Below are 461,373 nucleotides of genomic sequence, written 5' to 3'. Positions count from 1 at the left end.
AACAATAATTACAATATAATTATTAGTCCAGAAGGCACGTCTTACCGAACCGAAGAATCTCCCGGTCCTTTTAAAATGGGTGCTTTTAAATTGGCCGCCGAACAAGAAAAAGAACCGCTAATAGTACCCATAGTTCTTGTGAATTTTGATGACCGAATCGGTAGGTCCTTGTTTTACTGTAAGATCGGACAGCCGTTTTTATTAAGCGAAAAGGTGGCATCAAAAAGCAAGGACGATTTGCGTGCGTTTGTACAACAATACCAAGCGGAGTATACAATTGATGTTCAAAAGGCGAGAGAAAGAGCGGAAGAATTATTCCTATCTCCTGGTGGCAAGGTACTTAATGAAGAACCACCTGCCATGTGGGCCAATGAAATTAAAAGGCTTAAAAGAAGGGTTTCAAAACTGAAGACCCAAGAAAACCTGATTGCCATTTATGGAAGTTCTTCGGTACGTTTATGGGTACACATGCAGAAAGATTTACAGCCCTTTCATACTGTGAACCTTGGTTTTGGAGGCTCTACATTTGCCTGGTGCATTCATTATTTTGATGAAATTTTTGCCGAGGTAAATCCTTCTAAAATTGTGCTTTATGCAGGTGAGAACGACTTGAGCCAAGGTAGAACACCCCAAGAAGTACTGGCAGATTGCCACGAATTGGTGGGCATGGTCAAAGACAAATATCCAGATGTAGCACTGGCCTTTATAAGTTTAAAGCCCAGCGTGGAACGGGAACAGATGATTCCGTTGATTATAGAGACCAATTTGCTGTTGTCTAAATATGTGATTTCCGAGTTAAACGCGCAGTTTATAAATGTATTTAGCCATATGATCAGTAGTGACAACCGGCCCATACCGGAACTCTATCTCTCGGACGGCTTGCACTTAAATAAAGAAGGCTATACCATTTGGAGCAGCGTTATTAAAAATGCGCTGGAGTCAGTAGCGCTGTTGGAGGTTGAGAAGTGAGGTTGTGTATTGAAGGCAAGGCCGTCTTGTCCATTTTTGTAAAAACCGGACTTCACAAGCTGCAAAGTGGGTTTCTATGTCCTGCGAGAACAATGGTTTGTTCTGGTGCTTAAAAAAAATCCCGCCCTAAAAAGCGGTTATCTGAGTCGTTATTTTAATGATTATGGGGTTGTGCAACGGTTACCAATGTTCTAAAACGTGTTTTATTCATTATTTAAATCAGTCCATAATTTATATGCTCCGAGAAAAAGTCCAAAGGGAATACATATTCCAAACAGTCCAACATATTCTTTTTCAGAAATGGCTTTTGTAATGAAAAAGTAAACTATTGTGAATGAGCATATTATTCCAAAAACAGCAAAAATCTTTAACATTCCTGTTCCCATAATTTTATTAAAACTATTGTTCATTCGAGTTGAGTCCTTTGAAAGACTTGAAAAAAACCAATAGAGCATATGAAATCCAACATTAATTGATATAAGAGCAAAAATCCGTTCTTTAAAATCAATGTCAGTTATAAAAATGACAAGAAGAATACTGAAAATAAGGTTTGCATATCCGAATATTTGATAGTATTTTTTTATGTCTGTTTGATTGAAAATTTCCATTCAGATTTCGTTTGACAAATGTTTTACGTCAATGAGACTATGGCAAGAAGGCTGGCAAGGAAACCTTTCGTTCCTGTCTTAGCACGAAGCTAAAGCTTATTGTTTAGTTTTATTTCTTCTTGTCCAGAGCTAAATCCATAAGATTTAGCGACACAATAAATATACGCAGACCTTTCTGTTTAGCCCTAAAGTCCGAATTGGGTTTAGGTTTAGTTAACTCATAGTGCTATCCCAGCTCTCTTAGACCAAGCACTAACCCATTAATTATCATATGCAATAAAATAGAATATGTTAATCCCAATCGAATTCGAACATAGCCGAAACTAATACCAAATATAAAAAAGGGCAGCAAAATTAGAGGTAAAAAAATTACGTCATAAATATCTAAGTCTAAGTTGAAGATATGCATGAATGCAAATAAAGTTGCACTTGAATAAAATATAATATTTGGTCTCTGATTCCATCTTTTTTTTAAATTAACAAATGCGTCACGTTTGTAGTTCAATAAAATGAAAACAATACAACTTAAAACTAAAATGTAGAAGATTCCGATTAAAAAAAATGCAAAATTCGTAGAAGGCCACCATAGACTATCAACAAGTAAAAAAGAAATTAGCAGTCCGCTAAATACCGAAAACGAAATTTTAAAATTTCTTACATTAAAATTAGTTAATGGTAGTCTAAATGAAATCTCCTCTAAGATTGGATAAATGATAACAGATAGTAAGAGAAAATATGGTTTATAACTGCTTTGCTGAACTATGGAATCATAAATCTTAATTGATTTCATCTCAACTGGTTTAAACACTTCAAAGTGTACCAGAATTGTTTCCGGGATTGTAACAATAAATATTCCTACGTAAGACAATAGAAAGACCTTAAATAAAATAATTAATTTGCGAGATAGGGTTACTTCAATATTTTTCTCATATCTAGGGTTTCGTAAAAAATTGAAATAGTCTTTTCTTACAGATTTTTTTTCCATACAAGGTGTTTTCTTTCATCAAGGTTAAAGCGTATTGTTTAGTTTTATTTTTTATTGTCCAAAGCTAAATCCATAAGATTTAGCGACACAATAAATGTACTCAGAGCTTTCGGTTCTGCCCTGAAGTCGCCATTACGTTTAGCATCTGTGTTGGCATGCGTTATTTTTTTTCGTTCTTCTTGCGTAATTTTTCCGCCCAAAACAACATAATATCGGTATGAATATCTGGCGGATTTATCTCGTTGTACTTGGACGCAATATTGTATGCATTTGAACCAATTTGTAAACTAACAGCGGTACCATCAGTAAAATATATATTTATACCTTCTCCCGCATGTACATCTTTATGGAATTTAGTTTCTCCAAATTCAATGCTTTCAATTGTTTTTCCTTTCATTTTTAAAGCTTCCTCTAACTTAAATTCAGGCCTTGGTGGTTTGTCAAATTTTGGAAATATTGACAAAGACTCTAGTCTTTGTAAGCATGATTCTGAATCCAAATCAAAAACTATTTCAAATAGATTTTTTAATTCTTTTAAAGCACTAAATATATCTTCTAAATCAGAATTAAATGTTTCAAATGCAGCATAAGGAGTTATGCCTTTGGAAGGGATACCATGAATGGGCATTCTCTTTCTATTTATTTTGTGGAATGGCGTATATATTTTGGATTGTAGATTACTAGGAATTATTTCTTTAAAACTGTTTAAACGTTTTCCCTCATCTTTCAGAGTAATGTTTTGTTCTTTTGCAATTTTAATTAGGCAGTTCTTTTCCATTCCATCGATAACCAGTCTATAAAGTTCTAATATTGATTTCGTGTATTCTTCACTATTTTCAGCAGCTGGATAGTTTACTAACCTATATTCATCTTGCTTAAATAATTTGTGGTTCAGTTTAGTTTCGGTAATTGAATTAATAAGTTTTAATTCTCGTTGAATTCCAATTTTTGGACCATCCATTACATCCCAAGAACCATCCAAATATCGTTTTGTCCATCTCTCAAATCCTTTGTTTACTTTATGAAACGATGGGTTTTTAATATAAAAAGCAATCCATTTTGCGTGGTCTTTCTCAGAAATTTTATCTTTAAAAGAAGGCATGAATGCTGCAATACAAACGAAATTATTTTCTAATTTTCTAAATGCAAATTTGAATTCAATATATGGATGTTCTTCACTTAAATTTTCCTCCCAATTATCTGAAATGCGAATTTCTCCACCCATATCATCTTCAATTAAATGATAAGCATGGGAATTTGCTCGATAGTAATTTAATACGGCTCTGTCGAAATATTGAAAGTATTTTTCATGTTCCATATTTTGTCATAATGCATGCCAACAATCATATAACGCAACAAGTTGCTTTATATCTCTTTTATATGACCTGTAAGATACACCTATTAACAAAATCTACCTTACAGAAATCTGTAAGGTTTTTAACAAAACCTTCAACAATAACACTTTAAAAATAATATCGGAAAATTAACAAAGTCTTTGATCGTATTGTTGGTTAACTTTCTTTGAAATAGGTTATTTTTCACCTCACAAACCCTAACTAGCAATTCCATGAAAACACCCAATGCCCTATTTATAGTAGTCTTTACCATTGTTCTTACCTCCTGTTCATCCACTAAAAAAACGGTAGACAATAAACTCTACGGCACTCTTTGGGAGCTGGAATACCTTTCCGGGCCCCGTATTGCTTTTCAGGGGCTGTACCCAGACCGTAAGCCGCAGATTACATTTGTAGAAGAAACGGGTCGTGCTCAGGGTACCAACAGTTGTAATGGCTACTCCGCCCCATTTAGCATTAATGGGAACAAACTTTCTTTTGGTGAACCTGGACCTACTACACTGATGTTCTGTGGCCAAGGGGAATCGTTCTTTGTAAATACCATGAAGAAAATAACGGGCTATACGATAGATGAGAACGGGAAATTGAATCTTTTTATGGATGACGTTCCTATGATGCGTTTTAAGGTAAAGGACAATAGTACTGCAGTTAAAACACCGGAAGACACCTCCTTATTAAATACGGGTTGCTATGCATCTGATGATAGCAAAAGCAGTATTGAATTTGATATCACTTCTGTAAAAGCGAACAAAATAAAGGGAATGTTGAGTTATAATTTATATGAAAAGGATGCTAATAAAGGTAGTTTTCTGGGTACTTTGAATGGAGATAAATTAATTGGAAAATATACGTTTTCCTCCGAGGGAACCGAAAGTGTTCGTGAAGTAGCTTTCCAAGTAAAAGGCACTAGTTTGGTGGAAGGTTATGGCTCTGTTAACGAAACGGGAACCAAGTTTAAAGACCCAAATAAAATATCGTATACATCTGCCATGCCCTTAACATTGGGTAGCTGTAAGTAGTAAAGCCTTGGTATGAAAATATATTTTTAAAGCATTTTTCTAGTGGTAGCCTCTTCTTCTTTGTAAACCTTTTTTACTATTTCGTACAAATCGGGAATTACCGTTTTGGCTATAGGTGAATTGTTGTTCAGTAATACGCAAATACCTAAATCTGCTTCCGGATACACAGCAATCTCGTTTCTGTAATTGTTCACACTTCCGCCGTGATGCCAAATGGTTTTTTCATAAGTCGCATCTCCTTCGGTGAACTTGTGTATTCTCCAACCAAAACCATAATAAGATCTTGTATGACCTGGCCATCGCTGATAGTACTTACTATGACCGGAAATCTCAATAAAAGGATTAAACGCCTCGCCAATGGCGGAACTCTTCATTATTTCTGGGTTGTGCCCTAGTAGAAAACGCATCCAACGGCCCATATCATGGGCATTAGAACTGATGCCACCTGCTGCAATGGCATTGTAATAATTGTCTCTTATATGTGCTGCTCTCCAACCGTTTCTAATTCTAACGTGAGGCATGGCAATATTCAACTCGTGGGTTAAAGTCTCAAAATTTGTAGTGGTGGTACACATTTCCAACGGCTTAAAAAAACGATCGTCCAAAAGGGTATTAATCTTTTTTCCGGTAGCTTTTTTCATCATTTCGCCGCAAAGCGCGAACATCGCATTTTGATAGCTATACATAATTCCCGGCTTACTAATGGGCATCACCTCTTTAAAACGTTTGGCAATATCGTTTAAAGGAAGGCCTGCTTCTACCAAGTTAGTATAACTGTGGTACGGTGTCCCGGAAGTATGCGAAAGAATATTGGCCAGGGTTACGTTTTTGGTATTGGAACCATCGCCCAATTCAAACTCCGGAAGATAATCACTTACCCGGTCCGTCCAGTTTATTTTTCCTTCGTCCTTAATATTTGCTGCTAACATACCAGCAAAACCTTTAGATAATGAACCTAACCTAAAAACAGTTTCGCCATTTACAGTACTACTCTCAACACTATTTTTTCTTCCAAAACCTTCAGAAATCATAATAGAATCTCCTTTTACAATGCTTACCCCTGCCCCAACAACATCTCCATTGGCGATTGCTTTCTTAAAATAAGCGTTCAGCGCAATTTGTAAATCCTTTTGACGGGATTCATAAAGATGACTGTCTTTTGTGTTCCTTGGTGCTTTATCCGCAGTAGTAACTGCGGTTTCTGCTTTTTGGACTTTAGTTTCTGATTCTGAACGAAATACCCGGGACGTAAGCGCTGATAGCGTGAAAACAATGAGCGCAGAAGCAATTAAAATTTTATATTTCTGCATTGGTGAAAGGGACTTTGGTTGTTTGAGATAAACGAAAATAAGCTGAATTGCTTAAATAACGGTTGAAATACACTTTTTCTTATGTTTTTCAGTCACTTTTTAAGTAGTTTTTAACATTATCTAATAAACCCGACTATTTTTAACGGGTATTGCATAAATCCATCAAAAAATTCCATAAAGATGAGCGTACATTTATCTTCGCACTAAATTTTCCCTGAATTAGATACATGAGTTTAAAAGAACAAAGCCTTTCACTTAAAGAAGCCCAAAAACTGGTATTGCTATCGCAGCGCTTACCCTCTACAAAAAGGATAGGTTCTGCCCAAAATGCCACACTCTCCGCAATAGAACACTTGGGGTATATTCAGATAGATACTATTTCGGTAATTGAGCGGGCACACCATCACACCCTGTACAACCGCAATCCTAACTATAAGGCCGACCATCTGTCAGCCTTAGTTGCGGATAAAAAAGTGTTTGAATATTGGTCTCATGCCGCCGCCTTTTTACCTATGACTGAATATCGCTTTAGTCTTCCTCGTAAAACTGCCATTGCTTCCGGAAAACAAAAACATTGGTTTAAAAGGGATGAGAAGCTCATGAAAGCAGTTGTTGAACGTATAAAACACGAAGGCCCTTTAATGGCAAAGGACTTTGATAAAAAGGGGAAGAAACATGGAGAATGGAAAACGGCACCGACAAAACAAGCGTTAGAAAATCTGTTTATGCAGGGCGATTTAATGATTACCAAACGTATCAATTTTCATAAGGTATACGACCTTACCGAACGGGTTTTGCCTAGTGATATCAATACAGTCATGCCTACGGAAGATGAATATGGCCGGTTTATGGTTAAGAAATATTTACAAACAAACGGACTAGGAACACTCCCAGAAATAACCTATTTGCTAAAAAACGTAAAACCATTGGTTACGAACGCTTTGGATACCATGCTGAATACTGGCGAAATAGAACTGGTAAACGTTTCAAACACTGCATATTACGTACTTCCCGAAGCACTAGAACTCCTAAACCAACCTTTGGCCAGAAAGAAACTTAAAATTTTATCTCCTTTTGATAATCTCCTCATTCAAAGAAAAAGAATGACGGACCTCTTTAATTTTGATTATACCCTGGAGTGCTATGTACCCCAACACAAAAGAAAACATGGCTATTTTACCTTACCTATTTTATGGGACGGTAAATTAGTAGCCCGAATGGATAGCAAGGCCGATAGAAAAGAAAAGGTATTGCACATTCACCAACTAACCCTAGAACCGAGTTTAAGAAAAACCGAAGCCTTTGCAGATGCTCTAGGCAAGGAATTACAATCGTTTATGGAGTTCAATGTTTGTAACAGTATTCAATTACACCGTACAATCCCATCATCTTTCAAATTTGAATTTGAGCATCGATTTCTAAATTAATGGTTCGGTGAAATTAAAAACGTTTCTACCTATAACTTTCTTTGTATCTTAATAGGCAAAACCTGTAAAAATAGGTGGAAAAACATATTTTTGCGCCTATTTAATGCTGAAAACAAGCTGAAAGGTGATTGAAGTTCAAAACATAAAATTCAATAACGAAACAAGACCAGAATCCGGCTTTGAACTTATAGACTTAGAAGAGCTTTTTAGGCGTGATATTGAGCAAGACATTACCCTGTCTCACAAGGTAGAGTTTTACCAAATTTTATTTATTACGGAAGGTAGTTCAAAACACAGCATTGATTTTACCGATTACCCGTATACCAAAAGCACTCTTTTTACGATACGAAAAGACCAAATTCATAAGTTTTATAAGAATCCAGATACAAAAGGTTTTCTTTTACTTTTTACCGAAGATTTTCTCGCAAGTCTGTTAAGTCAAAAAGAAGTGGTTCGTTCGCATGAGCTTTTTAATCAATTTTTAACCTCTCCAAAACTAACAATCAATGACGAAGACTTTGATGGTATTTACTCGGTCGTAAAATATATAGAGTTAGAATATACCAAGAATTATGATGAGTTCTCAGGTGGTATTATTAGAAATGCACTTCATATTTTGGTGTATAAATTGTTTCGCATTAAGCTAAAGCAAGGCACACACTTTTCCCAACACAAATATGTAGGCGACTTTATACAGTTTCAGCAATTGATAGAAAAACGTTGTTTTGAGACCAAAAAAACACTGGATTATGCCCAACTCATGGGTTGTACACCCAAAACGCTAAACAATGTTTGCCAAACTATCATTGGAAAATCTGCCAAAACAATCATAGATGAGATTCTAGTTACACAGATTAAGCGTTTATTGATCAACACTTCCTTGTCCATCACAGAAATAGCATACACCTCTGGCTTTGATGAACCTACTAATATGTATAAATATTTTAAAAAACATACAGAAGTTACTCCTGAAGCTTTTAGACAAAGGCACATCTAGAAACTTTCCCTTTTTTACAGTATAACTTCATTTTTCTATAGTCTTTGACTTAGGTATCCGCAATACTTTTGTGTTATATAATTTAATTAATTTTTTTTAAAAAATATAGCATATGAAAATTGCAATAACCGGAGCCACCGGACAATTAGGAAGGCTCGTAATCAACAAACTAAAAGGGAGAACAGCAAAAGCTAACATTGTAGCTTTAGCAAGAACCCCTGAAAAAGCAAATGATTTAGGGGTAGAAGTACGTGCGTTCGATTATGGGAATAGCGAACAAATGGTACAGTCCCTGACAGGTATTGATAAATTACTTTTAATATCGGGAAGTGAATTAGGACAACGTATAAAACAGCATACCAACATTATTGGTGCCGCTAAAAAAGCGGGCGTAAAATCAATTGTCTATACCAGTCTTTTAAAAATTGAAAGTTCTACTTTGGTATTGGTGCCTGAACATTTAGGCACAGAGAAAGTTTTAGCCGAATCCGGCATTCCTTTTACGTTATTAAGAAACGGATGGTATACTGAAAACTATACGGGTTCCATACAAGATGCCATAAAAATGGGTGCTGTCTATGGTAGCTCTGGTGACGGTAAAATTTCATCCGCTTCACGTGAAGATTTTGCAGAAGCTGCTGCAATTGTATTGACTTCTATAAATCAAGAGGGCAAAATTTACGAGTTGGCAGGTGATGAATCTTTTACTATGAGCGACTACGCTAAAGAGATTTCAAAACAAACTGGAAAAGATATTTCTTATGTGAATCTTCCTGAAAAAGATTATGCCCATGCGTTAGAAGATGCTGGAGTTCCTTCTCCAATTGCTGGGTTTTTAGCAAGTTCTCACATATCTACAGAAAAAGGAGATTTGTTTGATGATAATCATCAACTATCAAAATTATTGGGTAGACCCACTACCCCATTATCAAAAACTATAGTTGAAGCTTTAGGTTAAATAAATCTATTTATAGGTACAGAAGGTTGTTTTTTGTTTCAAACAAAAGACAACCTTTTTTTGTTCAGATCGAAATCAACGATTCACGTTCGTAGAACGTTTGTATTAAATTATTTAATCATTTTGGTTATCCATTAAAACAGACCAAAATACAAATGTTTAACCTTCGTTTTTATATTTTCCCTTTTTTACAGTGTTTTGACCTTTTTTAATAGGTACTGACCTATGTGTTCCATTTACTTTTGCTTCATTAATTAACAAAGAAAAAACAATGAGAAATACATTTTTATTTACAGTAGTAATTTCGGCTTTGAGCCTAACATCATGTAACGGTCAAGATGATGATGCTTCAACCAAAGAAATTTCCAATCAGGAAAAAGTTGTGGCATTGCTTAAATCTATTGAAACCGGAAATCAAGAACCTGCGGCTTATATTAATGCTAATAAATACATTCAACACAATTTAGATGTTGCAGATGGATTAGCTGGTTTTGGAGCAACGTTACAGGCTTTGCCCGCAAATTCGGCAAAAGTAAATACAGTACGCGCCTTTACAGATGGTGATTTTATCTTTACTCATACGGATTACAATTTTTTTGGACTAAAAATAGGTTTTGATATTTTTAGATTTGAAGATGGATTAATTGTAGAACATTGGGATAACCTACAAGTAACACCCGAAGAAGCCAACCCAAGTGGACACACCATGATAGATGGTACCGTAGAAATTACAGATTTAGGTAAAACTGAAGAAAATAAGGAAATAGTTACCTCCTTTGTTACTGATATTTTGGTAAATGGAGACATGAGTAAATTGACTACTTATTTTGACGGTGATAACTATATTCAGCATAACCCAAATATACCAGATCAAGTTTCTGGTTTAGGTGCGGCTCTAGAAGCAATGGCAGCACAAGGCATTTATATGACTTATGATAAAGTTCATATGGTTATTGGCCAAGGTAATTTTGTGCTAACCGTTAGTGAAGGTCATTTAGGAGAAGATTACAATGCGTTTTATGATCTGTTTAGAATAGAAAACGGAAAAATAGCAGAACATTGGGATGTACTGCAAAACATACCACCTAAAGCAGATTGGAAAAATGAAAACGGAAAATTCTAAATAAACTAGTAATAAATGAAGGCAGCTAACGGGCTGCCTTTATATTTAAAATTTAAAAGCGATTTTACTCTTCAAACAAAAACTCTCCCTTAGTTTCTGCAGCCTGTAATCCCCAATCAACAATTAGGTTTAGAATTGGAACCAATGTTTGTCCAAACTCCGTAAGGGTATATTCTACTTTTAAAGGTGGTTTTTTAGTAAACACTTTTCTGTTTACCATACCATCTGCTTCTAATTGTTTTAACTGTAAACTTAAAGTACGCTCCGTTATACCAGGAATTTCCTTTCTCAATTCGTTGTAGCGTTTTTTATCGCCTATTAAATGGGTTAGTATAACACTCTTCCATTTTCCACCTATCAATTCCATTGCTGCGCTCGTTGGGCAGAATGATATTTTATTATTGATTTTAATCTTTGGCTTTTTTTCAAACAGTTCTTTTCTGTCCATTTCTTAAATATTAAATATATGACAAAGATAATAAGCTTCAATAAAGTATGCAACTATACTTTTTATAGTAAAATATTTTGTGGTTAAATAATTGATATTCAGTTTATTGCAAATAATTTTATATACTATACTTCTTGACCGTTATTGACACGTACCAACTCTACATATACATTTGCACTATAATTTTGATAGTATTATAAATCAACAAGTTAAGAAATAGTAAAAATGAATCTAACAGAAATATTAAACAACCGCTACTCAGCAAAAGAATTTGATGCAACTAAGAAAATATCCGATGCAGATTTTCAACAAATAAAAGATGTATTACGTTTAAGTCCTTCTAGTGTAAACCTACAACCTTGGCATTTTTTAATAGCGGATACTCAAGAAGGTAAAGAGCGAATTGCAAAAGGGACACAAGGATTTTTCAAATTCAATACACCAAAAGTCTTAGATGCTTCTCACGTAATTGTTATCGCAGCTCGCACAGATGCAGACGATGATTATATGAATAGCATTTTGGAGCAAGAAGACCAAGATGGACGCTTTGCAGCACAGGAGTTTAAAAATCAAATGCACGGTGGTCGTATGCTATTTGCAAATATTCACCGCTACGACCTTAAAGATTTACCGCACTGGATGGAAAAGCAAGTGTATTTAAATATGGGTGCACTTTTATTGGGTGCAGCTGCCTTAGGTATTGATGCTTGCCCAATGGAAGGGGTAGACGTAAAAGCATTAGATGAAGAATTTAGCTTACGCGAAAAAGGCTTCACCGCTCTTGCAGTTGTGTCTTTAGGTTATAGAAAAGACAGTGACTTTAATGCAAAATTACCGAAATCTAGATTTCCTGAAGAAACAGTTATCACACAGTTATAATCAAATTTAAAACTCTAGAAACTATGAAGAAGCTTTTAAAAATAATTGGAGGAATTATTGGAATATTAGTGATTGCTGTAGCGGTCATATACTTCTTCTTTCCAAAGGTTCTTGTAGACCAAACCAATGCAAGTTATGCTCGCGCTGCCGGTCTTGAGAAAAAAACGATTGAAATAAATGGCTACACTGTTCATTTCTATGAAAGTGAAGGGGAAGATGATAAGCCAGACTTTGTTCTTGTTCACGGTATGGGAGATGATAAAAGTAGTTTTTTACAAACGGCTAAATTTTTATCAGAAGATTATCATTTAATTCTACCCGATTTAGCTGGTCACGGTGAAAATGAAAGAAAAGAAGGACTTGATTATTCCATAGATGGTCAAGCAACATTTTTAAAATCTTTTTTAGAGGAATTGGACGTAAATCAATTTAACCTTGTTGGTAACTCAATGGGCGGACATACCGCTGCAGCATATGCCATTAAATATCCAAATGAACTTAATAACCTCATTTTACTAGATGCTGCGGGTATTAAAATAGATGACCACGTTGTGTATGGTGGTTTTGGTAAAGAAATTAAAAACAAAGAAGAATTGGATGCTGTGCTTTCACGCGTCTTTTATAAAGTGCCGGAACTACCAGGTCCAATAGCAGATTATATGATTGAAACGGTTAACAACAGTAAAGATTTTGTTGATGGCTCGTTAATTCCTGCAATTAAAAACGGAAAATATTTCAATCTTAAAGATGATGTGCAATCTATAAAAGCACCTACGTTAGTCTTGCAAGGTAGACACGATGAAGTGGTAAACTTTAATGTGGCAGAGTACTACAGAGACCATATCCCAAATGCGAAGTTAGTCGTTATTGAAAACGCTTCACATTCACCTCAATTAGAAGTGCCGGAAGAAGTCGCAAACAATATTAAAAACTTCATACAATAGACATGAAAAAAGGAACACTTTCAACAAGAGACCAGCATTTAGCAAAAGTTCAATTATACCGATGGTATCAATTATATGAACGTCCAATGAACGATCAGCGAATTAATAACCAGCTACAAATGTTGGACGAAAATGTTATGATGATCAATTCAACTGGAGAATTCAAAGGAACTAAAGGGTATCCAGAAAGATTGAATGTTTATGATGGTTGGCAAAATGCACATCATATTAATTCTATTGCAGTATCATTATTGGATGATAATACTATTGGTTTGGAAGCCGATTTACATTATCAAAATATTAAGCCTAATGGAGAAAAGCAAAGTTATGCACTGCATTACAATGATATTAGGTTAGAAAAAGTGATTGGTTCATTACCAAAATTTACGAGAGTAGAGATCGTACCTGTAGGAGTAACTGATGAGGATTTTGAAGATGCTTACCCAACTAACAGGACAAAGTCGTTAATGTATTTCTGGTTGGCTAATATGGAAAGTCTAGATGGAAATGTGACTCCGTTTAGAGAATTATTGGTTGATAATTTCAAGCTTCATTTTTCAACAGACAATGAACCGATTGTTGACATAGATCATCTTGAAAAATGGTTAAATGGCACACCAAAACAATTAAAAGAAAGCAGTCATTTTCCAGAGAACTTTACTGTAAAAGTAATTTCAGAAAACGAATATGAAGTTAACGTAGATTTTGTTTGGAAAGGTACAACAAAAGAGGACCAAAAATTAACCGCAACTACTTCACACCATTGGATTGTACAGGATAATCCAAATGACAGATTTGCAAAAATAAAAGAGGCTACAATCATTCAAAAAGTACCACTTACTCCATTAAAATAAAAGATACTTCAATTATAAAGAACATTATTATGAAAAGTACAATAGTAAAATTTACAGCAAAAGCAGAACACAAAGATACGTTTGTAACAACGCTTAAAGAAGCACAAGCGGCAACCCAAAAAGAGGCTGGTAATAAAGAGATTAGAGTATTTGTATCTAAAGCAGAAGACAATGTGTTTTTTGTTTACGAACGTTGGGCAGACAAAGCTGCTATTACATCTCACGATAACGAACCACATACCAAAAAGTTAATGGAAGTAGGACAGACCGCCTTACAGTCGGCTCCTGATTTCTACTTTTTAGGCGATACTAATCCGTTACCAGACCATTCTAAATCTGCAAATCCTGAAGATGAAGTATTTATAATTTTCTTCATTTTTAAACTAAGAACTGAATTTAGAGAAACACTTCTTGAACAGTTTGAAGATCACATTATCCACACAAGAAAAGAGGAAGAAGGCAACATCCTTTTTGATTTATATACAGTAGATAATCAAGAAGATACCCTAGCAGTTTACGAGCATTGGAGAAAAGAATCTGATGTTTGGGATATTCACTTTAATCAACCTTATGCAGTAAAAACAGGCAAACTAATGGAAGAAGCTGTCATTGGTGATTTAAAGCAGTATATGAATTTCGTTACAGAAATTTAAAAGATACCCAACTTTATTAAAAACAAAGATTATGAAAAAGCAATTTATTTTACTATTCACTTTAGTTTTAGCTTACTCCAGTATTGCGCAAAACACAAAAGAAGACAACTATCAAACAGGCGTAAAAATTGTTAACGAGGTTAATGGTGAAGGAGCTTCAAAGGGATTAGAAGCGGCTTTTAAAAGTGTCTCTCCAGATATGGCAGATTATATTATTCGCTATGGTTTTGGAGAAATTTATAATAGAAAAGGCATAGATTTTGAAACCAAAGAATTATTAATAATTGCTAGTCTTACTACACAAGCTAATGCAAAATCGCAATTAAAATCACATATAAAGGCTGCCTTAAATTTAGGTGCTACGCCAAATGAGATTTCAGAAACTATGATTTTATTAAGCTTGTATACGGGCTTTCCTGCTGCAAATAATGGCATTTTTACTTTAAAGGAAGTTTTAGAAGAAACAAACTATACAGCATCTAATCACATAAATACAACACAACAATTAGTTAAAAACTGGGAGTTAGATGGCTTTTCTATGCCTGAGTCTATTGTGGCATCACCAACAGAGAATTGGTTGTATGTTTCTAATGTAAATCAAAATAGCAAAGGGTATATAAGTAGAATTTCAAAGGACGGAAAAGTTGAAAATTACAAATGGGTAACTGGTTTAAATTCGCCTGCAGGCTTGGCATTATATCAAGACAAATTATACGTTGGCGATGGTAAGGAGCTTCATATTATCAATGTTAAAAATGGTAAAGTTGTAAATAGCATTACTTCTCCAGATGTTGTGTCATTAAATGATGTCGTGGTTTCTAAAAACGGAAAGGTTTTTATTTCTGATATAGCAAGTGGTAAGATTTTCACATTAGTAAATAACAAATTAGAGGTTTGGTTTCAATCACCAGAAATTAAGCATCCAAACGGACTTTATATTCAAAATGAAGACTTAGTTATTGCAAATTTTGGTGAAGAATTGACTTTAGAAATTTCACCAGATAAGTTTGGCAGTCTATATAAAGTTAACCTAAAAGATAAAACGATAACACGGTTTAAAAGCAGTTATCAACTAGGAGCTATAGACGGTTTAACTGCTGTTAATGATGGTTTTTTAGTAACAGGAGGTACGGTTAGTGACTTGTTTTTTATAAATGAGAATACGCGACAATTAATTGGAAACTTCCCGAAAGGTTTAGCAGATATTACTATAGAAAACAATGTGTTATTTACTCCGGTTCTTTTTAGTAATTCAATAGCATCTTACACACTTCCACCTACTATTAGTAAAGCTATACCTGTAGATGAAAATTGGAAAAGAATAAACACAAAAGAAGAATACTTAAAGATAGCTGCCGATAATTTTTATGGTGACAAAGACGGGCAATCTGTTGCTACTCACGACGGACAAATATTTGGAGTTTTTGGAGGTAAAGTATTGACAGGTACTTGGGATTGGAAAAATAATTTCTTCACCAGAACAAGCAAAATCGGAGATATGGATTTAGGGTATGATGAACTTGTAATTGAAGTTACAGGAGCCAAAATGCGCTTAACACTTAAGCAAGGCAAGGGAATGACCGTTGTCTACAATAAAAAATAATTTAAAAATAGAAACACTATGAAAGCAATAGTATTAGAAAAAGCAGGAGGACCAGAAAACCTTCATTTAGCAGAAGTAGCAAAACCAAGCATAAAAGATAACGAGGTATTAGTAGCGGTAAAGGCTATTTCATTAAACCCGGCAGACGTAAAACCAAAGTATCAAGATAAGATGCTGAATATGATGTACGGTGAAAAACGACCTGTAATTTTAGGCTGGGACATAGCAGGAACCGTAACAGAAGTCGGTACTGATGTTACCAATTTTAAAGTAGGAGACAAGGTTTTTGGTATGGTGAATTTTCCTGGTGTAGGTAACGCTTACGCGGAATTTGTTGCTGCGCCAGAAGCACATTTAGCTACAATGCCAGACAACGTCTCTTTTGAAGAGGCTGCTGCTACAACCTTAGCTGCTTTAACTGCATTACAAATCTTAGAAGGAAGGATTAATAAAGGTGATAAAGTACTAATACAAGCAGGTTCTGGTGGTGTTGGGCATTTTGCTATCCAAATTGCAAAAGCAATGGGAGCTTTTGTGAATACTACTGCCTCGGCAAAAAACGGTGCATTTGTTACCTCTATTGGAGCAGATAACGCAATTGATTATCATACTGAAAAGTTTGAAGAAATTCTATCTGATATCGACTTTGTGTTAGATACGCAAGGTGGTGAAGTATTAGAAAATTCAGTAAAAGTTTTAAAAAGCGGTGGAACAGCCTACACAACAGTAGGTATGGACTTAGATGACTTAAAAGCATCAGCCAAAAAGGAGAACAAAACCGTTTCAGACATTTTAGTACACTCTAGTGCTGAAGATATGAACACCTTAAAAGGAATGTTAGAAAACGGTAGCATTAAACCAAACATTTACAAAACGTTTGCTTTTGAAGATATGGCTGCTGCCCATACCGAAGTTGAAAAAGGAAGAACAGTGGGTAAAGTAATCGTGACACTTTAGTATTAACTATTAAAACACAATGAAAATGAAAACACAGGATAAATTACCGAATTATACGAGAAAAATATTTGTTGGTGGCGAATGGAAAGACGGAAAAGGACCAGCAATCAAGGATATTAACCCTTGGAATCAAGAGGAGTTATTTACCTTAAACGGAGCTACTACAGATAATGTTAATGAGGCTTTTGAACTAGCAGCAGTTGCGCAGAAAAAATGGGCAGCCGTATTACCTCCTGAAAAGAGTAGAATGATGCTAAAACTAGCCGAAGTAGTTAGAAACAGAAAGAAAGAGTTTGCAGAATGGGCAAGAAAAGAAGTAGGAGCAACCTTAGCAAAAGGGTATTTTGAAGCAGAATTGGTTGCTAGCGTTTTTGAAAGTGCTGTGCATTTACCATTACAAGTAGAAGGTAAAATATTACCACAAGATATTGATGGCAAAGAATCTATGGCTGTTAGAAAACCATTAGGTGTTATTGGTTTAATTTCTCCTTGGAATTTCCCAGGTCAATTGACCGCGCGTACTTTAGGTCCAGCATTGGCAGTAGGTAATGCGGTGGTGTTAAAACCGGCATCAACGTCTATAGTAACAGGCGGATTAATTTTCGCTTCTTTTTTAGAAGAGGCAGGTTTCCCGAAAGGGTTATTAAGCGTTTTACCTGGTGGAGGAAGTACTATTGGTACTGCGATTACAAAACATCCTATTTCAAAACTAATTTCGTTTACAGGCTCAACACCAGTTGGTCGTCAAGTTGGTAAAAATGCTCTGGAAGCAGATATCATTAAAAATATCGAGTTAGAATTAGGTGGTAACAGTCCGTTTGTAGTACTAGAAGATGCAGATATAGATCAAGCGGTTGAAGCTGCTGCTTGGGGTAAATTTATGAACCAAGGTCAAATCTGTATGGCTATCAACAGAATTATCGTTGAAGATAAAGTCTATGACGAATTTACAGAGAAGTTTATAGCAAAAGTAAAGACCTTAAAACGATTGGATATGAATGATCCGGATACGTTTGTAGGTCCTATTATTGATCAAAACCAGTTTGATACTGTTAAAGGGTTAATAGACGATGCAAAAGAACAAGGATATAAAATGGCATTAGGTGGTGAAGCCGAAGGTTTACATATGCCTCCACACATTTTTGTAGACGTTGACGAAAACTGCCCATTATTTCAAAATGAGATTTTTGGACCAGCAGTGTCTATTGCTAGAGCAAAAGATACGGAAGATGCTTTACGTTTAGCAAATGCTACAGATTATGGACTGTCTAGCTCTGTATTTACACAAGACGAAGCAAAAGGTATGGCGTTTGCACAAGGTATTGAAGCTGGAATGACGCATATTAATGACCAACCGGTAAACGACAGTGCCTATGCACCTTTTGGAGGAGTTAAGAATTCAGGTCTAGGTCGTTTTAATGGACAATGGGGTGTAAAATCATTTACCGTTGCTCATTGGATTACCATTCAAAAAACACCAAGGAAATATCCTTTTAAGGCAGCTGATTTTCAATAAAGTAATTATAGTTGGTTAATTAGTATTACTCGATAATCGAGATTTAATGCTCCGAGGCTTGCCTCGAAATCAAGGTGTATTGCTTTTAATGCTTCGCGGGCTTGTCCCGAGGTAGTTTACTGTATGTTTTGGTGGGTGTTTCTACCTCTACCTTGGCATACAGTTTTTTTGGTTAACTTGTCGTATAAAATCTCTTTCATAGAAATTTAAATCGTAAATGGACAACCTTCTTACCTTTTCAATTACCGTATTCACAGGTTTCTTTGCCATAATGAACCCACTTTCCAATATGCCTGTTTTTTTATCCTTAGTTGAAGGTGCCGATAGACAAACCCAACGCAATATTGGTAAAAGAGCCACCTTTACGGCCTTTATAATCGTTACCATTTTTCTTGTACTTGGGAAGTTTATATTTCTCCTGTTTGGAATAACCATACCCGCATTTAAGATTACGGGGGGTATTTTAGTTTTTGTTGTAGGTTTTGATATGCTCCAGTCTAAAAAATCTAACGTAAAACACTTAAAAGAAACGCATATTGATGAAAATATAGCAATTTCCCCACTGGCCATTCCCATATTAGCCGGACCGGGTACTATTGTAACCGGAATGAACTTTGTTTCCAACGCGGGTTATATTAAGATTGGAATCGTAATTTTAATTTTTGCGGCCATGTGTTTAATGACCTATTTTACTTTTATGTTAAGTGAGTTATTCATTAAGAAAATTGGAAATAACGTCATATCTGTAATAGGAAAAATAATGGGTCTTATCATTGCTATAATTGGTACGGATATGATTATTCAGGGTATTAAAATATCGTTCTCACTATAAGCTAAGAGGATATTGATTTTGCTCTCATTTAAATTTGAAAATTATGAATACAGCAGAAAACAAAAAAAATGCAATAGCCTTTTATAGAATGGCTTATGAAGGCAATCCTAAAGTTGCCATTGAGAAATATTGTGGAGGTCAATATATTCAGCACAATCCTGATGTAGCCAACGGGCCAAAAGGTTTTATCGATTATTTTGAACGTATGCAACGTGAATACCCTAAAAAGTCGATTAACTTTGTTCGCTCCATAGCAGAAGGAAATTTGGTTGCGCTACACACGCATCAAATCTGGCCAGATAATGACCAGTACATCACCATGGATTTTTTTCGGTTTGATGAAAAAGGGAAGATTTGTGAACACTGGGATTCCATTCAGCAAATTCCTAAAACATCGGCCAACCCCAATACTATGTATTAAAACCGTACAATCGGTTACTTCAAAGGTAAGGGTACCACTTTTTTGTATCTATTTTAAGATTTACCAATACTTTTGTTTCCATTATATTCTTAGTTTTACTTATTCCTAAAATTTCAAATTACTAGGCATGACCATCGAAATTCTACATAAATTTAATCTTAACGACCAGGTTCAACAGGAAATTCAGGATTTATATAAACAACTGAATGACAAAAATAAACAGAGACCTTTGCATCAAATACTTCAAGATGAAAATCATGTAATTTTTGCAGCATGCAAGCACGAAGGTCATATTATTGGAATAGCCCTTTTAGCTACGTACAAGGTTATTTCCGGATATAGAGGTTTAATTGAAGATGTAGTGGTCGATTCCGAACATCGAGGAAAAGGAATTGGAAGGAAATTGATGCAAAAGCTTCTTGCTGAGGCCGAGCACTTAAACCTAGATGAAATCATATTGTTTTCAGGTCATCACAGAACAGCGGCAATCAAACTTTATAAAAGCCTAGGTTTTACAACAAGGGAAAGCGGAGTTTACAATCTAAAAATAGCAGATTCTTAAGGTTCAATTACACCTTTTTAACATGCCGTAATTGGCTTTTTAGCTCATCCATTGATTCTTGTAATTGTCTTAATAGTCCTTTCTCCGTAGTAGCATCCTCACCAAAGGTAATTCTACTACTCACCTCCCAAATTTCCTGTATTTGAAAGGGTTTAATATCATAAGGAGGGTAGGTTTCATTGAGAGAAACTAAAGTGACATTATTTGAATTGGGTCGTTTTTCAACCTTTTTTACCAAAACGGCATCTTCCAAAACCACAACGTACATCTTATTAGGGCTAACATCATCTATATGCTCTACAGCCTTTGCCAAGACCCATTCCCCTGATCTTAAATTGGGCAACATACTATCGCCATCTACCTGAAAACCACGGTATGTAGCATTTCTAAACTCAGGTATTGGTAAATCAAAAGCAGGAAGTTGTTCATACCAGCTCGTATCTGCAATATTCTGCGGGTAACCGGCGGCGGCCTTGGCATTTACCAAAACCATATTGTCATTTCCAGAATTATCTACCGTAACCACTTTGGGAATTACACTAACTTTTGAGGTCTCCAAATATTGATTGTCACTATCACCAAACAACCAAAGGGGGTTTATCTTAAACTGTTTTAAGAGCTCCATCACTACTTTACCAGAAAGTTTGGTCCGCCCACGTTCAATATCTGCAGTTGTACTAGATACGCCCAAAAGTTTGGCAAACTCTGCTTGGGTATAGCCCAGTTCTCGGCGAACATCTGTAAAGCGTTTTAAAGTAATTTCATTTTCCATAGCACACTATTAAATTGAGACTGGTTTTCAAAAAAGAGGGAGAATCTAGTTAAAACTCTCTTCTCCCCTTTGCTCCTCAAATATACACAATTTGGACATACTCCAAAATATTATTTGGATTATATCCATAATGTGGAATTTTTCCATAAATTTGGATTAAATACCAAAACAATATGTCTTTATCTTTTGATCGAATAAAGGAAAAATTGAATATCCTAGCCGATGCCGCCAAATATGATGTTTCATGTTCTAGTAGCGGGAGTGTACGTAAAAATAACTCTGACGGATTAGGCGATAGCAGCGGAATGGGTATTTGCCACAGCTATACGGAAGATGGCAGGTGCGTTTCATTATTAAAAATCCTGTTGACCAACCATTGCATATTTGACTGTGCCTATTGTGTCACTCGAAAAAGTAATGATTTACAACGTGCCGCTTTCAAAATTCAAGAGGTAGTAGACTTGACCATTAATTTCTACAGACGGAATTACATAGAAGGCCTTTTTTTGAGTTCAGGAATTTTTAAAAGTCCAGATTACACTATGGAGCGTCTAGTTATGGTAGCCAAGAAACTTAGGTTAGTAGAAAACTTTAACGGGTACATTCATCTTAAATCAATTCCCGGAGCCAGTGACGAGCTTATGCGCGAAGCAGGATTATATGCCGATAGATTATCGGTAAATATTGAGGTACCTACCATTTCCGGGCTGAAGTTATTGGCTCCCGATAAGAAACATGAAGATTTTACCAAACCTATGTTAAAGGTGAAGAATGAAATTATTCAATACAAGTCAGAGAAAAAAATAATCAAAAGCACTCCCAAATATGCTCCTGCTGGGCAGAGCACCCAAATGATTGTTGGGGCCACTGGAGAATCAGACAAGGATATTATGTACTCTGCCACGCATTATTACAAAAACTATAATATGAAGCGGGTATACTACTCTGGCTATGTTCCTGTAGCAGAAGACAGTAGGTTGCCCGCTATTGGCACTCAAGTTCCTATGCTTAGAGAAAATAGATTGTACCAAACGGATTGGTTGTTGCGTTTTTATGGTTTTGGGGTTCAAGAAATTCTTAATAATGACCACCCAAATCTAGATATGGATGTTGATCCTAAATTAGGGTGGGCCCTGAGAAATATGCAATACTTTCCTGTAGACATCAATAAAGCAGACAAGAGTGTTTTAGCCCGCATACCAGGCCTCGGAATGAAATCTGTGCATAAAATAATTAGTGCTAGACGCTACCGAAAGTTGAATTGGGAACACCTAAAAAAAATTGGCGTTGCTCTTAACAGAGCTAAATACTTTATTATTTGTGATTCTAATTCATGGGAACACAAAGATATAGAAGGAACCAAAATTAAAGGCTTGATTCTCCAGAATTCGGTGGGGAAATTTAGAAAAGAATACAGCAATCAATTACAGTTATTTAGTTGATTTTGCCATTTAGAAGCCAGTGTTAACAGAACAAAATATGAAACTATGAACGCTACTAAAACCTTTATTTACGATGGAAGTTTCAATGGATTTCTAACAGCCATTTTTGTTGCTTTTGATGAAAAAACAAGAGTGGCCGATATTCAAAAAAACACAGCCTCTCAAAGCGGGCTTTTTTCTGAAACAGAGAGCATTTTTACGCAAATGGATAAAGCCCAAAGGGTATGGAACGGAATAGACAAAAAGAGTCATACAGCAATAAAAGATATTTACTTTGCCTTTTTAAGTGAAACCAAAGGTGTTGAAATGCTATTGTACAGTTACATTCGAAAAATGTTTACAACTACCACTTCTATTTCTTCGGATTACTCAGATGGCACGGTTCTAAAAATTAGCCAACTAGCAAGATCTGTAGGTAGGGAAAAACACAGAATGGAGGCTTTTGTTCGTTTTCAATTAACAAAAGATGACATCTGCTTTTCCAACATAGAACCAGATTTTGACGTGATACCATTGATAACAAAACATTTTAGATCTAGATATGCAGACCAACAATGGTTGATTTATGATGTTAAACGCAAGTATGGCATTTTCTATGATTTGAATCAAGTTGAAATTATAACATTAGACCTAGATACCGCCTATACCAATAGTCTAAACAAAAGTGTTCACTTTGGTGAGGAAGAATACAACTACCAAGACCTTTGGAACAATTACTTTAAGAGCACCAATATAAAATCCCGAATTAACTTAAAATTACACAAACAACACGTTCCTAAGCGATATTGGAAATATTTAAGTGAGAAGAAAGCCGTGTAAGCCAAATGTAAAATTCCGTGGTATCAAAAAACTCCCATAACCTATGTCTTTTATTGAATAAAATATGAACTCTTAAGACAGTCGCTTCCTTTTACTCAAGGTGTTCACCATGATTTCCTTAACATAGATATAAGTTAAGCTCACTTCTTTGTTAAAGGTCAAAAACGTACCTTTGCCACTTTGCTATAGAAAATGATAAATTACGAAGAAAATATTGAGGTTCAGGGCGCCCGCGTTCATAACCTTAAAAATATTGATGTTACCATACCAAGAGAAAAATTGGTTGTCATAACCGGACTTTCGGGTAGCGGAAAATCCTCTCTTGCCTTTGATACAATTTATGCTGAAGGGCAACGCCGATATATTGAAACTTTTTCGGCCTACGCAAGACAGTTTCTTGGAGGTTTGGAAAGACCGGATGTGGATAAAATAGATGGACTTTCTCCTGTAATCGCCATAGAACAGAAGACTACTTCAAAATCCCCTCGATCTACCGTGGGGACCATTACGGAAATTTACGATTTTCTGCGTTTGCTTTTTGCACGTGCCGGTGACGCCTATAGTTATAATACGGGCGAGAAAATGGTAAGTTATAGTGATGAACAGATAAAAGACCTTATTAAAAAGGATTATGATGGTAAGAAAATTAATATTCTTGCTCCGATCATTAAATCTAGAAAAGGACATTATAGGGAGCTTTTTGAACAGATTGCCAAACAGGGCTTTGTAAAGGTTAGAATTGACGGTGAGGTAAAAGACATTGTTAAGGGCATGAAAGTAGACCGTTACAAAACCCACGATATCGAAATTGTAATTGACCGGTTAAAAGTGGTCGATTCAGAGGATATGGACAAGCGCCTCTCTGAAACGCTGAATACTGCAATGTACAGCGGGGACAATGTACTTATGGTACTCGAGGAAGGCCAAAAAGTAGCTAGGTATTTTAGTAGGGATTTAATGTGCCCAACAACCGGCATCTCCTACCCTGTTCCCGAGCCCAATACCTTTTCATTTAACTCCCCAAAAGGAATGTGTCCTAACTGTAACGGTTTGGGCCATGTGTACGAAGTAAATGAAAAGAAGATATTTCCCAATAAACAATTATCCATAAAATCGGGTGGGATTGCACCTTTAGGTGATTATAAAAAATCATGGGCTTTCAAACAGATTGAAATTATTGCTCAGCGCTATAATTTTGAACTCACAGACCCCATTTCAAAAATTTCGGATGAAGCTATCAACGTATTGTTGAATGGCGGACAAGAAAGTTTTGAAGTAGACTCTAAAAGCTTAGGAGTAAAGCGCACTTATAAAATTGATTATGAAGGAATAGCCAATTTTATAAAAAGTCAATATGAGGATGCCGCCACGACTGCTTTAAAACGTTGGGCCAAAGAATATATGGACAAAATAACCTGTCCCGTATGTGAAGGCGCTCGTCTACGTAAAGAATCTCTTTACTTTAGGATCGACGAAAGAAACATAGCAGAGCTAGCCTATTTAGATATTGCGGAATTAGCAATTTTTTTTAAAGGACTAGAAAAGAAACTTGAAGGAAACCAACTTAAAATTGCGGAAGAAATTATTAAAGAAATCAGAACCCGTATCCAGTTTCTTTTAGATGTTGGTCTAGATTACCTTTCCCTCAACAGAAGTTCAAAATCACTTTCTGGTGGAGAGGCGCAGCGTATACGATTGGCCACCCAAATTGGTTCTCAATTGGTAGGTGTTCTTTATATTCTTGATGAACCAAGTATTGGTTTGCATCAACGAGATAATACCCGGTTGATTAAATCCTTGGAATCACTTCGTGATATTGGTAATTCGGTGATTGTTGTTGAACACGACCGCGATATGATCGAATGTGCAGACCATGTTATCGATATAGGCCCAAGAGCGGGTAAACATGGTGGTGAAATTATCTCACAAGGCGCTCCAAAAGATTTAAAAAAGGAACATACACTTACTGCAGACTACATTACGGGAAAGAAAAAAATAGCGGTTCCTGACGAGCGTAGAAAAGGGAATGGCAAAAAAATTACCCTTTCCGGCTGCACAGGGAATAACTTAAAAAATGTCTCAATTACTATTCCTTTGGGGCAAATGATCGGTGTAACCGGTGTTTCAGGTAGCGGAAAATCTACTTTAATAAATGAGACCCTCTACCCTATTATGAACGCACATTATTTTAATGGCGTCAAAAAACCTATGCCCTACAAAAAAATTACCGGCTTAGAACATATTGATAAAGTAATAGACATTAACCAATCGCCCATAGGTAGAACCCCAAGATCTAATCCTGCAACATATACCGGTGTTTTTGGTGAAATTCGTTCATTGTTCTCCAAAACTCCAGAAGCTGCAATTAGAGGTTATAAGCCTGGTAGATTTAGTTTTAATGTAAAGGGCGGGCGTTGTGAAACTTGTCAAGGTGGCGGTCTTCGGGTCATTGAAATGAATTTTTTGCCAGATGTTTATGTAGAGTGTGAAACGTGCAACGGTAAACGCTTTAATCGGGAAACCCTAGAAATTAGGTATAAAGGAAAGTCTATTGCAGACGTTTTAGAGATGACAATCAATGAAGCTGTAGATTTTTTTGAACTTATACCCAAAATTTATCGTAAGTTAAAAACCATACAAGATGTAGGTTTGGGGTATATCTCCTTGGGACAACAATCCACTACACTTTCGGGAGGTGAAGCTCAGCGTATTAAGCTGGCCACAGAACTTTCTAAGCGAGATACGGGCAACACTTTTTATATTTTGGATGAACCTACTACAGGACTTCATTTTGAAGATATTCGTGTATTAATGGAAGTTTTGACTCGTTTAGTAGACAAAGGAAATACCATTTTGGTTATAGAACATAATATGGACGTCATTAAAATGGTAGATTACATTATTGATATAGGGTATGAAGGCGGTCGTGGTGGCGGAAAACTTGTAGCAAAGGGCACACCGGAAGAAGTAGCTCAAGACAAAAAGAGTTATACGGCTAAATACTTAAGACCAGAATTGAATATTCAAGATTGAATATCAAAAAAATCAATATAATATTAATAGCAAGTTCAACTATAAATGTATCTAGTTGTGTGCTGCAATAAAATAAAAGCAATAAATTCATCCTCTGAATTAAGATATAGAAATTGTTTTGGCGTACACTTAATTCATGATCAAAACCGTTAGTATTTTTGCTAGTCGGATATTTTGCTTAAATAATAAAATTATACATGAGAAAAGAACAACATCATAAAGGTTGGAATGAAATAAAAACCAACGATTCTTGGGCCATATTTAAAATTATGGGAGAGTTTGTTATGGGATTTGAAAAAATGGGTACCATTGGCCCCTGTGTTTCTATATTCGGATCTGCCCGTACCAAAGAGGGCGATAAGTATTATGAATTGGCCGTAAGCATTGCAAAAAGTATTGCTGAAGCCGGTTATGGTGTAATAACAGGCGGTGGCCCTGGTATTATGGAAGCAGGTAACAAAGGTGCGCATGAAGCAGGTGGTACTTCGGTTGGGTTAAATATTGATTTGCCTTTTGAGCAACATGACAACCCTTACATAGACTCGGATAAAAGTTTAGATTTTGATTACTTTTTCGTGAGGAAAGTAATGTTCGTAAAATATTCGCAAGGTTTTGTTGTAATGCCAGGTGGGTTTGGCACACTTGATGAGCTTTTTGAAGCAATCACTTTAATTCAAACCAATAAGATTGAAAAATTCCCAATTATTTTAGTGGGAAGTGAATTCTGGACGGGTCTTATGGATTGGATTAAAAATACGATGCTAGAAGTAAAAAACATTAGCGCCCATGATTTAGACCTTATTAAAATTGTTGACACAGAAGATGAAGTTGTAGACATTATTGACGCATTCTACAAAGGTCGCAATTTGAGTCCTAATTTTTAATAGTACGCTTGAAAATCAAATCTCTCATATTTTGTTTTTATCTAGGAGCCACTATTTTTGGTGCTTCCGAAGAATTAGTTGCGCAGCATGAAAATGTACTGACCGCTACACTTGATGGCGTGGAAAAAGAAATCCATGTTCAGCAGGAATTCACATATAAAAACAATACGAACATTACGCTTAATACCCTGTACTTTAATGACTGGGCACACGCCTACGCAAGTAAAAGTACAGGTTTGGCCAAACGTTTTTCCGAAGAGTTCAAAAAAAGTCTTCATTTAGCAAAAAAACAAGAAAGAGGGTATACCAATATAATGAGTGCCGTGGACAGCGAATACAGGGGTCTTCATTGGCAGCGAACAACTGGTGAGGATATATTAAAAATCGATTTAAATAGTCCGTTGGGCCCAGGAGAATCAACTAAACTTTTTCTAACCTACACTATAAAACTTCCCGAAAACAAGTTTACGCCTTATGGTTATGACAAGAGAAAGAACAGTTATTACCTTAAGGACTGGTATTTGACCCCGGCATATTTTGACGGTGCTTGGCATTTATATTCTAACAAAAATTTGGAAGACCTGTATACCGGGGTTACAGAAACTACGGTAAACTTTGTTTACCCCAGTAATCTAAATCTGGTTACCAATTTTACCGTTTTGGGCGATGACCCCATCCCAAATGGACAAATGGCACAGTTAACTGCGGAACAACAGAAAAATTGCGAAATCCTTCTCAGTCCGGAAAAACGTTTCATGACCCATGTTACTCCGCAAATAACAGTAATTACAGATTTAGAAGCTTTTAAATATGAAGATATTTTTAAAGGAATATCCATCAACAGGGTTACTGAATTTATAGAAGATAACTTGGGCAAATACCCACATAAGCAATTGTTGGTAAGCCAATTAGACTATGAGAAAAATCCCCTGTACGGAATTAATCAACTGCCATCTTTTATAAGACCTTACGAAGAACAGTTTCAGTTTGAGATGAAATTCCTGAAAACCGCTCTCATCAATATTCTAGAAGAAACACTCTTTCTAGACCCAAGAAAAGAACAATGGTTGAGTGATGCTATTGCCAATTACTTAATGATAGAATTTGTAGAACAGTATTACCCTGACCAGAAACTACTGGGCAAATTATCCAAGATATGGGGTGTTCGTAGTTTCAATCTTGCAAAAATGGACTTTAATGAACAATATCCATTTTTGTATATGCTTACGGCACGTACCAATTTGGACCAACCGTTAAGCACCAGCAATGACTCTCTTATTAAATTCAATCAAAAAATAGCCAACAAATATAAAGCAGGTCTGGGGCTAGCTTACTTAGCTAGTTATATTGGCAAAGATAAAGTTGATAAAAGTATAAAGACCTTTTACAAGCATTATAGACTGAGTCAGGTCAAGACTTTAGATTTTGAATCCATATTAAAAAGGTCTACAGAGACGGATATTGATTGGTTCTTTAAAGATTATATAACTACGGATCGCAAAATAGACTTTAAAATTAAAAAGGTTGAAAAAACCGAAGACTCACTTAAGGTTACTATAAAAAACAAAAAGGGGACTAGCGTACCGGTTTCTCTATTTGGCCTTAAGAAAGATTCCGTGGTATCCAAGTATTGGTTTTCGGGTATTAACGATATAAAGACGGTGACTATCCCTAGAAATGAAGAAAAACGTCTGGTTCTCAATTATGATCAAAAGATTCCAGAATTCAACCAACGGGACAATTGGAAGTCTTTGGGCGGCTTTTTCTCTGGAAATAAAAAGCTAAAGTTTACTTTCTTTAAAGATTCTGAAAACCCCTATTACAATCAGGTTTTCTACGTTCCCATTCTCAACTTTAATATTTATGATGGATGGACCCCAGGCATGCGATTGTATAACAAAACCTTCTTGGAGCGTCCTTTTGTTTATGATTTCTCACCTTCTTATTCTTTTCGAGAAAAGAGTTTCGTAGGCTCAGGAAGTTTTTCATATCGTAAATACCTTAGCAAAAGTGGTTTGTATGTAGCCAATTTTAGGCTTGGTGGGTCTACGTATCATTTTCAAGAAAACTCTAGATATTCTACTATAACACCTTCCATTACTTTTGGATGGCGACCTGAAAATTTAATTTCAAACAAAAGAGAGTTCCTGAATTTTAGATATGTAAATGTTTTACGAGATAAAGATGAGAATTTAGGTGACTTTGAAACCCCGCCAGATTATAGTATTCTAAACGTTAGATACACCAACAGAAACCCAGGCATAATAAATTATGTTTCTTGGTTTGCAGATGCGCAGCATGCCAATGACTTTACCAAAGTTGCTTTTGAGTTAGAGTATCGTAAGTTATTTGAGAGCAACCGTCAATTCAACTTTCGTTTTTATGCAGGTAAATTTATAAGAAACAAAACAACAGATTATACAGACCCTAACTACTATAGTTTTGCTTTAGACCGCCCTACGGATTATTTGTTTGATTATGGGTATTTGGGACGATCGGAAGATTCTGGTATTTATAGCCAACAGATTATTATTGCAGAAGGTGGTTTTAAATCCTTTCTTCCAGAGGAATATAGATTTGCCAATGACTACCTTACCACCATTAACACAAGTGTAAATCTTTGGAAGTGGATTGAAGTATATAGTGATTTAGGTTACGTAAAGAACAAAGGTGTAAGTGGCAAGTTTGTTTATGATTCAGGAGTTCGTCTTAACCTTCTTACGGATTATTTTGAACTCTATCTACCCGTATATTCCAATAATGGATGGGAAGTCTCACAACCTCAGTATGGTGAGAAAATTAGATTTATCGTTACTGTAAGTCCAAAAACCTTGATAGGGCTATTTACTAGAAAATGGTTTTAAGATTTGGTTATTGAATTCTTAATAAAAAATAAATTTCACAACTGATAATTATCATAATACCATTCGTTCGTAGTCTTTTTTAAATATATTTTAATAAAGTATGTTGTGCAAGCATTGTAAAAATGCTTCTAGTTTGCTATTTTTGTGAAAATTCTCACAGCTTAATGGATACATCGCCTAAAACAAGTAACGATATTACGTTTGATGATTTCAAGACCCAAATTATAAGCGATTACAAAATTGCCGTTCTTAGCAGAACAGTAAGTTTATTGGGTAGAAAAGAGGTTTTGACCGGTAAGGCAAAATTTGGGATTTTCGGAGACGGTAAAGAGCTGCCGCAATTGGCCATGGCCCGCTCTTTTAAAGATGGTGATTTCCGAAGCGGATATTACCGCGATCAAACGTTCATGCTAGCTTTGGGGTTAACGAACCCTAAGGAAATGTTTCATGGACTTTATGCCACTACCGATATTGAGAAAGAGCCTATGAGCGCAGGTAGACAAATGGGCGGTCATTATGTGACCCACAGCCTTAACGAGGATGGTAGCTGGAAAAATCTTACCGAACAGAAAAACAGTAGTGCAGATATATCTTGTACGGCCGGGCAAATGCCGCGGTTGCTGGGACTTGCCCAAGCATCGCAAATGTATAGGAATTTAGAAGGTGTGGATGCAACCAATTTCTCTAACAAAGGTAATGAAGTAGCTTGGGGTACTATTGGTAACGCCAGTACCAGTGAAGGTATGTTTTTAGAAACAATTAATGCTGCAGGCGTACTTCAGGTTCCAATGGTAATTAGTATTTGGGATGATGATTATGGTATTTCCGTACCAGCTGAATATCATACTACTAAGGAAGATATTTCTGAAATGCTCAGCGGTTTTAAGCGCACCGAAGAAAAAGAAGGCTATGAAATCCTTAAAGTTAAGGGATGGGATTACACGGCTCTTATGCATGCCTATGAAAATGCTTCTGACATTGCTAGAGACGAACATGTGCCCGTTATTATTCACGTAACAGAACTTACGCAGCCCCAAGGCCATTCCTCTTCTGGTTCACATGAACGTTATAAAGATGCTGAAAGGCTAGAATGGGAAAAAGAAAATGACTGTAACAAGCGTTTTCGTGAGTGGATTCTTGAAACCGGAATTACTACGGACGAAGAACTTAAAGCAATAGAAAAGAATATCGTTAGAGAAGTACGTTCTGCAAAAAGAGAAGCATGGTCAGAATACCTAGAGGAGCACAAAGCACTCAAAAAAGAGCTAGTCCAATTATTGGATAAAACATCTGCTAAAAGCCAGAACAAAAACTTTATAGCAAAAGTAAAAAACGATCTCATAGCCATTGAAGAGCCCGTTAAAAAAGATTTAGCTGTAAGTTCAAGAAAAGCGTTAAGATATTTAATTGGAGAGTCATTTTCGGAAAAACAGGAACTTTTAAACTGGACGAACTCTTTCCTTAAAGAAACTCAACCAAAATATAGTGCCAATTTATATAATGATGGCCCTACAGGTGCTAAGAATGTTGCAGAAATCAAACCGGTTTATGCAGACACAATAGAAAACGTTGACGGACGCGTTATTCTACGCGATAATTTTGACAAGATATTTGAAAAATACCCCAACAGTCTGGTTTTTGGTGAAGACAGTGGTGCTATTGGTGATGTAAACCAAGGCCTTGAGGGACTGCAAAAGAAATATGGTAAATTCCGAGTAGCAGATACGGGCATACGGGAAACTACCATTATTGGGCAAGGAACAGGAATGGCCATGAGAGGGCTCCGACCTATAGCCGAAATTCAATATTTAGATTACATATTTTATGCTCTAGCAACACTAACAGATGATGTAGCCTGTTTAAGGTACCGGACTTTTGGAAAACAAAAAGCACCTTTAATTGTGCGTACAAGAGGGCATCGTCTAGAGGGTATATGGCATTCAGGTTCTCCTATGGGAACATTGATTCATTCACTCCGTGGCATGTATATTCTTTCTCCGCGAAACATGACGCAAGCGGCAGGTTTTTATAATACCCTTTTAAAAACAGATGAGCCTGCGCTTGTAATTGAAAGTTTAAATGGCTACAGGCTAAAAGAAAGAAAACCGGTAAACCTGGGGGAATTCTGTACACCTATCGGTAAAGTTGAAACTCTTAAACACGGGAGTGACATTACTTTGGTCTCCTATGGATCTACACTTAGAATTGTATTAAAAGCTGCTGAAGAATTAAAAGAAGTTGGTATTGACGCCGAAGTAATCGATGCACAAACTTTACTGCCATTTGATATACACCATGACACTTTAGAAAGTGTAAAGAAAACAAATAGATTATTGGTGATAGATGAAGATGTCCCTGGGGGATGTTCAGCTTATTTGCTTCGCGAAATTATAGAAAATCAAGGAGCATATGCCTATTTAGACTCCGCACCACAAACTTTAAGCGCCCAACCTCACAGACCCGCATATGGCACGGATGGCGACTATTTTTCAAAACCCAATACAGAAGATGTATTTGAAAAAGTATATGCGATTATGAATGAATTAGACCCTGAAAGCTTCCCTAAACTACGCTAAACACTTCGTTATCAAACCTATTGGTATTTAATTTACTAACAGCACCATAAACCAAGTTGTTCCAGTAGAATTATTTGTTTCATTTGTATTTTGGTCAATTCGTAAAAAACAATACTTTTATCATTAATACAAATTAAAAAATACATGTCTAACACACTTTTGAAAGATATTGGCCTAGCTCTATTACGAATCTCAGCATCTGCAATGATGGCTGTTCATGGATATGGAAAATTGCAAATGTTAATCAATGGTGTTGAATTTGCGGACCCTATAGGTATAGGCGCAACACCTTCTTTATTTTTAGCTGTGCTAGCAGAGTTGGTTTGTCCAATTTTAATCATATTTGGCTTTAAGACCAGATGGGTAGCCATACCTACAGCTGTTACTATGGCAGTTGCAGCCTTCCTTATACATGGAGCAGACCCTTTTCAGAAGAAAGAGTTAGCCTTAATTTATTTTGCGGTATTCGTTTCTATTATTCTTTTAGGACCCGGAAAATTCAGTATAGACAAAAGATAACTTATAAAATTTTCACCAATAGTTCTTTTAAAAGATCTGCTTGTGAATTAACGTTAGCTCCTACTCCTTTTCCTTTCAAATCCATTTCACGAAGAGCAGATATAATTCCGCTTACTTTTCTCATAGGATAATTTCGTGCCGCTGTCTGAAACTCACCCACAAAATACGGGTTAATTCGTAGTGCGCTCGCAACACTTTTGGGAGAATGATCCTTTAAACCATGGTATTGCAAAAGCTGACTAAAAAAGGTATGTAATAAAGTAACGGTGAGAACAAATGGATTATCTTTTGGGTTTTGCGCAAAATAATTGATTATCCGCGTGGCTTTCAGCACATTTCTCTCACCAATGGCCTTTTTCAGCTCAAAATTATTATAATCTTTACTAATACCAATGTGAGCTTCAATCTCTGCTGGGGTAATCTCACTCTGTTTTGGCAATACCAGTTGAAGCTTTTCTATTTCATTATTAATACGGCTCAAGTCAGTTCCTAAATACTCAGTAAGTAGAATTGCAGCTTTATGAGAAATGTTGTATCCCCTTCCCTGTAAATTTTTCCTAATCCAATCAGAAACTTGGTTTTCGTATAGCTTTTTGCTCTCAAAAAGAACCCCAGCCTTTTGCACCGACTTATATAGCTTCTTACGCTTGTCTAATTTTTTGTACTTATAACAAACAACCAATACCGTTGTTACTTGGGGGTTATCTACATAAGCGGTCAAGTTTTCAATGGTGCGCACTAAATGCTGAGCCTCTTTAACAATGACTACTTGACGTTCTGCCATCATAGGATATCTTTTTGCATTAGCAACAATATCATCTATGGTTACATCTTTTCCATAAAGAACCATTTGATTAAAACCCTTTTCCTCTTCCGCAAGTAAATTTTTCTCAATATATGAGGCAATGGCATCAATATAATAGGGCTCCTCCCCAAATAAAAAATATATGGGTTTAATTATGCCGTTTTTAATATCGTTAACTATTTGTTTTGCTTCATCCATCCAAAAAAAATCATCAAATTTGCTATATGGTACCCCTTAATTTCCCTGAGTATAAATTCCGTTTCAAAAGTAGCGAAAATAACGTGCGTATTTTTGACACCATACGCAAAAAATTTGTGGTTCTGCAACCGGAAGAATGGGTAAGACAACATGTGGTTAATTATCTTGTGATAGAAAAAAAATACCCAAAAAGCTTAGTAAATGTGGAGAAACAGCTGATTATCAATAACATTAAAAAAAGGTATGATGTAGTTGTTTTTAATTCAGATGGGAGCATTCACATACTCGTAGAATGCAAAGCTCCCGAAATAAGTATTAGCCAAATTACCTTTGATCAAATAGCGCGCTATAACCTAGAACTTAAAGCAGACTTCCTGATGGTGACCAATGGACTTGACCATTTTTATTGTAAAATGGATTTTACGTCAGAAAAGTATACTTTTCTAAGGAATATTCCTGATTTTAGCCGTTAATTTGCCATCGTCTTGCGTATAGCCATAGTCATACTTAATTGGAACGGAGAGGTACTTCTTGAAAGGTACCTGCCATCGGTCATTCAATATTCCGATGGTGCAGATATATACGTTGTAGATAACGCATCTACGGATGGCTCTGTGGCTTTTGTTGAGACCAACTACCCTAATGTCACCGTTGTTCAAAACGCTAAAAATGGCGGATTTACCACAGGCTATAATATAGGCTTAAAAAGTGTTGAAGCAGATGTATACTGTCTTCTAAATTCTGATGTAGAAGTTACAGAGGGATGGTTAGAACCTATCATTAAAGCATTTAACGAAAATAAGGATGCGGCCATTATTCAGCCAAAAATCCTCGATTTGATGCGTAAAGATCATTTTGAATATGCAGGTGCAGGTGGTGGCTTCATTGATCAGCTGGGCTATCCGTTTTGTAGAGGTCGAATTTTTCAGGAACTAGAGGAAGACAAAGGTCAATATGATGATATTATTGAAATATTCTGGGCTACTGGAGCATGTATGTTCATTAAAAGTGATGTCTTTTGGGATTTAAAAGGTTTTGACGAAGATTACTTTGCCCATCAAGAAGAGGTTGATTTATGTTGGAGAGCAAAAAATAAGGGATATAAAATCTTATATGTAGGTACTTCTCATGTCTATCATTTGGGAGGTTCAACCCTAAGTAACATGAATCCGAAAAAGACTTTTCTTAATTTTAGAAATTCTCTTTTTTCCTTGATGAAAAACTTACCACGAAGAAAAGCATTGATTTTAGTACTCATACGCCTCTTGTCAGATGGTGTTGCGGCTTTACGCTTCATTTTTCAGCTAAAATTCACGCACTGTTTTGCCATTTTAAAGGCGCATTTAAGTTTTTATAGACATTTTGGAAAGATGTATAAAAGGCGTGAAAAAGCTAATTTTATCCCAAAGTATTATAAGGTGAAGTCCATTGTATGGCAGCATTTCGTACATCATATAAAGAATTTTAACGATTTAGTAAAACATTAACTAATTTTACCAATACTGAGCTTGACGATTATATAATTTTGTAGCTTAGTGACGCTTATAAAAAAATCAAATAACAAACATTAAATACTAGTAACTCTCATTATGAAGAAATTAATTTTAGGCTGTTTAGGAGTGACCTTGTTGTTGTCCTCATGTGTTTCACAGAAGAAGTATTCAGATTTAGAAACCAAGCACAAGGAAGCTCAGGATCTTTTAAATTCCGCAACGGTTAAATTGAACGATTGTTTAGAAGAAAAGGCTACTGCTAGTTCTAGACTAAAAACATTACAAGATCAGAATTCATTTTTAAAAGCGAATAACCAAGAGTTGATCAATAACATGGGCAACTTGACTACCTTGACATCTAAAGGTGCCGAGAACCTTGAGAAGTCTTTGGAAAGCTTACAAGAGAAAGATCTTACTATTCGTAAGTTACAAGATGCAATCACTAGAAGAGATTCTGTAAACCTTTCTTTGGTTCAGAGCTTAAAAGGTGTTTTAGGTAACTTAGATGACGAAGACATTCAAATTAGTGTAGAAAAAGGTGTTGTTTTTGTATCTATCTCAGATAAATTATTGTTTAGTAGTGGTAGCTACAATGTTACTAGCAAAGCAAAAAATATTCTTGGAAAAGTTGCACAAGTTGTGAACAACAAGCCAGATTTTGAGTTTATGGTAGAAGGCCATACTGATGATGTTCCTTACGGAAGACATGGCGTTTTATTAGACAACTGGGATTTAAGTGTAAAGCGTGCTACTGCCGTAGTTAGAATTTTACAGAATGATTATAATGTTGACCCTAAGCGTATGACTGCTGCCGGTAGATCAGAGTATGTTCCTGTTTCTACAACTGAAAAATCAAAAAACAGAAGAACACGTATTGTTGTACTTCCTAAAATTGATCAGTTCTATAGCATGATTGAAGAAGGTATGGATGATCCTGCCATCAACAACTAAGAAGCTATAAAAGCATAAGTAAAAACCGCTACTTAAATTAAGTAGCGGTTTTTTTATGTCCAATATTCTCGTTTTATAAATAAACAACTAATACCCAACTTAAAAGATATCTAGACTACCCTTGCCTTCCCTAAGAACTTCAGGCTCGCCAGTAGACAGATCAATCACTGTAGACGCCATATTATCTCCATATCCGCCATCAATCACAACATCTACCAAATTCTCCCACTTCTCATAAATGAGTTCCGGATCGGTAGTATACTCCAATAAATCATCATCATCCCTAATAGAAGTTGACACTATAGGGTTGCCCAAACCCTCCACAAGAGCTTTAGCTATAGAATTATAAGGCACACGAATGCCTACGGTCTTTTTCTTTTTAAAGTCTTTAGGCAAATTTGTATTACCCGGAAGAATAAAAGTATACGGACCAGGTAATGCCCTTTTCAATATTTTAAATGTAGCCGTGTCTATTTGACGCACATAATCAGAAAGATTGCTGAGATCCTCACATATAAAAGACCAATTGGCCTTGGCTAATTTTATACCCTTTATTCGGGCTATTTTTTCAAGTGCACGCGAGTTGGTAATATCACACCCCAAACCATAAACGGTATCTGTAGGATAGATAACCAAACCTCCTTTTCTTAGTACCTCCACTACCCTATTAATTTCTTTAGGGTTAGGGTTCTCTTCGTAAATTCTTATAAACTCAGCCATAACATTATCATCATTAACTCCACTTCAAAAATAATCCATTTTTCTTTATCCAATTTGGCTAACCAATTTATTCCCATAACTAAACCAAAAGAACAAAATTTCACCAAAAACCGTTCATCGAATTATACAAATAAAATATAGCGTAAAACGTTATAAAAATCGATGAAATAAAACTAAAGACCCTATTTTATGAAACTCTCCCCCTTATTTAAATTATCAATGTGTTTTCTTTTAATTTTTGTCTCGTGCTCTAAAGATTCTAATGAAACCGAAGAAACACAATCAAAAAGTGACAAGAATGAATTACTGGAATTTAGCGTAACTATTCAAGACACAAAAAATCAACTAGTGATCAATTCCAATGAAATCTTACACACATTTCCTGCTGAAATTAATCTGACGGGTTTAACTCCTGTAATAACCATTTCAGAAAAAGCAACAATCTCGCCAAAATCCGGTGTTGCACAAGACTTTACCAAAGAAGTAATTTATACGGTTACCGCGGAAAACGGCACCACCAATATTTATAAAGTTAACCTTGCCAATGAAGACGAAGATGCCGAAAACAAAAATGTCGTTTTTAGTTTCATGAATCTGGCTGAAGGTAGAAGTAATTTTAACCATATTAAACAACCGGAAGCTGAGGCAGATTCAATTCAGTATCGTATTCCATATCTAAGCAATATTCCGGCTCTAAAGCTTCACCTTAATCTTCCTGAGGGAGCTACTAGTATACCTAAATCTGACGAAACATTAGACTTTACCAATCCAGTTACTTATACGGTTACTTTCCATTCAGGAGACTCTAAGAAATATATTGTTAGTGTGGACAATCGTCTTGATCAAGTTGAGCTACCACCTTTTAGCATAAATATGTTTGCCGATAAAGCACCTGGCGAAACCATTACTTTTAACGCCTATCCCACCAATCCAATTTTGGACAGTGTTAAAGTCAATTTGATAAACAGCCATACCCGTGAAAGTACACCGTTAATTGTTGAAAAGATTGAAAATACATCCTATAGAAGTGATGCTGTAACAGCTAGATTACCAGAATCATATTTAAATGGAAGGTATGAGATTGAGATTTTTATTGAACATGATAATAGTACAGAAACTAATGATAGTGACCTTCGTTTTAGCAAAGGAACACCCAACTTTAGCCATGCTAGTATTAATGGCGAATTGGACAGGGTTATAAGCCGCCCTGGAGCTCACATTTCTGCTAATTTGTACTTAGATCATTCTCGCTTAGAAGATTATACTTTTAGCCTCAAAAAGGATGGTGTAGCATATGAATTTACAAATGCAACCTATAGCTCTGGGTCCGGTAATGAGAGTTTTGTTCTCACCCTTCCTGACCTGGATACTGCAGATGCGCCCAACGGTATCGATTACAAATTTGCTATTCATCTTGATGGAGAAATATATGAATACAATCTTATAGACTACTGGGGAAAAGCTATCCCAGTGGTTTCTGGAGGAAGTCCTAAAAATGCATCCGTTAGCAAAAATGTATATACAAAAGGTGATATGCTGACCGTTACCGGAGAAAACCTATACTTTGCAAATAAGGGAGAGTATATATTTAGAGAGTTTTCTGAAATAGTTTTAGCATCAACGGATGCTAGCGGAAAAGACCTTTCATATCGTTTTCCAGTAGAGTCAAACAGTGAAAATACTCTGAGCCTTCCGATTCCGGATAAAGTTCAGAGTGGCAGTTATGAACTTAAATTGAAAAATAACCTTATAGGGTACAATAACAATAATGATGCTGAGACAGGTATAGAGATTGAAATATTACAACCCGCTTCAACACATCCTACACTAGTTGTAACCGAAGCCATTATAGGTGTTAAGTCAGATAAACCATTTTACAAACAAGCAAGAATAACATTCAATGAAAGCATTGAAGGCATTCAGGTTGATGAAATACTTTTTGTAGAAAATTCGTTGAGTGTGAAGAACTTCTTAAACTACCCTACTTCTGTAGTAACAGGCCAACTAGAGGATAATTATCTTAATGAAATGGATCAAAAAAGTGATGGTAAGGTCTTGGTTACTGATAATGGAGTAACCTATGAAATTCCTTTCTCAATTGTTTTTCAGCATTAACATACCCCGCCCACATATATGACAAATAGAAAAACCCCATGAAATCTATTCATGGGGCTTTTTGTTTCATGTAAAACTACCTCCGGGCAAGTCCACTAGGCATTTAATCTCGGTTATCGAGAAAAATAGTTATCAATTAGCTTATTACCTCTAACTTAGCAAAACGAAGTAGCAATTTCTTTATATCTCCTTTTTCAAATTGAATTTCGGCTTTTCTATCGTTACCTATGCCTTCAATTTTTATTACTTTACCACGACCAAAACGAGTGTGGTTAATAACACTGCCTTCAGCTAAATTTGGGTCTACAGAATTGGTATTCCCAACAGGAGTAGCCAGTTCAGGTTTCAATTTTCTTAACTTCCTAAGCTGTGTTTCATTCGGTTTTTTACGGCTAGGAGGTGTTCCGCCTACTGGTTTAGCCTGCCTTAATCTACTTTTATCTACTTCCCCAAAAATATCATTATCCAAAAGTGGCTTGTAGCGATACCCAGTATCAATTGGCGTAAGGTTCTCTACATATTTTTCATCGATTTCCTCTAAAAACCGACTCGGTTCAGCGTCTATCAATTTTCCCCATCGGTATCTATTTTGGGTATATGTAAGATAGGCCTGTTTCTCTGCACGCGTTAATGCTACGTAAAACAACCTTCGCTCCTCTTCCAATTCACTACGGGTATTCATACTCATGCCGGAAGGAAAAAGGTCTTCCTCCATCCCAACAATATACACATACGGAAATTCAAGCCCCTTAGCTAGATGAATAGTCATCAAAGCCACGCGATCATCATCTCCCTTGTCATTATCCAAATCGGTTGCCAGGGCAACATCCTCCAGAAACTCACTAATACTACCAGTAGCTTCGTCTATTTCTTTCTGCCCCTCAACAAAATCTTTAATACCGTTGAGCAGCTCTTCAATATTCTCCATCTTGCCAATTCCTTCTGGTGTACCATCCTTTTTAAACTCTAAAAGAACACCTGTTTTTTTGGCCACATGTTCGGCTAAAACAAAAGCATCGGTTGTTTTGTTCATGATTTGAAAACTTTGGATCATGGTGGTAAAATCCTGAAGTTTTCGTTGCGTACCAGCATTAATTTTTAAATTAATCTTATCAAGGTTTTGAATAACCTCAAAAATAGAACGATTATAATGATTGGCTGCCACCGTTAGCTTATCTAAAGTGGTTTGACCTATACCACGAGCAGGGAAATTGATAATCCGTTTTAGCGCTTCCTCATCTTTAGGGTTAATGATCAAGCGCAAATAACTTAAAACGTCCTTAATTTCTTTACGTTGATAAAAAGAAAGTCCACCGTAAATACGGTAGGGAATATCACGCTTTCTTAAGGCATCTTCAATAGCACGTGATTGCGAGTTGGTACGGTACAAAACTGCAAACTGACCATTATCTAATTGTTCGTTCATTTTGTGATCCCAAATGGAACCCGCAACGAACCTACCTTCTTCTGCATCAGTGGTACTCCTGTGTATTTTTATGCTTCCGCCATCATCATTTGAGGTCCAAACTACTTTCTCTAACTGCTCTTTATTATTCGCAATTATGGAATTGGCTGCGTTTACAATATTTCTAGTAGACCTGTAATTCTGTTCTAGACGATACATACCTACATTGTCGTAATCTTTCTGGAAATTTAAGATATTACTAATGTTAGCACCACGGAAAGAATAAATACTCTGTGCATCATCACCCACAACGCAAATGTTATGAAAACGATCTGCAAGAGCTTTTACAATAAGATATTGCGAGTGGTTGGTATCTTGGTACTCATCTACCAAAATATACCTAAACCGATCCTGATATTTTGCCAATACTTCAGGGAAACGATTTAATAGTTCGTTTGTACGAAGTAAAAGGTCATCAAAATCCATTGCACCCGCTTTAAAACAGCGGTCTACATAATTTTGGTATATCTCTCCTATTCTAGGTCTTTTAGCCATGGCATCTGCCTCTACCAAATCAGGATTGTTCAAATATGCTTTAACCGTAATAAGGCTATTCTTAAAAGACGAAATACGGTTCTGTACTTGTTTATACTTATAAATGTCCTTGTCAAGCCCCATTTCTTTAATTATGGAAGCTAATAAACGCTGAGAGTCTTGTGTATCATAAATGGTGAAATTACTCGGGAAGCCTAATTTATCTCCATCATACCGCAACAACTTTGCAAAAACAGAGTGAAACGTTCCCATCCAAAGGTTTTTGGTCTCGGATCTACCCGCGATCTTAGCAATACGCTCTTTCATTTCACGCGCCGCCTTATTGGTAAAGGTCAGTGCCAAAATATTGAAAGGGTCAACGCCTTGCTGCATTAAGTAGGCAATCCGAAAGGTAAGCACTCTTGTCTTGCCAGACCCTGCACCCGCAATAACCATTAGTGGACCGTCTTTGTGAAGAACGGGCGCTCTTTGGGCATCGTTCAATTCATCTATGAAATTCTTCAATTTGCTAGAGTATTTTTTAGAATTGTGAATTTAACCATAAATAGGCTTATCCTAAAATGATGTTGATTTCTTTTATAAACAGTATGGACAAATAACTGTTAAAATAAAGGAAGACCACAAAAGTTATACTTATGTGGTCTTTAAAATATGATTTTACGAAAAACTCAATATAGAGAGCTATATGATAGTTCTTTCCTTCTTAACGAATTATACATTGAACCTAAAGTGCATTACATCGCCATCCTTAACTATGTATTCTTTACCTTCTACTCGCATTTTACCGGCTTCCTTTACTTTAGCTTCGCTACCAAACTGTACATAGTCATTGTAAGCAATAACTTCTGCGCGAATAAAGCCTTTCTCAAAATCTGTATGTATAACACCTGCTGCCTGTGGAGCAGTTGCACCAACAGGAATAGTCCATGCACGTACTTCTTTTACACCCGCAGTAAAATAGGTTTCTAAATCTAATAATTTATAAGCCCCACGGATTAACTTGGCAGAACCAGGTTCTTCAAGGCCCAGATCTTCTAGGAACATTTGACGCTCTTCATATGTTTCTAACTCTGTAATATCTGCTTCTGTTCCAACGGCCAAAACAACTACTTCAGCATTTTCTTGAGCAACGGCAGCTTTTACTTTTTCAACATAGTCATTTCCTGTAGCAGCCGCTGCTTCATCAACATTACAAACATACATTACAGGTTTATCCGTAATGAATTGTAATGGTTTTACATATTCTTCTCTATCATCATCAGAAATATCAATGGCACGAACAGACGTTCCTGCTTCTAATCCTGCTTTCAATTTTAAAAGAACAGCTTCTTCTTTTTGAGCTTCTTTATTACCCGTTTTGGCAGCACGTTTTACCTTATCCAGTTTTTTGTCTACTGTTTCAAGGTCTTTTAGCTGCAACTCCATATCAATGGTCTCTTTGTCCCTTATAGGGTCTACAGAACCATCCACATGCACAATATTATCATCATTAAAACAACGTAATACATGCAGAATAGCGTCAGTTTCGCGGATGTTCCCCAAAAACTGATTACCTAATCCTTCTCCTTTACTTGCTCCTTTTACCAAACCTGCAATATCAACAATTTCAACAGTTGCCGGGAGAACACGCTCTGGATCAACTAAAGACTCTAATTTTTGCAATCTTGCATCGGGTACATTAACAACCCCAATATTAGGTTCTATGGTACAAAAAGGAAAATTGGCGCTTTGCGCTTTGGCATTGGAGAGACAATTAAAAAGGGTTGATTTTCCTACGTTTGGCAACCCGACGATACCTGCTTTCATGTAATTGAACGTTAAATTTTAGAAGCGATTGACGCTTTTGATCTTTCGTTTTTCTTTTTCAGGTTGCAAAGATAACGTATAAAGGCATATATAGACCTCAAAAATTAAGAAACAAAAAACCCGAGCATTGCTCGGGTTTTATTCTTGGTCTTTCGACCGGAAAAGTTCTTTAATTTACTAACCGTCGGGGTGCATGAATTTTTGCTTTGCCAATAGCGTTTCTTCAGACTCTACATGGTCTTCATCCGGTACACAACAGTCTACAGGGCATACCGCTGCGCACTGCGGCTCTTCATGAAAGCCCATACATTCCGTACACTTATCTGGTGAAATATAATAAATCTCATCACTAATAGGTTCTTGCACCTCTTCTGCATTTACAGCTTTCCCATCAGGAAGCACTACATCGCCTTCAAGAGAAGTACCATCATTATAGCGCCATTCATCAGCACCTTCGTAAATTGCAGTATTAGGGCATTCCGGCTCACAAGCTCCGCAATTAATACATTCATCCGTTATAACTATTGCCATATTATTCAATTTAAGCTGAACAGACTTAAAAGCTGTTCGTTATATTTTCATTTCGTAATCAAAAAGAAAAATCAATTCAGTATTCTTACTTTTGCACAAAGGTACTTCGGAATACAATTTTGAACAAATATATGAACGACCATCACAAAACTTTTATTGCATTTGTTAAACTCGGCCACTTTCTAAGGCAGTTTGTTACATCAGAAACACCAACGGACGAACGGTCTCAAAAATTAGACGATGCCATTACTTTGTCCAGACATAAAAACGGTTGGTTTACAAGAGAAAATGTTGTCCACTCACTAAAAAGCTGGGGAGAACTATTAACGGAAGAAAACCTTTCTGCTTGGTTGGTGTCTTATGATTTGAATAAGAATAGTCCAAAAACCGTAGCGTTGATTATGGCAGGAAATATTCCGTTAGTCGGTTTTCATGATTTTTTATCAGTACTCATCACAGGAAATAAAGTGTTGGTTAAATTATCTTCCAATGATAATGTACTTATTTTGTTTTTAAACAGTTACCTCTGCTCTATTGAACCTGTATTTAAAGAAACAATTGAGATAGTAGATGGAAAACTGAAAGGCTTTGACGCTGTAATCGCTACGGGAAGTAATAATACTTCCCGCTATTTTGAACACTATTTCAGCAAAGGTCCTCATATTATACGGAAGAATAGAAATTCTATTGCTGTACTGACCGGAAATGAATCAAAGCAACAACTGAATGCTTTGGGCGAGGATATTTTTAGATATTACGGATTAGGGTGCCGTAGTGTGAGCAAAGTTTTTGTTCCTGAAGAGTATGATTTTGCTACGCTTTTTGAAGCAATTTACCCATACCACCCCATTGTAGACCATGATAAATATGCTAATAATTACGATTATAATAAGGCTGTTTACCTTATGTCCGAATTCAAAATACTAGATAATGGGTTTCTTATCTTAAAAGAAGACAAGAGCTATTCCTCTCCTATTGCTTCTCTATTTTATGAGCGTTATAAAAATTTAGATTCATTAAAAGAACGTCTCGCTACAGACTCAAATGAATTGCAGTGTATTGTAGGAGAACATGTTACCAAAGAAGAAATAGCTTTTGGGCTAACCCAAAAACCTTCCTTAAGTGACTATGCGGACAATATAGATACTGTTGATTTCCTGTTAAGAACCTAGTAGATTTTTTGTTAATACATAACTCTATTTTCCTTTAAATTGAAGACCTTTACCTCTTAAATTTTTATAAGCCTTATGAAAAAACATAATTTTAGTGCCGGCCCATGTATTTTGCCTCAAGAAGTATTATTAAAAGCTTCAGAAGCTATAATGGATTTTAATGGCTCGGGGCTTTCCCTAATAGAGATTTCACATCGTAGTAAAGATTTTGTAGAAGTAATGGAAAATGCTAGAAGCTTGGCTATTGAGCTTTTAGGATTAGAAGGAAAGGGATATTCAGCAATCTTTCTTCAAGGTGGTGCTAGCATGCAGTTTTTAATGACGGCCTACAACCTTCTAGAAAAAAAAGCCGGATATCTTAACACGGGTACTTGGAGCGAAAAAGCCATTAAAGAAGCCAAAATGTTCGGTGAAATTGTTGAGGTTGGCTCTTCAAAAGATGAAAATTTCAATTATATACCAAAAGGGTATTCAATTCCCGAGGGACTTGACTATTTACACCTGACTTCAAACAATACTATTTTTGGAACGCAAATAAAGAAATTTCCAAACACCAATGTACCATTGGTATGCGACATGAGTTCAGATATTTTCTCTCGTCAATTGGATTTTTCTCAGTTCGATTTAATTTACGCAGGAGCCCAAAAGAATATGGGGCCGGCAGGAGCTACTCTAGTGGTTATAAAAGATGATGTTCTAGGTAAAGTTTCCAGACAAATTCCTAGCATGTTGAATTACCAAGTACACATTTCAAAAGACAGTATGTTTAATACACCTCCTGTTTTTGCGGTTTACACTTCTATGTTAACTTTAGAATGGTTGAAAAATGCAGGTGGTATTACTGCTATTGACGAAATTAACGAGAAGAAAGCACAGTTAATTTATTCTGAAATTGACCTAAATCCTGTTTTTAAAGGTTATGCAAATAAAGAAGACCGTTCTAACATGAACGCTACTTTTAATTTGACAGATGATAAACTAAAAGATACTTTTGATGCCCTATGTAAAGAAGCTGGCATAAATGGTATAAATGGTCACCGTTCTGTTGGTGGTTACCGTGCCTCTATGTATAATGCACTCTCACTAGAGAGCGTAGGTGTTCTTGTAGATGTTATGAGCGAAATGGAAAGAAAAGGGTAGACAAACCCTAGTCACTATAGTTTTAAAAATACGTCCGTTAGTACATACCAACGGACGATATTTTTTTATTGAGAGTAATACTAATAAATTTTCCGAATAGAATGAAGATACTTGCAAACGACGGAATAGCAAAACCTGGCATAAAAGCACTTGAAGACTCCGGTTTTGAAGTGCTTACTACCACAGTGGCTCAAAAGCAGTTACAAAATTTTATAAATGAAAACGACATTTCGGCTTTACTGGTACGAAGCGCCACACAGGTAAGAAAAGACCTTATTGATAACTGCCCTACCCTTAAATTGATAGGTAGAGGCGGTGTTGGTATGGATAATATTGATGTGGAATACGCCAAAGAAAAAGGACTACACGTCATTAACACACCGGCTGCTTCATCATCTTCTGTAGCAGAACTCGTTTTTGCACATCTCTTTGGAGGTGTTCGCTATTTACACGATGCCAATAGAAATATGCCCCTTGAAGGCGATAGCAACTTCAAAAGCTTAAAAAAATCTTATGCTTCCGGAATAGAGCTTCGCGGGAAAACTTTAGGAATAATTGGTTTTGGAAGAATAGGTCAAGCTACCGCCAAAATAGCCATAGGTGTTGGTATGAAAGTTATTTTTTACGACCCATATCTAGAACAAGCATCAATTGACGTTGCATTTTACGACGGACAATCGGCAACCTTTAATCTTGAGTCTCAAACAAAAGAAACACTAGTATCTACCTCGGACTTTATAACCCTTCATGTTCCCGCTCAAAAGAACTATGTTTTAGGAAAAGAAGAGTTTGAAATGATGAAACCAGGTGTTGGTATTATAAATGCTGCACGTGGCGGAGTTTTGGATGAAGTTGCCCTTGTTGATGCTTTGGAAAATGGTAATGTCATTTTTGCCGGTCTTGATGTTTACGAGTCAGAGCCCAATCCGGAAATTAGAATACTTATGCATCCTAATATCTCCCTAACTCCACATATTGGAGGAGCTACTGGAGAAGCTCAAAACCGAATTGGAACGGAATTAGCAGAACAGATTATCTCGCTCCTAAAATAAATAGAGAAATTTTTAAAATACAAAACGCCTCGTTGATCTATTGTTTTCAACGAGGTTTTTTTACGTTTTATCCATGCCTAAAAATCGATCATTAAGTTAATTTAACCATTAAAATAACAGCATTAAAAACTTGTAAAATAATACATTACCACTTTTTGAAACCTTTATTTTTTCTTTGCTACATATTGTTCTTTTTCTCTTTACACAATTTTGAAGAAATCTTTTTCGTAAATTGTTATCCAATTATAAAACACTAAGCATTATGTCAGGATTATTAGATTTATTAAGTAGCCCAATGGGCAAACAGTTAATAAGTGGTGTAGCCAGCCAGACCGGTAACTCTACGGACCAAACAGGCAGTGTATTAAGTATGGCCTTGCCAGTTTTAATGGGCGCAATGAAAAAAAACGCATCCTCTCCAGAAGGTGCTCAGGGTTTAATGAGTGCCCTTTCAGGGAAACATAACGGTGGTATTTTAGATAATCTTGGTGGCCTTTTTAGCGGTGGCGTAGACCAATCTGTTATGGATGATGGCGCAGGTATACTAGGTCATGTTTTAGGAGGCAAACAAGCTACCGTAGAAAATGCTTTAAGTCAAAAATCTGGAATGGACGCTGGCTCTGTTTCTACAATTTTAAAGGTAGCAGCCCCTATTCTTCTTGGATTTCTAGGCAAGCAAACACAAGAACAAAATATTAGTGACTCAAGTGGCATTGGCAACCTTCTTGGCGGACTAATGGGTGGCGGCGATTCTGGCAACCAACAACAATCATTAATAGAATCTTTCTTGGATTCTGATGGCGATGGTAGTATTCTTGACGATGTAGCTTCTATGGCTCTTGGTGGGAATAAAGGAGGTATTGGCGGTATGCTAGGTGGTTTATTCGGAAAATAATCGGAACACCTTACTAAAATACAAAAAGCCGCTTGTTCACACGAGCGGTTTTTTTTGTAAATTGATTTTTATCGCATTGCAGTTTTAAACAAGGACCAAGTCATGAAAAAGCTATATTTTCTTTTAGGAATAATTTCTTTCTTTACTTTATGCATCGTAAGTAGCTGCAAAACAACAAAAGAAACTGTTTCTATTTCTGAAGACGAAAAGGCTGCGTTTCAACAAAAAGAAGGCGACACTATTACCATTGCCGATGATTCCACCGAATATGAAATTATAATTATTGAGCCTGGATTTAATTTTTGGCTACAGAGTATAGCCAAGCCCCGTAATTTCTATTCACAATCATACATGGAAAATAGAAATCAGGTTTTCGTTACCAATTACAACCAAAGAGTTGCTCAACCCATGCGTTTTAACCCTAGTCTATATGAACAACAAATCAACTATGAACCTCATACGGATTATGGTTACGAAGTAAATTACAAGCTCTATAATTATTTTATTTATTTTCAACGAAAATACAATCAACGCCTAGGTCCTTTTGTACCAAGAATTTGATTGTTTATATTTGCGGGACATTCATGTTATGAAAAAATTAAAACAACGTTGGGGCATAGACTCTAATTTTCAGATTGCAGTTATTTTTTTGGTGTTTGCTATTACTGGCTCAACAGCGGCTAAATTGGCGGCTCCTGTAACAACATTCATAGGCCTTGATAGTGAAACTACAAACGTTTGGCTGTACTGGACGGCCCGTATATTACTTATATTCCCCATATACCAAGTACTCTTAGTGGCATTTGGATGGCTTTTTGGTCAGTTTCAATTCTTTTGGAATTTTGAAAAGAAAATGATCAGTAGAATTGGGCTCGGATTTCTTCTAAAGTAATTGGTGTATTTCTTAGTCTAATCTATGCGCACTTACTACTTTAATCAACTGAGTTAAATAAGATTATGAGCATCATTCAATATTCTCATTGCATTAAATAGATTTGAGTTCCGTTATCAATATACAAAATCACACTAGACTCTATTTTTAAACTCTTAATTCACTTAAATACATTAATTTACATGCATTTATTACATGTAATACTTTAATATTATTTCTCATTAAACTGCAGGACTATTTCAAGACAAGCATCCACTTAGAAAATCACTTTGAAATTAGTTTGCCTTCTTATTTTTCTGTCTGAAATTAAATCCATGAACAAGCTGACCGAAAAAGCTTTTGGGCAACTCATCATCACCTTCATAACCTAAAGGAACCAAACCGCTATCCTCTGGAATATAATCTGTTTTAAATATGTAATCCCACAAACTTAAACTTATACCATAATTAACCCCGTTCTTTCGATTTTCAGGAAGTTCGTACGCATGATGATATAAGTGCATAACCGGATTATTGAAAATATACTTCAATGGACCCCAAGTAAGTTTTATATTGGAATGGTTCAGATGACCGATAGAAATGGCAAAAAAATGAACTATATACGCTTGCTCAGGCTCAAATCCGCCTAAAATCATTACAGCAAAAGTTTTTAGCGGCTTGTAGAAGATGTTTTCCATCCAATGGTAACGCATGTGTGCAGCAAAACCCATCTCTTTCACACTATGGTGCACCTTGTGAAATTCCCATAAAAAGGCATACCTATGCAATAGCATATGGGTAAACCATTGCACAAAATCCAATAAGACAAAAAAGACTGCTAATTGTAATATGGACGGCCAATTTTCTATATTAAAAATAGCCAAAGTATTAAATGAAATTACCGTATCTAAAAACAACATTTCCAACAACTTATAAAACCCACTAATAGCAATAGTAAATAAAAAGAAATTGAAAAAAATATAGAACGCATCTAACCAAAAATCACTCCTGAAAATCGCCTGATTTTTCCGCCAAGGAAAAGCAATTTCAAGAATCCAAACTAGAATAGACAGCAATATAATTCCCCAAAAATAATTGGTATACCAAGGCACATCAAACAGAATAGATTTCCATGTCCAATTTAGAGTTCCTATAAAGGAATTCAGAAATGCATCTAAATATTTTTCCATGGTTTTGGATTGGTTAGCTCTAAACTAGTCGGTAAAAAAGGTTTAATCTTTCAATTCATACCAATCAACATCAGTAAGAACCTCTCTTCTACCCTTCTTTTTAGGTGGGTAATTAGTCACCAAATAATCGATGATTATATCCTCATTTTTACCCAAATCCCATAAGTTTTGGGTTTCCTGCATCCATTTGATGGTCGTTTTCCATCGTTCCTTATTCATTCGGTTTTGCATTACCAGTTTTGCAGAATGACAATTTGTACAGTTTTGAACAGTCTCCATCATCCCTGGTGCTTCAACAAAACCAGTACGCACATGAATACCGTCTTCTATTTTATCAAAATCATCTTCTTCTGCCGGTACCGAAACGATATCAGGATCTGGCACTGTACTTTTAAAAGTAGACATAGTAGGGTCTGCCATAAAGTAAATCATAGCCACTGAAAAAAGAGCTACTACTACGCAAGTCAAAATTAATATACGATAAAACCCCTGAAACTCCTGCTTCAGTTTGTCGTGATTATGTTTTTTCATCTACGCAATTTTTACGGCTATCCTATGACACGCGTTATTTAAATATCCCTTCGGATTCCAACCTGGCAACAGCATAGGTTGACTAACTCCTGTAGCATCCGTTGCTTTTGCCCACACCTCATAATACCCTTCTTGAGGAAATTCTACCTCTGCAGAGAAATGCTGCCATGCTAATCTGTTGGCAGGCTTATCCAAGCTACATGATTTCCAAGTAGCTCCAAAATCTATGGAAAATTCCATTTTAGCCACTTCCAATTCACCCGCCCAAGCATGACCTCTAACGGTTAATTTTTTCCCTTTGGAGATAGTGGCGCCAGATTTAGGGTAGGTTATCAATGATTTTACCGGCATAGATTCAATGATGCACATATCTTCATCTGCTACTTTTTCACCAGGGGCTACAGGTTTACAAGGCACCCTGTACGCCGTACCAGTCATTTTAGTGCCGTCATGTACTATATTTCTAATACTAATACGTTGCAGCCATTTCCCTGAAACCGAAGCAGGCCAACCACCAGCAATAACACGAAGTGGATAACCGTGCACCAACGGAATGTCCTCTCCGTTCATTTTAAAAGCCAATATAGTTTCATCCTGAAGCGCCTTTGCCATTGGAGCACCTCTAGAAATGGGCTCTTTACCAGGGTCCCGACTTAAATGTACATCTGCAGCGTGATACCCAAAATAAACGGCATCATCCTTTATTCCGACATCCTCAAGCACATCACGCAATCTAATTCCTGTCCAACTGGCGCAATAAACTGCTCCTATTGTCCATTGATTCCCTTTTGCAGGGGGATCAAACTCACTCCTTCCATTACCTCCACACTCTAGTGTTAATTGGTATGTATGTTGTTTAAATTTAGATTTTAGCTCTGCAAGAGTATACGTCTTCTTCTGTTTTACAGATTCTCCATCTATGGTGAGCGTCCAGTTATTTACATCAATCTCTTCTGGTATAAGTCCATTGTTACGAACAAAAATAGCCCTGTTAGGAGTAATCTTATCGTCTAAAAGATGAGCCTGAGCTTCCATGTTCCATGGTTTGTCATTCAGAACCACCATGTCCTCATCTTTTTTAAACAATTTAAAAGGGTCTGGATCTTGAAGAGCCAATGGAATATAATTTTCGGTCATTTTAGAACCGTAAACAATATCGGCTCCCACAATACTGGCCAAAGATGCAAGCGCAGCCTTACCAATAAACTTTCTTCTTTGCATAAAATCTAGGTCTGGGTTTTACTCAAAGTTATAGCTATTTAATATACCCCTCTATGCTATTTTAAGAATTTAATTTTTTTTTAAGGTTTTAGTTGTGTTACTCTCAAAAAAGATTGAACAAAACCAGCTTACCATTGTTGAGCCTATTAAACATAATAGATGAGCACAATTTACCTTGAATAGGACTTAAAGAATTAAAAATGAATAATGTAAACAAACACCTACTAAATCGATAGATTTTTTAGATAATTTGTCGCGAGGTGATAAATTGAGGTTTATATGATTTAACAAAAAATTAAGAACTAATTCCTAATGTTTCCGCTTTCTTGGACTTTCTAAATACATACGTATACAACCACATTATAGTAAACGTTGGTACTACATCCAAACCAGGTATAATTTCTTCTAAAAAAGTTACTATACCTGCACCTTGACCTATTTTACCTTTATACATACGAGTCATGAGCCAACCGGCCAGTGGTGCCCAAACAATATCCGAAAATTCGCCTACAAACGGAATAGCAAACGAGAGCATGCCAATCCCATCAAAAAGCAAACTTAGAAGTAGTTTTTTATATTTATCTTCTTTCTCTTTTGACATGATGAAAAGTTGTTTATTCTCTCAATTAAAAGCAATAAGAGTGCCAAAATAACACAAAGAAACTTTTCACTTTAAACTGTAGAAGAGAAAGGAGCTAAGATAAATCTGAACTGATAAGTTTCAAGAATTCATTTCGGGTTTCAATTTTTTCAAACTGCCCTCTAAAACCTGATGTTGTTGTAACGGAATTCTGTTTTTGAACCCCACGCATCATCATACACATATGAGAAGCTTCAATAACCACGGCCACGCCTTTAGGTTTTAATGTGTTGTTTATACATTCTAAAATGTCATGGGTAAGACGCTCTTGTACTTGTAAACGGCGTGCGAACACATCAACCACACGCGGTATTTTACTCAAACCAACTATATGCCCATTTGGTATGTAAGCTACATGAGCCTTACCAAAAAATGGTAACATGTGGTGCTCACAAAGCGAATATAATTCTATGTCCTTAATAATGACCATATCATCATAATCTTCCTTAAACATAGCACCTTTTAATATTTCTACCGCATCTTGTTGATACCCTTGCGTAAGAAAAAGCATTGCTTTTGCCGCTCTTTCGGGAGTTTTTACTAATCCTTCACGAGTAACATCCTCTCCTATTCCATCTATTATTTTTGAAAATCGGTCTTTGACTTCCGTTGTGATTTCCAAATTGTACTCTTCTAAATTTCTATAGGGTGCCATAAAGCTATTTGTTTATTTAAAGTGTAAAAATAGTGAACAAAAGTACAGTTTTCTATACCAAAAGGCCAATTTACTCTTTTTGTAGCAAAAATGGACTCCTGAATCATCAGTCCGTACACATCAAATTTCATTACTTTTACGATCTCCTAAAGTTTAGGATTCGTTTTTCTGATGGATTTCATGCGGATTAAGAATTAACATATATGATCAAAGCTAGTAATATTAAAAAGTTTTATGGAGATTTAGAAGTCCTGAAAGGTGTTGATCTTCACATTAAAAAAGGTGAAGTTATCTCCATAGTAGGGGCTTCTGGAGCAGGAAAAACAACTTTGTTACAGATTTTAGGAACATTAGACGTTCAGTCTAATCCCAACGAAAGTGAACTTCTAATTAATGGTACGGAAGTGACCAAACTATCGGACAAAAACCTGGCAAAGTTTAGAAATGAACACATTGGTTTTATCTTTCAGTTTCACCAATTGCTTCCTGAATTTACTGCCTTGGAAAACGTGTGTATTCCTGCATTTATAAAAAATACACCTAAAGCGAAAGCTGAAATTAAGGCAAAACAATTATTGGACTTCTTAGGACTTTCCAAGAGATATAACCATAAACCCAGTGAGTTATCCGGTGGTGAGCAGCAAAGGGTTGCTGTGGCACGAGCTTTGGTAAACGAACCTTCCATAATTTTTGCCGATGAGCCAAGTGGAAATCTGGATTCAGAAAGTGCAGACAACCTTCATAAACTCTTTTTTGAGTTACGTGATGAGTTTGGACAAACTTTTGTAATCGTAACCCACAACGAACAATTGGCAGATATGGCCGATAGAAAACTCACCATGGTAGACGGCCTTATCGTCAATAAAGAAGTGGCTCTTGACACTCCTGAACTGTAACATTTTTATTAAAATTTTACCCCGAATGAACCGTACCGAACTAAAGCAATTTTTAGATGCCAAGGTATTGGAGTACGAACACCCCAAATTCTTGGAAACGGACCCTATTCAGATTCCGCATAAATTCTCTCGTAAAGAAGATATTGAAATTAGCGCATTTCTCACGGCCACTATTGCTTGGGGAAATCGTAAGAGCATCATTAACAATGCCAATAAGTTAATGAACCTTATGGGCAACTCTCCTTATGATTACGTTTTAGAGTTTACAGATGAGAATAATAAGGAGCTCTCGTCCTTCGTTCATCGTACTTTTAATGGTCAAGATTTGGGTTATTTTATAAAGAGCTTGCAAAATATTTATCAAAACCATGGTGGGTTAGAAGTTGTGTTTGCCAAACACGCAGATAAACAATCTATGCAGACAGCTATTTCTGAATTTAAGAAAACGTTTTTTGAACTGCCACATCCTTCCCGGACTCAAAAACATGTTAGTGACCCATTGAAAGGTTCTGCGGCAAAACGCATTAATATGTTTTTAAGGTGGATGGTACGCAGCAATGCCACTTCTGTTGATTTTGGAATTTGGAAAAGTATTTCCCCTAGTCTGCTATCCTGCCCACTGGATGTTCATTCTGGAAACGTGGGTAGAAAATTAAAACTACTTACCCGGAAACAGAATGATGCAAAAGCACTTGCCGAACTAGATAAAAACTTACGCAAACTTGATTCTGTGGACCCCGTCAAATATGACTTTGCCCTTTTTGGTTTGGGAGTTTTTGAAAAATTCTAAAATGTATAAAGCTGAACATCATCTACACTCTAACGAAATCAATTATTGATATCGTTTTTTAAATTCCATTGGAGTTAACCGAGTTTTCGATTTAAAAACACGTGAAAAATAAGCGTAATCCTCATACCCAAGTTGTTCTGAGACGCGAGCCAGTGAACTTTTTGAATGCACAATCAGCCGTTTAGCTTCCAAAAGAATACGTTCAGAAATAAGTTCTGTTGTAGTTTTTCCTAAAGTACTCTTGGTTACTCGGTTTAAATGCTTCGTAGTAATATTAAGTTTATCTGCATAAAAATGAGCCTGCTTTTCAGTTCTATAAAACTGTTCTATAATTCTTTCCAAATCAGAAAGAATCTTTAAATATGTAGAAGACACTACATTTTCTGGAGTATCAAAAGCAGTATACATTCTACTTAAATCTATGTAAGTTAGATTGATAAGACTGGATAATTTTTGTTTTCTATAAGTGGCTTTACCATGATACTCTTCATTAATTTCTCTGAAACGATTAGTCACCTTCTCCAACTCTAAGGAGGACAAAGTTAAGTTAGGCGGATTCTTATACGAATAATAAAAAGGGAATTGTTGCAGTTTCACATCAGCAATACTGAACTCAAAAAAAGACTGGGTGTGAAAGAAAATATAACCCTCTGGTTGAGAGTCAAACTTCCAACTATGAGTTTGCCCAGGTTTAAGAAAAAATATACTCCCATCGCCAATAGTGTATGAACTAAAATCTATTTCATGCGTCCCACTTCCCTTTAAAAATACAACACACAAGAAAAAATCATGTTTGTGTGGTTTATACACAATGGCCACGTTCTTCTTTAAATGTGCTGCCAAATCATTGCTATAAAACTCAACCGAAGTTTTTTCTTCATCAAATTGTTCTATTTGTAGTACCGGTACAATCTTCATGAGAGCTAATTATGTCCTAAAAGTACAAAAAACTGCGATAAACATATAAGACATAATAGTTTCAAAGGACATATATTTGTTGAATAATCTAACAAATACTTGTTCCCTCTGAATTTCTATAGGTTTAAAAAGTACAATTAGATATTAATTCTTTTTAACTTGTATAACATCTTTTATAAATAAACTAAATAGTGAGGTATGGAATTTTTAAAAGGCACAAAAATTTATAGCATTTTCACTGGGGCCTGTCCCGTTTGCCAAAATGAAAGCATGTACTTGGAAAGTAACCCGTACAAACTGTCAAGTACTTTAAAAATGGAAGAACGCTGTGGACACTGCCATACAAAGTACAAAATAGAGCCTTCTTTCTTTTATGGGGCTATGTACGTGAGTTACCCAGTAGGTCTTGCTTTTGCAAGTGTTGCCTTATTTTTTTGTTTTTTTATTTTAGATATAAGTCTCCTAACCACTTTTTTTATAATAGTGGCAGAAATGATATTGGTCTTACCTATTGTCCTTCGTTTATCAAGAAATATTTGGATTAATTTCTTCTTGCATTATGGCCAGCATCTAAAACACAAGCAAAAGGTGTAAGACTTAAACTTAGAGACTAAGACGCAATTAAAGTTTCTAAAATTGCTCTGATTTTTTTAGCATTCCAATCTGTAGAACCGGTCTCTTTTACAACTATCTTACCTGTTTTGTCAATTACAAAGTTAGTAGGTATATTTCTGTCATAAAGCGCTTCTGGCGCCTGCATTCTGGGAATATAAACGGGTAATATAAATTTCTTTTTCTCCAAAAAACGTTTTACAACTTCAGGTTCTTCATTTGTTAGAAGGAGAAAGTTTACAGAATCTCCATAATCATCATATAATTTTTGAATACTGGGCATTTCGGCAATGCACGGAGGGCACCAAGTTGCCCAATACCCAATAAATGTGACTCTACCTCTTCCGATTTCCAGAGAAATGTTTTCACCATTCAAGGTTTCAACTCTATAGTTAAAAGACTCTATAACCGTTTGATTTTCTTCGCTTATTTTAGAAGGAGAAAAAAATTGCATTTTCACGCTATTAAGCGCCACCTGTATTGGTTTACGTGTCTGGGGAATGACTAGTAACAGTATAAAGACCAACAAAACACCATCACTAATACTAAGCTTTCTTTTTTTCATTCCCATAAATATAACTACAAATTAAAAAGCGATAGTTTAAAGTAGAAGAATCTATTAACTAACTTTTTTCGCTCATTTTTTTGAACTGTCTATAGATCCATTGTTTTTCTTGTAAGGTAAACTCTTTGTTTTCAAACCAGTCGTGAGCCGCAATTTTTTCATTTTCGATTTGAGCGTTCCGTATGGCCTCAAGGGAAACCAAGTGCCAATGTACACCTTTCTGACGATTGACCGAATAACCGATACTCTCAGTAATATAGGATATTTTAGGACGATTAATCAGCTTTACGCCATTTCTTAATACCGCTAAAGTTTTAGTGAGTTTAACAACTTCCGAAAAAGAATATCGTACAAAATCGTTAAAACCTTCTTGTTTAGTGTTGTATAATTTGTCGCCTACTTTGAGTTCTTCCATGGGTCTAAAAAGCATCCAAAATTAAAGGCTTCAAACGGTTTTCAAAGAATTAGGATGTAAGAAATTATTAACAAATGGTATTCTTGGTGGATAGAAGATTGATTGCTAAGCATCCACAGAAAAAATAAAGGATGTTGATACAATGGCATCAACATCCTTAAAAAATACTTACTTAAAACTCTTGAATCTAGAACTTATAGGTAACCATTCCGTAAAAACTTCTAGGATCTGTTTGGTTGATGTAACGAGTACGATAAGCATTGTAACCAATTTCATCGAAAATATTATTCAACAATACACGAACACCCCAATTTTGGTTAATTTGATAGGCTACCTGTGCATTTACAAGCGTATATGCTTCAACATCAAAAGGCTCTTGAAGAGGAACAATTCCCTCATGCGTAACAGGACCTGCACTCCAGTTGTTTATAGGGCGCTCTCCCGTATAGTACGCTCCAGCTCCAACCGAAAGCCCTTTTAAATTGTTTTTGAAGGAGTAGTTTCCATAAACGTTAAAGGTGTGTTTAGGCGTGTTCAAAGGCGCTGAACCGTAAACGTAAGACGTGTGTTCCTTATACTGCGCATCAATATAGGAATAACCCGTAATGACCTCAAAATTATCAAGAATACGACCCGTAAGTTCTACTTCAACCCCTTGGCGTTGGTCGTTACCTCCTTTTTCGTAAAAACCTGTAGCCACCCAGTTTTCATCGTATACAGGAAGGTTCATGTCTTTGTTGTTAATTTTAAAATACGTAAGATTGAAGCGTAATCTACTATCTAACCAGTTGGTCTTTATTCCTGCTTCAAGTTGATCATAACGCTCATTACCCAGTTCTGTGCCGTCTGCGCTTAACCTTGTCCCATTTAATGGATAGGAACTATTGGTATAGGAAGCAAAAACATTCACGTTTTCTAAAGGAGAAATAATAATACCCCCAAGTGGGTTAAAGGCATCGCTATCGGTGATTTCCGCATCTGTGCTGGTTTCGGTAGTACTGTACCGGAACCCTAAGAAAGATTTCAACCAGGAATTGAAGGTAATTACATCTTGTGCCACAAAACCAATGGACCTAGATTCCGAACCTCCCGTTACATCCCCTGTTAATTCAATATTATCAGGTGTACTATTTGAGATTGTACCAAAAACATCTAGAGTATCTACAACGGCAGCGCTGTTGCTAAACGTACTAAATGTTGTTTTTCTATAATCCATTCCTACCTGAAAGGTATGACTGATGCCTCCTGTTTGTACTTCGTCCCCAATAAGATCAATTTGTAAAACGCTGTTCTTATCGCCTCTGGTAGATGTAGCGTACCCTCTTTCTCTCAGGTTGTAAACAGGGTTTCCATCTGCGTCATTAACAACACCGCCAATACTGGCATTCTTTACATCAAGGTCTAATTTAGAAGCGAAATACGCTGCATTTATACTTAGCTTATCATTAATCTTTTTCTTGAAACGCGCAGAATAGGTAGCATTCTGAGTAAGGTATTTATCCTCTTTATAGCCCAAAAACTGCTCATGCGGTAAATCATAAATGGAATTGGTGTCATCTGCACTAAGGTTAACGGTACCCGGATCTGGAGTTCTACTATCATCAAAATAATCCATTTCTAGGGTTAAGGTCGTACCTTCATCAATTCGCCATTCAAAAGAAGGGTTGATATAAAAACGTTGTGAGGATACACTAGCACGGTAACTATCTGCCCTTTCTAAAGCTCCGTTAATACGGAACGCCGTGTTTTTTTTATCGTTCAAAGGTCCGTAAACATCAAAAGTAGGCCTTGCTTGTCCAAAACTGCCTCCACGTAATGAAGCAGAACCTCCGTACTGATACTTAGGCGTCTTGGTTACAATATTAATAACCCCACCTGGACTACCTAAATCTGTGGCTACACCTTGAGTAATGGAAGCCGCACCCTTTAAAACTTGAATATTATCTACACCTTGCATATCGGTTAAAATACCTTGCCCTCTAAAATCTGAGTGTACACGCACGCCATTTTTAAGAATGGGAATTCCCCTAAATCCACGAGAAGACATACTTTCACTCCGGTTTCCATAAGTAGCAAAAGAATATACACCGGGAACATTCTTGGTAGCATCGGCAATTGTTAAGTTACCTTGGTTTTCAATTACTTTTTCAGAGATTACGGATATACTCTGTATCTGATCATAGGTCGCCAAAGGTAATCGCGTTAAAGCCTCTATTTTATCCGGATGTTCGTATCGCGAGCCGAATACTTCTACTTCATCCAATTCGGAATCCATACGGACAATAAAATTCAAGGTTACGTTACTATTAGTAATAGTTACTAGTTTTTTAAGCGGCTTAAAGCCCACTGCACTTACATAAAGTTCATATGTACCTGAAGTTACCCCTGAAATCTTATAAACGCCATTCTCATCTGCAGCGGCACCATTCTTACTTTTTACCACCGAAACATGGGCATAAGCAACGGGTTCCCCGTCACCGGCAGTTACTTTTCCTTGAATTGTATGTTGTTGTTCTTGAGCATAGCCAAAAACTAAGCTGAACATAAATAGTAAGAGTGTTGGTTTCATTAAATTTTATTTAGACTTGTTATAAATAATTTTGATGACACAAATGTAAGTCACCACCAATACTTGACCAAGTTATTTATACTCAATCTAAATAGAAGAAAAATAAGTGTTTGATTTACAAGTTTTAAGAACCTAAATTTTAACATTTAAACCATAAAAAAACCACGATCATTTGACCGTGGTTAATAATGTATATTTAATTTGTTTTAGTTGAAATCAAACTTTTTTAGTCCTTCATGACTCACTTTAATAGCCTCCAAAGGTTTCATTTTAAAGGTTTTGTCCTGTTCTACCATATAATACTTCATACCCGATAATTTCTTTTGTGCTAGAATACGGCCAAAATCAATACTACCAGTGCCTACCGGAGCAAACCAACCTTCTTCATTCATGTCTTTAACATGCCAAATCTTAAAACGTTTTGGATATTTTTTGAAGTATTCAACTGGATCGGCGCCCGCTTTTGTTACCCAAAACAAATCCATTTGGAAGTTAACCAACTTAGGGTTACAGTTTTCCAATAGGTAATCTATGACCACTACTCCATCTTCATCTTTCATAAATTCAAAATCATGATTATGATAAAGCAGTTTAAGTCCTTGTTTCTTGCATTTAGCGCCCAATTCGTCAAGAATGTTCGCTAAGTTTTCTGCACCTCCGGTCATTCCCATTTTCATACCTTCTTCTTCAAAAGTAAAAAGTCCCATTGGTGGAATAGGAATTACGAAATACTTAAAACCTGCGGTTTTTACATCCGCTATCATGGCATCTGCATTTTCTAGAGTTACCGATGCTTGATGACTACTAATTGGTTTTAGTCCCAATTCTTTTAGAGTGTTCTTGAACTCCACCGGGGTCATTCCATAGAACTTTCCATCGTCATAACCTGCCGCTTCAATATATTTATAGCCCGCATCCGCAACGGCTCTAAGCGTAGTTTCCGCATTAGACGCCATATCATCTCTCAGAGTATATAGTGCCAATCCACCATAATTATCTTGGGCATTTACAAACAAAGTAGCCCCCATAAGAAGACAAACAAGAAGTACATTAATTTTTTTCATTTTCAATTATTTGAATTTAGTGAAGAATGCTAAGATACTATATCCTATTAAAAATAATCCAAATGTGTATTTTAGACTTAAAATTGATACAGATGCAATGCCCTTGTAACCCTAAAAACACTTACAGTAGCTGCTGTCAAAAAGCTCATGAAAGCATTACCAATGCCAATACTTCGGAAGTTTTGATGCGCTCCCGCTACAGTGCTTTTGTTTTAGGGGATGTTAATTATCTGCAAAAAAGCCAACATAGCTCTACCCGACCAAATAAACGCGAAAAACGAGAAATAGAAGCTTGGGCCAAATCTGTTACCTGGATAAAATTAGAAATCCTACATTCCACCAAAGGAACCGAGAATGACACGGAAGGCTCTGTAGAATTCAAAGCTTATTATACGGAAAACGGGCAAATGGGAGTCATTCATGAAAACTCAAATTTTAAAAGAGAAAACGGACATTGGGTGTATGTGGATGGTGAGCATACGTCAATCTAATTAATTCTACCCGTCATTATATCTAATCTCAACTCCGAATAAATAATTTTGACTTAAGGTTAACTGAATTTATTTAATTCTTTACTTTAGCAAAAGACACTCCAAACCCTATGAAAAATATATTCTCTGCCATATTTTTTCTGGCATTCAGCATTTCTAATTTTGCTCAAGAAACTTCAACAACCTTCAATGACCAAGAGTTCTTGGAATACCTAGAAAATCTATTAGATGAAGAAGTTAAATCGAAAAACAAAAAAGAATTCCGACAAAAATCTTGGGCGTATTGGTCTGAGCATCAAATTGATTATAACCAATCTCCTGAAAAATATAAAAAAGCACTATCTCTTTATCACCTTAATCAAGAAAAGTTCAAAAAGAACAACACTATTGCTCTTGACCGATTCAAAAAATCAATAGAAAACTTTCAGCGTTTTGACAGTAGAAATACTTTTCCTAAAAACTCGGTTCTTTTTGTAGGCAGTTCAAGTATAGTGCATTGGGAAACAGCCAAGGCTTTTCCTGAGTTTCCTATTATTAACAGAGGTTTTGGCGGAGCAAGCATTCCTGAAATAATTTATTATTACGACGATGTTATAAAGAAACATGCACCGTCTGTTTTAGTTATCTATTCGGATATAGGCGTAGAGGCCGGAAAATCCCCAAGCGTTGCCGTAGCCGCTTATGATGAGTTGCTCACCAAGATAAAGAAAGACTTTCCTGAAACCGAAGTACTACTCCTTGCCATGAAGCCTACTTTAATTGATGATTTCTTAGGAAAGGAAGTTGCCAAAAACAAAATACGCACCAATGAACTTCTTTTTGAATATTGTGAAAATGAAGAACATATGCAATTTGTTGATATTTCTACAGCAATGCTACAACAAGATGGTACGGTCCGTTCTGACATTTTTCTAAACGATGGGCTTCACATGAACGCGTTAGGCTATACCCTTTGGAACCCGATACTGAAAAAGAAAATTGGTGAACTTATGAAACTGTAGTAAAGTCTTCAAAGTAAATTAATTGGAAAACTAACTATAAAACAAAACCCTGTAAACATAATGTTTACAGGGTTTTTATGCGGAGAAAGAGGGATTCGAACCCCCGGAGGTGTGACCCTCAACAGTTTTCAAGACTGCCGCATTCGACCACTCTGCCATTTCTCCCGAGCGCCTCATCAGGTATTCCCTGAATGCGGGTGCAAATATAGTAACCTTTTTCTAGTTGGTAAAATCTTTTTTAAATTTTTATTCCTCGTCACTTCATTTGGATGTCAATTTTCCTAAATTGCAGCTTATGCAGCAGCCTCTTGTTAGTATACTTATTCCTTTTAAAGACACAGAATCCTTTATAAATCAATGCCTTACCTCCATTGTGTCGCAAAGTTACGAGAATTGGCAAGTGCTTGCCGTAAATGATGGTAGTACGGATGGTAGCCGGAATTTGGTTCATGCTTTCGCAAAAAACGACTCTCGCATACAGCTGATTGATAATGAGGGAAATGGCATCATAGAAGCTCTACGAACGGCATACAAACATAGTAATGGTCAATTCATTACCCGAATGGATTCTGATGACATTATGACTCCCGAAAAACTGGAAATCATGGTAAAATCACTTTTAGAACATGGAAAGGGACATCTAGCAATTGGACAGGTACATTACTTTTCTCATCGTGGTATCAGCAATGGTTATGAACGCTATGAAAAATGGCTGAACGCACTCACCCAAACAGGAGATAACTATACCGAAATATACAAAGAATGTGTGATACCTTCTCCTTGTTGGATGGTTCACAGAGAAGATTTAGACCTCTGTGGTGCCTTTACCCCTAACCTATATCCGGAAGATTATGACCTGGCGTTTCGTTTCTATGAAAACGGACTCAAATGCATTGCGTGTTTCAAATTACTGCATATGTGGCGTGATTATGACACAAGAACTTCAAGAACGAGTGAGCATTATGCCCAAAACTATTTTCTAGATATTAAACTACGCTATTTTCTAAAGTTAGATTATATACCAAACCGACCTTTAGCCGTTTGGGGTGCCGGCGCAAAAGGAAAAGAAATCATAAAAAGTCTTCAGGAACAAAACATAGATTTTTATTGGGTCTGTGACAACCCAAAGAAGATAGGAAAACATATTTATGGTGAAGAAATGTTTCATTTTAGCAAACTAAAGTCATTGTCTAATGCTCAAAGTATTATTACCGTAGCAAATGCAGGCGCACAAGTACAAATTAAAAAGTTCTTCTCAAAACTCAATAAAAAACCCATGGAAGACTATTTCTTTTTTTGTTAAAAACTGAACACCAAGCATTATCCAATATTTTTTTACATCCTTTAAAATTACTTTTCTAGTTGAGTAGCAATAAAGCACGAAATGCCTATCTTTGGTAACTCAATTCAGGAAATGCAATTTAAATATCCAGAACTCTTTTGGGCCCTTTTTCTTCTCCTGATTCCTATTTTTATTCATTTATTCCAACTACGCCGTTTTAAGAAAACACCATTTACCAATGTTAAGTTTTTAAAGAAGGTAGTTTCAGAATCACGTCAGAGCAATACCTTAAAAAAGTGGTTGTTACTCTTCACCAGAATGCTATTGTTAGCAGCATTTATATTCGCTTTCGCACAACCTTTTTTTGCTAAAAAGTCAGCCTTGAAGGATAAGGAAACTGTCATTTACTTAGATGATTCTTTTAGTATGCAACTGAAAGAAGAGAGTAATACGCTCTTAGAAAATGCTGTTCAGGAGTTAATCAAAAAATTACATCCAGAAGATCGATTTTCACTATTTACCAATTCAAAAATATTCAAAAACACAAACTTACAAGACATTCAAGATGAGATTATTGCGTTGCAAAATAGCAACAATCAGTTAAAGATAAATGAAATCTATCTAAAAGGAAGAACCCTTTTTTCCTCTGATCCAACTACAGAGAAAAATTTGATTATTCTTTCTGATTTTCAACAACTTATGGGAGCTCCTCAAACAGATAGCGTTACTAGCATAAATTCGCACTGGGTGGCATTACGTTTTGATGACATTAAAAACGTGGCTATCGATTCTGCGTACATAGAATCCGAGACTTCAGAAAACCTAAATTTACTGGTAAATCTTTCCGGTTCCGGTAGTTTAGAAAACATCCCCGTTTCGCTATTTAACGGAGAAAAATTGGTGGCAAAAACATCTGCTTCATTCAATGATTCAAAAACAGCAACCGTAAATTTTTCAATTCCCAATAATGAAGCTTTTGACGGAAAAATTGAAATATCAGATTCTGGACTTACTTATGACAACCTGCTTTATTTTACGATAGACAAAAAGGAAAAAATAAAAGTACTTGCTGTAATTGATTCGCAAAATAATTTCCTAGATAGAATCTTTACCGATGATGAGTTTATTTATACAGCAACAGACTTAAAGAGTCTGAATTATATTTCTTTGGCATCGCAAAACCTCATTATACTGAATAATTTATATCAGATTCCCTCATCTCTAACAACCAGCTTAAAAGCATTTACGGATAACGGAGGACATTTAGCCGTTATACCCGCTGCGGACATCAATTTAAATTCTTATGATGTACTAACAGCAAGCTATAGTTCCTCTACCATTTTGCAAAAAGTACGTGGTGCGCGTGAGATAACAACTATATCTTTTTCGCATCCGCTGTATCAAAATGTATTTGAGAAAAATGTAACGAACTTTCAATATCCCAAAGCATCCGAATTTTATCAAATAACCACCACTGCCCCAAGCGCATTGACCTTTCAAGGGAACGAACCGTTTTTGGTGGGTAGTAAATCGTTCTTTTTATTCACTGCATCATTATCCACAGAAAATTCCAATTTCATCAACTCACCGTTAGTGGTCCCAACCTTTTACAATATGGCAGCAGGCAGCTTAAAGTTGCCTCCTCTATATTCCGTTTTGGGAGAATCTATATCTATTGATATTCCAACCTCATTGGCCCAAGATGATATTCTAAAATTGAAAAAAGGAGATTATGAGTTTATTCCGCAACAACAATCACTAAACAATAAAGTATCGCTTTCTTTTGATGAAGGCCTTCAAGAAGACGGTAGTTATGCAATACGGCAAAGCGGTAAAACCATAAAATATATAAGCTTTAATTATAATAGAAATGAAAGCAATCTTTCCTATATAAATGTGAACGAACAAAAAATAGCAACTACATCAACCACAATTTCATCTTTGTTCGAAACCATTGAAAAAGACAATAGTGTTACAGAGCTTTGGAAATGGTTTGTTATTTTAGCGTTGGTATTGCTGTTTATTGAAGCACTTATTCAAAAATATCTTAAATGAACATTCTTTTAAAATCGGTAAAAATAATTGATAAGAATAATGAATCGCTTCATTTAAAGACGCGAGATATTCATATCAAAAATGGTATTATCGTCAAGATTGCTGCCAAAATAGAGCCAGAAGGTAAAACTCAGGTTGTGAAGCACAAAAATTTACATGGGTCAATCGGTTGGTTTGATAGTAGTGTTTCTTTTGGTGAACCTGGTTATGAGGAGCGTGAGACTATTGAAAACGGACTCCAGGTAGCTGCACAAAGTGGATTTACAGATGTAATCCTTAACCCCACCATGCACCCTTGCCCAGACAGCAGTTCAGATATTGTATATCTTAAAAATGCCGCTGCAAATCAACTCACCAACTTATATCCGTTAGGTACCCTCACCATGAAAGCGGATGGTAATGATTTGGCCGAGTTATACGACATGAAAAATTCTGGAGCTGTAGGTTTTTATGATTACAAACTACCTATGACCAATGCTAACCTATTAAAAATAGCACTGCAATATGTTCAGAATTTTGACGGCTTGGTATATTCTTTTCCCATGGATACAAAAATAGCCGGAAAAGGAATCGTAAACGAAGGAGAGGTATCCACTAAACTAGGTTTAAAAGGAATTCCAACTTTAGCAGAAGACCTACAGGTAGCCAGAGACCTTTTTATTCTTGAATATACAGGAGGTAAATTACACATACCCACTATTTCAACAGCGACATCTGTAAAATTAATTTCCGATGCCAAGAAAAAAGGATTGAATGTAAGCTGCAGCGTAGCAGTTCACAATTTAATATATACTGATGCTGTTCTGGAACAGTTTGATTCTGCATACAAAGTATTGCCTCCATTACGCACAAAAGCAGATACCAAGGCGCTAATAAAAGGATTAAAAGATGGAACTATAGATTTCATTACAAGTGACCACACCCCTATGAACATAGAGGAAAAGCGAGTGGAATTTGATAACGCTTCCTTTGGAACCACTGGTCTTGAAACTATATTTGGCAGTCTTAATCAGCTTCTAGGTATAGAAACCACAATAGATTTACTATCTAAAGGACGAGAGCGATACGGGATAAAATCACCTATATTAAAAGAAGGAGAGCCTGCCTGTCTTACCCTTTTCAACCCCGACGAGACATACGTTTTTGATGAAAAACATATAGAATCTACGTCAAAAAACAGTATGTTTATTGGCGCCGAATTAATAGGGAAAGTGTACAGCACTATCAACAATGGACAATACATTACAAACGAATAAAATAAATCCACCATTTTATAAACCAACCACATGAACCATAATACAATTGAAGAAGGAAAAACAATGGCTATTATTAGCTATATAACTCTTCTAGGTACACTTGTCGCATACTTTATGAACAGAGGCAAGAATAATGAATTCACTACTTTTCACATAGGCCAAGCACTTAGAGCGTGGATTACAGGAATAGTCGTTGGCTTTATCGCGAAACTTTTAATTATGTTTACCGGTATAGGCATGTTAGGTTATCTGCAATATGTGGGGTTGATCCTAGCTATAATAGGGGCTCTAAATGCTATGAACGGTAAAGTGGAAAAGATTCCTTTGGTAGGTGATATCGGATAAACTAAACTTTAAAATATAAGATAAAAGAGACCGGAACAAGGTCTCTTTTTTTTGTGCATGACTATCGCTTACACTAACTTTGGCTCCATGAATACAGTAAAAGAAGGAAAAACTGCGGCCCTAACGGCTTATTTTACTTTAATAGGCTCGCTTATAGCCCTGAGTATGAACTCCGAAACTAGAAATGAGTTTGCCAGATTTCATATTCGTCAAGCTCTTGGGCTACATTTATTCTTCTTAGGTTTCGCTTTATTTCTTAGCCAATGGTTTAATCAATATGCCTGGTACGGGCTATACATTTGCTATTTTGTACTTTGGTGGTATGGTTTTATTGGCGCTTTACAGGAAAAAAGACAATCCGTGCCCCTTGTTGGAGGCTTGATTCAAAAATGGCTTAAATTTATATAATGACAACAGCTCCCCTATCCTTAGAACATTTGATCAGACCATCTTCATTAACTGACGGGAAACCTCCCGTTCTATTTATGTTTCATGGTTATGGCAGCAATGAAGAAGACTTATTTTCTTTTGCACCTGAACTATCCGAAGAACTTTGTGTGATTTCAGTGCGGGCGCCCTACCCTATGGAACCTTATGGAAATGCATGGTATGCTATTAATTTTGATGCCCAGCAAGGTAAATGGAGCGATGATGAGCAAGCAAAAACTTCACGGGACAAGATTGTCGCTTTTATAGATGAAGCTTGTAACACCTACAACCTAGATTCTGAACGTGTTACTATCTTAGGATTTAGTCAAGGTACCATTTTAAGCTATGCCGTTGCTTTATCCTATCCTGAGAAAATAAAAAATGTAATTGCCTTAAGCGGATATATAAACGAGGCCATTCTAAAGAAAGGCTATACAGAAAAAGACCATTCCGATTTAAAAATCTATGTGTCGCATGGCCAGGTAGACCAAGTGATTCCACCGGAATGGGCACAACGTGCACCAGAATTTCTAAAGAATTTGAACATTGATCATGTTTATGAGGAATTCCCCGTAGGTCATGGCGTTGCTCCTCAAAACTTCTATTCCTTTAAGAAGTGGTTGGCAGATAAAATCTAACCTATTCGCTGCGGGTATACAGCAAATGGTCTAGCATAGTGAAGTCTACTCCCAAATCATCTTTAAGCTCGTACTTAATTAAAAGTTCTCCCCAATATTTTCCATCGGAAAAATCCGTTAGAATCCATTTATGATTTAAAACTTTAATTTTATTTATCTTAAAATCGCTTTCCATGCCCTCGTAAGGCACTAAAGGGTTATCACCCTTACTTTCATTGGTCTCAAGGAGCTTATCTGCTATATATCTTGATGGGTTTTCCAATTGCAAATGATCATAATACGCCAAAGCATCATCATTGTTTTCCAAGGAAAAGTATTGCATTTCCAACACCTTTAATTTTGCATCTTGCACCGAGTCTTTTAACTGATCTATTTCAGCTTCCAACTTAGCAATACGCTCATCTTTTACATCGGCCATCTTTCCATTACTCACAAAAAGATAAAGGCAAATAAGTGATACAAAAATCAATAGATAAAAAACGATTCTACTTTTCATAAATAAATATGGTTTGTACTTTAAACTGTAATGGTTAGATTATCGTATGCCAAATGTACATTTTTGGGCAATTTTTTTTCAACTTGTGCATGAAACCCTAACATATGGCTAATATGGGTGAGATAAGCAACATCTGGTTTCATTTCCTCAATAAACTCCAGAGCCTCTTTTAAGTTAAAATGCGAATGATGAGGCTCCTCCCGAAGTGCGTTAATAACAAGAACCTTACTGTTTTTTACTTTTTCCGCTTCTTCACTAGTAATGGTTTTAACATCCGTTAAATAGGTGAAATCTTTAATGCGAAAACCTAGAACCTTAATGCGATTATGGCTAGCCTCAATTGGAATCACCTTAACACTTCCAACCGTAAAAGGATTATCCTTATCAATAAGATTGACCGCTACTGCTGGTGCTCCAGGATATCTATTTTCATCGGCAAAGATATAATCAAAACGCTTTTTAAGAGAGTCGGCCACTCGTTTATGAGCATATACAGGTACATCTCCCTGTCTAAAAAAGTAGGGTCTTATATCATCTAAGCCAGCGGTATGATCAGAATGCTCGTGAGTAAAAAGAATGCCATCTAAAGTGATTACCTCGTTTGTAAGCATCTGCTGCCTAAAATCAGGACCACAATCAATGACATAATTATAATCTTTCCATGAAACCAATGCAGAAACTCGCAGTCTTTTATCTCTTGGGTCTTCACTACTACAAACCGGGTGATTACTGCCTATTACTGGGATTCCCTGAGAAGTACCCGTACCCAAAAAGGTTATTTTTAACGCATCGTTCATCTAGAGTCAAATTTATAACTAAAAAATTTAATAGATAACCCGATCTTGTTAACTTTGTTGAAAGCAAAATCGACCAAATGGCTTCAGTTTTAAAACGAGATACCGTATTTGAGAATATCCCTTCTATCAAAGCTAAGACTTTGAGAATCAACTTAAACCCTGACATTTACGGAACGTTTTCGGAAATTGGTGCGGGCCAGGAAACGGCGCGTCATTTTTTCCGTTCCGGAGGCGCTTCAGGTACCATTGCCAAGGCGATGAGCGCTTATGACAAGGATTTTAGCGATGCCATTTATGGTATTGAAAAAGATGGGCGTTATGTGACACAATCGCGACTTAAAAAGATGCTTTCTCATGAAATGACCCTTATGGAAGAGCGTATTAGTCGTGAAACACACCCTGATCGTTTATTCTTTTCTTACGCCAACACGGTTGCGACCATAGATTTTTCTAAAAGATATAAAGGCCATGGCTGGGTAGGGATTCGCTTTCAATTAGACCCTAACCAGAAGGAACTAGATGAAATCATACTACACATTCGTTTTAAGCAGAACGAGGCACGTTTGCAGCAAGAAACCTTAGGTATTCTAGGTGTTAATTTGATTTATGGTGCTTTTTACAAGTACCACAAGCCAAGGAAAATGTTGAAATATCTTTACGACCATATAGATAAGGATACCGTAGAGATTGATATGGTAAACTTTTCTGGTCCTAATTTTAAAGATGTAGACAATAGGTTAATGAGTCTTCAGCTTATACGTAATGATATGACCGATGCGGTTATGTTTGGCCCTGACGGGAATAACTTCCTTCCTGCCTCTGCATTGTACAAAAAAAATATTTTGGCATTACGCGGAAGTTTTAGACCGGTTACTAAGGTAAATATGGACATGTTTCATAAATCATATGACATCTTTGTTCGTGATCCTGCGGTAGACCAAGAAAATACTATGGTTATTTTTGAAATAACCCTTTCTAACTTAAAGGCTTCGGGTGAAATAGATGAACAAGATTTCATGGATCGTGCTGAGTTGCTCTGCTCTCTTGGTCACACCGTAATGATATCAAAATTTCAAGAGTATTTTAAGCTAGTAGAATACTTTAATAGATATACTAAGGCTAAAATTGGTCTTACCATGGGGGTTAACAACTTGGTGGATATCTTTGATGAGAAATACTACAGGCATTTATCCGGAGGTATTTTGGAAGCTTTCGGAAAACTATTTTTCAAAGAATTACAGGTTTACCTTTACCCTATGAAAAATGCTGAAACTGGTCAAATCATGACCAGCAACAATATAAAGGTTCACCCAAGAATGAAAGAATTGTACAAGTTCTTTAAGTACAATGGAAAGGTCATGGACATTATAGATTATGACCCCGAGATTATGCATATTTTTTCAAGAGATGCTCTTAAAAAACTCATCAATAATGAAGAAGGATGGGAAGAAATGCTTCCTAAAGGTATACCTCAGATAATTAAAGATGAAAACCTGTTTACCAGGAAGTTAGTAAAATCAAAAGAAGACAAAATAGAATAATAATTAAAAAGGGGGCTTAAGCCCCCTTTTTAATTAAATCAATTTGAATAAATTTTTACAAATACAATTATTCTTCAAGTAATTGAGCTGCATGGTCTTTGGTTTTTACCTTATCAATTACCTTAATTACAATTGCATTACCATCAACAACAAACGTTTTTCTATGAATACCATCGTACTCACGACCCATGAATTTTTTAGGTCCCCATACACCAAAAGTGTTAATTACAGTATGATCCTCATCCGCCAATAATGGAAATGGAAAATCATATTTTCTCTTAAAGTTAGTCTGTCTCTTTTCTGAATCTGCACTTACTCCCAACAACTCATATCCTTCGGCTTGCAGCTCCGCATAATTGTCTCGTAAATTACATGCTTCTGCAGTACAACCTGGAGTACTTGCTTTTGGATAAAAGAAGACAATTAATTTCTTGTCTTTAAAATCAGATAATTTAATTGTATTACCATCTTGGTCTTTCGATGAAAAATCGGGTACTTTGTCTCCTACTTGCAATGTGTTCATAGCACTTCTTTATTTTGTGTTTCAATTTTCATTGCCAAAATTAGACAAAAATGACAAAAGCGGAAAAGGTTGATTTTACTATTAAAACTCTCAAGGAAATTTATCCCTCCATTCCGGTTCCATTAGACCATAAAGACCCCTACACTTTATTGATTGCCGTACTCATGTCTGCTCAAAGTACAGATGTTAGAGTAAATCAAATCACCCCTCTTTTATTTGAAAGAGCAGATAATCCGTACGATATGGTAAAACTATCTGTGGAGGAAATTCGTGATATTATAAGACCGGTTGGATTATCCCCTATGAAATCAAAAGGAATTCATGGGCTTTCAGAAATTTTGATTGAAAAATACGATGGTGTAGTTCCACAAGAGATAGAACTTTTAGAAGAATTTCCCGCCGTGGGGCACAAAACGGCAAGTGTTGTAGTTTCACAAGCTTTTGGTATTCCAGCTTTTCCTGTGGACACCCATATTCACAGGTTAATGTACCGCTGGGGTTTTACGAATGGAAAAAATGTGGTTCAAACAGAAAAAGATGCCAAGCGTTTATTTCCAAAAGAAATATGGAACGACCTGCATCTTCAGATTATCTGGTACGGTAGAGAATATTCGCCTGCCCGAGGATGGAATTTAGATAATGACATCATTACCAAGACCATTGGCAGAAAAACCGTGATAGACGGCTATTACAAAGCAAAAAAGACCCGTTAAAAATCGGGTCTTAATATATATTTTAATTCAAGCTGTTTTCAAATTGAAAATTCTTGTATTCAACAATATGAAATTGCTTTGAAAAACTAAGCAAAAAGTTGATTGTTTCTTTTGTTGCTTGTATAGCTTTACCTCTTTCAAGGTTCTCAGAGTAAATTTTTTCCATAATAGTAGTATTGTTATACAAAGGATAACGCAACTAGAATGGAAATATTGTCAAAAATTATTAGCGATCTATTAATTCGTTAAAACTATGTTATGCTTGTCTATGATTTTTCTAAGATTAATCAGAGCGTAACGCATTCTACCTAAGGCAGTATTGATGCTTACTCCTGTATTTTCTGAGATTTCTTTAAAGCTCATATCTTTATAGATACGCATAACTAAAACTTCTTTTTGATCATCCGGTAACTCTTCGATCAGGTGCTTTAAGTCAGAAGTAATCTGGTCTTTTATAATTTGTTTTTCTGCATTCAACTTATCATCGCCAATTACCGAAAATATATTGAAGTCATCACTACCTTCAAACATTGGCATTCTTTTGTTCTTTCTGAAATGGTCAATAATCAAGTTGTGTGCTATACGCATTACCCATGGTAAAAATTTACCTTCTTCACTATACGAACCTCTTTTTAAAGTTTTAATCACTTTAATAAAAGTATCTTGAAAGATATCTTCAGTAACGTCTCTATCTAGAACTTTTGAATAAATGAAACTAGAAATTCTTTGGTTGTGACGGTTGATTAGGACTTCAAGTGCTTTTTCATCTCCGCTGATATAATCTCTTACTAATACTGAATCTTCGATTTGTGAGCTCATGGTGTAGGGTTTTTAGTTTTTGACTTGAGACTTTCTAAGAAAGGCTTTTCGTTATTTAGTTATTTTGAGTTCTATTTTTATCCTTTGGTGGATGACCTTGTTGTTAATTATGATATAAAACTAGATAATAGAGGCCTCTAGAAAAAAACATTGTTGTAAAACCGCCAGTTTTTGATGTGAAAAGCTACTTTTCTATTTTTCTGCAAAATAAAATGCAATGTAGTGCGTTAGCCACACGAAATCAGACTTCTGAAGAATACCACAAATGTGGGGTTATAATATGTCTCTTTACAAGAAATAAGATATAACATATAGTATGTACTATAAAGACAGTAAGTATAACTGGTTATTTCCTACAAAAAAGCCCCAGCAATTTTCATTGCCAGGGCTATATATACTTTAAAGAACTAGTACTAGTTCAAATTCGATTCAAACTGTAAGCCATTTACTTCTGTTATTTCTAATGCCTTTGAATAATCTAATAGAAACTTCACTGTTGAAGGTTTTGCTTTAGCCAATCTACATTTGTCCGATTCTGTAGCGTAAATTTTTTCCATATCTATTTTAGTATTGTTACAGCATTATAACGTCACTAAGGTAAATATAATGAATCGGTTCGACCTACCGCTTATTAATTCGTTAAAACAATATTGTGTTGATCAATGATCTTTCTAAGGTTTATTAAAGCGTAGCGCATTCTTCCCAAAGCCGTGTTGATACTTACTCCAGTATTTTCAGAAATCTCTTTAAAACTCATATCCTTATATATACGCATAATCAAAACCTCTCTCTGGTCCGCAGGTAACTCCGCAACAAGAGCTTCTAAATCACAATCTATCTGGTCTTTGATCAATTGTCTCTCTGCATTGAGCTTTTCATCTCCTATCAAAGAAAAAATATCAAAACTATCTGCCCCTCCAAACATAGGCATTCGACTACTTTTCCTAAAATGGTCTATGATAAGGTTATGGGCAATACGCATAACCCAAGGCAAAAATTTACCTTCTTCATTATAGGCACCACGTCTTAGTGTTTTAATTACCTTAATAAAGGTATCCTGAAAAATGTCTTCGGTAATATTACGGTTATTTACTTTGGAATAAATAAAACTACTCAACCGCTGGTTGTGCTTTTCAATCAATATTTCCAGTGCTTTTTCATCACCGGAAACGTAATTTTTAATAAGAAGGGAGTCTTCTGTCAATATATCCATAACAATTACTTTAATAGTTAAAACTAGACGCCTTCCCTATGGAAAGGTCTTGTAGTTAATGTTTTAATCTTTCTAAAAGTAATTTTATGCTATAGGCCTATTAACGTTTTATTAGGGTTCAAATATAGATAAAATTAAATGACTTTTGAAAATTTCTATTGTTATACATACATTTTTTAATGCGATCCATACAATTTTAGTTATTGAATTCTTCATATCGTATCTTTGCAAACTTAGATAAGAACATGGCTGAAATAGTAGATGTAAATCCCAAACACAACATTATAATTAAAGGTGCAAAATTGCATAATTTAAAGAATATTGATGTTGTTATTCCTCGTAACAAACTTGTTGTTATTACAGGGCTTTCTGGTTCAGGAAAGTCTAGCTTGGCATTTGACACGTTATATGCAGAAGGTCAAAGACGATATGTAGAAAGTCTTTCTTCTTACGCAAGACAGTTCTTGGGAAAATTAGACAAACCAAAGGTAGATTACATAAAAGGTATAGCACCTGCTATTGCTATAGAACAAAAAGTAAATTCTACAAACCCACGATCTACCGTAGGTACCACTACAGAAATTTATGATTATCTAAAGTTATTATATGCCCGTATTGGACGTACCATATCCCCTACTTCTGGTCGAGAGGTAAAAAAAGATACCGTTACAGATGTTGTTGAGCATGTAAGATCATATGAAGAAGGAACTAAACTACTTTTATTAGCACCTATTACCATAGATGAAACTAGAGAAACGTTAAAATCTCTTCAACTATTATCCAAACAAGGATATGCGAGAATAAAGTATAATAATGAGGTGTTTCGCATAGATAATGCGCCAGAAGACATTGAAAGAAATTTTGAATTGGTCGTTGACCGTATTATTGTTAAAGACGATGAAGATTTTTACAATCGTTTGGCCAATGCCATTGATACCGCTTTTTTTGAAGGCAAGGGCGAATGTACTATTGAGGAACTTTCTACCCAAAACCAAACTCCTTTTAGTAATAAGTTTGAGTTAGACGGAATGTCTTTCTTAGAACCGAATGTACATTTATTCAGTTTCAATAATCCATATGGGGCTTGCCCAAAGTGCGAAGGGTACGGAGATGTTATTGGTATTGACCAAGACCTTGTAGTACCTAACACTGCCCTGTCTGTTTATGAAAATGCAGTCTTTCCTTGGCGCGGTGAGAGTATGGGGTGGTATAGAGATCAACTTGTAAATTCTGCCTATAAATTCGATTTTCCTATTCATAAACCTTGGTTTGAACTATCTGAAGAACAAAAACAATTGGTTTGGAAAGGTAACGACCATTTTATAGGCCTCAACAAGTTTTTTGAGCAGTTAGAAGAAAAAAGCTATAAAATACAGAATAGGGTTATGCTTTCTCGATACCGCGGAAAAACGAGATGCAACGTTTGTAACGGAAAACGATTAAGAAAAGAAACTAACTATATAAAGGTTGGCGGCAAGAACATATCTGACTTGGTAGAATTACCTATCAAAAAATTAATTCCGTTTTTTGAAGAATTGGTTCTTGACAAATATGACCAGAAAATAGCCTCACGTCTTTTAAAGGAAATCAATACCAGATTAGGTTTTCTATATAAGGTGGGGTTGAGCTACCTAACAATGAACAGAAAATCAAATTCACTTTCAGGGGGAGAAAGTCAACGCATCAACCTGGCCACGTCCTTAGGTAGTAGCCTTGTAGGAAGCATGTATATTTTGGACGAACCTAGTATAGGGCTACACCCAAAAGATACTGAAAACCTCATAGAAGTGTTACAGTCTTTACGCGACCTAGGAAATACCGTTATTGTTGTGGAACATGATGAGGATATCATGAAAGCTGCAGACGAAGTTATAGACATTGGCCCAGAAGCCGGCACTCATGGTGGTGAGGTAGTTGCCCATGGCACATTAACGGAAGTTTTAAAGTCAACTTCATTAACCGCAAGTTACTTGAACGGTACGGAAGAAATTGTGGTACCTAGTAAAAGAAGAACTTCTACAGACTATATTACTATAAAAGGGGCTCGTGAAAATAATCTAAAAAATATAGATGTAACCTTTCCTCTTAATATGCTCACTGTTATCACCGGAGTTTCCGGTAGTGGAAAAAGCACTTTGGTTAAAAAACTGTTATACCCTATCATTCTTAAAGAAGTTGGTGGTTACGGTGAAAAAGCTGGTCAGTTTACTTCCGTTACAGGAAAATATAAGTCTATAAAACATGTTGAGTTTGTTGACCAAAACCCTATTGGGCGGTCTTCTCGCTCTAATCCAGTAACCTATATAAAGGCTTATGATGATATAAGAAATCTATTTGCTTCTCAAAAACTTAGTAAAATAAGAGCCTACCAAGCCAAACACTTTTCTTTTAATGTTGATGGAGGCCGATGTGAAAAATGTAAGGGCGAAGGTGAAATAACAGTGGAAATGCAGTTCATGGCAGACGTACACTTAAAGTGTGATACCTGCGATGGTAAACGTTTTAAAAAGGAAGTTTTAGAAGTAAAGTTCGAAGATGTTAATATTGATGGTGTCTTGAATATGACCATTGATGATGCTATTACCTTTTTTGATAAGAACAAGCAAACCAAAATTGTAAATAAGCTGAAACCCCTACAAGATGTTGGTTTGGGGTATGTTACTTTAGGACAATCATCCTCTACCCTATCTGGCGGAGAAGCGCAGCGAATTAAACTTGCCTCCTTCTTAGTAAAAGGCACAACAAAAGATAAAGCTTTATTTATTTTTGACGAACCTACAACTGGCTTGCATTTTCATGATATTAAGAAACTTCTTAAATCTTTTGATGCGTTAATTTCTAAAGGGCATTCCGTAATAGTCATAGAGCACAATATTGAATTGATTAAATGTGCTGATTATATTATTGACCTTGGACCTGAAGGTGGAGAGAATGGCGGGCAGCTTCTTGCCGAAGGCACTCCAGAAGAAATTATTAACAGTAAAACTTCCTTCACAGCAAAATACTTGAAAGAGAAATTGTAGCTATACAAAACTCAAAAAGCAAGACCATATTTTCATTATTGAAAGTATGGTCTTTTGTTTTAACTACAATTGAACCTTATACGTTCTGGTTTTTAAAATTTTAATGCAATATTTAAAATACTGAATATCAAGCGTATAATAGCAAGTTAAGGTTTTTGGCATGCTGTTTGTATACTACTACCCGAATGTCAATAATAACATTCAGAAATTAAAAACCTTATATCATGAGAAACTTACTACTCTTTTTTTCGGCCCTTATTTTAGGCACCTCTGGTGTTATGGCCACAAGTACAGTTGAAGATAAGGTTGCAGAACGCAATGCTTATAGATACAACGACTCATTTATTTTTGTAGAGAATGGCATTACGTTTTCAGTATATCCTGATGGTGAATTCGATTTTTATATAGACAACCGCGTAAGTGGCCGTCGTAACGGAGTAACCTTTAATTCAGGTTTTGATTATAGTCCTTATGCGCAATACGATGATTATGGAGCCGTAATCCAAGTTGAGAATGTTCCTATATATTATGATTATTACGGACGCGTAACTCAGGTTGGAGATGTAGATATTAGCTATAACAACAACCGTGTTCGTAGTGTAGGTGGAATGTACGTATACTACAACCGAAGAGGGCTTTATGATTACCATACAGGGTACATTAATGTATACAATAGAAGATATGTATACAGACCGTTTCATTCTTTTTTCGCGAGGCCAATAATTGGGTTTAGTTTGGTATTCAATAAGCCATACAGAAGGCATTATAGCCCCATTCGTTATACATACTACAATCCGTATAGGTATAACAAAAGACGTGCGTATGCCTCAATAGGTAGAACACACAGATATAACAAGGTAAGAAACGATAGAGCCAGAATCTATAGAAATGACAAGAGAGTTGCCATAAGAAGTAATACATCTAGAAATAATAGATCCGTTTCTAAGAGAAATTATGCGAATACACGCACAAATAGAGCAGTTTCAAACAGAGGTGATTTGAAAAGGAGAACTGTTTCTAGAAGTAGCACAACCCGTGCAAATAATTCAAACGGAAGAATTGTAAATAGAAGCACTACTGCAAGGTCAACCACTGCCACTCCATCTAGAAATAGATCGGTTACACAAAGGTCTACTACAGTAAGAAAGCCCTCTAGCAATACCGTTACCAAAAGAACAGTAACACGTTCGCCTAGAAGCAGTACAGTAAAAAGAAGCTCAACGACTTATAGAAGTCCGCAAAATAACAGAAGTACAAGTAGAACAGTAAGGAAGGCCCCTGCACAAAGTAGAAGCAGTGTTTCAACAAGAAGTTCTTCTTCTAGGAGCTCAGTAAGCAAAGCTCCATCTAGAAGTAGCAGAAACACTACTTCTTCAAGAAGTTCATCTTCAAGGAGTTCTTCTAGACGATATTAAAAATAGTTTTTAGGTTGGTTAGTTGTTACCCCCGCAGGATATTTATGTGCTGCGGGGGTTTTGTTTATAAAAGAGTATCAGATAACCTTTTCAACCGTTACTTTAATGGATTTACTGATTGGTGTTTTACTTTTATCTGCGTACTGATCGTGAGGTATTAAAACATTGGTCTCCGGATAATATGCTGCTAAATCTCCAGATGGAATATTATAAGGAATAACCAAAAACCGATTCGCCGTACGAACTTTTCCATCGTAAGTACTACTGATATTGATAACGTCTTTCTTCTTAAGGCCTTTCTTTTCCATATCCTTAGGATTCATAAACAATACACGTCGTTCATTATAAACACCCCTGTATCTATCATCCATACCATAAATAGTAGTATTGAACTGATCGTGCGATCTAATGGTCATCAACATAAATTCTTCCGAATTTAAATCATGTTCAGGCAATTGATTCACCGTTAGCTGGGCACGACCATTGGGTAACATACTAAAGTCTAAATCACGAACATTATTTGGCAAATAGTAGCCTATGCCTTTAGAACGTTCCTTAGTATTATCAAAACCCTTAATTACCTTATCAATACTCTCCCGAATGAGGTCATAGTTTTCACCCATTTCCTTCCAATTCACAGAATGCTTTCCGCCAAAAAAGGTATGCGCCAATTCTGCAATCAACTCAGGTTCACTTTTGATATTATCAGATGTAGGTTTTAACAATCCGCGAGATTGTCTTACACGCCCCATACTATCTTCCATAGTTTGATAGCGTATAGCACCATCTTTCATGTCCTTTTCGGAACGACCAAAAGTGGGTAGAATCAATGCAGTTTTTCCCGTAACCAAATGCGAACGATTCAATTTTGTACTCACCTGAACTGTCAATTCGCAGTTTTGCATAGCTTCGGCCGTATATAAGGTATCAGAAGCCGCCATTAAAAAATTACCGCCCAAACAAATAAAGACTTTACCCTTTTCATCATGCATAGCCTTAATAGCGCCAACCACATCTAAACCTTCTTTATCCGGTGCCGTAAATCCTAAATGTTCTTGAATACGCTTATTCAACTCTTCATTTACAAAGTGCATAATTCCAACGCTACGATCACCTTGCACGTTACTATGGCCGCGTACAGGGCACGTTCCCGCATTTGGTTTACCTAGAGATCCTTTTAACATTAATAGATTAAGGTATTCACAAATAGTAGCTACACCATTTTTATGCTGAGTAAGTCCCATAGCCCAGCAAACTACTATATTACTGCTGGTTGCCAACAGTGCTACAGTTTCATTTACTTTCTCCTCACTTACACCACTGAGACGCAAGAGTGTTTCTTCGTCATAATTCTTAAAATCTGTAATGAGCGCATCATACCCCTCTACATATTTAACCATAAAAGCATGGTCAAAAACTTTCTGCCCCTTTTCATCCAGTGCAGCAAGTCTTTTAAGAATTAGCTTCATTAAAGCTATATCTTGATTAATACGAACTTGCAAATGAATATCCGTTAGGTCTTCACCACTACCTATGAGTCCGTTTAAGTGTTGAGGGTTTTTAAAGTTGATTAGACCAGACTCCTCTAACGGGTTTATACTAATTACTTTACCCCCATTTTTCTTACACTTTTCTAAGGCCGAAAGCATTCTTGGGTGGTTTGTACCTGGATTTTGCCCCGCTACAATTACCACATCTGCACCGTACAAATCCTCAAGTTTTACAGAACCCTTGCCAATACCCAATGTTTCGGATAGCGCTACACCACTAGATTCATGACACATATTAGAGCAATCTGGCATATTATTAGTTCCTATGGCACGAGCAAACATACCGTACAAATAAGCCGCTTCGTTGCTAGAACGTCCAGAGGTGTAAAAAATAGCATCATCAGGAGCGTTCAACTTATGAAGTTCTATTGAAATAAGCTCATACGCTTCTTCCCAAGAAATAGGTTCATAGTTTACATTGCCTGGTCTTAATACTAGCGGCTCCGTTATTCTGCCAAATTTGTTAAGTTGATATTCTGTGAGCTTAGAAAGTTCTTCTACTGAATATTTCCTAAAAAATTCCCCTCCAATTTTATCCGTAGTAGCTTCATCCGCAACTGCTTTTGCTCCATTTTCACAATATTCCGCAACAGAAGACGGATGTTCCGGATTAGGCCATGCACAACTGGGGCAATCAAAACCATCTTCTTGATTAAGCTCTAGAAAAGCGCGCATAGATCGTACAACACCCATTTCCTTAAACCCGTGACGTAACGCTTCTTTTACTCCTATTTTTCCTGCGGCATACCTTACTGGTTCAGTAATTTTAATATTTGAAAAATTTTCAGAACCTATTACCGATACGTTTCTATGGAATTCTTTATTGGACATACTCAATTCTATTTCTAATGTTGCAATTTCGGATTAGGGTAATTATCAGACTCATCTTCCCCTCTATCATCTAAGCAGGTAAAATCTTTTTCAACCAAAAGAGATAACTTATTACCGTCTTTCAGAGAAGTAGAATTACTAAATCCAATTTTTTTACTGTTTTCCCAACCTTCAATAGTTTCTGAAGGTAAAACCAAGGTTATTCTATTATCCTCAAAATTGGCAATTAGCTCTGACGCATCTGCCTTACTACTCAAAGCATAAGTGAAAGTATTTTGGGGAAATTGAGTTTCTTCTTGAATATACCCAGTTTTGCAAAGTTGAGACACTTCTGTCTGTGTAATACGCATGCGTATGGAGTTGCCTTTTATCCGTATTTTCATTTGAGACAATATTGTTGTTGGCTAGTAAAAGTAACCTTAAGCCTTAATTGACCCTAAATATACAAGTCAATATTGAAACAACGCGGAATATTTCTCCTTTGTTGGGTCTTACCCATAGCCCTATTCTCTTCATATAACAAAATACCCTCAGAATTGTGAATTTTGAAATAAACACCTGGCCCTGGAATGGAAGAAATAGGAGTTTCAATACTAATGAGCGGAGAGAGATAGGTTTGCTTAAAGTCAATACTTTTATAATCTATTCTGAATTGCCCCATACTATCGGAAACTGCGCTTCCTAAAAAGTCATCTTTTACCCAATCTACGTCAATCGCCGAGACCACAACCCCTTTAATGGGAGTTGTTTTATCTACTGCAGATTTTACATTCCCAAGAATCGTCCAAATATCGAACTGCCGTCTTAATTGACTCCAAAATTGAAAACTGAAACTATAATTCCAGCTAAATTCTTTAATCTTGTTGTTATTATTCCGCCAGATGGGCATTAAACGACGAGCGGTAAAGTGAATAGGATTACTTCTTTTCTTAAGTGTTGCTAATTTATCGGAAACCACTAAATCTATTTCAATAGCGCCCTCAGTATATAAATCGCAAACATTGATTCTGTAATTTCCATCCTCATCCGTAAAACCGGTTCCTAGATGCCTTTTTTCCTTAGCCATAACCGCATTGGGTGATAGCATCTCAAGCTGGTTTTTGAAGGCACTAGATTCTTCAACCCCTTCCAACGCCTTATAAATATTTACCTGAACATTATCTAGGGCTTCATAAAAATCTAAATACAAACAAGCCCTTAGATTTCCTTTAATGATGTACCCCATATTTTTTAATCTTACTTCTAATAAAAATTCACTTAAACAGCACAAGGCCAATATCAATTGTTTTTGGGGGACAGCTTAACAATTTAGTTATGTTAAGGTAGAATTATTGTTGTTCCTTTCCAAATACTTTGGATAAGAGCTGAAAAACATCCTCTGAAATTCTAAACTTATATAGGACTCCTATATAAAGTATACTTATCCCAGCGCCCTTAATGATAATGTTTATAATAGGGTGAAAAGAAAGGTTTACAAAGTAAAATGCTAGTATAGTTATTACCAATAATACGGATGCCTGCACCGTTTCTTTGGTAAATGGAAGCATATTAAACTTCATTTTTACATATATTAATTTTACGGTATTGTAAATGAAAAATGCAGAAAAACTAGCAATAGCAGCACCGTCTAAACCATACGCCGGAATAAGCCAAATATTTAAAAGTACGGTTACTACAGCTAAAAACAATCCCATATACAAAACTGCCCTATAATAATCAGAATTATATAAAATGGAGTTGTTGTTTCCTAATATGGCGTCATAGAGTTTCGCTAACCCTAACCAAACAAAAATCATATATCCGTTTCGGTAAGCATCGGGCAACAGTTCGTATAAATCATCTAAATTCAAAAATATGAGAACAAACAGAAGTCCGGAAATAATATATAAGGTCAATGAGCTCTTTTGATAAAGTCTGCTCAACCCTGCTAAATCGTTCTTATTAAGAAGCTCCGCCGTAAGCGGATACGTTATTTGGTGCATGGAGCGTGATGGAACAGCTATGACCAAAGCAATAAAACTAGCCACACTATAATAAGCCACGTTCTCAATCTTTATAAACTGATTGATCATAACTTTGTCTATTTCTAGAAGTACGATTGCTACGGACCCTCCTAGAATAATTAGTGCGCTATACACTAAGATTTTTCGCGTGTTGTCCGGAAAGTCAAAAACCAATTTTGGCCTATGTAAAGTATAGGCGTAAATTTTCATAAAAATCATCCGCAGTATATAAACAACTACGAGTCCGTCTATAAATGACGTTACAGATATGACATCAAAATATAAAAGGATTAAAAGTGTAGACTGGCCTACCCTGCCAAAAATTTCTTTCATGAAATTACCAAAAACGGATTTCATGTGTACTCGTGCCCAAGCATAAAAAACTTCAAAGTAGGCCATGACCATCGCAATCAAAAAAATATGCCACACATAGCCTTTAACAATGGGGTTTTCCTTAGATAAGAAATCTCCAATAGTATCATTTACCAAATACGTAAGACCAGCTATAGGGAGCATTAAAACTAAAGGCAAAAATAACATGAGGGTTAAAAATCCATCTGTAGATTTCGCATCGCTAAAGCCGCTATAGAATTTTACTAGCGTATTTGGAACCCCAAAAGCAAGCAAAGGCATTAAAACTACAGATGCTGATAAGACTACCTGCAGCAAACCGTAATACTCGGGTTCCATAAATTGTAAATACAGCACCAAAGTATTTAAGGCGCCAAGACCAAAACCAAGGTAGGTAATAATTGAATTGTTCAATGACTGTTTAAATACCAACCCCATTACAGTAATTTTGAAAGTTCTTGGGTAAGTGCCTTTCGGCTATACTTTTCAATACCCGTAGATTCTGATATAATCCTATCCTTTTTAAAAGCAGTATACCACTCAAGAATCGTTTTCTTTAGTTCTGCTTGAGCTTCATAATTAAAAACCTCACCTGCATTCATGTCTTTAATTATACTTCCTGCTTCCCAACCTTCTGGACCAATAGCCAAAATAGGTCTTTTCGCAATCATATATTCAAAAAGTTTTCCTGGTATTATTCCTTTGGTTTCTTCACTATCTATTTCTACCATTAACAAAAGTTGAGACCGTTGTTGCTTATGTTGGGCTTCTGCATGAGAACCATAACCAAGCATTTTTATATATGGCCCTAATTCAAAACGGTACATTGAATCCATTACATCTTGGCTAACAACCCCCATAAATTCCAATTGAAGGTCCCCACGAAAAACAGCATCTTCAGCAGCAAGCCGCGATAACACTTGCCATAAGTTTTTTGGGTTTCTACCTGTCAACAAAGAACCAATATGAGAAATTGTAAACCTACGATCTAAATGGGCATCTCCTTGGTAATCGGAATCATAACCATTCGTAATTACGGAAATTGACTGATTTGTAATCTGCTCAAACTCTAATTTTGTAGTATGGCTCGTAACCAAAATTCTATCGGCTTCGTTTAAAACATCATGCTCTAATACTTTATGTTTCTTTTCTGAACTACTGGTAAGTTTTAACTCTTTATGATAGCCTATAGACGTCCAAGGGTCTCTAAAATCTGCCAACCATGTAACACCTGTGTCCTTCTTTAATTGCTTACCAATTAGATGTACACTGTGTGGTGGTCCTGTTGTTATTATGGTATTGATATTTTCTTTAGATAAGACTTCGGTCAAATATTTTACAGAGGGTTTAACCCAATACTTTCTGGCATCGGGAATAAAAAAATTGCCTCTGACCCATAACATCGTCTTTTCAAAAAATGATTGATTTTTAGTCTGTATGATACCTGAACTTATTCGTTTTGTTTTTTTTGACGAAAACAGTTTCGCGAGTCCGTATGGTTCAAAAAGAGGTTGGGAATACACATTTAAATCCTTAGGGATTTCTGACGTCAAAGTTGCATCTTCTATAGGATAATGTGGCTTTTCAGGAATGTAAACAATAGGCTCAATATCAAAATTCCGAAGATATTTTACAAACTTCAACCACCTCTGCACACCCGGACCACCAGCAGGAGGCCAATAATAGGTGATAATGAGGACTTTTTTCATAAGTGTAAATTACTAGGTGTAAGATTGGGGAATCTTTACAGACTATTTTTGAACTTCTTTCTTTTCTTGGCCCTCATTTTTCTTTGAACCGAAGACTGTAAAACCAATTCCACCTAAAACTATAAGTGCTATTACAATAGAACTGGCCAAAGTAATTTGACTACCTATCCTTACGACTTCAGGTTCAAATTTAAACTCTATGGTATGCTCTCCGCTAGGTATTTCAAGTGCTCTAAGTGTGTAATTAACTTTAATGTGTTCTGTTAGTTTTCCGTCTATATAGGCATTCCATCCATTTTGATAATACATTTCAGAAAAAACAGCCAATCCATAATTTGCGTTCTTTGACTGGTACGTTAAATCATTGGGTTCGTAATCTGTGAGAATTATTACCGCCGTTGAATCTACTTTAAACTCAAAATTGTTTAGATTCTTCACTTTGGCTAAATTAACAACTGCCTCAGTTTTTGTATTCAATTTATCTAAAGCTTGAATTTCTTCATCTGCTGAGTTTACTTTAACAAGTTCCTTGACAAACCATGCATTTCCGTTTGCATTTGGGTTGACTGCCGGGTAACTTTTTCCCTCTTCATCTTGTTGCACTACATACTTTACATTTAGCATATTCAACACACCCATATTGCCCTTATATACGTAAAAGCTGAACAAATCTTCCAGACCGGCAGGTTTTGCAGCATGATACCCCCCAATAGATTGATGATAATAAGATGTACGTGCTCCGTTTATTCCTTCTTGCGGGTCATAAACCCTATAAACACCTTTATCCTTATTTATCTCTTGATCAATAGCCGTTTCTGGAAAAGGCTGTGTCATTTTTCGCTTTGAAACAAAATTATCCGAATCTACATAACGTAAACCTACCCCTGCCAAATCAAAAAGAATTAAAGCTCCAACAGCAACAATAGCCAAGTTCTCTTTTAGCTTTCCTTTGATATAAAACCATAATGCTAATGCAGATAAGAACACAAATATCATAGATCGTAAAAGGTCCGAGTTGTAGACCGCTTTTCTATCAGCCTCAATTAAGGAAACCAATTCATCCCCATAGTTTCTTTTTAAGAACTCATCACTTGGTCCTTCAAAATCAAAACCAGCTTTAAAAATGAACAAGGCAACACTTATACCCAAAACTGTGAAAAATGAAATCTTTAGTGCATTTAGCTTTTCTGATACGTCAACCGTGGGTCTAAAAAGTTCTCGCAAAGCTAAAACAGCTAATACGGGAGCACATAATTCTAAAATAACCTGTATAGACGAAACCGCCCTGAACTTATCATACAACGGGAAATAATCTATCATTATATCCGTCAAGAAACTAAAATTCTTTCCCCAAGAAAGCAACAAGGACATGATTACGCCACCAAGTAGCCACCATTTGGCCTTTCCTTTTACCAAGATCAGACTCAGAATAAATAGAAAGAAAATAATTGCCCCAATGTAAGCTGGACCCGATGTACCAGGCTGGTCTGCCCAATATAAAGGCAATCCACTAGAAAAGTTCAAAGCCTGACTACGAGAAACACCTTGATCAATTAAAAAGTCATAACTTTTTGAATTTTCGCCTAAATTTTCATTGTTAGAGCCACCGAATAATCTTGGTACAAATAGGTTGAGTGATTCAGTTATACCGTAACTCCATTGGGTGATATATGCCTTTTCCAATCCACCAGTATTTTCTTTGGTGTTCCCTTCAGGGTCAATTGTTAGTTCAGATTTTCCACGGGTACTCCAATCCGCATATTCTTTTGTAGCCATTAGGCTTGTGGCATTTGCTGCAATACCCAAAAGAACAGCTACCAACAAAAGCCCTACAGAACTAAAATAATGTTTCAATTTTTCCGTGCGAATAGCATCAACTAAATATACTACTCCTAAAATCAATACTAGAAGCATAAAATAATAGGTCATCTGGTAGTGATTGGCCCTAATTTCCAATGCCATGGAAATAGCGGTAAGAATAAATCCCCAGAGATATTTTTTTCGGAACACCAATACAATTCCACCTAATAGCATGGGAAGATATCCCAATGCATGGGCCTTCGCATTATGCCCTACACCAAGAATAATGATGAGATACGTTGAAAACCCAAAAGCTAAAGCTCCAACAATAGACAACCGGTAATCAACTTTTAAACAACAAAGTAAAAAGTAAAATCCGATAAAATATAAAAATAGATAATCCGCTGGTCTTGGTAAAAACCGAATGAGATTGTCTAACTTTTTCACATAGTCATGAGGATAATAAGCCCCAAGCTGATATGTAGGCATGCCACCAAAAGCACTGTTGGTCCAATAGGGCTCCTCCCCTGTTTTCTTCCTAAAATCATTCTGCTCCTTGGCCATGCCTGTAAACTGAACAATATCTGACTGTTCAATAACCTTGCCTTGAAGCACAGGATTGAAATACGCCAAAGCGGCAATCACAAAAAAAACGGTAACAAAAAAATGTACGAAGAAGGCCTTCAATCCTTTTTGCATAATGGGATTTATCGGGTTGATTTGGCTAAAATAATGAAGTTATCTCGACTTTGGAATTTGTTTTGATCTTAACTTAAGACAGAGCTATAAGTTTAAGAAAATAAACATTGAATAATTTGGCTCAAGACCCACGAAAGTAGAGGCTATTATCAAAAGGAAAAAATGTTCTCGGATAAAAAATATTAATCAATTTCTTCAAAATCAATATAGTCCCCAACTTTATTATTAGAAGAGGTCTTTCTAGAAGGTTTCTTATCAATTATAACATCACCTACCTGGTCATTTTGTCTCTGAGCATTGTTCTGCTGAGCAAAATCACCAAACTTTTCATTGAAGTGCTCTTGTGTCTTACGAGCCGCATACCCAAAAATCTTAGGTGCAAACATCTTTACCAATATCTTAAAAAGGTAATAGATCAATACAATAATTAAGATTGTCTTTAAAAATGCCATACTTTTTTCAAAATGATTATATCAAAAATACGATTCTAACGTTGTAATAACAGTGTAGAAGTGCTAAAATATTATTAAAGTACCCTCTTTGAAGAACCTTACAGAAATGATAGTTGGTATAAACTGCCCAAAAAAGCAGTGGGTAGCAACCATTTTCTTTTGAAAAGAAGCTCTGATAGATATTTAGTGTATATCCATATTCTGCACAAATGAACAATTTGAAACGAATAAGAAAGTAACACCAAAATGAAAAAATATCTTTTATCCTTATTTTTCACCCTCCCATTAATTGGAACCGCTCAATATACAGATGTAATAAATTCTAACCGCCCCGGTTTATCCGTTAGTGCTTATGCGGTGGGTAGAAATGTGTTGCAAGTAGAAGCAGGTCTTCTCTATGAACAACGCGATCACACGCTTTTAGATACCAAAAGCAATATTTGGGGCTCGGATATCTCTTTACGTTATGGTTTACTTTTTGAGCAACTAGAAATAAATTACGAAGGAACCTACGTAAACCAAGATATCACTTATAATAGTTTAGGAACATCTGAGAGTTTTACTGATTTTTCAAGAAATCGTGTGGGACTTAAATTCTTAATTTATGACCGTTACAAGAATCCAGAACGCAATAAGCCTAACCTTTATAGCTGGAAAGCGAATTATGGTTTCAAATTTAAAAATTTAATTCCATCTGTTTCCCTTTATGGTGGTGCTACTTTTAACCTAGGAGAAAATCCATTTTATGTTGGAGACCCAACAGTTTCATACCGCGGAATGGTAGCCACACAAAGCAGATTAACACCTCGTTTTGTTCTTATTACAAATATTGCCTACGACCGCATTACAACAGACTACCCTGAATTAAGCTATCTAATTTCTTTATCCCATGCCTTCCGCAACCCTAAATGGAGTGCTTTTGTAGAAAACCAAGGTATACAAAGTGATCGCTACTCAGATGCTTTGATTCGTGGTGGGGTAGCTCATTTATTGACTGATGACCTACAAGTAGATTTTAATCTTGGGGCTAGTTTTAAAAACACGCCTTCTCGAATTTTTATAACTGTGGGCGGGTCCTACCGTTTTGATTTTCACAAAGATAAGTTGAAAGCTATAGATGAACAAAGCGCTGGCGAAAATGGTGGTCCAATTAAAAAGAACTCCATGAAAAAGAAAGAAAAAGAAGAACGGAAAAACAAGAAAAACGGTAGTGGCGCCGAAGATATTGATCTAGGACCGTCTAAAAAAGAATTGAAAAAACTAAAGAAAGAAGAGCGAAAGAAGAATAAAAATAAAGAACGCGGTAGTGGAGCTATTGATTTTTAACTGATGTTCACTTATTCATTATTAATAAAATTAAGTTTCATAATTTTATTCTAACCCTATTTATCCCTAATATTGACCTTACAAAATGAATTGTATGGTCACCCTAAAAGAAGCGATTTCAAAAGACGAACTCAAAGAGTTCGTTAAATTTCCATTTTCGCTTTATAAAGATTCTGCATACTGGGTACCCCCTTTAATAGCGGATGAGATGGCCACTTTTGATAAAGACCAAAATCCTGCTTTTAAAAATGCAAGCGGTTGGTTCTACCTTGCCTATAAGAACAATAAACTTGTTGGTAGAGTTGTTGCCATTATCAACCACCTAGAGGTCAACGATCAAAACGTAAAGAAGATGCGATTTGGTTGGTTTGATTTTATTGATGACCCTGAAGTATCCGAAACGCTTCTTAATAAAGTTGCTGAAATAGGAGCTACGCACCACTTAGAGTTTATGGAAGGGCCTGTTGGGTTTTCTAATCTTGACAAGGTTGGTGTTCTTACAGATGGTTTTGACCAACCAGGAAGCATGGTAACTTGGTACAACCACGCATATTACATTAATCATTACGAGCGTTTAGGGTTTGTTAAGGAAAAAGGGTACGTTGAAAATAAGTTTCCGGCCAGTAATGCAGACCCTGCTCTATTCACCAAATTAAACGGGTTAGTAAAACGACGCTATGGTCTGCGTGAAATCAATTTTAAAAAAACCAGTGATGTACTGCCGTTAGTGGATCAAATGTTTGATCTCTTTAACCAAACGTATTCTAAACTCTCATCGTTTGTACCGATTACGGATGTTCAAAAGGAATACTTTAAAAAGAAATACATAACATTTATAGATCCAGAATACATTAAGTTCATTGTTGATAAAAACGACAGTTTAATCGCGTTTGCTATAGTAATGCCATCTTTTTCCAGAGCTTTACAAAAAGCAAAAGGGAAGTTGTTCCCATTTGGGTTTCTGCACTTGCTAAAGGCCAAGAAATACAATAAGGATGCAGTATTCTATTTAATCGGTATCCATCCTGATTACCAAAATAAGGGTGTAACAGCTATCATCTTCAACGAGTATTACAAAACATTTAATAAAAGGGGAATTGAAATGTGCTACCGCACCCCTGAACTTGAAGACAATATTGCTATCCGCCAAATGTGGAAGCATTTTGATCCAAAAATATACAAACGGCGTTCTACGTATAAGAAAAGTCTCTAATTAAGGGGTCGCTTTCTCCCTTTCTTTAAAAAATATCAAATCAAAAAAAATGCCTTACGTAAAAGTAAGGCATTTTTAATGGTATAAACAAGTGTATATTACTCACCCATAGCTGCGGCAACAGCTGCCGATAATCTTTTATAAGTTCCATTTTCCAAACGGTCTCTAATAGCGGAAAATGCTTCTAACGTTTCTTCTATATCTTGCATTGTATGTGTGGCTGTAGGAATCATACGGAGTAATATTAATCCTTTTGGTATAACCGGATAAACTACTATAGAACAAAATATGCCGTAATTCTCACGTAAATCTTTTACAAGCGCCATAGCTTCTGGAATGCTTCCGTTAAGATAAACAGGAGTTACACAACTTGTAGTTGTTCCTATATCAAATCCTCTTTCTTTTAGTCCGTTTTGTAAAGCGTTTACGTTCTCCCATAATTTAGCCTTAAGCTCTGGTTGAGTACGTAACATATCCAATCGCTTTAATGCTCCTTTCACATAAACCATAGGTAATGATTTAGCGAACATTTGCGAACGTAAGTTATATTTTAAATAATCAATTATTTCTTGGTCAGCGGCTACAAAAGCACCAATACTCGCCATTGATTTAGCAAAAGTTGCTAAATAAACGTCAATGCCGTCCTGGACACCTTGTTCTTGTCCTGCTCCTCCTCCAGTTTTACCTAAAGTTCCAAAGCCATGCGCATCATCAACCAAGAACCGGAAACTAAACTTCTCCTTTAAAGCTACTATTTCTTTAAGTATACCTTGCTCTCCTCTCATGCCAAAAACACCTTCGGAGATAACCAAAATACCTCCGCCAGTTTGCTCGGCTAATTTCGTAGCTCGCTCTAGGTTCTTTTCTAAACTTTCAACGTTGTTATGAACAAAGGTAAATCGTTTACCCATATGCAGGCGCACACCGTCAATAATACAAGCATGACAATCCACATCATAAACAATAATATCATCTTTAGTTACGAGGGCATCTATAACAGACATAAAACCCTGGTAACCAAAATTCAATAAATAAGCGGCTTCTTTTTCCACAAACGTAGCACATTCTTGTTGCAATTGCTCGTGAAAGTCCGTATGCCCGCTCATCATTCTAGCTCCCATAGGGTATGCCGCACCATATTCTGCAGCAGCTTCGCCGTCTACCTTTTTAATTTCAGGAAGATTGGCTAAACCTAAGTAATCATTAATACTCCAGGTGATTACCTCTTTTCCCTGAAACTTCATTCTATTAGAAATTGGCCCTTCTAACTTAGGAAAAACGAAATATCCTTCTGCCTGTGAAGCCCATTTTCCTAATGGCCCCTTGTTCTCTAAAATTCTGTCAAATAAATCTCGCATTTAGGTGTACTTTGGATTTTAGTGCAAAAGTAAGATTTTAAGAGCAACATTCATAAAATATTATTCCCTAACAAAAAAGCAATGACCTAACGGCCATTGCTTTCCAACTTTTACAAACTTATGTGTTATTCTTTAATGTATTGTACCTTTTGAGTTTCGCTTACATCGTTGGTGTCAAAGAATCCTTGGTCCTCCATCCATTGATCACTGTAAACCTTACTCATATATCTTGAACCGTGATCAGGAAAGATAACAACTACGTTATCTTTTGGCCCGAACTCACCTTCTTCATTTAATTGTTTTAATGCTTGCATTGCCGCTCCACTTGTATAACCTGCAAAAATACCTTCGGTCTTTGCCATTTCACGTGCAGTATGGGCACTCTCAGAATCTGTAACCTTGATAAACTTGTCTATTACATCAAAGTCAGTAGCTCCTGGAATCAAATTTTTACCAAGACCTTCAATTCTATACGGGTAAATTTCATTGGCGTCAAACTCTCTTGTCTCATGGTATTTTTTTAATACCGACCCAAAAGCATCCACACCTATTACTTTAATGTCTGGGTTTTGCTCCTTAAGGTACTTAGCTGTGCCCGAAATAGTACCTCCTGTTCCGCTACATGCTACAAAATGTGTAATCTGTCCACCGGTCTGCTCCCATATTTCCGGACCAGTACTTTGGTAATGGGCATTCATGTTCAACTCATTAAAATACTGGTTGATGTAAATTGATCCATTTGTTTCTTTATGCAGTCTTTTTGCAACTTCATAATAAGAACGAGGATCATCTGCACTTACATGAGCCGGGCATACATATACCGTAGCGCCCATTGTACGCAACATATCAATCTTATCTTTTGATGATTTTGAACTAACGGCCAAAATGCACTTATAACCTTTAATAATACTCACCATAGCAATACTAAAACCTGTATTACCAGAAGTAGTTTCTATAATAGTACTGCCTTCGGTTAAAATACCCTTACGCTCCGCTTCTTCTATAATATGCATGGCAATGCGGTCTTTAGAAGAATGACCTGGATTAAAAGATTCTACCTTGGCAAAAAAGTTACCTGTAAATCCTTCCGTGATTCTGTTTAATTTTACTAGTGGAGTGTTTCCTACGAGTTCTAGGATATTGTTGTATGCCTTAATTTTGTTTTCCATAAAGGATGTCTGGTTTTGGGAACTACTGATAAGCTATAAAGTTTCCAAAATATTCTAGGAGCAAAATTACTATTTTTTTTGAATATGTCATTTTATCATGGGAAATACCTCAAAAAAATGAAGAATTTTGGCCTTAAACGTTACTTTATTAACATTTCGTTAGCATTACACAACATATCTAAGCAAATTCAAAGTCACAAAAGTGTATATTTTTAAGACCAAGTGTCAGATTAAAGATGCAAAATACTATACCTGAATATTAATCTAGTTCAATTTCCCTTCCAAATCTAATAAAAAGGCATGTTCCTTAGCCACTTCTTTGAGTGATTCAAAACGTCCAGAAGCTCCCCCATGACCCGTATCCATATTAATATCCATCATCAATAGATTAGTATTGGTTTTAACTTCTCTTAATTTTGCAACCCACTTGGCTGGCTCAAAATACTGCACTTGCGAATCATGAAGTCCTGTAGTTACCAATAAATTAGGGTAATCCTGCGCAACTACCTGATCGTATGGCGAATATGACAACATATATTCATAGTACGTTTTATCATTAGGGTCTCCCCATTCATCATACTCTCCCGTAGTTAATGGAATAGAATCATCTAACATAGTGGTAACTACATCCACAAAAGGAACAGCTGCAATAACGCCATTATATAATTCTGGGGCCATATTAATTATTGCTCCCATAAGTAGACCGCCTGCAGATCCTCCCATAGCATATAAATGCTCTGAAGAAGTATACCCTTCTTTAATTAAATATTTAGAACAATCTACAAAGTCTGTAAACGTGTTCCTTTTTTTCAATAATTTTCCAGTTTCATACCAAGGTCTGCCTAGGTATTCCCCTCCTCTAATATGTGTTATTACATACACGAATCCTCTATCTAACAAACCTAAGCGGACTGTAGAAAAATAAGGGTCTATTGTATGTCCATAAGATCCATAGGCATATTGTAATACCGGTGTGTTTTTATCTAACGGAGTATTCTTATGATAAACTATAGACATGGGTACTTTTACGCCATCACGAGCAGTAGCCCAAACACGTTTTTCTTTGTAATTTGCTTTATCAAAATTACCACCTAGTACTTCCTGTTCTTTTTTTACTTCTTTTTCTTTTGTTCTCATATTGAAATCAATAATTGAACTTGGTGTGGTCATGGAATTATATCCATACCGAAGAATTTCAGTGTCAAAATCAGGATTACGACTTACACCTGCGGTATACGTCTCACTTTCAAAAGGCAGGTAATAGGCATTAGTACCGTCCCACCTATTAATTTGCACTCGGTTTAAACCGTTTGTTCGTTCAGATATTACGTAGTAATCTTTAAAAATATCAATATCCTCCAAAAGAACCTCTTGTCTATGAGGTATAAATTCCTGCCAGTTTGCGGAAGAAGTCTTATTTTCTTCAGTTTTCATTAACTTAAAGTTGGTAGCACCATCTTTATTAGTTAGTATATAAAAATGGTCTCCATAATGAGAAATACCATACTCTACGCCACGCTCTCGATGAGAAAACATTTTTAATTCACCATCCGGATTATCTGACCGTAAAATTTGATATTCCGAAGTAAGCGTACTATAAGAACCTACAATAATGTATTTCTTAGATTTTGATTTATAAACATACGTTCCAAACGTATCATCCTTTTCTTGAAAAACCAAAGTATCATTATCTGCCGAAGTACCAAACTTATGTTTTAGAATCTGATCTGCACGTAAAGTAACTGCATCCTTTTTAGTATAAAACAGAGTTTTATTATCATCTGCCCAAACAGAACCTCCTGTAGTATTTTCTATTTTATCATCATACACCTCACCGGTTTCAAGGTTTTTAATACTGATGGTGTATTGACGTCTTGAAACAGTATCAACCCCAAATGCGGCATATTTATTATTTGGACTAATAGCTATTCCTCCAATACTAAAATATTCATGGTCTTTGGCCATTTCATTGCCATCAAACATAATTTCCTCAGGAGCCTCTAAACTCTCTTTCCTTCTAGCATAAATAGGATATTCTTTACCTATTTCATATCTAGTTATGTACCAATACCCATTCTGTTTATAAGGTACAGACGTATCGTCCTCTTTTATTCTGGACTTCATCTCGTCAAAAAGTAATTCTTGATATTCTTTGGTATGTGCCGTTAAAGTTTCATAATACTCTTTCTCTGCTTCCAGGTGTGATATCACTTCTGGATTCTCTTTATCATTCAACCAATAATAATTATCCACCCTAACATCACCATGCTTTTCTAAATTGTGCGGAATCTTTTTGGCTATTGGTGCTTTTACTTCACTCATATTCTTTTCTTGACTTTGAACTAGGGGCACAAATGTAAGGCATAACCCAAGAAGGATTTTCTTTTTTTTAGAGAGACTCATAGTTAGTGGTTTTTCCTACACAATTTAGTAATTTTGCAAACTAATTTATTTATTAAAAACAAAACTATGTTTGGAGACATGATGGGTATGATGGGAAAACTTAAAGAAACCCAGCAAAAAGTAGAGGCCACAAAGAAACGCTTGGATACGGTAACACTAGAAGAATCTTCTTCTGAAGACCTGGTTAAGGTAGTTATTACAGCAAATAGAGAAGTAAAACAGATTCATATTGATAATTCTTTGCTTGAGGATAAGGACCAATTAGAAGATTTTTTAATTCTAACCATGAATAAGGCTATTGCAAAAGCAACTCAGGTAAACGAAACAGAACTTGCTGCTGTTGCCAAGGAAGGAATGCCCAATATTCCTGGTATGGACTCGTTATTTAAATAATGGCAAGCTATTTGCTTCTAAATTATCTAAATATATCAAAAATGAAACTATTACTTTTTCTCTTATTGCCTTTTTGTTTAATTGGCCAAGCTAATGTATCTACTAGTGTAGAATGGCTACAAGATTATGAAGAGGCTGTTAAAATATCAAAAAAAGAGAGCAAGAATGTCTTGGTTTATTTTACAGGAAGCGATTGGTGCCCTCCTTGTAAAATGCTAAAACGTGACCTTTTTGATACTGATGAGTTTTTAGAATTATCTAAAAGCTATGTTTTACTTTATATAGATATACCTAGAAACAGAGATTTATTGAGTGAGACGCAATGGAACCATAATCAGGATCTTTTAAAAAAACTCAACAAGAAGGGCGTTTTCCCTATGTTGACCGTTTTAAACGAAAAAGGAAAAATGCTTGACGAATATTCGGGTTACGGCATGACCGGAGAAATTAGTTATCATTTGAAATTTCTAAAGAAAAATAAGTAATAAAAAAGGGCCTTTTAAAGGCCCTTTTTTTTGTGTGTTATTTAAGATAGATTAGTTATTAATTAATCTAAACTCTGTTCTTCTGTTTACCGCATGTTCTCTTGAAGTACAAGAAACACCGTCTTTACATCTGTTTTTAAGCTTAGTTTCACCGTAACCATTAGCTACTAAAAGACTAGAGTTAATACCCTTTGAAATTAGATATTGAGCTACAGATTTTGCTCTTCTCTCAGATAAATCTTGATTAGAAGTAGCACTACCTTGCGCATCTGTATGAGAAGCCAACTCTACCTTAGCACCTGGGTTTTGCGCTAAAACAGGTAACAAACGTGTATCTATAATACTTTTAGCCTGGGCAGTTAAAGTAGCACTACCAGAATTCCAGTTTATAGGAAGCGCTTGGTAGGTAACCAGTTCACACTCCACTTCTTTCCAAGTAGTTAAACCACCTTTTTCTTTTAGCACTTCCTTTGTATAAGATTTTGTAACTGGCGCTACCATTTCTTCTACGGTGTAAGCATCCTTATCTAATACTGTTCTGATAATTTCATCATAAACCGCTGGAACAACTTCTTCTACCACTTTAGCTGGAGAAACGAGTATCCTTTTGGTATATGTAGCGCTTTTTTCAGGAATTGCAGTTTTACTTGTGCTAGCATTATTAGCAAGTGTAGATGTTTCAATTGTTTGAAACTCTGCTGGGTATCCTTTATAACACCAATACCTACAATCATCAGGGTTTCCTGAATCACAATCCGGTGCAGAGGCACCCAACTCCCATTGAGCGTAGGCAGGTTTCACCTCTATGGTCTGCGACGCACTACCAAAACTAGCAGGACTAATACTTAGAGAATTTCCTCCTTCTTTAGACACATAAGTGACCTTTTCAGAACCCCATTCCTCAGGAATAATACGGAGCTTTTTACTCTCTTCTTTTACCAAAACACGCTCTGTAACGGTTTTGTAGGTTGCAGGTACAGTTTTTAAAACTTTGTAGCCAGGTTTTACCGTAATAGTTACGGTTTCGTTTACGTAAACGTCAGGAGTTGTACATCGTACATAACACTTTCCTGGTTCGGGGTTCTCAGGTAGGTCTTGTGCCATACCAAATGATGCCGTAAGCACGGCCAAAGAAAAAAGAATCTTTTTCATAATACAGTTAATGTTTAATGTTATTTATAGTTGCATTAAAGTTAGCCATTTAATATTTTTTTAACAAGTAGATTCCTGTTAAGTATAAAAAACATCGATGAAATGCACCTTTTCATAGCAAAAACGGCTAAAAAACAGCACTAGCATAGAATAGCTTACTAAGAATGTGAAATGGCCTCTAACTTCTGTAGAATAGTAATGCGCTCTAATTACCCAATAAGTTATCTGAATTAAAAACCCATGCCTATAAATTATACATCTAATTTTGTATCTTTTACCTAAAAAACTAAAGTGATAGAAATAGTTAACTTATCTAATTCCAATTTTCAGTTTCATATTAAATCCAAAAGTGGTTCCACACTACTTGAAAGTAAAGAGTATAGTGCCAAGGCCGATTTAGAGACTGCGGTTTTAAACCTTGATAACCTTCAAATACACAGAAGTAATTTTGAACGCAAAACCAATCACGAAGGAAAGTTTCTCTTCAATTTTAAAGACAATAATGGTTATTTAATAGGTACAAGTCAACTTTATGATTCTGAAGCCGGAATGGAAAACGGTATTAAAAATTTGCACAATCGTCTAACCGAAGGGAAAGAATCATAAACCTTTAAGTATTTTTATAAACCTATTGTGCATGTCAGAAGTATAATCCAAATGGGTGACTATCCGTAATTTTCCTTGTCCCATACCTATAATGTGTACATCTTTTTCTTTTAATTTTTCTACAAAGATAGCACCGCTCATAACGCGTTCATCTATTTCAAAAATGATGATATTGGTCTCTATACATTCTACATTTCTAATGTAGGTTAGACTTTGTAATACCTCCCCTATTTCACGAGCTTTTTGATGATCAACGGCCAACCTTTCTATATGATGGTCTAGTGCGTAAATACCTGCTGCTGCAAGAAAACCAGCTTGACGCATTCCTCCCCCAAATATCTTACGGATACGAAGCGCTTTATGTATCATTTCTTCGGACCCTACTAAAACAGAACCTACAGGGCCACCTAAACCTTTGCTCAAGCATACGCTAATTGTATCAAACAATTTTCCATAAATTAGCGGGTTTTCTTGTTTTGCCACCATTGCATTCCATAAACGGGCCCCATCTAGATGATACGCTAAATTATGTTTTTCACAGACTGCTTTAATTTGCTTTAGTTCCTCCATATCCCAACAGGCACCACCACCTTTATTGGTCGTGTTTTCTACACAAACCAATGAAGTTAACGGGCTATGATAAAAATCCGGCGGATTAATTGCCTCTTCGACCTGTGTTGCCGTCATCATTCCCCTGTCTCCATCTATCAATTTACAGGACACTCCACTGTTAAAACTGACGCCTCCACCTTCATAATTATAAACGTGTGCATATTTATCACATATAAGTTGATCTCCAGGCTGCGTATGCAGCTTTATTCCTGTTTGATTGGCCATCGTTCCCGAAGGAAAAAACAAAGCAGCCTCTTTACCGAACATTTTAGCAACTTTCTCTTCAAGAGCATTTACAGTTGGGTCAGCTTTAAAAATGTCATCGCCCACCTGAGCACTCATCATGGCGTCTAACATGGCTGGAGTAGGTTTTGTGACCGTATCACTAATAAGATTAATATGCATGCGTGTTTTTTTAATAATTGAAAGTAAAAAAAACCAAATCCAAATGAATTTTTGACCAGTTTACAAATAGTCACTCAAAAGTAGCCAAATATGCCAAAAAGAGAGTCTTTTAACCTTTTTTCGTACAAAATATGGTAAAAAAGTCCCGCTATTTTTATTTATACGGCAAATTTCTATTTTGATTATTATGTAATTCTTCCATCTAAAAACCTTGAAAACTAATACCTTAAGTACAAACAAATGTACTATGGTAAACCTCGAGAATCAGATCTTTTCATCTTACGAAAGGAACCCCGTTTTATTTGACGAAATCTTCAACAAACAAGGAGATGTCAAAGAAGTATATTCTAAACTGTTTAATCTCTATGGAGAGCATTCCATTAATGATTATGTAAACCTTAATGAAAAGGCTAAATCATCATTTTTTAATCAAGGAATCACTTTTCAAGTGTATGACAAAAAGAAAACGAAAGAGAAAATTTTTCCTTTTGACCTTTTTCCAAGAATTATTCCGCCAGAAGAATGGAAAATTATTGAAGCGGGTTCTATACAGCGTAGTAAAGCATTGAATTTGTTTTTATGGGACATATATCATGACAAGAAAATAATAAGGCAAGGAATAGTTCCTATGGACCTCATAAGTTCCTCTGCCAATTATTTAGACCAAATGGTTAACGTAAATCCTCCAGGAGGCATATACAATCACATTTCAGGTACTGATGTCATTAAACATAGTGACGGACAGTATTATGTACTGGAAGACAATATTAGATGCCCAAGTGGTGTAAGCTATGTTATATGTAATCGTACAGCATTAAAAAGAGCGCTTTTTGGTGTTTTTAATCATTATAAAACATTTTCTGTTACCAATTACGCGGAGAACCTATTAGATCTATTAGAAACCGTTAAACCTAAAGGAGTAGATACACCTAATGTTGTTGTGATTACTCCCGGCATGTTCAACTCCGCCTTCTACGAACATTCCTATTTAGCAAAGACCATGGGTGTAGAACTGGTTGAAGGAAGAGACCTTTTTGTTGAAAATGATTTTGTTTATATGAAAACCATTAAGGGTCCTCAAAGGGTAGATGTTATATATAGACGAATTGATGATGCCTTCATAGATCCTCTAGAATTTAAGCCAGACTCATCAATAGGTGTGCCCGGACTTTTTGCAGCGTACAAAAAAGGGAATGTAACCCTAGCCAATGCTCCTGGCACCGGTGTTGCAGATGACAAGGCTATCTATACGTATATGCCAGAAATCATTAAATACTATTTAAATGAAGAGCCTATTTTAAATAACGTACATACCTATCACTGTAGTAGACCTAAAGAATTAAAATATGTGCTGAGCCATATACAAGAATTAGTAATTAAACCTGTAGATGAAGCGGGAGGTTATGGTATATCTATAGGGAACAGGTTAAGCAAAAAGGAAATTGAAGTAATAAAGGCTCAGATACTTCTAGATCCAAGAAAATATGTAGCCCAGCCTATAATGTCTCTTTCAGTTCATCCTACCTATATTGATAAAAGTGAATCTTTTGAACAGCGCCATGTAGATTTACGAACCTTTACTGTTCTTGGCAAAGACAAAGAGTTTGTTCTAAAGGGAGGACTAACACGTGTAGCCCTAAAAAGAGGGAATTTAATTGTGAATTCATCACAAGGAGGTGGGTCTAAGGATACTTGGGTTTTAAAGACTTAATAAAAATCCCGTACGTAAGACACATTATTTAAAGAGAACACTAATACTTAAAAAATGCCTATGTTAGCACGAGTTGCCAATAATCTTTTTTGGATGGGACGTTACATTGAACGCTCAGAACATATTGCCAGATATCTACGCGTAAATTATTTTTCATCGCTGGATGCTCCTAATCAGATTTCTCAATCCAGACAATTTGTACTTCGCTCAATGTTAACCATGGTTGGTGACCCTGTAGATGATGATTCCATAGAGTTAAATGAGCAAGAGGTATTATATAAAATTGGACTAGACCCTAATTACCAATCATCAATTTTAAATAACGTTAGAAATTCTCGAGAGAATGCCAATAGTGCCCGAGATTTAATCTCTACGGAATTATACGAATCTCTAAATAAGTTCTATCACTTTATATCTAACTATGATGTGAATGTGTACACAAAAAATGGACTCAATGACTTTACGCTTAACGTTACCGAAATGTCCTCTATCCTCAGGGGCAAGGTAAGAAGTACCCTCATGCACGATGAAATATATGCTATAATCATGATGGGGGCTAACATTGAAAGAGCCACGCAAATTATACGCATCATCAATTCAAAACATAATGATGCGTTAAAAGCACAGGGTAGTTATGGTGACAAATTTAAAAATAGCTTTGAGTGGACCACGCTGTTAAAATGTACGGAGTCTTATGATATGATGCGTAGATTTTATAAAAAAACACCCAACAGCATATCTACTTTAGAGTTTTTGATTCTAAACCCTGATTGTCCAAGGTCTATTATGAACAGTCTCAACCAAGTGTGTAAACATATAAAGATATTGAGTCCAAATAAAAAAAACGACCGAGATTCTACGGCTTTTGTAGTAGGTAAAGTCCGGGCAGAATACGAGTTTAAATGTATTGTGCAAATAGAAAACGATATTCAATCTGTCATCAATGAAACATTGAATAGCCTTTACGAGATAAGCGAAAAAATGGAAAAAGAGTTTTTTAGCTATTAGAAATAATTTATAATAATGAGACCAATGCCTAACCAGTTTACACATCTATCATGTCTTTAGAATACGCTATTACCTATAAAGCAGAAAACACTTATGAAGAGTGGGTTCACGAAGCCTATTGGCAATTTATGGTCGTTCCCGAAGAAAACGAGTCACAACAATTCATAGGGGTTGATTTCAGCAACTCTATAAGTGCTAAAAATGAATTTTCAATTAATGGATACGGTTTTAAAACCATACGGGTACACCCAAAAGACAAGTTCAAAGAGATTGCTTTTGAAGCTAGTTTTAAACTCATAAAAAAAGAAATCAATCCTTTTGACTTTAAGCCAGATGCGGACATATCAAAATCATATAGAAAAATACAAGAACTAGATTTCAAAATAGATTTTGAAGCATTCCTAAAAAAAACACACTATACTTTTATTCCTGAAGAACAAACGGTACTGTTTGAATTTGATCAAGAAAAATCGGTTTTCGATAACCTTCTTGCCTTAAACAAGTACACCTATAATTTTATTCATTTTAATGCGGAAGCTACGGATGTTCACACCACATTGTCAGAGTTGTTGAAAATCAGGCAAGGTGTATGCCAAGATTTCACACACCTTTTTTGCGCATTAGCTAGAGCTAATGGTATACCAACCAGATATGTCTCTGGCTATTTGCATCAAGGAAACGGTTACTTTGGAGATTCGCAAATGCATGCATGGGCCGAAGTCTACGTGCCTTTTATAGGCTGGATGGGATTAGACCCAACAAATGATATTTTAGCGGGCACCAATCATATAAAAGTTGCTCATGGAAAAGATTATAGTGACTGCTCTCCATTAAAAGGTGTAGTTTATACGGCTGGTAAAAACGAAACCGTTCATTCTGTACAAGTTAGCAGCCAAAACCAACAATAGGTATATAATAATAACCTATACCACCATACAAACATTCAACTATTTACTACAGAATAGATAAAAAAGAGTAGTATTTTTGTTTGAAAATAGAATACAATGACAATTACTACGGACCTATTTAAAGGTCTTCAAGATCGCCTTGGTGCGTTAAGGAGGTATCTTTGACGTTGATGCGAAACGTATTGAAATAGAGAACGAACAGGAGAAAACTTTAGCTCCTGATTTCTGGGATAATCCACAGGAAGCCCAGGCTCATATGAAATTCATACAGTCTAAAAAACAGTGGGTAGATGACTATAATGCTGCCAAAACACTAGTTGATGATTTAGAAATCTTAATGGAGTTTCTACAGGAAGGAGAAGTAAACGAAACAGAAGTAACCGCTCAATATGAAAAAGCTATTGATCAGTTAGAGAAGTTAGAGTTTAAGAATATGCTTTCTGAAGAAGGAGATGAATTGCCAGCCGTATTACAAATTACAGCTGGTGCCGGTGGAACCGAAAGTTGTGATTGGGCATCCATGCTTATGCGAATGTATATGATGTGGGCCGAGAAGAACAAATACAAGGTAAAAGAACTAAACTATCAAGAAGGAGATGTTGCAGGTATTAAAACCGTAACGTTGGAGATAGATGGCGATTTTGCTTTTGGATGGTTAAAAGGTGAAAACGGTGTTCATAGGTTGGTACGCATATCACCGTTTGATAGCAATGCCAAGCGCCACACTTCATTTGCTTCAGTATACGTGTATCCACTTGTTGATGATAGTATTGAAGTTGATGTGAATCCGGCAGACATAACTATTACCACAGCGCGCTCTAGCGGTGCGGGTGGTCAAAATGTGAATAAAGTAGAGACCAAAGTGCAATTGGTTCATCACCCTACAGGCATTCAAATTTCTTGTTCGGATTCTAGAAGTCAGCATGACAATAGGGCTACGGCCATGAAAATGCTGAAATCCCAATTGTACGAAATTGAATTGCGCAAGAAGATGGAAGCTCGCCAAGAAATTGAATCCTCAAAGATGAAAATTGAATGGGGCTCTCAAATCCGTAATTATGTAATGCACCCATATAAATTGATAAAAGATGTACGTACTGCTCAAGAAACAGGTAACGTAGACGCTGTAATGGATGGGGATATTGATGCTTTCCTCAAAGCTTATCTTATGATGATGGGGCAAAAAGAAGAAGATTAGCAAATTATAACGACTATTATAGTATTCAAGAATGTTTATCAATAATTAGCATATAAAATGATTAAAATATATCACAACCCAAGATGTCAAAAATCTCGAGAGGGATTGAAGGTTTTAGAAAATTCAGGTAAGGAATTTGAAGTTGTAAAATACCTAGAAGAAGTACCTACCAAAGAAGAACTGCGTAAGGTTTTGGACTGTTTAGCAATAACTCCTGAAATGCTAGTGCGAAAAAACGAAGCCGTGTGGAAAGAAAACTACAGAGGTAAATTACTATCTCATGAAGAAATTCTTGACGCCATGATTCTTTACCCTAAATTGATAGAAAGACCTATTGTAATAAATGGAGGGAAAGCTGTAATTGGCAGACCTGCTAATTTAGTTGAGGATATTCTTTAGGAATACTAGTAAACGGTTACGAGGCAAGCCTAGAAGCATTTAATCTCGATTATCGAGTAAATCTTCAGAATCAAAAAACAAGAAGGTATCTCATTGGTTTTAAATGGGGTGCCTTCTTTATTTTTAGTCTATATTTCTCTTTAATAATTTGGTACATTTGTTGCTTATAAGCTTTTAACAAAGCTTTAACCAAGTTGGATTAAACCATTCTATAAAAACATAATCTTATTAATTGATATCGTCATGAAAAACAATATCCCATACGTTATTTTATTTTTTGTTCTATTGTTCTCAAGTCCTGAACTTATTGCCCAATACGGCTACGGAGGTGGTGGTTATGGCTACGGAGGACAAGGTTATGGTGGCGGCTACGGAAGACAACGGAGCGCTATACCACAGGTACAAGAAACGCCAAAAGAGCCAGAACCAAAGACAGCGGAGCAAATTGTTGATGGTGAAATGCCAGGTATTTCTGAAGCCTTGGAGCTAAATGAGTTTGAGACGGCCGTAATGAGCTCGGTATTAAAGAAGTATTTGCAGAAACGAATTGAAATGCAGATTCTTCAACTTACTCCTGAGCAAATGCGCGAAGGAATGGAAAAAATTACAAAAGCTCAAGACGAAGAGTTAAAAGCAGGATTACCTATTGAGAAGTATGATGCCTTTGTGGCCATGCAAAAGAAAGGGCTACAAAAGACGAAAAAAGAAAAAAAGCGAGAGAAAAAACGAAAGAAGAAAAAATCTAAAGATTGATATGAAAAAACCGTTCTTGATTACCCTGTTACTGTTATCGATAAATACTTTCGCACAACGGCCGCAGAGGCCCCAGAATCAAGAACAAGAACCCATTAAAATAACCGGAAAAGTTCTGGATAAAGATGATGGGCAACCCTTAGAATACGCTACTCTAGTACTTCACAGTGTAAAAAATCCCGAAAAGGTAACCGGTGGTATTACCAATATTGATGGGGTATTTGAAGTAGAAGCAGCTCCAGGAGAATACAACGTAAGTATAGAGTACATCTCGTACAAAACGTACAAATTACCCAAACAACAGCTCAACAAGTCAATAGATTTAGGAACAATAAAACTTGCACTAGATGTAGCACAATTAGAGGGTGTTGAAGTTGTTGGAGAAAAAACTACAGTTGAGGTTAGGCTCGATAAAAAAATATACAACATTGGTAAAGACCTTACTACAAGTGGTGCTACCATTAGCGATGCACTAAACAATGTTCCTTCCGTAAATGTAGATGTTGAAGGAGGCATTAGCCTTAGGGGCAATGAAAACGTTAGAATTTTAATTAACGGAAAACCTTCCGCCCTAGCCGGTTTTGGCTCTACAGATGCGCTACAAGAACTACCTGCGGACGCTATTGAAAAGGTTGAAGTAATTACCAGCCCATCTGCACGTTATGATGCCGAAGGTACAGCAGGTATTTTGAACATCGTTTTAAAACGAGAGAAGACTCTAGGTTTTAACGGTTCCGTAAACGTTAATATAGGATACCCTAGTAGAAGTGGAATATCAGTAAATGCCAATCTACGAACAGACAACTTTAATATATTCAATACCCTGGGTTACCGCTACAGCAATTCACCCGGACATGCTTTTTACAACAATACATATATTGATGTAGATGGAAATCAAGTATACGATCAAATTAATGAAGAGCGCGATTATACAAGGTCAGGCAAAGGCCTGAATAACAACTTTGGAGTGGAATATTTTATTAATAAAAAATCATCCATCACTGGTAGTTTTTTCTTGCGTTTTCAAGATGGTGACGATCTTACTGAAAACTATAGCAACTACTTTAAAGACGGACTACTTTCCAGGCAAAGTTTCAGAGAAGAAATTGAATTGGAAGATGAGGAGAACTATCAATTCTCTCTAAACTACATGAACAATATTGATGATGACGGACAAAAATTGACAGCAGACCTTCAATACTCCAATGGAGACGAGGTGGAAACTTCAACTATTGATGATAACAATACTTTCCCTAATTCAAGTTTAAATACACTAGAAAGTGTTTATCAAAACGAAATTGAAGATGAATATTTAATCCAGGCAGATTACGTATTACCATTAGGTGACGCCCAGTTTGAGGCAGGTTATAGAGGCACGTTCGAAAGGGAGATTACTGATTACAAACTTGATTCGTTAAATCGTAATACAGGATTATTCGTTACCAACGAAGACTTGACCAATAAATTTGAATATCACGAAAATGTGAATGCGCTATACACCCAGTATGGTAACAAATTTGGTAAATTCTCTTTTCTTGCGGGGTTACGTTTAGAAAATACTCAATTAAAAGGAGAGGTTACTTCTGAGTATGACACCAGTTCAATTGAAGAAGCACTAGGGCAAGATGTTGACCTTAATTTTGATAAAAATTATTTGGGCCTCTTCCCTACTCTGAACTTTATCTTTGAAATAGGCGAAATGGAGAACATATCCCTAGGCTATAACCGCCGTATAAACCGGCCTAGAGGACGTTTTATAAACCCATTCCCTTCTCGATCTAGTAGAGCAAACATATTTCAGGGAAATCCTGATCTGGATCCAGCTTATTCCAATTCGTTTGACTTGGGATACCTAAAACGATGGGATAAGCTTACGCTTACCTCTTCTGTGTATTATAAACGTGAGACCAACTCGTTTGAATACATTCAGCAAGCTACAGGGCAAATAACGACGGATAGCGTGCGAATTATACGATCCATACCTATTAACCTTTCCTCTAATGAGAGAATTGGAGCAGAAGCAGGTATTCTTTATAATCCAAAAAAATGGTTGCGAATTAATAGTAGTGTAAACTTCTTTCAATTTTCGAGTGATGGAGAATTTGATGGTGTTGATTATGGAACGGACAATACAAGCTGGTTTGCCCGTTTTGGATCAAAAGTAAGCTTGCCAAAGAAGATTGAATGGCAAACGAATGCCTTTTATATGGGCCCTCGCCAAAATGCTCAGACAAAAACTGATGGAATGCTTTCCATTAATTTAGCATTCAGTAAAGATATCATGAATGATAAGGGTACGGTTTCATTTAATGTGAGTGACCTTCTCAATTCAAGAAAACGACAGTCGTATACTGTTTCAGACGATTTCATCTCTGAAAGCGAATTTCAATATAGACCTAGGTCAATTACCTTATCATTTCGGTACAGAATAAACCAAGCTAAAGAACGAGAGCGCAAAGGCAGAGGTGACGATAATGGCGGTGGAGATGATGAAATGGAAGGATAAAGAAACTAATTAGTAAAAATCCCTGTCAGGTTTTTATCTCTACAGGTTTTTTCATTCATTAATAGGCATAAAAAAGCAGGAAAACGACAAATCGTTTTCCTGCTTTTTTAATATGTAGAAGCGTTATACGCTACGTTTTGCTTTCTTCTTATCTCTCCACTCTTTATAAAGTTCCAAGATGTTGCCACCTAACCAATAAGGTACTACAAAGGTTAATAAGAAAATCATTAACCAAAAACCAATAGTTAAAATGGTCAAAAATGCTAAAAATCCAAGATACTGATCAAATTCCATGTGCTCAATTTTGCTATACAAAGATACTTTAGAAAGAATGAAAATTGCAAATTGAAATCAAAAAAAATAGCATAACTTAAAAAATCCAAATTTTTGAGGCCTCAAAGAGGAAATAAAATGGTGAAATAGTACCTTTGTTAACTAATGTAATACTACCAATAATGAGCTTTAGAATCGAAAAAGATACAATGGGCCAAGTAGAGGTTCCTAGTGATAAATATTGGGGCGCCCAAACTGAGCGTTCTAGAAACAACTTTAAAATAGGTCCTTCAGGATCCATGCCTTTAGATGTAGTGTATGGCTTTGCTTATTTGAAGAAAGCTGCCGCGTATGCCAATCATGAATTAGGTGTTCTCGCGGAGGAAAAAAGAGACCTTATTGCCCAAGTGTGCGATGAAATTTTAGATAGCAAGCATGACGATCAATTTCCGTTGGTTATTTGGCAGACTGGATCCGGTACGCAAAGTAACATGAACGTTAACGAAGTTATAGCGAACCGTGCACACGAAATAGCGGGCAAAAAAATAGGCGAAGGTGAAAAAACAATTCAGCCCAACGATGATGTGAATAAATCACAATCTTCCAACGACACCTTCCCTACAGGAATGCATATAGCTGCCTATAAAAAAATAGTACAGAATACGATACCAGGCGTAACTCAATTGCGAGATACTCTAAATAAAAAATCGAAAGATTTTGCCCAAGTAGTTAAAATTGGCAGAACTCATCTTATGGATGCGACTCCCCTAACTTTGGGCCAAGAGTTTTCTGGCTATGTCTCTCAGTTAGACCATGGCTTAAAAGCCTTGAATAACACCTTAGACCACTTAAGTGAATTAGCTTTGGGAGGAACTGCAGTGGGAACAGGTTTGAATACGCCAAGCGGCTATGATGTTCTTGTGGCAAAATATATTGCTGAATTTACCGGTCTTCCTTTTCGTACAGCAGAAAACAAGTTTGAGGCATTAGCAGCGCATGATGCTATCGTGGAAAGCCATGGTGCCCTTAAGCAATTGGCTGTTTCTCTAAACAAAATAGCGAATGACGTTCGTATGATGGCTTCTGGACCTAGATCAGGTATCGGTGAAATTATTATCCCTGCAAACGAGCCGGGTAGTTCTATAATGCCTGGTAAGGTTAACCCAACTCAATGTGAAGCAATGACAATGGTTTGTGCCCAAGTAATGGGTAATGACGTTGCTGTTTCTGTTGGTGGCACGCAAGGACATTATGAATTGAACGTGTTTAAGCCTATGATGGCTGCTAACATCCTTCAATCTGCAGAATTGCTTGGTGATGCCTGTGTAAGCTTTGATGTGAACTGTGCCGCCGGAATTGAGCCTAATCACGAAGTTATTAAAGAGCTTTTGAACAACTCTTTAATGCTGGTTACAGCCTTGAATACTAAAATAGGATATTACAAAGCTGCTGAAATTGCTAATACAGCACATAAAAACGGAACCACGTTAAAAGTGGAAGCTGTCAATCTAGGCTATGTTACTGCAGAAGATTATGACGAATGGGTAAAACCAGAAGAAATGGTAGGAAGTCTAAAGTAGATAAATGATAAAAACCAGGAATAAAAAAGGGGCAATCTTACGATTGCCCCTTTCCATTTATATGTAATGGATAGTGTGTTTACTATTTTAAAGTGAACTTAGAAGTTCCCAATAATTTCAGCCTATCATCATAAACATTTACCATGTAATTTCCTTCTTTGAAATCTCCTGCAGGTTTGCTAATATAATCACAAACATCTAACGATTTATTTTCATAGTAGAAACCAGTTCCTTTACTGTAGGTTACGGAAGCACCAGAATCATTAGTCTTAGAATAGCTTTCTCCCAAAACATTACCTTGTGGATCAAGAACTTCAATAAAGAACTCTCTATCTCCTGCTTGAGCAATTACGTTATCTGCAACAGTAAAACAGATTTTAAATTTATCACTTCTCTTAGCTCTAGAAGTAGAAACTAATTTTCCACTGCTACGTTCTTTAACCGCGTCTACACTAAACTTAGACAAATTAAGAGCTGAACCTTTTTCAACTACATCTGCCAATTGTGTGTTCTGTACAACCAAAGAATCATTAAAAACAGTTTGTTTCTCTAACTCCGTATAGGTGCTATCTCTTTGCATTGCAATAAAGGTGTTAGATTTGGTAAGCGAATCAACTTGCTTCAATAATTGTGCTCTTTCTTCCTTTAAAACACCAACTTGTCTTCTGTATCTAGAAAGAGAAGAAATATCACCCTTCATACTTTTTACAGAATCAATATATTTTGCAATATTATCTCTTGCGGAAACCAACTCTTCATTAGTAGCGTTACTTTCTAAGATAGCTTTATCATATTCAGACTTCAAGCTATTTAAATCCTCAACTACTAATTGCTTCTCTTGCGTAAGTGCAGTTTCGTTTTTCTTTTTTTCTTGGTATAGACTAACAGTGTAAATTATGGTACCCAAAAGTACCACACCTAACAATCCTGCCAGCACTTTTAATCCATTGTTGTTTTTTGTTTCAGTCATAATGTTAATATTAATTACTAATAAAAATTATTGGTTTGTATCGCTTTATATACGGTAAGATTTTCTTTTTAGATTTTTTGATGTAAAAAAATCAAATAATAAGTCAAACAAAAGTTTACGATATGGTAACTTTAAACATCAGTATGAAATTAACTGAATCTTATGTCCATTAAAATTATACCTTTTAAACCTACTCATGCTCCCATTTTTAAAGAGCTAAACCATAAATGGATAGAACAATACTTTTCGGTTGAACCAATGGATATTTACCTCCTAGAAAATTGTAAAGAACATATCATTGATAAGGGAGGATATATCTTTTTTGCGAAAAAAGAAGATACCATAACAGGGTGTTTCGCTCTTTTACCTGTAAACAACACTACTTTTGAATTAGGGAAAATGGCTGTTTCATCAGAATTTCAAGGACTTAAAATTGGTCAGAAGATGTTATCCTTTGCTATAGAATTTGCCAAAGAAAAAGCTTTGGAAACACTTATTCTATACTCTAGTACAAAATTAGATAATGCTCTACACATTTATAAGAAATTCGGTTTTAAGGAGGTTCCCATTGAAAAACATGTAGAATACGCACGAAGTGACATAAAAATGCAATTAACCCTATAACAAGAATATTATGAAAAACCTTTTATTAGTACTGATGAGCTCTAGCATTCTTTTTATTGGATGTAAAGAGAATAAAAAAGAGAAAACACATGAAGCAAATGATAAAACAGTAGCTGCATCAATGGAAAAGACAAAAAATTCCGAAGCAAAAATAACTCCGATTGAACATGCAACTGCCATTTTAGAATGGAACAATATTACCATTTACATCGACCCCGTTGGAGGAGCCGAAGCTTTTAAAGGGTATAAATCTCCGGACTTAATATTAATCACCGATATTCATGGTGACCATTTAAACGTTGAGACCATAGAGGCCTTGGGAACTGATAAAGCTAAAATAATAGTTCCACAAGCAGTAGCAGATAAATTACCGAAAGTTTTCACGCCACAGATCGATGTTTTAAATAATAGAGAGAGTAAAGAGCGTTATGGAATTACTGTTGAGGCCGTACCTATGTATAACTTAAGGGAGGAAGCTTTAAAATTCCACGAAAAAGGACGTGGTAACGGTTATATATTAAATATTGATGGTCAACGTATCTATTTTTCAGGTGATACTGAAGATATACCAGAAATGAGAGCTTTAAAAAATATAGATAAAGCATTTATATGTATGAATCTCCCCTACACCATGACACCTGAAAGTGCTGCGGCCGGGGTATTAGCTTTTAAGCCAAAACAAGTGTATCCATACCATTACAGAGGCAAACCAGATGTTAGCGATGTTTCTAAATTCAAAGAATTAGTAAATGCAGGTGACCCTGAAATTGAAGTCGTTCAATTAGATTGGTACCCAAATGACGATTATTAAAAAATAGAGTCCATAAAAAAAGCTCCTAAGAATACATTTCCTAGGAGCTTTTTTGGTTTGAAAGGTGGTTCTGTTATTTATATTTATCGAATTAACTTCTTGTATTTAATACGTTGAGGAATTAAATCTCCCCCCAAACGTTTCTTCTTATTCTCTTCGTAATCAGAGAAAGAACCTTCAAAGAAATAGACTTGAGAATCACCTTCGAACGCCAATATATGAGTACAGATACGATCTAAGAACCAACGGTCGTGAGAGATAACCACCGCACATCCTGCAAAATTTTCAAGACCTTCCTCTAGTGCTCGTAACGTATTAACGTCTAAATCATTAGTAGGCTCATCCAAAAGTAATACATTACCCTCTTCTTTTAGCGTCATAGCTAAGTGAAGACGGTTACGCTCACCACCGGAAAGCATATTTACCTTCTTGTTTTGCTCACTTCCAGAGAAATTGAACCTGCTTAAATACGCTCTGGAATTTACTTGACGGCCACCCATCATAATAAGCTCTTGCTCATCACTAAAGTTTTGCCAGATTGATTTCTCCGGGTCTATGTTTGAGTGACTTTGATCAACATAAGAAATCTTAGCAGTCTCCCCTACTTCAAAATCACCTTTATCAGGCGTTTCTTCGCCCATAATCATCCTAAAAATAGTAGTCTTACCAGCACCGTTTGGACCAATTACACCAACTATACCTGCTTGAGGAAGTTTAAAGTTTAGGTCTTCATAAAGCAACTTATCATCATAAGCTTTACTCACGCCTTTAGCCTCAAGTACATTTGTTCCCAAACGTGGACCATTTGGAATATAGATTTCTAGTTTTTCATCAAGTTGTTTTTGGTCTTGACTCATTAACTTATCATAATTCTTTAAACGAGCCTTTTGCTTGGTCTGACGGCCTTTAGCTCCCTGACGAACCCAGTCCAACTCTCGTTCCAACGTCTTCTGTCTTTTAGAAGCAGTTTTGCTTTCTTCCGCCAAACGTTTGGATTTCTGATCTAACCAGCTAGAGTAGTTTCCTTTCCAAGGTATACCTTCCCCTCTATCCAATTCCAAAATCCATCCCGCTACATTGTCCAAGAAGTACCTATCATGAGTTACAGCGATTACTGTACCCTTATATTGTGCTAAATGATGTTCCAACCAGTGCACAGATTCTGCATCAAGATGGTTGGTAGGTTCATCTAATAATAATATTTCTGGCTCTTGTAACAATAGACGACAAAGGGCAACTCGTCTTCTTTCACCTCCAGAAAGCACCCCGATTTTCTTATCGGGTTCAGGAGTACGAAGTGCATCCATTGCTATTTCTAGTTTCGTATCTAGTTCCCAAGCGTTTGACGCATCAATTTGATCTTGAAGCTCAGCTTGTTTATCCATCAACTTCTGCATCTTATCAGCATCTTCATAGACTTCCGGAAGCCCGAACATATCGTTGATTTTGTTATACTCATCAAGTATAGCTACAGTCTCGCTTACTCCCTCTTTTACAATTTCGAGAACAGTTTTATTCTCATCCAACTCTGGCTCTTGCTCTAAGTACCCCACTTTATATCCAGGTGAAAAAACAACATCACCCTGAAAGTTCTTATCAACTCCAGCAATAATTTTAAGCAAGGTAGATTTACCTGATCCGTTAAGACCTAAAATACCGATCTTGGCTCCGTAAAAAAAACTTAAATATATATTTTTAAGAACGGGCGTATTCGCATTCTTATATGTTTTGGTGACTCCTGACATGGAGAAAATCACCTTCTTATCATCAGACATATTGTGTTGTTAAATAATTTATTATAAGGATAGTATAGACTTTAATTAAACTCTTCCTTTAAGAGCGTTAAACACCCAAGCAATAGCAAAAAATCCAATTCCAACGGAGGCAAATCCCCAACCGGCAACTTCATCGTATCTAAAAGCTCCTAAAGCAATTAGTGCTAGCCCCACAAAAATCATAATAAATGTGGCCCATGCCAAAACGGTATTTTTATTCATTCCCATGTTAATTCGGTTTCAATTTTGGTAACTTCAAATATCGTAATTTTTAAAATATTTTAAGGCTCTAAGCCTGCTTTTGTTCCTCAAAAGGAAAAATAACTCCAGATTTTTGCCGTACCTCATACAGAAGCCGGGCCAAATCCTTACTATTCTGATGGCTCCAAATGTTACTTTGGAGTTGTCCGGAAATTAAACAATCCTGGACTTCTTCAATTTCATAGGTATAACCCCTGCCATAAGTAGGCAATCCGTAATCAATCAATTCACCTTCTTTTTCTATTGTATACCCCTGTGCTTCGTGCCACCTTGGGTGAAGAAAAATACTGCCTTCATTCCCTGATATTTCAGCCTTCATTTCAGATTTTGAATTCAATCCGCTGTATAGAATAGCTTGTGCATTTTCATATTCAAATATCATAGAAGTCTGCATTTCTACTCCTGTCTTATAAAAATGAGACGAAGCTTGTATTTTCTTGGGCATTCCCAAGAACAAATAAGATAGAAAGATAGGATATATACCTATATCCAACAAAGACCCTCCGGCCAGATTGGGATTCAAAAGTCTATTTTCGGCATCCCTTCCCAGAGCATAAAAAGCAAAATCAGCATGAATAAACCCAATTGAACCAATTTCTCCATTTTGTACAAGTTGTCTTGCTTCTTGAATAGAAGGGTTGAAACGGCTCCATAAAGCTTCCATTAAAAAAACCTGATTCTTTTCTGCAACGGCAATCATTCGTGCAACTTGCTCAGGATTCACGCCCATAGGCTTCTCACAAAGTACATGCTTTCCCTTCTCCATAGCTCTTACGCTTAAAACTTCATGAGACGTGTGTGGAGTAGCAATATAAACTACATCAACCTCATTAGATTCAAAAAGAGCATCATAACTATCAAAAGTGTGGGCAGCACCATATTCATTAGCAAATTCCTTTGCTTTATCTATACTTCTAGAAGCAACAGCGGTAAGCGTACCCCCAGAAACTAGAGCCAAATCTTTTGCAAAAGTGTGGGCAATACTTCCCAATCCTACAATTCCCCAACGTACTGCTTGTGTCATATGATTTTCAATTTTTTCAAATGTAAACAATTTTACTCCTTATCTTTAAGCATTGAAATGTCAAGGCAAAAAAATGGATTTAAAATTTAACAAGAACGAAGACCACAACAAATTACTCTTAAGCGACCTTAAAAGGCGCTTGGCCCAAGTAAAATTGGGAGGTGGTAAAGCGCGTATTGAAAAACAACATGCTCAAGGGAAAATGACAGCTCGCGAGCGCATTGACTATCTTTTGGACACCAATAAAGATAGTGTTGAAATAGGTGCTTTTGTAGGTGACGGCATGTACGAAGAACATGGTGGATGCCCCTCTGGCGGCGTAGTTATTAAAATTGGTTACGTTTCCGGCAAACAATGTATTGTTGTCGCCAATGATGCAACGGTAAAAGCCGGAGCTTGGTTTCCTATAACAGGAAAGAAAAACCTACGTGCGCAGGAAATTGCCATGGAAAACCGCTTACCCATTATCTATTTAGTAGATAGTGCAGGTGTTTATCTTCCTTTACAGGATGAAATTTTTCCTGACAAAGAGCATTTTGGAAGAATATTCCGAAACAATGCTAAAATGAGCAGCATGGGCATCACCCAAATTGCTGCGGTTATGGGTAGTTGTGTTGCTGGTGGAGCCTATTTACCCATAATGAGTGATGAAGCTCTAATAGTTGATAAAACAGGTAGTATTTTCTTAGCTGGAAGCTATCTCGTAAAAGCTGCTATTGGAGAAACTATAGACAATGAAACCTTAGGTGGGGCTACCACACATTGTGAAGTAAGTGGTGTAACCGATTATAAAGCTAAAGATGATGCTGATGCGCTGACCACCATTAAGAACATCATGGATAAAATTGGTGATTTTGATAAAGCCGGATATAATAGAAAGCCTACCATAAAGCCAAAGGAAAACCCAGATGATATGTTTGGTATTCTTCCTAACACCAGAACGGACCAGTATGATATGGGCGAAATTATTAAGCGGCTAGTAGACAACTCAGAGTTTGATGAGTATAAAGAAGGGTATGGAAAAACTATTTTAACCGGCTATGCCAGAATTGATGGATGGGCCGTTGGTATTGTTGCTAACCAGCGCAAAGTGGTAAAAACCCAAAAAGGAGAAATGCAGTTTGGTGGTGTTATCTACTCCGATTCTGCCGATAAAGCTACTCGGTTTATTGCTAATTGCAATCAAAAGAAAATCCCTCTAGTATTCCTGCAAGATGTTACAGGTTTCATGGTGGGTAGTAAAAGTGAACATGGTGGTATCATTAAAGATGGGGCTAAAATGGTGAACGCTGTGAGTAATTCTGTAGTGCCTAAATTCACTATTGTAATTGGCAATAGTTATGGTGCAGGTAACTACGCTATGTGTGGCAAAGCTTATGACCCAAGATTGATTGTAGCCTGGCCAAGCGCTGAGTTAGCCGTTATGGGCGGTAACTCTGCAGCAAAAGTATTGCTGCAGATTGAAAAAGCATCACTCAAAAAGAAAGGCGAAACATTAACAGAAAAGAAGGAAGCGGAACTGTTCAATAAAATTAAAAGTAGATATGATAACCAAGTTTCTCCTTATTATGCAGCTTCACGGCTTTGGACGGATGCCATTATAAATCCTTTGGATACCCGTAAATGGATATCAATGGGAATAGAGGCTGCGAACCATGCTCCAATCGAAAAAGATTTTAATTTAGGTGTTATTCAGGTTTAATTGCAACTGAGATTTAAGAAGTTAAAAGGCAATCTTATCTAAGGTTGCCCTTCTTTGTATTTTACCGCTAGTCGTCTCTTCAAAACTTTCTACTGCCAGAATCTCTTTAGGTCTTTCGAGTTTTTTAAGCGAAGTGATTTTTTCTATTTGATCTTGAAGTATTGATATATTTTGAACTCCTTCTACAATTAAAATCAATTTATTACCCAGTTTATCATCTGGGAGTCCCGTTACAAAAAATCTACTTTCTATTGTTGATACTAACTTTGTTTCTATTTGTTCAGGAAATAATTTTACACCTCCCGAATTAATAACATTATCAAAACGGCCCAACCACTTAAACTGGGTTTCAGACACTAAATCCACCATGTCATTGGTATGAATAAGCTCATTGGACACCATAGGTGCATCAATTACTAAACACCCTCTGCTATCTGCTGTAATTTTTACGTCGGTTAAAGTCGTAAACACATCCAAATCCATATTAGATGTAATCAATTGCCCTAAAAGTGGTTTCACGGCTATATGGGTTATGGTTTCCGTCATACCATAGGTTTCATAAACATTGGTTCTCTGACCGGCATTCAAAAATGCTTTTTTCAATTTATAAGAGACTGGTGCTCCGCCAACAATAAGTTTCTTTACCCCGCCTAACACACTCAGTGAGTTTTCAAACTGTAAAGGAACCATTGCTGCAAAATCATACAGGTTATTATTTTCTTCTAATGGATTTGAAGAAGGGTTTACACAATCTATTGAAAGTCCTAGAACCATTGCCCTCACTAACATCATCTTACCTGCAATATAAGTTGCCGGAAGACATAACAAAGCAGTATTTTTAGCTTCAAGTTTAAAAAAGCTTCCTGTTGCTAAAGCTGAGTTAACCATATGCTCCTTTAACAGTATTATAGGTTTCGGTTGTCCTGTAGAACCAGAGGTGTGCACGGTCAAAGTAGGCTTTTCATTTAACCAATCTATCAGAAAATCTCCAATAGCTTTTTCGTACTCCTCCCCTTCTTTAACCAAACTATAGGCTACTTCCTTTAGTTCTTCTTTGGAATATGAGTTACTATTTAGCCTAAACTGTTTATGAAGTTCTTTGTACGTCTGCATTTTCATTTTCTAAAGCTAAAAATGTTTCTTCTGATGGAACTTCTCCAGTAAGTCTATCCTTCCAGTCCGTCCATTTATATTTTTTTGAGAAGATATAAAGTAGAATCGGATAAATTACAAATACCGGAACCAACACATCCCAACCCAAAACTGGCTCAGATACGTCACGATATATAGAATCTACCTGAAAGGCAGTCCAATCTGCTGTAACCAAAAGCGCTGCCGTGAGATTATTTGCCGCATGAAACCCTAATGCTAGTTCCAAACCTTCATCCATAAGAGTTAATATTCCCAGAAAAAAACCTGTGCCAATATAAAAAACTAATATACCATAACCCAATTCCGCTACTTCCGGATTAAAAATGTGCATGATTCCAAAAAGCAACGAAGTCACTAGTAAAGGTACCCAACGATTTTTTGCCAAAATACCTAGTCCCTGCATCATATAACCCCGCATATAATACTCTTCCATACTGGTCTGCAAAGGAATCATCAAAACTGCGATGATTGCCAAAACAACAAACCGCTCTAGATTAAAGTTAAACTCGTAATCCTCGGGAGCTAATGTTATATCCACAAAAATGAACGCTGTAGAAATCAGTGCCCAAATAGCAAACGCAAAGAAGACTCTTTTAAAATCGATTTTCTTTCGTGAAGTGGTCAATTGGGTAATTTTCTGTTTATGCACCAAAGTTACATAGGCAAGAAGGCCAATTAAACCGATTACAAAGGTCAACAACATAAAGAATAACAGGGTGTTCGAGCCTAAAACATCTGCCATTGCTCCCATATCTCCAGTGCCCAAAACAGCAAGTGAGTCAGCTTCTACCAAAAGGGCTATTATCAAAGGAATACCTCCAATGAATTGCCAAACGAAAAATATGGCCAATAGTCCAACAACATATCGCCATGAATCACTTAAACCTTTATAGGCTTGTGCTATATACATAAATCTTTTATTAAATTATTTTTCCAGCTTTTCTCTTTGCTATAATATAGCTGTCCGTTTTCAACCGTTAAAGGCGAGTCAAAATTATTAGTATACAAACTTCCTGTTCCTAAGCCTTGTGGCATTGGGTTTTGCAAAGTATATGTCCATTGCGCTATCGCATTTAAACCCACATTACTCTCTAAAGCACTTGTTACCCACCAATCAATATTCATTTCTTCAGCAACTTCAATCCATTCTTTACAACCTCTAAAACCACCTACCAAACTTGGTTTTAGTATGATATATTGAGGCCTTATAGTTTGTAGCAATTCTCGCTTTTTTGTTACATCAAAAACTCCAATCAATTCTTCATCCAAGGCAATAGGCAAGGGTGTTGCTTCACAAAGGTTACTCATTGCTGCAAACTGACCTTGTTTAATAGGCTGTTCTATAGAATGGAGTGAGAATTTAGATAATATTTCTAAATTTTGTAATGCGTTTTCCGGCTTAAAAGCTCCATTTGCATCTACCCGTAATTCAATTTCAGAAGCATCGTATTTTTCTCTAATGGAAGCGAGCAGTTTTATTTCCGTATCAAAATCAATTGCACCTATTTTCATTTTAATACAACTAAATCCTTCTTTTAATTTTTGGGCTATTTGGTCATGCATAAATTTCTCATCGCCCATCCAAATGAGTCCGTTTATGGCAATAGGTTGCTGATTGCCCGTGAACTCAGAAGAAAAAAGTTCAAATGGATTATCAGCAGAAAGTGACAAAAATGCTTGTTCCACTCCAAATTGAATACTAGGAAATTCTATCAACGCTTCCCAAAGCGCATCTTTGCCAAGGTGAATATTTTCGCAGGTCCACTTTAATTTATCTTCATAACTATCTACATCATCAATACTTAAGCCTCTCAAAATTCCACATTCTCCAATTCCGTAATTTTGGTTATCGTTTAGAATTAAGAACCAGGTTTCCTTTTGTACTAAGATTCCTCGCGACGTTCCGCTTGGACGTTTAAAATCTAAAATGAATTTTTTATAAGTTGCCTGCATAATTGACTTCAAATTTAGCTATATTTTACCTCTTAAATACCCAAAATGGCTAGCATAAACAATAAAACAATCTGGATTACCGGGGCCTCTTCTGGAATTGGAGAGGCATTAGCTTATAAGTTGAGTGAAAAAGGATGTAAACTCATATTAAGCGCCAGGAATCAGGAAGCTCTAGAAATAGTCAGAGATAATTGTAACAGTCCGGAACTTATTAAAATACTGCCTTTAGACATTTCTCAGTACGACTTGATGCCATCAAAAACCCAAGAAGCGATTAAAGCTTTTGATTCTTTGGACATTTTAATAAACAATGCGGGTATTAGTCAACGTTCTTACATTATCGACACTGATTTTAAGGTCTATAAAAAACTAGTGGACATTAACTATTTAGGTACGGTGGCGATTACAAAAGCTGTTCTGCCCTACTTCATTACGCAACAAAAGGGACATTTTGCCACAGTAACGAGTCTGATGGGAAAATTTGGTTCCCCTATTCGCTCGGGGTATTGCGGCTCAAAACATGCTCTTCATGGCTTTTTTGATGTTCTACGGATGGAACATGAGAAAGACCACCTTAAAGTTACTCTTGTTGCTCCAGGCTTTGTTCAAACCAATATTGCAAAAAATGCATTAGTTGGGGATGGTAAAGCTAGAGGTCATGAAGATGAGGACAACGCCAACGGATTAACCACAAGCGATTTTGCTGGGAAAATGATTAAGGCTATAGAAAAGGAAAAGTTTGAAGCCTATATGGGTGGAAAAGAAGTTTTAGGCGTCTACCTAAAACGGTTTTTTCCAAAATTACTACATAGAACAGTATTGAAAAATACAGCTAAAAATTAGAAATTTAGCAAAAATTAAACCAGTAGCGAACCCCGTCTTCAGCAGTTTTATCAATATTAAGTGTAGTTTGCAATTGATTGGCCAAACGATTCATTAACCTAATACCCATAGATGAATTAGCTCTTTCGTCTGTGTCATCTGGCAGACCTATACCATTATCAGAGTATTCAAAATACCCCTCTTTCTCTCCAATTTTTCGAATGTGAATGTAAATCTTACCGTTTTCATCATTCTCCGGAAAAGCATATTTAAACGAATTAGAAACAAGCTCATTAAGCATAAGACCAAATGGAATAGCTCTATCAATATCCAACTCAACCCCCTCAGCATCTACGGTAATATTAATATTGTGTCCGCCTTTTTTGTAAACGGATTGAACACTATTAATTAAACTTTCAATATAACTCTGCATTTCAATAACCGAAAGGTCTTCGTTTTGATACAATTTCTGATGAATCAAAGCCATTGCCTTAACCCTACTCTTTCCTTCTTCTAATGCTTCAATAGCCGCTTTACTTCTTGTGTTTTTAGTTTGTAAACTCAACAAACTAGAAACCATCTGTAGGTTGTTCTTTACCCTGTGGTGAATCTCTTTTAAGAGTGAATCTTTTTCTACTAAAGAGTTTTCTATAATATATTTTTGCTCAGCAATTAGACGTTGGTTCTTAATACTTTTTAGATACGCATATACCAATCCCGCAAAACCTACCAGGGTAAATAATAAGGAGATAAGCACTAAGTTGATATTTCTATCTTTAGCCATCATATCATTACGAGACTTCTCTAAAGCTAACTTTTGCTCCGCCAACATGGTTTGAGAAACAGCAAGGTCCTGCCCCATAACCGTGGCCAATTGCTGCTTTCTTAACTCTGATTGATTATCTAAAATCGAATCCCGTACGCGAATGTTCTTTTTTAGATAAAGAGCGGCGTTTTTGTAGTCCTCGGTTCTATCATAGTACAAGGCTAGCAATCTGTTTTTACGCAACAAGTTTTTAGTTGTACTTGTCTCTAAATTATCACTTAAAAAATCAGTTGCTTTTTCATAATCCTCCAACTGAAGATAGCACTCACTAATAGCCAAACTATTTTCCGTTATCTCCGAAGACAGTTCTTTGCTTTTGTACTTTTTTAGCGTATTTATTGCGCTTTCTAAATGTGGAATAGCCTCTTTATACTGTTTTAAATCAACATGGCATTTACCAATATTACCTTCGATTATACCTTTTAACAGATTTGCACTTTCAACCTCCTTTTCTGATTTTTTACGGGTAATAAGGTTCATGAAGACATCTATATACCCTTTTGCTTTTTTATAGTGACTTAAAGCTGTAGGTGCAGATTCATCAAGTCTAAGGTAATCACCCAAATTGTTATAATACTCAGCCTGGGCATAGAAATCATTCTCCTCAATGGTCTTTTTAACATTATCTATATAATGCTCCATTGCCTTTCTATACATTCCTAAGTTGGCGTAGATATCATAAAAAGCTACGTTGTCATTTATTTTAAGTTCTTTTTGTTCTTTGCGGATTTCAATTTGCTCAGTATACATGGTCAACTGCCCATAATTATCATCCATCGTGTCCAATAATTTGGATTTTAGATAAATATCTAATTCCTCTTTTTCGGCATAAAGTTCTTTTGAAATAGCTAAACTCTTATCATAGTCGCCTAAATCATAATAAATTCTGGACTGAATGAGTTTATAACGTACTATCTCTGAAGTTTCATCATCTTTTATTGCAGCGTTAAGGTAGAGGTTCACCAAATCTAGCCAATCATAAGTAGAAGTCTCCCTATAACGATCTTGGGAATTAAAAAAGAAGCTAAGTTTCTCTTCTGGAGTTTCAATATCTTGAAACTGCTGAAACAAGTTTTCCTCAGTAATTTCTTCTTCTTGAGCGAATATACTTAAGGATAGAAAAAAAACTGCCCAAACAAAAATGGTGTTTTTATAGTAAATGTTGTTCATATATCTAAATGGAACAAAATAAAAAGTATTTTGTTCTGATTATACTTAGTTCTTACATTAGCTTATGGCATCCCGTCATAATACACACAAAAACAACATTTTAATAAAGCTAATGGCTTATCTAAGCTAATCTATTTAATTGGTTATTTAGCCCATTTATCTATAAAATTAAAAAAAAGGACTGTAAGAAAATAATCTAATTAGAGAACTATACAAAATAAGTACCTCAGACCTATTTAAAATACTCATCTTAAGCTATTTTTATATTAGTAAAAATACTATTAACATCTAGAGAACCTAACACTATTGTTGTGAAATCCTATTTAGTTGTTGTGAAATGTAATTTCTTTTATTGGTCCACGTGTTCTTTTTTCAGTTGACAAAAACTATTATCAATAATAAAAATTCTTACAATTCCTACAAACTAAAAGGAACCTTATCTTGCAGACAAGGCTCCTTTACGAGAACACTATATGAAAATGAAAAATTGTATATCTATTTTGGATATATTACACTTGTAACACATGACCAAACTATTATATTATCTGTGAAAATGAAAAATAATGTTGTGAAACCCCTAAAAGTTGTGGTGAAATCCATTTTTTGGAAAATAAAAAAGGAGAGCATTTTCATGCTCTCCTTTTTTAAATCTTATAATTTTATTTTCTAAGAATTCATTGCAGAAATAATAAACTCCTTGAAATCTTTTGAAATAGGAATTAACGTGTCTTTTATCATAATATCCTTAGAGTTAATAGCATCTATATGATCAACATTTACGATATATGATTTATGGGCTCTGTAAAATTTGTTTTTCGGCAATTTCTCTAAATAATCCTTTAGTGGTGAGCGGACCAAGAATTTCTTATCTACCGTATTCACTTCTAAATACACATTATCCGCTTTAATAAAGCGAATATCACTAAACTGTATACGATAATATAGGTGTTGTTTCTTTACAAAAATAGAATCCTTTAAAACAGTATTGGACATTGGAACATCTTCTTCATTTTCCACTACAGCTGCAGTAGATTTGTCCGATCTTGTAAAATTAGAAAGAGCAATTTCTATAGAGGTATAAAGATCTTGCTGTTCAAAAGGTTTCACTAAATATCCATTTGGTTTTACCGTTTTAGCATTCTCTACTGTAGCCCTATCTGAGTTTGATGTTACAAAAATAAAAGGAATATCATAATTCTCTCGTATATGCTTACCTAGGTCAATCCCAGTTTTGTCAGAAGCTAAAATTATGTCAATTAAAACAAGATCAACATGTTGCGTTTTTAAAACTTCTTCGGCTTGCTCATAGACAATAACGTTATCTACAATCTCATACCCTATTTCTTCTAGCATGGATTGCATATCATCTGCAATGATAACATTGTCCTCTACGATTAGAATTCTAATTGGTTGTTCCAAAATGGTTATTATTTAGTAGGTTCATATTCTAAATTTACAAAAAAATATTACAACTGATGTAAATCAGTACTGACAAAAAGAAGGTACTTAATGCTAATTTCTTTAACTCAGGATCTATTTGATCATATCTATCTGTAGCATACACTCTTCTCAAATGAAAGAAAACAGGTATGAAAGCAATTAAAGGTAAAAAAAATAGCCCACCTTTTAAATTTACTATGGAAAATACCAGTGTACTAAAAAAGGCAACAATCACTAATATACTATGATAGATTTTTCCTTTTTTAAAACCCATAAAGACAATCAAAGTGTTTTTATTGGATTTCTTATCTGATTCATAATCTCTTAAATTATTAAGATTCAAAACCCCTACACTTAAAAGACCTATGGCAACAGCTGGTAATATTGCAATACTATTAAGTTCTTTTGTATAAAGCACCATAGATCCTATTACAGCCAATAGTCCAAAGAAAAGAAAAACAAATACGTCTCCTAAACCTCTATAGCCATATGCCGAAGACCCTATTGTGTATTTTATGGCTGCCCAAATACTTGTTGCTCCTAACACTAAAAATAGTAAAGGATACATCATATCCTCAAAGCCAAATGCAAAATATACTAATGCTATAACTAGTATAATATCTATTAGAATAGAAAAAATTATCCCTTCCTTTAATTCCTTTCTTGAAATGCTCCCGCTTTGGAGTGCTCTTTTGGGCCCAATTCTATCTTCATTATCCGTTCCTTTCACTCCGTCGCCATAATCATTGGCAAAATTGGAGGTTACCTGAAAACCAATTGTAGTTGCCAGTGCTAAAACAAATACTACTGTATCTTCAAAACCAAACAGGTTAGCTAAAGCTGTACCTACTACTATACCAGAAACAGACAATGGCAAAGTTCTTAACCTAGCCGCACGTATCCAAGCTTTAATATTTGTCAAAATTACTGAGGGGATTCTATCTGTATTCTTTTTCCTTCTTTATAGGATGCTACAAATGCATCTTGAAAACCAAGGTCTACCAACTGCTCACGGAATTTTCGAGCTTCTTCTAATGTTTCAAAATTACCTAAGGAATATGAATAAAATGGGTTTGTTTTTACAAATATGGTATTGGTAAGTGCTTCTGAAGCAAGCGTCATATTGTTATCTACAAATGATTTTATCTGTACAGAATAGATTTTCTCCTTTTCTAAAAACTCCTTGGCCAAGTAAAATTCACGAACCAAGCTTAGTTCTTCATTCTGCTGTTTTAAGTTGTCTATTCTAGACTTTATAGCATCTAAACTATCTATTGAAACCAATAAATTACTTGGGCTTTCAAAATTATTAGAAACATTTCTTCCGGCAGTAAAAGAAAAAACAATCAAAGCTCCAATAAGAAATAATCCTGTTACACCGGCAAGTAAGTTACGCTGCAACTTTTTCTTTCTTATCTCCTTATTCTTGAATTTAATTTGATCAAGAAGACGTTCATTTATAATCTGCGCCTTGTCTATATCTTTGTGCAACTCTAGTAAGTCGCTTTCTTCTATAAATGGCATATAATTATTTTTTCTAGGTTACACTGTTAAAGTTAACCAAAATACCGAAAGATCGATGAAATGCACTCTCTGAATGTTGCAAAATTACCATATTCTGTGGTATAGAATATAATATGCGATGTCAAAAACTTACCGTTCATCGAAAAGTGCCTCGTTTTTAATTAGATAGCATGTATACCATCTTCCTTTATCAAAATCTTTCGTTCCCTATATAAGGTGCCCACGCCTTTCTTGAAAGTCTTCTTACTCATTTGAAGTTCTTTCTTAATAAGTATTGGGTCTGATTTATCGTGAAGCGCTAAATATCCTCCATGCGCCATTAATTTCTTATATATTGCCTCTGCAGCAGGCTCAAGTACTTTTTCGCCTAACGGTTGTAGAGAAATATCTAATTTATTATCAGGTCTTATATTTTTGATATACCCCTTAGTTCTGTCTCCAACTGCAACATGTTTATATATCTCATTAGAATACACTAATCCCTTGTGCTGGTCATTGATTATTACCTCCCAGCCTAAATCCGTTAATCTTGTAAACAGTAATTCTACTTCCTGGCGTTCACGAACCGTAAGCTCATCATTGCTTAAGAACTTATCTATTTTATTGGAGCCTACTAATCGAAATGAAACTTCGTCCATATAACAGCGTACTACATACCACTGCCCTTCTTTCATTTTATCGCGTTGTTCACTAAAAGGAACTAATAAGTGCTTCTCAAGACCCCAGTCCATAAAAGCTCCTATCTTATTTACTTCTGCTACTTGTAGAAAACCAAATTTATTTCTAATAACACTCGGCGTCAAAGTTGTAGCTATAGGCCTTTCTTCATGATCTAGGTAACAAAATACGTTAATTGTATCTCCAATATCTATAACCTTTGGAACATACTTATTTGGCAAAAGAATTTCTGTGCCGGTTTTACTACCCAAAAAGAGTCCAACACTAGTGTCTCTAAGCACTTCTAACTCATTATAATTTCCTAATTCGATCATATTGCAAAAGTAACTTTAAAAATTGGGTATAAAAAAACCGTCCGCTAAAAAGCGGACGGTCAAAATTACATTTTATAAGTCTCTCTAGTATACAGAAGCTTTATTAAAGTGCTTACAAAGCATGTAATATATTACAGCTCTGTGCTTATTTCTATTAGAAGAACCGTACTTTTCTACTACAGATTTAACAGCTTCCATCAATTTTGGATCGTCAGCCATACCTAATTTTTTCATCAAGTAGTTTTTCTTAACAGTTTCCAATTCTTTTTCGTCAGAACCAGAAACCTTAGAAGCATCAATATTATAGATTGCTGGACCTAGGCCCACTGTTACTTTTGTTAGAAGATCCATATCTGGAGCTTCTCCAAATTTATCCTTAATGTCTTCAGCGTACTTTACGATCAAATCGTCTCTTTTACTCATAATAGTTAGTGTTGAAAATGTTAATGGTTTATATTAATTACCTCGAAGATATAAAATCAAAATAACCGAGCAAAATTTTGTTGTTCATAAATCTTGGTGTATGGACTTCTAAAATTTTTGGTTTTTCTGACAAGGCATAAAAATCTTTGAGCCTGTCGTTCAGACTAGTTAGCTCATTTACCACTACATATTCAAACCCGAACTGGGTACTTAAGTGTTCTACATTTCTATCATGGGCAGTTTCAAAAAATGTAGCAAAATTATCGGTCTCTTCTTGACCTGGTAAAATTCTAAAAATACCTCCGCCATCATTATTAATAACTATTATTCTAAAATCCGGTCTAATATAATTGTTCCACAAACCATTACTATCATAGAAAAAACTAATATCTCCTGTAATCAATAAAGTAGGAGTTGCCCGATAAAATGCTGCACCAACAGCCGTTGATGTACTTCCATCTATCCCACTTGTTCCTCGGTTACAAAAAATTCCTAAAGAAGGGTCAAGGTTGAATAGTTGGGCGTAACGTACCGTTGAACTATTGGCCAACTGAACTTGGTAGTTTTTTGGAATAGATTTAAGAATTCTGTCAAAAGCTAGCATATCTGAAAACTCAATTTCATTTATGTAATTCTCTCGCTTGGCTTCGTACTGCAACCGCTTATTATTCCAATATTTGAAATAATCACTTTTTTGGGGAACAGTAAACTTCATAAGATTTCCAAAGAAATTATTCACATCAGTTTTGAAGTGGTGCGTTAACGAAAAAAACGTATTGAACGCCTTAAGCTTATCTATATGCCAATGATGTTCAGGTTTGTAATCCCTTAAAAATGCTTTTATTTTTTTAGAAACCACAAGGCCTCCAAAGGTTAATAATACCTGTGGCTGAAGTTTACAGAATAACTCTTTTGGCTCAACACTCTTTTCAATAGGAGCCACAATACTATCAATACTTGCAAAAAAATTAGGATGATGGAGATTAGAAGTAGTTTCCGTCATGACTATAACCGAAGGATCAGTTGCCAATGCATCCAAGAACTTTTGCACTACTGCACTGGGAGGGTTCACCCCTACAAGAACCATCTTTTTATTGGAAGTATTCCAAATATCAGCGTATTTCTTATAGTCTATGGCATCAGTATCGTTGACATTTTGAACAGGAACAATCAATGCCTTTAATGTAGGTTCCGTAATGGTATCATACAACGGCTCTTCAAAAGGAATGTTTATGTGGATAGGTAATTTCACCTGAAGCGCCACATTTAAAGCCGTATTGAGCTCCTTATCGTTATAATCCTTGATGCTTTGTTGTGCGGTTTCATTATCCCCATTGGACAGCCATTCCGGTTTGTATTTTTCAACACGTTGTACCGCATGCGAAACATCTTGTTTTAAATTGGCCGAATAGCCTATATGCCGGTCAAAAACATTGTCCTGTCTAATAGTCTGACCATCACCAACATCAATTTTATAAATGGGACGATCTGCAGAAATAACCACTAACGGAATACCACTGTAAAAAGCTTCGGCCACAGCCGGATAGTAATTAAGCAATGCACTGCCGGATGTACATACCACGGCAACGGGTTCATGCAATTGTTGTGCTATACCCAATGCAAAAAAAGCGGCACTACGCTCATCTACTATACTAAAGCATTTAAAATAAGGGTCTTCACTAAAATCTATGGTTAACGGGGCATTTCGCGATCCTGGCGAAATTACTATGTTTTTTATTTTTTTCGCCTTGCAGTGTTGTACTACCAATTGGGCGGAAGGTATGCTAGAATATCTCATGAACTACAAAAATACAACGGTTGTATGTCTTAAACGAATCTTGTCAAAATTACTCGGTGGCTATTATTACCTTAAGCATGGTCTTGCTTTTAGCTACCGTTTCTTTCCATTCTTTTTCAGGATCCGAATCTTTAGTGATTCCGCCACCAACATAGATTTTAATCTTATCATTAATTACCTGCATACAACGTAAGTTGACAAAAAGTGTTGTGCTCTTAGAAATGGACCGATAGACACTATTCTCTGTATTTCTTGGGCGGTTATTACGACTCCTTTCTTCCTTGAAATTCAATTCACCTAAAAACCCAGTGTAAAATTGGCGGTTATACTTTTCTTCAGCCAAAATAAAAGCCTTGGTTTCTAGTTTAGGCATTCCACAAACAGCAGGTGTTGGGTGTAACGCCTCTATAATGGCTTTAAGATTTTCTTGCCTTACATTTCCTGATATTTTAGTACGCAGATGCAATAAGTTACCTGCTTGGACAGTTTCCGTTGGCGTTTGTTTCATATTTGAAATCTTACCATTGAGTGCATTAAGAATATATCTCGTTACCAATTGCTGCTCTTCTAGTTCTTTATTTCCCCATTGCGGATTTTCATCATTCGCATAGTTTTGAGTTCCTGCCAACGACATAGTGGTTAACTGTCTATTCTGCATGGTCAGTAGAATCTCTGGTGTTGCCCCAAGCCACAAGCCAACTTTGGGGTGGTACCACAAGTAGCAAAATGCTCTTTTATATTGATGTAACAAAGTTTTGAATAAGGACAGAGGTGGTGTTTCGGAATCAACTTCTATATTTCGTGATAGTACAACTTTATCAAAACTACCGGCTTTAATTTCGGCTATGCCTTTTTTTACTAAATTTAAATGAAGACTTTTTTGTTCTACATCAACTTCTTCAGCATGTTCTTGAAATATTTCTTTAGTTACAATAGATAAATCAGTCGAACTAAAAACTTCATCTAGCTTTAAAAGTACGGCAGGTGAATCTGAATCGAAAGGAGCAAAAACGAAACCCGTTTCTGTATAGTCATGTAAGTGATGTAACTGATTGTCCTTTTGAAAAATGGTATTAACCATTTCCTCGTTGGGCTTACGATACGCTACAAAGGGTAATTTATTCTCTAACTGAGATTCAATTTTTTGAAAAAAATCCAATGGCATTAAATTTTCTTTGGTAATGCAATGGTCGTTAATTTGCAAAACGAGACCAATTTGCCTTCTTCATTTGTAATCTTAATATCCCATAATTGAGTAGTTCTGCCTTTGTGCAAAATAGTGGCTTTAGCAAAAACCGCTCCATCACGTACACTCTTTACATGGTTTGCAGAGATTTCAATACCACGTATAGCAAATTGTTGGGCATCAAGAAAAATATAGGAAGCCATGCTACCAATACTTTCTGCCAAGGCAACCATTGCACCACCATGAAGTACGCCATCCGGTTGATGAACTCTGGAATTAACCGGCATTTTTCCTATCAAAAAATCCTCGCCCACATCTACATATTCAATCTGTAAGGTTTCCATGAGTGTATTTTTTGAAGATTCGTTGCAGACCTTCAGTATTTTTTCCTTGTAGCCATCCATATCTACTATTTTTTTCAAAATTAAGCATTACGGCGTCAATAAAAGCTATTACTTTTATAGAGATTTTTATTCTATGGATTATTCTGAAAACACGGTGTCCTACACCTCTACAAATAGCTATGTCACACTCAATAAGCTTACGGACCAGACTAAAAATGTTTGGATTGTATTGCATGGTATTGGTTATTTAAGTCGGTATTTTTTAAAATATTTTAATAATTTACCTCCAGAGGATAACTATATTATTGCTCCACAAGCACCTTCAAAATACTACTTAAACAACAAATTTAGACACGTAGGGGCCAGCTGGCTTACCAAAGAAGCTACACAGCAAGAAACGCAAAATGTCCTAGCCTATTTAGATGGTGTCCTTGCGGCAGAAAATTTTTCTGAAGATTGTAACTTTATTGTATTTGGATACTCACAGGGCGTTTCTATCGCTACCAGATGGATTGCTAAACGAAAAATAAAATGCAATCACTTGGTATTATATGCAGGGAGCATACCCAATGAGTTAACTGCTTTAGACTTTGACTTCCTAAAGGAAAATCAAACAAAAATCACGACTTTAGTGGGTGATACCGATGAATATTTAACTAAAGATAGAAGAACATCCGAGTCCAAAAAAATAATAGATTTATTTGATGAAAAAGCAGAGCAAATCTTCTTTGAAGGGGGCCATGAAATAAAAAAAGAACTTATACTGAATTTAATTTCATGAGAAAAAGTATTATTCTAGAAAAAAACATGGTCAAATTAATCCCCTTAGAGAAAAAGCATACCCAGGCGCTTTGGCCTGTTGCTCAACAAGTAGACCTTTACCAATATGGATCTAACGATGTTTCTACGCAAGAAAAACTAGAAGCCTACATAGTGACTGCTTTGGATGAAACCAAACAAGGAAAAGCCATACCGTTCGCTATTTACAATACATCAACCAATACATGTGTAGGAAGTACTCGCTTTGGTCATATTGATGAAAAGAATAAGGTGCTCCATATTGGATGGACGTGGATTGCACCTGCTGTTCGTGGCACTGGTTTTAATCATCAAATGAAGTTCTTGATGCTCAACAACGCTTTTGAAAACATGGAATTTGAAAAGGTTGAGTTTAGAATTGATGAACGAAATATACGCTCTAGAAAGGCTGTAGAGAAATTAGGGGCAACCCTAGAAGGCATATTAAGAAAGAACGTTGTCACCAAAAGCGACTTTAGAAGAAGCTCATGTTGTTATGGTATTTTAAAAGAAGAATGGGCCGAAATTAAACAAACAAATTTTAAAAACTACATATGAATCAGGCTATAGCACAGGTTACCTTAGTCGTCAAAAACTATGATGACGCAATAGACTTCTACACTAATAAATTAGGTTTTTCTCTAGTTGACAATATTGAGCTTGGTGATAATAAACGATGGGTGACGGTTTCACCGCTTAATCTTAACGGGCTTTCGCTTTTATTAGCTGAAGCCACAAACGACGAACAGCGCAAGGCAATTGGTAACCAGACCGGAGGACGCGTATTTCTGTTCCTGCATACAGATGATTTTTGGCGTGATTATAAAACAATGAAGGACAATGGTGTTGAGTTTAATGAAAATCCTCGCGAAGAACCGTATGGTACAGTAGTCGTTTTTAAAGATTTATACGGTAATCTTTGGGATTTGATTGAAAAGAAATAACCGATCCCAAAGTTATTTAAACCTTCTATCCGGGGAAAAAGGTTCAATATTCATAGATATATTTCTACCATCTACCACTTCAGATACCAACTTTCCTGTAGCAGGCCCCAAACTCCACCCCATCATGGCATGCCCTGTAGCAAAAGTTAAGTTTGCACATTTGGAAGACCTGCCAATGTAAGGCAAGCCATCTGGTGATACGGGACGCAACCCCGTTTTTACATTGGCCATCTCATTTTCATTTATATCTATATTGGGATAATACTTCTTTGCTCCATTGGCAATGGCAATCACTCTTTCTTTGCGGATAAAATCGTTGTTTCCCGAAAATTCCATTGTACCGGCAAAACGAGTAAAACCTTCCATTGGTGTTACGGCCATTTTAGACTCCATAAGTATGGCCGGGATGGTTACCCCTGTGGGTCGCGCCACATTAATACTGTATCCTTTTCCTCCTTGTAACGGTACATTAAGATGAAGTTTTTTTGCTATTTCCCCACTCCATGAACCTGCCGCTAGGACAACTTCATCTGTCTTATAATTAGATTTTGAAGTGAAAACCTCCTGAATGTGCCTCCCTTTTAACTTTAGATCCAAAACCTCTTCGTTGGTTCGTATATCCACGCCAACGTTTTTTAGATAGGATATCATTTTTGGCATAAATTGGGTGGGCGTGGAATGCGCATCACACTCATAATGAATAGCCCCTTTTGCATCAATAGCTACTTCTGGTTCAAGTCTGGCCAATTGCTTTTTATCCAATTCGTTTACTTCAAGACCAAGAAAAGCAGCTTTACTGGCTACATCTTTCTCATGGCGATAAGCCTCCACCGTCTTGTAAAGCATTAATAGTCCCTTTCGCTCCAATTGAAAATCTCCTAAATCACCGGAAGTCTTTATGCCTTCAAAAAGTTCAAGACTTAACGTATTTATATCTTTGATGACCGGTATTGCCTTAGTTACTTTTTCTTTTGTTGAAGACTTGTGAAAATACCAAGACCATTTAAAAAAATCAGTGTCCCATCTAGGTTTCATATAAAAAGGGCTAGCTGAATTGAACATCATTTTGATTCCTTTGGCAATCATTCCTGGCGAAGCCAACGGAATTATATGACTTGGCGTGATATATCCCGCATTTACGAATGAAGCACCCGTACTCATATCGGACTTATCAATAACCGTAACCTCATGTCCCTCTTTACTGAGGAAGTAAGCAGAACTCAGGCCAACGATTCCCCCTCCTATTATTATAATTTTCTTGCTCAATTCTCTTCTGTATTATATCACCTGAAACCCATGTGCGTAAGGGTCATCATCATCTATTGTAATTGTATTATGACCGTATATTTTGGCCCACCCTTGAATACTGGGGTAGATTGCCGTCATCCCATTCAAAACGGTCTCCTCCTCTACACGGCCGATAAATTTTGAACCTATAAAGCTCTCATGAACAAATGCTTCCCCTATTTTCAACTTTCCTTTGGCGTACCATTGAGCCATTCTTGCAGAAGTGCCTGTGCCACAGGGAGATCTATCAATTGCTTTATCCCCATAAAAAACGGCATTTCTAGCAGTTGCTTCTGGGGAAATAGTTTTTCCTGTCCACAAAATATGACTGACGCCATTAATGGTTTTATCATCCGGATGAATAAATGTATCCGGATATTCAGTATTTATTTTATCACGAATTTCTTTACTTAATTGCACCAGCTTGCCTGCAGAAAAATCTTGAATTCCCGAGAAGTTTTTTTGTGGATCCATTATGGCATAAAAATTCCCTCCATAAGAAACATCAAATATCAATTCACCTAAAACCGAGCTTTTTATAGTTAAATCTGTAGCTGCCAGATAAGATTTTACGTTTGTTAACTTTACCCAATCTACCTTTTTATCAGTTTGTTGATAAGTGATTTTTACTAAACCAGCTGGAGTTTCCATACGTATCTCCCCTGGAGTTTTAGGTCTTAACAAGCCCTCTTCGATACCTATGGTTATCGCTCCTATAGTTCCGTGACCGCACATGGGCAAGCACCCACTCGTTTCAATAAAAAGAATCCCAAAATCGTTTTCAGGATTTGCAGGCGGATAAAAAATGCTCCCACTCATCATATCATGACCTCGCGGTTCAAACATGAGCCCTTTTCTTATCCAGTCATATTCTTTTAGAAAATGCTGGCGTTTTTCACTCATAGATGAACCTCTGAGTTCTGGACCGCCTTCAGCAACTACCCTAACAGGGTTTCCACAAGTGTGTGCATCAATACATCTGAAAATGCTAGTTGCCATAACTCAACTATTTCTTAAATAACTATAGTTTTATTCTATTTTTTTACTTGTATGCTCGCTGTCTACAATTCGCATTATAGAAAGTGGATTCTCATTTTGTAACGCCTCCGGTAATGCTTCCTGAGGCCAGTTCTGGAAAGAAACCGGTCGCACCCAGCGCTTAACCGCAGAAACTCCAACCGAAGTAAACCGACTATCCGTGCTGGCCGGAAACGGCCCACCGTGTTGCATAGAAGGGCAGACCTCTACCCCTGTAGGCACTCCGTTAAAAATTATACGTCCTACTCTACCTTGCAAAGCGTTTACTGCCGTACGGTACAATTTTAATTCGTCTGCATTACCGAGCACAGTTCCCGTTAATTGCCCCTCTAAGCGATTTAGGATTTCCGTCAATTCCTTTGCATCGGCACATCTTACCACAACAGAAAAAGGACCGAACACTTCTTGATGTAATTTGGGGTTTTTCAAAAAATTGGTTCCATTTACTGTCAAAACCTTCTGCTGTGCATAATTTGGGGCAACAGACTTCTCATATTCCGCAACCACATCCGTACCGCCTTGGGAAGACATCTCTTTCTTCCCTTTTTCATAATTGCTATGAATATTAGGGTGTAGCATACATGTAGGCTCCAATTTATCTATTTCCTCGCCTAAGGCATTAATAAACACATCTAGCGAAGTGCTCTTTATCCCCAATATCAACCCTGGATTGGTACAAAACTGACCCGCACCCAACATAACTGAACCCGCATATTGTTTGGCCCAATCTAGTCCTTTTTCTCGCAAAGCGGAAGGCAGAGCAAGAACAGGGTTAATACTTCCCATTTCCGCAAAAACAGGAATAGGTTCCTTACGTTCATTTGCCAATTTATAAAGTGCCGTTCCTCCTTTAATACTACCCGTAAAACCAACACCTTTAATTTTTGGGTGCAGTACCAATTGCTGACCTACTTCAATACCACTGCTGTTTAAATTTGAAAAAACACCATCTGGCATATTTGTACGTTCTGCCGCTTTAATTACCGCTGAAGAAATGAGTTCCCCAGTAGCAGCGTGCATAGGGTGACTTTTTACAATTACCGGACAACCTGATGCCAATGCACTGGCCGTATCACCACCGGCGGTAGAGAATGCAAATGGAAAGTTACTAGAACCAAAAACCGCAATAGGGCCAATAGGAAGTAACATTTTACGTAAATCAATTTTGGGTAAAGGTTTCCTATCCGGTTGAGCGGTATCAATTGTAGCTTCAACCCAAGAACCTTCCTTTAACAATTGAGCAAACGCCCTTAGCTGCCCCATAGTACGGCCACGTTCACCAATTGCTCTGCCCTCCGGTAAGCCGGATTCCTTGCAATAGACCTGTATAACTTCATCGCCTAAAGCCTCTATTTCTTCGGCAATTGCTTCTAAAAATTCAGCTTTTTTTTCGCCTGAAAATGTTTTGTAGCTTTGGAAAGCTTCACTCGCCTTACTAACAGCACCATCTATTTCTTCTTTTGTGGCTTCATGAAAAGTCCATTCGGTCTCCAAGTTTAATTTTGGATCAAAGGTTTTATATGTTTCCATTCCACTTGACGAAAGTTCATTTCCTATATAATTTTTTCCTGTAATCATAGTTTGATATTTCAACTCTTAACAATGGGTATGAAGCTACTATATTTGGTACTAAGCACCAAGAATTTGATAGAAAGACTTTTACTTATTTAAACAACGATAACACCTCTTTTTACTAACCTATTTTATGACTGTACCTTCAGAAGGTGAATAAGATTATAGCACTAAACCAATTGTTTATTTACAATAGTTAAGTTTTTATAATCAGGCAATTGGGGTCTGCTTTTCAAACCCTTTTCAATTACTTTTAAAACTCTTTCTCGTTCATCTCCCTGTAATGGAAGTCTTGGTTTTCTTACAGTTTCCGTGCCTATACCTGTAGCTACCTCTGCTAATTTAATATTCTGTACCAACTGTGGACTTATATCCAGCTCCAATAAAGGCAGAAACCAACGGTAAATTTCAGTAGCTTCCTTGGTATAACCCGCTTTAGCCAATTCATAAATAGCAACAGTTTCTGCAGGAAAAGCGCAAACTAGACCCGCTACCCAACCATCAGCTCCAATAAGAAGACTTTCTAAAGCCAAAGGGTCTACACCCGTTAAAATACTAAGGTCCGAGCCAAATTTATTTCGTAAACGTCCAATATTAATTATATCTCTAGTTGACTCTTTTACGGCAGTTATATTTTTTAACTGCATTAATTCTTTGAACATACCAACGGTAACCTCTATTTTATAATCTATGGGGTTATTGTAAATCATAATAGGAAGTTCTGTACTCCCCGCTATTTCCTTAAAATATTCAACAGTCTCTATATCGGTAGATTTGTAGCGCATTGGTGGAAGAATCATTAATCCGTCCGCACCACTCTCTTCTGCATCTTTTACCGCTTGAAGCGCCACTTTTGTAGCCTGTTCAGCAATGGTCATAATTACAGGAATCTTGCCGTCAACGATTGTAATGGTTTCTTTAATCAAAATGATTTTTTCCTCTGCCGTTAACGTACTCGCCTCGCCTAGAGAACCTCCCAAAACAATACCGTGAACCCCTGCTTCTATTTGAGCTTCTATATTGGTTTTGAACATTTTCAAATCCAGTGTATCGTCCGGATTAAATTTTGTGGTTACCGCTGGCATAACGCCTTTCCATTCAAATTTCATGTGATTGCCTTTTAATTATATCATTCAAAATTAAATAGCTTTCATGATGTAGAATTAGATAATTTTATCAAAAAATTAGACTATATTATCCATTTAATATTCAACAATACCAAAAACTGTATTAAATACTCTTATTTAATTCTATGAAAGTACATCCGTTTCAGGTACCGAAACCTTTACACCAGAATCTAATTGTACAAGTAGACCGCGAATTTGTGTTCTACAATAAACTGCACCAACATGCAGAAATACAACTTACATTAATTGTAAAGGCAACGGGGAAACTGATTATTGGTGATAGTGTTCACCCTTTTAAAGATGGAGATTTTTTTGTAATTGGATCACATAGTCCTCACTTATTCAAAAATGACAGATTGGATGATATGGCTCATAAAATTTCTATATTTTTTACAGAAACCACTTTTGGAGAATCGTTTTTTGCCCTGCCCGACCTAGAAGAATTACAGGCATTTATAAATGCATCAAAAGAAGGGTTTAAAGTACTAGGGAATAGGGATGCCATTCACAAAGCCATGATAACGCTTCCTAGTTTAGAAAAACTAGACCGTTTTATTTGTTTTATTCAATTGCTGAAAAATTTGATTAATGCTGATAAAAAGACCTTGACGAACTTTGTCTACCCTAAAAAAATTGGAAGCTCACAAGGTGAACGTATGCGAACTATTTTTGATTATGTGGTAACCCACTTTCAAAACGAGATAGATTTAAATATGGCTTCTAGCCAAGTACACATGACACCCAATGCTTTTTGCAAATTTTTTAAACAGCACACAAACAAGACGTTTTTTCAATTTTTGATTGAGCTTCGTATTGAACATGCCTGCCAGCTCCTAAACCGAGAAGCAGACCAACTTTCAATTCTGGAAATTTCGGAACAATCTGGGTTTACTTCCATTTCCAACTTCAATCGACAATTCAAAAAACTAAAAAATGTGATTCCTTCTAGGTTTGTTGCTCAGCAAAAAGGAATAAAACCTACTTAAAGACACACTCTAGTTTTCTGTAACACCAAACTTATATGTACAATAAGAAATATATGTTTCTCCTGGTTCTAAGCGCGTACTCGGAAATTCAGGATGATTGGGAGAGTCAGGAAAATGTTGTGTTTCCAAACAAAAAGAGCCTCTACGAACATAAGGTTTTCCACTTTTACCTAAATCCGATCCGTTCAAAAAGTTGCCTCCATAAAACTGAACCCCAGGTTCAGAAGTGTATACCTCTAATGTGCGCCCACTATTGGGCTCCACTACCTTAGCTGCAAATGTTAAGCCCTCACGGTTTTTAGGCACTTCATTAAGAACAAAGTTATGGTCATATCCATTTCCTAACTTCAGCTGGTCAAAATCAACTTCAATATCTTTTCCTATAGCTTTTGGAGTTCTAAAATCAAACGGAGTCCCTGCTACATTCATCAATTCTCCAGTAGGAATCAATCCACTATCCACAGGCGTGAACTTATCTGCGTTCAATATTACTATATGGTCGTTTACAGTTCCCTCGCCTTCACCTTTCAGGTTAAAAAAAGAATGATTGGTCAGGTTTACATAGGTTGGCTTATCCGTTCTTGCCTCATAATTAATTTGTAGTGCATTATCATCCGTAAGTATATAACTCACCTTAACATCTAAATTACCGGGATATCCTTCTTCCATATCTGGTGAAACACGGCTAAAACTAATACTGTTATCCGTATGGTCATCAACCTTCCAAACTACGCTCTCAAAACCAACCAAACCTCCATGAAGGTGGTTTTCATTATTATTAATAGCTAAATCATAGGTTTTATTATCTAAAGTAAATTTTCCTTTTGCTATACGATTTCCGTATCTACCTATTACTGCGCCAAAAAAGTTCTTTTTTGCTCTATAATCCTCCAAATTATCAAAACCCAAAACCACATCATCAAACTTACCATCTCTATCCGGCACATATAAGGAGACTAAACGCTGACCGTAATTTGTAAAAGTAACCTCCATACCATTGGCATTAGTTAGAACGTAGAACTTTACAGAATCTCCTTCAATAGTTCTAGTAAAATCTGCTGCGTTAATATTTTGCTCATATTTAGCTCTTGGTGTTTCTAAAACGGATTCGGTCATTTTTTCTTTTTTCTTTTGATTACAAGAAATGCTTATAGTACTGGCAAGGCTACAAGCGATTAGTAGTTTTATAATTTTCATAATAATAAAGATATCTAGATTTGATAAAACCTTGAGCAATTTAATTAAAAAAGTAATGGACCTGCGTACTAAATATTATCTAGCAAGAGACCGGTTCTATTTGTTTTCATTATTTTTGGAAACTTTATGAAAGCATAACTCATACAACATGAAAAAACTCATAATCCTTAGCATAGGATTGGCTATGGCCTGTAATTCATCGCAAACCACTGTTTCCGATGGAAATAAAACTGTAGCTACTAAATCTGCTCAAACCCCAGAAACTTTCGCCGAGACTATAACCGAAAGTGAACTAAAAGAACACTTGTACACCTATGCCTCAGATGAATTTGAAGGTAGGGAAACAGGTAAACCCGGACAGAAAAAAGCGGTTGAATATTTAAAAGCAGCATATGAAAAACTGGGGATCCCAGCTGCTCAAAAGAACGGTAATTACTACCAAGAAGTACCACTTGAAGTCAGCGAGCTGCCTATCGGTTCTCTTACTATTGATGGCACAGAGTACGCTTTGGGAGAAAATTTCTTGACGTTTTCAAAAGCACAAGGGACTTTTAATACTATTATTTATGCTGGTTACGGTATTGAAGAAGGAGATTATTCAGATTACAAGAATATTGACGTCAATGGAAAAGTGGTTTTGGTAAAGTCCGGTGAACCTCTGGATTCCAATGGAAACTACTTGTTATCCGGAACTTCAAAAAAATCTATCTGGAGTAATATGTCCGAATCCTTGGGCAAGCGTTTAGAATTAGCTACTTCAAAAGGTGCTAAGGGCATTCTTTATTATGACGAAACTAACTTTTCTCGCTTTAAAAGTAGATTTCAGTGGATGAAAAATAATGATAGCGGTAGAATGGAATTGGCAAAGGATGAAGCCGACCAATTTTTTAATTTCTTGATCAATGCTAAACTTGCGAAGGCTATATTACCAGGAATTCAATCTGACGACAAACCGAAAAAAATAGCTAAAAAACTCGACATAAATGTGAGAAGCGAAAATGACGGTATTCAGTCCGAAAATGTAGTTGCCGTTCTAAAAGGTTCTGAAAAGCCCAATGAATATTTGGTTATCTCATCTCATTTAGATCATATTGGTATTACCGCAGATGGCGAAATCAATAATGGGGCCGATGATGATGGTTCCGGTACAGTTAGCCTTTTAGAAATTGCCCAAGCCTTTAAAAAAGCGGCGGATGCCGGGCAAGGTCCCAAACGTTCCATTGTTTTTTTACATGTTACCGGTGAAGAAAAAGGACTACTAGGTTCTCAATACTATGCGGATATCGATCCTATCTTTCCATTGGAAAATACAGTAGCCAACCTTAATATTGATATGATAGGTAGAATTGACCCCAAACGTACGGGTGATCGAAACTATATTTATTTGATAGGTTCCGATAAACTAAGTACCGATTTACACGAACTATCTGAGGAGGTCAATACCAAATACACCAATATTGAATTGGATTACACCTATAATGATGAAAACGACCCTAACCGTTTTTACTATAGAAGTGATCACTACAATTTTGCAAAGAACAATATTCCGATCATCTTCTACTTTAATGGTACGCATGATGATTACCACAGACCGGGAGATACACCGGATAAAATTAATTATGACCTTTTAGAAAACCGTACGCGTTTAGTTTTCTATACCGCTTGGGAAGTTGCGAATAGAAAAGACCGTATTGTGGTTGATAAAGCAGCTAAATAAAGTTAAAACACTTTGGAAAAAACCTGCCCGAAACGGCAGGTTTTTTTGTGCCATAAATTCAGTAATATTGAAAACCAAAAAAGCCCTATCAATTAAGACAAGGCTTTTTATTTCGGGGTGGAAGACCGGTTTCGAACCGGCGACCTCTTGAACCACAATCAAGCGCTCTAACCAGCTGAGCTACAACCACCATTTGTAAGCGGTTGCAAAGATACTTTTTTTCATGTAATCTTTCAAAATAAAACTTCTGTTATTTTTACACTTGGTTATATTACCTCTTAGAACAGGTTGATAATGAATACCTAAAGATCAAGAAAAAACTAAAAATCATCGACAAAGTGCAACATACACACGCTAAAACACACAATTTTTAGCGTTTCACAACAATTATTAGAGATATCTACATCATGTAGATACATTAGATGAATAATTAATTTTTATAATGCTTTTTGGCAAAAAAAATTCTTTGATTTCCAACCCATTACCTCAAATAGGCTTTTTCCTTTTTGGTATACTAGTTTTATGTACAACACAAATAAGGGCACAGCATGAGACAAAGGATAGTTTAGAAACTAGAATTAAAGAATTAAGAAACACTCCCAATTTTTCTGCTAAAGATACTACGCACATAGACTTGCTAAATGACTTAGCCTATGAATTAAGGTATTATAAGGCAGATAGCCTTCTACAACTCTCACAACTTGCCCTAGACTACAGCAAATCCACTAATTATAGAACAGGGGAAAGTTTTGCCTTGATTGGAATAGGTCTTTATTACTCAGATAAAGGAAGTCATAAAAAAAGTATACTCTATTTTAAAAATGCACTTTCCGTTGGTAAATTATCAAAATCTTCAACAACAGTATTGTCGGCACAAAATTACCTTGCTTCTGAATTTGCTTACATAGGCAACTATGCAAAAGCGTTAATCTATTATTTAGAAGGAATAGACATTGCAAATGAAATGGACAATAAGAAGATGTTATCCATACTCAATGAAAATGTAGCCAACCTATATGCTTCCCAAAAAGACTATGTTCAAGCACTAGAATTTTACAAAAAAGTAAAAAAGATCAATGAAGAAATTGGTAATGAGATATACTCCGCCGAAACAATGAGTAACATAGCCTCTCTTTATGCCGATATGGGCGAACTAGAATATGCTATGTACAATGCCAATGCCGCTATTGCTATTTTTGAAAAAAACAAAATAATGGAATGGCTAGCGTATGCTTATTCTATTAAGGGCAAAGCTTATTTAAAAGGAGGTAAAAATGAATGGGCCTTATATTGGTATAGGCAAAGCGAAATGCTTCATGAAAAAATACAAGATGAGCGTGGCAAAATAGAATTGCTAAACGGTATGTCTCAAGCCTATTTAGGAATAGGAAAAGATAGTATATCTGAAATGTATGCCTTAGATGCCTTTGCTATTTCTAAGGGTATTAAAGATATGGAGGGCTCTCAACAATGTGCTAAAACCCTATATAAAATCAACAAGAATAAAGAGGATTATACAGAAGCCTTAAAGTACCATGAGATATTTCAGTCATTATCAGATACTTTATCTCGTAATGAAAACAAAAAGAGCTTAACCATGCTAAAAACCAAAATGGAGCATGAAAAGCAAAAGGCAGACCTTATTGAGGAAAACAACAAGCAACTAGATATGCAAAGGGCTTACGTTAATGTAGCCTTAGGTATTCTTTTAATTTTTATTGTAGTCACTTTACTAGTAGGTAGAAGTGAAAAAATCCAAAAAAACTTAAACTTAGAACTTCAGAAGAAAACAGAGGATTTAGAGCAAAATGAACTTGCCTTACATGAAATAAACCGTACTAAAGACAAACTTTTTTCTATCATTGGTCATGACCTTCGTGGACCTATTGCCGCTTTCCAGGGGTTACTAAAATTATTTAAGGATGGTGAGATAGAGCAAAATGAATTTATGGGATTCATGCCCAAACTTTCACATGATATAGACCACATATCCTTTACTTTAAACAATCTATTAACTTGGGGGCAGACTCAAATGAATGGTGCAGTTACTAGACCAGAAGTCGTTGCGCTGGAAACAGTAGTTAAAGATAATATTGATTTACTCTCTGAGATAGCAAAAATCAAATCTATACGTCTTGTAAATCATTTAGAAGCCAAAACACTTACTTGGTCAGATAGCAACCAAATAGATATTGTGGTTCGTAACCTTATAAGTAATGCTCTTAAATTTACACCTGAGAATGGTATGGTTACCATTACAGCTATTGAAAGAAAACAACAATGGCAAGTTTCCATTAGAGATACTGGTGTTGGTATGACCGAAAAAACGATTGAAAAACTCTTTTTAGAAAACTCCACCTTAACAACCTATGGCACCAATAATGAAAAAGGCACAGGTTTAGGTCTCTCATTATGTAAAGAAATGATAGAGAAAAATGACGGTAAAATCTGGGTAGAGAGCCTTTATAGGAAAGGGAGTACTTTTCACTTTACCTTACCCAAGGCTAAAAATAAATACCAACGAACGGCTTAAATTAGGTCGTCAATATTTTTTACTGCTACAAAGCGTTCGGTTGTAAAGCCTTCTGCATACTCCACTCCTACCAATCTTCCTAAATCCTTAGCTCTGTAATTTACGCTTTCAATAAAGGTTTTACTACTTATTGGTGTTTCTGGCTCTTTACTCGCAGGGTCATGAAATTGTGACGAATATGCCAATATTGCTTCTGTCTTCTTTTTTATAAATTCTGAAACATCAACAACAAAATCAGGCTTTATATTTTTCCATTGAATATAATGATATACTACTTTTGGTCTCCATTGCCCTTGGTTTGTTCTTTCACCATCTAACTGTGTCTCAATTTTCACCAATCCGCTTAAAAAACAGGCATCACTAACCAATTTACTTCCTTTACCATGGTCAATATGACGGTCATCTATGGCATTACACAAAACCATATCTGGTTGGTATTTTCGTACCATTTTAATGATTTCTAATTGATGTTCTTTATCGTTTACAAAGAAACCATCTGCAAAGCCTAGGTTCTCCCTAGCCGATACTCCTAATATTTTAGCGGCAGCGGCAGCTTCCCTATCTCTAATTTCCGCCGATCCTCTTGTACCGAGTTCACCACGGGTCAAATCTATTATCCCTACTTTTTTGCCCTTGGCAATTGCTTTGGCAATGGTAGCCCCGGCGCCAAGTTCAACATCATCCGGGTGGGCGCCAAAAGCTAATATATCTAATTTCATTTTGTGTTTTTCAATATTATATGGAGTATGAATTAACTAGTCGTTACTTCTTTACCTAACCTTACTTTTTTCAGTGCTTGTTCTATATCCGCTATTAAATCTTCTGTATCTTCTATACCCACAGAAAAACGGATCAATCCATCTAAAATACCCTGTTTTTCCCTTTCTTCAGAGCTTAAAAGCGCATGAGATGTTTTGGTTGGGGAAAGTACAGTGCTTTCTACACCCGCTAAGCTCATAGAAGGTTTTATGAGTTGTAATTCTTTTTGGAACTGCGCCGCATCATACTCTTCATGCAATTCAAATGACATCATGCCACCAAAACCATGCATTTGAGATTTTGCCAGCTCATGATCAGGGTGGTTCTCTAAACCTGGGTAATACACTTTATTCACAGCTTTGTTCTCATGAAGATATTCCGCCATATGCTGGGCATTCTCATTTTGTGCCTTCACCCGTATTCCCATGGTCTTTAAACTTCTTTCCAAAAGCCAAACAGTATAATCACTTAAGCTTCCTCCAAAATTCTTTGCCAAACCAAAAATACGATTGATATTTTCTTCGGATGATGCAACAGCACCAGCTAAAATATCTGAGTGACCTCCCATATATTTTGTAGCACTATGAATAACCACATCTATACCAAAATCTATAGGGTTTTGATTTACCGGACTAGCAAAGGTATTGTCTATCATGGAAACTAGATTGTGTTTCTTAGCTAGTTTTGCAATAGCATCTAAATTGGTAATCGTTAGCAACGGATTAGAAGGCGTCTCAATATATATAACCTTAGTATTGGACCTAATTTTTTTCTCAAAATCTTCTGAACGCCAGCCCTCGGTAAAAGAATATTCAATACCAAATTTCTCAAACTCTTCAACTACCAAATTATACGTACCTCCGTATAAAACCTGCTGCAGAACAATATGATCTCCCGCCCTTAAAAAAGCCATTAGAGAAGTAGTAATAGCGGCCATACCGCTACCAAAAATTAAACCAGCCTCAGTATGTTCCAAAGCTGCAATCTTTCTACACAAGGCTTCTTGATTGGGTGTGTTAAAGTATCTTGGGTACCTTTTTACTTCTACATCTTCAAAAGCGTATGAACTGCTCATGTAAAGAGGAGAAATGGCTCCTTTAAATTGTTCATCTTTAACTTCGCCCACATGGGTACAAATTGTATTCAGCCCTATTTTCTTCTGATGCATATTTTCCGAAATTTAGAAAGATAAAGTTACAAAAAGAGTATTAGACACTCACCTTTTTCCAATTGCCTTTTTTAAACCAAACCATAGAAATTACCGCCAACAACACCTCAGCAGCGGTAATGGCTATAAAGACACCCATTGCTCCCATTTTAAAGGTGATAGCCGCTAGATAAGCAAATGGTAATTGAAACAGCCAAAAAGCAATAAGATTAATTTTTGTTGGGGTACCTGTATCTCCCGCACCATTAAAAGCTTGGGTTACGACCATACCATAAGCGTAAAATATATACCCTACGGCAATAATCTGAAGACATAACCCTCCATTTTCCACCACAACGGGATTGGTATTGAACCACCCTACGATATCATAGGCAAAAAAGAAATATATCAATGAAACAAGACCCATAAAATAGGCATTGTATTTGCCTGTTTTCCAAACCGAAGTTTCCGCTCGTTCCGGTTGTTGAGCTCCAAGGTTTTGTCCTACTAAAGTAGCCGCTGCGTTACTCATACCCCAAGATGGCATTAAGGTAAACAGCATAACCCGGATAGCTATCGTATAACCCGCCAACACTTCACTACCAAATTCTGACATCATACGCATTAAAAACACCCAGCTAGAAGTACCTATTAAAAATTGCGCGATTCCCCCTAGTGAAACCTTAATCAGATTAAACATTACGCTAAAACGAATAACCATATCCTTAAACCCAATTTGTATTCGGCTCCATCCAAAAAACAAAACGGCCAATTGAAACAAAACAGCTGTTCCTCTACCTATATTTGTAGCAATAGCAGCGCCCATTACTCCGTATTCAGGAATTGGCCCCCATCCGAAAATAAAAATAGGATCAAGAATAATATTGAGTCCGTTGGATAGAACCAATGCCCACATAGCCACGGAAGCATCACCAGCTCCTCTAAAAATGGCATTGATCAAAAACAGCAATAGGATAGTAATATTGCCTCCTAACAAAAGCTGAGTGTATCCGTAACCTTCAGCAATTAAATCGGGTTCTGCTCCCATTAGCGCAAGTATATCTTCAGCATATAAAAATCCAAAGACACCTACTACTATAGAGACCAAGACCCCTAAAGCAATTGCTTGAACTGCGGCTTCTTGAGCGCCCTTTACATCTTTTGCTCCTATTCTTCTGGCTACAATAGCAGTTGCGGCCATACTAAGCCCTATGGCGACTGCATAAACCAAAGTGACTACAGATTCGGTTAAACCAATGGTAGCTACAGCATTTACGCTTACTTGTGAGACATAAGCAATATCTACAATAGCAAAAATGGATTCCATCATCATCTCCAAAATCATGGGGATGGAAAGCATAAATATAGCCTTGCGGATGCTTCCGGTCGTAAACTCTGTTTCTTTACCCGTAACGGCAACTATAAAGTACTGAAACAGTCTTTTAAAAGTGATTCTATTTAAATGTGGCATTTGAAATGAAGTTATGTTGATAAAAAGAGAAGTATGTCAAAACCGAACGAAGAAGGCTCGATTGATTTCTAGGCAAAAACCTAACGACATCTGTATGGAAAAATATTTTTATAACTTCATGATACAGCAAAGATGCGAAAAAAAGTGGCTTAGTTTATCTAAAAAGAAGAAAAAACAAAACCGCCCTAAGTATAATAGGCTCAAAATGAACACTTATCATACTTAAAACGGTTCGTATAATTTAATGCTTATAAGGTGTTAGAAACAGCACACCTCAACATTTCCCTATTTCAATTCCAACTCCTTGATTTCAACATCAGATGTACCTCTTATGGCCTCATAATCTGCAATCAATTCCTGTAATTTTTCTGGGTTTTCTTTTGCCACGTTTTTGGTCTGGCTCAAATCTTCTTTTACATTATACAATTGGTACTCACTGTCATTACCCAATTCAATATTAACTTGAGTATTTACAGCTGAACCTTTGTACGGCGGAATCATTGCCCAGTCTCCTTTTCTTAAGGCAGTTCTAGAACCTGCTTCTAAAACCAATTCTGTTCTACCCTTATCTGTTTTACCCAAAAAGGTATCCAAAAAGTTCTCACTATCCTCACCTTTTTTATCACTACCCGCTAAAGCAGCCATTGAAGTCAATAAATCTACCTGACAAACCAAAGCATCTGATTTACCCGGTGCAATTTTCCCTTTCCAATAGGTAATAAAAGGTACACGAGTACCCGCTTCGAACAAACTGTATTTACCACCTCGTAGAACACCTGCTGGCGTATGCTTACCAAGTTTCTCTTCAGAATCATCATAATACCCATCATTTACAACGGGACCGTTATCACTAGAGAATACGATAAGTGTATTTTCTAATAAACCTTGTGTCTCTAACGTCTTCATGAATTCACCTACAACCCAATCCGCCTCAAGAATAACATCGCCACGAGGACCCATACCTGATTTACCTGCAAATCTTGGATGTGGCGTACGCGGTACATGTGGTTGCTGTAAAGCATAGTACAAGAAGAAAGGTTCATTTTTATGGTCCGTTACATAAGCTTGTGCTTTCTCTAAAAAGTGATCCGCCATATCAACATCCTTCCATTTAGCAGCTTCACCACCTTTCATGTAACCAATACGTGGAATTCCGTTTACAATACTATTATTATGACCGTGATGCCATTTCATAGTTGTCAACTCCGGATTATCCAAACCAGTTGGTTCTCCTTCAAAGTTTTTCTTGTAATTTACTTCTATAGGATCATTGGGGTCTAAGCCATCTACATTACCATTATCTATATACACGGTAGGAACCCTATCTTGAGTTGCGGCAAGGATATAAGAATAATCAAAACCAACTTCGTTAGGTCCAGGAGATACTCTCTCGTTCCAATTTACATTTCCACTTCCTAAGCCTAAGTGCCATTTACCAACTATACCTGTGGCATAGCCTTTTTCTTTTAGCACTTTAGGTACGGTAAGCTGATCTGTGCTGATAATTAACGGAGCTGTTCCCGGAAGTATTTTTGCATCTTTATTTCTCCAAGGATATCTACCTGTAAGGATAGCATACCGGCTAGGTGTACAAGTGGCCGAAGTAGCATAACCATTGGTAAATTGAACACCACCTTCCGCCAAGGCATCAATATTGGGCGTACTCAATTCGGTTGCTCCATACGAACTGAGATCTCCATAACCTAAATCATCCATGTAAATAAAAACGATATTCGGTTGCTTTGGACTTTCGTCTTTTACCTCCTTTTTTTCTTCCTTTGACTTACAGCCGGATAACACCAGCAATAAGGTGGCGCCACTCAAAAAATACTTCCTTAAACTTGTCATGAACTGTTTTGTATTTATAAATTAATCTACTCTCAAATTTATTCCTTTTCGCTTAAATAGAAATTACCTTTTTAGGATCAATGGTTATTTCTATACCACTTATGGTTTTTTCTGTTGCCCCTTCCCCTATAAGCACGGTATACTTGCCTAATTCGTAAACTGAAGGTGTATAAGTGTTTCCTTTAATCCGCATAGCATGTATTAGCTCTTTGGTATCTTCCTTTATGATTTTTAATACCTGATCAGCCGACTCTATCTCTAATTTTGGAAGGTAACCAATAGGTCTTCTTCCGTCATTATCCGATTGTTGAATAGTTAATGGCCATCCAGGATAGGTATTCTCCTTAGAATCAACATCCAAATTTGCCAGAAAGCGGATAGCTTCCATTTTTATTGTTCGCTCCGTAGTATCAAAAGTAACTATACCATAACCGGAAGCTTTCTTCTGTGCTTTCTGGTAACGATCAAATTCTTCTTCAAAGTCATCCGTAGGATTACCAACGGCATAGATGTAATTGTCATTTCCAAAACCATCTCGGTAACATCCCGTATTGGGTAAACCATGTTCAGGTCTATCCGTGAAAGGAACATTCACAGAATCTGGTTGTCCCCATCTAGGATAACCTGTAGAAATAGCTGGTGTACAGAACGTCCAACCTCCATCTCTAGGTTCATTAATACTGTATTGGACCATAAATGGCAAATGCTGATCACCATTAATATGAAAAGCACATGCTTTTCTAATTGTTTCAACCACTTTATCTCGTTTAGATTTTGGCCAGCCACCGGAATCAAGGTCGCCATACAAAAACTCTTTTGTTGGGCCGTGATGTGTTCCTACGTTGGAGAATAAAGTCTGACTAAGTAAAACTTTCATATTAGCTCCTTGCCAATCTCCAACCCAATTATTAAGAAAGAGGAGTTGTCTTTGCCCCATAAACGAGAGGGTATCATTATCTAACTCTTGTTGTGTTGCAGGAGCTGTCAAATGATCTATTCTCCCTTCTCCTGCCCTAACCATTTCTGGACCTGATTTAAAAAGACGGTCACTAACTATGGCAAAGCTCACTCTTCCATATACCAACTGGGTATACCACGTACTGATATCTGATTTCATCGGAGCCTGATCATAAGCTTCTGGCATATGCCCACATTGCGTTTTATTTACAACGTTTACAAAATTGGGAGTCTGTACCAAACCACCATGGGCATCACGCACTTTCTCCCATTCTTCAAATGAGATTCCTTCTCCCCCTTCTCCCCAAAGGTTTCCTTGATACACATCATGATCATCCGGTGTACATACACTTGGTCTATTTTTTAGAACATCGCCAAACGCCCATCCGAACATATACCATTTGCCCAAATAATTTAAAATAGCCTTGTTTTCCGGTTGTCTTTTAATAGGATAACCACCGTTACCTTCATACAATTGGTCTCCTGAAAAATAGAGCATATCCGGATTGGACTTATCTAAATTTTCAACCAAAGGACGGTACGGAAACCCCATAGCATGCTGACATGTGAGTCCGCCAAAGGTTAAAGCTCTATCCGTAGGTTCTTCACGTATAACGCCTTCGTAACTATGTTTTTCTTTATCCAAACTGTAACGCAAACGGTATTTTACATCTTTGGAAGCATCCCAGTTAGCAACAGAAAAAATTGAAGTAAAAGAAACAGGATCTATCTGAACCTTTGTCTCTTTTACCCATTTCCCTTTCCTCAAAAACTGCAGTTCCACCTTTTGTGAGTCTTTGGCTCCTACAGGCGGTAATTGAGCGGTAAGCTTTAAATTCCCTTGCGACAAGGTATACATTGCCCATAAAATAGGACCAAAACTGTTATCAGGTTCATGTTGAACTTTTGTTCCAGACAATTGTACATCACTCCACCAAAAAGTACTCTCCTTTTTTTCACTACCCTTATTCTCTAAAGCTACTAATCCATCAAAATTACCCTTGATAGTATTTTTTAAGGTGATGGTTTTACCCGTGGCATCAGTTGCCTCTAGAATCAATTCTGTAACATCTGATTTATTTTGCCCTTTAAGTTGAAGGGTGAAATTTTTAAAATCGAATTCCTTTGGAAGTGTTTCTTTCTTCTTATCAATATATATTTCCCTATCTAGATTTACCCCTACGGATATACCTTTACCAAAATAACAGGCAGCTTTTACACTTTTAGGATCTGTGAAATCTTTAATTCCTACGGAAAAACCAACACCTCCTTTTTTGCCCTTATCCTGTAGCAAACCTAAATTGCTCTTTAACACAAAATCACCTTGATTTTCTCCTAACACATGGGTTAAGATATGTAGCCTTGACTGCTTTTCTACACCGGAAAATTCCAATCTGTTGTTTTTTATTTCCCAATCTTCCATGGGCACCGCCCAGAAGGAGCTACCAATCCATACCCTATCATTCAACTTTTTAAAATCCGCTGCAAAACTAGAGCTAGCAGAATCTAATAATGCCCCTTTCTCAAACACCATTTCTTTGGCAAGAATAGGATTAAAAGGACTTGCCAGCATGGGCACGGCAAGTCCTAAATTTTGTATGAACTTTCTTCTTTTAATGGTCATGCTTAGTTTCCTAATTTAGGATTAACGTTAACCTCTGATTCAGGAATAGGCCAAACATCATCCGTTCCTGCCCTGAAATTTTTGGTCGTCACGTACCATCTTGATTGTGGGTCAATTTTCTTTGATGTGGTTGGGTATAAGGTTGAATTAGGAAAAGGAGCTCCCCAAAAGTCTCCAGTTAAAACCTCATCACCAATATCCCATCTAAAAATATCCCAAAGGCGCTGACCTTCCAATGCCAATTCAATTCTTCTTTCATTTCTTAAAATTGGACGAAGTGCTGCTGCGTCTGTTTCTGTTATTGGTGGAAGCCCTACTGATGCTCTACCTCTAACCATATTGATAGTTTCATCTAACAAAGCTTGTGTTATAGGATTACCCGCTTCTAACTCCGCCTCTAAATAGCTTAACAAAACCTCCGCATACCTAATAATTGGCATATTTCCGCCATAATCAGATCTTAAATTTCCGCTGAACGATTCATCAAAGAACTTTCTTAATCCATATCCTGTTCTTGTTGCCTGTTTAGAATAGGTCAACTGATCCAAAGACTCTGTATGATCCGGGTGACAATCATAAATATTATCTCCAAACGAAGAACCATCCCAAAGTAGGTTATATCTAAACCTTGGATCTCTATTAGCTCCCATATCATCATAATCAAACTTAGGGTCATCATATGACAATGGCGTACCGTCATCAAAACCATACGCATCTGCCAAACTACCCAAAGGGTTAACTATATGCCAACCTGAAGATACAGCAGGATACGCATGCTGTGGTAAAGAGTTACCAGCTTGACCTCCAAAATACTGAGTGCTGAAAATGTTTTCGCTGCTAGCTTCATTAACCGGTGTAAAAAGAGAAGCATAATCTGGATCTATGATATTTTCGCCCATATCTATGATTTCTTTGTACACCTTGGAGGCTTCTGTAAAATTCTTTTCTCCAAGGTACATTCTACCCAAGAAAGCCAAAGCAGCTTGTTTACTTGCCCTACCTGCTTCTGAACCAGACAATTGCCCAAATGATGGTAAATCAGCTACTGCTGCTTGCAGCTCCGCAATTACAAAAGAAACTAATTCTGCCTTAGACACCTTATCTACATTATTTGCTTCTTCTGGCGTTAACGTAGAAGTAACCAAAGGAGCACTTCCCCAGAACTGAGAAATATAAAAATACGTTGAAGCTCTTAAAAAACGAACCTCGGCACTCATTCTATCTATTTTAGCCTGCTCCATATTAACATTACCTACATTCTCTAAGAAATCATTGCATATAGCAATTCTCTTATAGGAACCGCTCCAATAGCCGTTTATTACATTGTTATTGGGCAACAATGTTCCATCCGTAAGCCGGTTTTGAGTAGAGTTGTCTCCTCTACGGTCATACGCATTGTCCGTTGCGAACTCCATGAAAACAATTCCACAATACGTCCACCAATCTGATGGCACCACTTGTGTCCCGTATTCAATAGCGCCGCGGTAAGCACCTGTTAAAGCAATATTTGCATTGGACTCAGAAGTCCAAAAATTATCTTTCGCAAAAGCGTTACTCGGAAACTGTTCCAGTTCTTCATCACATCCAGAAAAGAGTATTAGTGCCATGCCCAAAACAACAAACCGAGCAATGGATGGTATGCGACCTATATATGTGTATAAAAAGTTTGTCATCTTCTAAAATTTTAAGTTTAAACCAAAGGTGTAGGTAGTTAAAATAGGATAATAGCCCCCTGAAGAGTTAATCTCCGGATCCCATCCATCTCTATACGAGTTGAACGTATGTAAATTCTCTGCACCTATATAAACTCTAAGGTTATCAATGCTTATCAGATCCGTTAAAGAATCTGGGAAATTATATCCCAATTGTACATTTTTAACTCTCAGGTAGCCGGCATCAATAACCCAGAAATCAGAAGTTGCCGTATTTGGCGTTCCACTGTTAGTAAGTACTTCCAATCTTGGGTAACCAGGGTTACGAACTGGATTGTTAGCGTCAAAACGACCATCCATCTGCCATCTTTGAATATTACCTAGATTGAAAAAAGCATATCCTGCATAGTTATCTAACCTACCTTGTACTCCGCTAACTCCTTGTAGAAATAAGGAAAAATCAAAGTTTTTATAATTTAAGTTGATATTAGCTCCATACGTGTATTTTGGAATACGACTACCTAAATATGTACGATCATAAGTAGGATCCACTTTTCCATCTGGTACACCATCAGGACCGCTAATATCTTTAAACCTAAAATCACCTGCCTGAGAAGAAGGATTAACAGCGGTCTGATCGGCCCAACCTGTTACCTCTCCATCATTTAAGAACACACCATCTGTCTTATAACCGTAGTACATTTGCATTGGATGCCCAATAAAAAGGTCAGAACCATTACCTACAAAACCATTTGGTTGCTCTACGTTACCCAAACCTAGAGTTACCACTTCATTATTAATTAAGGAGAAGTTTCCATTAATGGAATAACTGAAATCGCCTTTACTACCTCTGTGTCCCAAATCAAACTCCCATCCTGTATTCTTAACAGCTCCAGTGTTGGTTTCACTAATACCTACTCCCAAAACAGAAGACACACTAGAGGATGGTTTAAAAAGTACATCTGTAGTATTTCTTCTAAAGTATGTAGCGTTAAAAGTCAATTTCCCATCAAAAAAACCAGTCTCAACACCCACATCTGTAGTTTCTGTTGACTCCCATTTTATGTTTGCATCACGATAGTTAGAGTACGCAGCCCCTGTTGAAAGACCACCGCCTAGAGCATAATCACGCCCTGAAGCCAATACTGTTTGGTACGGGTAATTACCAATATTTTGATTTCCTAAAATACCCCAAGAACCTTTAAATTTTAAGTTTGACAACCAACTTACATCTTGTAAAAAGCTTTCTTGAGAAGCTCTCCAACCTACTGCAGCAGCAGGAAAAACAGCATATTTATTGTTTTTTGGAAACCTAGATGAGCCGTCATACCTAAGTGTAGCTTCAAAAAGATAACGCTCATCAAAACTATATTTCAATCTAGAAAAGAAAGATTGTAACGCCCATTCTGAATCAAACCCTGCCGTTTGTTGATTCTCTGCGCTACCAAGATCTAACACTGTATAGTCATTACTAGCAAAATCTTGACGATACCCGTTAAAAAATGAAAACTCTTCATTCTCAAAAGAATATCCACCCAAGAAACTAAAGTCATGCACCCCTACTTCTTTAGACCATTCACCTGTAAACTGTAGTGTTTTGTATATCTCTTTATTGCTATATTGATTTAAATACGATTGACCTAAGTTAGTCGTTTCATTTAAACGTTGGGATGCGTAGTAAGAACGCTCTTCATGTAAAGTAAAGTTATACCCACCTATTGCAGAGAAAACCAAATTGTCATTCGGCTTGTAATCTAGTTTTACATTTACACCAGCTTTAGTACGTGGGTTCTCTAAATAAGAATCTGACGCTAACCATGCAACAGGAGTTCCACCACTTTCTGGTCCTATACCGTAATTACCTTGAGAATCTTGACCCAACTCTATAGCGGGGTATCGTACCGCATTTGACACTAATTGACTAACGAAACTTCCTCCATTATTACTGGCATCATTAGACCTATTGGATTCACTTTGGTACCCAGACCCTTTATTACCTGTCACCTGTGGTTCTTCTCTTTTTTCAACAGAACCAAAAAACCGTGTGTTCAGACTAAATTTATCCCCAAGCTTATTCTGAAGATTCATTCTAAAATTATACCTACTAAAACTATTTTTAGGTACAATTCCATCTTGCTCCAATATACCTACAGAAACATAATATTTGTTCTTTTCATCACCTCCGTTAAGCGTTAATGTATGCGATGTTTGCACTCCATTCTTAGAAAAAAGGTCTTCTAAAAATTTTGTGTTCGGATAATTATCAGGGTCATCTTGGGCTTTATATTTTGCAATATCTTCTGCAGAAAAACTATTACTCCCAGACGCTATATTATACATTTCTGCATACTCCCAAGAATCTACAAATTCAGGAAGTTCTGTAGCTGCATTGAAACCGACATAGCTATTATAATTGATTGAAAATTTATTGTCTGCACCATTTTTTGTTGTAATAAGAATTACTCCGTTTGCAGAACGTGCACCATAAATTGCAGCAGAAGACGCATCTTTCAAAACAGAAATAGATTTAATATCATCAGGATTAATATCATTCATACTACCTGCGATACCATCTATCAAGACCAAGGCATCTGGCGTAGCTCCAAAAGAACCAACCCCTCTAACGTTTATATTTCCACCACTCTGACCCGGTCTACCTGAACGTTGTACTACCGTAACACCTGGCATTTGACCTGTAATAGCTTGTGATACTTGTGTTACCGGCCTATTTTCTATGTCTTTAGACGATACTTGAGAAACAGAACCAATTACGTTCACTTTTTTCTGCGTACCAAAACCTACTACTATTACTTCATCTAGTCCTGCTGCACTTTCTACTAACTTAATATTAAAAGTTGTTTGCCCAGATGCGGGTATTTCTTTAGTAGCAAAACCTATATATGAAACGACTAAAATAGCATCTTCAGAACTTAATTCTATACTAAAATTACCATCAAAATCTGCCGTAACACCATTTGTGGTTCCTTTTTCTACCACATTTGCTCCGGCTAAGGGTACACCAGTTTCATCAGTTATAATTCCACTAATTGATTGTTGATCATCAAGCTCTTTGTTTATTGGAACTTCTTCTGAAACTTTGTACTGTGCATTGTTTTTTAATACAATCTGGTTTTTTACTATAGTGTAGACAACGTCTTCACCAAAAACCATGTGTAATACATCTTTTATAGGTGTCTTCTCTACGTTGAGCGTCACTCGTTTAGCAACATTCAATTGCCCCGTTTTGTAGAAAAACCGAAATTGACTCTGCCTCTCTATTTTTTTTAGGATACTTTCAATAGACTCGTTGCTGGCCTCAATAGTAACCTTCTTATTTTGCGAATAAGAATTCGCATGAAGATTGAACAAGGCAAAAGCAAACATTAGAATGGAGATTTTCACTGTGCGATTCTTGTTAAGAATGTTTTTCATAAGAATGAAAAACAATGGTTTTTTTTCCATAATTTTAAAGGATTTTGGTTTGTTATTACTCGGACTGAAATCACTTTTGGTCGGGGGACGTGGCAGCGTACCCTCGACTTTTTTTAAACTCTATATTACATCATTCTTTGGTTGGTTTTTTAATTAGTATTTGATTATTAGTTATCTCGTAATCGAACTCTGCACTCTCTTTAAAAGTGTCCAATAAATCTTCAATAGTTTCATTTTGAAAAGCCCCTCTAAAGCGAACCGATTCTAGTTCCGTATAGCTATTTTCAATTTCAACCCCATACCGGCGTTCAATCTTCTTAATAATGTCTCTGAACGGCTCGTTATTAAAAACCAAATCGCCTTGGCGCCAGTTTAAATAATCGTTCACATCAACATCACTTATTGAAATATCTCCTTTAGATAAGGATGCCTTTTGTCCAGGCTCAAGAATACTGACCTCTCCTGTAGTATCTTCTAAATTTCTTTCACTTATCGCAACACTACCTTCTACAAGAACAGCATAGGTCTCTTCTTTTGCGTAGCTACTCACATTAAAATGGGTTCCTAAAACCTTAACATCCATATCTTTTGCCACAACAGTAAATTTATGTTTGGGGTCTTTGGCTACTTCAAAATAGGCCTCACCTTTTAAAAACACTTTCCGGTCTTTTCCTTCTACAAAACTTACCGGGTATTTTAAAGACGTATCTGCGTTTAGATGCACCAGTGTACCATCAGAAAGTTTAAGTTCAAAAGTCTTCCCTTTAGGAATAATAATTTCATTGTATACCAGCTCAGTAGTAGACTTACCATGATAGACCATTTGGTCATTAGATTGCGATGCTAAAACATTTCCGTCCGCATCAGTAATAGATTCCCCGCCTCCAACTATAATTTTCTTTGTTTGGTTGTCACCTGTCTTAAGAACAATAGCTTTATCTTCAATAACCAAAGTTGGTTTCTCAGTTGTATTACTACTGAAATAATTGAACGCAACGGCTAAACCTATTAAGCCCAAAAAAAGTGCTGCATACTTTAATAAAAATCGATTAAAATTGGTTTTCTTAGATTTAGGTATCTCGGTCTTTTCTGAAATTTTTTGCCAGACTTCTTGCTTTACCTCATTATCAAATCTAAAATTCGACATTTGGACATCCTCTCCTTGATATGATTCCAGAAATCGTTCCAACAGCTCCTTTTCTTCCTTGGAACATGTTTGATTCAAGTATTTCTTGAAGAGTTTTTTTGCTTTTTTTTCGTCCATTTATACCACAATTAAAAAACGATATCACTACTAAGTACCCAAATTAATGTGATGGTACACGTTAGGAGTCCATTATTTTTTAATATCGATAAAATAAAAGCGAAAAAATTATAATATTCTTATTCCTTAATCTAATACACTACACTGAAAAAACGAACTAAACATTTGATTTTCACAACTGTTACTAGATGAAATAGAACTTATTGAAGAAGAATCAGTGAAATAAAAGCAACTTCTTCTAATTGAAGATTATTTCGTAGAAAAGCCAGTGCTTTTGAAATTTGATTTTTTACGGCCTGTACAGATATCTCCAGCTCATCAGCAATTTCCTTGTTAGATTTATGATGATAGCGACTCAAAACAAATATATGCCTGCACCGTTTAGGCAGTTTAGCTACATGGTCTCTAATAATCTGATCAAGCTCTGAATATTCCAATTTCTGCGAAACATTCATTGAAACATCTATAATGTTTAAACGAGTTAAATCTTCCCTAGAAAATTTATTGTTTCTAAAATGATTGAATATTTGAAATTTTACCGCTTGAAAGAGATACGGTTTTAAAGAAGTTATAGTAGTTGTTTTCCTTTTGGCCCAAAGAGATATAAAAACCTCTTGGATGATATCTTCACATACAGTCTTTTCCTTGATTATGTTGTAAGCGTAGACAAACAGATCTCTAGAATATTTCTCATAAATAGCCTTGAAAGAAGAATTGTCATCTTCTTTCACACCCTTTAAGAACTCTGAATCTTCTGTTATCATCTTCATCGTACAGCAATCAATATGCTAAATCTATAAAAAATAGACCGAATATTACAATAACAACAAAAAGAACACTTGTTTTTAAACAAACAAGTTGTATTCTAACAAAAAAGAGCCGTTTAATAACGGCTCCTTTTCTACTCAACTATCTAACTACTCAACATTTTTCTGCGTGGACAAAATCATATCAATTGGAAATAATCTCTACACCGTACTCAACTTCTACTTTCCAATTAAGAAGTTTTTCTTTCATATTTTTCACCACTTCTGGGTTTTGAACGGCTAGGTTATTTTTTTCATTAACATCATTTGCTATATCATATAACTCCATACTTTCTTTATCTCCATCTTTAATAGATACCATTTTCCAGTTAGCACTACGAACTGCATTTCTATTACTGTAGCTCCAAAATAAATAACGTTGTGGCAGTGCTTTATTATTCAACAGTAACTCTTTAATACTAATCCCATCCAAATTTTTATCTTCAGGCTTCTTACCTATAAAATCAAGAAAAGTAGGAAGAAAATCCATTGTTAATACAGTTTGATTGGTAGCCACTCCTGCTTTAAACCTTGAAGGGCTCTAAGCTATAGCAGGAACGCGATGCCCTCCTTCATATACTTCTCCTTTAGCCCCTTTTAATGCGCCATTATCAGAACAGAATATTACAACTGTGTTCTAATCCAAACCTGTTTCTTTAAGGGTTTGCATAATGCGGCCAATACCTTCATCCATAACTTCAACCATTTCCTTATAAACGCTAGGAATACTGTCCGCAGAAATTGATATTGTCTTCTTGCTTCCAATTGTACGGACAGCCTTATCTACCCTTCTTTGATACGGATAATGCGGAGCCTCATGAGGCAAATACGGAAAGAAAAACTCACCCCTTCGTCCTTCACTATTCCTTTTTATAAAATCTACTCTGCACTCCTTAATTAAATCAGTGGTGTATCCGTTATCGTTTTTAAGTTCTTTGGCATCCCACCAATCAAAATACCCTTTTTGGTCTATGTGAGCATGGTAATCTACGTTACCACTTACAAAACCCTGTAAAGTTGGGTTGAACTCTGAATCATAACCTAAATGCCTTTATTAGAATAAAGTTGGGTCTATTGCTTTCATCTCCTCGAGCTTTTTGTGCTGTACTACACTGAAAATTCAAAATCCTGATTATAAAAAAGAAGACGCCTTTCTTTAATCTTATTTTCTAGTACTTTCTTATCAAAGTTTTGCATACACTCCAACGTTTATCGTATACTTATGTCTTAATTTATAATTACCTCAGAATGGTCTACAGAATAGCCCTGCTCCTTATACTTTTCTAGTAATAGAGCCATGTTTTTAATTTTATCAGGATGTTCTGCATATAAATTTTTGCGTTGTTCAGGGTCATTCTCCATATCATATAATAAACCCTCTGTTTTAAAATCAGAATACCCCCGAAGTTTTTTAAATGAATCTGGCATTTTACTATGTTCTCCAGAGGGCGCATTTATGTAAAGCCATTTTCCTTGTCTAAGTCCCCATTTATCTTCAAAAGTATTGTGTACTGTTGCCTCTCTCAAAGGTGAAGTATATTCTTCCCCTAGAAATACAGGAAGTAAATTATAACTGTCCGGTGCCGCAGTTTTTGGTAAGTCGCTCTTAGTTAATGTGGCTAAAGTTGCCATAATATCTACTTGAGAAATTACCTCATTAGAAATCGAGCCCTTTTCTATTTTTCCTGGCCATTTAACAACAAAAGGAACATGGTGGCCTCCTTCCCAAACATCACGTTTTAGGCCTCGTAAATTACCCATGCTAAAGTGTCCATATTTCTCAGCTCTAGCGAAAGCATATTTCTCTGGACCATTATCTGCACTAAAAATAACAATAGTGTTTTCTTCAAGACCTTTTGCCTTTAAAGCCTTTAATACTTGGCCTGCTACCCAATCTGTTTGGACCATAAAATCTCCGTAACCACCCGCTTCTGATTTTCCTATAAACTCATCATTAGGAATAATAGGTGCATGTGGAGAAGGCAGCGCTAAGTATAGAAAAAAGGGTTTGTCTTCTGATTGCTTGTTTACATACTCCACAGCCTTTTCCGTAAGCGTTGGTAAAACTTTATAAGGGTCCCAACCATCTACCATAGGGCCTGGGCGAAATTCCCAATTCCCTTCTTTAGTAACGTGACTACCATTCTCTATATCCTGATTCACGGTTGGCGCCGTTATTACCTTCTCATTTTCTACCCAAGTATATGGAGGAAAATTAATTGTTCCGTCTCCATAATAATAATCAAACCCACGGTCTAAGGGACCTCCATTTATAGGTTTGTTCCAATCTATATCTTTTGACTGGTAGAATTTTATTGATTTTCCATTACGGATAGTTTCTCCGGAAGGTTCATTATTAAGTTCCCAATCCCATCCCAAATGCCATTTTCCTATACAGGCCGTGGTATAACCGGATGTTTGCAATACTTGGGGTAGTGTTATATCTGTGTCATTAAAAAAGGGCTCCCCAAATGATTGCACTATACCATGCTGCTTTCTCCAATGATACTTACCCGTTAACAGGGCATAACGGCTAGGAGAGCAAATGCCAGAAGAACTATGGGCATCCGTAAAGCGCATCCCTTCGGAAGCTAACTTATCTAGATTAGGCGTTGGTATTTTAGAATCTGGATTTTGAATGTTCAAATCACCATAACCCATATCATCGGCATAAATTATTACGATATTTGGTTTAGATACCTCACTGATGGTTACTTCCTTTTTTACTTCTTTGTTGTTTCCACATGAAGCAATTAAAACCATAAAAAAACAAACGACTGAACGTTTTAGTACTTTTTTCATTTCTTAAGTATATAATATTCTAATAAAGTGGCATTCTATACTCTACACTTCTCTCTCGTTTAATACTTACTTTTTTGCACCCTCAAGAAGTACTAAAAGCTCTTTGACTACTTCTGGATTTTCATCATAAACATTCTGAATCTCCTTTGGGTCCTCTTCTAAATTGAATAAAGTAGCATTAGGATTTCCTTTTTCTGGTTCAATCAAATCTGGCTTACTAAACCCTCCGGAACCAAGTAATGTTGTAAATTTCCATGGACCTTTGCGAATGGCAAAAAAGCCATTTAGAGAATGATGTACCGTATAATCACGAATTTGTTCTTTAGCATTTCCAGTAAGAGCTGGCAGCATATTATAACTGTCCTCGCCCGAGTTGTTAGGTAATTCTTTCCCTATAATACCGGATAAAGTAGCCAGTAAATCTGTCGTACACATTACTTGATTAGAAACACTCCCTGCTTCTATTGTTCCGGGCCACCTAGCTATAAAAGGAATCCGGTGACCTCCTTCATAAATATCAGCCTTCTGCCCGCGATAGATATAATTCGCACGATGCTCAAATTCTTTTTTATCATCTTCGGTCCAGTTGGAACCATTATCCGAAGTAACAATAATTAAAGTGTTTTCTGCCTGACCTGACTTCTCCAAAGCTTGAAGTACTTTACCAACGGTATTATCTACCAAGGTTACAAAATCACCATAACGGCCAGCATTGGATTTCCCGTTTACTGCTTCCGTAGGCAACCACGGCGTATGGGGTGCGGTTAATGGAAAATAAATAAAGAACGGCTTTTTTGAATTCTTCTGCTTTTTTATATAGTCTGTGGTCTTATCCGTTAGATGCTCAAGTACATTATGAAAATTAAAATTTGGAGCAACTTCTCCAGCACGCCAAAAGACACCTCTACCATCCTTATCCGCACTTTTCCCTGATGTGTAAGCTGTAGGCAATTCAGTTGCCTTTTCATTCTCGAGATACAAGTAAGGTGTCATATCCAATGAAGAGGGAATAATATAAGAATAATCAAAACCTAATGTATTCGGGCCATTTACTTGCTTGCTAAAATCAACATTACTATCCGCCCCTTCCTTAAAGACCTTGTCCCATTCATATTTTGCAATAGGTTTTGCAGTGTCTTTAGCATGCCAGCCTAAGCCCAAGTGCCATTTTCCAATACAAGCCGTTCGGTAACCATTATCACTCAAAAATGAAGCAACGGTTGTACGGTTATCCTCAATAAGAGGCGGATCATATCCCCATAGCACCCCTTCTTTTAAACGACTTCGCCAAGCATACCGCCCTGTTAGAATACCGTAACGGGTCGGGGTACAAACTGCTGAATTAGAATGGGCATCCGTAAAATACATTCCCTCTTCAACTATTTTATCCATATTAGGCGTTTGAATGCCCGACTTTGGATTTAGCGACGACAAATCTCCGTACCCCATGTCATCTGCCAAAATATAGACAATGTTAGGTTTTAGATATTCTGGATTAGATAAGTCTATAGATTTTGATACTTGCGAAACACAAGATGCCGTAATAAACGATATCCATATCGCTATGCGCACTCTCTTAACTCCCAAATAGGTTAGCTTAGAATTCATACTTTAAAAGTTTTATATTACGAGCCAAGTTTAGCATATACCCTACTAGTACCCTGGATTTTGTTCCTGAATATTGGCATTGTTTGAAAACTCAACTAGTGGAATAGGATATAAAAAATATGGTTTCCCCGTGATTGGGTGAGATATTAATCGTTGTGCTGGGAATGTTAACTCTCCCTTGATATCCATTTGAAACTGAATACGATCTTCCAATATCCCCCATCTATTCATATCAAAATAACGTTTGGTTTCAAATGCCAACTCTATTCTTCGCTCTTTCCTTAATGCTAATCTAAATTCTTCCTGAGAAGCAAGCGTAGTGGCATCATGACCTGGAAGACCAGCATTAAGCCTAACTTCATTTAGAAGGTCAAAAGCCTCTCCATTAGCAGCATAAGCTACCTCATTCAATGCTTCGGCTCGCATTAATAACACATCGGCATATCTTATTACAGGATAGTTCCAAGTACTTTGACTCGGTGGTTGGTCTATATTATTCAAATACTTATTTACAAATTTAAGGCTGCCTTTTGGTTGGTCAGGAAACAGAAAATTATCAAGATTATAATCTGCTAACGTTATTTCAAATCTTTTGTCACCTGTCTCATATTCCTGTACAATACCGTACCCCGAGGATAAACTTCCACCTTCCCCATTTAGTTGGTCATCTGTTGGCAAAGATGCCGCTCCCCCTTGGAAAGCCTCTGGTGCAAATGTATTTCTTAACGTTGTTGTCGTGGCAGCAGTTTCACCTCCATACTGTACTTCAAAAATTGAGCCTGGTCCGTTCTCGCTAGACCCATTGAAATTATCGGCATAGTTTTCTAACAAACGACCCTTTCCAATGATATCCGTAGTATTTTCTACAGCAGCCTCCCATTCTTCCAGTTCTAAGTTTACTTTTGCCAGTAGAACCATAGCCGCGTATTTTGTGGCCTGTCCTACTTCTCTTCCTGCACCGCCGGAATAAGATTCTGGCAATAATGTAATAGCCCCGTTCAAGTCTAACTTTATTTGGGCATATACTTCCTCAATAGAAGCTCTTGGCAATTCTGCTTCTGAAGGCGATTTAATCTCCTCCAGTATTAAAGGCACTCCTCCATAAAAGCGAACTAAATGGAAGTAATAAAAACCACGCATAAACTTGCATTGCCCTTCAATTATAGACTTCATTTCATCACTTGAAAACTCTTCTATTAAAGTCATTCGTGATAAAACTGTATTCGCTCTTGTAATACCTTGATAATGGTTCTCCCAGGTGGATTGAATCAATCCAAATGACTCATCAATATTAAAAATATCTGATTCCGTCTCCTTTCGCCATGTCCAACTATCATCACTTGAACGACCCGCTAATTGAACCATTGTATTTTGAAAAATGGGTTGCAAAGGTGCATAAACACCATTAACTCCAGTTATTAGACCTTCTTCCGTGGCTAAAAGTTCTTCTAACGCGACCTGACCCTCTGGTTCTGGGTCCAAGATTTTACTACAGCTAAAACACGCTACCCCAATTAATACTAAACCTATATATTTTATATAATTTTTCATCTTATCCCTATTTAATTTAAAAACTGATTTTAACTCCTAAATTATATTGCCTTGTATTTGGGTAAGGCGTATAATCTATACCTGCGGACAGTAAACTTGTCCTGCTTGAAGACTCAGGATCAAGACCCGTATACTTGGTAAAGGTCAAAAGATTAGTTCCTGAAACAGTAAATTGAGCACTTTGTATGAACGAATTATCAAAAATCTTACTCGGTAAGTCATAGGTTAGCGCTACATTTTTCACTCTTAAAAAACTAGCATCTTCCAAAAAGCGTGTAGAAACCAAGGTTGCCAAAGTTGTTGTATTACCTCCTTGAGAAGGCCTAGGAACTTCAGACGGATTATCCGGAGTCCAAAAATCAGAGGCTTCTGAAAAATTCTGCACAAAAGGAACCCCTCTTGAAAATAGGTTTCTTGCAGAATTATACAATTTATTACCTGTTGCATAATTCATAAAAATGGACAAGGACAAATTGTTATACGAAAACGTATTGTCTATACCGCCAATAAGCTTTGGATGTGGATTTCCCACAAAAGTTCTATCTCCCGCATCTAAAACACCATTCTCATTAATATCCTTATACCTAGGATCTCCAGGAACGGCATTAGACCAAGCTGCAGCTTCGGCTTCCTCCCCTAATTGCCATACACCATCATAGACATACATGTTAAATGCGCCTACTGGTCTACCGGCTACAGTTAAGTTAGATGGAATATTGGACAAAGGAATATTCTGACCCGGAATTTCTAAAGGTTCTCCGGCAGAGTTCGTTCCAATATCCAATACCTCGTTTTTATTATACGCGATGTTAAAATCTGTGGTCCACGTGAATTTACCCACCAAATTTCTTGATGAAAATGAAAATTCAAGTCCTGAATTACGAACGGAGCCAATATTTACGATAGGTGCATTGGGAACGCCTGCCGTTAATGGAATTGGATTTTGAATTAAAAGGTCTTCAGATTTTTTATCATAGTAATCTATTGTACCGCTAATTCTACTTTTAAAAAATGCAAAGTCAACTCCAATATCTAATTGCTTATTGGCTTCCCATTGTAATGAAGGGTTACCAATGTTGGACGCAGAGTTACCAACCGCTACGGTATTTCCATACACATAAGGTGTAGGCGCTGCCTTAGTAATAAATTCAAAGTTTCCAATGTTTTGGTTTCCGGTAAGACCGTAGCTCACTCTAAATTTTAAGTCGTTTAAAACGGTGCTGTTTTTTAAAAAGTTTTCTTGTGATACTCTCCAAGCTACAGAAGCAGAAGGGAAAGTCCCATACCTTTTATCCGGGCCAAAACGAGAAGAACCATCTCTACGAACCGTTGCCGTTAAAAGGTATTTATTATCATACCCGTAATTTAAACGCGCAAAAGATGAGGCTAGACCTCCTCTTACACTACTACCTGTACTATTAAAGCTAGTTTGGTTGGAGAGTTGGTTTAACGAATTGTCTATAGTTCCGGTTCCCGATGCCGCAGTTCTTCTTAACAAAAACTGTTGGGCTGAAATACCAGCCAATAATTTTAGGCTGTGCTTATTAAAATCCTTTGAATAATCCAGAGTGGCATCAGCCACCCAATTGGTATCATTATTATTACTTACAGTTACCGAACCTTGATTATTAATCATCAATCCTATTTGATAAATAGGATTGTAGCTATACTCTTCAATTCTTACCAAATCTCCACCCAAATTTGTATTGAAAAATAAACCGTCCATCAGTTTTACATTGGCTTGAAAATTACCTAATATCCTTGTGGTATTCCGTTCTTGTGTCGGCAAAAGCAATGAAACCAGAGGATTAGCGTTAGCCCCAAAATATGGTGCCGAAGATGTTTCAATATTTGTTAATTCACCATTTGCATCATATGCTTCCGTATAACTGTGATGGTATGCCAATCCTCTGTAACCAGTGGCTCCCCAGTCATCACCATTGGAATAATTCTCAGGTTGATAACTACCGGTAATATTCGTGCTTATTTTAAGCCAATCATTAACCTTAGTACTTAAATTGGTTCTCAGGGAATAGGTTTTGATATCAGTATTTAAAATAGTTCCTGTTCTATTCTGATACGAGGCCGAAGCTGAGTATTGGGTGTTTTCCGTACCTCCCGAGTAATTAATATTATGTATTTGACGTATTCCAGTTCGGGTTCCTAAATCCTGCCAATCCGTATCTGTTTGCCAAATAGGATTGCTTGGGTCATCATAGACCGCTGTACTTCTATTGGAATTTTTAAATGCCTCAACAAAAAGTAAACGCTGCTGTTCTGTTGACATAACATCGTAACTGTTTATAATATTTTCAACACTTAAATCTGAACTATATGTCAATTGAGGTTTTCCAATTTTTCCTTTTTTTGTAGTAATAATCACTACACCATTGGCAGCTCTAGCTCCGTAGATGGCAGTTGCAGAAGCATCCTTTAAGATATCTATAGAAGCAATATCTTTAGGGTTGATTGTAGAAAAACTTGCACTAATCAGCGGCACACCATCAACAACTATTAATGGATCGTTACTACCCGTAACAGAACCAACACCTCTAATAGCAATCTGAAATTTGCCATCAAGATCACCTCCAGATTGTCTAATTTGAACACCACTACTCCTCCCTTGCAAGGCATCAGAGAAATTTGCCGCTGGCCTACTTTGTAATTTTTCTTCGGAGATATTTGAAACTGCTCCAGTAATGTCAGATTTTTTCTGAACACCATATCCAACAACAACAACTTCGTCTAATCCTGCGGCACTCTCCGCTAACTGAACCGTTATTTCGGTTTGACCCTCTAGGGCAACTTCTTTAGTAGAGAAACCAATATAGGAGACTACAAGCGTGGCATTGATATCCGAAACTTCTATGGAAAAATTTCCATCAAAATCTGCTGTGATCCCGTTTGTAGTACCTTTTTCTATAATATTTGCCCCCGGCAATGGACTTCCTTCTTGATCAGTAACCATTCCCGAAACTGTAAATTGATCTAGGGTCTTTAACACCTGTCCAATCTTCGGAGAATAATTAATATCCTGTATAGGTATCTTGGTCTTTTTTAAGATAATCTGCTTCTTTAAAATCTCGAACTTAACGTTTGTTCCATCAAAAAGCTCATCTAAAATTGTAGATATTAATTTTTTCTCAACTTTTATAGACACTGATTTATTGACATCTACATGTTTTCTGTTGAACAAGAATTTAAAATCGCTAAGCTCTTCTATCTCTTGAATAACCTCCTGCACCGTGGCATCAGGCATGTTCAATGATATTTTTTTTGTCTGGGAATAGGTATTAGCTTGTATTTGAAACAAGGAGATTATCGTAAAAAGTACGGTAAGTTTCATCTTCAAGCTTAATTTTAAAGTGCATAGACGCACACCCCTTGAGTTAAAGAGTTTTTTCATAATTTTACAGTGTTAATTGGTTTAATTTAATTTGGACCTTTCAAGCTAATCGGGGAATGTGTCCGCATTTTCCGATTTTTTATGCCCTATGATCTTTGGTTTTTACTCTATGATTACTTCATTGTCAATTATTTTATAGGTTATAGCATAACTTTTACTAAAAGACTCCAGTATTTCTTCAATAGATTCAATATCAAAAGTAGCATCGAACAATTGCTCATCCAGCCCACTATTATTGTTTTGTATAGAAATATTATATTTCCTTTCCAATGCTTGCCGTATCTGACGAAAAGAACTGTTTCTAAAAATGAGTTTTCCTTGAGTCCAAGCAGTATAAACTCTAGTATTTACTTTTTCTAAAGAAATCTGAGAGCTGTTTTTATTTAATTCGGCTTTAAACCCCGGTTCAAGAACCACGACTCCTTCGTTTTCGCCCTCATTAGCATATAATTCTACCGCACCCTCTACAAGTACGGTATTGATACTCGAATCCTCTGCATAGTGAGACACATTGAATTTTGTCCCCAATACTTTAACCTCCATTTGATCTGCATGGACTATAAAAGGATGATCTTTATCTTTAGTAACATCAAAATACGCCTCTCCTTTTAAGAAAACCGCTCGATTCATATTCTCTCTAAATGTAACTGGGTAACGCAAAGAGGTTCCTGAATTTAAAAACACATGAGTTCCATCTGACAAAACCAAATCAAACCTCTTCCCATAAGGGACATTTAAAGTATTGTAAACCAATTTTTCAGAAGACGAATTTCCTATATAAGTCAATTTTGATTCTTCTTGATTACCTACTACATTACCATTTACATCCTTTACTTTTCCTTTTCTACTTGGATCTAAAACTTCAATTTTCCCATTACCCATTGTAATGGTAATTTGTTCTTCATTTGGAACAAGTATATCATCACTCTTTTTATTAAAAAAATCATTTTGATATAAATATCCCAACGATAAAAACAATACGGCCACAGCGGCATATTTCATGAATTTCAAAACTACCGGACTAAATACTGTCCTTTTTTCTCGTTTGATTTCTTCTAAAAGCTTCTTCTTTATTTTATCCGTATCAGGTTCATTCATAGCCACCATTGTTTCAAAATATACTTTTACATATGCTTCAAAGAGCAGTTCGTTTTCTTCAACAAGCACCCAATCAGACAAAAAGTCTAAATCATCAGCACTTGCTTCATTGGTTAAATATTTTAAAATACGGTTTTCCGTTTCTGGAAGAATCATAATTTAGCTTATCTCTATTAGTAATGACAAAGCCAATTCACAATACCCTAATAATTTTGCAATTTTTTTTTCATATTTGTAATTATTACAGTTTTAATTTATAATCTAACCTTATTTTTATGAGTAGTAAAGAGGATCTCTTTTTAATAGGCCGATTAAAAAAAGGTGAAGAAGATGCCTTTATCTATTTGGTTGATCATTACAATAAAAGACTATATGGGTATGCACTTAGTTTGACCAATAACCATGCTTTAGCGGAAGATATACTCCAAAATGTATTCTTAAGAACTTGGGAACAACGAAAAAAAATAAGTATTACCGCTTCTTTACAAAACTATCTTTTTAAATCTGTTCATAACGAATTTATTAACCAATACAAGAAAAAGCGTTCAACCATGGTTCTTGAGCAGAAATATTTTAATGCTTTGGATAGAGCTACTGCTGCCCACGATGATGTATCATTGGAAAAAGTGATTTCCAAGATAAAAAAAGAAATACAAAAATTACCTCCAAAATGTAGAGAGGTTTTTTTACTCAGTAGAAACGAGGGCTTAACGAATTTAGAAATAGCCCACCACCTAAATGTTTCCATAAAAACAGTTGAAGCTCAAATTACCAAAGCTTTTTCTGTCTTAAGAAAAAAATTGGGCACGGATTACAGAAGTATGCTATTTATTTTATTCCCCCGAGAAAATGGTCTAAAATAGAACCGCTACAAAAAAAATATTATTCCCTACTTCACATAATTAACCCTATACCTCCAGTAACTTATGATACCAAGAATCAATGCTCCTAAAGCTATATACCAAACATAATCTGGAGTAATTGCAGCTGCACCACTTTGTCCGTAACTATGTAGACCTACCAAGTAATAATTCACTCCAAAATAGGTCATCATAATACTTCCAAAAGCTATAACACTTAGAAAATTGAATGCCCATTTACTTCGTAAAGCGGGTACGAGACGTATGTGAAGGACAAAGGCATACACCATTATGGATATCAATGCCCAAGTTTCTTTAGGATCCCAACCCCAATATCTACCCCAACTTTCGTTTGCCCATTGCCCTCCCAAGAAGTTTCCAATGGTGAGCATAACAAGCCCTACAGTCATAGATAGTTCATTGATAATAGTCAGCTCTTTAATATTCAGGTCCATTTTGGCTTTGTTCTTCTTGTTGGTAAAAATCATAAGCAACAAAGAAACCAAACCAAGAATCATAGCTACGGATAACGGCCCATAACTTGCAACGATTACGGCAACATGAACCATAAGCCAATAACTATCAAGCACCGGTACCAAATTAGAAATAGCAGGATCTACCCAGTTCCAATGCGCAATGGTAAGCAACATACTCGCAACAAAAGCCGAGGCTGCAATGGTTATATTACTTTTTCTAGCAAACAAGAGTCCCATTCCCATGGTTGCCCAGGAAACGTAAAGAATACTCTCATAGGCATTTGTCCAAGGGGCATGTCCTGAAATATACCAACGTAAAATAAGACCTGCCGTATGCCATAGGAACAGAATAAAAATAGTACCCTTTAAGGCGTACACGGAAACCCGCCAAATAGAACGATCTTTAAAAATCTGGAATACCAAAATAAAGAACATTACCACCCCTACTACAGCATAAAGGCGATACAATGTGTTGAAAATATCCAGCTTATTATAGATGACCTCCGTATTGATTTTAGCTTCAGAAGGAAGTACTTCTTTACCATGATTCAATTGGTTTTGCTTAAAAGCATCCAACAATTTATCGGCATTAGTGTAGTCTCCTGTTTCCTTTGCTTTACGTAAAGTCATTAGATAATAGGGAACAGAATTCTTTATAAAGTTGGCGTAAAGTGAATCCGAAACCTGATACTGTCCTCCTCTATATTCTATAGCCGATATCCATTTGTTGTTTTCGTCATTCAACAATGGGAAAATTTTAATGATACGCCCACTTAAAGCCTGATCTAATAGACTTAAACGAATATTGGCATCCTTTAGATCCGTATCAAACTGATTGGGAATATTGGTTGAAGTTGCCTTTGCTAAAAAAGGTTGTAATTTATAATTGCCTTCAGCATCAAAGAAGTCGGTGGCCTTAGCAAATTTCTGTCCTTCCGGAACGCCTATTACGTGTCGTATACTATCGTTCTTTCCCTTTTTATCAACAGCCAAGAATTTTGCATTGTACCACGCTGCCGGACTCAACATCATGGATAAAAACACCTGATCGGCATTCATATCCTTATACACATCCTTTAAGCTTAGTTTTCTTAACAACTCTGATGAAAACGTATGGATAGGCTTCATACGGCCACCTTCATCCTGAATTACAAGTTTCCCAAACTTCTCCGCATGCTCCTCAGAAACAATTGTAGTTTGCAAAAGGGAGTCTATTTGAGATTGAGTAGGTGTGGTGCTACTATGATCATGACCATCATCTGCTGAATGTTCCTGAGCATTTACATTCAACAACATTCCCAAAACCAGAACCGTGGTCAGTTTTGCTTTTTTGCTTTTTAACTTCTCCAGAGAAACCGCTAAATCTTTAAACCTTGTTTTTCCAAAAAACATAATACCCATTAAACCAATGTAAAGTAAATAGTACCCCAAATATGTAATGCGCGTACCCCACTGATCATGGTTCACGGACAGAACGGTACCTTTTTCATCTGGGTGGAAACTAGACTGAAAGAAACGATACCCTCTATGATCCAAAATATTGTTCATAAAGATTTTATAATCAAACGGGCGTTCATCTTCCACGGTAACCTTACTCATAAAAGATTTATATCCTTGCTCTGTACCCGGGTATTTCTCTGCTATAAAATCATTCAATTTAATACTAAAAGGAAGTTCATAAACCTTGGAACCATAACTCAAACTAAAATCTAGACCGCCTACGGTTACCTTATCCGAAAAATCAGCAACCCCTCTTCCTCCCAACAATTTTTGTTGAACGGTTTCGCCATTTGCTGAGATTTCAACCACCAAAGCATCCATAGTTGCATCGGTAATTTCTTCTTTTGGCACTTTTACTATTCCATAAGAACCGGTTACTACCGGCTCCGGAATAACGAATTGCATACCTGCTGTAGAATACAAGGACCGCAATTGAAATTCTTGCAAGCTATCCTTAACGACCTGCCCTTGAAACTGGTCTGCCATTCTCATAAAACTACCCTCAAAAGGGGTTTTTATTTTATATGCACCGTCTTTCTCAAAAATATTAATAGCCCCATCCGTTTCATTGTTCAAAGAAAAAAGCACATTGTGAATGCTTGAAACTTTACCACTTTCTAAAAAATGCTCATGACGCTCCCCATCACCTGCTTCAACTATCTTTAAATAGGTTTTTCCGTTTTCATCAGGAATCATCCCTTCTTTTGCCCCATCAATAAAATCTACATAAGTAATAGAAAAAGACTGCCCGTTAAAATCAGATTTCCAAGGCAAATTGGACTTTATGTCTTCTGCCGTAACAATTAAATCTTCTTGTAATGTCTTTCTTTTGGCTTCACCGTTAATTTCGCCGTCAACGTAAGCTGTTAAATATGTTTTATCTGAATAGAATACTTTTTCTGATTTACCCTCTCGGATTGGCATCATACCTTCATAACTGATATACCTTGTAACAAAGGCGCCAACTATTATAAATATCCATGAAAGGTGAAGTGTTAATACGGCCCATTTTTCCCACCTTAAAAGGCGATATCTGAACATATTACCAATAAAATTGATAACAAAAAACACCATAATAGCCTCAAACCACAACGTATTATAAATCCAAATTCTTGCTGTTTCCGTACTGTACTTACTTTCAATAAACGTACCCAGCCCCATGGCAACGGCGAATACTATAAAAAGAACGGACATCAATCTTGTGGAGAAAAAGAATTTCTTGAGCATGTTCATCAGCAGCAGCTAAATTGGTTTTCAGCAGGCAAAAATACGCCCTTTTTATTATTTAGAGGTGAAGGAACGCCCCTAAAGTCTTCGCAAAACTGTTAATTATAAGTGAATTTTTTCTGAAATCAACTTTAAAAACATCTCCCTTTTAAGAATTGTACAACTTTGTGTCTGATTTGTACAAATGAGGAAAACCTCAATATTCTCAGAACCAATTGTTTCATTTACCAAATTTGCAAAATCAGTATTATTTTTTATTTGTAGAAAATGCCAAACCTAAATATATGCTTATTTTCGCCCTATGATCAAGGTAAGCATTTTAGGCACTGGCAATATTGCTACTCATCTTTTCAAGACTTTTTCAAAGTCAGATGAAATTGAAGTGGTACAAGTTGTAGGCCGAAATAAAAAAGCGCTTCTTGCTTTTGGACCAGAGGAAAAAACCACATCAGATTTCTCGAACCTAAAATCTTCTGATATATATATTATCGCTTTAAGTGATGACGCAATACAATCTATATCAGAGGAAGTTAAGATTAATAACGGGTTGCTTGTTCACACCTCAGGAAGCACCTCTATGAGTCAACTTTCCAAACATGGGAGGCATGGTGTTTTTTACCCATTACAATCATTTAGCAAATCAAAAGCTATAGATTTCAATAATATTCCAATCTGTTTGGAAGCGAATACGAAAGAAGACCTTAACTTATTAAAAAAGCTAGCAAGCCTTATTTCTAAAAATATTTATGAGATAGATTCTAAACAAAGAAAAAGCCTTCACCTTGCTGCTGTATTTGTAAATAATTTTACGAATCACCTATATCATATTGGTTCTGAAATTTGCAAAGAGAACACTATCCCTTTTGAAATTCTGAGTCCTCTTATACAAGAAACAGCAAAAAAGATTGAATCCCTAACTCCTTACGAAGCACAAACCGGCCCCGGAAAACGAGGAGATTTCAACACTATATCTAACCACTTAGAACAATTAAAAAATCCTGAGTACAAAGCCATTTATGAGCAGCTAAGCAACTCAATACAATTAACTTATGGAAAAGAGCTATAAAGAGTACCTTAAAAATATTAACACTTTTGTTTTTGATGTCGACGGCGTTTTTACTGACAGCACACTAATTATTACCTCTGAGGGAGAAATGCTTAGAACAATGAGCGTAAAAGATGGTTATGCAGTTAAAACGGCTTTACAAAAAGGCTATAAAATTTGCATTATTTCCGGAGGCACCAACGAAGGAGTTCGAAAGCGATTGCAAGAACTTGGTGTTACCGACATTTATCTTGGAGCACATCAAAAAATGGATGCGCTAAATGAATACATGGCGAACAACAATATTGCCCCTAGCACAATGCTGTACATGGGAGATGACATTCCAGACATCCCACCAATGAAAACGGTAGCCTTGCCTACGTGCCCCCAAAACGCCGTTCCTGAAGTAAAAGCAACATCTATGTATGTTTCTCACAAAAATGGAGGAGAAGGTTGTGTACGGGATGTTATCGAGCAGGTTTTAAAGGTTAACGGAGATTGGATGAGTAACTTCAGTGCTGCAAATGATTAACTATGCTAGATTTAAATAACCATTCCATAATTCTTGCTAGTGGCTCCCCAAGAAGACATCAGTTTCTTACAGAAATGGGGCTTCCTTTTGAAGTACGGTTAAAACCTGTAGATGAAGTTTATCCTTTTGAATTAGAAGGAAGTGAAATTAGTGATTACCTAGCTAAACTAAAAGCCGATGTATTTGAAGGCTCTTTAAAAACCAATGAAATCCTGATTACCTCAGACACGGTTGTTTGGCACAATGGATTATCCTTAGCAAAAGCGGCCGATGCACAGGAAGCCTATGATATGCTGAGCACTCTTTCTGGGGATTGGCATGATGTTATTACTTCGGTATGTTTTACGACTTCCAATACTCAAAAGGTAGTTCACCAAATTACCAAAGTTAAGTTTAGACATTTATTGGAAGAAGAAATCCACTTTTACATCAACACTTACAAACCTTATGATAAAGCCGGAGCTTACGGCATTCAAGAATGGATAGGCCTTATCGGTATTGAAGAAATAAAAGGGTCTTACCCTAATGTTGTAGGTCTTCCAACGCAATTGGTATACAAAACGTTAAGAACCATGGTCAAATAGTTCTTTTTGGTTAATTTTAGAAAAACTACTACCCTATGCAAACCAGAACAAAACTTAGTCTTTCATTCCTTCTTTTTACCTTACTATTATCTTTTACCCAATCTTGTAAAGAAGCTAAACAAAATACAAAAAAAGACATTGCACTTCATACGGAAAAAGCAGAAGACTCACCAAAGAGAGAACTTTCAAGCGAATTCAAAAAATACTGGTACGCAGGAGAAGCAGAAGTAACATCATACAAACTGCAACTAGCGCGCTACGGAGAAATCCGTGAAGGAAAAGCTGTTCTTGTTTATGTTACAGAACCATTTCTAAATAAAAAACAAGTAAAAGCAGATGGGCCAAACCCTGATAATATTCCTGTTTTAAAGCTGAACAGCACTAAAAAATATCTTACTGGAATTTATCCCTACTCCATCATGACCAGCACTTTTTCTCCAGTAAACGATAACAACCATGCTCTTAAGGTTTCTTTCTCCGCTCAGGAGTGGTGCGGACAGGTTTATGCTCAGCTAAATAATCGTGAAAAATTTGACATAATGTCCCATTCATATTTTGAAACTGAAGCCGACCAAAACTTTGAATTGGAAAAAACGACACTAGAAAATGAACTTTGGAACAAAATTAGAATCGCACCAGAATCTTTACCAACAGGTAATTTAAAAATCATTCCATCTTTAGAGTACATACGATTGTCACACAAGGAATTAAAACCATACAACTCAACTATTTCTATAAGTGATGAAAATGGGATTACGTCGTATAAAATTTTCTATCCTGAATTAGAAAGAACACTAACTATTAACTTCACAACCACTTTCCCACATAGTATTGAAAGCTGGTCTGACACCTTCACAAGTGGTTTTGGTAAAAATGCCAAACAAATGACTTCTACAGCTACAAAAATTAAAACATTAAAAACACCTTATTGGCAACAAAATAGAAATAAGGATTTATCTTTGCGCGATAGTTTAGGTCTATAAATTTATGCAAGAATTTCTATTGTCGAACAAGAACGAAATGATAGCAACAGCTATAACATTTTGTTTACTTCTTATTCTAAAGTTTGTAACGGATAAGACCATTCGGAAGATTGGTAGAATTAGTGATATTGTTGAAGCACGTACGCTTTTAATTACAAAATACGCATCAATGCTTTTAACACTAGTTGGCATTGGTGTTATTTCATTTATTTGGGGAGTAAATTTCAGAGAAGTGGGCCTTGTTTTTTCTTCTGTGTTTGCCGTAATAGGAGTTGCTCTTTTTGCTAGTTGGTCTATTCTCAGCAACATTACGGCCGGCGCAATTTTATTCTTTTCATTCCCATTTAAAATAGGGGATCGCGTAAAAATTTTAGACAAAGATATTGAATCAGAAGAGCCCTTTTTGATAGAGGATATTAGAGCATTTCACGTGAGTTTAAGAAAATCTAACGGAGAGTTATTGGTATACCCAAACAACTTAATGATGCAAAAAGCGGTTACCTTAATCTATAGTTCGGAAGACACACCAGACGGCAGCGAAGAGACTTAATAGCAATTACCCTCTTTTACTTAAACATAGCATCAATTAATTTTTGTTAAAGAAGTTCTAAAAAAACCGTCTACCCTTTTTAAACTTTCTATCTTTGATATGGTGCCGTCTCTGTAAATCAGTGGCTTCGTCCAAACAAAAACCAACTTTATGCGCTATCTTTTGGCAATCTTTGCCGGAATACTCTTGTCTTCAAATATTACCAATGCACAGAAACCTGTGCAACAATCAACTTCCGAAATTTACCATTCACTTGAAAAGTTGAATTTTTTGGGTACGGCACTGTATATTGCCGCACACCCAGATGATGAGAACACAAGGCTTATTTCCTACCTATCTAATAAAACAAAAGCCCGAACTGGTTACCTATCTTTGACAAGAGGTGACGGCGGTCAAAACCTAATTGGTCCAGAACTTCGCGAACTTCTTGGTGTTTTACGTACGCAAGAACTTTTAGCTGCTAGACGTGTAGATGGAGGCGAACAGTTTTTTTCGCGAGCAAATGATTTTGGGTATTCTAAACATCCAGATGAAACCTTGAAAATTTGGAACAAAGAGAAGGTTTTAGGTGATGTAGTTTGGGCCATTCGCAATTTTAAACCAGATGTGATTATCAACCGCTTTGACCATAGAAGTCCGGGAACAACTCACGGACACCATACTTCTTCTGCTATGTTGAGTTTTGAAGCCTTTGACCTAGCGAACGATAAAAATGCCTACAGCAAACAATTAGAACTTACTGAAACTTGGCAACCACAAAGGTTGTTTTTCAACACTTCATGGTGGTTCTATGGGAGCCAAGAAAAATTTGACAAAGCTGATAAATCAAAGATGGTCAATTTAGACATTGGCACCTATTATCCTACTTTAGGAAAATCTAACAACGAAATTGCCGCTTTAGCTAGTAGTCAACACCTATGCCAAGGTTTTGGTCGCTTATCTCAAAGAGGTTCCGAAAATGAATATATAGAATTATTGAAAGGCGATATGCCCAAAAATGCAAAGGACTTGTTTGAAGGAATAGACACTTCGTGGTCTCGCGTAAATGGCGGCAAAGCAGTTGGCGAGATTCTTTATGCCATTGAAAAGGGTTTTGACTTCACTAAACCTTCTAAACATCTGCCTCAATTAATAGAAGCGTATGAGTTACTTCAAAAAGTTGACGATCCCTATTGGAAAGCTATAAAGTCTTTAGAATTAAGAAATATCATTTTAAATATAGGAGGTCTTTATCTTGAAGCATCGGCGGAGACTGCTTTCTCTAATCCTGGCGGCAAGGTAAAAGTGAAGATTGAGGCGCTTAATCGCAGTTCTTCGGATATCGTTTTAGAATCTATTTCCATATCTAATTCGGATAAAACACTTCAGCCTTCCATCGCATTAAACAATAATGAAAAGCAGAATTTTGAAATCGATTTAGAAATACCTGAAACTACGGATTACACAAGTCCGTATTGGCTTAAAGAAAAGGGAAGTTTGGGCATGTATAATGTCGATAATCAAAAACTTATTGGCAAACCTGAAACACCACGTGCATTCATAGCTGAATTTGAACTTGATTTCAATGGAAAATCCGTGGTTTTTGAAAAGCCCGTTATATACCACTACGCAAAACCTGATAAAGGGGAATTGTTTCAACCTTTTGAAATACTCCCGGAGGCTACTGCTAGTTTTAGTGATAAAGTATTAATATTCGCTGATGGAAAATCGAAAAAAATTCCGGTTACGGTAAAAGCCAATGCAGACAATATTAAGGGAAGTTTGCAACTGAAGCATTCCAAAGGATGGACGGTAGATGTTGAATCAAAACCTTTTGAAATTGCCAATAAAGGTGACGAACAAACCTTAATTTTCACTTTAACACCACCTGCAGATGAAGACGAAAGCTACATCTCTCCAATTGTAAAATTGAACGGTAAAGAAATCACCAAAGAGTTGGTTAGGATTGAGTATGACCATGTCCCTACGCAATCTGTATTACTGCCATCAGAAGCCAAAGTAGTACGTTTGAACATTAAAAAATCTGGAGAGCATATTGGCTATATAGTGGGTGCCGGAGATGAAGTACCGGAGAGTTTACGGCAAATTGGCTACATTGTACATATAATTGAACCCAGTACTATTGCAAAAGGGTCTTTAGATAAATATGACGCGGTGGTGGTTGGTATTAGAGCTTACAACGTATTAGATGAATTAAAATTTAAACAACGCTATCTTTTCGATTATGTAGAAAAAGGGGGTAATCTTGTTGTACAATACAATACCGCCGGTAGATGGGGAGAGCAATTTGAAAATTTGGCGCCATACCCTATTACCTTATCTCGTGATCGGGTAACGGATGAAAACTCAGAGGTAGAAATAGTAGCTAAGAAAAACTCTTTAGTAAATTATCCTAATAAAATAGACACCAGTGATTTTAATGGATGGGTACAAGAACGCGGACTGTACTTTCCCAATGAGTGGTCTAAAGAATTTACACCTATTCTATCTATGAGTGACAAGGGAGAACCTTCAAAAGAAGGAAGCCTTTTGATAGCTCCTTATGGAAAAGGAAATTACATCTATACAGGGTTGAGTTTTTTTAGAGAGCTACCTGCTGGAGTACCTGGAGCATATAAACTATTTGCAAATATGCTTTCAGTAGAAAAGAATGTTAAACCTACCAAATTGAATTAAACGGAATGTTAGACAAGTTCGATTGGAAAAAAGAATACTCATTGGTGCTGATACTAAATATTGTATATGTACTAATTTTTAGCTACTTAATGACTGCATTTACCTAATATGGGAACACTAGACTGGATTATCTTATCGAGTACACTGCTCTTCATAGTAGCCTATGGTGTTTGGAAAACTAGAGGCAGCAAAAGTGTAGATGATTATGTTGGCGGTGGAAAAGACGCCAAATGGTGGACGATAGGGTTATCCGTAATGGCTACACAGGCCAGTGCTATAACTTTTCTCTCAACTCCTGGGCAAGCCTTTCATGATGGAATGGGTTTTGTTCAATTCTATTTTGGCCTTCCGTTGGCCATGATTATCATTTGTTTAGTTTTCCTACCAATATATCATAGACTAAAAGTATATACCGCCTATGAATTCCTTGAAAACCGTTTTGATTTAAAAACCCGCTCGTTAGCGGCCATTCTGTTTTTAATACAAAGAGGTCTTGCTGCAGGTATCACTATTTTTGCACCATCCATAATACTGTCGGCAGTACTTGGCTGGGATCTCCGGACTTTAAATATCATTATTGGGGTACTGGTTATTATTTATACCGTTTCAGGAGGTACCAAAGCAGTAAGTGTTACTCAAAAACAGCAGATGTTCATTATCATGACAGGTATGTTCATCACTTTCTTTTTTATATTAGGATATCTACCTGCCGATATTAATTTTAGTAAAGCGCTTAAAATAGCTGGAGCCAGTAATAAATTAAATATTATCGATTTTAGTTTTGATACCAAAAGTAGATATACATTTTGGAGTGGTATTACTGGTGGCCTTTTTTTAGCGTTATCTTACTTTGGAACTGACCAAAGCCAAGTACAACGCTACCTTTCGGGGAAATCACTTAGAGAAAGCCAACTTGGGCTAGTTTTTAATGGCCTTTTAAAAATACCCATGCAATTCTTTATTCTTTTGGTGGGTGTTATGGTTTTTGTTTTTTATCAATATAATCCATCGCCTTTAAACTTTAATCCTGCCGCGACCGAAGCAGTAATGAGTTCTGAATATGCCAAAGACTACTCTATTCTTCAGGAAGGACAAGAAAAATTAGAGGCAGAAAAGAAAATGGCACAAAACAAATTTTCTGCCGCTTTAGAACTTAAAGAATATAGTGCTGTTGAGGAAGCAAAACAAGAAATTATTAGTTTAAACGTAAAAGACAGTACTAATCGTGCCGCTGCTAAGTCATTGATAAAAGAAGCTGATAGTACAGTTGAAACAAATGACAAGGATTACGTATTTATTCATTTTATCCTACACAACCTTCCGAGAGGGCTGATTGGACTACTTTTAGCCGTTATACTTTCGGCTGCAATGTCATCTACAGCATCGGAATTAAACGCATTGGGAACTATTACCTCTTTGGACTTGTACAAAAGAAACATAAAAGGACCATTGACTGACGAGCACTATGTAAGAGCAACAAAAGTATTTACGTTACTATGGGGTATAATTGCTATTCTTATTGCCAGTATTGCCAATCTATTTGACAACCTCATTCAACTTGTAAATATTATTGGTTCTATATTTTATGGTAACGTTTTGGGAATATTTCTATTGGCTTTCTTCTTTAAGTTCGTTAAAGGAAATGCCGTGTTCTTTGCTGCCTTATTGACCCAGTTTATCATCTTTGTGCTATTCTACAACCTAATATTCATACACCCTACAGGCGAAGAGAAATTAGGGTATCTATGGCTTAATTTTATAGGTGCCGCTATGGTCATCGCTATGGCACTTGCTTTTGAAGGGTTCGATAGATTACTGAAAAAACCACCTGTAAGCAATTAGATTGCTATTTCAATACTAAATCAATTATTAAAGTCCATCATTATATTTCTAGTCAATACAATTAAATACTTTTTCAGTTAAAAAATTACAAACCCGGCTCTCTATTAGAGAACCGGGTTTTTTAATTTATAAAAGAATGATGCTAATTACTTAGCTCCCCACTCGCTTATAGACTCAGTATTCATTTTAATGTAATCATCATTACCAGCTTCCTTAGCTTTTTCTAAAGACTTTTTAGCCGTTTTAATAGCCGCTTTTTTGTCTCCTGCTTTTGCCTGGATAAGTGATTGTTGACGCAACTGCCAAAAAGCAGGCTCTTCAGTCTCAGACATAGCTTTGTCCATCCATTCAGATGCTTTTTTAATGTCCTTATCTTCACTAGAAAAATATACAGCGGCTGCATAGTAATCATCTGCTTTTGGAGAACCAGCCATTGTTTTTTCAATATTGGCCATAACTTTTGCATCTGTAGGCACTTCAAAAGGTACAGCTACATAACTCTTTTCCCACATCATACCCAAGTGAGCCGATCCACTTGTCATATCATCTATTGTAATAGTGAAAGCTTCAATATCAACAGGTAAAGTATAAACCTCAGAAGTTGCTTTCGCTATAACTTTGCTATCATCCCATTCTTTAGGAGTCCCACCACCATCAACATCGGTATAAAAGAAAACTTCCCAAGAAGTAGCTCCTGGCTTAGTAAAAACAGAATACGTACCAGCCTTTACATCTTGACCTGCAATCTTAACATCATCACTAAAAGTAACTTTCGTATAAGCATTAGCTCCTGTTCTCCACAATTTACCGTAAGGAACTAGATCTCCAAAAATAGTTCTGCCTCGCATAGAAGGTCTTGAATAATCCACGGTAACCTCAGTTAAACCTACTGTCTGCTGCAGCTTTGAAGCCGGGCTGGGCGCTGGTGTTTGAATTTGAGCCTGCATTGTAGCTGTGGCAAATACTATGCTAGCTAAAAGAAAGATTTTTCTCATTTTAATTGGTTTATATGTTTCTAACAAAACTAAATATAAACCTTTCTACATGTGTTAATGAAATCTTAAATATCTGAATTATTGAACTACAAATGGTTTGGTAACTATCGTACCGCCCAATGAAAGCGTGAGGTAATAAATTCCCGATTTTAAACTCGAAATATTTATTGATGAGTTCTCTATTTCGTTTCTATGATGAAGTAACAATCTCCTACCGGATGCATCATAAACTGCTCTGCTTAAAATCAAATTATCCTCAGGAACTAGATAGATCAAATTAGTTTCAGTTGCACTTTTTACTACGATTAATCCTGAATTATTGTCTGCCTTATCATCTATTGAATCAATACCCTCAGAAATATCGACTGCCTCTTCACTTTCCTCTTGGTTTTCGTCAGTTTTCGTTTCACCTTCATCATCCAATCCTGTTTCTTCTTCTTCTTCTTCTTCTTCTTCTTCTTCTTCTTCGTGCTCTAAAAAAGAATTGGTGACTAAAAGACTATAAAGTTTTGGTTCAAATGAAAGATTAAAACTTTGACGTTCGAATTGTTCCGATGTTAGATAGTATGTATTCGCGTTTACGTGAATAATACTTTCCACTTGTGAAGTTCCTATATCTATTTTAAGATTTTTAACTATCCTTCCAAAAATAGCATTTGTAGTCGCTCCATCTATGACATATAGAAAAGGAGCTAAAATAGAAGTGTACCCAACAATATATAATTGCTCAGTTATAGGGTTAAAATCAGCTCCTGTTACCAGTCCATTTACTTTGTAACCATCCAATTCTTTTGCCATATATCTACCTGGCTCCCTTGGTAGACTATACGCTACGGTTCCGTAGTTATTCCATTGCTTGGTCAAAATTATCAGCTTATCCTGTAAAACAAACAATGCCTCAGCGTCCCAATCGCTATTTCCATTGTTATCAAAGTTATCCTGATTTTCATACTCAAATTCAATCTTCTCTGCCTCTAAGGTATCAGATGTTAAATATTCAGATTTTAGAATGCGGTAGACCAATAAATCTTTTCGAGTACCATTATTATTTCCAATGTCTCCAATATAGATGTAAGTTTCATCTTGCGCTATATCCTCCCAGTCTCTATTCTCTGCATTAGTTATAGTTATGGTTCGCTGAATTTCTAGGGAGACCATATCTATTTCATAGAGCTGAGGCAGATTTCCTGAATCATTATGGGTTATTAGTCTATCATTAAAGTAAAGTAACCCAGAACTTTCAGATAACTTCATAGGCAATGTCCCAATTTCTTCCACAGTATGTTGAGATGAAAGAAAAAAGCTCACAAAAAGAAATACTAATACAAATACACCTCTCTTCATATTTAAATACAACTTGAAATGTACAAAATTGTCTCCATAGACCGATTAAATACCCTTCAGTTTGTTTGTATTATGTATTTGATATCAAAAGCAAGGCGCTATTACATCAATTTGTTTATGAATTACATTAATTTGTTAAACAAAATGTTTTTACATTTGTAATATGAAATTATACCAACTACACTCCAAACAATCTTTTCCTATAAGTACTTCAGAAGCATGGACGTTTTTATCCGACCCTAATAACCTCAAAGTTATTACGCCTGAACATATGGGTTTTAAAATACTCTCTGGTGATGACCGCCCCATGTTCCCAGGTCAGATTATACAATATACAGTTTCTCCTTTTCCCGGATATACCACAAAATGGGTTACAGAAATAACCCATGTAAAAGAGGGTGAATATTTTGTGGACGAGCAACGCTTTGGCCCCTATGCCCTTTGGCACCACAAACATTTCATAAAGCCCGTAAATGGTGGCGCTGAGATGGAAGATATAATCGACTATAAAATCCCCTTTGGAATTTTAGGTCAACTAGCACATCCTTTACTAGTGAAAAAGCAGTTAAAACAAATTTTCTCCTTTCGGGAACAAAAGCTGATAGAACGCTTTGGGGTATTGGAAAACATTAAAAAAGAACTTTATTTTAATTCATTCTAGAAATTTTCCACATGAAGAAAAATATACTCTTAATTGGCGGGTCTTATGGCATAGGGCTTGAAATGGCAAAATTACTAACAGAAAACTATACTGTTTATGCGGCTTCAAGAACATCAGAAGAACTAAACGGAACTAACATTATCCATATTCCGTTTGATGTAAATACGGATGTACTTGACGTATCTAACTTACCAAATGAGCTTCACGGTTTTGCCTATTGTCCCGGTTCTATCAATTTAAAACCATTTAAAATGATGTCTCTAGACACTTTTGAATCTGATATGCAGTTAAATTTTTTCAGTATGGTAAAGGTCGTAAAAGAAATTATACCTATAATGGCCAAAGGAAGTGCCGTAGTACTTTTTAGCACGGTAGCTGTTGGTTCCGGTATGCCCTTCCATACAAGTGTAGCAGCTGCCAAGGGTGCTGTTGAAGGTTTTGCGAAATCACTGGCAGCTGAATACGCGCCAAACATACGGGTGAATGTAATTGCCCCTTCATTAGTGAACACGTCTTTAGCCAAACGGTTGTTGAGCAATGACAAAAAAATAGAAATGATGTCTCAGAGACATCCTCTAAAACGTGTTGGTGAAGTTGAAGATATTGCCAATACTGCCGTATTTTTACTCAGTGAAAAAAGTTCTTGGATTACAGGTCAAATAATAGGTGTTGACGGGGGAATGTCCACTTTAAATTTAAGTTAGTTTATGTCAGAAAAAATTTCTGTTTTTTGGTTTAGGAGAGACTTACGTTTGGATGATAATGTGGGGTTTCTTGAAGCGCTGAAGGAAGATAATCCTGTTATGCCCGTTTTCATTTTTGATACCGAGATTCTTGAGAACTTACCTAAAGATGATGCCCGGGTTACATTCATTTTTGAAACACTGCAAAAGATGAGGAATACCTTGCAAGACGAAAACTCAAGCTCTATAGGTATGTATCATGGTAATACAACTTCAATATTTAAAACACTTATAAACGAATATAACATTGGTGCGGTATATACGAATCATGATTATGAGCCATACGCCAAGCAGCGGGACGAAGAAATCCATAACCTTTTAAAAGAAAATGATATTCTCTTTCAGACGCTTAAAGACCAAGTTATTTTTGAAAAAGACGATATTTTAAAAGGAAACGGAGATCCATACATTGTTTATACGCCCTATAAGAACAAATGGAAAGAACATTTTAATCCTGAGAAACATTTAACCATTCATTACACCAGTCAGTACAGGGATAACCTGATTCAAAATTCCAGATTACCAAATCTATCATTAGCGGATATAGGTTTCAAAGCTTCCTCTTTAAAAGTCCCTGACCCTATTGTAACTCCATCCTTAATTGACAATTATGAAGATACCCGAAATTACCCTGCCATTGAAAACGGAACGTCTAGATTGGGCCCTCATTTGCGATTTGGAACAGTTTCCGTTCGCAAAATGATGAAAAAGGCAATTGCCGAAAAAAATGAAGTGTTCTGGAGCGAGCTTATTTGGCGAGAGTTTTTTATGCAAATTCTATGGCATTTTCCGAGAACCGTAAGTGAAGCTTTCAAGAAAAAATATGACAGAATAAGCTGGCGGAATAATGAGGATGAATTTGAAAAATGGAAGAATGGTAAAACCGGTTATAAGCTTGTAGATGCAGGAATGCGAGAATTGAATGAAACAGGTTATATGCACAACCGGGTGCGTATGCTGGTCGCAAGCTTTCTTTGCAAACATTTACTTATAGATTGGCGCTGGGGCGAAGCCTATTTTGCAGAAAAACTACTTGATTATGAAATGAGCAGTAATGTGGGTAATTGGCAATGGGCTGCTGGAAGTGGTGTTGATGCAGCTCCGTATTTCCGCATTTTTAACCCAATGACGCAGGTAGATAAATTTGATAAGGACAGAAAATATATTTCTAAATGGGTTCCCGAGCACGAAACAGATTCCTATGATCAAAAAATGGTGAATCACAAGGAAGCCCGGGAACGTTGTTTAAGTACATACAAGGAAGCACTCAACTAAATACCGATAACTTCTATTAACGAGAAAGCTGTCTCTCTAATTGACGCTTTTCTGCCATACGGTACTTTAATATGTTTACATATCGTAATGCATCGCCATTATTATAATCGGTATATGATTTTGAAGCCCATTCCATGGCTTTCGCTAAATCTCCATTTATTTCGTTGATAATAGCCATGTTATAACATGCTCTACCCGCAACTTTCATATCTGGATTATTTACTTCTTTTTCCCATAAGGCAGCTGCTCCATCCCAGTCTCCGGTTTGCGCTCTTCTTTTTGCAATTACAAAATTATCCGTGCCTTTAACAAAGTAATCCCTAGAAATTCTTTTTCGCAACGGACGAACATCATAACCATAAGAGTTGCCGATATCACTACTACGTTGCAATACCGCTTCTTTTCTACCTATTACCGCTTCAACAGCTTTCATAGGATTAATTCCAGAACCCATAGACGTTACGTAATTATTATTCGTGTACTCATCTAAAATCAGCTTACTTTGTGGATCATAAACTCTCCATCCGTTTTTAATAGCCGTATTAAGCGTTACCTTATGTCCGGGTAAATTTGCTTTTATTCCAAAGTCGTTTGGCACACTTACCATGGTAGCTTCATAATCTACTTTTGTATTCGTATCATAATATTCCAAAGAGAAAAGTACATCTACACCATTAGCCTCACAGATTTCCTGAACAGCTTGCCAGTTTAAGGCTGCTGGAAAAATACCAAGTCCTTTTCTCTGAATATCGGTGTCGTTTATTATTACAATCTCTTCAAAACGTTCGTTACGGGTAAGTTCATCAAAAAGTCCCGTTACAGCAGATTCGGCTCCTTCCCTATCAAGATTGAGTCCTTCCAAGGAAAGAATTTTATCAATCTTATCCACTACTTTATTTTCTTCCGACGGAATACTTCTGTTTATTAAACCAATGCGTACAGCGTTAGATGGCAAACTAATACGTGCAGGCTCGGTCGCACCCATTGTTAATTTATTAGTGGAAACACAACTGGATAAAAGAAGTAAAACAATACCCGCAGATAGTAATTGGTTAAGATTTTTCATGGGACAAAAGTTAAATCATTATACTTTTTGATTTTTTTCAAAAAGTCAAGTAGGTTCGTTATAAACTAAAACAGACACGTATTATTGCGTTTTGCCCCGCCACAGTCAATAAACTCGACCAATTACCTCATTTCTCCAGTTATAGTATAAAAAACAACCTAATTGTACCGCATTCCTGTTATTATATACTACTGCGAAAATAGAAGAGTCCAAATTGTACACTAGTCCTTTAAAATGCTTTTGTATCTTACCAGTCAAAAAATCAACTTATAGTTTATTTAACATCGATTTAAAAAATTAATTTTATTAGTATAGACCAAATGAAAAAATTATTTCTCGCTTTCCTATTCGTTACCAGTTCAACCTCATATGTACAAGCACAACAGTTTGATTTTAAAATTGACCACTTTGCATTGGTCGTAGAAGACTCAGATGTTAGCGCCGATTTTTATGCCAACATTCTAAAACTAGAAGAAACACCACATCCGGATAAGAAACCAGGTTTTCGTTGGTTCATTGTAAGTGGCAACTCTCAAATTCATCTTATTGAAAAGGAATTCGCCCCTTTTGAAAAAAACAAATCCATGCATTTATGTCTCTCTACGCAGGATTTAGACGGAATGATTGCGCATCTTAAAAAAAACAACATTCCGTATTGGGATTGGCCGGGTAAAGAAGGAGCCGTTACGCTACGTACGGATGGTGTGCGACAAATTTACTTTCAAGACCCTGATAAATACTGGATAGAAATCAATACTGCAAAACATTGAAACATAAAAAGAGGCCATTTAGGCCTCTTTTTTATTATAACTTAATTTATTATTTAACTGAATATCCAAGAGCCAGTATAGCTTCTCCCTTTTCTGGATGACGTTTTATATAAGCTGCTACAAATGGACAAAGAGGTGCCATTTTCATTCCACTTTCTTCTATAAATTCAAACACTTTTGAAACCAAAGCACTTCCCACTCCCTGACCACCTAAGCAACTAGGCACTTCCGTGTGGGTCAAATAAATAATATTCTGTTTAGAAATCATGTATTCCATAAACGCTATTTGTCCGTCAATATCAATCTCAAACCTACCCTTCTCACCTTGCTTGTTTACAAGCGGTATTTTAGAAAAATCTCTCTTTGACATTGAAAACTATCTAAACGTTCATTTATTAAAGTCTAGTAATCTTAGCTCCAATAGCACGTAAACGGGTATCAATATCTTCATACCCACGGTCTATCTGTTCTATATTATGAATAGTAGAGGTACCTTTTGCAGATAATGCCGCTATTAATAAAGAAACTCCAGCTCTAATATCCGGAGATACCATAGTTGTTGCTTTTAACGTAGATTTAAAATCATGACCTATTACTGTAGCACGGTGCGGATCACAAAGAATAATCTTAGCCCCCATATCTATAAGCTTATCTACAAAGAATAAACGGCTTTCAAACATCTTTTGATGAATAAGTACCTCTCCTTTTGCCTGTGTTGCCACAACAAGGATAATACTTAACAAATCTGGCGTAAGACCTGGCCATGGTGCATCTGCAATAGTAAGAATAGAACCATCTATAAAGTTCTGTATCTCATATCCATTCGTATGCTTTGGGATGAAAATATCATCGTTTTTTCTTTCTACCGTAATTCCCAACTTTCTAAATACTGTTGGTATTTGACCTAAATCGTCCCAACTTACATTCTTAATCGTAAGTTCACTTTTGGTCATAGCAGCAAGTCCTATCCAACTGCCTATTTCAATCATATCCGGAAGCATGGAGTGTTCTGTTCCTCCTAAGGACTCTACCCCTTCAATTTCCAATAAATTGGAGCCTACACCTGAAATCTTGGCTCCCATGCGGTTTAACATCTTACACAGCTGTTGCAAGTAAGGCTCACAAGCCGCATTGTAAATCGTAGTTTTACCTTCCGCCAAAACAGCGGCCATAAGAATATTTGCAGTACCCGTTACAGAAGCTTCATCCAGTAACATATAGGTGCCTTTTAGCTTTTTAGCCTCAACACCATAGAAGTATTCTTCTTTGTTGTACCTAAACTTGGCCCCTAACTTTATAAATCCTTCAAAGTGGGTGTCCAAACGTCTACGTCCTATTTTATCACCGCCCGGTTTAGGAATATATCCTTTTCCAAAACGCGCCAAAAGTGGACCTACTAACATTATAGAACCTCTAAGACCACGGCCATCTTCTTTAAATTGGTCTGACTGTAGGTAGTCTAAATTAATATCATCTGCCTTAAAGCTATACGACCCCTTTGCTTTCTTTTGGATTTTTACACCCAAATCTTCAAGCAAAGCAATTAGCTTATTGACATCTACGATGTTCGGAATGTTTTTTATGGTAACCGTTTCATTCGTAAGTAATACGGCACAGAGAATTTGTAAGGCTTCATTTTTTGCCCCTTGTGGCGTTATTTCACCAGAAAGTTGGTGACCGCCTTCAATTTTAAAGGTACCCATGTAAGATTGAGGAGTATTAGTATCGCTTTTTACCGCGATTGTTATTGTTTCGTTGGTTATTTTTCTTTCCTGAGTTATTGTTTCTTGGAGTCTTCGCTACCCGGTTTTTTAAAAATTGACCGCTATCGGTAAGGCTTTCTCCTTTTAAGTCTATTTGACCGTCACTAAGTTCAAGTAGGTGTTTGAAAATAGCTGAATCATCAACCGTATCTTTGTTCCAGTTCAGGTAACATTTTTTCATGTGGTTGGCAATCGCATACTCTAAACCATCACGCATATCTCCTTTTTCCCATTTTACGGCAACATCAATCATTCTTTTGATGTTGTTTCCATAAAAACGGTATTTTGGAAAATTTTGTGGGTATTCTAATGCCTCTGGACGTTGTCTCAACACTTCTTTACTTGTGATAGGAAAAGGTGACTTTACATCCAATTTAAAATCGGACATGATAAACAACTGATCCCACAGTTTATGCTGAAAATCAGGCACATCTCTTAAGTGTGGCTGAATATTACCCATAACACTAATAATAGCTTGGGCCACTTTATTTCGCTCTTCATCATCCTCTATGGAAATTGCATGATCTACCATTTTCTGGAAATGACGCCCGTACTCGGGAATGATCAATTTTGACCTTTCCGTGTTATATTCTAGGTTTTCTACTAAATTCAAATTGAAAAATTTTGCTTAAAAAAAATAAGGAAGTGTTCTTATAACGTCTGCAAATTAAGAAAATTATGGTTCAAATACTATTTATAGCGATATAACCCCATCAACCTTACCCACTTCTTTATATTTTTCTATTACAGCATCAGGGTTTTTCATGTTCACTGTAATGGAAACGCTAGTATATTTTCCGTTTTTAGATTCTTTTAAATCAATTACAGCTCCCGTATTATCAAATATTTTGTGAATACTACTAATTTTTTCAGGATTGCTTTGTACAATAAATTTGTACAGGTAATTAGAAGGCCAAGCAGAGGTCTCCACCAATTGTTCACGTAAGCGCTTGTAGAACGCTTCAGGGGTTTCTTTGTCCATATAACCGTTTTATACAAAGATAGCGGATACCATCCAATTTTAAAATCATTCCGGAATGATTACTTTTGCACGAACAACAATTATCTATTGGATCTTAAAAGAGTAGTTATTACAGGTGGCCCAAGCACAGGCAAAACATCAGTTATTGAGAACCTTGAAAAAATAGGTTTTCCGTGTGTTCACGAACTTATACGAAGTATGACTTCATTGGAAAAAAACGAAGATAATGCCGGAGATTTCCTAGTCAACCCTATTGTTTCGGTAAAAGACCCTAAAAAATTTAACCAAAGTCTTTTAGATGGTCGTATAAAGCAATATACGGATACCGAAGATGTTGCTGGAGAAATTGTTTTTTTTGATAGAGGAATACCAGATGTACATGCATACATGAACTGTTTTGGTCAAACCTATACCAAGGAGTTTGAAAAGCCATGCTATACCTACAGATATGAGCAAATTTTGTTGATGCCGCCATGGAAAGAAATTCATGTTGTTGACAATGAACGTTTTGAATCTTTTGAAGAAGCAGAACGAGTTTATGAGCACCTTAAATCTACCTATGAACACGTGGGTTACCCTATAACAATTGTACCAAAAGGAAGTATTGAAGAACGTACCAATTTTATTTTAAAACTACTAAATCTAGACTAATGCAAGAAGACCCGATATCCATTTTACGGCAATATTGGGGCTTTACGAGTTTTAAAGGTTCCCAGAAAAAGATTATAGATGCCATTTTAGACAAAAGAGACGTCTTGGCCCTCCTGCCTACAGGTGGCGGCAAGTCCGTTTGTTTTCAGGTGCCCGCTTTGGCACAAGAAGGCATATGTATTGTAATCTCACCCCTAATTGCATTAATTCAAGATCAGGTAGAAAGCTTAAAAAGAAAAGGGATTAAAGCCCTTGCCCTAACCGGAGGAATCCCTTTTAATGAGCTTCTAGACTTGCTGGATAATTGTTTATATGGTGGATACAAATTTGTATACCTATCACCGGAACGTTTGCAACAAGAGCTAGTACAAGATAAAATACGGCAAATGAACGTGAATCTTGTGGCTATAGATGAAGCGCACTGTATTTGTCAATGGGGACATGATTTTAGACCCGCTTACTTAGAATGTGCGGAACTCCGCAAGCTATTGCCACAAACATCAATGGTAGCCCTAACGGCAACTGCCACAGACAAAGTTGCCCATGACATTGTAGAAAGCCTTCACTTAACAGCTCCTGTAGTGGTAACGGATTCCTTTGCCAGAAAAAATATTGCTTTCAAAATTCTATGGGAACAAGACAAGCGTTATAGACTAGTCCAACTCTGTTCTAAAATCAAGAAAAGTGGAATCGTATATGTAGGTACACGAAGAGCTACAGTAGAACTTGCTCAATTTTTAAACTCAAAAGGATGCAGTGCCACTTTTTTTCATGGGGGCATAAACAAAAAAGAGAAAGAGAAAAAATTGGACCAATGGCTAACCAATAAAGTTCAGATTATGGTTGCCACCAATGCTTTTGGCATGGGGGTAGATAAGCCGGATGTCTCCCTAGTGGTGCACTACCAAATACCGGATTGCTTGGAGAATTATTATCAAGAAGCAGGAAGAGCAGGCCGTGATGGTTCTGCTGCAGAGGCAGTTCTTATTACGAATCCCAATGACGAAGAGCAACTTAAAAACCAATTTTTAAGTGTACTTCCGGATACTGCATTTCTTAAGAAATTATATAACAAACTCAATAACTACTTTCAAATAGGATATGGGGAAGGAAGCAATAAAACACTACAATTCAACTTTAATGAATTTGTTGGAACCTATAAATTGAACTCGTTTTTAGCTTATAACGCCATGAAAATCTTAGATCGGAACTCCGTTATTTCCCTATCGGAATCCTTTTCAAAGAAAACCATTGTTCAATTTATTTCAGAAAAGGATGCCATTTTTGACTATCTGGACTCACATAAAGAGACCGCCAGTATAATCCAAACCATTTTAAGGACGTACGGCGGTATTTTTGACTTTGAGACTAAAATCAACCCCGGGCTCATTTCAAAAAAAATCAATACCTCAGAAAAACAAGTTTTTAAGGTATTGGAACAACTTAAGAAGGATAATATTATAACCTACGAAGCCCAACAAAGTGATTTGGAGATTACCTTTCTTGTTCCTCGTGAAGATGACCTCACGATAAATGTCTTTGCAAAAGAAGTAGAAGAGCAAAATAAGGTCAAAACCGATAAAGTCTTTCAAATGATAGACTATATCAAGAACGATAAAAAATGTAGGAGCCGACAGATTTTAGAATATTTTGGTGAAACCAACACGGAAGATTGTAGCATATGTGATGTTTGTTTAAAAAAAAGAAATGCAACAAAACCCACTTTCAATGAAGTTTCACAGGAAATCAGAACTTTATTATCAGAATCCCCACAAACTTCAAGAGCACTTATAGATGTTATGAATTATAATGAGAAGCTTATTTTGAGAGCTTTACAGTTGATGCTAGAAGATGATAATATCGAAATAAACACAAAAAATCAATATCAAATAAAATAGGCCTTATTAAGAGGTATAAAAAACAAAGGAACACAATGAAGGATTTACGCATCGTCTTTATGGGAACGCCAGAGTTCGCTACCACTATTTTAGCAAAATTAGTTAAGAACGATTATAATGTGGTCGGTGTCATTACCGCTCCGGACCGGCCGGCCGGCAGAGGCAGAAGTCTGCAACAATCACACGTAAAGAAATACGCTCTGGAAAAAGGGTTGAAAGTCCTACAGCCCACCAATCTTAAAAATGAAGTTTTTTTAGCCGAATTAAAGTCCTTAAATGCAAATCTTCAAATTGTGGTTGCTTTTCGCATGTTGCCAAAGGCGGTGTGGGCCATGCCAGCGTATGGTACGTTTAATTTACATGCTTCCCTCCTTCCCGATTATAGAGGTGCCGCACCTATTAACTGGGCTATCATTAACGGAGAAAAAGAAACTGGAGTTACTACCTTCTTTATAGATGATAAAATAGATACCGGAGAAATCATCCTACAGGACCATACGGATATAAATGAGAACATGTCAGCTTGGGAGTTACATGATAAATTAATGGTTATGGGCGCAGACCTCGTTCTTAAAACGGCAGAAGCTATTAGTAAGGGTCCAGTTACTACAGTTGCACAACCCATTTCAAAAGAATTAAAGGAAGCTTTTAAAATACATAAGGATACCTGCCAAATAGATTGGAGTAAATCTATAGGTGAAATACATAATCACATAAGAGGATTAAGCCCTTACCCTGGAGCATGGACAACATTGATCAATGGTGATGAAAAGGTATTTGTGAAGATATATGAAAGTGCGAAAGAAAATACTGACCACCAATTAAACGTAGGAGAAATAGAAGTAAGTAAAAAAGAGCTGAAAGTGGCAGTAGATGGCGGTTACATAAACCTGTTAGAAATACAGTTGCCAAGTAAGAGAAAAATGAAGATACAAGATGTTCTAAATGGTCTAAACTTGCAAAAAAATGCCCAAATGGTGTAAAGGCCTAGTATCATTGGGCTGCGAGAAGCGTAAAAAAACCCCTACTTTATCAACAAACGCCTATAGTTATCAACAAAAACAGTGATTTCCCCCCATTTTACTTGCGTTGGGCGCAAATCCGTATAAATTTGTTTAACAGTAAAATACGTTTAACAACAATTAATTAATTAAATTATGAACAAAACAGAATTGATCGATGCAATGGCAGCAGATGCCGGCATCACAAAAGCCGCAGCAAAAAAAGCATTGGAATCTTTCTTAGGAAACGTTGAAGGATCTCTTAAAGGAGGTAACAGAGTTTCTTTGGTTGGTTTTGGATCTTGGTCAGTATCTAAAAGAAATGCTAGAGAAGGAAGAAACCCTTCTACTGGTAAAACTATCAAAATTGCAGCTAAGAACGTTGTTAAGTTCAAAGCAGGATCTGACTTGGCTAGTTCAGTAAACTAAGTCTTACGAGCCATACTATAGAAAAGCGTCTACAAACTAGACGCTTTTTTTTTATTCGTATTTGCTATTTATAAGAAATGTCTTATTTTAGTTATAACTAGCTCATATAATTATGGTAGATTTAAAACCAGAGAAAGGCAAGCTCCTTATTGCCGAACCAACTTTAACCGGAGATGTATCTTTCAATCGTTCGGTAGTCCTTTTAGCGGAACACAATAAAGAAGGCTCTGTAGGTTTTATTTTAAACAAACCTCTTGAATATACTATTGGTGAGCTTATAAACGAAATAGAGATACCTTTTCAGGTATACAATGGTGGCCCTGTAGAACAGGACAACTTATACTTCATACACAAGGTTCCAGAATTAATTTCCAATAGCATTGAGATTTCCGACGGAATCTATTGGGGCGGAGATTTTGAAAATACTATAGACCTAATTAATCAAAAAGTTATTTCAGAAGAAGATATTCGGTTTTTTCTGGGATATTCCGGTTGGTCCTCACTTCAATTGGATAAAGAATTAATGTCCAAATCATGGGTTGTTGTAGAAAACGATTATGAAAGCGGACTGATTCATAAATCTTCTGACGCTTTTTGGAAAGAAAAAATGGTAGAATTAGGTGGTGATTATCTTCTTTGGTCCAATTCACCTGAAAATCCAAGCTTGAACTAGCCATTTCCCATAATCTTAGGAAAGTCTTGCTACGGCATTTAATTTGCCCAAAAGCCCTTTTGCCATTGTATTCCCAAATTCCTTTTTTCTGTACTTGGTAACAGGTTGTATGCCCACAATACTATTTGTAATGAATATCTCATCTGCTTTTTGTAATTCAAAAGGAGATATTGATGCTTCTTCAAATTGATAATCATCAAGCTTACCTAGAATATCTATCAGTTTTTTGCGGATGATTCCATTTAAACAACCCTCGTTTAAAGGCGGTGTTTTTATGACACCGTTTTTCACCAAAAAGATATTTCCGTTCAAAGCCTCCACTACTTGTTTTGAACTATTTAAAAGGAGACAATTCTGATACTCATTTTCTTTAGCAAAAATGCTTCCAACTACATTAATGATTTTATTGTTGGTCTTCAATGTTGATAGCATATCTGCATTGACATAGAAATCTTTAAAAAGCTCAACTTCATAAAGCACGTCACTCAGCACATAAAAAGGACTCTGAAGTGGTATGGTTTCAATACAATAACCAATATCATTTGTGGCGGGCAAATAAAGACCTCCCTTTTCTCTAAAAACTGAAAAACGAATACGCGCTTGTGTGTCGGTCAAACTATTTGCCGCAACAGTTTCACTTATCTTAGACTCTAAGAACTCCATAGTAAAATCCATAGGAATTTCCATACGTAGTACCCGCATAGATGCCATGAGTCTGAGATAGTGGTCTTCCCAGAAAAATAGCTTTCCGTTAACCATTCTCATGGTTTCAAAAAGTGCATCGCCGTAGCGAAGCCCTCTGTTCTGATGGTCTAAAAATTGAGTGTTTTCTTCTAGAAGATTTCCGTTGTAATTAATCATAAAAAAGTCCCGATAATTATCGGGACCAAATATAAGGTGATATTAGAAGAATACGGTTACTTAGAACCTAAAACCTGTTTCAAATCTGTTACTTGATTCGTCCAGAGCATTTTAGCTTCATCTACTTCGTCTTCTTCTGCAAAATCTGTTATAAATAGAGAAACATCTTTGGTAATTTCATCAACAATGATTTTCAATTCAAAAAATGAATCGTCTTCATTTTCAACCCACGCGAATTTTACAAATTCATCACTTTTACGCTTTAATAATTTTGCTTCTTCTTCAGAACCGTCCCATATAAAACTGAACATTTCACCTCTAGAGTTCACATTATCGGCAAACCATTCGGAAAGACCTGATGGTGTTGACAAGTAGGTATATAGTAACTGTGGTGAAGATTGTATTACAAATTCTAGTTCAAATTTTATTTTATCGTCCATTCTTAAGTGTTTACGATGGGCAATATATAGATTTCCTTATGATAAAAAAACAAAAGAGATAGAATAATTTTAGCAAAGTATTGCCGAAGAACAAGAAATAAACTTTATATTTGCAGCCGTTTCAAAATAATAATACGGCGAGGTAGCTCAGTTGGTTAGAGCGTCGGATTCATAACCCGGAGGTCGGGGGATCGTGCCCCCCTCTCGCTACAAGGCTTAAAACCAGTAAAAACAGCGGTTTGTGTACTCACAAGCCGTTTTTTTATGCCTTCTATTTCCGTACTTTTGCAGAGCGTACACGAAACAGTACACACTTTTACAATGAAACCGACCTATACCGAACCCAAAATTTTCACGGGCGGAGTGGATATTGACCAATGGTCCAAGCTCTCTAAATCAGAACAAAAAGAAGCACTTAGTAAACCTTGGTATGTTTATTTTTCGTTCCGAAATCCTGATACCGGATTGTTAAAACGCCAACCCAACATTAAGGCAGGTGCAAATTTTCACACGAATAAAAGAGACCGACTTTCTTTTCTTAAAATTATTAGGACCAAACTACACTTTCTTTTAATTGAAGGCTTCAATCCATATGAAAGGAATATAGAATTGGAAAACAGGATTAAGAACGGTACACAAGAAAGTACAGACCTTAGTTCAGAAACCACTCAAAAGCCACCAAAAAAGGTAATTCTACCTCCAACTCAAGTAAAAAAAGAAGTTATCAAAGAAACGCCAACTCCTCCTCCGGCACCTATAGAAATTGACATATTTTCCGCTCTGGACGATAACCCTATAGAATTGAAAGAAGAGGTCAAACCGGAAACCAAAGAAGTGGAGTCAGAACACCAGATGTCCGTAGCAGAGGCCTTTTCGATTGGATTGAAAATAAAAAAGAGTACGCTTAACGTAAACTCCTATTCCAAATATGAGAACCGAATACTTCAATTTCAACGATGGCTGGGGGAAAACGAGGTTGATGTTTCCGACATTAAAAATGTAACGAAAAAAGTAGTTATTAAACATCTGAATGCCGTCCTCCAAAGAACTAGCCCGAGGACCAGAAATAATGCTAGATCGGCATTAAGTTCTTTCTTTACCACCTTAGAGGACAATGAACTGATAGAAGACAATTTTATTCTAAAAATCAACAATCTAAAATCAGTTCCAACACGTAACAAGACCTACACACCACAATTGGTACGGGATATTGACAAGCACATGAAGGAGAACGACCCGTTGCTACGTTTGTTCGTTCAGTTCGTCTCCTACAACTTTCTCCGCCCTATTGAAGTATGCAGATTGAAGATCGGGGATATAGATATACATGATCAAAAACTTTATGTAAAGGCAAAGAACAAACCGGTGAAGGTGAAGATTATCCCTAAAATTATGCTAGATAGAATACCTGACATTTCACAAATGAAAAAGGAACTCTATTTATTTACTCCCAATGGAATTGGTGGAGAATGGACCGTCTCCGAGACCGAAAAGCGAAATTACTTTACCAAACGGTTCAAAAAGGTTAAGGACCATTTTAAACTAGGCAAAGATTATGGCTTATATAGTTTTAGACATACGTTCATTACAAGGCTTTACAGGGAGATGGTGAAAACCAGTACCCCAGAAGTAGTCAAAAGTCGGTTAATGCTCATAACAGGCCACTCCACACGTGAGGCTTTAGATAGATATTTGCGAGATATAGATGCGGCTTTACCCGAAGACTATTCTAATCTTTTACATCAAACAGAAAACAATTAGATCTCATGGGCTATTACGGACTACTCAAAGGTTTAGATTTAAACTCGGTGAGCATAAACGAACTGAAAGAAATACAGCTTTCCAATGGTGTTTTTGAACAAGTAAATCGGGTATCGTTAACCCTAGATGGTAGTCCTAATTCTATTTCTCAAGAAAATAGTGACCCGGTATATGTACCCAATACCGCATTGACCAAAGAGTTTTACGATTACCTTTTAAATGTATATGAGAATGTTTTAGAAAATTCACTGATTGGATTCTTTTATATGTACGAAGAAGATATACAAGGACATGATGAGAAAGAGACCAAAAATATTGCACATAGCTATTACAGGGAAATTGCACAACTCACCATTAAGGATAAGTTTGATGTTATCCGTATCAAAAGGTCTAGTGACGGGTACCCCATTGTGAGTAGAGCCAAAAAAACAGAGCTTTTTAATATGAGGCAAGAGGTTTTACAGGAAAATTTGGCTACTCAAAATCCAATACACCTCAACCATTTTCTCATTGGGGATGCTAGTTATTTTAATGACTCTCTGATTGCTAAAAGTCCTATTCTTGATGAAATATTGCAGTTTGAAGCTTCAAGAAGAATCCTGACAATTTTCAATGAGCAGTTCCATTTTGAAACAGAGGATTCTAGTTCGATAGATGAAATTAAAAGTGAAACAATTCCGGAGACTGTAGAAAAACCTATCAAAAAGAAAAAACGCCTTCCCTTAATTTCAGATAAAGAAGCCACCACCTTTTTGATTGATACGGTTTTTATTAAGCGGGCGGATAAATATCAAAACAGGTAACCATACATATGGTGGTTAGTATGGTTGTCCATAATCCTTTCCAACTCATTATCTTTAGAAATACCACCATACAAATTGAGCCTAACAACCATATATTATAAATAAACACCATATACAACCATTAATTAAAATGTAACTTACCCAAACTTGAAGAATTGCCTCCCCTTTTATATAATCAGTATAACTCAAAGTGTGCCACCATTTAGACTTGGCATACCATAAAGTTGCAAATTGCTATGGTTATCTTCTAATCGTACAAGGGCTGTGTAAAATCACTATCATCATCTTCCTCTAAAATATTAGGTCCTACTCTTGGAGCAAAAGTTCTGATACTTAATACTTCGTTGGAAGTGTCAAATCTCATCAACCTCATTAGACCATTACCCCCATTTCTATCGTTAACAGTATAAGGGGCGTTTCTCCTAGATTGATAATTAGATAAATAGCTCTTTATTATATGTCCATTATAGTTGTCTTTACGAAAGCCTTCTCCTGAAATATGTCCACCTAACATTAAAAAGACATTATTATGATGTTTCATTCTATCATATATGACTTGTCCCTGATTCGTAAAATTACTCGCAACGCTATTATTTCCAAAACCCGGACGGGTATCATTGTAGCCAATTGATTCACCATTTGCATCAATAGGCCTACCTAACAAACTATGGCTTACAATAATCGCCTTTCGGTCCGAATATGTCGTTAATATACCATCGGCCCAATTTAAAACAGCACTTTCAATTGAAGCACTGTACTCCGTTGATCCAGGTGTATTCAATTCTAAATACAGTACAATAAAATCAATACCGTTAGCTGTAAATAAATCATAATGGTTATCACTGTTATTCGAACTACCATACGCACCCCCATACCATGAAAATTGCTCCATATGATTTCTGCCAAAATAAACTCCATACCCATTGTTTGTTCCTGGTGATGAAGGGTTTCCATATGGAGTTTGATCATGGTTACCAACAGCGACACCATAAGGAATAGAATCCTGTTCTAACTTGTACATTTCTGTTTTGGCCCTAAGCCATTCAATCTGGTTATTATCATCTCCGTGATCCACCATATCGCCTAAATGTACCACGTACGCAATCTTGGAAGATTCTTTATTGGCCCTTATCCAACTAATCTGGTCTTCGAACATAGTCATAGTTCCACCATGCTTTAAAGAGGTGTAATACTGAGTATCAGGTAAAACTACAATTTGAAAGAACTCATCATTTGACATAAGATTTGTTTTTATTGAATTTTCTTCACTCAACATAGTATCCGATTCGGAGTAACCACATCCCTCGCAAAAAAGCAAGAAGGATATAATAAATAAATATATTGAACGAACACATAAGCGTTTGATTTTCATAAGTATATGTTTTTTTGGTTTTTTATAACCGTTTATTCAATTGTGTTTTACAACTACTTAATTAACAATTCTGCAGACACAAAATAATGGTCACTAGGATAAATGCCGTTTACTTTCTCTTTGATAATTTGAGCTGAAGAAGCTTTTATATCCCCTCTATAAAATATAAAGTCAATTTTACCCTTCACCTTATGCTCAATAGGTATTTTTCGATTTGGACCTACAAAATTGTGCATGGTATACCCGGGGTCAATTTTCCCGTGAACATCAGAATAACTATCAGACCAATCCAATTGAACTTCATTAATTTCCCTGCTGTCAATATCACTATTAAAATCACCTGATAACAATTGTGGGAAGTTTGAAGGATACTGACCGCTCTCTTCATTTATCATTCTTACCTGTCTCTCCCTAGCTTGAAAAGAAATATGGTCTAGATGCGTGTTAAGTACTCTGAACTGTACGGAATCCTTACGGTCCAAAAGGCGAACCCAATTAACATGTCTAGCCCTAGCAGTACCCCAGGCCTTTGAACCTCCTAATTCTGGTCGCTCTGATAACCAGTAACAACCGGACGATATAAATTCATATCTTTTCTTTGAAAAGAATATGGGATTTTTAGCTATACCATGATATTCCCCATCTGTAAACATATCCATCTCCGGTCCTTCAAAGCCAAGTGAAGTATACTCTGGAAATGCTTTTTTTAAATCACTATTCTGAACACTTAGAACTTCTTGAAAACAAATAATATCCGGTGCATGATTTTTCAAGACTTCAAATAGAGTATGTTTTCTATTCGACCAGCCCACACCTCTTTCCTCGTCTGTTTTAAGTGCTACTCTTACATTTGCCGTAATTATTTTATGTGGCAGTGAAACTTTATTTAGATGTACATTATTCTGAGAAAAAACCACAGATGAACAGAGTAATATGCCACCAATACATGCATTGGTCATACTGAAAAAAGCCCATATAACTATTTTCCTTAAATGGTTATTGGTTATGTGGGCTGTTTTAAACAAATTCATTTTAATAACCCGGGTTTTGTTCCAACTCGGAATTTGTTAGTATCTCAATGATAGGTATAGGCCACAAATAATCTCGATTAGGGTTGAAAACCCTATTCTCAATATGTCTCATTTGAGAATTATTGGCTACTACCGAATAATCAGCAGTGCCATTTTCATCTATCGCTGGTGCACTTGAAAGCCATTCATTTGGTATTCGACCTAATAAATCTCCGGACATCACATCTTCCGCAATTCCCCATCTGCGTATATCCATCAATCTAAGACCTTCATTTGCAAGCTCATATTTACGTTCCTTTCTAATAATAGAACGAAGATGATTCTGGTTTTTCCCAGTTGCAATCTTTGGCATTTCAACCGATGGTCTTTGACGCACTTTATTGATTGCTTCATAAACAGAATCATCAATATCGTTGGCTTCTATCTTGGCCTCAGCATAAATCAACAATACTTCTGCATATCTAATTAAAATTAGATTTATATCCGAGTTCAAATCGTCTTCAATATCTTCAATATCCGTGTACTTTCTATAAAGGTATCCAGTATAAGTTGCGTAAGCATTGGTAGCATCGTTATTTGGCACGCGCGAAGGAGGAGTTGTATTATAATTCCACACCATTGTACTATCTACATTTGTTTCAAACTGATAACCAAACAATACACTATTGGGCAATACAATTGAAGAGCCTAAGCGTGGATCCCTATTTTCAAAAGGTTTAGATGGATTATATAAAGGAGATTCATCAATAGGTAATCCATCTGTCATTTCATATGAGTCAATCATGGACTGAGGAGGAACTTCGTTAGAAACACCACCAGCAAGCCTTGAAGTAAGAAAATTAGGCGTACCGTGAACTTTTGTTCCCTTTAAATACTGAAGGGAAAAAATAATCTCTTTAGAGGTTTGACCTTCGTAAGTAAACAACTCCTCAAAATTGTCATGCAGTTCAAATCCTAGCTCCATCACTTCCCGTGCTGAACTAGCGGCTATATTCCATTTTGCATTGTACAAAGCTGTACGAGCCTTTATTGCAAGAGCCGCTCCTTTTGTAGCTCTTCCATGATACTCATTATCAGGCATAGTTACGGGCAATACGGAAGCAGCATAGGACATTTCATCTATGACAAAATTAGCAACATCCGCCTTACTAGACCTAGGGACTTCCACTTTGTCCAATCCCTGAACAGACGTAATTAGTGGTACATCTCCGAATAACTCTATTAAGTAATGATAACTCAAAGCCCTTACGAATTGAGCTTCTGCTTTTGTTTGCTCATAAACCTCTACAGAAATTTCCTTTTCTAAGCTTTCTAAATTTTCTAGCAGGAAATTACATCTAGCTATCGTTTTATAAAACTCCTTCCAAAAAATTAAAATGGACCCATTGTCACTACCATGGCTACCATTCCCAATATGCTGCATTTGATGGTTGCTCCTATTCCAACTTATATCAGTTGTCACATCTAGTATTATAGGCCATGGCCTACGCGATTTAGCTTCAAAATTCAAGCCTTCATAACATCCATAAAGTCCCAATTTCAACTCTTCCTCATTTGAGTAAAACGAAGCCGCCGAAGGACCGTCTAAAGGGACTTTATTTAAGAAATCATCTTCACAAGAAAACAAACCAAATAGAACCAATACACTAATGCTCCATTTAACTACTATATTTTTCATAATTGCTTTACTTTAAAAATTAAGGTTAAGTCCAAAACTGTATACTTTTACTTGTGGATATACATCTCCCCTTCCCACAGGAGCTTCTACATCGTATCCATCCCAGAAATCATCAATACTTACCAAGTTTTGCCCATTAATATATAAGCGAAGATTGTCTATACCCAGCTTGTTTGTTAAGACCTTAGGTAATCTATAACCAATTTGCAAATTCTTTAAACGAACGTAAGAAGCATCTTTTACCCAAAAACTAGAGTTCTTTTCATTATTGGCATGGCTAATTGTCAGTCTTGGAAAACTAGCATCCCTATTCTCTGGTGTCCAATAGTCTTTGTGCTGTTCCTGGACTGTACCGCCGTTAAAGAAGGGCATAATACCTTGCTGATATAAAAATCCATCAGCCTTTCCAACCCCTTGCCAAACCATGTTAAAATCAAAATTTTTGAATGTGGCATTAAGAATCGCTCCAAAAGTATATCTTGGTATAGTACTACCTATAATTACATTATCATCATCATTAATGATACCATCATTATTTTGATCCTTATATTTTAAATCCCCTGGAGCAACAGTACCGAATTGAGTAGCATGTGTTAAAATTTCTTCTTCGGTCTGAAAAAATCCTTCGGCTTCTAACCCGTAAATGGAATTTATAGATGAACCTTCTCTACTAACTGTAAGGCCTGTTCTATTCACCCCTTTCAAACTAATTACCTCATTCTTTACATCTGATAGATTAATATTAATATCAAAGTTGAAATCACCTATAGCATCCCTATAAATGGCACCGATCTCCCAGCCTTTATTGTTAACCACACCTGCATTCTGATATGGACGATTCAGACCTATTGTTAGTGGTATATCTAAGTCATATAGTATATCATGAGTATTCTTATCGTAGAACTCCGCAGTTAAAGTAAGCTTTGAAAACAAACCTAAATCTATACCTACATTTGTCATTTCAGTGGTTTCCCAAGAGATGTTACTGTTTGCGGCGGTATTCAATGCTCCTGTATTTACAATTTGTTTATCGAAAGCATAGGATGCTATTGCAATAGATGATGTGAAAGGATAATTACCTATATCTTGATTACCCAGCCTACCCCATGAAGCCCTCAACTTTAGTTGCGTAATTACACCGTCTAAAGGTTTCATAAAATGCTCTTCAGAAATACGCCAACCACCAGAAACAGATGGGAAGAAACCATACTTATTCCCTTCTGAAAACCGTGAAGACCCATCATATCGGCCATTGATCTCCAATAAATATCTATCTTTATAATTGTAGTTGACTCTACCAAAAAATGATTGTAACGCCCATTCAGTTGCACTTCCTGAGTTTTGCTGATTATCCGCTGAACCAGTATTTAAAACCGGATAGTCAGAAAATATGAATCCGTCCCTAAAAGCAGAAGTAAACTCATTTCGGTAATCTTCCCTAGAAATTCCAAGCAAAAGTGAAACATCATGATCCTTAAACGAATCATTATATTTCATTGACCCTCTTAGATTATTATAAATACCTCTACTATTCTCACGAGTTAAAGAGGTTATTGCTGGGGAAGTAAATGCGGGTGTATCATCTGGCTGAAAAGTGTCTACAGATTCATAAAATACATCATTGCTATACTCATTAAAGCGTGGAGCTATATTTAGAGTAAAAATCAACTGCTCAATAGGCTTATAATTAAAAAAAGTATTGAGTTGAATTTTAGGATAGCTGCTACGCTTTTGCTGCCCCCCAATGTTACTAAATGCTATAGGGTTTGCGCCGTTCCAGCCTTCTCCGTAACTACCGTTACTGTTTATTCCTGGTTGATTGGCAGGAATTCTGTTCATCCAATGAAAGACTTCAGAAGTTCCACGGCCAGGTTGAATTGTAGTTTCTGCGGAAAGTTGTAAATCCAATTGCATTTTAAACTTTTCCGAAAACTCAACATCCATATTATTCCTGAAAATTAATCTTTCAAAAGATGAATTTTTGATAACTCCTTCCTGATCAAAATAACCAAATGACGATTGAAATTTTGTTTTCTCACCTCCACCACTAACACTTAAAAAATGATTGCTCATAATTCCCGAACCCACCAATACCTGATTCTGCCAATCGGTATTCGGATAGGAATCAATATCACTATCACCAATTGTTCTATAACCTTGAACCAACTCATCTGTATATAAGGGTTCTCTTCCCATATTTACATATGCAATATTCGTTAGGTTGATATGGTCCAATGCATCTACCATATTTGGTAGGTTTGTTGAAGTTTGAACACCTGTGTAGTGATTGTAGTTCACGGTTAACTTTTGTGATTTAGAACGTTTAGTAGTGACTAGAACTACACCATTAGCAGCCCTTGAACCGTATATGGAAGAAGAAGCCGCATCTTTAAGTACAGATATGGAATCTATAAGATTTGGGTCAAGGTCATTTAACGAACCCTCCACCCCATCAATTATGACTAAGGGGCTAGAATTGCTTAGAGTACCAATACCTCTTATTCTTATCGTGCCGGTATCACCTCCTGGTCTTCCCGAATTTTGCACAACCGTTACCCCAGGAGACAGGCCTTGGAGTGCCGAAGACGTTTGACCTATAGGCCGGACTGTTATCTCTTTATTAGATATAGTCGATAGGGCACCGGTTAAATTTACCTTTTTTTGCGTTCCATAAGCAACAACAACAACTTCTTCCAATTTGGAAGTATCCTCAAGCAATATTACATTTAATGAAGAACTACCATTAAATGGTATTTCCTGACTTATAAAACCCAAATATGAGAATACCAATATGTCATTAGGTTCTACCTCTATAGAGTAAAGACCATCAAAGTCTGTTGTAGTACCCCGAGAAGTGTTCTTTATAGATACCGAAGTTCCTGCGAGAGGAACCCCCATGGCATCTTTTACAACTCCACCTACTTTGACTTTGTTTGTAGGCTTTGGCGAGGTCTTATAGGTTCTCTTGATAACAATAGTCTGATTTTGGACCAAATAGATAAAACTTGCTTGGTTAGAAAGTTTTATCAAAACGTTACTCAGAACTTCTTCTACACAATTTATATCATAGTTTTCCCTATCCTCAGCTATAGAAGCCCCATAAGTAATGTTGAAATTTGTTACTTTTGTAATTTCATCGAAAATCTCCTTCAGGGTGGCATTTTCTAATTTAAGGGAGACTTTTGTATTTTGTAAATCTTGAGTATAGCCATAAGCAAGTTGCATGCCCATTAGAATGGTACAAGTAATAGCTACTTTAAATAATTTTAATAAAGTCATAAATACTTTAGCTTAGTAATTAATAATTAGATGTTGATTCTTGCTATTGTCAGGGCCTGTTGGAGCAGGTCCTTTTTTTATTTTTTTATTGAAACTTCTATCACATTGTTTTTTGGTATTAGTTTAACTTCATTTATAAAATTCAATCTTTCTAAAATGTTTGATAAGGCCTCATTTTTTTCAATGTAAAGTGAATAAATCTTTGACTCCTTTGCGTATGCATCTACATAGACCACGCGTTGTCCGTAAATAGATTCTAACACTATTCCTAAATCTTCCATACTTATAGAATCAAAGAATATTTGATCTTGCATCCATAAAAGATGAAGTGATGTTTTTGTATCCTTTTTCTCAATAGAAGTATCTGAAAGCATACTATAGCTAACCATTTGATTTGGTCTGAGGTTTACGGATTGAGTATCTGAACTGACTTTTACCAAACCAGTTGAAACGGCTACGGTAACAGTTGAATCTGAATACTTTATATTAAAGGAAGTTCCCAAGACTTGTGTTACGACCTTCCCTGTAGTTATAGAGAATGGCCTGAGAGTATCTCTCTCTACATCAAAATATGCCTGACCGGTTAAAGTTATATGTCTACTGTGGTCATCAAATTTTTTTTGGAACTGAATTTTAGATTTTGATTGAAGCCTAACCGTTGATTTGTCCGGCAGAGTTATAAGTTTAACTACATCAGTATTATTACTAATCGTTAGACTTTCGGTAGTTGTACGGTTATAATTAAAGTAGAGCCCAAAGCATAGTAGTAACATTGCTGCAACTGCAGCAGTATATTTCCAATTGTAAAAAGATTTAGTTATAGTTTTGGTTGTATCTATTTTATCATGGATTCCACTCCAGATCTCATGAGATACTTTCCCCTCTATATTTGATGATGAAAAATTCTTAAATTCATTATCCAAATATGATTTTAAGCTTTCTTCCGAGTCAAAGTATTTTCTAAGTTCCTTTGTTTCGGAAGGAGTGCATTCTTCTTGTTCAAATTTTTTTATGAGATAAGTAAATCTATTTTTCATGCTTTTTTGACTTTCATATTTGAATGAGTCAAAAAAGCACTATATCCCGTAGTTTCAAATGTTACAAAAAGTTTAAGCTAACGTAAATAAAAACACATATAAAGCCAGATGGTCAGATTTGCTCCGTAAATTTTTAATAGCGCTTCTCAGGTGCGTCTCCACCGTACGTTCCGATATTCCTAAAATAGTTGCTGCCTGCCTATATGAATACCCCTGTAATTTTACTAAATCAATTACTTCTTTTTGTCTATAGGGTAGACTTTCCAGTAGTGTAATTAATGTTCTTGAGCTAAATTTATCCTGTATTTCAGGGGCTTCATTTGCGAGCCTGGCCTCACTAAAGTGGATTGCCGCTTCCTGTTCTCTTAATTTACGTTTGTACTCCTGAATAATTGCATTGCGTATACAGCTGAAAAGATATGACTCAAATTTTTCACGAAATGGATCTATAGTATGCTTTTTACTCCATAGGGTTATATAGGCTTCTTGGACTATCTCAATGGACAATGCTTTATTATTAGTTCGCTTTAATGCAAAAGCATATAATTTGGAATGCGTATCGAAATAGAATTTTTCAAAAGCAACTTTATCTCCTACAACTAATTTTTTAATTATACTCAAACCAAAGACATGTAAACGGCGAAAGTATTTGGTTTTTTAGAACTGCATATTATCTATAGATTAACTAATAGTAAAATATAAATCCATACCTCACAAAAGTATATTTAAGCTATGTACAATTAGAGAAACATCCTACTAAAAACTAAATGTTTGCTGATTTAATCACGTCAATATTACCGTTAAGCATATGGTATGCCGGTACAACTGTAAGCTGTACCGGCTACCTGGAAAAAGTAAAATAATCCTACTTATACAGACGGTTCGGTATCTATCGTTGATTCTAAGGTAGACTCAATGGCATCCGGAATGTTCTCTAAAAGATCATACCCTGTTAAATTTTCAATAGCATCAACCGTAGTTTTAAATTGCGTCCAATCGGTATCTATGTTTTGATCATTGGGAACAAGCACCGCAATTACTCTAGTAGATGTTGTTACGCGTTGAATGTCATTAGTCCCATTAGGTAAAACCAATGCTACTTTCCAAAAAGCGTCCGGTACATTTATTTCTCCGTTTGATATTGTATTGGCCGATCCATTACTACCGGTACCTCCGGTACCAAAAACTCCAGTTATAATATGTACTTCATTCCCATCTAAAGTTAATGACCGTAAATAACTTTCAAAATTGGCCCATGACCTTCTATTATTATCTGGAGCCTGTGGTGCTATATTTGTCATATAATAGGTGTTTTCATTGGAGTCTTCGCTACCGTTGCGGTCTGCCGAAGGGCATAAATGCCCTCTGTCAAAACCAGAATTTGTATAGTCGCTGGTAGTAGCTCTAAAAAAGGTGGCAGGCAATGTTGTATCCGACTTAAAACAGTTGCACCTAGAAGTGGTTCCTGTCCATGCTGTACTTAAATGCCAGCTAACCCAATTGGCCGTTCCGTTACTGTTGTTATATGATAAGCTAAAATCAGGCTTAGAAAGGAAATAATTATCAATAGAAGAAGCTGCATCGGAAGGGTTGCCAAAAGTGAGGTTGCTATCCATAGACGGATTGTTGCCACCTCCTGATGTATTTACTTCAACTTCAATATTGTCTATATTAATTCTGTTAGACCCTCCAGAAATCTTGAATATGCCATAGCGAACGCTTTGGGTATCGTTAACCTCAAACGTAACCGTATTTAATGTGGTTGAATTGGTGGTGATGACATCTCCTACATAGTACCAAGTAGCACCATCATCGTAAGAAGCTACCAATCTCCAATTGGATGCTCCGTTACTTCCATATGCTGCATGACGTACAAGAACACTAGTGGCGCCGTTTTCCATATTGAAGCTCATAGTCAACTTACCGTTATTCCTAATCCTAACGGACTTTGATCCAAACTTTCTGTCATTGGCCAAAGATCCCAATAGGGCATCTTCCAAATACCAATCTCCAGATGGAGATAAACTTACACTTCCGGCAGCATAGCTTCCTTTTGCACCAGATTCAAAGGTTTCCGTAAAGCCAACGGTTTTTGCCGTAAGGTTATATGCTTTGTGCTTATGCGGCCCTTGATTGTCATAATAATAGGTGGGAACATTTAGTTCGCCGTTCATTGTAATTCCTTCTATAGGAGTTTCCTCTATTGGTATTTCCTCATATACGGAGCTATCCGTATAATATTCATCCGTAGAACATCCTATCAATAAAAAGGATAATAAAGCAAAAAGAGAAAGGTAATTTGGGGTAAAGTACTTCATAAGGCTATTACTTTTAGTTTTACAATGTGATATCTTGTAAAGATAATGTAATACTTTACTTACTTATTGTACAGTGTATAGATTGTTCGGAATTAACAAAACGGTTTAAGAAACTAAAGTGCTTCCCACGAATTGTAAACACGAAAATACTAATTTTGAAAACCTGTTCCCCAATGTACCTATAACATCACTACCATGCAGTAACCGCGTACCACCATATAATATCAATAAATAACCACATCACAACCATACCATCCCCAAATCATAAACTATTGATAATTAAACAGTAACACATTTCTACCGTATCACTGCCATGGTTGTACCGTAGTACAACCATTTTACACCATATTACTAGCGTTGCTACCACTGTTAGAAAAATCAAAATTGACACACCACGAGTAATTCGCCTAACTTAACTAGGAAAAATATATAGTAGAATATTTTAAGAGAACCATTTCATTATTTCCTCTCCTATTTGGTCATTTATCTTACCTTCCTTAAGAATATTTAGTCTTCCAATAGCACATTGATGATTCTCATCTCCTTCAAAAACAATAAATTCAGGTTCTTCAGTTTTTAGTGCCGGATATAGTAGAAGCGCATTAAATGAATCCCAATATTTATTATAGACATACATTTGCCTCAAATCATGAGTGGATGGTTTTGTACTTCCTATATTCTTCCATTTGGTGTCTATTACATAGGTCTTATCAGAAGTGCGAATCACAATGTCTGGTCTTATTTTAATTCCGTTCCAGAATGATTTTGACTCTTGACCTTTGACCTCTACACCCTCCATTCCTAGTGCTTTCAGTTTTACTAGTACATATTCTTCCCATAAATCATTCATATTAAAAAGAAGGGCAAGCATCTTCTCTTTACCACTTGAAATATTAGGTGCAAAGTTTAATATAATCAGTCTAGCAATATCCAAAGCCGTTTCGTACGGCTGCGCCTTTCTGTTGATGTTTAATTTTTTAAAAGTGTTCTCGTTAACCGAAACCTTAGAAACATCAGGAAAGTTGGCCTGTACCCGTTTACACTTAGAATATAAATGCGTCCCAGTTGAAAACTGACTTATTATATCTAAAGCCAATGCTAAGATTTGATGAATTTGATGGTCATGATTATAAACCTGGTGAGAGGTATGGAAACGTTCCTTGTGAATTAAATTTTGGTTAATATGAGCAGCAAACTCTAGCTTTCCCTTTAGCGCCTTTACATTACCCGTCCTGATTCCATATTGTTTTATTAAACCTTGATGCACCAGCAACTGAATCTCGCTTAAAAACCACTCAAAATAAATATCCAGCAGGTGTATTTGCTGCTTGTTTACGTTGGCATTGCCAACCTTGTTCACTTTTAAGCGTTTGGTAGCCTTCAGCATTTGAATAAGTACTTGCCGCCACAAAGATTCGGCAGACGACGCACCATCTATCTTTGGTAATACCTCTATAGTAAGACCATCTATTTGAATAACGCCTACATACTGGGAGAATTTGATGCTCTTATGTCTAATCGTAAAATATTTATCATTATGGAGCTGATTTAGCTTTGCCAAAGCATTAAAGTGTTTTTCTTCAAAACGTACTTTGTCATAGCTTTGGCCAATGCGTAATGTATGATGCTCAAAAACCTGAAGTATGTTTTTTCGCTTATTCATCTGCCACACCCAATAATAATTTGACCGCAGCTTCTATATCTTCTATTGGGTTAATAAGTTCAAAACTAATATTGCTTTCAGGCTCTTCAATATTCTTAAAATTTGGGAATATGTTTTTTATAATATCTTTTTCCTTTACGAACCCACTACCAAGTACTAGAGCTATTTTTTCGTAATCATTATAAAAATATTCTTGAAGAAGCGGTATAATATTATTCTTAAACACACTTAATAGTCCTTCTGTATCACCGCTCTTTAGTTTGATAAAATAAGAATGACCTACGGCATGGTCTCTATCTAATAATGCTTCTATTCTTAGATTAATTATTTCCAATACCTCTTTAAGGTCAAAACCCATATACTCTATGTGGTTTAATCTTTCTGGATTAGGCATTACTTCTTCAAAAACAAAACGACGCCTAAGCGCAGTGTCCAATGCTTCAACGCTACGGTCTGCTGTATTCATGGTTCCATAAATATCCAAATTCGTAGGCACACTGAACTCTTTTTTTGAATACGGTAGTTTTATACTTAACTCATTTGATGCTCCTTTTCGCTTATCTATCTCTATTAGGGTTATTAACTCCCCAAAAATAGCTGAGACATTACCCCTATTTATCTCATCAATAAAAATTGCGTATCTATTTTCTAAATCATTTTGAGCTTTTATACATAAATTTTTAAAAACTCCATTCTCAACAGTGTACCCCAACTCTTTATTTTCACTAACCTCTTCTGGCATAATTGGTTTTATGCCTTCAACAAAATCCTCATAAGCAAACGATTGGTGAAAGGTTACAACTTCATAATTCTTTATTACCTTATTTGGGTTTGCTTTAAAATTATTGATTGAGTCTAAAATATCAAATAATTCAGGAACCTGTTCTTTTAATTCCCCATCTAACAAGCTCCACGTTTTATCATCATTTTTATCAAAGATATAGGGCACTTGCCTTTGGGTATATGCAACGTTTACAGATTCCAAAACCGTATGCATTTGTAGGGTACCCCAAAGTGTTGCCCTAACATTTTTAGATTCTGATAGTTCGGCTTTTTTAGTCACCCATCTATTCTCTAGAATGCCATTAACTTTTGCTGTTCCTATCTCTAACAAAGTCAAAGCTATAACCTGCCACCATGTTAAATTTGCAACAGTATCCTCAAAGTGTTTCTCAACCGTAATAGAGGTTTCTTGAATGGTGTATTTATCAAATAATGTTTCCTTTAATTGATATGTTTTTCCTGTACCAGGAGGTCCATAAAAAATTTTATTTATGGGCTCCGTTAGATTCCTAATTACTTTTTTTCCACTCACGATTAATTCTTGCCCTTCCTTTAAAAAATTAATAAATGCTTTTATAGAAGCGGAATAAAAAGTGTTTGTGCCATATGACGGGGCCTGTTCGTAGTAATATTTACCATTAACATCTTTTTGATTGTCAATTAAATCTTGATATAATGATGTGAGCTCCGATATATTTGATATTGAATAAATGTCAATGTCCAAAAGTTCATTTAATATATCTATTGCCCTTATGTATGACTGACTTTTTTTACTCGTTTCCGTACTCTTCAGCCAATCTGTGAAACGTTCTTTGACACCTACGATTTCTACAGTTGCTTCATTCCAAATTCTCTTAGTAAATTCAAAATAATCCTGCTCATCTTTTTTCTGCTTTAATATTCGTTTGTGAAGTTCAGATGGCCTTGTATTCCTGTCAAATGGGATATTAAAATTGTTCGCTATTTTTCTTAAAACATCTAATTTAAAAATATTCAATGAATTAAAATTGCTGTACAAGAATGCGATTTTCCATTTGTAAGCAAAACCTAAATCTAATTTGTCAATTGCAACTAGGTCATTACTACCAACAGCTTCTACAATCTCTAAAATTATATTTTTTATTGAACCAAAAACCTCTTCTTTCGTCTCCCCATATTTACTATACCAAGCATAAACACCATCAGTTCTGCTGCTTCTATCAGTAACTTTAGAACTTATATCCTTTCTTCTGTATATACCAAATTTATATGCTGAACCTCCCCATATACTGCCTAAGTCTGTTGTTCTAGCCTCTACCCAATAACAAAATGAACTTTCCTTATCTAAATTGGTATACTCATCAAGAGACATGTTCCTCAACCTTGCAAGGGGCCATTCTTTCAAAAATTGCTCTTTAAGTTTATAAAGATTATTATCCATAGCAAAAATTGTATTGAATTCTTCTTTTGTAGCTGTAAAATTAGTCCCTTGATTACCTGCCTTAAAATTTGAAAATTCAGACAAACCTTTTAGTTGAGATGACAGAATTGGTTTTTCGGCAAAGCTTCTTAAAATTTTAAGCTTTACCCGCTCGACTTCGCCTACGCTTTGCAAATTCTTATAATGTTGTAGCTCCTCTGATTCTTCTTGAAAAAAACCGACTTCTGAAGTAACTTCTGCCAAGGCATAACAACCTGATTGACTTCCGGTTTGCCATATAATCACCTTATCACCAACCGTTATCCTATCTTTATGGGTAGCAACTTTCCAACTTTGCAAATGGCCCTCTTTAAGTGCACCTGCTATATCATATATAGCTGGATTACCTTGAAAGAGCCAGTAATTAGTTTGTCGAAAATAATCATTCAAAAACTTAGTATAGTTTTTATCACCTAGAATCGCAATAGGTATTCCATTACCTTTTTTTCTATCATAATCATAGAATACCTTATTCTTTATTCGCTCTTTTTTACTGTTTTCAAACTTTATATAAGAAATCATTTCCTTATAATTATTCTTGTTAACTGAGAACAAATCTTTATCGAAAAATTCATTGATCTCATTTAATGTTGCGGTTACAGATTCAATTGTTTTGCCATAGTATGGTTGATAGTTGACCGTGGCATTATCAAGCAACCACTTAGCAAATTTCTTTTTTACGGTCATGCTTTCAATATCTTTATTTTTAAGAATAACATCGAAGCCATTTCGCTCTAATGCTTTAAAGCAATCAGTATTTAAACCACCCTTAAAATAACGTTCTATTTTTCTCCCTACAGCATGAAAATTGGCATAAACCATTATTGCTTTGGGAGGGTACCTTTTACCTTCATATACTATATCATATGTAGAGGAAAAACTAAAACCATTTGGTAAGCCCTTTACTTGATAATCTTTGATGCCTAAGAGGATATGTTCTTTTGTGACTTGGTCGAATAGCATTAATTATAATCTTTACTTTGTAAGTTTGAGTACATTTTCTCCCATAGAATATCATGAGTACAATGAGAACAACGCGCTGCGCTATGAGGAACTGAACCAAAAGGATATTTACCGAAAAGCAAACCTGTGCGTACATAAAAGTTTCTTTTTTTTCCTTCAGGTTTATGGCCAATTGTTTTCCTATTTGAAAACTGTTCTGAATTAAAATATTTGGGAGACCCCATCATAATGATATACGGCGGATCAATAAATTCAACATAAGCTTGAAATAAAGGTATTGATATCATCCAGTCCTCCCAACTTAAAAACTTGGTACTCGGTGTTCTAAAAAAACAAAGGTTACTATAGTTTATTTCATCAAAAGAACAATCAAAATGTTTTGTAAGATGCTTATCAACGTGAGTTTTAAAAGGCCAGGTGTTAGAATCAATTTCTTTTGGATAAGAAACCTGTGGCTTATGTACAAAGTCTTTACCCACTCCCCAATTTAGCCCAAAAACAATTGGCTTTTTTCGCGTAAATGGGCCACTGCAAATAGAATAGAACCAATCTTTGTGCTTATTTTTATTATAGACAGGAGATTTATAAAATGCTTTTTTTGTAATACTTAAAAGATCATTAAAAAATATTTCTTCTTCACTCATTACTTATTTATTCTTAAAATTAGGTGTGGTATTTATCTTTCTATTCTGTAACGATGCAAAGTCATTTAATAATATTTAATTCTTTGAGAATATCTTTTTTCATTTTACTGAGAGGTCTCTTATGAAAATCAGCCTCATTTATATGCGTACCAAATGCTAACCGGTAGAGTTCTTCAATGGAAACTTTTTGGTCTGCCTTACTAAGCAAAGTTCTAAGTTGTAGCAAATAACGAGGAGAGTATAATTTTCTTAACCTTACTAAATCCTCAATCTCATCTTCATGAGTTGCATAAATTTCTTCCAATTTGAAGGCCTTAATGGTTGCATCCTCCTTAGAACCACTATTCCTACTAATTTGAAATTTGTATTTATTATAGCTGTCAATTCTATAGCTAAACTTATACTGTGGTGCACTATCCACATACGGATGTATAAAGGTGTCAAGACTCATTACGGTCTTACCCTTAACACTACTATTGCAAACATGACAAGAAGGAATAAGATTAAAAAAAGATAATGCAAGCAAAGGATAGCTTTCCTTCGGAAACCAATGGTCAAATTCAGGTCTAGTAATTTTAGTGGGATTTCTAACCGTCTTTGTATAGATACGATTGCAATACGTACAAGTTTGAATATTCAGAGATTCAGCTAAATCATAAGCGGAATATGGGCTAGTTTTTCTCGCGAACCCTCCGGTATATTTAAAAATGCCATTTATATCTTCGACAAAATGGTTGTACAGATTAAATATATCACTTTCTATAGCATTCCTCCTTACAGCTTGTATGCCTTTAATTCTTAAGAATTCTGTCCATCCGGCAACGGAGTACCCCGGAATAGCATCTAACAAATCGTTGTGATGTTCTTCCAAAAATTCTGGAGTATCCGTAAGAATAGCACTTATCCTCCAATCTGCCAGAAAAGTTTTTAATTCGGAAGCAGGCAGGCCATCAATACGTTGTTTGATTATTGGATATAATTTATCATGATGCAGCTGCTTTGCAACTGTAATATTTGGAGTATGTAGGTCTAAACTAATCATGACCTCTATTCAAAATGTTATGTAAATATGCTGTTTCTTTTGCAATCATTTCTGTTATGAACTTTTCATTAATCTCAACTTCACTTAACATTTCTATAAGCTTATTTCTCAATACGGGTTCTTCTATGAGGGAAATTATTTTTTGCATCTTCTCATATTCTTCTCTATTAAATTCATCCTTGTCTTTATTCGCCTTAATCCATTCAATTACTTCATCTATTTTGTCTTTAGCAAAATCTCCGATTAAATAGTCTTCCAAAAAGAAAGAATTGGCCAATAAATCATTAATGTTTGCTCCAAACGAGTTAATCCTAGAAACATCATTAGAAGCTACTATGGTATTCCCAGATGTTAAATCTTTGGACAACAACACCATATTATTACTAGGTATGTCTGATAAGCTTAAGGGGCTATGGGTGGTCAAAATAATTTGAAGATTCTTATCAGGAAAAATCTTTGGAATCATACCCACTAAAGATTTAACAAACATGCGCTTCCACATCGGATGAAAACCTAAATCAGCCTCATCCAAAAGAATATAGTAGTTTTGAAAATTTAAAGGCTCATCCGCCAGCCAAACTCTCTCATTAATTTTGTTCTCCAATCGGTATTGCAAATCAAGTAAAACAGAAAAAAGCTCATACATAGCCATTTCTCCAGTACTTAGTCTAATATCTGGCTCAAATATTAGCATGGCCTTTTTATCGTAGCTAAATTTTTCCTTGAACGAAAGGAGAAAATCTTTATAAGATTCAATTACTTCAAAGCAATCCTCAAAATCAACTGTAACTTCAGTCCAATTTTCAATATCATCATCTTTTTCCGCAACCTCTAATAGTAACTCTGTTAGTTCTTTTATTTGTTTAATTGGTAGATGAAATTCAAGACTGTTCTTTTTAATAAATGCTTTTTCTAGAAACCAATAGAATGCTTCTTTTAAGGTGATTATACTTGCAAATTCTGGGTCACTCGTGTAAATTTCATTTTCAATAAAACCTTCTTCTAGGTATTTATTTCCGCTATTCTCAAATATTGAATGAACTTTACAAATTACCCCGTCCAAAATTTCGAGTTTCAGTCGCAACTTATCAATTGACTGATTATACTCTGGGTTTTTATCAAGGTCCTCCTTCGTTTTTATTCCAAGTTTATCAGCCAGTTCTATTTCTTCACGATTTCTTTGAGTCCTCTTTATTTCTTTGAATGTATTAAAGAATGGTCTAAAATTTCTTGAAGTTTGCCAATCGTCTTTAGAGATTTTTTGAACTTGAACCTTAATTTTATGAAAACTTGGAATATTTAAGTTTCTAAGTTCTTCCGAAAAAACGTCTGATTTCACAAAGGTAATTACTCTCTTCAATTGTTCTGAGTTGTGCAATTCCCAAAAGGAGCTAAAATCTAGTGGTTCATTCGGGATATCACGATTAAAGTAAGATAATTTTGAAAGGTTCTGAGTGTAACTCTGTTCTGTTTCCTCACTCGCATCACTCAAATACGGGGTGTAATAAATAAAGAGTCCTGCGTCCTTTGCCCAGGATATAGCAGACCTTCCCTCTTCCTCAAAAACTAATGGAAAACCACCCTCTTTTAGTATATGAAGTATAGTTGATTTACCAGAACCATTTCCTCCTACTATAGCAGAAACATTCGTAATTTCCTTTGACCAAAATCCTTCAATAAATTCTGGGTTCTCTTTTTTAATTGAAATCTCATACCCTTGTGTAGTTTCGACAACTTCATATAAAAATTGCCCTCCCATATTTAAGGTTAGCTCATGATGGTCTTTACCAAATATATGTGGAAGTGCATTTTGATGAATAAAAATAGCTGCAATTCTCATATCATATAATTATTTAACTAATAATTTCAAATGCAACAACAAACCAAGCGCTGGGGAATGTTTTAATGGCACATAAGTCTTAAAGTTGATAGTTTTAAAATCCTTTAATTCCAAATATGCTTTATGAACTTGTTTCAAATCCATATCCCAAATTTCTTTAGTAGATTGTCTTTTAAAAAACATTGTGGTTTCTTTAAGCTTTTCAACCACATACTCATTCCCTTCTAAGCTATTAAAAGAAACAATTGGACTAACCAATTGCATAAACTCAATGAATCTTATGTCTGGTTTGGTTTTTGTATACATTATTGAGTATTATTTGCCTTTAATAAATTCATCCAAAAAGGCTCTAAACTCCTTAGCCGTTTTTTTGTCAAATTGTACGTTCTGTTTGGAACCTCCACCTCTTTCTAAATCACCTTTTGCATAAGTTCGAAGTTGTAAATAGTCCTTCTCAATAATCACATCACCAAATACATCTCCAGACCTGAAGTTAATATGTTCATTTTTTTCTAGAATCAATTTTCCAATAATTGCCATTTAATTTTTATTTAATTCTCAACCCTTGCCAAATTCCATTCTTTTCACCCAAATAGAATTTTTCTAAATATCTTCCTAACAACTAATCTCTCATTTCAGTCATTATACTATCTATATAATGCCATTCATTTTCACCTACAGCTTGAATTCTACAACCTGAATCTTTGAAAAATTCATACCTAAAAGCTGGTTCTTTATTTATTTTTAATACGCCTGATTGTTCTTCGCCCAATAGTTTAAAACGCCAGTTACGTCTTAATTCTCCAGAACTAAACAATATATATCTAGGATATACTCCAGTTTTTTCAAACTCACGAGACCCGCCTTCCTGGATTGTAACTCCTATATTCATTTTATTTTTCTTTTAGCGTTTGTAATTGACTATCATATTTCCATTTGATAATCTCGCCAGACAAAATCAATTGAATAACCTTTTCAATTATTGGCAATGGCACAACAAACCATTCTCTAGGTGTTATTCTACGTCCTTTGTCATCAAATACATCGACGTTCAGGCATACTTCAGCAAAGAATCTATGAAGTAAATGTTCAAATTTCTGGGCATTCATATTATAGCATTTGTAACCATCTACAATAGATACATCTGCCATTAAATAGGTGGGTTCCTTCGCTGCGTTTTTAATACGTTCTTGAACTGGAACAGTTGAGAAGCCTATTTTATATAAATCTGTTATGGATGCTATTTCTGGTTTCTTAGATTTAGATTTTAATATATATATCCAACCAGTTTCTAAATCTTCCTCGTTTAAAATATTTGCGTTTTTAAAAAGTTCATCTTCATTGGAATAATCAGGGTTCGTTACCATTTGACCATTCTCGTGAAGGACTTTATACAACGATTGAAACATCATTTCTGATTGTGTACCATTCTCAAAAATCGTTTTAGTTCTACCATCTGGCCTATTATGTATTCCACTTTTAAACTCTTGAATTTGTTTCTCCCAATCCACATTTTCCAAATAAAGCATAACACCATTATTGATATAGTATTCATTGGGCTTTAAGCATTCATAATTGAAATTGACAAGTTTTCTTTTTCCCTCTCTCAACTCCTTGTGTACTTCTTTAAATTTAACCTCGTAGGGGGCAAAATCTTTGTTTTTCATTGCCTTTCGATGAGCTACAAAATCAGATGCCGTTCTTTCCGTTGAACTAGGTACATTCTTTAACTCAAATATTGAAGCAGTTTCCTCGGTATCTAAAATACCCAAATCATCATCGTTCAAAATATCCGCTACTGACTTTACTTCTTCTTTTGTGTTTAAAAGATTATGTGTATCATAGGGTTTCAATATCTCAACTTTCTTAGCATCTTTCCTTAATGCCTTTAATCTTGATAGCAGTTTAAATTCGGTGACATTGGTAGCTTCTGGTTCTCGATTATTCTTTTCAAAAAAGGCATTAATATCTTGGAACGATTCAATTAAGCGTTCATCTTCAGTTTTTACATTAGAGTTTTTGGGTTTAGAATCTAAAATTCCAAACTCATCATCATTAAATATATCTTCTAATGTTTTCTTTTTACTCATTTGCTTGGGCTTTACGCTTTTGCTCTTTTAAAAATATGATTGCTTCTGCTAAACGTCTTTCTTGTGGGTCGAAAGATTGAATGCTTGGTTGTTCTCCTGTTTTTGCTATCCAGTTTTTTATTTTAGGCCACAATATAATTGCTTCTTCATCAGTCATTGTTATTCTTGTAGCATCTATAGTTTCTTGAATTGCTTTAAATACTGATGCTGTTACTGACTTAGATAATATTTCAAATGCCTTTTGAAATGGATTGATGGTATCTATTAAGTCAATATTAATATCATCAATATTTACAAAACTATCGGCCATACGAATAAAGCGTTTATCACCCACTTCTTCAATAGTACCGTTTTTTATTACAGAATCTACCACTACGTGTTGACGAACAGCTTCTACTTCTTCATCTGATAAATCTGGATAGGTTTCTTTAATAATTTTAGGTATCAACACTTTATTAATAACTTCAGGATCAACATTACCAGGCATTGCTTTAATCATTTGCTGGTCTTGCATAATTTTTGCTTTCAAGTCATTAATATCACTTTCAATAATATCTTTTGCTCTTTGTGAACTTGGCAACTTAAACCCATCTATTTTTATAGTTTTTTCATCGTCTTCTAAATCATCTTCTTCTTCGCCTTCTTCTGGAAATTTGGGTTTAAATTTAAAGTTAGGCGCTAATACTTGTTCCATTAATAAGGATGCTGTAATAGCTTTTAGCATATTGTTTACAGATAGTTTTACTAAATCATCTTCTGCATCTGGTTGCGCTATTAAATTAGTAAACTGAGAATGCGATTTATTATCACTATCTCTTGTTGCTCTACCTATAATTTGAATAATTTCTGTTAACGAACCTCTGTAACCAACTGTTAATGCATGTTCGCAATAGGGCCAATCAAACCCTTCTTTTGCCATACCTAATGCTATGATAATATCTATATCATCAACACTTTTTACATTACGCAAATATTCTTGTATTTTATCTCTATCCTTTTGGTTATCGTGAACTAAATCTGCAATCTTTAATGTTTTGCCCGTAGCTTTACTAATTACATATAGAACACCCGTGTCTGGGTCTTGATAATCTAGAACTCCTAAGCCATCAACTATTCTATTCACTTCTTCGTACTTGTCTTTTTCAGACTCACCGGAATTTACACTTGGAATGTGAATAATTGTTTTTTTGCTTTCATCTAATATCTCATGTATAGCAGATGTATATTTTCCTTGATAAAAGTGATACCCAATTCCTAATGATTTTAAATATTCATAACCATTTAATTGTTGGTAATAATCATACTTTACTTTGGTGAATTTTGCCTCATCTTCTGGTAATAAAATAGGCACGGAATCCCCCCTGAAAAAAGAACCTGTCATTGCTACTACGTGGGCATTGGATTTTTCCATTATACTACTTAATACCAACCCTAACTTATTATCACCATCTACAGATACATGGTGAAATTCATCTATTGCCAATAAACAATCATTTAGTTGTTTTTCATCTATGGCATCAAAAGCAAAACGTAAGGTAGCGTGTGTACAGATTAGAATTTTTTCATCACTTTCTAAAAAGTTTAGAAATGCAGTTACTTTACTTTTTTCTATACCAGGTGTACATAAATTATATCTTGGGTTAGGTTCCCAATCTGCAAAAAAACCAAACTTTTTTAATTCTGTTTTAGCAAACGAACTACCAATAGACCGTTCTGGAACAGCTACAATTACTTTTTTTATATCTTGATGTATTAACTTATCTAAACCAATAAACATTAAGGCACGAGATTTACCAGAAGCTGGTGGTGCTTTAATTAATAAATATTGAGCTGTACGAGCTTCAAATGCTTTTTGTTGCATTTCTCTCATACCATATTCGTCGGTGCTTTTACTTTTACCTGTTTGGCTGTAGGTTACGTGAACTATATCTGGCATAATTTATTTAAAATTAAATATTGTATTAAAGATTCCTGTAAACCCTGTGCCCACCATTATTGATAAAATAATAATTAAAATATCTTTCTCCTTCTTTGCTTGCTTGTCAAAAAAACTAACAAAAACATCTGTTTTAGATGATTCTGTCGGTATTTCATTCCGACCGACTAACTCCCATAATTCTTCTGGAATTATCTGGTCATTATTGTAGTGAAGGTTTTTATTAAATATATTATACAAGCTAATTTTATTATCTAGGTCGTCAAATTCCTCTATATTTTCCTCGTGCTTAATTTTAGTTATTTCGATAGATTCGTCGTAGTATACATTATTTTCAATCAAAAAACTTTGCAGATTTTGCCCACTTATGGTACTGCTCAATCTAGCTTCTGCGTTGGAATAATAATCGTTACCCGATTTAAAAGGTTGATAATATTCAACGTGATATGGAAATGAATCAATTTCAATTTTGGCTTCGTAATAAAAAATATCATTTGATTTGAAATTAGGTAAGACATCAGGATTGTAGCCAAATAAATAGAACTTTATGCTATCACTTGGTATTTTATTGAAGGCAATTTTTGATTTTGATTCATATGGAAAAGAATCAACTTCATTGATTTCATAGAGACTAGCTTTTTCAATGTTTGGAGAGCTAAAATAAAAATTTACTTTACGCTTAAATTCAGACTGTTTTTTATACCCCAGGTCATTATCTAAATAAAAAGACGCGTAATAAATTATTGTATCCCTTAAAATATCATAGCTAGAAAAGATTGTAATTATCTCATCTTCAAGATTATTGTGGCTATACTTAGCCATTAGCATATGTCTTCTCAAAGAATCGTATTTTGTTTCAGATTTATGACCTTCATTCCAGAATTCAATCTCTCGCTTTCGGTCCTCAGAAATTGAATCATAAGGTATTGGATAACCTCGCCGGCGATAATCCCTAAACCTCGTGGGTTCAATTTCTATAGCAGAGAAAAAGTGAGAATTCTCATTATAATACTTTGGTTCTTCAAAAAAACCATGTAAATAAAATATTCCTGAACTTGCCACTATAACTAAAAGCAAGCTAAAAAAACCATAATTATAACTTTTTCTTTTATCAACAGGTAATTTTCTATAATTTGAAATTATTGATAATAAAAGTGCTCTAACTTTTTTACCTAAAAAAACTATACTTTTCTTGAGTGAAAAACACGTAGCACCAACAATATTTAGTATTTTATCTTTAACACTCATTTTCTAAGCTTTCTTTTTACGTGTTCTTTTAGGTTTATCTAACAAAGTGTTTTTGTTTATCATCTTTTCATATTCTTTAAAAAGATATTCTAAACGCTCTGTATCACTCTCAAATGGTTTTAAACGATAACAACGCTCAATAGCTAAATCTAATTGATGATGCGCTTCTTTTAAACCTTTTGGCATTTTATTTGGGTCATAGAGTTGGGCCATAGTTTTGCCTGAATGTTTTTCTCTCTCTTCTAATATTTCAAATACGTGTAAATTAATTTGTTCTTTTTGTTTTTGAGATATTTCAGGGAATGGAAAAGTATTATAACATACGCTAGCAGAATAACGAATCCTCGTTTCCAATTTTCCTCCAACTGCTTTTATCCAGACAGTATGAATTTTTGAACTAATTAGCCCAAGAATCCATGGTTCTGGGTTGAATATGGCTTGAGCAGAGTCTGATACAATACAATTACTGTCCAAAAAACCTATAGGAAGATATTCTCTAAGTTCTGAAGATACTCTTGGTATAATTAAAGCTTCAACATCACTTGGGCTACGCTGAGCAAATTTATGAGGAATAGAAGAATACCCATTCGTTGTTTTGGCTTTAGATGAAACTCTAAAATCAAAAACTTTATTGATTCTTTCTTTAATGTTTGAAATACTTTCGGCAAATTCTCTTTGATCATCTTTAATCCAAAGACACCATCTTTCTTTACCTTGAATAAACTCAGCAGAACCGAATAAAGGACGTAACAAAATTGAAGCACTATTATCAACTTGCAACAGTTTTTCTTTTTCCTCTGTTGTTAAAATAAGATTACCACCATCTCTTGCCATACTTCCCATTACCATTTGAGGCAAGAAAAAGGAAATGGGTTTAGACCTTTTATTTATGAAGACAGTTGGCCCAGCGGTTAGATATGGATTGATATTTATTACTTGACCCTTATGACTGCCTGATATTAAGTATTTAGGATTAGAAGAATTATTCCTAATACCTATAATTACAACAGTTACTCCGGCATTTCCTTTGGCATTATTGGTCCATTTGAAAGACGGATAAGCAAAGTCTATTTCAATATTTTGATCAAATATTTTAGGCCATAAATAGGCTACTTGTTCGCCTTGACAAATTGAATTGGTTGAAACATATGACAACTTACTTTTTGAATTTCGGATAAATTCTGCACCAAGTATGAACCAACAAGTTATATAATCTGAATCTTTATATTCTTTACTACCTCTAAAAGCTAATTCAACATCTCTTTTTTGGTTTACGTCCTGTAATCTTGCGCCCAAATATGGCGGATTACCCAAAATATAGATTTCATCATCATCATTTTTAGGACATGTGTCTTCCCAATCTAAGCGTGTAGCATTCCCTTGTGTTATATGACCAGCTTCTTTTAAAGGTAAAATGTCTTCTGCTTTGCCATAATCGTGAAGCTCACTAATAAACTCTTTGTTCATTTGGTGTTCTGCTAACCATAAGGATAAAATTGCCATTTCGTGTGCAAAATCGTCTAACTCTATGCCATAAAATTGAGAGAGTTTAATTTTAGTGTACACATCTGGAAAACCTAAATTTAACTGATGGTTCACTTCGTAGATTCTTGCTAAAATCTTTATTTCTAATCGCCTTAATTGTTTATAAGCAATAATTAAAAAATTACCACTACCACAAGCAGGGTCAAATACTTTAATTTTTGCAATTCTATTAATGAGTTTATTTAATTTCTTTACATCATTAAAATGTTTTTCAAATTCTTCGTTTAATTCATTTAAAAATAAAGGCTCTATTACCTTCATAATATTAGGTACAGAAGTATAATGCATCCCTAAGCCACTACGATATGTAGGGTTTACTACTGCCTGTATCATAGAACCGAAAATATCTGGATTGATTTCGCTCCAATCTAAATCGCCACACTCAATAATTATTTTTCGCGCTGCTGCCGTAAACTTTGGTGATACTATTGTATCTCTAAATAAACCACCATTTACATAAGGAAACTCTTTAAAGTGATCCGCTTCTTTACTATTATCTTTTGTATTAAGAACTTTAAAAAGCCTATCTAAAAATGTATGTGTATCACTTCCATCTTTTTGAGTATGTTGCTCTAATGTATCTGTAAACATTCCCTCAATAGGAAATATATCCGTGTCCTCTGCGAAAAAACAAAAGAGCAAACGAGATAAAAAGATATTTAAGTTATGGCCGCCATCATCGTAAATCCCAGGGGTTTCTTGTACTAGAATATCGTACATTTTAGCCATCTTTTCAGATGCCTTTCTATCTGCAAAATTCTCGTTCTTCTGTGCGTATTTTTCTTGGCCTGCCCATGGTAAAAAGAAACCAAAGTGTTTATGTATTTCTAGAATAGGTGTATCTAATGCTAACCCTGTTCTTATATCTTTGGCTAATAATGTTTTGTAATCTGTAACTATTACAAAGCGTGGATTGTGCTTTAAAGAATCTACATCTTTAGTTAATTCATCAATAGTATTTAGAAGTGATCCAGCTGCTATTTCTTTGAAAAGCATTTTACTTTTATAAAGTACTTCTCCTTCAGCTTTAGATAAATTGAAGTCTCCTTTTTTTAAACGTGTAATAGATGTTTTAGATATACCGTAAGCTTTCAGTAAGTCGAATACAAATTCTTCTTTATTGAAGTTTTCAACTAATGCTATTACGTTTTTTTCTATTTGAGATGCGTTCATTTAATACCTTAGTTATTTTATAATACCAATGACCATTGTACTCTTCTATCTATTTTTGATAGCGAAAAGTAGTTTTTTTAACCAATAAAATAATCACCAATTATAATACATTGACAATTGAGCTTAATTCGATAAAGTATAGAGGGTATTTTTACTCTAGAATTTTTGATATAAATCATTACTACTAACGGTCAGTTTGGAACATTAAATATAGAACAATTATTCTGTTGAAGGTAAATTCTGATAGTTAATAAGTGTTCTAAGTACATTAGCTATTTTAGCATCATCTCTACCAAATGCATGGTACGCGAATATATGGTGCTAGTGAATCACATACACCTCCTTAATAAAGTGAAAAATACGTAATGTTATCTTGTAGGCCTTACGGAAAAGCGTAAGGCTATGGTTAAAATTGGCCTTAAAGCCATACTTTCTTTTATGGAAGGGTTATAAGAAGATATAATAAGAGCTAAATATATGGTAGTTATGGTTTAAAATTACTTTTAATAGGGTGTTATATTACGAATGTATAGTTATGACGGAAAATATATTGTGGTTCATTTTAATAATAGCCACCATAAACATGGTGGAGCTTAAACCATGTCCATGTGGTTATTCTTAACCAAAAAAAGAGCAACAGTTTTCGGTTGCCCTTTAAAATGATATGGTATTTTTTACAACCATAGACCTTCCCAATCTAATGTACTTTAAAATGTCGCAAGGCATTACTAATATGCGTTTCTACGGTACGTATGGATATATCCAGTTCTTCTGCTATCTCCCTGTTTTTATACATTTTAATTCTACTGAGATAGAAAACGTTCCTACATTTTTTTGGAAGTTTTTGCAGAACTTTTTTAAATTCAAATTCCAGATCATTCTCTCGTAATTTTTTGTCTACGGTATGAGGACTAGGTAATGTAGCAATTATTGTTTCATCCAGTTCTACATATTTATTATTACGATATGCATTTATAACTTTATGACGGAGAGCTGTGGTCAAATAACCTTTAAGGTTATGAATTTCAATTGTTGCTTTCCTCTCCCATAGTTTAATAAAGAGTTCCTGGATGAGATCCTCGGCTAACTGTCTATCTTTTAAAAGTATGAAAGTATGTCTATATAAATCATTGAAATATCTGTTATAGACCTGTCTAAAAGACTCTTGGTCTCCTGATTTAACTTTATCAAATAGCTCCTTATCAGATATTTGGTTATTCATTTGGTAGTTGGTATTGAGCTTCTAAATTACACATGAAATTCTCGTATAAAGTAAGTTAGATTATATGCATTTGTTAAGAAATGGTTACAGGCGACCATAATAAATGCCGCCTACTTAGAATAGTAGACGGCATTCTTAAAAATGAAACTAACGTAAACTAACTATTACCTGTATGGGAAAGTGGTCGGAAATAAAATTACCGCCTCTTTGCCCGTCCAATATGTGGTGCTTGTGCACTTTTACATCTTGGCTTGTAAAAATATAATCTATTCGTTCTCTACTTTGGTCTGGTTCTAGAGCGAAGCCATTGAAAGTATATTCTGGACCGTACACCATTTTTGCACTTTTATTACTATCAACAAGTACTTTGTCTTCAGCCACATCACTTGTTAATACTTCATAGGGCTTTTCCGAGGGTGAGAAATTGAAATCTCCTGTGATTAAAAATGGTGAGGTGCTAGCAATCTTTTTAATCTGTTGCTTAATAAGCTTAGCACTTTCTAATCGAGCAGTTTTTCCCCGATGGTCAAAATGAGTGTTGAAAAAGTAAAACTCCTCACCAGTTGATTTTTTACGAAGTTCAACCCAAGTCATAATCCTTGGCAATGCAGCATCCCAACCTTGAGAATTTTCTTTATCCGGTGTTTCAGATAACCAGAATGTTCCACTGTCCAAAAGTTCAAACTTATCCGCTTTGTAGAAAACTGGGCAAAACTCCCCTTCTTTACCGCCATTTCTTCCTATGCCAACATAATCATAATCAGGGAGTCGTTTGACCATATCGTTCAACTGGCTCTCTATGACTTCTTGTGCTCCAAAAACATCTACTTCAAAGAAGTTGATGCTTTCACAGAGCCAATCTCTTCGGTTTTCCCAAATGTTTATTCCATCCTTAGGACTTGCATACCGAATATTAAAAGTCATTGCACTAATGGGTTCGGTAGTTTGAGCAATGCTAAAAAATGCTCCTATGAATAAAAATGCTATACTAAGAATGTTCTTAATTTTTCTCATAATATTAATTTATTCCCAGCCTGGGTTTTGCGTTAGGTTCGGGTTTAGTTGTAATTCGACTCTTGGTAATGGATATAAGTAATCCCTTTCCTCATCAAAAGTTCTATTATTGAAATCAGGTTGAGGGTCAATCAAGTTATTCCCATCAAAATACATATCAGAGCCAATTTTTATATACTGCACGCCCTGTACTTGACCTGCAGGTTCATCACCTTCGAATAGAACAACATCTATATTTCCATCAGAATCCATATCGTACTCCCCTGCACCGGGAAAATACAATCCGCGTAAAGGCTGTGTTAATGTTTGGCCTGCTTTCCAGCGTACAATATCGTTCCAACGGTGATTCTCCATATATAGCTCTATTCTTCGCTCTCTCCTAATTTCTAGAATTACACCTTTGTTCGCACCGTTAACGGTAGCGTATTGATCTTCTAAAAAAGAATCTGGATTGTTGTTGGCATCAACCAAGCTTAAGGCTGGCATGCCCACCCTATCTCTCAATAATTGGACAGATACATCCAAGTCAGTCTGGGTCAGTGTGCCAAGTTCAGCTTTTGCTTCCGCATAGTTTAATAGCACCTCTCCGAAGCGAAGAATAGGTAAATCGGTTATAGATTCATCATTGGTATCATACACCGGTTCCGTTACATATTTGGTCAATTGGTAACCCGTCATTGTGGCACCAAGGTTGGGAGCTAATTCCATTGCCTCACCTTTCCTCATATAACCGGGTGTACGAATCGTTTGCGATAAACGAGGGTCTCTATCCGCTACCTCATCGGGAAAGAAAAACTCATTATAATTGGGCAAGTCGGTAAACCTTGATCCATCGGCCATCAAATAACTATTGACCAGATCTTTGGGCATACCCGGACGACCGTACGAAGATGTGGTGGTATAGTAATTTACATTATGATCAACAGCAACAGTTTGGGTAAACTGCCGACTCAAAATCATTTCGCTTGTTTGGGCATCATGAGAGTTGAACAAATTCATATAATCCGTACTTGCACTACCCGTACTATAAATACTATATGGTGAGTTTTCCATCAGTTCTAGAGAAGCATCAACGCTCGCGTTCAGATAAGTTTCGTATCCGGCAACATCTCGGTATTTCTCGAAAGTACCTTCATAAAGCGCAACCCTCGATTTTAAAGCTAGTGCACTATACTTGGTAATCCTGTAAGCCTGAACCTCTTCATTAAGGTTGATAATAGCACGGTCAAGATCTTCTAAAATCTTGTCGGTGATAAACTGGCGACTCTCTCGCGGGGCTTGGAGACTCTCCATATCCTCTGCGCTTAAGGTCTTATCGTAATAAGGCACTTCTCCAAATCTTTTTAATTTCTGAAAATAGAAGTAGGCCCTAAAAAAATAAGCGACCCCGCTATAATGAACCTTTGCCGACTCATCTTCGCATTTTTCATAATTCTCGAGAAAGTAATTGATATCCCTGAGATAGGCCCAATCCCAACCACCACCTGTTGTAGGTATGGTTCTCGAACCTCGCATTTCGGCGCTCAGAGTGGTTGAAACTATATTATCTGTAACGGCATCCCCATCGTAAATACTAGTACTGGGGAACATTCTATAGAAACCATTGGTATACAGTTGTAAATCGCTGGCTTTTAAAAAGAAATTGTTCTCTGTAACGTCTGATAGCGGTTCTTTATCAAGATAATCATCGCTACAACCGATTAAAAGCAAGATGCAAATCAGTATTGAATATTTAAATTTCATAGTGCGTGTAATTTTAAAATTGTAGTGAAATACCCAGTGAATAAATTTTCGAGAAAGGCGTCGTTTGAGCCGTACTTCTATTGGCCGAGGTTGAAGGGGAGTTCAAGTTGACCGAATTACTTGCCGCCTCAGGATCGATATAATCCGTCAACTTACTGAAAGTCAAAAGGTTTTCTCCACTAAAATAGATTCTCAATTTGTTAAAAGGCATGCGGTCGGTAATCGTACTCGGCAGGGTGTACCCCAGGGTCAAGTTCTTCATTCTCAGGTAAGCCACATTCTGTAAATACCTATCGTTTACCGCCCCTAGCGCATCACTTTCTGATAATGCGATATAACCAAAAAGTCTCGGGTAGTAGGCGTCTGTGTTTTCTGGAGTCCAGATATCGTTCGCCATATCTTTTCGAATAAAGGAATCATAGGGTCGATTGTACATGGCCCAGAACAACCTCGAGTCGCGATGCGGATACCAATCTTGTTTACCTACACCTTGAAAGAAGGCCGAGAAATCAAAGCCTTTATAGGCCGCATCGACCTTAAAACTATACAGATATTGAGGTGCCGTATTACCAAGAATTCTTCTATCGCCAGGGTTTTCCGATGTGTTTTCACCTTCATCGATAACGCCATCGTTATTCAAATCGATGTATTTAACATCACCGGGCTGTAAGCCGCCTGCGGCGACAATTCTATTAGACACCCTAGTTTGATCGGCGTGGGCCGCAACTTCCTCTTCCGTTTGAAAAAGTCCTTCGACATGATAGCCCCAAAGTTCTCCGATGGTCATACCTTCATAAAAATCAAGCAAGCTATTATTCGGGTTGTCAAACCTTGTAATTTTGGTTTTAGAATTTGATAAGGTTCCTACTACCGAAAATTCAAAATTGTCATTGCCCAATTTAAACGTGTCATTATAACCCAATGCCAATTCAAAACCACGGGTCTGAAGGTCTGCGGCATTCTCTTGAGGTGAAGGAGCACCCAAAACACTAGGTAAAGTAGCCCCGTTGGTCAACATACCTTCAGTATTTCGCTGGTACCAATCAAAATTGGCGGTCAAACGATTCTTAAAAAAGGCAAGGTCGGTACCCACATTCAAGGTTTTCACTTCTTCCCAAGTAATGGCCCTTGGATTAAGATTCGGGGATTCTATATAATCTAAGGTGGAACCATCTATGGCATAGCCGGAATCGATATCTTTATTTAAGGTAGGGATGTAGGCATAATCAGCAATATTCTGGTTTCCTAACGAACCATAAGAGGCCCGTAGTTTAAACTGGCTCACTGCATTACTGTCTTTCAGAAAATCTTCGTTTGAAACAATCCATCCCGCAGAAACGGACGGAAAAAATCCCCAGCGATAATCAGAAGGAAACCGTGAAGAACCATCGTATCGTCCGTTTACTTCTAAGAGGTATTTCTTCTTGTAATCGTAAGACGCCCGATAGAATACCCCTTGTAATGCCCAAGCAGAAGCGCTACCGCTTGTCTCAGCATTAGAAGTCGCCAAGCCCAACGAGTTTAGATCATCTGAGATACTGTTCAATTTACTGGCCTCGAAACTTTTAGTTTCAAAAGACTCCTGATTGAACCCAACCATACCACTTACAAAATGATCTCCCAGCTGTTTTTTATACTCACCGTATATATTAAAAGCATCATAGGTTGATTGAGTATTGAACTCTTTTAGACGATCGCTTCCCATTGTGCCGACTTCCCCAACAAAAATAGAATAGGGTATTCTTGTTGACCTCTGATATCGGTTATACGTTTGTTTTCGCAACGCATAACTTGCAGTTACATCGAACCCTTCAAACGGACGGATAACGGCAGTGGCAATATTTGAGAATTCTTGATCAACCGTTTCTTGCTTAGACTTGCCATGCAAAAGTGCGGCATAGACCCCATCACCAACGGTGTAATTGTTAAGTTCCGTTCTCCACAAGGCATTTCCGTCAGGGTTGGTAGGCATATATGCGGGTATGGCGTGTACCCATAGTAAACTACCCCAAGGATCGGCATAATTACCATATTGGCTTCCTCCATGCTGAAGGTCGCTCGAGTTATTGTATTGCATATTATTGGTAAATGTGAGCCAATCATTGGCATCTACCTCGATCTTGCCCCTAAGGTTGTACTGCTTAAAAGTATCATCTTGCACCTTTAAGATGCCCGTTGAATTATAGTTTCGATACGAGAAAAATGTTCTTACTTTCTCAGAGCCTCCCGAAAGGGAAACATTGGTAATGTTCGAGGGCGCGTTCTTTCTAAAAAAAGTATTCCACCAATCTGTAGCTCCATAATGCACATACTGATCTCTACCGTTTCGATTGTCGATAACCACCCTTGCCTTTGAAGGGTCTTGCGAAACTTCTAAGAGTGCTGCATAGTCTTGTTCCGTATACCCGGTATACGACCTTCCTACTGCGGTTCTAAAAGCTTCATCGACCAACATGGTCGACTGGTAAGGGTCGGTCAAAAAATCGGTATTCATCGTTGGCGAACTGAATGCAGTGGTATTACTTATATTCACTGTGATTTTACCTTTTTTAGCCTTTTTAGTGGTTACCAATACCACCCCGAAAGCTCCACGGGCACCATAAATTGCTGAGGCACCTGCATCTTTCAAAACGCTGATAGACTCTATATCGTTCGGGTTTAGGTTATTGATATCTCCTTCGACCCCATCAACAATAACCAAGGGCGAACCTCCGTTGATAGAGGTAAAACCCCGAATATTGATTCTAGGCGACTCTCCCGGTTTCCCGCTTGATTGTGTGATATTCAATCCTGGGCTTACCCCTTGAAGGGCATTCGCTGCATTCACGAGAGGTCTATTCTCGATAGTAGACACGTCCACCTTGTTTACCGCATCTATCAATTTTTCTTTGCTCTTGCTTCCGTAGCCTATAACGACCACCTCTTCTAACATTTGTTCGTCAGATTTTAGAACAACGACCAGGTCGGAACGCGAGTTATTGACCTGTACTGTCTGAGGTATCATTCCTAAGTAAGAGAACTCTAGCGCTCCACCTCTTGCAACTTCAATAGAAAAATTACCATCGAAATCAGTTACAACACCATTATTGGTGCCAACTTCCATAACACTAACTCCCATTAGCGCATAACCATCTTTATCGTTTAAGGTACCGGAAACCTTCACTTTATCCTGTTCCTTGGTTTTTAGGGTCACGGTAACCGTAGTAGAAATAATTTTGTAGTCAATCGGGAAGTTATGCGCCAATCGCTTCATAACCGTTTGCAGTGAAGCACCCTCAAAATTAATACTCTTCCTCAGTTTTAGGCTTTGAATTTTTTCGTTATACACAAAAGAGGCCTCTGATACTTCCTCGATAGCATCGAACATTTCGACAAGTGTCTTATTATTCTCATGTAACGTAATTTTAATTTGGTCGACCAATTCAGACCTAGAATTAGCAGCGGAATTGAAACAGCTTAACAGAAGTAAAAACCCTGTGATTTTTAACTTCAATCTATTTTTTATTACTTTTATTTTCATTTTTAGGTTTTCTATAAGTTTTTCTGGCTTTTAGCAAAATCTTTGGCCTTTTCTATTGGAGTAGAAAAGGCTTTTTTTTATTGGGGAAATATTACATAGGCATTTATTTTTTAGGTACAACTATATAGTTAGATGGGGATATTTCTTTAAATTCTATATTCAATAAAAAGCTTAAACTTTCTAGAACTGTCCTTAAATTGTTGTCATGATATTTACCAACAATTCTTTTTTGGCCCAGAGCGCTGTCTTGAATTTCTATGTAAACATCAAACCATTTCTCCAACATACTCAGGGCTTCCTTAAGGGTAATGTTATTTAAATAAATTGTATTGGATGTCCATGCCATATCTATTAAGGATTCGTCTAAAGACTTTCTATAACCATGTGTTGTTTTGTGATAATGCAATTGATGGTTAGGAAGTAATATTTCCTTCAATTCATTACTATTCCCAACTCTTACCTTTCCTGTTACAACACTAACCGTTATACTGTCTTTTTCTGAAAAAGAGTTAATATTGAAAGAGGTTCCCAATACCTCTGTCGTCAAACCTTCGGTTTCGACTAAAAAAGGTTTTGTACTATCTCTCTGGACTTTAAAAAAACCTTCTCCCGTTAGAATAACTTCACGAAAATCTTCATTGAACACCTCTGGAAACTCTAGGGAACTATCTGAATTTAGAATAACTAAAGAACCATCTGGCAAAAGAACTTCGCGCTTTTCACCATAATTGGTTTTGACAACTGTAGTATTTAGTTCTGGTTTATGACCAATAAACATAAATAGTCCAACAACTAGCAGAACACTTGCTGCTACTAAAGCCCTATAAGCAAACCGGTGAAAAGGTTTTATTACCTTCGTGTCCATAATTGAATCTTCAATACGCAGATAAACATCAGACTCAATTTTTGGTGAAAATTGTTCGGTATAATTATAACTTGAATGCTTTTTATCGAAATATTCTTCGACTAAAATCTTTTCCTCGATAGTGGCTCGACCAGAAGAGTACTTGTTCAAAATTTTTATAAATTCATCGGTCTTCAAAAGAACTATTTTATGTGTTGCTACTTATTAGACACATGAAAATTGCTTTACACTTAAATTGATTTAGCGATTATTAGGTATTTAATAATTACGTAACATTATCGTATTTCTAGACAATATTATCTTAACATTAGAAAGGCTGACATAGACCTACTAGCTCAAAATTTTAGGAGAAACAGATTATTTATTTATCTTTAATATCGTAAAGAACATTACTTGATTATATGAGCGAGTTGAATTGCCCGATCATGATTTAAAAGTTCTTATCTAAGAAAAATATTAGTTAAACCAGAGTACACAGCATAGTACATGGTTTTAGGAAAAAACAGCGGGGAACCCTATGAATTTGGCCTTTTTGACCGATTTCATAACCCGGAGGTCGGGGGATCGTGCCCCCCTCTCGCTACATCAGTAAAAACAACGGTTTAGTTCATTCTAAACCGTTTTTTAATGTCTGTATTTTTCGACATAATTAGAATTAAACACTTTTTAGAACACCATCTGTCGACAAATAAGAATTTCCCTTCCCCAAAAATTTTTACAGCAAAGCGTGACGACTCTAAGAGACAGTACGTTTCCTTTTTCAATTAGGATGCCCTTTATCGGAAATTGAATATTACGGTCATAGTCTGGGATAACCAATTAAGGCTAAACCATTTCCTTCTGTAAGCTATTGTTTTCAACGAAATAATATAAACGTTTAAAAAGTCGAAATACACTCTTCAGATAATTGAAGAAGTGGCTTTCAAGAATATGTTTTCTTTTCAGAATACTATAAAACCATACGCGACACAAATATGATAGTATTCGCTTCAAAATTACCATAATCACATATTACTGGTTGTTAAATTTGTAAAACATCAATATTTAATATTAAAAAACACAGTTATGATAATCAAGCAAGTCACATTCATAATCGCTTTAGTATTTGCCTTTATAGGTCAGGCACAATCTGAGATAGAATTTCCGATTGAGGTGGGCATGAAACCTGAGAGTATTACAAAAGGTTTCCACGATAATTATTATGTAACCGTAATGAACGCAAAAGAACCAGGAGATGGCGAATTGGTGGAGATATCCAAAAACGGCGTCAAGGTTTTTGCCAAGGGTTTTGATGAGCCTAAAGGAATTATTTATTTAAATGGCAATCTGTATTTCTCTGATATTACCCGAATTTGGAAAGTTGATAAAGAAGGGAACGCTAGCATTTTTGTTGATAAAGCCAATTTTCCTGAAACAGTTCTCTATTTAAACGATGTTTCATTAGATGGCAAAGAAAACGGGATGTATGTAGCCGATATGGGAGCTACCCAATATATGCGTGATGCTAATAATGATTTATGGCCGCTAGATAGTGAAGAAGCCAAGAAAATTCCTGAGTTGGGACGTATCTACCATGTAGATTTGGAAGGGCATATTACCATCAAACAAAATACTTCACCTCTTATGTTAAACCCTAATGGCGTTGGTGTTGACAATGATGGAAACATTATGGTCGGTGCTTTTTTTAAGGGTAACTTCTTAGTTACTAAAAATGGTGAACTTAGTCCGCTTAAAGGTGAATTTAGAGGAGCTGACGCTGTAGAACAAGATAGTAAGGGCAACTATTATGTAAGTAGTTGGGTCTCTGGAAAAGTTTGGAAAATAAATCCTGAAACAGAAGTGTCTACCGTGCTTATAGAAGGACTAGAATCTGCCGCAGATTTTTATCTTGAAGAAGATAACAATAGATTATTGGTGCCCGATATGATGGGAGGGAAAATATATGCGGCACCCCTTAAAAACTAGTTTTTGAAGAATCTAGTTTGACTAACTCATCCAAATCGCTTTAAACTACTTTAGCTAAAGAAATCTGGATGAGTTAGAATACTACTTAATAACTTACTTTAGACTTATTATCCAACTTTTTTTCCATAAGCGGGTACAAATCATAAGTAGGATACATTTCAGAACTAAATGCTTTCCATGCCGTTTTTTCTATAGCTAAATTCACGTCTCTAAGTTTAGAAGCCGGTAATTCCAATACCACCATTTGGCCTATACCCATTACCACAAACCAATTAACGACCGAAACTCCTTCTGGAGGGAAATTTTCATAAAACCCTTGTTTGGTCCTAACCTCCTCTATCTCACATAAATTCATGGATTGATCGTGTTTCAAGAAAATGGTTAAAAGCATCTTCTCTGTGTTTTCTTTATCTCCATCTTTCTTTACAGGAGATTGGGCATAGGTAAAGTTTGTAATGCATATCATAGCTAACGCGGCAAAAAGTATGTTTTTCATAAGTTGTGTTTGTTTAAATGTTTGTTCTTAAAAGTTCTTCTATTTTACGATTTCTTAAATTCATTCTTTTACCAATTTTGGTATTTTTCCCTAAGCTATACAAAAGGGCATAGTAGATGATTACATATGCTACGCTCAATTCGAAAGTAAAGGTTATCCTAACCGAATTCTATAATAAATTGCGCAATTTATAGCACCAATGTGGCATTCCCTCTTGTTCGTTAGTATTTTGGAGTACACGGAAACTTATACCCCTATTGGCATGGCGATAAGTCCATAGACTCCACAGATTTTAATACCTTATAAATTAGCTTCAGTTAAACATAATTCTCCATTTGCAACACTAGTGGCAATCATAGCTTCAAGGTTTATAGTCATACAAAAGCAACTCGTTTAAATTTACTACCATAAGATTTTAAAGATGACTTACAATTTTAGTTTGCAACGGTTTACCAATAAAACCATACTACTGTTTCTTTTAATAGGAACAAATTCTACTTTCTCACAAATGTCCATTCCAAAACAATCGGATAGGTTGCAGCAGTATGTAGGGTTCTGGGTTAGTTCAATTGATTATAAAACGGATAGTGTGGCCAACGTGCCTCTAATTAAAATGAACAACTATCCTAAAATAGATCATACCGCAATGTCCGTAGATCTGTTACAACGGGACGGGGAAATCTACAACCATACCTTAACAGAGCTTATTGGACACGACGCAAAGACCGATTCATTTTTTGCATTGGGAAAAAGTGCTGAAGGCGATATGTTCTTGGGTAAAGGAGGATTTACAAGCGACACAAACTGGATAATGAAAGACCGAGACTTTACCGGCAAAGAAACCATGACGGTTACTTTTGATTTTAAGAATCAAACCGATGTTCATTTAATAGGAACAAACCCACAGAACAAAATCCTTTGGCAAACCCGCTATATCAAGAAAAACCCAAAAGATAAAAATATTGGTATTCAACTGGTTTCGGTTCATGAACAAATGCAGAAAAACCCTAAAGAGACCTTGAAGTTCCTTGATAGAATGGGTTATAGTTATATTGAAACCTTTGTTTACAAAGACCGCTCTTTTTATGGACTATCCCCAATAGATTTTAAAAAAATGGTAGAAAACAACAACTTGAAATTTACGGGTTCCATGACTTTTTACGACCTCCCTTCCGATGATAAACAAGCTTGGAAAAAAGCGATGCAATGGTGGAGAGATTGTATAGAAGACCACAAACAAGCAGGTGTTGAATACCTTACCATATCCAACAATCAAATTAAAGAAATTACTACCCTTGCCGAACTGAAAAGGTATGCTGAGTATTATAATGCTATAGGAAAACTTTGTAAAGAAAGAGGTATCAGGTTTGCATACCACAATCACTCCGATGAATTTAAGACCATAGAGAACCAGGTGGTTTATGACTACTTCTTAGAAAACACCGATCCGGAATATGTTAGTTTTCAAGCCGACTTGTACTGGATGCATTTTTCCAAAGTTGACCCAATTGACTACTTCAAAAAATACGAAAATAGATTTATGAGCTGGCATGTAAAAGATTACGAAGAACTTGGCCAGAGCGGCAAAATAGATTTTGAGCTATACTTTACATACGCAGAAACCGCAGGCCTCAAATATATTGTGGCCGAAGTAGAAGCCTATAATTATCCTGTATGGTACAGCATTAATTCTGCATGGAACTATCTATACTTTAAAATTTTATAGTTGTTCACTCTCAACACTTAAACTTATGAAAACCAAAATTTTACAATTATCATGTTTTATCATCATAACGTTCAACCATATGGCTTTTGCCCAAGACCAATTCAAGGTGTTGTTATTCACCGTACAAGACACTTGGCATTATGAGTGTATTCCTAAGGCGGTAGACGCTTTCCATAAAATGGCTGCTGAACACCAGTTTCAATTTGATTGGACGCAAACTCCCGAAGGCCTTGCCGAAAAATTACCATCTTACGATGTGGTTGTTTTTTTAAATGCTAATGCCGACAATTTAACCGATGAACAGCTCGAAGTCCTAAAAACACACATTCATAATGGAAAAGGTTTTGTGGGAGTCCATTCCACATCCGATAGTGACATTAGAAACCCTTGGTTCGATAATCTTGTAGGCGGAGTTTTTAAAGACCATCCCCAGTTTCAAGCCGCTGTACTATCTAATCATGATGTAAATTTTCCATCCAACCTACACCTACCGGAAAAATGGTTGTGGAGTGAAGAATGGTATAATTTTGATCTCCTAAAATCAGAAAATATTAAAGTCATCCTTTCTGTAGACGAGAACACCTATGATTATACGAAAGGATATGATGAAATACCGCTTAAAGGTATGGGCGAAAATCACCCTATAGCTTGGTATCAATTATACGAAGGAGGACGTTCATTCTATACAACCCTTGGCCATAAACCAGAAGCTTTTCAAAATCAAATTTATATAGACCATTTGTTCGGTGGTATCTATTGGGCTGCAAAAGGCGAGATAAAGCAATAATTATATTGACACATTGCAAGACGTTTTCCTCTTTAGCTACAGGCTTTCATTTACTTAATATATTCTATAGGTAGGTATATCATTATTTAGGTATTCTTACCCTATTTTATTATTGGCGTTCGCTTTTTAATGATTTTTCGTAGACAAACTATCATAGATAATTATTACATTGTTAAAGATAAATTGAGAGATTAATTACTAAAAAAAATAGGAAATGGATATTATTTCTTGGAATGTGAATGGTATTAGAGCTATTACTAAAAAGGATTTTTTTGAAAATATTGAGACTTTAAATCCGGACATTTTTTGTCTACAAGAAACAAAAGCTCAGGATAATGAAGTTGAAAAAACCTTAACCACTTTAACCGAGAAGTACCATATATACTATAATTCCGCAGAGAAAAAAGGATATTCCGGTACTGCCATACTTTCTAAAACAGCGCCAATCTCCATTACTAAAGATATGGGTATTGAAGAACATGATAATGAAGGAAGAGTGCTCTGTGCAGAATTTGAAAATTTCTATTTAGTAAATGTATATACCCCTAATTCTGGACAGGGATTAAAGCGCCTGGATTACAGAAAAACATGGGATGAGGATTTTTTAGGCTATGTAAAAAACTTAGAAAAAAATAAACCTGTTATTATGTGTGGTGATTTTAATGTTGCCCACCAAGCTATCGATCTTAAAAACGATAAATCTAATTACGACAAAACCGCAGGGTATACTCAAATTGAAATAGATGGAATGACGCATATTATTAATGCTGGTTTTGTAGACTCGTTTAGACATCTGCATCCAGACGAAATAGCATATAGCTTTTGGAGTTATCGTTTTAAATCTAGAGAACGAAATACGGGTTGGAGGATTGATTATTTCTTGTTGAGTACTGCTTTAAGAGACAAAATAAAGGCTGCAGCAATTCTTACCGATTATTACGGATCTGACCACTGCCCTATTCGCTTAGAAATTGAATTTTGATGTAAGCCAGGATCTAGGTTTTTTCGTAACGTCCTGTTTTTTCCGTCAATTCAATTCTGTACATAACGCCTTGCATTCTAATACTATATTGGCTCCATGCCAATATTCAAAATAAGGTGTAGAAGTCGTGTTCTTGGTACATGAACACCGTTTGCAAGTGGGTTTGAACTTCTATATTACTATTGACCTCCTCTCTTAAACTTATTCAGTTTAAAGGGAAGAGACCAATTATTACCTACATATTAATCCCAATATTCGTTAACTACCTTCTTTATCTGTGGATATTTAGAGTCGTCTTCTTTTACCTCACTTCTTAATTCCTCCAATCTAGTTTTTAAATCTGAAATAACAGTGGCGTATTTTTCATCTCCATATCGATTATCCATTTCTTCCGGGTCGTTTTTAAGGTCATAAAACTCCCATGCAACAGGTGTTATAAAGTCCGACATAGATTCTGGGTTATGTGCCCACTTTTGCTCACTTGTATTTCGTTCCGTATTATAATCCCGGCCATAGTAAAAAATTAGTTTATACTCTTTGGTTCTAATACCAAAATGAGCTGGATTATTATGTTTATGTGCCATATGCATCCAATACCGGTAATAGGTATCTTGTTTCCAACCTTCAGGTTCCTTTTGGGTTTCTAAAATGGATTTAAAACTTGACCCTTGCATGTAATCTGGTATCTTACCTCCTACCATATCAATCATAGTAGGAGCAAAATCAGTATTATTTACCATAGCATCTGTACGAGAACCGGCTTTAATTGTTTTTGGATAGCGTACTAAAAATGGCATGCGTTGTGACTCCTCATACATCCATCTTTTATCTATATAATCATGCTCCCCGAGCATAAAGCCTTGGTCGCCTGTATATATAATAATAGTATTATCCATAATCCCTTCAGCTTCTAGGTAGTCGAAAATACGTTTCACATTATCATCTACCCCTTTTACACATCGCAAATACCGCTTAAGATACTCCTGGTACGCCATTTTTTTATACTCAGGATCAGGAATATTAGGGTCTATCCCCATATGCATTCCCATGTTTCGGATTACATTTCTATGACCAATAGATGACCCTATCGTATCCATCAACTCATTATTTTCTCCTCTTGTTGCAATAGAACCGTTGTTCCCATTATACCACATATTAGCTGGTTCAGGAATTTCTACATCCTCTAAATAGTCTTTATACCGAGGAGCATATTCAAAAAAATCATGAGGCGCCTTAAATTGGTGCATCAATAAAAATGGCTTTGACTTATCTCGTTTGTTTTTAAGCCATTCAAGAGAAATATCTGTAATAACATCTGATGAATGTCCGTCATACGTTGTAGCATTCACTTCGCGAACCAAGTCTTCTTCAAAACGAATTTCTTTCTTTTCTCCACCTTCGTTACTATAAAGCGTGGGGTTATGATAATCTCCTTGACCGGGAAGCACATTATAATAATCAAATGCCTCCGGGGCATGTTTTAAATGCCATTTTCCAATCATTGCAGTTTCATATCCTTGCTTCTTGATTTCTATTGGTAAATACTGATTTTCAGGAGCTAGTCTACCACTCAAGTCCACTACTCCATTAACTTGACCAAATTGACCGGTCATGATGCTAGCCCGTGATGGGGTACAAATGGAATTAGTAACAAATGCGTTTTCCAACATGATACCTTCCTTGGCCAAACGATCAATCGTAGGGGTTGGGTTTAAACGTGCCAACCTACTGCCATATGCACCTATAGCTTGTGAAGTATGATCATCCGACATGATGTAAAGGATGTTTGGTTTTGTTATTTTTGATTCTGTTTGAGCATAAGAAAATGCTACGGAAGCAAATAGAAAATAAGTAAATAGGTTTTTAATAGTGTTCTGTTTCAATGGTCTCGATTTTGATTAAATTTATGGATTGTAATTTATAAAAAAGCTGTCACTTTTTGATTTAAAAAATGACAGCTTTTTATTGTCAAACCTGTTGAATTACAGTTATTCTAATTGTTTACTAAAGGGTTAGAGTCTACTTCCGAAAGTGGAATTGGAAACAAAATTTTTAACCTCTAGAGTTTCCCTTCTTTGCCATAGTTTTATCCAAATTTCCTGAACTATATCTTTAGCAACATTTTCATTTTCTACAATAGATATTGCATTAATGAACATGGTTTCCCAATAGAGGTCATAGAGTTTACGAAAAGCTTGTTTATTGCTTTTCGTAAACTCTATGAAAAGTAAATTATTTACTTTATTGATTTTGGTGGGCATTTAAAGAATTGATGTTTCCGAAAAATAAAACTACACAAAAATTACTAAATTTTACAAAAAAATGTTAAATAACAATATATAGTGCAAATTAATATCAATAAAATCTAAAATCCTATATTTCAAAGGATAATCATGTAGTCTTCTAAATGGTTGACGAATATTAAAAATTGACATGATTCTAATATATTATGATTGAAGTCTTGGTCGTGCCGTAATTTCCATAGAAGCCTTGTTCAATTAAGGGTAACTTATCATTATATCTTGAAAGAACATGGTGAAACAAAAAAGGACAACAATTTCTTGTTGCCCTTTTGAAAAAACTAAACTAACTCAACTCACTAAATCATTCATTTATTATATCAGCCAATTCCTAATTGCGTGTTGGCTTTTGGGTATTGAGCCTTTTATTGAAACTGCTCAATTCCTGTTTTAACTCCTCCAATTTATCTTGATTGGCCTGCGCCAGATCATTCTCTTCAGAAATATCATTTTTAAGATTATACAATTCATACGAATCGTTTTCATAAAAATAAATCAGTTTCCAATCTCCTTTCCTTACTGCCTGACCTGGCGTCCAGCCACTTCCATGATAATGTGGATAATCCCAAAACAAAGCTTCATGGGCACTACTATTTTCTCCTTCCATAACTGGTTTAAGACTCACCCCATCTTGATGGAGTTCTGGCCGAAGCGGTAAATTGAGCTCCTCTAAAATAGTAGGAAACATATCCATGCTAATCACTGGCGTATTAATCTTGCTTCCTTGTGTTTGTCCGGGCTTTTTAATCAGTAAAGGAATTTTAATTCCGCCTTCATAAGCCCAACCTTTTCCAGCTCGTAACGGCCGCACGCTTGTTGGCCCCTTGCGATCGCCTATGCGTGTAGTGAGCCCACCATTATCCGAAGTAAAAATTATTAAAGTATCATCCATCAATTTTAATACTTCTAGCTTATCCAGTAACCTACCTACATTTTCATCTAAAGCGTAAACCATAGAAGCATATTCCGCATTGTATTGATTTATAACGGTATACGCTTCCCTCTCATTTTTTAATTGAGCATCACCAATTTTTAATTCCTTCTTTTTCGCTTCAAACTTTTCAATGTGTTTCTTAGAAGCTTGAATGGGAGTATGTACCGTGTAATAGGCCAAGTATAAAAGAAATGGGTTATCCTTATTCTCTTCTAAAAACCCAATAGATTCATTAGTGAGTCTATCCGTTAAATATTCACCCTCTGGGCCATCTGATAATTTTGGGTTCTTGTACGGTGAATAATACCCCCCTGGTGGTTGTCCTTTGTGGTGCCCTCCTTTATTAATATCAAAACCTTGGTTCTCTGGAAAAAAGCCAGTATCACCCAAATGCCACTTACCGGCAAAAAATGTTTTATAATCCTCTTCCTTTAAAACTTCTGCTATTGTTACTTCTTCTAAAGGCATTTCAAACAAGTCTTCTGGACCTTTAAGTATAGCGTCCTTGGCCTCGTATCCCGGAATCCAATCCGTAATACCTACTCTGCTGGGGTATTTTCCGGTCATAATTGCGGCTCTTGTAGGAGAACATACAGGATTAGGGCTATAAGCATTTGTAAAAAGATTGCTACTTGCTGCTAACCTATCAATATTTGGTGTTTCATAAAAGGAGCTTCCATAACACGCTAAATCTTTCCAACCTAAATCATCTACTAGTATAAAAACAACATTTTTCTTAGGAGATAGTTGTACACTCTCTACTTCTGCAGTTACTATCTTTTTTTCTTTGCACCCTATAAAAAGTAGGCAGAAAGTAAGTATGGTCACAATTTTATATCTCATAGTATTTTATAAATTAAAACTAAAGATTATGGGGCTTTTACCTATTAAACCCCGTAATCTTTTAAATTTAATATCCTGGGTTCTGCTCTAAATTTGGATTATTATCTATCTGCGCTTGCGGAAGCGGATAAACCACATGATGGGGTTGTGCTGGTTTACCACGTTCTATTGCTCTTTCCACAAATTTATTATGCCTTATTAAATCTTCTCTTCGCAAACTTTCCGAGTAAAGTTCCCACCCTCTTTCAGCTAAAATAAAATCTTTTAATTCTTCTTTTGAACTAAAATCGGTAAGGACAATACTACCAACACCAGCCCGATCACGAATCTCATTGATCAAATCTATACTCTCCTGGTTGGGTCCGTTAACTTCGTTCAATGCTTCAGCACGTGCCAAGATAATATCCGCTAAACGTATAATAGGAAAATCATTACCACTAAACCTACCTGCCGCATTCGGGTCTGGTACAAATTTAAAACTGCGTACATCATCTAAAGCAACACCGTCACCATCTCTGGACAAAGGAGTTAAAACACCCGTGGTTGTTGGTATATATTCCGAAATTAGAAGTTGTCTTCTAATATCAGTTTCTTCAAACGTTTCGTAGAACGCGGTATATGTTCTGAACTGTGCGCCAAAATTTTCCCAATTGGATTCTATAGGGTAATTTGGAGGAAAAGCATGGGGTATATATACATTTGCTTGATTGGTTCCTACAGCAGCTTCAAATCTAAAAATGAATTCGTTGTTATCTTCACCTTCTACTGCAAAAAGTTTGGTGTAATCGTCATATAAAACATATCCTCCATTTGAAATTACTTCCTCTGCCATTGTGGCCGCTTCTTCCCATTGTTTATTATTTAAATAAACTTTGGTTAACAAAGCAAGTGCACTTCCCTTATTCGCTCTACTTGAAAGTCCGCCGTAATCCAAGTTTTCAGATGCATAAATTAAATCATCTATTACATAGCTCCTGTATTCTTCTTCAGTAGCTCTAGGTGTTTCTTTTCCTACAGCCTCTATTTCATCTAAAGTGGCCCCATCGGGTACGGTAACAATAGGTGTAGGACCAAAATAGTTATGTAGATTGTAATAAGAAAATGCTCGTAAAAACCTGGCCTCCGCCTCAATTTTTTTTAAAGTGGCTTCTTCCAAATTATCTAGACCGTCTATAACACTCAGCACATTATTTGCTGCGGCTATGGCATTATAAAACCTATTATATCCGTTATTGAAATAGTCTGTTGAAGCATCCCAAGTAAACTCAATAAGTGGTAAAACCCTTCTATTGAGACCTCCCCCTGTTTCCCAAGTCTCATCAGTATTGAGTTGTTGCACATTAAAATGGTCTATAGCTTGGAAATTAGAATATATGGCAGCACTATAAGCCCCTGTCAACAAGGCATCTACCCCTGCTTCGTCTTGTAGAAAAACAGATGGGTCGTATTCTGTAAAGACTTCTTCTTCTAAAAAATCTTCGCAACCGAACAAAAGTACGATCACAACTATGTTAATTATATATTTTTTCATCAGTGTATGTTTAAAATTTAATATCTAAGCCCAATCTAATTGTACGTGCTAACGGATAGCTATTATAACTGCTACGTTCCACATTCGTACCTTCTGCACTCGCATCTGGATCATACCCTTCAAAATCAGTGATTGTAAACAGGTTGTCTACCGCGGCATACAGACCTAGTGATGTTATTCTAAAAGTATCTTTTAATGGTATGTTATAACCAAGAGTAATATTCTTTAAACGAATGAACGATGCGTCCGTAATCGTAAGGGAGTTGATAGCCCTAGCCCCACCATACTGACTAGGGTTTTCTCCGGACGGCAAAGTGTTTGATGGATTTTCCGGTGTCCATCTCTCATTATAGTATTTTGAAATAGAATTTCTGGCCGAGTTCGTTGGATACAATGATTCCGTTACATTGGCGTCTAAAGACTCAATACCTTGAACTCCCTGAAGAAAAATCTCAAGACTCAGGTTTTTATACTTGAAGTTGTTGTTAAAACCGAAAGAAAAATCAGGAAAGGGATCACCTAATACCACTCGGTCATCCGCATCTACATCTCCATCACCATCTTGATCAACAAATCTGGGTTGACCTGGTAGATAGTCAGGTGTAGCAGAATTTGCAATATCATCTCCTACCTGAAATATACCGTCTATTTCATAACCATAGAAAGATTGCAACGGGGCGCCTTCCCGTACAATAGTATACTGCCGTATAAAAGTACCTATGTTACCTCCTATTATCTCTTCGGTAAAATCCGGTAGCATAGTTACTTCATTCTTTAAGAATGACATTGTAATTCCAGTAGTCCATTGAAAATCATCCTTATTAATATTGATAGTGTTAATATTGAAATCAACACCGCTGTTTTCTACTTCGCCAAGGTTAGTCCTCACATTAGTAAAGCCAACAACAGAGGGCAAGGGTTTGTTAAAAAGTTGATCTGACGTTTTACGCTTAAAAAGATCTACAGAGCCTGAGATACGGTTGTTCAACAGACCATAATCAATACCTACATTTATTTCTGTAGTGGTTTCCCATTTCAAATCCGGATTAGGTAACCTTGCAGCGACCACACCTTGCGCTACAGATCCCCCAAAAACTGAATTACTACCATTATTGGATCGGGAAATAAGGGTCTGTCTAGTCTCGAAATTATTAATTCCTTGATTTCCCAGTTCCCCATAACCTAGGCGTAGTTTTAGATTACTTAGAGTATTACTATCAACCAAAAATGGTTCTTGACTAACTCTCCACCCTAAAGATGCCGATGGAAAAAAAGCATATTTATTATCGGGGGAAAAGCGAGAAGAACCATCTACCCTAAAGGATGCAGTTAATAAATATTTACCCTTGTAATCGTAGGTAGCACGACCTATAAAACCATTTAATTGATTTTTTTGTTTGCCACTGGTAACGTCATCGTTTAAATCACCGTTACCACTCTGTAGTAGATTGGTAGCCGTTACGTCTGACAAAAAACCTTCTGAATTTGCACTGAATCTTCTGTTTAAAAATTCTTCAAAAGTTACCCCTCCAAAAATTGAGAAATTATGATTTTCATTGAACGTATTGCTATACTTTAGAAGCGCCTCAACCAGCCAATGTGTTTGTTCTATAGACTCTATTGTGCCTATACCGCCTTGCGCCAGCCCGCTAAGAGTAGCCCTACTTCTGTACATATCTGCCCTTGAGGTATTAGACTCCCCACCCAAACGTAAACTAGCTGTTACATTTTTAATTACTTCGTAATCCGTATTTATAGAAGCATAAAATCTATTGTGAACAGTTTGGTTATCAATCCCATAAATCAATGCCAATGGATTATCTAAAGCAATTGAAGCATTTCTAAAATAGCGTCCATTCTCATCAAGGCCTGATGATAAAGTCGGGTCAAATTGAATGGCCGAGTTTATGGGGCCTGCTCCTTCATTTGCGGAATTTGAGAATAATATTTCATTATTGGTCTGTCTAGTGAAATTAGCATTAGCAGAAATCAGCAAGTTTTCCAGCGGTCGTGATTGCACATTTAAGCGAATATTATATTTCTGACTTGATGATGATTTTACAATACCATCTTGATCAAAGTAATTCAACCCTAAATAATAATTGCCCTTCTCGTTACCTCCGGACAAAGATATTTGATGATTTTGAACCGTGGCATTTTGAAAAAGCTCATCTTGCCAATCGGTTCCTGCACCAAAATCTGCAATTTGCTCAGGAGAATAGGTATCTGCACTTCTAAAATTAACGAGGTCCGCATAGTCATTGGCACCTAACACGTCCAAAGACTTGGCTACGCTTTGAAAACCGGTATACGTGCTATAGGACAAGCTTGTTTTTCCGGCTTTTCCTTTTTTAGTTGTAATTAAAACAACACCATTAGCCGCACGAGTACCGTAAATAGCGGCAGAAGAAGCATCTTTTAACACATCTATAGATTCTATATCGCCAGGGCTTAATGAGGAAGGGTCTACACCCGGAAGACCATCAACTACGAACAATACCGAATTATCACTGTTTATAGAACCGGCACCACGTATCTGAACTTTTAAACCGGCACCTGGAGCAGAACTTACTTGGCTAACATTAACACCTGATGCCGCACCATTTAAAAGTTGCACCGCATCATAATTTGCTCCTTGGGTAAAATCTTCTGATTTGACTGTAGCAATAGCTCCCGTTAAATCGGTTTTTCGTTGTGTGCCATAACCTACAACAACTACTTCTTCCAACTTAGCCGCATCTGGTTGCAGTTGCACAGTAATTGGTGCGGTACCTTCTACTACTATATCTTTTGTTGTATACCCAATATACGAGATGGAAAGAATTGCATTCTCGTCCGAAACTTCAATTGAGAAGTTTCCGTCAAAATCTGCCGTGACACCGTTTGATGTTCCTTTTTCTACAATATTTGCCCCGGGTAATGGTATGCCATCAGCATCGGTTACAATTCCTGATACTGTTTGTTGATAAGGAGCAATTAGTAGTGATTCATTTTTAATACGGCTTTTTCGCTCCTTCTTTCTCAATAGTATCTTACGGTCATCTAATTCATAGCTCGTATCTACATTTTTAAACAATAGGTCCAAGACCTTATCAATTGGAGCTTTATCTACCTTAATTGTCACTTTTCTGCTCAAGTCCACTGCCCGTGTATTGAACAGAAACTTAAACTCAGTAAGAGTTTCAATATCTTCAAGAACTTCCCTTACCGTAGAATTTTCCCTCTCTATAGATATTTTAGTCTTTTGTGCATACGAAGAATTGGCTTGCATCAAAAAACTAATGGTTAAGAAAAATAGAAGCGATAACTTCATTTTCAGGTCATAATTTAAGTGCCAAGAGAGAACACCCTCCGACTTTGGTGGTTTTTTCATAGTTTTGATTGTTTATTTGTGATTACGCGTTTCGTGTGATCATTTCTTTGAATCGGGAAATGTTAGAGCATTTTCCGATTTTTTTATTCGATAAGTTCGAATAGAGAAATGGTCAAGTTTAAGTGGTTCTAGTTATTTCATTTCATCCAATTTTAATTTATTATTATTTTGTTCTCTACTATTTGATATTCAATTTGATATACCTTGTTAAAATACTCAAAGACTTGCTCAATAGTTTCGTGATTAGTCTCTACAGTAGCATTGAAAGTTTCATTGGCCAATAGATCGTTATTATTTATAATCACCACATTATAGTGGCGTTCCAACTTTTGAATTATGTTATCAAACCTCTCATTACGAAAAACCAGATTACCATTTATCCAAGAGGTATAGAGCGCGGTATTTACCTTTTGATTTACAATATTTTTCTCTTTTTTACTAAATACCCCTTTAAATCCAGGCTTCAGAAAGACTTCTGCATCTGTATTTTCTTTCTCTTCGTGGTTGGACAAGCTTACAGAGCCCTCTACTAAGACTATTTCGGCCTCTTCATCCTCAGAATAGTTTTCAACATTAAATTTGGTGCCGTACACTTTAATATCCAATTCTTGACTCCTCACTATAAACTGCCTAGTTTTATCTGGACTAACTTCAAAATAGGCTTCACCCAGTAAAATCACTTTTCTTGCCGCATCCTTAGTAAAAATAGTGGGGTACGTAATGGAGCTTCCTGCATTTAAGTGCACTTTTGTTCCGTCAGATAAGACTAAACCAAATCGCTTACCATTTGGAATAGTAAGTGTATTAAATTGAAGATTAGAATTTCGTTCTTCATCCTCATAAATTAATTGACTGCCTTTTTTATTGCTTACAATATTACCAGCTTCATCAACTATTTTAGAACTTCCATCTTCTGAAATTATCTGTACTTCACCGTTACCCAATTCCAATGTAATCAAGTCTTCTCTGGGTATAACAACCTCATCCAAACCATCTGTAGATAAATTATTTTTCAGTAACACTCCTAAGCCTAAAAAAACAAGAGCTATGGCAGCATACTTTAACACGGACAATAATCTTACTTTTCCCTTTGAGACGTTCTCATTACGAATCTCTTTTAAGAGCTCTTTTTTTACTTTATCCAAATTTGGGTCGTTCATAGCCAAGTTTATCGCAAAATTTGTTTTTACGTATGTTTTAAAAGTTTTTTGATTCTCTTTGTTTTGCAACCAATTATTAAGTGAATCCAACTCTGCTGTATCTGCAGTTTGTGTAAAATACTTAGCTATATATATATCAGCTTCTTCCGGAGTCATTTACCCTTTCTCTTTATATATACTACAAGTGATATTTTCAATACCCTAACTTTTTTTTAATATTTTTTTAATAATCGTATTATTTTTATCCTTTACTTGCGATATAAACATTTTCTCATGAACTTGGAAGATAACTCTACTTTAATCAAAAACCTTATTCGAGGAGAAGAGAAAGCCTACATGTTCTTATTAGACACTTACCATAGGCAACTCAACGCCTATGCAATAACTCTAACCCATAATCAGTCTACAGCTCAAGATATTGTTCAAAATGTATTTCTTAAAACTTGGAAATCAAGGAAAAAACTAAATCCTGAATTATCTATTCGGAGCTTCTTATACAAATGTGTTTATAATGAGTTTTTAAACCACTATCAGAAAAACAAAGCTGTAGTTCTTTTACAAGCAAAGTATATTGAGTTTGCCCACGAAGTGGTTGAAGAAACGGACAATAACGCTCTAACTAAAATGATAGAAATCGTAAATAGAGAGATTCAAAAACTACCTCCTAAATGTCAAAAGGTATTTATTCTAAGTAAGAGAGAAGGGCTTACCAATAATGAAATAGCAGACTACCTTGATATTTCTATAAAAACTGTAGAAGCCCAAATTACTAAAGCTTTTCGCATTTTGAAAAAGAAATTAGGAGCAAAATATGAGACTATCCTCATAGTAATATTTGGGATTGGAAGGAAAAACTTCGCTGCGAGCTAAAGTGAAACAACGCACTCTTTTTAGAAATTAAACCCTAAACTAAATAAAAAGCGATTTCCATCTCCACCGTGATAGAATCCTAGATTTCCTGTTAACGCACTAAAACCAGATATCCAAATAGACCCACCGAAATCATTATGCCATTGGGTGGAGCTATCATTTTTGGACCAAACGCGGCCATAATCAAAACCAGCACTTACACCTAATTGAATGGGTATGAAATTGGTTCTGAACCTAGTAATACCCACTCTTAAATCCGTGCTTTGATAAAAGGCAGATTTTCCATTGAACCTTTCATTTCTGTATGCCCGTAAACTTTGGTTTCCGCCCAAAACGGCACCGTGATAAAACTCATAGTTATCTCCAATTACAGCTTCACCCGCTATTTTAGTTGCAATTACGGCAATACCGCTTGGGTGTAACGGATAGGTTAGTGATAACGACGGTTTTACATAACCAAAACGGTTGCCGTAACCATCTAAATTTGATGTATAACCCGCTACCACGTCTGCATCCATGGCGCGATTGGGAAATGCAGGGTCATTTTGATTGTGGTAATTGTAGCCTACTTCTGCCGTAGCGTATATTTGTTGTTCATAAACATCATTATCGGCTGTAAACGATTGCCCTACAAAACGGTCATCGTCATTAGATACATCAAAAGATTCTAATGTGGACCTTAGATAGTAGCTACTACCCGCATTTTTATGCACTAAATAGGGAGAGAATTTTAATCTTCTTACTCTAACCCTATTAAAATCACGGTCAATTTCATTGTCGTATTGTGAATCATTGCCTTCACCAAAATAATTCATAGTAAAGTTTGGACTGGCATATCTTACATCAAATCCTAAATTCCAATTGTAGAACACATGGCCAAATTCTGCATTATAGTCTATTGCAAAACCGTTAGTAGCAAAAAAATACTCCGCTCCTATGGTGTGCTGTGATTTAAACGGATTGTTAGCTAAGCTGTACGTGGTGAAACGGTCTTTTAGCCCAATTCTAAATCCAGAATCCCCATCATATCCCACACTGGGAAAAACGATGTTCTCGTGATATTTTCTCTTTTGATAGTTGTAGGTATTAATGTCATATGAATCTGTGAGCCATTTTTTGGACTTTGGGTTTACTATGGTATTGTCCTTACTCTTATAATCATAAAGCTTCACCTTTTTAGTCGTTTTGAAATCATAGGTATCGTTTTTCTTACCTCCCAATACTTTAATATCAATCAATTTATCACCTTTACCATCAACTGTAAAAGTATCATTACCATCAAGGCCATACACCCAAATTTCTTTGGTTTGTTTTGAATTGTAGGTATTATTGAAAACAATACTGTCTTTTGAAATTGAAATATCAGTTTCCCCATTTGGCTTTCTGGTAATCAAGAAATCCTCATCCTTTTCTGTTCCAATTACGACCTCAAAATTATTCAAGTAATCATAATACGATTGCGCGATAGCCTGCAAACCATCTCGTCTTGACCGAAGATTCTTTTTAATCTCATCAATACTACTATCCTGAGTTGCTTCAGGCAGAGATTCAAAAGCAGCATCTATTTCTCTATCCGATAAATTTTCTTGAATAAAATCTACTTGCTTCTTCCAGTCTTCCCACTTTGCCGTCTTTATAAAAGCCTTATCCAACGGATAACCAGAAAGGTTAAACCATTTTATATTTTTTATATCAGCATCAAAACTTTCCATTTTACGGAGCAAAGGGAATGCATACTTTAGCATTGCTATTATGGGGCCGTCGTATTTGGGAAAAGCCTGGTCCCAATCCCTCGGTATGGCTTCATACCTTTTTTTACCATCTTCGGTTTTAAACTGCGCCCATCGCCATTGGTCTTGATGACGGTCCCAATTACCAACTAGCATATCAAACAATCGTGCACGGATAAAACTTGGTTCATCTACGTAGGAGTCCTTAGACTCCATCAACTCTAAACGTAAATCCGTTGTACTTAAAATGTCATCTGGCTTTCCAAAAGTTTCAAAGCTTTTGTTTTCGTCTCCCACGTGTTCCTCTAACATAAAGAGTGCATCACCATAATCTTCATTATAAATACCTAAGCCCTTTTGTTTAGGCACGTAGTATATTTTAGGATTTGCATGTAACACTTCTAGCGTTTCAGACAATTCGTTCATTGCAAATTGTGCGTAAGGGTGTGCCGTGGTATAAAAATCCATCATATAACGCTCAGCTACCGTATTTCTAAGGTAATCTTCTACGTAATGATTATCTATGGCATTGGTTTGTAGAAAACGTAAAGCACTTTTACGTAGTGCTCTTAAAGTGTATTCATGCTCATTGTCATCTATTAATCTCAGTGATCTAGATTGTGTTCCCCCACCCTCGGAAATGGGACGCACATTATTGGGCAACTCGTCTATTTGTAGAACGGGAGCCTCAATTTCTTTACTATAAAGGTTTCTGAAATGGTCTCCCCAAACCCATTTGTAAAATCCGCTTTTATCTGTTTCCTCTTTGGTATAAATTGATGCTTTTTCTGTTGGTTCATATGTTTTTTTAGGATAGGAAATATCGTCTATTGAAAGCCTTTCTCGCATTATTTTCTGAGTAAAGGCAATTTTTGAAGCAGCGTTCTCTATTTCTATAAAGTCTACTTTCGAACTACCATTTTTAAAAACCGTCAACTTAGCATAGCCCTTTTTCGAAGACTCAAAATGCTCTTCTTTAGGTGCCCTGGCTTTTTCGGTTTTACCAATAGCTCCACTGATAATTTGTGGAATACCATCATCTTCTAAATATTGTAGGTTACGGTCTTTTCCGGATACAAATATGACATCCTCAAACTGACTAGCTATGGTCTCCATTCTACCGCGGAAAAGTCTATTCTGTTTGTTTTGATATGATTCCGGTTGAAACCCGCCCATCTTATCTATTACAGAAATCTTACTATTGCTCATAACCGGCTGGTAGACTGCAACGATTACCGTTTTGCCTTGACTATCCTTTAAATCATCTTTAAACTCCGCCAAAAACTGGTCTCTTGTTTTATGCTCACACTTTTCATTGATGTACGGATGCTCATCCCAATCTTCTAAAAACCACTGCGAGTCTACCATCTCCAATACTACTTCATCATTTATAGTTTCACGCTCAACGGGGCAACCATCATTGGGCCAAAATTTAGCCTTACTATTATCCTGTAAAAACGATTCTAAATCATCTATGCTTTGAGGGGCTCCTGTTAACCATTCGTTCTTTCCGGGTGTTAAAATAACGTTTCCATTAAATTCATCCCATAATTGCATCAAAGGCTTTAAGTACTTCTTTGCCTTATCTTGTTTTTGTTCTTTTGAAGGAAACCCTTCCCTATTTATAACATTGCCCAATAACAGCAATGTAGCATTCGTATCATTTTTAGAAGCAGAATTGATTTCGTCCAACATTACTTTCGTTTCTTCAAAAGAGACATTTCCAATATTTGAGGTTATATAAAATGAATGGGATACTTCCTTATTAGAATTAGAATCTTGCTGCTCTGATACTTGTGAAAGCATAGTTGTGCAATAGAAAAGAAATGGTAATGTAAAAACTAGTGAACGCATGTATTTGTGTTTGTCTGTAGTGTAGCGGTTTGAACTGCACGAATGGCTTAAAATGGTCAATTAAATTCTAATAGTTGAAGAGTAAAAATTGATGTTTAAATCACAACAAAAATCCGAATCATGAGCAATTCGGATTTTTGTTGTAATACCTCTTTTATTTGATTTTAATTTCTACTTTTTTATTGAATTCCAGTTTAAAATTTCGTGCTGAATTTCTTGTGGAGTACGTTGATTTTTATCTGCCAAGCGGTCGATCAGAGAACTAAAACTTCCATCTTCATAATTGGTGTTGACATTTTCCAAACCTGGATAATGAGAAAGATACTCATCGCGCACAGCGTGCCACTCTTTTTCTAGGTGAGGTTCTAATTCAATAGATTGCACTCCTCCGTTGTCAATTGGTTTGCCTAAATTATTTGGTTCTTCTTCTGAGTTGTTATCAGAGTAAACAGAATCCATTCCTCGGTTTTGCTGTACATCGTTTTGCAATCCTCCGTGATCTCTTTTATTGTCCCTGTGCTTGTTTTCCGTTATCATATGTCATTCTTTTTATCTTACACTTATAGTTGAGTAAAGATAAAAGCATTACAAGGGTTGGTTTAACTCAATAGAGATTTTAAATACCCCAAAGAAGCTCACTAAGCGAGACACTCAGAAGAAATAGGCAATACTCTATTTATTGAGTTAAACTGTTTTAATGCTACAATGAGAGATTGGCTGAACTATATTTTAGACTGGAATCCTAGCTTTTTTGGATTAGAGTCTTCTTTGGATTTCCGCTCCATTTTATAATAATATATCCAATAATTCCAGAAACTACTGACCCTACTAATATTCCCACTTTAGAGGAATCTACGAAGACAGAATTATCTGTAAATGCTAAATTGGCCACAAAAATAGACATTGTAAACCCTACACCCGCCAAGATAGCAACTCCAACAATTTGTATAAAATTAATACCTTCAGGTAGTACGGCTATCTTCAATTTTACACTGAGAAATGACATCATAGTAATACCTATTCCTTTACCAATAAATAAGGCTACAGCAATATTTATAACCAAAGGCATGTCTAACGCCATATCTGCGCTAAAAATAACTCCAGCATTTGATAGGGCAAAAATGGGCATGATAAAATAAGCCACCCAACCATGTAATCCGTGTTCAAGACGCTGCAATGGTGAATTAAATTTTTCAGTCAAACCTTCCAATTCATCCATATGTTCATACTGTTCTTTAGATAAAATAGGCAAACCGTCTCGTTTTGTTTGTGTAAACCGATAGGCTATATTTTGTAAATTTTCCGTAAAACTTTCCATATCTATCTTTTGTCTTATGGGTATGGTAAAGGCCATAAGTACTCCTGCAATGGTTGGGTGAATTCCTGAACCAAGAAATAGAAACCACACTACAATCCCAATAAAAAACGAAAGATACTTGTGGTAAATACCTCTATATGACAAGTAAAACAAAAGCGCCAAGGGAAGCATTGCATATAGAATTAACCACCAATCAATCCCTGTACTATAAAAGATTGCTATTATGAGTACCGCACCTAAATCATCTACGATGGCAAATGCTGTTAAAAATATTTTCAGCGAAAGCGGCACCCTGTTTCCTAGAATTTTTAAAATTGCCAAGGTAAAAGCTATATCCGTCGCCATAGGAATTCCCCATCCACTGATTGTTTCAGGAGAATTGTTCAATAATAAGAATAGACACAAAGGAAATACCATTCCGCCAATTGCTGCAAACAAAGGCAACGTTGCCTTTCGTAACGAATTCAATTCGCCAATTAATAGTTCCCTTTTAATTTCTAAACCAATTAAAAAGAAAAAAACAGCCATCAATCCATCATTAATCCAAAGGATAAGTGGTTTTGTGAACTCAAAAGTTTCAGTACTTATACCAATGTTGAATTGCCATAAAGCTTGGTACGATTCACTAAATGGGGAGTTTGCCCAAATCATAGCAATCACTGTTGCCCCAAACAAGAGGATACCACTAAAACTTTCAATTTTTACAAATTTCTGGAAGGGGGTAAGAATGATTTTTTCAATCATAAGCTACTGATATATATTTAGTTTGAAATTAAGAAAAAAGATTTCCTAATAAATGTAAGACACATTTATTGATTATGTCATAATCTAAAAATTCTGGATGGACTCTTGCTAAACTTTTTATACCTAGCAACCTTTTTAGATAGCTGATTTTATAATTTGAATTAAAGGGTAATAATATAAATTTTAGGGATATTAGAGAAGGGAATTAATGAAAATATTTTGAGAATAAAGACAGTTTCATTAGTTCGTAACCATAATATGATTTAAACAAAATTAAGCTCTAAACTTTACCAAAAGGTTTGTATATTTTTTTTGCTATCGCTTTATTTAAAAGCATCGTAACATACTCTAAAAGATTAGGTTTTCATCATGCAAAATTTAAAGACCCTCTACCACCCAGACGTAAAAACTTTAGACAATAAATCTATTTTTACACGGTTGGCTACACGGAGTATTGCTATTAAAGATAATACCATTCTCCTTCTTTATACAGAGAGATATGAAGATTACAGCCTACCGGGAGGAGGTTTAGATTCCGGTGAAGATAAAATTAAGCGAATGATGCGTAAGCTTACTGAAGAAACCTGCGCGCAAAATATTAAAAACATTAAGCCCTTTGGTATTTATGAAGAATACCGGCCATGGTACAAACCAGGTTTTGACATTCAACATATGATTTCTTATTGTTACACCTGTGAAATAAACAAAGAATTAGACATTACAAAAATGGTACATTATGAAACAAAAAACGAAATGAAAGCCAAGTGGATTAATATTCATGAAGCTATAGCCCATAATAAGAAAACAATGGCTAATAGCAACAAAAAAGGAATGTTTATTGAAAGAGAGACTTTTTTGTTAGAGCTGTTGGCGGAAGACTTAGATTAAGAAGTATTTAAATCGAAAAAACACTAAATCAATTAAAATTTATGGTGAAAGTAGTACCCACACCAACTGTACTAGATGCAGAAATAACACCTCCCATGGCTTCAATTTGGGATTTAGTCAAAAATAAGCCCACACCCTTTGCATCTGGGTGCCTATGAAAAACTTTATTCAACCCAAAAAGCTTATGGCCATGTTTTTTTAAATCTATGCCTAGACCATTATCTTTAAACTCAAGTATTTTCTTTTTATTTATAATCTTAGAAGTGATTTGTATTTCAGGTACCCGTTCTTCCGATTTATATTTGATTGAATTTCCTATCAAATTGAGAAAAATACTTTCTAAATAGACTCTATTGTAATATATATCAGAAACTTGTGAAAAATCACTCTTAATAATAGCACCAGACTGCAATATGGCGCCACTTAAAATTTCTGTTGTATTCTCTAAAACATCCTTTAACTCTATCTCCTCAAGATCTTCATTAGAATCACCTATCTTAGTTTTTAGAGAATCAACCAATGTATTCAATGTTAAAGTTAAATGTTGAATAACGGTTCTAAACTTGTTGAATATTTCACTGCGCAGAGCTTCACTTTCTGAACAATCATATATTTCTAACAAAGAATTGAGATTTGCTACTGGTGCCCTAAGATTATGAGAAGTAATATGGGTGAAGTCTGCCAATTGCTTATTCTGCTTTGACAATTTTTGCGCTATAACTTCCAAACTCTCTTTTGCTTCAATAATTCTTTGTTCCGCCAATTTTTGCTTTGTAATATCTCGTATGGCGGCAGAAACTAACAATCCTTCCTCTGTATATAAAGGGCTTAAACTTATTTGAATAGGTATTTCATTTCCACATTTATTTACACCGTATAATTCTTTGCCTTCACCCATTTCCCTGGTTTTAGGGTTGTTAAAGAATCCTTTGCTATGCATAGAATGTTCAGAAATAAATCGTGTGGGAATCAGTACTTCTACAGATTTATTGAATAACTCTTCTAAGGTGTAACCAAACAATCTTTCCGATTGTTTGTTGATCAGCTGTATTGCTCCTGCTTCGTTTACAATAACCATGGCATCCGGAGCGGACTCTAGAAGCCCCCTAAACTTTTTTTCGGCCATTTTAATTTCGGTTACATCTTGGCAAGTACCGATCATTTCTACAATCTCATCCTTTTCATTCGTAAAAACTTCTCCTAAAATTAGAATTGTTTTTAACTTACCTGAAGTGGTAATAATACGATGTGTTAAACTTTCCCATTTTTTATCCTTTTCTACTTTCTCAAAATGTCGATTAACTATTTCTATATCTTCTGGATGAACAAACCTAAAATACGAATTAAAATTAAGTTCAATTATGGCTTCGTCAAGCTCTAGAATTTTATAAAAATTTTGTGACCATTCTACTTTATCGAGAACCGTATTCCATTTCCAATTGGACATCATTGAAATCTGTTCGGCAAAATTTAAAAGCTGATTTTTTTTCAGTAATTCATTCTCAACGGCCTTTATTTCAGTAATATCCTTTGAAATTGAAACGAACCCTTCATTGTCATTCTCGCCATTTTTAATAGTAGTTATTGTTGAGAGTACATAAACCGGTGAGCCATCTTTCTTGTAATACGTCCATTCGCGGGTGTCGTTCAAATCTTGTTTGGAAAGGTCTAGATAATGATCATATGTATTGGGGTCTTCGTCATTGAGCGCTGCTATATCACTTCTAAATTTTTTAATTTCATCCTCATTGGCATATTTTCTTGGTTTTTCTATCCCAACCATTTCTGCTGCAGAATACCCCAATAACGACTCCGCACCCTGATTAAAACGATTAATGATACCATTCTTATCTGTTGATATAATTAAAATGGAATCTGAATTAAATATAGCCTGAAGTTCTGATAGCGCTTTTTGCAATTGATGTTCCGCCATTTTACTTTCGGTCACATCTTGGCAAGTACCGATCATTTCTACAATTTCATCTTCTTCATTGGTCAAAACTTCACCTATGAGTTGAATCGTTTTTAATTTTCCCGAAGTAGTAATAATACGATGAGTAAAGTTATTGAGTTTTTTGTCTTTTGCTATTTTATTAAAGTATTGAGTAACAACTTCTTTATCTTCTGGATGAACGAAACTAAAATAGGTGTCAAATTTGAGGTCTATGTTTGTTTCGTCAAGTTCAAAAACTTTATACAGGTTTTTAGACCATTTTACTTTATCTGCAACGGTGTTCCACTGCCAATTACCCATGGATGTAATTTCTTCGGCATAATTTAATAGCTGGTTTTTTTTAAGTAATTCATTCTCAACTTTTTTTATTTCTGATATATCTTGTGAAGTCACTACAAAACCTTCATTCTTATTCATGCTATTTTTAATAGCAGATACAGTGCAGAGAACGGAGATTTTAGAACCATCTTTTCTGCGATAAATCCATTCTCTAGTATCGTTTAAATCTTGTTCAGGCAGATCTACATAATGATTAAAGGTGACAGAGTCTTTATCATATATCTTGGCCATATCACTTTTGAATTTCACCATTTCCTCTTCTACAAGAAATATTCCAGGTTGTTTCAGTCCAACTATTTCATCTGCTGAATAGCCTAATAGAACTTCCGCGCCATGATTAAAACGGTTTATAATTCCGTTCTTATCTGTAGTGTAAACAACTAAGCATTCTGAGTTGAATATAGCTTCTAATTCAGAATGGGCCTTGCTTAATTGCTGTTCTGCAAGTTTTGTTTTAGTTATATCCTGTATAATACCAAAAAGCCTTGTTTGTTTTCCTTCCAAATACTCCGCTCTACCCACAATTCTGGTCCAACATACATTGCCTTTCGCCGTTATTATTTCAACTTCCAAATTATAATGAGTACCGTCTGCCTTTGCATTTTCAATTGCATCGCGTAGCTTTTTTCTACTTTCACCTTCTTTGACAAAAGAAATACCGCTGTTAAAATCCGGCACAAAGTCTTCCGGAACCTCGTGTATCTCACAAGCAATTTTGCTCCAATACGCTTCTTTTGTTAGGAGATTCAATTCCCAAGTTCCTATACGAGCAATTTCATTTGTTTTTTCTAGTATCTCATCAATTCTCGCTTTTTTCAGCTCTTTCTCCTTACGACGAGTAACGTCTCCTGTGTGCATTAAAATACCGCCTATTTTGTCCCCCGAAACGAACCAAGGTCGGACATCCCAATAAATCCACTGTATAGAACCATCTTTACGCTCAAAAGAAGTTTCTTCACAAATGTCAGTTGCCCCATTGAGACATCTTTGATGCATAGCTTTCCAATCATCACCTATTTCAGGAAAGATTTCATAATGAGATCGTCCTATTATATCTATTCCTTCCAGACCATAATCCTTAATCCAAGATGAAGATGCGGCAATGTAGCACATGTTATTATCAACCATGGCCATTGCAGTAGAGGCCTGCTCAACAAAAATTTTCTGATGTTCTTCTTGTGAATTAGAATTGTTCATGACGAAATCTAATTAATATAAGTTCACAAATATTTGTTTAAGATACTACTAATCTGATTAAACAAAGAATAAAATTTGTTGGTTTGAATGAAAAATACTACAATATCACAACAAAATCCTACTACTCCAAACTTAAAGCTATAATCTTTTAGATTGCAACTATTTATCCACCTATAGGAATCATACTCCGATGATTATGAGAATTAGGACCCTTAAACTTTCTATAGCATCCATTCCGCAACGCACTTTTCTCTTAGCGCCAACTGCTTTTCTATGACCGTGGTTATTGATTTTCCTTCGCGGAGAGGTGTAACAAATCAGACTCCGGGGTAGAAAACAAGCAATTTTTAAGTTACCCATTTGCAGTTAAACGTATTCTATTACAACTATCACAAAAAGCGTTGGTTACGGAGCTTATGACTGCAAAAGTTCCCTTATAGCCTTTAATTTAATAATTCTTGGCCGTGTCATTAGGTACAACAATACACATTACAACGCTCTGTAAGCTAGAAGAGCAAATACGCATGTTCCCTACCAAAATTATCGGTAAGTATGGTTTTAGACGAGGTCTCTACCATAGGGCTAACTATTTACCTTCCATTGTGTTGATTGATCTTCAAAAATTTCCTTTCCAAAAACAGGAACGTCTGCTTTAATGGCTTCCACCACATATTCCAATGCTTTAAATACTTCTTTCCTCCTAGGTGATGACACGAAAACAAAAAGACATATTTCACCTGATTTTACCTCTCCCAAACTATGGTAGATATGCATACAGGTAAGATTAAATTTATCAAAAGTAGCCTCCCTAATATCATGGAATTTTTTATTTGCCATATCTTCATATGCGGTGTATTCAATGGCAGCCACTTTTTTATCCTCTATAACATCTGCCCGCACTTGACCTAAGAAAATATTATGAGCGCCAATTGTAGTTTTAGATTGGTGTTTGGCAATAGACTCTCCTATAAATTCGGAAGAAATTGCTCCTTGTTTAAATACATTTTTATAAGTAGTGCTCATTTTCTAATGCTGTTTTTTACTCTAGTTTATTATCTTATTTCGTTTCTTAAATTCCGTTTAGGGTTTCAAATTCTTGATCTAAAAATTCCCAACACTTTTTATTGATTCGTTCAAAGGCTTCTATTAAACCCTTCCCATAGGGAGTAATAACCGTTCCACCTCCTTTTTGCCCACCAACAGATGTAGTTACTACTGCTTCTTTTGCAGATTTGTTTACGGCATCTACCAGTGTCCAGGCTTTCTTATAGGACATTCCTATATTCTTGGCAGCCTTGGACAAGGAACCCTGGGCTTCAATTTCTTTTAATAGCCGTACTCTTCCTTCTCCCACTAAAACGTTATTCCCTACTTCTATCCAAATCCTACTTTTAATTTTATAATCGCTCATAGAAGACTTCTTATTTAAAGGGCAATAGTATGGCTTCTACCATTTGTCCTTTTTTTATTTCAGCGGAATTTTGCGGTAAATATACTAATGCATTGGCATCTCCAAAAGCTTTTACCATAGCTGAGCTTTGTCCGCCTAAAATAGTAACACCAGCGCCTTGTATCCTTGCCTTTAAAAATTGTGCCCGTGTGCCTTTTACCGTATAATCCGCTAACAAGGGTAAAGAGATACGAGGAAGACTCACCTGCTCCGCTCCTTCCCATTTTTTCAAAAGAGGATATACATATACATAAAAACAACTAAGTGCCGCAGCTGGGTTTCCCGGTAACCCGAATATTGACGTATCACCTTTTTTTCCATAATACAAGGGTTTTCCCGGCTTTTGCTTCACCTTATAAAAAATCTCTTTTACACCAATTTCAGCAAATGCTTTTCCAACAAAATCATAATCACCAACAGATATGCCTCCGGTTACGAGAACTATATCATGACTTGCTAAACTAGATTTCAATACCGTTTTAGTATGCTGAAAATTATCTTTAATAGTAACTACCGATGTATTTGCATACCCCAATTCCTTCAGTACAGCCGTTAACATGTAGCCATTGGATTGGTATATTTGGCCGTAAGCCAACTTTTCACCGGAATCCACCAGTTCATTACCCGTAACCACAATGGATATGGATGGTTTTGTACAGACCGAAACCTTGGTAACCCCAAGACTTGCCAAAAACCCAATATGGGTTCCCTTTAGTGTAGTTCCTTTTGTTATGGCTATGGCTCCTGCTCTAATTTGCTCCCCTTGAGGCCGGATATTAGCTCCTTGGTCTACAGGTTCTTTTAATATAATTTCTTCACCATTAACTCGTACCTTCTCCTGCATTACCACTGCATTGGCCGTATTAGGAACAGGGGCTCCAGTAAAAATACGTGCAGCCTGGCCTTTCTGCAATGTTGGGTTTGTATCATCGCCGGCCTTTATCTCTTCCACTAAAGAATAGGTAACACCATCATTTAAATGCAATGCATAACCGTCCATAGCAGATTGTCTAAAAGGAGGCATATCTATTTCAGAAGTTACATCTTTGGCCAAAACATAGTCCAGCGCATTTTCAAGTTCCATTTCCTGTTCTATTGTACTGGTAGAACCATGTATCGTAACTAGTTCCAAAGCCGTAGCGGTATCTATCATTAGCCCTGAATTCTTTTTATCTGTTCTTGTCCTTGAAATTTCACTTTTCCAATAAGCGATGAATATACAAAATCGTTATTTCCGTTCAAACACAACGGTTGATTTTTTATATTTCTATAATTTGATTGTCTATTGCGGCAGACACTACTTTAAAAATATGTGCCCATAGTGTCACAAGAACTTTTAATGCCGTAAAAATCCATAGATTAGTATTCGTAAAAGAGAAGTAAACGGACTTGGGTTCGTTTTTAAAATTATTGTGAGCAATACCAAAAAATATTAACTAAATGCCAAAGATTTATCACTATACTAAATTGACTACTGCAATAGAGTTTATACTTCCTTCAATGACTTTAAGGACTAATTTTTTAAATAAAATGAACGGACCAAAAGAAAACCAAGAATGGGCTTTTGGTGGTGTTAATATAGACTATAAAGGAATGTACCCTGATACATATTCAAGTGAAACTCATATAAATAATCAGAAAAAATTAGGAGAGGAAATTAAGTCTAAAATACAAGCATTATGTTTCGTCCATTCTGATCAATATAAAGGATTTGAAAATGAAATGATGTGGACGCAATATTCGAAAAATCATAAAGGTATTTGCTTGGAGATAGACACAGACTTATTCACTGTTGAAAATAAACATTTAAAGTTTTTTAAGTTTGAGAATATGATTTAAAAGAAAACGTTTCTCTTTATTGGGATAGAAACATCTCAAAAGAAAAAAACATAGAACAAATCATAGAACGTAATTTTAAACGTTTATTTATGTCTAAATCACATTATTGGGAAAAAGAATATGAAAAGAGGTTAATGATTTTAAAGGACGATTTATGTAAACTGAAAATAAGTGAATCATTAACCGGAATATATTACGGATTATCACACAACCATTGTTATGATGCTACAATAGAACAATTTATAGATAAAAAACAGACGAAAATATTTAAAGTGTTTTACGAAAGGAATCAATTGAAAAGAATGGAAAAAAGGGCTATCAAAAAATACTTCTAGCCACAACTAAAGCGTGTAAAAAATATAGAGTTTTTTTGCCTAACTGAGTGGCCTGTAAATATTTATTAAGTCACTAAATATCATAAATTTAACTTCATCCACAGACCGTAAAGAAAAAATGTACTGGCACTAACCTATTCTTCATCTCTTCTAGCCTGGGTAACCGCACTAAATGATGGGGGGGTTTCGGTAATACTACCCGCTCCCTTTTTATTCACTTTGAAAATGACATCCTTTTTAGTGGTAAATAATATAACAGAAAAGAAATGGGTCTTTAAATGAGATTTCAAAACTTTAAAAGCCTCTTCTAATGTAAGTTCATCTTCCTCGTCCTCGGTCTCCTTTGATCTATAGCGTAATTTTAGAAGGACTTTAAAGTCGTCTTCAGAATACACCGGTCTAACAAAGATATTTTTCAGATTAGGCTTCCCAATGGTCTTTGCCATGGTCAACTTAGCAAAGTTACCTTTTTCAACACTTTCTTCTACCTGATTCCAAAAAAGAACAAACACATCTTGATACGGCATAAATAAAATTTCAATTAGGCGGACTTATCACAGATCAAAACTAATACTAATAATTCAATTCCTTACCTCCGTATCAATTGCAAAGAATCTTTGGAAACTTGTTTTGTTATTCTAGAAAAGACGTATTTGGCATGGAACTGGAAGAATTCAAATAGAAAAATCAGTGCGATTGTAAATAATCAATTATAATTGGCCCAAATACCCTTACCATACGATTTTTCTTGATTACTTTGCAAAATGAATACTTTCCAAGATTTTAAAATCAAAAAGCAATTGCAAAATGCTATTGTTGATCTAGGGTTCGATAATCCTACTCCTATTCAAGAAGCATCTTACTCCACCATTATGGGCGGTTCTGATTTTGTTGGGATTGCACAGACGGGTACGGGAAAAACAATGGCATATCTCCTGCCTATTTTACAAGATTTAAAGTATTCTGACCAGATGCACCCTAGGGTATTGATTCTCGCGCCTACCAGGGAGCTTGTTATTCAAATAGTAGAACAGATTGAAAAACTAACTCCCTACCTTAGTGTGAGAGCACTGGGTGTTTACGGAGGTTCTAATAATATAAATCGTCAAAAGAGGGCGGTTGCAGAAGGCCAAGATATTATTGTAGGTACACCTAGAAGGACGTATGACCTTGTTTTGGCAAATGTCTTACGGTTAAAGGCCATTAAAAAGCTGGTGATCGATGAAGTAGATGTCATGCTAGATTTTGGATATAAAACGCAGCTAAGACATATCTTTGAATACTTGCCTACCAAACGCCAAAACATTCTATTTTCGGCAACTATGACGAGTTATGTTGACCAATTGATGGATGACTTTTTGGTTAACCCGGTCAAAAAAACAATTTCTATAAGTGGTACGCCTTTAGATACAATTCGTCAAGAATCCTATGCCGTCCCTAATTTTTATACTAAGGTCAACTTATTGAATCATCTTTTACAGGATAAAGAAGAGCTTAATAAAGTATTGATTTTTGTAGCCAGTAAATCTATTGCCGACAGATTATCCGAGACGCTGGATTTTGAAGATGAAATTTCCGTTATTCACTCCAGTAAAGAGCAAAACCACCGTACAAAATCTATTGATAAATTTGAAAGTGGTACAAGCCGGATTCTAATTGCAACCGATGTTATTGCACGTGGTATTGATATAGATAAAATTAGTACGGTTATTAGTTTTGAAACACCTTTCTACCCGGAAAACTATATCCACCGAATAGGAAGAACCGGTAGAGCCGGTGAAAAGGGAAGGTCTATTCTTTTTTATGGCGAAAAAGAAAACGATTTAAAAGCTGCAATTGAAAGCTTGATGAATTACCAGATACCACAAAATGAATTTCCTGAAACGGTAGAAATTAGTTCTGAGCTCATTCCTGAAGAACAAGACAAACCTATAAATCTAGAAGAAGAATCCGTCAATACAAAAACGGTTGAAAGAGGCCCTTCATTTCACGAAAAATCGGCAAAGAACAGTAAACAAAAAAATAAGGTAAAAAGCTACGAAAAGACCTTAAAACGGAAATACAAAAAACCGCAGAAACGGGGTGACAAAATTCAAAACAAAAAAAGTCGCAAGAAAAAATGGTGATGTAACACCTTACTGAGTCTGGATTTTGATTTTATTCCTATACTTCCTGTAGTCAAAAAAAATGACAGGGAAATTAGAAAACAGCCCTAGTTAAACGCAAAAAATATGTCCATTAGACTAGCAAAACCTGAAGATGCAAAACCCATAGCCGCACTTATGTTGTTGGCGACTAAAGATTTTGTATTTACGTTTATTGGTGAAAAGTCCATCTCTAAAGCGACTCAGTTCTTAGAAAGACTAATTAGCGAACCTGGAAATCAGTACTCTTATGAGAACTGCTGGATACTTGAAAATGAAGATGGAGTAATAGCCGTGGCCAATGTCTATGACGGAGCGGACTTACATAAGTTGAGAGCTCCTGTAACGGCACTCATAAAATCGTGGTTCAAAAGAGACTTTACTCCTGAAGATGAGACCAGCAGCGGAGAATATTATATTGATAGTTTAGCCGTACGTCCGGACCAACAGGGTAAAGGTGTGGGTTCTAAAATATTGCGCTTTTTAATTCATGAGTATGTTACCAAACAAAACGGCAATCTTGGTTTATTGGTAGAAAAAGACAACCCCTATGCCAAGAAATTATACTTAAAAACAGGTTTTGAAATTATTGGAAACAAGATACTAACAGGAAAAACACTAGAACATCTTCAAGTTAGAAATACGAATTATAGCATTCAAAATATAGGTTAGCCACTACATTTTTATCTAACCAACCGCCCTGTAATATTACCTCCCAATATATTAGTTACTTCTTTTACAGTTGCCAAATTCACATCGCCTTCATAGGTGTGTTTTAATGCGCAGGCGGCACTTGCAAATTCCATAGCTTTATAATCGTCGTATTTTTGTAAACCATAAATTAAGCCTGCCGCAAAAGCATCTCCGGTTCCTATTCTATCTACAACGTGGGTAATATCAAGATCTTCGGTTTCTCTAAAATCAGTGCCGTTCCACATTCTGGCCCTGATTTTATGCCACGAAGAGTTTAATGAAGTTCTTATTTTATCAAATACCTTTTCAATGGTTGGGAAGGCCAACATTAATTGCTTGCTGGCTTCAATAAAATCATCGTTTTCGTAACCAAAATCAGTGCCTAGCACTTCATTAATCTCATTTACACCGCCAATAAAAATAGTAGAGTAATTAAGAAGTTCCGATAATGCTTCTTTTGGGTCTTGTTCATATTTCCATAAACCACTGCGGTATGTTGGGTCAGCAGAAACCGCTAAGCCTTTTTGCCTAGCTAACTTAAGTCCTTCCCTTAGGGTCTCATAAGCTCCTTTTGATAAGGCAGGAGTTATTCCGGTCCAATGTACCCACTCCCCGTTCTGCAATGCATTTTCCCAATTCACTTTGGTAGGCTCTATTTCAGAAAAAGCGGAGTGCGATCTATTGTATGAAATCATACTTGGTCTTATAACAGCTCCAACCTCTAAGAAATAAACGCCTAAAGGGCGTTTTGATAGCGTAATTGAAGAAGTATCGACACCAAATTTACGAATGTATGCCATGGCCGTTTCTCCAATAAAATCATCAGATACAGCACTTATATGTTTTACATTTCCGCCAAAATTGGAAATTGAAATACCCACATTCAGCTCTGTTCCTCCAAAATAAAACTCAACAATGTTAGATTGAATGAATTTCTTATTTCCTCTTGGCGAAATACGCAGTAAAACTTCTCCAAATGTTATAATCTGACCCATACCTTAATTTTAAATCTAAAAATACCAATGTAAAAGGAATTTTAGATGCTTATTAGAAAAGAATTTAAATAAACTACTTTTACAGCTAGCGTATAATAAATATCTCTCCCCATGATGTATACGCTGCAAGCCCGTTGATTTTATAGAAAATAATACCAGACTAAGGTGCGAAATACCTCCTCCAAAAAGTATTAAGTAATGATTTTAAAGGTCGTTAAGAAGCTATACAAGATATGTACCTATTGAAACGTTATTCATTTTAGACATGACAGATATTTAACCCAATAGCGATTAGTTTGACCGAACAAAGAAAAATGCTGTTTCTTTAATTTAATAAAGTGTACTTAGCATGGCGAAACAAGGTATCCATAAGATTATACCAAACAGTACTAATGGGCTGAATAACAAATATCAGGTTATCAATAGTATGATTCTACTTTTATAAAACATTCTTAGTACAATGAAGAAAATTATTGGAAAAGCTAAAATTTACTGCATAGGGCTTCTCTCTAGAAGTCGTTGCGATTCTTTGCCTTTTCATAACATGCAACACACCATGGACGTTTATGAGAATGTCTTAAAAATTGGAATGTACGAGAATAGAGACTTGGAAGAATTACAGTCCGTTTTATTAGCGGCCCTTTTTCACGATACTGGTATGGCAACGGTTTTTGCCGACCATGAAAGTTACAGTATAATAGAGGCTAGTAATTTTTTGCTGGCTCAAAACTGTTCCAAAGAAATAATAGGACAAGTGACCGGTTGTATACAGGCCACACGAATGCCACAAAATCCACATGGTATTTATGAAGAGATAATGTGCGATGCCGATCTGTTTTACTTAGGTACGGACCAATATCAATCAAAAACCAACCTTTTAAGAAATGAATTGGTCAAATTTTCACATACCGAATTCTCGGATGTTGATTGGCGCTCCATGAATATTGAATTTGTCGAAAACCACCAATTTTTCACCAAATATGGGCAAGAAGTATTGGAACCGTTAAAACAAAAAAACTTAGCGCAATTAAAGAAAAATCGTAAACAACTATAAAGAACTTTGTTTATTAATGACGGTGCCAAATCAGTTACCACAATTGCTTTGGCCTACTCGGTCTCTCCTCCTATTCCAATATTCTTAAAGGTCTGAATAATTAATTGCATTTCTTTCTCATGCAAATGGTTATCTGAAATAGCCATTTCTTCAAGAATCTGAGCCAAAACCTTCTTTTTAGAATACGTCATATTATGAAGTGACACCAGAGCCTCATCAACAGATGTTTGTTTTGCTTCAGCAATCAAATCGGGGCCCATGCCAATTCCTTCCTGTAGGTCTTTCATAGCCTCTACTTCACTAGGATGAATGGTGCCATCTGCCAATATGACCTCATGGGTCATTACAAAAATGGCCTTCTTTTCTATTTCTTCAAACTGTACTTTTCTCAATTTTTTGATTTTCATAGTCATACTTTGTCTGCTTTACTTGTTCATAGATTCAAAAATAAAGGTCATGAGACTCTTTTCGGTGGAATGTTTAAATCCATCGGAAATAGCAGTCATCTCTAAGATACCTTCTAAATTAGTTTTCTTTTTTGGGGACATTTGCTTCAAAATAAAAATAGCCTGCTCGCTCTCAATGTTTCTTGCCTGCATAATAAAATTACTATCAAAATCAATTTGTTTCATCAGTTGGGTTACTGCGTTGATTTCCCCATTATGAACCTGCCCGTCTGCTAATATTACTGAATTTACAACGTGCACCATAGCAAGTTTCTCGGCCAAAGTGAAAGCCACTGTTTCTTCCTGCATAAAATGTTAATGATTGTGTTAGTGATGGTAAGATAGTAAATTCTACAGAAGTGCATCTGCCACAACATTCATAAATTACTGGTAAATTTACCTTAAGACCTTACTGCCTTTACTAAAACGTATGATGCATTGAAGGGTTCATGCCCTTGAACCAACCGTCCTACACACCTTTTCAACTTCTCAAAAAATAAATCAAAAAAAAAACCCGTACCGATTAGACGATACGAGCTTTAACCAAACCAACTTAAACTTATTTTATTTTAACACTCTTACAAAAGGTCTTTTTGACACAAACTGACTGAACTTCATACGCGATTATTATAAATAGATTACATCCCAAATTTATAGCCAAATGAGACTAGTAAAGACGAATTTCTGAGGGTAGACAAATCGTTAGCATAGATGTTTACAAGGCCAAATTCAGTGACCAGTCCAATTTCAATTTGCTCGTTAAAAATAACACCTACTCCAAAGTTCAAACCCAAATCAAACGGCTTGAAGAAATCATTGACTGGGTCTGAACCTATGTTTACTTTAGTACCCCCTCTATTAGCTGCCAACATATAACCAACATTAAAACCGGATAGTGCGTAAAGATATCCCGAACCACCTAACTCAACTATATCATAGCGTGCACTTAAAGGTATTTCTAAATAAAAAGTATTAAATGTGTCTCCTACCGTAGAAGCCCCTTTCTTAGCAAACCCTAGACCAGACCCCACATATAGATCATCTGTTATATCAAATTCTATAGTACCTCCTATTTTCACTCCCAAGGCTCTTCCAAAAGTATTATTGTCAACCTCATCTGGTGAACTTATATTTGATAATCCAAGTCCTGCCTTTACACCAAAAATTTGTGCATTAGCTGAAAAACTTAGCGAACCAATTAATAAAATCATAAGTACTTTTACCGACTTTTTCATAATGTAAATTTTAAAGTTTATGGATGTTCGTGTTCTCGAAACCCTTATTATTTTATAGTGCTAAGGTATCTGAAGACCAAGGTTTTTGAAATACCACATTTTTTGTATTTTTTTCTACTGGATTACCAGTAGAACGCAAATAGGTTTTTAAATAAAAAGAGCCCTGTCTTAATTAAACAGGGCTCTCAACAATAAACGAAACTTAAAATCCAACTTAATTCCCACGATAATAAGAGGGACCAAAAACTCCGTTTTCTGCTACGACTAATGGTATTAAACCGGCACCAAATCTAAACAAGGAGTTGAGCCAAAGGGTCTCGCCGGTATTAGCATCAATAGTCAATAAACCCACATTATTATCTGTATCATCCGTACGGAACAAATCGTGACCATAAGTGAATAGAATTCCATTTGCGAAAACCGGACTATAATCTACACTTACATCTTCATTGTACCATAATCGCTCTCCGCTTTCTAAGTCTAAGGCAAAAGGTTTGGCATTAGTAGCACCCGGGAAACTAGAACCCTTATCATAGTTACTATACACTACGTTTTCTACAACTAAAGGATTCCACAGTGTATCAACTCCTGTATCTATCTGCCAAATAATATTAGTGGTATTTAAATCTAAACAATACAAAGCTGAGCGAATAGTTTGCCCTGGGGGCAAAGCATTTACGACTAACTTGTCCCCAGAAATAAAAGGGGTTCCAGCTCTACCAGCTTCTAGCGTCCAAATAGTAGTAATGGTCTCTAAGTCTATTGCATAAAGGTTTTCTGCTGGCAAATACATTATTCCATCTTCAAATACAGGAGTACCTGTCACTTCATGAGGTAGTTCCACCTTTTGTATGAGGTTGCCAGTTTCTTTATTCAGAATATGCATGTAGGAAGGTAAATCGCTGATAAAACCTTCATCTGAAAAAACATATACTTTATCTTCATAAATTGCTGGCGCACTATTGTCATTCAACACATTATCCAACTCCCCGTCAGTATCAGAAGAATAGTACCATTTTAGGTTTCCTGATATTTCATCTACAGCCACTACTACGCCACTACCGCCAGAAGCATAACACACCCCGTCTGTACATGTTGGCCGTGTTACACCATTACTACTGAACCTGTACTCAAGCATTGCCTGATCCCAAAGTAGACTCTTATTACCAATGCTAACAGCGTTTATAGAGTTATCATCTGCTGTAACATAAATAGTACCGTCTTTATAACCTGCTAATAATTCAAAATCTGTAAGATCAGGAAAAGTATAAATTGCCGTTTCTTCCCCTGTTTGAGCATCTACGGTATACATAGTTTCTTCTTTTGAAGCTATTATAAAACTATTTAAAGCTGGGTTTCCTGATACAATTTGATTGTCCTGTTCGGTAACAATAACCTCCCCGCTATCATCTGATTCTCCATCATCATCTATTTCTACACCATTATCTTTTGTGCAACTGGCCATAAAAATGGTCAATAGGGGTAGCAGAAGGTAATTAATTATGACTCGTTTTTTCATTTTGCCGTTTTTATTCTACCTTAAAATTGAAAATCTCTGATATTGACGTATTGCCTATTGCATCTTCTGTTTTCACTTGCCAATAATAAGTTTGGCCAGAAATTACATTCGCAGTTATTGCATTTTCAGTTGTACTCCCAATAGAAACTGTGGGATTAGCTTCTGTACCAAAAAACACTTCAAATTCTACAATATCGTTATCTACATCATCACCCTTCCATTCTAAGGCTACACTAGTATTTACAGAAATCGTCCCTCCCCTACTTGGGTACAAAGCTTCTGCTGGAAATGGCGCGTAATTCACCACGCCTTCGCCTGCGTTATAGAATTTCCAAGTAGCACTTTTTGGAGCCGTTTCGGAATCTTCGCTACTAGTTGTCACATACCACTCATATGGTGTATTACTATTGAGTGTTAGGGTAGCCTCGTTACTTAGGGATTCCGTTACTTGCGCATCTCCATTTTCAAGGTTCTTTACATTCACCTCATAACTATCTGCGTTTTCCGAAGTCTGCCATTGAAAAGTAATGGCACTTTGCTGGTCGTTGACCGTATCACCTTCGGTACATTCTGAGTTGTTCTCAGGAAAAACCAAACTTACACTACCAGGGTCTCCCATATCACCTTCTTCCGGACCATCATCTTTACTGCCCGGGCATGCGGTCATTACAACTAATAACAGTAGCCACATTGTTGGTTTTAGTATTCTCATTGTTTTATAATTTTAAATGTTCTTGAATCTCCGTTTATTTGAACCGACAATACATAAACTCCTGCCGTTAGTCTGTTTGCATCAATCTTTATAGTACTAGTATTGGGTTCTATTACTTCTTGTAATACCATTTTACCATCAAAAGTGTTTAATTGAATGGGTACAGGTTCTTCAGACGTTTTACCCAACGCAACGGAAATTTTTCCATCTTTCACAGGGTTAGGGTAGATAATTATTTGCTCTTCAAAATCTAGGATTTCCTCATGAACTCCTTGGCAATTCTTATCTGTGGCTACCGAAAGTTTTGCTTTTGCCGCATAGACTGGCAGCGTTATCTCAGACTCTGCAGTTATTATAGTTTCTTCATTAAGTGAAATCGTATATTCATCGGCACCGCCTAACTTTAGGGTCACCGATTTTGCACTTAAGTTCACTTTTGAAGTTACCGTAAGTGCTTCCGGTGCAGCTACCCTAACATCGTAGCAGTTCTTATAACCGGACTGCCCATTTAACGTTATGCAAACTGTATAGATGCCACTCTCCAAACCTGAAAAAGAAACAGAGCTTGTAAAATTGTTGTTTTTACTCACTCCGTTTCCGGTCAATGTTGCTATATAGTTATAGTCAGCGTTTGCATTAATTGTAATATTCCCATTATTACTTCCCAAGCAAGATTCTCCCTTAGAAGAAACCGTAAAATTATTGCTAGGCAATGAGAATATTTCACAACCTGTAACATCTACTATAGCACCAAATGGTGTATTAGGGCATAGATCATCTGCATTTACAACGCCATCGCCATCACTATCATTAGGATCAGTATGGGTACTATTGCCAAGACTTACCGTAAAATCTTTAGTAGACCCATCTTCCGCAGTCACCGTATAAATAACAGGATTAGTAAAATCATTTATAGTAACCCCGCTCTGTTGAGTGACTCCCGCAACGGAAACCGTTGCCCTACCGGAATGGGCAAATGTGGCCACTAAATTTTGAGGGTTGATGTTATCCGGTAGTTCTATGGTAATGTTATTTCCGTTGATAGCCCCAACTGCTGATGGCGCAGTTACATTAAATCTAAAATCCGTTATTTCCTTTTCATTACTTAGCGTGCTTCTAGACCCAACTGTATACCACACGCCCCATTTACCATTGGGAATCAATTCTACTACATTACCGGTAGGTGTTATTTTATCCGTTGCCATGTCAATGGACATGATATCTTCATCGCTTCCGTTATAGGTGTCAAATATGATTTTATCATCGTTTTTAGAATAATTGGGAAAGCCCAATTTGTTGTTTTCATATACGACTTCCGATGCACCTGTTTCAATATTTGCCGTGATTACCTTATACGTATTTTCAAGAGTATCGAAATAATCAAAAGCCAGAATGTTGCCAGAGGTTTTTGAGAAGGAAGGGTTACCGATATTTACACCTTCGGGTAAGTTGGAGAATATTTTTTGAATAGCTCCACTACCAAATGTTTTAGAGCTATTATCCCATACATGCAGCGCACCAACATCCCAATACTCAATATCTTCACCGTTCGCGTTATTTAATCGGTTTAAAGCGTCATATATCAAATACTCGCCTGAGTAATCCCACTCTAGGGCATCGGGATATAATACCTCTCCCGTGGTTATGCCATCTGCAGAAGTAGGGTTGTACAATTCAAACTCCTTGAATTCACCACTTATCAAATCCGATATGTAAATAACATTAGACTGGTCATTAAAGATCATAGCTAGTTTGGTACCATCTTTTGAGAGTGCCACCCCACCCCAAATCGATTCATCAGAAACCACTTCTTCTTGTGGAGCATTCAAATCCAAAGACAGCATATTGACTTTATTCTCGTCCGTAATATAGATGGCAAAACTACCATCGTCCGCAACATTAGGTTTTCTAAAAACTCCAGTGGTTGTTAATTGATAATACGTAGTAACCTCAGTATCGGAAGCGTACAAAGTATAAGGATCGGTATCTCTAATATCCAAACTTAAAATAAACTCATCACCATCAACCGTTGGTATGTCATTATCCGTTTCCGTAGCTTCACCCTCAGTAATACCTACCGTATCAAATGCCGTTTTTGCGGCTTCAACCTCTTGTGAATTCTCGCCATGCAGGTCAGTAGCGGATTGAATGATGGCAATTCTTAAATCTATAAATTGAGAGGATACTGTCAAATAGGTCTCTAATGCTCGGTAATAAATTTGTTCCGCTTTGTCCTTTCCTATATCAGTAGCGATTAAATAATAGGCTCTGTTTACGATGCCACTATTTCTGTGGACCCCTCCGTTATCTTCCGACCCGGAATAGAACTCTGTCATATCTTTTGGCTGCCAACCTATTTCTCCTTGATTGACCCCGTTATTAGGGTTTTGCATATCGCGCATAGCTCCAGAAACAAAATACTGGGTATTGACTACATCTTCGCCTATCAACCAATCCTCTCTGTCAATCATAGCGCCGAAAATATCTGCAAAAGATTCATTGATCGCGCCTGACTGATCCTTATACTCTAGGTTTGCGGTAGCCTCAATGACACCGTGAGACATTTCATGACCACCAACATCTAAGGCTCCTGCAAAAGGGCTAAACGCATTTTTACCATTGCCATAAAACATGGCTTTTCCGTTCCAAAAGGCATTGTCAAATCCTTCTTCATTTTCATCAGATACATTTATTACCGAAATTATCGTACCTCCTTGTCCATTAATAGAATTTCTGTTAAACGTATTTTTAAAAAAATTATAGGCCACCTCAGAATTATAATGCGCAGATACCGCTATAGGGTCATTCCAAGTGCTTCCTGTAGTTGTTACATGATAAAATTTTGCTCCTTCCTCTGGTGGTTTATTTTTCAAATCAAGTGTCACTATGGCCCCAACCGGATTATCTGGCAGTTTTGATTGACTAGCATTGAACATAGATTCAGAAGTGTTGATCATGTAGTTTACACCATCTTCACCATGTGTTTTCAACTGTCTGTTTACCCCGTTTAAATCAGTTCCTGAACCGGTTGTTGGTGGTCCTACCAATGCAGCATGGTTATGGTTTGTTTTTTCATCCTCGTACTTATGGTAAAAACTACAGGTATGGTAGCGCTTTTCTAGAATACGGCCGGATTGTGCATCAACAAAATACTCCCACCTATCTTTTATATTCGGGTGTACCGTTAAATGTCTAGTTAGAATATTCTCGCCTTCAAATGGAAAAATCAATAGTTCTTCTTCGTATTTTGAATCCAGTATAAATCCAAAACGTTTTACAGGTGCTTCAGAAAGTGATACGCCTAAATCTCTTTCTACAACCTTTAAAGCGTCTTGCACCGTTAGTTTTGGAGTGGTGTTTTCAATAACTGGCGTAGGTTTATTCCTTCCGTTTAAGGCACTTACTTTATTACTTTTATCAAAATGTAGAATTACCTCACTTCCATATACTTTAACCCCTTTAAAAACTTGTTGCATTTTAATATGCCTCTGCCCTAAAACATCAATTTTATTAGATATTTCAGCAAACTCAGTTTCAGGTTTTTTTATTTGAATAAATTCCTTAACATCAACCAAATAGTCTTTTGCTACATCTTCTGATGATTGTTTAGCTACCACAGAGGCTACTTCTTTATTTGCCTTGCTCTTAATGAATAGAGGCGTTCCGTCTTCAGATGTATTAGTAACCTTATGCTTGTATTTACCTTTGTTATAATCCGTATTAAAGACTGTGGGCATCTGATAATTAGTTCGCCCTGTTGCTGTAGACCTCTTTTTATCTTTCGCTATTTTTAATGCATTAAACTTCTTTACAGCATCTTTATTAATTGTTGTATTGTTTTCACGTTTTTTATCATCAAAAGTATCTTGTGCGGTAACTGTCACCGCCATAAAAAAGGTAAAAATAATGGTGGTTATATATAGTGTGCTTCTCATAGCTGGTTATTTAATGTGGTTTTTCATCTCATTATAAAATTCCAAATAGGCCTTATCAGGTTTATGGTCACTGGATCCCCACACGACCTTGTGTTTTATATTTTGATTTACTTCTTCCAAGAAATAATAGCGACTGCCAGGGTGGTTAAAATCGGCTTCGGACAGTGCTAATTCTTCAAACTTTAAAAAACATGCAGTCACTTCTTTTTTTGATAGCGGTTCTAACTCCTCTGTTTGTTGGGTTAGCGAATTCGTATGGAACAACTGTCCGTTTTCAAGAAGTGTATAGCTATCTACCGTTCCAGCCATACCGCCTCCGTACCCAAAAACCAGTTGCTTACTGGGCAATTCGTCAAAAGTGTAGTGTTGAGACTTACAATTCAATAGCGTTAAGAAAAGTAGACCATAAAACAAGAGTTTTCGTTTCATCTTTAAGTATGTATTTATCTTTAGTAGTTTTTTCGGTAATACTGCTCTAATTAATTAGCTTGGCGGTTATAGGATACTTCTTGTAATTTGCTGATGGCAAGGTATTTTGAAATGCTTGTTTCTGAAATACCGCGTTGTTTGTATTTTTTTCTACTGGTTTTCCAGTATATTGATTACAGGGTGTTTATAGTGCCGTATAGTTGTAGTATCTTGGCGATAAACAATCAAAAAACTACCATACCAAAATGCGTTCTCTAGTATTTGTTTTTATTCTTTTACTATCCCTCACTATTTCTGCCCAAACAGGGCGTGAAGCGCGCATAGATAGTTTAGAAAATGCTTTGAAATCAGCGGGGCAAGATACCACTAGGGTGAACATTCTTAGCGAGTTGGCACGCTCCTACGGTGGCGTAGACTCCTTAAAAGCCTTTGAAAAAGGGTTTGCCGCCATTGCGTTGGCCAAAAGAATCAACTACCTAAGGGGTATGGCCGATGCTAATATTAACTTAGCGGGTTGTTATCTTGATTATTTTGATGTGGATAATGCAAAGAAGTATTTTACAATAGGTAATAAGTTTGCCGATAAATTGGTTGCAAAAGATTCATCTTCCCGTAATATGAAAATATGGTTGCGCGGCAAATATAATATAGGTGTAGCCTATGGTTACGAGGGCAATGTAGAAAAGGAAATAGAACGCATTGCAGAAACCATACCCTACGCACAGGAAATGGGCGATAAAATGTTCGTAGCCAATGCCAACACCAGCTTAGGCATCAAATACAGTAATTTAATGCTATATAAGAGGGCTTATGAAATGTTTTTAATAAGTCAAAAACAATATGAAGAAGTTGGCACTCCAGAAGATATGTTATATCACAGCTTATCATTTTCTTCCGCTTTATCAAGTATGGACTCATTAAAACGTATGAAATCTGTATTGGATATTGCAAAAGTAAATCTAGACCTAATCCCTAATTCTTTCTACGAAGGCCCTTATCAAATGGAACTTGGCCTTTATCATGCCAAAATTGGCGAGTACAATAAAGCGCTTGTTGCATTAGACAAAGCCTATACATATTACAAGGAACAATCATCTAGTTTCTATATAAAACTAATATACCAAAGGTATGCCGAAGCTTATAGTGGAATGGGTAATTTTAAAAAAGCCAAAGAGTACACATTAAAGTATATTAACTTTAGTGACGATGAGCATTCTTTTAATGATAAGTTAGGCTCTTACTATTCCCTAGCAAAATTCGATGCCAAACTTACCAATTACAAGTCGGCGTACAACTACTTAAAAGACTACGTGGCTGCACTAGATAGTGCCAGAGTTGGAGAACTGGGCAACGAAATGCAGCAGCTTGAAATACAATACAAAACTGCAACCAAAGAAAAAGAAATTTTAGCGCTTAAAAATGAAAAAAGTGAGGCAGCTTTAGCGCTTCAGGTCAAGAAGTCACAAAACTATCTTTTGGGAGCCGTGGCCAGTCTACTCGCCCTACTGCTTTTTATCGGTTTCTACGCGTACAACGCTAAGCTTAGAAGAGCACGAAAAAAAGAACGGGAACAAGAAAAAGAAGTTTCTCTTTTAAAACAAAAGCAAGAAAACGAAGTGTTTTCCGCCATGATAGAAGGTCAGGAAAAAGAACGGAAAAGACTTGCTATAGATTTGCATGATGGCTTAGGCGGAAGATTATCTGGTATTAGCATGAATTTGTCCAAACTAGATAAGGACGAGCCAAAGGAATATCCTAAGACCCAACTAAAAAAGGTTATGAAAGACCTTGATGACTCCTTAACTGAACTACGTTCTATTGCGCGTAATATGATGCCCGAAACATTAGTTAAATTTGGGCTACAAGCAGCATTAAAGGATTATTGCAGTAGCATGACTGGTAATGATACAAAAGTAACCCTACAGTTCTACGGTTCCGAAAAAGGTATCAACCTAAACCAGCAAGTTACCATGTACAGAGTAATACAGGAATTAATAAACAATGCCATAAAACACGCGCACGCATCCGAAGTATTAGTACAATATATGAGAGATGGTAATAAGGTAGATATTACCGTAGAGGATAATGGTGTTGGTTTTGACAAACAGGAAATTGAAAGTGAAAAAGCCGGCATGGGTCTTTCTAACCTACAGACCAGGGTTGCCTACCTAAAAGGTGATTTAGAATTTAACTCGGAAGAAAATGAAGGAACAACAGTTAATGTTCAAATTAACATAGATGCAGCATAACCCTATACAAATATTGATTGTAGATGATCACCCTATGGTGATAGAAGGACTCAAAACCCTACTTGGTGACGATGAACGCGTGGTTGTAAAAACTCATTTCATTAACGGAACGGATACCTTGTCTTTTCTAGAAAAAGATACAGCAGATGTTATTCTGCTAGATGTAAACCTACCGGATATTAACGGAGTTGAAATGGTTTCCAAAATCTTAAATATTAGAGCTACAATCGGCATTATTGGGCTAAGTACCTATAGTGAACCCAGCATCATTAATCAGATGATTAGAAACGGTGTAAAGGGTTATTTGTTGAAAAATGCAACCGCAGATGAGTTGGTCAATGCTATATCTCAAGTACACCAAGGTAATTTCTACTTTGGTAGTGAGGTTCAAAAAATTCTTGCAGATTCGGTAACGCAAGAGGGCAATGACTTGCCAAAGCTAACCCGTAGAGAAAAGCATGTACTTACATTGATAGCAGAGGGAAAAACAACAAACAACATTGCAGAAGATTTGTTTATTAGTCCACTAACGGTAGAAACCCATAGACGTAACCTCATGCAAAAATTAGAAGTTTCTAATGCCGCTTCCTTAATAAAGGTAGCTGTTGAGAAAAAACTGATTTAGAAATAGATACATAAAATATATTGGGAGTAAACTACCTCTAAGCAAGCCCACTAGGCATTCAAAGGGATACACCTCTATTTCGAGGCAAGCATCGGAGCATTTAATCTCCATTATCAAGTAAATCTATCGTTCCCCAGACAGGTCTTCAATACAAAAAGATATTTCCTACTTTGAAAAACGCTATCCAATAAAATTTTCTTTTTTGTTTAACGAACAAAAAAACATATTAAACAGTTGACACTCAAAAAATAATTTGTGTGATTAATTTAATAAATATTGTAAGATATTAATTACTTTTAGTGAGCTCAAAAAAATGCCAGAATGGAAGAAACTGACTCCCTTGTAACTAAACCTAGAGAAAAAACCTCTATTAAAAATAAATTTTCAATCATTGGAATCGGCGCGAGTGCCGGAGGATTAGAAGCTTTAAAGTCTTTTTTTGACAATCTTCCCGTGAAATTTCCACATAGTTTTGTTGTGGTTCAACATTTAAGTCCGGACTACAAAAGCCTTATGAGCGAGCTATTGTCTAAGAATACGGACATGCCCATAATAGAAGTCAAGGAAAAGACCGTAATTAAACCTAGTACGGTATATCTTTTGACCCCAAAAAAGAATATTTTCATAAAAGACGGATTTTTAATTTTAGAGGATAAACCCAAAACCAGAACCTTAAATTTACCTATTGATTTATTTTTTAAATCACTCGCACGGGAAATGACCAACAAGGCCGTTGCCGTTATCCTTAGTGGTACTGGAAGTGATGGTACCTCTGGCGCCAGAGATATTAAAGAATATGGTGGCATGGTCATGGTACAAAGCCCAGATCAGGCAGAGTTTGATAGTATGCCTCAAAATGCTATCAATACCAATCTAGTAGATTATATTCTTCCCACGGAACAAATGGGTGAGGAAATAAAAAGATTTATTCAACATCCCGCTGTTTATGGATCTTTAGAAGAGAACATTCTAGGTGATGAAGAAACTCTTGTCAAAATCCTAAACTTTTTAAATAGTCAGACCAAATTAGATTTTGAATATTACAAAAGACCAACTTTGGTTCGTATGATTGCCAGAAGAATTGGCATTAATCGCTTAAATACGCTACAAGAATATAAAGAATACTTGTTTGAAAGACCCGAAGAAGCCCATATCCTAGTAAGGGAGTTTCTAGTAGGAGTTACCAGTTTTTTTAGAGACCCTCTTGTATGGGAAGCCTTGACCTCTGAGGTTATCCCCAAAATAATATCTAGCAAGAAAAAGGAAGATACTATAAAATGTTGGTGCGTTGGAGTGAGCAGTGGTGAAGAAGCCTATTCTTTAGCTATAGTTATCAATGAAATACTCGCCAAATTCAACAAAAAGAACTTGGTTAAGATTTTTGCTACGGACATTGAAAAAAATCACCTGAACGATGCATCGAAAGGCATGTACAATGAAAGTACAGTTGCCAATATTTCCGAAAAAAGATTGGTTTTGAATTTTACCAAAAAAGGAGATTATTACCAAGTGAACGAAAACATAAGGCGCATGGTAATATTTAGCAAGCACAACGTTCTTAAAGACCCACCGTTCAACAAGATGGATCTATCCATGTGCCGTAACATGCTTATTTATCTACAACCGGCAGCGCAAAATAGAGCCCTAGATGTTTTACATTACTCACTTAACATGAACGGTATATTGGTGCTAGGCAGTAGTGAATCCTTGGGGCAGCAAAAAAACGCCTTTAACGAACTGTACAGAAAACAAAAAATATACTGCAATATTAGACCTGCCAAAATTCTTGGTCTACAGCAGTACAATTCAGGTAAAAGCCAAAAAAACCCATTCGGTCTAAGGAATCTTAGTCATGAAAGGAATACCAGACAACATATAGTAGAAGCACTCAGTGACAATCTTGATCTTGCAGCCATAGTTATAGATAGTAATTTTAATATTGTTGATGCATTTGGAGACCTTAACAACTATATAAGTCTCCCCAATAAAGGATTCAGTATGAACCTATTAAAAATGGTTCCTGAGAGTGTTGCCACTGTTTTAAGCTACTCACTTAGAAAAGTTGGAGGTACGAGCCAAAAATTAAAGCATGAAAATTTAAATTTCTCAACTGGAAAAAAGCCAACGCTTGCAAATATGCATGTAGCCGCCTTTTTAAACCCGCTAAATAACAACCCTTCCAATTATTTGGTTATTATAAAACCTGGGGACATCCAAGCAGTACTGCCCCCCCGAAGTGAAGACGATGATTCCCCTCAAAATATTAGAGAGAACGAACTAGAAACTGAATTAAAAGAAACTAGGGAGAGTCTAAAGAATATGATCGAAGAGGTAGAAACCAGCAATGAAGAATTGCAGGCTACCAATGAAGAACTTTTAGCATCAAATGAAGAACTACAGAGTACCAATGAAGAACTGCAGAGTGTAAACGAAGAGTTGCACACGGTCAATACGGAACTTCAGGAAAAACTTGAGGAGCTTGCTTCACTTAATTCAGATCTGGATAATCTTTTCGAAAGCACGGATATTGGCACTATATTTTTAGATAATAACCTCAGAATACGAAAATTTACACCTAGCGTTGCCAAGCATTTTAATTTACTGTCCAGTGATATTAACCGTCCTCTAGAGCACTTTGCTAGTACTTTTCATAAGAATAATTATAAAACCTTTATATCTGACATTAAAAAGGTAATCTACAATGGTACTTCACAACAAAATGAAGTAAAAGATGCCAAAGGACGTTGGTTCTTACAGAAAATTGTTCCTTTCCGTGATGGGGCCGGTAAAATTGAAGGGGCTACTCTTAGCTATGTTGACATTAATGAACTTAAATCTGCCGAGCAAAAACTAAAATATCAATTGCTTGCTTTTGAACAAACTTCTGACAGCTTCTGGGATTATAACTTAGTAGAGGGCTCCTACTATGTGAGTAAATCAATTCGTCATATTTTAGGTTATGAAGAACATGAAGTTGACGAGAGTGCGGAATTTTGGAATAAGTACACCCACCCAGATGATTTAGTGGCCCAAGAAGCTATCATGGAGAAACATTTAGCTACCCAAGGTAAATTTCCTTACGCTGTTGAGACGAGATATAAGCACAAACTAGGCCATTACGTAACTTTATTGCTCAGGGGTAAATTAGTGGAATGGACACCAGAAGGCAAACCTAAAAGAATGCTCGGTACCACAACCGATGTTTCTATGCTTAAAAAGATGCCAAAACTTGAAAAGGAACTCCTAGATAAAAATATGGTGTTCGAGCAGGTTCTGGAAATAACCCTAGCCGGATTTTGGGATTGGAATATACAAGAAAACACAGAGTACCTAAGTCCTACCTTCAAGCAAATGTTCGGTTACGAAGATGATGAAATGGAAAACACGCCCGAAGCTTGGCAAAAAATAATTCATCCTGAAGATCTTCCTGGTGTACTTGCAACTTTTGATGCTCACGTAGCCAGTAAGGGAAAAGTACCTTATGATAATGAGGTTCGCTATTTTCATAAAAACGGAGGTATTGTATGGGTCTGGTGTAAAGGCCAAATTATAGAATGGGGAGAAAATGGTGAACCCATACGAATGGTGGGAAGTCATATCAATATCACCAACCTTAGACAACTTTCTCAAAGTAACAAAGAACTAGAACGCTTTGCCTATGTGGCCAGTCATGATCTACAGGAGCCATTACGAACCATTAGCGACTTTGTTGCTCTATTTAAAGATGAATATATTAAGTTGTTAGACAATAAAGCAGCCACGTATTTAGAATTTATAGAAGAAGCTTCCGCAAGAATGGGAGAGTTGGTAAAAGTAATTTTAGCCTATTCAAAAATTGGAAGTGATACTGAAAAAGGAACCGTAGACCTTAATTCCATAGTTAAAAATGTAGAAAAAGATTTACGTATCCGTATTGAATCTACCCATGCAAATATTATCACCAAAGAATTACCAAAAATAACAGGTCACAAAATTGAACTACACTCACTTTTTCTCAACCTAATTGGTAACTCTATAAAGTTTGTGGATACCGCAATCAATCCAATTATTGAAATAGGGGCCATACCTTCTGAAAAAGGACATCACATTTATGTAAAGGACAACGGAATCGGAATCGATAAAAAAAATCAAGATCGTATTTTTGAGGTTTTCAAAAGGTTACACAACCAAGAAGACTATGAAGGAACGGGTATAGGCCTAGCCCATTGTAAAAAAATAGTTGAGCTACATAACGGAAAAATCTGGGTAGAATCAAAAATTAATAAAGGAAGTACTTTTCACTTCAGTTTAAATCTATAACGCCAAACTATGATTAATTCTATTTTATTGGTAGACGATAATACTGCTACTAATTTCATTCATGAAACCTATTTAAACCGTGTAAAATGTGCGGAAAACGTACTCTCTTTTACTATGGGAAAAAAAGCGATCGAATACCTACAAAGCCTAAAAACATTTCCAGAACTGATATTCGTAGACATAAATATGCCTACAATGGATGCTTGGGAGTTTATGGAGATTTATGAAACTTTAGATATCTCATTAAAAATCAATACAAGGGTTATTCTATTGACCACCTCCATTATTCCATCGGACAAAGAAAAAATGAAACAATTTAGTGAAATAGATGCCATGATGTATAAACCTTTAAATGAAAATGCCATTAAGGGTATTATGACTGAACACTTTAACCTAACACTTTAGATTAGCTAATAAACGGAAAGTTAAAACAAACTGAATTTAAGATTTATTACTTATTTCTGTTTCTATTTTCAAGGCCAAATTCAGTATTTTTCCACTGAGCGAAAAAAGCCATCGTAATTGACCAAGTATTAAATGAGCCTCTTGTAAATTACGTTCCTCCCCCACTTTTACCGCATTTTCAAAATCCCACGTTATTGTATTAAATTTTGAACGGTTACTCTCAAAGGATTGTTTTTGATGTTTAAGAGAAAAATCATCTTTTGTTTCTACATGGGCCAATACATCTATTGCTCTTCTTAAATTTTCCTCAATATGTGCTACCGCAGATTTAAAACCATCTGAGGCCTCTGTAGTACAATGGTTCTGGATATAAGAACTTAAAGATGCCAATGAGGACAAAAAAGCATGGCTAAGTGTTACTAATTCATAAACCTCATTTACCTTTTTTTGTTTTGACTTAGGCTCTTGAACCATTTCTTGAAAAGCTACACTCAAATTAGAAGTTTCATGAAAAGCCTTTTTTCGACTTATACGTAAAGTAGTGGGCTCTTTTTCCTTTTGATTGTAAAAAGCTGCTATTTCATCTAAAAAATTTCTATTGGCAACTAAGCAACTTCTTAGATTAGTATTAATATTCAAAAAACTCCAGGAAGGCCAAAGCACCAAAGTAGCAGCAAATGATAATACAGCTCCCAATACCGTATCTAGAATTCTAAATTGAATTACCTCCATAATATCCGGCAACATAATACCATAGATAAAAATAACACTAAGGGTAACAAAGGTAGCCGCAGTCTTATAGTTCCTTTGCAACATAGAAAATGCCATAACCAAAGAAACAAGACCCAAAGCCGCAAAAACATAAATATTCTGAAAAAGGCTAACAATAACAAAAGCAATAGTAGCACCTATTAACGTACCTATAATTCTATCTTTAGACCTGGTTTTAGTAAGTCCGTAACTGGGTCTTAAGATAATAATGATGGTTAGCAAAATCCAATACGGTTTCTGAAAATCAAAAATAGTACCAATTCCATACCCTACCATTGCCGTAACCGCTAAGCGTAATGCATGTCTAAAACTAGAAGACTTTAAATTGAAATTACTAATTAGATTTCTGGGATGATAATCTTGAGCAGCTATAAACTTACGCACGTAGTCCTCGTCTATAAAACGTAATTCCTCTGTTTTAGCCTCATTTAGTATCCAATTGATTTTATTAAGCAATTCCACCTGCTTTTCTTGGTACTCATAGAGGTTTTGAAACATTAAATATGGGCTAAGATTCTCTTTTTTAGGCGCACTTTTTAATTCATTAATATCTGCGGAGATCTTATCTAAATAGGGCTGCAATTTTATATGAAATGATAAGCCTTTTTTGCTCCTAGCCGAATATGCTATTTTTTCTAATTGCTCGGATATTTTATAAATAAGCTCCTGAAAACCCTCTTTATAATGTGCGTGTTTGTTAAACACCATATCCATTCGGCTATAATTAACAGGGTTAGATATGGCTGTTTCAAGCATTTCTACCAATTGCGCAAGAACCAATAGTTTTTTTCCACGGTAAACGGAGTGACTAGATTTTTTTCGGTTGAGAACAAGCATTTCTCGCAATATTTCATGCTTTTCAATGAGTTGTTCCTGCAGCTTATTTAATTCTGATAAGAGCTTCTTACGGTCAGAATCTGGTTCAACGAGTTGTCCTCTTACTTTTAAAAACTTAGAGGTCAAAAGGTAGGTCTCTGTAAATATTTCCTCAATCTCTCCCTTTGGATTTAAATAGTGCCAAGCTACCACTGCCAAGAAATACCACAAACTTCCAACCCCTACAAATAGAGCGTATTCATAAGTATTTAGTAGCAGAGGGTCATGTGCAAAACTAAGAATCAACGCTAATAGCCCCGAAAAACTAACCAATGTAGCCCTAAACCCAAAAACGGATATATACGCCAATGAAAAAGAAAGAACCCCAAGAATAGGAATCAATATATAGGCAGATAAATCTAAATACCCCCCAATAAAGCTAATAACTACCACCAATACTGTAGCACTAAGTATAGCTATTCTTTTATGTCTAAAACTCCCGCTTGCATTACTGGGTGCACTCCATAATGCTCCAAAACAAATAGCCAGCCCCACCTCTAACTGATCAAAATATAATCCTAACAAAATAGGGGTGCTAACGGTCAATCCTACCAAAACAGCTTTTGAAAAATCCGTGCTTTTCAAAAATTGAAGAAATTCTCTAAAACTGCTCATTATATCACCCCTAATCTTTCCCAAAAAACATTGCTTTTGAAGCTCAAAGATAGCCCATAACTTTGGCGTACTTTAAAATGCCCGGTTTTCTTTCTCAAAAGTAACCTGTCACTCCATAAAATGGCAACACCTTTGGATGATTTGTTTCGTGATTTTACTTTTTTTAATGCCCATCCTGATTTAACTTTAGCTTTAAATTTGCCCTATGAAGAATACGATTTCTGCTCGCGTTGCCGATTTCCTTAAAAACTACCCCCCATTTAACGAGGTAGCCACTAAAGAGCTGGAAAGCTTATCTGAAGAAGTAAGTATTGTCTACAAAGTAAAGGGTGAGGTTATATTTACCATAGATGAGGAAGCGCACCAGTATTTTTACGTGGTACACAAAGGCGCCGTGGTACTTACCAAAGAGCCCAATGACGAGGTGGTAGATTTATGTGATGAGGGAGATATTTTTGGCCTACGCCCTCTAATAGCCAATGAAAATTATAAAATTGGAGCCAAGGCCTATGAAGAAACCATTCTCTATGCAATTCCTATAACAGACTTTAAACCTGTTATTAAAAAATATGGCGCAGTGGGTACTTTTCTAATTGAGAGTTTCGCCTCTAATACTAGAAACCCTTATTCAAAAAGCTATAGAGGAAAACTTTACGATGCTACTTCACCAACCGAAGGAAACCAGATAAATGACAAAGAACTACTTGACCTGCAAGGTGTACCTTACTCTAAAAAACTAATAACATGCTCTGAAAATACCACCATAAAGACTATAGCTAGTAAAATGACGGAGAAAAAGGTAGGGTCTGTACTGGTTGTAAACGATAAGCTTCCCGTGGGTATAATCACAGATAAGGATTTGAGGAATAAAATTGCTACTGGCCTTTTCCCCATTACCACTAGGGCGAAAAATATAATGAGTTCACCGGTAATTACATATCCAAAAAAAATGACAGTGACACAAGCCCAAATGGCCATGATGAAAAGTAACATCAGCCATTTGTGCCTTACTCTAGATGGAACCCCAAATACAGAAGCTGTAGGCATTATTAGCAAACATGATATTATGTTTGAACTGGGCAATAACCCAGCAGTACTTATAAAAGCCATAAAAAGAGCCAATGGTTTTAAAAAACTAAAAGCGGTCCGCAGAAGAATTATGAGCTTGCTTCAAGGGTATTTAGACCAAAACATACCTCTAACCCTTACATCAAAAATCATTTCAGAGCTCAATGATGCTTGTATCAAGCAAATTATTAAAATCGCCTTGAACAAAATGGACGCTCCGCCACCTGTTAAATTTGCATGGTTAGCCATGGGAAGCCAAGGGCGTAGTGAACAGTTGCTACATACCGATCAAGATAATGCCTTAGTTTTTGAAAATGTGCCTGATGACCAACTAACCGAAACTCGAGAATTCTTCTTAGACTTAGCCAAAATTGTAACCAAAGGACTTTTTGATATTGGATATGAATATTGTCCGGCAGAAATGATGGCGTCCAACCCTGATTGGTGCTTAAGCCTTTCGGAATGGAAAGAGCGTACCCTTCATTGGATTACAAACCCTGGTCCGGACCAAGTGCTACTTTCGTCCATATTTTTTGATTACAACCTTTCCTATGGCGAAACTAGCTTGGTTAACGATTTGAGCGCACACCTTTTTGAAACTACGGATAAATACCCTAATTTCTTTTTACACTTGGCCAGCGGAGCATTGCAAAGTCCATCACCTAGTGGTTTTTTTAGAAGTTTTCTTGTTGAAGAAGATGGTGAGTATAAAGATTTTTTTGATTTAAAACGAAGAGCATTAATGCCCTTAATAGATGGTGCTCGTGTTCTGATTTTATCCCACAAGGTGAAATTGATCAACAATACGGCAGAACGATTTGAAAAATTGGCAGAATTAGAGCCCAACAACGAGGAATTATTTTTAGCCTGTTCCTATGCCACCAAAGCTTTATTAAAGTTTAGGACAAAGCATGGTCTATTGCATAATGATTCTGGTAGGTTCATTGCTCTAACCAAACTTACTAAAGAGGAGAAGATTAAACTAAAACGTTGTTTTAAAACCATTAAAGACCTCCAAGAACTTCTTAAAATTCGTTTTAAAGTAACAAACCTACTCGGCTAATGAATTTATTTAAGAAACGAAAAAAAAACTACCCTGATTTTTGGATGGAATACGAGGCCAAATTTGAAAAAAAGGCATCATACACCATTCCCGAAATTCGCTTTGTGGTGTTTGATACCGAAACTACTGGATTTGATTATGATGATGACCGAGTACTGTCTATTGGTGCGCTGTCAATAAAAAATAACAGCATTCAAATAAGTGATAGCTTTGAAGCATTTTTATATCAACATTTTTACCATGCTAAGAACATTGAGATTCACGGTATTTTACAGGAAGAACGCCAGGAACGTATAACCGAACTGGAAGCCTTGATTCAATTTTTGGAATACATAGGAAATTCCGTTTTGGTAGCCCATCATGCAGGATTTGATAAAAACATGATTAACCACGCTTTGAATCGCCATGGCATGCCGAACCTAAAAAATAAATTTTTGGATACTTCCGTACTCTACAAAAGAACGTTAATTAATTCTCCTCTCTTACCGGTTAAGCCACAATACTCACTAGACGAGCTTGCAGAAAAATTCGACATATCTAAAAAAGATCGCCACACCGCATTGGGTGATGCTTATATTACGGCTATTGCTTTCATGAAAATTGTTCAAAAGTTAAAAACGAAGAAGAATTTCTCAGCTAAAAAACTATTAAAATAATAACTACTTACCATTTAAGTAACCCAACACATTAGACTCTATACGATTCTGAATATCAGATATATCTGCTTTTACAAAAGTCTCCCCTGTAATGTTTTCGTAGAGCTCTATATAACGCTCTGAAACCGAATGAATATACTCATCTGTCATCTCTGGTAAGGTCTGCCCTTCCAGCCCCTGAAAATCATTTTGAATCAACCATTGCCGCACAAATTCTTTGGATAATTGCTTTTGAGGTTCCCCTTTGGATTGCAACTCTTCATAGGTATCCGCATAAAAATATCTTGAAGAATCCGGTGTGTGAATCTCGTCTATTAAAACAATTTTATCGTCTTTTGTCTTCCCAAATTCATATTTGGTGTCTACCAAAATAAGTCCTCTTGAGGCCGCAATTTGGGTTCCTCTTTCAAAAAGGGCCCGTGTATATTTTTCCAACACCTCATAATCCGCTTCAGAAACAATACCTCTTTTAAGAATATCCTCTCTTGAGATATCCTCATCATGATCCCCCATTTCCGCTTTGGTAGCAGGCGTAATAATGGGCTCGGGAAATTTATCATTTTCCTTCATTCCCTCCGGCATAGGTACGCCGCACAACATGCGTTTACCGGCCTTATACTCACGCGCAGCATGACCCGATTGATAGCCCCTAATTACCATTTCTACTTTAAAAGGCTCGCAAGCATGCCCTACCGCAACATTTGGGTCTGGTGTACCCATCAACCAATTGGGGACAATATCCTTGGTAGCATCCATCATCTTTGTAGCAATCTGGTTTAGTATTTGTCCTTTGTAAGGAATACCCTTTGGCATCACCACATCAAAAGCCGATAAGCGGTCCGTGGCCACCATGACCAAAACCCCATTTTCAAGTTCATATACTTCACGTACCTTGCCTTTATAAATACTTTTCTGGCCCGGAAATTTAAAATTGGTATCTGTAATGGTACTGCTCATTGGATAATGGTAATTTTCAATGTAAAAGAAAGGTTGCTATTAATTCTGGTGCTCTATATTCTTGTAGGCATCAATAACTTTTTTCACAAGTTTATGACGGATAACATCTTTATCATCTAGATAAACGATTTCAATACCTTGGGTGTTCTTAAGAATCAAAAGCGCTTCCTTAAGACCTGAAATTACCCTTCTTGGTAAATCTATCTGACCAGGGTCTCCCGTAATTAAGAATTTGGCATTTTTCCCCATACGGGTAAGAAACATTTTCATCTGCGCATGTGTGGTATTCTGTGCCTCGTCTAAAATAACAAAAGCATTATCCAACGTACGTCCACGCATAAAAGCCAAAGGTGCAATTTGTATGATGTCGTTCTCTATTAAATGTGCCAATTTTTCAGCAGGAATCATATCTCTTAGCCCGTCATACAAAGGTTGCATATACGGGTCTAATTTTTCTTTTAAATCTCCCGGTAAAAAGCCAAGATTCTCACCAGCCTCTACTGCAGGTCTAGTTAAGATAATACGCCTTACCTGCTTTTCTTTCAGCGCTTTAACAGCAAGTGCAACCCCCGTATAGGTTTTGCCGGTACCCGCAGGCCCTATGGCAAAAACCATATCGTTTTTCTTGGCCGCATCAACTAACTTTCGCTGGTTTACGGTTTGTGGCTTTATAAGCCTACCATTAACACCGTGCACCAATGTTTCGTCACTATTTGCGGGCGATTCATAATCTGAAGACGTATTACTGGTAAGTACCCTTTCGATTATATTTTCGTCCAGTTTATTGTATTTGCCAAAGTGCACCGTAAGCATATCAAAACGCCGTTCAAATTCCTCAAGGAGTTCTTCATCGCCGTAGACTTTTATTTTGCTTCCCCTAGCTACTATTTTCAACTTTGGAAAATACTTTTTAAGCAAGTCAATATTTTCATTTTGTTGCCCAAAAAATTCCCTTGGGCTTATCTCGGTAAGTTCTAATATAAGTTCGTTCAAAAAACAGAGGTGTTAAAATGAAAGCCTGTGAACATAATATTTCGCTTGGCTATTTTTTTGTTATAATTTTGTTTAACAAACTTAACGAAAATTTCAGTTTGCCTAACTAAAACATATCAACATTACTGTATGATAGCGAACTTAAATAATCATATTCTTTTACTCTCAAATAGCATCCTGCACTCCTTTCTACACAGGTTTAGCGTGGTAATTACGGTTTCACGCTTCATTGGTCGTTTATTCCGATTTAACAAAAAACCTGTTTTTCCTGATGTAAATGAAAGTAATTTATGAATCCGATTATAACGCTAACCACAGATTTTGGTCTTAAAGACTATTTTGTAGGCACCCTTAAGGGAACCATATATAAAGAACTTAACGATGCCAGAATAGTTGATATCTCCCATAACATAAGTCCGTTTAACATTCAAGAATGTGCCTATATCCTAGAAAATTCATACAAGCATTTTCCCGAGGGCACTATACACATTGTTGGGGTGGACTCAGAACCCACTCCAGAGAACCAGCATGTGGCAGTATTGGTAAATGGCCATTATTTCATAAGTGCCAACAACGGAGTTATTGGTCTTATTACCAGCGAAATAAAACCCGAAAAGGTAGTGGAATTAAATATTCCCAACCCTAGTCACGGTTCTTTTCCCGTATTGGACGTGTTCGTTCAGGTTGCCTGCCATATAGCTCGTGGCGGCACTTTAGAGGTGGTAGGAAGATCATTTGACCAGCTTAAAGATTTAAGAGAGTTCTCACCCACTGTTACGGATAATGGAAGTAAAATAATTGGTAGCGTTGTATATATTGATAATTATGGAAACGTGGTAACCAATATCAGCAGGAACTTTTTTGAAGCCTACCGTAAGGGAAGGGATTTTGAGATTACCGCACGCACCACCAAGTTTACCAAGATTCATAATAAGTACAGCGACATCATTAACTTTGACCTTGAGAAAAGTCAGCGTAAAGGTGCTGGAGACCGGTTAGCACTCTTTAATAGCGCCAATTACATTCAGCTTGCTATTTATAAAAGTGACCTGAATACAGTTGGCGGAGCCTCTACCCTGCTTGGTCTTGATTTTAGGGACACCATTACCATTACCTTCTCATAACAGATTAAAAAACGACTTGGATTGTATTTAACAAATGTTCGTTTAATTTATAATTGTTTATAAATTTGGGATTATACTTTTAAGTATGTTTTAAAAATAACCATAAACCGAATGTATTTTGCTCCTTGTCAACTGGGGCGTTCAAAATCTAAAGCCGTATATGCTTGCCATTTTTAAACGTGAAATACAATCGTTCTTTACATCGCCCATAGGGTATTTGGTCATCGGGCTTTTTCTTGTACTGAACGGATTGTTCCTTTGGGTATTCAAAGGCCCTTTTAATATTTTCGATTACGGCTTTGCCGATCTAAGTAACTTTTTTCTCCTAGCGCCTTGGGTATTTCTTTTTCTGATACCCGCTATAACCATGAAAAGTTTCTCTGAAGAAAAAAAATTAGGGACTTTAGAGCTGCTTTTTATTAAACCCATTTCAATTTGGGAAACGGTTCTTGGAAAGTTCTTCGGAACTTTCGCTTTAGGACTTATAGCTCTTGTACCCACGCTGCTTTATGTATATACGATTTCTCAATTGGGCACCACAATAGGCAACTTAGATACCGGACTGGTTCTAGGCTCTTATTTTGGCACCTTATTTTTAATGAGTTGTTATACGGCAATAGGTTTATTGGCTTCAACTTTATCAGAAAATCAGATTGTCGCTTTTATAGTTGGTTTAATTCTATGCTTTCTTTTTTATTACGGATTTGAAGCTCTTGCTACTATTTTTGAGGGAGAAACTTTAGTCTTTATTGAGAAGTTAGGGATGAAACATCATTTTGATAGTATAGCAAGAGGTATTTTAGATACACGAGATTTAATTTATTTTATCAGTTTGACTATTCTCTTTCTTTTTCTAACCGTTGTACAACTTAAAAATACGAACCGGTGATGAAAAAAAGTTTAATTTCTATAGTTTCCGCCTTAGCGATTCTAATCGTTTTGAATTTTATTTCCGGTTGGGTGTATACGCGCTTTGACCTTACGGAAGACCACAGGTACACCTTGTCCGAAGAAGCCCTACAAACTGTTGAATCTTTTGACCAACCTGTTATTGTTGATGTGATTTTAGATGGAAATCTTCCTCCTGAATTCATAAAACTACAGACCGAGACGCGCCAGCTACTGGAGGAATTTGCATCCAAGAACAGTAATATAAAATTCAGTTTTATAAATCCGTTGGAGGACGCCTCACAAATTGATGGCACAATTACGGATTTGCAAGCATTAGGACTGACTCCCGCTCAAATTACAGTTGAAGAAAATGGCAAGACTTCTCAGGAAATTGTTTTTCCATGGGCCATGGTCAACTACAACAATAAGACCGTTAAGGTTCCCCTGTTAAAAAACAAACTGGGTGCTACCACCGAAGAACGAGTCAACAATTCCGTTCAACATTTAGAATATGCCTTTACGGATGCTTTTGCTAAAATAAGTATAACTGAAAAGAAACAGATTGCCGTATTAAAAGGTAATGGTGAGTTAGATGACATTCACTTAGCGGATTTCTTGACCTCCATAAAAGACTACTATAATATTGGTGCCATTACTTTAGATTCGGTAGCTACCAATCCTCAAAACACACTAGACCAGCTTAAAAACTACGATTTGGCCCTAATAGCCAAGCCCACAGAGCCGTTCACGGATGCCGAGAAATATGTGTTGGACCAATATATAGTGAGCGGAGGAAAATCTATGTGGCTCATTGATCAGGTAGATATGGAACTGGACAGCCTTTTCAACGAAAATGGTTCTGCCATGGCATTACCAAGGGACTTAAACCTAAATGATTTCTTTTTTAAATATGGCGTTCGAGTGAATCCCAATTTGGTAAACGACATGTATTTTACCCAAATTGTCCTAGCTTCGGGCGAAGGTAACGCTTCCGAATACAATCCCGTGCCATGGTATTACAATCCTATGGTTTTTTCAAAAAATGACCATCCGATCAACAATAACCTAGAAGCTATTCGCTTTCAATTTGCCAATTCTATAGACACTTTGGCCAATACCTATACAAAAACGGTACTTCTATCAAGCTCACCCTTATCTAAATTGGACGGCACACCAAAACAAATTAGCCTAGACCTTATTAACACACCTCCCAAAAAAGAGCTGTACAACAAAGGAAATAATCCGCTGGCCGTTCTGGTATCGGGAAAATTTACCTCGGCCTTCGCAAATAGAATCAAACCAATTACTTTAAAAGGGGCTTTGGACAAAGGTGAAAAGAACCAAATGTTGGTGGTTTCCGATGGCGATATTATCCGGAATCAAATACGGAACAACCGGCCGTTAGAATTAGGCTATGATAAATGGACAAACAACTATTACGGCAATAAAGAATTTTTAATAAATGCGTTGAATTTCCTTTTAGACGAAAAAGGACTTATAAACATTAGAAATAAAAAAGTTGCGGTACCCTTTCTGGATGCCCAAAAGATGACAGACCAAAAAACTAAATGGCAACTAATAAATATTGGCCTTCCCGTGGGGTTGACACTTCTTTTTGGAGCAATTTTTGGCTATTTTAGAAGGCGTAAATACGGGGCCTAGATGTTAATAAGTTTGTTTCGGTAAAAAATGCATTTCAAATATCTTTGTTTCATTCAGGTTTTTCGAAGCTTGTATCAATATCGAGACATATTAGACACTATATACCACAAATTGAAATAACGATTCTCCTATGAAATTCATAGTATCCAGTACCTATCTCTTAAAGCAGTTACAAGTTTTAGGCGGTGTTATCAATAACAGCAACACCTTACCTATTCTAGACAATTTTTTATTCGATCTAGATAACAACAAATTAACGGTCTCCGCTTCTGATCTTGAAACTACAATGAGCTCGGTATTAGATGTTGATTCAGACAACCAAGGAACCATTGCCGTTCCCGCTCGTTTGTTGTTGGAGACGCTAAAGACTTTTCCTGAACAACCGCTAACTTTTGTTGTAGAAGACAATAACACCGTAGAAATAAGCTCTAATCACGGTAAATATGCATTAGCATATGCTGACGGTGCTGAATTCCCAAAAGCTGTTGAACTGGCCAACCCTAGTTCCACTACCCTTCTTGGAGACATTTTAGCTACTGCGATTGACAAAACGATATTTGCCGCCGGTAATGATGACCTAAGACCGGTAATGAGCGGTGTGTTCTTTCAGTTCTCTACGGAGAATTTAACTTTTGTTGCAACAGATGCTCATAAATTGGTAAAATACCAAAGAACGGATGTTACGGCTTCACAGGTTGCGGAATTCATTATGCCTAAAAAACCTTTAACTCTTTTAAAAGGAATATTAGGAGGAAGTGAGTCTGATGTAGTTATTGAATACAATGACAGTAACGCTAAATTCAGTTTTGAAAATACAGAGCTTATTTGTCGTCTGATTGATGGAAAATATCCAAATTACGAAGCCGTAATTCCCAAAGAAAACCCAAATGTACTTTCTATCGCCAGAAATCAATTTTTGAGTTCGGTGAAAAGGGTGGCTATTTTCTCTAATAAAACTACCCACCAGATACGACTTAAAATTGCTGGCGCAGAACTGAATATTTCTGCCGAGGATATTGATTACAGCAACAAAGCGGAAGAACGCTTAACTTGTTCTTATCAGGGAGACGATATGCAAATTGGCTTCAACTCTCGGTTCTTAACAGAAATGCTGAACAACCTTACTTCTGATGATGTTTCTTTAGAAATGAGCTTACCGAACAGAGCAGGTATCCTTACTCCTATTGACGGTCTGGATGAAGGTGAAAACGTAACTATGCTTGTAATGCCAGTTATGCTGAATAGCTAGGCCCACATATACTTTATAAAAAAGCCCCAAGAATTACTTCTTGGGGCTTTTACTTTTTTTGTGATGATTTTTAATTATGAAATGAACGGTATAGCCATAAATGTACTAGGCTTTTCACCATTACTTGCTCTCACTGCATTTACTATAGGGATTATGAACGCTACAATACCTACAAATATTAAACTTAAAATACCTAGGCCCAAAAGTAATATGGCAGGAACGCTAATAATAGTACCGAGTAATACAGTTAACTGAAAATTTACAATAGCCTTACCATGCTCATCCATACCCACAACGGAATCTTTAGAGGTAAGCCATAGCAGCAAAGGAACCACAAGACCACCAAAACCGGTTATATAAGTTAAGAATTGCGATAAATGTGCGATTACTAATAATTGATTGTTGTGTTCAAGAGATTTACTTTGATTGATGATTTCCATTTTTTGATTGTTTTAGGGGTTCTATATACATGACGACCAACAAACAGAAATGTTACAATTTCAAAAACAAAAAAATCCCGTAAAAACCTATTTTTACGGGATTTTAAATATAATCTTCTAAATTGTTTACAGCTTTCTTTCCAGCTTAATCAACTTTTCCTGGTTCTTATTCATACTTATTTTTAGCTTGCTCAATTTCTTTTCAATTTTAGCAACATCATTAGGAGAAAGCCTTCCCTTAATTTTATCAACCTCCATTTTGTCACTGATTTTAGCCACCTTCTTTTCATCTTTTTCCAATCCCTTTTTTATAGAATTGATTTGACTGGTTAGCTTTTCGTATTTCTTTTGAGCCTTTTCAGATTTCTTTTGTGCTTTTTTTGCTGCTTTCGCTTCTTTTTCAGCTGCTTTTGCCTCCTTTTCGGCTGCTTCTATTTGTTTTCTAATTTCCTTGGCCTCACGTTCAGCCTGCTCAACCTGAGAGATAGAATCCAATTGAACCCCGCCGTCTTCCTGTGCAAATGAAAAAGTTGAAACTCCAACTAGAAACACCAAAAATGTCAATACTCGCATGTTCATAATAATATAGTTTTAATAGTTAATGGAGGGCGAAGGTAATTATTTTCCTTAATTCATAAACATTAGCGTCATTTATTTTTGAAGCCTAAAATGAAACTAGCATCTACTTGTTTTTCCCTATTTTTGCAAAAACTTTTTAATGGTCCCAAACGATAATATTATAGCATTGGCAACCCCTTCGGGTGCTGGAGCAATTGCCGTCATTCGTATTTCAGGAGAAACCGCAATAGACATTACCGCTACTTTTTTCAAATCTGCCTATGGTAAAGATTTAAGAAAAAAGAAGAGCCATACTATTAGTTTAGGTCACATTACAGAAGATAATAAGATTCTGGACGAAGTTTTAGTTTCCATTTTTAAAGGTCCAAATTCGTACACCGGAGAAAATGTAGTTGAGATATCCTGCCATGGCTCCCCATATATACAGCAGCAGATAATTCAATTATTCCTTAGGAATGGCTGCAGGACCGCAGATGCCGGGGAATTTACACTAAGAGCCTTCTTAAATGGCAAAATGGACTTAAGTCAGGCCGAAGCTGTTGCCGACCTTATTGCCAGTGATAATGCAGCAAGCCACCAAATTGCCATGCAACAAATGCGTGGTGGGTTTAGCAATGAAATTAAAAGTTTACGAACGGAACTTTTGAACTTTGCGTCACTCATAGAACTTGAACTCGATTTTTCCGAAGAAGATGTTGAATTTGCAGACCGCACCCAGTTTAAAGAACTTTTAACGCGGATTCAAAAAGTACTGAAAAGTCTAATCGATTCCTTTGCCGTTGGAAACGTAATAAAAAATGGAATTCCCGTTGCTATCGTGGGCGAACCTAATGTTGGAAAATCTACGTTGCTCAACGCATTTTTAAATGAAGAGCGTGCCCTAGTATCGGATATAGCCGGTACAACTCGGGACACCATCGAAGATGAAATAGCCATTGGCGGAATCGGTTTTCGGTTTATAGACACCGCAGGAATTCGTGAGACCGAAGATGTTGTGGAAGGCATGGGTATTAAACGTACATTCGAAAAAATTGAACAAGCTCAAGTCGTTCTATTATTAGTTGATGGTTCCAAGCTTTTAGCCGATGACCAAAAGTTGAAAAATGTTGTTATTGATTTTGAAAAAATAAAGAATCAGAACCCGCTGAAACCCCTAGTGTTATTAGTTAATAAATCTGACACGCTTTCTAATTCAGATAAAGAAGCTATTGCCCAACACTTGGAAACCGTTAAATACCTATCTGCAAAAACAGGCGAAGGTGTAGAAGAATTGCAAAACAGCCTTTTAGAATTCGTCAATACTGGCGCTCTTCGTAATAACGAAACTATTGTAACCAATACACGCCACTACAATTCCCTACTAAATGCTTTGGAAGAAATTGAAAAAGTACAATTTGGCATGGAAGAAGACCTCTCTAGCGACCTCATGGCGATTGACGTTCGTGAAGCGCTCTACCACCTAGGGGAAATCACAGGGCAAGTGACGAATGACGAGTTGTTAGGGAATATTTTTGCTAACTTTTGTATCGGGAAGTAGATTTTAATTAAATTCGAAAGTGTCCAATCGACTTCATAAGACATAGGGATCGAATCCCACTAATATTCTGCAGGGTCAACCCGTTCTTCCCCGCTGCTTCACTCCCTAACTACAACTTGACGTCTTTAATAGCACGCACTAGAAATTTTCGATGTGTTCCTGAGCTGTTATAGTGATATGAGGCATTACCATCGCTGAATTTTACAAGACGTGCTTGATGCTTATCAAAAGGTGTGGCGCTCCAATACAACTCAGCTACAAATTTACCCTTGTTATCTGCACCCTGCCCAATAGTTTTATAAAGGAGACGTAATTCATCTAGCTCGGGTAACCGCCAGCCTTCACCTAATTGTTTGTGAATATTCATAGCGTCTTTCCATGCCATGGGGCCCATATCTTCCAAATATGCTATTTTTCCGGTGTTACTAGATGGGTCAATGGTGAAAATTATACCCTCATTATGCATATCACCGACACTTAGTTTCAAGATAGCTCCTGCCCGATTCTCTTGGTTATTTTTAGTTGCGACACTAGCATCAGAAACTTCTTTTACATCCCTGTTTTTATCAATAGAAGCTGGTTGCTTTTCAGAATCCCCTTGTTTTAAGCTAGCCCCCGTTCGATTCTCTTTATTACTTTCAGGTGAAACACTAGCATCAGAAACTTCTTTTACATCCTCAATTTCAGATACCGAAAATGATTGTTTCTCAGAACCTCCTACAAATAGGTAGGTTAATATGCCCAAAACTACAACAGCTCCGATCAAAATCTCAGAGCGAACCTTTCTTTTTTTGTTTGATATTATGTTCTTTTTAACCTTTCCTAGGAATTGATTAACCAACACCACACTTTTGACCGTAAAGCCTTGTATTGTTGAGGAATAATTTTTAGTCACTCTTTTAAAGGTAGCAAACCTTTCATGCAATTTCTTATCCCATTCAAACTCTTGTAAAGTTTTGAGTATTGCAACTCCTCTTCTATTTTTTATAGTTGTTTGATTTTTTGAGTCTCCCTCACTGTCCAATTTTTCTTCTGAAACAACTCTTTTGGCCTTTGCATATAATTTACTATCTAACAGATACTTATATTTTGACAGGCTTTCTTTCGCAGATATTTTCAACGATATAACTCTTTCGCCAAATTTCTTTTTCCATTGCGTTGCTTCGAAGGCTTTAAGTACTGTAGGCCGTTTTTTCCTGTCTACCGCTATTTGGGTCTTTAGTTCTTCTTTACCCGAGCTTTCTTCTGGAGCAACTTTTTTGCCCCATGCTTCTATTTTTACATCTAACAGATGCTTACATTTTGAAATGCTTTCTTTTGCAACTGCTTTCAATGAGGCAACTCTTTCACCGAGCTTCTTTTTCCATTCCGTTTCTTCTAAGACTTTGAGCAGCGTACGGCGTTTTTCCCTCCCTACCGCTACTTGGGTCTTTGGTTCTTCTTTGCCAGACTTTTCTATTTCAACTTTTAAAACCTCTATCTCTCTCTTATTATCAAAGCGATAATTATATTTTGCAAGATCAGTTTTTCTAGTGGCTGTTTCCTCTACCGCTACTGTTTCCTCTAGTTCTTTTTCCCGTTGCGTCTCTCTAACGGGATTTATTATTTTCTCGCTAATTTCCTCCTCTACTACCAGTTGAATTTTTGGTTCTTCAATAACCCGCTTTCTTTCGGGAACTATGCTTCGAGCCTCTATCGTATTCTTGTTATTGAATCGATAGTTATATTTTGCAAGACTGTTCTTTCTATTACTTATTCTTTCTGTCGTAACAGTTTCACCTAATCCTTGTTCCCAAGCCGGCTCTCTTAGTGATTCGGTTACTTGCTCCTGTCTTTTCTGCCCTATTGCTATACGGGCTTTTATAAATTCTCTTTCGCGGATTTCTTCTTGAACTACTGCTCTCCTAGCCTCGGCCTCTTTCTCTATTCTTAATTGGTTTTCCGCTTTCTCCTTTAACCATTTTTCCTTCCTAATCTGTTCTTTGGCTTCGGTCTCTTCGCGTAGTTTATTCTCTTCTTCAACACTCTTTTTTACTTCAGCATCCTCATATATTCTTTCACTCTCAGCTTTATTGTCAACGACCGTCTCGCTAAAAAAATCAATTGCTATTTGACCTTCTCTTTCTACATTCAGCATTTTCTGCTCATCCGTATGTACAGGGTCTTCTATAGCTCTCTTTTTTGCAGATGAACTAAGTAAGCCCATCATGTAATAGGCCACTTGCATGAACACCCTGTCCGTTGGGTTCCAGTCGCTAATTGCATTTGTATCTTTCTGAAAAACCTGCAGTTCCCTAAAATTAAAATTGTAATGATCAAAAGTAAATTCAACGTCCCATTGACAATCATCCAGAAGTATGGGAATTATAGTTGCCTTGCCCTCTTTATATTGGTCTATGACTATTTTAAATTCATCTTGTTTGATAAATTCAGAATTCATAAAAGTATGGCTGAGTAAAAGCAGAAACACATCTGTACGATCTAATCGTGATACGTTTTGTGGCTCCAATCGCTGCCTGTCATCAATAGCAACATCGCTCCATATAGCAATGTTGAAGTCCTTTTGTATGGATTGTAAATGAAGTAAAAGGGACTGTAACACATCTCTATCTTGGCCGGCATAAATCGCGAAGATATTTTTTGTTAAAATCATTTTATAAAGAAGTAACTGTACGTAAAATCTTATTATAACCTAAGGCATAAACTACTTTTAGTTTTGTTCTTCCTTAGCCGCTAAAATTAGTGATAAATATTATCTAAAATGGTACTAATCAATAAATTATTTCACGTTTTGTAAAGTTTACCTATAGTGTAATACAAAGAACTATTTTATGCAAATTTTGGTCGATAAAACTTTGTTAGATAGAATCTTCAAACCTATCATCAATAATCTTTTTTTATTATTTTGGGTTACCGCCTTTTTTACCCATGTATAGATTCACCCTTTCCGTAGTTTTTAATTACTTCTGCTTCAAAAGCTACTAACTCTTGCCAACGTTTGTCTACATCTACATTTTGACCGTATTTACGTGCAAAGCCAATAAAAGTAGTGTAATGACCCGCTTCGCTAATCATTAAATCGTGATAGAATTTAGAAAGTTCAGGGTCTTTTATTTCTTGCGAGAGTAGTTTAAAGCGCTCGCAGCTTCTGGCTTCAATCATGGCCGAAAACAAAAGCCTGTCCACCATAGATTTAATTCTACTTCCTCCTTTGTTCATGAACTTGTAAAGTTCGTTAACATAGCTATCTTTACGTTCTCTCCCTAACGTATATCCTCGTTTTTTAATGATATCATGTACCATTTGAAAATGTACTAATTCTTCTTGCGCCAATAAAAGCAAGTCCGTAACTAAATCCGGATATTCAGAATTGAGTGTAATTATGGTAATGGCGTTAGTAGCCGATTTTTGTTCACACCATGCATGATCCGTTAGTATTTCCTCTAAGTTTTTTTCAACAATATTAACCCAACGTGGATCAGTAGCTAATTTTAAATGAAGCATGGGCAGTTTTTTTGGTAAAACTAGGTATCATAAAGTGAAAAATCACCATTTAAACAAATGAAACCATTGTAGCGTGCCTCATTTATACCCCAAACTCCCCTATCCTCTATATTTGTTAGCTTGCTGAACACAAGATTTTTGCTCATTGAACCAGAAACAAAAAAAGCAGCCCGTAGGCTGCTTTCTATCACTTAAAAATATTATTATTCTTATTCACCTACATACGTAAATGTGGTCAAGTAAGTTTCGCTATCGCCACCATCTGCGGAAACCGAAGAAACTGTTGCTGTCGTTGGGTAATCGCCATCATAAGTATAGGACATGTTAATTGTATACTCTATTTCTCCTTCCTCATTTTTGTACACTACTTGAGATGGGTTGTTGTTAGGGAACAATGCTTTTGCTTTCAAGATCTCTTGTGGTTGTGGCGCTACGGCAAAATTCAGTTGCACTTTGTCCATTACATCGATCATACCGGCAGCCTCAGTTGTCTTGTAAAATGGGTTTGGCTTATCGTCATAAGAGATTTCTGCCGTGTAATACACCATTTCTTCTTCGCCTGTCATATAATCATAATTGTACTCAACAAACTTTATTACGGACGGGTTTCCGTTATCATCATATTCTTCAACATGGCCTGTTTCAAAAGCATCATAAGGAGAATCATATAGCTCCTCTACATTTCCATTATCACCCTGACCGGTCACATCACTTAAATTACCATTCTCATAAACGAAATTTGTAGTTTCAGTACCATCAAAAATAGAGGTCAATCGAAAATCGGCATTATATGAAAATAATATCTTAGTATCCTCATCTGAATCTTCAGCAGAGGTTACATCTATAGAACTTATAAGTTTGGTTTCTATATTCCCATTTACATCTTCAAATTCATCCGATGTAGATTTGTCACAGCTAAAATTCACAACTGCTAGGGATGACATTAATAGTAGGTAGTTAATTCGTTTCATAGGTAAGTTTGGATTTTATTTATTTATTTGGTCTATACGTAACAGCTCTATTTTAAAAATATTGCACTCTATTTTTTACAGGTTTCCGTAATAATTTTGCTCAAGTCAAGCGCTATGGGATCTCTGCAAATTTTTACTTAATATTTTAAGTATAATCGTTTGTAGTCATTAATTAAATTGTAGGAATTTTCGTTACTTACATCCAACTGTTTACCTTATACGACAACCACGCATTACATCAAGACCTCTCTCCTAAAAATCAACTGAATACCCTAATATTCACAAGTAAATTATACAATACACCCATAACCTGACCAAAATCATATTTTAGATGTTGTAGACGCCTCATTTTTGTGAGCTAAAATTTAAACCCATGAACAAGAAGGTCTATTTGGGTTACATCATTACAAAAAATATTTTATGGCGCACGCACATTCCTTTCACATTCCAGTTATGGGTATTGGCTTTACTATTGATACTCCGTTAAAGGTTTCACAATACGGGATTGATTCAGTTGTCTCTTTAGTAGATGACATTCTTTTAGAAAAGCTACGGAAGATGTACTCTGGAAAACACAATCTACCCTACATGGAAATCGCGGACAAGCAGGAAGATTTTAGGGCAAAACGGATCAGCTCCTATTTAGACATGATTCACGACCTGGCCCAAGAGAAGTTCGAGGATTTTAAAAATTCAACCACCGAAACGGCAGATAGTATTCGGGCGTATTTTAATATGTTACCGGATGCGTCCACATTTAAAAGCGAATTTATCCAACTATCGGAACACACTTTTAACTTTTCCGAAATTAAAGAATGGGTAAAACAGCATATGCCCATGGGGAGTATTGATGTGAATATTATGACGAAGGTGGATAAGGACAATTACATTAAAAAACAGAAACTAAGCTCCGAATTTAATGATGCCCATGCTGCGCTACGCGGATATGCACAGAGCAAACTAAATTCTTCCGTCATCCTTTCCGCAGGTATGAACCCTAGGTTATACAGCTATTTGGAACAGTTTGATGATTTTTATCCGGACGCCACCGGCAACTTGAAAAAGAAAATCGTTCTTAAAGTAAGTGATTATCGCTCGGCTTTGATCCAGGGAAAGTTCTTGGCAAAAAAAGGCATCTGGGTTTCCGAATACCGTATAGAATCCGGACTCAATTGCGGCGGACATGCATTTGCTACGGATGGTTATTTAATGGGGCCTATTTTAGACCAGTTTAAAGAAAATAAACAAGAATTGATAGATACGGTCTTTGACCTCTTGGTGAGCTCACTGCAATTAAAAGGACGTTCTGTTCCCAACCGCCCCTTACCCTTAAAAATAACCGCACAAGGAGGTGTTGGCACGGCGGCGGAACATCAATTTCTGTTGGACGAATACCAAGTGGACTCCGTAGGATGGGGTTCCGCTTTTCTTTTGGTGCCTGAAGCCACCACGGTAGACCAAGATACTTTGAAAAATTTGGCAAAAGCCAAGGAAGAAGACCTGTATTTAAGCAATATTTCGCCATTGGGCATTCCTTTTCACAGTTTAAAAGGGAACACCAAAGACGTTGAGAAAGCGGAACGTATTGCCAATGGAAGACCAGGAAGTCCATGCCCCAAAAAGTTTGTAGCACTCAACAAAGATTTTAACGAAAAGGGACTTTGTACCGCTTCAAGACAATACCAGAACCATAAACTAAAAGAACTAAAAAGTAAAAATCTATCCCAGGCTGAATATGATTACCATTTTCATAAGATTACGGAGAAATCCTGTACCTGCGTAGGTTTGGGAACATCGGCTCTGCTTGCCTATAATCTAGATACAAAAATTGAAGGCGAGGGCGTTTCCGTTTGTCCGGGGCCTAATATGGCCTACTTTTCAAAAGTTTCTACACTAAAAGAAATGATAGATCATATCTATGGCAGGGCAAATGTAATGTCACATCCCAATCGCCCAAACATGTTTATTAAAGAACTTCATATCTACATGGATTATTTTAAGGAGCAGATTTCGGAATTTAAAATGATACCTACCGCTAAACGCAGAAAGCAACTACTCAACTTCAGCAGTAATTTAAGAGAGGGCATTGCGTATTACAAAAACCTATTTGAAGCGAAAAAAGAGCAAGCATGCCCCAATTACAACCATGCGATGGAACAGTTAAAACAGTCTCATACTTCTCTATCTTTACTAATGCAAGAAATCGATGCTTTTGAGGTGACTATAGCTACATAATTTCGGTGCTATGGAGGTAGCGTTTTAAACCGCTCTTGGGTTTCATAATCAGGAAAATTCCTATATGTCATTTTAAGATATTTTAAATCGAGAAAAAGTGAAACATTTTTTCTTCATACAAACCTTAGCCCTGTTCTTTACTAAACATCCAGCCCCACCAAAACACTTAAACCTCACTTAAGCCAAGGTTTAAAACAGCCCGCAATCTGTTAAAAATCAACCCTATAAAAACCATAACCTATATTTCATGCGTACATTTTTAAACCCCGAAATTAAAATCTTATGAACAAAGTGAAAATGTACCTGTTATTTTTTTGTGTTGGTTTCAGCATCCTAAGCTGTACTAGCGACAACTTAATCTTAATCCCTAAAGACGATTCCGAAGAACAGGAATCTGAAACTCCGCAAGAAGAGAACACTGAGGAAGAAGAGGATGTCACCGAAGAAAACCCAACCAGTGAAAACGAAAATTCAGTTGATGTTGCCACAGAATTAACGGCTAACGACTTAGAGCCGCACCCCATGCAAGATGTGGCAAAACCCGGGTATTTAGAAACCGTTGTAGACCCTTCTTTCGGAACTATAATCCGAAGAATTTCCAATGGTGGCGACGGTACCGTTACAAAACCTATGTACAGCACCGTACAAGCTTGGAATGCCGACGAAACCCGAATGATTCTGTACGACCAGACCAATGGTGTGCATCAATTATTGGATGGTAAAACTTATGCTTTTATTAGAAACCTGGATGATGTTCTACCAGATGATATAGAACAATTGTTTTGGGATTTTAATGAAGCGGACATTCTTTACTACCTTGACAAAAGAACGGATGATTACATCAAATACACCGTGTCATCTGGCAACAAGGAGGTTTTGGCAAATTTAAGAGAACTAACCGGTTGTGATGGTAGTCTTAGTATGGGTAATGATGTTCAGATGCCATCATGGGACTCAGATGTAATAGGCTTCCGTTGTGAGAACAATACGGCATACTCTTATAAACTATCAACTAAAGAGTTGACCACTTTTAATATTGATGATGTAAACTACGCGGCGGCTATGCCTGCCCCAAGTGGTGATTTATTCTATCATAATGTCTCGTCATATGACGCCAATGGTAATTTTGTGGCTAGACTAAACAAACAAAAACCAGAACATTCTTGTTTGGGTAAAATGGCCAATGGTACAGATGTAGATTATTCCGTAAGTTTCAATGGCGGCCCTCGTGGTGGATGTTTAGGGAATATTGTTGCTTATGATTTGAACACAGGCGATTGTTTACCTGTAATTTCTGAAGATTTAGGATATGATTACCCAAAGAGCGGTACACATATTTCTGCCGTAGCACATAAAAATCCGGGATGGATTGCTGCTTCTATGATCGGCTTTGAAGAAGACGGGCAAAAACTTTTAGATCAAGAATTGGTTATCGCCAGAATTGAACCTGGAAATGTAGAAGTATATAGAATTGGCCACCACAGAGCTGATGAAGATGAATTTGATTATTGGGGCGAACCTCATGCTGTAATAAGTCCATCGGGAACACGCGTGCTTTTTGGTTCGGATTGGAGCGGAAGTGAAGACGGCAAATCCGTTGAATCTTATGTGGTTGAATTACCTTCTTACCAACCGTAACTTTCTTGTTTCTATCAGCCTAAAAATTTAAATAACTTAAACGGACGCTTTACATAAGCGTCCGTTTGAGTTGCTATAGACTCCATTTATACAGAAATACCAGTAAAGTGAACAGGATAATGGCCCTTTTGTACAAAACCGCATTGATTACTTTTATTACTTCCTAATTTAGACAGGATTATAAGTCTATGCTATTTTCTATCAATTACAGAACTTGAACTCCATTGGCTTATCATCTGCCTCCCCCTCTTATTATTAAGAACTAATAGAAAGGCGCTATGAAAGCAAAACTTCCACTACCTTGGATTACTGTACTATTCTTACTAACGATATATTTTTTATATAAGGATGCCAACTCGGACCAAATAAACGAGTATCAAAAAGCGTCCTTTAGTTTTATAAAATGCACTCCAGCAAAATTTATGTTAAACGGAGTTGATACCACCAAACAGATTTCGCCATTGTTCAATAACTTGGGAAATCTTCATTTTCCGATAGCTACAGAAAATGAGCGCGCTCAGCAATTCTTTGACCAGGGCATAAAGCTGTCCTACGCCTTTAACCATGCAGAAGCCCACCGGTCTTTTTTGGAAGCCTCCAGATTGGATTCCAAATCGGCCATGGCGTACTGGGGGCAAGCGTATGCCCTTGGCCCAAATATTAACGACCCCTTACCGGACGAACAACGAAAAACCAAAATTAACGAAGCATTGGTCATGGCCAATAAGCTGACACCAACCGCAAATAAAAAAGAACAAGCTTTAATAAAAGCATTGAACGCCAGATACAGTACAGACCTTGACATGGACCCGGACCTTCTGGACCTTGCCTATTTTAAGGAAATGGAAAAAGTGGTCGTCCAGTATCCGAACGATGCCAATATTCTAATTCTCTTTGCACAGTCGGCCATGAATACGACACGGTGGAACTATTGGGACAAGAACGGAAACCCAGGCCCGAATATCAAAGCAGCAAAAACGGCCTTGGAAAAGGCTATGGAACTTGAACCCGAAAACCCTGGCGGACACCATTACTATATACACATGGTAGAATTACCGCATCCGGATATGGGCGTAAAAAGTGCGGACAAATTGGCTTCCCTCATGCCCGGTGCAGGCCATATTGTTCATATGCCTTCCCATATCTATATTAGAGTGGGAAGATATTTAGATGCCGTAAAAACAAATCAAACCGCTATTGCCGCAGATGAAGATTATATTGCTCAATGCTTTTCGCAGGGGCTTTACCCCTTAGCGTATTATCCGCACAACATTCACTTTTTGTGGTCTTCCGCAAGTCTTTTGGGTGCTAGTGAAATTGCTATAGATGCAGCAAAAAAAACTGCCGAAAAGGTTCCGGTGGGCGAACTAAAGGAGCTGCCTTTTCTACAGGATTTTGCCGCTACGCCCCTATTGGCCTATACCCGATTTGGAAAATGGAACCAAATTTTGACCATCCCTGCCCCGGATTCGGAAATTAAGCATCTTAATCTTATTCGCCATTACGCCAGGGGCATTGCTTTTATAAGAAAGGGTAACCTAAAAAAAGCCCAAGAGGAACTAGAGGCATTGGAATCCATCAGAAAAGACCCTGAACTGGAAACCCTTGTTGCAACGGCAAATAATGCGTCTATCCGTTCGGCCCATATAGCTTACGAAGTGGTGGCGGGGGAATTGGAAGCCTCAAAAGGTAATCACGATCAAGCCATTATGCATTTGGAAAAAGCAGTAGAACTAGAAGACGGTCTTACTTATACCGAGCCTGCTGCTTGGCATATCCCTACTCGACAAAATTTAGGCGCAGTGCTTTTAAAAGCAAAGCAATATGATAAAGCCAAAACGATATTTAAAGAAGATTTAGATGTCCTAAGACAGAACGGATGGTCCTTAATGGGACTTTACCAAGCATTACAATTTCAAAACAAATCAGAAGAGGCCAAGGCTATCAAAGCTGAATTTGATAAAGCTTGGGAGCACGCCGATATAAAAATTGAAACTTCAGTTTTATAAGTCCACATCCGTAATGAACCTGTTTGGCAAGTTAAAATATCCGCTACCTACTATCCTATTTTTCACTCTATCAGCGAGTATTTTGTTGTACGTTCTACTTTCTTATAGTACCAACTTACCTATTTATAATGCAACGGATTTTAATGCAAAATTAGTTGATACTTCCGTTCAGGGAAGTTTGAAAAAACACACGATAGCCAATTTTCACTTGATCAACCAAAACAATGAAATAGTTACCCAAGAAAATTATAGAAACAAAATCTACGTAGCCGATTTCTTCTTTACACGTTGTCCCACCATCTGCCCGTTAATGGCCAACAACATGAAAAAATTGCAAGATGAATTCCTGAACGAGGATGATGTAATGCTCCTCTCCATGTCCGTAACGCCAGCACTGGATAGTGTATCCGTTTTAAAGAAGTACAGTGAAAGGCATAGTGCCATAGATACGAAATGGCATATTACCACGGGAAACAAAAAACAAATTTATAATCTGGCACGTAAAAGCTTTTTTGCCGCCGTTGACCAAGGCGATGGAGGTTTTCAAGATTTCATACACACCCCTAATTTTATTTTAATCGATAAAAAAAGAGAATTAGAGGTGTTTATGATGGCACCAATACGAACCATTTAACCCAATTGATAACCAATATTAAAACTTTACAAAGTGAAACTCCGTAATACCGCTACCCAAAAACCTTGACTATCATTTAGTGTTGTTTTCCATTTCTTAGATCAACTCTACCCCATTATCTCTATAGGGAGCCAACAGTTCTGCGTTTGGTTCAAGCTCGGTTATTAAAGCATCTAAAGTACCTATATCACAAATTTTATAACGGTTTACTGTATTTAATTTTTTACTGATGGTAAGGGCTACCAAACGTTTTGAAGCCTTGATCATGGCACTTTTCATTTGTGCAATTTCCCAATCTGCTTCTGTTATGCCTCTTGTATAGTCAATGTATCCGGTTCCTAAAAAACAAATATCCACGGTAATGTCCGCCAGGCTGTTAATAGAACCACCACCTGTAACCAGTTGCGATTCTTTGGATAACTTCCCTCCTATGAGATAAACTTCATGGCGTGCGGTCATATTATTAACCAATTCAATGGCCATGGGCAAACTAGGTGTAAAAAAGGTAAGGTTCATTTTGGCTGGTATCAATTTTGCCAATTCAAGATTGGTAGAACCTCCGCTAATAAGAATAACATCACCATCCTTTAATAAGGATATACCTTTGCGGGCAATATTAACTTTGCTGTCTTGTTGAAAGATTTCGCCCGACCGGTCAGTATATATATTAAATCCGTTTGATATAGCACCGCCGTGCACCTTTCGTAGCTTACCTAATTTATCCAGCTCTTTTACGTCTCTTCTGACGGTATCCATAGATACATCTAAAATTCCGGCCAAGTCAGTCAGAAGTACCCTATTGTGCAAATGTACCTCCTCTAATATGACCTGATGTCTGTTACTTTTCTTCAATTGCTAATGGTTTTGTTTACACAATAATATCAAATTAAGAATTAAATCGCATAGTTTGCAACAAAATACTGCATTTTATACGCACTTTTTATTAAAATGCCATAAACACTTCTGTTTTGCTGTTTTTTTGCAATAATAAATTGCAAATAATAGAATATTCTTCTAAGTTTGGTCAAACAACAAGCTAAAGACTCTATTATGACAAAAACGAATTACGTGCTCTCTGTGCTCTTGCTAGTATTTTTCTCGCTCAGCTCGTTTGCACAATCAACTGCAATCTCGGGAACAGTCGTTGCCGATGACGGATTTCCACTGCCTGGTGCAAGTATTTTACTAAAAGGCACTACCACGGGAGGAACGTCAGATTTTGACGGAAATTTCAGCATACAAGTAAGCGATGCTACTGACAAAATTTTAACCATTAGCTATATTGGTTATAAAACCGCAGAAGTAGCTTTAACCGGTGCTGACCAAGTGGTTAATGTAACCCTTCTTGAAGATGCAAATGCCCTAGACGAAGTAATTCTTGTAGGTTCTTCCATTACGCAATCCAGAAAAAAACTGGGTAATGCCATTACTACGGTTAAATCGGTAGAATTGGTGAAAGCGGCCCCAGTAAATATTACGTCTTCCTTACAAGGCAAAGTACCCGGTGCCCAGATTACACAAAATTCTGGTGATCCTGCCGGTGGTTTTTCCATACGTTTAAGAGGACCAAGTACTATTAAAGGATCTTCTGAGCCCCTTTATGTTGTTGATGGGGTAATTACCAGCAACCTGACCACCAACGTTACCAACCTAAATGTTGATAGTGGTGATGCTTCTCCTGGTCAAAACAGAATGGTAGACATTAACCCTAACGATATCGAAAACGTCAATATTTTGAACGGTGCTGCCGCTGCTGCCATATATGGTTCACGAGCATCTAACGGTGTTGTGGTGATTACCACCAAAAAAGGGGGTAATTACGAAGACGGTCCAGAGTTTTTCGTAAAGTCGACTTTTAATGTAAGTACAATTCGTAAAAAATTAGATTTGAACTTACGCGGAGAAGAGTTTGAAACGGTACCTAATAGTGCGCTTTCCGGTAGACTTTGGCCTATTTTCGGTTTTGACCCCAATGATGGTAATGCCTTGACTACTTATAGAAATCTATCTGCCAATAAATTCGAAACTACGCGTTACGATTACCAGGACGAAATTTTTCAGACCGGGTTTGGTAGCGATACGTATTTTTCTGCAAAAGGTGGAAACGAAAAAATGAGCTATATGGCATCCGTAGGGTACCTAAGCAACGAGGGTATTATTAAAAACACCCAATTTGACCGCTTTTCAGCGCGATTGAATTTCAAACATCAAATAGCCGATTGGATTTCTTATGACCTTGGGTTGTATTATGCCAATAGTCAATCTGACGAAAAACCTGATGGCAATGTATTCTGGAGTCCCATTAACTCCATCAACATTACCAATAACACTTTTGATATCACTCAAAGAGATGCAAACGGTAATTTAATGGCGGTAGAAAACACACGTGTCAATCCGCTAACGATTATAGAGTCTTTTGATATAACGCAAAATGTAAATCACTTTATCCCTAATTTACACCTCAAAATCAACCCTATCAAAAACTTGACGATAGACCAGATTATTGGCGTAGACACGTACAATCAAAAAGGCCATATCGGCATTCCTATATATCCGTATGCCAATGTTAACCCAGCTTATTTTGATGATGGATATTTAGGCGATGCGGAAGCCAAAATTTTTAATTGGAACTATGATATCAACGCTAATTACAATATAGATATCTCTGATAAATTAAACTCAGTTACCACTGCAGGCTATAGTTTTCAATCTAGTGAGCTTTCTTTTGAAGGTACGCAAGGACGAGGTCTAGATGCCAACAACGAGCCTACCATTCCCTTGTATACTCAACCCATTGACACCAATCTAGATATCTACGGATTTTTTCTTCAAGAAACCTTGTCCTGGGACAACAAATTATTTTTGACCTTGGCAGGAAGAATAGATGGCGCTACAAACTTTGATGTAGACGAACGCTCTAACTTTTACCCAAAGGTTTCCGGGTCATATGTGCTATCTAACGAACCTTTCTGGAACAGTGATGGTTTCTTTACCTCCGCAAGATTAAGAGCATCGTATGGTGAGGCAGGTAACCTAACCGCCATTAGCCCCTATGAAAGATACGGAAGCTATAGTTCAAATGATTTCCTAGGTTCTTCAACTCTTCAGCAGAACAACAGACTGGGCAACGAAGGTCTAAAACCTGAACGTACCAAAGAATTTGAAGTAGGTACAGATTTAAGTTTCTTTGATAATAGAGCTTCTTTATTGTTCACCTACTACCGTCAGAACATTGAAGACTTAATCGTGGGTAGAGTGCTTGCGCCTTCCGTTGGCGGTTCTTCAAGAACGGAAAATGTGGGTACTATGCGTAACAACGGTATTGAGCTTTACGCTAGAATCACTCCTATTAAAACGGACGACCTTACTTGGGATCTAAACTTTAATTACAGTAGCAATAAGAACAAGGTCTTACAAACAATTGGTGGTGATATTACCATTGCCAGTTTAACAGGTGCCCCACCAGTAGTTAAAGAAGGAGAAGCCTTAGGAGTTTTCTATGGTACTTACTATGCTAAAGATGATAACGGGCAGTTACTTTTAACAGGTACATCTACGGATGGAAGTCCTGTTGGCGTTCCACAACCGGAAAGAGGGGATTTAGCAACAAACACACCAATGCGCGATGCCAACGGGCAACCTACTGGCGATGTTTTAAGAAAAGTTATCGGTGACCCTAACCCTGATTATATTTTAGGCGTAGGAACAGACCTTGCCTACAAGAACTTTTCGTTCAGCATGCTTTGGGAAGCCGTACAAGGTTTTGATGTTTTTGATGCCGATAAAAGAACTAGACAAGGGGTTGGTCTTGGCCAATTGGCCGAACAAGAACTTAGTGGTGAACTTCCAAGAGGATACATTGCCGGTGTTTACCCTATAGAAGAATTCAGAATGGAAGACGGTTCTTTTGTAAAGCTTCGTGAAGTATCGTTAGGATATGAATTTCCTGAACTTTTCAATTCTACATTAGAAAATGTAAAGCTGTCTTTAATAGGAAGAAACTTGATTTCTTTTGATAATTTCTTCAGCTACGATCCTGAGACCAACGCAGGTGGGCAATCTAACTTGTTACGATCCGTAAACTTCGGTAACGTTCCAATTCCTATGACCATCTCATTATCACTAAGCGCAAACTTCTAAAAAGACTGATATGAAAAACATAATAAAACTAATGGCTATTGCTTTGGTGATCGTTGCATCATCTTGTGATACCGAATATTTAGACCCCAACTCTACTCTTGAACCAGATGTAGTGAACAACACAGATAATTTAATAATGTTGATAAACGGGATTCAACAAAGGTGGAGTTCGGACCGTGCAGGTATAATTTATACATACACGCACATATCCGGATTGAATACTGATGAATTGAGACTGTTGAACCCTGGTAACCTAGGTGAAAACGAAATTTTGCTTGGTGGTGATGATGTAAACGGAGGAAACGAAGTTTTAATCAACATGTGGACGAATGCAATGTTAACCCGAAAAGAGGCGACTACGGTGATCGATGCCGCTGATGATGCAAGTGAGAGCGCCTCTGCTTCGGGTTCTTTAAAGGCTTATGGTCTTTTCTATAGAGCTATGGCTCACGGAACCTTAATTCAGTTTTTTGAAAGTATTCCTCTAGAAATTATAGAAAATGCCACTTTCGAAGACCGAGCTACCGTACTACAAAATGCCATAGCAGATTTAACCGAAGCCAAAGGATATATAGATGCAGGACTGGATGCTACTGCAACCGCAGATATCTTTACCTCAGTAGACCTGGAAAACTCAGTCAATGCTATGTTGGCAAGATTCAATCTAATGGCCGGTAACTATGATGCAGCACTAACTGCCGCTAATGCAGTGGACCTTTCGGCTAAATCCACTTGGGTTTACGATGCTTCCATTCCTAACCCGTTGGCATTTTGGTTCGGTTCACAGAACGTAACGCAGGCAAAAGATTTAACTTTCGGTCTGCCTTCGGAATTATTGCCTGATGAAAATGATGCACGTATACCTTTCTATGTTACTGCAGATGATTTGGCAGCAGAAACTCCTAACTACCAAGTAGTTGGTTTTTGGAGCGATAATCTTGATGAAATCCCTGTGTATTTACCGGGCGAAATTCTTTTGATCAAAGCAGAAGCATACGCAAGAACCAATGACCTTACGAATGCAGTTACCGAACTAAATTCTGTATTGACGAAAACAGCAACAACGGATATTTATGGCCTAGGCGCTAATCTTCCTGAGTATTCAGGACCTATTGTCCAAGACGATATTTTAGATGAAATCTATAAAAACAGAAGAGTGGAATTGTATTTAACAGGATTGTCCTTAGAAGACAATAGAAGGTTTGAAAGACCGGGACCTGCGGATGCAAATGCAGAAAGAAACCGTAACTATTACCCTTACCCCAATGCGGAAAGAGATAATAATACCAATACTCCTGCAAACCCCGCTTTATAATTCCAAACACTTGTAACATAACGGGGCAGTTTAACAGCTGCCCTTATTTTTGGTTCGTTTATACTCCAAATACAAATGAAGTTTCATTGATAAAGTTTTTACCAATACACTTCATTAAACCTTAAAGCCTACATTTTTGAGTCCTACTCTAATCTTAATTATCATAGCCATCTATTTCCACACTTTGATGGCTATTTCCTATTTCTCATCAAAAAATTCAAGTGACGAAACCTATTTTACGGGCGATCGTAAATCGCCTTGGTATTTAGTTGCATTCGGTATGGTCGGTGCCGGTCTATCGGGAGTTACGTTTGTTTCTCTTCCGGGGATGGTAGGCAACAACAATTTTCATTTCTATCAATTTATATTGGGGAATGTTGTGGGGTATCTCTTTATTACTTTTGTATTAACTCCCCTTTATTACAAATTGAGATTGGTGTCCATTTATTCCTATCTCAATGACCGTTTCGGCAGTAAAACCTATAAAACGGGATCACTATTTTTTCTTGTATCGCAATCTTTTGGTGCCGCATTGCGATTATTATTGGCTGCAAAAATTTTACAATTCGCGGTTTTCGACCACTTTGGTGTTCCTTTTTTCTTAACCGTGATTCTTATTCTAGCCCTAGTTTGGCTCTACACCAACAAATCAGGAATTAAAACAATTGTATGGACGGATACCATGCAAACGGTTTTTCTCATTTTAGGCGCCGTAATAACTATTTACACCATCATAACTTCTCTAAACCTAAGTTTACCGGAAGCCGTTGAAAGCGTTACAAAGCACCAATACTTTAAAATTTTTAATTGGGATGCCGCTTCAGGAAACAATTTCTACAAACAATTTATAGCCGGTATTTTAGTGGCCATTGCCATGATCGGTCTGGATCAAAACATGATGCAGAAAACCCTAACCTGCAAAAACGTTTGGGACGCTCAAAAAAACACACTCACCTATAGCCTCATTTTGGCCATTACCCAATTTCTCTTTATGGGACTTGGTATTTTAATGTACATCTATGCTCAAGATAATGGTATAGCCTTACAAGTAGGCAAAAACGGACTACTGTTAGATACGGATACCCTATTCCCTAACTTGGCATTGAACCATCTAGGCATTCTGGCAGGTATATTTTTTATCCTGGGAATTATTGCTGCCTCATTCTCTAGCGTGGACTCTGCTTTAACCGCCCTTACAACCTCGTTCACCTATGATTTTCTAGATATTGAACATAAACCAAGTGAAACCAAAAAGAAGCTGAAGAATCTGGTTTTAATCGCGTTTTCATGTGTCATTTTTGTAATCATTGTGTCTTTCGCCAATAGCAAGGGTGATGTTATTTCGCTCATTTTTAAGGTTGCAGGATATACTTATGGGCCGCTATTGGGCTTATACCTTTTTGGCATGTTCACCAAAGTTTCCGTTAAAGATAAATGGGTACCATTGGTTTGCGTTTCCGCACCTATGGCCACATATTTTTTGGGGAGTTATTTTCAAAATACATTTCAATTCGATTTCGGATTTATAAACATAGCCGTAAATGCAGCTATTACTATTACAGGACTACTATTAATACATAAAAAAACAAAGAAAGATGAGTAAACCCATCACTGAACAATCCTCTAAATATGACAATCTTGAAAAGATGGAGTTATTAGAGCTGCTCAGTTCTATAAATGCTGAGGATAAAACCGTTCCGATGGCCATAGAAGAAGCGCTACCACAGATTCATAATTTTGTGGCCGCTGTAGTTAATAAAATGCAGCAAGGCGGAAGACTTTTTTACATTGGCGCCGGTACTAGCGGACGATTAGGAGTTTTAGATGCCTCTGAATGCCCTCCTACTTTTGGGGTGTCAGATGACCACATCATAGGTCTTATTGCCGGTGGTGACGTGGCTCTAAGAAAAGCGGTAGAAAATGCGGAAGATAATACGGAACAAGCTTGGGAAGACCTGAAACCCTTTAATATCAATAAAAATGATGTACTCCTGGGTATTGCCGCATCTGGCTCTACCCCGTATGTAATTGGCGGGTTGAAAAAGGCTAAGGAAGAAGGTCTCATAACCGGAGGTATTTCTTGTAACGAAAACTCACTTTTATCCCAGACAGCGGAGTATCCCATGGAAATTGTAGTTGGACCCGAGTTCGTAACCGGAAGCACCCGAATGAAGGCCGGTACGGCTCAAAAACTGGTTCTGAATATGATTTCAACATCGGTAATGATTCAGCTCGGAAAAGTAAAAGGAAACAAAATGGTAGACATGCAATTGTCTAACAAAAAATTAGTGGAACGCGGAACCAAAATGATTATAGAAGCTCTTGGTATTGAAGCTGATTTGGCAAAACTACTCCTAAAAAAACATAAAAGTGTAAGGACCGTTATAGACCTCTACAAAGATAAAATGCCTAAAAGTAGTTTTGAATAGAACCTTTTTGCCCCAATTAAAGTTTAGTTGTTAAGCGAGAATACCAAATGCCTCGATTGGGATTTTCATTTTTTAATTGTTACTGTTCTATTCAACTACTCAGATCGACCGGAGAAACTTTGTTTTTTCGGTCTTTCTTTTTTAATACATCTTCTTATGAAATGAACCTTTAAAATTTTCAATATTTTCGCAACTGAAATAAAATTATATGACTGTTGAAGATTTAGTTGGGGAATATAGTATCATGGGGAGCAATCAGGATGCCGAAAATAACACCTATAAAGGAAAATTAATTTTATCCTTAGATTTAAATTCAAGAGTTATAGCTAAATGGACCATCAACAATACACAGCAACAAACTGGTACGGGTTTCTTTAAGAATAATATTCTGGTTATAAACTTTAGATATTCTGGCGAAGACCGTAATATTTACAAAGGTGTTGCTGTTTACCAATGTATTTCTAAAGATATTTTAGACGGATTTTGGTCAGAAAAACATGGGAATCCGCTTTTCTTAGGAGAAGAGCGTTGTTTTAGAATTAAAACGAACGCCGTACCATTAAATTAAGATTACATAGCAAACATGATATGGCAAGCTATAAAGCCTACCACTGCCAAAATAATACCTACTAAGAAAACATGAAAAGAAGTTCTAAGTAGTTTAAACTTTCTATCAATTGTCTTACCTAAATGAAACGTATCTTTTGCAATGGTTTTATACAGTTCGTCTCCTTTGTACATTAAGCCGGTAAGTTCTTCTGTGTACTCTTCCTCATTCATAGTATTAAAATTACCATAGAACAAAAGGTTATTGGTGCTTCTATCTCCATGCGTAAGTTCTGGTCTAGTGGCAAATACTGCATATGCTATGGATATGAGATTAGTTACCAACATTATAATTGCCGGATATATAAGATGTGGATCTTTATCTAACTGACTTAATACGGTTCCCAAGATTATAGATAGAATAAGTGCGTTGATGGAAATAAGAATATTCGATTTTCTATCGATCATCGCGTTCAAAGTATACTGATTTTTAGATACCAAACGAAACAAAGTTTCTGCACCACGTTCTGAACGAGGTTCAACTTTTGCTAGTTTCTTCTTCAGTTCTTTTAGCTTCTCTTTATCAATACCCAATTCGGTAATCAATTGTTTATCAATCGCTTTTTCTTGCTTTTTTATTTCTTTTTCTGATTCTTCCATCATCAAATACTTTTACTAGCTATATATTTTCTTTGCCACTTTACCAATACTTAATCCTTGAGCAAGAATCGATACCAATACAACAACGTAAGTTATGTACAATATTATTTCTGCGGAAAGGTCTTCTGACAAACTAAGTGCCAACGCTATAGATATACCGCCGCGTAAGCCTCCCCAAGTTAAAATAGCTACGGTTTTTATAGGTTTACTTTCTTCATGTTTAAGTAAGCTATAAGGCAATAATACAGATATAAATCGAGCTAAAAGCACCACGAATACAGACAAGACACCTAAAGTAAGGTATAAAGAATCAAATTTTAGCAGGTGTATCGACAACCCTATTAGAACGAACAGAATAGCATTAAATACATCATCTAGAACTTCCCAAATTTCATTCAGCATCTTTCGGGTTATTCCTTTATTTGAAGCAATATTAATTTTATTTCCAATGACCATACCCGAAACTACCATAGCCAACGGTCCGGATACATGAAGTAACGAAGCTATTGCATAACCACCTATGACAATGGCTAAACTTATTAAAACCGCTAATTGCGGATTTTCATTAATAGATTTAATAACTCTATATCCTATATAACCTAAAATCAAACCGTAGACAATTCCACCAACGGCTTCCATTAAAAATAGCTCGCCAATTGCACTACTTACGGATTCATTGCTATTTTCATCTAATCGTGCTACAATTAACAAACCAGAAAACACTACAACACCAATACCATCATTAAACAAAGATTCACCTTCAATTTTTACTCCCAAACTTTTCTGAATATTTGCCTTTTTCAAAATTGACATTACCGCAATAGGGTCAGTAGGTGAAATTAATGCTCCAAAAAGCAAAGCATGTATTAACGGTAATTCTATACTTAAAGATTGAGCAAGATAATAGGTTAAAAAACCGACTATTGTAGTAGAAATAAGTACTCCGAATGTTGCAAACAATAGTATGGATTTCCGCTCTTTTTTTAGGTCATCTATATTAACATGTAAAGATCCAGCAAAAAGCAAGAAACTCAACATACCGTCCATTAACAGACTTCTAAAATCTGTATTGATTACCACATCGCAGAAGTAAAGATAAAATGCAGGAAATATATTTTGAGTCAATGTAATTAAAATGACCGTTGACAAAGCTAAAATCATTAACCCAATGGTTGATGGCAACTTTAACCACTTATAGTTGACGTAACTAAAAAAGGCGGCAATTAAGAATATGATACTAAATGATTGAAACATGTTTTCTTATTTAAATCAAACTAGCGTCAGTGATTATTTCCAGTAATGCCGGACCATCATGTGCTTTTAGTTTTTCTAAAGCAGGTATTAATTCTTCTATTTTGGTAACTCTAATACCAAGTGCCCCACAATTCTCTGCATATTTTGAAAAATTAGCATTGTGTAAAGAAGTTTTCCAAACATCCAATTCAGCTGCTTTTTGCTCCTTTGAAATTTTACCGATTTCCGAGTTGTTTAAAAGCACATGCTTAATGTTCATATTGTATTTCACCAAAGTCATCATCTCACCTAAATACTGACCAAAGCCACCATCACCTGAGACCGACCAAATAGGTCTTTCTTTACCTTGAGCAGCCCAAGCGCCCATTGCCGCAGGCAATGCAAAACCTATAGAACCCAAGTAACCCGACATTAATACAGATTGATTTTTAGGTTCAAAATAACGACCAAAAGAATAGGTGTTGTTACCAACATCTACGGCAATAACCGCATTGTCTGGTACTACTTTGTTCATTGCATCAAATACTGCAATTGAACTTAGACTAACTGTACTTTCATCTTGCAGCCTACTTGCTTTTTCCTCCTGCCATATCTCCCATCGTTTAGCAATTTCTGGACGTCTATCTACCGTATTTATTTTTCCTTCGGTTTGTTCTTCTATAATGGTCAAGGTTTCAGAAATCTCTCCCCATAGCGCAGCATCAACTTTATGAAATTTACTTAAAGCTGCTGGGTCATAATCTACCTGTATAATAGGTTTTTTAGGCGTAATACCTGTATGATTAGAAAACGATGCTCCAAAAACAATCAATAAATCACTCTCGTTCATAAACCATGAAGCTATGGGCGTTCCGCTTCTACCAAGTACTCCACAACCTAATTCATGATGGTCAGAAATTTGTCCTTTTCCTTTAAAGGTGGTGATTACCGGACAGTTTAATTTTTCTGCAAATGCGATTATAGCATTCATTTGAAAACGAGCGCCATGTCCTACGATTATTGCAGGTCGTTCAGATTTTGTAATCATACCCACTGCTTTCGCTACCATTTGTCTTGGTGGTGAAATATTAAAAGGTGTAATTCTATCTTCTGGAGTCTGTGCCTTTTCGTTATCTGGCTTTGGCATAAAGGCAACCTCATCTGGGAAAGTAATATGAGATACATCTCTATTTATTAATGCGCTTTTAATTGCCAAGCTCATTAATTCACTATGCTTAGAGTTTTGTTGTACACTATGGTTAAAATTGGCTACGGTTTGAAAAGCACCTACCAAATCTACTTCTTGAAAAGCACCTGTTCCCAGTACTTGTGTATTTACCTGACCAGAAAGTGCCAACATTGGTGAACGGTCTACTTTAGCATCCCACATACCGGTAAACATATTGGTAGAACCCGGACCTGCAATACCAAAGCAAACTGCGGGTTTCCCCATTAATTTACCATAAGCAGATGCCGCAAATGCTGCAGCTCCTTCATGACGTATTCCGATAAATTTGAAATTTCCTTTTTCTTCTTGACGCATCATGGCATCGGCAACCCCTAGGTTTGAGTGACCAACCATGCCAAAACCAGTATCAACACCCCAGTTCACCATAGTCTCTATCATCACATCAGAAATCGTTTCTGCGTGTTTCTCTTCCTCTTCAATACCCACAAAAATTTCATCGCCCTCTTCCTTTGTTGGAAAAGTTTCAATACCATCATCATAACCACCTGGAGGCACACCGGTACATGGGTCAAAATCCCAACCGTGCCACGGGCAACGTAACAAGCCGTTTTCAATAGAACCTTCCCCTAGAGGACCACCTTGGTGCGGACACTTATTATCTAAAGCCGAAAATTTGCCTTTAAAATGTGTTAAGCAAATACCTTTATGAGCAGCAGTAACGGTCATTACACGACCTTCTGCCAATCTCTTTTTATTATCTAACACTTTATGCCACACTACTTTCTTTTCCATGGGTCGGTTTTTTTCTGGTTATTTAATTCTTATCAATTGGTATTCTTTAAAATCAGGCATTTGAATATTGAAATGCTCATAAACCGATTTTGGAATTCCCAAATCAGCCATATACACTTCTACTCCGCTTAGTAATTTTTCTAAAAGAATTTTAGGAGCTGCCAATGTCATTACCTGGTCTGCTTTAAACCCTGATAATTCACCATCTTTAGAAATACCAACGGGAATGTCCAATGATATTCTAAATGCCGTTGATGCGTTTGCTAATGCAATACTTTTTACAAATGCATCTGACAACGGTAATCTTTGAGAGAATCCTAAATAGGCATCTACCCAAATATCCGTTGTTTCTGGAATACCTTCTTTAGCTCCAAACAACAACGCTCTTTCTAATTGTGCTTTTGGCAGGTCTTTGGTAATAGGAACTACCAAATCTAAATTCACATTAAACCCCCAAGCAGCAAGTCTGCGAGCAGCTACTAAACCGCCGCCGCCATTGTTTCCATTACCAACGCCAATAGTGATAACAGAGGTCTCATTTGCCTTTTTGGCGATTAATCTTGCTAGTTGAAGCCCCGCATTTTCCATCATCAATTCAATGGACAGATTGAATTTTTCAACAGCCCAATAATCCATCACTTTAAAGGCTTCTAATGAAAGACTGGTCACCTGCATATTTACTTTTTATAGGTATTGATAGCTTCCGTGAAAAACTTTACCACTTGTTCTTTGTCAATTTTTGTAGCTGATAAAACCGCTCCTTTAAATCCGTCGTTTTTCCATTCACCTAATGAAAGAGAATCAAACTTAGAAGTATCTAAACCGCTATGCCCTTTGTATCCGCTGATATAAAAATAGTGTTCATTGATCATCGTATCAGGTACAGCTAAACCAAAGCCTATAGACAAATCATCAGATATAATAACATAAGCACCTGAATCAAAATGATGGGGCCAAATACGAATGTCCGATTCCAAACCATTTATCTCAAGTGTCTTTTCTAGACCTGACTGCGTCAAACTTCTCAAATCGGCAAGTTCCTTTAATTTAGATGCATCTAATACAAAGGTGAAAGAATCATCAATTGAATACGGTAGGTCGTAATGAAAATCATAGGTATATGTCTTACCCAAAAAAGTATCCGCAGAATTCGTTAACCACTCCAATACCTGCTGATGGGTTTTACCATCTAAAGCAAAGGAAGCATTGTTCTTAGGGGAATTCCACTCTAACGAAAAGGTATTATAGTTTAAAGCAAGAACGTCCCCATCTGTTGATAACGGGTGTGTTTCTAAACGTTGTTTATCAGTTGACCAGCCAAGATTGGTATGACTATCATCTGCCTTCTTCTCTACAAAACTTATTCCTGCAGCAGCTAAATACTGTGCCGCTAAATGCATCATTTTATCCATCTTATATTGTTTTTAAGCGTTAACACCGCCGTAATTAATTCCTGTTAAACGATGCATGTCATGATTAAAAGTAGATAGGTCATCAAAATTGAATTTTGAAATATCATCATGCCCACAAGCTCTTGCTATAACCTTGATAAGGTTATTTGTAGCATCAAAATAGTTATGTAATTGTTTTGCCGAAGATTCTATTATCAATCTACTGCGTAATGATTCTTTTTGGGTTGCAATACCCACAGGGCAGTTGTTACTACCGCAAGCACGCATACCCAAACAGCCAATTGCCTGTAAAGCCGAATTAGATACGGCAATAGCATCTGCACCTAACATAAGGGCTTTACCAAAATCTTCAGCTACTCGTAAACCTCCGGTAATAACCAAGGTTACATCTGTGGCACCTACTTTATCTAAATATTTTCTTGCTCTGGCCAAAGCAGGAATTGTAGGTACATTGATATTATCTCTTAATATGGTTGGTGCAGAACCTGTTCCCCCACCTCTACCATCTAAAATGATATAATCGACACCCACATCTAATGCAAATTGAATATCTTTTTCTATATGACTTGCTGCAATTTTGAATCCAATCGGTATACCACCTGTACGCTCTCTTACCTGAGCTGCGAAAGATTTGAAGTCATCTACACCATGAAAATCTGGGAAAGTGGCTGGTGAAATTGCCGTCTCACCTTCTTTTAAACCTCTTACCTCAGCAATTTCCTTACTTACTTTAGCACCTGGTAAATGACCACCCGTACCTGTTTTTGCTCCTTGTCCGCCTTTAAAATGAAATGCCTGTACATTATCTAACTTATCCCAAGTAAAGCCGAATTTTGCCGAAGCTAATTCGTAAAAATACTTGCTATTATTTTCTTGCTCTTGAGGCAACATACCACCTTCTCCTGAACAAATACCCGTACCTGCCAGTTCTGCACCTTTAGACAACGCTATTTTTGCTTCGCGTGACAAAGCACCAAAACTCATATCACTCACAAACAGGGGAATATCTAAATGTAAAGGCTTTTTAGCCTTTGGTCCTATAACCACCTTTGTAGCCACCTCATCTTCATCTAGCAACGGTCTACTTGCCAATTGGGCAGGCAAAAATTGAATATCGCTCCATTTTGGTAACGTATTTCTATCTACACCCATGGAAGCCGAAAAACCGTGATGCCCTAAATTTTTAAGTCCGTTGGTAGCTAATTCTTTTATATACCCGGTGTATGGTTCTGTCTCTTCAGGGTGTGTATCTGCGTAAGCGCCCAAATAAGCATCTCTATTAAAAGGTTGCGGACTGTCCACTAAATAAGCATCTATCTCTTCTTCATCTACAAAAAGACCACCACCCTCTATTTTAGTAGTAAACTTATGTAATACCTCAGCGTTATTGTATTCTGAAACTCCGGTATCTACTCTATAATCCCAACCGTGAACACCACAAATAAGGTTATGACCATCTACATGACCGTCTGACATTAATGCTCCTCTATGCAGACATCTACCATACAATACAGAAATATCATCATCAAATTTTACGATTACTAAATCCAAACCATTGACTAATGCGTGTTCTGGTTTTTTGTTTTCTAAAGTGTCTACTTGGGCAATTGCAATTGGTTTTTTCATTGGTAGTAATTTTTTAATTAAAAAGAAAAGCCTAGTGCGAAGACAACACGCCCACCATCTAAACTATTAAAATATCCTATGTTAGCCGTAAAAGCTTCAGCTCCTATAAGCCAAGCTGATGCACCTACTGAATTATGCCATTTATTTGAAGTGTCATCTTCAACCCAAACCCTACCATAATCGAAACTACCGGTAAGTCCGAATCTAAAAGGTACAAGGCTGGTTCTTAACCCTCCTAAAGGAAACCTTAAATCTGTATTCTGATAAAAAGATTGTTTTCCAGTAAATCTTTCATTTCTAAATCCTCTTAAGCTCTTGATACCGCCAATAGTTGCTGCATGGTAAAATTCAAAATCATCACCGATCAATGCTTCACCTGCAATCTTGGTTGCAAAAACGATACTACCGCTTTTAGTTAATTTGTGATCTATGATCAATTGTGGTTGTATGTACGCAAAACTATTATCTGCTTCGGTATTATCTATATTCGTTTTATAACCTATGGTCAGCCCTGCATCTAGCCCCAAGGTAGGAAAAGCGGCACTATTTTTATTTTTGAAATTATAAGCAGTTTCTACACCTGCATAGGTTTGCCTATCAAAAATTGTATTAGTCTGTGGTAGTTGTGCTACAAAGCGATCGGCTGTATTATCAACCTCAAAAGATTCTATTAAAGGTTTAAAATAGAAAGAACCTCCGTTAATACCTTCCCATTGTAATGACACTGCTGCTTTAAATTTACTAATTCTAATTCTATTAAAATCTAAATCCACCTCATCAGCGTCATAAAGCGTTTCATTACCAAAGCCAAAGAAATTTTCTGAAAAACTAGGACTCGTATACAAACCTTCTAAACCAAAATTCCAGTTATGAAAAATATTCGAAAACTCCCCTTTATACGACAAATCAAAACCTGATGTACTGGTATAATATGCAGCATTAATACTATGCTTATATGTAAATGGATTACGTTGTAAACTATATGAAGTATGATTACTAATCACTCCTAATTTCACTCCGTCATCTGGGTTGAATGCTATTATAGGTAACAACTGATTAAAATTATATTTTACTTTTTTATGATCGTAATTATTTAATTCATAATCATTTACCAACCATTTTTTAGATCTTTTATTTACAATGGTATTCTCCTTATCCTTGTAATCATAAAGTTTTACCTTTCGCGTGTTTTTAAAGTCGTATGTATCATTTTTCTTTCCACCTACTATTTTAATTTTTATAGGATGGTCTCCCTCACCTTCTACCGTGAACGTATCTTTTCCATCCAAGCCAAATAGCCAAATTTCTTTGGTAATGTCATTCGAAAATGTATGATTTAAAAGACCTAAATCTTTACGGTCTATTTTTACCGTAGTCTTACCATCTGCTAATCTAGTTATGGTAAAATCATCTGCTTTCTGTGTTCCTGTAACAACTTGAAACTTGTTCAAATAGAGATAATATGTTTTTGTTATTTTTTTAAGATTATCTCTTCTACCTTTTAATTTCTGTTTAATATCATCTATGATCGGTCCTTTTATCTCATCAGGGATTGCTTCAAAAGCATTTTCAATATCAGCATCTGATAACTGGCTTTGAATATGATTGGTTTGCTTTTCCCACTCTTCCCAACCAGAAGCATGAATAAAAGTTAAATCTAAATGATAAGGAGATGATGCAAACCATTTTACACTTCTTAGATCTTCATCATAAGTTTGCATTTTACGTAGCCCTGGTATTACTCTGGTTAGAAAACTGATTAAAGTACCGTCGTACTTTGAAAATGCTTGGTCACGGTCTCTTGGTATCGGACTACAATACTCCGTTCCGTCTTCATTCTTATAAAGCGCCCAACGCCATTGGTCTTCATGTCTGTCCCAATCTCCCAAAAGCATATCGAATATTCTTGCTCTTATATAAGAAGACTCATCTACTACCGATTTACCCGATCTGTTTATTTCTTGTAAAACATCTGCAGTACTTAATATTTTTAACGGTTTTCCAAAACTTTCAGCTTCTACTTGAGTATCGCCTACATGCTCTTCAATCATGTACAATTCATCACCAAACTCATCATTATAAATACCTAATGTTTCTTGTTTAGGAATGTAGTATAAAATAGGATTGGTATGATTGACACCAACTGCATTAGATAACCCATCTACAACGAAAGGAGTATATGGATTTGAAGTCGTATAAAAATCGGCTAAAAATTTATCTACGGTTGTACCATCTAAAACATCTCCAATATAAGTTTCTTGAAAAGCATTCGCTTGTAAAAACTTTATGGTACTCTTTTTTAAGGCACGCATAACATACTGCTTACCTTCATTATCTTCTAACCTAAGTGATTTTGATTGTTGTCCTCCTCCTCGCTTTAACGGGGTTAAACCTCCCATTAAAGTATCTAAGAAAACTACTGGTGCATTCACCTCCTTACCATAAAAGTCCCGGTAATGCTCTCCCCATAGTGCTTTGTAAAATCCACTTTTTGTAGCTGCTTCTTTCGTATAAATAGCCGCTGATTTTTTAGCTCCTAGATTTTTATCGAAGTTGTAAACCTGTAAATTTTCAGTTTCGCTTTTTAGTACAGTAGTCTTAAAAACTTCATTAAAAGAACCATTTTCTAAAGCATAGTAATTTGCCTTTACACTACCGTCAGTTGTAATATCTAGGCGAACATAACCTTTTTTAGCGATAGAAAAATCACCATCATTACCTTTCTTTACTGCCTCCGTTTCACCTGCTGCTCCACTAATAATCTGAGGCACACTACTATTTATGTATTGTAGATTTTTACCTTGACCGGATAAGAAAATTACGTTTTCTGCGCCTCTAGCAATAGTTTTTAACCTATTTCTAAGCCTACGGTATTGTTGGTTTTGAAAATCTTCTGTTTTAAATCCGCCTATATTATCAAAAAAACCTTGTTTCGAATTTGTTCTGATAGGGTGATATAAAGCAACAAATACGATTTTACCTTGTGCTTTTTTAATTCGATTTTCAAATTCCAAAAAGAATAAGGTTCTATTCTGAATTTCTGAATCTTCATTGATATAAACATGATCGTCCCAATCTTCCAAAAACCATTGAGAATCTACCGTAATCAATTCTACGTTTTCTCCTAAATCTTGATGCTTAATAGGTTCTGCATCATCAGGATAAAATTTAGCTTTACTGTTTTTCTGAATATATTTCTCAATATCAGAAACGCCCTTATAGCCATTTGCCCACTCTTTACTACCAGGTATAAAAATGACATCATTACCTAGATTTGACATAACTGACAACTGCTTATCAATAGATTTTTCTATTTCGGTGGTAGGGGCGGCGTTCCCTAGCAGTAATACAGTGGGTTTTGCAACTAATTTGGATTCTTTCGAAATGGCTAATAGGACTTCGGTATCTGTTGTGTTCCATGTGTTACCAGTAACAAAAATGGATTGCTCTATTTCCTGAGAAAAAACAGTAGTTGTGAATAGAGCTAAAAAGAATATTAGCAAAAAATGGGAGAACTTTTTCATTATATTTGGTTTGTTTGGTACGTGTTTAAATGACTTAAGAATCACTTTTTGAATACGATATAGATTTTGAATCATAATCAATGATATTATCCTTTCGCATTGTGCTTAATACATTATTTACTGTCTGCCTAGAAGTATTGGTCAAGTTGGCTATGTCTTTATGAGAGAGTAGGTTCTTTGCCACTACCCTATCATTTTCTATTTCACCAAACTCTTCTATAAAAGCTTTTATAAATTCAGAGATTCTCGTTTTACTGTCCTTATATAAAAGGTCTTGTAGTCTTGTTTCTAATTTTCTGATACGAAGACCATATATTTTTAACAAGGCATTGTTTAGAGACTTATGTTGTTCCATCAAATCTTCCATCATATCAGATTCGATATAACAAATTACTACATCTTCTAGAGCTAAGGCGACTTCTTTAGAAGAGCGGTTTTTATCATAAATGGATAGTTCACCAAAAATATTTCCCTTTTTAACAACATACTTAACTACGTCGTTATCGGAGTCCATAATTTTAACGGAACCACTTTTTAGAAAGAAAATGCATTTTCTATCCCTTTCCCCTATCTTAATGATGCTGCCTTTATTTACATACTCCATTTCTAAATGATCACAGAGCTTCATCATAGTAGGCATCCCTAATTTTTTAAAAAGACTAAATCCTTCTAAAAACCAATATTTAGTAATTGCTTTCAAAATTTAATTTTAACAAAAACCAATATTACTGATTATCAATAGTATGTAGAAGCTCTAAATTTAACAGAGTTACTTCACACGACAGTCGAGTAAATTTAAGGGAGTTATAAATGGGAAAAAGCGACGTAATTGATAATCCCCCAAATCTTTTTAAAATTGGTCGGTTTTAACCATTTGTCGTATAAATGTTTGGTAGCTATCAATTTAGACAACTATTTACAGGAAGAATACCTAAAAAAAAATAATTTGGGACTAATAATTACATGCTTTACTATTTACCGCGTAATCTTCTAAATTGTTTATACGCTTTGTCCACGGCGGCCTTGGGTGCTTTATCGAATTCCTTTTCCGTTACCTTATAAACCTTTTGAATACTATCAAGTTTATCATGCATATCTTCAATTACAGATGAATAGGTTCTATCATCAATTATGTTATTCAGTTCTTTTGGGTCTTTGTACAGGTCATAAAATTCCCAACTATCAATATCATCATAAAAATGCATTAACTTATACCGTGCTGTACGAATGCCATAATGTTTTTTCACCATGTGAAAGGCAGGATAATCATAGTAATGGTAATAAAGCACATCTCTAAAATCTTCAGGATTCATAGAACCATCTAAAAGTCCTTTAAACGATTGTCCTTGCATGGCTCCGCTTTTTCCTTCTACTCCCGCAAAATCGAGAAATGTCTGTGCAAAATCCAAATTTTGAACCATAGCATCTACTTTCGTTTCTGCTGAAATGATGCCTGGCAATTGCATCAATAAAGGGCTCCCAAAAGACTCTTCATACATAAAACGCTTATCGAACCATCCTTTCTCACCCATATAAAAACCTTGGTCTGAAGTATAGACCACTAACGTATTTTTATCCAATCCGGATTCCTCCAAGTAATCCAAAATCTTACCTACACCTTCATCTACAGCGGCTATGGTTGCCATATAATCTTGCATATAGCGCTGGAACTTCCATTTGGCCAAATCCTTACCTTTTAAATTCGCCTGATGAAAGGCATCGTTCTTTGGTAAATATGCTTTGTCCCATGCGTTTCTTTGCTCAGGGGACATTCGTTCAAAATCGGTTGTCCAAGGGTTGTGTGCCAATTCCGTACTTCCGTATTCCTTGCTCATTTTAAGGTCATGACCCTCGTACATATCGTCATATATGGTCTGTAGTTGAGCTTCTGCCGCTTGTTGATTTTCAAACGAAGGAAAATAGGTGTCTGGCAACGGAAACTGCACCGAGTCATATTTGTTCATGTGACGCAATGCCGGCATCCAATTCCGATGCGGAGCTTTGTGATGCACCATCATAAAAAACGGAAGGCTATCGTTTCTTTTGTTTTGCAACCAGTTAAGCGCGTCGTTGGTAATAATATCTGTCGCATAGCCCTGTATTCTAGTCGTATCGCCTTTTTCAATAAAATCCGGATTGTAGTAGTTACCCTGATCTACAATTATTTTGGAATAATCAAATCCTTGAGGCTCCCCGTGCAAATGCCATTTTCCCACAATTGCTGTTTCATAACCTGCTGATTTCAATATTTTGGGTAACGTCACCTGATTACCGTTAAACTGATCTCCGTTCTGTCTGAAACCGTTTATATGACTGTGTTTTCCGGTCAATATTACAGCCCTACTTGGGCCACAGATAGAGTTTGTAACGTAACTGTGCGTAAAAAGCGCCCCGTTCTTTGCCAAACGGTCTATATTCGGTGTCGGAGCCTGTTGTGTTAGCGGATGTCCGTAGGCACTTATAGCCTGAATAGCATGGTCATCGGCCATGATAAAAAGGATGTTGGTTTTTTTATCTGATTTTTCAGGTTCAATGGTCTCCTCTTTACAATTGAGAAATACCAACGAAACAAGTACTAGTAATTTTGAGAAACGAAACATGATAATTAATTTTTGTGGGACATTCTCACGTGACTTTGGATAAGCTTTCCGTTGAGAACATTTTGTAAAATAAATTCGGAAATCAGGTCTACCTGAGCATAGGGCAGATTTGCCCAATCATGACTACCGTTCGGGTCATAAACTAAGGTGCATGATGTATTGAGCACCTTCAACCTTTCAGCAATAGTCCTTGAGCCATCTAACATAAGATAACCAGCTGCGGATGCTATGCAGTGATGGTGTGGCGCAGTTCCAAAAGGTACCAGTTTATCCTTTTTACCATGGAATAGTAAAGTAGGAACGGCATTATTTTTCACTATGTAATCCGCATTTAGGACGGCCCCGGCAAATGAAACTACACCGGCAAATTTTATATCTCCATAAGGCAACTTTTTAAAGTCCGGGTGATACTGTAAAAATGCCGTATTGAGAACAGCTTCGGCCCCGGCACTACTGCCCACTAGAATAATTTTATTTTTATCGAAATTCAACTTAGCAGATTTTCCTATTAAAAACCTAGTGGCTTTCAAAACATCGGCAGAAACGGATTTGAACGTTTCTATTTTTTCGGTGGATGGACAATCGCACCCAAAGGATTTTCCTTTTCGTAAGCTGTAACTCATTGAAGCAACGGCGTAGCCCCTTTTTGCCATAGCTTCTGAAAATCCGCTTTCTAAAAAATTATCTCTCTTCCCTCCGGAAAAACCTCCACCATGGACTAAAATCAATAAAGGGCGATTGGGCACCACCCCTTTTTTAGAAGAATAGTAGTCCAATTTTAAGGTATCGGAATAGGTAAAAGTTTCTTTGCCGATTTTGGCATGAATACTATCTAAATACACCTCTTGTGCTTGCGTAGATTGAAGCCCTAAAACCAATACAATCAATACCTGAAAAAAGTATAAACGCTTTTTCATGCTAGTTCAATTTAAAGGATGTCTTCAATTCCGCTTGCGAATTGGTACCCACGAATATTTCAAAATCACCTGGCTCAGCAACAAACTCAAGTGCTCCGTTATAAAATTTAAGATCATTAGGTTGTAGTGTCAATTTTACAGTCTTGGTTTCTCCTTTTTTCAAGAAAACCTTGGTAAATCCTTTCAACTCTCGCAATGGTGGTGTAATACTCCTTACCACATCTCTAAGGTAGAGCTGTACGATTTCCGCACCATCAAAATCACCTGTATTGGTCACGTCTACCAAAATTTCTACCGCTTCCATCTGTGCGATTTGCGACTTCTGGATCTTCAGGTTTTTATAGCCGAATTCAGTATAGCTCATTCCATAGCCAAATGGAAAAAGAGGGGTGTTGACTACATCTAGATAATTGGACTTGAATTTTTGAAAATTATCAGCTTCAATAGGTCTACCCGTATTCTTCATACTGTGATACACGGGAATCTGACCTACGTTTCGCGGCCATGTTGCCGTTAATTTGCCCGAAGGATTATAATCCCCAAAAACAACATCCGCGATAGCGTTACCGGCTTCGATACCGGCATGCCACACCTGGAGTATACTCGCTGGCAAAGCAAACTCGTCCTCGATGGTCAGAGGTCTTCCGCTCATTAGGACTATGACCATTGGCTTACCAATTTTTGATAGTTCGGTCAACATTCTTTTTTGACTTTCAGGAAGGGATAAATTGGTTCTGCTTGCGGCTTCTCCACTAAATTCACTTGCTTCTCCTACCACAGCAACAATAACATCTGAATTTTCGGCAAGTTTTAACGCTTCGTTCAAAAGCGTTTCCGATGAACGTTCGTCTATTTCAACACGCGTTCCAAATACATTGGCACGCTTTGCCAAATCTGGGTCGTTGGTAATGTTAGCTCCTTTTGCATACTTTATTTTTGCTTTTGGTGCTACATTTTTAAACCCTTCAAAAACAGGAACGGAAAGCTGCGGGTCTCCTGTCGGCGCCCAAGTACCCAACATATTGTTTTTATTGTTCGCAAGAGGTCCAACTAGAGCTATCTTGGCACTTTTCTGTAACGGAAGTACATTCTCATGCTTTTTTAATAATACGAACGATTGCCTTGCTGCTTCTCGGGCAAGCTTGCGGTTCTCTTGGCTTAGAATATCTTTTTCAGGTCTACTTTCATCGGCATAAAGGTAAGGGTCGTTAAAAAGGCCTAAGTTGTATTTGGCCGTCAAGATTCTTCGGCAAGCCTGAGTGATAGATTCCTCGCTTACCTTACCTTCTTCTACAGACTTTTTGAGCGTTGTTAAAAAGCCTTCGCCCACCATGTCCATATCAAGGCCGGCATTTAAGGCAAGTGCCGACACCGTTTGTAAATCACCCAAACCATGAGCTACCATTTCATTTACCGAAGTATAGTCGGAAACTACCATTCCCTCAAAGCCCCATTGTTTCCGCAACAAATCCGTAATCATCCATTTATTCCCGGAAGCCGGTACGCCGTCAATATCATTAAAAGAGGTCATGGCGCTACCTACCCCTGCGTCTACTGCAGCTTTATAAACTGGCAGATATTGGTTGTACATTTTCACTTTTCCCATATCTACGGAATTGTAATCACGCCCACCTTCGGCAGCGCCATAAAGCACTAAATGTTTCACTGTAGCCATCATGGTGTTAGGTTTCTTTAGATTCGTACCTTGGTAGCCCTTTATCATTGCGGTTGCAATGGCGCTTCCTAAAAATGGGTCTTCCCCTGCTCCTTCGGCAATACGCCCCCATCTGGGATCACGAGCGATATCTACCATGGGAGAAAAATTCCAGTTGATTCCGTCCGCAGTGGCTTCCTTGGCTGCCGTCTCCGCCATTTTCTTTATCAGCTCCAAATCCCAACTAGCAGCGGTTCCCAAAGGAATGGGAAAGGTAGTTTTATAGCCGTGAATAATATCCGAACCAATTAACAACGGTATTTTAAGTCGAGAGTTTTCAATAGCTATTTTTTGAGCCTGACGCACCTTCTCTGGTCCTGCGACTCCAAACAAGCCCCCAACCTGACCTGCTTTTATCTTTGCTTCTACATTATTACTCACCACCGAACCTGTGGCAATACCACCACCCGGGGTTAATAAATTGAGCTGCCCTATTTTTTCTTCCAAGGTCATTTTTGAAAGTAGCGCTTCTACTTGATCTATCTTTTCTTGTGCTTTCACGGAAAACAATCCTAAACCAAACAAAAGGATAAAGGATACTAATTTTATTTTTAGAGTATTCATTTTCAACATTTTATCATTTTCATTCACGTTCAATAAAGACCAAAACATCCCTGTGCACCATTCCTTGTAAAGTGGCACCTTTCAATCTTATCCTAACTAATTCACTGGGTCTAATAGGTAAACCCTAAGGCATCCAGACCTTTATTTACATCTTCATTTTGCATAAAAAGTCGCCATAGTAATTCTGACCTATGATTTTCTATCATAACTAAAATAGGACCTTGGTCTATGGCCAAATATGCATCTGCCACCCAAAAATCGTTTTGCGGACTAAAAGCATCATAAAAACCTGCAGGGCCTAAAAGTTTATCTTTATTCTTATAAAAATACCGTAACGCTTTCATCGATGCTTCCGGAGTATACGGCAAAGAACTTAGTGCCGCGGTAGGCGAAACTACACCTGTGTCATTAGACGGGCTATGCGCATTATACCCTATACCGCCATCGGCATTTCTACTGTAACTAGCAGTAAGACCCCAACAATCTTCGCCATAATCCGTAAAATTTTTTGGGTTATCCATGCAATACGTCAAATTGATTTTGGCATGATTTACGGCCGCTTCATCATAATTCACAAAAGCGTCGGCCAAGTTTCGAGGATCTAGTCCTAAATAAGAGTAGTGTGCCCAAAACAATGGCCCGCCTTTGGGAGAATTACCTGCATGGTCTACAACCAGAGGAATATCATATGCTAAAGCGCCATTGGCAATAGCGCCATTTGATGCCCAGCCATTTTCATAAATTTCTTTAGTGATAGGAAAGTCGGGAGAAGCCGCTGCCATAACGTACGTCATCAAAACTTCGTTGTAACCCTTTAATTCTAAATTGATATCGAAACCAAAATCGGGACTCCAATGCCAATACAAAGTATTTTGATCTTGGGTGAACCAATTCCACTCCACTCCTTTCCATAAACTATCGGCTTGCGCTGCCAACTCTTTTTCTTCGGGAGAACCGTTTTTCAAGTATTCCTTTACACAAATTAACCCCTGTGTTAAAAATGAAGTTTCGACTAAATCTGCACCATTATCTTTTTCACTAAACGGAAGCACCTTACCTGTCTGTCCATCTAACCAATGAGGCCAAGCGCCATGAAAGCGGTCTGCTTCCTCTAAAAACGACATGATTTTAGCGAGTCTTTCCACACCTTCGTTTCTTGAAATGAATCCTCTTTCAATTCCCACAAGAATACCCATTAACCCAAAACCTGTTCCGCCAACAGTAACCGTATTAGGGTCATTGGTCAGGTCTTGAGGATGATATCTTTCACGAGCAGCACCTGATTCCGCTTGCGCGAAATCATAAAAATATTTGAAGGTCTCTTTTTGCGTCAGGTCTAACAGTTCCTCATCCGAGAGCTCCGGAAGTTCTTCCTCCTCTTCCTCTTCTTCTTCAGGTACATTTTCCTCAGGAACTTCAGGCAACTCGGAAACCCCGATTGCCCCATTTTCCCCATCATCAGAAGAACATGAAAAGCACAGCGAGACCAATAAAAAGAGACCAACAACTTTATTCATTTGGCAAACTTGGAGAAGTGAATCCTAATTTTCTTAAACCTTTTTGCACATCTGAATTGGTCATAAAAAGTTGCCAGAACAGTCCGCTTCTATAATTCTCTATCATTACAGGAATAGGCCCTTGGTCAATTGCCAAATACCTTGGCACGTACCATTTGTGCTCTAAGCTAAAGGCATCATAGGGACCATATTTACCAATTAAAGAGTCCTGTTCCGTATACATGTACCGTAAAAAATCTTTACTCTGCTCAGGCGTATACGGCATAGAGGCAAGTGCGGCTGTTGGTGATATAACACCAAGGTCACGGTCAGGTCTATGACCTGCATACCCTTTCATTGAGTAGCTAGAAGTAAATCCCCAAAGATTCTTTCCGTACCCTTTGTATTCATGCGGATTCTCTACGGCATGACGATACTGAATCATTGCATGGTTTTCGTTTAACTTCCAATAATCTGCGTATTGGTCTTTTAAGTCTTTCGGGTTTAGGCCCAAATACGAATAATGCGCCCAAAACATTGGACCTACTGGAGACCTGTCATGCTCATAATGATTTACTACTGTTCTCAAACCATAAAAAGTAGTATCATTTTTAATTTCGCCATTTTTAGCCCAACCTTGTTCGTAAACTTCCTTTTTTACAGAATGTGTTGGCGAAGCTGCAGCCAAAACATACATAATAAGCGCCTCATTATATCCACCTACAGGGAAGTTCATCTCCCATTTGTATTCAGGCGACCAATGCCAATAGAGTACATTTTCACCTTTGGTGTACCAGTCCCACTCAACCTCTTCCCAAAGTTTTTGAATTCTGTTCGCCAGTTCTTTCTCACGCTCATTACCCGACTCAAAATATTCTTTTACGGTCAACAGGCCCTGTACCAAGAAAGCAGTTTCTACCAAATCCCCTCCATTATCCATCTTACTGAAAGGCGTCATCTTTCCGTCAGGCATAAGCCAGTGGGGCCAAACCCCATGAAATCTATCCGCTTTTTCTAAAAATAAGACCGATTTCTCGTAACGCTCCAAAGCTTGTTCACGGCTAATAAAACCGCGCTCTACCCCTACTAAAATAGCCATGAGGCCAAAACCTGAACCACCTGTGGTAATAATATCCTTATCATGAGCGGGATAAACGTTATCCAAATGAATACGCTCACGAGCCAAACCAGATTCTGGTTCAGCACCTTCCCAGAAATAGTCAAATGTCTGTTTCTGAACGGAATCCAACAATTGCTCATCGGTCAATTCCTTACCTATCTCAGGCTCTTGTTGGGTGTCAATTTTTTCTTTTTTTGATGGATTGCCACCACACCCGATCAAAAGGGAACCCGTAAAAAGGGCTATAGTCAATACTCTCATACGATTGTATAATTTGATTTTAAACTGCTATAAATTAGCATTCATAATTTCCTGAATTTCTTCTTGAGATAGCGTCTTATTGAACAAGCGTAGCTCATCCATTAAGCTCTCATCGGCCAAATGACCCCACTCCGTAAATCTTGGAGCTCCCGAACCTATGGATAGGATGTCGCAATCTGACCAATCAATGCCTCCGGTTAATTCACCCTGCGCAACAACTTCTCCGTTGAAATAAACTGCAGCACTATTTCCTGATATGGTGAAGGCCATATGTACCCATCCCGCAGCTGCAGGGTCTAAAGCGGCTAAATCACCACCATCAAACCAAGTATCAGCTTCGCCATTACCAACATTCAATTTAAAAACTTGTCGTGTGGCATCACCTTCCCTAAAAAACCGGAAGCCATTTGTTCTTAAATTTTGAATTTCTGGGAACCCTTCTTTTTCTGTATCCTCGGGACCCATGACCAAAATACCCGCTCTTCCTGGTTCTGCGTTCACTTTATACCAAAGTGTGGCACTAAACTCATCTGTAGTCAATCCGTTAGAAGGAACGGTCAAATAAGAATCTTCCGCACCTACATAAGCAGCTTCACCAGCAACAACATCATCGAAAAAACCAGGTGTACCTACTATATCTGCCTCCAAACCAGTAAACAGATTCTCATACGAATTCTCAAAAGGCATATAAAACATCTCTCCCGGGAAATTAGGAGGGTAATCCGATACCACGATGCCCGAATCATCTTGAATGATTTGTTTCACTTCTTCTTGCGTAATAGCGCGATCAAAAATTCGCAATTCATCAAGTAAACTTAAATCGGATTTATGGTTCCAACCCGAGAAGTTAGGTTCACCGGACATAATGGAAAGAATGTTTACATCTGTCCAGTCTATTCCTGTTAAAGGTCCTTGAGAAACAATTTGACCGTCTATATAGACCACGGCCTCAGTACCAGAAATAGTGAAAGCTAGATTCACCCATTCTTCTGAAGCAGGGTCAACTTCTGCAGCTTCACCTCCATCAAACCAAGAGTTAGCGTCTCCTGTACCTACATTTAATTTATAGCGTTGTTTCCCGTTTGCATTTTCCCTAAAAAACCTGAAACCACTGGTCAATACATTTCCACCTGTTTCGCTAAGAGGTGGACTCATTGCCAAAATACCGGCACGGTCTGGTACTGCATTTAATTTTATCCAGAATATGGCACTCAATTCCGCATTCTTAAATCGTTCCGGATCTAGTGTCAAAAAGGAGTCTTCCGAACCAGCATAAGAACCATCTCCCGCTAAGCTTTCTTCGCTAATGGAAGGCGTACCTACTTGTTCTGCCTCTTCAAAACTCAACAAGTCTACATATCCCCCCTCAAACGGCATATATAAGAGCTCGCCCGGGTATTTAGAAATATACGCTGGCTCTTTGGTAAAATTGACCACCTCACTGGTAGATTTCCCATCTAAATCTTTGGCAATAACCGTAAGTTGATGCGCCCCATCTTCTAATTGATCATACACCAAATCATCAACAATCAACTTACGGTAATCTTTAAAACTGTTATAATTGCCTATTCTAGTTCCGTTCAGCAATACTTCTACTGAACCTAGTTCAATATCATCTTCGGCCTGAAACTTAACGGTAATCGTTGCTAGCTCCTCATTTACTTTTACCGCTAGACCTTCTGAAGGTGACGTAATTGTTATTGCCGGTGCCGTTGCATCTGCCCCGGGATCAACTTCGGTTAAAGAATCGATACCTTGATCACAGCTATAAAAAAGCGTAGCTGCCATCAAACATGATACTATGTATTTTACATTTTTCATCTTTCTGTTTTGTTAGTTGAATTGGATTAATTCTGAAGCACCGGAAATTGGTCTATCTGTGGTTGCGGATAAGGCAAGAAGGTCTTAGCCTCAGTGAACGTACGACCATCGTACGTAAGCTCATCAAACCTCTGCAAACGAATCATATCATAATAGCGTTTGCCCCATTCCATGGCCAATTCGGCAAATTTCTCCTCCACAACCTGATCTAGAGTTACCCCGGATAAAGCAGGCATTCCCGCTCTCTCGCGAACTAAGTTCACAGCTTGATCGGCTGTTATTGCCGAACCTGATGCGCCTTGTGTTAGAGCCTCTGCATACATTAGCAAGATTTCGGCATAACGAATAACGTTGTTGTTTTTATTACTACCATACTCGGTACGCCCTTCAATCAACTGATTAGACGGCAGGTAATGTTTTCCGCTTGAAAAGTAACCCCTTGCAAAATCATTGATGGTATCGTTGTCTCGGGTAATTTTGGTCATGAAACTTGGCAAATCGGAATACGCTGGATCTGTCTGTAACTCCGCTATACCTCTTTCCGTGAAAAGTACACTCGTTTCCAAACGTACGGTTTCACCACGGTCTAGCATAAACTTGATGAATTTGAAACTGGGCTCATAAAAGCCCCAACCACTATTGGAACCTTCTACAGCGGGAGACCAGTTTTGTGGACCATAAGGAGCATATAGGTGTGCAAAACGATCTCCTTCGCCTTGGTTAAAATCGGAATATTGTAAATCCAATAAACTTTCATCACTTAACTTACCGGGAGTTTTAAAAAGCTCATAAAAATCTGGATACAAGCTAAACTTCCCCGAAGCGATAATCTGGCCGGTGGCATCTGCAACTGCTTGGTAATTTGCCAATTCTTGGTTTGCCAATGCTTTAATTGCAAGTGCCGTATATTTAGTGACGCCGCCTTCTAGATCGGTTCTCTCATTAGGTCTAGCATCCGGTAATAACGGAATGGCCAAATCCATCTGATCGGAAACGTGCTGCATTACTTCCGCTTTCGTTGGCAGGGTTTCCACTTCTAACAACAATTCCGTATCCGAAGACTCTGGAATAAAAATATCTCCGTATACCTGAGAAATTTGAAATAACATCATACCTCTTAACACCTGTATTTCTGCGATATACTGGTTTCCCAACGCAATTTCAGCATCGCTACCAAATTCTTGGTAACGTGCAATCTGCTCCATAGCAGTATGCGCGGAAATAACATCTGCATAGGTGTTTTCCCAAAGAGAATTTACCATCCAATGGTCTTTACTGTAATTGAATCTATCCATTTCAGTAAATTCTGGCTGATCACCCAAACCACCTGAATTAACATCATCTCCTCGAACGGACATAATGAGCGGTTGCTCCCATCCTCTAGAATAAAAAGCTTCGTAAGCACCAACAGTGGAAAGTAACATTCCTGATGCATCCGTAAAATCAGTACCTCCTGCGAAATTGTTGTTCAGTTCCGGTTCATCTAACTTATCGGTACATCCCCAAACGGCTAGAACCAAAAGCAACACAAGGGAAGGTTTTGAAATTTTATTAAATAGTTTCATAGTCGTCTTTTTTATATTTTAATGTTTACGCCTATTGTGTAAATAGCCGGAATAGGATAGGTATCGTTATCAACACCATTAGGTACTTCAGGATTAAAACCATTGTAATCAAAAACAGACAATGGCTTCTCTGCAGTAACATACACCCGAGTTTTAGGAAGACCTTTTATCTTTCCATCTTTGTTAATCGTATATCCTAATGTGATATTTTGAATTCTAAAGAAATCACCGTCTTCAATAAAGAAATCGCTTAATTGTTGGTTCCATCCCTTTCTAATTCCTGCCGAAGATGGGTAACTGTTAGAAGTACCCTCCCCATGCCAACGGTTCAGTGCAAAATCACGGTCCCAGTTGGTATCATTGGTAAAAATGACCTCACCACGTTTACGGTTTAAAATTTTATTTCCTCCTTGGCCCAAGGCCGCTGCAGAAAAATCCCAAGCTTTATAGTTGAAGCTCATATTAAACCCAAAGGAATAGGTTGGCAAGTAATTACCTAACATCACACGGTCATCTGCTGTTATGCCGTCTACACCATCCTGGTCCCTAAATTTTAAGTCTCCGGGTACAATTGCTCTTCCATTAGCTATTTCCACTTGTGCTGCTGGATCTGCTGCTATTTGTGCCTCATTTTGATAAACACCATCTACTTCTAGACCGAAGAAAGAAAATACCGGGTCACCCACACGCGTACGTTGTCTAAACTCCGCAGAGCCCGTATCTATATTCAATTGACGGTCAGTGTCCAATACTTCATTCTTTAGGGTAGAAAAATTAGCACCGAGCGAATAACTAAAATCATCAGAAACTTGATCGTTCCAGTTTAAAGCCAATTCAAGACCTTGATTTCTAATTTCACCCACATTTTGCCGGGTTGCATCCGGAATCAAAGGAACTTCAATTGGAATTACAGCATCCTTTGTATCTCGTATATAATAATCCGCTTCCAAAGAAAGTCTATTGTTTAATGATCGTGCCGAAAGACCAACGTTCACTTCTTCAGTAACCTCCCATTTTAGTGCCGTAAAATTGCTACTGGTATTAACCCCGCTCACCATGGTATCTCCAAAAGAAGTAGTTACAACGGTAGACGTTATTGCGCCTTCGCTACCAGGTACCTTATCGTTACCCAATTTACCCCAACTACCACGGAATTTAAGAAAGTCAAACACTCCGTTGTTTTCCATAAAATTCTCTTCGGAGAGAACCCATCCTGCACCTATGGTTGGGAAATAGCCCCATTTTTCTTGATACTTGTTCGTTCCATCTGCACGGTACGTTCCGTAAAGCAGATACCTATTATCATAATTATAAGAAACCCTACCGAAGAACGATAGACCATATTCACGACGACCATCATCTTTTACATCATCTTGTACAATAGTCTGTGCCTGATCCAAATAATAGGCCTCTTCCCCAGATAACGGAAAGTTTAGACCTTTTGCCTCAAGGCGCTCAAAAGATTCGTCTCTAAAAGATGAACCTCCAAGCACCGTAAGGTTATGTTTGCCAAAAGATTCTGTATAGGTTAAGGTGTTGTCCCAAATTTGGTTTGAATAGGTATCGTTTCTCTTTACCAATTCTGCATTTTCACGCTGAAAGCCGTTACCTATAAAATAGGGCAATCTAACCTCTCTACGTTCTATGGTTTCAAAGTTGTGATTGTAAGCCGTTTTGAAGGTCAACTTCTCAGGAATGATGTGTACCTGCGCATAAAAATTGGCCAAAACGTTTCTTATTTTAGAACGAAGTTCACTATTATCCATCGTAGGGAACGGATTCTGACCGCCACGATATCCTAAATCTTGGGCATTCGCATAATTGGTTGGGTAAACACTCTCGTTACCAGCAAGTGTTTCATCATACACTGGAAGAATAGGAACTGCATAATATGCCAATCTGAAAGCAGAGTTCTCTGCATCATAACGGGTAGCGTTACTAATTACCATATTTCCTCCAACCGTTAAATTATCATTTACCTTAAAATCAATTTTACTACGGAGGTTGAAGCGCTCGTATTCATTCTTCATTTTAAGAATACCCTCTTGTCCAAAATAATTGGCGCCAATTGCATAGGTAGCATTATCGCTACCACCGGTAATGCCTATACTATGGTTTTGAATCAAAGCGGGTCTCAAAATTTCGTCATACCAATCCGTGTTTACGTTAGGTACATTCGGGTTAATTCGGCTACGCCCGTAACGCTGCATAGCGTTATCAATAAATTCATTATCGGGTGCAGACCCTGATTCTCTTGCCAAGGTCACAAATTGCTCAGCATTAGCTAATTTCAACACATTCTGTGCGACCTGAAAACCGGAATACCCATCATACGTAATTTCCGATTTCTGATTGTAAGCACCAGATTTAGTTTCAATTAGCACTACTCCGTTTGCAGCACGTACTCCGTAAATTGCTGCAGCAGAGGCATCCTTTAAAACAGATATAGAAGTTATATCTGCCGTATTCAAGAAATCTATGTCATCAAAGAACATTCCATCCACCACGTAAAGTGGACCAGATGCATCCGTATCATAAGATCCAATACCACGTACACGGATCGTTGGGCCTTGTCCAGGACCACCATTACTTACAACCTGCAAACCGGCAACCTTACCTTGTAGTGCTTGCATAGGAGAACTTGTTGGTGTTGCCGCAATCTCTTCGGCCTTGACCGTCGTAATTGCAGAAGTAAGATCTTTAGATTTCATTTGACCATAACCAATAACCACTACTTCATCTAAGGCTTGAGCATCCTCAGATAATGATACGTTAATATTGGTCTGCCCTTTCACTGAAATTTCTTGTGAAGTAAAACCGATATAGCTTACTACTACTATTCCATCTTCATCCACTCCGTTTAAGGTGTAGTTTCCGTCAAAATCGGTTTGTGTTCCTGATGTGGTACCCTTAACTACGATACTTGCTCCCGGTAACGGTTCTCCATTAGCATCACTAATATTACCTGAAACGGTAATACCGTCCTGAGCAAACAATGCTAACTGAAAGAAAAAGAAGCACATCGATAAAAAAATGTTTCTTATTTTCATAATTATCTAAAAGTTGAGTTATAAATTTATCAATCTGTTAAATTCAAGCACAAGTTATATAATGTAACCAGCGTCTCTTTTGTGAAAGGCTACATAAAAAATACATCAACGTAAATAGGGCTGCGAACCCCATAATACACGGTATTTGCAGTAGTGCCAATGTTAAGAAAACTTAAAACTTTAACACTGTGATGTAGTCTTGATGTAGTGGTTTAAACGGATGGAAATTAAGGATGTAAGAAAATAGCACCGTTAAAAGAGCTATTTAAACTTAATTAGGAAGTTCGACAGATTTTGAGAACTATCAATTCCCAATTTTTTACGTAAACGGTACCGATGTATCTCTACCCCTCTAATAGAAATTGCCATAAGTGGAGCGATTTCCTTACTTGATAGATTCATCTTTAAATAGGCACATAATTTCAAATCTTTTGGTGTAAGTTTAGGAAACTGCTGCAATAGGTTATCAAAGAAATCATCATGCAGTTCTTTAAAGTTAACCTCAAAATTTTTCCAATCTTCATTCTCATTAATAGACCCATCTAACTTTTTGGTCAATGAACGATAACGTTGCTTATTGGAAAAAGCATCTTTGTTCAAAACCATAAGGTCTTTGAGTTCTAGAATAAGTTCGTTTTTTTTCGCAACACTCATAGTTGTTCTTGCCAATTCGGTTTGCTTCCGTTTAATTTCCCTTTCTAATTTTTCCTTTTCTAATTGCGCCAAACGTTCTTCTTGCTCACGCTCCAAGTTTATTTTTAAAAGCTCATGCTTTCTTTTTAGTTTTTGTCTGTTATACCAACGTACCCCTAATATGACCGCAATAACCAATAGCAAATACCCCAACATACTTAATTTTGACAAATACCAAGGGGGAGCTATATTAAATGTAATTATTTTAGGGTCGCTTTTCTTATGGTCCATACTCACCGTATGCGCACGAAGCTCATAACTACCATGTGGTAAGTTTTGAAAATTTAGGGTTCCTACCGTAGCATACTCCTGTTGTTCCAAGGGTCCCTGCAGTGTGTAATAATACCTAGGTTGAACCATACGCGGTGCAGAAAACTGAAAACGTAAATCTTGGGCATCTATAAATGGGATTTCAAAATCGCTTTCTGTAATCGCATGGCGCTTTGCATCATCACTAAAGACCGAAAGTTCCGGAACTGGTATAGCAGCACCCTGTAAGTGTCTTTTTAACTGGATAAGATTCATTTGCGCAAAACCATCGCTCAAGGTTATAAGATAGGTAGAATCGTTACGCCTAACCGCCCTTTCCATATCGGGCATGAGCCTTTGGTTCAATTGGGCCTCACTAATAGCTATGGTATTTTCACGTAAATCTGTATATAAGAGCTCTTTTGTTTCCGTATCCTTCAAAAACCAAAAATGTTCACCATCCTCATAAATAAGGGACATATCCGTAAAGGGCTCAAATTCCTCTAAAAGGACAATTTCCCCCACCAATGGATCATACTTGTACCACTTGCCCTCACTCTGAATGACAATTTGGTTTTTAATTCTATACAACTTTACATTATAGATGTTAGGAAGTACGTTGGTGCCAAAGGTAACTTTATCCTCAACCGCAGATAGGTTTTCATTTAATTTAAAGCGAAACAAACCCTTATAATGATGGGCGGCCCATATGGTTCTATTATCTTCAAAACAAAGTTGTTTCACAGGAAAATCTATTCCCAAAATAGAGTTTGTATCCCATTTACCCGAAGCCTCTTTTTCATATTTGCTCACACCGGTATATGTACCTTGCAGAAAAACATTATTCCTTTCCGGAACCTTTACAAATTGATAACCACCTGCCCTATTGGATACTTTTTGCAATCTGTCACCCTCTAGCCTAAATGTTCCCGTGTTATGACCAACCAACACATCGTTTGCAATGGTCTCAACATCCCAAACATGGCCCTGAGAACCTTCAAAAAACTCCAGCTCATCATCCTTAAAATAATAGATTCCCGTGTTACTGCCCAGATACGTGGTCCTATCTTTTATCGCCACATCATGAACGGTACCCAATGACCCGGTATGATCCGTATAAAAAGTAATTGGTGAGTTTACCTGAATCCGATCTATTCCACTTTCCAACCCTGCCCAAAATTGATCATTGAACTTTGCCAAAGAGAGCACTGTATTGTTTTGCAAGCCCGTATTTCTATTAAGATTACGAGAAGTTCCTTTAAGATTATCATAAATATAGATGCCGTTCTTTATTGTACCAAAGACAATTTCCCCAGTATCCAATGGTAATATTTTATTGAGCTGATGTTCTTTTAAACGGTTGTTCATATCTGTATTAAAAGGCAAAAACGCATCATCTTTGAATAACAAACATCCGTTTAACTGAGTCCCGATCAAGAGCCCATTATCAAAAGGAACCATATCCGTAATGGTCTGGTTTTTCAAAACCTCTTTATTAGCGATGGATTTAAGCTGATTTTCCCTCAAAACATAGAGTCCTTCATTCTTTGCCGTTACATACACCTCATTGTTATACACTGCTAGGGCCGTTACTACAAATTCCGGGTCTATTACCATTATTTTTTCACCTTCATATTTGTACAAAGTAGAAAATGACCGAAAATAGACAGACTCTTTAAATGGTAATATCTGCCAAAATTCCTCACTGGTAAACGTATGGTTTTTTATCAGCGAAGTCAGTGAAGTATAATTCAACTGCCCAATATCCGATTTCTCCCAATACCCAAATTCTTCGTACGAACCCGTATACACCCTATCTTTATTGGTCGCTACGGAACGTACTACCGTATTATTGGGTAGTTTGTTTAAAATCCATTCCTCTCCATTATAAGAAAGCAAACCCTTATCATTGGCCGCATAAACATGTCCGTTTTCATCTATACTGAGCCCCCAATTCTGGGCTCCTGCATTATACTCAAACACCTTATAATTATAAATAGGTGGCAGCAGCGTTTGTGCGGTTCCAATAAAGGGAAGTAGCACTAACAAAAAAATTATGTAATATCCATTTCTCATTTCTAATCTCTACTTTACATAATACAAAAATGGGCTTGAAGAAAATCAAACCCTGCTGCAAAGATAAACAGATTAAAGAAGCTTATTAGCACTCCGCAATCTTGAAAACAATCCTATATGGACATGAATTATGGATTACTATGTAATTAAGAGAAAGCATGTTGAAATCAGGTTCGTTTCTATCTAATTCTATTTAACATGGTATTTTAACCCATCTAACTGATGACGATTGATAAAAAGAGCGAAAACCACGTGAAAATATGTAATTTTGCATCCACTAATATACAGTGTACATGCGTTTGGTTTCTAAGGAGCAATTTCCCTTCATAAGCCACTCGCTTAAACCTGTACTTCACAATCACTAATCCGATATTTTATGATGACAAACAAACATGAATTTTTTATGTGTCGTGCTATTGAAATGGCTGCCAAGGGAATGAACTCAAATGCAGGTGGACCTTTTGGTGCTGTAGTCGTTAAAGACGGGAAAATCATTGCTGAAGGCCACAATAAAGTAACCTCAACCAATGACCCTACTGCACATGCCGAAATGGTTGTCATTAGAGATGCCTGTAAAAAATTGAATACGTTTCAGTTAACCGATTGTATTATTTATACTTCTTGTGAGCCTTGCCCCATGTGTTTTGGTGCCATTTATTGGGCTAGACCTAAAGCCGTATATTATGGCTGCGATAAAGCTGATGCCAAAGCCATAGATTTTGACGATCAGTTTATTTACGATGAATTAGAGGTTGGTATGGAAGACCGGCAGATTCACTTTAAGCAAATGCTACAAAATGAGGCCGTAGAAGTGTTCAACGACTGGGCCTCTAAAAACGATAAAACAAAATATTAGGACCAGTTTCCTCCATTATAAAATCTATTGCCAATTGCAGATATGACCGAAAAAGAAAAAATGCTCCATGGAGACCCTTATAATTCTCGAGATCCAGAACTATTGGCCATGTACCATAAAGCACGAAAGTTATTACTGCAATACAATGCTCTAAATCCTGAATTAAGTAGTGAACGTGATATCATTCTCACCGACCTTTTTCATAAGAAAGGAGATGGTGTATGGATCGAAGCTCCCTTTTTCTGTGATTATGGCGAAAACATCATTATAGGTGATGGCACTTTTGTAAACACCAATTGCATTTTTCTTGACAACAATACAATTACAATCGGTAAAAACGGACTTATAGCTCCCTACGTACAAATTTATACCGCTACACACCCTCTAAAAGCTTCCGAGAGGATAATTACCGAAGAAGGGCAATCTCGCTACCTGACCCATACGAAACCGGTTTCTATTGGTGATAATGTTTGGATTGGCGGAAACTCTGTCATCTTTCCTGGCGTAACCATTGGAAACAATGTAACCATAGGCGCCGGTAGTGTCGTTACCAAAGACCTTCCAGATGATGTTTTGGCATTTGGAAACCCTTGTAAAGTGATCAGAAAGCTATAATTAGAGACCTGCTTTAGTTTTATAAGCTACGCTAAACAGATTCCTCAATCCCTAATAAAGTTTTAAGGGTTTACGACCAATACGTCTTAGTTTCAACAAAAAAAGTTCAAAGATGTTTCAGCATTACTCATACTGGAAAACATCTTTGAACCTTACTTTAATTTGATATCAATGCCTAGCGAAGGGCTTCCTCTATGGGTAAAACCTCATCAAAAACTTTTATTTTTATATTTCGATAAAAAATCTCTGCAGTTTCCGCTTGCAAGCCTATTTCACCCTCTGAGTGACTGAGATTGGTCAGAACATTTACAATCTTTCCGTTTAGTTTATAAACCGCATAAGCATTGCCCATAACGATAACTTCGCATTGGTTCCATTGTCCATCAAGAGCGTGAAATTCCGCCCCCTTATGAGCTTTATGTTCACCTCCACGGTGCTCCTGTGCCACACCACCCTCTTCTTTAGAAAGGTAAGTCCTTAGTTTTGGGGTTTCTTCTGAATTATCAGCATACCAATCAAACTTAGCACCTGAGTTCCAAACACAACCGGTATGGTTTTCATTTTTAGAATCGTCATAACGAACTTGATACTCTAATCCCTTTGGCCAAATATTTACATCAAAAACATGAAAATACATTCCTGCATCATATTGAAACTGGTCGTAATTATTAAAAATTTTATCACCCCACTTATACTCGAATTTAAAGCTATAACTGCTATACTTTTCTTTCGTAAAGAACATACAGTGGGTTCCATTTTTCCCTACTTCGGTACGGTCGCCGTTTGGAAAATCTTTATAGACATGCATTTCTCCGTTTTCGCCGGCAGCAAAAACTTTCTCCGCCAAACCTGGCTCCTTGTCTCGGCACATGATATTCCAATTGCTCATATCACGCCCATTATAGAGCGAAACATAACCGTCCTCATCGTTTGTTGATTCGGACGGTATATTACTTTGTTTGGCCTTGCACGAAAGAGCTAATACCACTATGCCTACTACCGCAAAATATCCATTGATCTTCATGTAATATTAATTTGCTCTTCGAAGTAAAATAGCCCAATCTTGCTGTTTCTTATCAGGTGATTTTCCTAGTTCTACCACTGAACCTCCCGATACTTTCTTTACTTTGGATTTTCTAAGTTCACCTCCTTTTTTCGGATTGAACCAAAGCACTTCAAAATCACCAGAGGCATTGGATAAATCTAGCGTAGCCGTTGGAACAGAATTTAGATATACCGCATATACCTCATTCTCTTTGGCCAAGCAATACACTGTGTTTTTGTTATCTGAATTTCCAACTAAATCATTTCTGTTTTCGGTCTCCCAAAAAGGAATATTGTTTTCCTTAAAGAACTTAACCGCATTTACCGCCTGATCCCAAAAGAGGTCTCTAGAGCGGTAATCTTCACAGGTAAGGTCTGAATGTGGGTGTGCATAACCAAAATACCATTCATTACCCCATCCGCCGGCCATAAAAGTACCCCAAAGGCCATTTCTACGAGCATTATCATGATCGGGGTTTTCTGCATCCGTAATTAGCGAATGTTGCGCATCACCAGGCTCATCTACCGCAACGGCCCATTGGAAACCTGCCTTTTTAGACTCATCCAACCAATGTAACACCTGCCCGTGAACACGACTAAAATCGGTTTTATTGGTCTGAACGGATGGTCCCGTAAGTCCACTTTCAGGTCCTAAAAGGTCTACAAAATCTTTTCCGTTATGAATTACCAAATGATGATGGTAGGGGTCGTTCTTTTTGAAATAAGTGGTCATTGCCAAACGCTGCTCCTCTTCCTGCGGTGGCGTGGTCGGGTTCTTTACCCATTCGCCATTTTCCTCGCAAAGATTCCAGTTAAGTGCTAAATGATGTCCAAAACGCGCCATTATCTCACGGTAGTACAATTTTGTATTTGCACCAACCCCCCCATTATCCAAGAGTCCCTGATTTTCTACTTCTAAAAGTTTAAAATGAAGAAAAAGACCTAGCTTTTGTGCATGCTCAAAAATAATTTCCCACTGGTCCATTTTGGAAACATCTATTCGGTCATACGTGTCATAATCGACATATGGAAAAACGTTCTGGTCATCACCTGCTATATTGTTAGTCAAAAACGAAACCGAATTCAAACCTTTTGAAGCCAAATAATTCAATGCCCCAATAATAGCTTTTCCCTTGCCATTCTTCCAGGTTGGGTCATTCTGCTTATAATCCTGTAAATGTGCGGACCATGTTTTCACCATCTTATCCTTATGACCATCATCCTTAAACGTACCGTCCAAATCTACATAGGACAAGAAATTTTCGGGAGCATCAGGACCTTGTTTCAGAAAGTATTCACCTGTCTCGGCAAACTTCAAATAACGTTCGCCAACATATCGCAACCTTCCTTTTCCTCTAAAATCCGCACCAGATTTATCGGTTTTTTCTATGTTGAACGTTCCACTTGCTCCGTCCATAAAGCCTGCACTGACACCCGTATTGGATTTTGTACTTACCGCAGAATAGTTACCTTTTCTAAAATCAACATCATACGTCCACTCTCCTATTTCATCGGGAGCAAAATGCACACGCCATTTGTTTCCTTTGATGGAAGAAGATTGTCCGGCATCACCATCTGCCGCATAATAACCCGGTACAACAAAAGACTTTTTACTCTGCTTGTGCGTAAAGGTTACATTAAAACGATAGTTCATAAAAGGATTGTAATCTGCATCCTCAGAAGTACTTGGCCCATCAAAAGTTAGAGTTACCTTGTGCCACTTTTTAAGTTCTCCCGTAATCTTTAAATTGGTCTGGTCTGCCATTTTCTGTTGTATTTCCTCCAACAGCTTTTTACCAGTACCCGCCTTTACCAATACCAACCCACTCCAACGCGCACGGCTAAATTCTTTACCATCCTTACTCTTTGGAACCGCCTTTAAGCCAATGGCATCATTATTCTTCAATTCAATATTGGAATATACTTTTACATATTCCAACCCTTCCTCAAACATATTACTGCTCAGCGGAGTTCTAAAATCCTGAAAACTCTCATCGTTTTTTTTCAAAGTGTATATAGAACGACCATCATTTTCACCAACCGTAAAAAGAAGTACGTCATAGTTACCTTCTGGACCCTCAAAATCAAGAGAAGCTTCAGCCTCATTAAATTTCTCCGGGTTAATAGCTAACCACTTCTTATCATTATAAAAAGTATTTTTAGTACTCTTAAAGGCCTGAGCAGGATATATTTTAGCACTTGGCCTTACTTCTTTCACCATGGCCAATACGTCTTGATCAGCCACAACCACACTTTTCTTCGCTGGATGAAAAGAGCTATCCTTGGTTAGGATAAACTGATCCATTTCAAAACCATCCTCCCGCATACTGAATTGAATATCATGCTCACCAGCTTTATCAATATCTATATAAATAAATCCCGGAACACCACAATGTCTTTCTTCGGTTCGTTGACTATTCCCCCAGGTCCAAGTATCCTTACCGTCGCACCACTGCATACGCTGACCACTTTCTGGCCAAGTACCATCAACACCAACATGAACACCATTATCTTCAGATCCTGTGCTATATGCACGAACCCAAACATAGTATCTCCCTGCCTCAGAAAAATTCACTTTGTAATGCAAAACACCCATTTTGCCCGGCTCATTTGAAAAATTTTCTCCAACAATCAGCTTTTCATCATGATTGGTACGTGTATCCGGTAAAATTTCAATGTATTTCTCACCATTGGCAGCCTTAAAATGTAAATTATGCTCAAGGCTTTTCATCTTTGCTCCGTAAGCTGCATCTATAACATACCACTTGCGCTTGTCCGTATGGCTCTGATCATAAAAATCTTCGGCCTCAACCACAACTTTACCTTTTGTTTCCGTATTACTTTTGGGCTGATTTGCTTGTGTCTGAAAAAAACTTAAAGACAAGGCAAGTAAGAAGTGACTCTTTACAATGGACTTCCATTTTTGTTGTTTCATTGGTGTTCTTTTTTCTGTTTGTTGATATTGAGATAATTAGAGCTTCCTTACGGCAAAGCTTGATTGTTTTAACGATTACTAGTACATTTATAAAAACGATACAAAGTTTTATAAATCTAAAATTTTGAGTGACTCAATCGTCTGTATAATCATTGTAAATCGATGGTTTTGAATTGCGCAAATTTTGCGCTTATTTTATGTAATTCCACAATTTTAAACGAATTAACACTTAAATCATACAATAATACAGATTAATTCATCAATATCACATATTTTAATTGTGCAAATTTGTGCAACCAAAATACTTTTGTTTGAGGTTTTTAATAAAAACATACCTCTATTTAACCGATACTGGAGCGTACTATACCTTATCGGCAATTCTCATATTCCAAACCATTTCTGCTGTATCTTTGTTTTAAAACACAACACTCCTTATTTCTAATGTATTACTGAATGTGAAGAAGTCCCTATTTATATTACTGTTTTGTCTTTCGGCATCAATAAACGCCCAACAAGCGTATACCAAAACTTTAAAGTTAATGGGCAGCCGGTTTGATATTACCGTAGTTGCCAAAGATTCTGTAGATGGAAACAAAAATATAAGTTTAGCAGTTGACGAAATTTCTAGGATAGAGAACCTAATCTCTTCATGGAAACCTGACTCTGAAACTTCAAAAATTAATAGAAATGCCGGAATACAACCCGTCCCGGTTTCCCCAGAACTGTATCAACTCATTGAACGGGCAATCGGTCTATCAAAACTCACTGATGGAGCCTTTGACATTAGCTATGCCTCTATGGATAACATATGGGTGTTTGACGGTAGTATGACCCAAATGCCAAATAGAAGCTCTATAGCATCTTCAGTGACTAAAGTCGGTTTTCAGAACATTCTACTTAACCCACAGGACAGTAGCGTTTTTCTGAAAAAAAAAGACATGAAAATAGGGTTTGGTGGCATCGGTAAAGGATATGCCGCAGATATGGCCAAGAAATTTTTAATCGAAAAAAGAGTTCCCGCAGGGATTATCAATGCTTCTGGGGACATGAATACATGGGGGAAACAACCCAACGGTGAACCGTGGAAAGTTGCCATAACCAACCCTATGAACAAAAACAAAACCTTTGCATTGCTCCCCATTGCACAGGGAGCGGTAGTCACTTCCGGTAACTATGAGAAGTTCGTGAATTTTAAAGGTAAACGCTATTCACATATAATTGACCCTAGAACCGGATATCCTTCCTCAGGGATTATTAGCGTTACCGTTTTTGCTCCTAAAGCAGAGTTGGCAGATGCCTTGGCTACTTCGGTCTTTGTAATGGGTAAAGAAGTAGGGCTCAATAGAATAAATCAAATGCCCAAAATAGGATGTATCATTATCGATGATAAAGGAAATATTTTCACATCGAAAAACGTTGAAATAGAAAACTAAGATGAGAACTTTTCTACTAATCCTAGGTTTGACACTTTCCCTTCACAGCTGTGTTGTGGTCAAAGAGTACGAAAAGGTAAACCTGAATGACCCTGATATGCTCCTATCGGATAAAAAATGTGACCGAAATGTTACTGTTGCACATTCATATAGAGAAGCAGCTGTTGGTGCCAACGGAGGAAAAACAGGTGGTGGCTGCGGCTGCAACTAAGCTATGAGATGATTATGACTCTACTAAAAAACATATTTCTTTTTCTCCTGATGCTGGCTCTACAACAGGTTTGGGCCCAGGACACGGAACAGACCTATAAAAAACGTGTTCTTGAAACTACGGAGGTGGATTTCTTATGGAGCTATTACTCTCAAGACGGGGATAATGCCGCAGTAAGTGGCGGAAGAGGAACCGAAGAACTAACGGATGCTACCGGAACAATTATTGTTTCCATTCCGCTAAACGATGATGATGTACTTACCATAGACGCCGGGGTTTCCGCTTACACCTCCGCCTCGTCTAGCAATGTAGATCCTTTTGACAAAAGAAGTAATGCCGACCCATTTGTTGCCAGTTCAGGAGCTTCTCAATCTGATACTTGGGTGAATTTAACAGGCAACTATAGCCATAGCTCCGATGATAGAAATGATATTTGGTCGGCCAAATTCTCCGTTTCCTCAGAGTACGATTATTTTTCTCTGGGTTTTGGAGGCAGCTACACTAAACTCTTCAATGAAAAGAATACGGAGGCCAGCATTAACGCCAATGTGTATTTGGACAAGTGGACCACTATCTACCCTTTTGAACTCCGTCCTTTTGGAGAAAATGGAATAGGATTTTTTAGACCTGAGGAAATTACCGGAAACACCAATTACAATCCAAATTTCTCCGAACTGGACCAAACCAACAGAAATTCTTATTCATTAGGGCTAGGTCTCTCCCAGATTCTACACAAAAATGTACAAGGGTTAATATCATTTGATATCATCAATCAACAAGGCTTACTTTCTACGCCATTTCAACGTGTCTATTTTTCCGATGTAGACGATTCCTTTATAGAAAATTTTCAATTGGCCGATGACATAGAACGTTTGCCTGACGGAAGATTGAAGTTCGCTTTAGGCGGACGCCTGAACTGGTACCTCAACGAAATTATAGCTTTAAGAACCTATTACCGCTATTATTTTGATGATTGGGGCATCAACTCGCATACGGCAAACCTTGAGGTATCCGTTAAACTGGGAGATAAATTCACCTTATATCCTTCTTATCGCTTCTATAACCAAACCGAAGCCGATTACTTTGCTCCTTACGAAACCCACGTTTCTACTGAGAAATATTACACATCGGACTATGACCTATCCGAATATTCAGCAAATCAATATGGCTTGGGAATCTCGTATACCGATATCTTTACAAAACTGCATATTTCTAAATTTGGACTAAAAAGTATTCACCTGAAGTTTTATCAGTACGACAGGGACACTACATTTAGCTCATCTATCATTACGGCAGGGGTAAAATTCGTTATGGATTAAATCTAAACCCTCACCTTTTTTTAACCCATAAAAAGACACAAACTATTGAATGCTCCTCAATAGTACTTAATTTGAAATAAGCACTTTATGGATTGTTGATTCCCCATCACTAGTCACTACGCGAACAACATACATTTCTGGTTTTAAAATACTTACATCTAGTTTGTAAAGTTTCTGTTCAACTTGGATAGCATTGGCTTTTTCCATTTTAACCAATGTTCCATCCATGGTATAAATAGCAATATATTCTGCTTCTTTTTGTTCTTCTTGAAGCGAAATATATACTTCAGTATGTGCTGGGTTGGGATATAAACTAACCACACTTAGGCTCTGCTCCACTAACAAATCCGAAGCAATTCCAGATTCCAGATTTCTATATAAATCAACAACTTCTGTTTGGGTAGTTGAATTTTTACCGCTAAGCGAGCAATTAAAATCCGTCTCTCCAAAACCAGTTGGTAGTTCCCCGTTTTTGGTAACGTATATTTTATCAAGTTTAGCACCTTGTTCCCTATGGGCAAAAACTATGGTATTGTTTCCTTCATTCAAATCTAAGGTCACAAAAACAGATCTGCGTTCCTTATCGTGCAACTGTCTCCAATTAAAACCGTTGCCTCCTAAAATATAATTCCATTTTAACCAAGGTCCGTTATTCGCTCGAACCCAAAAACTATCATTATCTCCTGTAGGTGTATCCACAAGAGCATATAAATTATAAGTTCCTTCCTCAACGGAAAGGTCAAAACGTATACTTGAATCTTCATCGGTAGGTGCATTATAAAAGTGATTGCCAGAAGGTGCTTCCAAATATTTCCCGCCGGAAACAGAACCATCCGTTCTAATCAACCAATTAGCTCCCACATCTGCGCATTCTGCTTCAAGCCAAATATGGTCGCTCAGACCAACTACCTCTGGACCAACCGTTACTCCAACCTCATCTGAATTAGCTTGATTTTCATCATCGATTATCGTTAGCCGAAAAACATAGGAGCCTTCTATTAGATTACTAGCATTAAGTTCCGAATTCATAACCGAAGATAAGGTAGCGGCATTTGGCCCACTAACCTGTGCCCATTGGTATGAAACCGCACCACCGTCCGGATCACTACCAGAACCGTTCAACACCACTTCATCCGTAGGCAGAACTATGCTCTGATCTTGCCCTGCATTAGCAATAGGCTCTAACGAAGGCTGGCTCCCTTCTTCCCCTACAATCTCAATGGCATTGATAATAGGATGTCTAGAACCCCCATCGGATTCCAATGCCGAAAAGTCGATATTAAGGACGCCATCCGTAACGAAAATCGAGTGCGTGCGAACCAATAGGGCATCCGCTCCCACCGATGCAAAAACATCCAAATTATCCTCTACCAATTCATTCTCCAAACGTACATCAAAAACACGGCTGCCCGTTCCGCCAGACCCTCCTCCGGTCGCACCAAACCACAGTTCGGCAAAATGTAACCTTACTGTATATGCCCCGTCAGGCAATGGAATATCGTAGCCCATAAGCTGAGACCTGCTAAACCTAAAACTCCGATATGGTTCAGGCAAACCTGTTTGTGGTCTATTAAGAGTTGAACCCGTATCGAAATGCTGGTCTGCGATAAACTCATTACCATTATAGGTAGTTTCTAGACCACCCGCATTGATACGAAGAAAGAAATCACTCTCGGTTGGCTCTGGCTGCACAGTAACATTCACTTCATCAAAAACCGTATCGTTCTCGTCGTCGATTACAGTTAGGCGAAATGTGTAGTCTCCCACCACTAAATTTGTAACTATAAGATTGACTGAGTTAGAATTGGTTAATGTAGCGCTGTTGGGACCATTTTGCTGCGTCCATTGATAAGTAACCGTACCACCATCTGGGTCGCTGCCCGAACCGTTTAGGGTGATGTTAGCGGTAGGCAAGTTGATATTTTGGTTCTCTCCTGCGTTGACAATGGGTGACTGCCCACCACCAATTGATTGTGCTGTAAGGATAACCTCATCGGATGCCGTTTCGTTATCTTGGTTAGTGACCGTCAATCGAAATACGTAATTTCCTTCTAAAAGTCCTGTTGCGGAAAGGTTCGCTGTATTTTCATCGCTTAATGTTGCTGAATTGGGGCCACTGACCTGCGTCCATAAAAATGTAACCGGACCGCCATCAGGATCATGTCCCGAACCATTAAAAGTGACGCTTGTAGTAGAAGGAAGTGTAATTGCCTGATTGTTTCCTGCCTCCGCCACAGGTGGTACCGAGGGACTTCCGCTACCAATCACTTCAATAGCGTTGATTATCGGATGCCGACTGCCTCCATCTGCAGCTAGCGAAGAAAAGTCAATATCAAGTATGCCGTCATTTACATATACGGTATGCGTCTTTACCAAAGGTTTCTCTGCTCCCACTTCGGCAAATACATCCAGGTTATCTTCTAGCAACTCATTTTCCAAACGTACATCGAACACTCTATTTCCTACTGCTCCTTCACCACCTCCCGTAGCCCCGAACCAGGTTTCGGCAAAATGTAATCTCACAGTGTATGCTCCATTGGGAACCGGCAGGTCGTAATTCATAGTTTGCGAACGGCTATAACGTATGCTACGGTAAGGCTGCGATAATCCAGTTTGAGGCCTGTCAAGTGTACTTCCAGTATTAAAATATTGGTCGTCTATGAATTCTTCGCCATTAAAGGTAGACTGAGAACCGCCGATATTGATACGCAGTGTGAACCCTCCTTCAGTTGACTCGGGAACTACGGTTACGGTCACTTCATCAAAGGAGTTAGCGTTCTCATCGTCCGTTACCGTTAATCGGAAGGTATAGTTCCCCGCCACCAAATCGGATGCCGTTAGATCGGCGGTGTCGAAATTGGACAATGTGGCCGTGTTAGGACCACTTTGTTGGGTCCATAGAAAAGTAATCGGACCGCCATCAAGGTCATTGGCCGAACCGCTCAAGGTTAATTCAGAAGTAGGCAAGTTAATTTCCCGGTCATCACCTGCATTGACAATTGGCACACTATTAGTCACCGTACTTTTGTTCTCAAAAATCCTCGGCACGATATTATCCCATCCTATCGAAACAATATCCAAATCACCATCATTGTCAATGTCTACTACCTGTGCCCCATCGTGATGGTCAAAACCGGTACCCCCGGCATTAACGGTATGGGTAATCCAAGTACCGGAATTACAAAGATCATTCTCAAAAACTAACAACCTATTATCTCCCTTCCATTCCCCCACTACAATATCCGGGTCACCATCAGCATCAATATCCGTAGCATATAGACTCAGGCTAGAACTAATATCCGTGGCCAAAACATGTTTTATCCATGTTGATGTAGGGTTAGAAGGAGCTTCAAACCATGCAAATTCCTTACGGTCCGACGCACTTGAACCAATCCCCAATTGCCCCACCACGGCATCCAAATCGCCATCTCCATCAAAATCTGCCAGTTGCGACCTATCAGACGTGGTACGGTAACCAATACCTGTGGAGATAGTGGTCCAATTTCCGTTACTTTCGTTTCTTAACCAATTATCGGATTGAAATAAATCCAAATCACCATCACCGTCCAAATCGGCACTTTGCAAATCTTCCCCTAAGGAATAATCACTAATATCCGTCAAGGTCCATGTACCGTTTTTGGGATTGGAGGGAACTGTTAACATTTGCACCGTAGACCCAGAAGATTCGGCACCGTTCCAATTAATTGCAATTTGAAAAGGCCCACCAGGTTGAAATATGCCTGATGTTATACCTTGTATTTTTTTCTCCCAATAGGTTGTCCTTCCTGCTGGAATATTGGTATGAATCGTGAAATTTCCAGCGCCATCATTCTCTGCCCAGGCCATATCCTCTCCTTTGTATGCCCCTTGCGTACCTAATAAATCCAAATCACCGTCACCATCAAAATCATGAACTAAAGCAACGTTCTTAAACGGATTCCCTATAGTTTTCTGTTCCCAATTACCGGAAGCACTTCCGGGATTCTTATACCACCAGCCACCGGCAACAATATCCTTTAGGCCGTCACCATTCAAATCCTCTTTCGGAAGAATATAAACTGCTCGGTACGGCAGTTCCGTAGACTGGAGCTCATGTGTTTGCCAATGACCAGGGAAAGGAGTAGCGTTACAATTACCAGATGACTGTCCATAAGTTAAACCGGTGAAAAGCAAACTCATTAATAATGTCCCATGAAAAACTTGTAGAAATATATTTTCTCTTTTCATAATCTTAAGAGTTCTATAAAGATGGTTGGTTAATAATAGAAACGGGGTTATGTAAAGCCATAATCCCAAAACCTTTATAAAAATAGACTTTAAAAAGAGATAGGCAAGAGATACAACCACTTAATCGACTAGTTGCTACATTAGAGGACAAACAACTATAGGTCAAACACTTAAAAAGTCTAATTACAACGCAAGCGATTGAGATGCACAATATCAAAACAAGAAACGTTTTCTATTTCCGAAGACACACACAACGCTGAAAAATACCCTTCTTGAGGAACAAAAGAGAAGAACTTCCAACTATCTTTTTCCTTAGGATTCCATTGTGTTCGAAGGAGTTGAGGAAAATCATCATGAATAGAAACCGAAAAGGAAGTCAAATCAAAAGAAAGTCCGGCTCCTTTTGCCTTTATAAAAGATTCTTTTCTAGTCCAACAATTAAAAAAGGCTTTACCTAAACTGGCTTCAGGATAAGATAATACCTCGGAAACCTCATCTGGAGAGAAAAATTCTCTTGCAATCTTAGCACTATCAAAATTGGGCTTTATTCGCTCTACATCCACTCCTACTTGACCTTGAGTTACAAATGCCAAGACAATAAGTTCTCCTGAATGAGACACATTAAACCTTAAAGAAGTTTCTTGATTATAATGAGGTTTACCATAATCACTATACTTAAAACTGATATTTTCCGGTGGAACACCCAAGTAGCGCCCAGACAAATCCCTTAGCAATCCTCTGGCTAAAATATACGTCTTCCTATCCTTTTCAAATTTGAACTTACCTGCCCTTTCTAGTTCATCTGGAGAAAGCAACTTTTGATAAGAATAAAGCGCATCAAAATCATTTACATTGAAATTCCATATGTGCGCTTCACTTTTAAGTAATTTCATACTTCATTTTTAGTCTACTTTTTCCGTAGCTTCAAACTCTTTCATACAACTGTCTATAACAATAGCGGTTTTGCGCACCATTTTTGAATCTTCAAAAAGCTTATCATGATGCCCTTCAACCGGAATAACAACTACTACTTTAGTTGTCATTTTTTTCCATGAATCAATTACTTTACCGTTAAAATCGGTATCTGACTTGTCCGTCAAAAGCAAACGAATATTGCTTTCTATAGGCTTCCAATCATACTTTTCATAAATTTTAATATGATTGTCATGAAGGATTCTAATCAATTTTTGGCTTCCGCTACTCGCAAGGGTTTTATATTTTTCTTTAAGTGGATAGATTAGTTTTGATTTAAGAAAACGGTGAACAGCATCCACTGGTTTCTTTTTAAATCGCTCAAAGAAGGCCGTTGTACGGACTTTTGTTCTGGATACCGCAAACAAACTAAGATAATCTGCCATGGTATCTGCTATAATAAGATTTCCTTTATCCCTAGTTTCGTTCAACAACCTCACAACTTCCATGCCTATGGCCGTATTATAGCAGTATGCAATAAAATGATATGGGCCATGTGGTTGTACTTTTTTAATTTCCTTGATAAAGCTGACTGCCATTTCATTGACACTCCTATGCAAAACAAGCTCATCTTCATGCCCTGAAGCTTGAAGTGCGTAAACAGGCCTATCTTCCTTTAAATGATTTGCAAACTGGTTATAATAAAAAAAGTGTGTTCCTCCGGAATGCAAACAAAATAAAGGAGGTTTTGTGCCCTTGGAGCGAATAGGAACAAGGTGTCTGAATTCTGTTTTATCAAAAACTTTGGTCTTCTCTATTTCTATAGATTGAATATGACGCGTAAGCTCTGAAATTGTCTGATTCTCAAATAATTGATTAGGAGACAATTTTATATTAGCTGCTTTTGCTTTTGATATCACCTGTATGCTCAATATAGAATCTCCCCCTATTTCAAAAAAGTTATCATGAAGTCCAATTGAAGATAAACCAAGAACTTCTTTCCAAATTACCGATATCTTTTTCTCCAACATTGTTGAAGGCAACTCTACTGTTCTACCGGCTATTTTTTCATCCGTCGGCTTCACTTGTAGCAAACGAACCTTATCTACCTTACCATTGGGCAACCGCGGAAACTCATCTACTTGAATAATTGTAGTAGGCACCATGTATTCTGGTAATTTGGTTTTTAAAACACGTTTTAAATCCGCAACATTAACCTTCACAATAGCCTCTATATATGCTACTAATTTTTTGCTATCTTCAACCAAAGCCACAGTTGAAATTACCGATTCCTGCCTCGATATAGTTTTTTCTACCTCATCTAATTCTATGCGAAAACCTCGAACTTTTACTTGGTGGTCTACCCTTCCCAAAAATTCAATAGTGCCGTTATTTCGATACCTCCCTAAATCGCCTGTTTTATATATCTTATCTTTTGACCCTATTCTAAACGGATTGTCTAAAAACAAATTTTCCGTAAGGTCTCCCCTATTTATATATCCTTTTGAAACTCCAGGCCCTCCAATATATATTTCTCCTACCGCACCAAAAGGAACTGCACCTTGAGATGAGTTAAAAAGATATATTTCTGCGTTGGCAACAGCTTTGCCAATAGGAACAACTTTAGAATTATCCGTAGTTTCAAATTTGTGTGCAATACACCAAACCGTAGCTTCCGTAGGGCCATATTCATTATATAGACTTACAGTTGGCAGGTTTTTAAAATGGAGCTCTCGTAAATTCTGCCCACAAACTTCGCCCGCTACTATTACCGTATGAAGACTTTTTAATTTGGAAACATCCCCATGCTCTAAAATAACACTGTATAAAGAAGGAAGCATAAGTGTATGACTAACCTTATGCAACTTTACTATTTCCTCTATTTTACTTATATCTTGTTCAATCCTATTCTTAGTAAGGATAAGGTTTCCTCCCGTACAAAGTGTCCAATAAATCCCTGCTTTTGAACTATCAAATGAAATAGATGACAATAACAAGAATACATCTGGATTCTGAGGGTAGAAGTCTAATCTTCCTGCGGTAGAATTGATAATGTTTTTATGGCTTATTTGCACCCCTTTAGGCTTTCCGGTACTGCCAGAGGTATAAATGAGGTAAGCTAAATCATTTTCGTCCACATCGGGCAAAATTACTTTTTGCAATTCAGTGGCTGTCAACTTATCAGTTAAAATGATATGCTTATTTGTTTCTTCAAAAACCTTGGCTAAACTACTTTGAGTAACCACTATATTACAACTAGAATCTTCTAAAATAAAATTTAACCTTTCCATGGGATATTTTGGATCCATGGGTAAATAAGCACAACCTGCTTTTAAGACGGCCAACAACGCCACCATCATTTCTATGGACCTATCCATGCAAAGCATTATGACTTCATTATGCTTCTTTGTTTTTTGAAGAATTGCAAAAGCAATACTATTGGCACGCGCATCCAATTCTTTATAGGTTATAGAAGCACCATTAAAGGTCAAAGCTTTATTTTGGGGGAACTTCTGGGCTACATTTTCTATTATTTGATGTATCCCTTTATAAGCTATAAAGTGAGTATTGTCTTCAGCTAGCTCTGGAAGCAATATTTTTTTTTCTTCCGAAGTCATCATAGAAAGACTCCCAACCTTTTCATTTGGATTATCAATTACTCCCTCCAACAGCATTTTATAATGCTCTAAGAAGCGTGTAATGGTATCGGTTTCAAATAAATCCGTATCATATTCAAAAGCCAATGACAAAAATCCATTTGATTCAGAGATGGACAAGGTTAAATCGAACTTAGAAACTTCAGTATCAAACTCAGTCTCGTCTATCAATTTTAAATCCTCTCCAAATGAAGGTTTTGCAGTAGACGAATGGTATAAAAACATTACTTGAAAAAACGGACTAACCGCTAACGACCGTTCTACATTTAATTCCTTTACGAGAACATCAAAAGGAATGTCTTTATTTGAGAAAGCCGAAAGCGTATTTTTTTTTACCTCATGAATCAATTCTGAATATATAGCATCCGCGTGGACTCTATTTCTTAACACCACTGTATTAATAAAAAACCCGAGCACCTTCTCAAGTGATTTTGCGCTGCGGTTTGCTATAGGCGTACCCACTAAAATATCCGATTGACCAGTATACTTATGTAAAAACAGATAATATGCCGTGAGCAAGAAAACAAAAGGTGTTGTCCCCATTTCCTTGGAAGTATTTAAAACCCTAGCAGAGAAATCCGCAGCTAAATGCAGTGTCTGTTGCTTTCCCCTAAAAGCCGGTTTTGAAGGTCTTACATTATCGGTTTGTAAATTCAAGAGAGGAATATCTCCGGAGAGTTCTTGCTTCCAATATTCCAACTGCTTGGTATCTATTGGAGTATTTCGCTCCCAATGGGCATAATCCGAGTATTGCAACGTTTCAGTAACAGCTTCTAACGATTCATCAGAGAGCAACTTTAGATATATGTTCGCCAACTGTTGCTTTAAAACATCAATAGACCATTCATCTATAATAATATGGTGCATGGTAAAGAAAAGAACATATCTGTTTGGTGTATGTTTTATTAAAGATACACGCACCAAACCGGGTTCGGACAAATCAAAAGGCAAGGATGATTGCTTGTGCATTAGATTACTAGCCTCCTCCCTTGCTTCAAATTCCGTTAAATGACTCACATCAAACTCCTTAAGGCTCGGTATACCATCATCCACTTTAAGAATGGGAACACCTTCAACAGTAGGATAGTATGACCTTAGACCCTGATTATGCTCAAAAATATAATTGAGGCTCTTGTTTAATACATCAACATTCAGTTTTCCTTCAAAAGTCAGCGCCTCAGAGTAATTATAGAAGGGGTTATCAGGATATAATTGTTGTAAAAACCAGATACGCTGTTGACCGCTAGACAAAGGAATTTGAGCATCAACAGGCACCTTAGGTATCTGCAATGACGTAGATTCCTTAGTCTCCCGGTTTTTCCATCGGTTTAAAAGCGAACTATTTTTAGTGCTTTCTTTCAAGTGCTCTATTTTGTGAGTTACTTATTTTAAACCAACAAAATTCGCCACAGGGTATAAAATATTTCTGTTGATAAATTCATCCAAAGGCAAATCAATATCAAAAGCTCTTTCTATAAGCCAATACGCAGAAATAACTATCAAAACTACGGAAAGCCATACCAGAAATCTAGAGTAGTATTTGTTATTCCTTATAAAATATAGAATTGGAAAAATCAGTGCTATGATTGCAATCTGACCAATCTCCACTCCCACATTAAACCCAACTAAAGATAACGACAAATACTCGCCTTTAAAACCTAAATCTCCCAAAACACTTGCAAAACCAAAGCCGTGAAAAAGTCCAAAAACAAAAGCAATTACCCAATCTTCACCTTTAAATATGGGCCTAATATTATGAAAAGCAGCAAGACCTACAGAAAAGGCAATAATGGATTCTACCACCCTAGAAGGAAGGTTTATAATCTCCAAAGATGCCAGACTAAGTGTAATAGTATGGGCAATTGTAAAGAAGGTTACAATTTTAAGAATATAGATAAAAGCCGGTCTAAACTTTTTAACCGGTTCCCAACCCCAAATATTGAATTTTCCGTTATTTGTAAATTCACCTGTAACTCCATTTTTCTTGCGTCTTCGTACCACGGAAGGCAATATCAACGCCACCAAGAATAGAATATGATCCATACCTATCCAAATGTGCCATATTCCTTGTTGCACCATAGCTAGAAAACCTTTCCATAAGGACGTTTCCTTAATAGAGAAAGTACCATTTCTCTCCCCTTCTGACAGGTACAAAGCTACAATGTGCTCATTGTTTATCAAGCCTGCCTTCCAATTATACTCCATTGCCACAAGACACATATGGGTAGGGTCTTCATCAAAAAACGCATCATAATCCAATGTAAGGCTGTCCGGTAAATTTTCTGAATTTTCTAGTCGAAAATGGAAGTTGACAAAATCCCCATAGGAAAGGTTTAACTTTGATATTTCTCCGGTAAATACGATCTGATAGGCTCCTAATTCTGATGAAAACTTAGCATTCTCCAGTAAATAGGCCTGGATTTTTTCTTGATAAGGTCTAACCTGTTCCATACTTGGGTGTAGCCCAACATCCAAGCCAAAGACATTGACAAGTTCATTGGCGTTGACCTCAAAACGACCTTCAATACCCGTTTTCTCATAAATCCGAAGGTATATTAAACTTTGTTTAGGTTGATGAGCGAACGTAACAATAGGGACCAACAAAAAGAGTCCAAAAATAAGTGGTAGTAATAGTTTTTTCATAGCGCCATCAAGATAGAGAATTATTTGAATTTTAACTTATTTTTTCGATTTCCAACGCCAAAATCGGATTGCTACAATTTTTAAAAGGTCCTTACTACCGTTTAAAAAGATTTGTACAGCCTTTGTGCTGAACCCAAAAACCACATGGCCCAACTATTGAATATTCAGTAAAATAAGATAGAGAATGTTGAATATTTTAAAGTAAAATCGATAAATACCTGTAATTTTTCGATGATCGACCTGCAAATCAGTTATTGAACTACTTTTTTTCTTGATAAGCTCAACATCATAAATTATATTAGCCATGCTATGAATTTGGAGGTTTTGAGTGGAATCAAAAAGCTCGTGGTTTGTGGTATGTAATCAACTAAACCCGTAATTTGAAATCACCGTATACATTACCGCAACTTATTGATAATGTAGCAAACACATCGCCTAATCGCGAAGCCTTTCGTTACTTGCACCAAACCATATCCTATGGCGACCTTCAACTTAAGTCTAACCTGCTAGCCTCTTATTTAGTATCAATAGGCATACAGAAAGGCGACCGTGTTGGCATCTACATGAACCGTTGTCTTGAAACCTGTATTGCCGTATATGGTATTCTCAAAGCTGGAGCCGCGTATGTTCCATTGGATACTTTTACCCCTTACAATCGCACTGCTACAATACTAAATGACTGCGGGATTACGTGCCTAATCACCACGCCAACGAAAAGACGAAAAGTAATGTCGCTTTTAAATGAAAGCCATGCTATATCTACAATTATTGGTGACACGCTTCCTCATTCTATTCAATCTATCGATTGGGATGCTATTTTCTCAATTGGGTTGAAAGATTCTATATCTCCTATTATTCTTGACCAAGATTTAGCTTTTATCTTATATACTTCTGGTTCTACAGGAAAGCCTAAAGGCATAATGCACACGCATTATAGCACATTGAGTTTGGCTAAAATAGCAGCCGACACATATGGTTTTAATTCCAATGACATATTCGGAAATCCGGCACCTTTACATTTTGATCCTTCTACTTTTGGATATTTTGTAGCTCCTTTAGTAGAAGCAAAAACCGTAATAATTCCTGATGCCCATTTAAAAATGCCTGCGAGCCTTAGTGCTCTTATAGCGAATGAAAAAATTACGGTTTGGTATTCCGTACCGCTTATGCTCATACAACTTTTAAATAGCGGTACTTTAGACAAGAACGATTTCAGCTCTTTGAGATGGGTACTTTTTGCGGGGGAAGTTTTTATAACCAAACATTTAAGAGCTCTAATGTTACTGTGGCCAAATGCAAAATTCAGTAATTTATACGGACCGGCAGAGCTTATTTTATGTACGTATCACCATGTGACCGAACCTCCAAAAACTGACAAACCAATACCTATTGGCAAGGCGTGGGCCAATACAGAATATAAAATCATAGATGATAAAAATACCGATGTTCCCGTTGGGGAATCTGGTCAACTAGTTATCCGTTCGGCCACAATGATGAAAGGATACTGGAATAACAAAGCACTTACTGAACAATCACTTCATAGGGTAAACATTGCAGATGGCTACGAACATATTTATTATAAAACAGGAGATTTAGCTCAGTTAAACACAAAAGGAGAACTTCTCTTTATGGGCCGGAACGACAGACAAATAAAGTTAAGAGGCTATCGTGTAGAATTAGACGAAGTAGAACTTACACTACTCAATTATGAAAATGTTGAAGAAGTAGCTGTGATAGTTTTGGGGAAGAATGAAGAAGTCCAGGAGCTAGCTGCGGTTATAAAGCCAAAAAAGGACACCGCAATAAATCTAACGTATCTCATGGAATACTGTAAACTAGCCCTACCCTCCTACGCTATTCCCAAAACCATTGAATTTATGGATGATTTACCCAGAACGAGTTCCGGTAAAATAAGCCGAAAAGAAATTGGCAAAATACTAGCCGAAAATTATATATGAAAAACAAGATTATAGACTATATAAAAAGTGACTTAGCAACAGAAACAGTTGAAGAAATAGGTCTAAACGAAGACTTATTAGGCTCTGGCCTAGTAGACTCTGTTGGAATGGTACAATTGGTTCTTTTTATTGAAAATGAAGGGCAGATAATAGTGGCTCCCGAGGAAATGATTATTGATAATTTCATGACCATCAGTCATATTTTGGAATATATAAAGCGTAAACGCGATACAGAAACAAAGCAATCATAATAATGACGAACACTCAAAAAGATACATTTCTACCGCTAACTAAAAGTCAATCTGCCCTCTGGGCCGGTCAGCGAATGCATCCTGATGTCCCGCTTCATAATGTGGTCTATACTTTTGAGATAAAAGGTGCTATTGATAAGGCTGCTTTTGAAAAGGCTTTTCAGAAATTAATTGCCTCTACAGATATACTGCGTACCACATTTTCCGAAGAAAAAGGTGTCCCCAATCAGACCATATTAAGTGATGTACCTTTTAAACTCGAATATCTTGACTTTAGCGCTTCAGATGATATTCAGAATATGGAAAAGTGGCTTCACGAGCGTACTTTGCAGCAAATGGATATTTCAAACCGTGTATTTGACAGTGTTCTTCTTAAACAAAGTTCCACAAATTATATCTGGTTTTTAAAACTGCATCATTTAGTAACTGATGCGGTATCTAATTCTATTCTCTACAATAGAATGAACGCTTTTTATACAGCAGAAGTTAAGAAGCCATCTTCTTCACTTGAACATTTTCCAACATTCTCAAACTATATTGAATTTGAACAAAGTCAAGTAACGGCTAGCAATGCGTACTGGGAAGAAAAAACTAAAAATCTTTTAGAAACGCCTCTGTTATTCGGAAAGAAGACTGACCAAACGACTGCGGCAAGACGAACTATAGTAGAGCTCGGCACCGAACGTTCTCAAAACCTTCGTGAACTTGCGAGACGTAAAGAATTCAAAGGATGGACCGAAGACTTAACGCTGTTCAATATATTCTTAACGCTGTACTTCACTTACATCCACAGGATAAGCAATCAAAACAAAATTGCTATTGGAGCACCTGCACATAATAGAGCTACAAGAGGTTTTCAAAAAACTGCCGGGCTATTTATAGAGGTACTACCATTAGTTGTAGAAATTGAAGATGAAGACACTTTTGTTAGTCTTTTTAATCGGGTTAAAATTGAGACCAACTCCTATTTAAGAAACGCTCGCCCAGGCAGTACTACTGAAAAGACGAATAGCAGCTTCAATACCATATTGAATTTCATTAATGCCGATTTTCCAGATTTTAGCGGATTTCCCACCAAAACGGAGTGGTTACATCCTGACCATATGGATAGCAACCATACCTTACGCACCCATGTGTACGATATGAACAAAAGTGGTGAATTTAAAATAGCTTTTGACACCAACTGTAGTAGCATTTCCGAAGCAACGGCCAAAGAAATGCCTTCTCATTTTATCAACCTTTTAGATTCATTTTTGGACAATTTTGACCAATCCATCTACAGGCCTAGTTTATTATCTTCTACGCCCAAGCCTACAGAAGAACCTCCTTCCAGTACTTTTCAATCCGTAATTGAAACGTTTGAAAGGCATGCTGCAAACAACCCAAACAAGGTTTCCTTACAATTTAAAAATGAAATACTTACGTATAACGCGTTTAACAAAAAGGCAAACCAATTAGCTCATTATTTAAGAGACAGAGGCGTAACCAAAAATAGTAGAATAGCGCTTCACTTTCAAAGAAGTACAGACTATTTAGTTAGCGTTTTAGCTGTCCTAAAAACGGGTGCGGCTTTTATTCCTATTGCTTCAGACCAACCAATAGAGCGCATAAACTATATTATCTCAAATTCTGATAGCAGTCTTGTATTAAGCCAGACCAATCTATTATCAAAAATTGAACTGCCTGATTTGGGCATTTTAGATGTTGCAAAGGAAAGTCTAATTATAAGTAAGCAGCCCATCACCAACCTAAGCACAAAACGTATACCTGAAAGCTTAGCTTATATTCTATATACATCAGGAAGTACAGGGAAACCTAAAGGAGTTTTAATTTCGCAAAATGCTTTATCAAACTATATTTTTTGGGCACAAGATTTCTATGAAATTAACGAAAAGTCGATTTTCCCCCTATTTACTTCAATTGGTTTTGATTTAACCATTACCTCGACATTTTTGCCCATTGTAAGCGGTGGAAGAATAAACATATATAAAGAACCAATAACTGGCCCTGATGTAAGTCTATTAAAAGTAATTGATGATAATCTTGTCAATTGCATCAAGTTAACTCCTTCTCATTTAGCCCTTTTTAAGGGGAAAGAACTCAATACTTCGTACATACATACCATGATAGTTGGTGGGGAAGAACTAAAATCAAATCTAGCCAAAACAATTAAAGATACATTCACATCTGAATTAAGCATATATAATGAATATGGACCAACAGAAGCGACCGTTGGGTGTATTGTTTCTGAGTATGATGAAAGTATTCATACGAAAGCTACAGTACCTATTGGGTCTCCAATTTATAATATGTCAGCCTATGTTTTAGACAATTATCTAAACGAGGTTCCTCAGGGTGTTGTCGGCCAACTATATCTAAGTGGTATAGGGCTTTCAAATGGTTATGCCAATAAACCTGTTATGACAGATGAGAAATTTGTTGACAACCCATTTACTCCTAACCGTAAAATGTACCGCACAGGAGACCTAGCAAGAATAAACCAAAATGGAAGCTTTGAATATATAGGGCGCTTAGATGACCAAGTAAAGCTTAGGGGGTATCGTATAGAGTTGTCTGATATTGAAAGTAACTTAAATACATTTTCTGAAATTGAGAATTGTGCCGTTGTTTTGGTAGAAGACAAAAAACAGATTACTGAAGATGAGGTTGTCAATTGCTCAAAATGCGGATTACCTTCAAATTATCCGAATACAGATTTTAACGAGAATGGTATATGCCACCTGTGTACTTCCTTTGAAACGTACAAAGATAAAACAGAACGTTATTTCAAGAATGACAAACAGTTGGTGTCTTTACTCACATCAAAAAGAGGTCAAAGCCCTAATTACGATTGTATTTCACTATTAAGTGGCGGAAAAGACAGCACCTATGTTCTAGCTAGGCTTGTAAATATGGGATTAAAAGTATTGGCTTTCACCATGGATAACGGCTACATCTCCGAACAAGCGAAAGCAAATGTACAGCGTATCGTAAAAAAGCTTGGCGTAGACCACGTATATGGTGAAACGCCCCATATGAATGAAATATTTGTGGACAGTTTAAATCAACATCACAATGTCTGCAATGGTTGTTTTAAGACCATTTATACGCTCAGTACTAAAATTGCACTAGAAAAGAAAATTCCATTTATCGTAACTGGTTTAAGCCGTGGGCAGTTTTTTGAAACACGATTGACCGAAGAGCTCTTTTGGGACGATAATTTAGACACCAACAAAATAGATGATACTATTCTAGAGGCCAGAAAACTATATCATCAAGAATCAGACGCGGTAAAACGACTTTTAGACGTTTCTATTTTTCAAGATGAAAGCGTTTTTGAAAAAGTGGAATTTGTAGATTTTTACAGATTCAGTGATGTTAGTTTAGAAGAAATGTTGGTATATCTCAAGGAAAAAGCAAGCTGGGTAAGACCAACCGATACTGGTAGGTCTACCAATTGTCTCATCAATCAAGTTGGTATTTACGTTCATAAAAAAGATTTAGGGTATAGTAACTATTCTTTTCCGTATAGTTGGGATGTTAGGCTAGGCCATAAAACAAGAGATGAAAGCCTCGAAGAAATTAACGAGGTAATTAATGAGAAGGAAGTGCTGCGTATTATGGATGAAATTGGCTACACATCAACTCAACCAGAATGGGAAAACAACTCAAAGCTGGTTGCTTATTATACCGGTAAAGAGGACATAACCGTAAAAGACATTCAAAACAGATTAGCGAAACAATTACCATCTTATATGATTCCTTCTGTTTTTAAACATCTAGACGAAATGCCGCTAACTAAAAACGGAAAGGTTGATAAAAAAGCATTAAAAAATCTCTCTTTGGTGCAATTAGCCATGAGCACCTCGTATACGGCACCAAGAAATGAAATTGAGGTTCTTCTTGAGCGTATATGGGCAGAAGTCTTACAACTGAATAAAGTTGGCGTTCATGATGATTTCATTGGCTTAGGAGGGCATTCTCTGGCGGCTATACGTATTACAGCGCGGATTAACGAAGAAATAGAATATAATTTCCCTTTAAATAAAATTTTTGAAAACCCTACTATAGCTCAATATTCCAAATATTTAGAAGAAACATTAACATCTCTTTTGGAAAAATAAAACCTTTAGCATCATGATTTCGTAAGTAGAATTGTATGCAGCTTAAAAAAGAACATTTCAGCAATTATGCTAGACTAGAGCTTATAAAGTTTATGGCCCTTGTAATTGCGTGTTGTTATGTTTTTAACCCCTTACATCAACAAATCAGTAGCATCTTTCATGAAGTTTCCCATGTTTTAGAAATGCCAAATACCGTAATGGAGCATGCTCCCTTCTCTTACGAGGACGACACCCATCAATCTCATAATCATAGGAGTACGGATAGTACTCACGAACATAAAATCATTAAAATATTAGATACAATTTTTGATGGTCCGGACAGCAATAATTCCCCTGAAGACACATTACTGACAGATTTCAAATTTGATAAACATATTACAACGAATAATTTTCTCTTCAATATCTTGCCATCCGTAGATTCACAGGAAAACTTCAAAACCGTGGATGGCAACCTAAAATTAGGATATTACTTCATCCTAGAAGAGCCTCCCCGGTATGCAAACTCCCCTTTTTCCATTTAAGGCATAAACGCCTATTTTTTTAATTAGCGATTTAGCATTACGCTTAAATAATACCCACATGGGTAAATAAGCACGTGTGCAATAACTATCAATCTATTTACAATGAAAACATATATTACATTCATAGTACTCTTTTCTTTTGCCATAGGCATAAGAGCGCATGATTTAAGCGGTACTGTAACAAACAAAGACCAAGTAGCCCTAGAAGGTGTTGGTGTTTACAATAAAACCACTGGTGGCTATACCTATACAAATGTATCCGGTTATTTTGAACTTGACGATATCTCGGTAGGAGATGCTATTTACTTTTACAGTCTGGGGTACAAGAACCATCAAATTACCATTTCCGAAGAACTTTTGGATGGCAAAATAAATATAACCCTAATAGAATCTGCCGTTTCATTAGAGCAAGTGGTATTGGTTTCCAAAGTGAACGCTTTAAGCAATTTTGTTAATGTTGATGTTAAGGCAAACCCCGTAAAATCTTCACAGGAAATTTTACGTAAGGTCCCTGGTCTTATTATCGGTCAACATGCGGGTGGCGGAAAAGCTGAGCAAATTTTTTTAAGAGGATTTGATATTGACCATGGTACCGATTTGGCTATCAATGTTGATGGACTTCCCGTAAACATGGTTTCCCACGCTCACGGACAAGGATATTCGGACATGCATTTTATTATTCCTGAAACCATTGACAATATTGACTTTGGAAAAGGTCCTTATTATGCAAACAAAGGTAATTTCAACACGGCTGGATATATCGATTTAAAAACCAAACGCAAATTAGACGAGAATTTAATTTCTGCTGAAGTTGGTCAATTTAACACCCTACGTACTTTAGGAATGTTTAAGGTTGCCGAAAGCGATTTCAGTAATGCCTACTTAGCTACAGAATTGGTGTTAACCGATGGTCCGTTCGATTCTTCTCAGGATTTTAATAGAATTAACATCATGGGTCGGTATACGTTCAATAATCGAGAAAATCAAGATTTAAGTATTACGCTTTCTCATTTTCAAAGCAAATGGGATGCTTCTGGTCAAGTTCCACAACGAGCTATAGATGCTGGTCTTATTGGCAGATTTGGTGCAATTGATGATACAGAAGGTGGAAATACTAGCCGAAGTAACATCCTATTAAACCATACAAAACAGCTTGATGAACACTCAAGGGTAAAATCGAAAGCTTATTTAACTAAATATGATTTTGAACTCTTTTCGAATTTTACTTTCTTTTTGGAAGACCCGGTTAACGGTGATCAAATAAGACAGTTTGAAGACCGAACGATTATAGGTGCAGAGACCAGCTATGAGCATTCTGTTCATGTTGGCGATCATGACTCTCAATTAAAATATGAAACGGGAATAGGGTTTAGATATGATGATGTTAATGACGTTCAATTATCGCATACAAAAAACAGACAAGAATTGTTAGAACGTCTTGCCTATGGTGATGTTGATGAATTAAATGCCTATGGCTTTTTTGATGTCACCTACAAAAAGAAAAAATGGACGTTGAATACCGGATTAAGATTGGATTATTTTAAGTTTGATTATGTAGATAAACTGACCGAAACTTATGACAGTAAAAGTGAAAACAAGCTTTTTCTAGGTCCTAAACTTAATATAATCTATGCTGCAACTTCCAACTTACAACTCTTTGCGAAATCAGGTATTGGATATCATTCAAATGATACAAGGGTAGTAACCGCTAATAACGGTAAAGAAATTCTTCCCCTTGCTTATGGAGCGGACTTAGGCGCTATCTACAAACCCATAGACAAACTGGTTGTTAACGCTGCCTTATGGACACTATTTTTAGACCAGGAATTTGTTTATGTTGGTGATGCCGGAATAGTTGAACCCAGTGGAAAAACCAGAAGACTTGGTGTTGATTTTGGATTACGATATCAAATTAACGATTGGCTATACGCCAACGGAGATGTCAACTACACCTATGCAAGAAGTACCGATGGACCTGACGGACAAGATTTAATTCCGCTAGCACCGGACTTGACTTCCTCTGCAGGACTTTCCTTTTTAGACGTTGGAAATTTCTCAGGAGGAATCAATTACAAATACGTTAAAGACAGAGCTGCCAATGAAGATAATTCTATAGTTGCAGAAGGTTACTTTGTAACGGATTTAAATTTGAACTACTCCATTAAGAATTGGACATTGGGTGTAATAGTCGAAAACCTTTTTGATACGGAATGGAACGAAACGCAATTTGCCACGGAAAGTAGATTGTTCAACGAAACAGAATCAACCGAAGAAATCCATTTTACACCAGGTATTCCTTTTTATTTAAGAGGAAAAATATCAGTTAATTTTTAGAAACCTCGTTAATTTAGAACAAACGGGGATATGATGAATTCATCATATCCCTGTTTTATTATATAAGACATATCAAAGTTGTTAAGAATTGATTCAATTCTAGTCCTTCTAACTTATCTTTGTATTGTACAAAACAAACATCATAAATAACGGTATTGACCGTTATACTTCTTAAGTTATTAACGAAACCACAGTAAATGTTTCACTTTTTTAATAAGAAAAAATTTTTAGTCGATTATCTAGATGGATTTATTGACGTTCACAACCACATATTACCCGGTATTGATGATGGAGCAAAAACAGTAGATGAATCTATTGCGCTTATTAAAGCTTTTTCTGAGTTTGGGGTTACGCATTTTATTGCCACACCTCATATAATGTCTAACTACTACCCCAACACCAGAGAAACTATAAGGGCTTCATTAACGCAATTAAAAAGTGCATTGTTAAAAAATGGCCTGAAGGATATTTCAATAGACGCCTCTGCCGAACATATGATAGATGATAATTTTGAACATTTATTGGATAGCGAAGGTGTTATGCCTTTGAAGAAAGACTACCTACTAGTAGAGATGTCGTATTTACAACCCCCAATAAATTTTGACGATGCTATTATAAAAACAGCGTCAAAACGTTTTTTTCCCATTTTGGCACATCCAGAGAGATATGGTTTTTTACACCATAGAAAGAAAAGATACCAAGAATACAAAGATAACGGCATCTCTTTTCAAATGAATCTATTATCACTTAGCGAATATTACGGAAAAGAAGTGCCAAAAGTAGCGCAGGAACTTTTAGAAAATGGCTTGATAGATTATGTAGCTTCTGATATTCATACCATGAACCAATTAGAAGCTTTGAAAAAGCTCACGTTGTCTAAAAAAATGGTTGAACAACTCTTACCAATAATTAATAATACAATTCAGACTTTTTATTAAAAACAGGAGAGTTTCGTAAAATTAGAATATAAAAAATGCCGCTGAAACAGCGGCATTTTTTATTCGAAATCGTACTATTATATACTATTAGTTTTGTATCAATAGCTTCATAATAACTGAATCTCCCATGTTGTTGGCAATGTTAATAAAATATATACCATCTTCTAAAAGGTAAACAGGAACTTGATACGTATCATTTCCTAAAACCATGATATCCTCAGCGCTTATACCGCTTATTAAACGTCCTTGCTGATCATGTAGGTTAATACCCAACATCATAAAATCTTCTGGCTGATTCAAAATACGTATAGTCGCTACACCTTCTCTAACAGGGTTTTTTTCTAAAATAAAGCCCATTTTATCACCTTCATCTGTTTCTGAAACTATAATAGTAACTATATCTGAGTGTGTATTTCCACCAGCATCAGTCACTGTTAACATTACGTCATAAGATCCATTTGCTATAAAAGTATTGGCCGCGTCTGCTTCTGTTGAAGTTTTACCGTCTTTAAAGTCCCACAAATAACTAGCAATATCACCTATTGAGTTACTCCCTGTAAATGTAACCTCTAATGGAGATACACCCTCCGTTGGTGCTGCTTCAGCTACAGCTAATAATCCATTCTCTGGAACCACGGTGACTTTAACATCATCTGAAACTACTTCGTTCTCATCATCTGTAACAGTTAATCTGAACACGTAAACTCCTTCAATCATACTACTCACTGAAAGTTCAGCTGTTGTATTACCGTTCAAAGTAGCAGAATTTGGTCCACTTACTTGTGTCCAAGCAAAAGTAACAGTCCCTCCATCAGAATCAGAACCAGAACCAGAAATAACTGTATCATTGTCAGGCAAAGTTAACATTTGATCTTCACCTGCATCTGCAGTTGGAGCACCTTCTACAACAGGCTCAATTATTTCAATACCTGATATTTTCGGGAATTCCGTAACAGGACTTAAGGTAATGGTTAGACTTCCATCCGTTACATTTATTCCATTAAATGTTTCAACTATAGCGGTGGCAGCTCCTCCAGCTTCAACAAAAATATCATAATTTTCTTTTTGCTGCTGCCCTTCTACATCAATGTTAAAAACTCTAGAACCTGCGCCTCCACTGGAACCGTCACCTGGCAAACCCCAGTATATTTCTGCAAAATGTAAGTTTACACTTAACTCTCCATTGGCAACAGGAATATCGTAAATAAGTTCTCCAGTACCGCTCGATCTATATCTTTCTGATTGATAAAGCTCATCATTTTCAGTATTTCCAATTGGCACAGAATTAGTTATAAAACCACCGCCATTATAGTACTGATCGGCAGACCAATTATTTCCATCAAAAGTATAAGCATCTCCTCCAGAATTAATGCGAGAAATAGACACCTGACTATCACCAACCGTAATTGTCACATCATCATAATCTGTATCTCCTTCGTCATCTTTTATAGTTAGGCGGAAAACATAAATACCTTCAACCAAACCATTCACTGTCAAATTTGTAGTGTTGTCGTTACTTAGAGTGGTTTCATTTGGCCCACTTTCTTGAGTCCACAGAAAAGAAACAATATCACCACCATCAGGATCACTACCTTGACCGTTCAATTTTAAACTGACCCCAGGAAGAACTGTTTGATCATCTCCGGCATTTGCAATAGGCCTATCATCACTAGGTCTAATAGTGGTATTTTCATAAATCCTTGGTCGGTTATCATTTCTCCAGCCATTAGAAATAATATCCAAATCGCCATCATTATCAATATCAACAACGCGTGCTCCATCATGATGTTCCAAAGGACCTCCTGCATCAAGCACTTTTAGATTAAATTCCCCTGAACCACATAGATCGTTTTCAAAAGCTATAAGACGGTGGCTACCTCTCCATTCTCCTACTATAATATCCTGATCGCCATCAAAGTCTATATCTGCTGCAAAAACACTTAAACTTCCAAAAATGTCAGTATCAAGTACGTTTCTTACCCATGGTTGAGTTGGATCAGATGGTGCTGCAAACCAAGAAAACTCCTCTCTGTCGGGGTCAGACGTATCAGCACTTAACTGACCAACTACGGCATCTAAATCACCATCGCGATCAAAATCTGCCAATTGGGCACGGTCTGGAGTTGAAACATAAGTAATACCCGTATTGAAAATTTCAAAATTTCCATTTCCGTTATTTCTAAGCCAATTTACACCTTGAAATAAATCCAAATCACCATCACGATCAATATCACCCGCTTGGATATCTTCCCCTGAAGACTCCCCTTCTTGGCTAATATCTACTAAACTCCAACTACCTTCTGTTGGATTGGATGATGGCGTAAGCATTTGAATCGGGGCATTTGTTTTTTCTGCCCCGTTCCAGTTGAGTGCCATTTGATAGGGTCCATTTACACTAAACACTCCTCCCGCCAATCCTGCAACAAACGGTTCGCTATACCCTGTACTACCGGCTGGAATGTTATTAAATATATTAAAGCTGCCGTTGCCATCTCCCTTAGCCCAAAGAAGTACCTCACTTTCGTATTTACCATCAGGAGCAATACCTAATGCTGTTCCTAACAAATCGTAATTTCCATCACCATCAAAATCATATACATGAACCACATTTCCAAAATTACCTCCAATATCATGACGAATCCAATCACCACTGACAGAACCAGGGTTCTTATACCACCAGCTACCGGTTACAATATCCCTCAAGCCATCTCCATCCAAGTCATATTTTGCAAAAGTATAGACTGAAGGGTAGGGCAATGCAGATTCTTCTAATTGCTTAACCGACCATGATTCAGGGAAAGATGTTTCATTACAAGTAATTTGTCCTGTAACATTTACGCTTACTTCATCATAAATACCTGTACCCGTATGGTCTGCATTATACAACTCAATCTTTACTATATGTTCTCCTTGCGATAATTCATCAATTGGTATAGGGTCATATCCATAATATTTATCTATTAATGTTCCATCAACAAAATAATGGACATGCGTATCATCTTCATTAATTATCCAGTTTTCAACAGCAAATGCAACCTGAAAAGGCTGATTTACATCCCATCCATTAGTTGGAGAAGTTATCGTGATTTTAGGTTTACTCTCCTCCCCAACAAACGTATCTGGTGGTAAAACTTCAATACCAGAAACTTTTGGGTTTTGTTCTATTGATGTAAATGAGATACTAACAAAACCATCAGTAACCGATATATTATCAATCTCTTTTTGCAATGCTGTTGCAGCTGGAACTTCCGCTAAAATATCGAAATTAGTAAGAACTGGACTACCTTCTATTGTTATATTAAACACCCTATCCCCAGGGTTTCCTGGTCTGCTTCCCACACCAAAAAAGAGCTCGGCAAAATGTAACCGAATATCATATTCTCCAGATGAGGGAACAGGTATTTCATAAGAAAAAGTACCAAATCTTTCTGTCTGATATAATGCATCATCTGTTGTACCGTCTATAGGAATATCTTCATCAAATTGATTACCCCCACCGGCATAAGTATCCGCTATAAATATTTGATCATCAAGAACAGTTTGACCTCCACCTACATTTATACGAATTGCGTTAATAGTTGACAACGGATGGTTATCTTCAATAATTGAAATTCCAGAAACATTCTTTACATTTTTTATATTAATTTCATACGTTACACCTGAATTCAAAGAAGATGTACTCAGAACTACAGTCCGTTGGTCCGATAATAGTAGTGCAGAACTAATAGTAACACCATTATCAATAGCATAATTAGCCAATGTTTGTGCAGTCGTTTCCGTAACATATTCCGAAAACTCTACACTTACCTCCGTAGGAGTGTTAACTTTAACTAAATTAACCAACGGTGGTGAATTATCTATAGATATACCTGATCCGGTAAATTCAATGAAATTTAAATCAAAACTATTTTGTTGAGTTGAAGGATTTTTAAAAACAAAATACAAATCGTTTTTACCTCCTGGATTTACAAAGTTAGTTTCAATGTATTCCCAATTAGTAGCTCCTCCAGTATTTGGAACGGCTGAAGTAGCTACAACAGTACCAGTGACACTGCCTAATCGGAGTTCAATTGTTCCTCCAGTCGTATTAGAAGCTACATAATATTTTACTGATGATATATTCGATAAATTTCTTCCTTCTAAAACGATGTAGCTGTTGTGGTTGACTCTAATTGCTTGCACACCTCCCTCTAACAAATCTGTATTATCTATAACCTGAACCCCATTCTGCTCATCATAGAATTCAGCTTCCTTCCGCTTGGGGTGTAATTGAATTTGACCAAATGAGGTAAGGTTCCCTTTGTCCTTATAATTACTACCTAGAACGTAGAAAAGGTCATCTCCACCGTCAATATTATGTCCGTCATATTCCAATGTATAATTTTTAGGACACCCATCTAGAGTATTACCATCATGAAAATGATTAAGATGACCTAAAGATGGAACAATGTTTACATCAGCACAGTCAATGCCTGAACCAGATGTACTTCCGTCTTCGGCATCAACAACTTCCAAATCAATGTTAATATCATCTCCCCACCCCATTATTCCTCCATCCAATGGAGAATTAAATTTAAACTGAGCCTTGGTATTACCTGCATAAATGGTTATATTCTTAACCCCTTCTGCCCCATCACCATCAATAACCTTTAATTGAGCGTTGTATATTCCTTCGGTGGTATACGTGTGCTGTGTTTCAGTTACCCCTGATACTATTGGAGTTCCATCTCCAAAATTCCATTCATATATTAAACCTGTATCTCCGTCTGGATCGTAGGTACCATCACTCGTGAAACTTACCTCTAAATCAAGAGGCCCATCCTCAACGTCAGCTTCTGCCGAAACTATTGGGGGTGAATTAGTAACAATACCCGTATAATCTACCCGAACTAATCGTCCACTTCCATCTCCATCTTTACAACAGCCAACTCCATACTCTAAAATATACATATGCCCGTCAGGTCCAATTTCCATGTCTATATAACCATCCTTGGAACCTGTTGGAAAAACAGATGGAGCAAGCTGTTCTGTACTTATAACTGTACCGTTTGCATCCATCTTAACTGCATAGACTTTACTATTATTGAAATTATAATAAAATAACACCCCATCAAACTCTATAGGTAGCCTTTGCTGATCTGTTAATGAAGCATTATGATAATAACGAGGACCAGAAAAGATTGACCATGTATTGCTTTCTCGTGTAAACTCTAACCAAGAAGGCTCTGCAGGTGGTAAATTCGTAATACCTGTATTCCACGTTGAAAAATTCTTCGGAGAATTTGGGTCATTATATTGTGGGGTAGAATGATTGATTTTATAGGCCTCATTCTTTCCTGAAAAATAGGGCCATCCATAATTACCAGCTTCTTTGGTTAGGTTCATTTCATCCATACCAATGGGGCCCTCTTCTCCTGATTCATTAGCATCAGCTCCCACCTCACCCCAAAAGAGCCAATCATTATTCTGTTTATCAATAAAAAAGCGATAAGGGTTACGAGCACCCATTACGTAAATCTCAGGTTTAGTGTTTGGTGTTCCAACTGGAAAAAGATTTCCTGCGGGAATTGTATAAGTTCCATTAGCTTGGGGTTTTATTCTTAGGATTTTACCTCTATAATCATTAGTATTAGAAGAACTTTTTTCTGCACTGCTAGGACTAAAATCCTCACGTACAGCAGCATATTCACCATGATTAGAGTTATCTCCAATTGACAGCAATAAATTTCCTTGTGAATCGAACCCCATATCCCCACCAGCATGATAACTTACTTCCCGTTGTACTGGCCATTGTAACATGTTTATTTCGGATGACAAGTCAATACTGTCACCATTCATTGTAAATCTTGAAATTCTATTTGCTTCTTCACCAACAAGAGAGTAATACACGTATATCCAATTGTTAGACTCGAAATTTGGGTCAAAAGCCATTGCTAAAAGACCATCTTCTGCACCATGAAAAACAGGTATAGTACCTGCACTAACTGTTGAAAACAAGTCTGGTTTATGAATTAACATTTCACCAAAACGATCCAAAACAAATATTCTCCCGTCCGGAGAAAAAGTCATTGAAGTCGCATTAGTAAAGCCCGAATACATTTCTACTAGCTGAAAATCATCTGGCAACTGAGCCTTTACTTGAGAAATGCCAGCAAAAAAAACTGTAAAGCAAGCAATAAAAAAACCAGTTATGTAATTATTTTTCATATTCAAAACGTGTTTGATATTTTCTTAAAACGTATTTTTAACGCAAGTCACAAATATAATCTAATAACACTTTAAGGCTATAATACCCTACCTCTTTTCGTCAAAACAAGACCGAACTTCGATAAATTACAAAACAATTATAGGATTAAAAGCTTTATATAAACCTTAGGTTGACAACCCATTTTTCCCATTTAAGAAAAAGCATATTATACAGATAAAACTATATTGCGGGAGAATTAACTAACAAGACGAAAATAACTAATTAAAAAACATTTTCTAATTAAATATAAAAACCCCGAAATATTTCGGGGTTTTATTACTCTATATAAAAATACAATCTTTATAATTTCCACCACTTTTTCTGAGTTTTCCCATACCCATACCCATACTTCCCTCCATAACCTAAATTAGAGGAAGCTACATCGTTTACGATAAAGGATAAACCTTTTATTTTTCCTTCTTTTTGCAATTTAATCGGAAAATCAACTGCGCTTAACTCGGTTACACCCGCTCTTGTGACATATAACAACAAATCTGCATAATCGCTAATTAATAAGGTATCTGTAACAACCATTAACGGAGCTGTATCTACAATTATATAGTCGTAATTTTTAGAAACTTCATCTATTAATTGTCCCACTCGAGAACTCATCAATAGCTCGGCTGGGTTAGGAGGTATACGTCCCGAGTAAATCACATCTATAGTATTTCTATGAACTAGCATAGGATTAACTATATCTTTAACGTCTAAAGTGTTATCATATAAATACTCTGTCAATCCTGCATCTTTATTACGAGTAGCCTTGGACATTTTATCAACATCTCCACTAGTAAAGAAAGTATATAATTTAGGGTTTCGTATATCTGCTCCTATTAGCAATACTCTCTTATTTGTACTTGCCAATATCATTGAAAGATTAGTAGACAAAAAAGTTTTCCCTTCTCCTGGAACACTAGAAGTAACATATACCACATGTCCTTTATTATCACTTTTTTTCGTTTTCAGAAGATAATCTAAATTTGTACGTATAATTCGTAAAGATTCCGCTAGAACAGAACGATCTTCTTTAACGACAAACTTTTCATCATTTTTAGTTAAACTTGGCAGTTCTCCAAGAACTGGAACTTCACTCACAAGTTTTTCCAAAGAATGCATATTGTGCACCTTATTATCCATTAAATCTTTTACATAGATTACGGAAAAAGGAACCAAAAGCCCCAATATCAATGATGCCAAATATATAATAGGCTTCTTCGGGGACACTGGCATTTTACTCACCGCATAAGCATGATCTACAATTTTAGATTTAGGAGAGGTAGACGCTACCGCTATTTGAGATTCCTCCCTCTTTTGTAATAAATATAGATATAGAGATTCCGTAGTTTGCTGTTTACGGGTTATGTCTCTCAATGCCTTTTCATTTGCTGGTGCCGAATAAATTTTAGAATTAAACCTAGCTTGTTGACCACTAAGTGAGTTAACCGTCATTCCAAGATTGTTAACCGTACTGTTCAAACTGGATTGCATACTGCTTTTTAAACCGGCAATTTGCTGATCTAAGTTTACAATAACCGGGTTTTTTTCATTAGAGCTCTTCAATAACCGTTTACGCTCTAAAACAAGTTGATTATAACGATCCGTAGTACTAGCAATAGTAGGATCAGAAAGCCCTATATTAGTAGGAAGGACTTCGTAGCCCCCTTGTTGCTGAACAATTTGCTGCATTGAAGCAGCCATATTAAGCTGGTTTCTAGCATTCGCTAGCTCTTGCTGGTTAGCAACTCCAACATTAAGATTAACATTTGTCTCAGAAGCTATATCAGTAACTCCTTTCTCTGTTTTAAAGTCTTCTGCCGACTGATCAACACTAGATAATCGTCCTGCGATATTAGCAATTCTTTCTTCAATAAAATTAGAGGTTCGATCCGCTATTATTTGTTTATCTTCAATAGCATTTCTATTATAAACATCCACTAAGGTATTTAACATATTTTCTGCCTTCTCCTTAATTGGATCCTCTAATCTAATATTCAAAATATTAGAATATTCATCAGAAGTAGAGATTAATACACTTCCTCTATAGCCTTGTGCAGCATCTTCAATTGGCACCACTGAAACTCTAAGTTTTTTATCCTTATAACTTTCAAAGTTCGCTACGTTTGGTGTAATAACAATATCTCCTATAGGCGTGGAAACATTCTTACCAAAAGCATATATTTTCACTGGCTTATCTTCTTCCTCTGTATAACCAAAGGTAGTAGAAGAAGAAATAGTAAGAAAAAAGTTCAACTTAGCCCTATTGATAATAGAATCCGGGGCTATAAAATTTAATTTCACAGGTGGAGTTGAATAAAGTTCAGATTCTTTAATATTACCTTGAATCAAAACCTTGGTGTTCAACCCTAATTCTTTTACTACTTCTATCCAATTTGAACGTGAATTAATAATCTGAATTTCATCTTCTACCTTTGTTTTTGCTCCTCCAAAAACTTCTAAATCTTTAAACAAATCAAGTTCTGACCCTGAACCTTTTTCATCCAAAATCTGGACTTGAGTTTGCACAGCATACTTAGGCGTTGAATATCTAATATTTAAATATGCTAGAATCAAAGCGAAAATTACACAAATCAAAAACCACTTCCAATGAGACGTATAGGTGTTGAGCTTTTCTTTTATATCAAACGAATTGTTCATTAGCGTATTTTGAGTATTCAAGCTCATTGTTTACAGTTAAAATTTTCAGTTTGATTTAATTTCTTATTAAAAGTACTGTTGATGTAATCAATAATGAAGCTACCGAAACATAAATAGAGGCTCTATTATCAAGTGTAGACGTTTTAATTGCCGAACTATTTGGCTCTACATACACAATGTCATTTTGAGTCAAATAGTAAACAGGTGAACTGAGTGCCTCCTTTTCTGTTAAATTAATTCTTGTATACACTTTAGTTCCGTCAAAATCTCTAATTACCATAACATTTTCACGCTTACCCTTAATAGTTAAATCCCCAGCAAAACCTAAAGCTTCCATAATAGTGATTCGCTCACCATCAACAGGGTATGTTCCAGGTCTATTAACCTCTCCCAAAATAGACACACTAAAATTACGCAACCTTATATTAATGATAGGATCTTTTAGGTAATCTGAAAGTTTCCCTCTTAACAGCAATCTAACTTCTTCCCCAGATAGTCCAGCTATTTTAACTTTGCCAATAACCGGAAAATCTATTTCTCCATCTTTATCTATTAAATAATCAACTTGTTCTGGTCTCACACCTCCTTCTGAACCACCTCTAAATAAATTAAACGGTGCACTTGCCTCGCTATCTAATGTGGATACATAAATGCTTACTAAATCATCAACCTTGAACTTAGGCGTAAAACTATTTTTATCTACCAAAGTTTCAAAATCTCCTGTATTTTGGAAATACACAACTTCTTTTCTCGTAGCACAAGAAGATAATAGTACAACCGAAACGATTAAAAGAGGAATAGTACTTTTTAAGGACCTAAAAATATTAATTGAACTCATTTTATTTATGGACATAGTGTTTGTAATTTTGATGCAATGATAGCAAATTAAAAGCTTATAGAACTTTTTTAAGCGGATGATTCTTAGTCTTGTTTTCTTTCTTCTTATCTAATAGACATAGTTCTGAGTTATTTGAAATAAATTCTGGAACTATCTCTTTCATTAAACTAACCGTACTTTCATTGAAGAACATATTGGACACACAAAGCTCATCAATTTTAGATCTAACTAAGGTATAATCAAGTTCCCTGGTTTTACCTATCATGATTTTTTTGTGGTATGTGGGCAAAGTGTTTTCGCCATTTGCCAATAATTCTTCGTACAATTTTTCACCCGGACGCAAACCTGTAATTTTTATATCAATATCTTCAGGATACTTAAGTCCGGAAAGTTTAATCATATTCTTAGCCAAATCGAATATCTTAACCGACTCACCCATGTCAAATATGAAAATTTCACCACCATCACCCATTGCTCCTGCTTCTAAAACAAGCTGAGAAGCTTCTGGTATAGTCATAAAAAACCTAGTGACATTTTCGTGAGTAACTGTTAAAGGACCTCCTTTATCAATTTGCTTCTTGAAAAGCGGAATAACAGAACCGTTAGACCCTAATACATTACCAAAACGTGTAGTAATAAATTTAGTTCTTCCTTTCTGCTGCATGCAGCTAATATACATCTCTGCAATTCTCTTGGTCGCCCCCATAACGTTTGTAGGGTTAACCGCCTTATCTGTAGAAATGAAGATAAATTTATCTACATTATGAGCTATAGACAAATCCGCGACTACTTTTGTTCCCGCTACATTTATTTTAATAGCTTCGTACGCGTTATATTCCATTAATGGCACATGCTTGTACGCTGCAGCATGAAAAACAACATTAGGTTTATATTCTTGAAAAAGATTATTTAATCTATTCTTGTCCCTAACATCTCCTACAATAGGCATGAAATTATGGAACCCATTTTGCTTCAATTCTTGCTGTAAATCATATAAGGCAGATTCAGATTGATCTATAACAATAAGTGACTTATAATTATATGTACATACTTGACGTACAATTTCACTACCTATGGAACCTGCCCCACCCGTAACAAGTACAACTTTATCCCTAACTTGCTCAGAAATTTTAGAGTTTTTAATATTAATAGGAGCCCTATCCAATAAATCCTCTATTTGAATCTGTTTAATTTGTGAAACCTTAAGTTCTCCATTAATCCATTGCTCTACAGGAGGAACAATTTTCACCTGAACGGGAAAATCAACCAACCCTTCAACTAATACACTAAGGCCTTTAGGGTCTATATTTTGAATTGAGAATATTACTTCAGAAATACTATTTTTTAGAATGAATTCCCTATTAAGTATATCTTTATGAAAGACTTTCACCCCATTTATCTGTTTCCCTACTTTCTTCTCGTCTTCATCTATATATCCCACAACCCTCACCCTACTCTTCGTATGGTTTACAAGTGCACTTTGTGTTAGTATTCCTGACTCACCAGCACCAAAAATCAATACATTTTTATTTACCTTAAAGTCACGAGCCATAAAATTGGTATAAAGCGACTTAAATACGTAACGAGAAGCTGTAAGAGCTACAAAACTCAACAAACTATGTATAATAATAATACCTAATGGAACTGTGAAATTTTCAAAAACCCCTAGTTCACGATTAAACAGAACCATAGATATCAGTAAAATACTAGATAGACAAATAGCATTGAATATATTATAAACATCCCTGACACCTGTGTGTCTCACCACACCTTTATAAGACCCTGTAAAAACAAAGGAAGCCAATGCAATTAAAGAAATAATTGGTAATTGGACGAATAACTTATCAATATCAAAGTCTAAGGTGAGGTTAAACCGTATGATGTACGATAACACAAAAGAAACAGCTATCATTACCACATCTATAGCCAAAACAAGCCATTTAGATGCGTACTTATGAGCATTATTAATTAGGTATTCTTTTATCATCAGATTAAATTTTGGTTAGAATAAGCTCCACTATTCTTTCTAAATCGGCTTGTGAAAGATTAGAGCCACTAGGCAAACATAGTCCTCGATTAAAAAGGTCTTCAGATGTACCATCACTATAGTGAGGGAATTTAGCAAAAACCGGTTGCAAATGCATTGGCTTCCACAAAGGTCTTGATTCAACATCGTCTTCCAGAAGAGCAAGACGTATTTTTTCTCTAATCGCAAAAGAAGGTGTCAAAATGCAGGTCAACCATCTATTGCTGTAATATGCATTCGATTCTTCTAAAAACTCTATTTCCGGAAGATGCGCAAGATGCTTTTTATAGAAATCGAAATTAAATCTTCTTTGATTAACTCGATTTTGTAGTACTTCCATTTGACCACGACCAATACCTGCAAGGATATTACTCATCCTATAATTATATCCCACAGAGGAATGCTGGTAATGGGGTGCATCATCCCTGGCCTGAGTTGCTAAAAAAACTGCTTTTTTCTTAACAGTTTCTTCTTGAGCTATCAAAGCGCCGCCCCCAGAAGTTGTTATAATCTTATTTCCATTAAAGGATAAAATTCCTATTGTGCCAAAAGTACCGCACTTTTCATTCTTAAAACTACTTCCGAGTGCTTCTGCACTATCTTCAACTACAGGGATATCGTACTTCTTAGAAACCTGAGTGATTTCTTCTACTTTATAGGGCATACCATATAAGTGAACGGCTACAATTGCTTTTGGTTTTTTGCCGTTTGAAATTCTATCTTTTATAGCTTTCTCAAGTAATTCTGGAGAAATATTCCAAGTATCCTTTTCACTATCTACAAAAATAGGTGTTGCACCGAGGTACATAATAGGATTGGCTGATGCAGAAAAAGTAAAACTTTGACAGATTACTTCATCTCCTTTAGTTACACCTAACAGTTCCAATGCCAAATGAATGGCAGCCGTACCTGAACTAAGTGCTGCTACATGGACATTACCTCCTACAAACTGATTTATAGATTTTTCAAAGTTATCTACATTAGGTCCCAATGGAGCAACCCAATTGGTATCAAAGGCCTCTTGAACATATTTTTGTTCACCCCCACCCATATGCGGTGAAGACAGCCATATCTTATCTCTAGTAATAGTTTTCAATTAAAATTGGTTTTTAGTTCTTTTTCGTTTGGGGGTTGCCTAGGTTTTTCATAACCGACGGCCAAACATATAAATATAATCTAAAAATTACTAAAAAGTTCTTTTTGATTACAGAATACAAAACTAAACCCTAACATTTAAACACTTAATTAATTTTGTTGTACGCCTCAAAAATTCGGCTAATAGCACTAACATCATAAACTATCAATTCAGCTTAGATTACCATAACTACGTTATAAACCAAAAAATAGATTTGATTTTCAAACCTTAACCACTCCTACAAGCGGGTAAAAATTGTACTAAAAACTAAAAATCAAATACTTATACCAAAAAAAAGAAGGAGCAAATCTATTTTTTTCGATTGCTCCTTAATTTATCACTTTAAACAGATTAGATTCTATTATAATCTTTAAAATCTTTATGTTCTTTTTTGTACAACTCTTCTTCGGGTAATGATTTGAAGTATTCATACGTCTTTTTCATTCCTTCTGATCTAGACACTTTAGGCTCCCAGCCTAAAATATCTTTAGCTTTTGAAATATCTGGTTGTCGCTGCATTGGATCATCTTGCGGTAATGCTTTGTATATTACTTTTTGATCTGTACCCGTCAACTTTACGATTTCCTCCGCAAAATCTTTAATCGTAATCTCATGGGGATTACCAATGTTTACTGGCATTGGATAATCGCTAAGTAAGAGTCGATAAATCCCTTCCACTTCATCATCTACATAACAAAATGAACGAGTTTGGCTTCCGTCTCCAAATACGGTCAAATCTTCACCTCTTAACGCCTGACCAATAAATGCAGGTATTACCCTACCGTCATTTAAACGCATTCTAGGCCCATACGTATTAAAAATTCTCACAATACGGGTTTCTAAACCATGAAAACGATGATAAGCCATTGTAATTGACTCCTGAAACCTTTTTGCTTCATCATACACACCTCTTGGTCCAATAGTGTTTACATTACCATAATACTCTTCTGTCTGAGGGTGAACTAAAGGGTCTCCGTATATTTCCGAAGTAGACGCGATTAGTATTCTGGCATTCTTAACTTTCGCCAAGCCCAAAAGATTATGAGTTCCCAATGCACCCACCTTTAAAGTCTGAATTGGGATTTTCAAATAATCAATAGGACTGGCAGGCGAGGCAAAATGTAAAATATAATCCAACTTCCCTGGAACACTTACAAATTTAGTGACGTCATGGTGGTAAAATTCAAAATTCTCTAACTTGAACAAATGCTCAATATTGCGTAAATCACCAGTTATAAGGTTATCCATGGCAATAACATAGTAACCTTCTTTTATGAACCGGTCACACAAGTGAGAACCTAAGAAACCCGCTGCCCCAGTAATCAGTATTTTCTTCATTTCTTACATTTAGTCATCCGTTTAGTCAGCGCCAGAGACTTCTGTACTGAGAACCCGGAATAATTTATGAATAGTTTGGTGTAATAATTTCCACGAATATAAATACAATGGTTTAAACAAAAGGTTATTTTTTATCAAAAAGCTATGAACTTCAAATATAATAAGATGAAAGGCTCATAGTCTTATTCAACATCTTCTTCGTATATAATTTCGTACAATTAGTGATTATCAACAATTACAGTCTTTATAAATTGTAATATTTCCTAATATTAATAGTAAGACATCGTTAAATAACCGCCTGTTTGAACACATAATCTTGAATTAAATCTTTTTAGACGAAAAAATGTAAGGTAGTTTTGAGTTATTTAGTAATCTTTGCAACCTAATAAAATGAACCCAGTCATGAAAAAAGTAAATAAAATATGCTGCATTGGAGCAGGATATGTAGGTGGACCAACAATGTCCGTTATTGCTAGCCAATGTCCTGAAATTACCGTAACGGTTGTAGACATTAACCAAGCTAGAATTGACCAATGGAATGATTCTGACCTAGACAATTTACCGGTTTACGAACCAGGACTTAAAGAAATTGTGGAAAGGACAAGAGGTAAAAACCTTTTTTTCTCCACTGAAGTAGATAAAGCTATAGACGAAGCCGAAATTATTTTCATATCGGTAAATACGCCAACAAAAACATACGGAAAAGGAAAAGGACAAGCTGCAGATTTAAAATTTGTTGAGCTCTGTGCTCGAAATATTGCCAAAGTAGCCAAAAGTGATAAGATAGTGGTAGAAAAATCTACTTTACCAGTTAGAACTGCTAGTGCAATAAAAAGTATTTTAGAGAATACAGGTAACGGGGTCAAGTTTGAAATACTATCCAACCCTGAATTTTTAGCAGAAGGAACAGCTGTTGAAGACCTTTTAAAGGCGGATCGTGTATTAATTGGTGGCGATGAAACCCCATCAGGTCAAGAGGCCAAAGACACCTTGAGTTCAATTTATGCCCATTGGCTGCCAAAAGAACGCATACTACAAACCAATGTTTGGTCTTCAGAACTGTCCAAATTAGTTGCCAATGCATTTTTGGCGCAAAGAGTTTCTTCCATTAATGCTATTTCGGCCTTGTGTGAGCGAACAGATGCAAATGTTGCAGAAGTTTCAAGAGCAATCGGAACTGATAGTCGAATTGGACCAAAATTCCTTAATGCCTCAGTAGGTTTTGGTGGATCTTGCTTTCAAAAAGACATTTTAAACCTAGTTTATATTTCAAGAAGTTTTGGTTTAAATGAGGTTGCAGACTATTGGGAGCAGGTAATTATAATGAACGATTACCAAAAAAGACGATTTGCCGAAAATATAATATCTACTTTATATAATACCGTTTCTGGCAAAAAAATAGTCTTCTTTGGATGGGCGTTTAAGAAAGACACTAATGACACCAGAGAATCAGCAGCTATTAACATAGCAGATGCCTTGTTAGAGGAAAAAGCGGAAATCGTAGTTTACGACCCAAAAGTATCGGCAGACCGAATCTACGCAGATTTAGATTACCTAGAAACTAGGTCTCCAGAGGAAAACAGAAAACTTTTGACTGTAGTTACCGACCCTATGGATGCGGTACAAGATGCCCATGCTATTGCAATTTTAACAGAATGGGATGAATTTAAAGCCTATTCTTGGGAAACCATATTCAAAAAAATGTTGAAACCAGCTTTCGTATTTGATGGTCGTCGTTTATTATCAAAAGAAGATATGGAAGCAAAAGGCTTTCAATATTATAAAATAGGACAATCATGAAAATTCTTGTCACCGGCGCAGCTGGCTTTATAGGATATCATCTCTGTGAAAAACTGCTTAAAAAAGGATACGAAGTTATAGGGCTTGACAACGTGAACGACTATTATGATGTAAACCTTAAATATGCTCGCTTAAAACAATTAGGTATCAATCAAAGTGATGCCAAGATTTTCAACGAAAAATGTTTCGGTTCTATTTATGGTGAAAAATTTGCTTTCGTTCGCATGAACTTGGAGGACAGAGAAGCATTGCCTCTACTTTTCAAAAATGAAAAAATTAACAGGGTATGTAATTTAGCAGCTCAAGCTGGTGTTCGTTACAGCATAGAAAACCCCGAAACTTATATCGATAGTAACATTGTTGGTTATTTGAATCTGCTGGAATGTTGCAGACATAATAAAATAGAGCATCTAGTTTACGCTAGTAGTTCTAGTGTTTATGGTTTGAACGAAAAAATACCTTTTTCTACATCAGATAGTGTGGACCATCCAATAAGCCTTTACGCAGCAAGCAAAAAAAGCAATGAATTGATGGCGCATACCTATAGTCATTTGTTCAATATTCCAACAACGGGACTTCGTTTCTTCACTGTTTACGGACCTTGGGGAAGACCGGATATGGCCTTGTTTCTTTTTACTGATGCTATAGCGAATGGAAATCCCATAAAAGTTTTCAACCACGGCAAGATGGAAAGAGACTTTACCTACGTGGACGATATAGTTGAAGGTGTTGTACGCATACTTACGAAATCTACAGAAAATCGTGATTTGTATAAAGTATACAATATTGGCAATAACGATGCAGTAAAACTCAACGACTTTATTGAAGCTATTGAATCTAGTATGGGGCAAAAAGCAGAGAAAGAGCTTATGCCGATGCAACCTGGAGATGTTGAACGTACTTGGGCCGATGTAGATGATTTGATTAGAGACTATGATTACCAACCCAATACATCAGTCAAGAATGGAGTTCAAAAATTTGTGGAATGGTATAGCGATTATTACGCATAAGAGCATATTTTATTTTTCCACCTATAGACAAATAAAAGGCTCGATATTAAATATCGAGCCTTTTACTTTAAATGATGAACAGCTGCACATACATACCAGTAACAGCTTCATCCATTACTTTTTAAAAAGTGTATTTTCATTTGTATAAAATCTATTTTTATACAATGCTTTTTTATTGTTAGGTCTATGGGGATACTGCCAAAGTGTCTCCAAAAAAGCATCCCAATCTGAGTAAGATTCAAGTTCATTAATAGGACCCAAGGGATTCGATAAAATCTCCAAGGTAATCACACCTGTTTTCTGAACTCCGCCTATAATCCAATTGATTTTCTCATTCCTTACTTCAAAGTCCCCTATTTCTACAGGTAACTTTTGCGGTTCCGCATCCAATAGGTTTATTTTAGCATCCACATAAAAGGCAGTAATAAGGGACCTTAAAGACCAAAGACAACTACCTGCCCCAGAATACGAATTAAGAATGCTCAAGTCGTCCGAATAAAAGCCTTGAGTCACCTTTCCTCCGGAAACAGCTTCATTCGAAATAAAATAAGACCAAGTATAATCCAATGCCCGTAAGGCTTCTCCAGAAGATACTACTTCTTGATTTAACAATGAGCCAGCAATAATTGGCGATGGAGCAGCCATTCGATAACAAACACTGCGCCCCATCATAGGAAAACCCTTTGACCCGAAAAAATGTTTAAAAAACTCGGAAAAATCTGCATTGGTCTTAATAATAAATTCCGAATGGAAATCTGGATGCATTTGGTTCATCCAAAATAAACAATACTGTATAGCCCATGCATTGTAATAATCCGGAGGAGCTTCACCATCCTTGAACCACCCATTACCTATATAATCTTTTTTTAAATAACGTTCAAATTTTTTATTAGCGAATTCTACGTCTTCTTGCTCGATCATACCGAGGGCCTCTAAAGATTTTACTACCATCACTGGAAATAAGTTCCAATTATTATCCCCATGGGTTTTTCCTCTAATCTCCATTAACCACCTATAAATTTGTCTCTTTTCGTCTTCATCAAATGTATTCCAGATAAAATCTTTTGAAATCCAAAGCCCTAAAGCAATATCTGCAGCCTCAGCCATTTTTTGATCGCGATTCCCTATTTGCCCCCAATACTCTTTTGATACTGGATCGGTCCCTATTAACACCGCATTCCTTAACTGTTCAGAAACATTAATTAATTGATCATCAATAAAAATCGAAGCATTTTGGGTGTTCAAAATATATGAGCATCCTAAGGGAAAGAATCGGGCAAAACCTTCTAAAGCATTAATACTTTGACCGCCACCACTAAATTCCCCTGGATAATAAACCAAAGCCCCATTCTTAGACTTATACTCCTGATACCCTTTAAAGAAATACTTAAATAACTCTTTAAACCGTTCACGCGGAGAATACGAAAGCGTATCAAGAAAAATAGTTTTAACTTCTTTATCATAAGACTCTGCATTTTCAAAAGTCGATATATTGTTTTCCCAATTATCAACTTTAACCCTTTGTAATCGCCAATAGTAAACTGATACACCTAATAAAAGAATGACTAAAAAAAGTATAAGATTTTTTTTTTTCTTTCGCATTATCTAAATAATTATTAATCAAGGATGACTTTTGTACTACCAATGAGACCAATGATAATCAAAATTGAACCCTACCTATTCCCACTAACAAACTACTAAATTCCTAAAATTATTGTTAATAAAGCTTGTTACCTATAAAAAATCCTCTTAGCAAAAACCCGTCTATCTCTTAAATGAAATATGCACAGATAATAAACCATTAAAACATAGTGGTCAAACTAAAAAAACCAACACTCTTAACACACATATTATCCAAGTTTCTGTTTTAATCGTTTAACAATCTTAGATTCCTCTTTTTTCCTTAGAAAAATGCAGCTACGTACAGATAAAAAAGTAATAACGTTAAAAAAATGTGCATTTCAACGATTTTTTCATCTTTTCAACGTCCAACAAGCTGAATACATACGTACCACCTTCGATGAAAATTAAATAACACATTAAATTAACGTAGTTCACCGATTTATTTTATTCTTTTGTCGGTGTTTAATAACGTTTTTTAACTAAAGCCCAAAAATTGGTTGCTTTCAAATTGACATTCAATCTGACACTTATGAATCTTTCTAACCCCACTAGTACCAAATGCACAATTGTACTTATATCCATTCTTACACTTTTCTCCTGTTCCAAGGATACAGAATTACTAGAAAGCTACTTGGATGGTTCAGCACCTATAAACGGTAACGTTTTAGGTGTAAATGATTTTTATAAAGTCGGTGAAAATGGCAGAATAACTATGGATGTTCTAGCAAATGATAGATTCACAAACTCTAATAATGTTAAAATCATTAGCACATCCAACCCCACCAATGGATATGTCATTGTTAACGAAGATAATACTATTACTTACGTTTTAGGAGACGGAACCGCTCAAGAGGAGGCCGAAGCAGCTGAAGCTGAGATACGGGCGCGAGAAAAAGCAGAAGCTGCAGCAGAACAGGATGCGGAAGTACAGGCTCAAGCAGATCAAGACGCTAAGGAAAAAGCCGAAGCGGAGGCACAAGCTCAAGCGGAACAAGAAGCTAAAGAAAAGGCCGAAGCGGAGGCACAGGCTCAAGCGGAACAAGAAGCTAAGGAAAAAGCGGAAGCTGAAGCACAGACCCAGGCAGAACAAGACGCTAAGGAAAAAGCGGAAGCAGAGGCACTAGCAGAACAGGACGCTAAAGAAAAAGCTGAGGCAGAGGCACAGGCAGAACAAGACGCTAAAGAAAAAGCGGAAGCAGAGGCTCAGGCAGAACAGGACGCTAAAGAAAAAGCTGAAGCAGAGGAAGAAGCTCGAAGAAAAGCCGAAGCCGAAGCTGCTGCTCAAGAAGAAGTGGATGACTCCTTTACTTATACTACAGAGACGACGGATGAAGATGGTAACGTAACAACAGAAGAGGTAACCGTAACTGTTACGGCAAAAGCCTTTAGTGAATTAAAAGCCTTTCCAACAGCAGAAGGGTTTGGAAAAAATGCAACCGGGGGACGTGGTGGAATTATAGTAGAAGTCACTAATCTGAATGATTCTGGCCCAGGTAGTCTGCGATATGCATTAGAAGAAATAAGGGTTCCGCGAACTATTATTTTTAAAGTTGGCGGTACTATTAATGCTAAATCCAATTTGCCAATATATAGTGGAAGAGGTGATGTTACGATAGCGGGGCAAACAGCTCCTGGTGGAGGAATACTTATAAAAAACGGATCCTTAAGCATCCAAGCTGATAATGTAATTGTACGACATTTACGATTTAGAATGAATTCAAGTACAAACCCTCAAGATGGTCATAATATGGATGGCATTAGGGTTAGATCCAGCAATAAATCAGTAAAAATAAAAAATATTATCATTGACCATTGCTCAGTTTCATGGGCGCTGGATGAAAATATTTCTGTTAAAAATGCAGAAAATGTTACAATTCAAAATACGTTAATTGGTGAAAGTACTAGAGCTACTCTTCTTTCTCGAGTAAAAAACGTATCAATACTGAATAACTTGTTTAGTTTAAATAGTAGTCGAAACGTTTTGGCCAATTTAATTTCCCATAGCGATTTTACTTTTGAGCAAGTTAACAACATAGTCTACGGCTTCAAATGGGCAACTTCAGGAACAGATGGAATGGCTTTTAGTGTTATTGGAAATAGATATAAACTGTCAAATGATTTTCAAACTTCAACAAAGTATCCAATTACACTAACTCCTCCTGATCCAGAGAATGAGGATAGCGGAGATATCAAGCAGACACATGCATACTTAGCGGATAATATTATCGATTCTGAATTAACTGGAATATATAGACAAGAACTGGGTCCGTATTTATTTTCTTCGCCAAAGTCAAAATCTTCTTATAGGCCTACTAGTGCTTCAAAGCTGGATAATAAATTATTGTCTTATGTAGGAGCTAGTTTACCCAAAAGAGATGCTGTTGATGAACGCCTAATAAATCACTATAAAAACGGAAGTGGAACTACAAATAGCAGTAGTTCATTTCCAAATATAAGTGGTGGTACAGCCTATAAAGATAGTGACAAAGACGGAATAGCTGATGATTGGGAAAAAAGCCATGGACTTAACCCTAATGATATTAAGGACGGAAATAAAGATAAAAACAATGATGGCTACACTAATCTTGAGGATTTTCTGTATTACTTAGCCAATTAAATTATTTGACAATTACAAAGTATAGTTAAATAGGAAAAAATAGCGGGAATGTACTCCCGCTATTTTATGTTGATATAATAAGTTAATTTTCAAATAACTAACTTTATTTTTTTTCTCAAAAGGTAATATTTTAAATAAAACTCAGTTAGTATAGATTGTATGCGTGATTTAAATGTAAAAATGGTTACAAATTCATCTTTAAAAAATCTTGTTAAATTCCAATCTAAAGAGTATTGAGAAAAATAACGTATAATAATTACTCATATACAAACTATGCTGAAAAGATTATTTTTTATTGCGATTGTTGCGGCCTCTTTGTTTTATGGCGTTATGATAGGGAAATATAGAGTTTTTCCATATGAACAAATCAAGAGTTTTCAAGATTTATCGGAAAAGGAAACCATAAATCCTTTGCAAGATATTGTATATTCAAAAAATGACCTGGAAGAACTCATATCTGCAAAAACCAATACCATAGATTCTTTGAGAAATGTTTTAACTAATGAAATATTTGGGTCAGAAATATTACCCACATCTGTTCCAGATACAATTTTCAATACAAAAGACGAGTACTTTACAAGTATAGAAAATCTACTTGAAATTGAACAGTTCGAAATAGAGCAAAGTTATGGGGTGGAATCTATTGGTTATATATTTCACCCTTCGACATCTAACAATAGACTTATAATTTATCATCAAGGCCATAGTGGAGGTTTTAACCTTGGGAAAAGTACAATTCAATATTTTCTAGAAAAAGGGTTTACCATTTATGCTCTAGCAATGCCGCTTAAGGGCAAAAATAATCAACCTGTTATTGAGGTGAAGAAATTAGGGAAAATTCATGTAGAAAATCACGAGGAGCTTAAGTATTTAAAGAAGCCATTACAATTTTTTATAGCCCCAGTAATTACAATGCTCAATTATGCTGAAAACTTTAATTTTCAAGATATCTCTATGATAGGCCTGAGCGGGGGGGGATGGACGACTACTTTAACTGCCGCAATGGATACACGAATAAATTATAGCTTTCCGGTAGCTGGAACCTACCCGATGTTTATTAGATATCAAAAACCGTCTAAAAATTATGGGGATTTTGAGCAAACTAATGTTGACCTTTATCAAAAGGTAAATTATCTAGACATGTACATTATGGGGGCCACAGGGAAAAATCGTTACCAGTTTCAAATACTCAACAGATATGACTCATGTTGCTTTGAAGGTGATGATTATAAAAAATACGTGGATTTTATTTCAGAAAAAGTTAGTGAATTTGACAACGGTAAGTTTCTTTTTTATTCTGATACCAGTCATAAAGAGCACAAAATATCCGATGTAGCGTTAGAACAAATAAATGAAGCCTTGCATGATGGAAGTCGCAATTAGTTTAAACAAATATAGCGGTATTTCGTACTTTTTTTAGATTGAGTTTCATGTACTTCAAACAAACAGGTTACTTTAATTTTTTATTAAAACATAATTGGATATAGATTTAAGTATGCAATTTAAATTCGTATGTTTCACAACCGATAATTCCCACACCGCACCTATTAAAATTAATATTTAGTTTATTTTTAACTTAATTTGCATCCGATTTAAACAATCGAGAATATTTAATAATCGTAACACAATCTAAATGTCTTTTGAAAATTTACAATTATCGCCCGATTATAAAATTTTAGTGACAGGAGGTGCTGGTTTTATTGGGTCAAACCTGTGTGAAGCATTGTTGGATAATGGAAATACTGTTGTTTGCCTTGATAATTTCGCAACTGGTAAACGAGAGAATATCGCCCCTTTTCTATCCAATTCAAATTTTAAATTAATCGAAGGGGATATTAGAAATCTACAAATATGTCATGAAGCATGTGAAAACGTAGATTTTGTCCTACATGAAGCAGCTCTCGGTTCTGTTCCTCGATCAATTAATGACCCAATTACAAGTAATGACGTCAATGTTTCAGGATTTTTAAATATGCTGGTCGCAGCTCGTAATTCAAAAGTCAAACGTTTTATATATGCAGCTAGCTCATCAACATATGGTGATTCCAAGTCTATGCCAAAAGTTGAAGATATCATCGGAAAACCTCTTTCCCCATATGCAATTACGAAGTATGTAAATGAACTTTACGCTTCAATCTTTAGCTCTACATATCGATTAGAAACCATTGGTCTCAGGTATTTTAATGTTTTCGGCCAAAGACAGGACCCAAATGGCGCCTATGCCGCAGTAATTCCAAAATTTACAATGCAGCTTATGGATCACGAATCCCCTGTTATCAATGGTGATGGAAGTTTTTCTCGAGATTTTACATACATTGACAATGTGGTGCAGATGAATATAAGAGCTATTCTTGCACAAGGAGAAGCTGCAATTAATACGGTTTACAATGTAGCCTTTGGTGAAAGAACAGATTTAAATGAATTGATAACATTACTAAAATCATATTTAAGTAAATACGATCCGGAAATAGCCAATGTTGATATTACCTACGGGCCTGAAAGAAAAGGAGATGTACCACACTCTTTAGCTTCCATAGAAAAATCTAAAGAATTATTAGGATACGCACCTCAATTTGATATAAAAGAAGGGTTAAAAAATGCCGTTGATTGGTATTGGAACAACCTTAAAAAATAAAAATAATGAAGAATATTAAAATAGCTATTATTGGTTTAGGTTATGTTGGTCTTCCCTTAGCAAGACTTTTCGCCACAAAATACCCTGTTATTGGGTTTGACATCAACCAAGGTAGGGTTAAACAACTTCAATCTGGAACCGATAGCACATTAGAAGTTGCTGACGATGTGTTAAAAGAAGTCCTGAGCGACACCCCAAGTATGAATAAGGGCTTACATTGCTCCTATGACATTGAAACGATTACAGACTGTAATTATTACATCGTTACCGTTCCCACTCCTGTTGACAGTACCAATAGACCCATATTGACTCCTTTGTACAAATCCAGTGAAACCGTTGGGAAAGTTCTTAAAAAAGGAGATACGGTAATATATGAATCCACGGTATACCCAGGTGTCACAGAAGAAGAATGTGTCCCTGTTCTTGAAAAAGTAAGCGGACTAAAGTTTAACAAAGACTTTTTTGTGGGCTATTCCCCAGAAAGAATAAATCCGGGAGATAAAGAACATACCGTTGAAAAAATACTAAAAGTTACCTCAGGTTCTACACCAGAAGTTGGAAGGAAAGTGGATGATTTGTATGCCTCGGTCATTACAGCTGGGACTCATTTGGCTCCAACAATCAAAGTAGCCGAAGCCGCTAAGGTTATTGAAAATTCTCAGCGTGATATAAATATTGCTTTTGTGAATGAGTTAGCGAAAATTTTCAACCTAATGGATATCGATACGGGTGCCGTTCTTGAGGCTGCTGGTACGAAATGGAATTTTCTACCATTCAAGCCCGGTCTTGTTGGAGGTCATTGTATAGGTGTTGATCCTTACTATTTGGCGCAAAAAGCACAGGAGTTCGGTTATCATCCAGAAATTATCTTGGCCGGTAGACGTATGAATGATGGTATGGGAAAATATGTCGCATCGGAAGTCATTAAATTGATGGTACAACGAGAAATAAAAATTAAAGCCTCCAAAATGCTCGTTTTAGGTATCACCTTTAAGGAAAACTGTCCCGATGTACGAAATACAAAGGCCGTGGATGTCATCAGCAATTTAAAAAGTTACGGAGCCGATATTAGCATCTACGATCCATGGGCTTCAAAAAATGAAGTCGAAGAAGAGTATGACATGCAAATAACAAACCAATTACCAAAAGAAAAGTACGACACTATTGTGCTTGCTGTAGCTCATAAAGAATTTTTAGAGATTGACCTAAGAGGTATGTTAAACCCCAATGGAGTTTTATATGACGTAAAAGGCATCTTAGAATGTGAAGTTGAAGGAAGACTTTAAAATCAGATTCTTACAGGTTGATTTTGATCAACCAAATAATGAAAAGAGCAGGACATAGGTCCTGCTCTTTTGTTTTCTCCCCCTCTAGCAATAAATACTGTTGCACCTACTCTTTAAAGTATTTTGCAAAAATTTCCATTTTCATCTATTAAGTCTGCTATTTCTTAATAAAACTTACCGTTCATCGAATTTATCAAAAAGAGATGTGCACTTCATCTATTAAAATGCTATTTCAACAACAATATTTGCCTTTGTGGGTTAGTACTTTTGTAAACAGGATACTACTATAGTATTACCTAAAACAAAAATCAAAATTATGTAATCCAAACTTACTAAGAAAAGGATCCCAAATCCCAAATCTTAACACCTACTTATGAAAATTCTAAATATAAAAGCCATTAATTTGGCCATGCTATTATTTATCCTAATTTTAAGTATTTCTTGCAGCAAGGATACGGACTTACTTGCCGAGTATGTCGTTGCCGACTCCCAAGAAGCCAGGTTGACCGGAAACCTATTTATAAATGACTCCTATGTATTGGCAGGTAAAGATATATTGGTTTTAGATGTATTGGCCAATGATGTAATCACTAATCCAGATAAAGTAAAAATTGTTGATACCTCTCAACCAGAGAATGGCTCCGTCACTATCAATGAAGACAAAACCCTTACATATATACCCGATAGTGTAAATGAAAAACCTGAATCTAATAATGAAGGTAACGTAGAAATAGATCAAGAAAAACCACAAGAGCCAGAACAAACCATAGAAGAAGAAGAAGAAGAAGAAGAAGAAGAAGTGGTCGAAAAATCTTCGGATTCTTTCACCTATACCACGGAAACAGAATTGGAAGATGGCAGCAAAGAAACTAACGAAACTTCAGTTATTATTTCTCAAAACTTTGAAGAACTTAAGGCCTTTCCAACCGCAGAAGGTTTTGGAAAAAATGCTACTGGTGGTCGTGGTGGTTCAGTAATTCATGTGACAAATTTGAACAATAGCGGAGCTGGTAGTTTAAGGGAGGCAATTAAAAGTCACGGCATTAGAACTGTAGTATTTGATGTTGCAGGAACTATTAATATAACCAGTCCATTAAGTATAGGTAGTGTTAATTATGCTGATAATGTTGCTTTAGAAAATGTTACCATAGCAGGAGAAACAGCTCCTAGTCCAGGCATTACAATAACGGGAGCAGGTATTAATATTTACACTTCAAATGTCATATTTAGATATATAACCATAAGGGTCGCTGATGGAGAAAAAGATACGGCTGGAGCTGAAGATTGTTTAAGAGTTAAAAATTGGGGCGTTAGTGGATACGCTTTGAAAGATGTAATTATTGACCATGTAACCCTAACTCATGCTAGTGATGAAAATTTTAATATAGACGGTAAAAACCTAACCTCAAATGTTGAGCGTGTTACGTTTCAGAACAGTATGCTTGGGTTGTCAGACAACGATTATAATATACTTATTGGAAGTTATGTTCACGAATACTCTTTTATAGGAAATTATTTGCACGAGTCAAAAGGTCGTAATCCATATATAGGTTACGGGGTATCTAAGGAAACAGGAGAGTTTATAAACAACATTGTATATGGTGATATGGGAGGGTTAATAGTGTACGGGAATATCTTTGATTTAATTGGGAACATTTATAAGGGGTTTTCATCTTCAAATGCATTCGCATACCCTACAATAACATACGGTGCAAATGCAATAAATAACCCTGATGGAGAAGAAAGTGACGGTGCTTTGTTCGTAGGCGACAATGTATTCATAAACCCGCCCAGCAACGGTTCTTACGCTTCTAATGTAACAACTTACGCAAAGCCGTCCAGAGTTATTGTCAATAGCCTAAAAACATCATGGGAAATTACGCAGTCAAATATAGAAGATAGGGTTTTTGTTGATTCTGGGGGAGTAGGAAATAGTATTCATAGAGAGAGTTTAGACCAGTCGCATATAGACAACTATTTTCAAAATGACGGAAGTTTTACTATTCCGTCCGTACCATCCAAAACAAGCACATCAAGAGGCGCATCCTATGACACCGATAATGACGGTATTGCGGATAGTTGGGAAACCAATATTGATGGGACAGTCGGTATTAAAGACAATAACGGTGACCATGACGGTGACGGATACACAAACTTAGAAGAGTTTCTTCATTTCCTTGCACAAAACTAAAGTCAAAAAAGCCAAACTATTTATGATACCCTTAAATTTATTTTCCGATATCATTAGAAAATTTAGCTTTTCTCGCGTAACTCATTTTTTTTAAACATCTTTGTCAACCAAAGAATTTAAAAAAAATAATAGCGGTTTGATTTAAACAAAAAATGTACTGAATTACATTTTTTAAAGAAAACAATAAATTGGAAAAACATCCAACATCAAATTCAACCATTTTATCACTGCAGACTACCCCCCTACTCTCTGTAATTATTCCTGTATATAATGCTGCCGGGTATTTAAATCGCTGCATAGAAAGCGTAATCAAACAAAGCTATGCTAACTTAGAAATCATTCTTATTGATGACGGGTCAACAGATGATAGTTGGAATATCTGTAATGTTTATAAAAAAAAAGATAATAGAATTCTAATTAAACAGCAATCGAATGCTGGATCAAGTGTGGCTAGAAATACGGGGTTAAGAATAGCTACTGGTGACTTTATAGCTTTTGTTGATAGTGATGATTATATAAATTATGAAATGTTTCATAATATGATATCATTTGCTCTTGAAAATAATTTAGAGGTTGTAGAATGTGATTTGGTAAAATCAAATAGTATAAAAAACTCATCTGTTAAGCACAAATATTCATTTATAGAAACGCAAGAAAATGCAGTTGAACGATTACTTAGGGAAAAAAATTGGTCCGTTTGGAGAAGAATATATAAATATAATGTAATTTCCGAATTAAAATTCATTCCCGGAAAAATCCATCAAGATGTTTTTTTTACTTTAGATGTTTTGAATAAAATAGAAAAGCAAGGTTACGTCGCAGAACAACTATACATTTATAACACTGAAAATGAAAGTATAACAAGAAGCGCCTATAATATGAAAAAATTAGATGCAAAAGACGCTCCTTATTATGTTTTCAACAATACTCAACAATACAATCTAACAATACGTACTTTAGCCAGTACGTATCTAATAAGAACACTTTTAAGTCATTATGACCGTCTATTTTTTAACAGTCATTTAGATCAAAGCTATACTTATAGAAAGGAAATAAAAAAAGAAATTGTTAAACAATTAGACTTTGACTACAACAACAATTCTCTCTTCGCTACCTTAGCTAAACTTTCTCCGTTTTGGCTATATAAGATTATTTTAAACTTAAATGAATTCCGAATAAAAATAAGATTAATGTTGTTAAAACTGTAATGTCAAGACTCAAGAACACAATTCAAAACGCTAAAGTCAGCGTCTTTTTTCACGTAATTTTTATTTTCACCCAGTTTTTCGCTCGCAAAATTTTTCTTGATAATCTAGGCGACGATTTTATAGGCCTAACCTCTACTCTGCAGAGTTTTCTAAGTTTCTTAAACTTAGCTGAGTTAGGTATAGGTACGGCTATAGGATTCACCCTGTACAAGCCTATATTCGATAAAAATTATGTTGAAATAAACCATATAATTAGGTTTTTCGGCAATGTTTATAAAAAAATAGGACTTGCTATCATTGGGCTTTCTCTAATACTTTCGGGCTTTTTTCCCTTAATTTTTGAAAACACTAACATTTCGCTGCCACTTATTTATTATGCTTTCTTTACTTTTTTAACAAGTTCTCTATTAGGCTATTTTTTTAACTATCATATGTTATTGTTTCAGGCTGACCAAAAAGAATATATGGTAGCCAAATACCTTCAAACGTATAACATTTTGAAAATAGTACTTCAAATTATTTTTGTTTTCTATTTTCAAAGTTTTATCGCCTGGATTACACTTGAACTTATCAGCTCAGTTCTATTTACAATATCACTTCGTAAAAAGACCAATTCACAATACCCTTGGTTAAAACTATCTTTTAGTAAAGAAGAAACAAAAAACGAATTCAAATCTTATCCCCAACTAATAAAAAAGATAAAACAAATCAGTCTCCATAAAATAGGGACATTTGTATCTAATGGTACAGATAACATTCTAATATTTTCATTTATTAATGTAGAAACAGTAGCTTTTTTTGGTAATTATCAATTGATAATATTAAACTTCGCTACTCTGCTCAATAAAATGTTTTCAGGAACCAATGCCAGTGTAGGTAACCTTGTTGCCGAGCATAATCAAGCTTCCATTAAACAAGTCTTTTGGGAACTGATGTCTTTCCGATTTTTCATTGCTGGAATTGTCGGAATTGGTATCATTACGTTAGTAGACCCTTTCATCGTACTTTGGTTGGGTGAAAAATATATTCTCTCTGATTCAACCGTAGCTCTTTTCGCTATTAATTTTTTTATGTTACAGATCCGACAACCAGTAGACGTTTTTAAACAAGCATATGGTCTTTATTCGGATACTTGGGCTCCTATTGCCCAAAGTGTGATAAACCTTTCCGTTTCCGTCCTTTTAGTAACTAAATTCGGTCTAACGGGAATTCTTCTTGGCACAACTTGTAGTCTTGTGTTAATTATTATGCTGTGGCGCCCTTTTTTCCTTTTTACCAAAGCTTTTCACCTTCCCTTTTACCATTACATTATTGGTTTCCTAAAATTAAGTCTAACCTTTATTCCTGTATATATTGGCACGAGCTTTATCATAAATAATTTTTTGAAATCAGACATAAACAATTATTATGACTTTATCACCTTTGCGATATTTGTCTCTATAATTACGATTGGTTTTTATGGTGGCTTATTATATCTAACAGATCGATATTTTCGTGATTTAATTAAACGTTTAATAAATGGTGTCAAAAAAAGATAAGTTTTTTTAAATCCGGTTCACCAATGAATCCTCCTTTTTAAATTTCAACCTACGAATTGGAAATTGAACCGATATCTAGCGTTAGCTGTATTAAATAATGTATTTTCGTGGTTTTCAAACTCTTCATGACAAGTTGAGTAATTTTTTAAAAACTTCGTTATATAAACTCGCAAACTATGTTCAGCATACTTACTCCTACTCATAACAGAGCAGACGTAATAGATAGAGTATACACATCATTAAAAAACCAAACGTGCCAAGATTTTGAATGGATAATAATTGATGATGCAGGAACGGACAATACTTCAGAAGTTGTTAGACAATGGCAAGAAGATGAGAATGATTTTAGAATCGTATATCATAAGCTCCCTAATAATGTGGGCAAGGCTCCGGTAGTGAATTTTGGCATAGATAAATGCACTCATCCAATTACTATTATTGCTGATGATGATGATACATTTACAACAACTATGTTGGAAGATTTAAAATCTATATGGGATACCATAGACAAAACAGAAAACGGACAACAAATTGGAGCTGTATGGACTCTGGTCCAAGATGAAAAGGGAAATATAATTGGTGAAAAATTTCCATCTAACTTTTGGCAAGTAAACTTTAAGGAAAGAGTTTTAGATAGAAATGGGCCGCCATTGGGTGAAAAATGGCATAGTTGGCGTACCTCCGTCCTTCAAGAGTATAAAAAATTTACAAATCCCAATTCTAGAGTGAACCCTAGTGTTTCATGGAATAGAATTAATAAGGATTTTGATTTCCTATGTGTAAATATGGTACATCGCACTTATTGTTTATCTGAAGACGGTTATATACTTCAAAAAAAAACACGCTTAAAAGTAGAAAAAAGACATTATTATTCTTCTTTTTATGAGTTGGAAAAAGTGCCTTTTTTCAAAATACTAAATAAAAAATACTATCGTAAAGTTGGCTTTACTTATATCAAAGCATTTTATTTTTACAGAGATAATCAAACACGTTTAAGCACGAGTAAGCTTCTTGCTTGTATGATTGCTTTCTGTATAGAATTACCGAAAAAGTTCATTTCAGCCATAAAATCATAATAAAGGATAAATTTGCAATATAAATTTAGTTCAATGGAACGAAAAAAAATTGCTTTTGTAATTTACAGTTTAGAGTCTGGTGGTGCCGAAAGAGTTATTACCGAATTAGCAAATAATCTAATACTGGATTATGATGTTTATATAATAACTTTGGTTAAAACCAATCCATTTTATGAATTAAACCCTAGAATAACATTGCGGTATTGCTCTGACGTTATTAAGAATGATACTACACCTATTAAATCTATTTATGATGGGTTGAATAGGGTTAGAACATTATCCAAAATTCTAAAGGAAAATAAAATTCAACTGGTTATTAGTTTTATGACATCTTCTAACATTTACTCCATCTGGGCCTCTAAATTATCTCGAATTCCTTGTATAGTAAGTGAAAGAGCAAATCATGACATATACAAATTACCTAAACTACTTGAAGTAACCAGAGATATTAGTTACAGATTTTGCAAATATCTAGTGGTTCAAACTGAAGCTAACAAAATTTTTTACTCGAAAAAACTAAGTCCCTCTAAAATAATTGTAATTCCTAATCCTATAGCTGAAGCTCTTTCCTTCAAAAGGAATAAAGAACCAGACCGTTTAAAAAACATAATTTTAAATGTAGGCAGCTTCAAGAAAGGAAAAGCACAAGAACTCTTAATACAGGCTTTTTCTAAGATTAAAAACGAAGATTGGCAAGTTGTTTTTGTAGGTGATGGCCCTACTAAAAAGAAAAACATTGATCTCACAAAAAAACTGGGGCTTGAGAAAAAAATAAACTTTGTTGGAAAACAGCAAGTGATATATAAATATTATAACCAAGCAAAATTATTTGTATTTACATCTGAGCATGAAGGCTTCCCAAATGCCTTACTGGAAGCTTTATATTTTGGAATTCCTACCATTTCTACAAACTGTAAACATGGTCCCACTGATTTAATTAAAGATAAAGAAAATGGGTTTTTAATTCCTGTTGGAAATCAAAATGTATTACAAAAAAAAATGTCTCAATTGATGAATGATATAGTTTTGCAAAATAAGTTCTCTGAAAATGCCATGAAGTCGACAGAGAAATATAAAATTACATCCATTGTTAAATTATGGGAAAATTATATTACTAAACTAGTCTAAAATCTTATGACAAGAGAGTTGATTAACCCAAATGAATTACTAAAACATACCATTTTAGCACTTATCGTACTTAATATTCCTGGGTTTGTTCTTACTTATATGAATCCAGTTTTGTCATCAGTACTTAGCTATTTATCATTCGGGCTTCTTATCGTTTTTTATTTTATGAATAAACGTACAGGATTTAACCCCTGGTTTATTGTTATTGGATTATTATACTTTGTAATTTCTAGTTTATCCGGACAATCTTATATGCCCCCACTACAAGTTCATTTAATAATTTGGATAAAATATTTCATTATTATTATATGCGGACATGAAGTGGCGCAAAGAACATCTTCTAAAGAACTTTTTATTTTTCTGTTAATTGGAGCACTAAGCATTATTTTTCAAATCTTTCTGTTTAACAATCCGTTAAAAGATTATGGTAGATATAGTGGTTTCTTTTTAAACCCAAATTCAGGAGGCTTTATATGTATATTAGGATACGGATTAAGTTATACATTAAAAAATCCTAAATTTAAATTAATAGCACAATGGATAATTACATTAATGGGGCTATTGACCTTTTCAAGAACGTTCATTCTATTGTGGATTATGATAAATTTAATATCAATTAGAATCTCTATTAAGAATGCAAACAAACTGGCTTTAGGCTTTGGATTAGTTCTTGTTTTGGTTACATACAACTCATTTTTACCAGTCCAAAATAAGAGACTAACTCAACTAGCGGGTACTTTGAGTGGTGATTCGAATGCGGCTAACGATCTGAATGAAGGATCACGTTTTGAAACGTGGGAAACCTTCTACAGTTTCATTCTTGATAAACCTATCTTCGGTAATGGTTTTGAATCTTTTGGAGGAGGTGGTGTTGGAGGTTTTTTAGGAGTACATAATTCATATTTGAAGATATTAGGAGAAGCAGGTATCATACCATTTTTTTTGTTGATATTATTTTTTATAGTAATAACAAAAAAAAGCCTTAAGCATTTTTTTGTAAATCCTAGCTTACTTTTTATGTCTATTGCGTTGGCAAGCGTATTAATGACTAACCACGGTTTTTTTACTAGTTCGTATTTACTATTTATAGCATTGTGGATTTTTTCTGCCTTAAGCAAAGCTGACGAAAAATTATTAGGCAGTCAATATTCCGAAAAGACTTAAAACTAGAGAAAAATAAAATTGTAACACCTTAAACCGTTTTGTATATTTTAGCATTAACTAAGTTGGTGTTAATTTATATTAACTAACACTTCAATACAATAGAAACATCTAATGATGGTTATCTAAGTTTAGAACTAGTTTCAAAATACCTAATCAGAATAAACAAATAAAAATCTAACTCCAAATATAGTAGGCATATTGAAATCTATATTTAAAACCATTATCCAAACTCTTAGACAACCTATTCAACAAAATTATAATGTGCGGAATCTACGGAACTACAATAGCTTATAGCGAAGATCAAGTTAAACAAAAATTAGAAATTACTTCTTTTAGAGGTCCTGATGAAACAGGTTGGGAAATTTATAAAAATGAAGGGTCCAAAATCACTTTTGGGCACAATCGATTATCTATAATTGATTTAGACCCGAGGTCTAACCAACCAATGAACTACAATAGTGATATTCATATTGTTTTTAATGGTGAAATCTATAATTTCAAAGCTTTAAAAAATCAACTAAAGAACAAAGGATATTCTTTCAAAACAGAAAGTGATACAGAAGTCATTTGTGCATCATATCTCGAATATGGAATGGATTGTGCCAATCACTTTAATGGTATGTTTGCTTTTGTAATTTATGACGCTAATAAAAACATTCTTTACGGAGCTAAAGATAGATTAGGACAAAAACCTTTTTATTATTACTTAAATGGCAATCAATTTGAATTTGCTAGTCAAATATCTTCGATTAAATTGTTTAATAACAATCTTTCAATTTCAGAAAAATCAATACAAGAATATTTGACATGGAATTCTATTCCTTCTCCTAACTCAATTTTTAATGAAGTTAAAAAGTTAGAAGATGGCCATTGGTTTATTTATAACCTGGCTAATTCCGACTTTAAAACTCACCAATACTGGGATATTGATTGTTCCAATAACACTATTTACAAAAAAAGTTATAAAGAAGCCACTGAAGAATTAGAAGAACTGCTAACTGATGCTGTAAAAACTCGTTTGGTCGCAGACGTACCTGTAGGTATTTTTTTGTCAGGAGGAGTTGACTCATCACTAATTGCCGCTTTGGCTGCAAAAAATAATTCCGAAAAGATTAAGACTTTTTCGGTCAAATTTAATGAGGAAGGGTTTGACGAAAGTTCTTATGCTAAAAAGGTTGCAAACCATTTAAATACCGACCATTATATTATTGAATGTGACTATAATGAAGGTATTGATCTTATTCAAAATTTTTGTAGTTATTACGATGAACCATTTGCCGATTCTTCTGCTATTCCATCCATGCTTCTTGCAAAACATACCAAAAAGAAGGTAACTGTTGCCCTTTCGGGAGATGGAGGAGATGAGAGCTTTTTAGGATATCGGCGATATAATTGGGTCAAATCAAAACAAACAACCTATCAAATACCTTATTTTATAAGGAACGTTTTGAGCTCACTGCTTCAAAATATTCCTTATAAAAATAATCGTTTTAAAAATTTGTCAGGCTTTCTGAAATTGAAAAATATAGAGGAAGCTTATTTAAAATCTATAACGAGTCCAGATGTCTCATGGTTGGAACGGACTTATGAAACAGATAAGGTTGCAGAATTGAAATATCTTTTCCATAATAAAAAGAACATCTATGAGAGAATTTCAGATTTTGATATTAAAACTTACCTATCTTGGGATATCAACACAAAAGTAGACAGAGCAAGCATGGCCTATTCACTGGAAGCTAGATCACCCTTGCTAGATTATAGAGTTGTTGAGTTCGCTGAATCGTTACCTTCTGATTTTAAATTTAATGGCCACAATCAAAAAAGAATTTTAAAAGATATACTTTATTCACATGTTCCTAAACAATATTTTGATCGACCAAAATCTGGATTCAGTATGCCTCTGGGCATTTGGTTTAGAAACGAATTAAAAGATTATGTACAATCTGAATTAAGCCTAGATAACCTAAAATCTATACCTGGTATAAAACCGCTCGAAGTCCAAAAATTAATAAAGCAACATATGAACAATGATTATAGTCATCATACTATGATATGGAAACTTTTAATATTAAGACAATGGTTGTCAAAAAATGCCTCTGGCCTATCAATACAATAGCAACTGACTAACTATAAAAGTTAATATCATTGTGTAATTTAATAGCGTATCCAGTATGATGGGAGAAATCTATATTCCTGTAAATTTCCTATATTAGAATGAATCAGCAAGCCCTAACCAATCGTTATTATGAGAAAAAAGATTGACTACCTACACCGTCATACAATTTTGGGGTATTATTTAATTCAACCCATATATTTCCTGTTTGGTCTTTTAACCAAATTCATGCCTGATAAGAATTACATAAAATTGAAATTCAAATGGCATATGGGATACCCCCTAAACCTTAAAAACCCGGAAACACTAAATGAAAAAATAAACTGGTTGAAATTACATGATAGGACACCTCTTCACACCATGTGTTCAGATAAGTACAAAGTAAGGGAATATGTCATTGGAAAAATCGGAAATGAATATCTTGTACCCCTTTTTCTCGAAACATTTGATCCATACGAAATTAAACCAGAAAACATCCCCGAAACACCCTGTATAATTAAGGCTAACCACGACAGTAGTGGAGGGATATTTGTATACAACAAAAGTAAAGTAAACTGGATTGAAGCCAGAAAAAACCTAAAAAAGCGCTTAAAACAAAGCTACTACTGGAGCTCTAGGGAATGGCAATATAAAAATATTGAACCCAGAATTATTGTAGAAAAACTACTTCAAGATAAAAATGGCAACATTCCATTCGACTACAAGGTGCATTGCTTCAATGGTAAAGTTAGAATGGTATCGGTTGATGCTGGACGAGATACTGATGAACATCACAGAAATTGGTATTCCCAAAATTGGACTAGAGAACCCTACAAATGGTCCTCTCACAAAGGGACGAAATATACCGACCCAAGCGATACAGATATCGAAAAGCCCAAAACCTTTGATTTGATGAAAAAACTATCGGAAAAGCTAGCACAGCCCTTTTGCTACGCAAGGGTTGACTGGTACGATGTTGACGGACAGCTTTTTTTTGGAGAAATCACTTTTCACCATGACGGAGGTTACCTCCCTATAAAACCAGAAATTTGGGATAAAAAGTTAGGTCAATTATTAAATATAGAAACCGTTGAAAAAAAATAAAATCAAAACTATTTTTATTATCCCTAATTTAATGCCGGGCGGAGCTGAAAGGGTCATGTCTTTTTTAGCAAAAAATCTAAATTCCTCAAGTTTCGAAACTACACTTCTTGTTTTAGGTCATGAGGCAAATACCGCTTATGACATAAAGGGTGCTAATGTTGTCTTTTTAAATAAGACAAGGGTTCTTACTGCTATTCCAAACTTAATTTTACATCTGTTAAAAGAAAAACCGCAAATCATTATGAGTTCTATTGATCATCTTAACGTATCAATGGGCATGATTTCCCCTATCTTTCCTAAAATCGTCTTTATCGGTCGTCAAGCCAGTGTTAGCAAGGCCAGTTCAGATTATCAAGCAAAAAGTACCAATACGTTTTTCAGTATCTTAAGAAAGTGGGCTTTACGAAAATTGAATTATATCGTTTGCCAATCTTATGATATGTATTTGGATTGTAAACAAGAATACCAAATACCAGAAAATAAACTCAAAATAATTCACAACCCCATCACAGAAAATTTTAGTGTAAAACATAATGAGCCTATAGACAAGAATCGAGTCACTCAGTTCATCACAGTAGGAAGACTCGCTATTATTAAAGGTCATTTGAGAATACTTAACGTACTCTCAAATATTAAATATCCATTCGTTTACACCATTATTGGAAGCGGCCCCGAAAAAGATTCGATTAAAAATTCTGTTGATGCACTGAACTTAACCAGTAAGGTGAAATTTGTGGATTTCACAAATGATGTCGAACGATATCTTCGGGAAAGTGATTTTTATCTTCAGGGTTCTTTTGCAGAAGGTTTTCCGAATGCTTTACTTGAAAGTTGTGCCGTAGGTACTCCCGTTATTGTATTTGACGCTCCTGGGGGTACTCGAGAAATAGTCGAAGACGGCGTAAACGGCTTTATTGCAAAGAATGAGAAGGAATATTTTCAACACCTCAACAATCTAGAGCATTTTAATCCTAAAACCGTTTCCAATTCCGTTTACTCTAAGTTCGATAAAAGTATAATCTTGGAAGATTACAAGTCCTTTTTTCTAAGTATCACCAAATCAAAATAAATTGAAAGTTTTAATCCATCCTCCATCACTATATCTCTAGCACTTTAGATCTCATCCTTTTGAAATCTATCGGCCTATAATTGAAAAAACATTACAAATGACAATAGCCCTCTTTATATACTCTTTAGCTGGCGGTGGCGCTGAACGTGTAGTCTCATACCTTTTGCCTTATTTAAAAAGTAATGGACACACCGTACATTTAGTGTTAATGAACAACACGATCAGTTATGATGTTCCTGAAGACATTCCCGTTCATTATATAGAAAAATCACAGGCCAATGAAAACGGTATTTTCAAACTAGTTAAACTTCCATATTTGGCATACAAGTATGCTCGACTCTCTAAAAAACTAAAACTCACGCACTCCTTCAGCTTATTGTCTAGACCCAATTACGTAAATGTTTTAATGCGGTATATGAACAAAAGACCGCCGAAAATTATTGTTAGCGAGCGTAATTATGCAAGTATGCAGTATGGCTATGGTGATGCGCAATCAAAAATTAATAACATATTGGTTAAAAAGCTCTATCCAAAAGCCGATTTTGTTATTGGAAACTCAGAGGCTAACGTCAAGGATTTGATTGATAATTACAATATTAAACCAGAATTAACTGGGGTCATACAAAACCCCATAGATATTGACAAAATTGACAACATAGAACAAAAAGAAAACTTTTTTGACCCTGCCTATTTTAATATGATTACGGTGGGAAGAATGGAAGTTGTTAAAAATCATAAGCTTTTGCTAGAAGCTATTGAAAAAGTTCCTAAGGTAAGATTGTATCTATTGGGGCGTGGTCATCTTCAAACAGAATTAAAACAACTTGTTGTCGATTTAAACCTCGAAGACCGCGTATTCTTCCTTGGTTTTGACAATAACCCTTATCAATACTTAAAAGCAGCCGATTTATTCGTTTTCGGCTCCAATCATGAAGGATTTCCCAATGTATTGTTAGAGGCCATGTGCTGTGGGTTACCTATCTTGACCACAAATTGCAAGTCAGGCCCTAGCGAAATAATGAAACTGGATGAGCCTCATGAAACTGAAATTATGCAAACATCTTACGGAATTTTAACGCCTGTGGGCAATGTAGACTTAATGGCCAAAGGAATGACTTATTTTTTAGAAAATCCTGAGTATTTAAAAAGTTGTAAAACACATGTTCTTGAGCGCATAAAGGACTTTAGTAAGGAAGGAATCCTAAAATCTTATGAACTAGCTTTATCCAAAGTTATTTGGTGCAAACACCTTAATAGATAATGAAAAGAAAACTTTTTAGAATTGCCGCGGCCCCTGGCTCTCTTGCCGTGCTTTTAAAGGGCCAGTTGCGTTTCATGAACGAGCATTATGAGGTGAGCGCAATAGCTTCCGAAGGTGAGCAACACCAAACTATTAGGGAAACTGAAGGTATTAACACTATAGTGGTAAATATTGACAGGAGGATTAATATTCTAGCCGACTTCAAATCACTTTACAAATTATACACCCTTTTTAGAAAAGAAAAACCGTTTATTATTCATTCCATCACTCCCAAGGCTGGACTTTTAAGTACGGTTGCTGGATATTTGGCAGGAGTACCCAATAGATTACACACTTTTACAGGACTAGTGTTTCCCACTCAAACTGGAATGATGAAAAAGATGTTGATTTTTTTCGATAGAATAATCTGTTATTGTGCTACCAATATTTATCCCGAAGGCCAAGGTGTGAAGAATGATCTTATAAAATATAAAATCACCAAAAAACCTTTACAAATTATAGGACATGGCAATGTAAATGGAATTGACCTTTCTCATTTTGACCCCGAAATCTACCCCAAAAATAAGCAAAACGAAATACGGGAAAGCTTGAATATTCAACAGCCAGATTTTGTTTGGACTTTTGTAGGCCGTATTGGTTTCGATAAAGGTATAGAAGAAATGATTAACTCATTTACTAAAATACAAAAGCATTCTAAAAATTCTAAACTGTTACTTGTAGGGCCCTATGAAAAAGATATGGACCCATTGCCTTTTTCGATAGAAAAAGAAATTGAAGAAAATGATTCCATAATATCCGCCGGTTGGCAGCAAGATGTTAGACCCTATTTTGCTATCTCGAATATTTTTGTTTTCCCTAGCTATCGAGAAGGCTTTCCCAACGTTCTGTTACAAGCAGGTGCCATGGGTATTTACAGCATTGTTACCAATATAAATGGCTCCAATGAAATAATTGAAAATGGAGTAAACGGCACCATAATCCCTGTAAGGGATAGTAATGCATTAACAGAAGCCATGTTAAACTGTTTGGAGAATACGTCAAAACATGAAAATCACAATAAAGAATACAGGCAGCTAATTGCTAAAAAATATAATCAAGAGTATGTTTGGTCCGAACAATTAAAAGAATATCAACTCCTTGACTAATTAACATTCATCCAATTATACTAAAAAATGACAGCTAGTTAGCTAGATACTAAAAGTAATATAGGTTTCTACTTAAAACCAACATCTAGACCTATCACTAGTTGTATTTTAACAAAAAACCAAGTACTTGGTCTATATCCAAAATTAGTCGGTATTTTTATAGTTATTTTGCGACAGCAATTAGATTTGTTTTATGATTTACCGATACTTTTTTAAAAGATTGATTGATTTTATAATGGCATTGTCAATTTTAGCATTGACCTCGCCCATTATATTGCTTGTCATTGTCTTTTTAGGAGTTGCAAATCATGGTAGTATATTTTTTATTCAAAAACGCCCAGGAAAAAGAGGCCGAATATTTAAAATACTAAAGTTCAAAACCATGAACGATAAAAAAGATGCTTCCGGCAATCTTCTACCCGATGAAGTTAGGCTTACTCCTGCAGGAAAATTTGTTAGAAAAACGTCGCTTGATGAATTACCTCAATTGATAAATGTATTGAAAGGAGATATGAGCTTAATTGGACCTCGTCCTTTATTAGTTTCTTATCTACCTCTATACAATGAATATCAAAAAAGGCGGCATGAAGTCAAACCTGGCATAACGGGATGGGCACAAGTAAATGGCAGAAATGCTATTTCTTGGGGTAAAAAATTTGACTATGACGTCTGGTACGTGGATCATCTAACCTTTTTACTGGACATAAAAATACTCGTATTGACCGTATTGAAAGTGATTAAAAGTGATGGTATTTCCTCCGATACAAGCGCTACCATGGAATTATTTACAGGAACAGGAAATAGCAAATTATGCGATTAAGTATCATTATACCATGTTATAACATGGAGTTGTACCTACAGGAATGTGTTGATAGTCTTTTACTTCAAAACCTGGACAGCTCAGAATATGAGGTGATTATTGTGAATGATGAATCTAAAGACGGAACATTACAAATCGCTCAGGATTACGAAACAAAATATCCGCAAATTAAAGTAGTAGACAAAAAAAATGGAGGTGTAGGAGCTGCAAGAAATTCAGGATATGACCTTGCCACAGGTAAATATGTCTATTTTTTGGATCCAGATGATTACGTTGCTCAAAACACCCTTCCCAAATTACTGGATGTTTGTTCAGGTAATGATTTGGATATTTTGACTTTCGTCAGCAAATCAGTAGTAAGCAAACCTTATCCCTATTCTAACAACATAGATTCTTTAGATATCAATAATGAAATAGAGATTAAAGATGGTATCACATATATTGCTGACAAAAAACATAAAAATGAAATTTGGTGGTATTTGATTAAACGCGATTTTATCAAAAACACTGGTATTCGGTTTATAGAAGGCAAGTGGATGGAAGATGCTATACTTACTTCAGAGTTGTTCTGCCAAGCTAAAAGAATAGCACATACTACTTTAGACGTACATAGGTACCGTATTTTGCCCACCTCGGCAATGCGGAATAAAAGTCCCGAGCATTATAATAAAGTGATTTATGACAATGCTAATGCAGCACATGTATTTGCTAAGCTAATAGCAACGATTCCAAGTAATCACCCTAACGCAGCGGCTTGCATCAAACGTTTAAAAACAAGACAACAATCTTTTGTCTTTTTTCTTATGGTACGTTTAATGAAGTCAGATATCTCAGTTTCCGAAATTCCGGCCATGTTATCAGACTTTGAAAAAATAGACGCTTATCCATTAAAGAAATTTATTGGAGAAGATTATCATGGAATAGGCTATTCCTGCCTGGTTTTCGTATTTAACAGAAAACCTTTGATCAATCCATTCATAAAGATGTTCCGATCTTTTTATACTTTAACACAATGAATATCCTCATATCTTCTGCCGGTAGACGTGTCTCTCTTGTTAGGGCATTTCAAAAGGAACTTAAAAAAATATATCCTAATGCAAAAGTTTATGCCTCAGATGCAGATCCAACACTTTCTGGCGCATGCCAAATAGCCGATGGTTATTTTAAAGTACCCTTTGTTACTCATCCTGATTACTTTGATGTGTTAATCGAAGAGTGTAAAAATCGTAATATAGGATTACTCATTCCGACGATTGATACGGAACTATTGCCTTTAGCGCAAAATAGATTGCTTTTAGAAAAGAACGGAATTACCCCCGTTGTAGCTTCTACTGATTTTGTTGGTAAATGCAGAGATAAAAGACAAATTCATAATTTTTTTGAAGAGCATAATGTTGCCGTCGCAAAAGAATTTACGAAAGACGACTACACTTTACCCCTATTCATTAAACCTATTGATGGTAGCAGAAGTGTTGACACGTATCTAATAAAAGAGCAAAAAGACCTAACAGATTATCACTTTGAAAATGACAAGCTCATGTTCTTGGAGTATCTTGACCATGATGTTTATGAGGAATTCACATGCGATTTGTATTATGGGAAAGACAACAAACTTAAATGTGTTGTTCCTCGTATGAGAATTGAAGTTAGAGATGGTGAGGTTTATAAAGCTCTGACCGTAAAGAATCTTTTGGTTGATTATATCAAAGAAAACCTAGCTAGCGTTAGTGGCGCAGTAGGATGTCTGACCGCTCAATTTTTTGTACACAGCACAGAAGATAAAGTAAGAGCTATTGAAATTAACCCTAGGTTTGGTGGAGGTTACCCCCTATCCTACTTGTCCGGAGCCAATTATCCAAAATGGATTATAGAAGAGTTCACACAAGGTAAACAGATTGAAGAAAATTTTGATTGCTGGGAAAAAGACTTACTTATGATCAGGTATGACGATGAAATTTTGGTGCATGGATATAAAGGTTGATGAAAAATCAGTCATCGTTTTTGATTTAGACGACACACTCTATAATGAAATTGACTACCTCAGGTCTGCTTATTCGGCTATAGCCAAGGAGCTAAATCCAGAGCAATGGGAGAATCTTTTTGCTCAAATGTTTTCTATGTACCGAAACAAAGAAAATGTATTTGAGTATTTAACCACCACCTTTAAGATAGACAAAAAAGTTTTATTAAGTCTTTATAGGAATCATAATCCAATTATAAACACATTTAAAGGTGTTCTTCCTCTCCTAAAATCAATAAAAGAGAAGAAAGGCAAGCTTGCTATTATTACAGATGGTAGAAGTAAAACTCAAAGAGCAAAACTAAAAGCGTTAGGTATTGAAGAGTTCTTTGATAAAATTATAATTTCCGAAGAGTTAGGTACAGAAAAACCGAATAGGAAAAATTACCTAGCGATAGAACAAATTTTCAAGAACCATAATTACTGCTATGTTGCAGATAATGTAAGGAAGGATTTTATTACTCCAAATATTCTCGGCTGGAACAGTATAGGGTTGATTGACAACGGACTAAACATTCATAATGATTCGTTTCTTTATTTTACTGAAACGAACCTTCCTAAGGTTTTTGTAAAAAATATTAAAGACATTAATGTCCGTTAGAATAGCGGTTATTTTTTTATTGATAGTAGCAAAAAGTTGACAACCTTTCTTTTGTTAATCTTTGCTAAAGCAGTAAATTTGCTATTTCAAATAGTTATTCTAATTCATTGTACACAAATACTTTAATAAGTATTTAATTTAACTGATTTTTAATTAATTCTTAATCAAATGGCTTTTAAGACAAGTTATTTGCTGACTATTGAAATTAGGAATGTCCATTACGGATAAGGTTCGTTTTTTAAATCACATTTAAGTCAAACCCGAACCAAAACCTATGAGGCAGGCTTCATTGTCTCCTCAACCATTTAGTCAATTTAAATGATTGAAATCATAACGGAAAGAAGTGAGTGGAACAACATCATAAAAACCGTTGACCACTGTGACTTCTACCATACTTACCACTATCACTATCTTTCAAAAAGGGAAGAAGAGACCCCTATACTTATACATTACGAGGAAGAAGGCGCAAGTATTATACTACCTTTAATGCTACGCGAAATTGAGGGTACCAGTTATAAAGACGTCACCTCGGTTTATGGCTATGCGGGCCCTTTATGTAGTACTAAGAGTCTTAATTTTGAAAATACAAATTTTAAAAATGAACTGAAAAAGCTTTTTTTAGAGCAAAAGGTAGTATCCGTTTTTTCTAGACTTCACCCTTATATAGATCATCAAGAAGAAATTCTTGCCAAGATTGGTGATATTTCCAGTCCTGGCGAAGTGGTCTATATAGATCTTACTTTACCTCTAGATATACAGCGCCAACAGTACAGCAGCCGTTTAAAAACCTATATTAACAAATCACGGAAGGTTTGCTCCGTTAGAAAAGGCACTTCAGAAGAAGATATTCGCACTTTTATAGAAATCTATTACGAGAATATGCGTAGGGTAAGTGCAGATGAAAGTTATTTTTTTGATGATCGTTATTTCTACCAGTTCATGCTCAGCTCATTCTTTAAGACCGAACTTTTACTGTGTGTTATAGATGAAACTAAGGAGGTAATAGGTGGCGCCATGTTTATTAAAATGGATGACATTGTACAATACCATTTGTCCGGTTATAAAGAAGAGTATTTAGATCTCAATGCTATTAAACTAATCATTGATACAATGCGAATTGACGCAAGCGAAGAAGGTTACAAATACTTTAATTTAGGTGGAGGAAAAGGCGTTAAAAGCGATTCCCTATTTGCATTTAAATCTACTTTCTCAAAAAATCATAGACCTGCCAAATTTTGGAAGTATATTGTCAATCCAAAAGTATATAAAGAGCTTACTAAAAAACAAAAGGAACATTTATCTGACATTACGAATGATGGCGAAAGCAACTTTTTCCCGGCTTACCGCCAAATACCCAAACCTCATTAATTTTAATTTCTTTTGGTAAAGAATAATCCATTTCTATCCGATACTTACACCTCTATTTGGTCAAAGCATTTTGACCAAGGAAGAAAGGCCCTGAAGTTAGACTTCCTTAAAAATATTGGCTTTTACAAACATACAAGTTTACCGCTTCATGTTAATTTAGGAAAAACCCTTACCAAGGGTATGAACTATAGTCTAGCCCCTAAAAATTCAGAAGACTATAAAAAAAAGGTGTTTCTAATTTATGATGTACCCAGGTATTTCAATATAAATTCGTTCACACCTTCTGGTTCAACATTAAAAATACACAAATCAAAGCAGTATCCAGGCTTTGGAATAGAACTAGGCCAATACAATAACTTTAATGAGTACATGCTCTCTACATTTAGCAAAAGTAGTAGGTACAAATTAAATAAGTATAAAAAACGATTTGAAGCTTGTTTTGAAGTATCGTACAAGATGTATAGTGGTGAAATCTCAAAAGATGAATACGACGCAGTTTTTGATTCTTTCAAAAAACTGCTCACTAAACGTTTTGATGACAAGCAAATAACCAACAACAATCTAGACCCTAAGGAATGGCAATTTTATTATGATGTTGCCTATCCTTTGATACTCGAGAACAAAGCTTCTTTATTCGTAATTTATGATGGTAGTACACCAATTGGGGTTACACTAAATTATCATTCAGAAAACATTCTTTTTGATGCTATTACCGTTTTTGATATAGATTATGCCAAATTTCATTTGGGCTCTGTTACCATTATGAAACTCATTGAGTATTGCATATCCGAAAAAATAGATTTTTTTGATTTTTCAAAAGGATACTTTGATTATAAAACAAGGTGGTCTAATAAAACCTATGACTTTGAATATCACATTTTATATGATTCCGCTTCGTTTAAAGCTAAAACATTGGCTATAGGTTTGAAATCCTTTTTTGATTTTAAACAAAAACTACGCGATAAAAATGTAAATGAAAGATTGCATCGTCTTACTTATAAACTTAAGAATCGTAAAACTGAAACTCCCACTTTAGAAACCCAATTTAAATTTGAGGATATCTCTTCAGAGTCTATTCCAAAAGGACTTACTGAAATCGATTTAAACTTATCCGAAAATCATAAAATAAAGACCTTAGCATTTGAGTTTTTATATCTAAACGATGAATGTTCTATTAACCTTAAGACTTTAACTGATACTACAGACCAATACTATTTTATTGGAAAGGCTAAAAAAGTAAGGGTCTCCACCAACTAGTTTCATTTCAGTTCATTTAGATTAATATGTAGCAAAGAATAATTTTAACTAAAATTAAACAAAAGTGCTTTTCAATTCGCTTGATTTTTTGATTTTTCTTCCAGTGGTATTTGTGTTGTACTGGTTCGTTTTCAAGAAGAGCCTGAAGATTCAAAATCTATTGGTCATCGTTGCCAGTTATGTCTTTTATGGCTGGTGGGATTGGCGTTTTCTTATTTTAATTTTTCTAAGTACCGTTCTTGATTTTTTGGTTGGTCAGCAAGTATTCAAAAATCAAGATAACAACCAGAAAGCCAAATACTGGTTATGGGTCAGTGTTGCCTTTAACTTAGGGCTTTTAGGTTTCTTTAAATATTTCAATTTCTTTATCGATTCCTTTATAGAATCTGTAAATGCACTAGGCTACAATATGAAAAGTGTCTGGACGCTTCGTATTATACTGCCTGTAGGTATTTCGTTCTATACATTTCAAACCATGTCCTATTCATTCGACATATACTATAAGAAATTAAAGCCTACAACCAATTTTGTTTCATTTGCGGCTTTCGTAGCTTTCTTTCCCCAACTTGTTGCAGGGCCAATTGAGAGAGCTTCAAACTTATTAAGTCAGATCAATACACGTCGTGTATTCAAATATGAACAAGCCACAAGTGGTTTAAAACTAATTCTGTGGGGCTTTTTCAAAAAACTTGTTATCGCCGATTCTTTAGCACCAATAGTAGACGATATTTTCACTAATTACACAGATTACCCTGCCTCTACTCTAATTTTAGGCGTGTCTCTTTTTAGCTTTCAGGTGTATGGAGATTTCAGTGGGTATACGGACATTGCAATAGGTACCGCTAAACTCTTTGGTGTAGAGCTTATGTCCAACTTTAAATTCCCCAACTTCTCACGAAATATTGCAGAGTATTGGCAACGATGGCATGTATCGCTCAGTACCTGGTTTCGGCACTACCTTTATATTCCAATGGGTGGTTCAAGGGTAAGTAAGTTAAAATCCCTGAGAAATATTTCGGTGATTTTCTTGGTAAGTGGCCTTTGGCACGGAGCAAACTGGACGTTTGTTTTCTGGGGCGGTATTCACGCACTGCTCTATATCCCTGTATTTTTAATGGGAAGAAATAGAGTTTATGCCGATAATGTTATTGCAGAAAAAACATGGCTTCCTAGTATTACCGAGGTATTTCAAGTACTTCTAACCTTCTTTCTAGTAACATTTTCAAGAATATTTTTTAGGTCGCCTACCCTATCTTCATCATTTGAATTTATCGGGCAAATTAAAAATAACTTTAGCTATGAACCCTATATGCACCCAACGGGGTATAGAATGTTCGACTTTTATTTACTGATAGCGTTGTTCACTATTTATGAATACCTAATACGAAGAGATGAGCGCGATCCTTTTAAATTTAGCTCACCTATAGTCCGGTTCCTATTGTATGCACTAGTAGTCATGAGTATTCTATTATTTTATGACGATGGTGTAAATCGTTCATTTATTTATTTTCAATTTTAATTGAGATGAAAAAATTTATTCTAAAAACGATTATTTATATTCTTTTAATCCTTCTTTTACTTGAAGGGATTGTTAGAGTGTTTCACCTATATACAGAAGACCCTCCTCGTTTTATTGATGAATATGGCGTAGAAAAACGGGTGCCCAACCATGACGGATACGCGGTTACAGGTAACAGAAATCAGAACTTTTCAAAATTCCATATCAATAAAGCTGGTTTTAATTCTTTCCGAGAGTTTACGCCCTCTGCAAATAAATTTGAAATGGCGCTCATTGGCGATTCTTTCATTGAAGGATTTCACCAAGACTTTTCCAACTCTATTGGCAAGCAAATTGAAAACCAAACAGATAATATAGAGGTTTACGAGTACGGTTACGCAGGTTATGATTTAGCCAACCAAATGCATTTAGTTTATGCCTACGAAAAAGATTTTCAGCTGATAAATAAAATTGTTCTATACCTAAATTATGAGAATGATTTAGGTCGTGGGGTTTATGAACCCAATAAAGGCCGCATTAAGATGCTCTCCTCTACCGTATTCAAAATACGGGACAATATTAAATTATTGGCCTACGGAAGTAAAATAGGAATTGTAGAGCCCTTAAAAAAACTAGCTCAGGGTGGTGTAGCCTTTAATGATACACATAACGCATACAAAACCAACGAATTAAAAGATAATGAAGAAGAACAATTAAAAATTGATGAAAAGCGAATCGCAAATTTCCAAAACCTAATTAAACTCTATGGGTTTAATAAAAGTAAAACAAGCTTACTTCTGGACACCAGAAAAACCAGTGAACGTTTCCTAGAGTTTTGCAGAAAGAATAATATTAGGTATATAGATTTTTCTATTAGTTTTGAAAACTCTAAAAAACCAACCACGCTTATATATGACCATCACTGGAACTCGCATGGGAGAGCATTGATAGCTAAAGAATTAGCCTACTATTTAAAAGAAAACAAGACGCCTAAGCCTTTACCTATTACATCTGAGTGAGTGCCTCCTAACCCTATACATGAATTCATTAAACTTTTTTTTTAGCGCATATACAAAGGAAAGCTTACCATCTTATTATAAGGGGTTGCTGAACAGTTACACACAGGAGCAAGTCTTTGAAAATCGAAAAGGGGAAAGGTTTCAACTACCGGCCTCATCTTTTGTGGTTGAGGATATTCCAAGTTATTTTACGGTAACCAAAGATGAACTACCCAAAACAATGGGTTGTTACAGCATAAAGCAATATCCAGGCTTTCTCATTAATTTTGAAAATGTAAAGTCACTCCCAGATTACCTTAATGAGAGATTTGGAAAAACCAGTCGCTATAAACTCCGTCGCGAGCAAAAAAAGCTAGAGCAATGTTTTAATATTCGCTATGAAATGTATTTTGGCGCAATAGATAAGTCCGAGTATGATTTTATCATGAATGAATTCTATCGTCTTTTGGAATTGCGCTCACTGGAAAAAGGAATCAAGCACAACATTAACCTAGCTACACAAAACTTTTACAGAGCTAATGTTTACCAAATGATTTTAGACAGGAAGGCTTCGTTCTATGTTATATATAACGGTAAAACACCCATTGACATTTGCCTTAATTTTCACATGAAAAATGTGATTTTTCAATATATACGCACCTATAATATTGACTATTCTAAGTTCAACACAGGCTATACAGATTTGATGAAACAAATAGAATGGTGTATTACCAACAAAATAAAATTCATCACTTTTTCAAAAGGTGATTTTTATTGGAAAAGACGTTGGTGTAATACGGTTTACGATTACCATCATGAAATCTTTTTCTTAAAAAAATCGTTTGCCGGAAGATTAAAGGCTACATCATACTACTTATTGAAGGCCTTAAAACAATACGTCCGAGAAAAAGGTCTTATTGAAAAATATCACGCCTACCGAACTAAACAAAATAATTCAAAAAATACAGCCGAAGATTCTCATAGAATTAAATACAATAAAATCCCTTTTAATACAGAAATTAAAAATACTGAATCCATAGATTATAAATCTATGAAATTCAATTTCCTAAGACGAACTATTTACGATTTCCTTTACGAAAGTGACGAAAATGAATCAGAAATTACAGTTTACGCCATTTTAGACACTTCAAAATCTTACTTAGTTATAGGAAAAAAGAGTAAAGCTATGCTATCTTATACTTCTAATAGTTCATCCTTTTGATATAACTATGTAAAAAAACCACCTGTTTTTGTCTCATTTTGCTGTTCGTCGAGTATTTTCTTAATATTTCCTTAAAAAACGTCCGAACACTGTACTTCGTCGTATATATTCGCAGTTAAACCCCGTAAACGAGAGCACCGTGGCTGAAATAAAAAATAAGTCCCCAAAGTCGAGCCTAAAAGTATGGTTCGCAGAGCTAAAAGAAGATATTATTCTTTCAATCTATCATAAGTCACCGATAATTTTTCTCCTGTTTATCCGTTAAATTTTTTCTAATAGAGAATTTAACTTACTTAAAATAAACTCCCCTTGGTTGACCTGAAGCGTAGAATTGCGCGGTTTTCTAATAAAGAAGTTCTTTTCACGGATTTCTTTGATACATTAGTTCACCGTACTGTACACCCTAATTATGCCTTACGCTTATGGGGCAAATTTATGGTTAGAGAACTTGGCATGAGCCTCTCATCTGAGGTTCTCTTTACGATACGTAACGAGTCCTTATCATACGTTGCCAAGAAACAAGGTCGTTCTACTTTAGAAACCACGTACGAAGATGTTATTAAGGAGGTTTACCAAAGACTAGTAAACTCCAATAACCTACGTGACACTCCCTTTTCTAAGTTTAAATTGCTTTTTGAAAAGGCCGACTTCATTGCGGAAACCTCAGTTCAATTTAAAAATGAGGAACTAGTTAAAATTCTATCTCATTTCAAACAAAAAGGATATCGTATTTACTTAATTTCAGACTTTTATCTTTCTAAAAAGATAATTTCAAAAATTTTAGAATTCCATAAAATAGAACATCTTTTTGATGATGTTTTTACTTCGGCTACCGCTGGAGAAAGTAAGGAAAGAGGAGGTTTATACCCATATGTTTTAAACAAAACCAACACAGAGGCTACATCTGTATTAATGATTGGTGATAATAAAAAAAGCGATGTAACCAATGCTGCCAAGCATAATATAGATTCGTTACACTTAAAACATTTTTCACATAAATTCCGAAATAAAAAGAACCTTTTTGGCTCGGACAAAGGAGATTTCAGAAAAGTGTGCCATACCATTGAATCTAAGTGTTTAGAAAGTGATTACCTCTTCAGTGAGTATATTATCCATTTTTATTTCTTTACCGAAAGGCTTTATATCAATGCCAAAAAGAATGGCATTAAAGACCTTTATTTTCTTGCTAGAGAAGGTAATTTTTTGAAACAATTATTCGATAGTTACCAAGAGATGAATCTTTTTCAGAGTGAAGAGAAGATACACACGCATTATCTTAAAGCCTCAAGGCAATCCGCTACTCAACTCGCTTTACGCCCATTAGCAGAAGAAGATTTTGAGAAATTGATGAAAAAGTTCGGGGATATGTCCTTAGAACATTTTCTTGATTGGTTTCCTTTTTCGGATGATACAAAAAACAGTATTATAAAAAATATTCCTGTTGACAAAGATGAGACTACCGCCAACTTTTTTAGTTCGCATACCATGGATCACCTTAGAAAAAACATAATTTTTCAAGAAGCCTATGAAAAGAACAGGATATTACAGAAAACTGCATTCTTAAAATATCTAGAATCCTTTGGAGCTAACTATAGAGAAGATGGTTTAGCGCTTGTAGATGTGGGTTGGGGCGGTACTATGCAGGAAAGCATCTATAAATTTTTTAAAAGAGAAATTCCTGTTACAGGTTACTATTTAGGACTGAAAGAAATATATACTATTGAAGAAGATACCAAGAGATACGGACTAAATTTTTCAATATACCCGAATCATGATTTTTCGGATGATATTCTTATGGCCAACGGGCAACTTTACGAACAATTACTAGCAGCGCCTCATGGTAGTACCTTATCATATCAATTTGCTGAGGAGGGAAAATCTCCTACCGTTGAGTACCATGAACCTAGCGAAAAAAAGGTTTATGACGAATATATTGGTTCTATCCAAGAATACATGTTTTCAGAATTTAAAAACTTGTTCGCCCAGCTACGCCCCATAGATTATTCCCAAACCGTTACTCAGGAATATCTAACCGATATGGCTATGAGAACGGGAATATTTACTACCAGAAAGAAACTTAAGTTCATTCAACAAATTACAAAAGGCTTCTACCAAAATGTTGGTGAGAATAAGGTTGGACTTGAGTACAACCCTAATCACATAAGTATATCTAAAATTGGACTATTAAAAACCTTTATTAAATCACCCGAAAAGGTTTTCCGTTACTTAGTTAAAGTTAAGCCGTTCTTATATTACAGGGGATACTATTGGCTATCGTGGCCCGTGAACCTGTCATATTACTACATTAAACTTAATTTTTGGGCCAAACGAAAATGGCTTAAAAAAGGCCTTATCTCATAGTAATCCTAAAATTTGGTGATAATAAATTCTGAACGCCTATTTATTTGGTGTTTTTCTTCTTTACAATAAGTAGAATCATCACATTCATTTAATAAGCGAGATTCACCGTAAGCCTCAATCTTAAGTCTATGAGTATCTACGCCTTTTTTTATTAAATAATCCCTAGTCCGCGCAACCCTCCTTTCTGACAACCAATCGTTGTACGTAGAAGCTCCCCTTGAATCTGTATGGGAAGTTATCTTTAATTCCAAATCAGGGTACTTAAGTAATACTTGCGCCAAACCATCAAGTACAGATTTCGACTTCGAATTCAGATAAGATGAATTCAAATCAAAATAAGCAAAACCTAAATTATCTATTTCACTTTTTATTTTCGACTCTTTTTGTTTCTTAGCATCTAATTTAGCTTTCTCAACTGCAGCCAAACGAGCTTGTTCCCTTTCCTTTACAAGACGAGCTGCAATGTTAGCTTGTTCCTTCTCTCTCTGAACAGCTGCAATTGAATCCTGTTCTTTTTGACGTTTCTCAGCAAACGCTTCTATTAAGGCCAGTTTCTCTTCTCCTTTTTTAGACAGTCCTCTTTCAATGCCAAATTGGTAAACAACCCCTACAGCGTGCTGTAGATGATTAGTTGCATCATCATTATTGGCTGCCCATTTTCCAGAAGAACTTAAATCTAACCCTATTCTATCTGAGAACCAGGCTCTAAAACCAACTACTGCATTATATGTGGCTCTCGGCTCATTATCTGCTTCGGTGTATCCCGCTCCAACACCTAAATAGGGGTCAAACCAGCCTGTCTCACCTATTAACTTATTCAAGTCATAAGTCAAACGAGCATCTAAACCATAATAATGGGATTCTTCAAGATTGATACGACCATCTATTAGTTTCCCAACCTTGTATTTATTATAACTACCAACAGCCTCAACTCCAATTCCACTTTTAAAATAGCGTCCAATACTTATTCTAGATGGATAAGACAGTGTATTCCATTGTTCTCCATATGAAAATAAGTCATCAAATACGTCTCCAGAATCATCAACAACATTATAACCAAGCCCAAACATCCATGAGCTTTTTACAATACTATCTTTTTTTGTAAGTTGTAACTCTTCTTGCGCCTGCAATAGATTGAATGAAGCGCATAGCAAAAGTACCATATAATGGGCATAAGTTTTCATAGCAGTTAGATTTGGGTGTCCTTACCACAAAGTAATGGCTATCAAAACAATATGCCTAAAGTATGCTTTGAACGGTAACAATAATCGGTAGTCCGCTAGTTTTATATTTTCATTAACAGCTAGTAATACTGCTATTCAAGAATAATTTCCTTTTTGGTAAGTGGTAATTTATAAATCGAAAATGGGGTAGTAGTCGAAGTTGAAGTATGTATTACATTACTATTTTCAATTGCTAAAACTAGCGTATTCTTTGTCTCACTTTTAATAGAAAGGATAGGTTCAAAAGAATTCTGTTGTTTCCCCGCGCAATAAATAATAAGTATTTCTTTGGTAAAGTCTATTTGTGGAATAGGAAGGCCGGGTTTTCTGGTTCTATTAACATTTGAATAAAACTTCTGTAAAGTCTTTATCTCGGAAATAACTAAAAACTCCTCAGCATCCGAACCACTATAATTATCACTTTCAACCAATTGCAACTGGTCTCCCACCTTTGATTCTTCATCTTTTCCTACACTTTTCTCTTGTCCTTTACAAGATGAAAAAAGCAATATTAAGCTGAAGAAAAAATATTTCATATTAACTATAAGATTTATCAAATCTAGCTTTGTGCGCTCTGTCGTAAAGTGCCTCGTAAAGAGGTACTACTTTCTTTATATCAAAACGTCCAGCAGATATAACCGCATTTTTCTTGAATTCTTCCAAAGTAGCATCATTGCCTAAAATACGAATAGCATTTTGAGCCATATCCTCGACATCTCCAACATCGCTTAAAAAACCTGTGATGCCGTGCTGGTTAACTTCAGGTATTCCACCAGCGTTACTTGAAATTACAGGTACTTTGTTTATCATTGCTTCTAGAGCTGCTAAACCAAAACTTTCCGACTCAGATGGCAACAAGAATAAATCTGAAAAACAAAGAATTCTATCTATTTCATTACTGTTCCCTAAAAATATCACACGGTCGGCTATCCCTTTTTCTTCACATAACCGCTCCGCATTTTCTTTTTCAGGCCCCTCGCCTACCATTACTAATTTAGCAGGAATTTCTTTTTGTATGCGATTGAAAATTTCAATAACATCTGGAATACGTTTTACTTTTCTAAAATTACTGATATGGGTAACTATCTTTTCATCATCTTCTGCCATCAAAGAGCGTTGGCAGTCTGTAAAGGACGTGCTGTAATTAGATTCATCTATAAAATTAGGTACAACTTCTATTTCCTTTTTAATATCAAAAAATTCCATTGTACGCTGTTTCAAGTTTTCCGAAACAGAAGTAACTACATCAGATTGGTTGATGCTAAATGTAACTGCAGGCTTATAGAACGGATGTTTTCCTACCAACGTGATATCCGTACCGTGCAGAGTAGTAATCATAGGCACAAATATTCCTTCTTCCTCCAACATTTTTTTCGCCATATATCCTGCGTAAGCATGCGGAATGGCATAATGAACATGAAGTAGGTCTATATTATGTAGTTTGACGGTATCGACCAACTTGCTGGATAAAGCCAATTCATACGGCTGATATTTAAACAATGGATATTCCGGTACATGAACTTCATGAAAGTAAATTTTATTACCCAAAAGTCCCAAACGAACCGGTTGCTTATAGGTTACAAAATGAACTTCATGACCTCTATTGGCCAAAGCTATACCCAGTTCTGTGGCTACTACACCGCTGCCCCCAAAGGTGGGGTAACAAACTATTGCTATTTTCATTAGTCAAATTTAGCTAAATCTATAAAGTAAGTCGGTATAACTTCTTTTAAATTTCAAGACAGATTATAGATAATTCAATAAGTAGGGAATTAAGCATTTTAGAGATTAATTTCCAGACAGGTAGCACCATGAAATTAGTTGGACTAATTTAAAATAGCATCGTAGATGACTTGCTGAATTCGTGTTCGTAAACCTGATTTAATCAAAAGTGTATTTGAAGAGGATGGGTAAGTTCTATTGGAAAGAAATACATAAACAATCTCTTCTTCTGGATCGGCCCAAGTATAGGTGCCTGTAAAACCACTATGTCCAAAGCTTTTTCGGGACACACAACCACAAGTAGGGCCACTATCTTTCAATTGTGGTTTATCAAAACCAACTCCTCTTCTTACATTTTCATCACAAAAATAGCAGGTATTGAATTTCTTTACTGTTCGCGCATCTAAAAATCGAGTTCCTCCATAAATGCCGTTTTGCAAGTACATCTGCATGATTTTAGCCACATCTTCCGCATTACTGAATAATCCGGCATGACCACCTACTCCTCCTTGCATGGCAGCCCCCATATCATGTACGTATCCTTGAACTCTATCGTAGCGGTAATATTTATCCTCTTCCGTTGGCACAATCCTATTTTTTGGAAATTTTTCAAGTGGATTATAACTTGTACTCATTGCACCAATAGGTTGGTACAAAAACTCATCCACTTGCTTATCCAACCTTTCTTTACCCACTTTTTCAACGTAGTTTTTCATGACATAGTAAGCTACATCACTATACCGATAGCGGTTAGATTTTAAATCTTGACGTCCAATTCTATTATAAATGGAATCGTTATACGCATCCGTTAAATAAAGCTTGTCCGTTACTTTATATGAAAATCCATCGGTGGGTTCCGTTCTATAAAACTCTTCTGATGGTTTTCTGTTCTTATCCAACGTATCTACATAAAAAGCAATCCACGCTGGCAGTCTGCCATAATGTGATAATGCTTTCAGTACGGTAACATTTTTAAGTTCAGAATCTGCATAGGCAGGAATCAGTTCTTGAAAGGTATTATTCAACTTAATATTACCTTCTTCTTCCATTTTCATTATCATGGGAAGCGTACCCAATATTTTGGAAATAGAAGCTAAATCATAAATACTTTTAGTTGTTATACTGTCTTCGGAATCATACGTAGGTTTTCCAAAACCCTTGTTATAAACTACTTTTCCTTTTCTAGCTATCAAAATCTGAGCACCTGGAAACATTAGAGAGTCTATTCCATGCTGAACCATAGTATCTACTTCCGCCAATTTAGCGGCATCAAACCCAACTCGTTCTGGATAGCTGTACCCCAACCTTAAAAGAGATTTTAACTTTACTTGAGTATTAACAGGAAACTCTTTATTTGCCGTAACAGGCAATTTCCCTTTCGCAGGGATAGCTCCAAAGATCAACTGAGCCGCTTTGCGTTGCGCCAACTCGCTATTTTGATATGCCATCAATACACCATCAATACTTTTAAAAGATGGAATGTCCAAAAGTGCATATGGTTTAGCAAAAACAGAAAGTATTAGATTAGACGTTCGCTCCTCTGCAATTTCTTTTAACCATTGTAATTCCTTTTTAGAAAATTTATAGGCTTTCCAAGGGCTTTCATTGCTTTTATGATGACCGATAATTACTAGATTATAATTCTCTAATTTATTTTTTAAAGTACTAATATCACTAGCATTAACCTGTGTTACCGATGCATATTTATTCAATTCTTCAACAAACGGGTCACTATTTGCATCACCAAACTTAACATAAGCAATCTTCTTATTTTCAAGGCGTTTAATACCCATTAAATAAAAATCGTTTTTTACTACCGTCAATGCATTCTCAATAGCCTCTTCGTATATAAGATCATCAGTACGTGAATTTAAGTCTTCATATAAATTGTCTAACTCCACGGGTTTGTACCTATTTAATCCCACTTTATATTTTGCCATCAAAATCTTCTTGACCGAACTAGCCAAACGCTCTTCTGAAATCTTGCCTTTGTTGTAGGCTTTAGTGAGTTTTTCTTTCGCTTTTTCTACTTCTGTTGGCATCAATAGAATGTCATTACCCGCCATAAACGCAGCAACTTCTGCATCACCATCCTTACCATGGTTGGTTACGCCCTTCATATTCAGAGCATCGGTAAATACCAATCCTTCAAAACACATTTCTTCTTTAAGTAATCCAGATATAATTTGTTCTGATAATGAAGATGGAAGTTCTTTTTTCAACTCTAAAGCCGGTACTTCTAGATGCGCTACCATAACGCTGCTCAACCCAGCATCTATTAACCTTCTGAACGGATATAGTTCTAAACTATCTAAACGTTCTCTCGTGAAATTGATAATTGGAAGTGCTTTATGCGAGTCAGTAGCCGTATCCCCATGACCTGGAAAATGTTTCCCACTAGAAAGTACGCCAACACTTTCCATTCCTTTCATAAAAGCAATACCCTTTTCAGCTACGTTTTCCCGGTCTTCACCAAATGAACGGTTTCCTATTATTGGGTTTTGTGGGTTTGTATTGATATCTACATCTGGTGCAAAATTAATATGCACACCCAACCGTTTCGCATGTTCACCTATTCGCTCCCCTACCTTCTGCACAATAGTATTGTCCGTTATTGCCCCTAAAGTCATATTCCATGGAAAGGCATACGTAGAATCTAAGCGCATAGCCAAACCCCATTCTGCATCCATACCAACAAGTAAAGGTATTTTTGAAGCCGACTGATAATCATTGGTGAGTTTTGCTTGACGATCTGGACCTCCAGTAGAAAAAATAACGCCGCCTATTTGCTGCTCCTTAATTAATGTCCGGACTTTATCCGTACTTGCTTTAGACTGATCCGATGCCACCATTACCATAAAAAGTTGTCCTAATTTTTCATCAAGGGTCATTTTATTGTATTGTGCATCTACCCAATTGCTTTGTGCCAAACTATCTTTTGTAACCAAAGGATGTTGCTGGGCACTGGCCGTTAGAAAAGCGAAAAATAATAAGGAAAAAACAGGAAAAAACCGCATTACTAGATTGATCTATGGCAATAACTAAAAACTAAAGGGAATATTGCATTTCATCCGATATATATAATAAAATCAATACTTCGGAAAACACAACAAACAGGAAACCTACATAAAACGGGCATGCCAACTTTCAGAAGCGGGCACTTCCCAATGTTCTTGGTACTCCTGTTTATTAGTGACCAAGTTGTTAAAAACAATGGTGTTTTTTGACACTGCTTTTTGTTTGGCCATCTTTTTAAAATCTACCAAAGACTTATAAGCAATATGCTCGCCTTGTTTGTAAGAAACATTCATCTTATCCAACAATTCAACATTGTACTTTTTCTCTAAATGCTGAATAAAATGAACTGAAGCATCTATAGAGCAACCAGAAGCTGCAGTTGCACTCTGATCTAAGGCAAGAATGATGAATCGCCTATATTTTATCTCATATCCGGCCTTTAATTGGCTTCCATGGGCGGTCCATTGTGTTATAAAACTATCCAGCTCTTTTTGTATTTCTTCTAATTCCGCTTCCGTAAAACTACGGTTGGCTTGGTATATCCATATGCGGGAAGCATCCGGTAAGGTGTTAAATTCTACTAACATTAAATAGTGTTCTAAATTGGGGTTCTAAAATTGGAAGTTCTACAAGTCTCCGGCGGAAGCCATAAGCTCCGCTATATCCATAACTGCAATAGCTCCTTCTTTTTCTTTGTTCTTTACGCCGTCTGTCATCATGGTATTACAAAATGGGCATCCTGCTGCAATTATTTCAGGTTGGGTTTCCATTGCCTGTTCGGTACGCTCAATATTCACATCCTTATCACCTTTTTCCGGTTCTTTGAACATTTGCGCTCCACCTGCACCACAACACAAACCTTTCTCTTTACAGCTTTTCATTTCGATAAGCTCGGCATCCAGTTTACGAATCAAATCCCTAGGAGCCTCATAAACATTATTTGCTCTACCTAAATAACAAGGATCGTGATATGTAATACGTTTGCCCTTGAATTGACCACCTTCCAATGTAATTCTTTTATCATCAAAAAGCGTTTTTAAAAATTGCGTGTGATGAACTACCTCATAATGACCTCCAAGGCCTGGATATTCATTTTTAATAGTATTGAAACAATGCGGACAAGCCGTTACAATTTTATTTATTCCGTAGGCATTCATCACCTCTATATTGGTAACTGCCTGCATTTGAAAAAGAAATTCGTTACCTGATCTTTTTGCAGGGTCTCCGGTACAGCTTTCTTCTGTTCCTAAAACCGCAAAAGAAACCTTGGCTCTATTCAATAATTGAACAAATGCCTTAGTTATTTTCTTTGCCCTATCATCAAAACTTCCCGCGCAACCAACCCAAAATAAAACTTCTGGTTTTTGACCTGCAGCAAAAAGCTCTGCCATTGTTGGAACTTTTAATTCGTTCGCCATTATAAAAAATTCTAGTTCTAAAAATTAATTGAAAAAAAGCAGAAGCTTTCTTATTCTTCCTTGGCCCAATTTAATCGGTCCATTTGGTTAAAAGGCCACGGAGCACCATTATTCTCTACATTACCCATCATATTATTTAAATCTGTAGGTGCTGCGGACTCTTCCATTACCAAATACTGTCGCATATCCATAATAATAGAAAGTGGGTCAATACTCACAGGGCACGCCTGAACACAAGCATTACAGGTAGTACAAGCCCAAAGTTCTTCTCTAGAGATATAGCCATCTAATAACTGTTTTCCATCATCTACGAACTGCCCTTTATTAGCATCAATATTTTTACCGACCTCCTCAAGTCTATCTCTGGTATCCATCATTATCTTTCGTGGAGATAACTTTTTTCCGGTCTGGTTTGCAGGACATTCATCTGTACAACGACCACACTCTGTACAGGTATACGAATTTAAAAGTTGTACCCAACTCAAATCCATAACATCCGAAGCACCAAATTTAGCAGGTTCTGCAGCTTCATCTTCCGCAGGAGCGGCAAAAGGGTCTGCAGATGGGTCCATCATTAGTTTTACTTCTGCCGTTACGGCATCTAAATTTTTAAATTGTCCCTTTGGCGCCAACTTACCGTAGTATGTATTAGGAAAAGCTAAAAGTATGTGCAAGTGTTTTGAATAGTATAAATAATTCAAAAAACAGAGAATACCAATTATATGTAACCACCAAGTTGTTCTCTCTAGAGTAATTAAAGAACTCATTGTCATACCATCAAAAAGTGGTGCTATAAACTGACTTACGGGAAACATTCCCGCCTCTGTATAATGAGCAGCACCCATTTGCTGTAGTTGATAATCAGCTCCGTTCATGGTTAAGAACAACGCCATCAGTACCAATTCTATATACAGAATTAGATTTCCGTCATTTTTTGGCCAACCGGTCATTTCTGGTTTTATAAACCTTTTGATACGGATGATATTCCTTCGTACCCAAAAAATAGTAACCGCTACAATAACTAAAAACGCTAGTATCTCAAAAGACCCAATTAGAATATCATAAACCGTTCCGAGTGGGGCAAAAAGACGATGTGTACCTAAAAGTCCATCTAAAATAATTTCTACGACTTCAATGTTAATAATGATAAAACCAACGTAAACTATAATATGTAGAAAGCCCGCTATAGGACGAACAACCATTTTAGTTTGACCCAAGGCTATTTTCGCCATATTTTTCCATCGTTGACTCGTATTATCAGAAACGTCAACATCTCTACCTAGTTTAATGTTTCTTGATAGGCGCTTTACATTTTTTGTAAAAAAGCCGATACCGGCTATCAGTACGACTAAAAAAATAATATTTGGCAGGTATTCCATTTATTGTTGCGGTTGCGGTTGTAATTGATTAGCGGGATCCTCTTCGGGAAGTTCGTATTCCTTCTGCTTTTTACCAAAAACAGATACATTAACGTAACGCTTAGGGTTTAAACGAAAATCTTGTAATAATAAATCTAACTCTCTAGATGCATTATTCAGATTATCATAAAGCTCTTCATCTTTTACAAGTTTCCCTAATGTACCATTCCCGTTTTCTATATTAGCCATTAACTTATTCAAGTTACCCATGGTAGACTCTAAGTTTGCTAGGGTACGTCCCAAACCAGCATTATTCAATGAATCGGATAATTTAGCAAAATTAGAAGTCAGCTCTTGAAAATTATCTAAAGATTCATTTAACCTACTTTCATTACTGCTCAAAATTCTATTGAGCACATCTGCACTCTTCTGAAAACTGGCTACTGTGCTATTTAATCCGCTTAAAGTTTCTCTTAAGTCCCTTTTCGCCTTATCATCCAAAACTTCATTAACGTTCATTAGCAAACTGTCGGCATTTGTAACTGCACCTTCAACCTTCTGCTGCAATGGTGTAAGTTGTTTTTGAACCAATTGTGTTAGTCCCAATTGAATTCTACTAGGCAAAGTATCACCAGATTTAGCCATGGGAGCCCCGTCAAAAACTGGTTTCACTTGTATACCCTTACCACCTATTATACCCGTATCGTACAACTCGGCTGGACTAGTCTTAGAAAAGTCAAAATCACTTTTAATAAAAAGTTCTACTATAAGACTACCACTATTATCTTTGAACTTAACGCCCGTTACGTTACCTACAATAAAACCATTAATAGTTACTGGAGTTCCTACCTGGAGTCCTCCAACTTCCTTATAAACAGCATACACAGTTTTACCATCTTCAAATAATGGCGACGATTTTAAGTAGCTAAAGCCTAAGATGAACAACAGTATACCGCCTATTACGATGATTCCTGTTTTTATTTCCCTGGATAGTTTCAAAAGGATCGATTTTGGGTTAATAAGAGACTTCTTTTAATCTATAGGTCTCTAACAAAATTAGAAATAAAATATGGAAGGTACTTATTTATTGCTGTGAAACCTATTTGAGACTATCTTTAAAAGGTATACGCTTACCGTCTCTATAGGCTACTATATATGATGTTTTATACCCTTTTAAATCTGCATTGGATTTTAACATTTTTGCCTCCTCCAATGAACTTGTTTTACCATATACATATCTAAATAAGTTTTTAAAAGGCTCTTTTTCAACACGATTTAGTCCATTGAAAGAAGAAGGACGCAAAGGAATATTCTTTGCACTAGCCATAATCTGCACCTTATAAATTACATTGGATTTAGCTTTTGGAACAACAACATCATTCGTTTTAGATGGTTTAAGTATCTCCTTACTTTCGGGTTCGTTTTTAGTAACAACTGTACTTTTATCGCTTGCTTTCGCTTCCTCTATAATCTGAGTTGCCGCCTTCTTTTTGTCTTCTATAGGCAACTCTGTAGCTTTGGCTACAGACGCCTCATCCTTTATTTCCTTAGCAACCGTTTCTTTTTTAGCAGCAGCCACTTCTTTTTTCTTGGGTGTTTTATTCTGCTTTTCAATAACTTCAGGTTCCGGAGCATCAGGAATGCTATTTGCCGAAAAGTCAGCTACATTGGCCATTGCATTCTTCTTATAAGTAACAATAGCATCTGCAATAGAACTCGCAATTTCTAACTGCCCTTTTTTAGAATTTAGATAAGCACCTTCTTCTTTATTGGTTAAAAAACCGGTTTCTACCAATACACTTGGCATTACGGTTTGGTGTAGGACTATAAATCCAGCTTGCTTCACCTTTCTATCTGTTCTTTTTAACTTGTTTGAAAAATTATCTTGCATAAACTTGGCCAAGGCAATACTTTGATCTAAAAACTCTTCTTGCATTATGGTAAGCCCAATAACGGACTCAGGAGAATTAATATCATAACCCGCATATTTAGACTTATAATTATCTTCTAAATAGATTACGGAATTCTCCTTTTTGGCTATTTCAAAATTCTGCTTGTTAGCATGTAACCCTAACACAAAAGTTCCAGCCCCATGTGCATTGGAAGTGTGCGAATCACAATGAACAGAAACAAAAAGGTCCGCATTGGACTTATTCGCTATCTGTCCGCGTTCGTACAAATCAACGAACGTATCATCCTTACGCGTATAAATAACTTTAATATCAGGATTCTTCTCCAGCAGTTCACCTGCTTTTAGAACAATATTCAATGCTATTTTCTTTTCCAAATAGCCATTTCCTAAGTTACCCGGATCATGTCCTCCATGACCCGCATCCAACACAACAGTAAATTTACCATCATCGTTATCTTGTGCGTTATTTTGATGAAAAGAAGATAATATTAGTGTTAAAAAAACAATAGGAAATAAAAAAAACCGTCGTACGCGCATGTTCACACTGTATTTGTAAGCCTTCATTATGGTTAAATTTATGGTAACACCCTGTATAGGGAACGAAAAATATATGTAAGTTTGAACTCCGAAAATAAAGCCAAACGGTTACAAAAATAGGATATATAGCCTTGCAATCAAACAAACATCTTTTTCTTTTACTGGCATTGCTATTTGTTGGCACTTTCTATTCAGTCGCTCAGGAAGATGGCATTATACCACTTCCCATTAAAGCTGAAAAGGATACAATTATTGCGCCACTTTTTCCTGACCCTGTAAAAAAAGACAGTATTTCGGGCGACTCCGCTGCTTTAAAAAGAAACAATGGGAAAGCTCCTCTTCTACTTGATAAAATAAAATACAAGGCCAAAGACCATGTAAGGCTTAGCCAAAAAGACCAAAAAATATACCTCTACAACGAAGCCGAAATATATTACCAAGATACTGAATTGAAGGCTGGTATTATTATAATGGATTACATTAAAAATGAGGTCTATGCCGGTAGAATTAAGGATTCTTTGGGGAATTACACCCAGCTCCCCTATTTTAAACAAGGTGATAATGAGGTAAGACCTGATAGTATTCGTTTTAATTTTGACACTCAAAAAGCACTTATCTGGAATTCAAGAACCGAACAGCAAGCAGGTTTGGGCCAATTGGGTAGTGATGCGATGAAGGTATATGCCGAAATCACTAAAAAAGAGAACGATTCCGTTTATTTTTTGCATGAAGGAAAGCTAACAACCTCTGCGGACACTATAAACCCAGATTACTATATCCGTATTAGAAAAGCGAAATTTGTTCCTAAAAAGAAGGTGATTGCAGGTTTTAGCAACCTGTACATTGCAGATGTTCCAACGCCTATTGCATTACCTTTCGCATACTTCCCATTAACCGTAGGGCGGTCTGCAGGTGTTATGATGCCTACTTTTGGGAATGATCCAGATAGAGGATACTTTTTGCAAAACGGAGGGTATTACGTTCCATTTTCTGAATATGCTGATATTACCCTTACTGGGGATTTCTACACCAACGGAAGTTATGGTTTTAGAACACAAAGTACATATACTAAACGCTACCGCTACCGTGGCAATGTGAATTTCAGGTATGAAAACCTGGTGACGAGTCAAAAAGGATTTGACGACTATAGCAATAGTAAAGTTTGGAACATACAGATATCTCATTCACAAGACACCAAAGCGAGTCCTAACTCTAGGTTTTCTGCATCGGTGAACTTAGGAAGTAGCTCGTATTACCAGAACTCTTTAAATCAAGTTAACTTACCGTTAACGCAGAACAACAACCTGTCCTCGTCAATTTCATATTCCAAGACGTTTCCCGCATACCCATCAGTAAATATGAGTCTTACGGCTAGCCACTCGCAAAATACGAGTCCCGCGGCGAGGGCCGATCCTGATTTAGATAATATACAGATGACGCTACCAACGTTTCAAGCCAGTATGGAGCGTATATTCCCTTTTGCCAAGAAAGATGGTATCAAAAAAGGGGTCATACAAAATATTAATTTTCAGTATGACGTTAATGCACGTAACTCGCTGACAACAAACGATGCAGACTTTTTAAAGGCTGCAATGTTTGACAATGCTTTGGTTGGCGCAAAACATAGAATCCCCATAAGTACCAACTTTAAAGTGGCCAAATTTTTTAGTGTTACAATGGGCGGTAGTTATGAAGATGTATGGGCCCTGGAAACTTACACCCAACGTTATGAGTTAGGTGAAGATGGGGCTACAGGTTCAGTGGTTAGAGATACAATTTCCGGTTTTGACCGCTACAACAAATACAATATGAGTGCCAGTATCGGTACAACGGTTTATGGTACTTTCAACTTTGGAGAGGATAAAAAAATTCAAGCTTTACGCCATGTAATGCGGCCATCCTTAAGCTATGGTTATTCACCTTCTTTTGACCAATTCTATGATGAATATCTCAACAATGACACTGGTGAAATTGTTCAATACAGTCGTTTTGAAGGCACCCTAAACGGAGCTCCTAGTTTAGGCAAAAGCAACAGTTTAAGCTTCTCTTTAGCTAACACTTTAGAAGCCAAGGTTAGAGATAAAGATTCCACCGCTACCGAACCAAAAAAAGTACCTATTCTTAGTAACTTCAATATTTCTACCGGATATAATTTTGAGTCGGATTCTTTAAAATTGAGTCCCCTTAGAATAAATGGTGGTACCAATATTTTGGACAATAAAATGTCAATTAACTTTTCTGCAGGTTTAGACCCTTATGCTATTGACAATAACGGCAGAAGAATAGAAAAGTTCAATATTGATAACGGAGGAAGTCTTTTTAGATTAACCCAAGCAAACATCAATATTGGGTATTCTATAGATAGTGAAACTTTTGGAAAAAAGAAGGAAGACGAAGAAGAGGACGAAGATGAGGCCGGTGCATATGATTATGTCGCGCAAAGTGGCGGTAGAGATGACGATCTTTTTGGTAGATCTGATAATTTTGATGACCGCCGTGCCGGTGACGACTATGATGAGGATAAAGATGGAGATGTAGAAAACCCTCGCTATGCTACAAAAATACCCTGGAACTTTAGGCTAGCTTATTCCGCCAGTTACTTTAACTCTGCAAGACAGAATGAATTTAGTAGTCATTCATTAATGTTTTCGGGAGACATAGAACTCTCCCCTCGCTGGAAAGTTGGTGGCTCCAGTGGTTACGATTTCAAAAATAAAGGTTTCACCCTAACCCAATTACGTTTTGAAAGAGACCTAAAAAGTTTTAGAATGAACTTTAACTGGACTCCTTTTGGACAATACTCCAGATGGTATTTCTTTATCGGTATAAAAAGTTCTATTCTTAGTGACTTAAAATGGGAAAACCGAAGCCAGCGGTAAGAAGATAAAAACAGACCATTTTCTTAGTTATATTTACTAAGACAGGAGTGAAAAATTCTTCCCCTTCTTCAATTAAAAAGCAAAATACAATTACCATGAGAAAAATAATTAACACCTCTAACGCCCCCGCACCTATAGGCCCTTACAACCAAGCTATCCTAAGCGGAGATACTTTATATGTTTCTGGTCAAATTCCCATTGACCCTGCTACAGGAAAACTTATTGAAGGTGATATTAAAAAAGAAACGCGCCAGTCTATGGAAAATTTAAAAGCCATCCTTACCGAAGCGGGTATGACTTTTGAAAACGTTGTTAAAAGCTCTATTTTCCTAAACGACATGAACCAATTTACTGAAGTAAACGAAGTGTACGGCGCCTATTTTGATAGCGAAACGGCACCCGCAAGAGAAACGGTAGAAGTTGCTAATTTACCCAAATTCGTAAACGTAGAAATATCCGTTATTGCTGTAAAATAGCCATAAAAAACTGCGGCAAGCCTTAATCTAGATTAAGACTTGCCGCAGATAAAATATTTTCTATAATATAGTTTTTTTTAGATGGTATCTACATGAAACTCCATCAAGCCTTCTATAGGCCTCTGACGGATTACACCAACAATCAAATCGTTTCGCTCTAAAACAGTAACAAGTTCGTCTTGCAGATAATGAGCTATACTACCCACAAAGTTGATTGGTACTTTAGTAGCTAATTCAAACTGCATAATATAATTGTTCACAAACTGCTGGAAACCTTTATCAATAACCCCTTTACAATAAGGGTGATCCTTATTTTCCACTAAAAAGCGAGCAAAGGTAGCTAAATAGGTATTTGGATTAGGTTGCTTATATAAGTTCTCTTTTATAACATCTGCATCCAAATCATATTCTTTACTGAACTTAATACCTAAATCCTGTGGCATTTTATGAAAATAGTAGTCTCTAATCAATTTTCTTCCGAAAAAGTTACCACTACCATCATCCATAGGAATATAACCTAAGGAGGTTACTTTCTGGAACAATTGGTGTCCATCATAATAACTACAGTTAGAACCTGTCCCCAAAATACAAACTATACCCTGATGACCAATCTTTGTTGTAGAGAAAATAGCAGCATAGGTATCTTCCTTTACATCTGCTTTTGCATTGGGAAAAAAGTCTTTAAAAATCTCTCTTAAAAAAGTTTTCATGCGTTCGGTGCCACATCCGGCGCCATAAAAATGCAATCTAGTAACCTTTTCTTTGTTTTTAGAAAGCTCAAAGTTATTCGCTAACCTATCTTCTATTACTTCCCTTGTCAATACTTCGGGACTAAGTCCTAACGTTTGGGTCAAAAACAACTGATTCCCTTTTTCATCCAAGGCAATCCAATCTGATTTTGTGGCACCACTATCTACAATTAAAATCATAATGTTCGTTTAAAAAAATAATCCTGAAAATAAGCAAAATTTTGCCCACTCTCAGGATTACAATTAGTAATATTCAAAAAAATTACAAACTAGCAACGTGCTGAGCTAAATCTACCATTTTGTTAGAAAAACCAGCTTCGTTATCATACCAGCAAATTAATTTGAAGAACTTAGAGTTCAATTCAATACCTGCACCGGCATCAAAAATACTTGTACGTTTATCTCCTACGAAATCCTGAGAAACAAGAGCTTCTTCAGTATACCCCAAGATACCTTTCAATTCGCCTTCAGAAGCAGCTTTGAAAGCTTTTTTGATTTCTTCGTAAGAAGTTTCTTTTTCAAGACGAACTGTTAAATCTACTACAGAAACATCAGCAGTTGGAACTCTAAAAGCCATACCTGTAAGTTTTCCTTCTAATGCAGGAATTACTTTAGTTACCGCTTTAGCCGCACCTGTAGATGCAGGAATAATATTTAACATTGCACTTCTACCACCTCTCCAGTCTTTTCTAGAAGGACCATCAACAGTCATTTGCGTTGCAGTAGTAGCGTGAACCGTAGTCATCAATGCCTCTTCAATACCGAAATTATCATTCAATACTTTAGCCATTGGAGCTAAACAGTTAGTAGTACATGATGCGTTAGAAACGATCGTGTTAGAAGCTTTTACTTCTTTATGGTTAACACCCATAACAAACATTGGTGCATCTTTAGATGGAGCAGAAATAACTACTTTTTTAGCACCACCATCTATATGGTATTGTGCCATTTCTAAAGTTGTGAAGATACCAGTACACTCAGCAACTATTTCAGCGCCAACTGCATCCCACTTAATACTTTTAGGGTCACGTTCGGCAGTAATTCTAACTGTTTTACCGTTAACGATCAAGTTACCATCTTGAACATCAACAGTACCATCAAAGTTACCATGTACGGAATCATACTTCAAAAGATAAGCTAAGTGCTCAACATCTAATAAATCGTTGATAGCTACTACATCTACACCTTCTCTTCTTACAGTTTCTCTAAAGACCAATCTTCCGATACGTCCGAATCCGTTAATTCCTATTTTTAAATCTGACATGCTCTATTGTTTTGAATTAAATTATGTTGTCATTATTTCTGAAACTCGAATAAGCTCCTTATCTATTTTTGTATGCCCTTTTATAGCCTTACTGATAGGAGTTAATATAATTTTGTTGTTCTGTATACCTACCATAAAATTAGTCTGGCCTTCCAACAAACTCTCCACAGCTTTTACACCCATTCTACTTGCCAAGACCCTGTCATAACAAGATGGAGAACCACCACGCTGCATATGGCCTAACACAGACACTCTTACGTCATATATTGGCAAATGCTCCTCTACATATTCCTTAAGCTCAAAGACACTTTTGCCTATCTTATCACCTTCGGCAACTACAACGATACTGGAGGATTTTCCTGATTTTTTGCTTCGTTTCAACGATTCAAGCAAACGCTCAAGACCACGGTTAGCCTCAGGAATCAAAATTTCTTCCGCTCCTGCTCCAACACCAACGTTTAAAGCAATATGACCTACATCTCTACCCATAACCTCTACAAAGAAAAGTCTGTTATGCGAACTAGCTGTATCTCTAATTTTATCAATTACATCCACAACGGTATTCATGGCGGTGTCAAAGCCAACTGTATTGGATGTTCCAAATATATCATTATCAATTGTACCAGGTATTCCTATAATAGGAAAGTGATATTCTTGGTTGAACACCATAGCTCCTGTAAAGCTACCATCTCCACCAATTACAACAAATGCATCTATACCTTCTGCCTGTAATTGCTCGTAGGCCTTTTTCCTACCTTCTGGAGTTCTAAAGTCGTCACAACGTGCAGATTTAAGAATGGTACCACCCTTATTGATTATGTTGTTAACGCTTCTGGCATCCATCGGTTTAAAATCCCCTTCTATCATGCCCTGATATCCTCTATAGATACCTACGCAATCTACTTTCATGTAGGCACAAGTTCTAACCACGGAGCGTATTGCTGCATTCATACCAGGGGAATCTCCTCCTGAGGTCAAAACACCTATTTTCTTTATTTCTGAAGCCATTAAAAAAAACTAAGTCGCAAAACTAACAAACTTATTTGAATTCCAACTGTCTTATCGTTCTAATTTAACATCATGATAACTTAGCTCACATTTTCTTAGTTTTTTCTTTAAATTATAACAAACTTACACTTTAAGACCCCTAAACATTGAGAATACCATAAATTGAGGTTTCGCCCAAAACTATAACGTTTTCGTAAGTTTTTAGTGATTTTAATACGACGAAACACCCATTTGCAGTCGAAGACTGGGTGTCGTTATTTTATGTAAACGGTTTTAATTTAACCGTTTATCTTTTGGATAAAATCTTAATAGACTATCCTTACCCATTACGGCACTTGGCACTTCCTTTGGATCTGGAAGTTTTTCTTTGGGCTCTTCTTTTTTCAATATATTCTTAAAAAGCTCTCTAAAACTGTTAAAATCTACCTCATAAGAGATACCTACACCTTGCGTGTACCCTAATCTATCTGCTAAATATTCTTGTATTTCATTTTCTCGGTTGAAAAACTTAGCGCTCAAAGTTCCTTCTTCATTCAATAACAATTGAATTTCAAAATTACCCGCCACAACAGTTTCTGTGGTTCCTCCAACCGGAACCCCTACCTTACCATTAAAAAGTAAGCGATCACTTATTTGGGTAGATACAGTAACCCCTATCCTATTTTCTGTTTGATAATCTGCACTCCTATCTAAAATACCCTGCTCGTAAGACAACCCAAGGTTAAATTTGTCATTGTTTCCTAAAACTTGATTCAACAGCCCAGATGCCGACTGTAACAAGTTACCCGTTACCGCCTGCTGATCTATACCGGTTTGGTCATTTACAAAAGAACCCTGCGCCAATAGAAAAAGGGCATTTCGTTCTTCAACAGTGGGATCCTGTAGTCTATATTCCAGCTCTGACTGTACGATAGAATTTGTCCCCGGAAAATCAATATTAAACTCAATATCTGGACTTTCAAGGTCATTCGTTAACTTAATAACTACTTCTGTAGCTATTCGTCTAGTGTAGCCAGGATTATCCAATAAAGGTGCCGGATTCGCATTTAAAGCATATACTGCTTCTAGGTCTAACGTTGCTTTTAGCGGCTCCCGATCCCAAACAATAGTACCTCCGGGTTTTACTTGAAAAGTCTTATTGATTACACCTCCAAACTTATAATTGTACTGCCCTTCCACAACAACAAAATCGCCATACATTTCAAAAGCACCGCGGGTATTGATTCGGATTAATAAAATACCAACCCCACTACCCTTTAAGGAACTACCAGTTTTAGTGTCCGTAACAATTTCAACCTCGGCATCTGGCGTAACATCTAGATCAAACGTGAGCTCCAACCCTTGAAATTCATCAAGAATACGTTCTTCTTCAACTTGGTTTAATTGATTCTTTTCTACAAAATTTATGAATGAATAATCCCCTACGGATGCCACATCACTCAACGGAATCTTTAAAGAAGTCCCCTTAGCCGTTTTTCCTTCAACCTTTATATTCAGCGCCTTCGTTGGCCCAAATATTCTTCCTTTTCCATCTAAATAACCCGTACCATAATACAGAACCTCTTCCTCAAAATCTGTATTCAATATTAAAAGACGGTCATTCTTGGTGTCTACATTTAAATCTAGTACCCAATTATCAAAAAAGGAATGTGTAATTGTACCGTCTAATGTTGCCTTTGTTTTTTTATCTACATCAGTAATTTTAATCTGATCAAAATCAAACATTTGCTTATCTAGATTCACCCTAGAATTAGCCGCAAAATTATAATCTACATTCAGGTAGGGTATACCCAACCCAGCCTTATCCAAAGTAAGAACACCACTAAAATCAGGATTATCTACCGGTCCTTGAATGCGCGCATTACCACTAACAAAACCTCTAATATTATTTATAACATCCTCACCCAAGGGCGCAAATGGCTCTAAATCAAATTTATCTAAACTTACTAGCAAGTTACTGGTTGGTATATCCCCCTTATTACTAACATTGCCCACAACACTTAATTTCTCAAGGCCCTTGTCCGTAATTTGAGAATTTACAGCAAATTCAGTCAAATCTTTATTCCCAACAATGCCTACGGTGAGGTCCCCCAAACGCATATCATTGATTGAAAAATCTTCTACGGCCAAATTAGAAGACGGCAAATAAATGTTATCCTTTTGCAAAATATTTAAGGTACCGTTTACCTCTCCTTGCAACTTAAGACTGTCTATTGCAGGGGTTATCTTGTTAAGTGAAACAATTTTAAACTGCAGCTGCAAGTCTTTATATGTAGAATCTGCCAATTGTCCTTTTAACCTAATCTGCTCTTGCGCGCTATTGTTCATAACAATCTCGCGAATATCTATACTATCTAACGTACGGTTAATAACCACTTTGTTCTTATTGTCTCCGTCTTTATTAAGAACCCATTTGTTCCCTTTAAAGTTTACGTCAGATGTTTTTAAACCAATTACAGACTTATTGTCCTTGTTAAATGTGTGATAAAAGTTAAGGTTATAGCTATCATTCAACTCGCTACCTCCTTTAAATTCCGTCCTAAAAAACAAGGTATCCTTTAAAGTGGTATTAATTAGGTTGAAGTCTTTTACATCATAATAATTTGTAGATAGGTCGCTAACCGAAATATAGGTATTGAACAGCGGGTTTTTATTATCAATTTTAACATCAATATTATCTGCCTCATTACCAAATGCTACTATACTGGGCGATTTAAAGTTAAGTTTAAAATCACCTTCATCTGCCACAATTTTCCCCTTTATGAAGGTGTTGGGATCAAACTTAACCTCTGGAAAAAACACATCTACAATTTTATTATAGATTTTAAAATTAAACGCAAGGGTCTGTCCGTCAGAAATTTGAAAAGGTCTATAATTGGTATAAATACTACCTAAAGAGTTTTGAACTAAACGCCCTAATTCCTTTACCTTAAAATTACCTTTTAAATAGCCCGTAATAATATCTGGTGAGTTGATATCTATTACACGCATATTATTATCCTCAAAAGTGGAAGACACCTTAAAATCTTCAAAATAATAGATGTCATTCTTATTTTGAAATATGGTTTTGGTAAACTTTACATCTCCAACCAGATTATCTAGGGTATTCCCCGTAATATCCATATTTACATTCCCCTTAAATATAGAAATGCTATCGTTTATGAAATTTAATTTATTCAGGTCTGCATAATCAACAGAAGCAATAAAGTTAAAATTGTTTCTGGCTTCCCCAAAATCAGCAAGTCCTTTAAAACTAAACTGTATGTTTTCATCATTACTTAAAAGCGTACCGTCAAACAATTGCTCCTTTAAAATTCCCGAAACCTTTAAATCATTGTATTCGTAATCATTGAATTCTATAGCGTACACCTCCCCTATCACTTCCGTATTCAGGGTTTCCTGCACAAATCCTTGCCCTTCTACATTAAAATCCAAAGTTGTCTTCCCAAGCTGTTTATTATCTGTAAAATCGCCGAGGTCAAAATCAATTAGAGAAACGAAACCTTTATAGGTTGCATTATCTATATTATTGATGTCAGAAAGCTCAAGATCCGCATAGCTACTGCCTATTGCCGTATTTAGATTCACCTTGGCATCTATAGAGTTTTCAGTCACTACAGTATTGCCCCGTATAGTAAACTGCCCTAATTTTTGAAATGAAGAAGGTAACGATTTACCCAAAATATTAGGCATTAATGAACGTAACTCATAATAACTAGAAGTTACATTTTTCATATCTGCCCGCATGATAAAGGGCTGCTTTCTAACGAATAGGTTTTTAAAGTTAAAATCGCCTCGTATTCCTGTATTATCAGACTGTAAAAAAAGTTCGTTTGTATCTAAATCGTTTAATACACCACTCACTTTAGAAGAAAAATTAACCGTCTTTCCCTTTCCAAATTGATTATACAGTAGGTTTATCTCATCAAAAGCAACCTCAGAATCAACAAACTCTGCCGTTAGATTCACTTTATTCAAGAAATCTGCAAAATCTTTTCGTTCATAATCAAAAACCAAATCTCCTTTTAAATGAGAACCAATGGTCTCTATTCGCAACGAGTCAAAACGCATCTGTTGCTTAGTATACTTAAAATCGGTTGACATCTGCTTCACATTAATACCACGCTGACTGTTAAATGCCATACTATTAATATCTGCAGACACTTGAGGTCCTAAAATTTGAAAATCCGATGCCCCAATATTTAACGCTTCAAAATCCAGTAAAAGTTCATTTTCAAAATTTTCATCTATCAAACGAAAAGTACTATTGGAAATCTCAACATCTGAAGACGAAAAAAAGAAAGGATCCGTACCCGGTTTCCTAGGCTTTCCATCATTAAACTTATCTATAAACACCTCTAAGTTGGTATTTCTATTATCTAAATAAGTTTTCAATTTAAAATCGAGCTCGTCAATTTTAATATCACCAAACTCCAGTTTTCCCTTGCTCAGATTCCGAACACTCAGAATTGAAGTAGTAAGTTTGTTAACGTAAAAAAGTGTGTCTTTTTGGTAATCTTCAATATAAACACCCTCAAGGTTCGTATCCCAAGTAATCAGGGATATACGTAGTTTATCTATATTAATATTTGTTCCAAAATCTTTGTTTAGGGTATCAGTGGCATATTTGGCAAAACTTGTTTGAACGAACGGCAAAGAAAGTATGACTGTGCCCAAAATACAGATCAGCACGAGCACCATCATGGTTCTAATCAGTATTTTTCTAAGTTTTTTGATAGATCTTTATGTTTTACCTTTGCGACGTCAACTTTTATTCCAAACTCGGTGAAAAACGAAACTATTTATATTCTTGCTATTGAATCTTCTTGCGATGACACATCTGCCGCTATATTAAGCAACAAAAAAGTGCTCAGTAATGTTACGGCCACTCAAAAGATTCACGAGGAATATGGGGGTGTCGTACCTGAACTTGCCTCACGGGCTCACCAACAAAACATTGTTCCGGTAGTACACCAAGCTTTGAATAAAGCAAATATCGACAAAAAACTAGTATCTGCCATAGCTTTTACACGTGGGCCCGGATTGATGGGGTCACTCCTTGTTGGCACCTCTTTCGCCAAGTCTCTCTCATTAGGTCTTAACATCCCATTGATCGAGGTAAACCATATGCAAGCTCACATCTTGGCGCATTTCATTGAAGGGCAACCAGATGGCGCTCCAGAATTTCCTTTTTTAGCTATGACGATTAGCGGCGGACACACACAAATTGTCCTAGTTAGAGACTATTTTGACATGGAAATTCTAGGAGAAACCCTTGATGATGCTGTTGGTGAAGCTTATGATAAAAGTGCAAAAATTTTAGGACTCCCCTATCCCGGAGGCCCGTTGGTAGACAAATATGCACAAGAAGGAAATCCCAAGGCTTTTCTTTTCCCTAAACCAAAAGTTAATGGGTTAAACTTTAGTTTTAGCGGATTAAAAACAAGTATTTTATATTTTGTTCAAAAAGAAACCGCTAAGAACCCAAACTTTGTTAAAGAAAACTTGAACGACATCTGTGCATCCATTCAAAAAACGATTGTTCATATTTTAATGGATAAGCTCAAAAAAGCGGTAGAACAGACCGGAATTACTCAAATAGCTATTGGAGGTGGTGTTAGTGCTAATTCAGGTATTAGAAACGCGTTGAAAATGGCTGAGAAAAATAGAGGATGGCAAACGTTCATTCCCAAATTTGAATATTGCACGGACAACGCAGGAATGATAGGCATCGTAGGTCATTTAAAATACCAACAGAACCAATTTTCTAAGCAGGATGTTACAGCAAAAGCACGGTATGTTCTGTCTTCAAAATAAGTAACTCATCAAAATTTATCTAGTCGAATCATGAACTCAAACCGTTCAAAATTGTTTATACCTTTGTGCTATGCAACTATTTTATAACCCTGATTTAGACAAAAGTATTTCCCAATTCACTTTCTCGCAAGAAGAAAGTAGGCACATTGTAAAAGTGCTTCGCAAAAAAGAAGGCGATATACTACATATCACCAATGGGCAAGGCTATATTTTTGAATCTGAAATCTTATTTGCTGACCAAAAAAGATGCAAAGCTCAAATTATTTCCACTAAAAAAACATACGCCAAGGCACATTGGCTTCATATTGTGGTTGCTCCTACCAAAAATAATGACCGCTTTGAGTGGTTCTTAGAAAAAGCTACCGAAATAGGAGTGGATGAAATCACGCCCGTATTTTGCGATAGATCAGAGCGAAAAATCATAAAAAAAGAACGGTTAGAAAAGGTAATTCAATCTGCAATGAAACAGAGTTTACGCAGCTATTTACCAAAATTGAACGAAGCCATTTCTTTTAAAAATTTTATAGAAAAAGAACAAAGCGGACTTCTATTCATTGCGCATTGTGAAGAAGAAGAAAAAGTAGACTTAAAACGTAGAGTTGCACCAGACAAAGACATTACCATACTCATTGGCCCTGAAGGCGATTTTTCGCAAAATGAAATTAAAACTGCTTATGAGAAAGGTTTTCTACCCGTTTCTCTGGGCGAATACCGTCTTCGTACTGAAACTGCGGCAATTGTAGCCTGTACTACGGTAAATATGATTAATAACGGTTAATAATTTCCGATTTCATTTTACCATTGCTTGCTTTAGGCTTTTCCTGATTTTAGAGCGTATTGTAACATCGCCGTGTAAAACAATACACATAAGAACAATTCGTATCACCATCATAATTCATACATTTGATTTATGGTTATTCAGCTTGATTACAAATGAAACAACTTTCGTATTTCGTTATTATCTTCACCCTAGCATTAGCACAGGTTCAAGCGCAAGAAGTTGCTATTTTAAAATATAATGGCGGCGGGGATTGGTATGCGAACCCCACGGCCCTACCCAATCTAATTAGGTTTTGTAATGAAAATGCCGGTACTGAAATAAATGAGAAACCCCAAACCGTAGAAGTGGGTAGCAGTACTATTTTTCAATATCCGTTTTTACACATGACAGGACATGGAAATGTAGTTTTTTCCGACGAAGAGGCAGATAATTTAAGAACCTATCTTTTTTCCGGTGGATTTTTACATATTGACGACAATTACGGCATGGCCCCTTACCTAAAAAAAGCACTAGAAAAGGTTTTCCCTAACAGTACTTTAGAAGAGCTAGGTAGTGACCATCCTATTTTTAAAGAAATTTTCAAGTTTCCCGATGGATTACCTAAAATCCATGAGCACGACGGAAAAAGACCTCAAGCTTTGGGTGTTTTTCAAGAAAACCGACTCGTACTGTTATTCACTACAGAAAGTGATTTGGGTGATGGCTGGGAAGACCCATCCGTGCATAATGACCCTGAAGAAATTAGAACAAAAGCACTACAAATGGGTGCCAATATAATGAACTATGCCTTTAAAAATTAGTGAAAGACAAAAACCAAATTACTAATGGACGCAAAAACAATTAGCCAAGGTATTCTACGCTCAGTAGGCATTATACTTGGTGTAGCGCTATTACTTTACTTTTTATGGATGATACAATCCGTAATTGCATATTTAGCTATTGCAGCGGTAATCGCCCTAATAGGGAGACCCGTTGTATTTTTCCTTAGACGTAAATTAAAAGTGCCCAACACCTTGGCGGTTATAATTACAATGGTCCTAATGGTAGGTATCTTAGCCGGGATTATAGCCCTTTTTGTACCCTTACTTACCGAACAAGGTAAAAACCTTTCTTTACTAGACATAAATCAACTGGAACAAAACCTAGACTCCTTACATGATCAAATTGTGAATTTCATAGGAACCGCACCTAACGTGGTTGATGAAATTATTGAAGAAACGGACTTTGAAAAGACCATTGTAGATAGTTTAAACATTGGTTTTATCCCCAATTTTCTTAATTCATTTTTAAATGTATTAAGTACAGCCAGTATTGGTCTGTTTTCTGTTCTTTTCATCTCTTTCTTTTTCTTAAAGGATAGCAACCTTTTTCAAAGCGGAATCTTGGCTTTTGTAAACGAGAGTAACGAAAAACGAACCATTCATTCTATAAATAAAATCAATAATCTTCTTTCCAGATATTTTGTTGGTTTACTACTTCAGATTTTTATTTTGTTCATAATCTACACCATAACATTGCTCATTGTAGGTATTGAAAATGCCATTGTAATTGCCTTCCTATGTGCCCTGTTCAACATCATTCCTTATGTAGGTCCGATCATTGGTGGAGTCATCATGATCGTACTTACAATGACAAGTAATTTGGGCATGGATTTTAGCACTATAATTTTGCCGAAAGCAGGCTATGTTTTAATAGGATTATTAGTAGGACAGTTAGTGGATAATTTCTTTTCTCAACCTTTGATTTTTTCAAATAGCGTAAAGTCTCATCCGCTTGAAATTTTCTTAATAATAATTATTGCAGGACTACTCTTTGGGGTAGTAGGAATGATAGTTGCCGTACCCGGATACACCGCAATTAAGGTGATTTTGAAGGAGTTTCTATCCGAAAATAGGCTGGTTAAATCACTTACCAAAAGTTTATAGTTTTAGTTTGAATAAAAATATATTAAATACTGGTGTACAGGAATTTATAATAAAAAATAAGAGTGCTGACATCATGTCAGTTTTACTCAAAAAACCTATTTTCACCAATGTTTCCAATAGTGAACTGGCAGAACAGCTCGAAGCACGTAAAAAATCAGAAAAAAAACTACCAACTTGGTTTTCTGCCAGTAATATATACTACCCCAACAAATTAAATATTGAGCAAACTTCTTCCGAAATTACAGCGAAATATAAAGCGGATTTAGTCAGTGGAAAATCTCTTGTAGATGTCACTGGAGGACTAGGTATTGACAGCTATTTTTTCAGCAAGAAAACAGATCAAGTTCATCACTGTGAACTAGACCCAAATCTATCTGAAATTGCAGCTCATAATTTTAAAATTTTGGAAGCCATCAACGTAAAAACGCATGCGCAAAATGGCTTGGACCTTATAAAGAATTCTAAGACCAATTTTGATTGGATTTACATTGACCCATCAAGAAGAGATAATTTAAAGCAACGTGTTTTTTTACTCTCGGATTGTCTACCCAATGTTGTCGAAAATTTGGATTTATTATTCTCCAAATCCGATAATATTCTTATAAAAACAGCTCCCTTATTAGATATTTCCGCAGGAATAAATGAACTGAATCACATTAAGGAAATACATATAATTGCCATAAATAATGATGTAAAAGAATTACTATGGGTTTTACAAAAAGGGTATCATGGAGGCATTTCTATAAAAACTATAAATAAAAGCGCTCAAAACAATCAAACCTTTGATTTTCCCCTTAATTCCGAAAAAGAAGTGGTTTCTGAGTTCTCGAAACCATTAACCTACCTCTACGAACCCAATGCAGCCATCCTGAAATCAGGCGCATTCAAAATCATTGGCCAAGCAACACAATTAAAGAAACTCCATACCAACACCCATTTGTACACTTCAGATAAGCTGCTTGATTTTCCTGGTCGCAGGTTTATAATAGAAGACGTCCTTCCTTACAATAAATCGGCTTTAAAAAAAGCAGGAATCAAGAATGCAAACATAACTACAAGGAACTTTCCTGAAAGCGTAGCTACCATTAGAAAGAAGATGAAAATTAAAGATGGTGGAGAAATCTATCTGTTTTTTACCAAAGATTTTCTCGAAAACGTTATAGTTCTACAGTGCAAAAAGGTCAAATTTTAACACTCGACATTAAATTTTTATGTTAATCTTTAAATATTTTTTTAGAAATATTTAACACAAATGAAGCATGGACTAAATCTTACTAAAAATGGTTAATGGCCACAATATCAATGCATCTATAGATTTTCGAAAGTGTAAAATATTGACTCTTGCAACATTTTTACTATTGAAAGTGTCACAATCCAGTAAAAATAACCCTTACCCGGTTTTTAACATACTCATATTATTGTTACATTTATTTTTTGTTTTTCTTAACATTACGTCGGAAAAATAAGAATTTAATAAACTAACAAACAACACTCACATTATGAATCAAAAACGCGATTACAAATCGTTAAGGTCCAAGAGTAAAATCTCCTCACTGGGAATTGGGCTTTTCTCAATGATGATTTGCGCTGGGCCACAAAGTTCATTTGCAAACTCAAGTTCAGATCTCAAAATTGAGGTCAAGAACGTTTTTCAAACCACGGTAACAGGAACAGTTTTAGATAGCGGTGGAATTCCGCTACCTGGGGCAAATGTTGTGGTTAAAGGAACCACAAATGGAACTCAAACTGATTTTGATGGTAACTTCTCTTTAGATGTAGAAGATGATGCTATTTTAGTGATAAGCTATTTAGGTTTTGTTACTAAAGAAGTTCCTGTTGATGGCCAAAACACTATCAACATTACATTGGCTGATGATGCAGCCGCTTTAGATGAAGTTATTGTTACTGGTTACCAAACAGAGACAAAACGAGAAACAACAGCCGCCGTTTCCATTGTAAAGGCGGAAGAGTTAGCAGCAATTCCTTCTGGTAACGTAGAGCAGCAGTTACAAGGTAGAGTTGCTGGTGTTACTGTTATTACAAATGGGCAACCAGGAACTACTAGTCAAATCAGAATTCGTGGTTTTGGTGCTTTTGGAGGTAATGAACCGTTATATGTTGTAGATGGGCTTCCTGTATCAAATACTGAATTCTTAAATCCAGATGATATTGAAACTACTACTGTTCTGAAGGATGCTGCCGCAGCTTCCATATACGGAGCAAGAGCAGCAAATGGTGTTGTAGTTTACACAACCAAACAAGGTAAAAGAGGTAAGCGCAAGACTGAAATGACGGTAAACATATCTAGTGGTGTGACTGACCCTAATGTTGGTGGTGCTTTAGAAATATTAAGCCCTCAAGACCAAGCAAGGTATACCCACATAGCGTATGAGAATGATGCTTCAGTAAGTGGAGACCCTGTTGATTACAGACATCCTCAATATGGATCGAACGCAATCGCTACTTTACCGGACTATCTATATGCAGATGGAGTAAGTGGAGCTTCTGCCAGTCAGGTAAATCTTGCTCAGATTCAAGCTAATTATGAGAACGACCCCGATAATACTTTTTTGATTAAGCCCAACTTAGCCGGAACAAATTGGTACAAAGAAATCACCAGAATTGCTCCTATTAGCAGATTCTCCGTTGGGTTTGACGGTGGTACTGATAATGGTAGATTCTATTCTGGTATTTCAGGACAAAACCAATCTGGTATTTTACTTGAAAACGAATTTGTGCGTTACACGGCTCGTTTCAACTCAGAATGGGACATTGCACCTTGGTTGAGTATTGGAGAAAATTTCCAAGCCACTTATCGCTCTGTAACAGGAGGATTTGGCGGCGGCGGCGGTATTGGTGGTGCAGATGACGAATCTGTTATTCTATCAGCTATTCGTATGCCATCAATAATTCCTGTATATGATGAATTTGGCAGCTACGCTAGTACAAAAGCTGCTGGTTTTGGTAACGCTCGTAACCCTGTTCGCGTATTGAAAAATGATGATGGTGACGATAAAGCATATGCTGTTGGAGGAACAGGAAATATATATGTTCTTTTAAAACCAATTGACGGTTTAACAATTAGATCAAGCCTTGGAGGTACCTATTCCAATTCCTATTACAATTCCTATTCCTACAAGTATTTAGGAGATTCTGAACCTCAAGCAAGTAATGGATATAGTGAGGGTAGTAGCTACTTCTTCAACTGGACATTTACTAATACTGCTAGCTATGATAAGTTATTTGGCAAGCATCGGGTAAAAGCTTTAGCTGGTATAGAAGCATTAAATACGGGTAAAGGTCGTAATATAAGTGGTTCTGGTATTAATCCATTCTCTACAGATCTTGATTTTCAAAGTTTAAGCGTAGTACAGAGCCCTGTTGTTAACAGTAGCCAATTTAAAGGAGTAAACTTTTATTCTTTATTTGGTAAATTAGATTATAATTTTGATGATAAATATTACATTACCGGAGTTCTTCGTCGTGATGGATCTTCTCGTTTTGGAGAAAACAATCGATACGGAGTGTTTCCCGCAGTATCTGGGGCATGGCGTGTAATTGGTGAGCCTTTTTTGCAAGACCAAGAAGTTGTAAGCGATTTGAAAATTCGTGCTGGTTGGGGACAAATGGGTAACTCAAACAATGTAGATCCAAATAACCAATATTCTCTATATGCGTCTGATAGGTCAAGTACTTTTTATCAAACAACAGGGCAAGCATCTGGCACTGATGAAGGTTTTGCCGCAAGCCGTATTGGTAATCCTGATGCTAAATGGGAAACCAGTACAACTCTGAACATTGGTTTTGATGCCAGTTTCTTCAATAACAGATTAGAATTTATTTTTGACTGGTGGCAAAAAGATACGGAAGACCTTCTTTACCAACTACCATTACCAGGTGTTACTGGAAATTATGCAGCTGCACCTTCTGTAAACATTGCAACAATGTCTAACAAAGGAATTGATTTTGAAATTATCGGTAGGGGTAACTTTACTGAAGACTTTTCTTTTGAAGCTAGAGTAACAGGAGCTTTCTTAACGAATGAAATTGAAGAATTGGCGCCAGGTGTTGACTTTTTCGATGGTCCGTCAGTTAGAGATATTGTGGCCACTAGAAATGCTGTAGGTCATTCACTTTCTTCTTTTTATGGTTACAATGTAACCGGGTATTTTAATAGTCAAGCTGAACTTGATGCAAGCTCCTATGTAAATGAAGAAGGGGAAACGGTTGATGCTCAAGATGGTCAAGGTTTAGGTCGTTTCAAGTATGAAGATGTAAATGGTGATGGAAGAATTACTACGGATGACCGTAAATTTTTGGGTAGTCCAGTTCCAGATTTTACAGGAGGCCTCACTCTTAATTTTAAATATAAAAAATTAGAATTCGAAACGTACTGGTACACATCAATAGGAAACGAAATTTGGAACCAAACTAAATGGTACACCGATTTTTATGGAGTATTTGAAGGTTCTGCAAAAGGGCCAGCAGCTTTTAATTCTTGGACTCCAGAGCTAGGTAATAATGCTCAGGTTCCAAGATGGGAAAGTGCTTCTAACTTCAGCACAAACACAGTAGGTAACTCATGGTATGTTGAAGATGGTAGTTACCTTAGACTACAAAGGCTTTCTTTTTCTTATGATTTTAGAGGAGACCTAACCGATAAATTAGGTTTGACCAAATTAAAAATAGGTCTTTCTGCCAACAACATATGGACGTATACAAATTACAGTGGTATTGATCCAGGTGTTGGTGGTGGTGCTGATACCAACTTTGGTATTGATATAGGAAACTATCCCGTAGGTCCACAATATATGATCAATTTTGAAATTGGAATTTAATTCGATTACAATAAATCTTGTAAAGAATATCTGTTACAAATCGCATTTT

General features: G+C 36.4%; 353 protein-coding genes, 3 tRNA genes and 1 pseudogene (1 of these 357 running past the window's edge). 168 read left to right on the top strand and 189 right to left on the bottom strand.

The genetic code is table 11. The annotated features are described in order from the left end of the window. Nucleotides 1-969 carry the end of a cyclic nucleotide-binding domain-containing protein gene (locus IWC72_RS16025; protein ID WP_194530446.1) on the top strand. Its footprint begins 1,593 nt before the window's first position, so only the last 969 of its 2,562 coding nucleotides appear in the window; its start codon lies off the left edge, out of view; its stop codon occupies nucleotides 967-969. Nucleotides 970-1,172: 203 nt separating this feature from the next. Here IWC72_RS16025 and IWC72_RS16020 read toward each other — a convergent pair whose 3' ends face one another. From IWC72_RS16020 to IWC72_RS16010, 3 genes are all read right to left on the bottom strand, one after another. After that, nucleotides 1,173-1,577, bottom strand: coding sequence for a hypothetical protein (locus tag IWC72_RS16020; protein ID WP_194530445.1), 405 nt, complete (start codon nucleotides 1,575-1,577; stop codon nucleotides 1,173-1,175). A 226-nt stretch (nucleotides 1,578-1,803) separates the two neighbouring features. Then, nucleotides 1,804-2,367 (bottom strand): CPBP family glutamic-type intramembrane protease, encoded by a 564-nt coding sequence (locus IWC72_RS20475; RefSeq protein WP_226979726.1) that lies wholly within the window; start codon nucleotides 2,365-2,367, stop codon nucleotides 1,804-1,806. Nucleotides 2,368-2,722: 355 nt separating this feature from the next. Then, nucleotides 2,723-3,880, bottom strand: coding sequence for a hypothetical protein (locus tag IWC72_RS16010; protein ID WP_194530443.1), 1,158 nt, complete (start codon nucleotides 3,878-3,880; stop codon nucleotides 2,723-2,725). Between the two features lie 249 nt (nucleotides 3,881-4,129). Here IWC72_RS16010 and IWC72_RS16005 point away from each other — a divergent pair, with 249 nt between their 5' ends. Continuing rightward, nucleotides 4,130-4,936, top strand: coding sequence for an META domain-containing protein (locus tag IWC72_RS16005; RefSeq protein ID WP_194530442.1), 807 nt, complete (start codon nucleotides 4,130-4,132; stop codon nucleotides 4,934-4,936). A gap of 26 nt (nucleotides 4,937-4,962) precedes the next feature. Here the strand turns inward: IWC72_RS16005 and IWC72_RS16000 are convergent, their stop codons facing one another. Then, on the bottom strand, nucleotides 4,963-6,246 hold the full coding sequence (locus tag IWC72_RS16000) for a serine hydrolase domain-containing protein (RefSeq protein ID WP_194527178.1): 1,284 nt from the start codon (nucleotides 6,244-6,246) through the stop codon (nucleotides 4,963-4,965). 227 nt (nucleotides 6,247-6,473) lie between these two features. Between IWC72_RS16000 and IWC72_RS15995 the strand changes: the two genes are divergently transcribed. The 4 genes from IWC72_RS15995 (at nucleotide 6,474) to IWC72_RS15980 (ending at nucleotide 10,751) form a co-directional block, all read left to right on the top strand. Beyond that, a complete protein-coding gene (locus IWC72_RS15995) occupies nucleotides 6,474-7,673 on the top strand; it encodes a winged helix-turn-helix domain-containing protein (RefSeq protein WP_194530441.1) in 1,200 nt (399 codons plus the stop codon). A 124-nt stretch (nucleotides 7,674-7,797) separates the two neighbouring features. Beyond that, nucleotides 7,798-8,670 (top strand): AraC family transcriptional regulator, encoded by an 873-nt coding sequence (locus tag IWC72_RS15990; RefSeq protein WP_194530440.1) that lies wholly within the window; start codon nucleotides 7,798-7,800, stop codon nucleotides 8,668-8,670. A gap of 112 nt (nucleotides 8,671-8,782) precedes the next feature. Then, nucleotides 8,783-9,628 (top strand): SDR family oxidoreductase, encoded by an 846-nt coding sequence (locus IWC72_RS15985; protein WP_194530439.1) that lies wholly within the window; start codon nucleotides 8,783-8,785, stop codon nucleotides 9,626-9,628. A 271-nt stretch (nucleotides 9,629-9,899) separates the two neighbouring features. Further along, complete coding sequence (locus tag IWC72_RS15980; RefSeq protein ID WP_194530438.1) at nucleotides 9,900-10,751, top strand: nuclear transport factor 2 family protein; 852 nt, start codon at nucleotides 9,900-9,902, stop codon at nucleotides 10,749-10,751. A gap of 64 nt (nucleotides 10,752-10,815) precedes the next feature. Here IWC72_RS15980 and IWC72_RS15975 read toward each other — a convergent pair whose 3' ends face one another. Then, a complete protein-coding gene (locus IWC72_RS15975; RefSeq protein WP_194527174.1) occupies nucleotides 10,816-11,199 on the bottom strand; it encodes a winged helix-turn-helix transcriptional regulator in 384 nt (127 codons plus the stop codon). 225 nt (nucleotides 11,200-11,424) lie between these two features. On the opposite strand from IWC72_RS15975, the gene nfsB reads away from it, so the two are divergent. The 10 genes from nfsB to IWC72_RS15925 all read left to right on the top strand — a co-directional run bounded on the left by nfsB (nucleotide 11,425) and on the right by IWC72_RS15925 (nucleotide 20,420). Further along, on the top strand, nucleotides 11,425-12,078 hold the full coding sequence (nfsB, locus tag IWC72_RS15970; RefSeq protein ID WP_194530437.1) for an oxygen-insensitive NAD(P)H nitroreductase: 654 nt from the start codon (nucleotides 11,425-11,427) through the stop codon (nucleotides 12,076-12,078). Nucleotides 12,079-12,101: 23 nt separating this feature from the next. Continuing rightward, nucleotides 12,102-13,022 (top strand): alpha/beta fold hydrolase, encoded by a 921-nt coding sequence (locus tag IWC72_RS15965; RefSeq protein WP_194530436.1) that lies wholly within the window; start codon nucleotides 12,102-12,104, stop codon nucleotides 13,020-13,022. Nucleotides 13,023-13,024: 2 nt separating this feature from the next. Further along, nucleotides 13,025-13,876: a hypothetical protein gene (locus IWC72_RS15960; RefSeq protein ID WP_194530435.1), complete on the top strand. Its 852-nt coding sequence runs from the start codon at nucleotides 13,025-13,027 to the stop codon at nucleotides 13,874-13,876. A 29-nt stretch (nucleotides 13,877-13,905) separates the two neighbouring features. Further along, a complete protein-coding gene (locus IWC72_RS15955) occupies nucleotides 13,906-14,529 on the top strand; it encodes a putative quinol monooxygenase (RefSeq protein WP_194530434.1) in 624 nt (207 codons plus the stop codon). A 31-nt stretch (nucleotides 14,530-14,560) separates the two neighbouring features. Next, nucleotides 14,561-16,132 (top strand): carboxymuconolactone decarboxylase family protein, encoded by a 1,572-nt coding sequence (locus IWC72_RS15950; RefSeq protein ID WP_194530433.1) that lies wholly within the window; start codon nucleotides 14,561-14,563, stop codon nucleotides 16,130-16,132. A gap of 18 nt (nucleotides 16,133-16,150) precedes the next feature. Then, nucleotides 16,151-17,089 (top strand): NADP-dependent oxidoreductase, encoded by a 939-nt coding sequence (locus IWC72_RS15945; protein WP_194530432.1) that lies wholly within the window; start codon nucleotides 16,151-16,153, stop codon nucleotides 17,087-17,089. A gap of 25 nt (nucleotides 17,090-17,114) precedes the next feature. Next, nucleotides 17,115-18,605: an aldehyde dehydrogenase family protein gene (locus tag IWC72_RS15940; protein WP_226979598.1), complete on the top strand. Its 1,491-nt coding sequence runs from the start codon at nucleotides 17,115-17,117 to the stop codon at nucleotides 18,603-18,605. 217 nt (nucleotides 18,606-18,822) lie between these two features. Beyond that, nucleotides 18,823-19,437: a MarC family protein gene (locus IWC72_RS15935; protein ID WP_194530430.1), complete on the top strand. Its 615-nt coding sequence runs from the start codon at nucleotides 18,823-18,825 to the stop codon at nucleotides 19,435-19,437. Nucleotides 19,438-19,480: 43 nt separating this feature from the next. Continuing rightward, complete coding sequence (locus IWC72_RS15930; RefSeq protein ID WP_194530429.1) at nucleotides 19,481-19,858, top strand: nuclear transport factor 2 family protein; 378 nt, start codon at nucleotides 19,481-19,483, stop codon at nucleotides 19,856-19,858. 127 nt (nucleotides 19,859-19,985) lie between these two features. Further along, a complete protein-coding gene (locus IWC72_RS15925; RefSeq protein WP_194530428.1) occupies nucleotides 19,986-20,420 on the top strand; it encodes a GNAT family N-acetyltransferase in 435 nt (144 codons plus the stop codon). Nucleotides 20,421-20,427: 7 nt separating this feature from the next. Here the strand turns inward: IWC72_RS15925 and IWC72_RS15920 are convergent, their stop codons facing one another. Beyond that, a complete protein-coding gene (locus IWC72_RS15920) occupies nucleotides 20,428-21,192 on the bottom strand; it encodes an XRE family transcriptional regulator (RefSeq protein ID WP_194527164.1) in 765 nt (254 codons plus the stop codon). A gap of 173 nt (nucleotides 21,193-21,365) precedes the next feature. Between IWC72_RS15920 and IWC72_RS15915 the strand changes: the two genes are divergently transcribed. From IWC72_RS15915 to IWC72_RS15885, 7 genes are all read left to right on the top strand, one after another. Continuing rightward, nucleotides 21,366-22,634 carry a putative DNA modification/repair radical SAM protein gene (locus IWC72_RS15915; RefSeq protein ID WP_194530427.1) on the top strand — a complete coding sequence of 423 codons (1,269 nt, stop codon included), beginning with the start codon at nucleotides 21,366-21,368 and terminating at the stop codon, nucleotides 22,632-22,634. Between the two features lie 45 nt (nucleotides 22,635-22,679). Further along, complete coding sequence (locus tag IWC72_RS15910; RefSeq protein WP_194530426.1) at nucleotides 22,680-23,453, top strand: TIGR03915 family putative DNA repair protein; 774 nt, start codon at nucleotides 22,680-22,682, stop codon at nucleotides 23,451-23,453. Nucleotides 23,454-23,645: 192 nt separating this feature from the next. Then, the gene (gene uvrA / locus IWC72_RS15905; RefSeq protein ID WP_194530425.1) at nucleotides 23,646-26,486 is read left to right on the top strand and encodes an excinuclease ABC subunit UvrA; all 2,841 of its coding nucleotides are present in this window, start codon (nucleotides 23,646-23,648) and stop codon (nucleotides 26,484-26,486) included. Between the two features lie 197 nt (nucleotides 26,487-26,683). Beyond that, complete coding sequence (locus tag IWC72_RS15900) at nucleotides 26,684-27,370, top strand: LOG family protein (RefSeq protein WP_194527160.1); 687 nt, start codon at nucleotides 26,684-26,686, stop codon at nucleotides 27,368-27,370. A gap of 8 nt (nucleotides 27,371-27,378) precedes the next feature. Further along, the gene (locus IWC72_RS15895) at nucleotides 27,379-30,234 is read left to right on the top strand and encodes a gluzincin family metallopeptidase (protein WP_226968071.1); all 2,856 of its coding nucleotides are present in this window, start codon (nucleotides 27,379-27,381) and stop codon (nucleotides 30,232-30,234) included. 164 nt (nucleotides 30,235-30,398) lie between these two features. Next, the gene (locus tag IWC72_RS15890; RefSeq protein ID WP_194527159.1) at nucleotides 30,399-32,810 is read left to right on the top strand and encodes an alpha-ketoacid dehydrogenase subunit alpha/beta; all 2,412 of its coding nucleotides are present in this window, start codon (nucleotides 30,399-30,401) and stop codon (nucleotides 32,808-32,810) included. Nucleotides 32,811-32,954: 144 nt separating this feature from the next. Next, nucleotides 32,955-33,329, top strand: a complete 375-nt coding sequence (locus tag IWC72_RS15885) for a DoxX family protein (protein WP_194527158.1) — start codon at nucleotides 32,955-32,957, stop codon at nucleotides 33,327-33,329. 1 nt (nucleotide 33,330) lies between these two features. Here the strand turns inward: IWC72_RS15885 and holA are convergent, their stop codons facing one another. Beyond that, entirely contained in the window at nucleotides 33,331-34,332 is a 1,002-nt protein-coding gene (gene holA, locus IWC72_RS15880; RefSeq protein WP_194530424.1) for a DNA polymerase III subunit delta, read from the bottom strand. Between the two features lie 26 nt (nucleotides 34,333-34,358). Between holA and IWC72_RS15875 the strand changes: the two genes are divergently transcribed. From IWC72_RS15875 to IWC72_RS15865, 3 genes are all read left to right on the top strand, one after another. Further along, nucleotides 34,359-34,805 carry a type I restriction enzyme HsdR N-terminal domain-containing protein gene (locus tag IWC72_RS15875; protein WP_194527156.1) on the top strand — a complete coding sequence of 149 codons (447 nt, stop codon included), beginning with the start codon at nucleotides 34,359-34,361 and terminating at the stop codon, nucleotides 34,803-34,805. A gap of 12 nt (nucleotides 34,806-34,817) precedes the next feature. Beyond that, nucleotides 34,818-35,819, top strand: coding sequence for a glycosyltransferase family 2 protein (locus IWC72_RS15870; protein WP_194530423.1), 1,002 nt, complete (start codon nucleotides 34,818-34,820; stop codon nucleotides 35,817-35,819). Nucleotides 35,820-35,921: 102 nt separating this feature from the next. Beyond that, on the top strand, nucleotides 35,922-36,776 hold the full coding sequence (locus tag IWC72_RS15865; protein ID WP_194527154.1) for an OmpA/MotB family protein: 855 nt from the start codon (nucleotides 35,922-35,924) through the stop codon (nucleotides 36,774-36,776). A 99-nt stretch (nucleotides 36,777-36,875) separates the two neighbouring features. Here the strand turns inward: IWC72_RS15865 and IWC72_RS15860 are convergent, their stop codons facing one another. Further along, nucleotides 36,876-37,496 carry an L-threonylcarbamoyladenylate synthase gene (locus IWC72_RS15860; RefSeq protein WP_194530422.1) on the bottom strand — a complete coding sequence of 207 codons (621 nt, stop codon included), beginning with the start codon at nucleotides 37,494-37,496 and terminating at the stop codon, nucleotides 36,876-36,878. Between the two features lie 219 nt (nucleotides 37,497-37,715). Here IWC72_RS15860 and IWC72_RS15855 point away from each other — a divergent pair, with 219 nt between their 5' ends. Beyond that, nucleotides 37,716-39,611 (top strand): DUF5018 domain-containing protein, encoded by a 1,896-nt coding sequence (locus IWC72_RS15855; RefSeq protein WP_194530421.1) that lies wholly within the window; start codon nucleotides 37,716-37,718, stop codon nucleotides 39,609-39,611. Nucleotides 39,612-39,747: 136 nt separating this feature from the next. On the opposite strand, the gene IWC72_RS15850 is transcribed toward IWC72_RS15855, so the two are convergent. The 3 genes from IWC72_RS15850 to IWC72_RS15840 form a co-directional block, all read right to left on the bottom strand. Next, nucleotides 39,748-42,075, bottom strand: a complete 2,328-nt coding sequence (locus IWC72_RS15850; RefSeq protein ID WP_194527151.1) for an ATP-dependent helicase — start codon at nucleotides 42,073-42,075, stop codon at nucleotides 39,748-39,750. 207 nt (nucleotides 42,076-42,282) lie between these two features. After that, complete coding sequence (gene ychF / locus IWC72_RS15845; RefSeq protein ID WP_194527150.1) at nucleotides 42,283-43,377, bottom strand: redox-regulated ATPase YchF; 1,095 nt, start codon at nucleotides 43,375-43,377, stop codon at nucleotides 42,283-42,285. A 177-nt stretch (nucleotides 43,378-43,554) separates the two neighbouring features. Beyond that, nucleotides 43,555-43,908, bottom strand: a complete 354-nt coding sequence (locus tag IWC72_RS15840; RefSeq protein ID WP_194527149.1) for a 4Fe-4S dicluster domain-containing protein — start codon at nucleotides 43,906-43,908, stop codon at nucleotides 43,555-43,557. 131 nt (nucleotides 43,909-44,039) lie between these two features. Here IWC72_RS15840 and IWC72_RS15835 point away from each other — a divergent pair, with 131 nt between their 5' ends. The 6 genes from IWC72_RS15835 (at nucleotide 44,040) to IWC72_RS15810 (ending at nucleotide 49,059) form a co-directional block, all read left to right on the top strand. Next, the gene (locus IWC72_RS15835; protein ID WP_194530420.1) at nucleotides 44,040-45,080 is read left to right on the top strand and encodes an acyl-CoA reductase; all 1,041 of its coding nucleotides are present in this window, start codon (nucleotides 44,040-44,042) and stop codon (nucleotides 45,078-45,080) included. A 75-nt stretch (nucleotides 45,081-45,155) separates the two neighbouring features. Then, complete coding sequence (gene serC / locus IWC72_RS15830; protein ID WP_194527147.1) at nucleotides 45,156-46,220, top strand: 3-phosphoserine/phosphohydroxythreonine transaminase; 1,065 nt, start codon at nucleotides 45,156-45,158, stop codon at nucleotides 46,218-46,220. Nucleotides 46,221-46,321: 101 nt separating this feature from the next. Further along, nucleotides 46,322-47,272 carry a D-2-hydroxyacid dehydrogenase gene (locus IWC72_RS15825; RefSeq protein ID WP_194527146.1) on the top strand — a complete coding sequence of 317 codons (951 nt, stop codon included), beginning with the start codon at nucleotides 46,322-46,324 and terminating at the stop codon, nucleotides 47,270-47,272. A gap of 262 nt (nucleotides 47,273-47,534) precedes the next feature. Beyond that, a complete protein-coding gene (locus IWC72_RS15820; protein WP_194527145.1) occupies nucleotides 47,535-48,167 on the top strand; it encodes a DUF937 domain-containing protein in 633 nt (210 codons plus the stop codon). A 102-nt stretch (nucleotides 48,168-48,269) separates the two neighbouring features. Beyond that, a complete protein-coding gene (locus tag IWC72_RS15815; protein ID WP_194527144.1) occupies nucleotides 48,270-48,728 on the top strand; it encodes a DUF6146 family protein in 459 nt (152 codons plus the stop codon). A gap of 28 nt (nucleotides 48,729-48,756) precedes the next feature. Next, the gene (locus tag IWC72_RS15810) at nucleotides 48,757-49,059 is read left to right on the top strand and encodes a DUF6787 family protein (RefSeq protein WP_194527143.1); all 303 of its coding nucleotides are present in this window, start codon (nucleotides 48,757-48,759) and stop codon (nucleotides 49,057-49,059) included. A gap of 275 nt (nucleotides 49,060-49,334) precedes the next feature. Here IWC72_RS15810 and IWC72_RS15805 read toward each other — a convergent pair whose 3' ends face one another. From IWC72_RS15805 to folE, 5 genes are all read right to left on the bottom strand, one after another. Then, a complete protein-coding gene (locus IWC72_RS15805) occupies nucleotides 49,335-50,228 on the bottom strand; it encodes a sterol desaturase family protein (RefSeq protein ID WP_194530419.1) in 894 nt (297 codons plus the stop codon). A 42-nt stretch (nucleotides 50,229-50,270) separates the two neighbouring features. Next, nucleotides 50,271-50,759, bottom strand: a complete 489-nt coding sequence (locus tag IWC72_RS15800; protein ID WP_194527141.1) for a monoheme cytochrome C — start codon at nucleotides 50,757-50,759, stop codon at nucleotides 50,271-50,273. Continuing rightward, nucleotides 50,760-51,980 carry a sulfite oxidase gene (locus IWC72_RS15795; protein WP_194530418.1) on the bottom strand — a complete coding sequence of 407 codons (1,221 nt, stop codon included), beginning with the start codon at nucleotides 51,978-51,980 and terminating at the stop codon, nucleotides 50,760-50,762. A gap of 295 nt (nucleotides 51,981-52,275) precedes the next feature. Further along, entirely contained in the window at nucleotides 52,276-52,581 is a 306-nt protein-coding gene (locus IWC72_RS15790; protein ID WP_194527139.1) for a hypothetical protein, read from the bottom strand. Nucleotides 52,582-52,675: 94 nt separating this feature from the next. Then, nucleotides 52,676-53,275: a GTP cyclohydrolase I FolE gene (folE, locus tag IWC72_RS15785; RefSeq protein WP_194527138.1), complete on the bottom strand. Its 600-nt coding sequence runs from the start codon at nucleotides 53,273-53,275 to the stop codon at nucleotides 52,676-52,678. A 203-nt stretch (nucleotides 53,276-53,478) separates the two neighbouring features. Between folE and IWC72_RS15780 the strand changes: the two genes are divergently transcribed. Together IWC72_RS15780 and IWC72_RS15775 are read left to right on the top strand one after the other, a co-directional pair. Further along, the gene (locus IWC72_RS15780; protein WP_194527137.1) at nucleotides 53,479-54,171 is read left to right on the top strand and encodes an ABC transporter ATP-binding protein; all 693 of its coding nucleotides are present in this window, start codon (nucleotides 53,479-53,481) and stop codon (nucleotides 54,169-54,171) included. Nucleotides 54,172-54,196: 25 nt separating this feature from the next. Continuing rightward, nucleotides 54,197-54,961: a TIGR02757 family protein gene (locus IWC72_RS15775; protein ID WP_194527136.1), complete on the top strand. Its 765-nt coding sequence runs from the start codon at nucleotides 54,197-54,199 to the stop codon at nucleotides 54,959-54,961. A 42-nt stretch (nucleotides 54,962-55,003) separates the two neighbouring features. On the opposite strand, the gene IWC72_RS15770 is transcribed toward IWC72_RS15775, so the two are convergent. Next, complete coding sequence (locus tag IWC72_RS15770) at nucleotides 55,004-55,879, bottom strand: AraC family transcriptional regulator (RefSeq protein ID WP_194527135.1); 876 nt, start codon at nucleotides 55,877-55,879, stop codon at nucleotides 55,004-55,006. A 198-nt stretch (nucleotides 55,880-56,077) separates the two neighbouring features. Here IWC72_RS15770 and IWC72_RS15765 point away from each other — a divergent pair, with 198 nt between their 5' ends. Continuing rightward, nucleotides 56,078-56,473 (top strand): DUF983 domain-containing protein, encoded by a 396-nt coding sequence (locus IWC72_RS15765; protein ID WP_194527134.1) that lies wholly within the window; start codon nucleotides 56,078-56,080, stop codon nucleotides 56,471-56,473. 16 nt (nucleotides 56,474-56,489) lie between these two features. On the opposite strand, the gene IWC72_RS15760 is transcribed toward IWC72_RS15765, so the two are convergent. The 4 genes from IWC72_RS15760 to IWC72_RS15745 all read right to left on the bottom strand — a co-directional run bounded on the left by IWC72_RS15760 (nucleotide 56,490) and on the right by IWC72_RS15745 (nucleotide 61,104). Next, entirely contained in the window at nucleotides 56,490-57,056 is a 567-nt protein-coding gene (locus tag IWC72_RS15760; RefSeq protein WP_194527133.1) for a TlpA family protein disulfide reductase, read from the bottom strand. Nucleotides 57,057-57,114: 58 nt separating this feature from the next. Further along, on the bottom strand, nucleotides 57,115-57,471 hold the full coding sequence (locus IWC72_RS15755) for a pyruvate kinase (protein WP_194527132.1): 357 nt from the start codon (nucleotides 57,469-57,471) through the stop codon (nucleotides 57,115-57,117). Nucleotides 57,472-57,658: 187 nt separating this feature from the next. Continuing rightward, nucleotides 57,659-60,040 carry a TonB-dependent receptor gene (locus IWC72_RS15750; protein WP_194530417.1) on the bottom strand — a complete coding sequence of 794 codons (2,382 nt, stop codon included), beginning with the start codon at nucleotides 60,038-60,040 and terminating at the stop codon, nucleotides 57,659-57,661. A gap of 206 nt (nucleotides 60,041-60,246) precedes the next feature. After that, a complete protein-coding gene (locus IWC72_RS15745) occupies nucleotides 60,247-61,104 on the bottom strand; it encodes a sugar phosphate isomerase/epimerase family protein (RefSeq protein ID WP_194527130.1) in 858 nt (285 codons plus the stop codon). A 62-nt stretch (nucleotides 61,105-61,166) separates the two neighbouring features. Here IWC72_RS15745 and IWC72_RS15740 point away from each other — a divergent pair, with 62 nt between their 5' ends. Continuing rightward, nucleotides 61,167-61,595, top strand: coding sequence for a YchJ family protein (locus IWC72_RS15740; RefSeq protein WP_226979596.1), 429 nt, complete (start codon nucleotides 61,167-61,169; stop codon nucleotides 61,593-61,595). A gap of 110 nt (nucleotides 61,596-61,705) precedes the next feature. Continuing rightward, nucleotides 61,706-62,596: a GDSL-type esterase/lipase family protein gene (locus tag IWC72_RS15735; RefSeq protein WP_194530416.1), complete on the top strand. Its 891-nt coding sequence runs from the start codon at nucleotides 61,706-61,708 to the stop codon at nucleotides 62,594-62,596. Between the two features lie 80 nt (nucleotides 62,597-62,676). On the opposite strand, the gene IWC72_RS15730 is transcribed toward IWC72_RS15735, so the two are convergent. Then, nucleotides 62,677-62,761 (bottom strand) — tRNA-Ser (locus IWC72_RS15730). 130 nt (nucleotides 62,762-62,891) lie between these two features. Between IWC72_RS15730 and IWC72_RS15725 the strand changes: the two genes are divergently transcribed. The 6 genes from IWC72_RS15725 (at nucleotide 62,892) to IWC72_RS15700 (ending at nucleotide 68,601) form a co-directional block, all read left to right on the top strand. Next, on the top strand, nucleotides 62,892-63,899 hold the full coding sequence (locus IWC72_RS15725; RefSeq protein WP_194530415.1) for a glycosyltransferase family 2 protein: 1,008 nt from the start codon (nucleotides 62,892-62,894) through the stop codon (nucleotides 63,897-63,899). 81 nt (nucleotides 63,900-63,980) lie between these two features. Further along, on the top strand, nucleotides 63,981-65,933 hold the full coding sequence (locus IWC72_RS15720) for a BatA domain-containing protein (RefSeq protein ID WP_226979595.1): 1,953 nt from the start codon (nucleotides 63,981-63,983) through the stop codon (nucleotides 65,931-65,933). Beyond that, nucleotides 65,930-67,189, top strand: coding sequence for a dihydroorotase (locus IWC72_RS15715; RefSeq protein ID WP_194530414.1), 1,260 nt, complete (start codon nucleotides 65,930-65,932; stop codon nucleotides 67,187-67,189). Before IWC72_RS15720 ends, IWC72_RS15715 begins: the two co-directional genes overlap by 4 nt. Before the next feature lie 30 nt (nucleotides 67,190-67,219). Next, the gene (locus tag IWC72_RS15710; RefSeq protein ID WP_194530413.1) at nucleotides 67,220-67,534 is read left to right on the top strand and encodes a DUF4870 domain-containing protein; all 315 of its coding nucleotides are present in this window, start codon (nucleotides 67,220-67,222) and stop codon (nucleotides 67,532-67,534) included. Between the two features lie 87 nt (nucleotides 67,535-67,621). Beyond that, the gene (locus IWC72_RS15705; protein WP_194527125.1) at nucleotides 67,622-67,942 is read left to right on the top strand and encodes a hypothetical protein; all 321 of its coding nucleotides are present in this window, start codon (nucleotides 67,622-67,624) and stop codon (nucleotides 67,940-67,942) included. Then, on the top strand, nucleotides 67,942-68,601 hold the full coding sequence (locus IWC72_RS15700) for an alpha/beta hydrolase (protein ID WP_194527124.1): 660 nt from the start codon (nucleotides 67,942-67,944) through the stop codon (nucleotides 68,599-68,601). The genes IWC72_RS15705 and IWC72_RS15700 overlap by 1 nt, the downstream gene beginning before the upstream one ends. A gap of 1 nt (nucleotide 68,602) precedes the next feature. Here IWC72_RS15700 and IWC72_RS15695 read toward each other — a convergent pair whose 3' ends face one another. Together IWC72_RS15695 and IWC72_RS15690 are read right to left on the bottom strand one after the other, a co-directional pair. Then, the gene (locus IWC72_RS15695) at nucleotides 68,603-69,097 is read right to left on the bottom strand and encodes a hydrolase (RefSeq protein WP_194527123.1); all 495 of its coding nucleotides are present in this window, start codon (nucleotides 69,095-69,097) and stop codon (nucleotides 68,603-68,605) included. A 20-nt stretch (nucleotides 69,098-69,117) separates the two neighbouring features. After that, nucleotides 69,118-69,894, bottom strand: coding sequence for an MBL fold metallo-hydrolase (locus IWC72_RS15690; RefSeq protein ID WP_194530412.1), 777 nt, complete (start codon nucleotides 69,892-69,894; stop codon nucleotides 69,118-69,120). 77 nt (nucleotides 69,895-69,971) lie between these two features. Between IWC72_RS15690 and IWC72_RS15685 the strand changes: the two genes are divergently transcribed. Next, nucleotides 69,972-71,435, top strand: coding sequence for a TonB-dependent receptor (locus IWC72_RS15685; protein WP_194530411.1), 1,464 nt, complete (start codon nucleotides 69,972-69,974; stop codon nucleotides 71,433-71,435). A gap of 67 nt (nucleotides 71,436-71,502) precedes the next feature. On the opposite strand, the gene bcp is transcribed toward IWC72_RS15685, so the two are convergent. After that, a complete protein-coding gene (gene bcp / locus IWC72_RS15680; protein ID WP_194530410.1) occupies nucleotides 71,503-71,958 on the bottom strand; it encodes a thioredoxin-dependent thiol peroxidase in 456 nt (151 codons plus the stop codon). 50 nt (nucleotides 71,959-72,008) lie between these two features. Between bcp and IWC72_RS15675 the strand changes: the two genes are divergently transcribed. Next, entirely contained in the window at nucleotides 72,009-72,671 is a 663-nt protein-coding gene (locus tag IWC72_RS15675; protein WP_194527119.1) for an endonuclease III domain-containing protein, read from the top strand. Between the two features lie 237 nt (nucleotides 72,672-72,908). On the opposite strand, the gene IWC72_RS15670 is transcribed toward IWC72_RS15675, so the two are convergent. The 3 genes from IWC72_RS15670 to IWC72_RS15660 all read right to left on the bottom strand — a co-directional run bounded on the left by IWC72_RS15670 (nucleotide 72,909) and on the right by IWC72_RS15660 (nucleotide 74,703). Further along, entirely contained in the window at nucleotides 72,909-73,490 is a 582-nt protein-coding gene (locus IWC72_RS15670) for an RNA polymerase sigma factor (protein ID WP_194527118.1), read from the bottom strand. Nucleotides 73,491-73,903: 413 nt separating this feature from the next. Beyond that, the gene (locus IWC72_RS15665; protein WP_194527117.1) at nucleotides 73,904-74,047 is read right to left on the bottom strand and encodes a hypothetical protein; all 144 of its coding nucleotides are present in this window, start codon (nucleotides 74,045-74,047) and stop codon (nucleotides 73,904-73,906) included. A 74-nt stretch (nucleotides 74,048-74,121) separates the two neighbouring features. Beyond that, nucleotides 74,122-74,703 carry a sigma-70 family RNA polymerase sigma factor gene (locus tag IWC72_RS15660; RefSeq protein ID WP_194527116.1) on the bottom strand — a complete coding sequence of 194 codons (582 nt, stop codon included), beginning with the start codon at nucleotides 74,701-74,703 and terminating at the stop codon, nucleotides 74,122-74,124. Nucleotides 74,704-74,948: 245 nt separating this feature from the next. Here IWC72_RS15660 and uvrA (IWC72_RS15655) point away from each other — a divergent pair, with 245 nt between their 5' ends. Together uvrA (IWC72_RS15655) and IWC72_RS15650 are read left to right on the top strand one after the other, a co-directional pair. Continuing rightward, a complete protein-coding gene (gene uvrA, locus IWC72_RS15655; protein ID WP_194530409.1) occupies nucleotides 74,949-77,726 on the top strand; it encodes an excinuclease ABC subunit UvrA in 2,778 nt (925 codons plus the stop codon). A 224-nt stretch (nucleotides 77,727-77,950) separates the two neighbouring features. Beyond that, entirely contained in the window at nucleotides 77,951-79,141 is a 1,191-nt protein-coding gene (locus tag IWC72_RS15650; protein WP_194530408.1) for a hypothetical protein, read from the top strand. 77 nt (nucleotides 79,142-79,218) lie between these two features. Here IWC72_RS15650 and IWC72_RS15645 read toward each other — a convergent pair whose 3' ends face one another. From IWC72_RS15645 to IWC72_RS15615, 7 genes are all read right to left on the bottom strand, one after another. Then, complete coding sequence (locus IWC72_RS15645; protein ID WP_194530407.1) at nucleotides 79,219-81,522, bottom strand: FdhF/YdeP family oxidoreductase; 2,304 nt, start codon at nucleotides 81,520-81,522, stop codon at nucleotides 79,219-79,221. Nucleotides 81,523-81,536: 14 nt separating this feature from the next. Continuing rightward, the gene (locus IWC72_RS15640) at nucleotides 81,537-81,905 is read right to left on the bottom strand and encodes a DUF7009 family protein (protein WP_194527112.1); all 369 of its coding nucleotides are present in this window, start codon (nucleotides 81,903-81,905) and stop codon (nucleotides 81,537-81,539) included. 53 nt (nucleotides 81,906-81,958) lie between these two features. Next, a complete protein-coding gene (locus tag IWC72_RS15635) occupies nucleotides 81,959-82,747 on the bottom strand; it encodes a hypothetical protein (protein WP_194530406.1) in 789 nt (262 codons plus the stop codon). Nucleotides 82,748-82,850: 103 nt separating this feature from the next. Continuing rightward, nucleotides 82,851-84,314 (bottom strand): lipopolysaccharide biosynthesis protein, encoded by a 1,464-nt coding sequence (locus IWC72_RS15630; RefSeq protein WP_194527110.1) that lies wholly within the window; start codon nucleotides 84,312-84,314, stop codon nucleotides 82,851-82,853. Beyond that, complete coding sequence (locus IWC72_RS15625) at nucleotides 84,314-85,585, bottom strand: glycosyltransferase family 4 protein (protein ID WP_194530405.1); 1,272 nt, start codon at nucleotides 85,583-85,585, stop codon at nucleotides 84,314-84,316. The genes IWC72_RS15630 and IWC72_RS15625 overlap by 1 nt, the downstream gene beginning before the upstream one ends. 42 nt (nucleotides 85,586-85,627) lie before the next feature. Further along, on the bottom strand, nucleotides 85,628-88,084 hold the full coding sequence (locus IWC72_RS15620; protein WP_194530404.1) for a YfhO family protein: 2,457 nt from the start codon (nucleotides 88,082-88,084) through the stop codon (nucleotides 85,628-85,630). A gap of 182 nt (nucleotides 88,085-88,266) precedes the next feature. Next, the gene (locus tag IWC72_RS15615) at nucleotides 88,267-88,536 is read right to left on the bottom strand and encodes a DUF4834 family protein (protein ID WP_194530403.1); all 270 of its coding nucleotides are present in this window, start codon (nucleotides 88,534-88,536) and stop codon (nucleotides 88,267-88,269) included. 246 nt (nucleotides 88,537-88,782) lie between these two features. Between IWC72_RS15615 and IWC72_RS15610 the strand changes: the two genes are divergently transcribed. Then, nucleotides 88,783-89,862 (top strand): transporter, encoded by a 1,080-nt coding sequence (locus IWC72_RS15610; RefSeq protein ID WP_194530402.1) that lies wholly within the window; start codon nucleotides 88,783-88,785, stop codon nucleotides 89,860-89,862. A 94-nt stretch (nucleotides 89,863-89,956) separates the two neighbouring features. Beyond that, the gene (locus IWC72_RS15605) at nucleotides 89,957-91,075 is read left to right on the top strand and encodes a GTP cyclohydrolase (RefSeq protein ID WP_194527105.1); all 1,119 of its coding nucleotides are present in this window, start codon (nucleotides 89,957-89,959) and stop codon (nucleotides 91,073-91,075) included. A 98-nt stretch (nucleotides 91,076-91,173) separates the two neighbouring features. On the opposite strand, the gene IWC72_RS15600 is transcribed toward IWC72_RS15605, so the two are convergent. From IWC72_RS15600 to IWC72_RS15590, 3 genes are all read right to left on the bottom strand, one after another. Further along, entirely contained in the window at nucleotides 91,174-92,433 is a 1,260-nt protein-coding gene (locus tag IWC72_RS15600) for an aminotransferase class I/II-fold pyridoxal phosphate-dependent enzyme (protein WP_194527104.1), read from the bottom strand. A 125-nt stretch (nucleotides 92,434-92,558) separates the two neighbouring features. Next, a complete protein-coding gene (locus tag IWC72_RS15595; protein ID WP_194527103.1) occupies nucleotides 92,559-93,602 on the bottom strand; it encodes a PLP-dependent cysteine synthase family protein in 1,044 nt (347 codons plus the stop codon). Nucleotides 93,603-93,866: 264 nt separating this feature from the next. After that, complete coding sequence (locus tag IWC72_RS15590) at nucleotides 93,867-96,005, bottom strand: S9 family peptidase (protein ID WP_194530401.1); 2,139 nt, start codon at nucleotides 96,003-96,005, stop codon at nucleotides 93,867-93,869. A 66-nt stretch (nucleotides 96,006-96,071) separates the two neighbouring features. Here IWC72_RS15590 and IWC72_RS15585 point away from each other — a divergent pair, with 66 nt between their 5' ends. Together IWC72_RS15585 and IWC72_RS15580 are read left to right on the top strand one after the other, a co-directional pair. After that, nucleotides 96,072-96,398, top strand: a complete 327-nt coding sequence (locus IWC72_RS15585; protein ID WP_194527101.1) for a YbaB/EbfC family nucleoid-associated protein — start codon at nucleotides 96,072-96,074, stop codon at nucleotides 96,396-96,398. A gap of 41 nt (nucleotides 96,399-96,439) precedes the next feature. Then, nucleotides 96,440-96,883 (top strand): thioredoxin family protein, encoded by a 444-nt coding sequence (locus IWC72_RS15580; protein WP_194527100.1) that lies wholly within the window; start codon nucleotides 96,440-96,442, stop codon nucleotides 96,881-96,883. Nucleotides 96,884-96,934: 51 nt separating this feature from the next. Here IWC72_RS15580 and IWC72_RS15575 read toward each other — a convergent pair whose 3' ends face one another. Then, nucleotides 96,935-98,035 (bottom strand): OmpA family protein, encoded by a 1,101-nt coding sequence (locus tag IWC72_RS15575; RefSeq protein ID WP_194527099.1) that lies wholly within the window; start codon nucleotides 98,033-98,035, stop codon nucleotides 96,935-96,937. 291 nt (nucleotides 98,036-98,326) lie between these two features. On the opposite strand from IWC72_RS15575, the gene IWC72_RS20435 reads away from it, so the two are divergent. Beyond that, the gene (locus IWC72_RS20435; protein WP_194527098.1) at nucleotides 98,327-98,641 is read left to right on the top strand and encodes a YegP family protein; all 315 of its coding nucleotides are present in this window, start codon (nucleotides 98,327-98,329) and stop codon (nucleotides 98,639-98,641) included. On the opposite strand, the gene IWC72_RS15565 is transcribed toward IWC72_RS20435, so the two are convergent. After that, nucleotides 98,636-99,658, bottom strand: coding sequence for a threonine aldolase family protein (locus IWC72_RS15565; protein ID WP_194530400.1), 1,023 nt, complete (start codon nucleotides 99,656-99,658; stop codon nucleotides 98,636-98,638). The two genes, IWC72_RS20435 and IWC72_RS15565, sit on opposite strands and share 6 nt — an antisense overlap. A 247-nt stretch (nucleotides 99,659-99,905) precedes the next feature. Here IWC72_RS15565 and IWC72_RS15560 point away from each other — a divergent pair, with 247 nt between their 5' ends. The 7 genes from IWC72_RS15560 (at nucleotide 99,906) to IWC72_RS15530 (ending at nucleotide 108,141) form a co-directional block, all read left to right on the top strand. Beyond that, nucleotides 99,906-101,369 carry a circularly permuted type 2 ATP-grasp protein gene (locus tag IWC72_RS15560; RefSeq protein WP_194527096.1) on the top strand — a complete coding sequence of 488 codons (1,464 nt, stop codon included), beginning with the start codon at nucleotides 99,906-99,908 and terminating at the stop codon, nucleotides 101,367-101,369. 60 nt (nucleotides 101,370-101,429) lie between these two features. Beyond that, nucleotides 101,430-102,377 (top strand): alpha-E domain-containing protein, encoded by a 948-nt coding sequence (locus IWC72_RS15555; protein WP_194527095.1) that lies wholly within the window; start codon nucleotides 101,430-101,432, stop codon nucleotides 102,375-102,377. 50 nt (nucleotides 102,378-102,427) lie between these two features. Further along, a complete protein-coding gene (locus IWC72_RS15550) occupies nucleotides 102,428-103,285 on the top strand; it encodes a transglutaminase-like domain-containing protein (protein WP_194527094.1) in 858 nt (285 codons plus the stop codon). 96 nt (nucleotides 103,286-103,381) lie between these two features. After that, nucleotides 103,382-104,483, top strand: a protein-coding gene (prfB, locus tag IWC72_RS15545) for a peptide chain release factor 2 (RefSeq protein ID WP_226968068.1) whose coding sequence is annotated in 2 segments (ribosomal slippage) — nucleotides 103,382-103,447 and nucleotides 103,449-104,483 — 1,101 coding nt in all. Because the reading frame shifts where the segments join, the coding sequence is not laid out codon by codon here. 57 nt (nucleotides 104,484-104,540) lie between these two features. Continuing rightward, the gene (arsC, locus tag IWC72_RS15540) at nucleotides 104,541-104,882 is read left to right on the top strand and encodes an arsenate reductase (glutaredoxin) (protein ID WP_194527093.1); all 342 of its coding nucleotides are present in this window, start codon (nucleotides 104,541-104,543) and stop codon (nucleotides 104,880-104,882) included. A 243-nt stretch (nucleotides 104,883-105,125) separates the two neighbouring features. Further along, a complete protein-coding gene (locus IWC72_RS15535) occupies nucleotides 105,126-105,635 on the top strand; it encodes a hypothetical protein (protein WP_194527092.1) in 510 nt (169 codons plus the stop codon). Between the two features lies 1 nt (nucleotide 105,636). Further along, nucleotides 105,637-108,141, top strand: coding sequence for an outer membrane beta-barrel family protein (locus IWC72_RS15530; protein ID WP_194530399.1), 2,505 nt, complete (start codon nucleotides 105,637-105,639; stop codon nucleotides 108,139-108,141). A 123-nt stretch (nucleotides 108,142-108,264) separates the two neighbouring features. Here the strand turns inward: IWC72_RS15530 and IWC72_RS15525 are convergent, their stop codons facing one another. Beyond that, a complete protein-coding gene (locus IWC72_RS15525) occupies nucleotides 108,265-108,435 on the bottom strand; it encodes a hypothetical protein (RefSeq protein WP_162857241.1) in 171 nt (56 codons plus the stop codon). Between the two features lie 161 nt (nucleotides 108,436-108,596). Between IWC72_RS15525 and fumC the strand changes: the two genes are divergently transcribed. Further along, the gene (fumC, locus tag IWC72_RS15520) at nucleotides 108,597-109,994 is read left to right on the top strand and encodes a class II fumarate hydratase (RefSeq protein WP_194527090.1); all 1,398 of its coding nucleotides are present in this window, start codon (nucleotides 108,597-108,599) and stop codon (nucleotides 109,992-109,994) included. An 82-nt stretch (nucleotides 109,995-110,076) separates the two neighbouring features. Here fumC and IWC72_RS15515 read toward each other — a convergent pair whose 3' ends face one another. After that, nucleotides 110,077-110,964 (bottom strand): hypothetical protein, encoded by an 888-nt coding sequence (locus IWC72_RS15515; protein ID WP_194527089.1) that lies wholly within the window; start codon nucleotides 110,962-110,964, stop codon nucleotides 110,077-110,079. A 162-nt stretch (nucleotides 110,965-111,126) separates the two neighbouring features. Between IWC72_RS15515 and IWC72_RS15510 the strand changes: the two genes are divergently transcribed. Together IWC72_RS15510 and IWC72_RS15505 are read left to right on the top strand one after the other, a co-directional pair. Continuing rightward, on the top strand, nucleotides 111,127-111,588 hold the full coding sequence (locus IWC72_RS15510) for a GNAT family N-acetyltransferase (protein ID WP_194527088.1): 462 nt from the start codon (nucleotides 111,127-111,129) through the stop codon (nucleotides 111,586-111,588). A gap of 10 nt (nucleotides 111,589-111,598) precedes the next feature. Continuing rightward, entirely contained in the window at nucleotides 111,599-112,399 is an 801-nt protein-coding gene (locus IWC72_RS15505; RefSeq protein WP_194530398.1) for an MBL fold metallo-hydrolase, read from the top strand. An 83-nt stretch (nucleotides 112,400-112,482) separates the two neighbouring features. Here IWC72_RS15505 and ettA read toward each other — a convergent pair whose 3' ends face one another. The 3 genes from ettA to IWC72_RS15490 all read right to left on the bottom strand — a co-directional run bounded on the left by ettA (nucleotide 112,483) and on the right by IWC72_RS15490 (nucleotide 115,459). Continuing rightward, nucleotides 112,483-114,174 carry an energy-dependent translational throttle protein EttA gene (gene ettA, locus IWC72_RS15500; protein ID WP_194527086.1) on the bottom strand — a complete coding sequence of 564 codons (1,692 nt, stop codon included), beginning with the start codon at nucleotides 114,172-114,174 and terminating at the stop codon, nucleotides 112,483-112,485. Nucleotides 114,175-114,219: 45 nt separating this feature from the next. Continuing rightward, nucleotides 114,220-114,402: a CAL67264 family membrane protein gene (locus tag IWC72_RS15495; RefSeq protein ID WP_013995358.1), complete on the bottom strand. Its 183-nt coding sequence runs from the start codon at nucleotides 114,400-114,402 to the stop codon at nucleotides 114,220-114,222. Between the two features lie 61 nt (nucleotides 114,403-114,463). After that, nucleotides 114,464-115,459, bottom strand: a complete 996-nt coding sequence (locus IWC72_RS15490; protein ID WP_194530397.1) for a Gfo/Idh/MocA family protein — start codon at nucleotides 115,457-115,459, stop codon at nucleotides 114,464-114,466. 73 nt (nucleotides 115,460-115,532) lie between these two features. Here IWC72_RS15490 and IWC72_RS15485 point away from each other — a divergent pair, with 73 nt between their 5' ends. Continuing rightward, a complete protein-coding gene (locus tag IWC72_RS15485; RefSeq protein ID WP_194527084.1) occupies nucleotides 115,533-117,161 on the top strand; it encodes an acyl-CoA carboxylase subunit beta in 1,629 nt (542 codons plus the stop codon). A gap of 21 nt (nucleotides 117,162-117,182) precedes the next feature. Here the strand turns inward: IWC72_RS15485 and IWC72_RS15480 are convergent, their stop codons facing one another. The 3 genes from IWC72_RS15480 to IWC72_RS15470 are packed head-to-tail and all read right to left on the bottom strand — an operon-like array spanning nucleotide 117,183 to nucleotide 120,266. Then, on the bottom strand, nucleotides 117,183-118,274 hold the full coding sequence (locus tag IWC72_RS15480) for an AMP-binding protein (protein WP_317171415.1): 1,092 nt from the start codon (nucleotides 118,272-118,274) through the stop codon (nucleotides 117,183-117,185). After that, nucleotides 118,249-119,223 carry a CPBP family intramembrane glutamic endopeptidase gene (locus tag IWC72_RS15475; RefSeq protein ID WP_194527082.1) on the bottom strand — a complete coding sequence of 325 codons (975 nt, stop codon included), beginning with the start codon at nucleotides 119,221-119,223 and terminating at the stop codon, nucleotides 118,249-118,251. The genes IWC72_RS15480 and IWC72_RS15475 overlap by 26 nt, the downstream gene beginning before the upstream one ends. Then, a complete protein-coding gene (locus IWC72_RS15470; protein WP_194530395.1) occupies nucleotides 119,214-120,266 on the bottom strand; it encodes an o-succinylbenzoate synthase in 1,053 nt (350 codons plus the stop codon). Before IWC72_RS15470 ends, IWC72_RS15475 begins: the two co-directional genes overlap by 10 nt. A gap of 45 nt (nucleotides 120,267-120,311) precedes the next feature. On the opposite strand from IWC72_RS15470, the gene IWC72_RS15465 reads away from it, so the two are divergent. Further along, complete coding sequence (locus tag IWC72_RS15465) at nucleotides 120,312-121,109, top strand: SDR family oxidoreductase (protein WP_194530394.1); 798 nt, start codon at nucleotides 120,312-120,314, stop codon at nucleotides 121,107-121,109. A gap of 4 nt (nucleotides 121,110-121,113) precedes the next feature. Here the strand turns inward: IWC72_RS15465 and IWC72_RS15460 are convergent, their stop codons facing one another. The 9 genes from IWC72_RS15460 to IWC72_RS15420 form a co-directional block, all read right to left on the bottom strand. Further along, nucleotides 121,114-123,084, bottom strand: coding sequence for a sensor histidine kinase (locus tag IWC72_RS15460; protein WP_194527079.1), 1,971 nt, complete (start codon nucleotides 123,082-123,084; stop codon nucleotides 121,114-121,116). Nucleotides 123,085-123,750: 666 nt separating this feature from the next. Then, nucleotides 123,751-124,503, bottom strand: a complete 753-nt coding sequence (locus IWC72_RS15455) for a LytR/AlgR family response regulator transcription factor (RefSeq protein WP_194527078.1) — start codon at nucleotides 124,501-124,503, stop codon at nucleotides 123,751-123,753. 34 nt (nucleotides 124,504-124,537) lie between these two features. Continuing rightward, nucleotides 124,538-125,446 (bottom strand): 1,4-dihydroxy-2-naphthoate octaprenyltransferase, encoded by a 909-nt coding sequence (gene menA / locus IWC72_RS15450; RefSeq protein WP_194530393.1) that lies wholly within the window; start codon nucleotides 125,444-125,446, stop codon nucleotides 124,538-124,540. A 2-nt stretch (nucleotides 125,447-125,448) separates the two neighbouring features. Further along, nucleotides 125,449-126,048 (bottom strand): SPOR domain-containing protein, encoded by a 600-nt coding sequence (locus IWC72_RS15445; RefSeq protein ID WP_194527076.1) that lies wholly within the window; start codon nucleotides 126,046-126,048, stop codon nucleotides 125,449-125,451. 161 nt (nucleotides 126,049-126,209) lie between these two features. Continuing rightward, on the bottom strand, nucleotides 126,210-127,040 hold the full coding sequence (locus IWC72_RS15440) for a CvfB family protein (RefSeq protein ID WP_194530392.1): 831 nt from the start codon (nucleotides 127,038-127,040) through the stop codon (nucleotides 126,210-126,212). An 84-nt stretch (nucleotides 127,041-127,124) separates the two neighbouring features. Further along, complete coding sequence (locus IWC72_RS15435; protein ID WP_194527074.1) at nucleotides 127,125-127,463, bottom strand: DUF2853 family protein; 339 nt, start codon at nucleotides 127,461-127,463, stop codon at nucleotides 127,125-127,127. 37 nt (nucleotides 127,464-127,500) lie between these two features. After that, the gene (menD, locus tag IWC72_RS15430; protein WP_194530391.1) at nucleotides 127,501-129,261 is read right to left on the bottom strand and encodes a 2-succinyl-5-enolpyruvyl-6-hydroxy-3-cyclohexene-1-carboxylic-acid synthase; all 1,761 of its coding nucleotides are present in this window, start codon (nucleotides 129,259-129,261) and stop codon (nucleotides 127,501-127,503) included. A 49-nt stretch (nucleotides 129,262-129,310) separates the two neighbouring features. After that, nucleotides 129,311-130,426: a chorismate-binding protein gene (locus tag IWC72_RS15425; RefSeq protein ID WP_194530390.1), complete on the bottom strand. Its 1,116-nt coding sequence runs from the start codon at nucleotides 130,424-130,426 to the stop codon at nucleotides 129,311-129,313. Next, nucleotides 130,426-130,851, bottom strand: a complete 426-nt coding sequence (locus IWC72_RS15420) for a PaaI family thioesterase (RefSeq protein ID WP_194531181.1) — start codon at nucleotides 130,849-130,851, stop codon at nucleotides 130,426-130,428. Before IWC72_RS15420 ends, IWC72_RS15425 begins: the two co-directional genes overlap by 1 nt. A 73-nt stretch (nucleotides 130,852-130,924) precedes the next feature. Here IWC72_RS15420 and IWC72_RS15415 point away from each other — a divergent pair, with 73 nt between their 5' ends. Genes IWC72_RS15415 through IWC72_RS15405 form a run of 3 tightly spaced genes read left to right on the top strand, consistent with a single transcriptional unit; the run spans nucleotide 130,925 to nucleotide 132,533 of the window. After that, complete coding sequence (locus tag IWC72_RS15415) at nucleotides 130,925-131,572, top strand: alpha/beta hydrolase (protein WP_194530389.1); 648 nt, start codon at nucleotides 130,925-130,927, stop codon at nucleotides 131,570-131,572. Further along, nucleotides 131,569-132,147, top strand: a complete 579-nt coding sequence (locus IWC72_RS15410) for a GNAT family N-acetyltransferase (RefSeq protein WP_194530388.1) — start codon at nucleotides 131,569-131,571, stop codon at nucleotides 132,145-132,147. Before IWC72_RS15415 ends, IWC72_RS15410 begins: the two co-directional genes overlap by 4 nt. After that, nucleotides 132,144-132,533, top strand: a complete 390-nt coding sequence (locus IWC72_RS15405) for a VOC family protein (protein ID WP_194530387.1) — start codon at nucleotides 132,144-132,146, stop codon at nucleotides 132,531-132,533. Before IWC72_RS15410 ends, IWC72_RS15405 begins: the two co-directional genes overlap by 4 nt. A 12-nt stretch (nucleotides 132,534-132,545) precedes the next feature. On the opposite strand, the gene IWC72_RS15400 is transcribed toward IWC72_RS15405, so the two are convergent. From IWC72_RS15400 to IWC72_RS15385, 4 genes are all read right to left on the bottom strand, one after another. Next, nucleotides 132,546-133,799: an NAD(P)/FAD-dependent oxidoreductase gene (locus tag IWC72_RS15400; protein ID WP_194527068.1), complete on the bottom strand. Its 1,254-nt coding sequence runs from the start codon at nucleotides 133,797-133,799 to the stop codon at nucleotides 132,546-132,548. A 12-nt stretch (nucleotides 133,800-133,811) separates the two neighbouring features. Continuing rightward, nucleotides 133,812-134,819, bottom strand: coding sequence for a 4-hydroxyproline epimerase (locus tag IWC72_RS15395; protein WP_194530386.1), 1,008 nt, complete (start codon nucleotides 134,817-134,819; stop codon nucleotides 133,812-133,814). 30 nt (nucleotides 134,820-134,849) lie between these two features. Next, complete coding sequence (locus IWC72_RS15390; protein WP_194530385.1) at nucleotides 134,850-136,436, bottom strand: aldehyde dehydrogenase (NADP(+)); 1,587 nt, start codon at nucleotides 136,434-136,436, stop codon at nucleotides 134,850-134,852. 164 nt (nucleotides 136,437-136,600) lie between these two features. Then, nucleotides 136,601-137,539 (bottom strand): dihydrodipicolinate synthase family protein, encoded by a 939-nt coding sequence (locus tag IWC72_RS15385; RefSeq protein ID WP_194527065.1) that lies wholly within the window; start codon nucleotides 137,537-137,539, stop codon nucleotides 136,601-136,603. Nucleotides 137,540-137,682: 143 nt separating this feature from the next. Here IWC72_RS15385 and IWC72_RS15380 point away from each other — a divergent pair, with 143 nt between their 5' ends. After that, nucleotides 137,683-138,543, top strand: coding sequence for an AraC family transcriptional regulator (locus IWC72_RS15380; protein WP_194527064.1), 861 nt, complete (start codon nucleotides 137,683-137,685; stop codon nucleotides 138,541-138,543). Nucleotides 138,544-138,552: 9 nt separating this feature from the next. Here the strand turns inward: IWC72_RS15380 and IWC72_RS15375 are convergent, their stop codons facing one another. Further along, nucleotides 138,553-139,740 (bottom strand): aldose epimerase family protein, encoded by a 1,188-nt coding sequence (locus tag IWC72_RS15375; RefSeq protein ID WP_226979593.1) that lies wholly within the window; start codon nucleotides 139,738-139,740, stop codon nucleotides 138,553-138,555. Nucleotides 139,741-139,888: 148 nt separating this feature from the next. Between IWC72_RS15375 and IWC72_RS15370 the strand changes: the two genes are divergently transcribed. Beyond that, nucleotides 139,889-141,457 (top strand): M28 family peptidase, encoded by a 1,569-nt coding sequence (locus IWC72_RS15370; RefSeq protein ID WP_194527063.1) that lies wholly within the window; start codon nucleotides 139,889-139,891, stop codon nucleotides 141,455-141,457. A gap of 115 nt (nucleotides 141,458-141,572) precedes the next feature. Here the strand turns inward: IWC72_RS15370 and IWC72_RS15365 are convergent. Continuing rightward, nucleotides 141,573-141,648: transfer RNA gene (locus tag IWC72_RS15365), tRNA-His, on the bottom strand. 275 nt (nucleotides 141,649-141,923) lie between these two features. Between IWC72_RS15365 and IWC72_RS15360 the strand changes: the two genes are divergently transcribed. After that, nucleotides 141,924-143,990, top strand: coding sequence for a tetratricopeptide repeat-containing sensor histidine kinase (locus tag IWC72_RS15360; protein ID WP_226979591.1), 2,067 nt, complete (start codon nucleotides 141,924-141,926; stop codon nucleotides 143,988-143,990). On the opposite strand, the gene bshB1 is transcribed toward IWC72_RS15360, so the two are convergent. From bshB1 to IWC72_RS15280, 16 genes and pseudogenes are all read right to left on the bottom strand, one after another. Further along, the gene (gene bshB1 / locus IWC72_RS15355; RefSeq protein WP_194530383.1) at nucleotides 143,987-144,709 is read right to left on the bottom strand and encodes a bacillithiol biosynthesis deacetylase BshB1; all 723 of its coding nucleotides are present in this window, start codon (nucleotides 144,707-144,709) and stop codon (nucleotides 143,987-143,989) included. The two genes, IWC72_RS15360 and bshB1, sit on opposite strands and share 4 nt — an antisense overlap. Before the next feature lie 32 nt (nucleotides 144,710-144,741). Continuing rightward, complete coding sequence (locus IWC72_RS15350; RefSeq protein ID WP_194530382.1) at nucleotides 144,742-145,917, bottom strand: trans-sulfuration enzyme family protein; 1,176 nt, start codon at nucleotides 145,915-145,917, stop codon at nucleotides 144,742-144,744. Between the two features lie 40 nt (nucleotides 145,918-145,957). Beyond that, a complete protein-coding gene (locus tag IWC72_RS15345; RefSeq protein ID WP_194527059.1) occupies nucleotides 145,958-147,367 on the bottom strand; it encodes an MATE family efflux transporter in 1,410 nt (469 codons plus the stop codon). A gap of 285 nt (nucleotides 147,368-147,652) precedes the next feature. Next, nucleotides 147,653-149,215 carry a sulfatase family protein gene (locus tag IWC72_RS15340; RefSeq protein ID WP_194530381.1) on the bottom strand — a complete coding sequence of 521 codons (1,563 nt, stop codon included), beginning with the start codon at nucleotides 149,213-149,215 and terminating at the stop codon, nucleotides 147,653-147,655. Between the two features lie 52 nt (nucleotides 149,216-149,267). After that, the gene (locus IWC72_RS15335) at nucleotides 149,268-151,796 is read right to left on the bottom strand and encodes an alkaline phosphatase D family protein (RefSeq protein WP_194530380.1); all 2,529 of its coding nucleotides are present in this window, start codon (nucleotides 151,794-151,796) and stop codon (nucleotides 149,268-149,270) included. A 2-nt stretch (nucleotides 151,797-151,798) separates the two neighbouring features. Then, entirely contained in the window at nucleotides 151,799-153,469 is a 1,671-nt protein-coding gene (locus tag IWC72_RS15330; protein WP_226968065.1) for a RagB/SusD family nutrient uptake outer membrane protein, read from the bottom strand. A 3-nt stretch (nucleotides 153,470-153,472) separates the two neighbouring features. After that, complete coding sequence (locus IWC72_RS15325; protein ID WP_194530379.1) at nucleotides 153,473-156,910, bottom strand: TonB-dependent receptor; 3,438 nt, start codon at nucleotides 156,908-156,910, stop codon at nucleotides 153,473-153,475. A gap of 100 nt (nucleotides 156,911-157,010) precedes the next feature. Beyond that, nucleotides 157,011-158,144, bottom strand: a complete 1,134-nt coding sequence (locus tag IWC72_RS15320; protein WP_194530378.1) for a FecR family protein — start codon at nucleotides 158,142-158,144, stop codon at nucleotides 157,011-157,013. Between the two features lie 200 nt (nucleotides 158,145-158,344). Next, the gene (locus tag IWC72_RS15315) at nucleotides 158,345-158,914 is read right to left on the bottom strand and encodes an RNA polymerase sigma-70 factor (protein WP_194530377.1); all 570 of its coding nucleotides are present in this window, start codon (nucleotides 158,912-158,914) and stop codon (nucleotides 158,345-158,347) included. 181 nt (nucleotides 158,915-159,095) lie between these two features. Continuing rightward, nucleotides 159,096-159,476, bottom strand: a pseudogene (locus IWC72_RS15310) (sulfatase/phosphatase domain-containing protein); the annotation flags it as partial. Between the two features lie 111 nt (nucleotides 159,477-159,587). Then, a complete protein-coding gene (locus IWC72_RS20470) occupies nucleotides 159,588-159,776 on the bottom strand; it encodes a hypothetical protein (protein WP_394370066.1) in 189 nt (62 codons plus the stop codon). 401 nt (nucleotides 159,777-160,177) lie between these two features. Next, complete coding sequence (locus IWC72_RS15300; RefSeq protein ID WP_226979588.1) at nucleotides 160,178-161,752, bottom strand: sulfatase family protein; 1,575 nt, start codon at nucleotides 161,750-161,752, stop codon at nucleotides 160,178-160,180. Nucleotides 161,753-161,818: 66 nt separating this feature from the next. After that, entirely contained in the window at nucleotides 161,819-163,360 is a 1,542-nt protein-coding gene (locus IWC72_RS15295) for a sulfatase family protein (protein WP_194530375.1), read from the bottom strand. A gap of 45 nt (nucleotides 163,361-163,405) precedes the next feature. Beyond that, entirely contained in the window at nucleotides 163,406-164,911 is a 1,506-nt protein-coding gene (locus IWC72_RS15290; RefSeq protein WP_194530374.1) for a RagB/SusD family nutrient uptake outer membrane protein, read from the bottom strand. A gap of 16 nt (nucleotides 164,912-164,927) precedes the next feature. Continuing rightward, nucleotides 164,928-168,257 carry a TonB-dependent receptor gene (locus IWC72_RS15285; RefSeq protein ID WP_226979586.1) on the bottom strand — a complete coding sequence of 1,110 codons (3,330 nt, stop codon included), beginning with the start codon at nucleotides 168,255-168,257 and terminating at the stop codon, nucleotides 164,928-164,930. A gap of 162 nt (nucleotides 168,258-168,419) precedes the next feature. Beyond that, a complete protein-coding gene (locus tag IWC72_RS15280; RefSeq protein WP_194530372.1) occupies nucleotides 168,420-169,571 on the bottom strand; it encodes a FecR family protein in 1,152 nt (383 codons plus the stop codon). A 119-nt stretch (nucleotides 169,572-169,690) separates the two neighbouring features. Here IWC72_RS15280 and IWC72_RS15275 point away from each other — a divergent pair, with 119 nt between their 5' ends. Further along, entirely contained in the window at nucleotides 169,691-170,278 is a 588-nt protein-coding gene (locus tag IWC72_RS15275; protein ID WP_194527048.1) for an RNA polymerase sigma factor, read from the top strand. A 26-nt stretch (nucleotides 170,279-170,304) separates the two neighbouring features. On the opposite strand, the gene ccsA is transcribed toward IWC72_RS15275, so the two are convergent. Next, nucleotides 170,305-173,484, bottom strand: coding sequence for a cytochrome c biogenesis protein (ccsA, locus tag IWC72_RS15270; RefSeq protein ID WP_394370099.1), 3,180 nt, complete (start codon nucleotides 173,482-173,484; stop codon nucleotides 170,305-170,307). 295 nt (nucleotides 173,485-173,779) lie between these two features. On the opposite strand from ccsA, the gene IWC72_RS15265 reads away from it, so the two are divergent. The 7 genes from IWC72_RS15265 to IWC72_RS15235 all read left to right on the top strand — a co-directional run bounded on the left by IWC72_RS15265 (nucleotide 173,780) and on the right by IWC72_RS15235 (nucleotide 181,690). After that, nucleotides 173,780-174,544: a Rossmann-like and DUF2520 domain-containing protein gene (locus IWC72_RS15265; protein ID WP_194527047.1), complete on the top strand. Its 765-nt coding sequence runs from the start codon at nucleotides 173,780-173,782 to the stop codon at nucleotides 174,542-174,544. After that, complete coding sequence (locus IWC72_RS15260) at nucleotides 174,528-175,055, top strand: KdsC family phosphatase (protein ID WP_194527046.1); 528 nt, start codon at nucleotides 174,528-174,530, stop codon at nucleotides 175,053-175,055. Before IWC72_RS15265 ends, IWC72_RS15260 begins: the two co-directional genes overlap by 17 nt. 2 nt (nucleotides 175,056-175,057) lie before the next feature. Then, entirely contained in the window at nucleotides 175,058-175,639 is a 582-nt protein-coding gene (locus tag IWC72_RS15255) for a Maf family nucleotide pyrophosphatase (RefSeq protein WP_194530371.1), read from the top strand. Between the two features lie 35 nt (nucleotides 175,640-175,674). Further along, nucleotides 175,675-176,622: a septum formation inhibitor Maf gene (locus IWC72_RS15250; protein ID WP_194530370.1), complete on the top strand. Its 948-nt coding sequence runs from the start codon at nucleotides 175,675-175,677 to the stop codon at nucleotides 176,620-176,622. Between the two features lie 37 nt (nucleotides 176,623-176,659). After that, nucleotides 176,660-177,172: a mechanosensitive ion channel domain-containing protein gene (locus IWC72_RS15245; RefSeq protein ID WP_317171414.1), complete on the top strand. Its 513-nt coding sequence runs from the start codon at nucleotides 176,660-176,662 to the stop codon at nucleotides 177,170-177,172. A 150-nt stretch (nucleotides 177,173-177,322) separates the two neighbouring features. Then, nucleotides 177,323-179,848, top strand: coding sequence for a PIG-L family deacetylase (locus IWC72_RS15240; RefSeq protein WP_194527042.1), 2,526 nt, complete (start codon nucleotides 177,323-177,325; stop codon nucleotides 179,846-179,848). Nucleotides 179,849-179,956: 108 nt separating this feature from the next. Next, nucleotides 179,957-181,690: a sodium:solute symporter gene (locus tag IWC72_RS15235; RefSeq protein WP_194527041.1), complete on the top strand. Its 1,734-nt coding sequence runs from the start codon at nucleotides 179,957-179,959 to the stop codon at nucleotides 181,688-181,690. 146 nt (nucleotides 181,691-181,836) lie between these two features. Here the strand turns inward: IWC72_RS15235 and IWC72_RS15230 are convergent, their stop codons facing one another. Both IWC72_RS15230 and IWC72_RS15225 read right to left on the bottom strand, forming a co-directional pair. Then, nucleotides 181,837-182,685 carry a DUF2911 domain-containing protein gene (locus IWC72_RS15230; RefSeq protein WP_194530369.1) on the bottom strand — a complete coding sequence of 283 codons (849 nt, stop codon included), beginning with the start codon at nucleotides 182,683-182,685 and terminating at the stop codon, nucleotides 181,837-181,839. 78 nt (nucleotides 182,686-182,763) lie between these two features. Then, on the bottom strand, nucleotides 182,764-183,939 hold the full coding sequence (locus tag IWC72_RS15225; RefSeq protein WP_194530368.1) for a T9SS type A sorting domain-containing protein: 1,176 nt from the start codon (nucleotides 183,937-183,939) through the stop codon (nucleotides 182,764-182,766). A 253-nt stretch (nucleotides 183,940-184,192) separates the two neighbouring features. On the opposite strand from IWC72_RS15225, the gene IWC72_RS15220 reads away from it, so the two are divergent. From IWC72_RS15220 to IWC72_RS15210, 3 genes are read left to right on the top strand one after another with little or no spacing between them, the layout of a single operon-like run. Beyond that, nucleotides 184,193-184,690, top strand: coding sequence for an SRPBCC family protein (locus IWC72_RS15220; protein WP_194530367.1), 498 nt, complete (start codon nucleotides 184,193-184,195; stop codon nucleotides 184,688-184,690). A gap of 11 nt (nucleotides 184,691-184,701) precedes the next feature. Continuing rightward, nucleotides 184,702-185,394, top strand: a complete 693-nt coding sequence (locus IWC72_RS15215; RefSeq protein ID WP_194527037.1) for an SDR family NAD(P)-dependent oxidoreductase — start codon at nucleotides 184,702-184,704, stop codon at nucleotides 185,392-185,394. A gap of 3 nt (nucleotides 185,395-185,397) precedes the next feature. Continuing rightward, nucleotides 185,398-186,708: a cryptochrome/photolyase family protein gene (locus tag IWC72_RS15210; RefSeq protein WP_194530366.1), complete on the top strand. Its 1,311-nt coding sequence runs from the start codon at nucleotides 185,398-185,400 to the stop codon at nucleotides 186,706-186,708. A gap of 16 nt (nucleotides 186,709-186,724) precedes the next feature. Here the strand turns inward: IWC72_RS15210 and IWC72_RS15205 are convergent, their stop codons facing one another. Then, on the bottom strand, nucleotides 186,725-187,774 hold the full coding sequence (locus tag IWC72_RS15205) for a DUF6340 family protein (RefSeq protein ID WP_194530365.1): 1,050 nt from the start codon (nucleotides 187,772-187,774) through the stop codon (nucleotides 186,725-186,727). A gap of 320 nt (nucleotides 187,775-188,094) precedes the next feature. Between IWC72_RS15205 and IWC72_RS15200 the strand changes: the two genes are divergently transcribed. Next, a complete protein-coding gene (locus tag IWC72_RS15200; RefSeq protein WP_194527034.1) occupies nucleotides 188,095-188,544 on the top strand; it encodes a VOC family protein in 450 nt (149 codons plus the stop codon). Nucleotides 188,545-188,593: 49 nt separating this feature from the next. Here IWC72_RS15200 and IWC72_RS15195 read toward each other — a convergent pair whose 3' ends face one another. The 4 genes from IWC72_RS15195 to IWC72_RS15180 form a co-directional block, all read right to left on the bottom strand. Next, on the bottom strand, nucleotides 188,594-188,914 hold the full coding sequence (locus IWC72_RS15195) for a GNAT family N-acetyltransferase (protein WP_194530364.1): 321 nt from the start codon (nucleotides 188,912-188,914) through the stop codon (nucleotides 188,594-188,596). A gap of 25 nt (nucleotides 188,915-188,939) precedes the next feature. Then, nucleotides 188,940-190,247, bottom strand: a complete 1,308-nt coding sequence (murA, locus tag IWC72_RS15190; protein WP_194530363.1) for a UDP-N-acetylglucosamine 1-carboxyvinyltransferase — start codon at nucleotides 190,245-190,247, stop codon at nucleotides 188,940-188,942. Nucleotides 190,248-190,263: 16 nt separating this feature from the next. Next, complete coding sequence (locus IWC72_RS15185) at nucleotides 190,264-190,920, bottom strand: DUF4290 domain-containing protein (protein ID WP_194527031.1); 657 nt, start codon at nucleotides 190,918-190,920, stop codon at nucleotides 190,264-190,266. 81 nt (nucleotides 190,921-191,001) lie between these two features. Then, on the bottom strand, nucleotides 191,002-191,289 hold the full coding sequence (locus IWC72_RS15180; RefSeq protein ID WP_194527030.1) for a DUF493 family protein: 288 nt from the start codon (nucleotides 191,287-191,289) through the stop codon (nucleotides 191,002-191,004). A gap of 87 nt (nucleotides 191,290-191,376) precedes the next feature. Between IWC72_RS15180 and IWC72_RS15175 the strand changes: the two genes are divergently transcribed. From IWC72_RS15175 to IWC72_RS15155, 5 genes are all read left to right on the top strand, one after another. Then, on the top strand, nucleotides 191,377-191,940 hold the full coding sequence (locus tag IWC72_RS15175; protein ID WP_194527029.1) for an AAA family ATPase: 564 nt from the start codon (nucleotides 191,377-191,379) through the stop codon (nucleotides 191,938-191,940). Next, nucleotides 191,940-193,838 (top strand): RecQ family ATP-dependent DNA helicase, encoded by a 1,899-nt coding sequence (locus IWC72_RS15170; protein ID WP_194530362.1) that lies wholly within the window; start codon nucleotides 191,940-191,942, stop codon nucleotides 193,836-193,838. The genes IWC72_RS15175 and IWC72_RS15170 overlap by 1 nt, the downstream gene beginning before the upstream one ends. Before the next feature lie 35 nt (nucleotides 193,839-193,873). Next, nucleotides 193,874-194,821, top strand: a complete 948-nt coding sequence (fmt, locus tag IWC72_RS15165) for a methionyl-tRNA formyltransferase (protein ID WP_194530361.1) — start codon at nucleotides 193,874-193,876, stop codon at nucleotides 194,819-194,821. 174 nt (nucleotides 194,822-194,995) lie between these two features. After that, a complete protein-coding gene (locus IWC72_RS15160) occupies nucleotides 194,996-195,268 on the top strand; it encodes an HU family DNA-binding protein (protein ID WP_194527026.1) in 273 nt (90 codons plus the stop codon). Nucleotides 195,269-195,380: 112 nt separating this feature from the next. Next, complete coding sequence (locus IWC72_RS15155; protein ID WP_194527025.1) at nucleotides 195,381-195,941, top strand: YqgE/AlgH family protein; 561 nt, start codon at nucleotides 195,381-195,383, stop codon at nucleotides 195,939-195,941. 15 nt (nucleotides 195,942-195,956) lie between these two features. Here the strand turns inward: IWC72_RS15155 and IWC72_RS15150 are convergent, their stop codons facing one another. Then, nucleotides 195,957-196,802, bottom strand: a complete 846-nt coding sequence (locus tag IWC72_RS15150) for an aminotransferase class IV (protein ID WP_194530360.1) — start codon at nucleotides 196,800-196,802, stop codon at nucleotides 195,957-195,959. A gap of 56 nt (nucleotides 196,803-196,858) precedes the next feature. After that, nucleotides 196,859-197,242 carry an START-like domain-containing protein gene (locus tag IWC72_RS15145; RefSeq protein WP_194527023.1) on the bottom strand — a complete coding sequence of 128 codons (384 nt, stop codon included), beginning with the start codon at nucleotides 197,240-197,242 and terminating at the stop codon, nucleotides 196,859-196,861. A gap of 136 nt (nucleotides 197,243-197,378) precedes the next feature. Between IWC72_RS15145 and IWC72_RS15140 the strand changes: the two genes are divergently transcribed. The 3 genes from IWC72_RS15140 to IWC72_RS15130 all read left to right on the top strand — a co-directional run bounded on the left by IWC72_RS15140 (nucleotide 197,379) and on the right by IWC72_RS15130 (nucleotide 199,806). Next, nucleotides 197,379-197,452 (top strand) — tRNA-Met (locus tag IWC72_RS15140). Between the two features lie 54 nt (nucleotides 197,453-197,506). Continuing rightward, nucleotides 197,507-199,003, top strand: a complete 1,497-nt coding sequence (locus IWC72_RS15135; RefSeq protein WP_194530359.1) for a tyrosine-type recombinase/integrase — start codon at nucleotides 197,507-197,509, stop codon at nucleotides 199,001-199,003. A gap of 5 nt (nucleotides 199,004-199,008) precedes the next feature. After that, complete coding sequence (locus tag IWC72_RS15130) at nucleotides 199,009-199,806, top strand: hypothetical protein (protein WP_194530358.1); 798 nt, start codon at nucleotides 199,009-199,011, stop codon at nucleotides 199,804-199,806. A gap of 247 nt (nucleotides 199,807-200,053) precedes the next feature. Here the strand turns inward: IWC72_RS15130 and IWC72_RS15125 are convergent, their stop codons facing one another. The 24 genes from IWC72_RS15125 to IWC72_RS15010 all read right to left on the bottom strand — a co-directional run bounded on the left by IWC72_RS15125 (nucleotide 200,054) and on the right by IWC72_RS15010 (nucleotide 235,448). Further along, on the bottom strand, nucleotides 200,054-201,046 hold the full coding sequence (locus IWC72_RS15125; protein WP_194530357.1) for a metallophosphoesterase: 993 nt from the start codon (nucleotides 201,044-201,046) through the stop codon (nucleotides 200,054-200,056). 185 nt (nucleotides 201,047-201,231) lie between these two features. Continuing rightward, nucleotides 201,232-202,209: an endonuclease/exonuclease/phosphatase family protein gene (locus IWC72_RS15120; RefSeq protein ID WP_226979585.1), complete on the bottom strand. Its 978-nt coding sequence runs from the start codon at nucleotides 202,207-202,209 to the stop codon at nucleotides 201,232-201,234. Nucleotide 202,210: 1 nt separating this feature from the next. After that, nucleotides 202,211-203,887 (bottom strand): RagB/SusD family nutrient uptake outer membrane protein, encoded by a 1,677-nt coding sequence (locus IWC72_RS15115; protein ID WP_194530356.1) that lies wholly within the window; start codon nucleotides 203,885-203,887, stop codon nucleotides 202,211-202,213. A 12-nt stretch (nucleotides 203,888-203,899) separates the two neighbouring features. After that, entirely contained in the window at nucleotides 203,900-207,166 is a 3,267-nt protein-coding gene (locus tag IWC72_RS15110; protein ID WP_194530355.1) for a SusC/RagA family TonB-linked outer membrane protein, read from the bottom strand. A 77-nt stretch (nucleotides 207,167-207,243) separates the two neighbouring features. Next, nucleotides 207,244-208,203, bottom strand: a complete 960-nt coding sequence (locus tag IWC72_RS15105; protein ID WP_194530354.1) for a FecR family protein — start codon at nucleotides 208,201-208,203, stop codon at nucleotides 207,244-207,246. Nucleotides 208,204-208,275: 72 nt separating this feature from the next. After that, complete coding sequence (locus tag IWC72_RS15100; RefSeq protein WP_194530353.1) at nucleotides 208,276-208,824, bottom strand: RNA polymerase sigma factor; 549 nt, start codon at nucleotides 208,822-208,824, stop codon at nucleotides 208,276-208,278. A 248-nt stretch (nucleotides 208,825-209,072) separates the two neighbouring features. Continuing rightward, nucleotides 209,073-210,521: a DNA/RNA non-specific endonuclease gene (locus tag IWC72_RS15095; RefSeq protein WP_194530352.1), complete on the bottom strand. Its 1,449-nt coding sequence runs from the start codon at nucleotides 210,519-210,521 to the stop codon at nucleotides 209,073-209,075. A gap of 442 nt (nucleotides 210,522-210,963) precedes the next feature. Further along, the gene (locus IWC72_RS15090) at nucleotides 210,964-212,184 is read right to left on the bottom strand and encodes an McrC family protein (protein ID WP_194530351.1); all 1,221 of its coding nucleotides are present in this window, start codon (nucleotides 212,182-212,184) and stop codon (nucleotides 210,964-210,966) included. Further along, nucleotides 212,177-215,389 carry an EVE domain-containing protein gene (locus IWC72_RS15085; RefSeq protein ID WP_194530350.1) on the bottom strand — a complete coding sequence of 1,071 codons (3,213 nt, stop codon included), beginning with the start codon at nucleotides 215,387-215,389 and terminating at the stop codon, nucleotides 212,177-212,179. Before IWC72_RS15085 ends, IWC72_RS15090 begins: the two co-directional genes overlap by 8 nt. Then, on the bottom strand, nucleotides 215,389-216,033 hold the full coding sequence (locus IWC72_RS15080; protein ID WP_194530349.1) for a hypothetical protein: 645 nt from the start codon (nucleotides 216,031-216,033) through the stop codon (nucleotides 215,389-215,391). Before IWC72_RS15080 ends, IWC72_RS15085 begins: the two co-directional genes overlap by 1 nt. A gap of 61 nt (nucleotides 216,034-216,094) precedes the next feature. Beyond that, nucleotides 216,095-217,075, bottom strand: coding sequence for an HNH endonuclease family protein (locus tag IWC72_RS15075; protein WP_194530348.1), 981 nt, complete (start codon nucleotides 217,073-217,075; stop codon nucleotides 216,095-216,097). Next, a complete protein-coding gene (locus tag IWC72_RS15070) occupies nucleotides 217,068-218,915 on the bottom strand; it encodes a hypothetical protein (protein WP_194530347.1) in 1,848 nt (615 codons plus the stop codon). Before IWC72_RS15070 ends, IWC72_RS15075 begins: the two co-directional genes overlap by 8 nt. 9 nt (nucleotides 218,916-218,924) lie before the next feature. After that, the gene (locus tag IWC72_RS15065; RefSeq protein ID WP_194530346.1) at nucleotides 218,925-219,221 is read right to left on the bottom strand and encodes a hypothetical protein; all 297 of its coding nucleotides are present in this window, start codon (nucleotides 219,219-219,221) and stop codon (nucleotides 218,925-218,927) included. Between the two features lie 9 nt (nucleotides 219,222-219,230). After that, entirely contained in the window at nucleotides 219,231-219,455 is a 225-nt protein-coding gene (locus tag IWC72_RS15060) for a hypothetical protein (RefSeq protein ID WP_194530345.1), read from the bottom strand. 82 nt (nucleotides 219,456-219,537) lie between these two features. Next, entirely contained in the window at nucleotides 219,538-219,807 is a 270-nt protein-coding gene (locus IWC72_RS15055; protein WP_194530344.1) for a hypothetical protein, read from the bottom strand. 1 nt (nucleotide 219,808) lies between these two features. Then, nucleotides 219,809-221,005, bottom strand: coding sequence for a GIY-YIG nuclease family protein (locus tag IWC72_RS15050; protein ID WP_194530343.1), 1,197 nt, complete (start codon nucleotides 221,003-221,005; stop codon nucleotides 219,809-219,811). Further along, nucleotides 220,998-222,941, bottom strand: a complete 1,944-nt coding sequence (locus IWC72_RS15045) for a DEAD/DEAH box helicase (protein WP_194530342.1) — start codon at nucleotides 222,939-222,941, stop codon at nucleotides 220,998-221,000. The genes IWC72_RS15050 and IWC72_RS15045 overlap by 8 nt, the downstream gene beginning before the upstream one ends. A gap of 3 nt (nucleotides 222,942-222,944) precedes the next feature. Next, nucleotides 222,945-224,189 (bottom strand): hypothetical protein, encoded by a 1,245-nt coding sequence (locus IWC72_RS15040; protein WP_194530341.1) that lies wholly within the window; start codon nucleotides 224,187-224,189, stop codon nucleotides 222,945-222,947. Nucleotides 224,190-224,192: 3 nt separating this feature from the next. Continuing rightward, on the bottom strand, nucleotides 224,193-226,907 hold the full coding sequence (locus IWC72_RS15035; RefSeq protein WP_194530340.1) for a class I SAM-dependent DNA methyltransferase: 2,715 nt from the start codon (nucleotides 226,905-226,907) through the stop codon (nucleotides 224,193-224,195). Nucleotides 226,908-227,604: 697 nt separating this feature from the next. After that, entirely contained in the window at nucleotides 227,605-228,129 is a 525-nt protein-coding gene (locus tag IWC72_RS15030) for an RNA polymerase sigma factor (RefSeq protein WP_194530339.1), read from the bottom strand. A gap of 147 nt (nucleotides 228,130-228,276) precedes the next feature. Continuing rightward, nucleotides 228,277-229,143: an endonuclease/exonuclease/phosphatase family protein gene (locus tag IWC72_RS15025; RefSeq protein WP_194530338.1), complete on the bottom strand. Its 867-nt coding sequence runs from the start codon at nucleotides 229,141-229,143 to the stop codon at nucleotides 228,277-228,279. 9 nt (nucleotides 229,144-229,152) lie between these two features. After that, on the bottom strand, nucleotides 229,153-230,886 hold the full coding sequence (locus IWC72_RS15020; protein ID WP_194530337.1) for a RagB/SusD family nutrient uptake outer membrane protein: 1,734 nt from the start codon (nucleotides 230,884-230,886) through the stop codon (nucleotides 229,153-229,155). A gap of 13 nt (nucleotides 230,887-230,899) precedes the next feature. Next, nucleotides 230,900-234,406 carry a SusC/RagA family TonB-linked outer membrane protein gene (locus tag IWC72_RS15015; protein ID WP_194530336.1) on the bottom strand — a complete coding sequence of 1,169 codons (3,507 nt, stop codon included), beginning with the start codon at nucleotides 234,404-234,406 and terminating at the stop codon, nucleotides 230,900-230,902. Nucleotides 234,407-234,509: 103 nt separating this feature from the next. Beyond that, nucleotides 234,510-235,448 carry a FecR family protein gene (locus tag IWC72_RS15010; RefSeq protein WP_194530335.1) on the bottom strand — a complete coding sequence of 313 codons (939 nt, stop codon included), beginning with the start codon at nucleotides 235,446-235,448 and terminating at the stop codon, nucleotides 234,510-234,512. An 888-nt stretch (nucleotides 235,449-236,336) separates the two neighbouring features. Here IWC72_RS15010 and IWC72_RS15005 point away from each other — a divergent pair. Then, entirely contained in the window at nucleotides 236,337-237,236 is a 900-nt protein-coding gene (locus tag IWC72_RS15005; protein ID WP_226979584.1) for an SMP-30/gluconolactonase/LRE family protein, read from the top strand. An 85-nt stretch (nucleotides 237,237-237,321) separates the two neighbouring features. Here IWC72_RS15005 and IWC72_RS15000 read toward each other — a convergent pair whose 3' ends face one another. Beyond that, complete coding sequence (locus tag IWC72_RS15000; RefSeq protein WP_226979583.1) at nucleotides 237,322-237,732, bottom strand: hypothetical protein; 411 nt, start codon at nucleotides 237,730-237,732, stop codon at nucleotides 237,322-237,324. 421 nt (nucleotides 237,733-238,153) lie between these two features. Here IWC72_RS15000 and IWC72_RS14995 point away from each other — a divergent pair, with 421 nt between their 5' ends. From IWC72_RS14995 to IWC72_RS14985, 3 genes are all read left to right on the top strand, one after another. After that, the gene (locus tag IWC72_RS14995) at nucleotides 238,154-239,458 is read left to right on the top strand and encodes a sugar phosphate isomerase/epimerase family protein (protein WP_194530334.1); all 1,305 of its coding nucleotides are present in this window, start codon (nucleotides 238,154-238,156) and stop codon (nucleotides 239,456-239,458) included. A gap of 25 nt (nucleotides 239,459-239,483) precedes the next feature. Then, on the top strand, nucleotides 239,484-240,245 hold the full coding sequence (locus tag IWC72_RS14990) for a ThuA domain-containing protein (protein WP_194530333.1): 762 nt from the start codon (nucleotides 239,484-239,486) through the stop codon (nucleotides 240,243-240,245). A 214-nt stretch (nucleotides 240,246-240,459) separates the two neighbouring features. Beyond that, on the top strand, nucleotides 240,460-241,227 hold the full coding sequence (locus tag IWC72_RS14985; RefSeq protein WP_194530332.1) for an exodeoxyribonuclease III: 768 nt from the start codon (nucleotides 240,460-240,462) through the stop codon (nucleotides 241,225-241,227). Between the two features lie 242 nt (nucleotides 241,228-241,469). On the opposite strand, the gene IWC72_RS14980 is transcribed toward IWC72_RS14985, so the two are convergent. The 6 genes from IWC72_RS14980 to IWC72_RS14955 all read right to left on the bottom strand — a co-directional run bounded on the left by IWC72_RS14980 (nucleotide 241,470) and on the right by IWC72_RS14955 (nucleotide 251,524). Next, nucleotides 241,470-242,999 carry a sulfatase family protein gene (locus IWC72_RS14980; protein ID WP_394370107.1) on the bottom strand — a complete coding sequence of 510 codons (1,530 nt, stop codon included), beginning with the start codon at nucleotides 242,997-242,999 and terminating at the stop codon, nucleotides 241,470-241,472. A 240-nt stretch (nucleotides 243,000-243,239) separates the two neighbouring features. Next, on the bottom strand, nucleotides 243,240-243,488 hold the full coding sequence (locus IWC72_RS14975) for an RNA polymerase sigma factor (RefSeq protein ID WP_194530331.1): 249 nt from the start codon (nucleotides 243,486-243,488) through the stop codon (nucleotides 243,240-243,242). Nucleotides 243,489-243,858: 370 nt separating this feature from the next. Beyond that, nucleotides 243,859-245,304 (bottom strand): sulfatase, encoded by a 1,446-nt coding sequence (locus IWC72_RS14970; RefSeq protein ID WP_194530330.1) that lies wholly within the window; start codon nucleotides 245,302-245,304, stop codon nucleotides 243,859-243,861. A 67-nt stretch (nucleotides 245,305-245,371) separates the two neighbouring features. Then, entirely contained in the window at nucleotides 245,372-246,835 is a 1,464-nt protein-coding gene (locus IWC72_RS14965; protein WP_194530329.1) for a RagB/SusD family nutrient uptake outer membrane protein, read from the bottom strand. Nucleotides 246,836-246,845: 10 nt separating this feature from the next. Continuing rightward, the gene (locus IWC72_RS14960; protein WP_194530328.1) at nucleotides 246,846-250,208 is read right to left on the bottom strand and encodes a TonB-dependent receptor; all 3,363 of its coding nucleotides are present in this window, start codon (nucleotides 250,206-250,208) and stop codon (nucleotides 246,846-246,848) included. Nucleotides 250,209-250,360: 152 nt separating this feature from the next. Beyond that, the gene (locus IWC72_RS14955) at nucleotides 250,361-251,524 is read right to left on the bottom strand and encodes a FecR family protein (RefSeq protein ID WP_194530327.1); all 1,164 of its coding nucleotides are present in this window, start codon (nucleotides 251,522-251,524) and stop codon (nucleotides 250,361-250,363) included. A 117-nt stretch (nucleotides 251,525-251,641) separates the two neighbouring features. Here IWC72_RS14955 and IWC72_RS14950 point away from each other — a divergent pair, with 117 nt between their 5' ends. Next, nucleotides 251,642-252,238 (top strand): RNA polymerase sigma factor, encoded by a 597-nt coding sequence (locus IWC72_RS14950; protein WP_194530326.1) that lies wholly within the window; start codon nucleotides 251,642-251,644, stop codon nucleotides 252,236-252,238. A gap of 20 nt (nucleotides 252,239-252,258) precedes the next feature. On the opposite strand, the gene IWC72_RS14945 is transcribed toward IWC72_RS14950, so the two are convergent. The 3 genes from IWC72_RS14945 to nhaA all read right to left on the bottom strand — a co-directional run bounded on the left by IWC72_RS14945 (nucleotide 252,259) and on the right by nhaA (nucleotide 257,884). Next, nucleotides 252,259-255,822, bottom strand: coding sequence for a BamA/TamA family outer membrane protein (locus tag IWC72_RS14945; protein ID WP_194530325.1), 3,564 nt, complete (start codon nucleotides 255,820-255,822; stop codon nucleotides 252,259-252,261). 171 nt (nucleotides 255,823-255,993) lie between these two features. Then, nucleotides 255,994-256,359 carry a hypothetical protein gene (locus IWC72_RS14940; RefSeq protein WP_194530324.1) on the bottom strand — a complete coding sequence of 122 codons (366 nt, stop codon included), beginning with the start codon at nucleotides 256,357-256,359 and terminating at the stop codon, nucleotides 255,994-255,996. A gap of 205 nt (nucleotides 256,360-256,564) precedes the next feature. Further along, complete coding sequence (gene nhaA, locus IWC72_RS14935; protein WP_194526986.1) at nucleotides 256,565-257,884, bottom strand: Na+/H+ antiporter NhaA; 1,320 nt, start codon at nucleotides 257,882-257,884, stop codon at nucleotides 256,565-256,567. 369 nt (nucleotides 257,885-258,253) lie between these two features. Between nhaA and IWC72_RS14930 the strand changes: the two genes are divergently transcribed. Next, nucleotides 258,254-258,772, top strand: coding sequence for an NUDIX domain-containing protein (locus IWC72_RS14930; protein WP_194530323.1), 519 nt, complete (start codon nucleotides 258,254-258,256; stop codon nucleotides 258,770-258,772). Nucleotides 258,773-258,800: 28 nt separating this feature from the next. Here the strand turns inward: IWC72_RS14930 and IWC72_RS14925 are convergent, their stop codons facing one another. From IWC72_RS14925 to IWC72_RS14905, 5 genes are all read right to left on the bottom strand, one after another. Continuing rightward, nucleotides 258,801-262,262 (bottom strand): PAS domain-containing sensor histidine kinase, encoded by a 3,462-nt coding sequence (locus tag IWC72_RS14925; protein ID WP_194530322.1) that lies wholly within the window; start codon nucleotides 262,260-262,262, stop codon nucleotides 258,801-258,803. 352 nt (nucleotides 262,263-262,614) lie between these two features. Beyond that, nucleotides 262,615-262,710 carry a hypothetical protein gene (locus IWC72_RS20400; protein WP_394370106.1) on the bottom strand — a complete coding sequence of 32 codons (96 nt, stop codon included), beginning with the start codon at nucleotides 262,708-262,710 and terminating at the stop codon, nucleotides 262,615-262,617. A 134-nt stretch (nucleotides 262,711-262,844) separates the two neighbouring features. Next, a complete protein-coding gene (locus tag IWC72_RS14915; protein WP_194526984.1) occupies nucleotides 262,845-263,285 on the bottom strand; it encodes a molybdenum cofactor biosynthesis protein MoaE in 441 nt (146 codons plus the stop codon). Between the two features lie 46 nt (nucleotides 263,286-263,331). Next, nucleotides 263,332-263,673: a winged helix-turn-helix domain-containing protein gene (locus tag IWC72_RS14910; protein WP_194526983.1), complete on the bottom strand. Its 342-nt coding sequence runs from the start codon at nucleotides 263,671-263,673 to the stop codon at nucleotides 263,332-263,334. Between the two features lie 10 nt (nucleotides 263,674-263,683). Further along, nucleotides 263,684-264,865 carry a molybdopterin molybdotransferase MoeA gene (locus IWC72_RS14905; protein WP_194530321.1) on the bottom strand — a complete coding sequence of 394 codons (1,182 nt, stop codon included), beginning with the start codon at nucleotides 264,863-264,865 and terminating at the stop codon, nucleotides 263,684-263,686. Between the two features lie 287 nt (nucleotides 264,866-265,152). Here IWC72_RS14905 and IWC72_RS14900 point away from each other — a divergent pair, with 287 nt between their 5' ends. Further along, entirely contained in the window at nucleotides 265,153-265,551 is a 399-nt protein-coding gene (locus tag IWC72_RS14900) for a DUF2971 domain-containing protein (RefSeq protein WP_194530320.1), read from the top strand. 89 nt (nucleotides 265,552-265,640) lie between these two features. After that, the gene (locus IWC72_RS14895; protein ID WP_194530319.1) at nucleotides 265,641-265,886 is read left to right on the top strand and encodes a hypothetical protein; all 246 of its coding nucleotides are present in this window, start codon (nucleotides 265,641-265,643) and stop codon (nucleotides 265,884-265,886) included. Nucleotides 265,887-266,020: 134 nt separating this feature from the next. Here the strand turns inward: IWC72_RS14895 and IWC72_RS14890 are convergent, their stop codons facing one another. Then, complete coding sequence (locus IWC72_RS14890; protein WP_194530318.1) at nucleotides 266,021-266,413, bottom strand: hypothetical protein; 393 nt, start codon at nucleotides 266,411-266,413, stop codon at nucleotides 266,021-266,023. Nucleotides 266,414-266,650: 237 nt separating this feature from the next. On the opposite strand from IWC72_RS14890, the gene IWC72_RS14885 reads away from it, so the two are divergent. Both IWC72_RS14885 and IWC72_RS14880 read left to right on the top strand, forming a co-directional pair. Then, on the top strand, nucleotides 266,651-268,012 hold the full coding sequence (locus IWC72_RS14885; RefSeq protein ID WP_194530317.1) for a DEAD/DEAH box helicase: 1,362 nt from the start codon (nucleotides 266,651-266,653) through the stop codon (nucleotides 268,010-268,012). A 105-nt stretch (nucleotides 268,013-268,117) separates the two neighbouring features. Beyond that, entirely contained in the window at nucleotides 268,118-268,702 is a 585-nt protein-coding gene (locus tag IWC72_RS14880) for a GNAT family N-acetyltransferase (RefSeq protein ID WP_194530316.1), read from the top strand. A gap of 11 nt (nucleotides 268,703-268,713) precedes the next feature. On the opposite strand, the gene IWC72_RS14875 is transcribed toward IWC72_RS14880, so the two are convergent. Continuing rightward, complete coding sequence (locus IWC72_RS14875; RefSeq protein WP_194530315.1) at nucleotides 268,714-269,718, bottom strand: sugar kinase; 1,005 nt, start codon at nucleotides 269,716-269,718, stop codon at nucleotides 268,714-268,716. 460 nt (nucleotides 269,719-270,178) lie between these two features. Here IWC72_RS14875 and IWC72_RS14870 point away from each other — a divergent pair, with 460 nt between their 5' ends. Beyond that, the gene (locus IWC72_RS14870; protein ID WP_194530314.1) at nucleotides 270,179-270,772 is read left to right on the top strand and encodes an HD domain-containing protein; all 594 of its coding nucleotides are present in this window, start codon (nucleotides 270,179-270,181) and stop codon (nucleotides 270,770-270,772) included. Nucleotides 270,773-270,825: 53 nt separating this feature from the next. Here IWC72_RS14870 and IWC72_RS14865 read toward each other — a convergent pair whose 3' ends face one another. The 7 genes from IWC72_RS14865 to IWC72_RS14835 all read right to left on the bottom strand — a co-directional run bounded on the left by IWC72_RS14865 (nucleotide 270,826) and on the right by IWC72_RS14835 (nucleotide 279,048). Continuing rightward, a complete protein-coding gene (locus tag IWC72_RS14865; protein WP_194526968.1) occupies nucleotides 270,826-271,179 on the bottom strand; it encodes a TerB family tellurite resistance protein in 354 nt (117 codons plus the stop codon). An 18-nt stretch (nucleotides 271,180-271,197) separates the two neighbouring features. Further along, on the bottom strand, nucleotides 271,198-271,527 hold the full coding sequence (locus tag IWC72_RS14860; protein WP_194530313.1) for a TerB family tellurite resistance protein: 330 nt from the start codon (nucleotides 271,525-271,527) through the stop codon (nucleotides 271,198-271,200). Between the two features lie 329 nt (nucleotides 271,528-271,856). After that, nucleotides 271,857-272,453: a porin family protein gene (locus IWC72_RS14855; protein WP_194526962.1), complete on the bottom strand. Its 597-nt coding sequence runs from the start codon at nucleotides 272,451-272,453 to the stop codon at nucleotides 271,857-271,859. A gap of 214 nt (nucleotides 272,454-272,667) precedes the next feature. Beyond that, nucleotides 272,668-273,972: a PQQ-like beta-propeller repeat protein gene (locus IWC72_RS14850; RefSeq protein ID WP_194530312.1), complete on the bottom strand. Its 1,305-nt coding sequence runs from the start codon at nucleotides 273,970-273,972 to the stop codon at nucleotides 272,668-272,670. Nucleotides 273,973-273,982: 10 nt separating this feature from the next. After that, on the bottom strand, nucleotides 273,983-274,684 hold the full coding sequence (locus IWC72_RS14845) for a hypothetical protein (protein ID WP_194530311.1): 702 nt from the start codon (nucleotides 274,682-274,684) through the stop codon (nucleotides 273,983-273,985). Further along, nucleotides 274,681-278,619 carry a M4 family metallopeptidase gene (locus IWC72_RS14840; RefSeq protein WP_194530310.1) on the bottom strand — a complete coding sequence of 1,313 codons (3,939 nt, stop codon included), beginning with the start codon at nucleotides 278,617-278,619 and terminating at the stop codon, nucleotides 274,681-274,683. The genes IWC72_RS14845 and IWC72_RS14840 overlap by 4 nt, the downstream gene beginning before the upstream one ends. Nucleotides 278,620-278,625: 6 nt before the next feature. Continuing rightward, nucleotides 278,626-279,048, bottom strand: a complete 423-nt coding sequence (locus IWC72_RS14835; RefSeq protein WP_194530309.1) for a hypothetical protein — start codon at nucleotides 279,046-279,048, stop codon at nucleotides 278,626-278,628. Nucleotides 279,049-279,293: 245 nt separating this feature from the next. Here IWC72_RS14835 and IWC72_RS14830 point away from each other — a divergent pair, with 245 nt between their 5' ends. From IWC72_RS14830 to IWC72_RS14815, 4 genes are all read left to right on the top strand, one after another. Further along, complete coding sequence (locus tag IWC72_RS14830; RefSeq protein ID WP_194530308.1) at nucleotides 279,294-281,297, top strand: sensor histidine kinase; 2,004 nt, start codon at nucleotides 279,294-279,296, stop codon at nucleotides 281,295-281,297. Next, entirely contained in the window at nucleotides 281,287-281,922 is a 636-nt protein-coding gene (locus IWC72_RS14825) for a response regulator (protein ID WP_194530307.1), read from the top strand. The genes IWC72_RS14830 and IWC72_RS14825 overlap by 11 nt, the downstream gene beginning before the upstream one ends. Nucleotides 281,923-282,243: 321 nt before the next feature. Next, nucleotides 282,244-286,221 (top strand): chemotaxis protein CheB, encoded by a 3,978-nt coding sequence (locus IWC72_RS14820; protein WP_194530306.1) that lies wholly within the window; start codon nucleotides 282,244-282,246, stop codon nucleotides 286,219-286,221. A gap of 9 nt (nucleotides 286,222-286,230) precedes the next feature. After that, complete coding sequence (locus IWC72_RS14815; RefSeq protein ID WP_194526954.1) at nucleotides 286,231-286,626, top strand: response regulator; 396 nt, start codon at nucleotides 286,231-286,233, stop codon at nucleotides 286,624-286,626. Between the two features lie 36 nt (nucleotides 286,627-286,662). Here IWC72_RS14815 and IWC72_RS14810 read toward each other — a convergent pair whose 3' ends face one another. Next, nucleotides 286,663-288,912, bottom strand: a complete 2,250-nt coding sequence (locus tag IWC72_RS14810; protein ID WP_226979581.1) for an FUSC family protein — start codon at nucleotides 288,910-288,912, stop codon at nucleotides 286,663-286,665. Between the two features lie 181 nt (nucleotides 288,913-289,093). Between IWC72_RS14810 and IWC72_RS14805 the strand changes: the two genes are divergently transcribed. Together IWC72_RS14805 and IWC72_RS14800 are read left to right on the top strand one after the other, a co-directional pair. Further along, on the top strand, nucleotides 289,094-291,019 hold the full coding sequence (locus IWC72_RS14805; protein ID WP_194530305.1) for a DUF294 nucleotidyltransferase-like domain-containing protein: 1,926 nt from the start codon (nucleotides 289,094-289,096) through the stop codon (nucleotides 291,017-291,019). Next, entirely contained in the window at nucleotides 291,019-291,675 is a 657-nt protein-coding gene (locus IWC72_RS14800) for a 3'-5' exonuclease (RefSeq protein WP_226979580.1), read from the top strand. Before IWC72_RS14805 ends, IWC72_RS14800 begins: the two co-directional genes overlap by 1 nt. 3 nt (nucleotides 291,676-291,678) lie before the next feature. Here the strand turns inward: IWC72_RS14800 and IWC72_RS14795 are convergent, their stop codons facing one another. Both IWC72_RS14795 and IWC72_RS14790 read right to left on the bottom strand, forming a co-directional pair. Beyond that, nucleotides 291,679-292,632 carry a phosphoribosylaminoimidazolesuccinocarboxamide synthase gene (locus IWC72_RS14795; protein ID WP_194530304.1) on the bottom strand — a complete coding sequence of 318 codons (954 nt, stop codon included), beginning with the start codon at nucleotides 292,630-292,632 and terminating at the stop codon, nucleotides 291,679-291,681. Between the two features lie 39 nt (nucleotides 292,633-292,671). Then, nucleotides 292,672-293,625 carry a PhoH family protein gene (locus IWC72_RS14790; RefSeq protein ID WP_194530303.1) on the bottom strand — a complete coding sequence of 318 codons (954 nt, stop codon included), beginning with the start codon at nucleotides 293,623-293,625 and terminating at the stop codon, nucleotides 292,672-292,674. Between the two features lie 290 nt (nucleotides 293,626-293,915). Between IWC72_RS14790 and IWC72_RS14785 the strand changes: the two genes are divergently transcribed. From IWC72_RS14785 to dnaN, 4 genes are all read left to right on the top strand, one after another. Continuing rightward, the gene (locus tag IWC72_RS14785; RefSeq protein WP_194526949.1) at nucleotides 293,916-294,749 is read left to right on the top strand and encodes an SAM hydrolase/SAM-dependent halogenase family protein; all 834 of its coding nucleotides are present in this window, start codon (nucleotides 293,916-293,918) and stop codon (nucleotides 294,747-294,749) included. 160 nt (nucleotides 294,750-294,909) lie between these two features. Continuing rightward, the gene (gene gldF, locus IWC72_RS14780; protein ID WP_194530302.1) at nucleotides 294,910-295,638 is read left to right on the top strand and encodes a gliding motility-associated ABC transporter permease subunit GldF; all 729 of its coding nucleotides are present in this window, start codon (nucleotides 294,910-294,912) and stop codon (nucleotides 295,636-295,638) included. Then, nucleotides 295,638-297,302 (top strand): gliding motility-associated ABC transporter substrate-binding protein GldG, encoded by a 1,665-nt coding sequence (gene gldG, locus IWC72_RS14775; RefSeq protein WP_194530301.1) that lies wholly within the window; start codon nucleotides 295,638-295,640, stop codon nucleotides 297,300-297,302. Before gldF ends, gldG begins: the two co-directional genes overlap by 1 nt. 130 nt (nucleotides 297,303-297,432) lie before the next feature. Continuing rightward, nucleotides 297,433-298,551 carry a DNA polymerase III subunit beta gene (gene dnaN, locus IWC72_RS14770; protein ID WP_194530300.1) on the top strand — a complete coding sequence of 373 codons (1,119 nt, stop codon included), beginning with the start codon at nucleotides 297,433-297,435 and terminating at the stop codon, nucleotides 298,549-298,551. Between the two features lie 74 nt (nucleotides 298,552-298,625). Here the strand turns inward: dnaN and IWC72_RS14765 are convergent, their stop codons facing one another. Next, a complete protein-coding gene (locus tag IWC72_RS14765; RefSeq protein ID WP_194530299.1) occupies nucleotides 298,626-298,991 on the bottom strand; it encodes a DUF4870 domain-containing protein in 366 nt (121 codons plus the stop codon). A gap of 126 nt (nucleotides 298,992-299,117) precedes the next feature. Then, nucleotides 299,118-299,570 (bottom strand): hypothetical protein, encoded by a 453-nt coding sequence (locus tag IWC72_RS14760; RefSeq protein WP_194526944.1) that lies wholly within the window; start codon nucleotides 299,568-299,570, stop codon nucleotides 299,118-299,120. 139 nt (nucleotides 299,571-299,709) lie between these two features. Here IWC72_RS14760 and mnmE point away from each other — a divergent pair, with 139 nt between their 5' ends. Continuing rightward, a complete protein-coding gene (mnmE, locus tag IWC72_RS14755; protein WP_194530298.1) occupies nucleotides 299,710-301,107 on the top strand; it encodes a tRNA uridine-5-carboxymethylaminomethyl(34) synthesis GTPase MnmE in 1,398 nt (465 codons plus the stop codon). A 109-nt stretch (nucleotides 301,108-301,216) separates the two neighbouring features. Here mnmE and IWC72_RS14750 read toward each other — a convergent pair whose 3' ends face one another. From IWC72_RS14750 to IWC72_RS14740, 3 genes are all read right to left on the bottom strand, one after another. Beyond that, on the bottom strand, nucleotides 301,217-303,760 hold the full coding sequence (locus tag IWC72_RS14750; protein WP_194530297.1) for a TIR domain-containing protein: 2,544 nt from the start codon (nucleotides 303,758-303,760) through the stop codon (nucleotides 301,217-301,219). A 269-nt stretch (nucleotides 303,761-304,029) separates the two neighbouring features. Next, nucleotides 304,030-304,611 (bottom strand): tRNA-(ms[2]io[6]A)-hydroxylase, encoded by a 582-nt coding sequence (miaE, locus tag IWC72_RS14745; RefSeq protein WP_194530296.1) that lies wholly within the window; start codon nucleotides 304,609-304,611, stop codon nucleotides 304,030-304,032. Nucleotides 304,612-304,820: 209 nt separating this feature from the next. Further along, complete coding sequence (locus tag IWC72_RS14740; RefSeq protein WP_194530295.1) at nucleotides 304,821-305,582, bottom strand: hypothetical protein; 762 nt, start codon at nucleotides 305,580-305,582, stop codon at nucleotides 304,821-304,823. A 420-nt stretch (nucleotides 305,583-306,002) separates the two neighbouring features. On the opposite strand from IWC72_RS14740, the gene IWC72_RS14735 reads away from it, so the two are divergent. The 4 genes from IWC72_RS14735 to IWC72_RS14720 all read left to right on the top strand — a co-directional run bounded on the left by IWC72_RS14735 (nucleotide 306,003) and on the right by IWC72_RS14720 (nucleotide 312,098). Continuing rightward, entirely contained in the window at nucleotides 306,003-307,817 is a 1,815-nt protein-coding gene (locus tag IWC72_RS14735) for a hypothetical protein (protein WP_194530294.1), read from the top strand. A gap of 282 nt (nucleotides 307,818-308,099) precedes the next feature. Continuing rightward, nucleotides 308,100-309,455: a hypothetical protein gene (locus tag IWC72_RS14730; protein WP_194530293.1), complete on the top strand. Its 1,356-nt coding sequence runs from the start codon at nucleotides 308,100-308,102 to the stop codon at nucleotides 309,453-309,455. Nucleotides 309,456-309,733: 278 nt separating this feature from the next. Continuing rightward, on the top strand, nucleotides 309,734-311,464 hold the full coding sequence (locus IWC72_RS14725) for a tetratricopeptide repeat protein (RefSeq protein ID WP_194530292.1): 1,731 nt from the start codon (nucleotides 309,734-309,736) through the stop codon (nucleotides 311,462-311,464). Beyond that, nucleotides 311,445-312,098, top strand: a complete 654-nt coding sequence (locus IWC72_RS14720; RefSeq protein ID WP_226979579.1) for an SCO family protein — start codon at nucleotides 311,445-311,447, stop codon at nucleotides 312,096-312,098. The genes IWC72_RS14725 and IWC72_RS14720 overlap by 20 nt, the downstream gene beginning before the upstream one ends. Nucleotides 312,099-312,194: 96 nt before the next feature. Here the strand turns inward: IWC72_RS14720 and IWC72_RS14715 are convergent, their stop codons facing one another. Further along, the gene (locus IWC72_RS14715) at nucleotides 312,195-312,950 is read right to left on the bottom strand and encodes a DeoR/GlpR family DNA-binding transcription regulator (protein ID WP_194530291.1); all 756 of its coding nucleotides are present in this window, start codon (nucleotides 312,948-312,950) and stop codon (nucleotides 312,195-312,197) included. Nucleotides 312,951-313,148: 198 nt separating this feature from the next. Here IWC72_RS14715 and IWC72_RS14710 point away from each other — a divergent pair, with 198 nt between their 5' ends. The 5 genes from IWC72_RS14710 (at nucleotide 313,149) to IWC72_RS14690 (ending at nucleotide 320,550) form a co-directional block, all read left to right on the top strand. Next, nucleotides 313,149-316,238 (top strand): SusC/RagA family TonB-linked outer membrane protein, encoded by a 3,090-nt coding sequence (locus tag IWC72_RS14710; protein WP_194530290.1) that lies wholly within the window; start codon nucleotides 313,149-313,151, stop codon nucleotides 316,236-316,238. Nucleotides 316,239-316,248: 10 nt separating this feature from the next. After that, nucleotides 316,249-317,553 carry a RagB/SusD family nutrient uptake outer membrane protein gene (locus tag IWC72_RS14705; RefSeq protein WP_194530289.1) on the top strand — a complete coding sequence of 435 codons (1,305 nt, stop codon included), beginning with the start codon at nucleotides 316,249-316,251 and terminating at the stop codon, nucleotides 317,551-317,553. Between the two features lie 136 nt (nucleotides 317,554-317,689). Beyond that, entirely contained in the window at nucleotides 317,690-319,156 is a 1,467-nt protein-coding gene (locus IWC72_RS14700; protein WP_194530288.1) for a sodium:solute symporter, read from the top strand. After that, on the top strand, nucleotides 319,149-319,982 hold the full coding sequence (gene murQ / locus IWC72_RS14695) for an N-acetylmuramic acid 6-phosphate etherase (protein WP_194530287.1): 834 nt from the start codon (nucleotides 319,149-319,151) through the stop codon (nucleotides 319,980-319,982). The genes IWC72_RS14700 and murQ overlap by 8 nt, the downstream gene beginning before the upstream one ends. Nucleotides 319,983-320,190: 208 nt before the next feature. Next, entirely contained in the window at nucleotides 320,191-320,550 is a 360-nt protein-coding gene (locus IWC72_RS14690) for a hypothetical protein (RefSeq protein ID WP_194530286.1), read from the top strand. 2 nt (nucleotides 320,551-320,552) lie between these two features. On the opposite strand, the gene IWC72_RS14685 is transcribed toward IWC72_RS14690, so the two are convergent. The 17 genes from IWC72_RS14685 to IWC72_RS14605 all read right to left on the bottom strand — a co-directional run bounded on the left by IWC72_RS14685 (nucleotide 320,553) and on the right by IWC72_RS14605 (nucleotide 349,057). Next, nucleotides 320,553-321,191 (bottom strand): Pycsar system effector family protein, encoded by a 639-nt coding sequence (locus tag IWC72_RS14685; RefSeq protein ID WP_194530285.1) that lies wholly within the window; start codon nucleotides 321,189-321,191, stop codon nucleotides 320,553-320,555. A gap of 12 nt (nucleotides 321,192-321,203) precedes the next feature. Continuing rightward, a complete protein-coding gene (locus tag IWC72_RS14680; RefSeq protein ID WP_194530284.1) occupies nucleotides 321,204-322,442 on the bottom strand; it encodes a cation:proton antiporter in 1,239 nt (412 codons plus the stop codon). Between the two features lie 10 nt (nucleotides 322,443-322,452). Next, nucleotides 322,453-324,402, bottom strand: coding sequence for a thiamine pyrophosphate-dependent enzyme (locus IWC72_RS14675; protein WP_194530283.1), 1,950 nt, complete (start codon nucleotides 324,400-324,402; stop codon nucleotides 322,453-322,455). An 18-nt stretch (nucleotides 324,403-324,420) separates the two neighbouring features. Further along, nucleotides 324,421-325,077: an NAD(P)H-hydrate epimerase gene (locus IWC72_RS14670; protein WP_194530282.1), complete on the bottom strand. Its 657-nt coding sequence runs from the start codon at nucleotides 325,075-325,077 to the stop codon at nucleotides 324,421-324,423. A 2-nt stretch (nucleotides 325,078-325,079) separates the two neighbouring features. Then, nucleotides 325,080-325,814, bottom strand: a complete 735-nt coding sequence (locus IWC72_RS14665) for a hypothetical protein (RefSeq protein ID WP_194530281.1) — start codon at nucleotides 325,812-325,814, stop codon at nucleotides 325,080-325,082. Nucleotides 325,815-325,826: 12 nt separating this feature from the next. Then, on the bottom strand, nucleotides 325,827-327,440 hold the full coding sequence (locus IWC72_RS14660) for a glutamate synthase-related protein (protein ID WP_194530280.1): 1,614 nt from the start codon (nucleotides 327,438-327,440) through the stop codon (nucleotides 325,827-325,829). Nucleotides 327,441-327,457: 17 nt separating this feature from the next. After that, entirely contained in the window at nucleotides 327,458-330,964 is a 3,507-nt protein-coding gene (locus IWC72_RS14655) for a metallophosphoesterase family protein (RefSeq protein ID WP_194530279.1), read from the bottom strand. Nucleotides 330,965-330,998: 34 nt separating this feature from the next. Next, nucleotides 330,999-331,664, bottom strand: a complete 666-nt coding sequence (locus IWC72_RS14650) for a Crp/Fnr family transcriptional regulator (RefSeq protein WP_194526901.1) — start codon at nucleotides 331,662-331,664, stop codon at nucleotides 330,999-331,001. A 271-nt stretch (nucleotides 331,665-331,935) separates the two neighbouring features. Further along, nucleotides 331,936-333,564, bottom strand: a complete 1,629-nt coding sequence (locus IWC72_RS14645) for a sulfatase family protein (RefSeq protein ID WP_194530278.1) — start codon at nucleotides 333,562-333,564, stop codon at nucleotides 331,936-331,938. 5 nt (nucleotides 333,565-333,569) lie between these two features. After that, on the bottom strand, nucleotides 333,570-334,481 hold the full coding sequence (locus tag IWC72_RS14640; RefSeq protein ID WP_194530277.1) for an alpha/beta hydrolase: 912 nt from the start codon (nucleotides 334,479-334,481) through the stop codon (nucleotides 333,570-333,572). 1 nt (nucleotide 334,482) lies between these two features. After that, entirely contained in the window at nucleotides 334,483-336,759 is a 2,277-nt protein-coding gene (gene bglX, locus IWC72_RS14635; protein WP_194530276.1) for a beta-glucosidase BglX, read from the bottom strand. A gap of 110 nt (nucleotides 336,760-336,869) precedes the next feature. Beyond that, nucleotides 336,870-338,276 carry a glucoamylase family protein gene (locus tag IWC72_RS14630; protein ID WP_194530275.1) on the bottom strand — a complete coding sequence of 469 codons (1,407 nt, stop codon included), beginning with the start codon at nucleotides 338,274-338,276 and terminating at the stop codon, nucleotides 336,870-336,872. Beyond that, nucleotides 338,269-339,636: a glucoamylase family protein gene (locus IWC72_RS14625; protein WP_194530274.1), complete on the bottom strand. Its 1,368-nt coding sequence runs from the start codon at nucleotides 339,634-339,636 to the stop codon at nucleotides 338,269-338,271. The genes IWC72_RS14630 and IWC72_RS14625 overlap by 8 nt, the downstream gene beginning before the upstream one ends. 27 nt (nucleotides 339,637-339,663) lie before the next feature. Beyond that, the gene (locus tag IWC72_RS14620) at nucleotides 339,664-341,457 is read right to left on the bottom strand and encodes a LamG-like jellyroll fold domain-containing protein (RefSeq protein ID WP_194530273.1); all 1,794 of its coding nucleotides are present in this window, start codon (nucleotides 341,455-341,457) and stop codon (nucleotides 339,664-339,666) included. A 26-nt stretch (nucleotides 341,458-341,483) separates the two neighbouring features. Beyond that, entirely contained in the window at nucleotides 341,484-343,022 is a 1,539-nt protein-coding gene (locus IWC72_RS14615; RefSeq protein ID WP_194530272.1) for a RagB/SusD family nutrient uptake outer membrane protein, read from the bottom strand. 11 nt (nucleotides 343,023-343,033) lie between these two features. Then, complete coding sequence (locus tag IWC72_RS14610; protein ID WP_194530271.1) at nucleotides 343,034-346,072, bottom strand: SusC/RagA family TonB-linked outer membrane protein; 3,039 nt, start codon at nucleotides 346,070-346,072, stop codon at nucleotides 343,034-343,036. 261 nt (nucleotides 346,073-346,333) lie between these two features. Then, complete coding sequence (locus IWC72_RS14605) at nucleotides 346,334-349,057, bottom strand: helix-turn-helix and ligand-binding sensor domain-containing protein (RefSeq protein WP_317171413.1); 2,724 nt, start codon at nucleotides 349,055-349,057, stop codon at nucleotides 346,334-346,336. Between the two features lie 412 nt (nucleotides 349,058-349,469). On the opposite strand from IWC72_RS14605, the gene IWC72_RS14600 reads away from it, so the two are divergent. Then, nucleotides 349,470-349,946: a nucleoside deaminase gene (locus IWC72_RS14600; RefSeq protein ID WP_194531170.1), complete on the top strand. Its 477-nt coding sequence runs from the start codon at nucleotides 349,470-349,472 to the stop codon at nucleotides 349,944-349,946. Between the two features lie 42 nt (nucleotides 349,947-349,988). Further along, entirely contained in the window at nucleotides 349,989-350,561 is a 573-nt protein-coding gene (locus tag IWC72_RS14595) for a sugar O-acetyltransferase (protein ID WP_194530269.1), read from the top strand. Between the two features lie 175 nt (nucleotides 350,562-350,736). Here IWC72_RS14595 and IWC72_RS14590 read toward each other — a convergent pair whose 3' ends face one another. After that, the gene (locus IWC72_RS14590) at nucleotides 350,737-351,585 is read right to left on the bottom strand and encodes a 3-keto-disaccharide hydrolase (protein WP_194530268.1); all 849 of its coding nucleotides are present in this window, start codon (nucleotides 351,583-351,585) and stop codon (nucleotides 350,737-350,739) included. Nucleotides 351,586-351,591: 6 nt separating this feature from the next. Beyond that, entirely contained in the window at nucleotides 351,592-354,540 is a 2,949-nt protein-coding gene (locus IWC72_RS20330; RefSeq protein WP_226979578.1) for a DUF5060 domain-containing protein, read from the bottom strand. Between the two features lie 455 nt (nucleotides 354,541-354,995). Here IWC72_RS20330 and IWC72_RS14580 point away from each other — a divergent pair, with 455 nt between their 5' ends. The 3 genes from IWC72_RS14580 to IWC72_RS14570 are packed head-to-tail and all read left to right on the top strand — an operon-like array spanning nucleotide 354,996 to nucleotide 357,503. After that, a complete protein-coding gene (locus IWC72_RS14580; protein ID WP_394370098.1) occupies nucleotides 354,996-355,973 on the top strand; it encodes an FAD:protein FMN transferase in 978 nt (325 codons plus the stop codon). Between the two features lies 1 nt (nucleotide 355,974). Then, nucleotides 355,975-356,184, top strand: coding sequence for a DUF4266 domain-containing protein (locus IWC72_RS14575; RefSeq protein WP_194526887.1), 210 nt, complete (start codon nucleotides 355,975-355,977; stop codon nucleotides 356,182-356,184). A gap of 14 nt (nucleotides 356,185-356,198) precedes the next feature. Beyond that, nucleotides 356,199-357,503 carry a DUF3570 domain-containing protein gene (locus IWC72_RS14570; protein ID WP_194530266.1) on the top strand — a complete coding sequence of 435 codons (1,305 nt, stop codon included), beginning with the start codon at nucleotides 356,199-356,201 and terminating at the stop codon, nucleotides 357,501-357,503. Between the two features lie 66 nt (nucleotides 357,504-357,569). Here IWC72_RS14570 and IWC72_RS14565 read toward each other — a convergent pair whose 3' ends face one another. The 4 genes from IWC72_RS14565 to IWC72_RS14550 form a co-directional block, all read right to left on the bottom strand. Next, nucleotides 357,570-361,730 carry a T9SS type A sorting domain-containing protein gene (locus IWC72_RS14565; protein WP_194530265.1) on the bottom strand — a complete coding sequence of 1,387 codons (4,161 nt, stop codon included), beginning with the start codon at nucleotides 361,728-361,730 and terminating at the stop codon, nucleotides 357,570-357,572. 179 nt (nucleotides 361,731-361,909) lie between these two features. Further along, the gene (locus IWC72_RS14560; RefSeq protein ID WP_194526884.1) at nucleotides 361,910-362,623 is read right to left on the bottom strand and encodes a 4'-phosphopantetheinyl transferase family protein; all 714 of its coding nucleotides are present in this window, start codon (nucleotides 362,621-362,623) and stop codon (nucleotides 361,910-361,912) included. 9 nt (nucleotides 362,624-362,632) lie between these two features. After that, nucleotides 362,633-366,661, bottom strand: coding sequence for a non-ribosomal peptide synthetase (locus IWC72_RS14555; protein ID WP_194530264.1), 4,029 nt, complete (start codon nucleotides 366,659-366,661; stop codon nucleotides 362,633-362,635). Between the two features lie 21 nt (nucleotides 366,662-366,682). Continuing rightward, nucleotides 366,683-367,942, bottom strand: coding sequence for a HupE/UreJ family protein (locus tag IWC72_RS14550; protein WP_194530263.1), 1,260 nt, complete (start codon nucleotides 367,940-367,942; stop codon nucleotides 366,683-366,685). A 380-nt stretch (nucleotides 367,943-368,322) separates the two neighbouring features. Here IWC72_RS14550 and IWC72_RS14545 point away from each other — a divergent pair, with 380 nt between their 5' ends. The 6 genes from IWC72_RS14545 to IWC72_RS14520 all read left to right on the top strand — a co-directional run bounded on the left by IWC72_RS14545 (nucleotide 368,323) and on the right by IWC72_RS14520 (nucleotide 378,068). After that, on the top strand, nucleotides 368,323-369,900 hold the full coding sequence (locus IWC72_RS14545; protein WP_194530262.1) for an amino acid adenylation domain-containing protein: 1,578 nt from the start codon (nucleotides 368,323-368,325) through the stop codon (nucleotides 369,898-369,900). Next, on the top strand, nucleotides 369,897-370,151 hold the full coding sequence (locus IWC72_RS14540; RefSeq protein WP_194530261.1) for an acyl carrier protein: 255 nt from the start codon (nucleotides 369,897-369,899) through the stop codon (nucleotides 370,149-370,151). The genes IWC72_RS14545 and IWC72_RS14540 overlap by 4 nt, the downstream gene beginning before the upstream one ends. A gap of 2 nt (nucleotides 370,152-370,153) precedes the next feature. Continuing rightward, entirely contained in the window at nucleotides 370,154-374,275 is a 4,122-nt protein-coding gene (locus tag IWC72_RS14535) for a non-ribosomal peptide synthetase (RefSeq protein WP_194530260.1), read from the top strand. Nucleotides 374,276-374,310: 35 nt separating this feature from the next. Next, nucleotides 374,311-374,796 carry a hypothetical protein gene (locus IWC72_RS14530; protein ID WP_194530259.1) on the top strand — a complete coding sequence of 162 codons (486 nt, stop codon included), beginning with the start codon at nucleotides 374,311-374,313 and terminating at the stop codon, nucleotides 374,794-374,796. A gap of 102 nt (nucleotides 374,797-374,898) precedes the next feature. Beyond that, the gene (locus IWC72_RS14525) at nucleotides 374,899-377,130 is read left to right on the top strand and encodes a TonB-dependent receptor (protein WP_194530258.1); all 2,232 of its coding nucleotides are present in this window, start codon (nucleotides 374,899-374,901) and stop codon (nucleotides 377,128-377,130) included. Between the two features lie 197 nt (nucleotides 377,131-377,327). Continuing rightward, nucleotides 377,328-378,068 (top strand): tyrosine-protein phosphatase, encoded by a 741-nt coding sequence (locus IWC72_RS14520; protein ID WP_194526876.1) that lies wholly within the window; start codon nucleotides 377,328-377,330, stop codon nucleotides 378,066-378,068. An 87-nt stretch (nucleotides 378,069-378,155) separates the two neighbouring features. On the opposite strand, the gene IWC72_RS14515 is transcribed toward IWC72_RS14520, so the two are convergent. From IWC72_RS14515 to IWC72_RS14490, 6 genes are all read right to left on the bottom strand, one after another. After that, nucleotides 378,156-384,275, bottom strand: a complete 6,120-nt coding sequence (locus IWC72_RS14515; protein ID WP_194530257.1) for a malectin domain-containing carbohydrate-binding protein — start codon at nucleotides 384,273-384,275, stop codon at nucleotides 378,156-378,158. A gap of 340 nt (nucleotides 384,276-384,615) precedes the next feature. Then, complete coding sequence (locus IWC72_RS14510; protein WP_226979577.1) at nucleotides 384,616-386,997, bottom strand: GumC family protein; 2,382 nt, start codon at nucleotides 386,995-386,997, stop codon at nucleotides 384,616-384,618. A gap of 28 nt (nucleotides 386,998-387,025) precedes the next feature. Further along, nucleotides 387,026-387,823 (bottom strand): polysaccharide biosynthesis/export family protein, encoded by a 798-nt coding sequence (locus IWC72_RS14505; RefSeq protein ID WP_226968055.1) that lies wholly within the window; start codon nucleotides 387,821-387,823, stop codon nucleotides 387,026-387,028. A 40-nt stretch (nucleotides 387,824-387,863) separates the two neighbouring features. Further along, nucleotides 387,864-389,795: a polysaccharide biosynthesis protein gene (locus IWC72_RS14500; RefSeq protein ID WP_194530256.1), complete on the bottom strand. Its 1,932-nt coding sequence runs from the start codon at nucleotides 389,793-389,795 to the stop codon at nucleotides 387,864-387,866. Nucleotides 389,796-389,799: 4 nt separating this feature from the next. Continuing rightward, nucleotides 389,800-390,885 carry a DegT/DnrJ/EryC1/StrS family aminotransferase gene (locus IWC72_RS14495; protein ID WP_194528176.1) on the bottom strand — a complete coding sequence of 362 codons (1,086 nt, stop codon included), beginning with the start codon at nucleotides 390,883-390,885 and terminating at the stop codon, nucleotides 389,800-389,802. A gap of 435 nt (nucleotides 390,886-391,320) precedes the next feature. Beyond that, complete coding sequence (locus IWC72_RS14490) at nucleotides 391,321-392,307, bottom strand: UDP-glucuronic acid decarboxylase family protein (protein ID WP_194526872.1); 987 nt, start codon at nucleotides 392,305-392,307, stop codon at nucleotides 391,321-391,323. A 402-nt stretch (nucleotides 392,308-392,709) separates the two neighbouring features. Here IWC72_RS14490 and IWC72_RS14485 point away from each other — a divergent pair, with 402 nt between their 5' ends. Together IWC72_RS14485 and IWC72_RS14480 are read left to right on the top strand one after the other, a co-directional pair. Beyond that, nucleotides 392,710-394,107, top strand: a complete 1,398-nt coding sequence (locus IWC72_RS14485) for a nucleotide sugar dehydrogenase (RefSeq protein WP_194526871.1) — start codon at nucleotides 392,710-392,712, stop codon at nucleotides 394,105-394,107. Continuing rightward, nucleotides 394,104-395,117: an NAD-dependent epimerase gene (locus IWC72_RS14480; RefSeq protein WP_194530255.1), complete on the top strand. Its 1,014-nt coding sequence runs from the start codon at nucleotides 394,104-394,106 to the stop codon at nucleotides 395,115-395,117. Before IWC72_RS14485 ends, IWC72_RS14480 begins: the two co-directional genes overlap by 4 nt. 114 nt (nucleotides 395,118-395,231) lie before the next feature. Here the strand turns inward: IWC72_RS14480 and IWC72_RS14475 are convergent, their stop codons facing one another. Then, a complete protein-coding gene (locus IWC72_RS14475; RefSeq protein ID WP_194530254.1) occupies nucleotides 395,232-396,719 on the bottom strand; it encodes a DUF2264 domain-containing protein in 1,488 nt (495 codons plus the stop codon). Between the two features lie 550 nt (nucleotides 396,720-397,269). Between IWC72_RS14475 and IWC72_RS14470 the strand changes: the two genes are divergently transcribed. From IWC72_RS14470 to IWC72_RS14350, 25 genes are all read left to right on the top strand, one after another. Further along, a complete protein-coding gene (locus tag IWC72_RS14470; RefSeq protein WP_194530253.1) occupies nucleotides 397,270-399,357 on the top strand; it encodes an Ig-like domain-containing protein in 2,088 nt (695 codons plus the stop codon). Between the two features lie 273 nt (nucleotides 399,358-399,630). Continuing rightward, nucleotides 399,631-400,740, top strand: coding sequence for a hypothetical protein (locus IWC72_RS14465; RefSeq protein WP_194530252.1), 1,110 nt, complete (start codon nucleotides 399,631-399,633; stop codon nucleotides 400,738-400,740). Between the two features lie 250 nt (nucleotides 400,741-400,990). Then, entirely contained in the window at nucleotides 400,991-401,992 is a 1,002-nt protein-coding gene (locus IWC72_RS14460) for an SDR family oxidoreductase (protein WP_194530251.1), read from the top strand. Between the two features lie 5 nt (nucleotides 401,993-401,997). Then, entirely contained in the window at nucleotides 401,998-403,278 is a 1,281-nt protein-coding gene (locus tag IWC72_RS14455) for a nucleotide sugar dehydrogenase (RefSeq protein WP_194530250.1), read from the top strand. A gap of 373 nt (nucleotides 403,279-403,651) precedes the next feature. Beyond that, nucleotides 403,652-405,469 (top strand): Ig-like domain-containing protein, encoded by a 1,818-nt coding sequence (locus IWC72_RS14450; RefSeq protein WP_194530249.1) that lies wholly within the window; start codon nucleotides 403,652-403,654, stop codon nucleotides 405,467-405,469. A 188-nt stretch (nucleotides 405,470-405,657) separates the two neighbouring features. After that, on the top strand, nucleotides 405,658-406,677 hold the full coding sequence (locus IWC72_RS14445) for a glycosyltransferase (protein WP_194530248.1): 1,020 nt from the start codon (nucleotides 405,658-405,660) through the stop codon (nucleotides 406,675-406,677). Continuing rightward, entirely contained in the window at nucleotides 406,677-408,215 is a 1,539-nt protein-coding gene (locus IWC72_RS14440; protein WP_194530247.1) for a lipopolysaccharide biosynthesis protein, read from the top strand. Before IWC72_RS14445 ends, IWC72_RS14440 begins: the two co-directional genes overlap by 1 nt. 176 nt (nucleotides 408,216-408,391) lie before the next feature. Next, the gene (locus IWC72_RS14435; RefSeq protein ID WP_194530246.1) at nucleotides 408,392-409,291 is read left to right on the top strand and encodes a glycosyltransferase family 2 protein; all 900 of its coding nucleotides are present in this window, start codon (nucleotides 408,392-408,394) and stop codon (nucleotides 409,289-409,291) included. Between the two features lie 33 nt (nucleotides 409,292-409,324). Continuing rightward, the gene (locus tag IWC72_RS14430; protein WP_194530245.1) at nucleotides 409,325-410,419 is read left to right on the top strand and encodes a glycosyltransferase family 4 protein; all 1,095 of its coding nucleotides are present in this window, start codon (nucleotides 409,325-409,327) and stop codon (nucleotides 410,417-410,419) included. A gap of 6 nt (nucleotides 410,420-410,425) precedes the next feature. After that, the gene (locus tag IWC72_RS14425; RefSeq protein WP_194530244.1) at nucleotides 410,426-411,583 is read left to right on the top strand and encodes an O-antigen ligase family protein; all 1,158 of its coding nucleotides are present in this window, start codon (nucleotides 410,426-410,428) and stop codon (nucleotides 411,581-411,583) included. Nucleotides 411,584-411,842: 259 nt separating this feature from the next. After that, nucleotides 411,843-413,699, top strand: a complete 1,857-nt coding sequence (gene asnB, locus IWC72_RS14420; protein WP_194530243.1) for an asparagine synthase (glutamine-hydrolyzing) — start codon at nucleotides 411,843-411,845, stop codon at nucleotides 413,697-413,699. 129 nt (nucleotides 413,700-413,828) lie between these two features. Further along, the gene (locus tag IWC72_RS14415; RefSeq protein ID WP_194530242.1) at nucleotides 413,829-414,779 is read left to right on the top strand and encodes an ATP-grasp fold amidoligase family protein; all 951 of its coding nucleotides are present in this window, start codon (nucleotides 413,829-413,831) and stop codon (nucleotides 414,777-414,779) included. Further along, nucleotides 414,766-415,848 (top strand): glycosyltransferase, encoded by a 1,083-nt coding sequence (locus IWC72_RS14410; RefSeq protein WP_194530241.1) that lies wholly within the window; start codon nucleotides 414,766-414,768, stop codon nucleotides 415,846-415,848. Before IWC72_RS14415 ends, IWC72_RS14410 begins: the two co-directional genes overlap by 14 nt. 97 nt (nucleotides 415,849-415,945) lie before the next feature. Further along, complete coding sequence (locus tag IWC72_RS14405; RefSeq protein WP_194530240.1) at nucleotides 415,946-417,109, top strand: glycosyltransferase; 1,164 nt, start codon at nucleotides 415,946-415,948, stop codon at nucleotides 417,107-417,109. Continuing rightward, entirely contained in the window at nucleotides 417,109-418,254 is a 1,146-nt protein-coding gene (locus IWC72_RS14400) for a glycosyltransferase family 4 protein (protein WP_194530239.1), read from the top strand. Before IWC72_RS14405 ends, IWC72_RS14400 begins: the two co-directional genes overlap by 1 nt. A 196-nt stretch (nucleotides 418,255-418,450) precedes the next feature. After that, nucleotides 418,451-419,074: a sugar transferase gene (locus IWC72_RS14395; protein WP_194528175.1), complete on the top strand. Its 624-nt coding sequence runs from the start codon at nucleotides 418,451-418,453 to the stop codon at nucleotides 419,072-419,074. Further along, nucleotides 419,065-420,090: a glycosyltransferase gene (locus IWC72_RS14390; RefSeq protein WP_226979576.1), complete on the top strand. Its 1,026-nt coding sequence runs from the start codon at nucleotides 419,065-419,067 to the stop codon at nucleotides 420,088-420,090. Before IWC72_RS14395 ends, IWC72_RS14390 begins: the two co-directional genes overlap by 10 nt. Further along, on the top strand, nucleotides 420,087-421,055 hold the full coding sequence (locus IWC72_RS14385) for an ATP-grasp domain-containing protein (RefSeq protein ID WP_194530237.1): 969 nt from the start codon (nucleotides 420,087-420,089) through the stop codon (nucleotides 421,053-421,055). The genes IWC72_RS14390 and IWC72_RS14385 overlap by 4 nt, the downstream gene beginning before the upstream one ends. Beyond that, nucleotides 421,039-421,695, top strand: a complete 657-nt coding sequence (locus IWC72_RS14380; protein ID WP_194530236.1) for an HAD family hydrolase — start codon at nucleotides 421,039-421,041, stop codon at nucleotides 421,693-421,695. The genes IWC72_RS14385 and IWC72_RS14380 overlap by 17 nt, the downstream gene beginning before the upstream one ends. A gap of 318 nt (nucleotides 421,696-422,013) precedes the next feature. After that, nucleotides 422,014-423,063 (top strand): GNAT family N-acetyltransferase, encoded by a 1,050-nt coding sequence (locus IWC72_RS14375; RefSeq protein ID WP_194530235.1) that lies wholly within the window; start codon nucleotides 422,014-422,016, stop codon nucleotides 423,061-423,063. 12 nt (nucleotides 423,064-423,075) lie between these two features. Beyond that, nucleotides 423,076-424,320, top strand: a complete 1,245-nt coding sequence (locus IWC72_RS14370) for a GNAT family N-acetyltransferase (RefSeq protein WP_194530234.1) — start codon at nucleotides 423,076-423,078, stop codon at nucleotides 424,318-424,320. A 64-nt stretch (nucleotides 424,321-424,384) separates the two neighbouring features. After that, nucleotides 424,385-425,839 carry an MBOAT family O-acyltransferase gene (locus IWC72_RS14365; protein ID WP_194530233.1) on the top strand — a complete coding sequence of 485 codons (1,455 nt, stop codon included), beginning with the start codon at nucleotides 424,385-424,387 and terminating at the stop codon, nucleotides 425,837-425,839. Nucleotides 425,840-425,844: 5 nt separating this feature from the next. Continuing rightward, on the top strand, nucleotides 425,845-426,837 hold the full coding sequence (locus tag IWC72_RS14360; protein ID WP_194530232.1) for a hypothetical protein: 993 nt from the start codon (nucleotides 425,845-425,847) through the stop codon (nucleotides 426,835-426,837). A gap of 19 nt (nucleotides 426,838-426,856) precedes the next feature. Further along, nucleotides 426,857-428,038 (top strand): GNAT family N-acetyltransferase, encoded by a 1,182-nt coding sequence (locus IWC72_RS14355; RefSeq protein ID WP_194526846.1) that lies wholly within the window; start codon nucleotides 426,857-426,859, stop codon nucleotides 428,036-428,038. 309 nt (nucleotides 428,039-428,347) lie between these two features. After that, nucleotides 428,348-430,399: an HAD family hydrolase gene (locus IWC72_RS14350; protein ID WP_194530231.1), complete on the top strand. Its 2,052-nt coding sequence runs from the start codon at nucleotides 428,348-428,350 to the stop codon at nucleotides 430,397-430,399. A 5-nt stretch (nucleotides 430,400-430,404) separates the two neighbouring features. Here IWC72_RS14350 and IWC72_RS14345 read toward each other — a convergent pair whose 3' ends face one another. From IWC72_RS14345 to IWC72_RS14305, 9 genes are all read right to left on the bottom strand, one after another. Then, the gene (locus tag IWC72_RS14345) at nucleotides 430,405-431,583 is read right to left on the bottom strand and encodes an OmpA family protein (RefSeq protein ID WP_226968052.1); all 1,179 of its coding nucleotides are present in this window, start codon (nucleotides 431,581-431,583) and stop codon (nucleotides 430,405-430,407) included. Nucleotides 431,584-431,714: 131 nt separating this feature from the next. Further along, nucleotides 431,715-432,158 carry a hypothetical protein gene (locus tag IWC72_RS14340; RefSeq protein WP_194530230.1) on the bottom strand — a complete coding sequence of 148 codons (444 nt, stop codon included), beginning with the start codon at nucleotides 432,156-432,158 and terminating at the stop codon, nucleotides 431,715-431,717. Between the two features lies 1 nt (nucleotide 432,159). After that, the gene (bshA, locus tag IWC72_RS14335) at nucleotides 432,160-433,305 is read right to left on the bottom strand and encodes an N-acetyl-alpha-D-glucosaminyl L-malate synthase BshA (RefSeq protein ID WP_194526843.1); all 1,146 of its coding nucleotides are present in this window, start codon (nucleotides 433,303-433,305) and stop codon (nucleotides 432,160-432,162) included. 143 nt (nucleotides 433,306-433,448) lie between these two features. Further along, on the bottom strand, nucleotides 433,449-436,361 hold the full coding sequence (locus IWC72_RS14330) for a glycoside hydrolase family 3 N-terminal domain-containing protein (protein ID WP_194530229.1): 2,913 nt from the start codon (nucleotides 436,359-436,361) through the stop codon (nucleotides 433,449-433,451). Between the two features lie 105 nt (nucleotides 436,362-436,466). Beyond that, nucleotides 436,467-436,949, bottom strand: coding sequence for an ABC transporter ATPase (locus tag IWC72_RS14325; RefSeq protein WP_194530228.1), 483 nt, complete (start codon nucleotides 436,947-436,949; stop codon nucleotides 436,467-436,469). Nucleotides 436,950-436,988: 39 nt separating this feature from the next. Beyond that, the gene (locus tag IWC72_RS14320) at nucleotides 436,989-437,780 is read right to left on the bottom strand and encodes a (Fe-S)-binding protein (protein ID WP_194530227.1); all 792 of its coding nucleotides are present in this window, start codon (nucleotides 437,778-437,780) and stop codon (nucleotides 436,989-436,991) included. A gap of 50 nt (nucleotides 437,781-437,830) precedes the next feature. Then, nucleotides 437,831-439,159: a (Fe-S)-binding protein gene (locus IWC72_RS14315; protein ID WP_194526839.1), complete on the bottom strand. Its 1,329-nt coding sequence runs from the start codon at nucleotides 439,157-439,159 to the stop codon at nucleotides 437,831-437,833. Further along, on the bottom strand, nucleotides 439,160-440,137 hold the full coding sequence (locus IWC72_RS14310) for an MlaD family protein (protein WP_194526838.1): 978 nt from the start codon (nucleotides 440,135-440,137) through the stop codon (nucleotides 439,160-439,162). It lies immediately after the preceding gene. 100 nt (nucleotides 440,138-440,237) lie between these two features. Continuing rightward, the gene (locus tag IWC72_RS14305; RefSeq protein ID WP_194528173.1) at nucleotides 440,238-441,587 is read right to left on the bottom strand and encodes an N-acetylmuramoyl-L-alanine amidase; all 1,350 of its coding nucleotides are present in this window, start codon (nucleotides 441,585-441,587) and stop codon (nucleotides 440,238-440,240) included. 131 nt (nucleotides 441,588-441,718) lie between these two features. On the opposite strand from IWC72_RS14305, the gene IWC72_RS14300 reads away from it, so the two are divergent. Together IWC72_RS14300 and IWC72_RS14295 are read left to right on the top strand one after the other, a co-directional pair. Then, nucleotides 441,719-444,466 (top strand): putative LPS assembly protein LptD, encoded by a 2,748-nt coding sequence (locus tag IWC72_RS14300; RefSeq protein WP_194526837.1) that lies wholly within the window; start codon nucleotides 441,719-441,721, stop codon nucleotides 444,464-444,466. Between the two features lie 95 nt (nucleotides 444,467-444,561). Further along, nucleotides 444,562-444,942, top strand: coding sequence for a RidA family protein (locus IWC72_RS14295; RefSeq protein WP_194530226.1), 381 nt, complete (start codon nucleotides 444,562-444,564; stop codon nucleotides 444,940-444,942). 77 nt (nucleotides 444,943-445,019) lie between these two features. On the opposite strand, the gene IWC72_RS14290 is transcribed toward IWC72_RS14295, so the two are convergent. The 4 genes from IWC72_RS14290 to IWC72_RS14275 all read right to left on the bottom strand — a co-directional run bounded on the left by IWC72_RS14290 (nucleotide 445,020) and on the right by IWC72_RS14275 (nucleotide 452,640). Then, entirely contained in the window at nucleotides 445,020-445,871 is an 852-nt protein-coding gene (locus IWC72_RS14290; RefSeq protein ID WP_194526835.1) for an N-acetylglucosamine kinase, read from the bottom strand. Nucleotides 445,872-445,953: 82 nt separating this feature from the next. Beyond that, nucleotides 445,954-446,955, bottom strand: a complete 1,002-nt coding sequence (gene gap / locus IWC72_RS14285; protein ID WP_194526834.1) for a type I glyceraldehyde-3-phosphate dehydrogenase — start codon at nucleotides 446,953-446,955, stop codon at nucleotides 445,954-445,956. 21 nt (nucleotides 446,956-446,976) lie between these two features. Further along, complete coding sequence (gene pfkA, locus IWC72_RS14280; RefSeq protein WP_194526833.1) at nucleotides 446,977-447,963, bottom strand: 6-phosphofructokinase; 987 nt, start codon at nucleotides 447,961-447,963, stop codon at nucleotides 446,977-446,979. A 273-nt stretch (nucleotides 447,964-448,236) separates the two neighbouring features. Further along, nucleotides 448,237-452,640 carry a translocation/assembly module TamB domain-containing protein gene (locus IWC72_RS14275; RefSeq protein ID WP_317171412.1) on the bottom strand — a complete coding sequence of 1,468 codons (4,404 nt, stop codon included), beginning with the start codon at nucleotides 452,638-452,640 and terminating at the stop codon, nucleotides 448,237-448,239. Between the two features lie 108 nt (nucleotides 452,641-452,748). On the opposite strand from IWC72_RS14275, the gene tsaD reads away from it, so the two are divergent. The 6 genes from tsaD to IWC72_RS14245 all read left to right on the top strand — a co-directional run bounded on the left by tsaD (nucleotide 452,749) and on the right by IWC72_RS14245 (nucleotide 461,324). Next, nucleotides 452,749-453,780 carry a tRNA (adenosine(37)-N6)-threonylcarbamoyltransferase complex transferase subunit TsaD gene (tsaD, locus tag IWC72_RS14270; RefSeq protein ID WP_194530224.1) on the top strand — a complete coding sequence of 344 codons (1,032 nt, stop codon included), beginning with the start codon at nucleotides 452,749-452,751 and terminating at the stop codon, nucleotides 453,778-453,780. Between the two features lie 70 nt (nucleotides 453,781-453,850). Next, nucleotides 453,851-454,558 carry a 16S rRNA (uracil(1498)-N(3))-methyltransferase gene (locus IWC72_RS14265; protein WP_194530223.1) on the top strand — a complete coding sequence of 236 codons (708 nt, stop codon included), beginning with the start codon at nucleotides 453,851-453,853 and terminating at the stop codon, nucleotides 454,556-454,558. Between the two features lie 155 nt (nucleotides 454,559-454,713). Beyond that, nucleotides 454,714-455,361 (top strand): DUF4159 domain-containing protein, encoded by a 648-nt coding sequence (locus tag IWC72_RS14260; RefSeq protein WP_194530222.1) that lies wholly within the window; start codon nucleotides 454,714-454,716, stop codon nucleotides 455,359-455,361. Between the two features lie 24 nt (nucleotides 455,362-455,385). Then, nucleotides 455,386-456,486, top strand: a complete 1,101-nt coding sequence (locus IWC72_RS14255; protein ID WP_194530221.1) for an AI-2E family transporter — start codon at nucleotides 455,386-455,388, stop codon at nucleotides 456,484-456,486. 73 nt (nucleotides 456,487-456,559) lie between these two features. Then, entirely contained in the window at nucleotides 456,560-457,678 is a 1,119-nt protein-coding gene (locus IWC72_RS14250; protein WP_317171411.1) for a THUMP-like domain-containing protein, read from the top strand. 307 nt (nucleotides 457,679-457,985) lie between these two features. After that, entirely contained in the window at nucleotides 457,986-461,324 is a 3,339-nt protein-coding gene (locus IWC72_RS14245) for a SusC/RagA family TonB-linked outer membrane protein (RefSeq protein WP_194530219.1), read from the top strand. Nucleotides 461,325-461,373 lie beyond the last annotated feature (49 nt).

The organism is Zobellia roscoffensis (genome assembly GCF_015330165.1).
GTDB lineage: Bacteria > Bacteroidota > Bacteroidia > Flavobacteriales > Flavobacteriaceae > Zobellia > Zobellia roscoffensis.
Note: the sequence above shows the minus strand (reverse complement) of the source record. Positions and strands in the feature narration are given on the sequence as shown.

Bases quoted from the DNA above. Each gene is read 5' to 3' on its own strand.
- IWC72_RS14965 (WP_194530329.1), bottom strand. From the start codon at position 246,835: ATGAAAAAATATATAATTAACATAGTTGTGATCGTACTTTTGTTCGGT.
- fmt (WP_194530361.1), top strand. From the start codon at position 193,874: ATGAAGGATTTACGCATCGTCTTTATGGGAACGCCAGAGTTCGCTACC.
- IWC72_RS15630 (WP_194527110.1), bottom strand. From the start codon at position 84,314: ATGGGGTTGGTATTTAAACAGTCATTGAACAATTCAATTATTACCTAC.
- IWC72_RS15225 (WP_194530368.1), bottom strand. From the start codon at position 183,939: ATGAAGTTATCTGAAAGTTCTGGGTTACTTTACTTTAATGATAGACTA.
- IWC72_RS15435 (WP_194527074.1), bottom strand. From the start codon at position 127,463: ATGAGTAAAAGAGACGATTTGATCGTAAAGTACGCTGAAGACATTAAG.
- IWC72_RS15795 (WP_194530418.1), bottom strand. From the start codon at position 51,980: ATGCAAAGAAGAAAGTTTATTGGTAAGGCTGCGCTTGCATCTTTGGCC.
- IWC72_RS14830 (WP_194530308.1), top strand. From the start codon at position 279,294: ATGCGTTCTCTAGTATTTGTTTTTATTCTTTTACTATCCCTCACTATT.
- IWC72_RS15565 (WP_194530400.1), bottom strand. From the start codon at position 99,658: ATGCATATTAATCTTATTAGTGATACGGTCACAAAACCTACTCCAGCC.
- IWC72_RS15740 (WP_226979596.1), top strand. From the start codon at position 61,167: ATGTGTATTTTAGACTTAAAATTGATACAGATGCAATGCCCTTGTAAC.
- IWC72_RS15200 (WP_194527034.1), top strand. From the start codon at position 188,095: ATGAAAAAATTATTTCTCGCTTTCCTATTCGTTACCAGTTCAACCTCA.
- IWC72_RS15695 (WP_194527123.1), bottom strand. From the start codon at position 69,097: ATGAAAAGTAGAATCGTTTTTTATCTATTGATTTTTGTATCACTTATT.
- IWC72_RS14255 (WP_194530221.1), top strand. From the start codon at position 455,386: ATGGACGCAAAAACAATTAGCCAAGGTATTCTACGCTCAGTAGGCATT.
- IWC72_RS15295 (WP_194530375.1), bottom strand. From the start codon at position 163,360: ATGAATTCTAAGCTAACCTATTTGGGAGTTAAGAGAGTGCGCATAGCG.
- IWC72_RS15230 (WP_194530369.1), bottom strand. From the start codon at position 182,685: ATGAGAAAAATCTTTCTTTTAGCTAGCATAGTATTTGCCACAGCTACA.
- IWC72_RS14645 (WP_194530278.1), bottom strand. From the start codon at position 333,564: ATGTTTCGTTTCTCAAAATTACTAGTACTTGTTTCGTTGGTATTTCTC.
- IWC72_RS15560 (WP_194527096.1), top strand. From the start codon at position 99,906: ATGGTAAACCTCGAGAATCAGATCTTTTCATCTTACGAAAGGAACCCC.
- IWC72_RS14250 (WP_317171411.1), top strand. From the start codon at position 456,560: ATGTCAGTTTTACTCAAAAAACCTATTTTCACCAATGTTTCCAATAGT.
- IWC72_RS15250 (WP_194530370.1), top strand. From the start codon at position 175,675: ATGCAAACCAGAACAAAACTTAGTCTTTCATTCCTTCTTTTTACCTTA.
- IWC72_RS14305 (WP_194528173.1), bottom strand. From the start codon at position 441,587: ATGCGCGTACGACGGTTTTTTTTATTTCCTATTGTTTTTTTAACACTA.
- IWC72_RS15535 (WP_194527092.1), top strand. From the start codon at position 105,126: ATGAAAAACAATATCCCATACGTTATTTTATTTTTTGTTCTATTGTTC.
- IWC72_RS15385 (WP_194527065.1), bottom strand. From the start codon at position 137,539: ATGAAATTTGAATGGAAAGGCGTTATGCCAGCGGTAACCACAAAATTT.
- nhaA (WP_194526986.1), bottom strand. From the start codon at position 257,884: ATGATTGAAAAAATCATTCTTACCCCCTTCCAGAAATTTGTAAAAATT.
- IWC72_RS15090 (WP_194530351.1), bottom strand. From the start codon at position 212,184: ATGAATAAGCGAAAAAACATACTTCAGGTTTTTGAGCATCATACATTA.
- IWC72_RS15530 (WP_194530399.1), top strand. From the start codon at position 105,637: ATGAAAAAACCGTTCTTGATTACCCTGTTACTGTTATCGATAAATACT.
- IWC72_RS14875 (WP_194530315.1), bottom strand. From the start codon at position 269,718: ATGGGTCAGATTATAACATTTGGAGAAGTTTTACTGCGTATTTCGCCA.
- IWC72_RS14440 (WP_194530247.1), top strand. From the start codon at position 406,677: ATGTCAAGACTCAAGAACACAATTCAAAACGCTAAAGTCAGCGTCTTT.
- IWC72_RS15915 (WP_194530427.1), top strand. From the start codon at position 21,366: ATGTCTTTATCTTTTGATCGAATAAAGGAAAAATTGAATATCCTAGCC.
- IWC72_RS20475 (WP_226979726.1), bottom strand. From the start codon at position 2,367: ATGAAATCAATTAAGATTTATGATTCCATAGTTCAGCAAAGCAGTTAT.
- IWC72_RS14805 (WP_194530305.1), top strand. From the start codon at position 289,094: ATGAAGAATACGATTTCTGCTCGCGTTGCCGATTTCCTTAAAAACTAC.
- gldF (WP_194530302.1), top strand. From the start codon at position 294,910: ATGCTTGCCATTTTTAAACGTGAAATACAATCGTTCTTTACATCGCCC.
- IWC72_RS15575 (WP_194527099.1), bottom strand. From the start codon at position 98,035: ATGAAAAAGATTCTTTTTTCTTTGGCCGTGCTTACGGCATCATTTGGT.
- IWC72_RS15125 (WP_194530357.1), bottom strand. From the start codon at position 201,046: ATGTCAAATGATGAGTTCTTTCAAATTGTAGTTTTACCTGATACTCAG.
- IWC72_RS15180 (WP_194527030.1), bottom strand. From the start codon at position 191,289: ATGGACAAAGAAACCCCTGAAGCGTTCTACAAGCGCTTACGTGAACAA.
- IWC72_RS14460 (WP_194530251.1), top strand. From the start codon at position 400,991: ATGTCTTTTGAAAATTTACAATTATCGCCCGATTATAAAATTTTAGTG.
- IWC72_RS14880 (WP_194530316.1), top strand. From the start codon at position 268,118: ATGTCCATTAGACTAGCAAAACCTGAAGATGCAAAACCCATAGCCGCA.
- IWC72_RS15255 (WP_194530371.1), top strand. From the start codon at position 175,058: ATGCTAGATTTAAATAACCATTCCATAATTCTTGCTAGTGGCTCCCCA.
- IWC72_RS15950 (WP_194530433.1), top strand. From the start codon at position 14,561: ATGAAAAAGCAATTTATTTTACTATTCACTTTAGTTTTAGCTTACTCC.
- IWC72_RS14930 (WP_194530323.1), top strand. From the start codon at position 258,254: ATGCAAAATTTAAAGACCCTCTACCACCCAGACGTAAAAACTTTAGAC.
- IWC72_RS15910 (WP_194530426.1), top strand. From the start codon at position 22,680: ATGAACGCTACTAAAACCTTTATTTACGATGGAAGTTTCAATGGATTT.
- IWC72_RS15510 (WP_194527088.1), top strand. From the start codon at position 111,127: ATGTCCATTAAAATTATACCTTTTAAACCTACTCATGCTCCCATTTTT.
- IWC72_RS14800 (WP_226979580.1), top strand. From the start codon at position 291,019: ATGAATTTATTTAAGAAACGAAAAAAAAACTACCCTGATTTTTGGATG.
- menD (WP_194530391.1), bottom strand. From the start codon at position 129,261: ATGAGATATTCTAGCATACCTTCCGCCCAATTGGTAGTACAACACTGC.
- IWC72_RS15075 (WP_194530348.1), bottom strand. From the start codon at position 217,075: ATGATTAGTTTAGACCTACATACTCCAAATATTACAGTTGCAAAGCAG.
- IWC72_RS14385 (WP_194530237.1), top strand. From the start codon at position 420,087: ATGAATATCCTCATATCTTCTGCCGGTAGACGTGTCTCTCTTGTTAGG.
- IWC72_RS15135 (WP_194530359.1), top strand. From the start codon at position 197,507: ATGCCTTCTATTTCCGTACTTTTGCAGAGCGTACACGAAACAGTACAC.
- IWC72_RS14290 (WP_194526835.1), bottom strand. From the start codon at position 445,871: ATGATTTTAATTGTAGATAGTGGTGCCACAAAATCAGATTGGATTGCC.
- IWC72_RS14960 (WP_194530328.1), bottom strand. From the start codon at position 250,208: ATGAAAAAACCACCAAAGTCGGAGGGTGTTCTCTCTTGGCACTTAAAT.
- IWC72_RS14590 (WP_194530268.1), bottom strand. From the start codon at position 351,585: ATGAAGATCAATGGATATTTTGCGGTAGTAGGCATAGTGGTATTAGCT.
- IWC72_RS14785 (WP_194526949.1), top strand. From the start codon at position 293,916: ATGAATCCGATTATAACGCTAACCACAGATTTTGGTCTTAAAGACTAT.
- IWC72_RS15330 (WP_226968065.1), bottom strand. From the start codon at position 153,469: ATGACAAACTTTTTATACACATATATAGGTCGCATACCATCCATTGCT.
- IWC72_RS15685 (WP_194530411.1), top strand. From the start codon at position 69,972: ATGGCTTCAGTTTTAAAACGAGATACCGTATTTGAGAATATCCCTTCT.
- IWC72_RS15035 (WP_194530340.1), bottom strand. From the start codon at position 226,907: ATGAACGCATCTCAAATAGAAAAAAACGTAATAGCATTAGTTGAAAAC.
- uvrA (WP_194530425.1), top strand. From the start codon at position 23,646: ATGATAAATTACGAAGAAAATATTGAGGTTCAGGGCGCCCGCGTTCAT.
- IWC72_RS15625 (WP_194530405.1), bottom strand. From the start codon at position 85,585: ATGAAAAAAGTCCTCATTATCACCTATTATTGGCCTCCTGCTGGTGGT.
- IWC72_RS14690 (WP_194530286.1), top strand. From the start codon at position 320,191: ATGACTGTTGAAGATTTAGTTGGGGAATATAGTATCATGGGGAGCAAT.
- IWC72_RS14730 (WP_194530293.1), top strand. From the start codon at position 308,100: ATGAACAAAGTGAAAATGTACCTGTTATTTTTTTGTGTTGGTTTCAGC.
- IWC72_RS14765 (WP_194530299.1), bottom strand. From the start codon at position 298,991: ATGGAAATCATCAATCAAAGTAAATCTCTTGAACACAACAATCAATTA.
- IWC72_RS15070 (WP_194530347.1), bottom strand. From the start codon at position 218,915: ATGAGAATTGCAGCTATTTTTATTCATCAAAATGCACTTCCACATATA.
- IWC72_RS15345 (WP_194527059.1), bottom strand. From the start codon at position 147,367: ATGCCACATTTAAATAGAATCACTTTTAAAAGACTGTTTCAGTACTTT.
- IWC72_RS14520 (WP_194526876.1), top strand. From the start codon at position 377,328: ATGTTTCACTTTTTTAATAAGAAAAAATTTTTAGTCGATTATCTAGAT.
- IWC72_RS14660 (WP_194530280.1), bottom strand. From the start codon at position 327,440: ATGAAAAAACCAATTGCAATTGCCCAAGTAGACACTTTAGAAAACAAA.
- IWC72_RS15665 (WP_194527117.1), bottom strand. From the start codon at position 74,047: ATGGAAAAAATTTACGCTACAGAATCGGACAAATGTAGATTGGCTAAA.
- IWC72_RS15700 (WP_194527124.1), top strand. From the start codon at position 67,942: ATGACAACAGCTCCCCTATCCTTAGAACATTTGATCAGACCATCTTCA.
- IWC72_RS14260 (WP_194530222.1), top strand. From the start codon at position 454,714: ATGAAACAACTTTCGTATTTCGTTATTATCTTCACCCTAGCATTAGCA.
- IWC72_RS15960 (WP_194530435.1), top strand. From the start codon at position 13,025: ATGAAAAAAGGAACACTTTCAACAAGAGACCAGCATTTAGCAAAAGTT.
- IWC72_RS15050 (WP_194530343.1), bottom strand. From the start codon at position 221,005: ATGAGTAAAAAGAAAACATTAGAAGATATATTTAATGATGATGAGTTT.
- IWC72_RS14885 (WP_194530317.1), top strand. From the start codon at position 266,651: ATGAATACTTTCCAAGATTTTAAAATCAAAAAGCAATTGCAAAATGCT.
- ccsA (WP_394370099.1), bottom strand. From the start codon at position 173,484: ATGAACATGCTCAAGAAATTCTTTTTCTCCACAAGATTGATGTCCGTT.
- IWC72_RS14975 (WP_194530331.1), bottom strand. From the start codon at position 243,488: ATGCCCACCAAAATCAATAAAGTAAATAATTTACTTTTCATAGAGTTT.
- IWC72_RS14505 (WP_226968055.1), bottom strand. From the start codon at position 387,823: ATGTCCATAAATAAAATGAGTTCAATTAATATTTTTAGGTCCTTAAAA.
- bglX (WP_194530276.1), bottom strand. From the start codon at position 336,759: ATGAATACTCTAAAAATAAAATTAGTATCCTTTATCCTTTTGTTTGGT.
- IWC72_RS14615 (WP_194530272.1), bottom strand. From the start codon at position 343,022: ATGAAACTATTTAATAAAATTTCAAAACCTTCCCTTGTGTTGCTTTTG.
- IWC72_RS15885 (WP_194527158.1), top strand. From the start codon at position 32,955: ATGTCTAACACACTTTTGAAAGATATTGGCCTAGCTCTATTACGAATC.
- IWC72_RS15725 (WP_194530415.1), top strand. From the start codon at position 62,892: ATGCAGCAGCCTCTTGTTAGTATACTTATTCCTTTTAAAGACACAGAA.
- IWC72_RS15395 (WP_194530386.1), bottom strand. From the start codon at position 134,819: ATGGCAACTAGCATTTTCAGATGTATTGATGCACACACTTGTGGAAAC.
- IWC72_RS15405 (WP_194530387.1), top strand. From the start codon at position 132,144: ATGAATCAGGCTATAGCACAGGTTACCTTAGTCGTCAAAAACTATGAT.
- IWC72_RS14685 (WP_194530285.1), bottom strand. From the start codon at position 321,191: ATGATGGAAGAATCAGAAAAAGAAATAAAAAAGCAAGAAAAAGCGATT.
- IWC72_RS14535 (WP_194530260.1), top strand. From the start codon at position 370,154: ATGACGAACACTCAAAAAGATACATTTCTACCGCTAACTAAAAGTCAA.
- IWC72_RS15490 (WP_194530397.1), bottom strand. From the start codon at position 115,459: ATGACACAAGCAGTACGTTGGGGAATTGTAGGATTGGGAAGTATTGCC.
- IWC72_RS15765 (WP_194527134.1), top strand. From the start codon at position 56,078: ATGGAATTTTTAAAAGGCACAAAAATTTATAGCATTTTCACTGGGGCC.
- IWC72_RS14360 (WP_194530232.1), top strand. From the start codon at position 425,845: ATGAAAAAATTTATTCTAAAAACGATTATTTATATTCTTTTAATCCTT.
- IWC72_RS15030 (WP_194530339.1), bottom strand. From the start codon at position 228,129: ATGAATAACCAAATATCTGATAAGGAGCTATTTGATAAAGTTAAATCA.
- IWC72_RS14390 (WP_226979576.1), top strand. From the start codon at position 419,065: ATGCGATTAAGTATCATTATACCATGTTATAACATGGAGTTGTACCTA.
- IWC72_RS15635 (WP_194530406.1), bottom strand. From the start codon at position 82,747: ATGGGGTACATCATTAAAGGAAATCTAAGGGCTTGTTTGTATTTAGAT.
- IWC72_RS14575 (WP_194526887.1), top strand. From the start codon at position 355,975: ATGAGAACTTTTCTACTAATCCTAGGTTTGACACTTTCCCTTCACAGC.
- miaE (WP_194530296.1), bottom strand. From the start codon at position 304,611: ATGCTTCATTTAAAATTAGCTACTGATCCACGTTGGGTTAATATTGTT.
- IWC72_RS15155 (WP_194527025.1), top strand. From the start codon at position 195,381: ATGGTAGATTTAAAACCAGAGAAAGGCAAGCTCCTTATTGCCGAACCA.
- IWC72_RS14740 (WP_194530295.1), bottom strand. From the start codon at position 305,582: ATGAAACGAATTAACTACCTACTATTAATGTCATCCCTAGCAGTTGTG.
- IWC72_RS15770 (WP_194527135.1), bottom strand. From the start codon at position 55,879: ATGAAGATTGTACCGGTACTACAAATAGAACAATTTGATGAAGAAAAA.
- IWC72_RS15525 (WP_162857241.1), bottom strand. From the start codon at position 108,435: ATGGAATTTGATCAGTATCTTGGATTTTTAGCATTTTTGACCATTTTA.
- IWC72_RS15860 (WP_194530422.1), bottom strand. From the start codon at position 37,496: ATGGCTGAGTTTATAAGAATTTACGAAGAGAACCCTAACCCTAAAGAA.
- IWC72_RS14435 (WP_194530246.1), top strand. From the start codon at position 408,392: ATGTTCAGCATACTTACTCCTACTCATAACAGAGCAGACGTAATAGAT.
- IWC72_RS16005 (WP_194530442.1), top strand. From the start codon at position 4,130: ATGAAAACACCCAATGCCCTATTTATAGTAGTCTTTACCATTGTTCTT.
- IWC72_RS14465 (WP_194530252.1), top strand. From the start codon at position 399,631: ATGCTGAAAAGATTATTTTTTATTGCGATTGTTGCGGCCTCTTTGTTT.
- IWC72_RS15325 (WP_194530379.1), bottom strand. From the start codon at position 156,910: ATGGAAAAAAAACCATTGTTTTTCATTCTTATGAAAAACATTCTTAAC.
- mnmE (WP_194530298.1), top strand. From the start codon at position 299,710: ATGGTCCCAAACGATAATATTATAGCATTGGCAACCCCTTCGGGTGCT.
- IWC72_RS14455 (WP_194530250.1), top strand. From the start codon at position 401,998: ATGAAGAATATTAAAATAGCTATTATTGGTTTAGGTTATGTTGGTCTT.
- IWC72_RS16020 (WP_194530445.1), bottom strand. From the start codon at position 1,577: ATGGAAATTTTCAATCAAACAGACATAAAAAAATACTATCAAATATTC.
- IWC72_RS14540 (WP_194530261.1), top strand. From the start codon at position 369,897: ATGAAAAACAAGATTATAGACTATATAAAAAGTGACTTAGCAACAGAA.
- IWC72_RS15465 (WP_194530394.1), top strand. From the start codon at position 120,312: ATGGCTAGCATAAACAATAAAACAATCTGGATTACCGGGGCCTCTTCT.
- IWC72_RS14850 (WP_194530312.1), bottom strand. From the start codon at position 273,972: ATGAAAAAACGAGTCATAATTAATTACCTTCTGCTACCCCTATTGACC.
- IWC72_RS14820 (WP_194530306.1), top strand. From the start codon at position 282,244: ATGGAAGAAACTGACTCCCTTGTAACTAAACCTAGAGAAAAAACCTCT.
- IWC72_RS14245 (WP_194530219.1), top strand. From the start codon at position 457,986: ATGAATCAAAAACGCGATTACAAATCGTTAAGGTCCAAGAGTAAAATC.
- IWC72_RS15930 (WP_194530429.1), top strand. From the start codon at position 19,481: ATGAATACAGCAGAAAACAAAAAAAATGCAATAGCCTTTTATAGAATG.
- IWC72_RS14490 (WP_194526872.1), bottom strand. From the start codon at position 392,307: ATGAAGAAAATACTGATTACTGGGGCAGCGGGTTTCTTAGGTTCTCAC.
- IWC72_RS15020 (WP_194530337.1), bottom strand. From the start codon at position 230,886: ATGAAATTTAAATATTCAATACTGATTTGCATCTTGCTTTTAATCGGT.
- IWC72_RS15825 (WP_194527146.1), top strand. From the start codon at position 46,322: ATGAAGATACTTGCAAACGACGGAATAGCAAAACCTGGCATAAAAGCA.
- IWC72_RS14705 (WP_194530289.1), top strand. From the start codon at position 316,249: ATGAAAAACATAATAAAACTAATGGCTATTGCTTTGGTGATCGTTGCA.
- IWC72_RS15590 (WP_194530401.1), bottom strand. From the start codon at position 96,005: ATGAGTCTCTCTAAAAAAAAGAAAATCCTTCTTGGGTTATGCCTTACA.
- IWC72_RS15660 (WP_194527116.1), bottom strand. From the start codon at position 74,703: ATGGATATATTGACAGAAGACTCCCTTCTTATTAAAAATTACGTTTCC.
- IWC72_RS15805 (WP_194530419.1), bottom strand. From the start codon at position 50,228: ATGGAAAAATATTTAGATGCATTTCTGAATTCCTTTATAGGAACTCTA.
- IWC72_RS15935 (WP_194530430.1), top strand. From the start codon at position 18,823: ATGGACAACCTTCTTACCTTTTCAATTACCGTATTCACAGGTTTCTTT.
- IWC72_RS15025 (WP_194530338.1), bottom strand. From the start codon at position 229,143: ATGAGAAAAATTAAGAACATTCTTAGTATAGCATTTTTATTCATAGGA.
- IWC72_RS14610 (WP_194530271.1), bottom strand. From the start codon at position 346,072: ATGAAAATAAGAAACATTTTTTTATCGATGTGCTTCTTTTTCTTTCAG.
- IWC72_RS14485 (WP_194526871.1), top strand. From the start codon at position 392,710: ATGAAAAAAGTAAATAAAATATGCTGCATTGGAGCAGGATATGTAGGT.
- IWC72_RS14430 (WP_194530245.1), top strand. From the start codon at position 409,325: ATGGAACGAAAAAAAATTGCTTTTGTAATTTACAGTTTAGAGTCTGGT.
- IWC72_RS14865 (WP_194526968.1), bottom strand. From the start codon at position 271,179: ATGAAAATCAAAAAATTGAGAAAAGTACAGTTTGAAGAAATAGAAAAG.
- IWC72_RS14940 (WP_194530324.1), bottom strand. From the start codon at position 256,359: ATGATAACGGAAAACAAGCACAGGGACAATAAAAGAGATCACGGAGGA.
- IWC72_RS14760 (WP_194526944.1), bottom strand. From the start codon at position 299,570: ATGAACATGCGAGTATTGACATTTTTGGTGTTTCTAGTTGGAGTTTCA.
- IWC72_RS14955 (WP_194530327.1), bottom strand. From the start codon at position 251,524: ATGACTCCGGAAGAAGCTGATATATATATAGCTAAGTATTTTACACAA.
- arsC (WP_194527093.1), top strand. From the start codon at position 104,541: ATGATTAAAATATATCACAACCCAAGATGTCAAAAATCTCGAGAGGGA.
- serC (WP_194527147.1), top strand. From the start codon at position 45,156: ATGAAAAAACATAATTTTAGTGCCGGCCCATGTATTTTGCCTCAAGAA.
- bshB1 (WP_194530383.1), bottom strand. From the start codon at position 144,709: ATGAAATTAGATATATTAGCTTTTGGCGCCCACCCGGATGATGTTGAA.
- IWC72_RS15925 (WP_194530428.1), top strand. From the start codon at position 19,986: ATGACCATCGAAATTCTACATAAATTTAATCTTAACGACCAGGTTCAA.
- IWC72_RS15150 (WP_194530360.1), bottom strand. From the start codon at position 196,802: ATGATTAATTACAACGGAAATCTTCTAGAAGAAAACACTCAATTTTTA.
- IWC72_RS15580 (WP_194527100.1), top strand. From the start codon at position 96,440: ATGAAACTATTACTTTTTCTCTTATTGCCTTTTTGTTTAATTGGCCAA.
- IWC72_RS15720 (WP_226979595.1), top strand. From the start codon at position 63,981: ATGCCTATCTTTGGTAACTCAATTCAGGAAATGCAATTTAAATATCCA.
- bcp (WP_194530410.1), bottom strand. From the start codon at position 71,958: ATGAACACATTGCAAGTAGGAGACAAAGTACCCGATTTTTCATCGAAA.
- IWC72_RS15005 (WP_226979584.1), top strand. From the start codon at position 236,337: ATGATAATCAAGCAAGTCACATTCATAATCGCTTTAGTATTTGCCTTT.
- IWC72_RS15280 (WP_194530372.1), bottom strand. From the start codon at position 169,571: ATGATTCTTCCAGAAACGGAAAACCGTATTTTAAAATATTTAACCAAT.
- IWC72_RS15595 (WP_194527103.1), bottom strand. From the start codon at position 93,602: ATGGAAAACAAAATTAAGGCATACAACAATATCCTAGAACTCGTAGGA.
- IWC72_RS14735 (WP_194530294.1), top strand. From the start codon at position 306,003: ATGGCGCACGCACATTCCTTTCACATTCCAGTTATGGGTATTGGCTTT.
- IWC72_RS15810 (WP_194527143.1), top strand. From the start codon at position 48,757: ATGAAAAAATTAAAACAACGTTGGGGCATAGACTCTAATTTTCAGATT.
- IWC72_RS15790 (WP_194527139.1), bottom strand. From the start codon at position 52,581: ATGTCAAAAGAGAAAGAAGATAAATATAAAAAACTACTTCTAAGTTTG.
- IWC72_RS14945 (WP_194530325.1), bottom strand. From the start codon at position 255,822: ATGCGTTCACTAGTTTTTACATTACCATTTCTTTTCTATTGCACAACT.
- IWC72_RS15945 (WP_194530432.1), top strand. From the start codon at position 16,151: ATGAAAGCAATAGTATTAGAAAAAGCAGGAGGACCAGAAAACCTTCAT.
- IWC72_RS15585 (WP_194527101.1), top strand. From the start codon at position 96,072: ATGTTTGGAGACATGATGGGTATGATGGGAAAACTTAAAGAAACCCAG.
- IWC72_RS14665 (WP_194530281.1), bottom strand. From the start codon at position 325,814: ATGGATAAAATGATGCATTTAGCGGCACAGTATTTAGCTGCTGCAGGA.
- IWC72_RS14670 (WP_194530282.1), bottom strand. From the start codon at position 325,077: ATGCAGGTGACCAGTCTTTCATTAGAAGCCTTTAAAGTGATGGATTAT.
- IWC72_RS15485 (WP_194527084.1), top strand. From the start codon at position 115,533: ATGGATTTAAAATTTAACAAGAACGAAGACCACAACAAATTACTCTTA.
- IWC72_RS15550 (WP_194527094.1), top strand. From the start codon at position 102,428: ATGTCTTTAGAATACGCTATTACCTATAAAGCAGAAAACACTTATGAA.
- IWC72_RS15220 (WP_194530367.1), top strand. From the start codon at position 184,193: ATGAAATTATACCAACTACACTCCAAACAATCTTTTCCTATAAGTACT.
- IWC72_RS14630 (WP_194530275.1), bottom strand. From the start codon at position 338,276: ATGAATAAAGTTGTTGGTCTCTTTTTATTGGTCTCGCTGTGCTTTTCA.
- IWC72_RS15775 (WP_194527136.1), top strand. From the start codon at position 54,197: ATGAACCGTACCGAACTAAAGCAATTTTTAGATGCCAAGGTATTGGAG.
- IWC72_RS15215 (WP_194527037.1), top strand. From the start codon at position 184,702: ATGAAGAAAAATATACTCTTAATTGGCGGGTCTTATGGCATAGGGCTT.
- IWC72_RS14855 (WP_194526962.1), bottom strand. From the start codon at position 272,453: ATGAAAAAGTCGGTAAAAGTACTTATGATTTTATTAATTGGTTCGCTA.
- IWC72_RS14625 (WP_194530274.1), bottom strand. From the start codon at position 339,636: ATGAGAGTATTGACTATAGCCCTTTTTACGGGTTCCCTTTTGATCGGG.
- IWC72_RS14525 (WP_194530258.1), top strand. From the start codon at position 374,899: ATGAAAACATATATTACATTCATAGTACTCTTTTCTTTTGCCATAGGC.
- IWC72_RS14560 (WP_194526884.1), bottom strand. From the start codon at position 362,623: ATGAAATTACTTAAAAGTGAAGCGCACATATGGAATTTCAATGTAAAT.
- IWC72_RS15105 (WP_194530354.1), bottom strand. From the start codon at position 208,203: ATGAAAAATAGATTTACTTATCTCATAAAAAAATTTGAACAAGAAGAA.
- IWC72_RS15475 (WP_194527082.1), bottom strand. From the start codon at position 119,223: ATGTATATAGCACAAGCCTATAAAGGTTTAAGTGATTCATGGCGATAT.
- IWC72_RS15780 (WP_194527137.1), top strand. From the start codon at position 53,479: ATGATCAAAGCTAGTAATATTAAAAAGTTTTATGGAGATTTAGAAGTC.
- IWC72_RS15410 (WP_194530388.1), top strand. From the start codon at position 131,569: ATGAGAAAAAGTATTATTCTAGAAAAAAACATGGTCAAATTAATCCCC.
- IWC72_RS14995 (WP_194530334.1), top strand. From the start codon at position 238,154: ATGACTTACAATTTTAGTTTGCAACGGTTTACCAATAAAACCATACTA.
- IWC72_RS14815 (WP_194526954.1), top strand. From the start codon at position 286,231: ATGATTAATTCTATTTTATTGGTAGACGATAATACTGCTACTAATTTC.
- IWC72_RS15600 (WP_194527104.1), bottom strand. From the start codon at position 92,433: ATGCGAGATTTATTTGACAGAATTTTAGAGAACAAGGGGCCATTAGGA.
- IWC72_RS15670 (WP_194527118.1), bottom strand. From the start codon at position 73,490: ATGAGCTCACAAATCGAAGATTCAGTATTAGTAAGAGATTATATCAGC.
- IWC72_RS15080 (WP_194530349.1), bottom strand. From the start codon at position 216,033: ATGAGTGAAGAAGAAATATTTTTTAATGATCTTTTAAGTATTACAAAA.
- IWC72_RS15445 (WP_194527076.1), bottom strand. From the start codon at position 126,048: ATGCCATTTATAGAAGAAAGCGACTTACTAGAGTTGCACAAAGATATA.
- IWC72_RS15640 (WP_194527112.1), bottom strand. From the start codon at position 81,905: ATGAAAATACGGATAAAAGGCAACTCCATACGCATGCGTATTACACAG.
- IWC72_RS15015 (WP_194530336.1), bottom strand. From the start codon at position 234,406: ATGAAAATAAAAGTAATAAAAAATAGATTGAAGTTAAAAATCACAGGG.
- IWC72_RS14345 (WP_226968052.1), bottom strand. From the start codon at position 431,583: ATGAAAACTTATGCCCATTATATGGTACTTTTGCTATGCGCTTCATTC.
- IWC72_RS15195 (WP_194530364.1), bottom strand. From the start codon at position 188,914: ATGTCAAAGAGAGATTTTTCTAAAATACCGCTTGTAAACAAGCAAGGT.
- IWC72_RS14900 (WP_194530320.1), top strand. From the start codon at position 265,153: ATGCCAAAGATTTATCACTATACTAAATTGACTACTGCAATAGAGTTT.
- IWC72_RS14565 (WP_194530265.1), bottom strand. From the start codon at position 361,730: ATGAAAAGAGAAAATATATTTCTACAAGTTTTTCATGGGACATTATTA.
- IWC72_RS14425 (WP_194530244.1), top strand. From the start codon at position 410,426: ATGACAAGAGAGTTGATTAACCCAAATGAATTACTAAAACATACCATT.
- IWC72_RS14320 (WP_194530227.1), bottom strand. From the start codon at position 437,780: ATGGCGAACGAATTAAAAGTTCCAACAATGGCAGAGCTTTTTGCTGCA.
- IWC72_RS14905 (WP_194530321.1), bottom strand. From the start codon at position 264,865: ATGATAGATACCGCTACGGCTTTGGAACTAGTTACGATACATGGTTCT.
- IWC72_RS15755 (WP_194527132.1), bottom strand. From the start codon at position 57,471: ATGGAAGAACTCAAAGTAGGCGACAAATTATACAACACTAAACAAGAA.
- IWC72_RS15265 (WP_194527047.1), top strand. From the start codon at position 173,780: ATGATCAAGGTAAGCATTTTAGGCACTGGCAATATTGCTACTCATCTT.
- IWC72_RS15425 (WP_194530390.1), bottom strand. From the start codon at position 130,426: ATGCCATTGGATTTTTTTCAAAAAATTGAATCTCAGTTAGAGAATAAA.
- IWC72_RS15890 (WP_194527159.1), top strand. From the start codon at position 30,399: ATGGATACATCGCCTAAAACAAGTAACGATATTACGTTTGATGATTTC.
- IWC72_RS15715 (WP_194530414.1), top strand. From the start codon at position 65,930: ATGAACATTCTTTTAAAATCGGTAAAAATAATTGATAAGAATAATGAA.
- IWC72_RS15375 (WP_226979593.1), bottom strand. From the start codon at position 139,740: ATGAAAATTATAAAACTACTAATCGCTTGTAGCCTTGCCAGTACTATA.
- IWC72_RS15040 (WP_194530341.1), bottom strand. From the start codon at position 224,189: ATGAGTGTTAAAGATAAAATACTAAATATTGTTGGTGCTACGTGTTTT.
- IWC72_RS15995 (WP_194530441.1), top strand. From the start codon at position 6,474: ATGAGTTTAAAAGAACAAAGCCTTTCACTTAAAGAAGCCCAAAAACTG.
- IWC72_RS14985 (WP_194530332.1), top strand. From the start codon at position 240,460: ATGGATATTATTTCTTGGAATGTGAATGGTATTAGAGCTATTACTAAA.
- IWC72_RS14845 (WP_194530311.1), bottom strand. From the start codon at position 274,684: ATGAGAATACTAAAACCAACAATGTGGCTACTGTTATTAGTTGTAATG.
- IWC72_RS14340 (WP_194530230.1), bottom strand. From the start codon at position 432,158: ATGAAATATTTTTTCTTCAGCTTAATATTGCTTTTTTCATCTTGTAAA.
- IWC72_RS15380 (WP_194527064.1), top strand. From the start codon at position 137,683: ATGAAAGTACATCCGTTTCAGGTACCGAAACCTTTACACCAGAATCTA.
- nfsB (WP_194530437.1), top strand. From the start codon at position 11,425: ATGAATCTAACAGAAATATTAAACAACCGCTACTCAGCAAAAGAATTT.
- IWC72_RS15335 (WP_194530380.1), bottom strand. From the start codon at position 151,796: ATGACCATTAAAAGAAGAAAGTTCATACAAAATTTAGGACTTGCCGTG.
- IWC72_RS15875 (WP_194527156.1), top strand. From the start codon at position 34,359: ATGGTACCCCTTAATTTCCCTGAGTATAAATTCCGTTTCAAAAGTAGC.
- IWC72_RS15855 (WP_194530421.1), top strand. From the start codon at position 37,716: ATGTGTTTTCTTTTAATTTTTGTCTCGTGCTCTAAAGATTCTAATGAA.
- IWC72_RS14315 (WP_194526839.1), bottom strand. From the start codon at position 439,159: ATGGAATACCTGCCAAATATTATTTTTTTAGTCGTACTGATAGCCGGT.
- IWC72_RS15645 (WP_194530407.1), bottom strand. From the start codon at position 81,522: ATGTCCAATAAAGAATTCCATAGAAACGTATCGGTAATAGGTTCTGAA.
- IWC72_RS15110 (WP_194530355.1), bottom strand. From the start codon at position 207,166: ATGACTTTATTAAAATTATTTAAAGTAGCTATTACTTGTACCATTCTA.
- IWC72_RS14990 (WP_194530333.1), top strand. From the start codon at position 239,484: ATGAAAACCAAAATTTTACAATTATCATGTTTTATCATCATAACGTTC.
- IWC72_RS14595 (WP_194530269.1), top strand. From the start codon at position 349,989: ATGACCGAAAAAGAAAAAATGCTCCATGGAGACCCTTATAATTCTCGA.
- folE (WP_194527138.1), bottom strand. From the start codon at position 53,275: ATGGCACCCTATAGAAATTTAGAAGAGTACAATTTGGAAATCACAACG.
- IWC72_RS14325 (WP_194530228.1), bottom strand. From the start codon at position 436,949: ATGTTAGTAGAATTTAACACCTTACCGGATGCTTCCCGCATATGGATA.
- IWC72_RS15940 (WP_226979598.1), top strand. From the start codon at position 17,115: ATGAAAACACAGGATAAATTACCGAATTATACGAGAAAAATATTTGTT.
- IWC72_RS15275 (WP_194527048.1), top strand. From the start codon at position 169,691: ATGAGTAGTAAAGAGGATCTCTTTTTAATAGGCCGATTAAAAAAAGGT.
- IWC72_RS15300 (WP_226979588.1), bottom strand. From the start codon at position 161,752: ATGAAAAAAGTACTAAAACGTTCAGTCGTTTGTTTTTTTATGGTTTTA.
- ettA (WP_194527086.1), bottom strand. From the start codon at position 114,174: ATGTCTGATGATAAGAAGGTGATTTTCTCCATGTCAGGAGTCACCAAA.
- IWC72_RS15965 (WP_194530436.1), top strand. From the start codon at position 12,102: ATGAAGAAGCTTTTAAAAATAATTGGAGGAATTATTGGAATATTAGTG.
- IWC72_RS14330 (WP_194530229.1), bottom strand. From the start codon at position 436,361: ATGCGGTTTTTTCCTGTTTTTTCCTTATTATTTTTCGCTTTTCTAACG.
- IWC72_RS14530 (WP_194530259.1), top strand. From the start codon at position 374,311: ATGCAGCTTAAAAAAGAACATTTCAGCAATTATGCTAGACTAGAGCTT.
- IWC72_RS15420 (WP_194531181.1), bottom strand. From the start codon at position 130,851: ATGGATGGCTACAAGGAAAAAATACTGAAGGTCTGCAACGAATCTTCA.
- IWC72_RS15610 (WP_194530402.1), top strand. From the start codon at position 88,783: ATGAAAAAATATCTTTTATCCTTATTTTTCACCCTCCCATTAATTGGA.
- IWC72_RS15065 (WP_194530346.1), bottom strand. From the start codon at position 219,221: ATGTATACAAAAACCAAACCAGACATAAGATTCATTGAGTTTATGCAA.
- gap (WP_194526834.1), bottom strand. From the start codon at position 446,955: ATGTCAGATTTAAAAATAGGAATTAACGGATTCGGACGTATCGGAAGA.
- IWC72_RS14675 (WP_194530283.1), bottom strand. From the start codon at position 324,402: ATGGAAAAGAAAGTAGTGTGGCATAAAGTGTTAGATAATAAAAAGAGA.
- IWC72_RS15170 (WP_194530362.1), top strand. From the start codon at position 191,940: ATGCAAGAAGACCCGATATCCATTTTACGGCAATATTGGGGCTTTACG.
- IWC72_RS14355 (WP_194526846.1), top strand. From the start codon at position 426,857: ATGAATTCATTAAACTTTTTTTTTAGCGCATATACAAAGGAAAGCTTA.
- IWC72_RS14895 (WP_194530319.1), top strand. From the start codon at position 265,641: ATGTCTAAATCACATTATTGGGAAAAAGAATATGAAAAGAGGTTAATG.
- IWC72_RS14600 (WP_194531170.1), top strand. From the start codon at position 349,470: ATGACAAACAAACATGAATTTTTTATGTGTCGTGCTATTGAAATGGCT.
- IWC72_RS15480 (WP_317171415.1), bottom strand. From the start codon at position 118,274: ATGCAGACGTACAAAGAACTTCATAAACAGTTTAGGCTAAATAGTAAC.
- IWC72_RS15290 (WP_194530374.1), bottom strand. From the start codon at position 164,911: ATGAAAAATTATATAAAATATATAGGTTTAGTATTAATTGGGGTAGCG.
- IWC72_RS15045 (WP_194530342.1), bottom strand. From the start codon at position 222,941: ATGCCAGATATAGTTCACGTAACCTACAGCCAAACAGGTAAAAGTAAA.
- IWC72_RS20330 (WP_226979578.1), bottom strand. From the start codon at position 354,540: ATGAAACAACAAAAATGGAAGTCCATTGTAAAGAGTCACTTCTTACTT.
- IWC72_RS14380 (WP_194530236.1), top strand. From the start codon at position 421,039: ATGGATATAAAGGTTGATGAAAAATCAGTCATCGTTTTTGATTTAGAC.
- IWC72_RS14400 (WP_194530239.1), top strand. From the start codon at position 417,109: ATGAAAAGAAAACTTTTTAGAATTGCCGCGGCCCCTGGCTCTCTTGCC.
- murQ (WP_194530287.1), top strand. From the start codon at position 319,149: ATGAGTAAACCCATCACTGAACAATCCTCTAAATATGACAATCTTGAA.
- IWC72_RS15260 (WP_194527046.1), top strand. From the start codon at position 174,528: ATGGAAAAGAGCTATAAAGAGTACCTTAAAAATATTAACACTTTTGTT.
- IWC72_RS15315 (WP_194530377.1), bottom strand. From the start codon at position 158,914: ATGAAGATGATAACAGAAGATTCAGAGTTCTTAAAGGGTGTGAAAGAA.
- bshA (WP_194526843.1), bottom strand. From the start codon at position 433,305: ATGAAAATAGCAATAGTTTGTTACCCCACCTTTGGGGGCAGCGGTGTA.
- IWC72_RS14480 (WP_194530255.1), top strand. From the start codon at position 394,104: ATGAAAATTCTTGTCACCGGCGCAGCTGGCTTTATAGGATATCATCTC.
- IWC72_RS15210 (WP_194530366.1), top strand. From the start codon at position 185,398: ATGTCAGAAAAAATTTCTGTTTTTTGGTTTAGGAGAGACTTACGTTTG.
- IWC72_RS14655 (WP_194530279.1), bottom strand. From the start codon at position 330,964: ATGAAAAAGTTCTCCCATTTTTTGCTAATATTCTTTTTAGCTCTATTC.
- IWC72_RS14640 (WP_194530277.1), bottom strand. From the start codon at position 334,481: ATGAAAAAGCGTTTATACTTTTTTCAGGTATTGATTGTATTGGTTTTA.
- IWC72_RS15955 (WP_194530434.1), top strand. From the start codon at position 13,906: ATGAAAAGTACAATAGTAAAATTTACAGCAAAAGCAGAACACAAAGAT.
- IWC72_RS15615 (WP_194530403.1), bottom strand. From the start codon at position 88,536: ATGGCATTTTTAAAGACAATCTTAATTATTGTATTGATCTATTACCTT.
- IWC72_RS14710 (WP_194530290.1), top strand. From the start codon at position 313,149: ATGACAAAAACGAATTACGTGCTCTCTGTGCTCTTGCTAGTATTTTTC.
- IWC72_RS15980 (WP_194530438.1), top strand. From the start codon at position 9,900: ATGAGAAATACATTTTTATTTACAGTAGTAATTTCGGCTTTGAGCCTA.
- IWC72_RS15205 (WP_194530365.1), bottom strand. From the start codon at position 187,774: ATGAAAAATCTTAACCAATTACTATCTGCGGGTATTGTTTTACTTCTT.
- IWC72_RS15735 (WP_194530416.1), top strand. From the start codon at position 61,706: ATGAAAAATATATTCTCTGCCATATTTTTTCTGGCATTCAGCATTTCT.
- IWC72_RS15240 (WP_194527042.1), top strand. From the start codon at position 177,323: ATGCGCTATCTTTTGGCAATCTTTGCCGGAATACTCTTGTCTTCAAAT.
- IWC72_RS14795 (WP_194530304.1), bottom strand. From the start codon at position 292,632: ATGAGCAGTACCATTACAGATACCAATTTTAAATTTCCGGGCCAGAAA.
- IWC72_RS15920 (WP_194527164.1), bottom strand. From the start codon at position 21,192: ATGGAAAATGAAATTACTTTAAAACGCTTTACAGATGTTCGCCGAGAA.
- IWC72_RS15115 (WP_194530356.1), bottom strand. From the start codon at position 203,887: ATGAAAAATATAGTAGTTAAATGGAGCATTAGTGTATTGGTTCTATTT.
- murA (WP_194530363.1), bottom strand. From the start codon at position 190,247: ATGGGTACCTTTAAAATTGAAGGCGGTCACCAACTTTCTGGTGAAATA.
- IWC72_RS15605 (WP_194527105.1), top strand. From the start codon at position 89,957: ATGGTCACCCTAAAAGAAGCGATTTCAAAAGACGAACTCAAAGAGTTC.
- IWC72_RS15145 (WP_194527023.1), bottom strand. From the start codon at position 197,242: ATGGACGATAAAATAAAATTTGAACTAGAATTTGTAATACAATCTTCA.
- IWC72_RS15285 (WP_226979586.1), bottom strand. From the start codon at position 168,257: ATGAAACTTACCGTACTTTTTACGATAATCTCCTTGTTTCAAATACAA.
- IWC72_RS14550 (WP_194530263.1), bottom strand. From the start codon at position 367,942: ATGAAAAAACTATTACTACCACTTATTTTTGGACTCTTTTTGTTGGTC.
- IWC72_RS14925 (WP_194530322.1), bottom strand. From the start codon at position 262,262: ATGAACAATTCTAATTCACAAGAAGAACATCAGAAAATTTTTGTTGAG.
- IWC72_RS15745 (WP_194527130.1), bottom strand. From the start codon at position 61,104: ATGAAAAAAATTAATGTACTTCTTGTTTGTCTTCTTATGGGGGCTACT.
- IWC72_RS15340 (WP_194530381.1), bottom strand. From the start codon at position 149,215: ATGACAAGTTTAAGGAAGTATTTTTTGAGTGGCGCCACCTTATTGCTG.
- IWC72_RS15130 (WP_194530358.1), top strand. From the start codon at position 199,009: ATGGGCTATTACGGACTACTCAAAGGTTTAGATTTAAACTCGGTGAGC.
- gldG (WP_194530301.1), top strand. From the start codon at position 295,638: ATGAAAAAAAGTTTAATTTCTATAGTTTCCGCCTTAGCGATTCTAATC.
- IWC72_RS14950 (WP_194530326.1), top strand. From the start codon at position 251,642: ATGAACTTGGAAGATAACTCTACTTTAATCAAAAACCTTATTCGAGGA.
- IWC72_RS15505 (WP_194530398.1), top strand. From the start codon at position 111,599: ATGAAAAACCTTTTATTAGTACTGATGAGCTCTAGCATTCTTTTTATT.
- IWC72_RS14890 (WP_194530318.1), bottom strand. From the start codon at position 266,413: ATGCCGTATCAAGATGTGTTTGTTCTTTTTTGGAATCAGGTAGAAGAA.
- IWC72_RS14750 (WP_194530297.1), bottom strand. From the start codon at position 303,760: ATGATTTTAACAAAAAATATCTTCGCGATTTATGCCGGCCAAGATAGA.
- IWC72_RS14840 (WP_194530310.1), bottom strand. From the start codon at position 278,619: ATGAGAAGCACACTATATATAACCACCATTATTTTTACCTTTTTTATG.
- IWC72_RS15060 (WP_194530345.1), bottom strand. From the start codon at position 219,455: ATGGCAATTATTGGAAAATTGATTCTAGAAAAAAATGAACATATTAAC.
- IWC72_RS15985 (WP_194530439.1), top strand. From the start codon at position 8,783: ATGAAAATTGCAATAACCGGAGCCACCGGACAATTAGGAAGGCTCGTA.
- IWC72_RS15555 (WP_194527095.1), top strand. From the start codon at position 101,430: ATGTTAGCACGAGTTGCCAATAATCTTTTTTGGATGGGACGTTACATT.
- IWC72_RS15390 (WP_194530385.1), bottom strand. From the start codon at position 136,436: ATGATTACAGGAAAAAATTATATAGGAAATGAACTTTCGTCAAGTGGA.
- IWC72_RS15800 (WP_194527141.1), bottom strand. From the start codon at position 50,759: ATGAAAAAACATAATCACGACAAACTGAAGCAGGAGTTTCAGGGGTTT.
- IWC72_RS14725 (WP_194530292.1), top strand. From the start codon at position 309,734: ATGAAAGCAAAACTTCCACTACCTTGGATTACTGTACTATTCTTACTA.
- IWC72_RS15460 (WP_194527079.1), bottom strand. From the start codon at position 123,084: ATGAACAACATTTACTATAAAAACACCATTTTTGTTTGGGCAGTTTTT.
- IWC72_RS14495 (WP_194528176.1), bottom strand. From the start codon at position 390,885: ATGGGTGGGGGTGAACAAAAATATGTTCAAGAGGCCTTTGATACCAAT.
- IWC72_RS15975 (WP_194527174.1), bottom strand. From the start codon at position 11,199: ATGGACAGAAAAGAACTGTTTGAAAAAAAGCCAAAGATTAAAATCAAT.
- IWC72_RS15750 (WP_194530417.1), bottom strand. From the start codon at position 60,040: ATGAAACCAACACTCTTACTATTTATGTTCAGCTTAGTTTTTGGCTAT.
- IWC72_RS14570 (WP_194530266.1), top strand. From the start codon at position 356,199: ATGACTCTACTAAAAAACATATTTCTTTTTCTCCTGATGCTGGCTCTA.
- IWC72_RS14475 (WP_194530254.1), bottom strand. From the start codon at position 396,719: ATGCGAAAGAAAAAAAAAAATCTTATACTTTTTTTAGTCATTCTTTTA.
- IWC72_RS14860 (WP_194530313.1), bottom strand. From the start codon at position 271,527: ATGCAGGAAGAAACAGTGGCTTTCACTTTGGCCGAGAAACTTGCTATG.
- IWC72_RS14910 (WP_194526983.1), bottom strand. From the start codon at position 263,673: ATGAGCGATTATAAAATTAAAAGTAGGATTTGGATAGAAGTAGGGAAT.
- fumC (WP_194527090.1), top strand. From the start codon at position 108,597: ATGAGCTTTAGAATCGAAAAAGATACAATGGGCCAAGTAGAGGTTCCT.
- IWC72_RS14970 (WP_194530330.1), bottom strand. From the start codon at position 245,304: ATGAGATATAAAATTGTGACCATACTTACTTTCTGCCTACTTTTTATA.
- holA (WP_194530424.1), bottom strand. From the start codon at position 34,332: ATGGATGAAGCAAAACAAATAGTTAACGATATTAAAAACGGCATAATT.
- IWC72_RS15835 (WP_194530420.1), top strand. From the start codon at position 44,040: ATGAACGACCATCACAAAACTTTTATTGCATTTGTTAAACTCGGCCAC.
- uvrA (WP_194530409.1), top strand. From the start codon at position 74,949: ATGGCTGAAATAGTAGATGTAAATCCCAAACACAACATTATAATTAAA.
- IWC72_RS15690 (WP_194530412.1), bottom strand. From the start codon at position 69,894: ATGAACGATGCGTTAAAAATAACCTTTTTGGGTACGGGTACTTCTCAG.
- IWC72_RS15370 (WP_194527063.1), top strand. From the start codon at position 139,889: ATGAAAAAACTCATAATCCTTAGCATAGGATTGGCTATGGCCTGTAAT.
- IWC72_RS14470 (WP_194530253.1), top strand. From the start codon at position 397,270: ATGAATCTTTCTAACCCCACTAGTACCAAATGCACAATTGTACTTATA.
- IWC72_RS15245 (WP_317171414.1), top strand. From the start codon at position 176,660: ATGATAGCAACAGCTATAACATTTTGTTTACTTCTTATTCTAAAGTTT.
- IWC72_RS15415 (WP_194530389.1), top strand. From the start codon at position 130,925: ATGGATTATTCTGAAAACACGGTGTCCTACACCTCTACAAATAGCTAT.
- IWC72_RS14980 (WP_394370107.1), bottom strand. From the start codon at position 242,999: ATGTCGGATGATCATACTTCACAAGCTATAGGTGCATATGGCAGTAGG.
- asnB (WP_194530243.1), top strand. From the start codon at position 411,843: ATGTGCGGAATCTACGGAACTACAATAGCTTATAGCGAAGATCAAGTT.
- IWC72_RS15675 (WP_194527119.1), top strand. From the start codon at position 72,009: ATGACAAAAGCGGAAAAGGTTGATTTTACTATTAAAACTCTCAAGGAA.
- IWC72_RS15840 (WP_194527149.1), bottom strand. From the start codon at position 43,908: ATGGCAATAGTTATAACGGATGAATGTATTAATTGCGGAGCTTGTGAG.
- IWC72_RS15085 (WP_194530350.1), bottom strand. From the start codon at position 215,389: ATGCTATTCGACCAAGTCACAAAAGAACATATCCTCTTAGGCATCAAA.
- IWC72_RS14620 (WP_194530273.1), bottom strand. From the start codon at position 341,457: ATGAAAAATGTAAAATACATAGTATCATGTTTGATGGCAGCTACGCTT.
- IWC72_RS14295 (WP_194530226.1), top strand. From the start codon at position 444,562: ATGAGAAAAATAATTAACACCTCTAACGCCCCCGCACCTATAGGCCCT.
- pfkA (WP_194526833.1), bottom strand. From the start codon at position 447,963: ATGGCTTCAGAAATAAAGAAAATAGGTGTTTTGACCTCAGGAGGAGAT.
- IWC72_RS14680 (WP_194530284.1), bottom strand. From the start codon at position 322,442: ATGTTTCAATCATTTAGTATCATATTCTTAATTGCCGCCTTTTTTAGT.
- IWC72_RS14265 (WP_194530223.1), top strand. From the start codon at position 453,851: ATGCAACTATTTTATAACCCTGATTTAGACAAAAGTATTTCCCAATTC.
- IWC72_RS15320 (WP_194530378.1), bottom strand. From the start codon at position 158,144: ATGGACGAAAAAAAAGCAAAAAAACTCTTCAAGAAATACTTGAATCAA.
- IWC72_RS14450 (WP_194530249.1), top strand. From the start codon at position 403,652: ATGAAAATTCTAAATATAAAAGCCATTAATTTGGCCATGCTATTATTT.
- IWC72_RS15705 (WP_194527125.1), top strand. From the start codon at position 67,622: ATGAATACAGTAAAAGAAGGAAAAACTGCGGCCCTAACGGCTTATTTT.
- IWC72_RS15815 (WP_194527144.1), top strand. From the start codon at position 48,270: ATGAAAAAGCTATATTTTCTTTTAGGAATAATTTCTTTCTTTACTTTA.
- IWC72_RS16010 (WP_194530443.1), bottom strand. From the start codon at position 3,880: ATGGAACATGAAAAATACTTTCAATATTTCGACAGAGCCGTATTAAAT.
- IWC72_RS14870 (WP_194530314.1), top strand. From the start codon at position 270,179: ATGAAGAAAATTATTGGAAAAGCTAAAATTTACTGCATAGGGCTTCTC.
- IWC72_RS16000 (WP_194527178.1), bottom strand. From the start codon at position 6,246: ATGCAGAAATATAAAATTTTAATTGCTTCTGCGCTCATTGTTTTCACG.
- IWC72_RS15120 (WP_226979585.1), bottom strand. From the start codon at position 202,209: ATGAATTTGTTTAAAACAGCCCACATAACCAATAACCATTTAAGGAAA.
- IWC72_RS14915 (WP_194526984.1), bottom strand. From the start codon at position 263,285: ATGAGCACTACTTATAAAAATGTATTTAAACAAGGAGCAATTTCTTCC.
- IWC72_RS15650 (WP_194530408.1), top strand. From the start codon at position 77,951: ATGAGAAACTTACTACTCTTTTTTTCGGCCCTTATTTTAGGCACCTCT.
- IWC72_RS15470 (WP_194530395.1), bottom strand. From the start codon at position 120,266: ATGCAGGCAACTTATAAAAAATTCATTTTAGATTTTAAACGTCCAAGC.
- IWC72_RS15865 (WP_194527154.1), top strand. From the start codon at position 35,922: ATGAAGAAATTAATTTTAGGCTGTTTAGGAGTGACCTTGTTGTTGTCC.
- IWC72_RS14510 (WP_226979577.1), bottom strand. From the start codon at position 386,997: ATGAGCTTGAATACTCAAAATACGCTAATGAACAATTCGTTTGATATA.
- IWC72_RS15495 (WP_013995358.1), bottom strand. From the start codon at position 114,402: ATGGGAATGAATAAAAATACCGTTTTGGCATGGGCCACATTTATTATG.
- IWC72_RS14500 (WP_194530256.1), bottom strand. From the start codon at position 389,795: ATGATAAAAGAATACCTAATTAATAATGCTCATAAGTACGCATCTAAA.
- IWC72_RS14835 (WP_194530309.1), bottom strand. From the start codon at position 279,048: ATGAAACGAAAACTCTTGTTTTATGGTCTACTTTTCTTAACGCTATTG.
- IWC72_RS15620 (WP_194530404.1), bottom strand. From the start codon at position 88,084: ATGCAAAAAGGATTGAAGGCCTTCTTCGTACATTTTTTTGTTACCGTT.
- dnaN (WP_194530300.1), top strand. From the start codon at position 297,433: ATGAAATTCATAGTATCCAGTACCTATCTCTTAAAGCAGTTACAAGTT.
- IWC72_RS14825 (WP_194530307.1), top strand. From the start codon at position 281,287: ATGCAGCATAACCCTATACAAATATTGATTGTAGATGATCACCCTATG.
- IWC72_RS15160 (WP_194527026.1), top strand. From the start codon at position 194,996: ATGAACAAAACAGAATTGATCGATGCAATGGCAGCAGATGCCGGCATC.
- IWC72_RS14415 (WP_194530242.1), top strand. From the start codon at position 413,829: ATGAGAAAAAAGATTGACTACCTACACCGTCATACAATTTTGGGGTAT.
- IWC72_RS15350 (WP_194530382.1), bottom strand. From the start codon at position 145,917: ATGCATCAGAAGAAAATAGGGCTGAATACAATTTGTACCCATGTGGGC.
- IWC72_RS15055 (WP_194530344.1), bottom strand. From the start codon at position 219,807: ATGAATATAGGAGTTACAATCCAGGAAGGCGGGTCTCGTGAGTTTGAA.
- IWC72_RS14405 (WP_194530240.1), top strand. From the start codon at position 415,946: ATGACAATAGCCCTCTTTATATACTCTTTAGCTGGCGGTGGCGCTGAA.
- ychF (WP_194527150.1), bottom strand. From the start codon at position 43,377: ATGAAAGCAGGTATCGTCGGGTTGCCAAACGTAGGAAAATCAACCCTT.
- IWC72_RS14515 (WP_194530257.1), bottom strand. From the start codon at position 384,275: ATGAAAAATAATTACATAACTGGTTTTTTTATTGCTTGCTTTACAGTT.
- IWC72_RS15515 (WP_194527089.1), bottom strand. From the start codon at position 110,964: ATGACTGAAACAAAAAACAACAATGGATTAAAAGTGCTGGCAGGATTG.
- IWC72_RS14375 (WP_194530235.1), top strand. From the start codon at position 422,014: ATGATTGAAATCATAACGGAAAGAAGTGAGTGGAACAACATCATAAAA.
- IWC72_RS15820 (WP_194527145.1), top strand. From the start codon at position 47,535: ATGTCAGGATTATTAGATTTATTAAGTAGCCCAATGGGCAAACAGTTA.
- IWC72_RS15440 (WP_194530392.1), bottom strand. From the start codon at position 127,040: ATGATCGAATTAGGAAATTATAATGAGTTAGAAGTGCTTAGAGACACT.
- IWC72_RS15900 (WP_194527160.1), top strand. From the start codon at position 26,684: ATGAGAAAAGAACAACATCATAAAGGTTGGAATGAAATAAAAACCAAC.
- IWC72_RS15235 (WP_194527041.1), top strand. From the start codon at position 179,957: ATGGGAACACTAGACTGGATTATCTTATCGAGTACACTGCTCTTCATA.
- IWC72_RS15000 (WP_226979583.1), bottom strand. From the start codon at position 237,732: ATGAAAAACATACTTTTTGCCGCGTTAGCTATGATATGCATTACAAAC.
- IWC72_RS15760 (WP_194527133.1), bottom strand. From the start codon at position 57,056: ATGAAAAAAAGAAAGCTTAGTATTAGTGATGGTGTTTTGTTGGTCTTT.
- IWC72_RS15710 (WP_194530413.1), top strand. From the start codon at position 67,220: ATGAACCATAATACAATTGAAGAAGGAAAAACAATGGCTATTATTAGC.
- IWC72_RS15095 (WP_194530352.1), bottom strand. From the start codon at position 210,521: ATGAAGTACTTTACCCCAAATTACCTTTCTCTTTTTGCTTTATTATCC.